297 protein-coding genes, 4 pseudogenes and 1 riboswitch (2 of these 302 only partly in view) are annotated in these 461,373 nt (G+C 70.3%); of the genes and pseudogenes, 157 read left to right on the forward strand and 144 right to left on the reverse strand.

Going from position 1 to position 461,373, the window contains the following annotated elements:
* From OV427_RS41700 to OV427_RS41720, 5 genes are all read right to left on the reverse strand, one after another.
* A protein-coding gene (locus OV427_RS41700; RefSeq protein ID WP_267861792.1) for a non-ribosomal peptide synthetase crosses the window boundary here: on the reverse strand, nt 1-7,022 show its 5' portion. The gene continues 5,881 nt to the left of window position 1, outside the view; the window shows 7,022 of its 12,903 coding nt (coding positions 1-7,022); the start codon lies at nt 7,020-7,022; its stop codon lies off the left edge, out of view.
* 29 nt (nt 7,023-7,051) lie between these two features.
* On the reverse strand, nt 7,052-10,981 hold the full coding sequence (locus OV427_RS41705; RefSeq protein ID WP_324290078.1) for an amino acid adenylation domain-containing protein: 3,930 nt from the start codon (nt 10,979-10,981) through the stop codon (nt 7,052-7,054).
* Nucleotides 10,888-17,472, reverse strand: coding sequence for a non-ribosomal peptide synthetase (locus tag OV427_RS41710; RefSeq protein WP_267861793.1), 6,585 nt, complete (start codon nt 17,470-17,472; stop codon nt 10,888-10,890). The genes OV427_RS41705 and OV427_RS41710 overlap by 94 nt, the downstream gene beginning before the upstream one ends.
* A 4-nt stretch (nt 17,473-17,476) precedes the next feature.
* Nucleotides 17,477-18,715: an MFS transporter gene (locus OV427_RS41715; protein ID WP_267861794.1), complete on the reverse strand. Its 1,239-nt coding sequence runs from the start codon at nt 18,713-18,715 to the stop codon at nt 17,477-17,479.
* A gap of 107 nt (nt 18,716-18,822) precedes the next feature.
* Entirely contained in the window at nt 18,823-19,485 is a 663-nt protein-coding gene (locus OV427_RS41720; RefSeq protein WP_267861795.1) for a TenA family transcriptional regulator, read from the reverse strand.
* 177 nt (nt 19,486-19,662) lie between these two features.
* On the opposite strand from OV427_RS41720, the gene OV427_RS41725 reads away from it, so the two are divergent.
* From OV427_RS41725 to OV427_RS41740, 4 genes are all read left to right on the forward strand, one after another.
* Nucleotides 19,663-22,218: a carbohydrate binding family 9 domain-containing protein gene (locus tag OV427_RS41725; protein WP_267861796.1), complete on the forward strand. Its 2,556-nt coding sequence runs from the start codon at nt 19,663-19,665 to the stop codon at nt 22,216-22,218.
* Between the two features lie 27 nt (nt 22,219-22,245).
* A complete protein-coding gene (locus OV427_RS41730; protein ID WP_267861797.1) occupies nt 22,246-23,397 on the forward strand; it encodes an acyl-CoA dehydrogenase family protein in 1,152 nt (383 codons plus the stop codon).
* 207 nt (nt 23,398-23,604) lie between these two features.
* On the forward strand, nt 23,605-24,681 hold the full coding sequence (locus OV427_RS41735; RefSeq protein ID WP_267861798.1) for a hypothetical protein: 1,077 nt from the start codon (nt 23,605-23,607) through the stop codon (nt 24,679-24,681).
* Nucleotides 24,682-24,710: 29 nt separating this feature from the next.
* Nucleotides 24,711-25,709 carry a fatty acid desaturase family protein gene (locus OV427_RS41740; RefSeq protein WP_267861799.1) on the forward strand — a complete coding sequence of 333 codons (999 nt, stop codon included), beginning with the start codon at nt 24,711-24,713 and terminating at the stop codon, nt 25,707-25,709.
* 6 nt (nt 25,710-25,715) lie between these two features.
* Here OV427_RS41740 and OV427_RS41745 read toward each other — a convergent pair whose 3' ends face one another.
* A complete protein-coding gene (locus tag OV427_RS41745; protein WP_267861800.1) occupies nt 25,716-25,979 on the reverse strand; it encodes a phosphopantetheine-binding protein in 264 nt (87 codons plus the stop codon).
* Nucleotides 25,980-26,254: 275 nt separating this feature from the next.
* On the opposite strand from OV427_RS41745, the gene OV427_RS41750 reads away from it, so the two are divergent.
* From OV427_RS41750 to OV427_RS50915, 3 genes and pseudogenes are all read left to right on the forward strand, one after another.
* A complete protein-coding gene (locus OV427_RS41750; protein WP_267861801.1) occupies nt 26,255-27,334 on the forward strand; it encodes an ornithine cyclodeaminase family protein in 1,080 nt (359 codons plus the stop codon).
* Nucleotides 27,335-27,433: 99 nt separating this feature from the next.
* The gene (locus OV427_RS41755; RefSeq protein WP_267861802.1) at nt 27,434-37,921 is read left to right on the forward strand and encodes a non-ribosomal peptide synthetase; all 10,488 of its coding nucleotides are present in this window, start codon (nt 27,434-27,436) and stop codon (nt 37,919-37,921) included.
* A gap of 486 nt (nt 37,922-38,407) precedes the next feature.
* A pseudogene (locus OV427_RS50915) lies at nt 38,408-38,479 on the forward strand (hypothetical protein); the annotation flags it as partial.
* Nucleotides 38,480-38,511: 32 nt separating this feature from the next.
* Here the strand turns inward: OV427_RS50915 and OV427_RS41760 are convergent.
* The 9 genes from OV427_RS41760 to OV427_RS41800 all read right to left on the reverse strand — a co-directional run bounded on the left by OV427_RS41760 (nt 38,512) and on the right by OV427_RS41800 (nt 48,063).
* Entirely contained in the window at nt 38,512-38,763 is a 252-nt protein-coding gene (locus OV427_RS41760; RefSeq protein ID WP_267859278.1) for a hypothetical protein, read from the reverse strand.
* Nucleotides 38,764-39,229: 466 nt separating this feature from the next.
* Nucleotides 39,230-40,198, reverse strand: coding sequence for a class I SAM-dependent methyltransferase (locus OV427_RS41765; RefSeq protein WP_267861803.1), 969 nt, complete (start codon nt 40,196-40,198; stop codon nt 39,230-39,232).
* Between the two features lie 211 nt (nt 40,199-40,409).
* Nucleotides 40,410-41,330, reverse strand: a complete 921-nt coding sequence (locus OV427_RS41770) for a transporter (RefSeq protein WP_267861804.1) — start codon at nt 41,328-41,330, stop codon at nt 40,410-40,412.
* Nucleotides 41,331-41,374: 44 nt separating this feature from the next.
* Complete coding sequence (locus OV427_RS41775) at nt 41,375-42,463, reverse strand: branched-chain amino acid ABC transporter permease (protein ID WP_267861805.1); 1,089 nt, start codon at nt 42,461-42,463, stop codon at nt 41,375-41,377.
* Between the two features lie 19 nt (nt 42,464-42,482).
* Nucleotides 42,483-43,376, reverse strand: coding sequence for a branched-chain amino acid ABC transporter permease (locus tag OV427_RS41780; RefSeq protein WP_267861806.1), 894 nt, complete (start codon nt 43,374-43,376; stop codon nt 42,483-42,485).
* Nucleotides 43,373-45,193 (reverse strand): AMP-dependent synthetase/ligase, encoded by a 1,821-nt coding sequence (locus tag OV427_RS41785; RefSeq protein ID WP_267861807.1) that lies wholly within the window; start codon nt 45,191-45,193, stop codon nt 43,373-43,375. Before OV427_RS41785 ends, OV427_RS41780 begins: the two co-directional genes overlap by 4 nt.
* On the reverse strand, nt 45,190-45,960 hold the full coding sequence (locus OV427_RS41790; RefSeq protein ID WP_267861808.1) for an ABC transporter ATP-binding protein: 771 nt from the start codon (nt 45,958-45,960) through the stop codon (nt 45,190-45,192). Before OV427_RS41790 ends, OV427_RS41785 begins: the two co-directional genes overlap by 4 nt.
* Nucleotides 45,961-45,971: 11 nt before the next feature.
* Complete coding sequence (locus tag OV427_RS41795) at nt 45,972-46,778, reverse strand: ABC transporter ATP-binding protein (RefSeq protein WP_267861809.1); 807 nt, start codon at nt 46,776-46,778, stop codon at nt 45,972-45,974.
* Nucleotides 46,765-48,063: an ABC transporter substrate-binding protein gene (locus OV427_RS41800; RefSeq protein WP_267861810.1), complete on the reverse strand. Its 1,299-nt coding sequence runs from the start codon at nt 48,061-48,063 to the stop codon at nt 46,765-46,767. Before OV427_RS41800 ends, OV427_RS41795 begins: the two co-directional genes overlap by 14 nt.
* Nucleotides 48,064-48,288: 225 nt before the next feature.
* Here OV427_RS41800 and OV427_RS41805 point away from each other — a divergent pair, with 225 nt between their 5' ends.
* From OV427_RS41805 to OV427_RS41830, 6 genes are all read left to right on the forward strand, one after another.
* Entirely contained in the window at nt 48,289-49,884 is a 1,596-nt protein-coding gene (locus tag OV427_RS41805) for an acyl-CoA carboxylase subunit beta (protein WP_267861811.1), read from the forward strand.
* Nucleotides 49,885-50,017: 133 nt separating this feature from the next.
* A complete protein-coding gene (locus tag OV427_RS41810; protein WP_267861812.1) occupies nt 50,018-51,874 on the forward strand; it encodes a bifunctional acetyl-CoA hydrolase/transferase family protein/GNAT family N-acetyltransferase in 1,857 nt (618 codons plus the stop codon).
* On the forward strand, nt 51,871-52,203 hold the full coding sequence (locus tag OV427_RS41815) for a cation-transporting P-type ATPase (protein ID WP_267861813.1): 333 nt from the start codon (nt 51,871-51,873) through the stop codon (nt 52,201-52,203). The genes OV427_RS41810 and OV427_RS41815 overlap by 4 nt, the downstream gene beginning before the upstream one ends.
* Nucleotides 52,204-52,357: 154 nt before the next feature.
* Nucleotides 52,358-53,209, forward strand: a complete 852-nt coding sequence (locus OV427_RS41820; RefSeq protein WP_267861814.1) for a caspase family protein — start codon at nt 52,358-52,360, stop codon at nt 53,207-53,209.
* A gap of 29 nt (nt 53,210-53,238) precedes the next feature.
* Nucleotides 53,239-53,730: a hypothetical protein gene (locus tag OV427_RS41825; RefSeq protein ID WP_267861815.1), complete on the forward strand. Its 492-nt coding sequence runs from the start codon at nt 53,239-53,241 to the stop codon at nt 53,728-53,730.
* A gap of 67 nt (nt 53,731-53,797) precedes the next feature.
* Entirely contained in the window at nt 53,798-54,979 is a 1,182-nt protein-coding gene (locus tag OV427_RS41830) for a hypothetical protein (RefSeq protein ID WP_267861816.1), read from the forward strand.
* Between the two features lie 229 nt (nt 54,980-55,208).
* Here OV427_RS41830 and OV427_RS41835 read toward each other — a convergent pair whose 3' ends face one another.
* The 3 genes from OV427_RS41835 to OV427_RS41845 all read right to left on the reverse strand — a co-directional run bounded on the left by OV427_RS41835 (nt 55,209) and on the right by OV427_RS41845 (nt 57,423).
* Nucleotides 55,209-55,649, reverse strand: a complete 441-nt coding sequence (locus OV427_RS41835) for a hypothetical protein (RefSeq protein ID WP_267861817.1) — start codon at nt 55,647-55,649, stop codon at nt 55,209-55,211.
* A 16-nt stretch (nt 55,650-55,665) separates the two neighbouring features.
* Entirely contained in the window at nt 55,666-56,721 is a 1,056-nt protein-coding gene (locus tag OV427_RS41840; RefSeq protein WP_267861818.1) for a zinc-binding dehydrogenase, read from the reverse strand.
* A gap of 162 nt (nt 56,722-56,883) precedes the next feature.
* Nucleotides 56,884-57,423, reverse strand: a complete 540-nt coding sequence (locus tag OV427_RS41845; protein WP_267861819.1) for a flavodoxin domain-containing protein — start codon at nt 57,421-57,423, stop codon at nt 56,884-56,886.
* A gap of 184 nt (nt 57,424-57,607) precedes the next feature.
* Here OV427_RS41845 and OV427_RS41850 point away from each other — a divergent pair, with 184 nt between their 5' ends.
* Complete coding sequence (locus OV427_RS41850; protein ID WP_267861820.1) at nt 57,608-60,193, forward strand: cation-translocating P-type ATPase; 2,586 nt, start codon at nt 57,608-57,610, stop codon at nt 60,191-60,193.
* An 87-nt stretch (nt 60,194-60,280) separates the two neighbouring features.
* Here the strand turns inward: OV427_RS41850 and OV427_RS41855 are convergent, their stop codons facing one another.
* Nucleotides 60,281-61,729, reverse strand: a complete 1,449-nt coding sequence (locus OV427_RS41855; protein ID WP_267861821.1) for an ELWxxDGT repeat protein — start codon at nt 61,727-61,729, stop codon at nt 60,281-60,283.
* 219 nt (nt 61,730-61,948) lie between these two features.
* Here OV427_RS41855 and OV427_RS41860 point away from each other — a divergent pair, with 219 nt between their 5' ends.
* A complete protein-coding gene (locus OV427_RS41860; RefSeq protein ID WP_267863560.1) occupies nt 61,949-62,842 on the forward strand; it encodes a patatin-like phospholipase family protein in 894 nt (297 codons plus the stop codon).
* A gap of 225 nt (nt 62,843-63,067) precedes the next feature.
* Here OV427_RS41860 and OV427_RS41865 read toward each other — a convergent pair whose 3' ends face one another.
* The 4 genes from OV427_RS41865 to ppsA are packed head-to-tail and all read right to left on the reverse strand — an operon-like array spanning nt 63,068 to nt 68,594.
* A complete protein-coding gene (locus OV427_RS41865; RefSeq protein ID WP_267861822.1) occupies nt 63,068-63,304 on the reverse strand; it encodes a hypothetical protein in 237 nt (78 codons plus the stop codon).
* A gap of 22 nt (nt 63,305-63,326) precedes the next feature.
* On the reverse strand, nt 63,327-64,028 hold the full coding sequence (locus tag OV427_RS41870; protein ID WP_267861823.1) for a TVP38/TMEM64 family protein: 702 nt from the start codon (nt 64,026-64,028) through the stop codon (nt 63,327-63,329).
* Nucleotides 64,021-66,297: a PAS domain S-box protein gene (locus OV427_RS41875; protein ID WP_267861824.1), complete on the reverse strand. Its 2,277-nt coding sequence runs from the start codon at nt 66,295-66,297 to the stop codon at nt 64,021-64,023. The genes OV427_RS41870 and OV427_RS41875 overlap by 8 nt, the downstream gene beginning before the upstream one ends.
* Nucleotides 66,294-68,594, reverse strand: a complete 2,301-nt coding sequence (gene ppsA / locus OV427_RS41880; protein ID WP_267861825.1) for a phosphoenolpyruvate synthase — start codon at nt 68,592-68,594, stop codon at nt 66,294-66,296. The genes OV427_RS41875 and ppsA overlap by 4 nt, the downstream gene beginning before the upstream one ends.
* Nucleotides 68,595-68,857: 263 nt before the next feature.
* Here ppsA and OV427_RS41885 point away from each other — a divergent pair, with 263 nt between their 5' ends.
* The 3 genes from OV427_RS41885 to OV427_RS41895 all read left to right on the forward strand — a co-directional run bounded on the left by OV427_RS41885 (nt 68,858) and on the right by OV427_RS41895 (nt 72,342).
* Complete coding sequence (locus tag OV427_RS41885; RefSeq protein ID WP_267861826.1) at nt 68,858-70,852, forward strand: serine/threonine protein kinase; 1,995 nt, start codon at nt 68,858-68,860, stop codon at nt 70,850-70,852.
* A gap of 27 nt (nt 70,853-70,879) precedes the next feature.
* Complete coding sequence (locus OV427_RS41890) at nt 70,880-71,380, forward strand: DUF2381 family protein (protein ID WP_267861827.1); 501 nt, start codon at nt 70,880-70,882, stop codon at nt 71,378-71,380.
* A 398-nt stretch (nt 71,381-71,778) separates the two neighbouring features.
* On the forward strand, nt 71,779-72,342 hold the full coding sequence (locus OV427_RS41895; RefSeq protein WP_267861828.1) for a hypothetical protein: 564 nt from the start codon (nt 71,779-71,781) through the stop codon (nt 72,340-72,342).
* Between the two features lie 162 nt (nt 72,343-72,504).
* On the opposite strand, the gene OV427_RS41900 is transcribed toward OV427_RS41895, so the two are convergent.
* Nucleotides 72,505-73,056, reverse strand: coding sequence for a glutathione peroxidase (locus tag OV427_RS41900; protein WP_267861829.1), 552 nt, complete (start codon nt 73,054-73,056; stop codon nt 72,505-72,507).
* Nucleotides 73,057-73,274: 218 nt separating this feature from the next.
* Here OV427_RS41900 and OV427_RS41905 point away from each other — a divergent pair, with 218 nt between their 5' ends.
* The 3 genes from OV427_RS41905 to OV427_RS41915 all read left to right on the forward strand — a co-directional run bounded on the left by OV427_RS41905 (nt 73,275) and on the right by OV427_RS41915 (nt 75,703).
* Nucleotides 73,275-74,087, forward strand: coding sequence for a hypothetical protein (locus tag OV427_RS41905; protein ID WP_267861830.1), 813 nt, complete (start codon nt 73,275-73,277; stop codon nt 74,085-74,087).
* A 244-nt stretch (nt 74,088-74,331) separates the two neighbouring features.
* Nucleotides 74,332-75,288: a hypothetical protein gene (locus OV427_RS41910; RefSeq protein ID WP_267861831.1), complete on the forward strand. Its 957-nt coding sequence runs from the start codon at nt 74,332-74,334 to the stop codon at nt 75,286-75,288.
* Between the two features lie 106 nt (nt 75,289-75,394).
* Nucleotides 75,395-75,703: a hypothetical protein gene (locus OV427_RS41915; RefSeq protein WP_267861832.1), complete on the forward strand. Its 309-nt coding sequence runs from the start codon at nt 75,395-75,397 to the stop codon at nt 75,701-75,703.
* 28 nt (nt 75,704-75,731) lie between these two features.
* On the opposite strand, the gene OV427_RS41920 is transcribed toward OV427_RS41915, so the two are convergent.
* Nucleotides 75,732-76,688 carry a peptidylprolyl isomerase gene (locus OV427_RS41920; protein ID WP_267861833.1) on the reverse strand — a complete coding sequence of 319 codons (957 nt, stop codon included), beginning with the start codon at nt 76,686-76,688 and terminating at the stop codon, nt 75,732-75,734.
* Between the two features lie 195 nt (nt 76,689-76,883).
* Between OV427_RS41920 and OV427_RS41925 the strand changes: the two genes are divergently transcribed.
* Genes OV427_RS41925 through OV427_RS41940 form a run of 4 tightly spaced genes read left to right on the forward strand, consistent with a single transcriptional unit; the run spans nt 76,884 to nt 124,411 of the window.
* Nucleotides 76,884-77,789 carry a peptidylprolyl isomerase gene (locus OV427_RS41925; protein WP_267861834.1) on the forward strand — a complete coding sequence of 302 codons (906 nt, stop codon included), beginning with the start codon at nt 76,884-76,886 and terminating at the stop codon, nt 77,787-77,789.
* 25 nt (nt 77,790-77,814) lie between these two features.
* Complete coding sequence (locus OV427_RS41930) at nt 77,815-109,854, forward strand: Ig-like domain-containing protein (protein ID WP_267861835.1); 32,040 nt, start codon at nt 77,815-77,817, stop codon at nt 109,852-109,854.
* Nucleotides 109,855-109,871: 17 nt separating this feature from the next.
* Nucleotides 109,872-110,705 carry a peptidylprolyl isomerase gene (locus tag OV427_RS41935; RefSeq protein ID WP_267861836.1) on the forward strand — a complete coding sequence of 278 codons (834 nt, stop codon included), beginning with the start codon at nt 109,872-109,874 and terminating at the stop codon, nt 110,703-110,705.
* The gene (locus OV427_RS41940) at nt 110,702-124,411 is read left to right on the forward strand and encodes an RHS repeat-associated core domain-containing protein (protein ID WP_267861837.1); all 13,710 of its coding nucleotides are present in this window, start codon (nt 110,702-110,704) and stop codon (nt 124,409-124,411) included. The genes OV427_RS41935 and OV427_RS41940 overlap by 4 nt, the downstream gene beginning before the upstream one ends.
* A gap of 85 nt (nt 124,412-124,496) precedes the next feature.
* Here OV427_RS41940 and OV427_RS41945 read toward each other — a convergent pair whose 3' ends face one another.
* The 5 genes from OV427_RS41945 to OV427_RS41965 form a co-directional block, all read right to left on the reverse strand.
* Entirely contained in the window at nt 124,497-125,768 is a 1,272-nt protein-coding gene (locus OV427_RS41945) for a hydroxymethylglutaryl-CoA synthase family protein (RefSeq protein ID WP_267861838.1), read from the reverse strand.
* 61 nt (nt 125,769-125,829) lie between these two features.
* Complete coding sequence (locus tag OV427_RS41950) at nt 125,830-126,867, reverse strand: alcohol dehydrogenase catalytic domain-containing protein (protein WP_267861839.1); 1,038 nt, start codon at nt 126,865-126,867, stop codon at nt 125,830-125,832.
* 49 nt (nt 126,868-126,916) lie between these two features.
* On the reverse strand, nt 126,917-127,657 hold the full coding sequence (locus OV427_RS41955) for a CoA-transferase subunit beta (protein ID WP_267861840.1): 741 nt from the start codon (nt 127,655-127,657) through the stop codon (nt 126,917-126,919).
* Nucleotides 127,654-128,451, reverse strand: a complete 798-nt coding sequence (locus tag OV427_RS41960; protein ID WP_267861841.1) for a CoA transferase subunit A — start codon at nt 128,449-128,451, stop codon at nt 127,654-127,656. The genes OV427_RS41955 and OV427_RS41960 overlap by 4 nt, the downstream gene beginning before the upstream one ends.
* The gene (locus OV427_RS41965; protein ID WP_267861842.1) at nt 128,448-129,164 is read right to left on the reverse strand and encodes a TetR/AcrR family transcriptional regulator; all 717 of its coding nucleotides are present in this window, start codon (nt 129,162-129,164) and stop codon (nt 128,448-128,450) included. Before OV427_RS41965 ends, OV427_RS41960 begins: the two co-directional genes overlap by 4 nt.
* Before the next feature lie 255 nt (nt 129,165-129,419).
* Here OV427_RS41965 and OV427_RS41970 point away from each other — a divergent pair, with 255 nt between their 5' ends.
* The gene (locus tag OV427_RS41970; protein WP_267861843.1) at nt 129,420-130,262 is read left to right on the forward strand and encodes a GC-type dockerin domain-anchored protein; all 843 of its coding nucleotides are present in this window, start codon (nt 129,420-129,422) and stop codon (nt 130,260-130,262) included.
* Between the two features lie 149 nt (nt 130,263-130,411).
* Here the strand turns inward: OV427_RS41970 and OV427_RS41975 are convergent, their stop codons facing one another.
* A complete protein-coding gene (locus tag OV427_RS41975; protein ID WP_267861844.1) occupies nt 130,412-130,621 on the reverse strand; it encodes a hypothetical protein in 210 nt (69 codons plus the stop codon).
* A gap of 157 nt (nt 130,622-130,778) precedes the next feature.
* Between OV427_RS41975 and OV427_RS41980 the strand changes: the two genes are divergently transcribed.
* From OV427_RS41980 to OV427_RS42000, 5 genes are all read left to right on the forward strand, one after another.
* Nucleotides 130,779-132,890 carry a two-component system sensor histidine kinase NtrB gene (locus OV427_RS41980; RefSeq protein ID WP_267863561.1) on the forward strand — a complete coding sequence of 704 codons (2,112 nt, stop codon included), beginning with the start codon at nt 130,779-130,781 and terminating at the stop codon, nt 132,888-132,890.
* The gene (locus OV427_RS41985; RefSeq protein ID WP_267861845.1) at nt 132,880-134,238 is read left to right on the forward strand and encodes a sigma-54-dependent transcriptional regulator; all 1,359 of its coding nucleotides are present in this window, start codon (nt 132,880-132,882) and stop codon (nt 134,236-134,238) included. Before OV427_RS41980 ends, OV427_RS41985 begins: the two co-directional genes overlap by 11 nt.
* Nucleotides 134,239-134,510: 272 nt before the next feature.
* On the forward strand, nt 134,511-134,924 hold the full coding sequence (locus OV427_RS41990) for a DNA-binding response regulator (RefSeq protein ID WP_267861846.1): 414 nt from the start codon (nt 134,511-134,513) through the stop codon (nt 134,922-134,924).
* Nucleotides 134,921-135,424, forward strand: coding sequence for a DUF6232 family protein (locus tag OV427_RS41995; RefSeq protein ID WP_267861847.1), 504 nt, complete (start codon nt 134,921-134,923; stop codon nt 135,422-135,424). The genes OV427_RS41990 and OV427_RS41995 overlap by 4 nt, the downstream gene beginning before the upstream one ends.
* A 636-nt stretch (nt 135,425-136,060) precedes the next feature.
* On the forward strand, nt 136,061-137,026 hold the full coding sequence (locus OV427_RS42000) for a ribokinase (protein ID WP_267861848.1): 966 nt from the start codon (nt 136,061-136,063) through the stop codon (nt 137,024-137,026).
* A gap of 132 nt (nt 137,027-137,158) precedes the next feature.
* Here OV427_RS42000 and OV427_RS42005 read toward each other — a convergent pair whose 3' ends face one another.
* The 12 genes and pseudogenes from OV427_RS42005 to OV427_RS42060 all read right to left on the reverse strand — a co-directional run bounded on the left by OV427_RS42005 (nt 137,159) and on the right by OV427_RS42060 (nt 150,400).
* The gene (locus OV427_RS42005; protein ID WP_267861849.1) at nt 137,159-138,154 is read right to left on the reverse strand and encodes a sulfotransferase family protein; all 996 of its coding nucleotides are present in this window, start codon (nt 138,152-138,154) and stop codon (nt 137,159-137,161) included.
* The gene (locus OV427_RS42010) at nt 138,151-138,357 is read right to left on the reverse strand and encodes a Nif11-like leader peptide family natural product precursor (RefSeq protein WP_267861850.1); all 207 of its coding nucleotides are present in this window, start codon (nt 138,355-138,357) and stop codon (nt 138,151-138,153) included. Before OV427_RS42010 ends, OV427_RS42005 begins: the two co-directional genes overlap by 4 nt.
* Nucleotides 138,347-138,934, reverse strand: a complete 588-nt coding sequence (locus OV427_RS42015) for an aspartyl/asparaginyl beta-hydroxylase domain-containing protein (RefSeq protein WP_267861851.1) — start codon at nt 138,932-138,934, stop codon at nt 138,347-138,349. Before OV427_RS42015 ends, OV427_RS42010 begins: the two co-directional genes overlap by 11 nt.
* Before the next feature lie 63 nt (nt 138,935-138,997).
* Nucleotides 138,998-140,803 (reverse strand): diguanylate cyclase domain-containing protein, encoded by a 1,806-nt coding sequence (locus tag OV427_RS42020; protein ID WP_267861852.1) that lies wholly within the window; start codon nt 140,801-140,803, stop codon nt 138,998-139,000.
* 58 nt (nt 140,804-140,861) lie between these two features.
* Nucleotides 140,862-142,223, reverse strand: a complete 1,362-nt coding sequence (locus OV427_RS42025) for a CHASE2 domain-containing protein (protein WP_267861853.1) — start codon at nt 142,221-142,223, stop codon at nt 140,862-140,864.
* Between the two features lie 83 nt (nt 142,224-142,306).
* Nucleotides 142,307-143,476 carry a FecR family protein gene (locus OV427_RS42030; RefSeq protein ID WP_267861854.1) on the reverse strand — a complete coding sequence of 390 codons (1,170 nt, stop codon included), beginning with the start codon at nt 143,474-143,476 and terminating at the stop codon, nt 142,307-142,309.
* A pseudogene (locus tag OV427_RS42035) lies at nt 143,473-145,260 on the reverse strand (OmpA family protein); the annotation flags it as partial. The pseudogene OV427_RS42035 and the gene OV427_RS42030, both read right to left, overlap by 4 nt.
* A gap of 82 nt (nt 145,261-145,342) precedes the next feature.
* Nucleotides 145,343-145,720 (reverse strand): response regulator, encoded by a 378-nt coding sequence (locus OV427_RS42040; RefSeq protein WP_267861856.1) that lies wholly within the window; start codon nt 145,718-145,720, stop codon nt 145,343-145,345.
* Nucleotides 145,721-145,828: 108 nt separating this feature from the next.
* Nucleotides 145,829-147,190 carry a sigma-54-dependent transcriptional regulator gene (locus OV427_RS42045; protein WP_267861857.1) on the reverse strand — a complete coding sequence of 454 codons (1,362 nt, stop codon included), beginning with the start codon at nt 147,188-147,190 and terminating at the stop codon, nt 145,829-145,831.
* Nucleotides 147,187-149,310: a PAS domain-containing sensor histidine kinase gene (locus OV427_RS42050; protein WP_267861858.1), complete on the reverse strand. Its 2,124-nt coding sequence runs from the start codon at nt 149,308-149,310 to the stop codon at nt 147,187-147,189. The genes OV427_RS42045 and OV427_RS42050 overlap by 4 nt, the downstream gene beginning before the upstream one ends.
* 93 nt (nt 149,311-149,403) lie before the next feature.
* A complete protein-coding gene (locus OV427_RS42055; RefSeq protein WP_267861859.1) occupies nt 149,404-150,087 on the reverse strand; it encodes a phosphoribosyltransferase in 684 nt (227 codons plus the stop codon).
* 94 nt (nt 150,088-150,181) lie between these two features.
* Entirely contained in the window at nt 150,182-150,400 is a 219-nt protein-coding gene (locus tag OV427_RS42060) for a hypothetical protein (RefSeq protein ID WP_267861860.1), read from the reverse strand.
* Nucleotides 150,401-150,631: 231 nt separating this feature from the next.
* On the opposite strand from OV427_RS42060, the gene OV427_RS42065 reads away from it, so the two are divergent.
* Both OV427_RS42065 and OV427_RS42070 read left to right on the forward strand, forming a co-directional pair.
* Nucleotides 150,632-151,771, forward strand: a complete 1,140-nt coding sequence (locus OV427_RS42065; protein WP_267861861.1) for a TPM domain-containing protein — start codon at nt 150,632-150,634, stop codon at nt 151,769-151,771.
* Between the two features lie 47 nt (nt 151,772-151,818).
* Nucleotides 151,819-152,847: a hypothetical protein gene (locus tag OV427_RS42070; protein ID WP_267861862.1), complete on the forward strand. Its 1,029-nt coding sequence runs from the start codon at nt 151,819-151,821 to the stop codon at nt 152,845-152,847.
* A gap of 80 nt (nt 152,848-152,927) precedes the next feature.
* On the opposite strand, the gene OV427_RS42075 is transcribed toward OV427_RS42070, so the two are convergent.
* Complete coding sequence (locus OV427_RS42075; protein WP_267861863.1) at nt 152,928-154,148, reverse strand: CapA family protein; 1,221 nt, start codon at nt 154,146-154,148, stop codon at nt 152,928-152,930.
* Nucleotides 154,149-154,382: 234 nt separating this feature from the next.
* Between OV427_RS42075 and OV427_RS42080 the strand changes: the two genes are divergently transcribed.
* On the forward strand, nt 154,383-159,530 hold the full coding sequence (locus tag OV427_RS42080; RefSeq protein WP_267861864.1) for a non-ribosomal peptide synthetase: 5,148 nt from the start codon (nt 154,383-154,385) through the stop codon (nt 159,528-159,530).
* A 34-nt stretch (nt 159,531-159,564) separates the two neighbouring features.
* The gene (locus OV427_RS42085; RefSeq protein WP_267861865.1) at nt 159,565-160,764 is read left to right on the forward strand and encodes a cytochrome P450; all 1,200 of its coding nucleotides are present in this window, start codon (nt 159,565-159,567) and stop codon (nt 160,762-160,764) included.
* Nucleotides 160,765-160,844: 80 nt separating this feature from the next.
* Here the strand turns inward: OV427_RS42085 and OV427_RS42090 are convergent, their stop codons facing one another.
* Nucleotides 160,845-162,776, reverse strand: coding sequence for a hypothetical protein (locus OV427_RS42090; RefSeq protein ID WP_267861866.1), 1,932 nt, complete (start codon nt 162,774-162,776; stop codon nt 160,845-160,847).
* Between the two features lie 188 nt (nt 162,777-162,964).
* Between OV427_RS42090 and OV427_RS42095 the strand changes: the two are divergent.
* A pseudogene (locus tag OV427_RS42095) lies at nt 162,965-163,183 on the forward strand (hypothetical protein); the annotation flags it as partial.
* Between the two features lie 16 nt (nt 163,184-163,199).
* Nucleotides 163,200-163,850, forward strand: coding sequence for a TetR/AcrR family transcriptional regulator (locus OV427_RS42100; RefSeq protein WP_267861867.1), 651 nt, complete (start codon nt 163,200-163,202; stop codon nt 163,848-163,850).
* A gap of 469 nt (nt 163,851-164,319) precedes the next feature.
* Here the strand turns inward: OV427_RS42100 and OV427_RS42105 are convergent, their stop codons facing one another.
* On the reverse strand, nt 164,320-165,030 hold the full coding sequence (locus OV427_RS42105) for a helix-turn-helix transcriptional regulator (RefSeq protein ID WP_267861868.1): 711 nt from the start codon (nt 165,028-165,030) through the stop codon (nt 164,320-164,322).
* Between the two features lie 11 nt (nt 165,031-165,041).
* Entirely contained in the window at nt 165,042-166,163 is a 1,122-nt protein-coding gene (locus OV427_RS42110) for an epoxide hydrolase family protein (protein ID WP_267861869.1), read from the reverse strand.
* Nucleotides 166,164-166,445: 282 nt separating this feature from the next.
* Here OV427_RS42110 and OV427_RS42115 point away from each other — a divergent pair, with 282 nt between their 5' ends.
* From OV427_RS42115 to OV427_RS42130, 4 genes are all read left to right on the forward strand, one after another.
* On the forward strand, nt 166,446-167,276 hold the full coding sequence (locus tag OV427_RS42115) for a hypothetical protein (protein WP_267861870.1): 831 nt from the start codon (nt 166,446-166,448) through the stop codon (nt 167,274-167,276).
* An 80-nt stretch (nt 167,277-167,356) separates the two neighbouring features.
* On the forward strand, nt 167,357-168,547 hold the full coding sequence (locus tag OV427_RS42120) for a sensor histidine kinase (RefSeq protein ID WP_267861871.1): 1,191 nt from the start codon (nt 167,357-167,359) through the stop codon (nt 168,545-168,547).
* On the forward strand, nt 168,522-169,235 hold the full coding sequence (locus OV427_RS42125) for a response regulator (RefSeq protein ID WP_267861872.1): 714 nt from the start codon (nt 168,522-168,524) through the stop codon (nt 169,233-169,235). Before OV427_RS42120 ends, OV427_RS42125 begins: the two co-directional genes overlap by 26 nt.
* Nucleotides 169,232-170,341 carry a sensor histidine kinase gene (locus OV427_RS42130; RefSeq protein ID WP_267861873.1) on the forward strand — a complete coding sequence of 370 codons (1,110 nt, stop codon included), beginning with the start codon at nt 169,232-169,234 and terminating at the stop codon, nt 170,339-170,341. The genes OV427_RS42125 and OV427_RS42130 overlap by 4 nt, the downstream gene beginning before the upstream one ends.
* A gap of 3 nt (nt 170,342-170,344) precedes the next feature.
* Here the strand turns inward: OV427_RS42130 and OV427_RS42135 are convergent, their stop codons facing one another.
* The 7 genes from OV427_RS42135 to OV427_RS42165 form a co-directional block, all read right to left on the reverse strand.
* A complete protein-coding gene (locus tag OV427_RS42135) occupies nt 170,345-172,243 on the reverse strand; it encodes a M56 family metallopeptidase (RefSeq protein WP_267861874.1) in 1,899 nt (632 codons plus the stop codon).
* Nucleotides 172,244-172,245: 2 nt separating this feature from the next.
* Entirely contained in the window at nt 172,246-172,638 is a 393-nt protein-coding gene (locus OV427_RS42140; protein WP_267861875.1) for a BlaI/MecI/CopY family transcriptional regulator, read from the reverse strand.
* Between the two features lie 130 nt (nt 172,639-172,768).
* Complete coding sequence (locus tag OV427_RS42145) at nt 172,769-173,947, reverse strand: hypothetical protein (RefSeq protein WP_267861876.1); 1,179 nt, start codon at nt 173,945-173,947, stop codon at nt 172,769-172,771.
* 44 nt (nt 173,948-173,991) lie between these two features.
* Nucleotides 173,992-175,407 carry a sigma-54-dependent transcriptional regulator gene (locus tag OV427_RS42150; protein ID WP_267861877.1) on the reverse strand — a complete coding sequence of 472 codons (1,416 nt, stop codon included), beginning with the start codon at nt 175,405-175,407 and terminating at the stop codon, nt 173,992-173,994.
* A gap of 12 nt (nt 175,408-175,419) precedes the next feature.
* A complete protein-coding gene (locus OV427_RS42155; protein ID WP_267861878.1) occupies nt 175,420-175,929 on the reverse strand; it encodes an OsmC family protein in 510 nt (169 codons plus the stop codon).
* A 119-nt stretch (nt 175,930-176,048) separates the two neighbouring features.
* The gene (locus OV427_RS42160; protein WP_267861879.1) at nt 176,049-177,455 is read right to left on the reverse strand and encodes an SLC13 family permease; all 1,407 of its coding nucleotides are present in this window, start codon (nt 177,453-177,455) and stop codon (nt 176,049-176,051) included.
* A 143-nt stretch (nt 177,456-177,598) separates the two neighbouring features.
* Nucleotides 177,599-178,030 carry a CBS domain-containing protein gene (locus OV427_RS42165; RefSeq protein ID WP_267861880.1) on the reverse strand — a complete coding sequence of 144 codons (432 nt, stop codon included), beginning with the start codon at nt 178,028-178,030 and terminating at the stop codon, nt 177,599-177,601.
* 223 nt (nt 178,031-178,253) lie between these two features.
* A riboswitch (TPP riboswitch) is annotated at nt 178,254-178,363 on the forward strand.
* 40 nt (nt 178,364-178,403) lie between these two features.
* Between OV427_RS42165 and thiC the strand changes: the two genes are divergently transcribed.
* Both thiC and OV427_RS42175 read left to right on the forward strand, forming a co-directional pair.
* Nucleotides 178,404-180,278, forward strand: coding sequence for a phosphomethylpyrimidine synthase ThiC (thiC, locus tag OV427_RS42170; RefSeq protein ID WP_267861881.1), 1,875 nt, complete (start codon nt 178,404-178,406; stop codon nt 180,276-180,278).
* A gap of 140 nt (nt 180,279-180,418) precedes the next feature.
* Nucleotides 180,419-180,808, forward strand: a complete 390-nt coding sequence (locus OV427_RS42175; RefSeq protein ID WP_267861882.1) for a DUF4870 domain-containing protein — start codon at nt 180,419-180,421, stop codon at nt 180,806-180,808.
* 100 nt (nt 180,809-180,908) lie between these two features.
* On the opposite strand, the gene moaA is transcribed toward OV427_RS42175, so the two are convergent.
* The 3 genes from moaA to thiO form a co-directional block, all read right to left on the reverse strand.
* On the reverse strand, nt 180,909-181,928 hold the full coding sequence (moaA, locus tag OV427_RS42180; RefSeq protein ID WP_267861883.1) for a GTP 3',8-cyclase MoaA: 1,020 nt from the start codon (nt 181,926-181,928) through the stop codon (nt 180,909-180,911).
* Nucleotides 181,929-181,995: 67 nt separating this feature from the next.
* On the reverse strand, nt 181,996-183,234 hold the full coding sequence (locus OV427_RS42185) for an HD domain-containing phosphohydrolase (protein WP_267861884.1): 1,239 nt from the start codon (nt 183,232-183,234) through the stop codon (nt 181,996-181,998).
* 208 nt (nt 183,235-183,442) lie between these two features.
* Nucleotides 183,443-184,606 (reverse strand): glycine oxidase ThiO, encoded by a 1,164-nt coding sequence (thiO, locus tag OV427_RS42190; RefSeq protein ID WP_267861885.1) that lies wholly within the window; start codon nt 184,604-184,606, stop codon nt 183,443-183,445.
* A 300-nt stretch (nt 184,607-184,906) separates the two neighbouring features.
* Between thiO and hisG the strand changes: the two genes are divergently transcribed.
* The 11 genes from hisG to OV427_RS42245 all read left to right on the forward strand — a co-directional run bounded on the left by hisG (nt 184,907) and on the right by OV427_RS42245 (nt 193,316).
* Entirely contained in the window at nt 184,907-185,767 is an 861-nt protein-coding gene (gene hisG / locus OV427_RS42195) for an ATP phosphoribosyltransferase (RefSeq protein WP_267861886.1), read from the forward strand.
* Entirely contained in the window at nt 185,767-187,077 is a 1,311-nt protein-coding gene (hisD, locus tag OV427_RS42200) for a histidinol dehydrogenase (protein ID WP_267861887.1), read from the forward strand. The genes hisG and hisD overlap by 1 nt, the downstream gene beginning before the upstream one ends.
* Nucleotides 187,074-188,114: a pyridoxal phosphate-dependent aminotransferase gene (locus OV427_RS42205; RefSeq protein ID WP_267861888.1), complete on the forward strand. Its 1,041-nt coding sequence runs from the start codon at nt 187,074-187,076 to the stop codon at nt 188,112-188,114. Before hisD ends, OV427_RS42205 begins: the two co-directional genes overlap by 4 nt.
* Complete coding sequence (gene hisH, locus OV427_RS42210) at nt 188,111-188,704, forward strand: imidazole glycerol phosphate synthase subunit HisH (protein ID WP_267861889.1); 594 nt, start codon at nt 188,111-188,113, stop codon at nt 188,702-188,704. Before OV427_RS42205 ends, hisH begins: the two co-directional genes overlap by 4 nt.
* Nucleotides 188,701-189,417: a 1-(5-phosphoribosyl)-5-[(5-phosphoribosylamino)methylideneamino] imidazole-4-carboxamide isomerase gene (locus OV427_RS42215; RefSeq protein ID WP_267861890.1), complete on the forward strand. Its 717-nt coding sequence runs from the start codon at nt 188,701-188,703 to the stop codon at nt 189,415-189,417. Before hisH ends, OV427_RS42215 begins: the two co-directional genes overlap by 4 nt.
* Nucleotides 189,414-189,950 (forward strand): imidazoleglycerol-phosphate dehydratase, encoded by a 537-nt coding sequence (locus OV427_RS42220; RefSeq protein ID WP_267861891.1) that lies wholly within the window; start codon nt 189,414-189,416, stop codon nt 189,948-189,950. Before OV427_RS42215 ends, OV427_RS42220 begins: the two co-directional genes overlap by 4 nt.
* Nucleotides 189,947-190,711 carry an imidazole glycerol phosphate synthase subunit HisF gene (gene hisF / locus OV427_RS42225; protein ID WP_420718327.1) on the forward strand — a complete coding sequence of 255 codons (765 nt, stop codon included), beginning with the start codon at nt 189,947-189,949 and terminating at the stop codon, nt 190,709-190,711. Before OV427_RS42220 ends, hisF begins: the two co-directional genes overlap by 4 nt.
* Nucleotides 190,708-191,490, forward strand: coding sequence for a histidinol-phosphatase (hisN, locus tag OV427_RS42230; RefSeq protein WP_267861893.1), 783 nt, complete (start codon nt 190,708-190,710; stop codon nt 191,488-191,490). Before hisF ends, hisN begins: the two co-directional genes overlap by 4 nt.
* The gene (hisIE, locus tag OV427_RS42235) at nt 191,487-192,104 is read left to right on the forward strand and encodes a bifunctional phosphoribosyl-AMP cyclohydrolase/phosphoribosyl-ATP diphosphatase HisIE (RefSeq protein WP_267861894.1); all 618 of its coding nucleotides are present in this window, start codon (nt 191,487-191,489) and stop codon (nt 192,102-192,104) included. Before hisN ends, hisIE begins: the two co-directional genes overlap by 4 nt.
* 89 nt (nt 192,105-192,193) lie before the next feature.
* Entirely contained in the window at nt 192,194-192,583 is a 390-nt protein-coding gene (locus OV427_RS42240) for a histone H1 (RefSeq protein WP_267861895.1), read from the forward strand.
* Nucleotides 192,584-192,866: 283 nt separating this feature from the next.
* The gene (locus OV427_RS42245) at nt 192,867-193,316 is read left to right on the forward strand and encodes a DofB protein (RefSeq protein ID WP_267861896.1); all 450 of its coding nucleotides are present in this window, start codon (nt 192,867-192,869) and stop codon (nt 193,314-193,316) included.
* A gap of 21 nt (nt 193,317-193,337) precedes the next feature.
* Here OV427_RS42245 and OV427_RS42250 read toward each other — a convergent pair whose 3' ends face one another.
* Complete coding sequence (locus tag OV427_RS42250) at nt 193,338-194,507, reverse strand: hypothetical protein (RefSeq protein ID WP_267861897.1); 1,170 nt, start codon at nt 194,505-194,507, stop codon at nt 193,338-193,340.
* An 80-nt stretch (nt 194,508-194,587) separates the two neighbouring features.
* Between OV427_RS42250 and lpdA the strand changes: the two genes are divergently transcribed.
* Nucleotides 194,588-195,985: a dihydrolipoyl dehydrogenase gene (gene lpdA, locus OV427_RS42255; protein ID WP_267861898.1), complete on the forward strand. Its 1,398-nt coding sequence runs from the start codon at nt 194,588-194,590 to the stop codon at nt 195,983-195,985.
* A gap of 40 nt (nt 195,986-196,025) precedes the next feature.
* On the opposite strand, the gene OV427_RS42260 is transcribed toward lpdA, so the two are convergent.
* A complete protein-coding gene (locus OV427_RS42260; RefSeq protein ID WP_267861899.1) occupies nt 196,026-196,817 on the reverse strand; it encodes a DUF72 domain-containing protein in 792 nt (263 codons plus the stop codon).
* Nucleotides 196,818-196,993: 176 nt separating this feature from the next.
* On the opposite strand from OV427_RS42260, the gene lipA reads away from it, so the two are divergent.
* The 5 genes from lipA to lipB all read left to right on the forward strand — a co-directional run bounded on the left by lipA (nt 196,994) and on the right by lipB (nt 202,150).
* On the forward strand, nt 196,994-197,923 hold the full coding sequence (gene lipA, locus OV427_RS42265) for a lipoyl synthase (protein WP_267861900.1): 930 nt from the start codon (nt 196,994-196,996) through the stop codon (nt 197,921-197,923).
* Nucleotides 197,924-198,002: 79 nt separating this feature from the next.
* Nucleotides 198,003-199,271, forward strand: coding sequence for a dihydrolipoamide acetyltransferase family protein (locus tag OV427_RS42270; protein ID WP_267861901.1), 1,269 nt, complete (start codon nt 198,003-198,005; stop codon nt 199,269-199,271).
* A 10-nt stretch (nt 199,272-199,281) separates the two neighbouring features.
* Nucleotides 199,282-199,461, forward strand: a complete 180-nt coding sequence (locus tag OV427_RS42275; protein ID WP_267861902.1) for a hypothetical protein — start codon at nt 199,282-199,284, stop codon at nt 199,459-199,461.
* An 11-nt stretch (nt 199,462-199,472) separates the two neighbouring features.
* Entirely contained in the window at nt 199,473-201,071 is a 1,599-nt protein-coding gene (locus OV427_RS42280) for a ClpX C4-type zinc finger protein (protein WP_267861903.1), read from the forward strand.
* Nucleotides 201,068-202,150 (forward strand): lipoyl(octanoyl) transferase LipB, encoded by a 1,083-nt coding sequence (gene lipB, locus OV427_RS42285; protein WP_267861904.1) that lies wholly within the window; start codon nt 201,068-201,070, stop codon nt 202,148-202,150. Before OV427_RS42280 ends, lipB begins: the two co-directional genes overlap by 4 nt.
* On the opposite strand, the gene OV427_RS42290 is transcribed toward lipB, so the two are convergent.
* The 3 genes from OV427_RS42290 to glp form a co-directional block, all read right to left on the reverse strand.
* Nucleotides 202,140-202,973: an MBL fold metallo-hydrolase gene (locus OV427_RS42290; RefSeq protein ID WP_267861905.1), complete on the reverse strand. Its 834-nt coding sequence runs from the start codon at nt 202,971-202,973 to the stop codon at nt 202,140-202,142. The genes lipB and OV427_RS42290 overlap by 11 nt on opposite strands.
* Nucleotides 202,974-203,022: 49 nt before the next feature.
* Nucleotides 203,023-203,697 carry a GTP cyclohydrolase II gene (gene ribA / locus OV427_RS42295; protein ID WP_267861906.1) on the reverse strand — a complete coding sequence of 225 codons (675 nt, stop codon included), beginning with the start codon at nt 203,695-203,697 and terminating at the stop codon, nt 203,023-203,025.
* A gap of 119 nt (nt 203,698-203,816) precedes the next feature.
* A complete protein-coding gene (gene glp, locus OV427_RS42300; protein WP_267861907.1) occupies nt 203,817-205,049 on the reverse strand; it encodes a gephyrin-like molybdotransferase Glp in 1,233 nt (410 codons plus the stop codon).
* Between the two features lie 197 nt (nt 205,050-205,246).
* On the opposite strand from glp, the gene OV427_RS42305 reads away from it, so the two are divergent.
* Nucleotides 205,247-206,647 (forward strand): protease inhibitor I42 family protein, encoded by a 1,401-nt coding sequence (locus OV427_RS42305; RefSeq protein WP_267861908.1) that lies wholly within the window; start codon nt 205,247-205,249, stop codon nt 206,645-206,647.
* Nucleotides 206,648-206,754: 107 nt separating this feature from the next.
* Nucleotides 206,755-210,357 carry a ribonuclease R gene (gene rnr, locus OV427_RS42310; RefSeq protein ID WP_267861909.1) on the forward strand — a complete coding sequence of 1,201 codons (3,603 nt, stop codon included), beginning with the start codon at nt 206,755-206,757 and terminating at the stop codon, nt 210,355-210,357.
* Nucleotides 210,358-210,385: 28 nt separating this feature from the next.
* Here rnr and OV427_RS42315 read toward each other — a convergent pair whose 3' ends face one another.
* Nucleotides 210,386-211,618 (reverse strand): MgtC/SapB family protein, encoded by a 1,233-nt coding sequence (locus tag OV427_RS42315; protein WP_267861910.1) that lies wholly within the window; start codon nt 211,616-211,618, stop codon nt 210,386-210,388.
* Nucleotides 211,619-211,710: 92 nt separating this feature from the next.
* Entirely contained in the window at nt 211,711-212,787 is a 1,077-nt protein-coding gene (locus tag OV427_RS42320; RefSeq protein WP_267861911.1) for an aquaporin, read from the reverse strand.
* A 235-nt stretch (nt 212,788-213,022) separates the two neighbouring features.
* Here OV427_RS42320 and OV427_RS42325 point away from each other — a divergent pair, with 235 nt between their 5' ends.
* Nucleotides 213,023-213,244 carry a DUF3185 family protein gene (locus tag OV427_RS42325; protein WP_267861912.1) on the forward strand — a complete coding sequence of 74 codons (222 nt, stop codon included), beginning with the start codon at nt 213,023-213,025 and terminating at the stop codon, nt 213,242-213,244.
* A 16-nt stretch (nt 213,245-213,260) separates the two neighbouring features.
* Here the strand turns inward: OV427_RS42325 and fghA are convergent, their stop codons facing one another.
* The 3 genes from fghA to OV427_RS42340 form a co-directional block, all read right to left on the reverse strand.
* Nucleotides 213,261-214,112 carry an S-formylglutathione hydrolase gene (gene fghA / locus OV427_RS42330; RefSeq protein ID WP_267861913.1) on the reverse strand — a complete coding sequence of 284 codons (852 nt, stop codon included), beginning with the start codon at nt 214,110-214,112 and terminating at the stop codon, nt 213,261-213,263.
* A complete protein-coding gene (locus OV427_RS42335) occupies nt 214,109-215,221 on the reverse strand; it encodes an S-(hydroxymethyl)glutathione dehydrogenase/class III alcohol dehydrogenase (protein ID WP_267861914.1) in 1,113 nt (370 codons plus the stop codon). Before OV427_RS42335 ends, fghA begins: the two co-directional genes overlap by 4 nt.
* Before the next feature lie 190 nt (nt 215,222-215,411).
* A complete protein-coding gene (locus OV427_RS42340; RefSeq protein WP_267861915.1) occupies nt 215,412-216,218 on the reverse strand; it encodes a tetratricopeptide repeat protein in 807 nt (268 codons plus the stop codon).
* A gap of 294 nt (nt 216,219-216,512) precedes the next feature.
* Here OV427_RS42340 and OV427_RS42345 point away from each other — a divergent pair, with 294 nt between their 5' ends.
* Nucleotides 216,513-218,066: an alkaline phosphatase D family protein gene (locus tag OV427_RS42345; protein WP_267861916.1), complete on the forward strand. Its 1,554-nt coding sequence runs from the start codon at nt 216,513-216,515 to the stop codon at nt 218,064-218,066.
* On the forward strand, nt 218,063-218,503 hold the full coding sequence (locus OV427_RS42350) for a hypothetical protein (protein ID WP_267861918.1): 441 nt from the start codon (nt 218,063-218,065) through the stop codon (nt 218,501-218,503). The genes OV427_RS42345 and OV427_RS42350 overlap by 4 nt, the downstream gene beginning before the upstream one ends.
* Nucleotides 218,504-218,507: 4 nt before the next feature.
* Here OV427_RS42350 and OV427_RS42355 read toward each other — a convergent pair whose 3' ends face one another.
* Nucleotides 218,508-219,737 (reverse strand): metallophosphoesterase, encoded by a 1,230-nt coding sequence (locus tag OV427_RS42355; RefSeq protein WP_267861919.1) that lies wholly within the window; start codon nt 219,735-219,737, stop codon nt 218,508-218,510.
* A gap of 176 nt (nt 219,738-219,913) precedes the next feature.
* On the opposite strand from OV427_RS42355, the gene OV427_RS42360 reads away from it, so the two are divergent.
* On the forward strand, nt 219,914-220,684 hold the full coding sequence (locus OV427_RS42360; protein ID WP_267861920.1) for an SDR family oxidoreductase: 771 nt from the start codon (nt 219,914-219,916) through the stop codon (nt 220,682-220,684).
* 73 nt (nt 220,685-220,757) lie between these two features.
* On the opposite strand, the gene OV427_RS42365 is transcribed toward OV427_RS42360, so the two are convergent.
* From OV427_RS42365 to OV427_RS42380, 4 genes are all read right to left on the reverse strand, one after another.
* Nucleotides 220,758-221,102, reverse strand: a complete 345-nt coding sequence (locus OV427_RS42365) for a cell wall protein (protein ID WP_267861921.1) — start codon at nt 221,100-221,102, stop codon at nt 220,758-220,760.
* Between the two features lie 481 nt (nt 221,103-221,583).
* On the reverse strand, nt 221,584-222,912 hold the full coding sequence (locus OV427_RS42370; protein ID WP_267861922.1) for a sensor histidine kinase: 1,329 nt from the start codon (nt 222,910-222,912) through the stop codon (nt 221,584-221,586).
* Nucleotides 222,909-223,322, reverse strand: coding sequence for a response regulator (locus tag OV427_RS42375; protein ID WP_267861923.1), 414 nt, complete (start codon nt 223,320-223,322; stop codon nt 222,909-222,911). Before OV427_RS42375 ends, OV427_RS42370 begins: the two co-directional genes overlap by 4 nt.
* Nucleotides 223,323-223,507: 185 nt before the next feature.
* Nucleotides 223,508-224,263 carry a class I SAM-dependent methyltransferase gene (locus tag OV427_RS42380; protein ID WP_267861924.1) on the reverse strand — a complete coding sequence of 252 codons (756 nt, stop codon included), beginning with the start codon at nt 224,261-224,263 and terminating at the stop codon, nt 223,508-223,510.
* Between the two features lie 166 nt (nt 224,264-224,429).
* Here OV427_RS42380 and OV427_RS42385 point away from each other — a divergent pair, with 166 nt between their 5' ends.
* The 4 genes from OV427_RS42385 to OV427_RS42400 all read left to right on the forward strand — a co-directional run bounded on the left by OV427_RS42385 (nt 224,430) and on the right by OV427_RS42400 (nt 229,367).
* Nucleotides 224,430-226,148, forward strand: coding sequence for a cobalamin-dependent protein (locus OV427_RS42385; protein WP_267861925.1), 1,719 nt, complete (start codon nt 224,430-224,432; stop codon nt 226,146-226,148).
* A 43-nt stretch (nt 226,149-226,191) separates the two neighbouring features.
* Nucleotides 226,192-226,974: a hypothetical protein gene (locus OV427_RS42390; protein WP_267861926.1), complete on the forward strand. Its 783-nt coding sequence runs from the start codon at nt 226,192-226,194 to the stop codon at nt 226,972-226,974.
* 4 nt (nt 226,975-226,978) lie between these two features.
* The gene (locus OV427_RS42395) at nt 226,979-227,935 is read left to right on the forward strand and encodes an alpha/beta fold hydrolase (RefSeq protein ID WP_267861927.1); all 957 of its coding nucleotides are present in this window, start codon (nt 226,979-226,981) and stop codon (nt 227,933-227,935) included.
* A gap of 127 nt (nt 227,936-228,062) precedes the next feature.
* Nucleotides 228,063-229,367 (forward strand): hypothetical protein, encoded by a 1,305-nt coding sequence (locus OV427_RS42400; protein WP_267861928.1) that lies wholly within the window; start codon nt 228,063-228,065, stop codon nt 229,365-229,367.
* A gap of 15 nt (nt 229,368-229,382) precedes the next feature.
* Here the strand turns inward: OV427_RS42400 and OV427_RS42405 are convergent, their stop codons facing one another.
* The 5 genes from OV427_RS42405 to OV427_RS42425 form a co-directional block, all read right to left on the reverse strand.
* A complete protein-coding gene (locus OV427_RS42405) occupies nt 229,383-230,402 on the reverse strand; it encodes a hypothetical protein (protein WP_267861929.1) in 1,020 nt (339 codons plus the stop codon).
* A 75-nt stretch (nt 230,403-230,477) separates the two neighbouring features.
* Nucleotides 230,478-230,705 (reverse strand): response regulator transcription factor, encoded by a 228-nt coding sequence (locus OV427_RS42410; protein ID WP_267861930.1) that lies wholly within the window; start codon nt 230,703-230,705, stop codon nt 230,478-230,480.
* 243 nt (nt 230,706-230,948) lie between these two features.
* On the reverse strand, nt 230,949-232,595 hold the full coding sequence (locus OV427_RS42415) for an FG-GAP-like repeat-containing protein (protein ID WP_267861931.1): 1,647 nt from the start codon (nt 232,593-232,595) through the stop codon (nt 230,949-230,951).
* 301 nt (nt 232,596-232,896) lie between these two features.
* On the reverse strand, nt 232,897-233,292 hold the full coding sequence (locus OV427_RS42420; RefSeq protein ID WP_267861932.1) for a hypothetical protein: 396 nt from the start codon (nt 233,290-233,292) through the stop codon (nt 232,897-232,899).
* 7 nt (nt 233,293-233,299) lie between these two features.
* On the reverse strand, nt 233,300-233,722 hold the full coding sequence (locus OV427_RS42425) for a hypothetical protein (RefSeq protein WP_267861933.1): 423 nt from the start codon (nt 233,720-233,722) through the stop codon (nt 233,300-233,302).
* A gap of 154 nt (nt 233,723-233,876) precedes the next feature.
* On the opposite strand from OV427_RS42425, the gene OV427_RS42430 reads away from it, so the two are divergent.
* Nucleotides 233,877-234,059: a hypothetical protein gene (locus OV427_RS42430; RefSeq protein WP_267861934.1), complete on the forward strand. Its 183-nt coding sequence runs from the start codon at nt 233,877-233,879 to the stop codon at nt 234,057-234,059.
* Nucleotides 234,060-234,182: 123 nt separating this feature from the next.
* Complete coding sequence (locus tag OV427_RS42435; protein WP_267861935.1) at nt 234,183-234,473, forward strand: DUF6289 family protein; 291 nt, start codon at nt 234,183-234,185, stop codon at nt 234,471-234,473.
* A 61-nt stretch (nt 234,474-234,534) separates the two neighbouring features.
* On the opposite strand, the gene OV427_RS42440 is transcribed toward OV427_RS42435, so the two are convergent.
* Nucleotides 234,535-235,098, reverse strand: coding sequence for a TetR/AcrR family transcriptional regulator (locus OV427_RS42440; protein WP_267861936.1), 564 nt, complete (start codon nt 235,096-235,098; stop codon nt 234,535-234,537).
* Between the two features lie 122 nt (nt 235,099-235,220).
* Here OV427_RS42440 and OV427_RS42445 point away from each other — a divergent pair, with 122 nt between their 5' ends.
* Nucleotides 235,221-236,114: an NmrA/HSCARG family protein gene (locus tag OV427_RS42445; protein WP_267863562.1), complete on the forward strand. Its 894-nt coding sequence runs from the start codon at nt 235,221-235,223 to the stop codon at nt 236,112-236,114.
* Nucleotides 236,115-236,432: 318 nt separating this feature from the next.
* Nucleotides 236,433-239,063 carry a kelch repeat-containing protein gene (locus OV427_RS42450; protein ID WP_267861937.1) on the forward strand — a complete coding sequence of 877 codons (2,631 nt, stop codon included), beginning with the start codon at nt 236,433-236,435 and terminating at the stop codon, nt 239,061-239,063.
* A 54-nt stretch (nt 239,064-239,117) separates the two neighbouring features.
* On the opposite strand, the gene OV427_RS42455 is transcribed toward OV427_RS42450, so the two are convergent.
* From OV427_RS42455 to OV427_RS42465, 3 genes are all read right to left on the reverse strand, one after another.
* Complete coding sequence (locus OV427_RS42455) at nt 239,118-241,595, reverse strand: hypothetical protein (protein WP_267861938.1); 2,478 nt, start codon at nt 241,593-241,595, stop codon at nt 239,118-239,120.
* A gap of 174 nt (nt 241,596-241,769) precedes the next feature.
* Nucleotides 241,770-243,374, reverse strand: a complete 1,605-nt coding sequence (locus OV427_RS42460) for a hypothetical protein (protein WP_267861939.1) — start codon at nt 243,372-243,374, stop codon at nt 241,770-241,772.
* 9 nt (nt 243,375-243,383) lie between these two features.
* Nucleotides 243,384-243,728, reverse strand: coding sequence for a hypothetical protein (locus OV427_RS42465; RefSeq protein WP_267861940.1), 345 nt, complete (start codon nt 243,726-243,728; stop codon nt 243,384-243,386).
* A 211-nt stretch (nt 243,729-243,939) separates the two neighbouring features.
* On the opposite strand from OV427_RS42465, the gene OV427_RS42470 reads away from it, so the two are divergent.
* Entirely contained in the window at nt 243,940-244,347 is a 408-nt protein-coding gene (locus tag OV427_RS42470; RefSeq protein WP_267861941.1) for a hypothetical protein, read from the forward strand.
* Nucleotides 244,348-244,351: 4 nt separating this feature from the next.
* Here OV427_RS42470 and OV427_RS42475 read toward each other — a convergent pair whose 3' ends face one another.
* From OV427_RS42475 to OV427_RS42485, 3 genes are all read right to left on the reverse strand, one after another.
* On the reverse strand, nt 244,352-245,389 hold the full coding sequence (locus OV427_RS42475; protein ID WP_267861942.1) for a hypothetical protein: 1,038 nt from the start codon (nt 245,387-245,389) through the stop codon (nt 244,352-244,354).
* Nucleotides 245,390-245,493: 104 nt separating this feature from the next.
* The gene (locus OV427_RS42480; protein WP_267861943.1) at nt 245,494-247,515 is read right to left on the reverse strand and encodes a sulfatase-like hydrolase/transferase; all 2,022 of its coding nucleotides are present in this window, start codon (nt 247,513-247,515) and stop codon (nt 245,494-245,496) included.
* Between the two features lie 173 nt (nt 247,516-247,688).
* Nucleotides 247,689-248,405, reverse strand: a complete 717-nt coding sequence (locus tag OV427_RS42485; RefSeq protein ID WP_267861944.1) for an alpha/beta hydrolase — start codon at nt 248,403-248,405, stop codon at nt 247,689-247,691.
* Nucleotides 248,406-248,552: 147 nt separating this feature from the next.
* Between OV427_RS42485 and OV427_RS42490 the strand changes: the two genes are divergently transcribed.
* From OV427_RS42490 to OV427_RS42500, 3 genes are all read left to right on the forward strand, one after another.
* Nucleotides 248,553-250,289, forward strand: coding sequence for a sigma 54-interacting transcriptional regulator (locus OV427_RS42490; protein ID WP_267861945.1), 1,737 nt, complete (start codon nt 248,553-248,555; stop codon nt 250,287-250,289).
* A 645-nt stretch (nt 250,290-250,934) separates the two neighbouring features.
* Nucleotides 250,935-252,875 carry a serine/threonine-protein kinase gene (locus tag OV427_RS42495; protein WP_267861946.1) on the forward strand — a complete coding sequence of 647 codons (1,941 nt, stop codon included), beginning with the start codon at nt 250,935-250,937 and terminating at the stop codon, nt 252,873-252,875.
* A complete protein-coding gene (locus OV427_RS42500; RefSeq protein WP_267861947.1) occupies nt 252,872-253,612 on the forward strand; it encodes a tetratricopeptide repeat protein in 741 nt (246 codons plus the stop codon). The genes OV427_RS42495 and OV427_RS42500 overlap by 4 nt, the downstream gene beginning before the upstream one ends.
* Here the strand turns inward: OV427_RS42500 and OV427_RS42505 are convergent.
* Nucleotides 253,603-254,862: a lectin-like protein gene (locus tag OV427_RS42505; protein ID WP_267861948.1), complete on the reverse strand. Its 1,260-nt coding sequence runs from the start codon at nt 254,860-254,862 to the stop codon at nt 253,603-253,605. The two genes, OV427_RS42500 and OV427_RS42505, sit on opposite strands and share 10 nt — an antisense overlap.
* Before the next feature lie 207 nt (nt 254,863-255,069).
* Entirely contained in the window at nt 255,070-255,636 is a 567-nt protein-coding gene (locus tag OV427_RS42510; RefSeq protein WP_267861949.1) for a GNAT family N-acetyltransferase, read from the reverse strand.
* Between the two features lie 119 nt (nt 255,637-255,755).
* Between OV427_RS42510 and OV427_RS42515 the strand changes: the two genes are divergently transcribed.
* The 3 genes from OV427_RS42515 to OV427_RS42525 all read left to right on the forward strand — a co-directional run bounded on the left by OV427_RS42515 (nt 255,756) and on the right by OV427_RS42525 (nt 261,932).
* Nucleotides 255,756-258,788 (forward strand): DEAD/DEAH box helicase, encoded by a 3,033-nt coding sequence (locus tag OV427_RS42515; protein WP_267861950.1) that lies wholly within the window; start codon nt 255,756-255,758, stop codon nt 258,786-258,788.
* 145 nt (nt 258,789-258,933) lie between these two features.
* Nucleotides 258,934-261,345: a putative metal-binding motif-containing protein gene (locus OV427_RS42520; protein ID WP_267861951.1), complete on the forward strand. Its 2,412-nt coding sequence runs from the start codon at nt 258,934-258,936 to the stop codon at nt 261,343-261,345.
* 143 nt (nt 261,346-261,488) lie between these two features.
* A complete protein-coding gene (locus OV427_RS42525; RefSeq protein ID WP_267861952.1) occupies nt 261,489-261,932 on the forward strand; it encodes a DoxX family protein in 444 nt (147 codons plus the stop codon).
* 28 nt (nt 261,933-261,960) lie between these two features.
* Here the strand turns inward: OV427_RS42525 and OV427_RS42530 are convergent, their stop codons facing one another.
* From OV427_RS42530 to OV427_RS42540, 3 genes are all read right to left on the reverse strand, one after another.
* Nucleotides 261,961-262,326 (reverse strand): YciI family protein, encoded by a 366-nt coding sequence (locus OV427_RS42530; RefSeq protein WP_324290028.1) that lies wholly within the window; start codon nt 262,324-262,326, stop codon nt 261,961-261,963.
* Nucleotides 262,327-262,417: 91 nt separating this feature from the next.
* Nucleotides 262,418-262,870: a MarR family winged helix-turn-helix transcriptional regulator gene (locus OV427_RS42535; protein ID WP_267861953.1), complete on the reverse strand. Its 453-nt coding sequence runs from the start codon at nt 262,868-262,870 to the stop codon at nt 262,418-262,420.
* Nucleotides 262,871-262,937: 67 nt separating this feature from the next.
* Nucleotides 262,938-263,921: an AraC family transcriptional regulator gene (locus OV427_RS42540; RefSeq protein ID WP_267861954.1), complete on the reverse strand. Its 984-nt coding sequence runs from the start codon at nt 263,919-263,921 to the stop codon at nt 262,938-262,940.
* A 142-nt stretch (nt 263,922-264,063) separates the two neighbouring features.
* Between OV427_RS42540 and OV427_RS42545 the strand changes: the two genes are divergently transcribed.
* The gene (locus OV427_RS42545; RefSeq protein ID WP_267863564.1) at nt 264,064-264,720 is read left to right on the forward strand and encodes an NAD(P)-dependent oxidoreductase; all 657 of its coding nucleotides are present in this window, start codon (nt 264,064-264,066) and stop codon (nt 264,718-264,720) included.
* Nucleotides 264,721-264,728: 8 nt separating this feature from the next.
* Nucleotides 264,729-265,223, forward strand: a complete 495-nt coding sequence (locus OV427_RS42550) for a DUF1772 domain-containing protein (RefSeq protein WP_267861955.1) — start codon at nt 264,729-264,731, stop codon at nt 265,221-265,223.
* On the opposite strand, the gene OV427_RS42555 is transcribed toward OV427_RS42550, so the two are convergent.
* Entirely contained in the window at nt 265,215-266,525 is a 1,311-nt protein-coding gene (locus tag OV427_RS42555; RefSeq protein WP_267861956.1) for a DUF4082 domain-containing protein, read from the reverse strand. The genes OV427_RS42550 and OV427_RS42555 overlap by 9 nt on opposite strands.
* Before the next feature lie 165 nt (nt 266,526-266,690).
* Here OV427_RS42555 and OV427_RS42560 point away from each other — a divergent pair, with 165 nt between their 5' ends.
* The gene (locus OV427_RS42560) at nt 266,691-267,755 is read left to right on the forward strand and encodes a DUF4476 domain-containing protein (protein ID WP_267861957.1); all 1,065 of its coding nucleotides are present in this window, start codon (nt 266,691-266,693) and stop codon (nt 267,753-267,755) included.
* Nucleotides 267,756-267,768: 13 nt separating this feature from the next.
* Here the strand turns inward: OV427_RS42560 and OV427_RS42565 are convergent, their stop codons facing one another.
* Nucleotides 267,769-271,941, reverse strand: coding sequence for a protein kinase domain-containing protein (locus OV427_RS42565; RefSeq protein WP_267861958.1), 4,173 nt, complete (start codon nt 271,939-271,941; stop codon nt 267,769-267,771).
* A gap of 190 nt (nt 271,942-272,131) precedes the next feature.
* Between OV427_RS42565 and OV427_RS42570 the strand changes: the two genes are divergently transcribed.
* From OV427_RS42570 to OV427_RS42610, 9 genes are all read left to right on the forward strand, one after another.
* Nucleotides 272,132-273,016: an oxidoreductase gene (locus tag OV427_RS42570; protein ID WP_267861959.1), complete on the forward strand. Its 885-nt coding sequence runs from the start codon at nt 272,132-272,134 to the stop codon at nt 273,014-273,016.
* Nucleotide 273,017: 1 nt separating this feature from the next.
* Nucleotides 273,018-274,028: an AraC family transcriptional regulator gene (locus tag OV427_RS42575; protein WP_267861960.1), complete on the forward strand. Its 1,011-nt coding sequence runs from the start codon at nt 273,018-273,020 to the stop codon at nt 274,026-274,028.
* A gap of 160 nt (nt 274,029-274,188) precedes the next feature.
* Nucleotides 274,189-274,866 carry an FKBP-type peptidyl-prolyl cis-trans isomerase gene (locus OV427_RS42580; protein WP_267861961.1) on the forward strand — a complete coding sequence of 226 codons (678 nt, stop codon included), beginning with the start codon at nt 274,189-274,191 and terminating at the stop codon, nt 274,864-274,866.
* A complete protein-coding gene (locus OV427_RS42585; RefSeq protein WP_267861962.1) occupies nt 274,863-276,524 on the forward strand; it encodes an esterase/lipase family protein in 1,662 nt (553 codons plus the stop codon). Before OV427_RS42580 ends, OV427_RS42585 begins: the two co-directional genes overlap by 4 nt.
* 12 nt (nt 276,525-276,536) lie before the next feature.
* On the forward strand, nt 276,537-277,733 hold the full coding sequence (locus OV427_RS42590; protein ID WP_267861963.1) for a hypothetical protein: 1,197 nt from the start codon (nt 276,537-276,539) through the stop codon (nt 277,731-277,733).
* 159 nt (nt 277,734-277,892) lie between these two features.
* On the forward strand, nt 277,893-278,432 hold the full coding sequence (locus tag OV427_RS42595) for a papain-like cysteine protease family protein (RefSeq protein WP_267861964.1): 540 nt from the start codon (nt 277,893-277,895) through the stop codon (nt 278,430-278,432).
* Between the two features lie 28 nt (nt 278,433-278,460).
* Nucleotides 278,461-279,114, forward strand: a complete 654-nt coding sequence (locus OV427_RS42600; protein ID WP_267861965.1) for a hypothetical protein — start codon at nt 278,461-278,463, stop codon at nt 279,112-279,114.
* A gap of 104 nt (nt 279,115-279,218) precedes the next feature.
* Nucleotides 279,219-281,666, forward strand: a complete 2,448-nt coding sequence (locus tag OV427_RS42605; RefSeq protein ID WP_267861966.1) for a hypothetical protein — start codon at nt 279,219-279,221, stop codon at nt 281,664-281,666.
* Nucleotides 281,667-281,768: 102 nt separating this feature from the next.
* Nucleotides 281,769-282,473 (forward strand): trypsin-like serine peptidase, encoded by a 705-nt coding sequence (locus tag OV427_RS42610; RefSeq protein WP_267861967.1) that lies wholly within the window; start codon nt 281,769-281,771, stop codon nt 282,471-282,473.
* Between the two features lie 6 nt (nt 282,474-282,479).
* On the opposite strand, the gene OV427_RS42615 is transcribed toward OV427_RS42610, so the two are convergent.
* Together OV427_RS42615 and OV427_RS42620 are read right to left on the reverse strand one after the other, a co-directional pair.
* Complete coding sequence (locus tag OV427_RS42615; protein WP_267861968.1) at nt 282,480-283,451, reverse strand: hypothetical protein; 972 nt, start codon at nt 283,449-283,451, stop codon at nt 282,480-282,482.
* 127 nt (nt 283,452-283,578) lie between these two features.
* A complete protein-coding gene (locus OV427_RS42620) occupies nt 283,579-288,777 on the reverse strand; it encodes an ATP-binding sensor histidine kinase (RefSeq protein ID WP_267863565.1) in 5,199 nt (1,732 codons plus the stop codon).
* Between the two features lie 224 nt (nt 288,778-289,001).
* On the opposite strand from OV427_RS42620, the gene OV427_RS42625 reads away from it, so the two are divergent.
* Both OV427_RS42625 and OV427_RS42630 read left to right on the forward strand, forming a co-directional pair.
* Nucleotides 289,002-290,831, forward strand: a complete 1,830-nt coding sequence (locus OV427_RS42625) for a vWA domain-containing protein (RefSeq protein WP_267861969.1) — start codon at nt 289,002-289,004, stop codon at nt 290,829-290,831.
* 108 nt (nt 290,832-290,939) lie between these two features.
* Nucleotides 290,940-291,830 (forward strand): DUF3455 domain-containing protein, encoded by an 891-nt coding sequence (locus OV427_RS42630; protein WP_267861970.1) that lies wholly within the window; start codon nt 290,940-290,942, stop codon nt 291,828-291,830.
* A 14-nt stretch (nt 291,831-291,844) separates the two neighbouring features.
* Here OV427_RS42630 and OV427_RS42635 read toward each other — a convergent pair whose 3' ends face one another.
* From OV427_RS42635 to OV427_RS42645, 3 genes are all read right to left on the reverse strand, one after another.
* Entirely contained in the window at nt 291,845-292,645 is an 801-nt protein-coding gene (locus OV427_RS42635; protein ID WP_267861971.1) for a ferritin-like domain-containing protein, read from the reverse strand.
* Nucleotides 292,646-292,825: 180 nt separating this feature from the next.
* Nucleotides 292,826-293,173: a YciI family protein gene (locus OV427_RS42640; RefSeq protein ID WP_267861972.1), complete on the reverse strand. Its 348-nt coding sequence runs from the start codon at nt 293,171-293,173 to the stop codon at nt 292,826-292,828.
* A 129-nt stretch (nt 293,174-293,302) separates the two neighbouring features.
* A complete protein-coding gene (locus tag OV427_RS42645) occupies nt 293,303-293,875 on the reverse strand; it encodes a tRNA-uridine aminocarboxypropyltransferase (protein ID WP_267861973.1) in 573 nt (190 codons plus the stop codon).
* A 213-nt stretch (nt 293,876-294,088) separates the two neighbouring features.
* On the opposite strand from OV427_RS42645, the gene OV427_RS42650 reads away from it, so the two are divergent.
* Entirely contained in the window at nt 294,089-296,506 is a 2,418-nt protein-coding gene (locus tag OV427_RS42650; protein ID WP_267861974.1) for an Ig-like domain-containing protein, read from the forward strand.
* Nucleotides 296,507-296,511: 5 nt separating this feature from the next.
* On the opposite strand, the gene OV427_RS42655 is transcribed toward OV427_RS42650, so the two are convergent.
* Nucleotides 296,512-297,003 (reverse strand): VOC family protein, encoded by a 492-nt coding sequence (locus tag OV427_RS42655; protein WP_267861975.1) that lies wholly within the window; start codon nt 297,001-297,003, stop codon nt 296,512-296,514.
* A 100-nt stretch (nt 297,004-297,103) separates the two neighbouring features.
* Nucleotides 297,104-298,273: an alpha/beta hydrolase family protein gene (locus tag OV427_RS42660; protein WP_267861976.1), complete on the reverse strand. Its 1,170-nt coding sequence runs from the start codon at nt 298,271-298,273 to the stop codon at nt 297,104-297,106.
* Between the two features lie 269 nt (nt 298,274-298,542).
* Between OV427_RS42660 and OV427_RS42665 the strand changes: the two genes are divergently transcribed.
* Both OV427_RS42665 and OV427_RS42670 read left to right on the forward strand, forming a co-directional pair.
* Nucleotides 298,543-300,306 (forward strand): hypothetical protein, encoded by a 1,764-nt coding sequence (locus OV427_RS42665; RefSeq protein ID WP_267861977.1) that lies wholly within the window; start codon nt 298,543-298,545, stop codon nt 300,304-300,306.
* Nucleotides 300,307-300,490: 184 nt separating this feature from the next.
* A complete protein-coding gene (locus tag OV427_RS42670) occupies nt 300,491-302,482 on the forward strand; it encodes a S8 family serine peptidase (RefSeq protein WP_267861978.1) in 1,992 nt (663 codons plus the stop codon).
* 148 nt (nt 302,483-302,630) lie between these two features.
* Here the strand turns inward: OV427_RS42670 and OV427_RS42675 are convergent, their stop codons facing one another.
* Complete coding sequence (locus OV427_RS42675) at nt 302,631-303,764, reverse strand: IS630 family transposase (protein WP_267857692.1); 1,134 nt, start codon at nt 303,762-303,764, stop codon at nt 302,631-302,633.
* Nucleotides 303,765-303,811: 47 nt separating this feature from the next.
* Here OV427_RS42675 and OV427_RS42680 point away from each other — a divergent pair, with 47 nt between their 5' ends.
* Complete coding sequence (locus OV427_RS42680) at nt 303,812-304,066, forward strand: LexA family protein (RefSeq protein ID WP_267857693.1); 255 nt, start codon at nt 303,812-303,814, stop codon at nt 304,064-304,066.
* Between the two features lie 132 nt (nt 304,067-304,198).
* Nucleotides 304,199-304,753, forward strand: a complete 555-nt coding sequence (locus tag OV427_RS42685) for an imm11 family protein (protein ID WP_267861979.1) — start codon at nt 304,199-304,201, stop codon at nt 304,751-304,753.
* A gap of 108 nt (nt 304,754-304,861) precedes the next feature.
* Here the strand turns inward: OV427_RS42685 and OV427_RS42690 are convergent.
* Nucleotides 304,862-305,557 (reverse strand): annotated as a pseudogene (locus OV427_RS42690) (protein kinase domain-containing protein); the annotation flags it as partial.
* Between the two features lie 362 nt (nt 305,558-305,919).
* Here OV427_RS42690 and OV427_RS42695 point away from each other — a divergent pair.
* From OV427_RS42695 to OV427_RS42710, 4 genes are read left to right on the forward strand one after another with little or no spacing between them, the layout of a single operon-like run.
* Nucleotides 305,920-306,477 (forward strand): TetR/AcrR family transcriptional regulator, encoded by a 558-nt coding sequence (locus tag OV427_RS42695; protein WP_267861981.1) that lies wholly within the window; start codon nt 305,920-305,922, stop codon nt 306,475-306,477.
* The gene (locus OV427_RS42700; protein WP_267861983.1) at nt 306,474-307,136 is read left to right on the forward strand and encodes a hypothetical protein; all 663 of its coding nucleotides are present in this window, start codon (nt 306,474-306,476) and stop codon (nt 307,134-307,136) included. The genes OV427_RS42695 and OV427_RS42700 overlap by 4 nt, the downstream gene beginning before the upstream one ends.
* A gap of 23 nt (nt 307,137-307,159) precedes the next feature.
* Nucleotides 307,160-307,837, forward strand: a complete 678-nt coding sequence (locus OV427_RS42705) for a TVP38/TMEM64 family protein (protein WP_267861984.1) — start codon at nt 307,160-307,162, stop codon at nt 307,835-307,837.
* Nucleotides 307,834-308,712, forward strand: a complete 879-nt coding sequence (locus tag OV427_RS42710; RefSeq protein WP_267861985.1) for an SDR family oxidoreductase — start codon at nt 307,834-307,836, stop codon at nt 308,710-308,712. The genes OV427_RS42705 and OV427_RS42710 overlap by 4 nt, the downstream gene beginning before the upstream one ends.
* 102 nt (nt 308,713-308,814) lie before the next feature.
* On the opposite strand, the gene OV427_RS42715 is transcribed toward OV427_RS42710, so the two are convergent.
* Nucleotides 308,815-311,238, reverse strand: coding sequence for an ABC transporter permease (locus OV427_RS42715; protein ID WP_267861986.1), 2,424 nt, complete (start codon nt 311,236-311,238; stop codon nt 308,815-308,817).
* Nucleotides 311,239-311,464: 226 nt separating this feature from the next.
* Nucleotides 311,465-312,766, reverse strand: a complete 1,302-nt coding sequence (locus OV427_RS42720; RefSeq protein ID WP_267861987.1) for a hemopexin repeat-containing protein — start codon at nt 312,764-312,766, stop codon at nt 311,465-311,467.
* A gap of 376 nt (nt 312,767-313,142) precedes the next feature.
* On the opposite strand from OV427_RS42720, the gene OV427_RS42725 reads away from it, so the two are divergent.
* Together OV427_RS42725 and OV427_RS42730 are read left to right on the forward strand one after the other, a co-directional pair.
* On the forward strand, nt 313,143-313,748 hold the full coding sequence (locus OV427_RS42725; protein ID WP_267861988.1) for a hypothetical protein: 606 nt from the start codon (nt 313,143-313,145) through the stop codon (nt 313,746-313,748).
* Nucleotides 313,749-313,986: 238 nt separating this feature from the next.
* Nucleotides 313,987-314,796 carry an SDR family oxidoreductase gene (locus OV427_RS42730; RefSeq protein ID WP_267861989.1) on the forward strand — a complete coding sequence of 270 codons (810 nt, stop codon included), beginning with the start codon at nt 313,987-313,989 and terminating at the stop codon, nt 314,794-314,796.
* A gap of 12 nt (nt 314,797-314,808) precedes the next feature.
* Here OV427_RS42730 and OV427_RS42735 read toward each other — a convergent pair whose 3' ends face one another.
* Nucleotides 314,809-316,137 (reverse strand): hypothetical protein, encoded by a 1,329-nt coding sequence (locus OV427_RS42735; protein ID WP_267861990.1) that lies wholly within the window; start codon nt 316,135-316,137, stop codon nt 314,809-314,811.
* Nucleotides 316,138-316,343: 206 nt separating this feature from the next.
* On the opposite strand from OV427_RS42735, the gene OV427_RS42740 reads away from it, so the two are divergent.
* The 5 genes from OV427_RS42740 to OV427_RS42760 all read left to right on the forward strand — a co-directional run bounded on the left by OV427_RS42740 (nt 316,344) and on the right by OV427_RS42760 (nt 322,342).
* The gene (locus OV427_RS42740; RefSeq protein ID WP_267861991.1) at nt 316,344-318,155 is read left to right on the forward strand and encodes a DUF1549 domain-containing protein; all 1,812 of its coding nucleotides are present in this window, start codon (nt 316,344-316,346) and stop codon (nt 318,153-318,155) included.
* Nucleotides 318,155-319,204 (forward strand): hypothetical protein, encoded by a 1,050-nt coding sequence (locus OV427_RS42745; protein WP_267861992.1) that lies wholly within the window; start codon nt 318,155-318,157, stop codon nt 319,202-319,204. The genes OV427_RS42740 and OV427_RS42745 overlap by 1 nt, the downstream gene beginning before the upstream one ends.
* Nucleotides 319,205-319,216: 12 nt before the next feature.
* Nucleotides 319,217-319,489 carry a hypothetical protein gene (locus OV427_RS42750; protein ID WP_267861993.1) on the forward strand — a complete coding sequence of 91 codons (273 nt, stop codon included), beginning with the start codon at nt 319,217-319,219 and terminating at the stop codon, nt 319,487-319,489.
* Nucleotides 319,486-320,796: a DUF1501 domain-containing protein gene (locus OV427_RS42755; protein ID WP_267861994.1), complete on the forward strand. Its 1,311-nt coding sequence runs from the start codon at nt 319,486-319,488 to the stop codon at nt 320,794-320,796. The genes OV427_RS42750 and OV427_RS42755 overlap by 4 nt, the downstream gene beginning before the upstream one ends.
* A 142-nt stretch (nt 320,797-320,938) precedes the next feature.
* Nucleotides 320,939-322,342: a peptide MFS transporter gene (locus tag OV427_RS42760; RefSeq protein WP_267861995.1), complete on the forward strand. Its 1,404-nt coding sequence runs from the start codon at nt 320,939-320,941 to the stop codon at nt 322,340-322,342.
* A gap of 196 nt (nt 322,343-322,538) precedes the next feature.
* Here the strand turns inward: OV427_RS42760 and OV427_RS42765 are convergent, their stop codons facing one another.
* Nucleotides 322,539-328,700, reverse strand: coding sequence for a CARDB domain-containing protein (locus OV427_RS42765; RefSeq protein ID WP_267861996.1), 6,162 nt, complete (start codon nt 328,698-328,700; stop codon nt 322,539-322,541).
* Between the two features lie 136 nt (nt 328,701-328,836).
* Here OV427_RS42765 and OV427_RS42770 point away from each other — a divergent pair, with 136 nt between their 5' ends.
* From OV427_RS42770 to OV427_RS42790, 5 genes are all read left to right on the forward strand, one after another.
* Nucleotides 328,837-329,106: a hypothetical protein gene (locus OV427_RS42770; protein WP_267861997.1), complete on the forward strand. Its 270-nt coding sequence runs from the start codon at nt 328,837-328,839 to the stop codon at nt 329,104-329,106.
* Nucleotides 329,103-329,573: an HPP family protein gene (locus tag OV427_RS42775; protein ID WP_267861998.1), complete on the forward strand. Its 471-nt coding sequence runs from the start codon at nt 329,103-329,105 to the stop codon at nt 329,571-329,573. Before OV427_RS42770 ends, OV427_RS42775 begins: the two co-directional genes overlap by 4 nt.
* Before the next feature lie 89 nt (nt 329,574-329,662).
* On the forward strand, nt 329,663-330,997 hold the full coding sequence (locus OV427_RS42780; protein WP_267861999.1) for an amidohydrolase: 1,335 nt from the start codon (nt 329,663-329,665) through the stop codon (nt 330,995-330,997).
* Between the two features lie 109 nt (nt 330,998-331,106).
* Nucleotides 331,107-331,619 (forward strand): hypothetical protein, encoded by a 513-nt coding sequence (locus OV427_RS42785; protein ID WP_267862000.1) that lies wholly within the window; start codon nt 331,107-331,109, stop codon nt 331,617-331,619.
* Nucleotides 331,620-331,772: 153 nt separating this feature from the next.
* On the forward strand, nt 331,773-332,132 hold the full coding sequence (locus OV427_RS42790; protein ID WP_267862001.1) for a hypothetical protein: 360 nt from the start codon (nt 331,773-331,775) through the stop codon (nt 332,130-332,132).
* 37 nt (nt 332,133-332,169) lie between these two features.
* Here the strand turns inward: OV427_RS42790 and OV427_RS42795 are convergent, their stop codons facing one another.
* Nucleotides 332,170-332,757 (reverse strand): YdeI/OmpD-associated family protein, encoded by a 588-nt coding sequence (locus OV427_RS42795; protein ID WP_267862002.1) that lies wholly within the window; start codon nt 332,755-332,757, stop codon nt 332,170-332,172.
* A gap of 326 nt (nt 332,758-333,083) precedes the next feature.
* Between OV427_RS42795 and OV427_RS42800 the strand changes: the two genes are divergently transcribed.
* The 3 genes from OV427_RS42800 (at nt 333,084) to OV427_RS42810 (ending at nt 334,599) form a co-directional block, all read left to right on the forward strand.
* Nucleotides 333,084-333,458 (forward strand): hypothetical protein, encoded by a 375-nt coding sequence (locus OV427_RS42800; protein ID WP_267862003.1) that lies wholly within the window; start codon nt 333,084-333,086, stop codon nt 333,456-333,458.
* A 127-nt stretch (nt 333,459-333,585) separates the two neighbouring features.
* Nucleotides 333,586-334,122 carry a DUF4833 domain-containing protein gene (locus OV427_RS42805; RefSeq protein ID WP_267862004.1) on the forward strand — a complete coding sequence of 179 codons (537 nt, stop codon included), beginning with the start codon at nt 333,586-333,588 and terminating at the stop codon, nt 334,120-334,122.
* Nucleotides 334,123-334,218: 96 nt separating this feature from the next.
* Nucleotides 334,219-334,599, forward strand: a complete 381-nt coding sequence (locus OV427_RS42810; RefSeq protein WP_267862005.1) for a hypothetical protein — start codon at nt 334,219-334,221, stop codon at nt 334,597-334,599.
* Between the two features lie 180 nt (nt 334,600-334,779).
* Here OV427_RS42810 and OV427_RS42815 read toward each other — a convergent pair whose 3' ends face one another.
* Together OV427_RS42815 and OV427_RS42820 are read right to left on the reverse strand one after the other, a co-directional pair.
* Nucleotides 334,780-335,079, reverse strand: coding sequence for a hypothetical protein (locus OV427_RS42815; protein WP_267862006.1), 300 nt, complete (start codon nt 335,077-335,079; stop codon nt 334,780-334,782).
* A complete protein-coding gene (locus tag OV427_RS42820) occupies nt 335,057-336,010 on the reverse strand; it encodes a hypothetical protein (protein ID WP_267862007.1) in 954 nt (317 codons plus the stop codon). Before OV427_RS42820 ends, OV427_RS42815 begins: the two co-directional genes overlap by 23 nt.
* 690 nt (nt 336,011-336,700) lie before the next feature.
* Here OV427_RS42820 and OV427_RS42825 point away from each other — a divergent pair.
* Both OV427_RS42825 and OV427_RS42830 read left to right on the forward strand, forming a co-directional pair.
* Nucleotides 336,701-337,351 carry an SRPBCC family protein gene (locus OV427_RS42825; RefSeq protein WP_267862008.1) on the forward strand — a complete coding sequence of 217 codons (651 nt, stop codon included), beginning with the start codon at nt 336,701-336,703 and terminating at the stop codon, nt 337,349-337,351.
* A gap of 49 nt (nt 337,352-337,400) precedes the next feature.
* Nucleotides 337,401-338,069 carry a TetR/AcrR family transcriptional regulator gene (locus OV427_RS42830; RefSeq protein WP_267862009.1) on the forward strand — a complete coding sequence of 223 codons (669 nt, stop codon included), beginning with the start codon at nt 337,401-337,403 and terminating at the stop codon, nt 338,067-338,069.
* 37 nt (nt 338,070-338,106) lie between these two features.
* On the opposite strand, the gene OV427_RS42835 is transcribed toward OV427_RS42830, so the two are convergent.
* Nucleotides 338,107-338,559 carry a hypothetical protein gene (locus OV427_RS42835; RefSeq protein WP_267862010.1) on the reverse strand — a complete coding sequence of 151 codons (453 nt, stop codon included), beginning with the start codon at nt 338,557-338,559 and terminating at the stop codon, nt 338,107-338,109.
* A gap of 224 nt (nt 338,560-338,783) precedes the next feature.
* Nucleotides 338,784-339,839, reverse strand: a complete 1,056-nt coding sequence (locus OV427_RS42840) for a hypothetical protein (RefSeq protein ID WP_267862011.1) — start codon at nt 339,837-339,839, stop codon at nt 338,784-338,786.
* A gap of 59 nt (nt 339,840-339,898) precedes the next feature.
* On the opposite strand from OV427_RS42840, the gene OV427_RS42845 reads away from it, so the two are divergent.
* The gene (locus OV427_RS42845; protein WP_267862012.1) at nt 339,899-340,828 is read left to right on the forward strand and encodes a metallophosphoesterase family protein; all 930 of its coding nucleotides are present in this window, start codon (nt 339,899-339,901) and stop codon (nt 340,826-340,828) included.
* Between the two features lie 31 nt (nt 340,829-340,859).
* Here OV427_RS42845 and OV427_RS42850 read toward each other — a convergent pair whose 3' ends face one another.
* Nucleotides 340,860-341,747 (reverse strand): FAM151A/B family protein, encoded by an 888-nt coding sequence (locus tag OV427_RS42850; RefSeq protein ID WP_267862013.1) that lies wholly within the window; start codon nt 341,745-341,747, stop codon nt 340,860-340,862.
* Nucleotides 341,748-341,867: 120 nt separating this feature from the next.
* Here OV427_RS42850 and OV427_RS42855 point away from each other — a divergent pair, with 120 nt between their 5' ends.
* The 3 genes from OV427_RS42855 to OV427_RS42865 all read left to right on the forward strand — a co-directional run bounded on the left by OV427_RS42855 (nt 341,868) and on the right by OV427_RS42865 (nt 343,365).
* Nucleotides 341,868-342,317, forward strand: a complete 450-nt coding sequence (locus OV427_RS42855) for a hypothetical protein (protein ID WP_267862014.1) — start codon at nt 341,868-341,870, stop codon at nt 342,315-342,317.
* Nucleotides 342,314-342,838, forward strand: coding sequence for a hypothetical protein (locus OV427_RS42860; RefSeq protein ID WP_267862015.1), 525 nt, complete (start codon nt 342,314-342,316; stop codon nt 342,836-342,838). The genes OV427_RS42855 and OV427_RS42860 overlap by 4 nt, the downstream gene beginning before the upstream one ends.
* Nucleotides 342,839-342,924: 86 nt before the next feature.
* Entirely contained in the window at nt 342,925-343,365 is a 441-nt protein-coding gene (locus OV427_RS42865) for a hypothetical protein (RefSeq protein ID WP_267862016.1), read from the forward strand.
* Nucleotides 343,366-343,410: 45 nt separating this feature from the next.
* On the opposite strand, the gene OV427_RS42870 is transcribed toward OV427_RS42865, so the two are convergent.
* From OV427_RS42870 to OV427_RS42885, 4 genes are read right to left on the reverse strand one after another with little or no spacing between them, the layout of a single operon-like run.
* On the reverse strand, nt 343,411-345,309 hold the full coding sequence (locus OV427_RS42870) for a di-heme oxidoredictase family protein (protein ID WP_267862017.1): 1,899 nt from the start codon (nt 345,307-345,309) through the stop codon (nt 343,411-343,413).
* Between the two features lie 34 nt (nt 345,310-345,343).
* The gene (locus tag OV427_RS42875; RefSeq protein WP_267862018.1) at nt 345,344-346,291 is read right to left on the reverse strand and encodes a hypothetical protein; all 948 of its coding nucleotides are present in this window, start codon (nt 346,289-346,291) and stop codon (nt 345,344-345,346) included.
* A gap of 52 nt (nt 346,292-346,343) precedes the next feature.
* On the reverse strand, nt 346,344-347,480 hold the full coding sequence (locus OV427_RS42880) for a FecR domain-containing protein (RefSeq protein WP_267862019.1): 1,137 nt from the start codon (nt 347,478-347,480) through the stop codon (nt 346,344-346,346).
* A complete protein-coding gene (locus tag OV427_RS42885) occupies nt 347,473-348,018 on the reverse strand; it encodes an RNA polymerase sigma factor (protein WP_267862020.1) in 546 nt (181 codons plus the stop codon). The genes OV427_RS42880 and OV427_RS42885 overlap by 8 nt, the downstream gene beginning before the upstream one ends.
* Nucleotides 348,019-348,439: 421 nt before the next feature.
* Between OV427_RS42885 and OV427_RS42890 the strand changes: the two genes are divergently transcribed.
* The 11 genes from OV427_RS42890 (at nt 348,440) to OV427_RS42940 (ending at nt 362,374) form a co-directional block, all read left to right on the forward strand.
* Nucleotides 348,440-349,996: a DUF1588 domain-containing protein gene (locus tag OV427_RS42890; RefSeq protein WP_267862021.1), complete on the forward strand. Its 1,557-nt coding sequence runs from the start codon at nt 348,440-348,442 to the stop codon at nt 349,994-349,996.
* Entirely contained in the window at nt 349,993-351,507 is a 1,515-nt protein-coding gene (locus OV427_RS42895; RefSeq protein WP_267862022.1) for a DUF1552 domain-containing protein, read from the forward strand. The genes OV427_RS42890 and OV427_RS42895 overlap by 4 nt, the downstream gene beginning before the upstream one ends.
* 224 nt (nt 351,508-351,731) lie before the next feature.
* Nucleotides 351,732-352,268: a YceI family protein gene (locus tag OV427_RS42900; RefSeq protein WP_267863566.1), complete on the forward strand. Its 537-nt coding sequence runs from the start codon at nt 351,732-351,734 to the stop codon at nt 352,266-352,268.
* A 78-nt stretch (nt 352,269-352,346) separates the two neighbouring features.
* On the forward strand, nt 352,347-353,561 hold the full coding sequence (locus OV427_RS42905; protein WP_267862023.1) for a hypothetical protein: 1,215 nt from the start codon (nt 352,347-352,349) through the stop codon (nt 353,559-353,561).
* A 128-nt stretch (nt 353,562-353,689) separates the two neighbouring features.
* Nucleotides 353,690-354,109 (forward strand): MYXO-CTERM sorting domain-containing protein, encoded by a 420-nt coding sequence (locus OV427_RS42910; RefSeq protein WP_267862024.1) that lies wholly within the window; start codon nt 353,690-353,692, stop codon nt 354,107-354,109.
* Between the two features lie 38 nt (nt 354,110-354,147).
* Nucleotides 354,148-355,392 carry a DUF2403 domain-containing lipoprotein gene (locus tag OV427_RS42915; protein ID WP_267862025.1) on the forward strand — a complete coding sequence of 415 codons (1,245 nt, stop codon included), beginning with the start codon at nt 354,148-354,150 and terminating at the stop codon, nt 355,390-355,392.
* Nucleotides 355,393-355,498: 106 nt separating this feature from the next.
* Nucleotides 355,499-356,875 carry a hypothetical protein gene (locus OV427_RS42920; RefSeq protein WP_267862026.1) on the forward strand — a complete coding sequence of 459 codons (1,377 nt, stop codon included), beginning with the start codon at nt 355,499-355,501 and terminating at the stop codon, nt 356,873-356,875.
* 30 nt (nt 356,876-356,905) lie between these two features.
* Entirely contained in the window at nt 356,906-357,949 is a 1,044-nt protein-coding gene (locus OV427_RS42925; protein ID WP_267862027.1) for a glycoside hydrolase family 2 TIM barrel-domain containing protein, read from the forward strand.
* A gap of 242 nt (nt 357,950-358,191) precedes the next feature.
* Entirely contained in the window at nt 358,192-360,549 is a 2,358-nt protein-coding gene (locus OV427_RS42930; RefSeq protein ID WP_267862028.1) for a di-heme oxidoredictase family protein, read from the forward strand.
* Nucleotides 360,550-360,656: 107 nt separating this feature from the next.
* A complete protein-coding gene (dctA, locus tag OV427_RS42935; RefSeq protein ID WP_267862029.1) occupies nt 360,657-361,946 on the forward strand; it encodes a C4-dicarboxylate transporter DctA in 1,290 nt (429 codons plus the stop codon).
* 287 nt (nt 361,947-362,233) lie between these two features.
* Nucleotides 362,234-362,374, forward strand: a complete 141-nt coding sequence (locus tag OV427_RS42940) for a hypothetical protein (protein WP_267862030.1) — start codon at nt 362,234-362,236, stop codon at nt 362,372-362,374.
* Nucleotides 362,375-362,552: 178 nt separating this feature from the next.
* Here the strand turns inward: OV427_RS42940 and OV427_RS42945 are convergent, their stop codons facing one another.
* The 11 genes from OV427_RS42945 to OV427_RS42995 form a co-directional block, all read right to left on the reverse strand.
* A complete protein-coding gene (locus tag OV427_RS42945) occupies nt 362,553-363,872 on the reverse strand; it encodes a polysaccharide deacetylase family protein (protein WP_267862031.1) in 1,320 nt (439 codons plus the stop codon).
* Between the two features lie 50 nt (nt 363,873-363,922).
* A complete protein-coding gene (locus tag OV427_RS42950; protein WP_267862032.1) occupies nt 363,923-364,105 on the reverse strand; it encodes a hypothetical protein in 183 nt (60 codons plus the stop codon).
* Nucleotides 364,106-364,287: 182 nt separating this feature from the next.
* Nucleotides 364,288-364,974, reverse strand: a complete 687-nt coding sequence (gene drmC / locus OV427_RS42955) for a DISARM system phospholipase D-like protein DrmC (protein ID WP_267862033.1) — start codon at nt 364,972-364,974, stop codon at nt 364,288-364,290.
* The gene (drmB, locus tag OV427_RS42960; protein WP_267862034.1) at nt 364,965-366,812 is read right to left on the reverse strand and encodes a DUF1998 domain-containing protein; all 1,848 of its coding nucleotides are present in this window, start codon (nt 366,810-366,812) and stop codon (nt 364,965-364,967) included. The genes drmC and drmB overlap by 10 nt, the downstream gene beginning before the upstream one ends.
* The gene (drmA, locus tag OV427_RS42965) at nt 366,799-370,137 is read right to left on the reverse strand and encodes a DISARM system helicase DrmA (protein WP_267862035.1); all 3,339 of its coding nucleotides are present in this window, start codon (nt 370,135-370,137) and stop codon (nt 366,799-366,801) included. The genes drmB and drmA overlap by 14 nt, the downstream gene beginning before the upstream one ends.
* A gap of 8 nt (nt 370,138-370,145) precedes the next feature.
* Nucleotides 370,146-374,051: a DNA methyltransferase gene (locus OV427_RS42970; RefSeq protein WP_267863567.1), complete on the reverse strand. Its 3,906-nt coding sequence runs from the start codon at nt 374,049-374,051 to the stop codon at nt 370,146-370,148.
* Nucleotides 374,051-377,230, reverse strand: a complete 3,180-nt coding sequence (gene drmD, locus OV427_RS42975; protein WP_267863568.1) for a DISARM system SNF2-like helicase DrmD — start codon at nt 377,228-377,230, stop codon at nt 374,051-374,053. Before drmD ends, OV427_RS42970 begins: the two co-directional genes overlap by 1 nt.
* A gap of 284 nt (nt 377,231-377,514) precedes the next feature.
* On the reverse strand, nt 377,515-378,720 hold the full coding sequence (locus OV427_RS42980) for an ABC transporter permease (protein ID WP_267862036.1): 1,206 nt from the start codon (nt 378,718-378,720) through the stop codon (nt 377,515-377,517).
* Between the two features lie 18 nt (nt 378,721-378,738).
* On the reverse strand, nt 378,739-380,331 hold the full coding sequence (locus tag OV427_RS42985) for an efflux RND transporter periplasmic adaptor subunit (protein WP_267862037.1): 1,593 nt from the start codon (nt 380,329-380,331) through the stop codon (nt 378,739-378,741).
* 46 nt (nt 380,332-380,377) lie between these two features.
* Nucleotides 380,378-381,061, reverse strand: a complete 684-nt coding sequence (locus OV427_RS42990) for an ABC transporter ATP-binding protein (RefSeq protein ID WP_420718383.1) — start codon at nt 381,059-381,061, stop codon at nt 380,378-380,380.
* Between the two features lie 71 nt (nt 381,062-381,132).
* On the reverse strand, nt 381,133-382,539 hold the full coding sequence (locus OV427_RS42995) for a TolC family protein (protein ID WP_267862038.1): 1,407 nt from the start codon (nt 382,537-382,539) through the stop codon (nt 381,133-381,135).
* Between the two features lie 427 nt (nt 382,540-382,966).
* Between OV427_RS42995 and OV427_RS43000 the strand changes: the two genes are divergently transcribed.
* Nucleotides 382,967-384,247: a sensor histidine kinase gene (locus tag OV427_RS43000; RefSeq protein ID WP_267862039.1), complete on the forward strand. Its 1,281-nt coding sequence runs from the start codon at nt 382,967-382,969 to the stop codon at nt 384,245-384,247.
* A gap of 4 nt (nt 384,248-384,251) precedes the next feature.
* Nucleotides 384,252-385,610, forward strand: coding sequence for a sigma-54-dependent transcriptional regulator (locus tag OV427_RS43005; protein WP_267862040.1), 1,359 nt, complete (start codon nt 384,252-384,254; stop codon nt 385,608-385,610).
* Nucleotides 385,611-385,620: 10 nt separating this feature from the next.
* Here OV427_RS43005 and OV427_RS43010 read toward each other — a convergent pair whose 3' ends face one another.
* On the reverse strand, nt 385,621-386,202 hold the full coding sequence (locus tag OV427_RS43010) for a hypothetical protein (RefSeq protein WP_267862041.1): 582 nt from the start codon (nt 386,200-386,202) through the stop codon (nt 385,621-385,623).
* Nucleotides 386,203-386,305: 103 nt separating this feature from the next.
* On the opposite strand from OV427_RS43010, the gene OV427_RS43015 reads away from it, so the two are divergent.
* Entirely contained in the window at nt 386,306-386,770 is a 465-nt protein-coding gene (locus tag OV427_RS43015; protein WP_267862042.1) for a tetratricopeptide repeat protein, read from the forward strand.
* Nucleotides 386,771-386,837: 67 nt separating this feature from the next.
* On the opposite strand, the gene OV427_RS43020 is transcribed toward OV427_RS43015, so the two are convergent.
* From OV427_RS43020 to OV427_RS43060, 9 genes are all read right to left on the reverse strand, one after another.
* Nucleotides 386,838-389,060, reverse strand: a complete 2,223-nt coding sequence (locus tag OV427_RS43020) for a M4 family metallopeptidase (RefSeq protein WP_267862043.1) — start codon at nt 389,058-389,060, stop codon at nt 386,838-386,840.
* Between the two features lie 100 nt (nt 389,061-389,160).
* Nucleotides 389,161-389,928, reverse strand: a complete 768-nt coding sequence (locus OV427_RS43025) for an ATP-grasp domain-containing protein (protein ID WP_267862044.1) — start codon at nt 389,926-389,928, stop codon at nt 389,161-389,163.
* 91 nt (nt 389,929-390,019) lie between these two features.
* Entirely contained in the window at nt 390,020-391,546 is a 1,527-nt protein-coding gene (locus tag OV427_RS43030; protein ID WP_267862045.1) for a hypothetical protein, read from the reverse strand.
* A gap of 137 nt (nt 391,547-391,683) precedes the next feature.
* A complete protein-coding gene (locus tag OV427_RS43035) occupies nt 391,684-392,331 on the reverse strand; it encodes an HAD hydrolase-like protein (RefSeq protein ID WP_267862046.1) in 648 nt (215 codons plus the stop codon).
* A 57-nt stretch (nt 392,332-392,388) separates the two neighbouring features.
* Nucleotides 392,389-394,773 carry a PfaD family polyunsaturated fatty acid/polyketide biosynthesis protein gene (locus OV427_RS43040; protein WP_267862047.1) on the reverse strand — a complete coding sequence of 795 codons (2,385 nt, stop codon included), beginning with the start codon at nt 394,771-394,773 and terminating at the stop codon, nt 392,389-392,391.
* A 45-nt stretch (nt 394,774-394,818) separates the two neighbouring features.
* Complete coding sequence (locus OV427_RS43045; RefSeq protein ID WP_267862048.1) at nt 394,819-406,860, reverse strand: SDR family NAD(P)-dependent oxidoreductase; 12,042 nt, start codon at nt 406,858-406,860, stop codon at nt 394,819-394,821.
* Entirely contained in the window at nt 406,857-412,793 is a 5,937-nt protein-coding gene (locus OV427_RS43050) for a beta-ketoacyl synthase N-terminal-like domain-containing protein (RefSeq protein ID WP_267862049.1), read from the reverse strand. Before OV427_RS43050 ends, OV427_RS43045 begins: the two co-directional genes overlap by 4 nt.
* 12 nt (nt 412,794-412,805) lie before the next feature.
* Nucleotides 412,806-423,122, reverse strand: a complete 10,317-nt coding sequence (locus OV427_RS43055; protein WP_267862050.1) for an SDR family NAD(P)-dependent oxidoreductase — start codon at nt 423,120-423,122, stop codon at nt 412,806-412,808.
* Nucleotides 423,123-423,385: 263 nt separating this feature from the next.
* Nucleotides 423,386-424,684 (reverse strand): cytochrome P450, encoded by a 1,299-nt coding sequence (locus OV427_RS43060; RefSeq protein WP_267862051.1) that lies wholly within the window; start codon nt 424,682-424,684, stop codon nt 423,386-423,388.
* Nucleotides 424,685-424,990: 306 nt separating this feature from the next.
* Here OV427_RS43060 and OV427_RS43065 point away from each other — a divergent pair, with 306 nt between their 5' ends.
* Complete coding sequence (locus OV427_RS43065) at nt 424,991-425,737, forward strand: thioesterase II family protein (protein ID WP_267862052.1); 747 nt, start codon at nt 424,991-424,993, stop codon at nt 425,735-425,737.
* A gap of 18 nt (nt 425,738-425,755) precedes the next feature.
* Here OV427_RS43065 and OV427_RS43070 read toward each other — a convergent pair whose 3' ends face one another.
* On the reverse strand, nt 425,756-427,051 hold the full coding sequence (locus OV427_RS43070; protein ID WP_267862053.1) for a flavin-containing monooxygenase: 1,296 nt from the start codon (nt 427,049-427,051) through the stop codon (nt 425,756-425,758).
* A gap of 275 nt (nt 427,052-427,326) precedes the next feature.
* Here OV427_RS43070 and OV427_RS43075 point away from each other — a divergent pair, with 275 nt between their 5' ends.
* Both OV427_RS43075 and OV427_RS43080 read left to right on the forward strand, forming a co-directional pair.
* Complete coding sequence (locus tag OV427_RS43075) at nt 427,327-428,775, forward strand: methyltransferase domain-containing protein (protein ID WP_324290029.1); 1,449 nt, start codon at nt 427,327-427,329, stop codon at nt 428,773-428,775.
* A gap of 36 nt (nt 428,776-428,811) precedes the next feature.
* Nucleotides 428,812-430,368, forward strand: coding sequence for a glycosyltransferase family 87 protein (locus tag OV427_RS43080; RefSeq protein WP_267862054.1), 1,557 nt, complete (start codon nt 428,812-428,814; stop codon nt 430,366-430,368).
* Nucleotides 430,369-430,455: 87 nt separating this feature from the next.
* Here OV427_RS43080 and OV427_RS43085 read toward each other — a convergent pair whose 3' ends face one another.
* Both OV427_RS43085 and OV427_RS43090 read right to left on the reverse strand, forming a co-directional pair.
* Nucleotides 430,456-431,706 carry a J domain-containing protein gene (locus OV427_RS43085; protein WP_267862055.1) on the reverse strand — a complete coding sequence of 417 codons (1,251 nt, stop codon included), beginning with the start codon at nt 431,704-431,706 and terminating at the stop codon, nt 430,456-430,458.
* Nucleotides 431,707-431,823: 117 nt separating this feature from the next.
* A complete protein-coding gene (locus OV427_RS43090; RefSeq protein ID WP_267863571.1) occupies nt 431,824-434,229 on the reverse strand; it encodes an endonuclease MutS2 in 2,406 nt (801 codons plus the stop codon).
* Nucleotides 434,230-434,304: 75 nt separating this feature from the next.
* On the opposite strand from OV427_RS43090, the gene OV427_RS43095 reads away from it, so the two are divergent.
* From OV427_RS43095 to nadD, 5 genes are all read left to right on the forward strand, one after another.
* Nucleotides 434,305-435,045, forward strand: coding sequence for a tetratricopeptide repeat protein (locus OV427_RS43095; RefSeq protein WP_267862056.1), 741 nt, complete (start codon nt 434,305-434,307; stop codon nt 435,043-435,045).
* Nucleotides 435,046-435,113: 68 nt separating this feature from the next.
* On the forward strand, nt 435,114-436,463 hold the full coding sequence (locus tag OV427_RS43100; RefSeq protein ID WP_267862057.1) for an adenylate/guanylate cyclase domain-containing protein: 1,350 nt from the start codon (nt 435,114-435,116) through the stop codon (nt 436,461-436,463).
* Nucleotides 436,464-436,504: 41 nt separating this feature from the next.
* A complete protein-coding gene (locus tag OV427_RS43105; RefSeq protein WP_267862058.1) occupies nt 436,505-437,686 on the forward strand; it encodes a DUF1343 domain-containing protein in 1,182 nt (393 codons plus the stop codon).
* Nucleotides 437,687-437,704: 18 nt separating this feature from the next.
* Nucleotides 437,705-438,376, forward strand: a complete 672-nt coding sequence (locus OV427_RS43110; RefSeq protein ID WP_267862059.1) for a hypothetical protein — start codon at nt 437,705-437,707, stop codon at nt 438,374-438,376.
* A 14-nt stretch (nt 438,377-438,390) separates the two neighbouring features.
* Nucleotides 438,391-438,951 (forward strand): nicotinate (nicotinamide) nucleotide adenylyltransferase, encoded by a 561-nt coding sequence (gene nadD / locus OV427_RS43115; RefSeq protein WP_267862060.1) that lies wholly within the window; start codon nt 438,391-438,393, stop codon nt 438,949-438,951.
* On the opposite strand, the gene OV427_RS43120 is transcribed toward nadD, so the two are convergent.
* Complete coding sequence (locus OV427_RS43120) at nt 438,948-442,268, reverse strand: hypothetical protein (protein ID WP_267862061.1); 3,321 nt, start codon at nt 442,266-442,268, stop codon at nt 438,948-438,950. The genes nadD and OV427_RS43120 overlap by 4 nt on opposite strands.
* Before the next feature lie 85 nt (nt 442,269-442,353).
* Between OV427_RS43120 and OV427_RS43125 the strand changes: the two genes are divergently transcribed.
* Nucleotides 442,354-443,679: a hypothetical protein gene (locus tag OV427_RS43125; RefSeq protein WP_267862062.1), complete on the forward strand. Its 1,326-nt coding sequence runs from the start codon at nt 442,354-442,356 to the stop codon at nt 443,677-443,679.
* Here OV427_RS43125 and OV427_RS43130 read toward each other — a convergent pair.
* Nucleotides 443,669-444,532: a Rossmann-like and DUF2520 domain-containing protein gene (locus tag OV427_RS43130; protein WP_267862063.1), complete on the reverse strand. Its 864-nt coding sequence runs from the start codon at nt 444,530-444,532 to the stop codon at nt 443,669-443,671. The two genes, OV427_RS43125 and OV427_RS43130, sit on opposite strands and share 11 nt — an antisense overlap.
* 75 nt (nt 444,533-444,607) lie before the next feature.
* Entirely contained in the window at nt 444,608-447,214 is a 2,607-nt protein-coding gene (locus tag OV427_RS43135; protein ID WP_267862064.1) for an AAA family ATPase, read from the reverse strand.
* 220 nt (nt 447,215-447,434) lie between these two features.
* Here OV427_RS43135 and OV427_RS43140 point away from each other — a divergent pair, with 220 nt between their 5' ends.
* The 7 genes from OV427_RS43140 (at nt 447,435) to OV427_RS43170 (ending at nt 455,133) form a co-directional block, all read left to right on the forward strand.
* Nucleotides 447,435-448,139: a YIP1 family protein gene (locus OV427_RS43140; RefSeq protein WP_267862065.1), complete on the forward strand. Its 705-nt coding sequence runs from the start codon at nt 447,435-447,437 to the stop codon at nt 448,137-448,139.
* An 83-nt stretch (nt 448,140-448,222) separates the two neighbouring features.
* A complete protein-coding gene (locus OV427_RS43145; RefSeq protein WP_420718384.1) occupies nt 448,223-449,575 on the forward strand; it encodes a TolC family protein in 1,353 nt (450 codons plus the stop codon).
* Nucleotides 449,572-450,840: an efflux RND transporter periplasmic adaptor subunit gene (locus tag OV427_RS43150; protein ID WP_267862066.1), complete on the forward strand. Its 1,269-nt coding sequence runs from the start codon at nt 449,572-449,574 to the stop codon at nt 450,838-450,840. Before OV427_RS43145 ends, OV427_RS43150 begins: the two co-directional genes overlap by 4 nt.
* Nucleotides 450,837-451,589 (forward strand): ABC transporter ATP-binding protein, encoded by a 753-nt coding sequence (locus OV427_RS43155; protein WP_267862067.1) that lies wholly within the window; start codon nt 450,837-450,839, stop codon nt 451,587-451,589. Before OV427_RS43150 ends, OV427_RS43155 begins: the two co-directional genes overlap by 4 nt.
* Nucleotides 451,586-452,827, forward strand: a complete 1,242-nt coding sequence (locus OV427_RS43160) for an ABC transporter permease (protein ID WP_267862068.1) — start codon at nt 451,586-451,588, stop codon at nt 452,825-452,827. Before OV427_RS43155 ends, OV427_RS43160 begins: the two co-directional genes overlap by 4 nt.
* Nucleotides 452,828-452,831: 4 nt before the next feature.
* Nucleotides 452,832-454,064: an ABC transporter permease gene (locus OV427_RS43165; protein WP_267862069.1), complete on the forward strand. Its 1,233-nt coding sequence runs from the start codon at nt 452,832-452,834 to the stop codon at nt 454,062-454,064.
* Between the two features lie 73 nt (nt 454,065-454,137).
* On the forward strand, nt 454,138-455,133 hold the full coding sequence (locus OV427_RS43170; RefSeq protein ID WP_267862070.1) for a cysteine synthase A: 996 nt from the start codon (nt 454,138-454,140) through the stop codon (nt 455,131-455,133).
* Between the two features lie 2 nt (nt 455,134-455,135).
* On the opposite strand, the gene OV427_RS43175 is transcribed toward OV427_RS43170, so the two are convergent.
* Complete coding sequence (locus tag OV427_RS43175; RefSeq protein ID WP_267862071.1) at nt 455,136-456,428, reverse strand: hypothetical protein; 1,293 nt, start codon at nt 456,426-456,428, stop codon at nt 455,136-455,138.
* Nucleotides 456,429-456,561: 133 nt separating this feature from the next.
* Nucleotides 456,562-457,842, reverse strand: a complete 1,281-nt coding sequence (locus OV427_RS43180) for a DnaA N-terminal domain-containing protein (protein ID WP_267863573.1) — start codon at nt 457,840-457,842, stop codon at nt 456,562-456,564.
* A gap of 594 nt (nt 457,843-458,436) precedes the next feature.
* Between OV427_RS43180 and OV427_RS43185 the strand changes: the two genes are divergently transcribed.
* Together OV427_RS43185 and OV427_RS43190 are read left to right on the forward strand one after the other, a co-directional pair.
* Entirely contained in the window at nt 458,437-459,762 is a 1,326-nt protein-coding gene (locus tag OV427_RS43185) for a hypothetical protein (RefSeq protein WP_267862072.1), read from the forward strand.
* A 6-nt stretch (nt 459,763-459,768) separates the two neighbouring features.
* Entirely contained in the window at nt 459,769-460,944 is a 1,176-nt protein-coding gene (locus tag OV427_RS43190) for a hypothetical protein (protein WP_267862073.1), read from the forward strand.
* Here the strand turns inward: OV427_RS43190 and OV427_RS43195 are convergent.
* Nucleotides 460,932-461,373: the 3' portion of a sensor histidine kinase gene (locus tag OV427_RS43195; protein ID WP_267862074.1), read on the reverse strand. Its footprint extends 1,208 nt past the window's final position; only the last 442 of its 1,650 coding nucleotides appear in the window; the start codon falls outside the window, past its right edge; it ends in the stop codon at nt 460,932-460,934. The two genes, OV427_RS43190 and OV427_RS43195, sit on opposite strands and share 13 nt — an antisense overlap.

Raw genomic sequence — 461,373 nt, forward strand, 5'->3', positions numbered from 1 at the left:
AAGTCCGCGTAGTGCACTGGCAGCGCGGGCAGCGCGGCCTCTTCACCGCGCACGTGCGCCACGTAGAAGGACTTCAGCTCCCGCGCCAGCACGTCCGACGACCAGAAGTCGCAGACGATGTGGTGCATGACGAGGAGCAGCACGTGCTCGTCGGCCGAAGCACGCAGCACCGTGGCCCGCACCAGCGGCCCGTGCTCCAGGTCGAACGGGAGACGTACCTCCGCCTCCGCGCGCTGGCGGATGGCCTCCTCCGACGCTCCCTCCAGGGACTCCAGGGTGAAGGACAGCGCGGCCCGGGGGGAGATGCGCTGCACGGGCTGTTCGTCCACCTCGATGAACGTCGTCCTCAGCGCCTCGTGACGCTGGACGAGGTCCGCGAGGCTTCGCTCCAGCGCGGTGACGTCCAGCCGTCCCTTCAGCCTCAGGAAGAAGGGGACGTTGTATGAGAACCCGCCCGCATCCAGCCGCGCGAGGAACCACAGCCGCTGCTGCGCGAAGGACAGTGGCGGCGCCACGTCACGCGGCACGGGAACGAGCGGTGGTGGCTGGGGCCCCGCGTCGCCGTGCAGTGCCTCGATCCGGCGCGCCAGCTCCGCGACGGTGGGCGCCTCGAAGAGCACGCGCACCGGCAGCTCACGCTGGAGGACTTCGCGCAAGCGCGACACCACCTGGGTGGCCAGCAGGGAGTGGCCACCCAGCTCGAAGAAGTTGTCGTGCGCGCCCACGCGCCGCACACCCAGCAGTGGCGCCCAGATGTCCGCAACCACCTCCTCCAGGCCCGCGCGCGGCGCGACGTAGCCTTCGCGTCCCGCTTCCTCCTGGGGCGCAGGCAGCGCCTTGCGGTCCACCTTGCCGCTCGGCGTTAGCGGCAGCGCACCCAACAGCACGAAGGCGGAAGGAACCATGTACTCGGGCAGCGTGGTCTTCAGCTCCGAGCGGAGCACCGAAGTCCGGACCTCCGCTCCCGCATCTGGCACCACGTAGGCGACGAGTCGCTTGTCTCCGGGCGTGGGCTCGCGCACCACCACCGCGACGTCGCGCACGCCCGCGTGCTTTCGCAGCGCGGACTCGATTTCGCCCAGCTCGATGCGGAAGCCGCGCAGCTTCACCTGGTCGTCGGCGCGGCCCACGTACTCCAGATTCCCATCCGGGCGCTGCCGCACGAGGTCTCCCGTGCGGTACAGCCGCGCGCCCGGCTCTGTCCCAAAGGGGTCGGGCACGAAGCGCTCGGCCGTGAGGTCCGGCCGGCCCAGGTAGCCGTGCGCCAGGACATCACCGCCGAGGTACAGCTCGCCCGGCACACCCATGGGCACCGGCTGCTGATACGCATCCAGCACGCAGGCGCGGACTCCAGGTGTCGGCCGGCCGATGGGGACGGCGCCCCAGCCCAGCTCCGCCTCGGGCACCGGGCCCAGGTCTCCCACCACGCTGATGACCGTCGTCTCCGTGGGGCCGTACTCGTTGGTCAGCCGCACGCGGGAAGGAGCCGCCCGCCGCCACTGGAGCACCTGCGAGGCGGGCACCTTCTCGCCACCCGTGGCCACCAGGCGCACGCTGTCGGGCAGGCGTGCCGCGCCACTGGCGAGCGTGGACGTCAGCGTTCCCCAGAAGGCCGTGGGCAGGAAGAGCAGGGTGAGTCCCCACGCTTCGCACCGTGCGCAGAAGGTGGCCGGGTCCAGCATCGCCTCGGTGCGCAGCACCACCCTGGCCCCAGTGAGCAGCGCCGGGAAGATCTCCTCCACGCTCTGGTCGAAGCTGAGGGTGGAGAACTGCAGCACCCGATCCTCGGGCACCAGGCCATAGATGCTGGCGTTGCCCAGCGCATAGCTCACGAGCGCGCGGTGCGGCGTCATCACCGCCTTGGGTCGGCCCGTCGAGCCGGACGTGTAGATGAGGTACGCGAGCGACTCGGAGGGGACTGCCTGGCGGGGGTTCTCCTCCGACTCCCCCGCCAGTGCCGCGTCCACCTCGAGCACGCCGACGTCCAGGGCTCCCACCCGCTCCAGCAGCCCGGCACGCGTGACGAGCAGCCGGGTGCCCGAGTCGGACAGCATGTACTCCAGGCGCTCGCGCGGGTACTCCGGGTCCAGGGGGAGGTAGGCCGCCCCTGCCTTCAGCACGCCCAGCAGCGCCACCAGCGCCTCGCAGGAGCGGTCCATCAGCACGCCCACGAAGCTCCCGGTCCGCACTCCCCGCCGCACGAGGTGGTGCGCGAGCTGGTTCGCCCGGGCGTTCAGCTCGCGATAGGTGAGCTGCGCGTCCTCGGAGACCACCGCCACCGCGTCCGGGGCCCGCTCCACCTGGGCCTCGAAGAGCCGGTAGAGGCACGGATCTACTGGAACCTCCACTCCGTCCCAGCTCCACCCCACCAACGTCTGGCGTCGCTCCGCCTCCGTCAGCAGCGGCAGCGCCGGCAGTCGCTGCTCAGGGTTGGCAACGGCACCCTCCAGCAGTCGCACGTAGTGCGCCGCCATCCGGGCCACCGTCGCCTCGTCGAAGAGGTCGGTGTTGTACTCCCAGAAGCTCACCCAGCCTTCCGCCGTCTCGCGGACGAACAGGGTGAGGTCGAAGCTGGCCACCCCGGGGTCGACGTCCAGCAGCTCCAGGGAAACTCCGGGCAGCGCCACCGCGGACGAGGGCACGTTCTGCTGCGCGAACATCACCTGGAAGACCGGGGAGCGGCTCAGGTCGCGCGCCGGCTGGAGCGCATCCACCAGCTTCTCGAAAGGCAGGTCCTGGTGGGCATAGGCCCCCAGGCACACCTCGCGCACCCGATGCAGCAGCTGGCGGAACCCCAGCTCACCAGAGACCTTTACGCGCAGGGCGAGCGTGTTGACGAAGAAGCCGACCAGGTCCTCCACCTCGCGCTGCGTGCGGCCCGCGATGGGCGAGCCCACCACGATGTCTTGCTGCCCGCTGTAGCGGGACAGCAGCACCTGGAAGCCCGCCAGCAACGCCATGAAGAGCGTCACGCCTTCCTGCTGACTCAGCCCGCGCAGCCCCTGTGTCATCTCCGTCGGCAGTGGCACCCGCAGCATGGCGCCCCGGCTGGTCTGTACCGGCGGCCGGGGCCTGTCGGTGGGCAGCTCCAGGGCAGGCGGCGCGCCAGCCATCTGCTCTCGCCAGTAGCCCAGCTGCGCCTCCAGCGCCTCGCCCCGCAGCCACTCCCGCTGCCAGCACGCATGGTCCGCGGCCTGCACCGGTAGTGCCGGAAGCGAGGGGGCCAGGTCGTGAGCGAAGGCCCGGTAGTGGGCCTCCAGCTCTCGCAGCAGCACCCCCACCGACCAGCCGTCGCAGACGATGTGGTGCATCACCAGGAGCAACACGTGCTCGTCCGCCGCGAGGCGCAGCAGCTTCGCCCGGACGAGCGGGCCTGTCCGCAGATCGAAGGGGCGCTGGGCTGCGGCCTGGGCGCGCAGTCGCAGCTCCCGCTGGCGCTCCGCCTCGGGGAGGGCCTCCAGCGCATCCACCGGCAGCGACAGTGCCAGCTCCGGCGAGATGCACTGCACGGGCTGGCCGTCCACCTCCGCGAAGGTGGTCCTGAGTGCCTCGTGGCGCTGGACGATGGCGTGCAGGCCGCGCTCCAGCACGGCCACGTCGAGCCGCCCGGTGAGCCGCGCGAAGAGGGGCACGTTGTAGGTGAAGGCGCCGGGAGTGAGCTGCTCGATGAACCACAGACGCTGCTGACCGAAGGACAGCGGCAGCGGGCCCGTCCTCGGCGCAGGCATCAGCGGGGGTGGACGCCATTCCCGCGTGTCCTCGCCCAGGGACTGGAGCCGCTCCGCGAGCCTCGCGACAGTGGGCGCTTCGAACAGCGCGCGCACGGGCAGCTCCACGCCGAGCACCGCGCGCAGGCGCGACACCACCTGGGTGGCGAGCAGCGAGTGACCGCCCAGCTCGAAGAAGTTGTCATGCGCCCCCACACGGGACTGGCCCAGCACGAGCGCCCAACTCTCGGCCACCCATTGCTCCAGCACGGTCCGGGGCGGCACATGCTCCCGGGAGACCTCATCGAGGTCCGAGGCCGGCAGGGCCTTTCGGTCCACCTTGCCATTGGGCGTGAGGGGCAGCGCCGGCAGCGCCACGAAGGCCGAGGGCACCATGTACTCGGGCAGCTTCGCCTGCGCGTGTGCGCGCAGCTCGGCCGTCGCGGGCGCTTCGCCATGCGGGACGAAGTACGCGACGAGCCGCTTGCCGCCCGGCCCGTCCTCTCGTGCCACCACCACCGCCTCGCGCACGCCGGGGTGGCGCAGCAGGGCGGACTCCACCTCGCCGGGCTCGATGCGGAAGCCTCGCAGCTTCACCTGCCCGTCCAGCCGTCCGGCGAACTCAATACGCCCGTCCGGCAGCCACCGCGCCCTGTCTCCGGTGCGGTAGAGCCGGGCCCCGGGACGCACACTGAAGGGGTGCGGAACGAAGCGCTCCGCCGTCAGCTCCGCGCGGCCGAGGTAGCCCCACGCCAGTCCGTCCCCGCCCGTGTACAGCTCGCCCCACACGCCCACGGGCACCGGCTCCAGCGCCGCGTCCAGCAGGTACACCTGCGTGTTGGAAATGGGCCGACCGATGGACACCGTGGGCCCCACCTGCCCCGGCTGCGTCATCGGGTTGCAGCAGGTGAAGGTGGTGTTCTCCGTCGGGCCGTACCCGTTGACGAGCAGCCCTCCCTGGGAGAGCCGCGCCCGCACGGCGGTGGGTGAAAGCACGTCGCCGCCGGCGAGCACCTGCCGCACGCCTGAAAGGGCCTCCGGCTGCGCGGCCATCATCTGCTCGAAGAGCGCGGCGGTGAGCCACAGCGTGGTGACGCGGTGGCGCACCAGCGCGCGGCCCAGCTCCTCCAGCGAGGGCGCGTGCTCGGGGAAGAGCACCAGCTTCGCGCCGTTGAGCAGTGCGCCCCACAGCTCGAAGGTGGAGGCATCGAAGGAAATGGGGGCGAGCTGGAGGAGGACTTCGCGTTGCGACAACTCCACGAAGCGCGTGCCCTTCACCAGGCGCACCACGCCCCGGTGCGGAATGCCCACGGCCTTGGGCCGCCCCGTCGAGCCCGACGTGTACATGACGTACGCGAGCCCGTCGGCGGGCATCGGTTCGCCGTCCAGGGCCTCGGGACTCTCTTCCTCCGCGGGCCCGGGCGAACCGCCCACGTCGGAAGCCTTCACGGGCTCCAGGGGCACGACGTCCACGCGCAGGTCCGGAGGCAGCCGGGCGAGGAGCGCGGGCTGCGCCAGCAGCACCTGGAGACCTGAGTCCTCCACCATGAAGGCCAGTCGCTCGCTGGGGTAGGAGCTATCGAGCGGCACATACGCGCCGCCCGCCTTGAGGATGGCGAGCGTGGCCACCACCAGCTCCGGCGAACGTCCCGCGCAGAGGCCAACGCGGGTGCCCGCCACCACGCCGCGCCGCCGCAGATACCGGGCGAGCTGATTGGCGCGCCCGTTCAGCTCGGCGTACGTGAGCCGTGCGCCCTCGGACTCCACCGCCACGGCGTCCGGAGCGCGTGCCGCCTGTGCCTCGAACAAGCCATGGATGCACGCGTCGCGCGGGTACTCCGTCCGCGTGTCATTCCACTCGACCAACAACCGGTGGCGCTCGTCCTCGGAGAGCAGTGGCAGCTCCGACACCCGCTGCTCCGGCCGCGCCACCGCCGACTCCAGCAGCCTCGCGAAGTGCGCAGCCATGCGGGCAATGGTGGCTTCATCGAAGAGGGCGGTGTCGTACTCCCACAGACCCACCAGCCCCTGCTCCGTGTCGCGCACGAAGAGCGTGAGGTCGAACTTCGACACGCCGGGCTCGAAGCCAGGCTCCTCGGCCGTCACGCCCGGTAGCCGCAGCTCCGCGCAGGGCGCGCCCTGGAGGACGAAGGAGACCTGGAACAGTGGGGTGCGGCTCGCGTCTCTCGCCGCGCCGGCGCCATCCACGAGCAGCTCCAGCGGCGCTTCCGGGTGGGCATAGGCTCCCAGGCACACCTGCCGCACCCGGCGCAGCAGCTCGCGAAAGGTCCATGCGCCAGAGGACACCACCCGCAGCGGCAGGGTGGTGGTGAAGAGTCCGACGAGCCCTTCCACCGCACGCGGGCTCCGCCCGGAGCTGGGCGAGCCCACGACGGTGTCCGACTGCCCGCTGTAGCGCGCGAGCAGGACATGGAAGCCCGTCAGCAGCGTCATGAAGAGGGTGACGCCCTCGCGGCGGCCCAGCGCGCGCACCGCCTGCGAGAGCTCGGGAGACAGCGGCACCGGGAGGACCGCACCCCGGAAGGACTTCACCGGAGGCCGAGGCCTGTCCGTGGGCAGCTCCAGCGCGGGCGGCGCACCCGCGAGCTGCTCCTTCCACCAGGACACGGCCGGCGCGAGCGCCTCGTCCGTCAGCCAGGCCCGCTGCCAGACGGCGTAGTCCGCGTAACGCACCGGCAGCTCCGGCAGGGCGGACGGCGTGCCGGTGGAGAGCGCCCGGTACAGCTCCGTCAGCTCGCGCTCCAGCACGCTGAAGGACCAGCCGTCGCAGACGATGTGGTGCATCACGACGAGCAGCACGTGCTCGTCGCGAGACACGCGCAGCAGCCGCGCCCGCAGCAGCGGCCCGTGCTCCAGGTCGAACGGCCGCCGCGCCTCGTCGTCCGCGCGCTGGCGGACGGCCGCATCCCGAGCGTCCCCGACCAGTGCCTCCAGGTCCTCCACCGGCAGCACCACCGCCAGCTCCGGAGCGACGCGCTGCACGGGACGGCCCTGCACCTCCACGAAGGTGGTGCGCAGCGCGTCGTGCCGCCGGACCACCTCCGCCAGGGCGCGCCGGAGCACGTCCACGTCGAGCGGGCCCTTCAGCCGCGCGAAGAACGGCGCGTTGTACGCATGGCCTCCGGCATCGAGCCGCGCGAGGAACCACATGCGCTGCTGGGCCAGGGACAGCGGCGCTTCGCCCTGCGTCGATGACGGCACGAGCGGTGGAGGCCTGCGGGCCCGCCCCGCGCTCGCTACGGACTGCCGGTCATCCTTCTCGTGCTGTGACGCTGGGTGTGTGTTCTCGGGCATTTGGAAATCGAGAATCTACCAGCGTCACCTCAGCCCACGCGTCCCACCTGTCCGCTGTGCTCGACAGCGGACCGTGCCTCTTCCAGGCAGTCCTTGAGCCGGGCCGCCAGCGTCTCCACCTGGGGCCGCGTCAACATGGAGTAGTGGTCCCCGGGCACCTCGTGCACGGCCAGTCCGCCCGGGGCCCGTGACTTCCAGCCGTGGTCCCAGCGTGACTCGCGGGCCACGAAGAGGGTGATGGGCCCCGCGTACGGCGGCGGCGCGTAGGCCCACGCCGCGCGGAGGTTGCTCTCGAAGACGCGGCGCAGCGCCGGGTACGGGAAGGCCTGGCTTGCGTCCTCCAGGGCCCGGAGTCTCGCCTCGGGCGACTTTCCCTCCAGCGCGGGCATGGGTTGTCCCGCCGCGCGCAGCAGGTCCTCGAAGAACAACTCTCGCAGCGCCGGCTCCGGCTGCTCGGCGTCCCTGGGCCCTTCACCCTGGAGGTCCGCCGAGGTGTCGAGGAGTGCGAGCAGCGCCACCTCCTCGCCGTCGCGTCGGAGCTGGCACGCCATCTCGAAGGCAATGGCGCCGCCCATGGACCAGCCGCCGAGCAGATACGGCCCATGGGGCTGCACGGCGCGCACGGCCGTCACGTACAGCGCGGCCATGGAGGGGATGGACTCCGGCGGCGCCTCGTCCCCATCCAGCCCGCGCGCCTGGAGCCCGTAGAAGGGCTGCTCCGGCCCCAGCCGCCGCGCCAGCTCCGCGTATGGCAGCACGCTGCCGCCCACCGGGTGGACGCAGAAGAAGGGACGCCTTCCGTCTCCGGCTTGCAGCTCCACCAGCGGCGACCAGGGGCCCACGTCCTCGTGCAGCAGCTTCGCGAGGTGCTCCACCGTCGGGTTCTGGAACAGCGCCGTCACCTGCAGCGGTCGTCCCAGCTTCGCCCGGATGGCGGACTGGAGGCGCAGCGTCAGCAGCGAGTGCCCACCCAGCTCGAAGAAGTTGTCGCGCACGCCCACCGGCTGCACGCCGAGCACCTCCTCCCAGATGCGCACCAGCCGCAGCTCCAGCGGTGTGCGCGGGCCGATGAAGGCGCGAGACGCCTCGCGGCTTCCCTCCGGCACCGGCAGCGCCTTGCGGTCCACCTTGCCGCTGGGGGTCAGCGGGAAGGCGTCCAGCGGCACCCAGAGGCCGGGCACCATGTACTCGGGCAGCCGCTCCTTGAGGAAGGCACGCAGCGCGCCGGGCTCAGGCCGCTGGCCTTCGGTGGCGATGAACCAGGCCACCAGCCGCTTCTGGCCGGTGCCGTCATCCCGCGCGTCGACGATGCAGTCGCGCACGACGGGGTGCTTCGCCAGCGCCGCCTCGATTTCGCCCAGCTCGATGCGGAAGCCCCGCACCTTCACCTGTGAGTCGCCGCGCCCGAGGAACTCCAGCTCGCCCTCCGCGCGGTGGCGGGCCTGGTCCCCCGTCCGGTACAGCCGCGCTCCGGGCTCCGTGCTGAACGGGTCCGGCAGGAAGCGCTCCGCCGTGAGCTCGGGGCGGCCGAGGTAGCCGCGGCCTACCTGGACGCCGCCGACGTACAGCTCGCCCGACACGCCCATGGGCACGGGCCTCAGGTGCTCATCCAGCAGGTAGATGCGGGTGTTGCTCAGCGGCCACCCGATGGACGGCAGGTCCGGCCAGGCCTCCGGGTCTCCCTTCAGCGTGAGGGACGTGACGGCGTGGGCCTCGGACGGACCGTAGTGGTTGTGCAGCACACCGCCCAGCCGCTGCATGAAGCGTCGCAGGGCCGGCGTCATCCGGAGCTGCTCGCCCGCCACCATGATTTCCTTCAGCCGTGAGGGCACCAGTCCCTCCCGGTCCGCGACCTCCGCCACCCCTTGCAGCGCGACGAAGGGGAGGAAGAGTCGCTCGATTCCGCCGCGCTCCAGCAGCTCCAGCAGCGAGTGTGCGTCCCGGCGGACCTCCTCCGTGAGCAGCACCAGCTCACCGCCCGCAGCCCAGGTGGAGAACATCTCCTGGAAGGACACGTCGAAGCTCAGCGCCGAGAACTGGAGCGTCCGGCCGCCCGGTGCCACCGAGTCGCGCAACTGCCAGTGCACCAGGTTGACGAGGGCGCCGTGGTGCAGGGCCACGCCCTTGGGAAGGCCCGTGGAGCCCGAGGTGAAGATGACGTACGTGAGCGACTCCGGCCCCGCGGCAGGCACCGGGTCCTCGTCGCGCTCTCGGGCGAGCGCATTCCCTTCCAGGTCGAGGTACAGCGGGGTGGCCTGCCCGGAGGGAAGCGTGTCGCGCAGGGCGTGCTGGGTGATGAGCAGCTTCGCGCCGGAGGTCCGAAGCATCAGGGCGAGGCGCTCGGCGGGGTAGGCCGGGTCGAGCGGTACGTAGGCTCCTCCCGCCTTCAGCGTGCCCAGCACCGCCACGGGCAACTCGAGCGAGCGCTGGACGCAGACACCCACCAACGTGTCCGTCCCCACGCCTCGCGAGCGCAGGTGGTGCGCGAGCTGATTGGCGCGGCGGTTCAGCTCGCCGTACGTCAGGTGCGCGTCGCCGAAGCGGACGGCGATGGCATCGGGGGTGCGCGCGGCGGTGGCCTCGAAGAACGTGTGTACCGTGGGCACGAAGGGATAGGGCACCGTCGAGCCCGCCCAGTCGGCGAGCGGTTGCTGCTCGGCCTCCGCCAGCAGGGGCACCGTGGAGAGCTTCCGCTCCGGCCGCGCGAGGACGCCTTCGAGCAGGCGCGAGTAGTGTCCCGCCATGCGCGCCACCGTCGCCTCGTCGAAGAGGTCGGTGTTGTACTCCCAGAGGCTGGTCCACCCGGCCGGCGTCTCGCGGACGAAGAGGGTGAGGTCGAACTTCGCCATGCCCGGCTCGAAGGCGAACTCCTCCACGGAGATGCCGGGCAGCTCCCAAGCGGCGGAGCCCTGCTGGAAGACGAACATCACCTGGAACAGCGGCGTGCGGCTCACGTCGCGCACGGGAACGAGCGCGTCCACGAGCTGCTCGAAGGGCATGTCCTGGTGCGCGTACGCACCGAGGCTCGCCTCGCGCACCCGCCGCAGCAACTCACGGAAGCTGGCGTCCCCGGAAGCCTTCACGCGGAGGGCCAGCGTGTTGGTGAAGAAGCCGATGAGGCCCTCCACCTCGCGGCGGTTGCGGCCGGCGATGGGCGTGCCCACGACGATATCCGGCTGCCCGCTGTAGCGCGCCAGCAACGCGTGGAAGCCCGCCATGAGCAACATGAAGGGCGTCACACCCGCCTCACGGCTCAGTGCCTGGACGGCGCCGGGCAGCTCGGCCGGAAGGCGCTGGTGGAACTGGGCCCCGCGGAAGGTCTGCACCGGAGGACGCGGCCTGTCGGTGGGCAGCTCCAGCACGGGCGGCGCCCCAGCGAGTTGTTCCTTCCACCAGGCGCGCTGGGCCTCCAGCACGTCGCCCCGCAGCCAGTCGCGCTGCCAGTGCGCGAAGTCCGGGTACTGCACCGGCAACGCCGGGAGCGTGGCCTCTTCACCGCGCACGTGCGCCACGTAGAAGGACTTCAGCTCCCGCGCCAGCACGTCCGACGACCAGAAGTCGCAGACGATGTGGTGCATGACGAGGAGCAGCACGTGCTCGTCGGCCGAAGCACGCAGCACCGTGGCCCGAACCAGTGGCCCCTGTTCCAGGTCGAACGGGAGACGAACCTCTGCCTCCGCTCGTTGGCGGATGGCCTCCTCCGACGCCCCCTCCAAGGACTCCAGGGTGAAGGAAAGCTCGGCCCGGGGAGAGATGCGCTGCACGGGCTCGCCGTTCACCTCGATGAACGTCGTCCTCAGCGCCTCGTGACGCTGGACGAGGTCCGCGAGGCTTCGCTCCAGCGCGGTGACGTCCAGCCGTCCCTTCAGCCGCAGGAAGAAGGGGACGTTGTAGGAGAACCCGCCCGCATCCAGGCGCGCGAGGAACCACAGCCGCTGCTGCGCGAAGGATAGCGGCAGCGCGACGTCGCGAGACCCGGAACGAGCGGCGGCGGAGGAGGCCCCGCGTCGTCGCGTGTGGACTCGATGCGGCGCGCCAGCTCCGCGATGGTGGGCGCCTCGAAGAGCACGCGCACCGGCAGCTCACGCTGGAGCACTTCGCGCAAGCGCGACACCACCTGGGTGGCCAGCAGGGAGTGGCCACCCAGCTCGAAGAAGTTGTCGTGCGCGCCCACGCGCCGCACACCCAGCAGTGGCGCCCAGATGTCCGCAACCACCTCCTCCAGGCCCGCGCGCGGCGCGACGTAGCCTTCGCGTCCCGCTTCCTCCTGGGGCGCGGGCAGCGCCTTGCGGTCCACCTTGCCGCTTGGTGTGAGCGGCAGCGCGTCGAGGAGCACGAAGGCGGAGGGCACCATGTACTCGGGCAGCGTGGTCTTCAGCTCCGAGCGGAGCACCGAAGTCCGGACCTCCGCTCCCGCATCTGGCACCACGTAGGCGACGAGTCGCTTGTCTCCGGGCGTGGGCTCGCGCACCACCACCGCGACGTCGCGCACGCCCGCGTGCTTTCGCAGCGCGGACTCGATTTCGCCCAGCTCGATGCGGAAGCCGCGCAGCTTCACCTGGTCGTCGGCGCGGCCCACGTACTCCAGATTCCCATCCGGGCGCTGCCGCACCAGGTCTCCCGTGCGGTACAGCCGCGCGCCCGGCTCGGTGCTGAAGGGGTCCGGCACGAAGCGCTCGGCGGTGAGGTCCGGCCGGCCCAGGTAGCCGTGCGCCAGGACGATACCGCCGACGTACAGCTCTCCCGGCAGCCCCGTCGGCACTGGTTGCAGTTGTGCATCCAGCACGCATGCGCGCACGCCGGGCGCCGCCTGACCGATGGGAACGCGTCCCTGTTGCAGGTCCTTCTCGGGCACCGGGCCCAGGTCGCCCACCACGCAGATGACCGTGGTCTCGGTGGGGCCGTACTCGTTGGTCAGCCGCACGTGTGCTGGCGCCGCGCGCTGCCAGTCCAGCACGCGCGAGGCCGGCACCTTCTCTCCACCGATGCCCACCACGCGCACCGACGGCGGCAGGCGCACCACGCCGCTGGTCATCGAGGCCGTCAGCTCCGCCCAGAAGGCCGTGGGCAGGAAGAGCACGGTGAGTCCCCACTGCTCGCAGCGTGCGCAGAAGGCCGCCGGGTCCAGCATCGCCTCCGTGCGCAGGACCACCGTCCCACCCGTGAGCAGGGCAGGGAAGATCTCCTCCACGCTCTGGTCGAAGCTGAGCGTGGAGAACTGGAGCACCCGGTCCGTGGCCGTCAGCCCGTAGATGCGCGCGTTGCCGAGCGCATACGCAGACACCGCGCGGTGCGGCGTCATCACCGCCTTGGGCCGGCCCGTCGAGCCGGAGGTGTAGATGAGGTACGCGAGCGACGCGGCCGGTACCGCACGGCCCGGATTCGTGTCCGCCTCACGCGCCACCTCGGCGCGGTCCGCCTCGACGTCCAACACCTCGACGTCCAGCGCGCCGGTTCGGGCCAACACCCCCGCGTGCGTGAGCAGCCGCGTGGCGCCCGAGTCCGCCAGCATGTACTCCAGCCGCTCCCGGGGATACGCCGGGTCCAGCGGCAGGTACGCCGCGCCCGTCTTCAGCACGCCCAGCAGGGCCACCATCGCGTCCAGCGAGCGCTCCAGCAGCACGCCGACGATGTCCCCCACGCGCACGCCCCGACGGAGCAGGTGGTGCGCGAGCTGATTCGCCCGGGCATTCAGCCCGCCGTACGTGAGCCGCCCCACCTCGGAGTCGAGCGCCACCGCGTCCGGCGTGCGCGCCGCCTGCGCCTCGAAGAGCGCGTGGAGGCACGACTCGCCAGGGACCTCCGTCCCGGGAGCGTTCCATGCGGCCAGCATCCGCCGCCGCTCCGCCTCCGTCAGCAGCGGGAGCGAGGACAGGCGCCGCGCCGGCTCCGCGCACGCGGCCTCCAGCAGGCGCGCGTGGTGCGCCGCCATCCCGGCCACCGTCGCCTCGTCGAAGAGGTCGGAGTTGTATTCCCAGAAGCCCATCCAGCCCCGCGCCGTCTCGCGCATGTAGAGCGTGAGGTCGAACGTGGCGACTCCGGGGTCGATGTCCAGCAGCCCCAACGACAACCCGGGCAGCGTGACCCTGGGTGGCGCGTCCTGGAGGACGAACATCACCTGGAACAGCGGCGAGCGGCTCAAGTCGCGCACGGGCTGCACCGCGTCCACCAGCTTCTCGAAGGGCACGTCCTGGTGTGCGAAGGCTCCGAGGCTCGTCTCGCGTACCCGGCGCAGCCACTCGCGGAAGCTCGGGTCTCCGGAGGCATCCAGCCGCAGCGCCAGCGTGTTGACGAAGAAGCCGACCAGGTCCTCCAGCTCGCGCTGCGTGCGGCCGGCGATGGGCGTGCCCACGACGATGTCCGGCTGTCCGCTGTAGCGAGCCAGCAGCGCATGGAAGGACGCCAGCAGCAGCATGAATGGCGTGACGTCCTCGCTCCGACACAGCTCCCGGATGGAGTCCGACAGCGCCTCCGGCAGCGGAACCTGCATCAGCGCGCCCTTGAAGCCCTGCACCGGAGGACGGGGCCGGTCCGTCGGCAGTTCCAGCAGGGACGGGGCCCCCGCGAGCTGGCCCTTCCACCAGGACAGTTGCGCGTCCAGCACCTCTCCGCGCAACCAGTCGCGCTGCCAGCGCGCGAAGTCCGCGTACTGCACCGGCAGCGGTGCGAGAGAAGGCGCCTCACCCGCGAGCGCCGCCGTGTAGAGCGCCTTCAGCTCCCGCAGCAGTACGCCGAGCGACCAGCCGTCACACACGATGTGGTGCATGACGAGCAGCAGCACGTGCTCGCCCTCCGCCGCGCGCAGCAGCGTCGCGCGCACCAGCGGGCCCACCGCGAGGTCGAAGGGGCGCTGGGCCTCTTCGCGTGCGCGCCGCGCGAGCGTCGCCTGTCGCGCGTCGTCCGGCAGCGCCGCCACGTCCTCCACCGCCAGCCGCAGCACGGGCTCCGGTGCGATGCGCTGCACCGGCCGGCCTTCTACCTGCACGAAGGTGGTCCGCAGCACCTCGTGCCGCCGGGTCAGCTCGCGCAGGCCCTGCTCCAGCGCGACGACGTCCAGCCGCCCCTCCAGCCGGAAGACGAAGGGGACGTTGTACGAGAAGCCTCCGGCGTCCAGCTGCGCGATGAACCACAGCCGCTGCTGGGAGAAGGAGAGGGGGAGCTCGCCGTCTCTCGGCGTGGGCTCGAGCGGCGGCGGCCGCGCGGCCGTCGTGCCCCGGGGCATCGCGTCCAGCCGCTCCGCCAGCTCCGCCACCGTGGGGGCCTCGAAGAGCACGCGCACGGGAAATTCCACGCTCAGCGCCGCGCGCAGGCGTGAGGCCACCTGCGTGGCCAGGAGCGAATGGCCGCCCCGCTCGAAGAAGTGGTCGTTCGCGCCCACGCGCGGCAGCTTCAGCAGTGGCGCCCAGATGTCCGCGACCAGCGCCTCCGTCGGCGTCCGGGGCGCCACATACGCCACCAGCGTCTCCTGCCCGGGGTCTGGTAGCGCCTTGCGGTCCACCTTGCCGCTGGGAGTCAGTGGCAGCACGTCCAGGTGCACCCACGCGGTGGGCACCATGTATTCGGGCAGCCGTTCCTTGAGGAACGCCTTCAGTGCGTCCGTCTCCGGCGCCTCGCCCTCCACGCCGACGACCCAGGCCACCAGTCGCTTCTCGCCCGGTCCCTGCTCGCGAGCGGCCACCACGCAGTCGCGCACGGCGGGGTGCTTCGCCAGCGTGGCCTCGATTTCGCCCAGCTCAATCCGGAAGCCACGCACCTTCACCTGGGTGTCGCGGCGCCCGAGGAACTCAATGGCTCCGTCCGCGCGGTAGCGGGCCTGGTCGCCCGTCCGGTACATGCGCGCCCCGGGCCGTGTGCCGAACGGGTCCGGGATGAAGCGCTCCACGGTGAGGTCCGGCCGTCCCCAGTAGCCGCGAGCCACCTGGAGTCCGCCGATGTACAGCTCGCCGGGCACGCCCACGGGCACCGGCTGCAGGTGGGAGTCGAGCAGGTGGATGCTGGCGTTGGCGATGGGCGTGCCGATGAGGGGCAGGTCCGGCCACGGCTCCGGGTCTCCCGAGAGGACGAAGTGGGTGGCGAGGTGCGTCTCCGTCGGGCCGTACTGGTTGTGCAGCACCGCGCCGGGCAGCCGCTGCATCAGCAGGCGCAGCGCGGGGGTGATGCGCAGTTGCTCGCCGGCGGTGATGATTTCCTTGAGGTGTCGGGGGACGAGGCCGTCCTGCTCAGACACCTCGGCGAGGTTCTGCAGGGCGACGAAGGGAAGGAACATTCGTTCCACGCCGCGGACGTCCATCAACTCCAGCAGGGCGTGAGCGTCGCGGCGGACTTCCTCGGAGATGAGGACGAGCTCTCCACCGCCGGCCCAGGTGGCGAGCATCTCCTGGAAGGAGACGTCGAAGCTGAAGGCGGAGAACTGGAGGGTGCGGCCGGAGGGGACGGAGGAGCTCTGGCGCTGGAAGTGGATGAGGTTGACGAGGGAGGCGTGGTGCATGGCGACGCCCTTGGGGGCGCCGGTGGAGCCAGAGGTGAAGATGACGTAGGTGAGGGAGTCGGGCCCGGCGGTGGGCGCCGGGTCTGTCTCGGGAGAGAGAGAGAAGGCGTCGGCGTCGTCGAGGATGAGGGAGGTGGCGGTGTTGGACGGCAGGACGTGCTGGAGGTGGCGCTGGGTGAGCAGCACGCGGGCACCGGACACCTCGAGCATCGCGGCGAGGCGCTCCGCAGGGTAGGCAGGGTCCAGCGGGACGTAGGCGCCACCAGCCTTGAGGGTGGCGAGCACGGCAAGAGGGAGGTGAAGAGAGCGCTCGACGCAGATGCCGACGCGCTCGTCGGGCCCGACGCCGAGGGAGCGCAGGTGGTGAGCGAGCTGGTTGGCGCGGCGGTTGAGCTCACCGTACGACAGGCGAGCGTCGGCGAAACTGGCGGCGATGGCGTCGGGCTGGCGTGCGGCCTGCGCCTCGAAGAGTGCGTGTACGGTGCGCAGGGCGGGGTAGGGGACGGCCGTGTCGTTCCACTCGCGCAGCACCTGGTGCCGCTCGACCTCCGTCAACAGCGGTAGCCGCGACAGCGTCTCCATGGGGTTGGCGCAGGCGGCCTCGAGCAGGCGCGTGTAGTGCGCGGCCATGCGGAGGATGGTCGCCTCGTCGAAGAGGTCGCGGTTGTACTCCCAGCGACACACCCACCCGCCCGGGTCCTCGTAGAAGAAGAGGGTGATGTCGAAGCGCGCCACGCCGGGCTCGTAGGCGACTTCCTCCACGGTGACGCCCGGCCACTTCAGTACCGCCAGCGGCGTGCTCACGTGGACGAACATCACCTGGAACAGCGGCGAGCGGCTCGCGTCCCGCACGGGGACGAGCGCGTCCACCAACTGCTCGAAGGGCATGTCCGGGCGGGCGAAGGCACCCAGGCACCCCTCGCGCGTGCGGCGCAGCAGCTCCAGGAAGGACAGCTCTCCGGACGCGTCCAGCCGCAGTGCCAGCGTGTTGGCGAAGAAGCCGATGAGCTTCTCCACCTCGCGACGGCCGCGTCCCGCGAAGGGCGTGCCCACGACGAGGTCGGACTGGCCGCTGTAGCGCGAGAGCAGGGCCCCGAAGCCCGCGAGCATCGCCATGTACGGCGTGACGCCCGCCTTGCGCGCCAGCTCGCGCACGGCCGCCGGCAGCGTCGCGGGCAAGGGCACCGGGAGGATGACCCCGCGGAATGTCTGCGCCGGGGGATGTGGCCTGTCCGTGGGCAGCTCCAGCACGGGCGGCGCACCCGCGAGCCGCTCCGTCCACCACGCGCGCTGGGCCTCCAACGCCTCACCCTGGAGCCACTCCCGTTGCCAGTGCGCGAAGTCCGCGTACTGCACCGGCAGCGCCGGCAGCCGGGGCTCCTCGCCGCGCGAGTGCGCGAGGTAGAGCGTGTTCAGCTCGCTCGCCATCCAGTAGAACGACACGGCGTCGCAGACGATGTGGTGCGTGACGAAGAGCAGCACCTGGTCTTCGTCCGACACGCGCAGCAGCGTCGCGCGTACCAGCGGGCCCGCCTCCAAATCGAAAGGGTGGCGCGCCTCCTCCTCCGCGCGCCGCCGCACGGCCTCCTCACGTGCCTCCCCGGGCCGCGGCTCCAGCTCCTCCACGGACACAGGCAGCGCCAGCTCCGGAGTGGTGCGCTGCACGGGCTGGCCATTCACCTCGGAGAAGGTGGTCCGCAGCGCTTCGTGTCGCTGGACGACGTCCGCCACCGCGCGGCGCAGCGCGGGCACGTCCAGCGGGCCCTTGAGCCGCACGAAGAAGTGGACGTTGTAGGTGGCCGCGCTGCCCTCGAGCTGCGCGAGGAACCACAGCCGCTGCTGCATGAAGGACAGCGGCAGCATTTCCGTCCGCGAGACGGGGACGAGGGGCGGACGCTTACGGCCCGGAAGGGCTTCCGGTTTCGCCCCCTGGGACTCGGGGGCGCGCTCGTGCTGGCTCATGGTGTCAGGTCTCCAGGACGGCGAAGGCGCGCGGACGGAGCGAGCGCAGCGTCACCGCGAGGACGAAGAAGGAAAGCGCCGCGCTCGCGGTGACCAGGCGCACGCCCAGCCGGTCCGCCAGAGCGCCCTGCAGCCACACGCCCGCGGTGAAGCCCGCGTAGAGCAGCATGCCGCTGAGGCTGGCGATGCGGGCCCTCATCTCGCCCGGCACGCGCGACTGGCAGAGGGTGGCCAGCCCCGTGTTCGTCAGCATGTAGAGGCTGCCCAGCCCCAGCACCGCGACGACGGCGAAGGGCAGCGAGGGCGAAAGCCAGTACGCCGCCGCCATGAGGCCGATGAGCAGCAGGCACCACTCCAGCAGGCGCCCCCGCCCGAAGCGGTCCGCCAGCGAGCCCGCCACGAGCGCGGCGACGAGCGAGCCCGTCCCCTGCGCCCCGACGAGCAACGACGTGGCGCCCGCGTCCAGGTCGAGGACGCGGATGGCCATGACGGGCGCCAGCGCGGTGAAGGGCGCGATGCAGAACGCGACGGCCAGCGTGCCCAGCAGCGCCAGCGCGATGCCCGGATCTCCGCGCGCCACCTTCACGCCCTGCGCGATGCCCGCCCACAGGCTCTCGGAGCGCACGGCCTCGGGGGCGGGTGCCACGCCACGCACGAAGCCCAGCGCCACCAGCACCGCGAGGAAGGAGAGGGCGTTGACGAGCAGCGCCCACTCCACGCCCGCCAGCGACACCACCGCCGCGCCCAGCGCCGGGCCGCAGATGCGCCCCACGTTGTACTGCGCGGAGTCCAGGCTCAGCGCGCTGTGCAGGTCATCCTTCGGCACCACGCTGGCGATGAGCGCGGTGAAGGCGGGCAGGAAGAGGCTGGTCACGCAGCCGTTGAGGAACGAGACGACCGCCACTGCCCCCACTGTGAGATTGCCGGTGAAGGCGAGCGTCGCCAGGGTGCCGGCCAGCAGGAACTCCAGCGCCGTCCCCAGCGCGACGTAGCGGCGCCGGTCGAAGCGGTCCGCCAGCACCCCGCCCAGCGGCGACAAGACGATGGCGGGGAGGAACGTCAGCGCGGCGATTCCCCCCGTCCACTCCGCGCGGCCCGTGACTTTCGTCACGTAGACGCCCAGTGCGAGCACCTCCATCCAGGTGCCGATGTTGGAGAGCGCCGCACCGGACAGGATGAGGGCGAAGTCCCGGTGCCTCAGGGCGCGAAGCGAGGAGAGACGCGACAGTCGGAGCGCGGACACGGTGGCCCTGTTCTATCTCACCCCGGGACAGCTTGCCCGGGGCTTCCAGGACTGTAATGTCTCACCACTGATTTCCAGACTGTCAGTGATTGACGCATCGCGCGACATCAGGCGACGCGGTTGTGCAACTCCTCGAAGAAGCCGACCCACAGCGTCCAGATTTCCTCGGCGCCGCGGACGATGGTGGCCATCTCATCATCCGTGTACTGGAGCCCCACGGTGTGGCTTGCCGTCTCCACGTGGTCCGGCTCCTGCTTTACGTGGATGTCCACCCACGGCAGCGACTTGAGGCCGGTGGTGCGGCGCAGCAGCTTGCCCAGCTTCGCCACCATGGTGAGGTCCGCCACCTCGGTGCCGTAGAGGAAGCCCAGGCCGATGAGGTAGTCGTCCGTGGAGCGCTTGTAGCCGTCGATGAGGCGCTTCGTGGCGGGCGTCATCTCCGCCTCCGACACCGCCGCGCGCGCCAGACCCGCGTCCGTCATCGTCGTGATGAACAGGCGCTCGTGGGCGTTCGCCGGATCTCCCTCGCCGACTTCCTGGTCGAGGATGTGGGACACAGCCGTCTTCATCTCCAACTGCGGACAGGCGGCGAGCAGCCGGCCCAGGAAGTTCGGAAAGTAGTGCATCGGGTGCCACCACTGCCCGAGAACCGTCTCCGCGTGCTCCTTCGGGAGCTGACGCTCATCCACCATCTGGAAGAAGCGGTGCTTGAGCAGCTGCTCGCGGTTGGGATTCTTGTTCAGCGCCGCCTCGATGGATTGGTTCCGCATGGCGTCTCCAGGAGCTTTGAGGTCCGCAGGCTCAACGGCGCGACATCGTAGTCCTTGAAAATGGAGAAAACAATGTCAGGCCAGTGATGGCTGTTTACCGTGATATCAGAATGAGACCCGCTTTGCGTGTGGGACAAGGGTGCTGGTATCACTCCGCCCATGTTGTCTCATGCGAGGGTGACTACGGCGCTGCTATTGGCGCTGTGGGGGACGGGGGCCCGGGCCGCGCTGGAGGGCCCCGGGCGCGAGCAGTTCCTCCGTGCGGCGCGCACGCCGGGCGCCATCGTCGTGGACGGGAAGCTGGACGAGGCGGTGTGGGGCACGGCGCCCATGTTCGACGGCTTCGTGCAGCGCTTCCCCAAGGCGGGCGCCGCGCCCACCGAGCGCACCGAATTGCGCGTCCTCTACGACGACGACACGCTGTACGTGGGTGTCTACGCGCACGACTCGGAGCCGGCGCTCATCGACTACCGGCTGGGTCGGCGTGACAGCCTTCCGCGCGCGGACAGCGTCCACCTGCTCATCGACTCGGCGCATGACCACCGCACGGCCATGGTGTTCTCGCTGAGCGCCAGCGGCGTGCAGAGCGACGGCCTCTACTTCGACGACCGCAACTACACGCAGAACTGGGACGGCGTCTGGGACGCGGCGGCGGGCCGCGCGCCGGACGGCTGGGTGGCCGAGTACGCCATTCCCCTCTCACTGCTGCCGTTTCCCCAGGCACAGGTGCAGACGTGGGGCTTCTCCGTGCGCCGCGACATCGGCCGGAAGAACGAAGAAATCGAGTCGGTGGAGAATCCGCGCACCACCAACGCGGTGGCGTCGCGGCTGGGGCACCTCACCGGCATGGAGGCGCTGCGCCCGCATGCGCGCTGGGAGGTGCGGCCCTACCTGGCGGCGCGCGGCGTCATGCGGCCCCAGTTCTCCTCGCCCAACCAGCCCACGCCGCGGCTGCTCAGCCCGGTGCTGGACGTGGGGCTGGACGCGAAGGCGGCCGTCACCAGTGACTTGACGCTGAGTGCCACGCTCAACCCGGACTTCGGCGAGGTGGAGGCGGATCAACTCCTGCTCAACCTCAGCACCTTCGAGGCCTTCTACCCGGAGCGGCGGCCCTTCTTCACCCAGGGCCTGGAGCTGTTCGAGCCGGTGGGCATGACGTCGGACACGGCGCCGATGTCGCTCTTCTACTCGCGGCGCATCGGCCTGGCGACGCCCATCCTCGGCGCGGCGAAGATGACGGGCACGGTGGGCAAGGGGGTGCAGGTGGGCGTCATGGAGGCGCTCGTCACCTCTCCCTGGCAGGAGCGGGACGAGACGGCTCCGGACCGCGGGCTGCACCTGGACGCGAGCCGGCCGCTGCACCTGGGGCCGGGCGTGGAGCTGCCCGGTGCACCCACGGCCACCACCAACTACCTGGTGGCGATGGCGCGCACGAAGGTGGGAACGAGCTCGCGCGTGGGCGGCTCGATTGCCTCGGCGCAGCCCTTCGAGGGGACGTGCCGGCCGGAGGACCAGGCTCCCACCTCGGGCCCGCTGCCGGCGTCGTGCACGGCGCTGGGCTCGCTGGCGGGCTCGCTGGACTTCGACGTGAAGACGGGCGACAGCCAGTGGGGTGTGCTGGGCCTGCTGACGGCGTCGCGCGCCATGGCGGGGCCGCCAGAGCGGCTCTTGCGCGACGGCACGGTGCTGCGGCGCGGGGACATGGGCGCGGGCGGCTACGTGCGCGCGGGCCGCTTCGGAGGCAAGGGCTTCCGGCCGGAGGTGGGCCTGGACCTGGCGCTGCCGAAGCTGGAGCTGAACGCCATCGGCTTCCAGCGCACGCAGAACGCCACCGCGCCGCGCTTCCAGTTGATGTACGCGCAGCCGGACGGCTTCGGGCCGCTGAACGACTTCTTCGCCACCCTCACCGTGAAGCCCCAGTGGACCGCGGACGGGCGGGGCGTGTACCGCGGCACGTCCGCGAGCCTCAGCGTGGATTCGCTGCTGCCCTCCTTCGACGTGCTGGGCGTGCAGGGCACCCTGGACGTGGGTGGCTACGACGTGCGAGAGCTGGCCGGCACGGGCGTCCCGTTCGAGCGCACGGGCGTGGCGTACGTCGGCCTCTACGGCAACACGAAGTCCACCCGGCGGGTGTACGTGGGCGGTAGTGCGGGCGTGAATCGTCGCCTGACCACGGCCGTATTGCCCGCGCACACGGACTGGACGGCCAGCCTGTACGCCGTGATGACGCCGCACCCGGCGCTGCAGACGCGCGTGGAGGTGGGCAGCGAGCGGACGCGGCACGGAGCGCGGTACGTGGAGCAACTGGACGAAAGCCGCTTCCTCCTCGGCGACCTGGACTCGCGCTACCTCTCCCTCACGCTGCGGCAGCAGTGGATTGTCTCGCCGAAGCTGACGCTACAGGGGTACGCGCAGCTCTTCACCGCGTATGGCGTGTACGGGCGCTACTTCACGGCGGACTCGGACGGCCGCTCGCGCATCGACCTGGACACCCTGGAGCCGACGTTGCTCGGCAGCGCCAACTTCCATGACACGGCGCTGAACGTGAATGCCGTGGCACGTTGGGAGTACCGGCTGGGCTCCACGCTCTTCCTCGTGTACTCGCACACGCAGCAGGGCCTGCCCACCCCGGTGGGCGAGGTGGCCCCGGCCACGCTGGGGCCCAAGCGGCTGCTGGAGGGCCCGGCGACGGACGCGGTGATGCTCAAGTGGAGCTATTACTGGGGTGCGTGAGGCGCACCCGCTCCGGAGACAACCCCCATGGATGCGCGCTTCACCCCGGAGCACGAGGCGTTCCGCCGCACGGTGCGCCAGTTCGTCGAGAAGGAGCTGACGCCGCACGCGCTGGAGTGGGACCGCGCGGGCCTCTTTCCGCGCGAGGTCTTCAAGAAGTGCGGCGAGCTGGGCTTCTTCGGCATCGACCATGACCCGAAGTACGGCGGCAGCGGGCTGGACTCCTGGTACGTCACCGTCTTCGCCGAGGAGCTGGCGCGCAGCCAGAATGGCGGCGTCAGCATGGCGCTGATGGTGCAGGGCCAGATGGCCACGCCCGTCATCAACGAGGTGGGCACTGACGAGCAGAAGCGCGAGTTCCTCGCCCCGGCGCTCGCGGGCGAGCGCATCGCCGCGCTGGCCATGAGCGAGCCGGGCGCGGGCTCGGACCTGGCGCGCCTGAGCACCACCGCGCGGCGCGACGGAGACGACTACGTCCTCAACGGCTCCAAGATGTGGATTACCAACGGCGCCCGCGCGGACTTCCTCGTCCTGGCCGTGCGCACCGGCGGCGAGGGCTCCACCGGCATCTCCCTGGTGACGTGCCCCACGGACGTGAAGGGCTTCCACGTCTCGAAGAAGCTGGAGAAGGTGGGGCAGCGCTCCTCGGACATGGCCATCCTCTACTTCGAGGACTGCCGCATCCCCGCGCGCTACGTGCTGGGTCGGGAGAACGATGGCTTCTCCCTCATCATGAACAGCTTCCACGCCGAGCGGCTGGTGACGGCCGTCAACACCGTGGCGGTGATGGACGTGCTGTTGCGCGAGGCCATCCGCTACGGCCGCGAGCGCAAGGCCTTCGGCGAGCGGCTGGTGGACTTCCAGGTGTGGCGCCACAAGTTCGTGGACCACCTCACCCTGGTGGAGGCGGCGCGGCGGCTCACCTACCACGCGGTGGACCTCTTCGAGCGCAAGCGGCGGCAGAAGGTGAAGCCGGTGAAGGAGATTTCCATGGCCAAGCTCCTCACCACCGAGCTGGCCCAGCGCGTCGCCTACGACTGCCAGCAGTTCTATGGCGGTATGGGCTACGTCGAGGAGACGCACGTCGCCCGCGCCTGGCGCGACGTGCGCATGCTCACCATCGGCGGGGGGACCTCCGAGGTCATGAAGGAAATCATCGCCAGCATGCTCGCACTGTGACGGTGCGTCGCTGGCGCGTCGCGCCACGAGTCACGCGAGGTGGAGAGAGGTAGGCGCTGACCTCTGGCCCTTCTCCAGTCCGCTTCACGCTAGGGCGGGTTTTCGTGGATGATACGGCTCACGGTCGAATCTTGATTCACGGGGATGTCTCATGAGTCAGGGTCCAAGCATCGGCTCGCGCCCAGGCGCGAGAAGGGAACCCAGCCAATGTCCGCCACCGAGTCCGCGTGCCCTGTCAGCTCGTACAACGAGTGGGACCTCCTGGAAGAAGTCATCGTGGGCATCGTGGATGGAGCCACCGTCCCGCCCTCGCACATCGCGCTGAAGGCGACGCTGCCGGAGGACCAGCACGACTTCTTCCGGAAGCACGCGGGCAGGCCCTTTCCGGCCGAGCAGATTGCCGCGGCGAAGAAGGACCTGGAGGAGTTCGTCCACATCCTGGAGGCGGAGGGTGTGAAGGTCCGCCGCCCGGAGCCGGTGGACCAGCTCAAGGCGTACGGCGCGCCGGGCTGGACGAGCACCGGTCTGTACGCCGCGATGCCCAGAGACCTCCTGCTGGTGGTGGGCAACGACATCATCGAGTGCCCCATGGCGTGGCGCTCGCGCTACTACGAGACGTCCGCGTACCGGCCACTGCTCAAGGAGTACTTCCACGGCGGCGCGCGCTGGAGCGCGGGTCCCAAGCCGGAGCTGAAGGACGAGCTGTACGACTATGACTGGACGGAGGCGCACGACGGCGGCCCGTTCCGCTCCGTCATCAGCGAGTTCGAGCCCACCTTCGACGCCGCGGACTTCATCCGCTGCGGCAAGGACATCTTCGCGCAGCGCAGCAACGTCACGAACAGCTTCGGAATCGAGTGGCTGCGCCGTCACATCGGCCCCGAGTACCGCATCCATGTCTTCGAGTTCGATGACCCGCACCCGATGCACATCGACGCCACGCTGGTGCCGCTGGCGCCGGGCAAGCTGCTCATCAACCCGGAGCGCGTGACGAAGGTGCCGGAGCTGTTCAACGGCTGGGATGTCTTCAAGGCGCCCAGGCCCATCATGCCGCCCGAGCACACGCTCTACATGACGAGCAAGTGGATCAACATGAACGTCATCATGCTCGACGAGCAGCGCGTCGTGGTGGAGCGCAGCGACGAGCCGATGATTGCCTCGTTCAAGAAGTGGGGCTTCAAGCCCGTCCTCTGCAACTTCCGCAACTTCAACTCGTTCGGTGGCTCGTTCCACTGCGCCACGCTGGATGTCCGCCGCAAGGGCCACCTCCAGTCCTACTTCTAGGCCGTTCGCCCAAGCTTGGGGTCCTCGCGATGAAGGTCTGGAAGAACTCCCCGCTGGACGCGGTGATGCTCGTATTGAGCGTCGTGCAGACGGGGATGATGCTGTGGCTGGCCGCCAGCTGGGAGCACGCCTCCGCCCTTCAACGGGTGGGAGGCTTCGCGCTCCTGGTCTTCATGATGACGTACAACATCATCATCATCTCCCACCTCTTCACCCACACCCCGTGGTTCGAGTCGCGGTGGCTCAACGCGGCGGTGTCGCTGCTCAACTCGCTGAACATCGGCCAGTCCGTGCAGGCGTACCAGCTCACGCACGTGCGCAACCACCACCGGTACAACAACGACCGCCAGGGGCAGGACGGACACTCGCGGGACAGGTCCTCCACCTTCGAGGACGGGCAGGGCGGCGAGCACGACAGTGTCTGGCACTACGCCTTCGGCGGGGCGCTGCACACGCTGCTGGGCACGGCGCGCAACGTGCTGGCGGTGTGGCGGCTGTGGGGCGTGGGGCGGCATGAGCAGGCCCTGCACGAGCTGGCCACGAAGGACCCGGTGCGCCGGGCGCGCGAGCTGCGGCAGGTGCGGTTGGACCGGGTGGCCCACGTCGTGGGGCTGGGCGTCTTCCTTGCCGTCTCCTGGCAATGGACGCTGGTGTGCTACGTGCCGGCCTTCTACCTGGCGCTCGCGCTGGTGAACGTGCAGAACTACTACGAGCACTACGGCGCGATGCCCGAGAGCCGTTACACGGACTCGGTGAGCCACTACGGCCGGCTCTACAACCTGCTCACCTTCAACGACGGCCACCACCAGGAGCACCACCTGCGGCCGCAGACGCACTGGAGCCGCATGCCGGTGGTGCGCCGCGAGCACGCCGCCGCGCTGGACGCGGTGGAGCGCGTCGTGTCCCCGGTGCCGGCCATCGTCGGCTTCCTGTACCGGGGCCGGCCCCTGCTGCACCGCAAGGCCACCGCCGCCGCACCGCCGCCTCCGCCCGAGGAGTCCGCGGAGTCCAACCTGCTCGTGGGGTAACGGCGGTCAGCTCGGAGCGTGCAGCGCCTTGAGCAGGGCGTCGCAGGCGGTGACGGCCTCTTCCAGGGTGCCGACCAGCTCGCCCATTTCCGGCCGCACGCCCAGCTCATCCTCGATGAGGTTGGCCAGGTTCGTCGCCAGCAGCGAATTACCGCCCATCTCGAAGAAGTGGTCCTTCGGCGTCACCGAGTCCACGCCGAGCAGCTCGCACCAGTAACCGGCGAGCCGCTGTTCCAGGGAGGGTGTAGAGGACGCGATGAGGGTGCTCAAGAGAGGCTCCTGTGGGGCTCGGAGCACGGAGGCTACCAACACCGGCTAATCGGGCAAATGTGGTATCTCAAGACACACACCTCTCCGCCCGGACGCACGGCGAAGTCGGCCAGCACGCGCGGGCTCAGAAGCGGCGCGACAACGAAGTCGTCGCCTTCTGTTCGATCCTGTCTAGATAGAATCCCTGACTTAACAGTAAGTCCTGATTGATGGCAGAGTGCGGACGCCTTCAACTTCTCGTCCCCTCACCCTCCCGCCCCCCCAGGAGAGCGCGCGTGAAGACACTGCTCGTCACCCAGGCCGACCTGCGCAAGCTCGTGCACATGGAGGGAATCGACGCGCTGATGGACACCGTCATCGAGGCGCTGGAGCACGCGTTCCGCACCTTCGACGAGGAGCGCACCGAGCCTCGCAAGCGGGACGGCTTCACGCTGCGCAACGAGCGCACCGGCGTGCTGGAGTGGATGCCGGTGATGCAGCGCGGGGAGACCATCACCATCAAGGTGGTGGGCTACAACCCGAACAACCCCCACCGGTACGGGGTGCCCACCATCATCGCCACCAACAGCGTGTACGACTGCGCCACGGGACGGCTGCTGGAGCTGATGGACGGGGTGCTGCCCACCGCGCTGCGCACGGGCGCGGCGTCGGCCCTCGCGAGCAAATACCTGGCGGACCCGGACAGCCGCGTGGTGGGCATGGTCGGCTGCGGTGCGCAGGCCGTCACCCAGTTGCATGCCCTCTCGCGCCTGTTCCCCATCGAGCGCGTGCTCGCGTACGACGTGGACCTGGGCGTGCTGCGCACGTACCTGCGGCGCGTGGGCTTCCTCGGGCTGGACGTGCGCCCGGCCTCGCTGGAGGAGCTGACGGCGGAGTCGGACATCATCTGCACCGTCACCTCCGTGGGCGTGGGCGAGGGCCCCGTCATTCCGGACGTTCGCTTCAAGCCGTCGGTGCACCTCAACGCGGTGGGCTCGGACCTGCCGGGCAAGACGGAGCTGCCGCTGTCGCTGCTGGAGCGCAGCCTCGTGTGCCCGGACTTCCTGGCCCAGGCGCTCGTCGAGGGTGAGTGCCAGCAACTGCGGCCGGAGCAGATTGGCCCCGGCATCATCGAGGTCGTCCAGAATCCGGAGCGCTACGCGGACTGGCGCAAGCGCTCCACCGTGTTCGACTCCACGGGCTTCGCGCTGGAGGACCAGGTGGTGACGCGAGCCCTTACGCGACGCGCGCGGGAGCTTGGGCTGGGCGCGGAGGTGGAGCTGGAGAGCCTGTCGGGGGACGCGATGAACCCGTACGACGAGCTGCTGCCCACGCACGGCTCCCAGACGGGGCTGCGCACGGCCCGCGTGGACTGACGCCGCCGGTCCGTTCCAGAAAAAGACGCCCTTTCCACCTGGATTCCCCCCGGGCTCGCGGAAGCGCGCCCGGCGGGCTTGCGTGAGGTCAGGTGCACCATGACGCAGACACAGTCTTCCTCGGACGAAGGCACGCGGCAGCGGGGGGATGCACCGGGAAGAAGGCCACCGCTGACGCACCAGCCGCACGGGGGCGAGGCGGTGCAGTCCTTCGCGCAGCAGCGGCTGTGGTTCCTCGCGCAGCTCGACCCGGGCGGCTTCGCGTACAACGCCCCGTTCGCCACGAGGCTGACGGGGCCGCTGGATGTGGGCGCCCTGGAGGCGGGCTTCCAGGAAGTGGTGCAAAGACACGAGTCGCTGCGCACCACCTTCGCGCAGGTGGAGGGTCATCCGGTACAGCGCATCCACGCGAAGGTGGAGTTGACGCTTGAAGTGGAAGACGTGGCCGAGGCGGAAGTCGTGGCCCACGCGGAGCAGGAGGCGCGCCGGCCCTTCGACCTGGAGCGGGGCCCGCTGCTGCGGGTGCGCCTGCTGCGCGTGTCTCCCGACGAGCACGTGCTGCTCTGGACGGTGCACCACATCGTTTTCGATGGCTGGTCCATGGGCGTGCTGGAGCGGGAGGTGGCCGCGGCGTACGGCGCGCGGGTGAGGGGAGCGGCGTCCGAGCTCGAGCCGCTGCCCGCACAGTACGCGGACTATGCGCGCTGGCAGCGTGAGTGGCTGAAGGGCGAGGTCCTGGAGCGGCAACTGGCGTGGTGGAAGGAACAGCTCGCCGGGGTGCCTCCCGTGCTGGAGCTGCCCACCGACAGGCCACGTCCTCCCGTGCAGTCCTTCCGAGGTGCGCTGCTGCGCGTTCCGCTGCCGGAAGAGCTGACGTCCGCGCTGCGCGAGCTGAGCCGCAAGGAGGGCGCGACGCTCTTCATGACGTTGCTCGCGGGCTTCCACGCACTGCTGGCGCGCTACAGCGGCCAGTCCGATGTCGTCGTGGGCTCGCCCTTCGCAGGGCGAAGTCAGCACGACCTGGAGGGCATGGTCGGCTTCTTCGCCAACACCCTGGCCTTGCGCGCCGACACGGAGGGCGTGTCCTTCCCTGAGCTGCTGGGCCGGGTGCGCAAGGCGTGCCTCGGAGCCTTCGTCCACCAGGACCTGCCCTTCGAGCAGCTCGTGGACGCGCTCCAGTCCACGCGGGACTTGAGCCGCGCGCCCATCTTCCAGGCCGCGTTCGCGCTCCAGGGGGAGCCCGGTTCCGAGCTGAAGCTCTCCGGGATGAGCGCCACGGACGTCGCCTTCGAGCCTGGAGTGTCGAAGTTCGACCTCACGCTCTTCGTTCGGGAGACGCCCCAGGGGCTCATGGGTCTGTGGGAATACAGCACCGCCCTCTTCGACGAAGCCACCATTGCTCGCATGGCGGCGCGCTACGTGCGGCTGCTGGAGTCGGCGGTGGCGCGGCCGGAGCAGCGGGTGTCTGAGCTGCCTCTGCTCTCTGAAGCCGAGCGTCACCAGCTGTTGGTCGAGTGGAACGACACGCAGACGGAGTACCCTTGCGACGCGTGCATCCACGGCTTGTTCGAGGCACAGGCGGCGCGCACGCCGGACGCAGTGGCGGTGGAGTTCGAGGGCGCACGGCTCACGTACGCCGAGCTGAACGGGCGCGCCAATCAGCTCGCCCGGTATCTGCGGCGGCGCGGCGTGGTGGCTGGAACCCGCGTCGGCCTTTGCGCGGGACGCTCGCTGGAGTTGGTGGTGGCCACGCTCGCCATCCTCAAGGCGGGAGGCGCGTACGTGCCGCTCGACAGCGCCTACCCCGGCGAGCGGCTGGCCTTCATGGTGGAGGACTCGAACCTCCATGTGCTGCTGGCGCAGCCCGCGCTCTTCACCCGGCTGCCTCCGGACCTGCGCGTGGACGTCGTTCCGCTGGTGCCCATGGGGGAGGCCTTCTCGCAGGGGCGCAGCGAGAACCCGGGCAGACCGCTGGACTCGACACGGGACAACCTGACGCGGAAGCTCGCGGAGGACGCAGGTCGGTTGCAGGCCTCCATGGCGCAGGACATTTCTTGCGAGCGCACGGAGGACCTGGGCGAGCCAGGAGCAGCGGACCGTCTCGCGTACGTCATGTACACGTCGGGCTCGACGGGGCGGCCCAAGGCCGTGGGCATTCCGCACCGGGGCGTGGTGCGCCTGGTGAAGGGCACGCGCTTCGTGGAGTTGTCGCAACGCGAAGTCCTCCTCCAGCTCGCCCCCATCTCCTTCGACGCCTCCACCTTCGAGCTGTGGGGCGCACTGCTCAACGGCGCGAAGCTGGTGCTCTTCCCCGAGCACTCGCCCTCGCTGGAGGAGTTGGGCCGCGCGCTGGTGTGCCACCGCGTCACCACGCTGTGGCTCACCGCCGCGCTCTTCGAGCAGGTGATGGCCGCGCAGCCGGAGGCCCTTTCAGGCGTGCGGCAGGTGCTCGCGGGCGGCGACGTGCTTTCCCCCACCGCCGTGCGGGCACGGCTCGCCCAGGGCGGGCTGCTCATCAACGGGTACGGCCCGACGGAGAACACCACCTTCACCTGCTGCAACCCGATGACACAGCCGGGGCAGGTGGGGCCCACGGTGTCCATCGGCCGGCCCATTTCCAACACGCAGGTGTACCTGCTGGACGCGGCGCTGGAGCCGGTGCCCGTGGGAGTGTGGGGCGAGCTGTACACGGGCGGGGACGGACTGGCGTGGGGCTACCTCGGCCGCGCGGAGCTGACGGCGGAGCGCTTCGTTCCGCACCCCTTCAGTGCGCGGCCCGGGGCCCGGCTCTACCGCACCGGAGACAGGGCGCGGTGGTTGCCGGACGGGCGTATTGAATTCTCCGGCCGGCTGGACGGGCAGGTGAAGCTGCGCGGCTTCCGCATCGAGCCCGGCGAGGTGGAGTCCGCCCTGCTGCGCCACCCCGGCGTGCGCGAGGCAGTGGTGGTGGCACGAGAGGACGGACCGGGTGGCAAGCGGCTCGTCGCGTACTTCGTCCCGCATGGCGAAGCGCCCGCGACGGCGGAGCTGCGCGCACACGCGCAGGCGAAGCTGCCCGAGTACATGGTGCCCTCGGCCTTCGTGGCGCTACCGGCGCTGCCCCTCACGCCCAATGGCAAGGTGGACCGAAAGGCCCTGCCTGCCCCGTACGTCGAGGCGCCCTCCGGAGAGCAGGTGGCTCCTCGCACCGCGATGGAGCAGGTGGTGGCCGGCGTGTTCGGCCCACTGCTGGGGCTGGAGCAGGTGGGCGCCGACAGCCACTTTTTCGAGCTGGGCGGTCACTCGCTACTCGCCACCCAGGCCGTCTCGCGGCTGCGCGAGGTGGTGGGCCGTGAGCTGCCGGTCCGCGCGCTCTTCGAAGCCCCCACCGTGGCGCAACTGGCCCGACGGCTGGAGGAGGCGGATGGGGCGACGTCGGCGCCGCTGACGCACCAGCCGCACGGCGGTGAGGCGGTGCAGTCCTTCGCGCAGCAGCGGCTGTGGTTCCTCTCGCAGTTCGACGCGAGTGGCATCTCCTACAACATCCCGTTCGCCCTGCGACTGAAGGGCCCGCTGGATGTGGAGGCGCTGGAAGCAGGCTTCCAGGAAGTGGCGCGGAGGCACGAGTCGCTGCGCACCACGTTCGCGGAAGTGGATGGCCGGCCGATACAACGAATCCACGCGCGGCTGGAGTTGAACCTGCGAGTGGCGGAGGTGGCCGAGGCGGAAGTCGTGGCCCGGGCGGAGCAGGAAGCACGCCAGCCCTTCGACCTGGAGCAGGGCCCGCTGTTGCGCGTGCGCCTGCTGCGCGTGGCCCCCGAGGAGCACGTGCTGCTCTGGACGGTGCACCACATCGTCTTCGACGGCTGGTCCGTCGGGGTGCTGTACCAGGAGCTCTCGGAGTCGTACTCGGCCCGGGTTCGCGGTGAGGTGTCGCGGCTGGACACGCTGCCGGTGCAGTACGCGGACTATGCACGCTGGCAGCGCGAGTGGCTCAAGGGCGAGGTGCTGGAGCGACAGCTGGCCTGGTGGAAGGAACATCTCGCCGGGGCGCCTCCCGTCCTGGAGCTGCCCACCGACAGGCCGCGTCCTCCCGTGCAGTCCTTCCGAGGTGCGCTGCTGCGCGTTCCGCTGCCGGACGCGCTGGCGAGCGCCCTGCGCCGGCTCAGCCAGCGCGAGGGGGCGACGCTCTACATGACGCTGCTGGCGGGCTTCCAGGCGCTGCTGGCGCGCTACAGTGGCCAGTCCGACCTCGTCGTGGGCTCGCCCATCTCCGGCCGCAACTGGCGCGAGGTGGAGCCGCTGCTGGGCTTCTTCGTCAACACGCTCGCCCTGCGCGTCGACACGGGCGGCGGCGTGTCCTTCCGAGAGCTGCTGGGCCGCGTGCGCAAGGCGTGTCTGGGTGCCTTCGCCCACCAGGACCTGCCCTTCGAGCACCTCGTCGACGCGCTGCAGCCCACGCGTGACCTGAGTCGCTCGCCGCTGTTCCAGGTGATGTTCGTCATGCCCGGGACGCCGAGGCCGCTGGCCCTGGAGGACGTCACCGCCGAGGAGCTCGTCTTCGAGCCCGGGGTGGCGAAGTTCGACCTCACCCTCTTCGCGTGGGAGCAGCCGCGGGGGCTGGAGACGTACTGGGAATACAACACCGACCTCTACGATGAGGCGACGGTGGCTCGCATGGTGGGGCACTACGTGTGGCTGTTGCAGGCCGCCGTCGCCGAGCCCGGCCAGCGCGTGGACTCGCTGCCGCTGCTGGGCGAGGCCGAGCGCGACCGACTGTTGCTGGAGTGGGGCTCGCGCGAGGACTCCACCTACGTCCCGGGACTCATGCACCGCTGGGTGGAGGCCCAGGTGGCGCGCACGCCCGGGGCCGAGGCGGTGACGGATGGCACCCGCTCGCTCACCTACGCGGAGCTGGATGCTCGCGCCAACCAGCTCGCGCACCACCTGCTGTCCCTGGGCGTGCGGCCCAATGGCTCCGTGGGCCTGTGCCTGGACCGGGGCAGCCTGGACATGCCCGTGGCCGTGCTGGCCACGCTCAAGGCGGGCGCGGCCTTCCTGCCGCTGGACCCCACCTGGCCCTCCGAGCGCCTGGCGTTGATGCTGGAAGACACCGGCGCGCCGGTGGTGGTGGCGCACGGCCATCTCGTCTCGGCGGTACCTGCCGGCTCGGGCGCGCACCTGCTGCGCCTGGATGAAGCGGCGGAGGCCGTCTCCGCGTGCCCCACGCACGTGCCACCGGTGGAGGTGTCACCGGAGACGCACTGCTACTTCGTCTACACCTCGGGCAGCACCGGCCGGCCCAAGGGCATCGTCATGTCCCACCGTGCGGTGGGCAACATGTTGTGGTGGCTGCTCCAACGCTCGGTGAAGCCGGACGCCACCACACTCCAGTTCGCCTCGCTCAACTTCGATGTCTCCTTCCAGGAGATGTTCGGCACCTGGTGCCTGGGCGGCCGCGTGCTGCTGATGACGCCGCCGCTGCGCCAGGACCCCACCGCCATGCTGCGCTACATGGTCCGGCACCGCGTGGAGCGGTTGTATCTGCCCTTCGTCGCCCTGCAGGCGCTGTGCGACGCGGCGCTCGGTGAGACGGAGCTGCCGCCGCTCACGGAGGTGGTGACCGCGGGCGAGCAGCTCCAGGTGACACCGGCGCTGGTGGCCTTCTTCGAACGGCTCCCCGGGTGCGTGCTGGAGAATCAGTACGGGCCCTCGGAGGCGCATGTCGTCACCGCGTGGCGTGCGTCTGGCCCTCCGTCCTCCTGGCCCGCGCTGCCACCGGTGGGAAGGCCCATCCCCAACGTGCGGCTCCAGGTGGTGGACTCGTGGGGAGCGCCCTGTCCCATCGGCGTACCCGGTGAGGTGTACGTCGCCGGCGCGAGCCTCGCGCATGGCTACCACGGGCGCCCGGACCTGACGGCGGACCGCTTCGTTCCGGACATGCTCGGAGGCGCGTCGGGGGCGCGCACCTATCGCACGGGAGACCGGGCGCGGTGGCTGGCGGATGGCAACCTGGAGTTCCTCGGCCGCCTGGACGGGCAGGTGAAGCTGCGCGGCTTTCGCATCGAGCTGGGCGAGGTGGAGGTGGTTCTGCGCGCCTTCCCCGGCGTGCGCGACGCCGTGGCCATCGTCCGCGAGGACGTGCCCGGAGACCGGCGACTGGTGGCCTACGTGGTGCCGCAGGAGGGCCCGTCGGTGGAGCTCGCCGGGCTGCGCGAACACCTGCAAGCGAAGCTGCCCGAGTACATGGTGCCCTCGGCCTTCGTGCCGCTCGCCACACTCCCGCTGGCACCGACGGGCAAGGTGGACCGCAAGGCGCTGCCCGCGCCGAAGGCGGATGCATCGCAGGCAGGGCTCGTGGCGCCGCGCACCGCGATGGAGCAGGTGGTCGCGGGCGTGTTCGGGCCCCTGCTGGGGCTGGAGCGAGTGGGCACGGACGGCCACTTCTTCGAGCTGGGCGGCCACTCGCTGCTGGCCACCCAGGCCGTCTCGCGACTGCGTGACGTGGTGGGCCGCGAGCTGCCGGTGCGCGCGCTCTTCGAGGCTCCCACCGTGGCGCAGCTGGCGCGACGGCTGGAAGAGGTGCTGGAGGAGGAGCGGGGTGTGCCGCCACCGCCGCTGGTGCACCAGCCACACGGCGGCGAGGCGGTGCAGTCCTTCGCCCAGCAACGGCTGTGGTTCGTCTCGCAGATCGACGTGGGCGGCTTCTCCTACAACATGCCCAATGCCCTGCGGCTGAAGGGCCCGCTGGACGTGGGCGCACTGGAGGCGGGCTTCCAGGAAGTGGTGCGGAGGCACGAGTCGCTGCGCACCACCTTCGCGGAGGTGGAGGGCCAGCCGATACAACGCATCCACCCGGAGGTGGAGTTGCGGCTCGAAGTGGAGGAGGTGGCCGAGGCGGACGTCATCGCCCGTGCGGAGCAGGAGGCCCGCACACCCTTCGACCTGGAGCGAGGCCCGCTGCTGCGCGTGCGCCTGCTGCGCGTGACTCCCGAAGAACACGTGCTGCTCTGGACGGTGCACCACATCGTGTTCGACGGCTGGTCGATGGGCGTGCTGGAGCGGGAAGTGGCCGCGCTTTACGGCGCACGGGTGAGGGGAGAGGCTCTGACGTTGGAGGCGCTGCCTGTGCAGTACGCGGACTATGCACGCTGGCAGCGCGAGTGGCTGAAGGGCGAGGTGCTGGAGCGGCAGTTGTCCTGGTGGAAGGAGCAGCTCGCCGGAGTGCCTCCCGTGCTGGAGCTACCCACCGACAGGCCACGTCCCACCGTGCAGTCCTTCAACGGTGCCCACCTGTCGATGCGGCTCCCGCCAGAGCTGGCTGGAGCGCTGCGCGAGCTGAGCCGCAAGGAGGGCGTCACGCTGTTCATGACGCTGCTGGCGGGCTTCCAGGCGCTGCTGGCGCGCTACAGCGGCCAGTCCGACCTCGTCGTGGGCTCACCCATCTCCGGCCGCAACTGGCGCGAGGTGGAGCCGTTGCTCGGCTTCTTTGTCAACACGCTCGCCCTGCGCGTCGACACGGGCGGCGGCGCGTCCTTCCGAGAGCTGCTGGGCCGCGTGCGCAAGATGTGCCTCGGCGCCTACGCCCATCAGGACCTGCCCTTCGAGCACGTCGTCGACGCGCTCCAGCCCGCTCGTGACTTGAGCCGCTCGCCGCTGTTCCAGGTCATGTTCGTCATGCCGGGAGCCACGGTGCCCATGGCGCTGCCGGGTCTCGCCTCGGAGGAGGTGGCTTTCGAGCCGGGCATGGCGAAGTTCGACCTCACCCTCTTCGTGCGCGAGCTGCCCCAGGGCCTCGTCGCGTTCTGGGAATACAACACCGACCTCCATGACGCGGAGACGGTGGCCCGCATGGCCGGGCACTACGTACGGCTGCTGCAAGGTGCCGCGTCCAGGCCAGGCCAGCGCGTGGACTCGTTGCCGCTGCTGGGCGAAGCCGAGCGCCGCCGGCTGCTGGTGGAGTGGAATGCCACCGAGGCCCCTCGTCCGACCGAGCCCAACGTGCATGCGCTCTTCGAAGTGTGGGCCGAGCGCACGCCGGACGCCATCGCCGTCCGCATGGGAGACGCGCGGCTCACCTATGGCGAGCTGAACCGCAAGGCCAACCGGCTCGCCCATCTCCTGCGCGGTGCTGGCGTGGGTCCAGAGGTGCTGGTGGGTCTGTGTGTCGGACGCTCGCTGGATCTGGCCGTGGGCGTGCTCGGCATCCTCAAGGCGGGAGGCGCCTACGTTCCGTTGGACCCCGCGTATCCACCGGAGCGCTTGGCCATGATGCTCCGTGCCTCGCGCGCGCCGCTGCTCCTCACCCAGTCCACGCTTCCCGCCGTGCTGCCCCCGGACGAGGTACGCCGGCTGTGCCTGGACACGGAGACCTTCGCGGGCGCGAGCGAGGTGGACCTCCCGGCGCTGGCCGGGCCGGAGTCGCTCGCGTACGTCATCTACACCTCGGGCTCCACCGGCGTGCCCAAGGGCGTGGCCATGCCGCACGGGCCGCTGCTCAACCTGCTGCACTGGCAGACGGGGGCCTTTGTCGTCCCCCGAGGCAGGACGCTACAGTTCTCCGCGCTGAGCTTCGACGTGAGCTTCCAGGAGCTGCTCTCCACCTGGGCGGTCGGCGGCGAGCTGGTGCTCATCTCCGAGGCGCAGCGTCTGGACGCCCGCGCGCTGCTGGAGCTGATGGACCGCCAGGAGGTGGAGCGGCTCTTCCTGCCCTTCGTCGCACTCCAGAACCTGGCGGAGGTGGCGGACCGCGAGGAGTGCGTGCCCCGGCGACTGCGGGAAATCATCACCGCGGGCGAGCAGCTCCGCGTGACGCCGGCCCTGCGGCGATTCATCCGGCGGTTGGGGGACTGCGTCCTGCACAACCAGTACGGCCCGACGGAGTGCCACGCCACCACGGCCCTCCTCCTCTCGGGTGACACCGGGACGTGGCCGGACCTGCCGTCCATCGGCCAGCCCATCTCCAACGGCCACGTCCACCTGCTGGACGAGCACCTGGCTCCAGTGCCCATCGGCGTGTCGGGCGAGCTGTACATCGGCGGCGAGCTGCTGGCGCGCGGCTACCTCCACCGTCCGGAGCTGACGCCGGAGCGCTTCATTCCCGACCCGTTCAGCTCGCGTCCGGGCGCACGCCTGTACCGGACGGGGGACTTCGCGCGCTACCTGCCAGACGGAGCCCTCGAGTTCCTCGGGCGAAGGGACGCTCAGGTGAAGGTGCGCGGCTACCGCATCGAGCTGGCCGAGGTGGAGTCCGCGCTGGCACACCACCCGGCGTTGAAGGACTGCGTGGTGGAGGCGCGCGAGGATGGCTCGGGCCACAAACGACTGGTGGGCTACGTCGTCGGCGCGGGAGGGCCGCCGCCCCCGGCCGCGGAGCTGCGGGCGTTCCTCAAGGAGCGGCTCCCCGACTACATGGTGCCCGGCCACTTCGTGCCCATGGATGCGTTTCCGCTGTCACCCAGCGGCAAGGTGAACCGACGCGCGCTGCCCGCGCCCGAAGGCTCCCTGCACGACTCCACGCGCGTCCGCGTCGCACCGCGCAGCGCGCTGGAGCTGCAGCTCGTCCGCGCCTGGGAAGAGGTGCTGGGCCTGCACCCCGTGGGCATCCGGGATGACTTCTTCGAGCTGGGCGGCCACTCGCTGCTGGCCGTTCGCCTGCTGGGCCGCATCCGCGAGCTGACGGGCCGGGCCCTCCCCGTGGCGGCGCTCTTCCAGGGCGCCACGGTGGAGCACGTCGCGGGCCTGCTGCGTCGCGAGCAGGGTCCCTCCTCCTCCCTGGTGCAGCTCAGGGGCGGTACGGCGAAGCGGCCCTTCTTCTGCATCCACCCGGTGGGCGGCACGGTGCTGGCCTACGCGGAGCTGGCGCACCTGCTCGGGCCGGACCAGCCCTTCTACGGCGTGCAGTCCCCGGGACTGGAAGGGGAAGCGCCGCCGGTCGGTAGCCTGGAGGACCTGGCCGCGCGCTACCTGGAGGCGGTGCGCGCCGTGCAGTCTCGAGGCCCCTATCTGCTCGGCGGCTGGTCGATGGGCGGCAGCCTCGCCTTCGAGATGGCCCGCCAGCTCGCGTCGCAAGGAGAAGAGGTCGGGCTGCTCGCGCTCATCGACACCTATGCGCAGACGTTCCCGGGAGGCACGGTGACGCCTGAGTGGCTGGAGCCCGCGAGGCTTGGCGCGCTCTTCTATCGAGATCTGCTGCGCGCCACGGGGGCAGACCTCCCGTGTCCGGAAGAGGAGCTCTCACGGCTGGCGCCGGACGAGGCGCTGCGTGTGCTCGAAGAGGCGGGCCGCAAGGCGGCGGCGCTCCCCGAGTCGGGGATGCAGTCCCTGCACACGCTGCGGCGGGTGTTCGAGTCAAACCTCCGTGCGGCGTGGAGCTACGTGCCCCGGCCGTACGCGGGGGCGCTGCTCTCGTTCGAGGCGAGCGAGGCCACCCGGCCCCACGGCTGGGAGCCGCTGGCCCGGGGCGGAGTGGAGGTGCACACGCTGGAGGGAGACCACTACTCTCTGCTGCGTGGCCCAGGCGTCAGGACCCTGGCCGCGCTGCTGCGGGATGCCCTGGCGCGGGCCCACGCTGGAGACGCACGTTCGCCGCGGAGTGAGTCTGCCTGAACCAGCTTCCGCACGTTCGGAGAGCAGACACCCGGCCAAGACACGAGGCCGCGTACCGAGCCCGGACCCCGAGGCCGCGCACCGAGCCCGGACCCCGAGGCCGCGTACCGAGCTCGGACCCCGAGGCCGCGCACCGAGCCCGGCCCCCGAGGCCGCGTACCGAGCTCGGACCCCGAGGCCGCGCACCGAGCCCGGCCCCCGAGGCCGCGTACCGAGCCCGGACCCCGAGGCCGCGTACCGGCCCCTGAACACCGAGCCCGGACCCCGAGGTCGCGCACCGGCCCCTGAACACCGAGCCCGGACCCCGGAATTTGCCGATGCACCTGCCTACCCCGGAGGGGGTCCGGCCTCTCCCTACCAGCCGTGTCAGCCCCCTCCGGTAGAAGGGAATGGTGGAAGGAACATTCCTTCCACGGGACGGCCGCCCCGGAAGGGGGACAGGAGGGGGTAGGGATGGGGTTCGCGGAGCATTACCTCTCGGGGATGATGCAGAGCTCGGCGGAGGTGCTGGGCCGGCATGGCTACGAGCACGTGAAGGCCGAGGAGCTGGCCCGGTCCGTGGGGATGTCGGTGGGCAGCTTGTACCGGCGCTACGGCAGCAAGCAGCACTTCGCCCAGACGGTGCGGAGCTTCCACGAGGACACCTTCTGCCGGGAGGTGGACTGGGCCTTCTTCTGCAAGCACGGGGCGGACGGCGTCAGCTTCCGCGAGGCCTTCTTCACCTTCTGGAATGCGCTGACGCACTGGGCGCTGGGGCTGCCCGGCCCTTTCGCCTTCGCCTTCCTGCACCGGCACCCGGAAGTCGAAGGGCAGCCGGCGCCTGGCAGTGCGGCGCGGGCCATGGTGCGCGAGGTGCTCCAGAAGGGAGAGCAGGAGGGGGCGCTGGTGCCTGGCTGCGCCAGGGTGGGCGAAGCTCTGGTGTGGGGCACGCTGGCGGAGTGGGTGCGCGTGCTGACGGAGAGGAAGAAGGAAGTGTACCGGGAGGACGTCCTCGAATCGGCGGAGGCCCTCTGGCGCGCGCTGGCGAAGGCGGACGACTCCGGCGGCTCCCGAGGGGGCAGCGCTCCTCCTGGTGCCACTCAGCCCGAGTCACAGATGGCGGTGGACGACTCCGGCGGCTCCCATGGGGGCAGCGCTCCTCCTGGTGCTACTCAGCCCGAGTCACAGATGGCGGTGGACGACTCCGGCGGCTCCCATGGAGGCAGCGCTCCTCCTGGTACTACTCAGCCCGAGTCACAGATGGCGGTGGACGACTCCGGCGGGTTCGCCTTCACCCACGCCCCAGGGACGAGGACGTGGGCAAACGCCTCAGGGCTTCTCGGCGTACACCACCGCGTACTCGTCGCAGTTGAAGAGGGTGGTCCACTGCGTCTGCTCGAGGGGCGTCAGCCGGGCCTGCTTCACGCTCTCACGGACCTTGTCGACGGTGACGGAGCCGAGCTTGCGCTCGACGGCCGTCATCCCGCGCAGCGCCGTGATGGCGGTGTTGACGCCGGGGTAGACGTCCGCGGAGATGGAGTCCAGCCGCGCCTTCTGGAAGCCCGCTCCTGTCAGCTCCGAGACGTAGCGCTGCGTCGTCCAGACATTGGCCTCGGGGAAGGCAATCAGGCCGCGCCAGTAGCGGTGGCGCAGGCGGCGGCGCAGCCCCGAGCCGGCCTCGCGGTCGGTTTTCTGGCACATGTCCGCCATGACGAGCCGGCCTCCCGGGCGCAGTACCCGGAACGCCTCGCGCAGGAAGTCGCTGCGCGTGCGGAAGTGCATGGCGGACTCGAGCGCGAAGACGACGCTGAACTCACCGGCGCCGAAGGGCAGGGCCGTCGCGGAGCCCTGCTCCAGGCGGATGACGCCGTCCAGCCCCGTGAGCTTCACGCGCTCGCGGCCGATGCGGACCTGGTTCGGGGTGATGTTGATGCCGGTGATGCGGGCGGGGCGGTACTGCTCGGCCCACAGGAGGTCCTGGTCCGCGTAGCCGAAGCCGCAGTCCAGCACCGTGTCTTCCGTGCCCAGGCGCGCCGTCTTCGCCAGCAGGTGTGCCATCTGCTCCTGGGCCGACTTGAACAACTCGCCCACGCGCTCGCAGTTGTTCTCGTCGACGCGCTCGACGTCCCGCCAGTAGCCGAGGTTGATCCAGTAGGGCTCGCGCCCCGTGCTGACGCGAATCTCCTGCGGCGTGGGAAGGCCGGTGACCCAGGCCCCCGTCTCGTTCGTGTAGAAGTGCTCCGGATCCGCCAGGACCGCGCTCTTGAGCTGCTTTGCCACCTTGATGACGTCGATCATCGCGAGCCTCCTCGAGTCCAGCGGCCAGCATGCCACTGGGCGTGGATTCCCGGTATCGCGGGTTACGCGAGGATAACCTGTCAACAGTCCGGCGGCAGAGGGGACGGCGCACTCGCAGTGCTGCCTCGTTCCGTTCCGACGTGGCGAAGGCGGGGATGACGACCGCCGGCCGCCATGAGGCAGCCGGCGCTTCACCTGTTCCTCCGTCGTCCTAGAAGAAGACGTGCGTGAGGCGCGCCCCGACGAAGTTGCCCTTCGTCACGCCCGTCGAGCCATAGATGTCCGGCTGGAACTGGAGCATGACGGTGGTCAGCTTCTCGATGCGCAAGCCCATCGTCAGGCGCAGCGAGCTGACGGTCTGCTTCGGAGCGACCTCCACCTCGCCAGCCGGAGTCTCGATGGTGCGCTGCCCGTTCCGGTCGATGTAGAGCGCCGCGCCCGTGAAGAAGCTCGCGGAAAGGTCCATGCCCGCCGCGAGGACGCCGCCGAGCGACGGCGTCTGGCTCAGCTTCAGCTTCGCGACCTCCGTGCCCACCAGCACCGGGAACTCGTCGTTGTCGCCGTGGATGCCCACGTTGGCCATGGCCTCCAGCGTGAAGGCCTTCAGGAAGCGCTGGCCCACGACGAGCTGCGGACGCACCGTCCACCGGTTGCTGCCGATGTTCAGGAAGCGGTCGCTGCTGTAGCTGCCCACCGGAATGGTGACGTACGGCGTGAAGGCGAACCACGTATGGGTATTCGTCTCCGCGTTCTGGACGATGCCGTAGCCCACCGTGGGGATGTACGTCAGGTCCCCGACGCCCGACGCACGGAGCGCCGACTTGGGCGCCGCCGGCGACAACGGGTTGGCCTGGAACACCGTGACGTCCACCACCGGCATGCTCACGTCGAAGGGCACCACGGTGAGCCCGCTGTCGTGCTTGAGCACGTACGTGGCGCGGAAGGCCGCCTGCGTCTGCGAGAAGTCCCGCTCGCCCGACGCGGACGCATGGCGCAGGTACGTGTGCGCGATGACGCTCCGGTTCGGCACGAAGAAGCCCGCTTCATAGTCCCGGAAGTCCGCCTGCTGGGCCTGGGCACCGGTCGCCGATACGAGGGATACGAACAGGACAGCGAGGAACGCGCGATTCATGGTGGTTCTCCTCTGCGGGGTCAACGTCGTGTCTGGCGCGGCCTTCAGTAGCGGAAGGGCCACGCGAGGAAGTACCGGCGGATGCGCAGCCACACGCCGAACAGCCCCAGGGGCTCGAGCACGAGCACGAGCACCACGACGACGGACAGGAGCACCGTCGCCTGCTGCGCGGAGGTGAGCTGGTTGATGAGGGGAATGGCGTGCCCCACCGACTCCGCGAGGGGGCTCAGGAAGGTGAAGGCGAGCGCGCCGCTGACCGCGCCGAAGACGCTGCCCACCCCGCCCAGCACAATCATGGCGATGAACTGGATGGACAGGTTCAGGTCGAACGGTGGCTCGACGGTGATGTACTGCTGCTGGAAGGCGAACATCGCCCCGGCGATGCCGGCCAGGAACGAGGAGACGCCGAAGGCCTGGAGCCGGGCCTGCGTCGTGGCGACGCCGAGCACCTCCGCCGCGAGGTCCTGGTCCCTCACCGCCATCATCGCGCGGCCGCTGTTGGAGCGCTGCACGTTCTTCGTCAGCCACACCGTGCCGGCGGCCAGCGGCAGGAAGAGGAAGTACAGCTTCCGCTCGAAGCCGAGCACCACCGGCCCGAGCATCCACGTGTCGCCCACCGAGGCCGCCGTGCCCGACTCGCCGCGGAACCACCAGTACATGGGGACGGACGTGCCGCTCAGCCCGTTCGTCACCTCCGGGTAGGCGAGCAGCACGTGCTGCGTGAGGAACACCAGCCCCAGCGTGACGATGGCCAGGTACAGCCCCTTGAGCCGGAGCGCGAAGACGCCGATGACCACCCCCACCAGGGCGGACACGGCGCCGGCCAGGGGGAGCGCCAGCCAGAATGGCCAGCCCCACTTCGTGCCCAGCACCGCGACGGTGTACGCGCCCAGCGCGAGGAAGGCCGCGTGCCCCAGGCTCACCTGGCCCGAGAAGCCGGTGAGCACCATCAGCGCGGCCGCGCCGACGATGGCCACCAGGCCGAGGTTGCCGACGGTGAGCCACCGCGCGCTCGCGAGCCACGGGTAGCCCAGGGCGACGGCCAGCATCAGCACCCCGCCGGCCTTGTGCCACAGGCCGGGGAAGAGCTTCAGGTCGTCCTCGTAGCGAATCACCAGGGGGCGGGTTGGCATGGTGTCGTCTCGCGGGCGTTCAGACCCGACGCACCTCGTGCTCGCCCCACAGGCCGCGCGGCCGGAGCACGAGGAAGAGGATCATCGCCGCGTAGGGGAAGACGGCGTGGAAGTTGTGCCCGAAGGCGCCCAGGTGCGGGTTGACGTACGCCTGGGACAACACCTCCAAGAGCCCCAGCATGAACGCGGCCACCACCGCGCCCACCACCGACTCCAGGCCCCCGACGATGATGGCCGGGAAGGCCCGCAGCGCCACGTAGCCCAGGTTGGAGTCCACCGAGCGGGGGAACATCCCCAGGAAGATGCCCGCCACCGCGGCCGTGGCTCCGGCCAGGAACCAGGTGAAGGCCAGCACCCGGCCCACGGGAATTCCGAGCGCCAGCGACACTTCCTGACTCTCGCTCGCCGCGCGCATCGCCACGCCCAGCGGCGTGCGCTGCACGAGCGCGTGGAGGAGGACGAGCACGGCCGTCGTCGCGCCCAGCGACACCAGCGACGACAGCAGCACGGTGGCGTTGCCTACCTGTACCTCCGCCATGGCGTCCCACGGCGTCGGCATGCCGCGCGTGTCCGTGCCGAACGCGATGACGATGGCGGCGCGCAGGAGCAACCCGAGGAACAGCGTCAGGATGATGGTGGTGAAGACGGGCCGGCCCACCATGCGCCGGAGCACCGTGCGCTCCAGCAGCGCCGCCAGTCCGCCGGTGAGGGCCGCGGCGGCGAAGAGCGCCAGCCACCAGGGCAGCACGTCCACCAGCGCCGTCATCAGGAACGCACCCAGGCTCAGCAACTCGCCGTGCGCGAAGTTGAAGAGCCGCGAGGCGCGGTACACCACCGAGAAGCCGAGGGCGATGAGCGCGTAGCTCGCTCCCAACGCCAGTCCGGAGATGCTGAGCTGGAGCAACTGCGTCATTCGCTTTTCCTCGCGTACATCGCTTCCACCAGGGGGGCGTGCAGCTCCAGCACCGCCTTGCGGCGGACCTTCAGGGACGCGGTGACCTCACCCGCGTCCTGGGTCATCTCGCGCGGGAGGAGCCGGAAGGCGCGCACCTGCTCCACGCGGGCGAGCCCCTCGTTGGCGCGAGCCACTTCCTCTTCCACCAGCCTCAGCACTTCGGGCTGCGTGGTGAGGTCCGTGTACGAGGTGAAGGCAATCTTGCGGCGCAGGGCCCAGTCCGACACCGTGTCCGCGTCTATCTGGATGAGCGCCGTGACGAAGGCGCGCCGGTCTCCAATGGCCACCGCCTCCTTGATGTACGGGCTGTTCTTCAGCGCGTTCTGGATGCGCTCGGGCGACAGGTTCTTCCCGCCGGAGGTGATGAGGATTTCGCGCTTGCGGCCCGTGATTCGCAGGTACCCGTCCGCGTCGATTTCCCCGAGGTCTCCGGTGTGCAGCCAGCCGTCCTCCTGGCGCACCTCGGCCGTGGCGTCCGGCCGGTTGAGGTAGCCGAGGAAGACGTTGGAGCCGCGCACCCGCACCTCGCCGTCCTCCGCGAGCTGGCACTCCACGCCCGGCACGGGACGCCCGACGGTGCCGATGCGCGTGGCCCCGGGGATGTTGAGGTGGCTGGTGCCGGCGCTCTCCGTCTGCCCGTAGCCCTCGTAGATGCGGACGCCCACGCCGTCGAACCAGGTGATGAGCTCCGGGGAGATGGGCGCCGCGCCGGAGATGGGGAAGCGACAGCGGCGCAGCCCCAGCCGCTCCTGGAGCGGCCGGTAGACGAGCAAGTCCCCGACGAACCACGCCAGCCCGTCCCACCAGCGGCGCTGGCCGTTGCGCTCGCGCTCGCGAATCCGGCCGCCCAGCCGGGTGAAGGTGTCGAAGAGGGTGCGCTTCAGCCACGAGGCGTCGCGCATCTTCACCACCACATTCGCATGCATCTTCTCCCAGATGCGCGGCACCCCCAGGAACACCGTGGGAGAGACTTCCGCGACATCCGACTGCACCGTCTCCAGCGCTTCTCCGAAGTGGACCTTCCCTCCGACGACGAGCGGCAGGAGCAGGCTGAACAGCTTCTCCGCCACATGGCACAGGGGCAGGTAGGAGACGACGCTGTCCTCGGGCGTCAGGCCGAGCTGCTCCACGAAGGTGGCCGAGCCCTGGAGCATGTTGCGGCTGGACACCAGCGCGCCCTTGGGCGAGCCCGTGGTGCCCGAGGTGTAGATGACCATCGCCGCGTCATCCGGATTGCGCTGCGCCAGCTGCGTCCGGAGCCACGCGGGCTCCTGCTCCGCCAGCGCGCGCCCGTCGGCCAGGAAGCGCTCCCACGTGCGCAGCCGGGCGTCCTGCACGCCGCGCAGGCCGCGTGGCTCGAGGACGATGACGTGCTGGACGGAGGGCGTCTCGGCGGCGACGGTGGCCACCTTGTCGTACTGCTCCTGGTCCTCGCAGATGACGACCTTGCAGCGGGCGTCGTTGAGGATGTACGCGACGTCCGGGGGCGGGTTCGTCTGGTAGATGCCGACCGTGCGCGCGCCCACCACCTGGGTGCCCAGGTCCGCGAACAGCCACTCCGGCCGGTTGTCGCTGAGGATGGCGACCGAGTCCCCCGCGCGCACGCCCAGCTCCCACAGCATCCGGGCCACGTGGGCGACGCGCTCCAGGTACTCGCGGAAGGACAGCTCCCGCCAGATGCCCAGCCGCTTCTCGCGGATGGCCACCGCGTGGGGGCGCTCCTCCGCGTGCTTCCAGAGCTGCGCCGGCAGGCTCATGGGCAGGGCCGCGCTCATGCCGCCACCGTCCCGCCCACGTAGGCGCTCAGCACGCGGGTGTCGTTGCGCAGGGCGGACGGCGGCCCGTTCGCGATGACCCGCCCCCGGTCCAGCACCGTCACCTGCGTCGCCAGGTCCATCACGAAGCGCAGCTCGTGGCCGATGAGGACCTGCGTCACCCCCAGCTCGTGCCGGAGGTCGAGGAGGGTGTTGGCCATGTCCTCGGTCTCCTCCTGGTTGAGCCCCGCGGTGGGCTCGTCCAGGAGCAGCAGCTTCGGCTCCATGCACAGCGCGCGGCCCAGCTCCACGCGCTTGCGGATGCCGTAGGGCAGCACGGCGACGGGCATCCACCGGAAGTGCTCCAGGTCGAGGAAGTCGATGACCTCCTCGGCCTTCTCGCGGTGGCGGACTTCCTCCGCGCGCGCCCCGCGCGTCCAGAACAGGTTGCGCAACAGGCCCGTCCGGTAGCGCTGGTGGCGCCCCAGGAGGAGGTTCTCCAGCACGGTGAGGTGCTCGAACAGCGCCAGGTTCTGGAACATGCGCGACACGCCCAGGCGCGCAATCTCCGTGGGCTCCACGCCCGTGAGCTCCTGGCCGTCCAGCCGCACCCGGCCTTCCATGTGCCGGTGGATGCCGCTGATGCAGTTGAAGAGGCTGCTCTTGCCGGCACCATTGGGGCCAATCACGGCGTGCAGCGCCCCCGCCTCGATGGAGAACGAGACGCCGTCCAGCGCCCGCACGCCGGAGAAGGAGAGGCCCACGTTGTCGAGCTCGAGCAGTGCCATGCCTTGAGTCCTCAGGACAGCCAGCGCCGCTTGCGGCGGTAGCGCTTCAGCTCGTGGTAGCCGCGCTGCCCCTCGCGCCCGAAGCCCAGGTAGAACTCCTGCACGTCCGGGTCGTCGCGCAGCCGGTCCGCGGGGCCGTCCAGCACCACCTTCCCCGTCTCCAGCACGTAGCCGTAGTGGGCCAGGCCCAGCGCCACCCTCGCGTTCTGCTCGACGAGGAGCACGGAGACACCCTCCGCGCTGATGCGTTGAATCAGCTCCGACACCTCGCCCACCGCCTTCGGCGACAGCCCGAGGAAGGGCTCGTCGAGCAGCAGCACCTTCGGCCGCCGCATCAGCCCGCGGCAGATGGCCAACAGCTGCTGCTCCCCGCCGGACAGGTAGCCCGCCTTCTGGCGCCGCCGCTCCCGGAGCACCGGGAAGCGGGTGAAGGCGGACTCGACGAGCTCCGCGCGCGCCTTCGCGCCCATGCCGAAGCCGCCGGCGAGCAGGTTCTCCTCCACCGACAGCTCGCCGAGGATGCGGCGGCCCTCCAGGATCTGCACCACGCCCTCGCGCACCCGCACGTCCGCGGACAGACGGAGGAGATTCTGTCCGGACAGCGCGACGCTGCCCTTGGTGATGGTGCCGTCGTGCAACTCCAGCAGCCCGCTGATGGCGCGAAGCGCGGTCGACTTGCCGGCGCCGTTGGGGCCCAGCAGGGCGACCACGCCCTGCTGCGGCACCTCCAGGGAGATGCCCCGCAGGGCCCGCACCACCGAGTGGTAGACGACCTGGAGGTTGCGCACCTGGAGGAGGGGAGGACTACTTGCTGTCATCGCTGGCCTTCGCGGCGGAGGCGTCCAGGGCCTTCGGCTTCGCGTAGCCGGCGACGACGCGCCAGCTGCCCTGGTCCATCACCGGCTTGAGCACCCGGACGCTGACGGACGTCTCATAGGGGAACCGGGACAGGTCCACCGGCTCCGCCGCCATGCCGCGCGCGGTGGTGCCCGTGATGGCCTTGAGCGCCTTGAGATATCCCGCGCGGGTGACGTCCTTCGCCTCGATGGCCTTCTTGAGCGCCTCCACCTGGACGAGTCCCTGGACGTAGGATGACAGCGTGTAGAAGTCCTTCGGCACGTCCGCGTGCTGGCCATGGAGCGCGAGGAAGTCCTTCATGCCCGGGACGTCGTCGCCCCAGTAGGTGAGCCCCGTGGCCCAGTAGAAGTTCGTGAAGACGGCGGCGGGGATGACCTTGGGGTCGAAGAAGCGGTCCACCCAGGCCGGCGTCTGCCCTACCCAGGTGGGCAGGTACTTGAGTTGCGCCGCCGTGCCGAGGATGGGCCCCGACGCGCTGGGCAGCACCGTGAGCAGCACGTAGTTGGCACCCGACTGCTGGAGCGCCGTCACCACCGCGGCGAAGTCCTTCTGGCCCGGTGCCACGGTTTGTTGTGACACCACGGTGACGCCGTGGTGCTTCGCGGCGGCCGTCCAACCGTCGATGCCATCCTTTCCGTAGTCATCGCCCTGGTAGACGATGGCTGCCTTCACCTTGTCCGCGCCGCCCGCGTGCTCCACGGCCCAGTCCATGGCCCGCATGGCCTCCATCTTGTAGGAGGCGCCAATGGGCGGCGTGTACTGGTTGCGCGCCATCTCCGAGGACTGCGACGCCGGGAAGGCCACCATCCCATCCGCCGCCAGCTTGTCCCGCAGGGGCAGGGTGTTGGGCGTGCCGAAGCTGGTGCCCAGGAAGAGCACCCTGTCATGGATGTCGCTGTACGCCTGGACCGAGTTCTGCGGGTTGTAGGCGTGGTCCTTCTCGACGAGCTCCAGCTTCCAGCCCTCGGGGAGCAGGCCGCTGTTGCCGGCGTTCACCTGCCTGGCCAGCAGGCGCTTTCCGGCGGCGAAGGGCTTGCCAATGGCAGCCCCCGGGCCGCTCTCGTCATTGAGCGCGCCGACGTAGACGACCTTCTTCTCCAGGTCCACGCCCTTGTCTGTCTTGATGTCCGAGACAGGCTGGGACTGCGATTGCGAGCCTTCAGACCCAGGCGTCGCGGGTTCTTCCTTCTTGCATGCAGTCAACCCGAGAGCCGCCGCCATGAGCCCGAGTACGAGCCGTCGCATCGCATCCTCCCCGTTGGATTTGTGGCGGCAGCTTTGCCACAGACGCGAGGGCCTGAAAAGATATCAAATACGAATTCCTTGACAGGGTTTCGCAGGGCGGAATGTATCGGTGATTTCAATGGCTGTGTTTTGCAGGGCGAAACGAGACACGCCAATGACACGTCGCGTAAGTCTATTCCACTGCACGATGACCGCAGGACTGCACCGTGGCATCATCCCGCGCGCATGAGCGACACGAATGGCGACGGCGGCAGTCCCCCTACCGGCGAGGTCCGCCCGGAGCTCGCGGCGCTGCGCGAGCGGCTCGCGGCCACCACGGATGCCGGGCGTCCGGAGGCGGTGGCCCGGAGGCGGAAGACGGGCCAGCGCACGACGCGGGAGAACATCGCCGACCTCGTGGACGCGGGGAGCTTCTCGGAATACGGCGGGCTCGCGCTCGCGGCGCAGCGCTCCACGCGCTCGCTCGAAGACCTCGTCCGGGCGAGCCCCGCGGACGGCCTCATCTGCGGGGTGGGCACCGTCAACCGCGCCCTCTTCGACGACGAGCGCGCACGAACGATGGTGCTCGCCTACGACTACACCGTCTTCGCCGGCACCCAGGGACTGGTGGGCCACCGGAAGCTGGACCGCATGCTCGCGCTCGCCGCGCAGTGGCGCGTGCCGGTGGTGTTCTTCGCGGAAGGGGGCGGCGGTAGGCCGAACGACACGGACACGCACACCGTGTCGGCGCTGGACACGCCCAGCTTCCTGGCCTTCGCCGCGCTGTCCGGGCTCGTCCCGCGCGTGGGCCTCGTCTCCGGACGCTGCTTCGCGGGCAACGCGGCCCTGCTGGGGAGCTGCGACGTCATCATCGCCACCGATGACAGCAACATCGGCATGGGCGGGCCGGCGATGATCGAGGGAGGTGGGCTGGGCTCATTCGCCCCGGAGGAGATTGGCCCCGCGGACGTGCAGACGCGCAACGGCGTCATCGACGTGCGCGTGCGCGACGAGGCGGAAGCCGTGTCCGTCGCGAAGCAGTACCTCTCCTATTTCCAGGGGCCCGTCGTGCCGGGGGAGTGCGCCCCGCAGGAGCGGCTGCGGGACGCGCTGCCGGAGAACCGCCGCCGCGCGTACAAGGTCCGCCCCATCATCGAGACGCTGGCGGACACGGGCTCCGTGCTGGAGTTGCGAAGGGACTTCGGGCGCAGCCTGGTGACGGCGCTGGTGCGAATCGAGGGGCAGCCGCTCGGGCTCATCGCCAACGACACATTCCACCTCGGCGGGGCCATTGACGCGAGCGCCGCCGACAAGGCCGCGCGCTTCTTCCAGTTGTGCGACGCGTTCGGCCTGCCCATCGTCTCCTTGTGTGACACGCCCGGCTTCATGGTGGGGCCCAAGGCCGAGGAGACGGCGCTCGTGCGCCACGTCTCCCGCATGTTCGTGGGGGCCGCCAGTCTCTCCGTCCCGTTCTTCACCGTCGTGCTGCGGCGGGGCTATGGGCTGGGAGCACAGGCCATGGCGGGCGGGCACTTCCATGCGCCGGTGTTCAACGTGTCCTGGCCCACCGGCGAGTTCGGGGGGATGAACCTGGAGGGCGCGGTGCGCATCGGCATGCGCAAGCAACTGGAGGCCGTTGAAGACCCGGCGGCCCGGGAGGAACTGGCGAAGGCGCTGATTGCCGAGGCGCACCAGCGCGGCACCGCCCTCAACATGGCGTCGCTGCTGGAGCTCGACGCCGTCATCGACCCCGCGGAGACGCGCGCCTGGCTTGTCCGGGGCCTGCGCTCCGTCCCGAAGCCGGCGCGCGAGGGCCGGCGCCGGTACATCGACACCTGGTGAGGCGTGGTGGCAGACAGGGGAGAGGGCGGTGCAACGGTTGCGTGGCCGCGGCTTCCCATCGCGCAGGGACTGCGCCCCGGGGTGACGGGCCGCCACCAGGGCCGTTGGAACGCGCGATGCTTAACGCAGGGGCATGCATGAGCAACAGGACTGGCGTCAGCGGTACGCGGACAGGGTGGTGACGGCCGAGGAGGCGATTCGCGGCATCCTCCCAGGGAGGCGCATCCTCATCGGCTCGGGGGCGGCGGAGCCGGTGACGCTGGTGCGGGCCCTGGTGGAGAAGGGCGAGCACCTGGCCGACAACGAGGTGGTGCACCTGCTCACGCTGGGCCCGGCGCCCTACGTCGAGCCCGCGCACGCACGGCGCTTCCGCCACACCGCCTTCTTCATCGGCTCCAACGTGCGTCAGGCCGTGCAGGAGGGCCGCGCGGACTTCATGCCGGTGTTCCTCTCGGAGATTCCCGAGCTCATCCGCAACCGCCGCGTGCGCATCGACGTGGCCCTGCTCCAGGTGAGCCCGCCGGATGCCCACGGCTACGTCAGCCTCGGGGTGTCCGTGGACATCGTGCGCAGCGCGGTGGACGCCGCCACGCTGCTCATCGCGGAGGTGAACCCGAACATGCCGCGCACGCACGGGGACTCGTTCCTGGACGTACGCCGCATCCACCACCTGGTGCCGGTGGACTCGCCCCTGCTGGAGGCCCACCCGGAGCCGGCGGACGAGGTCTCGCGGCAGATTGGCGCGCACCTCGCGAGGATGATTCCGGACGGGGCCACGCTGCAGACTGGCATCGGGAAGATTCCGGACGCGGTGCTGGCCCAGCTCGGCGGCCACCAGGAACTGGGTGTCCACACGGAGATGCTGTCCGACGGCGTCATGCGCCTGGTGGAGGCGGGCGTCATCACCGGACGGAGGAAGACGCTGCTGCCGGGCAAGCTGGTGACGTCCTTCATCATGGGGAGCCGCGAGCTCTACGCGTGGGCCCACGAGAATCCGGCCATCGAGATGCGGCCGAGCGACTTCACCAATGACCCGCAGACCGTGGCGCGCAACGACACGATGATTGCCATCAACGGCGCGCTGGCGGTGGACCTCACGGGGCAGGTGGCGGCGGACACGCTGGGCGGGAGCTTCTACTCGGGCATCGGCGGGCAGGTGGACTTCCTGCGCGGGGCGCGCCGGAGCCGGGGCGGAAAACCCATCCTTGCGCTGCCCTCGACGGCGAAGGGCGGCACGGTGAGCCGCATCCAGGCGGCGCTGGAGCCGGGCACGGGCGTCGTCACCAGCCGGGGCGACGTGCACTACGTGGTGACGGAGTACGGCGTGGCGGACCTGTGGGGGAAGAACATCCGCGAGCGCGCGCTGGCGCTCATCGACATCGCCCACCCGGACTTCCGCGGCGAGCTGATGGCGGCGGCCAAGGGACGCAGGTGGGTGCTGCCGGACCAGGTGGTTCCTCGCGCGCGCTACCCATGGGCCGAGGCGCGGCTGGAGCACACGCTGTCCGGGGACGCGCTACTCATCCGCCCGGCGCGCATCCCCGATGAGCGCGCGCTGCAGGAGTTGATGTATGGCCTGTCCAGCGACAGCTGCTACCGGCGCTTCCTGGAGCTGAAGAAGACGCACCCGCACGAGGAGATGCAGCAGCTCGTCGACCTCGACTACGAGCACAGCATGGCGCTGGTGGCCTGCCCGCCGGGAACGGACGAGGTGGTAGGCGTGGTTCGCTACGACGTGGACCCGGCCACGCGGCTGGCGGACGTGGCCTTCGTCGTGCGCGACGACTGGCAGGGCCGGGGCGTGGGCACGGTGCTGATGCGGCGCATCCGCGAGGCCGCCGCCGCGCGCGGCATCCCCGGCTTCCAGGCGGACGTGCTGGTGACGAACAAGCCCATGCTGGACGTCTTCCAGGAGAGCGGCCTGCCCATCCGCACGCTGCGCGAGGACGGCGTGTATCACCTGGAGCTCCACTTCCCGGCGGGTCCGTGAAGATTCAACACCTCACGGTGGACGAGAGCCTGCGCAGTCTGGACAGCCGGGCCGGGGGGCTCGCCACCGCCGAGGCGGAGCGCCGCCTGCGCGAGCTCGGACCCAACCCGGTCTCCCACGCCGAGCAGGAGTCGCTGGCGCGCCGGCTCCTGCGGCAGTTCACCCACTTCTTCGCGCTCGTGCCCTGGGCGGCCGCGGCCGATGCTGCTCAACCCCAACGTGGTGCTGACGGGCGCGGACGTGGCGCGCGAGGCCGCAGAGAGGGAGGGGCAGCGCTCCCCGTGGCCCCCTGCTCCGGTGGGTTGCATCCCGGCGCAGGGGTGCGCTGACTTCCAGGAGGAGGACGTGCGCGGGGACGACCCGCCATCGGGCCGTGCGATCGGGTGCATGCCCGCAGCGTCCGAGGAGGCGCCATGTCACTCGCCAGGTTCTGCTGCAAGACGGTGGCCGTCACGCGGGCCGGGACACGAGAGGAGGCGCTGCATGCCCAGGGGAATAGCACTGACCATCGGCTTGAATGCCTTGAGCCAGGAGCACTACGCCGGCGCCACCCCCAGCCTGCGCGCAGCCGAGGCCGATGCCACGACACTGGCGGGCATCGCCCGGGCCGAGGGGCTCGAGACCACCTGTCTGGTGGGAAGCAACGCAAGCCGCTTCCAGGTGCTCACCGCGCTACAGGCCGCCGCGGATACCCTCCAGGGTGGCGACCTCCTCTTCATGAGCTACTCGGGCTTTGGAGGTCAGCTCCCCGACCTGACCGGTACACGGGCGGGTGGGCTCGTCGAGGCGTGGTGCCTTCATGACGGCATGCTTCCCGTCCAGGCCGTCTACGCGAAGCTCGCGCTCCTCCGCGAGGACGTCCGGGTATTCCTCCTCACGGACACGTGTCACACGGGGACCGTCGCGCGGATTCCCTACGAGCTCCTGCGCTCCACGATGGAACTGGAGAAGGAAGCGGCAGCGCGACCACCGCCGCGCCGGATGCCGGTCTTCCGACTCCTGCCTGAAGGAATCGTCCGGCGCACCTTCTCACAGCATCGTGCGGACTACATGGCACTGCTCTCGCAGCTTCCCCGGGAGCCGGATGCGGACATCCACGCCAAGGTGATTCACCTGTCGAGCTGCCAGGACGCACAGGTCGCCGAGGATGGCGAGCAGCACAGTGCCTTCATCACCCGGCTCCTGGAGGTGTGGCAGGACGGGCGGTTCAAAGGGAACTACCGGACGCTCTCACGGCGCATGGTGATGAGGATGCCCCCCACGCAGTCTCCGGCGTACGAGGTGCTGGGCGCCAAGGCGCCGGAGTTCGAGCAGCAGAGGCCCTTCACCGTGTGAGGCGGGATTGCCGTGACGGACGGCCGCTGATGGAGCCCTTCTGGGAAAAGCTCATCCTGATGTTCCTCGACAAGGGGCTGCTCGCCCTGATGGCCGGCGTCTTCGCCTACTTCGCGAGCCGGGCACTGGAGCGCTACCGGAGGAATCAGGCGGTCACCCTGGAGCTGGGCAAGGCGAGGGCGGCGGCGTTCCTTAGAGTCCGCTCGTGCCTGGGGGCCTGCGACTTCCTGGTGGCCTGCCTGGAAGTCGAGGGAGGCGGCGTCGACTCGGAGCGGTCCCGAGACCTGCTCGCGCAACTCGAGACGGCGAGGGCCGCGTTGTGGGCGCAGCTCACGAAGGACTTCGGCTTGTTGGATGACGAGGCGGGAGCCGCCGCCTTGAAGTACCAGCGAGCGTTGACCGCCGGCTACGTCATCATCTCGAAGGGCGGCTCCATGCGTGGAGGAAGGGAGGAGGCGGAGCTCGACGAGGCCCGGCAGGAGCTGGAGCGGCTGCTGCCGCCGCTTCGCCCGTCCGATTGAGGAGGGGGCATTGCCCCTGTCGCGCCTGGAGCGGCATGGGCACCTTTCGCCCAGAGGGGGAATCCCGATGACGACCAGCGCCGCGCCGCACCCGGACGAGCGGTTCGTGAGCGCGCCGGAGTCGAGCGGCGTCGGCAGGTGGCTCCCGTCCCGGGGCGTGCTCTGGGCGAAGCTGCAGGCCATGGAGTCCACGCTGAGCATCCTTCGAGTGCAGGCCTCACCAGAGGAGCAGCGGATGCTCGAGCAACTCCTCTACCGGCTCGGGTTGGCGAAGTCCTGCATCGCGGGTCCCCGCAAGCGCCCGCGACTGCGGAGGGATGACCCGCAGTTCTGGGGGCTCGTGCACGGCGTGTCCGCGGACCTCCTGCTGCTCATGCCGCCCGGCATGCTGGCCACGCAGGCGCTGGAGGTGGAGGAGCAGTTCCGCCGCAACATCCAGGAGCCCATCTCCCGCCAGACCTGGCTGGGGCCCGACGGCAGCTCCGGCCCCCTGCCGTTGGCGGTGAAGCAGGTGCTGGAGGACTCCAGCCGGTCCGAGGCAGCGGGCCCCGAAGGCGACCGGAGCCTGATTTTGGCCCGAAACGTGCTGCGCGGGGCGTTGCGCCTGGTGAACGAGCAGTCCGAGCAGCACTTCCGGCAGCTCGCCTTCGCCCTGCTGGTGCGCAGCCTGAGCGGCGCGCTGCTGGTGCTGCTCTTCGTCGCGGCCTTCCTCTTCAACCTCGACGTCTGGCTGCCCCCGCCCGAGGGCGCGCTCACCCCGGCGATACTCCGGTTGCCCCTGCCGCTGGTGTCGCTCGTCCTGCTCGGTGCCGGGGGGGCCATCGTCGCGAACATGACCTCCGACCCGCCGGTGCTCGCCGCGCGGGGGCCCGTGTGGCGGCAGTACTTCTATTACCTCTTCGTCCGCCCGGCGATTGGCGCCTTCGCGGCGTTCCTCTTCTACCTGCTGGCCAGGTCGGGGCTGCTCTTCAGCATCGAGTCGGCCACCGGCCAGACCTCGGCGGCGCAGCCTCCCGCCATCCGCATCGTGCTCGGAAACCTTCGGGCCGTGGAGTACGCCTACGCCATCGTCTCCATCGCGGTGGGCTTCTCCGCGGACCGCGTCCTGGGCTCGACCATGGACCAGGTACTCAACCGGCTGTTCCGCATGGCGGACAAGAGCGTGCAGACGCCCGAAGTGCCGGCTCCCATCCCCACGCAGACACAGGCGCCGCGCGTGACGGTGGCGGAGGGTGGTCCTTCGAAGTGACACCGGGAGGCATGGCCCCGGGCTTCAACCGGATCCGCGCGCTCGTGGCGGCTTTGGACCTGTTGTGCGCGCTGCCCGCGTCCGCGGCGCCTGCTTCCGAAGAGGAGGAACTTCCCCCGGTGTCCCTGGGGGCCGACACCCTCTACTTCCGCCCCCGGGAGGGGTGGGACTACCTCTACGGGAGCGTGCGCGCGGACGCCGACGTGCTCCACCTGGAGGTCCGCTACAACTACGAGGACCTGCACACCGGCTCGGCCTTCGCCATCACCTGGTTGCGCTCCTCCGGCAGGAGCTTCACCACGCGGAAGGCATCCCAGGCGTCGTCCCCGGCGCGGAAGTCGATGATGCACTCCACCCGCGAGAAGCCGTGGTCTCGCTTGGGGAAGAGCGTCACGGGGATGTCCACGCGCCACAGCGAGCACCCGGGTGAGGCGGACACGTCTGCGCCGTCGTAGGGGCGCACGGGCAGCCGGCGGTGGAACGTCACCAGCTCGCCCTGGAGGCGCTCGCGGAAGTCGGCCATGAGCTCGCCGGGAGGGAGACCTCCCGCGCGGCTCGGGGGCTGGCGCCACGCGGCCTGGACCGCTTCGTCCAGCAGTTGCTCGGAGTTCCTCGGCGCGTGCCGGGAGACCAGCTCCCGCAGGGCCCGGGTCATCTGCGTGTCGTTCATGCACTCCTCGAAGGGCTCAGGGGCGGATGGCGACCTTGAAGACTCCGTCCTTGCGCTGGCCGAAGAGCGCGTAGGCCTCGCGGATGTCCTTCAGCGCGAAGCGGTGGGTGAGCAGGGGCGTGAGGTCCACGCGGCGGGCCTGGACCAGGTCCATGAGCCGGCGCATGCGCTCCTTGCCGCCGGGGCACAGGGTGGTGACGACGCGGTGGTCCCCCAGTCCCGCGGCGAAGGCGTCGTAGGGCAATTGCAGCTTGCCGGAGTACACGCCCAGGCTGGAGAGCGTGCCCGCGGGCCGCAGGCAGCGCAGCGCGTTCTCGAAGGTCTGCTGGGTCCCCAGCGCTTCTATCGCCACGTCCGCGCCGCCCCCGGTCAGCCGCTTCACCTCCGCCACCACGTCCTGGCTCCGGTAGTCGAGCACCACGTCCACCCCCATCCTGCGCGCCATGGCCAGCCTCGCTTCGTCACCGTCGACGCCGATGACGCGCGCGGCGCCCATCAGCCGGGCGCCGATGGACGCGCACAGCCCGATGGGGCCCTGGGCGAAGACGACCACCGTGTCCCCGAGGCGCACGCCGCCGGACTCCGCCCCGCTGAAGCCCGTGGAGGCGATGTCCGCCAGCAGCACCACCTGCTCGTCCGTGAGGCCGTCGGGGATGGGCGCCAGGTTGGCCTGCGCGAAGGGAATGCGGACGAACTCGGCCTGCGCGCCGTTCAGCGTGTTCCCCAGCCGCCAGCCGCCCAGTGCCTCGTAGCCCGCGCCGTGCCCGCACTGGGACAGGTGCCCGGACAGGCAGGCCTGGCACTGGCCGCAGGGGGTGATGGCGCCCACCAGCACGCGCTGGCCCGGACGGTAGCCGGTGACTCCGGGGCCGAGCTCCTCGACGACGCCCACCATCTCGTGCCCGATGACGAGGCCCGGCTTCACGGGGTACTCGCCCCGGACGATGTGCAGGTCGGTGCCGCAGATGGTGGTGAGCGTGACGCGGACGACGGCCTCTCCCGCGCCCGCGTGGGGCTGCTCGACCTCCTCGAGCCCGAACTGGTCGACCCCGCGGAACACCGTTGCTCGCATGGCTTCCCCCTGGAGGGTGGCTCGGGTGGCCCTCCTCATTCCAAGCTCGGGTCTGCGTTTCGCATGCGCAACCGGGGCCCGGTCAGAACAGGAGCGCCCGAGGCCAGGCGAGCAGCCCCACGTCTGGGTAGCCCAGTGCCGCGAGGGGATGGCGGGCCCGCGTCAGTGGAGCTGGAGCTCCGGGCCCGACTCCACCGGCGTGGGGCGGCCCTCGCGTCCCGGCCGCAGCTGCGCGGCCACGCTCCGGGCCCACTGCTGGATGTGGCCGGAGTCGCGCCAGTCCCCCGCGTGGGTGCGGGCCATGGCGTGGGCGATGAAGCCCTTCGCGTCCTTCTCCAGCCGCCCGCCGAACGTCATGTGGCCGCGAGCGCCCACCTGCTTCATGAGGGCCTGGACCTGGGAGGTGGGGGCAATCTCGCCCTGCTCCGCGGAGCCGTCGAGCGGGCCGCTGGAGAAGAACCAGACGGGCCTCTCGCGCAGCTTCTGCGCATGCCGGTGCACGAAGCGCCTGGCGAGCCGGAACCAGCGATTCGCATACAGCGCCCCGCCGACGATGACGGCGTCATAGGCCGACACGTCGTCAATGTCCCCGGGCGGACGCAGCTCCACGTCGAGGCCCTCCACCCGGAGTGTCTCGGCGACCTGCCGGGCAATGCCTTCCGTTCCTCCTCGCTTCGAGCCGTAGGTGACCAGGACCCGCATCGTGCCCCTCCAGGATGAGTCCGCCGCACTCATGCATGCGGCGGGCCGGTGGCGTTGGCGAGGTGCCACCAGGCGAGCGCGCTTCCCGTCCCTCCGTCCTGGATGGCGGGCGTCGCGCAAGGGTTGCGTGCCCACCCGCGTTGCCACGTCCCGGGCGGACCTCCAGCTTCCGAGTACACCGGCCATGCGACTTCCAGTCCCCGTCCAGCGCCTGCCATGCCCCGTCGACGACGCCCGCGGGCTCGGCGCCAGCGAGGTGCGGGAGCGCCGCGCCCGCTACGGCCCCAATGACGTGCTGGCGCGGCCCCGCCGCTCCGCCCTGCAGACGCTGCGCGACTCGGCGACGGACCCGATGCTCTGGTTCCTCGTGGCGACGAGCGCGCTCTATCTCTTCCTGGGCGAGCTGTCCGAGGGGCTGGTGCTGCTCGTGGCCATCGTCCCGCTGCTGGGCATGGACGCCTTCCTGCACCACCGGACGCGGGCGTCCACCGAGGGCCTGCAGAGCCGGCTGGCCGCGCGGGCCACGGTGCTGCGCGACGGGCGCGAGCAGGAGGTGGCCGCGGAGGACGTGGTGGTGGGCGACCTGGCGCGCGTGGAGGCGGGCGGACACTTCCCCGCCGACGGACTGGTGGTGCGCGGCGAGGGCCTGCAGGCAGAGGAGTCCTCGCTGACCGGAGAGTCGCTGCCCGTGCGCAAGCGGCCGCTGGGGCGGCTGCCTCCGGGGGAGGAGCCGGCGGTGGATGGAGCGTACTGGGGACTGGCGGGAACGCGGCTGCTCACCGGGACGGCCTGGGTGCGTATCGTCTCCACGGGGAGGGACACGCTCTACGGGAGCATCGTCCGTTCGGCCGAGCGGGGGGAGCATGCGCGCACACCGCTGCAGCAGGCCGTGGCGCACCTGGTGGCGGTGCTGGTGGTGGTGGCCGCCGTGCTGTGCGCGGTGCTCGCGTTCGTGCGCTGGCGCCAGGGCTTCGGGTGGATGGATGCGCTGCTGAGCGCGGCCACGCTCGGCGTGGCCGCCCTGCCCGAGGAGTTCCCCCTGGCGCTCACCTTCTTCCTGGGCGCCGGTGTCTACCGCCTCGCTCGGAGGCAGGCCCTGGTGCGGCGCGCCGTCTCCGTGGAGAACATCGGCCGCATCACGTGCATCTGCTCGGACAAGACGGGCACGCTGACGGAGGGGCGCCTGCGGGTGGCCCGCCTGCTGCCGGCGCCGGGAGTCTCCGAGGGCGCGCTGCTGCGGACCGCGGTCCTGGCGTCGCGGGAGGAGGGAAGGGACCCGCTCGACGCGGCGCTGCTCGACGAGGAGGCCGCGCGCGTCAGGCCCTCCGCCGGGGAGCGCCAGCGAGACTCCGTGCCGCCCGACGAGGCCGCGCCCGTCCCACCCCGTGGAAGGGTCGTGGCCACCTTCCCCTTCACCGAGGAGCGCCAGCGCGAGACGGCGGTGGTGGAGGACTCGCACGGGGGGCTGCTCGCCGCCGTGAAGGGCGCGCCGGAGCGGGTACTGGGGCAGTGCGAGCTGGCGCCCGGTGCGCGCGCGGAGTGGGCGCGGCGCGTGTCGGCGCTCGCGCGCGAGGGGCGCAAGGTCATCGCGTGCGCGAGCCAGCCGCTGGACACCGCGTCCTGGCGCGGGGGCGAGCCGGAGCACGGCTTCCGCTTCCTGGGCCTCATGGCCTGCGAGGACCCGGTGCGCGCGGGCGTCGAGGAAGCGGTGCGCGAGTGCCGCGAGGCCGGCCTGCGCACGGTGATGGTGACGGGCGACCACCCGGAGACGGCGCTGGCGGTGGCGCGGCGGCTGGGACTCGGTGGGGCGCAACCCGTGGTGCTCACGGGCGACGAGCTGGAGGGACGGCTGCGCGACACCGGGGCGCTGCCGCCGGTGGACGTGGTGGCGCGCGCGATGCCGGCGCAGAAGTACGCGCTGGTGATGGCCCTGCGGCGGGAGGGGGAAGTGGTCGCGGCCACGGGCGACGGCGTGAATGACGTGCCGGCACTCCAGGCCGCGGACGTGGGCATCGCCATGGGAGAGCGGGGGACGCGCAGCGCGCGCGAGGCGTCCTCCATCGTGCTGCTCGACGACGACTTCGGCACGCTGGTGCGGGCCATCGCGGAAGGCCGGCAGCTCTTCCGCAACCTCCAGCGCTGCTTCCAGTACCTGCTGCTCATCCACATCCCGCTCGTCGTGACGGCGGCGCTGCTGCCGCTGGCGGGCTATCCGCTCCTGTACCTGCCCATCCACATCGTCTGGCTGGAGCTCATCATCCACCCCACGGCGATGCTGGCCTTCCAGGCGGCGGCGCGTCCGGGACGCCTGGGCCCCGCGCGGCGCCAGGGGCCCGCGCGCTTCTTCTCCGCGGGCGAGTGGGCCACCGTCGCGCTGGTGGGCGCGCTGGTGACGGTGGGGCTCGTCTGGGGCTACGACCGGAGCCTGGGGGCGGGACGCGACGTGGAGCACGGGCGCGCGGTGGCGCTGGCGTCGCTCACGCTCGCGAGCGCCGGCTACGCGGCGGTGCTCACCGCGCTGCGCACGCGCACGGCCCGGTGGGTCTGCGCGCTGTCGCTGGGCGTCTCGGTGGTGCTCATCCAGGCGCGGCCCCTGGCGTCCATGCTGGGGCTGCACCCGCTGCACGCGGATGACTGGGCGCGCGTCGTCGTGGGCGTGGCGGTGGCCCTGGTGCCGCTGGTGCTCTCTCGCCAGCGCCTCGTCTCGCGGGGCCCCCGCGGGCGCCGGCCCGTCAGAAGTCGCTACCGGCTCCGTCCCCGCGTCGCGTGAGCTGCCGACTCCCTCCCGGCCGCGCGGCAAAGGGGCGCCGAATCGTCTGTCCGATTCGGGCCGGGCCGGGAGGGGTGACCGCCTGCGTCAGGGCGTGCCGGACGGCGGGCAGTAGGCGCCCGTCAGCATCGACCAGAGCTGGAAGGACTCGGTGGAGAAGAAGAGGTAGCTGCCGGCGCGGGCGAAGACGCCAGACTCGCCAGACGAGGGGCCCGAGGTTCCGGGCGCCGAGCCCAGGGGCCCGGGAACGATGTCCTCGACCAGCCGGGCGCGGCCCTGGAAGACCTTCCACGGTTCGTACCCGTGCGCGCCGTCGTCCGCCGCGAAGTAGAGCTTGCGGCTGGCCACCGTGAGGCCGTAGGGCGAGGAGCCCTCCGCGCCCGGGCGGATGTCGCGCGCGAGCCGCGTGCCCGCGGCGGTGCCGTCGCTCACCCACAGCTCGCGCCCGTGCTCACCGTCGTCCGCGGCGAAGTAGAGCAGGCCCTCGAACACGGTCAGCCCGCTGGGATACGAGCTCTCCTCGCCCGGGAAGATGTCCGCCAGCCGCCCCGTGCCCGCGGGCGTGCCGTCGCTCACCCACAGCTCCACGCCGGCGCCGGGGAAGTCGCTCTCCTCGGCGGTGAAGTAGAGGCGGCCGGCATAGGCGGTGAAATCTCCCGGCGTGTCCACCTCGTCCCAGAAGTAGAGCCACGTGGCGGTGCCCGGGGTGCCGTCGCTCACATAGAGGAATGGTGTGCCGTCCGTCTCGTCCACCAGGAAGAACACCTGGTCACCCACGGCGCTCAGCCGGAAGATGGAGGTATCCCCGCCGCCGCCCACACGGAAGAGCTCCTCGACGGCCTTGGTGGGGGACACCTCCAGCACCGCGTGGGTCTCCATGTCCTCGTCCACGTACGCGTCGAAGACGAGATTGCCGCTGGCCGTCTCCACGATTTCGCCGGGGAGGCTGGAGGGGGCGCCCGGGTTGACGTCCAGGTACAGCCGGGTGCCCGCGGGCGTGCCGTCGCTGGCCCACAGCTCGATGCCATGCTCCGGGGTGTACATGCGGAAGAACAGCCGGCTGCGGAACTCGCCCAGCACCGTCAGGCCCGTGCCGAGCGGGGGCGGCGAAGGCTCGGTGACCAGCGGGAGGGTTCCAGCAGCCGTGCCGTCCGTCCTCCAGAGGGTGTCGCCCACGATGAAGAAGAGCAGCCCGCGTGCCTCCGTCAGGCTGCCGGGGGCGTCGCCGAAGTCGCGGAATAAGCGCGTGCCGCCGGGCGTCCCATCGCTGGTCCATAGCGCCGGGCCGTGGATGCCGTCATCCACGGAGAAGTAGAGCGCCCCCTTCACGCCCACCAGCTCGTAGGGCCCAGCGAGTGCCCCTCCGGCCGAGAAGTCCGCGAGCCGCGTGGCGGAGGGACACGTGTCCCCGCTCGCGAGCATGTCCGGTGCTTCCGGGGACGCGGGCACTTCGCCTGGCTCCGAGGGTGTCACTCCACATGCGGCCAACCCGAGCCCCAGCAGCCACGCACACGACGTCCGTCCCCATCCGCTCATGATGACTTCCCCCTCCCGACAGGGCGTGATGCCCCTCGCGGTGGACCGGAAGCTTGGGTGGGCGCAAGGACGCGGCATCTGCTCCCGGGTCGGGGCGCAATGACAGACGCTGGGTGGAGGGGTGGACCGCACCGGCTTGCCTGCTTCGGCGGAGGCGGAAGAGTGCGAGTGCCCTGGGCGCGGTGGACCACGAAGGCGCTCAGTGTCGGCTCGTTCTGAATTGCCGCCGGCTACCGGGGAGAGGAACTGAGGCAGACCGTGCTCGAACTCGATTTCCGTCAGTTCAAGGACAAGGGCTGGGAAGACAAGATTCATCTCGTCGGAAAGGGGCTCAGCCTCCTGCTCGACCAGGGCATCTACGAAGGAAAGCGCTTCAGCGAGTGGATGGACGAGCGTCTCGCGGCCCATGACGTGCACACCTTCAAGGACCTGTGCACGAAATGGACCGACCCCCGCTGGAGCGTCCGGTTGCAGGTCATCGTGTCTGATCTCACCGCCCACCGGTTGCTGGTCCTTCCACGTGATGCGTACCTGCTGGGACTGGACCCGCTCGAGCTGAAGGTCTCCGAAGCGGTCCGGATGAGCATGAGCATTCCCGGCTTCTTCGAGCCCGTGAGGGTGACGAATCCCAGCACTCAGGAGGAGCACGTGCTCGTGGATGGTGGCTTGTTGTCGAACTTCCCGGTCTGGCTCTTCGATTGCGAGGACGAGGAACCGGCCTGGCCGACCTTTGGCCTCATGCTCGTCGAACCCGAGCCGAAACACCCTCTCCCGAAGAAGACGCACGGACCGCGCGGGCTGACGGGGCTCTACAAGCTGCTCTGTGAGTTGGTCGAAACGCTCCTGGAGGCTCACGACCGCCTCTATCTCGAGCGGGCCCAGTTCGCCCGGACCCTCACCATTCCGACCCTGGGCGTCGGGACGACGGAGTTCGACATCACGCGCGAGCGGGCGCTAGCGCTCTATGAATCCGGCCGCGCCGCCGCGAAGACGTTCCTGGCGTCCTGGAACTTCCAGGCCTACGTGGAGGAGTTCCGAAGGGGCAAGCCCTACATCCGCCGTGAATCGGTGCGGACACAGTTCGCACGCGCTGCCGCCATGGCCCCCGCCTGATGTCGTGCATCCGGTACCGCGAGCGAAGGAGGCGCGGGACCCGGAGCGGCCGGGCAACCGAAGGCGAGGTCTGACAAGACGGATGGGGGGAACTTTTTCCGGAACCCGTCGGAACCGCCTCCACTGGCCCTGTGCTACCCGCCCCGGCTCTTGCGCCGCTCCGGCTGCAGCCCAGCGGCGTGGGTCGCTTCGCGGGTGGTACTTGTCGTAGACGGCCTTCACCCTCTAGCTGAAGTCGTCTCGAGCGCGCTCCACCCGCACGGCCGTCACTTTGTAGGCGGGCGTGTGGGTGACACCGTCCTGATGCGGGCCGATGACGGCGTTGATGAACACGTCGACGGTGTGGAAGGTGGTGAAGAGCTCACCGGGGCGCGGGCATACCGGCACCGCTGATGGGTGCGGCGGCCCGTCCATCACCGGAAGCTCGCGACGCAGGCCGCCCAGTAGAGGACGCCCCCTCACCCCCGCGTCCGAGCCGCGGACGTCACCGCCTCAGGCGCTCGTGCAGCAGGTGGATGGCGCAGGCGCCAAAGAGGATGCCGGATGCGCCCAGCCCCACCAGGACGACGGTGCGCTGCTCGAGGAAGCTGGAGCCCAGGTAGACGGTGCCCACCGCGTAGGGAAGCTCCGCCAGCGCGAGGACGAGCAGGTAGCGGCGCAGCCCGTAGCGCGCCAGGCCGAGCACATAGCCGGGAATCTCCGAGGGCACTGCGAGCTGGAAGAGGAGCACCCAGCCGAAGGGGGTGCGCCGGGAGATGCGCTCCTCGTAGCGGGCCAGCCCGCGCGAAGAGGTGAGCCGGCGGATGGCGGGCCGGCCCCAGTAGCGGGCGAGGCCATACGCGCAGGCGCCGCCGAGCATCCAGCCCACCCAGAGAAGGAGCACACAGACTGTCTTGCCCCAGGCGTGGAGAGCCACCGGCAGCAGCAGCGCGCTGGAGAAGAAGGCCAGCATCGCCGACAGCGCGGAGACGAGCACGAAGAGCACCGCGCCCCAGAAGGGGTGTTCGGAGATGACGGGCGCGCTCGCCTCGAGGACCCGGCGGAGCAAGGACTGGAAGGCGTCCGAGGAGGCGAGGAGGGCGAGGCCGGCGAGGAGCGCCGCCAGCACGAGCGCACGGGCCCAGGGCGCGGGGAGCCCACGAGGCGTGTCCGGCGGATGGAGGGGCGGGCCCATTGCTTCACGCATGATGCGTGAGGGGCTCCGCGGTGGGATAAGCGGTGGGGAGTGTGAAGGAGAAGGTGCTCCCCTCGCCGGGGCTGCTCTCCACCCAGAGGTGGCCACTGTGGGCATCAACGAGCCCCTTCACGATGGCGAGCCCCAGCCCGGCGCCATCCTTTCTCCCCACGCGCGCCTGCCAGAAGGGCTCGAAGAGGTGGGGGAGGTCCTCCGAGTCAATCCCGGCCCCCGTGTCCTTCACGGAGAACCTCAACATGCCTCCCTCGGGCACGGCCCGGACCACGATGTGTCCGCCCTCGGGCGTGAACTTGAGCGCGTTGCCAATCAGGTTCGAGAGGATCTGAAGCACCCGGTCATGGTCGGCGAGCAGGGGCGGGGCATCCTCGGGGACGTCGGCTGTGAGCTGGAGGGACTTCATCTCCGCGAGCGCGCGGTATTGCTCGATGGCCTCCCTCACGAGGGCCGTGGTCTCCAGCTGCGCGCGTTCCACGGAGAGGTGGCCGGCCTCCATGCGGGCGACGTCCAGCAGGTCCCTGATGAGTCGGTTGGCTCGCGCTACCGCCTTGCGGATGGACTCGAGGGGCCGCGTGTCGGTGGCCCGCTGCTCGGGCGAGCGCTTCAGGAGCGTTTCGGCGCTCAGGGTGATGACGTTCAGGGGCGTGCGCAGGTCGTGGGCCACGACGCGAAGGACTTCGTCGCGGGTGCGTGTCGCCTGCTCGGACTGTTCATGGAGGCAGGCGTTGTCGATGGCGAGCGCGGCGCGGCTGGCCAGCTCCTCGGCCAGCGTCAGGTCCCGGGCACCGAAGTGGCGCCCCGACTCGGTGGTCCAGAGGATGATGACCCCCAGGATGCGCCCGCGAGCCGAGAGGGGCGCGACGAGGCCGGACAAGGGCGCGATGCGCCGGAGCAGCTCCAGGTGGGTGTCGTCCTCGGCCATTGATTCGAGCACCGTTTCCGGAACTTCCGGGAAGAGGGCGGACCGCCCCGTCTGGAGCACGCCCGCGACGATGCTCCCCTGGCGCGATGGCTCTTGCGGGTAGGTGCGCAGCAGCGTGTCCAGCAGCCGCGCTTTTTCAGGCGAGGCCGCCACGCCCTGCACCGACTGGAGACGTCCGGTCTCGTCCACCAGCTCGACCACGCACCAGTCCGCCAGCGTCGGCACGGCGAGCCGCACTGCGGTGGTGAGCGTCGTCCGCGACTCGAGCGAGCCCGCGAGGCGCGGCCCCGCCTCGGCCAGGAAGCGCAGGGCCTGCTCGAGCTGCTTCCGCTCCGAGATGTCCAGCATGTGCGCGATGAGGTGGAGCGGCTCGCCCCGGGAGTCGCGCATCAGCGAGGCCATCAGCTGGATGTTGACGAGGTGGCCCTGCTTGTGGATGTAGCGCTTCTCCCGTTGGTAGGAGTCGAGCTCTCCCGTGAGCAGCCGCTGGAGGTTCACCAGGTCCGCCTCCACGTCCTCGTGCCAGGTGATGTCCCGGAACCCCCGGGTGAGCAGCTCCCGCTGCGTGTAGCCGACCATCTTGCACAGGCAGTCGTTCACGTTCAGGAAGCGGCCGTCCAGCCCGACCATGGCCATGCCGATGGGGGCATCCTCGAACGCGGTGCGGAAGCGCTCTTCGCTGATGCGGAGCACCTCCTCCGCGTGCCTGCGCGCGGAGATGTCACGCAGCATGACGGTGAACACGTGGTTTCCGGCCACGTCCACCTTGGAGATGCTGGCCTCCGCGGGGAACTCCTCTCCGTTCTTGCGCCGGCCGATGATGGGACGCCGCTCCGACATCTGCCGTGAGGCGTGCGTGCCCGCCGCGAACTGCTTCACGTGCTGCCGGTGGAGGGCCTGATACCGTTCCGGGATGAGCTGGTCCAGGGGCTGGCCCAGGGCTTCGCTGGCGGAGTAGCCGAAGATGTGCTCCGCGCCTTCGTTGAAGAGGGTGATGCGCTGCGCTTCGTCGATGGTGATGATGGCGTCGACCGCGTTGGAGATGATGCCGGTGAGGCGGGCCTCGGACAGCCGGAGCGACTGCTCCATCCGCTGGCGCTCCGCCTCCAGACGGGAGAGCGTGCGCGCGGTCCGGGTGAGCAGCACCAGGAAGAGCGCCAGCGCGAAGAGCATGACGATGCAGGCGTCGAGGTAGGCATGGAGGATGCCCAGGTCGCCCAGGCTCCAGGCCAGCAGCCCGCCCACGGCCATCACCACGGCGAGGCCGGCCCCGAGGGGCCCCACCCTGGCGATGACCTGCTCGAGCCGGGGAACCCGGCTGTTGCCGGGGTGCGTCTTCATGGGTGCCCGGTCCGGGCGGCCTCCAGGAGCAGTCGCCGCTCCGCCGCCGCGATGACCCCGCGTGCCGCCCCCACGGCCCCCGGGTCCACGGAGATGGACGTGATTCCCGCGCGCACCAGGTGCTCGGCGAACTCGGGATGGTTGGACGGTGCCTGGCCGCAGAGCGACGAGGTGATGCCGGCCTCGTGGCTGGCCCGGATGATGTGGAGGATGGCGTCCAGCACCGCCGCGTCCGACTCGTCGAACAGCTCCGCGCACAGCTCCGAGTCCCGGTCCACCCCGAGCATGAGCTGCGTCAGGTCATTGGAGCCGATGGACACGCCGGTGATGCCCAGCTTCGCGTACTCGGGGATGCGGTAGACGATGGAGGGCACCTCCGCCATCACCCAGCGCTGAAGTCCCCGCTGCCGGCCCAGGGGGCTTTGCTCCATCGCCTCCAGGCACGCCTCCAGCTCCCACTTCGTGCGCACGAAGGGAATCATCACGTGCAGATTGGGTGTCTCCTCGCGCACGCGGGCGAGCACCTCCAGCTCGAGCTGGAACACCTCGGGCTCGCGCAGGTAGCGGTAGCAGCCCCGGTAGCCAATCATCGGGTTGGCCTCGGTGGGCTCGAGCTCGGCGCCGCCCTCCAGGCCGCGGAACTCGTTGGTGCGGAAGTCCGTGGTCCGGTAGACGACGGGGCGCGGGCGGAAGGCGCGGGTGATTTCCAGCAGCGAGCCGGCCAGCTTCTCCACGAACTCCGCGCGCCGGCCCTGGGCCAGCAGTCGCTTCGGGTGCACGCCGCCGAGCGCCTCGGTCAGCATGAACTCGGCGCGCAACAGCCCCACGCCGTCCACCGGGAGCGCCGCCACCTCCTTCGCATGTCCGGGCAGGGCGAGGTTGACGTAGAGCCGGGTGGCGAGCGGCTCGGGCTCCGCGGCCACGAAGGCCGGGGCCAAAGCCGCCTGGACGGATGTGGGGGCTGCCTCCAGCCCCGCGCGGACCTGGCCGGTGGCGCCGTCCACCGTCACCTCCTCGCCGTCGCGCAGCACGCGCGTGGCCGAGCGCGCCCCCACCACGCAGGGGATGCGCAGCTCCCGGCTGACGATGGCGGCGTGGCACGTCATGCCGCCGCTGTCGGTGATGATGGCGGCGCAGCGGCGCATGGTGGGAACCCAGTCCGGAGACGTCATCGGCGCCACCAGCACCTCCCCCTGGCGAAGCTGCCGTCCCTCCTCGGGCCGGTGCAGCACGCGCACGCGGCCGGACGCGACGCCCGGTGACGCCCCCAGGCCGGTGACGAGCGCCGGTCCCTTCTCCGACGGGGCCTGCTGCTTCGGCGCCTTCCCGTCGCCAGCCAGCGTGGTGATGGGGCGCGACTGCACGAGGAACAGGCGTCCTCCGGACTCCGCCCACTCCACGTCCTGCGGCGAGCCGTAGTGCTGCTCCACGCGCAGCCCCAGCCGTGCCAGCTCGACGACTTCCTCGTCCTTCAGCACCCGGCGACCGGCCTCCTCGGGGGACAGCTCGACACGGTGCTCCTTGCCGTGGCCCTCGCGGACAATCTGGAACGCCTTGTGGCCGATGCGGGCCTCCATGATGCGCAGGCGCTGCTTGCTCACCACGTACGTGTCCGGCTCCACCTGGCCACCGACGACGACCTCTCCGAGCCCGAAGGCGCCCTCGATGACCAGGCGCTCCCGGTCGCCGGTGGATGGGTCCACGGTGAACATCACCCCCGAGCGCGCCGAGTCCACCATCTCCTGCACCACCACGGCGAGGGTGGGCTCCTCGGAGAGGCCCTGGCTGCGGCGGTAGGCCACGACGCGCTCTCCGTAGGCGGAGGCCCAGCACTCGCGCACCTTGTCCAGCACCGCGTCCTCACCGGCGACGTTGGTGAAGGTCTCATGCATGCCCGCGAAGGAGGTGTCCGCGGTGTCCTCGGACGTGGCGGAGGAACGGACGGCGACGGCGCGCTCGCTCCCGAGCTGCCGGTAGGCGCCCAGGAGGGCCGCGCGCACGGAGGCGGGGAGCTGCACCTCGCGCACCAGCGTCTTCAATTCCCTGGAGTGGGCGGCGAGCGACTCCGCATCGTCCGGGTCGATGCGGCGCCACAGCTGCGTCAGGCGGGCGCGGATGGGCTCCAGGGAGGCGGAGAAGGCGGCGGCGGTGACGACGAAGCCCCGGGGGACGGGCAGGCCGGCCCGTGTCAGCTCGCCGAGGTTCGCGCCCTTGCCGCCCGCGATGGCCGTGTCCCCGCGCGACAGGGACTCGAACCAGACGACGGGGGCGGGGGCCTCCTGGCGGGATGCCGTCACCCCTCCGAGGGCGCCATCCGCTGGGGGGCCGTTCCTGGGAGTCGTCGTCCTCTGCATGTCACACGCTCCCCCGGCCGTGGTCCCTGCCGGCCCTACAGCGCAATCTCTGGCCCACCGCCCTCACTGTGCAATTGCGTTCCGAGGCATGGGTACTGGATGGGCTGCCGCGAGGGCGGCTGTCCGCTTCTCGGCGCACCCGCATGAAAGGGAACTCGACCTGTCAGGCTCTCTTGGAGTCGATGGAGGTTGGAAGTCGGATGCCCATGCACGTGGAAGATTGGCGGGTGCAGCCGGAGGCGCTGGGACCTGGGACGGAAGTAGGCTCCTGGCGCGTGGTGGAGCAGCTGGGCGTGGGCGGCTACGGGGCCGTCTACCGGGTGGAGGACCTGGCGTGTCCGGGGGACTTCCATGCGCTGAAGCTCGCCCTGCGGCAGGGGGATGAGCGAGCGGAGCGCGAGGTGCAGTTGCTGATGTCCCGGGCCGTCCACCCGAACGTGGTGCGGCTGCACGCCTGTGGACGCTGGCCGCACCCTCGGACGGGCTACCTCTACTTCGTCATGGACTGGGTTCCGGGTCCGGTGCTTCACATGTGGGTGGAGACGGTGAACCCCTCCTTCCGGCTGCTGGCCGAGAAGGCGGGGAAGGTGGCCCTGGCGCTGGGCGCACTGCACGACAAGGGTGTGCTGCACCGCGACTTCAAGCCCGAGCACGTCCTCATCCGCGAGCAGGACGGCGAGCCCGTGCTCATCGACTTCGGCGTGGGGCGGTACACCGGCGCGGACACCGTCACCTCGGCGGTGCTGCCTCCGGCCACGCTGCACCTGCTCAGCCCCGAGGCGGTGCGCTTCTTCCTCAAGCACTCGCAGCCCCCGGGGGCTCGCTATGAGGCCCGGGCCACGGATGACCTGCACGCGTTGGGGGTCTGCCTCTACCGCCTGGTGACGGGCCACTGGCCGTTCTCGCCCGAGCTGCCTCCGGACCTGCTCTACATGCAGTTGGAAGCGGTGGTGCCCTCCGCCCCCTCGGACTTCCACCGCCGCGTGCCCCGGGCGCTGAGCGACGTCATCATGCGGCTGCTCGCGAAGACGCCCGAGGCGCGCTTCCAGACAGGCCACGCGGTGCAGGCCGCGCTGGTGGCGGCGGTGGCGCTCGGAGACGTCGCGGACTGGGAGCGCACCGTCTTCGACTGGGAGGACGCCCCGGGCGCGGACGGAGAGACCCGGCGGCGCGTCCGACGGCCCGAGGAGCCGGCCCGGTCCGGGCCGCCGCCGCCTCGCAGGCTGGTGCCGGGACCGGAGCTGCCGGCGCCGAGGCTCCCCTTGCGACGCCCGCGAGGCGTGCCGGCCCGGGAGCAATCTCCGCGGCTTCCGGGGCCGCGGCGGCGTGTGTCGTCGGATGCCGCCGTCCTCGTGAATTCGCTGAGCTCCATCATCCTGGGGACGGCGCAGCTTTCCGGAGCATGGCGGCGCGGGTGGCCGTACGTCGCCGTCGTCGTGGTCGCGCTGGGCTTCGTCACCCTGGGGGGGATGGTGCTGCGCGAAGGGGCGCTGCCTTCGCGCACCGAGGCACTCCATGCAGCCGTTCCGGCCCGCGTGGCGGGATTACCTGCCGGGTCGTCCGGTCGTGAAGTGGCGTCCCCCGACACTGGCTCCGCCGCAGCGCCGCCCCGGGCGTCCCTTCCTCCTGCGGCCGTCGCTGCTCCCGCGACGCACGCAGAGGACGAGGCTCCCGTGAAGAAGAAGACGGCCGCTGCACCTTCCACCTCCGCCACGAAGCCCCGGACTCCGGGCCCGGGCTCCATGCGCAAGGCACTCTGCGTGGGCGCCACGTCGGCGGCGCTGGCCTGCGCTGGCACGCCGGTGCGTGCGGATCCGCCGTCCGAGAGCTGTCCTCCGGGTGCGGTGGAGGCCATGGAGCAGCTGGGTATTCGCATTGGCAGCAGCCGCTCCATGATCTTTCCTGGTACGCGGCGCGAAGTCATCACCGTGCGCGACGGCTACACCGAGGTGCGGGTGATGGGGCCATGGGACAAGCTGTCATCGCCCATGCGCCTCCGAGGGCGGCTCATCATCGGCGAGGCGCGCGTGTACGGCCGCATGACCGAGGCGCACACGCCGGATGGGGCGCGCACCCCTGTCTGCATGGAGTTGTATGGCACCGACGACAAGCGCGGTCTTGTCATCAGGCCGGACAGCGGCCCCGACTCCGCCCGTGTCTTCAGCGTTGGAAGCGTGGATGCAGTCAACCACTTCGAGTGACGTCAGGAGACTGGCCGTCGGTGGCTGATGGACGACGGCGACCCGGGCAGGGGGATAGAGAAGGACGCGCGGCTCCAGGCGTGCCGCGAACAAGTGGACCGGATGAGAGTCGAGCGAACGCAACCGGAAGGGCTGTCGGGCCTGATTGCCACCCGACAGCTGGACAGGACGGGTGTCATCGCCATGGAACTCATCGAGGCCACGGCTTCGCAGCCCGGGGATTTCATCAGCGTGTGCACCGCCAGGAGCTTCCGCTCCGTGAAGCGGGTGGCGGTGGAGCTGTGGCTCGATGTCCCCGAAGAGGCGGTCCCCTGGAATGCAGAGGGGGCGACGCTGCGGGGCAGGGCGGGCGAGGACCTGACGGGCGTGACGGTGTGGCAGGACGCCACCGTGACCCGCGGAACGGAACGCCGGGTGGTGGTGGAAGCGGAGGCCCCCGAGAACGAGGCTCGCAGTTCCTTCGTCCTGAAGCTGTGGGGCACGGGTGGCCGGCACGCCGTTACCCTCGGCAACGTGACGTTCCCGTAACTCCCGCCAGCGCCGTTAATCCCCGCGCCCTCCGGACGCGGAGGCGCGCGGAAGGAACGTTCATTCCGCCGTCAGGGCTGGCCCCCGAGGCGGAGGAGGCGGGAAGGAACGTTCATGCCACCGCCGGGGCTGCCCCCCGAAGGCCGAGGAGGCCGGAAGGAACGTTCATTCCGCCGCCGGGGCGGCCGCGCTGCCCCTGCGCACATGGGTCGTGCAGGGCTGTCGTGAGCCGTCGGCCTCCGGGGCCACGCGGGCATGAGCCGCGGAGTGGCGGCAGGTCCAGCCCATCCGGGACGTGGCCAATGACGGCGCGGACGGGTCTCCCCTGTCGAAGTACTGCCCTCATCGGGGTGCGTCAGGCCGAGCGCGCCCCGTTCTCTCGAAGAGAGCCATTGAAAATGAACCGTATTCTTCCGCTCGTGTTGTGCGCCGCGCTCTCGCTCATGGGGTGCGGAGACGATGCGGTGTCGTTCTCGGCGCCCGTCGGCATCAACCTCAAGGCCAAGTCGTCGGACACGGTTGGCGGCACCGTCACCGCCCAGAAGGGCATCTCGACCGAGTCGGGTAACCCCTTCAAGGTCTTCGTCGATGACGCACGCCAGGAGCTGGACGGCAAGTCGCCCTCTCGCGTGGAGCTCACCACGCTCACGCTCACCCTGGGCGCTGGCAGTGTGGGCGTGTCCTCGCTCGCGGAGGTTTTCACCGGCCGCGTGGAGATCCTCTTCCGCGTGGACGAGTCCAACAACACCTACGTCGCGGGCCACGTGGAGAACCCCACGGGCACAGGCCCGGTGTCGTTCCTCGTCGACTTCGACTCGACGGAGATGGCGCCGGACGACTACACCCGCTTCCTCGAAGGCAAGTTCAACGTGGTGCTGCGCGGCCCGGCTGCCTCCACCTTCATGAGCAAGGGAGCGGAGGTCGACTTCCAGGCCACCTTCTCCTTCACCGCGTTCGAGTAGCTGTCCGGGGACGCGGCGGGTCAGCACGCCGTGTCCCCACGCGGCGTCGCCGAACCGCACGGCCCGAACCACGGCCAACTGCAGGCGAATGCTCCCAGGGCGTCTCCGCCCCCGGTGAGTGTGAGTACCCCCAGGGCGGTTTCGTCAGCGTGATGCTTCCGCTCAGGCCTGCTTCGCCAGCTCGGCGTCGATGGCCTGGACGAGGCGGGGGTCGTCCGCCGTCACGTCCGGGGTGAAGCGGCCCGCGACGCGGCCATCCCGACCGATGAGGAACTTCTCGAAGTTCCACTGCACCTCGGGGACCGGATTCGGATTGATTCCGTAGCCCTGGAGCCGCGCGCGCATCGGTCCTTCTCCCGTGGCCGCGGGGAAGGCGTGGGTCAGCTCGCGGTAGAGCGGGTGCTTCTTGTCGCCCACCACCGTGACCTTCGAGAACAGCGGGAACTTCACGTCGTAGGTCAGCTTGCAGAACTCCTGGATCTCCGCCTCGGTTCCCGGCTCCTGGCCGAGGAAGTCGTTCGACGGAAAGCCCAGCACCTCCAGCCCCTCGGCGTGCTTGCGCTCGTAGAGCTTCTCCAGACCTTCGTACTGGGGCGTCAGCCCGCACTTGGAGGCCACGTTGACCACCAACAGGACCTTGCCCTTGAACCGCTCGAGGGTCTGCGCGGTGCCTTGGATGGAGGTAAGGGGGATTTCGTAGAGGTTCTGGCTCATGCTCCGGCTCCGTTTCGGGTGGGGGGACGGCCTGACCTACCTAATGGACTTCCGTGAGGATTGCCCGTGCGCACGCGATGCTCCTTGCTCTTCCTGGCGCTGTGCTCCGCGCTCGTCGCGAGCGGGAGTGACGCGGCCGATGCCGGCCCGGCGCCCCTCGTCCTCCGGCGCGAGCCGCTTCCCGGCCGCTTCACCGGCCTGGCCGAGTCCCGGAGTGCATGGCTCGTCCAGTTCGGCGGCTGGTCCGAGTGGGGTGGAGCGCGGCGGAACTCACTTCGGCTGGATGGGCGCTGGCGCCGGGTTCCAGCGGGCAGTGCCTTCACCTGGCGGAAGTGGGTGGTGTTCGAGGGGCTGGAGCCGATCCCCGGCAGGAGGAGGCCGAGGTCCCTCCGCTTCCGCCCGGCGCGACGCTGGGAATCTCGCTGGGCACGGACGACGTCTTCGCCCGGCGGGTGGTGCTGCTGGACCTGGAGACGCAGCGGCTGCTGGAAGCGCCCTGGGACACCCTGGCGCCGCTGCCGTTGGGGGACGGTCAGGTGTGGCTGCTGTGGAGGTGCCCGGGGAACGACGAAGCGCGCCGCCTGGAGCTCATCGCCTGGACACCCCGGGACGGCCGGAGCCGCGGTCTGGGGTTGCTGGCGGGAGACGTTCGTCAAAGCTGTGAGCAGGCCAGCGCCGCGGAGGAATTGCGCGTGATGACCTTTCCCGATGGCGGCGTGAAGACGCCTCAGGGATGGCAGTCCTACGAGTACGTCCCTGCCGTCGTCCCCTCGGGCACGGGCGCCTTCGCGCGGATGGTGTCCGACGGGGGAGCGGCGTGGGTCTTCGTGGATGCGAAGGGAAGGTCGGATGATGCCTCCATTCCGCTCACGCCGAGCCTGGGTGGGGGCTTTGCCCTCTACCGGGGCTTCCTCTTCACGGACGAGGGCGTCTTCCGCTGGCCTCGGGGCGAGCCGCCGCCGCGGGTGGTGGCGGCGCCCGAGGAGGGCAGTGGAAGCGATGGGGGGCAAGACGCGTCCGGCACTCCCTGACCCGAACAGGGGAAGTGGTCGGGGCGGCTGCCCTCACTTGCGTGGGTAGGGAGAGGAAGCAGGCAGCTATCCGTCTACTGCTCGCGGTGGCGCCGTGCCTTTCCGCTCGTGCCTCATGCACTCGCGCCGGACGGATGGTACCGGGGTACGGACTGGTTGCCCCGACAACAGTCCGTCCTCACACTCTCTTCACAGGCTCTCTACATCCGCGGCTGTCGTGCCGGCGGGAAGGACGGGAACGCTGATGGGGAAGGTCTCGCGAGCGAGCCCGGTGGAAGCGCTTCGCAATCTGGCCCTGGGGCTCGAACGGCTGGCCGCGCGCGAGGCCGCGGTCGGCGCGGTGAGCGGCGCGGCGGACGGGCTGCGCAAGGAGATGCCGGAGCTCGACAGTCAGCTGCGCAGCCTCCTGCAGGATTCGCTCACGGTGCTCGGCCGCCTGGTGCATGACGCCGCCGAGCACGAGCACGTGGAGGTGGGCGGGGTGGCCCATGCCATGGCAAGCGCCGCCACGCAGGGCGCGCTGGAGGCGCTGGAGCGGGAATGGCAGGAAGGCGGTCTTCCCTTCCATGCCTTCGCGGAGCGCATCAACCACCTCCTGGATGGCGTGGCGGCCTTCGCCCGGCAACGCACTGAAGAGATTCGCACCCCGGGAGAGCGCGCGCAGGTCATGGCCCGGGGCATGGTGACGGCGGTCACAGAGCAGCTTCATGCGGCCGCGCCGGGGTTCGTCGAGGACGCGCGGAAGTTCGCTCCCGCCGGGGCGGAGATTGCCTCGAAGATAGGCCGAGGGGTCGCCGACGGTCTCGCCTCGAAGCTGCAAGAAGACTCCGATGCGCTCGTGGGCCTGCTCGAGCGCGCGGGCCGTGGACTGGTGCGCGGCCTGGCCGAGGGCATTCGCGAGGAGGTGGCGAAGCGCCCCGCGGAGACGGGAGCGGCGCTGGTCTCCTCCCTGGAGATGCTCGCCGAGCGCGCCGCCGCGGCGACCGTGCGAGGCGCGAGCGGTGCGCTGGAGGTCCAGGGGCTCCGCTGGCGCGAGGCCCTTCGCCGTGACGGCCTCGTGCGCAAGGCCAGCCGCGAGCTCGTGGGCGGCGCGCTGGAGGCTCTCGGGACGGGACTGCGCCGTCCCGTGATGGCCGTGGTGGGCGCGGGCAGCGCGCTGGTGGCCCTGTCGGTCCTGGCGGTGCGGTGGCGCACGGCCTGAAGGGCTGACAGCTCGCGCGGTGGCTACCGCCACGCCCGCCCGCCTGGTCGGCGTGCGCCCGGACGCCTCTTCCGGCGGTGGCGGTGTTCAATGCCTAGCATGCTGCATGCCCAGGCTCTTCTTCTCCCGGCGGGCGGAGCGCCAGCTCCAGCGACTTCCTGGGGAGGTGCGCATGCACCTCGAAACCCATCTGGAGAACCTCACGCTCCTGCTGGGGAGCGCGGTGCCGCTGGGGCAGGTCCTGGCCCGCCTGGAGCGCAACGAGGAAGGCTTCGTCACCACGGTGGAAGGCATGCGGCTGTCGTTCGCCCTCGACACCGTCCTGCGCGTCATCCTGGTGCACTGCATCTCACCCGTCGAGACGCCGCCTGCCCCGGAAGTGCCGGACCTCCACGGCGCCCAGCCCGCGACCTAGCGGGCGGACAAGCGCTGGTGCCCGTGGCTCAAGGCGTCGCCGGGCGGGCCGAGCCGGCCCCGTCCGCGGTGACGGAAATCCCACCGAGCACCTGCTCGTCGACCTCCACCTTCGTCTTGCTCCGGAGCGAGGTGACGAGGTCATCCATGAGGCGCGAGCGCTTCTCCATCTGCAGCCGGCTCTCGATGCGCGGCCTGACGGTGTCGAATGACTGCTCCAGTCCCGGCTGGCGCCCGGTGAGCTTCAGCAGGTGCAGGCCCCGCTCCGAGGCCACCTGGCCCAGCTCGCCCAGGGCGTGGAGCCCGAAGGCCGCGTCCGCCACCGCCTGCCCCCACTTCGCCGCCAGCTCCTCGCGCGTCTGGTAGCCCAGGTCTCCCGCGGCCTCCTTCGAGGCCGCGTCGTCCGAGCGCGTGCGCGCCAGCTCCGTGAAGGCCACCTTCACCGGCCCCGCCTCCTGGCGCTTCACCTCACCCAGCAGCGTGTCCGCCTCCGCCTTCACCGCCGCGCGCTTCGCGTCGTTGCTCGCCGAGGCGAGGAACACCTGGCTCACCCGGACCTTCTCCGGCCGCACGAATTCGCCCAGGTGCTCCTGGTAGTACTTGCGCAGCTCCTCGTCCGTGAGCGGCGTGGCCGCCGCCGTCGCCGCGTGCTTCTGCATCAGCCGCTGCACGATGAGCTTCTCCAGCGTCGCCTTCACCTCGGGGTCCTGCTCCAGACCCTGCCTGCGCGCCTCCTGCACCAGCAGCTCGAAGCGCACGAGGTTGTCGAGGAACTCCTTCTTCGACGCCAGCGAGGTGTAGCGGGAGCGAAGCACCGGGGGCTGCTCCTCCAGCCGCGCCTGGAACCCGCTCGCGGTGATGACGCCGTCGCCCACCTTCGCCACCACGGGGTCCGGCTTGCCCCCGGACGCCTCGCTCCCTCCCGAACCCTTGCAGGCACAGACGAGAAACACGGCGGCTGCGAGCATGGGTTTGAATGGACTCATGGGTGTGATTCCAGACTCGGATGGGGAGGTAAGGACAGACACCGTGCGGCAGTGCCGGTGAGCACCGGGATTTCAGTAGCAAATGACGCGGGGATTCACAATTGGCGGCACATTGCAGACTAGTTGAATTCATTCTGGGAGATCGCGGACGATAGCCATCACACCAGGTGCGTCACCGCGTCCACGGAGCGTCGTTTGTCATACATCGGGTACAGCCGCTGGCTCGTCGTGACGCTCGCGCTGATGGGGTGCGAGGGGCGTCGGTCCGAGGACGCCCGTGGCTCCGTGGCGGACGCCGGCGCGGTGTCTGGCGACGTGGTCGCCCGGTACACGGGCGGCGTCATCACCCGTGAGGAGCTGGTGCGTGAGTCGGGGAGGCTGCCTCCGGCGCTGCGCGAGCAGTTCGAGAGTCCGGTGGGGCAGGAGGAGTTCGCCCGCTCGCTGGTGGACAAGCGACTGCTGGTGGAGGAGGCGCGGCGTCGCGGGCTCGCGCAGCAGCAGGACCTCGCCCGGCAGGTGCGGGAGCTGGAGGAGCGGCTCCTCGTGCAGGCGCTGCTGGCGGAGGAGGAGCGCGGCGCGGGGCCCGCGACGGAGCCGGAGCTGCGCGCCTGGTACGACGCGCACCGGTCCGAGCTGCGCCAGCCGGAGCGCATCCATCTGGCGCGCGTGCTGGCGTCCGCCGGTGGAGGCAGTGCCGCGGAGCGCTCGCGAGCGCGGGCCCGGGCAGAGGAGTTCGCGCGACGCCTGCGGGCTGGGGAGCCCCTGGCGCGCGTGCAGTCCGCCGGAGACGGGCCCGAGCGGGCCCGGGCGGGGGACATGGGGCTGTTCGCCCGGGGCGAGCTGAAGGACGCACGGCTGGAGGAAGCAGCCTTCGCGCTGCGCACCTCCGGGCAGGTGTCCGCGGTGGTGGAGACGGCGGAAGGGTTCGCCGTGCTCCAGCTCCTCGAGCGGCGGGTGGAGCGCATTCCTCCGTTCGAGGAGGTGCGCGCGGAAGTCGAAGGGCGGGTGGCGCCGTCGCGCCAGCGCCGGGTGTTCGATGCGTTGCGGGCGCGCCTGAGGGGCGCCGCGGATGTGCACGTCGAGGTATCAGCGCGTCCCTGACGCGCGGGGCAGAGGGGGAAGTCACATGCAGCCACGTCGCGCGCCGCGCCTGGGGGCGCTGAGCGTCCTGTGCGCGGTTCTCGTCGGTGTCGTGCCTGCCCTGGCCATGGGGCAGGCCGCGCCGTCCGTCGTGTCCGTGTATCCCCTCCGCCCGCTCCAAGCCGGGGCGCGGACCGTGGAGCTCGGCTTCGAGGTGGAGGGCGCCGCCTCCCAGGTGGTGGTGGGCGTCAAGGGCACCTCCGCCACGGCGGGTGCATTCGTCGACCTCGCAAGGACTGTCGTCTCGCGGGACCTGGCCGGTGACGTTCCCTTCCACGTGCTGGTGCCGCTGACGGCCGAGCTGCCGGCGGACGGGCGGCTGGAAATCACCGCCGCGCCCGTGGCGGCCGAAGGCGCGCAGGTGACGCCGGTGCAGGTGGTGCTCGACGGGAGCGCGCCTCCGCCCGGCTTCGCGGCGAACGCGGTGAAGGTCCGGGCCTCGCAAAGCTCCGGCGAGCTGCTGGTGGACGTGGCGTACCAGGGCACCCTCGCGCGCGTGGAGCTGACGTTGCTGGGCGCCTCGGCGGAGCTCTTGCGCACGGTGAAGGGCGACCTGGAGGAAGCCGAGGCCCACTCCTTCGCCACGGCCCGCCGGAAGGTGGCGCGGCCCCGGCTGACCACTCCCGGCCAGGTGACGTTCTCCGTGCCCGTCACGGCCGAGCGCATCCCCGTGGATGGCGTGGTGGTGGTGGACGTGGCGCTGGTGGACCCGTACGACCGCGTGGTGCACACGTCCGAGGTGGAGTTCACCGATTCCACCGCGTTCGACCCGGTGCTGGCCCTGCGCGCCGGGCCCTCGCCCCTGCTGCTGTCGGAGGGCTTCGGCGAGCGCGAGCCACTCAAGGTGTTCGCCGACTTCGCCATCGCCGGGGAGGTGGACGTCAGCGGCGGCGCGAATGGCGCCACGTACGAGTCCTCCGACGAGTCGGTGGCGGCGGTGACGCGGGACGGGCACGTGGTGGCCCGCGCCAACGGCGAGGCCCAGGTGACGGTGCTGTACGCGGGCTACACCGCCACGGTGACGGTGGTGGTGGACTCCACCGCGCAGTTGCAGCAGCTCGCCATCCTCCCCGTCGCGCCGTCCATTCCCCGCGTGGGGGGCTCGGTGGCGCTGCGGCTGGAGGGCCTGCTCACCTCCGGCCGGCAGGTGGACCTGACGCCGGCGGCCGTCGGGACGAAGTGGAGCGTGGAGGACCCGAGCACGCTGAAGGTGTCTCCGGACGGCAAGGTGACGTCGCTGCGGCCCGGCCCGGCGCGCGTCGTCGCCACGTACCCGGGCCTGGCTCCGGTGTCCGTCATGGTGGAGGCGCTGGACGCGCCGCCCGAGGTGCGGCTCACCGCGCCCGCGACGGTGGTGGCCGGTGGCAGCTTCGAGGTGAAGGCCGTGGCCACCGACGACGTGGGCGTGGCGCGGGTGGACTTCCTGGTCAACGGCGTCCCCACCGTCTCGGACACGTCGCCGCCCTTCGTGCTCCAGGTGAAGGCGCCTCCGTATGGCGGCAGCCCCCTGGTGCTGGCGGCGCGCGTGGTGGACACTGCCGGCCAGCAGGCGCAGTCCGCGGAGGCGCGGGTGCGGGTGACGGGCGCGCGCGCGCCCAGCTCGCGCTCGGTGGTGTACGAGGCGCCGCTGGCCGGCGAGCTCCTCGTCGCCGGGCTGCCCCGGACGCTGCGGGTGACGAGTGGCGACTGGCGCAGCAGCACCCTGAGCGCCAGCGACTTCCAGGTCGTCCGCTTCACCGTGGACGACGCGGCGCTGGGTGTGGCGGAGGCCCCTCGCGTGGAGGTGCGGATGCGGGAGACGGACAAGGGCCCCGAGCCCGTCCTCGTCCCGCTGTGGGAGGTCACCTACGTGCCGTCGAGGACGGCGGCGGGCACTTCCGCCATCATCCGGGCCACGGCCGTGGATGGCTCCGGGGCCGAAGTCCCCGTGGAGGCGCTGCCGGTCCGCATCGTCGCGGACTCCGCGCCGCTCATCACCCTGCACCAGCCCGTGGGCCCCATGGCGGATGCCACCGTGGGCGTGCCGCTGGCCGTCGCGGGCTCGGTGGGGGACGACGCGCTGGCCTTCGGCGTGGACCTGCGGTTGCTGGTGGACGGCGCCGCCGTGGCCAGCACGCGGCTGACGAAGGGCGGGCTGGCCGGGACGCCATCGGGCTCGCAGGGCTTCTCCTTCAGTTGGACTCCGCCCGCGTCCAGCCTGGGCCGGCAGTTGAAGGTGGAGGTGCAGGCCATCGACGTGGGCGGCAACGAGCGCCGCGCCGCCTTCCAGGCGGTGGTGCGCGCGGACCAGCCGCCGCAGGTCTCCATCCTCTCGCCCATCAGTCAGAGCAGCCTCATCGCCGGCTCGCGCATGGTGCTCACCGCGGCCACACAGGACGACTCGGGCCGGCCCGTGCAGGTGACGTGGCTCATCAACGGCGCCCCGGTGGGCCTGTCCAGCGTGCCGCCGTACCTCACGACGTTCGGCGTGCCCGCCTCCGCCGCGGGGCAGACCTTCACGGTGGAGGCCGTGGCGCGCGACTCCTCGGGGCAGGAGAAGAAGGCCAGCGCCACGGTGTTCGCCACGCCGGACGTCACGCCGCCCTCGCTGGCGATTGTCTCTCCCGCGGAGAACGCGCAGGTCGTCCGCACGCAGGACCTGCTCGTCAGCGTGGCGGGCCTGGACGACGTGGACGTGAAGCGGGTGGAGCTGCTCCTGAACGGGGAGGTGCTCCACACGGACTCCACCCCGGCGCCCAACGCGGGCGTGCCGGGCTCGTTCGTCACCCACGCCGTGATTCCGGCGGCCCTGCTGCAGGGCCGCGCGGACCACCGCCTCCGCGCGCGCGCCTACGACTCCTCCGACAACGTGGGTTTCTCGCCCGAGGTGCTGGTGCACGCGCTGGCCGACGAGCCGCCCACGGTGGCGTTCCTCCGGCCGCTCGCGGGCACGGTGGCGACGCTGGGGGCGTCGGCGGAGGTGGTCGTCGACGCGCGGGACGACGTGGCCATCAAGGCCGTCGCCCTGTTCCTGGACGGCACCGCCGTGGGCACCCGCACCCTGCCGCCGTACCGCTTCGAGGTGCCGCTCTCCGGCGCGCCGCGCGACGCGGTGCTGAGGGCGGTGGCCACCGACAGCGGCGACAAGACGACGGAGGCCACGCTGCCGCTTCAGTTGTCCGCGGACCAGAAGGCGCCGCTCGTCGGCTTCCGCGCTCCGGCCGAGGGTGCGCGCGTGTTCGCGGGCCGCACCGTGACGGTGGAGGTGGTGGCGTCGGATGACGTGGAGGTGGCCTGGGCGGAGCTGTACGTGGGCGCCACGCGCGTGGACCGGCTGACGGGCGGCGTGCAGGAGGGGCTCTACCGGGTGTTCCGCTTCCAGCTCCCCGTGCCGGCCTCCGCGGAGGGTACGCGGTTGCAGCTGCGCGCGGTGGCGGCGGACCGCTCCGGGCTGACGGCGGAGCGCACCCAGGAGTTGCAGGTGGTGAAGGACCTGCCTCCCACCGTGACGCTGCTGGCGCCGCCGCCGGGCAGCCCGTACCGCGAGGGAGAGGACGTCCGGCTGTCGGTGGCCATGGGCGATGACGAGGGCGTCATCGGCTGGGTGGGCCAGTCCGGCGGAGTCGTGGCCGGCGCGCTGCCGCTGTCGGGGCAGCGGAAGGACGTGGCCGCGCCCCAGGTCATCGTCGTCACGGCGCCCCTCATCTCCAAGGGCCAGCCGGACACGGTGGGCATCACCGTGCGCGACACCGCGGGGCAGGACACCACCCGCACGGTGTCGCTCGGCATGCGGCGCGACACCCAGCCTCCCACCGCGCTGCTGACGTCGCCGCTGCCGCCGCGCGAAGGACTGCTGGACGTCCCGGAGGGCGGCTCGCTGGGCGTGCGCGTGGAGGTGCGGGACGACGTGCGCGTCTCGCGCGTGGCGGTGTTGGTGGACGGCACGGCCCTCACCCCGGGCGGCAGGGAGCCGCTCGGCGTGGCCGAGGAGCGCTTCGAGGAGGTCCGCACGCCGGACCCGCTGGGGCCCGGCTCCATCCTCACCAGCCGCGAGTACGTGGGCACCTTCGCCGGCACCGTGCGCATGGAGGGCGTGGCCCCCGGTGAGCACACGCTGCTGGCGCGCGCGTATGACCCGGCGGGCAACGTCACCGACACGCACGCGGTGCGCTTTCGCGTGAAGGAGTACGTGGACAGCGGCCCGCCCCGGCTGACGCTGGCCCTGTCCGGCTGCCCGGACGACACCTCCTGCGTGTCCGGCACCCCGGTGAAGCTCCGCGTGTCGGCCAGCGACGACGGCGTGGTGAGCACGGTGTCCGCCAGCCTGGACGGCGTGGCGCTGGTGCTGCCGGACGTCGAGCCCGCCCCCTCCGTCGGCGCGGAGGTCTCCGTGCCCCTGCCGGTGCTCGCGGCGGGCGAGACGTCGCGGCTGCTCACCTTCACCGCGCGCGCGGTGGACGCCACGGGCAAGGCGTCCGAGGCGAGCCTCACCCGCACGCTGCGGCCCGATGCCGCGCCCACCGTGGCCCTGCTCGCGCCCGCGGTCGGCGCGGAGCTGACGGAGGAGCGGCGCGAAGAGGTGAAGCTGGAGCTGCGGGACGACGTCTCCGTGGCCTCGGCGCTGGCGGTGTTGTCCACCACCGGGGCGCGACTGGCCCCCAGCGGCGCGGGGGCCTTCGAGGTGCCGGCCACCGGCGCCACCACGGGCGGCGCGACGCCGTCGGTGACGTGGAGCTTCGGGGCGGAGCAGTCGTTCCAGCTCTCGGTGGAGGCGGGCCTGGTGCGCGCCCTGCCGCATGGCCCGGTGGGGCAGGGCGGCGCGTCCGGCCGCGCCGTGCTGAAGGTGGGCGCCTCGCCGTCCGGCCTGGGTGCGCGGGCGCGGGTGACGTGGCGCTACCGCGTGCGCCCCGGCCAGGAGCAGTCCGCGGCCGTGGAGGACTTCCTGGCCCAGAACCCGGGCGGGCGGCGCGAGCTGGTCCTGGCGGCCCCGTCCTATTCGGCCGACCTGTCCTTCCCGGCTTCCGTGCTGGCGGTGGATGCCATCGACGTGGAGCTGCTGTCCGCTTCCGGCGCCAGCGAGCCGCTGGCCGTCACGCGCACGGGGCTCGTCTATGACGGCTCCAGCGTGCAGGTGCGGGCAGTGGCGGGCGGCGAGTGGCTCGCCGTGAGTCCGCTGGAGGTCCAGGCCTCGGCGCCGGGACGCGTGAGCCAGCCGGCGACGCACCTGCGTCCTCCCATGGGCTGGTCGCCGCGCGCGGCGGTGCTGAGCGCGCTGGCGTGGGACGGCGCGGGCGTGGGCGCCGTCACCACGCTGCCAGTCGGCGTGCGTCCGGACACGACGTCCCCCGTCGCGGCGGTGACGTCGCCCGCCAACGGAAGCGCCGTCGTCGAGGGCGCCCTGACGACGGTGACGCTGTCCTTCCAGGACGACGTGGAGGTGGAGTCCGCCGAGCTGCGCGTGGACGGCATCACCTCCGAAACGCTGGTGCGGCCGGGTGCGGAGGTGAGCCGCACCCTGGTGCTGCGGCGTCCCGCCAGCGGCGCGCCCGTGGCGCTGTCGGTGGTGGCTCGCGACAGGGCGGGCAATGCGTCCGTGTCCCAGCCCGTCTACGTGGACGTGCGCCTGGACGAGGCACCGTCGCTGGCGCTGCTCTCGCTGCGCTCCCCCGTGGAGGACATCACCGGCCCGGAGCTGGCGAGCGGCTTCGTGCGCCTGCTCCAGGGGACGGACGCCTCGCTCCAGTTCGAGGCGAGGGATGACGTGGGCGTGGCTTTCATCGAGGCCACCTTCCGGGGCGAGGTCATCTTCAGCCAGGTGCTGTCGCCCGCGCCGGCCACCGCCTCCCGGCAGCTCACCTTGCGTCCGCCGGTGAGCCGCGACGGCGAGCCCTCCGTGCTGCTCATCACCGTCACCGACACGTCCGGCCGGCAGGGCCGCGCCCGGCTCGTCGTCGAGGGCCGCCGCCCCCAGGCGCCCGAGCTGGCCATCTCCGTGCCCACCGCCGCCAACGCCACGCTGGCCGAGGGCAGCATCCAGCTCTACTTCCAGGCCATCGCCGGTGACGACACCGCCGTGGACCGGGTGGAGCTGTTCATCAACGGCCAGCCCGCGATGTCCGTGTCGGAGAAGGCCGCGAAGAGCATCCCCACGCTCGGAGACGCGCTCGGGGAGGACGGTCTGCCCGTGGCGTTGGACCCGGCGGTGCGCGAGGCGGCGCGCGAGCTGAAGGAGCCCTTCCGCGACGTGACGCGGCTGAAGACGTATGGCGGCCTGGTGCGCCTGCCGCCCGGCTTCGTGGCGCTGGAGCCGGAGCGCACGCAGACCACGCTCCAGCTCCGGGCGGTGGCCACGGACATCGAGGGCCACCAGTCCTCGTACGAGCGCGTGGTGGTGGTGGTGCGGGACACGACGGCGCCGGTGGCCGAGGTGCTGCGGCCGACGCTGAGCCAGAACGTGGTGGAGAAGACGCCCGTGCTGGTGGAGGTGGTGGCGCACGACAACGTCTTCGTGGACCGGGTGGAGGTGCTCGCCGGCCCCAGCCTGGAGGCGCTCCAGGTGGTGCATGTCGCGGGCGGCTTCCCCGCGGAGAACGCGGTGCCGGGCTCCGACTTCGACGTGTACGCGCCGCCGGTGCGCTACGAGGTGGGAATGCCGCCGCTGGCCCAGTTGGGCATGGCGGACAGCGCGCCGTACTTCGTGGCCACGCGCGCCCGGGACGTGAGCGGCCGGTGGAGCACGCTCTTCATCCAGCCCATCGACGTGGTGAGAGACCGTGAGCCCGCGGTGGCCATCATCTCCCCGCCCAACGGCACGCCCGTGGTGGAGGGCAGCCCGGTGACGGTGACGGTGGCGGCCGAGGATGACGTGGGCTTGCAGGCCGTGGAGTTGATGGTGAACGACGCGCCGCAGCCGCTGGTGCTGCGCACGCCGCCCTTCGCCTTCCAGGTGCCGGTGCCGCAAGGGGGCGGGACGCTCAAGCTCCAGGCGTCGGCGGTGGACTCGTTCGGGCATCGCGTCAACAGCCAGGTGGTGCTGCTGCCGGTGGTGGCGGACCAGGCGCCCACCGTGGCGCTCGCGCAGCCGCGCCAGGGCGACACGCTGACGGAGGGCCGCGACTTCGGCCTCGTCGTGGCCGCGCAGGACGACGTGGCCATCTCCTGGGTGGAGGTGGTCGTCGAGGGCGGCGCGAGCGGGACACTGCGGTACACGGGCACCACGCGCCCCTTCACCTTCCGCGTGCCGCTGCCGTACGGCTCCGCCGGGCGGACGCTCACCGTGCGCACCCGCGCGCGGGACTCGCTGGGCAAGGAGGCCGTGGCCCAGGTGGTGACGCTGCCGGTGGTGGCGGACACGAAGCCGCCGGAGGTGGCCTTCCTCTCGCCGGCGAACAACTCCGAAATCGTGGAGGGCCTGAGGCTGGACGTGGAGGCGCGCGCGGACGACAACGTGGGCGTGGCCAGCGTGGTGTTCCGCCTCGCGGGCAACACCGAGCCCCTCGCGACCATGCCGGTGGCGCCCTACCGGTTCAGCTACCGGGTGCCGAAGAGCGCCCGGGGCACGACGCTCACGTTCATCGCCGAGGCGACGGACACCTCCGGCCTGAAGTCCCAGAAGCAGGTCTCCGTGCGGGCGGTGGAGGACGCGCCTCCGGCGGTGTCGCTCCAGGCCCCCGCGCAGGTGGTGGCCGGGCTGAAGCGCCGCTTCAAGGTGACGGCGGAGGACGGCGTCGGCGTGGCCCAGGTGTCGCTGCACGTGGGCACGGGCGAGACGCCGCCCGAGGTGATGCGCCGCTTCGTGCTGCCGTACGACTTCGACTTCGAGGTGCCCGCGGCGTGGGTGGACACCACCGTCACCGCGAGGGCGAAGGCGGTGGACGTCGCGGGGCAGGAGGCCTGGTCGGCGCCGGTGCTGGTGCGGGTGGTGAAGGACCAGCCGCCGGTGGTGGCCATCAAGAAGCCGCTGCCCGGCACCAACGTCTTCGACGGACAGCCGCTGCGCATCCAGGCCGAGGCCACGGACCCCGACGGCGGCATCGTCCGGGTGGCCTTCCTGGTGGACGGCAAGCGCGTGGACACGGCCCTGGTGCCCGCCGGCATTCCCGGCGCGCCAGCAGTGTACGTGGGCACCTTCGTCGCGCCCGTGGGCAGCGGCAACCGCCTGTTCGAGCTCACGGCGGTGGCCGTGGACACCGCGGGCCAGGAGACCGTCTCCGCGCCGGTGCCGGTGGGCACCGTGCGCGACACCGTGCCGCCCGAAGTGGAGTTGGTGGACCCGCCCGAGCGCGACCTCGTCACCGAGGGCGAGCTCGTCACGCTGTCGGCCGCCGCCGTGGACAATTCCGGCGTGAAGTCCACCGAGTTCTGGGTGGACGGCCTGAAGCTGGGCAGCACCGCCGTCAGCCACCCGGGGCCCGCGAACCGGCCGCTGTACTCGCTGTCGTGGCTGGCGCCGAGCGGCCGCGCGGGCGAGCTCGTCACCCTCCACTCCGAGGCCACGGACGCCTCCGACAACCGGGCCCGCTCGCAGCAGGTGAAGGTGGAGCTGGGCCTTCGGCCCGCGGCCACGTTGCTGCCCATCTCCGGCGCGGCGCACCTGGGGCCGGTGGCGGCGCGCACCGACGGCCGCCTGGCCGTGGGCGGGAGCCTGGTGCTGGGCGGCGGCGCGCTGGCCTTCGCGCAGGCGTCGCTGGGGGACAACCCGCTGCTGGGCCTGGGCGTGGTGCCGCTGGACGCGGAGCCCGTGGCCGTCGCCTTCTCCGGGACGCGGGCGCTGGTGACGACGCCGCACCGGCTCAAGGACAACGGGGCCTTCGTGCCGCCCCTGCTGTCGGTGGTGGACGTGGAGCCGCGCGTGCTGCGCGGCAGCGTGGACCTGCCCGGCAACGACGTGGGCGGCGTGGCGGCGAGGGACAGGGTGGCCTTCGTGGCCAACGGCTCCGCGGGCGTGGCGGTGGTGGACATCGGCGACCCGACGGCGCCCCAGCGCATCCTCACGCTGCCGGTGGTGGGTGAGGCCCGCGACGTCTTCATCTCGGGTGATTTGCTGCTGGTGGCCGCGGGCCCCGCGGGCCTGCGCGTGCTGGACTTGAAGCACCCGAGGCTGAAGGAGAAGGGCTTCGTGGCGGTGCCCGGCGGGGCGCGCGCGGTGTCCGCCGTGGGCAGCCGCGCCTTCGTGGCGTGCGACGGCGCCAGCGCGCAGCTCGCGGTGGTGGACCTGACGCAGCCCGCGCAGCCCCGGCTGCTGTCGTTGCTGCCGCACACGCCCGGCCGCAAGGATTTGCTGGCCACGGGGCTGGGCGCGGTGAGCGCCTCCGGCAACCTGGTGCTGGGCGCGACGCAGCTCACGGACCAGGACGCGCAGCCCGTGAAGGGCATCCTGTCCGTGTCCATCGTCAAGCCGGAGGGCGGGGCCCGCACGCTGGTGCGCGCCAACCTGCCGGCCGGCTCCCACGTGGCGCACGCGGCCGGCGGCGCGGTGGCGACGCTGGGTGACACGCTGGCCCACTTCGCGCTCCAGCGACTGGTGGTGACGTCCGTGCAGCCCGCGGATGGAGAGCGGCAGGTGCCCGTGGCCGCGCCGGAGCTCGCCATTCAGGTGGAGCTGTCCACCGCGCCGTCGGCCGCCAGCATCGGGGCGGGCACGGTGGTGCTGCGCGCTGCGGACGCGCTGCTGGGGCCGCAGGTGCCCGTCACCGTGGAGGTCGCCGGACGCCTGTTGCGCGTCGTGCCCCAGCGGCCGCTGGCCGTGGGCATGGACTACTTCCTCGCGGTGGGCCCGGAGCTGGCCACCTCCACGGGGCTGACGCTGGGCGAGACGTTCCGCTCGCGCTTCACCACGCGCGCCGCCGCGCACACGCCGCCGGCCGTGGCCGAGGTGCAGCCCTCCTCGGGGCCGCTGGATGGCGGCACCGCCGTCACCGTGTTCGGCGCCGGCTTCAGCCAGGGCGCCCGGGTGTACTTCTCCGGCGCCGAGGCCACCGACGTGGTGGTGGCCGGTGACGGCAGCAGCCTCACGGCCCGCACGCCGCCGCAGCTCGAGGGGGCGGCCACCGTCACGGTCGTCAACCCGGACGGGCTCGAGGGTGCCCTCTACGGCGGCTTCATCTACCTCAAGGTCCTGGAGCTCCAGTTCGTGGTGCCCTCCACGGGACGGCTGGAGGGTGGCAACACGGTGGAGCTGTCCGGCGGGGGCTTCCAGCGCGGCGCCACGGTGACGGTGGGCGGCGAGCCCGCCACCCAGGTGCGGGTGCTGTCTCCGGGCCGGCTGACGGCCCGGGTGCCGCCGGGGCCCTTCGGTCCCGCGGACGTGGCGGTGCGCAACCCGGACGGGCGGCGCGTGGTGGCGGCGGGGGCGTACCTCTACACGGACCTGACGGTGTCCACGGTGCTGGAGCGGTACGACCCGGAGCAGGACGGCCCCATCCGCCCCGCGCACCTGATGCCGAGGCTGGCGCCGCTGAAGGTGACGCTGTCCGGGAAGAAGGCCTGGGTGCTGTCGCCCGCGCAGGTGGCCATCTCCGCGAAGGAGCCGGTGGAGCTGCTCCAGGACAGCGTGCACGGCGCGCTGTCGCTGGTGGACGTGAGCGACGCGTCGGGCGCGTTCCTGCTGGGAGGCGTGTCGTTGCCGCCGCCGTACGAGCCGGCGGCGCTCGCGGTGCGGGGGACTCGGGCCTACGTGGCCGTCAACGGCGCGGACCTGCCGTTCGTGGACGTGGTGGGGGAGGGTGGCCCGTCGCTGCTCGTCGTCAACGCGGCCACGCCGACGGCGCCCGTGCTGGTGACGGCGGTGCCCGGCGTGGGGACGGCGCGGGGCCTGGCCCTCGCGGGAGACCTGGCGCTCATGGCGGCGGGGCCGGGGGGCGTGGCGCTCTACTCGCTGGTGGAGCCGGACCGGCCGGTGCTGCTGGGCGCGGTGACGCGGTTCCGCTTCAACGGCACGCAGCAGGAGCCGTCCATCCTGGACGTGCAGGTGTCCGGCCGCTACGCGGTGCTGCTGGCCGAGCTCGGCGGCGAGCGCCGGCTGCTGGTGGCGGACCTGTCGCTGCCTGCCATGCCCGTGGTGGGCGAGCTGGCCACCTCCGCGGGCGACGTGGCGCTGTTCTCGCGCCGCGGCCTGTCCGTAGCGGAGCAGGCCCTGCGCACGCTGTCGCTGGTGCCTGTCACCCGGCCGCGCGAGGTGGCCCCGGTGACGCCGCTGGTGGGCGGCATGCGCTTCTCGGGCGGCGCCCTCGGGCCCCAGGTGGGCGCGCTGGCGGGCTCCGCCGGTTCGGCGCTGGTGCAGGTGCTCGTCGCCTCGGACCCTTCGCGGCCCGTCTCCGTGGACGCGGTGGACCTGTACCCCGCGGCGAAGCTGTCCGACGTGGCGGTGGAGGGTGACGTGGTGGTGGCCACCGTGCAGACGACGGTGGCGCCGCCGCCGGGCGCGCCCGCGGCGCTGGATGCGCTCGCGGTGGTGGGGCTGCCCTTCCCGGTGGTGACGGGGAGCGTGCCGGAGGACGGCGCGGAGGCCTTCCCCGTGGGCAATTCCCTCCAGGCGTTCCTGAGCCGGCCGGTGTCGGACGTGAGCGCCACCACGGTGCGTCTGTTCCAGGTGGACGGCACCGCCCAGGGCGCGCCCGTTGCGGCCACGCTGGAGGTCCAGGGCACCACGGTGACGCTGACGCCCGCGCAGCCGCTGGAGCGCAGCACGACGTACCAGCTGCGCATCGAGGGCCTCCACGCGCAGGTGGACGGCGCGCCCATGCCGGGCGCCTTCCTCGCGGAATTCACCACCGCGTCCGACGTGACGGCCGTCCCGGTGGGCTTCACGCGAGTCACACCGCGCCAGGGCCCCGCGTCGGGCCGGGTGGACGTGACGCTGGAGGGCCACGGCTTCAGCTCGACGATGGAGGTGCGCATCAACGGCGCGCCGGCCACGGTGAAGTCCGTGGCTCCGGGCGGCATGAGCGCCGTGGTGGAGACGCCGCCGAGCATCGCCGGCCCCGCCACCGTCAGCATCATCGGGCGCGGTGGCAGCCGCGTGGACGCCATCGGCGCCTATCTGTACGTGGACCCGCTCCAGCTCACCGCGGTGTCGCCGCCGCGCGGCCCCACGTCGGGAGGCACGCGGGTGCTCATCTCCGGCAGGGGCTTCGCGCCGGATGGGACGGTGCGGGTGCGCTTCGGCAACGCGGACGCGCTCCAGGTCCGCGTGCTGGGCATCGGCCTCATCCAGGCGTACACGCCGGACGGGCTGCGCGGCCCGGTGGATGTCACCGTCACCAACCCGGACGGCACCACGGCCACGCTGGCGCACGCCTTCACCTTCGACCAGCCGACCGGCGCGTCGGTGGCGCTGGGCGCGGCGCTGCGGGACGTGGTGGTGGTGGGCGACCTGGCCTACGTGGTGGGCGACTCGGGGCTGGAGGTGGTGGACATCTCCGGTCTGCACCGCTTCGGGCCGCACGTGGGCGAGCCGATTGCCCCGGACCGCCGGGGCGACCTGGTGGACGAGAACGGCGACCGCGTGGATGACCGCCGCGTGGCGCACCTCGACCTGCCGGGCCAGGCCACCTCCATCAGCTATCCGCCCTCGGGGGGAGACCTGATGTACGTGGGCCTCGTCTCCCAGCGCGGCTCGAATGGAGCCCCCACCCAGGGCGCGGTGGCCCGGGTGGACGTGGACAGGCCGGACCAGCCCCGGCTGCTGGCCGTGACGCCCTCGGGCGCGCACGGTGTCTTCGGCGTGGACGCGCGCGGAGACCGGCTGCTGGCGGCGGCCGCGGCCAGTGGACTCCGGGCCTTCGACACCTCCGTGGACGTCTTCCCCGTGCACACCCAGGAGGTGCTCCCCGGAGTGCAGGCGGTGGGTGTCTGGGAGGGGCTGGCGGCGCTGGGCGTCGGGACTCGCGGCGTGGATGACCGCGTGGCGCCGGGCAGTCTCCAGCTGTGGTCCGTAGAGGGCGCGCCCGCGTTGCTGGGCGTGCTGCCGGACATCGCCGTGCAGCGCGTGCGCCTGCGGCGCGAGCTGGCCGTGGTGGCGGCGGGCGCCGAGGGCCTGGTGCTGGTGGACGTGTCGCAGCTTCCACTGCGGCGCCTCGCCTCGGTGGATGTGAAGGGCTTTGCCTCGGACGTGCGGCTCTCGGGCGATGTGGCCTACGTGGCCGCCGGGGCCGCTGGCGTCGCGGTGGTGGACCTGAGTGACGCGCTGACGCCGACGCTGCTCCACCACGTCATCGGCATGCAGGGCGGCGACGCCCGCACGGTGGCGGTGGGAGGTGGGCGGCTGCTGAGCCTGAGAGACCGTGGACCGCGCGGCTGGTCGCTGGAGCTGGGCCCCGCGGCGGAGCTGTCCGTCACGGGCGCCAGCGTGGCCTCGGGCGAGGTCGTCCCGCGCGGCCTGGACTCCGTCACCGTCTTCTTCTCGGCGGCGTTCGACCCGGCCACGGCGCCGGGGGCCTTCGCCTTCACTGCGGACGGCCTGCCCGTCGCGGGCACGCTGGAGGCGGGGGGCGTGGACGACCTGCGCAGCACCTGCGTCTTCCGGCTCGCGGAGCCACTGCCCGCAGGCGCCGCGCTGCGCGTCTCCGTCTCCCAGGCGCTGAAGACGCCGGACGGCCATGCGCTCATCGCGCCCTACACGCTGGACTTCCAGGCGGCGGGCGGCGTGGGCGTGCGGCCGGTGCTGTCGCAGGTGGTGCCGCGTGTGGGCTCCATCGCGGGTGGCAACGTGGTGGAGGTGCTGGGGGCGTCCTTCGAGCCGGGCGCGAGCGTGCGCATTGGCGGCGTCGTGGCGGACGTGCTGGCCGCGTCCTCGACGCGCCTCACGGTGGAGACTCCTCCGGGCGCGGTGGGGCTGGCGGACGTGGAGGTGGTGCAGCCGTCGGGACTGTCCGTGCGCCGGCCGGGCGGCTACCTGTACGTGGCGCCGCTCTTCGCGCACTCGGCGACTCCCCGCTTCCTCAACCCCCGGGGCGGCAGCACCGTGCGCGTCACCGGCGAGGGCTTCCTGCCGTGGTGGGCGGATGCGCTGGGCTCCACCCGGGTGCTGGTGCGCGGCCTGCCCGCGTCCGGCGTGCAGGTGGTGTCCTTCAACGAGCTGACGGCGGTGGCGCCGCCGGGCTCGTTCGGCGCGGCCGAGGTGTCGGTGGTGTCTCCCGACGGCATCTCCCGTGTCACCGCGCCGAGCCCCGTGGGCTACGGCCTGCCGTTCTCCGGCGAGGAGCGCGCCGTCTCGGTGCGCCCGCGCGCGCTGTTCGTCAACCCGGAGCAGCCGCTGCAGGTGTTCGCCGCGGCCGGTGCCGGTGGCAACGGCAACCGCTTCGACCAGCCGTACCTCGGCGCCATCACCGGTCAGGGCGTCATCCCAGAGTCCTTCCGCGCCGTGGTGTACGACGCGACGCTGGCGGGCCGGCCGCGCACCTCGGGCGCGCAGGTCGTCGATGCGCCGGACGCGCTGGTGGACCGCTACTTCGCGCTGCGGATGGGCTACCTGCGCGACGAGCCGCTGCCGGACATCGAAATCATGCCCGACTCGCTGGACGTGGCGGCGAGGGATGGCCGGCTGTACGTGGCCAACGGCTTGAGCGGCCTCGCGGTGCTGGACGCCACGGACACGCTGGGGCTGCCACTGCTCGGCCGGGCCTCGCTGGAGGGGGGCTCGGACGGCATGCACGCCACCCGCGTGCTGCCCACGCCGACGGGCGCCTGGGTGCTGGGCACCGTGCTCACGATGGACCCGGAGGGCCGCTGCCCGGGGACGCCCCCGGCCTACGGCACGGGCGGCGGGGTGATGCTCTTCGACGCGCGCACCGCGAATGACCCGGTGCGCATCGGCGCGCTTCCGTCCGCGACGGACGTGTTCGGCGCAGCGCTGGCGCTGGGCCGCGCGTTCGTCGTGACGGGCCGGCACGAGGGCCTCTACTTCTGCCCGCCCGAGCCGTATGACCCGATGAAGCTGCCGCCGCCCCCGGAGACGTCCGTCACGGGGACGGCCTCGGGTGAGCAGGCTCGCTTCATTCCCGGCGATCCGCCCTCGGGCAGCCTGCTCGTGTACGGCTCCGCGCGTCCGGGCGCCTCGGTGGAGGCGTCGCTCACGTTCCCGTACTCGCTCACGGACGTGGTGGTGGTGCGCGACGTGGCGATTGTCGCCGCCGCCGAGTACGGCCTCATCTTCGTGGACGTGGCCGACCCGGCCCATCCCCGGAAGCTCGACACGGCCAGCATTCCCTTCGACGGCGCGCTGTCCAACAAGCCGGGTCACCCGCAGCGGCTGCGGATGCTGGGCGACCTGCTCTTCGTCTCCGCGGCCGACGGTGGCGTGGTGCTGGTGGACGTGTCGGAGCCGCGCGCGCCGAAGCTGGTGAGCGGCGGCAACCCGGAGCCGGCGTGGGACTCGGCGGCGGTGCAGGACCGGCTGCTGCTGGCCAGCAGGGACCGCGTGACGGAGCTGTCCGTGCCCTTCCTCTACGTGACGGGCTACGCGCCCGCGCGGGAGTCGCTGGTCGCGCCCGAGGGCGTGGAGTTGGTGGTTCGCTTCAACCGGCCGCTCGCCGCAGCCAGCTTCACGGACGCGAGCGTCCGGCTGCTCGGAGCGGATGACGAAGCCGTGGACGTGGACCTGGAGATCTCCGGCTCCACGCTGGTGGTGCGTCCGGAGTCCGCGCTGGCGGCGAACCTGGCGTACCGGCTGGAGGTGGACTCGCGGGTGACGGACCAGCGCGGAGGCGCGCTGCTGGTGCCGCTGAGCCTCGGCTTCCGGACGGGCGCGGCGGGCAGCCGGCTGCCTGTGCTCGTGTCCGTGGCGCCCTCCGCGGCCTCGCGCGCGGGAGGCACGGTGCTGACGGTGGTGGGGCAGCGCCTCGGCGGCGTGGCCCAGGTGCGCGTGGGCGGACAGTCCGCCAGCTTCCAGGTCGTCTCCGAGACGGAGCTGCGCGTCACCGCGCCCGCCATGGCCGAGGCCGGCCCCGCGGACCTGGAGGTGGTGGACCAGGGTGGGCCCTCGGCGCTGCTGCCGTCGTCCGTGCTGTACCTGGACCCGCTGGAGGGCGCGGGCGTGGCGCTGTCTCCGGACCACGGGCCGGTTGAGGGCGGGACGCGCGTGCGGCTGGCTGTTTCAGGTCAGGTGCTGGCGCCCGGGACGCAGGTGCGCATCGGTGGCCGGGACGCGGTGGACGTGGACATCGAGGACCTGACGTCGCTGAGCTTCACCACGCCCGCGGTGGATGACGCCACGCTGGCGCCGGTGGAGCTGGTGCGGCCCGGCGAGGAGCCGGTGCGGGTGGCCCTGTTCTCGTACGACATGCCGGTGGGCACCACGCTGGACCTGCCGGGCTTCCCGCCGAGGGTGGCGTCGGAGCTGCGCCTGTCCGGGGACACGCTGTACGTGGGCGTCTCCAATAGCGGCTACGAGGGGCTGGAGCTGTTCGACGTGAAGATCGAGGAGCGGCCCATCCGCCTGGGTGGAGTCCGCACCGAGCGTCCCGTGCGCGGCCTGGACGTGTCCGGTGCGCTGGCGTACCTGGCGACGGATGAGCTGGGGCTGGTGGTCGTGGACGTGTCCGACCCCGGGTTCCCCTTCATCGCGGACCGGGCGGTGACGTACGGCCGGGCCACGGGCGTGCGGTTGGAGGGCGCGGACGCCTACGTGTCCGTGACGGACCCCGGTAGCAGCGCGGGCGTCATCCAGCGCTTCCACGCGACGGGGCCCCGGCTGTCTCCTCCCGAGTCCGTCGTGCTGGACGCGGACGCGCTGGCGCTGGACCTGGGGCCGGACCGCTTCTACACGCTGACGTCGCAGGTGGTGGGCGGCGCGGGCTCCGGCCTGTCGCTCACGCTGTACACCCGCACGGGCACGCGGGTGGGGCGCACGACGGTGCTGTCGGGGACGCGGCCCTACGAGGAGCTCGTGAGCAGCCGGCTGGCGGTGCGCGGGGGTCGCGCGTACGTCAGCGTGGGCACGAAGCTCTACGTCTTCGACCTGAGCGACGAGTCCGCGCCGCGCGTGCTCCAGTCCACGGACCTGGGCTCGCCGGTGATGGGCCTGACGTTCGCTGGCGGAGCGCTGCTGGCCGCCACTGCTGGCGATGCGACGGTCATCGAGATTCCGCCGACGGACCTGCTCGCCGTGGAGCTGGACCCGCCCCAGGGTGGGCTGGCCCCGCCGGGCACGCTCATCCAGGCGCGCCTCACGCTGCCGGTGTCGCCGGAGTCGGTGACGTCGCAGACGTTCACCGTGCAGGCCAATGACGGCACCGGCTGGCGCGTGGTGCAGGGCTCGCGCGAGGTGGTGTTCGCCGTGCGCGGCTCCACGCTCGTCTTCCAGCCGTCCGTCCCGTTCCGTCCGGGCGACGAGGTGCAGGTGGACCTGTCCACGGGCATCAAGGCGTTCGACACCCGGCCGCTCGCCGTGCCGGTGCACTCCACCTTCCACGTCACGGGCGCGGATGCGCTGAAGCCCATCATCACCCGCCTGGAGCCGGCGTCCGGCCTGTCCAACGCGCACACCACGCTGCTGCTCACGGGCGCGGGCTTCCGCGCCGCCACGTCCGTCCGGGTGGGCGGCCAGGCGGCGGCGGTGGAGTGGCTGGCGGACGACACGCTGCGGGTGACGGTGCCGCCCTCCGTGGGCGCCGCCGCGGGGCCGGCGCTGGTGGAGGTCATCGACACGCCGTCGGGGCTTCGCGACGCGCGGCTGGGCGGCTTCCTCTACCGCGAGCCGCTGCGTCTGCTCACGCTGTCGTCGGACCAGTCGCCGCAGCAGGGCGGCAAGGACATCGTCGTCACCGGCAAGGGCTTCGTGCCCGGGCTGGCCGTGCGCTTCGACACCACGCCGTCCTTCGACGTGCGAGTGCTATCGATGGAGCAGGCGGTGGTGCGCGTGCCGCCGCATGCCGCGGGGCTGGTGGACGTCACGGCGACGCTGCCGGGCCAGTCCTCCGTGCTGACCCGTTCGTTCATCTACGGCGCGGGCGCGGTGTCGCGGCTGCCCACGCTGCCGGTGGCGCAGGTGCTGGTGGACCACGGCGTGGCCTACGCGGCGCTGGGCGGCGAGACGGCCATCGTCGGCGCCAACGGCACCGTGTACGAGGCGTCGCGGGCCACGTCCGAGGGCGGGCTGCTCATCGCCCGTCTGTCGGAATTGCCCACCATCACCGAGGTGAAGAAGCTCACCGTTCCGGTGTCGGGCGGCGTACGGCGGCTGGCCAAGGCCGGCAGCCGCGTCTACCTGGCCGCGGGCGCGGCGGGCGTGAAGGTGGTGGAGGTGTCGCAGGTGGACGCGCCCGTGGTGACGACCACGCTGGGCGTCACCACGGCGGCGCGGGACGTGCTGGTGCGGGACGACCTGCTCTTCGTCGCGGACGGCGCGGGAGTCTCCGTGTACCGGCTGGGCGAGACGGACGCGCCGCTGCCGGTGGGCAGCCACGCGGTGTCCGGCGGAGCGAATGCGCTGGCCACCTGGGGCCCCTATCTGTTGGTGGCGGACGGCAACGAGAGCGCGCCGAAGCTGCACGTGCTGGACGCGCGCAAGGGAGGGCTGCCGCAGGTGGGCACCTTCCCGCTGTCCGCGCCCGCGCTGCACCTCACGGCGAGCGGCACGCGCGCCTACGCGTCGCTGGGCCGGGCGAAGCAGGTGGCGGTGGTGGAGCTGGTGGACCCGGCGAATCCCGCCCCGGCCGGCCAGCTGGTGCTGACGGATGCGCAGGGGCGCACGTGGATGTCCGCGGAGCAGACGTGGGTGTCCGGCGGCGTGGCCTACGTGGCGGCGGGGGGCGGCAAGGTGCAGCGCTTCGCGGTGCCGGTGGGCCTGCCTCCCTACGCGCTGGAGCGCGCCCAGGTGGTGGGCGATGCGCGGACGCTGGCCTTCGCCGACAACTACCTCCTGGTGGGCACGCTGCTGCTGGACGTGAATGGCCGGTCGGTGGAGCTGCCGCTGGAGCAGGCCTCGGACCAGGGCGGCACGCTGGCGGGCTCGCTGGCCGCCGTGGCGCTGGACCACCTGGAGCTGGTGGGCACCACGCCCGCCAACGGAGACACCGTGGCGCCGGGCGAGCCCGTGCGCGTGCACCTGTCGGAGCTGCCGGACTTCAACACCGCGGACGCCGTCACGCTGACGCGGGATGACGGCTCGAACACGCCGGTGGCGGTGGCCCGGCGGGTGATGGCCACGACGGAAGGCGCGGACGTGGTGCTGGAGCCGTATGCTCCGCTGGCCACGTCGACGGTGCACCGACTGCACATCGGCCAGGACCTGGCCAACCTCGAGGGCGGCAAACTGGGCGTGGACGTGGACGTCCGCTTCCGCACCGCCAGCGCGGCGAACGCGGAGCGCCCCGTGCTGGCCCGCGTGGAGCCGGCCTTCGGCCTGGAAGCGGGTGGCGACACCGTCACCGTCCTGGGCGAGCACTTCGTCGCCGGGTGCGCGGTGTCCTTCGGGGGCACGCCGGCCCTGGTGACGTCGGTGGCGGCGGATGGCCGCTCCATCGCCGTGCAGGTGCCTCCGGGCACCGCCGGCCCGGCGTCCGTGGAGGTGGTGAACGTGGGTGGCCTGTCCGCCCTGCGCCTGGGCGCGTACCGCTACCTCTCGCCGCCCGCCATCACCTCTCTGACGCCGGACACGGCGCCCTTCGGCAGCGGGGAGTTCGTCACGCTGCGCGGGCAGGGCCTCTACGGCGGCTCGCAGGTGACGTTCGGCGGAGTGCCCGCGGCCAGCGTGGAATTGCTGTCCGCGGAGGTGCTGCGCGTGAAGGTGCCGGGCAACGTCACGGGCCCGGTGGACGTGCGCGTCTCCACTCCGGCGCCGGGTGGCCCGGTGAGCGCGGTGCGGACGGGCGGCTTCACCTTCACGTTGCAGCCGCTGGTGACGTACGGCCAGGGCGCCGAGGCGCTGGCCCGGGTGGGCTCCGCGCTGCTGATGGCGGACAACGGCCGGCTGGTGGCGGTGGACCTGTCCATTCCGGAGAGCCCGGACCGGCTGGGCGACGTGCCGGGCGTGCCGTACGCCACGGCGCTGGCCGTCAGCGGGGACGTGGCCTTCCTCGCGGGCACGGGCGTGGTGGTGCGGTACGAGGTGGGCGCCTGCGGCTCCGCGCCGCGCGTGCCGTGTGAGCTCCAGGAGCGGGAGCGCATCTCCCTGTCCCCGGGCGACGTGGTGCCGACCTCCATCGTCGCGACGCCGGGCGCGGCGTACGTGGCCATTGGCGGCGGCAACGAGGTGGCGCTGCTGGGCCGCGTGGACGGCACCTTCCAGGTGGTGGCGCGCGCGTACCTGCCGGGCGGCAACATCCGCGCGATGGAGCGCATCCGCGGAGCGCTGGCCGTGCTGGTGGACGTGGGCTCCACGTCGCGGCTGGAGTTGCGCAGCTTCGACGACGCGGAGCTGACGCTGCTGGGACAGGTGGACGGACTGCCGGATGGCGCCTTCTCCCTGGCGGCCGAGGGCAACCGGCTGCTGCTGGGCCTGGGGCACCAGGCGCGTCTGGTGGATGCGACGGAGCTGGAGGCCCCGGCCGTCGTGGGCAGCTTCGCCTCCAGCAGCACGAGCAACGATCTGCTGGCCGTGTCGCTGTCCGGCCCGTGGGCGTGGCTGGGTGGCGACGAGCGGCTGTCCTGGGTGGACACCACGGACGGCATGGTGGAGCGCACGTGGGCGCCGGTGCTGAGCGGCTCCGGCCAGCGCGTGGTGGTGGCGGCGGGAGTCGCGGCGGTGGCCAGCCCGTGGGAGCTGCGCCTGTTCCATCTGCCCTATCCGGTGACGGTGGGTTCCACGCCGGTGCCGGGCGGAGCGCTGCCGCCGGGAGGCACCGTGTCCGTGGCGGTGTCGCCGCTGCTGCCGCAGGCCCTGGCCACCAGCAGCACGCTGTCGCTGTCGCAGGGCTCCACGCCGGTGTCCGGCGAGCCCTCCCACACGGGCTTCACGGTGGGCTTCACGCCGTCCTCCGAGCTGCAGCCGGGCGCGGTGTACACGGCCGAGGCGGCCCTCGCGGCGACGTCGGCGGTGGGCGGCGGGCTGCGCGGCCCGTGGCGCTTCCCGGTGGTGGGCGGCGTGGCGGACACGCTGATGCGCGTGGACGCCATCGCTCCGGACCACGGTGGGCTGGGAGGGGAGCTGCTGGTGGACCTCACCGGCGCCAACCTCCAGGCCGTGTCCGGGGTGACTTTCGGTGGGCGTCCCGCGCCGCTCCAGCAGGGCCCCATGGCCACGCTGCTGCGCGTGCGGGCTCCGGCGGCGCAGGTGGCCGGCCCCGTCACCGTCGAGCTGCGCACGGACGCGGGCGAGCGGCTGCGGGTGCCGGGCGGCTTCGTGTACGTGGCGCCGCTCCAGGTGACGGGCGTGTCCCCGTCGCGCGTGGACCTGGGCGGCGGGTGGGTGACGCTCACCGGCTCCGGCTTCACGCGCGGCCTCTCCGTCAAGGTGGACGGAGTGACGGTGCCGTCGAATGCCACCAGTGACACGTCCCTGGCCTTCCTGGTGCCGGGGGGCGCGGCGGGCTTCGTGACGGTGGAGCTGTCGCAGGCGGGCACCGCGCCGGTGGTGGTGGCCAACGCCGTGCGGCGCGCGGACTCGCAGCCGCCGTCGGTGGTGTCGTGGCAGCCGATAGAGGTGGCGCAGGGCGGGCAGAGCACGCCGCTCGACAGCGTGTTCGCGGTGCGCTTCAACGAGCCCATCGACCCGGCGAGCGTCGCCCTGGCGCGGCTGGAGCGGACGGCCACGGGCGTGGCGGAGCCCTCGACGGTGACGGTGGACGCGGATGGCCTCGGCCTCACGCTGGTGCCGTCGTCGCCGCTGCCGCCGACCACGTGGTACCGGCTCCGCGTGGTGGGCGTCACCGACCTGGGCGGCAACGCGGTCCCCGACAACTCGGCGGCGTCGCGGACGTTCCGCACGGTGGACACGGTGGCTCCATCCGTGGGCCTGGTGATGCGAGGCACGGGCCGGCCGGTGGAGACGGGCGACCTCTTCACCGCGCAGGTGGACCACGTGTTCGAGGTGACGGCGGAGGACGACTCGCGGAGCCTGCGCGCCCTCACCCTCAAGGTGGACGGCGTGGCCGTGCAGGGCGGGAGCAATGGCTTCACGTACCAGTGGCCGGCGGAGAAGGTGGGCGGCACCTCGCAGCTCGTCGCGGTGGCGGAGGACTCGGCCGGCAACACGGCGCAGTACACGGTGATGGTGCAGGTGGTGAACGACGTGCCGCCCACGGTGTCCATCACCGCGCCGGCCGTGCCGCACCTGACGCTGGAGGAGGGCGCACCGCTGGAGGTCGCCGTCTCCGCGACGGACAACACGCGGCTGAGCAGCATGGAGCTCCGGCTGGACGGCCTGTCGCAGAAGCGCGTCACCGGCCTTGCGTCCGACAGCGCCACGCTGACGCACCGGCTGCGCATGGCGCCCGTGGGCGCGGCGCCGGTGGAGCGCGTGCTCACCGCGCTGGCCACGGACGAGGGCAACCTCGTGGGCAGCTCCGCGCCCGTGGTGCTCACGGTGACGCCGGACGTCACCGCGCCCCAGGTCTCCTTCACCTCGCCGGGCGAGGACGTGCGCGTGGTGTCCGGCAGCACGGTGGTGCTGGCGGTGCAGGCCGCGGACCACAACCCGGTGCGCTCCGTGGTGTTCACGGTGGACGGCGTGGCGCGCGAGCCGCTGACGCTGTCGCCCTGGGTGCTGCGGTGGACGGCGCCGGCGGTGACGGAGAACCGGAACGTGGTGGTGACAGTCGTCGCCACGGACGCGCGCGGCAACACGGGCACGGCCACGCGGACGCTCACGGTGGAGCCCGCCGACGCACCGCGCGTCAGCATCACGTACCCGGGGCATGGCGCGGTGTACACCGAGGGCTCCCAGCTCCAGGTGAACCTCGAGGTGTCGGGCCGCGCCAGCGCGCGGCTCGTGCGCCTGTCGCTCGACGGCCAGGAGGTGGTGCTCACGGGCGAGCCCTGGAGCCACACCTTCACGCTGCCCGTGGTGGGACCGGAAGGCCGCTACGTGGCACTGCGCGCCGTCGCGGAGAGCGCGACGGGGCAGCAGAGCGCCGCGTCGCAGCGGCAGCTCCACATCGTGGACAGCGGCCTGCCGGCGCCGGTGGTGTCCATGTCCGCTTCGCCCCAGGGGCCGGTGTTCGCGGGCGGCTCGTCGCTGCGCGCGCAGGTGGACTCCAGCGACGCGACCTCCGTCACGCACCAGCTCTACGTGGGCAACGTGGCGGTGCCCGTCACGCCCGCGGAGGACTACGTGCTGCCGACAGCGCCCGAGGGCGCGGCGGTGCGCCTGTCCGCGCTGGCCTCGGGCCTGGGTGGCACGGCGTCCGACGAGCTGACCGGGACGCTGGCCCTCTTCGCGAGCGGAGCGGCCACGCACCATGCGCTGACCGGCGTGGAGCCGGCGGTGGACCTGGCGCTCCAGGGTGAGCGGCTGGCGGTGCTGCGGAGCAACGGCGGTGGGAAGGCCCGCGTCGAGCTGCATGCTCGCGCGGATGCAGCCCTCGCGGCGCAGCGGACGCTGGAAGGCGCACCGGTGGCGGTGGCCTTCGCGGCGGACCGCGTGGCCGTGGCGCTGGTGGAGGACGGGGAGGGCGCGCTGGAGCTGCTCTCCGCGACGGACCTGTCGCCGGTGGCCCGCGTCGCCCTGCGCCGCGAGCCGCTCGCGGTGGCGGGCTTCCGGGGTGGCATGGTGGTGGGCTCCGACGAGGGCCTGGAGGTGCGCGCTCGCGACGGCGCGCTGAGCGCCCGCCTGGCGCTGGGCTTCGTGGCCGCGCTGGCCGTCCGTGGAGACACGGCGTACGCGGTGGCAGGGGGCCGCGTGGTGGTGGTGGACCTGTCCGTGCCTCCGGCGCCGCGGGTGGTGGCTTCGGCGGATGCGGCGGGCGCGGTGGCGGTGACGGCGCTCGGTGCGGACCGGGTGTGCACGGCAGGCGAGGAGCTGCGCTGCTTCACCCTGGCTGGCGGCGTGCTGACGTTGACGGATGCTCGGGCGATGGCGCCGGCGGCGGTGTCCGTCCACGCGGTGGGCCCTTGGTTGATGCTGGGGAGCGACGCCGGGCTGACGGTGATGGATGCTCGGGCGGTGCCTCGCACGGCGGGCCTCTTCCCCGCGCTGACGGGCCGCGCGGTGGCGGCGGCGGGCACGGTGTTCGCGGTGAAGGACCTGGAGCTGTCGCGCCTGGGCCTGGGCCGTGGGCCGGGCGCGCCGCGCGTGTCGCTGGAGCTGCCCGCGACGGCGGCTCCGGGCTCGCGGCTGGCGTTGGTGGCCTCGGTGGAGGACGAAGCCGAGCCGCTCAACGCCTATACGGCCGAGCTGCTGGTGGATGGCCGCGTGGTGGAGGTGCTGGACGGCGCGCTGCCCGCTTCGGTGGACCTGCCGCTGACGGGAGGCTCCGCGCAGGTGACGCTGCGGGTGCGGGACCTGGCCGGCAATGTGGGCCTGTCGCAGCAGACGGTGACGCTGGTGGATGGAGGCATGGGCCCGGCGCTGCTGGCGCTGGAGCTGCCGTCCGAGGTGCGGGAGGGCACGGAGCTGGCGGTGCGTCCGGTGGCGGTGGACCCGGCGCGCGTGGCCGCCGTGGAAGTGACGCTGGAGGGGCAGGCCCCGGTCACCTTCACCGCGCCCGCCTGGGCCGGCGTGCTGCGCGCGCCCTCCGTCGGCGCGGACACGCGAGTCACCGTGACGGCGGTGGCGGTGGATGCGCAGGGCCGTCGCGGCGCGGCGGTGCAGGCGCAGGTGTGGATACGCGACGATGCGGGCACGGCGCCCGTCGTCTCCTCCGTGGAGCGTCGGGGCTCGGGCCCCATCCTGGAAGGCTCGCGCGTGGTGGTGCTCGCCTCCACGCTGCCGGTGCTGGTGCGCGAGGTGCGCTTCCGGGTGGATGGCGTGGAGCAGCAGCGGACGATGACGGTGCCCTACGAGGCTTCGCTGCGGATGCCTCGCGGCGTGGGCTCCCGGAGCGTCCTGGTGGATGCGGTGGCGGTGGACGACCAGGGCCGCGAGTCGGCCCCGGTAGGCCTGTCCCTGCTGGTGGTGGATGACCTGGCCGAGCCCACGCTGTCGCTCGTGCTGGAGCCCGCAGGCTTCGACCGCATCGCCGCCGGCACGTGGTTGAGCTCCACGGCCACGGCGACCGACACGACGGGGACGCCGCGCATCTCACAGTCCCTGCTGAGCAACGGCGTCGAGGTGGCCACGGGCGGCGCGGTGCTGCGCTACGCCGTGCCCGCGTCCACGCCGGCCGGCACGCAGCTGCGTCTGGTGGCGACGGCGACCGATGGCGCGGGGAACGTCCGGACGCAGCAGGCGCTCTGGACGGTGCTGGCGCCCGCGGCGCCTCCCGCCGGCACGGTGGTGGCGGGCACGTTCGCCGGCGCCGAGCAGCTCGCGGTGAGCGGGGACACGGTGTACGCCCGCACCGCGTCCGGCTTCGCGGTGGGCACGCTGGGCCGGGGGCCGACGCCTTCGCTCACTCCCGTGGGGACGTACCTGGCGCCGCGCCGCCCGCTGTCCCTGGCGGTGGTGGGGAGCGTGGTGCTGCTGGCCTACGGGGAAGCAGGCCTGGACGTCATCGACGTCTCGACGCCGGCCAGCCCCGTGAAGGTGGGCCACGCTGACGGCGACCTGGGTCAGGTCGTGTCGTACGCGGGGAGGGCCTACGCGACGCCGTCGCAGCAGGGCTACCTCTACACCGTCGACGTGAGCGACCCGTCCCGTCCGTACGTGTCGCTGCTCAACGGCACCCAGGGCCGGGCGCTGTCCGCCCACGTCGACGGCATCGTCTACACGGACAACGGCTGGGTCCTCTCCCACTTCCGCCAGCCGAGCCAGCCCACCGGACCGTACGACACCTACAGTGACTGGGTGGGCGCGGGGCCGGTGCTGGCCGAGCGCGACACGGGCGTGGTGGTGCTCGCGGACCGCACCCTGCGGCTCTACGACGCGCAGCTCCACCTCCAGGCGACCATGGGACTGCCCGCACAGGGCCGGGCGATGCGGGTGGTGGATGGCCGCGTCTACGTGCTGGGCACGGACGCGCGGCTGCGCGTGGTGGACGTGCGTGAGAACCAGCACGCGGCGGTGGTGGCGTCGGACCCGCTGGACGGCACCGACCTGGCCATCTCCGGAGGGTTGATGCTGGTGGCCACCGAGGCGGGCGTGGAGCTGCGCCGGCTGCCGGTGCCTTCCGCCGACGTGGCCCAGGTGGCCTCGGCGACGCAGTCGCTGGCGTCTCCGCCCATGGGCCTCACGGCCTGGCGCGGGGGCGTGCTCGTCGCCGCCGGTCCGGCGGGGCTCGCGAACCTCGAGCTGTCCCTGCCCGGGCGGTTCCTGGCGCGCGACAGCAACTCTGGCATCACCGACGCGCGGCAGGTGGAGCGCGTGGGACAGACGGCCTACGTCCTCACGGGGACAGCGCTGCAGGAGGCCTACGAGCAGGCCAACGGCTCGCTCTGGTACGCATACAATTACGGCAACAACGGGCACCTCAACCAGCTCGGCGCGGTGACGCGCTTCCACGCGTCCGCTCGCCGGCTGTGGGCGCTGGGCGGCGGCAGGGTGTCCACCGCGACGCTGCCCGTGTCCGACTCGCGCGCGTCGCTGCTGATGTCGGGCGGCGCGGTGGACGTGTCGGGCGACGAGCGCCGCGCGGCGGTGGCACACGGCGCGGGGGGCTGGAGCCTCGTGGGCGTGGAGGCCTCCGGCGAGCTGCGGCGGCTGGCGACCTTCGCGGGCACGGCCGCGGACGCGGTGGCGCTGGACGGCGGCCTGCTGGTGACGGGCAATGCGCAGGGCTTCACCACGTGGCAGGTGGACGGTGCGGAGGCCACCGCCCGGGTGCGGACACAGACGGCGGGCCCGGTGGTGAGGGCGCGGCTGTACGGCCGGCTGGCGGTGCTGAGCGAGGCCAGCGGCGGGGTGCAGCTCTTCGACCTCACCGACGCGGACGCGCCCGTGCACGTGGCCACCTTCCCGGCGGGCCGCGCGGACGACGCGGTGATCAGCGGTGGGGACGTGGTGGTGGCGGACGCCTTCAACGGCGTGCTGCGCTTCCCGCTGCCCGCCACGGGGGCGGTGCCCTCGGTGCGCATCGTCGCGCCGGCGGACGGCTTCGAGGTGCGCGCGGGTGACGTCTTCGCGCTCGCGGGTGCGACTTCCGGCGCCTCCGTGGACTCGGTGGAGTTGCTGGTGAACGGCCGCGAGCTGGGGTCGCTCGATGACAGGGATGCGCGCACGGTGCTGCAGGTGCCCGTGGGCACCAGCCCCGGGAGCGAGTGGGTCGTCCAGCTCCGGGCGCGCGGTGGCAACGGCGGCGTCGCGCTGTCGTCCCCCGTGCGCGTCCGCGTGACGCCGTACGAGGGAGCGGCTCCCTCCATCACCATCGTCAATCTCGGTGCGAACTGGACGCTGCCCTCCGGCCAGCGGACGGACGTGCAGGTGATGCTCTCGGGCGCCGTGGCTCCGGCCCGCTGGACGGTGCGGTACGACGACACGGTGCTGGGCGAGCAGGTCGCCAACCCCGCCATCGCCTACCCGACGCAGGCCGTCGTCCTGCCGACGGTGACGAGCACGAAGACGGGCGTGCTCCACGCCGAGCTCGTCGACGGAGCGGGGCGCACGGCCACCACCTCCATCCCCATCATCCTCTCCTCGCCCCCGGCGTTCACCGACCTGCCGTGGGGCCTGCCAGCGCACGTCCGGGTGCGGCCGTTCGTCAACTGCATCACCGGCTACTACTACTACCCGCATGGCCCCTACACGCTGGCCCTGCTCGTGGACGGCGTGGAGGTGGCCTCGACGGAGAACACGGCGCAGACCTGGTCCACGACGTCCGTGTCCCACTGCCTCGAGCTGCCGGAGTCGCGCCTCGGTGAGTCCGTCGCCCTGGCACTGGTGGCGAAGGACCCGGCGGGCCGCTCCATCCAGACGACCCAGTCCTACGTGGTGCGCTCGGACGGCGACCCGCCCGAGGTCGCCTTCTGGGACTCCGCGCGTCCTCCGAGCGCCGCGTCCGAGGGCGACGTCATCCAGGTGTACGTGGAGGCGTCCGACAACGACGGAGACCTGACCGCGCTGCGCCTGCTGGCCAACGGCGTGGAGCTCGTCTCGGGCACCGACAGCTGGATCCAGGTGGACTACGCCCTGCCGCGGCGGAGCGAGGCGACGCAGCTTGTCTTCACCGCCATCGCACGTGACAGCCGGGGCCGCGAGACGACCCGGACACGGACGGTGGAGGTGCTGCCCAACGCACCGCCCCAGCTCTACCTGGAGCCCACGACGGACCTGCTCATCTCCGGCTACCCGGAGCAGCTCTGCGCCACGGCCACGGACGCGGCCGGGGTGGGGCGGCTGGAGCTGAGGCTGGACGGCACGCTGCTGGACGCCGCGCCCGAACCCTGCTGGAGCCAGCACTGCCTGAAGCGCTGCGCCACCGTCACCATGCCCGCGGGCGCGCAGGTGGCCTTCACCGCCACCGCGGCGGACACGCTGGACGCGGAGTCCACCGCGACGTGGACCTACGGCCTGCGAGCCAATGCGCCGCCCACGGTGGCGCTGTCCAGGCTGGACTACCTGGTGGCGGGAACCCCGGTGTCGGTGACCGGGTCGCTGCAGGACGAGCGGCCGCCGCTGGCCTGGGCGGAGTTCCAGCTCGGGGGCGTGCCCGTCGCGGAGCGCACGGAGGCTCCGAGCTCCCAGCCGTACGCCTCCTTCACACCGCTGGTGACGGGACCGGCGGTGCTGTCGCTGGAGGCCATGGACCGCGCGGGCGCGGCGGCTTCGTCTTCCTGGAGCGTGGAGGTGCTGCCGTCGGGCACGGGCTCGACGTGTGACCTGCCCGTGCCGCTCAAGGCGGGGGAGACGCGACTCCAGCTGAACCAGGCCTCCGACGCGCCCCAGGACTGCGGGTGGGGCACGCAGGGCGCGTGGGCGGCGCTGCCCTTCGACGGCCCGGTGGAGCAGCTCACCTATTACTCGGCGGACATCGTGAGCGTCCGGGATGGCTGCGAGCAGTCGCAGCAGGCCTGCACCTCCGGCATGACGACGGTGGGGCCGCTGTCCGCGAGCGCCCGCCTCTTCCTGCGCAACTGGTACTACGGCGGCGACAGGAGCATCGTCCTGTACACCGCGAGGCTGGGCATCGGCGCGAAGTGCGAGCCGTCCTCCGCGGCCTTCGTCTGCGGCCACGGCGCCTGCGTGCCGGCGGAGGAGGGCGTCCACCGGTGCCTGGCCATGGAGTGCAGCGACGGCGTCGACAACGACGGCGACGGCCGCACCGACTACCCCGAGGAGCCCGGGTGCGAGTCGCCGGGAGACTCGAGCGAGGAGGACCCGCAGCTTCCTGCCGCCTGCGCCAATGGCGTGGACGACGACGGCGATGGCCGCATCGACTGGCCGGAGGACCCGGGCTGCGTGGCGGCGGGGGCCCCGTCCGAGAGCGGCGATGGCGAGACGTGTTCTGCTCCCGCCGAGCTGCACGCGGCGCAGACTCGCATCTCACTGGCCGGAGCGGACTCCAACGCGTGGCTGTCGTGCGCGCCCCAGGGGCTGCCCGACCGGGTGGTGGCCTTCCGCATTCCGGGTGAGGGCTCGTTCGGCTTCATCGCCGAGCATGCGCACCTGGCGCTGCGCGACGGCTGCGGCCAGGCCAGCCAGGAGCTCGCGTGCTCCACCGCGTGGATTCCCGACGACCCGACGCAGGGCTCCTCGGCGTCCATCTGGCGCTCCTTCGCTCCGGGCACCTACCACCTCGTGGTCAGCGGCCCGCGCGACGCCACGCTGCGCGTGGAGGGCGAGCTGTACGACGGCGCCCGGTGCGACCCGGCGCAGCCCTGGTTCCGCTGCGGCTCCTCGCGCTCGTGCCTCCCGACGCAGGAGGGTGAGCTGCGCTGCAGGGCCGCGGCGTGCCAGGACGGCCAGGACAACAACGGGGACGGCTTCGCCGACTTCCCGCAGGACCCCGGCTGCTCCAGCCCGGAGGACGACCACGAGGAGGCGCCCGCAGTGCTCCCGGAGTGCGCCAACGGCGTGGACGATGATGGCGATGGCCACATCGACTGGCCGGAGGACCCGGGCTGCGGCTCGCGCTCGGGGCTGTTCGAGAACAACGGCGACGGCGAGAGCTGCGCGAGCCCCGCCGAGTGGGCGGGCGAGACGACACTCGTGCCGCTGGCCGGGGCCGCGGACGACGAGCGCCTCTCTTGCGGCGCCACGCAGCCGGACCGCGTGTACGGCGTGCGCATGCCGGGCGATGGCCGCCTGGAAGTGGAAGCGACGTACGCCAACGTGGAGCTCCGAAGCGTGTGCCACTCGAACTGGGCCATGAGCTGCGGAACGACCGGAGTCACCCAGGGCGGAGGGAACGGCGGAAGCAACAGCTCCCTCGCGGACGGTGGCACTGATGGCGGTACGGATGGAGGCACCGACGGCGGTACGGACGGCGGCACCGATGGCGGCACGGACGGTGGCACCGAAGACACGCCGTACCCCGGCAGGGCCTCGGCCTGGGTGAACAGGGGCACGTACTACGTGGTCGTCAGCGGCTCCGAGGACGCGGTGCTGCGGGTGGGCGGGCTGCTCTACCAGGGCTCGACCTGCGACCCGGCCCAGCCGTGGTTCGCCTGTGACACGGGCACGACGTGCCGGACGTTGGGCGGAGAGTCGCTCTGCCTGAGACAGGCCTGCCTGGACGGCCGGGACGACGACGGCGACGGCTTCGCGGACTACCCGGAGGACCCGGGCTGCGAGTCGCCAGAGGACGAGGACGAGACCGACCCGCCGGAGGGAACGCTGTGCGCGAACGGCCTGGACGATGACGGCGACGGCCTCGCGGACTACCCGGCGGACCCGGGCTGCGCGAGCGCGGCGGGACAGACGGAGAACGGGGACGGCGAGAGCTGCGCCGATCCCCTGGAGCCCACGTCGGCCACCACGCAGGTGCCGCTCTCCACGTCGCAGGACGACGAGTCGGTGTGCTGTGGTCCGGACCGCGTCTTCGGCATCCGGATGCCGGGGCCGGGAAGCCTGCGGGCCACGGCGCCCGGCAGCACGCTGACGCTGCGCCCCTACTGCGGTTACGACGGGATCACCCTGGCGTCGGCGCCGGACGTGATCGACCTGTCCTTCATCTACCCGACGAACTACTTCCTGCTGCTGAGCGGGACGTCGGACACGATGCTCCAGCTCTCCGGGCAGCTCATCCAGAACTCCACGTGCGACGTGGAGCAACCCTGGTTCGTGTGCACGCAGGGACAGGTGTGCCGACGGATGGGGGACGAGGAGCGTTGCGTGCAGGCCCGCTGCGCGGATGGCGTGGACAACGACGGGGACGGGAAGGTGGACTACCCGTCCGAGCCGGGCTGTACCTCGGTGACGGACGACGACGAGACGGACCCGGAGACCCCGCCCGTCTGCGCCAACGGTGTGGATGATGACGGCGACGGCCTGACGGACTACCCGTCCGACCCGGGCTGCCAGGCGGCGAGTGGCGGCAGTGAGCTGTCGGTGTGCGGCAACGGCGTGGATGACGACGGCGACGGCCACGTGGACTGGCCGGCGGATACGGGCTGCTCGGCGGCGGGCGGTGGCAATGAGGCGTTCTGCTCCACGCCCGCGTCGGGCCTGCTTCCCAGCGTCCTGCCGGCCCTCGTTTCCGGCAACACGGTGGGCCAGCCCAACTACTTCACCGCCAGCTGCGGCAGCTCGGCGCGCTCGTCCGACCGCGTCTACGAGTGGGTGGCGCCGGTGGCGGGCCGCTACCGGCTCGAAATCATCCAGGGCAGCTACGACACGGTGCTCCACGTGCGGGACCTGACGTGCGGGGGGCCGCAGCTCGCCTGCGACGACGACAGCGGGAGTGGCTCCTGGTCCCGGGTGCTGGTGGACCTGCGGGCCCGGCAGGCCGTCGCGGTCATCGTGGACGGCTACAGCACCGGCAACTCCGGCACCTATACGCTGGGCATCTGGAAGGCGGACGAGGTGGGCCTCTGCACCGGCGGCACGGACGACGACGGGGACGGCGCCACCGACTGCGCCGACACGGACTGCGCGGCGGACGTGGCGTGCCAGCCGACGGTGGGAGGCGGACAGTGAGGGCTTGGATGCAAAGGATGGGAGCGGTCCTGGGCCTGCTGCTCGCGGCCTGTGGGGACAAGGACGTGGTGGCGGACGTGGGCGGCACGGCGCTGAAGCGCGCGGACGTGGCGTGGTTCTGGGAGACGCGGGACCGCGACGCGACGCCGGAGCAGGCGCTGGACGCGCTGGTGGACCGGGCGCTGCTGGCCGAGGGCGCCACCCGGGCGGGCCTGCTGGACGACCCGGCGGTGGCGGCGAGGGTGGAGGCCGCGCGGCGAGAGGTGCTGGCCAACGCGTACCTGGACAAGGTGGCCGCGGAGTCCGGCACCGAGGACGCGCTCCGGCAGCGGTACGAGAAGGAGAAGGAGTCCCTGTCGCGCCGGCAGGTGCACGTGGCGCACCTGGTGGTGCGACTGCCAGCGGAAGCGGACGCGAGGGCGAGGACGGAGGCCCGGGCGCGCATCAACCTGCTGTACGCGCGCGTGCAGGGCGGCGAGGACTTCGCGGCCGTGGCGCGCGAGGCGTCCGAGGACACCGCCACCGGCGAGAAGGGCGGAGACCTGGGGCCGGTGCGGGAGGGACAGGTGGACCCGCGCTTCTTCGGCGCGGTGGTGGAACTGAAGCAGGGCGAGCTGTCGAAGCCGTTCGAGACGGCCTTCGGACTCCACGTGGCGAGGGCGCTGGAGGCGCCGGCCACGGTGGTGCCCACGTTCCAGGAGGTCCGGGGCGAGCTCGCGGCGCGGGCGCGGAATGAGGCCGCGAAGGCGCTGGAAGAGCAGCTGCGGAGCAACATCTCGGTGAAGCGTCATCCCGAGCGTCTGCGCGAGCTGGCCGGTCCGGCCAGGTCCAAGGGGGAGGAGTCCGAATGAACCGGGGGATTCGCGCGACGGCGCTCTGGGGAGCGCTCCTGCTGACAGTCATCACGGGCTGCCCGAAGGACCCGGTACCGCCGGTGGTGACGTTCAGCGGCGTCGAGGAAGGGGCGCACCGCAACGTGCCCGTGGCGGTGAACTTCACCGTCACCGATGCGGACCCGCCCGAGGGCTCGGTGACGTCCACGCTGGACGGGCAGCCCTACTCCAGTGGCGCGGTCATCTCTTCGGAGGGCGCGCACACCGTGGAGGTGGTCGCGCGCAACGAAGCCGGCACCGAGACGGTGGCGCGGCGGAGCTTCACGCTCGACTTCACGCCTCCGGCCGTCAGCTTCAGTGGCTTCGTGGAGGGGGCGCACGTCGAGGCTCCCGTGACGCCCGTCTTCAGTGCCACGGACACCCACCTCCAGCAGGTGGAGGCCACGCTCGACGGCCAGCCCTTCACCTCGGGCACCGCCGTCTCCGCGGAGGGCGCGCACCTGCTCTCCGTGACGGCGCGCGACCTGGCGGGCAACGCGACCGCGGCGGCAGGCCACTTCACCATCGACACCCAGGCGCCGGCTCTGGTGGTGACGGGCGTGGAGGCGGACCGGCACTACCGACTGCCCGTCTCCCCTGGCTTCAGCGCAACGGATGCGAACCCGGTCACCGTCGCGGCCATGCTCGACGGAGCGGCCTTCACCTCGGGAACGGAGGTCTCCGCCGAGGGCGAGCACACGCTGGTCATCACGGCGGTGGATGCGGTGGGCCACACGGCCACGCGCACGGTGCGCTTCGTGCTGGACCTGACGGTGCCGGTCATCCACCTCTCCGGCCTGCCGGCCGGGCCGCTCGTCAACCACGCGGTGACGCCGGTGTGGACCGTCACCGAGGCGCATCCGCTCCGGACGGAGGCGAAGCTGGATGGCCAGGACGTCGTCTCCGGCACGGCCATCTCCGCGCCGGGGGCCCACACGCTGGTCGTCTCCGCATGGGACGAGGCCGGCAACACGTCCAGCCAGACGGCCACCTTCACCCTCGACACCGTGGCGCCGGTCATCACGGTGACGGGTGTTGCTGACGGGCAGCGCCGCAACACGCCCGCCACGGTGTCCTGGACGGTGCAGGAGGAGCACCCGGGCACGGCGGGCGCGACGCTGGACGGGCAGCCCTTCGAGAGTGGCGGCGTGGTGTCGGCGCCGGGGCCGCACACGCTGGTGGTGACCGCGCGGGACGGCGCGGGCAACGAGGCTGCGGTGACGCGCGCCTTCGTCATCGACACGGCGCTTCCGACGGTGACGGTGGAGGCTCCGGCGGACGGCCTGGTGACGGGCGCGGCCGACGTGGCGCTGGTGGTGGCGGCGAGCGACGACGGCCCGCTGGCCGACGTGCGGGTGGGCGGCGTGTCGATGACGCGCGGGGCGGCCGGGAAGTACCGCCACACGCTCCCGCTGATGGAGGGCGGCAATGCCTTCACGGTGGAGGCGCTCGACGCCGCGGGCAACTCCGCGTCGGCGGTGGTCCAGGTGGTGCGGGACTCGGAGGCGCCGCTGCTGGTGGTGACGTCGCCGGAAGACGGCGCCGTCGTCACGGCGCCCACGGTGACGGTGTCGGGCACGGTGACGGACGCGACGGCGGTGACGCTCACCCTCGGCGGTGGCCCGGTGACGCTGGGCGCGGGTGGCGCCTTCTCCGTGACGCAGGCCTTGCAGCAGGGGGACAACACGGTGGTGCTGGTCGCCACGGACGCGGCGGGCCACCAGACGACGGTGAGCCGTGCGGTGCGGCGGGCCGGCAATCCGCCGTCGCTGGTGGTGACGGACCCGCCGGACGACTACGCCTTCCCGGAGGCGTTCGTCACGGTGCGCGGCGAGGTCTCGTCGGCCGAGGCGGGAGACGTCCCCGCCGTGACGGTGGATGGGAATGCGGCGGTCGTGGATGCGCGCGGCCGCTTCGCGTACACGCTGGAAGTCCCCGTGGGGCCGAGGACCGTGTCGGTGGTGGCGGTGGACCGCTACGGCCAGTCCACGGAGAAGTCGCTGCGGCTGCTGCGGCTGGGCACGGAGCCGGACGCCGGGACGGGCACGGACGCCGGCAGTCCCGGGACGGATGCGGGAGTGCCGGGGACGGACGCGGGCGTGCCCCAGGCCGACGCGGGCGGGCCAGCGCAGGAGCCCGCGCCCGTGCTGGTGGTGGAGTCGCCGTCGGACGGCACCGTGGTGGGCGGCATGCGCTTCGCGGTGATGGGGCGCGTGGAGGGCGGCGCGCTGCCGTTGCAGGTGACGGTGAACGGGCTCGCGGCGACAGTCTCCACGCGGAGCTTCAGTGCGTCGCTGGCGCTGCTCGAGGGCTCGCGGCAGGTGGACATCCACGTGAGGGATGCGCTGGGACGCACCGACTCTGCCTCGCGAAGCGTGGTGGTGGACCGGACCGCGCCCTACCTCGAAATTACCCGGCCGACGACCAACCCCGCCCAGGTGACGGAGAGCCCCTACCTGCTCACGGGCACGGTGGGTGACGCCAACCTGGCGGGCGTGACGGTGCAGGGCGTGCCGGTGCCCGTGGTTGCCGGTGGCTTCTCGGCGCCGGTGTCGCTGGTGGCCGGCGACAACGCCATCTCCGTGGAGGCGGTGGACCTGGCGGGCAACCGTCGCTCGCTGGTGCAGCACCTCGTCATCGACAGCGTGCCCCCGGTCGTCTCCATCCTCGAGCCGGTGGATGGCACGGAGGCGGAGGACGCCATCGTCGACGTCAGCGTGCGCGTGACGGGCGGCTCGGGTGAACTGGACGTCCGCATTGGCACCGGCGCGGCGACGCGCGGCGCGGGAGGCCTCTACACGGCGCAGGTGCCGCTGTCGCTCGGGGAGAACGTCATCCTCGTGACGGCCACGGACGCGCAGGGCCTCACGGGCTCGGCGAGCGTGAGGGTGCGCTTCCGAGACGTCACCCAGGAGCCGCTGGCGGTGACGGGCGCGGACCCGGCGCCGGGCGCGGAGGACGTGGACACGGCGGCGCTGGTGAGCGTCTCGTTCAACAAGCCGGTGCGGCCGGAGGACGTGCCGGGCCATCTCGAGGTGTGGGCGCGCGGCGCGAAGCTGGCTGGTGGCTACTCGGTGGCCCCCGGCGCACAGACGGCGACCTTCGTGGCGAAGGACCCGCTGCCCGAGGGCGAGCGCGTCACCGTGCGAGTGGCCGGCGTGCGCGCGGCCGCGGGGCCGGACATGGCTGCGCCCTACGCCAGCGAGTTCACCGTGCGCCGGCCGATGACGGTGGTGCGCGGTGTGGTGATGGACGACGGGCTGCGGCCGCTGCCCGGGGTGAAGGTGGAGGTGGAAGGGCAGGCGCTGAGCACGCTCACGGGGCCGGACGGCAACTGGGCGCTGGTGGGCGTGCGGGGCGGCGGGCCGGTGGTGGTGCGCTACGAGGGCGGCACCACGTCGGACGGGAGGACGCTGCCGGTGGTGCGCCGCCAGCTCTTCGTCGCGGCCGAGCAGGAGACGGTGGACAAGCGGCTGACGCTCGTCGCGGTGGACGCCGCGTCGGCGCAGGTCGTGGACGGGGCCTCGGGCGGCGTGGTGACCCTCGGGGGCGCCCACGGCCCGCTGCGGCTGGAGGTGGCCGAGGGCGGCCTCTCCTTCGCGAACGGCACCACGCGGGGCTTTCTCACCGCGACGGAGATTCCGACGGTCCACCGCCCGGTGCCCGTCGAGGACAAGGTGTCGGTGGACGCGCTGTGGCAGCTCGGCCCGGAGCAGGTGCGGTTCCTCAAGCCTGTCTCGCTGACGCTGCCCAACCGTACCCGGCTTGCCGCAGGGCGCATGGTGGTGCTGCTGGGCTTCGACGAGCGGCGCCTGTCGCTCAAGCGCGTGGGGCTGGCGCACGTGCGCGCGGACGGCGAGGCCATCGTCGCGGACGCCCCGGTGCCCGCGGGCTCGCTGGAGTTCCTTGGCTACATGGCGCTGACGCCCGAGCAGCAGGGCAAGCTGGAGGAGGTGCTCGCCGCTGCGGGCGGCGCGACGGGCGGCGCGGCGACGGACGGCGGCCTGGGGCTGTTGCGGCTTCCGGTGAAGGCGCGGGAGCCCTCGCTGTGGGAGCGCGTGAAGGACGTCGTCATCGCCAGCGCGCATGCGGACATCGGCAACGCGCTGCTGTCGATGTGGGCGGTGATGGACAGCTTCCTGCCCGGCATCTCCTACGTCTCGGGACAGGTGCGCTCGCCGCGCGAGCACCAGACGACGCTCGAGATGGGGCTGCCGGACCTGGTGTCGAACTTCGAGGTGGAGGTCCCCTACACGCTCCCGGTCGACTTCGAGGCGCGCTACGAGACCAACGGCGCCGCGAGCGCGAGCGAGAGCGTCGTCGCCACGCTGTCCGCGGTGGGCCCCTCCGGCGGGCCGATTGCACCGAAGCCCTATGAGACCTGGAGGAATGAGGGACAGGGCAGGGCGTCCATCGAGTCCGAGGTGTCCCTCTCGTTCGGGACCTCGACGCTGCTGCTCTCGGGCAAGACGCGCTACGACACGCGCGCCATCCGCCTGACGGCGACGCTGGAGCCCATCATCCCCGACGCGGGAGGGCCTCCCACGAAGGCGCGGTTGACGGTGCGCAAGGAGCCCGACAGCACGGACACCGAGGACCCGTTCCACGGCGTGGTGCGCTTCAAGAACCTGCCCGTCAGCGTCAGCAGCTACGTCGACACGGGGGGCATGACGGACGACAAGGGCATGTTCCGCTCGATGGTCGTCATTCCCGGGCCGGACACCACGGGGATTGCCTGCGCGGACATCCCGCTGGGGCCTCGCTTCGACTCGAAGACCGACCTGTTCGGCAACCCCTACGTCGTCGCGGTGAACACCACGTACCCCGTGTGCTCGCGCAGCTTCCTCATGTACCCGAACGGGTACTCGTGGGCGGACGTGCTCGTGGACGTCCGGCTGCTGTACGGCAACCTCACCTTCAGGAACAAGGACGGCCAGCAGGTGCCGGCCACGTGCAGGAGCGGCTCGGAGACGAAGCGAGACCCGGAGACGGGCGAACTGCAGTCCCTCTCCGAGGAGGACTCGGCGACCACCGAGGTCCACTTCTTCCGCGAGGATGACCTCGTGCACCCCGTGGCCCGGTACGCGGTGACGCGGCCGCTGACGATGGAGTGCGGGGACCCGGACCATCCGCCCACCGGCGTGCATGGCCAGTACTCACGCGTGCGGCTGGGGCCCTCCCACTACTCGAACGACGCGACGCGCGCGCGCTGCCTCCAGTTGTCAGGCCAGGCGGGGCCGCTCTCGCCGGAGGACGAGTCCTTCTACCGGCTGGAGTGCGGCCCCATGGCGGGTTCGTTCCTGCGGCTGGGGGCGGGAGAGCGGTTGGTGGTGTTCGCGGTGAACCACGCCACCGGCTACTCCGGGATGAAGACGGTGACGGTGCCCTCCATCAACCGCGACGTGCGCGCGCCGGACGGCACCTGCCCCCAGGACGCGGCCGCGGGTGGGCCGCTGGAGGTGAGGGAGGGCAGCCAGACGTACAGCATGTCCCGCTGCTCGCGGGCGGAGCTGGGCATCCCCGGGGACATCGACCTGTACCCGCCGGAAATCGACGTGCGCGTGAAGCGCCAGGCCCGCTCCGAGGGCCTGCAGCGCGGTGACGAGCCGAGGCACCTCATCCGCACGGGCGGCGCGGGCACCACGCGCGACGACTACCTCCAGGTCACCACGCACTGGCGGGTGCGCCGCGCCGCCGTCCCCGTGGTGGCCCCCACGGACGGCGGCCTCCCGGACACCTGGGAGCGGGAGGAAGCGGACTGCGAGAAGGGCCGGCTGCCGGACGGCGGCGTGTGCAAGCCGAGCGCCATCACCGACGATGACGCCGACGCGGGGACGCTGCTGGAGATGTACTGCTCCGAGCTGGCGCCGGGCGCTTCCCGCAAGCAGTGGGAGACGTGTCTGAGGGACGCCATGCAGCTCGCCGACGTGCCCCGGGGCGTGCCGCCGCTGGCGGGCCAGCTTGTCCGCGTGACGGGCACCACGGTGGAGCAGCCGGCGGTGAAGGTCTTCGAGGTGGCGCCGGGGCTCAACACCGTGAACGTGCAGGCCTCGCTGCGCCGGGTGAATGCGAGCGGGCAGCAGCAGACGCTCAACAACCTGACGCGCGCGAACTACTACCTCCACGTGGTGGGCAACCGCCTGCTGGACCGTGACACGAACGGCGACGGCTACGTGGACGCGAAGGAGAGCCGGGCCCGGCCGCCGAACTTCGAGGAGCCCACCTCCGGCAACGACAACCCTCCGGGGCTGCCGGCGCAGGCCTTCTTCCTGAAGAACGTCTTCAAGCGCTACGACGCGCGGGGCGCGCTGGTGGACCAGTACGACGTGAAGCGCGAGCACGAGTTCCGCATCCTGGACCTGGAGCCCCGACGGCTCATCGCGACGCAGGACGAAGCGACGAGGGACTTGCGGCAGACGGACCCCATCGCCCAGGCGAGGGACCTGTCGTACCAGTTCCTCGCGGGCCTGCTGGCGCCGCAGGAGCCGGGCCGCGCGGGCACGCTCAGCGGCGACTACCGGGTGCGGCTGGGCACCGACGAGTTCGGCATCGACTGTCCGTTCACCCTCGACGAGGTGAACCACACCATCACCGCGAACTGCGGTGGCGAATACGTCGGCGACATCCTGAGTGCCAGCGACGTCCTCTACCTCGAGCTGTACCTGAGCGGAAACGCGGAGAACGTCCTCTACCGCTTCAACCTCCAGGGCCTGGCGCCCCGCAAGGACTACGTGGCGTCTTCGGCCGCGTACACCATGGACGCGGCGATGCTGCAGGACGACCCGAGCACCGGCAAGCCGGCTGTCGGCCGGCCGGTGTCGCAGCCCTCGACGGCCAGCTTCTACGTGGACCCCACGGAGGTCACCTCCGGGACGCTGAGGCTGTGCACCAACCCCATCTGCGCGCCGTCGAACACGGCCCTCCTGAAGGAGGTGTCGCTCTCCCTCCAGCCGGATGGCGCCTACGCGGTGCAGGATGCGGGGAACGGCCTCATCAAGCAGAAGCTCTTCCAGGCGAAGCGCAGCTCGAACACGGGCGCGCGGCGCTTCCGGCTGCCGCTGCCTCCGCACCTGACGGGCATGGCCGGCTCCACGCATGACCCCGTCCCGGTGTACCTGGTGCTGGACACGGTGCTGCCCGTGAAGGACCACCGGGTCATGGAGTTGGGCCGGCCGCAGGGCTCCCTCAACGGGGCCAACGCGCGGGCGGTGGGACAGGAGACGGTGGCGGGCGTCAACGTGGCGGACGGGCACCTGTCCTTCGAGCACGTGGACTTCGCGCTGCCCTTCCTCAAGGGCGAGTTCGCCTTCAAGCGCGTCTACAACAACCAGGACAACTTCCCGACGCCCCTGGGCGTGGGCTGGCGGCACAACTTCGACGGCTGGCTCCTGGAAGAGCGGGTGGGGCGCTACATCGCGGTGGTGGGCGGGCAGGGCTTCGTCTTCCCCGACTGCGCCGCGGAGCCGAAGGACTCGTCGCTCTACGGGAACACCGCGGGCACGGACCCCTGCAAGGAGACGGACGGGGCGCATGGCTTCGAATTGCGCGTCGAAGCGCCCATGGACTCCAGCGGGGCCTCCGACAGGCTGACGCTGAAGACGGAAGGGGGCTGGACGTTCGAGTTCAACCGCCCGGCGAAGGGGCCTCGCGAGGAGGGCCACCGCCGCTGGATGCTGACGCGCTTCTCGGACAGCCACGGGCGGGACGGCGGCGACCTGGGCTGGACGAAGCTGGAGTACGAGCCGGACTCGGAGCGGCTGTGGAAGGTGACGCAGGCGGCGGAGGCGGGGACGGTGTCGCTCGCCTTCACGTACGAGGACGTGGACACGGAGGCCACGGATCTGCCGGAGGCCATCCGCATCCTGGCGCGCGCCCGGGGCTTCAAGTGGATGCGCACCGCGACGCTGACGGGCGGCGCGGGCGGCGGCTACTCGCTGCGCTTCGAGCAGGACCGCAAGGGCAACCTCACCCGCGTGGAGCGCTCGCCGGGCCTGCCCTACCAGTCCTACGAGTATGACTACCTGCCGGTGGCCTCCACGCTGAAGGACGACGAGAAGTGGGAGGCCGTCAACGAGCTGGCCGCGACGCGCGTCATCTACGGCAACTCGCCCGCCTCGAGCGGGCCGGTGCACTGGCGGGCCTCGTACGAGCGCTCCGCGAGCAGCGCCCCGTACCAGCACGTCAAGGCCCACGAGATGGTCACCTCCGTGTCGACCACGGGGATGCAGGGCGCGAAGGTGGCCATCGCCTACAGCGGAGCGCGGTCGCGGTCGGTGACGTGGCCGGACGGCGTCAAGGCGACGCTGTCGCTGAACGACTTCGGCAACGTGGGAAGCTCCGAGGTGACTCCGGGCAGCGCGTCGACGACGGCCTGGGGAAGCGACACGCGGGGCGGGAAGGTCGTCGCCAATCAGCAGACCTCGGCCGCCGGCCGCGCGCTGGCGATGGATTCCTCCACGCGGCTGGTGCTTCAGGAGGTGTCGCTGGTGGGGGCGCCCGCGGGCAGCAAGCCCGTGGAGGGGCTCGGGGGCACCGGGTCGCTGGTGCGGCACGTCCTGGACTCGCGCTTCGGCGTGCCGGCCAGCTCCGTCACGCAGGTGGGCGGCGCGCAGGCAACGGTGGAGAACCCCCGGAACGACGCGGGCGACCTGCTGGGCCTCAAGGTGTCCGCCCCCGGCGGTACGCGCGAGGTCTTCAAGGACGCGCGGTACACGGCGGACGGCCTGCTCAAGGGCTACACGGACGCGCAGGGCCGCGAGGTGGTGCTGAGCAACTTCAGCGCGCTCGGCCAGCCCCAGCGGATGACGCTGCAGCTCGCGGCGGCCACCTCGGGCCTGTCCTTCCTCACGCGCACGCTCTCGTATGACACGTACGGGCGGCTGGTGCGCACGGAGGACATGGAGACGGGGAGCTTCGAGTCCTTCACCCATGACGGCGTGGGCCGGGTGCTGACGCACGTCCGCTCGGGCACGCCACAGGAGTCGTGGACGTACACGTACACGGACCAGGACAACGCGCTGACGGTGACGGAGGTGCTGGCCAAGGCGTCCGCCGGCACCACGCGCAACCACGAGCGGACCCGGCAGTACGTGGACGGGCTGCTGACGGAGGAGTCGTCCTACGTGGGCGAGCCCGCGGCGCTGAGCAAGCGCCAGTCCACGTACACGAACGGGCGCCTGACGAGCACCCTGGACGAGAGCGGGAACACCCACGTCTACCAGTACGACGCGGCAGGAAGGGTCGAGCAGGTGAAGGTGGGCAGTGCGCTCGAGATGGCGTACGCGCGGGACGCCGACGGCAACCCGTACTCCGTCACGGACCACCTGGGCCGCGTGACGACCCTCGGCTACGACAGCCTGGGACGCCCCGTCTTCTGGGACTGGGGGGACGGCGACACGCTGGAGATGAAGCTGGACGTGCAGGGCAACCCGGTGAGCCGGAAGGTGGGCGGCTCGGGGCAGCACACGGTGCTGATGACGTCGCTGGACGCGCTGGGCAACCCCCAGGCGATGAACAGCGAGGGCTCGAAGGGTGGCGTGCACGAGGTGCGCGCGTACGACGGGGCGGGGCGACTGGCGCGCAGGGAAGACCAGGAACTGGGGCTCGTCGAGACGTACCAGTACGGCGACGTGCTGGGCCGGACGACGCAGGTGGAGCGGAAGGTGCGCTCCGGGAGCGCGACGCTCACCTGGAAGGAGACGCGCACGTACCTGGACCCGCAGCACCGCGTGAGGGTGGAGCGTTCCATCGACACCGGGACGGCGACGCGCACCGAGCAGGAGACGCTGACGCTCGACACCGCAGGGCGCACGCTGAGCGTGGCGCGCCAGGTGGACGGCCACGCCGCCGAGGAGACGTTCGAGTACACCGAGCGGGGCCAGGTGTGGCGGCACGAGTCCGCCACGGGCGCCGTCACGCAGCGCCTCTATGACCCGCAGGGCACGCTGACCAGGGTGGAGGACCCGGACCACCACCTCACCACCTTCGAGCTGGACACCGCCGGCCGGGTGCACGTGGAGAAGGGCCCGCACCCGGGCTACCAGTGCACCTACGGGTACGACGCGCTGGGCCGGCTGGCCTCGAAGACGGTGGCCTCGAGTGGGGGCACGCCTGGAGTTTCGTCTGTCTACGAGTACCTGCCCGCGACGAAGCAGGTGCGCGAGACGATGGACCCGGGCGATGGGCGCACCGTCGTCACCACGCGCCGGTTCAACGCGCGGGACAGGCTGCTGAGCGAGGAGGTGCAGGGGACGGGCGGCACGCTGGAGAAGACAGTGGTGCTCGAAGGGCCGTGGGAGAAGTCCATCACGGTCCGCGAGGGCTCCGACTGGGTGTCGAGCACCGTCTGGCCTTCACGTGACGACCTGGGCCGCGCGCTGGAGAAGGTGGAGTCGTGGTCGGCCCGCGGGCAGTCGTACCGCTACGAGACGACGACGGCGTGGAACAAGCGCCAGGCGAGCATCACCACGAGCGACCAGGCGGGAGGTGTGAGCCAGTCGCGGACCACGCAGCTGGAGGTGGACTCGCTCGGCAACGTGGTGGAGCGGACGCGCGACGGCAAGACGGATGTCTGGGGCTACGACGCGGCGGGCGTGCTGGCCCGGGAGAAGCCCGCGGGCATCAGCGAGACGACGTATGCCTATTCCGAGGGGCTGCTGAAGCGGAGCACCTTTGGCGGCGAGGACACCGACTACACCTACGACCTGGACGGCAGGCTCAAGACGCGCACGGGGCCCGACGGGCGCCAGCTCCAGCTCGACTACGGGCCACGCGGCCTGGTGCTGGAGGAGCGCTTCGGTCGGCCTCAAGACTTCCAGGCCACGGGCTATACGTACGACGCCAACGGCGCCCTGCTGTCGGTGACGGAGGGGGCGGGGGGCCCGGATGCCCAGACGAAGACCTTCACCCGTGGCGCGCGAGGCGAGCTGCTGCAAGTCCTGCAGCCGGGCGCGGGCACCTTCACGTATGCCCATGACGGCCTGCTGCGGCTCAAGAGCGTGACGCGTCCCCCGGGCGGCGTCGCGAACGAGTCGTTCGAGTACGACTTCCTGGGACGGCAGACCCTGCGCAAGCGGGGCACGGCGAGCTGGCAGACCCAGTGGACGGGTGGCGTGGGCCGACAGACGGACGGCAACGACGACGCCATCGAGTCGCTGATGGACGGGCGCGGGCGCCTGGCGCGGGTGGAGTACCAGCCGGGCGCGGCGAGCGAGGCGTACACGCGGCTCACCCAGGTGACGTATGCGTATACGGCGGAGGACCAGCCGTGGAAGGTGACGGAGCAGCAGGGCCTGGCGAATGTGGAGACCACGTTCACGTACGACGCGCGGCGCCTGCTGCGGAGCGTGGACCGTGACGGCGACGTCGTCTCGTTCACCCATACGGACAGCGGCCAGCGGAAGACGGTGGCGAGCGCCGCCGGGACGGTGACGTACGGCCATGACGGCAAGGGCCGGCTGTCGAGCATCACCAGTCCGGCGGGGAGCATGGGGGTGGAGTGGGAGCAGGGAGGCGAGCGGCTCGCGGCGGTGACGGGCGCGGGCCTGACGGAGCGTCGCTGCTACGACGACCGGGGGCGGCTGACCCAGGTCGTCAACGCCAGGGCAACCGCGGCCTGTGACGGCACGGGTGCTGTGACAGGGCTGCACAGCCGCTTCGACTACACATACGACGAGCGCGGCAACCGGCTGCGCGAGACGTATCGGGACGGCCTGCTCACCGCGGACGAGGTGACGGCCTACGGCTATGACGCCGCCGACCGGCTGACGGGCGTCCGCTACCCGGATGGGGTGGCGCAGCTCTACAAGCTCACCGGCGACGGCACGCGGGAGGAGGAGAAGGAGTTCGCGAACTACTCCGGGCCGCTGGGGCCCTCGGGCTTCGGCGGGGCCTCCCCGCGGAGGTACTGGCGCTACGGGCTGGACGCGCGCGGTGGGCTGGAAGGCATCTACGACGAGCTCCACGCCGGGCAGCGCATCGCGACGTACGTGACGGACAAGGTGGGCCGGCTCACGTCGGAGCAGACGCCGAGCGGCCGCAAGGACTACGGCTGGGACGCCGCGGGCCGGCTCACGCACGTGTCAGTGCAGCCGGCGGTGTCTGGCGGAGGCGGGGGCAACGTCACGGCGGAGTACACGTACGGCTGGGACGGGCTGCGCCGCAGCCGCACGGTGGCGGGCCAGACGACGCGCTGGCTCTGGGCCGGAGCCTCGCTGGCCGAGGAGCGGCTGCCCGGCCAGGACGCGCTGCTCTACGCGCAGGGGCCCGGGATGACAGTCTCGGTGGGCTCGGGCCGCATCGCGCACGACGGCGCTGGCAGCGCGGTGGGACGCGTCATGGGCGCGTCGGGCAAGTGGCATCGGTATGACGCGTGGGGTGGGTACCGCAAGAGCGAGACGCACTGGACGGTGCCGGGCTCGGCGGAGGCGAGCCTGGGCTTCACGGGCCATGCGTTCGACGCGGAGGCGGGGCTGACGTACGCGCAGCAGCGCTGGTACGCGCCGCAGCTGGGGCGCTTCCTGAGCGAGGACCCACTCTTTGGTGATGAAGCGAGCCCCGCGAGCCTGAACCGGTGGGGATACGGCAACGGCAATCCCACGCGTTACGTGGACCGGGACGGGCGCATCGCATTCGTTCCGCTGCTCATCTACGCGGGGCTGACGGCGGTCATCGGCACCGAGGCCCACGTCATCTACCAGGAGGCGGCCGAGGGCGCGGGGAGCAGCAAGCCCATCGAATGGGGCAGGGCGACGACGTTCGGCGGTGCCGCGGGGGCGACGGTGCTCTCTGGTGGCCTCTTCGGCGTGGGCGCGACGGCGGGCGGCATGGCGCTTGGCGGCGGCTTCGACGTGGCCTCGCAGATGATCATGCAGGGCCGCTCCCTGGGTGATTTGAATCTGGAGTCTGCCTTTGCGATGGGCGGCTACGGCTCACTGCTCGGAGGCGGGCTGGCCGCCGGAATGAAGAGCTCGGTCGCGGCGGTGCGCCTGGGAACGGGCGCCACGGCGACCGGCCTCAACGTCATGGGCATGGTGGCCGGTCAGGAACATGCTCGCCAGGGGAGGCTGAATGGCAATCTGGCCCAACAGATCTTCGGCACCGCGGAGTTCATGTTGGGTGGGGTGGGGGCGCTCGCTTCGGCGGGGTTCACGACCCACACCGCGCTCGAGATGGCGGGGCTGGAGGTCTACTCGAAGGGGCTGGGCTCGAACCTTGGCAACATGGGGTTCCGGAAGGGCTCGGACCCTGCTCAGGCGAAGGGGCCTGGCGCGCCCCAGCCCAAGCCTGTTGATCCCGCGAAGGTCGCCGCCGCGCTCGAGAAGTTCGCCAGCGATGAGTACCCCAACTTCCTCTATCGCGGGGTGTCCGCGAAACACCCTGAAATCGAGTCCGCCCGTCAGGGCATTGCTCGCCCGGGAGACGTCAACGGAACTGTCACCGCGGAGGAGCACAACATGGGTGGCGTCGCAGATGTCAGTCCATACACGTCATGGGCACGTACCCCCAGGATTGCGATGGACAATGCCGTGAAGGATGGGTCCGGAGGAGTGATTCTCCGGGTCCGGACCGGCGCACCTCCACCCGAGGCGAAGTGGCGTTGGGTGTGGTCTCCCGACGAGTGGGGTGAGGGTGAGATGCTTCTCCATGGCATCAGGGAAGGCATCGACGTGACCCACATCGAGTGATGCTTCCGGAGCGCGGGAAGCGCGCGACAACTCCCACGGCCGCTTCGCGTGGGAGTTGTTGCGTGCTCACTCGAGAATGATCCGGCTACCCCGCTGAGCCAGTGACGCCTTCTGCGTACAGCCGCTTGTGCTCACGAATCTCCTGGAGCCGGAACGCTCCCGGAGCCGCGGCCACGGGCTCGGGCGCATCCGCGGGCAGCTTCATCAGCCGCTCGTACTCCTCGATGGAGACGCGCTCGCGCTTCGCCAGCACCGACGCCAGGTCCGCGCGCGCCATCCGCTCCGCGGCCTTCTCGCCAACGACACCCGAGTAGAACTCCGCCATGCAGCCGCTGCCGTACGACAGCAGGCCAATCCGCTGCCCCGCGAGCTGCGCGCCCTCGCGCTGCATCAAGCCCGCGAGCGCCAGGTACAGCGACGCCGTGTACACGTTGCCGATGCGCGCGTTCAGCCCCAGCGACGAGGCCACCTGCGCGTCGTAGCTCGCCTGCGACTTCGCGACCTCGTCGCGCGCCTCAGGCGTCCCGGGGCCCGGGCCCACCGCGTCCTCCAGGTCACACAGCCGCAGTTGCGCGTGCGCCTTGCGCGCCATCTTGCAGAAGGGCACGTGGTAGGCGATGCGCGCGAGCTGCTCGCCCGGCATCGTCCCCGACCAGCGCACCAGCCCCGCCGCCACGGCCTTCTCGCGCCAGCCGCGGTACGCGCCGGACAGCGCCTCCAGGTAGCAGTTGATGGAGTAGTGCCCGTCCACCAGCGCCTCCCGGCGGCCCACGGGCCTCCAGAAGTCATACACGTCCATCGTGCACACGCCGTTGAGGCCCACGTCCAGCGCCAGCAAGTCCGGCTGCTCGGAGACGAGCAGCGCCACCGCGCCGCCGCCCTGCGTGGGCTCGCCCGCGGTGTTCAGCCCGTACCGGGCGATGTCCGAGCACACGACGATGGCCACCTTGCCCGCGCCCGCGCCGGAGGCAATCCACTCCGTCGCCGCCATCAGCCCCGCCGTGCCGCCGTAGCACGCGTGCTGCGTGTCGTAGGTGCGCATGGTGCGGGGCAGCTTCAGCAGGCCCTGGACGTGCGAGGCCACGGGCTTCGAGTGGTCGATGCCCGTCTCCGTGCCCACCACCAGCATGCCGATGCGGGAGGGGTCCACGTCCTGCTGCTTGATGAGCCGCGCGGCCGCGGAGGCCGCCAGCGCCACGGTGTCCTCGCCGGGGTCCGTGACGGCCATCTCCTTCGCGCCCAGGCCCGAGGTGAACTTCGCCGGGTCCACCCCGCGCGCCCGCGCCAGGTCCTCGATGTCCACGTACCGGGACGGCACCGCCACCGCCAACGCTTCGATTCCCACGCGTTTCTTCATGGCACTCCTCGCTTCCGCTCCGTGCTCCGAATCCCTGTCACTCGAGTCGCCAACGCCCCGCTCACGCCTCGGGCGGCACCAGCACCAGCCGGCCCGCCACCTCGCGGTTCTCCAACCGGAAGTGCGCCCGCGCCGCCTCCGCCAGCGGCACCTTGTCCGTGACGTACTGGCGCACGCCGCCCGTGGCGGTCAGCCGCAGCGCCTCGTCCAGCTCCTGCTGGTTGGTGGCGTACGCGCCGAGAATCTCCAGCTCCTTGACGATGACGAGCCCCGGGTTGAGCTGCACCAGCCCCGACTCCAGGTTGCCCACCACCACCACGCGGCCGCCGGGCGCCATGGACTTGAGCGTCTGGTCGAAGGTGGCGCTGCCCACGATTTCCACCGCAACGTCCACGCCCGCGCCCTTGGTGCGCTTGCGCACGTCCGCCGCGAAGTCCAGCCCGCGCGCGAGGATGACCTCGTCCGCGCCCGCGTCCTTCAGCGCCTGCACCTTTGCTTCGCCGGACGTCACCGCGATGACGCGCGCCCCGTCCAGCTTCGCGAGCTGCACCGAGGACAGGCCCACGCCGCCGCTGGCGCCGGTAATCAGCACCGTCTCGCCCGCGCGGACCTTCGCCCGCGTGCGCACCGTGTGCACCGCCGTGCCCGTGGTGCAGCACACCGTGGCGGCCTCGGCCCAGGGCAGGGACGCCGGGACCCGGCCCAGTCCGGCGACGGGCGCCACCATGAACTGCGCGTAGCCGCCCGGCAGCTCCTCGCCGAAGAAGCGGTTGTCGTTCTTGCACAGGCTGTTGCGGCCGCTCTTGCACAGCGCGCACTCGCCGCAGGACAGCCGCTGCAGCGTGGCGGCGCGGTCTCCCGTCTTCCAGTTCGGCGTGTCCGGGCCCACCTCCACCACCTCGCCGGCCGCCTCGTGGCCGAGGATGGCGGGCACGCTGGTGCGCGGCAGGTTGCCCCGGCGGTTGATGACGTCGTGGTAGCAGACGCCGCACGCGTGGACCTTCAGGAGCACCTCTCCGCGCCCGGGACGGGGCACGGGGACGGTCTCCATCTTCAGATTCCCTGCCTCACCAAAGCTGCGCAGAACGACGGCCTTCATTCCCATGCCTCCGTGAATCCAGAATCCGGTGTGAGCAGTAAGTGGTGTGTCAGGCGCCGACGAGCTGGTTGCGCTGCTCGCGCGGGTCGATGGCTCGAATGGCCGCCAGCGTGCGCGCGTCCGGCAGCGGGGTGACGGGGAGCGACTCGGGCACGCGGAAGGCGAAGCCGGTGCGCTCCGTCAGCATCTCCTCCGTCGTCCACGGGTGGCGCGCCAGCAGGCGGGCCCCGTCGGCGCCGAGCTCGAAGACGCCCAGGTCGGAGATGAGCATCGTGGGCCGGCGCGGGTCCCTCGTGGTGGCGACCTGCACCTCGGGCACGAGGTTGCGGCGGGACTGCCGGGGCACCAGGAGCACCGGCCGCTTCACCCACTGGCGCAGGGTGGCCGCGCCCGCCACGCCGGGGAACTTCGTGCGCGGCCGCTCCAGGCTGCCGCTGGCGGTCATGTTGGTGCTGCCGGTGGCATCGACTTCCGCCGCGCCGAAGAAGACGGTGTCCACGCGCCCGCGCCGCGCATGGTCGAAGAGGTCCGGAATGGTGATTTCCGCCGAGCGCCCATCCAGGTAGCCCAGGTCCTCGGAGGAGGGGAGCAACGTGGGGAGGTCCGGATCCAACGAGCCGACGCAGGCCAGGTACGTCAGGCCCGGCGCATGCGTGGCCCGCGCCACCGCAATCGCGAGGATGGCGAGCGGCGAGGCCACGCCCGTGGCCACCACGGCGCCGTCGTCAATCTGCCGCGCCAGGAGCGCAACCACCGTCTCCGCCGGAGTCGCATCGAGACAGGCACTCATGCCGCCCTCCGAGCCATCAGCGGCTCCAGGAACTCCGCCTCGCGTCCCGTCTCGGCCAGCGCGAGGTAGCGGCTCAGCATCGCGTCGTCGTGCGGGTACAGGCCCACGCAGCCCGTGGGCAGCGCGCCGCCAGGGGACAGGACGATCCGGTCCACCTGGAAGCCCGGCACGGTGACGCGGGGCAGGCGCGCCACGCGCTCCTCCACCGTGGCAATCACCCGCCGCGCCGCGCCCGCCACCAGCAGGTCCGTCGTCGGGTCCTCCATGTAGAGGTTGCCGCGCTCGTCCGCGGCGCGCGCGTGGATCAGCGCCACGTCCGGGTAGAAGGCCGGCTCCACCGTCACGCTCTGTCCCGTGAAGGGGTCCACCACCTTCCGCGGAGGCTCCGCCTGCGCCAGGCCGGACACGTCCGCGTCCGGCGCGGGGATGAAGGGAATCCCCATGGACGCGGCGCGCAGCCGCTGGACGACGCGGTAGCCGTCATGCTCGCGCCAGGAGAGGGTGCCCGCTTCAATCGCCCGCTTGAGGCAGGGCATGGGCCGCACACGGCCCTCCAGGCTCAGCGCGCCGAAGGCCAGCTCCACGCGCTCCAGGCAGCCACCCGCGACGAGGAGCTCCGCCGGCAGCGGGTTGGGCAGCGAGATGAGGCCCAGCCTCCGCTTGCCCTGGGCGATGAGCTCCATGACGAGCGCCATGGGCGCGCGGCCGAGCATGAAGCCCCCGGTGGCGAGTGATGCGCCATCCGGGATGGAGGCCACGGCCTCCTCGAGTGAGCACCAACGGGCCGTCTTCACGGCTTCTCCTTCGGAGCCGCGCCCGGGACTGCGACCGAGGCCGCGTCCGCCGCGTCGGTGCCGGTGGCGCGGGGCACCACGCGCAACGACGACGTGCCCGGCTGTCCCTCCACGGCCGCCGCGACGACGGGCGGGAAGAGCATGTCCACCATGCCGTCGGCGATCTGGTCGTCCGAGAGCCGCCCGTCCGGCTTGAACCACTTGTAGACCCACAGCACCATGCCCAGGAACGAGAACGCGCCGATGGTGGGGTCCACCGGGCGGATGCGTCCCGCCGCCGAGGCCTGGGCGAAGGCCTCCTCCAGGAAGTCCACGTACTTCTTCTTCCGGGCGTCGATGAACGCGCGCGCCTCACCCGTCAGCGTGGCGTGCTCGTGGAGGATGATGATGACCTCCTTGCTCCACCCCCGCGTCACCAGCAGGATGTTGTGGCGCATGCACGCGCGCAGCCGCTCCACCGGGTCTTCGATGCCCTGCACGCGCGAGAGGACCTGCTCCTCGAACACGTCCATCCCGTAGTTCATGATGGCGAAGAGGAGCTGCTCCTTGTTCTGGATGTGGTGGTAGAGCCCCGCCTTCGTCATCCGGCACGCGGCGGCGATCTCCTGCATCGACGTGCCCTCGTAGCCGCGCTCGCAGATGAGCCGCGCCGACGTCTCGAGGATGGCCCGGTAGCGCTCCCCCTCATCCGGCTTCCGCCCGCTGTGCGTCACGTGTGCTCCTTTTCATGGAGACTGTAATTTTATTGAACCTAACTGCCTACCGACCGGTAGGTAACACGTGGCAACGCATGGAGTCAATCCTCTGCGTGCGGGTGTCTCCGACGAGGGGTGCTGTGTTTTCGGGGGGTTTCCGCGGAGATGGCGGAGCAGGGGAGGCGTCCGCGCCGTCACTTGATTGGCAGGGTGGGCGTCAGGCGAGCCACCTAAGGTTCGCACCTCACCCCGTCACGCAGCATGGAGGTTCACATGCGTCTCATCCCCCTGTGGGCTGGTGCCATCCCCCTCTTCGCGGCCGCGTCCGCGCAGGCCCAGTTCATCACCCCGACGGAGGGCACCCGCTCGGTGTCCGCCACGGTCATCGCCAAGGATGAAGGCATCACCAACGTCAACGAGTCGGACTCTCGCCAGACGAGTGGCTTCGCGGCCTTCAACGAGAGCCTGGTGCTGAAGGCCAGCGACTTCCCGCAGTACGACGACACGCACAGCCACGCGGACGCGAATGGCTCGGGCACGGAGACGTCGAGCATCACCGGGTCGAGCATCAGCGCGGAGGTGTCGGCCAGCGCGAATGGCACCACGCAGTCCGCCCTGTCTCGCGGGTATGCGACGGGCAACGCGGACTTCTATCTGACGTTCCAGCTCAACCGCTACGCCCGCTACACCGTGGCCGGCGACGCGACCGCCGACACCACCGCGAACGTGTACGGGGGCTCCACGGCGCTCGTGCACATCGCGAGCCTCACCACCGGCGTGCCGGTGCTCTCCATCGACATCGGCAACACGGACGCGGACTCGGTGCGCCGCAAGGGCTGGCTGTTCCCGGGGCCCTTCACGCTGCAGGGTGACGTGTCCGCGCTGGTGGACGCGAAGGCGGGCACCGCCGGCACGGCGAGCTCGTGGTGGAAGATGGACATCCGGTTCTTCTGCCCGTCCGACTACGACACCAACGGCACCGTGAACCTCGCGGACCGGGATGCGTTCCTCAACGCGTGGAACGCGGGCAGCCTGGACGCGGACGCGGATGGCAATGGCGTGGTGAACAGCACGGACCGCACCACGTTCCTGCTGGCGTACGGCGCGGGCTGCTGACGCCGGGAGCAGTTCTCCCATCGCGGGCGTTGCCGAGGACTCCGGTGTGGGAGGTGGCCTCCCGCACCGGAGCAGGGCTTCGCTCCCCCGCTGGCGGGGTTTCCGCGGGGCGAGCGGGCTTCGACCGGCGTCCGGCGACGCCCGGAGCCTCAGTAGGCGTAGAAGCAGACGCAGACAGTGCCGTCGCACCGGCCGTAGCTGAAGCCCTCCTCGATACACTGGTTGACGCAATTCACCTCGCAGTAGGAGCCCGGCTCACTGGGCGTCGGTGCGAGTACCCGCGTGGCACTGAACGACACGACGGCACCTGCGGTCACGGCGAGCAACAGCTGTGCGGCCTTCTTCGCGGAGCGAATCATTTGTGCTCTCCCGGATGGGGTTGTGCGCAGCGCCCCGGCAATCCCGTGGACGCCGCGACTCGAAGAGTAGCAGAACCTGGAAAACGCGGTTTCAAGGAGGCGCCAGGGGCCTTCGGGGAGGCCGGGCCTCCGCGTGCCCGCTAGACTCGCGGGCCCCATGCGGTACGCCCTGCTCCCCATCCTGCTCCTGTGCGCCGCGCTCACCAGCGTGGGCATGGGGGTGCTCACGCTGCTGGAGAGCAACCGCGCGGCGCTGGCGCGGCAGTTCGCGGTGGACCGGCAGGCCCAGCTCGACGAGGCCACGCGGGGCGTTTCGGAGACGCTGGAGGACGTGGGCGAAGATTTGCGCTTCGCCGGTGAGCTGTTGTCCCAGCCCGGCAGCGACGCCGAGCACCGGCGCGAGTTGCGCGCCCTGCTGGAGGCGGTGGGTCAGTACAAGGTCATCGTCGCCTACGACGCGGAGGGGCGCGAGCGACTGCGCCTGTTGGACCGGCGCACCGGCAAGCAGGTGTCTCGCGGCGCCATCCTCCCGCAGATGGCGGAGGCGGCCCGGCGCGCCCTGCAGCGGCCTCCCGGTGACATCACCACGTCTCCACCGCTCGGAGAGGGCCAGGGCTGGCTGCGCGTCATGGCCACCGCGCTGCCCGTGGCCAAGGGCCGGCCCGCGGGCGCTGTCGCCGTGCTGGTGGACACGGAGACCTTCTTCACGCCGCTGCGCATCGTCACCTCGGACCCGGAGGCGCGACTGTTGCTGGTGGGCGCGCATGACCAGCCCACGTCCGCCAGCGATGCGAAGCTCGCGGACTGGTACCGGCGGTTGGACGCGGAAGGAATGCTCGTTCCGGGCTTCGCGTCGATGGCGGCGCGGATGAAGGAAGGTGAGCGCGGCACGCTCCCGCTCGGCGAGGACGAGGCGGAGCGGCTGGGGCTCGGGCGCGCGGAGGCCGTCGCCGTCTTCACGCCCATCCGCCTCCGGGGTGGCAACAACTGGGCGGCGGCCACGCTGGTGTCCACCGCCGCGCTGCGCTCTCACGAACAGGGGCTCGTCTGGAGGCTGGCGGGCGCGGCCCTGCTGGTGGCCCTCTTCCTGGTGACGTTCGCCGTGTACGTGGTGCTGGCCCAGCGCCGCGCGGCCGCCCTGCGCGAGAGCCGCCGCCACGCGGACCAGCTCGCCCACCTGCACGACAAGACGCAGAAGATTCTCGACCACATCCCCGCCGGAGTGCTCGCCCTCACCGAGGATGGCCGCATCAGCGCCGTCAACCAGGTGCTGCGTGCCCGCATGCCGGAGCGCGCAGTGGGCGCCCCGCTGGCCGCTGCCTTCCCCCAGGCCCCGGAAGCCGTGGTGTCCCGCCTGCGCGCGCTGGCGGAGGCCGCCGCCACCGAGGCGCGCCCCCACAGCCTGCTGGGCGAGCCGCTGGCCCTCTTCGGCGACGAGGGCCGCTTCAACCTGCACGCGGTGCCGTTGGAGGCGAGAGACCCGGACGTCCGCACGCTGCTGGTGGTGGAAGACCTGAGCAACGTGCGTGCGCTGGAGACGCAGCTGTTGCGCGCGGAGAAGCTGGCCACGGTGGGCGTGCTCGCCGCGGGCATCGCCCACGAGATTGGCACCCCGCTGGGCGTGGTGCGCGGGCGGGCGGAGTACGTGCTCGGCAAGCTGGGGTCGGGGCACCCACAGGGGCCCGGCATCGCGGTCATCATCGAGCAGATAGACAGGGTGAGCCGCACGCTGCGGCAGCTCCTGGACTTCTCGCGCCTGCAGCCCACGGCGGTGCGGCCGGTGTCGCTGGGGCCCATCGTCCGCGACGTGCACGAGCTGCTGCGCGTGGAGGCGGAGCGCCGCAAGGTGAGCCTGGAGCTGGACGTGCCGGACGCGCTGCCGACGCTGGCCGCGGACCCGGACCAACTGCAGCAAGTGTTGGTGAATCTGGCGCTCAACGCGTGTGACGCATGCGGCCCGGGTGGGCGGGTGAGGCTGGCGGCCTCCGGGCCGGATGGCTCGGCGGCGGGGACGTGGGGGCTGGTGTCGCTCACCGTGCGGGATGACGGCTGCGGTATTCCGCGCGAGAGCCTCAACCAGGTGTTCGACCCGTTCTTCACCACCAAGAAGCGGGGGCAGGGCACGGGGCTGGGCCTGACGATGGTGGCCCACGTCGTGCGCAACCATGGCGGGCGCATCGAGCTGGAGAGCGAGCCGGGGCAGGGGACCTGCGTCACCGTGCTGTGGCCCGCCACGCCGTCCGCCGTCGAGGAGCGACATGCCAGCTGAGGGACGCATCCTGGTCGTCGACGACCACGTGGAGATGGGGCGCATGCTGCGCGAGCCCCTCACCGACGAGGGCTACACGGTGGACCTGGCCACGGGCGGCGAGGAGGCCGTGCGGCTCGTGCGCTCGCGCCTGTATGACGCCGTGCTGTCCGACCTGCGCATGGAGAAGGTGGACGGCCTGGACGTGCTGGAGGCCGTGCACGCGGTGGACCCCGAAGTGCCGGTGCTGCTGATGACGGCCTTCGGCGGGGTGGAGAGCGCGGTGGAGGCGATGAAGCGCGGCGCCTACCACTACTTCACCAAGCCCTTCCGGCTGGACGAGGTGCTCGTCTTCCTGAAGCGGGCGCTGGCGGAGCGGCGGCTGCGCGCGGAGAACCGGGCCCTTCGTCAGGCCGCGGCCGAGCGCAGCAGCCTGGGTGCACTCGTCGGCCGCAGCGCGCCCATGCGGGCCCTGTATGAGCTCATCGGCCGGGTGGCGCACTCGGGCGCGGCGGTGCTGCTGCGCGGCGAGAGCGGCAGCGGCAAGGAGCTGGTGGCGCGGGCGCTGCACTTCGAGGGGCCGCGCGCCACCGGGCCCTTCGTCGCCGTCAACTGCACCGCGCTGCCGCATGACCTGCTGGAGAGCGAGCTGTTCGGCCACGTGAAGGGTGCCTTCACCGGGGCCACGTCGGCACGGCGGGGCCTCTTCGTGGAGGCGGACCGGGGCACGCTGTTCCTGGACGAGATTGGCGACATGCCCATGGAGCTGCAGGCCCGCCTGCTGCGCGTGCTGGAGGATGGCGAGGTGCGCGCGGTGGGCGCGGATGCCAGCCGCACCGTGGACGTGCGCATCATCGCCGCCACGCACCAGGACCTGGAGGCGCGCGTGCGCGAGGGCCGCTTCCGCGCGGACCTCTTCTACCGCCTCAACGTCGTCACGCTTCGCCTGCCCGCGCTGCGAGAGCGCCGCGAGGACATCCCCCTGCTGGTGGAGCACTTCGTCACCCGCGCCCGGGCCCGCAACCCGCGCTCGCCGGTGCAGGCCCTGGCCCCCGACGTGGTGGCCGCGCTGGCCGCCATGCCCTGGCCGGGCAACGTGCGCGAGCTGGAGAACCTGGTGGAGCGGCTGGTGGTGCTCGCACCGGGAGAGACGGTGGGGCTGGAGGACCTGCGCCCGCACCTTCCCCCGGATGCGCTGGAGGCACTGCCGCTGGCGCTCGCCCAGCAGGAGCTGTGGCCGCTGCGCCGCCTGGAGGCGGAGTACATCGCGTGGATGGTGACTCGCTGCGGTGGCAACAAGACGCGCGCGGCGGAGCTGCTGGGCATTGACGTGTCCACCATCCACCGTCGCGAGCGCGAGCGCGGGTAGGGGCCTCGGAGCACCACCTGGGGCGGGGTGCGCGGAAGGGCGGTGGCCTTCCGCGTCGCCGGGATGTCCACCCGCGCTCCGGCCTCGCCGTGGGGATGTGGGGTGTTGTCCGCTGCTTCGGCCCGGAAGGCACTCCGCCACGGGCGAGCACGGCGGGGAGCGGCACCGTGGCAATCCGCCATATCGGGCTGGCGCGATGCCACGGTGCGTGGCCTCCGGGCCACGGTTTCGAGGGGAGGCGCACGGGCATGGGCATTGCTTGATTTCCGCCGGTGGAGTCTTCGCGCACAGCCCGGGCCCTCCTGGTGGGAGGGGATGCCTCGCTCAGCTCGCTCCTGACGGACGTGCTGGGGGAGCTGGGCATCGCCCTGGAGTTGGATGGACCTGGGCTGGCGGTGCGGCCCGACCTCGTGCTGGTGCACGTGGAGCGGGGCGAGGGCATCCAGCGACTGCTGGCCCGGGCCCGGGAGCTGATGGGCCAGGGGCCGCTCATCGTGCTGGTGCCGTTCGCGGATGAGCGGCTGGTGCAGCTCGCGCTGCGGCTGGGGGCGCGGGACTGCTTCGCGCTGGGCCGTCCGCTGGAGGAGCTGCGCCGGATGCTGCGGGAACACCTGCCCGCCGCGCGGGGCTCCACGTTGACCTCTTCCGGCGGGGCCGTGCCGCCGTCCTCAGGAGACGATTCATGATGAAGCCACAGGCCGCGGTCCTGCTGCCCAATGTCCTCGTGTTTCCGCAGCGCCCGGTGGCGGTGGCACAGCCCCCTCCCGCCGAGGTGCCGTTGTTCCAGGCGCACGGAGTCCTCGTCACGTCCGACTGCGTGGTGGCCCGGGGCCGCACCCAGCCCCTCGCGGACGTGCTGCGCGTGGAGTCCATCCGTCACTCGCCGAGCCTGCGGCCCGTGCTGGCCACGCTCGCGCTGTCCATGAGCGTGGGGCTCCCATTGCTGTCCGCGCTGTCGGTCGCGGCCTCGGCGCAAAGAGGGCTCTACGAGGCCGGGCTGGTCCTGCTCGCGCTGGCCTTCTTCGGCTCCATCGCCCGGCTCCTCTTCGCGGAGGACTCGTACCAGGTGGTGGTGCACACTCGGGACGGAGCGTGGAGGGTGCTCGCCCTCCAGGAGGCCCGGACGAGCACGCGGCTGACGGCGCTGATTCAGGAAGCGGCGGCCTCGGCGGTGCGGCGGCGCTGAGGCCTGACACGGAGCGGCACTCCCTGCCTGCTCCGTTCTTCCAGGGCAGGGCAGGACCGTGGAATGACGGTTCCTCCCACGTCTCGCCGGCCTCGGGTGGAGGCGGGAGGAAGCCTTCTTCCAGCTTGCCGAGTGCGGTGCATGGCGGAATGAGCGTTCCTTCCACGCTGCTCCGCTCGCGGGGGCGGAGGCGGAATGAGCGTTCCTTCCACGCTGCTCCGCTCGCGGGACGGAGGCGGAATGAGCGTTCCTTCCATGCTGCTCTGCTCGCGGGGCGGAGGCGGAATGAGCGTTCCTTCCGGCTTGCCGGGCGCGGGGCCGAGGCGGAGGGACAGGACGTTCCGTCCACCTTGCCAATCGCTGGGCCGGGCGGCAGCGCGGGGTAACGGGCCGCTCCGCCATCACGATGCCTGCCTGGGTATCCGGACGCGCGGGGGCTGGCCTGTGAGGGGGCCCCGGGTCTTCCGCCTGGAAGCAGGGCGACGGCCATGCCATCCGGAGCTCGCGCCGGTGCCGTGCTTACCTTCAAGGCTGTCGCATGCCCGCGTGGCGATCCGCCTTCCCAGGGCAGCAGGGAGGGGCGGCCCTGGCTGGTTGACCGGGTACGCCCGACGGGCCCCGAGGCGGAGGTGGGGCATGGCAACTGGCGAGCAGGCCGACATCGTCGTGGTTGGCGGAATCAACACGGACTTCCTGGTGCAGGGCCCTCGCCTGCCCGGGCCCGGCGACAACGTGCGGGGGCACCTGTTCCTGGAGAGCCTCGGCGGCAAGGGGGCTGACGGCGCCGTGGGCGCGGCGCGGCTGGGGGCGCGCGTAGCACTGGTCGGCCGGGTGGGCATGGATGCGCGCGGGCTCGCGCTGCTGGAGCAACTCGAGGGCGAGGGCGTGGACATCGGAGCGGTGGCGAGAGACCCGTCCGCCCTCACCGGCGTGGTGCTGGAGATGGTGGACGAGGCCGGAAGGAAGCAGACCCTCGCCGCGCCGGGGGCGAACCTCGGCATGAGGGTCGCGGACGTGATGCAGGCGGAGGCGCGCATCTCCGCCGCGAGCGTGCTGCTCGTCGACCTGGAGGTGCCGATGGACGTGGTCAGCGCCGCCGTCCACCACGCCCGGGCGGCCGGCACGCGCGTGGTGCTGGACCCGGCGCCCGCGATGTCGCTGCCGGAGGACCTGCTGGAGGCCGTTCACGTCATCCGCCCCAACGCGGAGGAGGCCGAGGCCCTCACGGGCGTGGAGGTCCGCGATAGGAACTCGGCCCGGCAGGCGGCGGAGAACCTGTTGCGGCGGGGCGTGGGCGGCGTGGTGGTGGCATCACCGGACGGCAGCTTCGTTCTGTCCTCCGAGGGGGAGTTGTGGCTGCCGGACCTGACACTGGAGCGAGCGGACACCACCGGCGCGGGGGATGCCTTCTGCGCGGCGCTCGCCGTGGCCCTCGCGGAGGGGAAGTCGCTGGCGCAGGCGGCGCGCTTCGCGCACGAGGCGTCCGCGCTGGCGACGCTGCGCCTGGGTGCGCTCGGGGGCCTGCCCACTCGCGAGCAGGTGGAGTCCCGGCTCGCACTGCTCGGGCCCGCGGGTCTGTCGGCCGAGGCGTCCCCGCTGTAGCCGCGTTCACCTGCACTGCCCGGGTCTCCCCGGTTCAGCCGGCCGAGGCATCATGGCTGTCGGGCCGCGTTCACCTGCGCGGCTCGGGACCTCGGTGCGGTTGGCCGAGGCTTCACTGCTGTCGGGCCGAGCTCACCCCTGGAGGCGCTCGGCCTCCAGCGCACTGTAGACGGGGCGGAGGTAGCGCTCCGCCATCTCACGCGACACGCCGGTGATCCTGCGCTCCTTGTCCGCGGTGTCATCCGCGAAGGGCAGCACGGGATTCTTCGCGTCCCGCTCCGCCGCGCTCCGCAGCCGTTCGACGTCTTCCGGCGTCAGCTCCAGGCCGAAGAGGTCCGCGAGGAGCGCCGGGCCGTCCGTCGCAATCCGCCGGTAGTCCAGCAGCCGTGCCGGGCCCTGGCGCTCCCGGTAGCCCCGAAGCCCCGCCTCGCACAGGCAGGCCAGGACCCGGGCCCCATACTCCTCCAGCGGCATTCCCTCCAGCGCCCCGGCCTCCAGCCCGAGCAGCGCGGGCTCCAGCAGGCCCGGCAGCATGTGCGCGCCCCGGTGGTTCTGGTGCGAGGCCATGACCTCCACCGGCTCCCGGTAGAGGAACAGCCACGGCACGCCCGGAAAGGCGCGCTGGAGCAGCGGCAACTCCAGCACATGCCACGCGTCCAGCTTGAGGAACACCGCCTCTTCCTCGGGAAAGCGCCGCTGGCCGAGCGCGCCCACGACCGCCCGCAGCCACGCAATCCGCTGCGCCTCCGTGACGCCGGGCACGCGCAGGTGGGCGCGCAGCACCGTGTCCACCGGCCCGGCCTCGGACAGGACGATGTGGCGCGGCAGTGCCGCCAGCAACTGCGCCAGCAGCGTGGAGCCGCAGCGGGACATGTGGAACACGAGCCCCCGCACCGGCAACCCGGGCCGCTCGGTGTGGCGCCGCACCAGGTCCTCCATCGACGTCTGGTGCCGGAAGAGCAGGGCGAAGGGATGCCGGAGCCGGCGCTCCAGCGTCTGGTCGAAGAACGGGTCCGTGAAGCGCTGCGCTCCCAGGTGGAACCACTCCACGCGCGGCGTGCCGTCCGTGAGGGAGACGCGGCAGGGCACCCAGCCCTCCAGCCGCGCGTCGTGCGGGCCGTGGCTCATATCCAGTGCTCCCGCCACGTCCGGCGGGCGGTACGCATGGCTTCCCGGAGCTCCTCCTCGGTGAAGTGACACCCACGCTCGGCGCCCAGCCTCCGCGCCAGCGCGAGGAAGGCCGGCACGTCCGCCGTCTCCTCCAGCGACTCCTGCAGTGTCACGTCCTCCAGGACGAGCCGGCGGAAGCGCTCGAAGTCCTCAAGCGGCATGGGCGGTGGCCTGGGCGAAGACGGCGCGCAGCCAGTCGTCCACCACGCAGTCCAGCACCAGGTGGACGCGGTCCGTGTCGCTGGGGTTCTCCACCCGGTGGGGGAGGTTGAAGTCGAGGTACCAGCACTCGCCGGGCTGGAGCACCACGCGCCTTCCCGAGAGGAAGAAGGCCACGTCCGGGTGGGTGACGATGGGGATGTGGAGTCGCACCTCACCGTCCTCGAAGCCCAGGTTGTAGTCGGTGTGCTCGCGGATGACCGCCCCCGCCGCGAGCTTCAGCAGCCGCGCCGAGCCGATGGGGCACTGGAACGCGGCCAGCACCTCCTGGAAGTAGGGGCACCGCGCGAGCAGCGGCGTGTCCGCGTAGCGCTCCCTGCCGGTGGGGTCGGGGTAGATGCGCCCCTCCATGCCGCCAATGGAGCGCAGGGGGACGCCGCTCCACTCACCCTCGTAGTAGCGCTTGTTGAAGTGCGGCACCCAGATGTCGGGGCCCAGCCGCGCCAGGTCCTCCTGGAGCCGGGCCGCGTCGAAGTGGAAAGGCAGGCGGAGTCGGTCGGGCACGGCGGACGAGGGCATGCGGCCTCCGCTTCCGCGAGCCGCGCGGAAGCCCTCCCTTCATACACCGGCCCGCGAGCCGGCTCACCCCGGGTGCGCGGCCCGGTGCTCCGCCTTCGCCCGGACCAACGCCGCCTGGGCCCGCGCGAGGGTGCGCTGCGGGTCCTCCTCCCCCTCCACGGAGACCGTGGCGGACACCACCTCCGGCGCTCCCTGCACGGCCTGGACCTGCTGGCGCAGGCCCTCCGCGCCCGTGGCCTCCACTCCGGGGAGCGCACCGAGCAGCGTGCCGCCCTCCCAGCGCACGGCGAACCCGGAGCGGGTGCACACGTCCTCCACCCGGCGCGCCACGTCGCGCAGCGCGGCATCCCCGGCGTCGAAGCCCCGGGTGGCGTTGAGCCGGCCCAGCCCCACCAGGTCCACCAGCAGCAGGCTGAAGGGAAGCCCGTCCCGCCGGCAGCGGCCAATCTCGCGCAGCAGCCGCTCCTCGCCCGCGCGCCGCGTGTCCAGGCCTGTCAGCGCGTCCACGCGCAGCATCCGCTCCCGCTCCTCTCGCGGTGAGCGCGCGCCCCCGACATCCACGAGCGTCAGCATCTGCGCCACGCCGCCGGGCACGGGGAAGGGTCGCGCCACCCACCGCAGCCGCCGGGGCTGGGGGCGCTCCAGGGCCAGGGTGAGGTGCAGCCCGCGCGAGGACTCGGAGGCCAGGTCGAGCTGCCGCAGCGCGGCCGCCGGGTCCGCCGTCAGCCCTGCCACATGCTGGCAGAAGGACTCCAGCGTCATCCCGGAGATTCGCTCCGCCGGCAGGCCCAGCCACTCCGCCAGCGCGCCGTTGCCCGCGTATGGACGCCGTCCCGGCGCCACCAGCAGCACCGGCACGTCCAGCGCCTGCACCGCGTCTCGCAGCAGCGCCAGCGCCGAGGCCTCCGTGAGAGCGGGCTCCTGCGGCGCACGCGCCACCACGTCCGGGGCCAGCAGGGCGCCCTGGCGCGCGCGCCCCTTCTGCTCCAGGTCCTCCGCCACGCGCCGGGCCAGCTCGCGCAGGGCCGCCAGGTCTTCCGAGCCGAGCACCAGCGGCCGCGTGTCGATGACACACAGTGAGCCCAGCACCTCGCCCGTGGACGTCAGCAGCGGCGCGCCCGCGTAGCTGCCGACGATTCCTTCGCGCACCAGCGGGTTGTCGCGGAACACCGGGTGGCGCGTGGCATCCGGCACCACCAGCGACTCGCGGCCCTGCACCACGTGGTGGCAGAAGGACCAGTCGCGGGGCGTGCCCCTGTCCCGCGCGAGCGACGGCGGCAGCCCCACGTGCGCCTTGAACCACTGCCGGTCTCCCAGCACCAGCGACAGCAGCGCCACCGGCACGCCGAAGGCCTGCGCCACCTCGGCGACCAGTTGCTGCAGTTCCTCGTCCGGAGGCCCCTCGTCCACCAGCCGCATCGACTCGATGCGCGCCAATCGCTGGCGCTCGTGCTCGACGGCCGGCTCCGTCACGTCTGGGAGGGTGGAGCGCTGGCCGTCCAGCACCCGCTTCACGGTGTCCCGCACCAGCTCCGGCGCGGCGCGGCGGCTCAGGAGCGAGTGGATGCCCAGCACGTCCTTGAGCTGCCAGGCGCGCACGCGCAGCTCGTCGAAGGCCGTCACCACCACCACCTGCGTCGCGGCCGCGTCCTCGCGCTCGCGCAGCCACGTCAGCAGCGCGAAGCCGTCCACGCGCGGCAGGGCCAGGTCGGTGACGAGCAGCCGGGGCGCGCCGCGCTGGCGCACCACCTCCTGCGCATCCGCGCCGTCACGGGCCGCCACGGCCTCCAACCCCTCTGCGCGGAGGAGGGCGACGAGGACGGCGGCGCGGCCCGGGTCGGGCTCGGCGATGAGGGCGTACGGAGCCATGTCTCCAGGATGCTGCCACGGAACTCCCGTGGCCGGAGCATCCAGGCAGGCACGCCGCTCAGGAAGTCGCCTGCGGATAGCGGGAGAACAGCCGTCGCAGGGCGCTGCGCTGCCGGCCCAGCTCCTCCCCGCGCGCCGCGGCGTCCACCAGCAGCATCAACGCGAGCCCCACCCACGCGGGCACCAGCGGCACCACCCAGCCCGGGTCCGCCGCCAGCCAGCCGACGAGGACGCCGTGCAGCACCGCCAGCAGCAGCGCCAGGCCCAGCACCGCGCGCAGGGAGCGCGCGCGGCGGCAGAGCAGTGCGAAGGCCAGCAGCACCACCGCCGTCTCCAGCACGCCCGTCAGCGCCACCACCCCCGACGAGCGCAGCAGCCGCCCCGCGCGGAGGTTGTCCAGGGCGAAGGCGTGAATCTCCACGCCGGGCACGGCCACCTGGCCGGGCAGCGTGCTCTGGCCGTGCAGCCCCGTCGCGGTGACGCCCACGAAGAGCGTCTTCCCGCGCAGCGCCAGGTCCAGCCCCACCGAGCCCGGCTCCGCGGTCAGCACGTCCGCCAGGCTCACCCGGGGCAGCCAGTCCGGAGCGGGCAGCCGCATCAGCGGCGCGCCCTGGTCGAGCGCGGCCATCGCCAGCAGCGAAGAGGCCCGCTCGGGCATCAGGTGCAGCGCGGTGGCCAGCGCCAGGGAGGGCCAGGCCCGGCCGCCCACATTCACGGCGTACGGGTAGCGGCGGATGACGCCGTCGTCGTCCACCAGCATGTTCAGCGTGCCGCTGCCTCGCGCCGCCATGCGCAGCGGGGCGATGCTCCCCGCCACCGCCGGGGCCTGGAGCCGCAGCGCCTCCACGGGAAGCGGCAGGGCCAGCGGCGCCCCCGGAGCGCCATCCTCCAGCGGTGCCATCACCGGGACGTCGCCCGTCAGCGCCGCCGCGCCGAGGATGACGCCACTGCCCTCCGAGAGCGCCTCGGCCAGCCGGGCATCCCCGTCCTGCGCGTGCAGCCGCGCCTCCAGCCGCGACACCAGTGCGGCTCCAGCAGGCTGGGCCGCGAGGCCCGAGTCCTGGAGGGCCTCCAGCACCTCCTCCCCCAGGTCCAGCGCGTCGCGAGGTCCGGGCTGGTCGAACACCACGTCCACCGCCACCGCCGCGGGGCGCTGCGCCGCCAGCGCGCGGAAGGCCCGGGCCCACGTCGCCCGGGACAGCGGCCAGCGCTCCCCGAGCGTCGCCAGCGTCCGGTCGTCCACCTCCACCAGCACCAGGTCCGCGCTCGTGGGCACGCCAGGGAGCCACCGGCTCACCGCCGCGTCATAGAGGCCGTGCTCGAGAAAGCCCGGGGCGCCGCCCGTCGCCGCCGTCACGCACGCCATCGCCAGCCCCACCAGCGCGCCCAGCGCCCGCCACACCGCGGTGCGAGGGCGCACGGGGCGGGCGTCGACGGAAGGCTGGGCAGGTTGGGGCGTCATCGGCGGGGACCGTCAGGAGCGGGTCCCCACCATCATACGGCTCAGGGCCGGACGTCGAAGGCGAAGATCTTCGACGGGAAGCCGACGAAGCCGTCCCCATCCACCGCCAGCACCCGCCAGAACCACTTGCCCTCGCGGGAGCCCGGCACCTCCAGCTCGGTGCCCTGGGACGGGTACGCCTGCACGCCCGCGGCGAAGTCCGCCGTCCGCGCCAGCTCCACGCGGTACGTCTTCGCGCCCGGCACCGTCCACCACGACAGCCGGGGCGCCGCGCGGAAGGTTCCGCCCCGCGGGTCCGCCAGCGTGGGGGCTACCAGCAGCGGGCGGACGGGCTCCGGCGCGGAGTCCGGCATCGCCCGCGAGCCATACCCCCCGACGACGTCCAGGTCGCCCTTCTTCGCAATCAGCGCCACCCGGCCCTCCAGCGTCTCCAGCCGGTGGGTGCCGTCCTCCTGCGCCGTCACCCGGAAGTGGGTGCCGCGCACGCCGGCCACCGCGCCGCGCGTGCGGACCTCGAAGACGGAGCCCTCGCCGCCGGGCGCCGCGGCCGTCTCCACCGTGCCCCGCAGCAGCTCCAGCTCCACCTTGCGCCGCAGGTTCGCCATCAGCTCGACGGAGCCCAGCCGCACCAGGCTGCCCTCCATCACCTTCACCGCGCTGCCATCCGCGAGCACCAGCTCCGCGCGCGCCGCCGGGCCCGTGTCGAACAGCTCTCCGGTGTAGAGCGCGTCGCCCACCGTCCTCGGCCGTAGCTCCGCCGGAGCCGGGCCCGCGGACACGTCACCGCTGGCCGCCCGCACGCGCGCCACCGCCGGCTGCGCGGGGCGCTCGACATAGGCGAGCTGCAGCTGCCCCGGCTCGCCCGGCGTGGACGGCGGCGCCACCGCCGACACGCGCGTGCGCGGCAGACCCGCGGCCACCAGCACGTCCGCCGCGGCCTTCGCCACCGCGAGGCCCTGGCCCTCCAGCCGCTCCACGTCCGGCAGCCGCGCCGCCACCGTCACCGAGCGGATGGCGGGCCGCGCCTTCAGCGCCTCGGCCACGTGCTGGAGGCAGGCCGTCGTCTCCGGCCCCTTCGGCGCGAGCGGCCGGCCCGTCTCGATTCGCCCACCCGTGAAGCGCAGGCCCCCACATGGCTCCCCGGCGTCCGCCGCCAGGGCAGGGGAGGAAAGCAGCACCAGTGCCATCATCCACGGAGCAGTCCGCTTCACGGCGTCCCTTCCTCCGCCGAGGGCTCGGCGACCTTCACGATGTTGAACTCGACGCGGCGGTTGTTCTCGCGTCCCTTCGCCGTCTGGTTGGTGTCCACCGGCTTCGTCTCGCCGTGGCCCACCGCCTCCAGCCGCTCCGTGGCGATGCCCGCCTTCACCAGGAAGGCCTTCACGTTGTTGGCGCGGCGCTGGGACAGGTCCAGGTTCTTCTCGTCGGCGCCTTGGTCGTCCGTGTGTCCCTCCACGCGCACCCGCTCCAGCTGCGGGTTGGCCTTGAGCACCGACGCCACCTGCGCCAGCAGCGGGTAGGACTTCGCGAGGATGACGTCCTTGCCCGTGGCGAAGTACACCTTGTCGAGGATGACGATGCGCGAGCCTTGCACGTGCACCTGCGTCTTCCCCTTGTCCGGGCACCCGTCGTCGTCCTTCACGCCGTTGATGACCTCGGCCTCCAGCGGGCACGCGTCCGCAGCGTCCGCGATGCCGTCGCGGTCATTGTCCGCCTCCGGGCAGCCATCGCCGTCCTCGAAGCCGTCCAGGTCCTCGGGCGCCTTCGGGCACCGGTCCTCGATGTCCAGCAGCCCGTCCCCGTCCGAGTCCACCGCCCCGGGCGGCAGCGCCAGCGGCGCGGGAGGCGCGACAGGTTGGCCATTCGCCGCCACCGGCTCCCAGGCCCTCGGGTCGTCGGGGCAGCCGTCCGCGTCCTCGAAGCCGTTGCGCGTCTCCGCCTCGCCCGGGCACACGTCCGGGCCGTCGAGGATGCCGTCGCCGTCGTCGTCCGCGTCGAGGCAGCCATCCTCGTCCTGGAAGCCGTCGAAGTCCTCGGGCCCCAGCGCGCAGCCAGGCGTGGCCACCACGGAGGTGGACGGCGAGGGCGTCCACGCCAGCCCCGCGAGCACGCGGAACCCCGGCGTGCCATAGCCCCGGGTGAGGCCCGGCCCGGCGCCCACGTGCGCGGCCAGCCCTTCCTGGAAGCGGTACTTCAGCGCGGCGAGCAGCTCCAGCGGGCGCTCCTCCGTGTTCGTCTCCTTCAGCCCCAGCGCGCCCGCGAGCGACGCCTCCGCGGCCAGCTTCTGCGTCAGCGGCACTTCCGCGCCCACGCCGTACGCCAGCTCGTTGCCCACGCGCAGGTTGCGCAGTTGCGCCTCGCGCCGCAGGTTGAGGCCCACGTTGGCCAGCAGCCGCAGCGACGTGCCGGCCCACTCGGCCACCAGTCGCGGCTGGAAGGTCAGCCCGTCCGCGCCCAGGTACTTCGAGCCCCCCGCCGTGGGCAGCGTCACCGGCGCCGCCAGGGCCAGGTGCAGGCCGCCCCCGGTGGACAGCAGCCGCACCTTGGGCACCAGCCGCAAGTCACCCACACCCGTGGCCTTCACGCCGTTGGCGAGACTCGGGGCGACGGCGCCGGCCGGCTCGGACGTGGTGGTGGAGACGGGCAGCGACATGCCCAGCTCCAGCCTGTCGTAGAGGGCGATGGCGCCCATGACGTCCACCGTGAGCTGGCTGTCGACGATGCGGTAGACGAACGTGTCCTGGCGCGGGTCCAGCAGGTTGAGCGGGTCGTCCGAGTAGTTGAGGGACACCCCCAGGTTCCAGCCCAGGTGCGGCCCCACGCGCGCGCCGTGCAGGCCGAGCACGTCGAACGAGCCCGGGCCCGGCTTGTACTGCTGCACGTCGATGGCCTGCGACGCCGCCGGCTGGGCCAGGGCCACGCCGCCGGGCACCACGAGCGACAGCACCAGTCCCACCAGCGCCGCGGCCCGCCGCCTCAGCCCGCGCCACCTCAGGGAGAACGAGGCGATGGAGCCCACGTCCGTGGTGTCGGGGGGCATTGCTTCTGTATCAGGGGTGCAGTGGCCATCCATATGCTCACCGCTCCGGAGTGAGGAGTTGGGACACGTGCCGGGCCAGTGCCGGCAGCGGTTGCGGCTTGGGCAGTACCAGATCCACCCCCAATCCGCGCGCCTTCTCGGCGAGCTCCTGCGAGGCGAACGCGGTGAGCAGCACCACCCGTGTGTCCGGAGAGAAGCGGCGCACGAAGTCCGCCAGCATCAGCCCTTCCTCGGACTGCGTCCCGCTCAGGCGCAAGTCGCTGATGACCAGGTCGTAGCGACCCGTCGTCATCAAATCGAGCGCCTCGTCGAGCGCCTGGGCCGAGTCCACCCGGTAACCGGCGCTGGCGAAGAACTGCCCCAGCACCCAGCAGAGGGCTGATTCGTCATCGACTATCAGGAGGTTCCGGGACACGCCCGGGCCGTCAGCAAGCTCGGGGCCAGGGTCCGAAGCGCCCCCGACGCCTTGAAATTTCCGGTACTTGCGCGGCGAGCCCGGGCTGCCTGCCCCGGCCTGTCCAGGTTATGGATCCGATTTCTGGAATCCGGACCGGTTGATGCCCAAACGTTTGAGCCGCTCATAGAGGGAGGAGCGGGGGATGCCGAGCCGGGCGGCGGCGCGCTCCACGTGGCCATTCTCACGGCGGAGCACGCGCTCGATGTGGCGGCGCTCCAGCTCCTCCAGGGTGAGGTCCTCCTCGGCGCCGGCCTCGTCGGCGGGGGCCTCGAAGCGCAAGTCGTTCCGGGACAGCGGGCCGCCGCCGGACAGGAGCAGGGCGCGCTCCAGCACGTTGCGCAGCTCGCGGATGTTGCCGGGCCAGGGGTAGCGCACCAGGGCGGCCTCCGCGTCGGGCTGCAGGCCCACTGCGCCCCGGCCGCGCGCCCGGCCCAGCTCCTCGAGGAAGTGGTGGGCGATGGCGGGGATGTCCTCCGGACGCTCGCGCAGGGCGGGCACGTGGAGGATGAGGGTGCTGATGCGGAAGTAGAGGTCGCTGCGGAAGCGCTTCTCGCGCGCGGCGGCGCCCAGGTCCTGATGGGTGGCGGCGATGAGGCGCACGTCCACACGCCTGTCGCGCACGTCGCCCAGTCGCCGGAAGCGCTTCTCCTCCAGCACCTTCAGCAGCTTGGGCTGGACGGCCACGTCCATGTCGCCAATCTCGTCCATGAAGAGGGTGCCCTGGTCGGCGACTTCCAGGAGGCCCTGCTTGGCGCTGACGGCGCCGGTGAAGGCGCCCTTCTCGTGGCCGAACAGCTCCGAGTCGAGCAAGTCCTTGGACAGCGCCGCGCAGTTGAGGTCCACGAAGGGCGCGTCCCCGCGGGGGCCGCCCTCGTGCAGCCAGCGCGCGAGCACGCTCTTGCCACTGCCCGTCTCGCCGGTGACGAGCACCGGGGCGTCGCTCTGTCGCACGCGCTCGGCCTGGCCCTGGAGGACGCGGATGGCGGCGCTGGTGCCCAGGAAGGGATTCACGGTGGCGTGGGCCGTGCTGGCGCGGTCCGCGAGCTGCCGCTGCCGCTCCCGGCGCTGCGCCACCAGGCGCTCCAGCACCACCTTGAGGACGCTCAGCTCCAGCGGCTTGGTGAGGAACTGCTCCGCGCCCTCCTTCACGGCCTGCACCGCCAGCTCGATGGAGCCGTGGCCGGTGAGCACCACCAGCGGCACCGACGCGTCCAGCTCCTTGAGACGCGGTAGCAACTGCAACGCGGTACCGTCAGGCAGGCGGTAGTCCACCACGGCCGCGTCCGGGCGGGTGGTGCGGAAGACCTCCTGCGCCTCGGCGATGCTGGTGGCCTCGTCCACGTCGAACCCGTGGGCGGTGAGAAAGCCCCTCATGCCCAGCCGGATGCCGGGCTCGTCGTCCACCAGGAGGATGCGGGTGCGCGTCATGAGGCCAGGGAGTCTACGGATTGGGTTGCCGGAGGCGAGGAAACGGCCGGCAGGAGCAGCGTCACCTCGGCGCCTCCTGTATCGGCGTTGCGCAGGCGGATGGTGCCCTGGTGCTCCTCGAGGATGCGCTGGACGATGGACAGGCCCAGGCCGGTGCCGCCACGGCGCTTGCTGAAGAAGGGCTCGAAGACGTGGGGGAGGTCTTCATCGCGGAAGCCCGGCCCGCCGTCGTGCACGGTGCAGCGCACCCAGGCGCGGCCGTCCTCTTCCACCGCCTCGGTGGCCACGCGCACGGTGGCGCCGGAGGGCGAGTGCTGCACCGCGTTCTCCACCACGTTGCGGAAGACGTGGAACAGGCGCCGCGAGTCCATGCGCACCGGCGGCAACTCCACCGCCAGCGCGCTCGCCACCGCCACGCCGGCCTGCTCCGCGGCCATCGCGCACGCGGACAGGGCGTCCTCCACGACGGGCCGCACGGGGCCGTCCACCCACTCGCCCCGGGTGGGGCGGCCGTACTCGAACAACTCCTGCGTGAGGTGGTTGAGCCGCTTCACCTCGCCGCGCAGCACCTCCAGGTACGGCTGCAATTCCGCGCGGGAGCCGAACGTCGCGTCCACTGCGTCCACCACGGCGGAGATGGAGAAGAGGGGGTTGCGCACCTCGTGGGCCACGCCGGCGACGATGGCGCCCATGGCGGCCATCGTTTCATGGCGGCGCAGGCGGGCCTGCAGCTCCATCAGTCGCGTGACTTCCGTGGCCACGAGGATGATGCGCGAGTCCTCGCCGCCGGCCTCGTCCACCCACGCCGCGGACAGCTCCCACGCGCGGCGCGAGGGCGGGTCCGTCACCTCGCGCGCGGCGCTGCCGTGGGTGCGGCGCAGCAGCTCCACCAGGAGCAGGGCGCTGGCGCGCAGCGGCGAGTAGGGCGCGGTGGAGAGCGGCTGGCCGGACGGGTCCATGCCGTCGAACAGGGCGATGGCGGCGGCGTTGAGGCGCTGGATGATGCCGTCGGCGCCGAGGACGATGAGGGGCGAGGAGACGGCGTCGAAGGTGCGACGCCACTCCTGCGCGGAGCGGCGGAAGCTGGCGTGGAGGCGCTGGCGCAAATCGTCGGCGAGGCGCCGGTCCGTGACGTCGGTGACGACGCAGCCCACGTGCAGCTCGCGCTGCGAGTCGAGCGCGGAGGCGGCGGCGCGGCTGCGCACCCAGCGCACGCGGCCGTCGGAGCAGATGAGGCGGTGCTCCAGCTCCACCTCCGCGCCGGGGGCGAGCCCCTCGATGCAGGTGCGGTAGCGGGCGCGGTCCTCGGGGTGGACCATCTCCGCCCAGAGGGGTGGGGGGCCGCCGTCGGGGCCGGGCTGGACGAAGGCGGAGGCGGGGTAGCCGGTGGTGCGCTCGATGACGGGGGTGCAGTAGAAGTCGCGCAGCACGCCGCCGCGCAGCTTGCCGCCCCAGAGGTAGTCGGGCAGCGAGCGGGTGAGGACGTCGAGCCGGTCCTCATGCTCCTGGAGGCTCTGCTCGGCGCGCATGCGCTCGGTGAGCTCGGACAGGGCGGCGATGACGCCGAGCACCTCACCTCCGGTGCCGCGCACGCGCGAGTAGCTGCCGAACCAGAAGCGGGGCTCGCCGGGGGCGGCGGGGGTCTCCACCTGGAGGCAGGGGTCCTGGATGGGGGCGTCCGTCTGGAGGGCGCGCTGGAGCTGGGGCGCGAGGAGCCGGCCCAGGTCGGGCATCACCTCGGTGACATGGTGACCGAGGTGCTGGGGGGCGGGCAGGCCGTTCATCGCGGCGAGCGCGGTGTTGACGTGGACGTAGCGCAGCTCGCGGTCGAAGAAGGCGAAGCCCACGGGCGTGACGTCCATGACGGCCTCGCGCAGGGCGCTGGCGTCGGTGGCGCTGCGCAGGGCGGCCTCGCGCTCCAGGTGGGCGCGACGCGAGGCGCGGGTCCACAACACGGCCAGCGTGCCGGTGGTGACGAGCACCAGGGCGGCCGGGGTGAGGACGCGGGCCAGGAGGCTTTCGGCGCCCAGGCGCCAGCTCGCCCAGGCGACGAGCGAGGCGAGGGCCGAGGCCCCGAGGACGGCCGGGAGCAACTGTCGGTGGGAGGGGGACTCGTGCATACGGTGCGAGTGCGGGCGCGGGAGCCTAAACCGGATTGAGGCTCAGGACTCTTGCAACGAGGCCTGGTGGCCGATACCCCGGTGGCTGGGCACTCAAGGTGCCGAGGGTTGTTCCGCACCCGCCTGCCTCTCCAGCGACGCTAGCGTCAGCAACTCCCGCACCTCCTCATCCGAGGTCTGTGCGAAGTCGCGGTACCACAGGCCCACGGCGTAGAAGGGCCGCGGCCGACGGACACAGAGGACCTCGTCCGCCTCCTCCGCCAGGTCCTCGCACGACTCGACGGCACCCACCGGCACGGCGACCACGATGCGGGCGGGCTCCTGCTGACGGAGCGCGGCCACCGCGGCGCGCATGGTGGTGCCCGTGGCCAGGCCGTCGTCCACCAGGATGACGTTGCGCCCGCGCACGTCCGGGGGAGGGCGCCCATCGCGGTACTTCACCTCCCGTCGCTGGAGCTCCACTCCCTCGCGCTCCGCCGTCGCGTCGATTTCCCCCCGCGAGATGCCCAGCTCCTCCACCACCTCGCGGTTGATGATGCGCATCCCTCCGGAGGCGATGGCCCCCATCGCCAGCTCCTCATGCGAGGGCGCGCCCAGCTTGCGCACGAGGAACACGTCGAGCGGCACGCCCAGCGCTTTCGCGACCTCGTAGGCGACAGGCACGCCGCCCCTCGGCAACGCCAGCACCACCGTGTCCGGCCGATGCGTGTACTGGCGGAGGAGGCCCGCGAGCTCACGGCCTCCCTCGTAACGGTCCAGGAACTCGGGCCCTCGCATGTTCCGCTCCTTCCGTCCCCGCCTCGGGACGAACCTCCCTCGAAGAAACTGGGCACCTCATGATGGAGGGGGAACGGCTCCCGAGCGCACGCGGCTATGCGATGATCTCCGGCCTGCCCGGCGTGGTGGGCATCGGCGGGTCGTGGATGCCGGGCGGAGTGATGTCCGGAGGTTGGGGCGGCTCGATTTCCGGCGGAGCGCGCGTGGGCGGCTCGATTTCCGGAGGCTGGCGTGTGGGTGGCTCGCGCTCGGGCGTCGGGTTCGGCTCCGGGTTCTTCATGGGTGCCCCAGGCGTGGTCTGCGGTCCAGCCATGCGTCGTGTCTCCTCGCTCCATCAGAGGTCCAACAGCCCGTTCACCTTGGGCACGCCCAGGCAGGCGGGCACCGTCCCCGTCGCCCACTGAACGAGCGGCCCTCGCCTGGCTGGCTGCTCGGGAGCCGGGGCGCCAGCGCCACACCGCGCGGCTCCTGCCACCGAGGGAACCAACCGCCACCCGTGCCCCCGGCCTCGGAGCAGGCAGGCGCTCTGCTACAGTCCGCCACCATGCGCGCATGGTTGAGCTGGGTGGTCCTGTTCTGCGCCCTGGGTACTCCGGCCCTGGGCGTCACGGTGGAGAAGGTACCCCGGCCTCCACGGGGCACCTGGGCGGTGGACCACACGTCCACCCGCGTCCTCACGCAGGAGACGAAGGCGGAGGTGGAGCGGATTGCCACCGAGCTGAACGACCGAGGGCTCGGCCAGCTCGCGGTGGTGGTGGTGGACACCACGTCGGGACGCCCCTCGCGTGAGTTCGCGCTGGACCTCTTCAACCGGTGGGGCATCGGCCATGCCGGGCGGGACGACGGCGTGCTCCTCTTCGTCGCGCTGAACGACCGCAAGGCGGAGATCATCCTCGGAGACGGAGTGGATGAGCCCGCCGACGAGCAGGCCAGCGACGCGGTGATGGCAGAGGGCATCGTCCCCGGCTTCAAGCGTCGCGACCCGAACTCCGCCGTGCGCGAGGGCGCGAGGGGCTTGAAGGCGCTCATCGAAAACTCGAGCCTGAACAATCCCGGCGCGGCAGCCCCGAGCACAGAGCCGCAGGCCGTCACGGACGCCGTCCCTGACACGGGAGCCCAGGGCTTCACTCCGGAACCGGAGATGTACCGTCCGGAGGAGTCCGACTCCCCGTCGGGCCTCGGCTTCGTCGCGGGAGGCGCGGGCGTGCTCGGCGCTGCGGGTCTGGCCGGCCGTGCCGTCTACCGCCGTCGCCCGCGCAAGTGCGGCACGTGTGGCACCCCCCGGGTACGGCTCGACGAGCGCGCTGATGACGACCACCTCGACCAGGGCCAGCGACTCGAGGAGTCGATGGGCTCGGTGGACTACGACGTCTGGTGGTGCGGCCCGTGCGAGGACGCGCTCGTGGACCGCTATGGTGCGCTGTTCACCAGCCACGTGCGCTGCGACAGGTGCAAGTACGTCACGGTCAAGAAGACGAGCCGGACCCTGCGCGCCGCGACGTATGACCATGGCGGCGAGGTGGAGGTGACGCGCAACTGCCACCACTGCCACCACACCTCCACGTCGCGCCACTCCACGCCCCGGCGCACCCGGTCCAGCTCGTCCTCCTCCAGTTCGAGCCGCAGCAGCTCCTCGTTCGGAGGCGGGCGCTCCTCGGGAGGTGGCTCCAGCGGAAGCTGGTAGCCGCGCCCTGAAGTTGCCCCGTTTGCGCGCCCGAGCGAGGACAGACCGTGGAATCCCGACACCTCTCCGCACCCGCCTGGTCGGCGTTCAAATCCTGGCTGCTCAAGTTGCACGGCGTTCCCATCTCCCACCTCCGGCTCCTGACCGGCGGCTGTCCGGCGGAGGAGTTGCCCGCGCTCGCGAAGGAGCTCAAGCGCGTGCGGGCCGACTTCAAGAAGCGCCCCAACGAGGTCTCGGCCCCCGCGGACGAGCGCCTCCGGACGGACTACGCGGCGCTCGGAGTGCCCTGGTCCGCGTGGAGCGAGGTGGCGCGCGAGGTGCAGCGTGACCTGAAGCGCAAACGGTACGCGCGCTGGACGGGGGCAGATGCGCTCGAGTTCCCCGAGGGGCCTTGTGCCGAGGACCTGGTGACCGTGTTGTTGTTCGGAGGCGTGGAGCAGGCACGCCCCCATCTGCTGCGCCGCGCGTCGCTCGCCGCGGGCTCGCTCGAGGCGCTGTGGTGCCGCTGGCTGGCGGGTGAGCCGCTCGAACCCGAGACGCTGCGCGCGTTCGCGGGTGCGCCGGAGCGACTCGCAGAGCCCCTCTACACTCCAGGCCTCGATGAGGTGCTGCCGCTGTTCTTCGTCGAGCCCGACCCCGCACGCGCCGAGCAGGCGCTGGAAGTCGCCTCGGCCCAGACGGGCTCGTCCCGGTCGCAACCGTTGATGGACTTCCTGCGCTCCCTGGTCGGTCTGTGGCGTCGGGACACTTCGGTGGAGGAGGTGAGGACGCGCTTCGATACGTTTGTCGCGACCGTCTCGCCCTCCGGGGTTGCCCATCTGAGCGCGCCCGCCTATCTGTATGGCCGATACATCGAGGCACTCCCTCCGCACGCGCTGCTGGAACGGGTGGGCTCGCGTCTCGAGCGCATCGCCGTGCCAGCCCGGGTTGCCGATGTCCAGCCCGTCATGGAGGCCCTCGCCGCGCTCGAGGAGTTGACGGCCATGGGCCTGGGCCTCCGCGTGGAGCAGCGGCCCGGCGATGTTCTGCTCTCCGCACAGGAGCCGGAGACTGGGGGCGGGGGCGAGTTCCTGTAGCGCTGCCGTATGCGATCCCTCTGACTGCCCCCTTCTTCAAAGGTGGGTGAAAGTCGAATGCCTTCGAGGCGCGCGCAGGCTCAGTCGGTTGAGGTCGAGACGAACTCGATGCACGAGGTGGGCAGTCCGGAGTCGGGCCGAGGGGCGACCAGCCTTGTAGGAAGCTGTTCGGTCGTGCAGCAGCGTTCGAGATAGGCAATCACCCGCCTGCCTTCGTCGCTGTCCGCGGACACGTGTATCGGCTCGTTGGCCGGATTGATGATCGCGGGCAGGAAGCCGGCGGAGATGCGCCCGGACGGCGCGATGTGGATCACCGCCGCGCCGGTCAGCCTGGAATCCGGGTGAAACGGCAGCAGTGGGTAGCCCTCCCGCGGGCGAATCATGTACTCGCCGAACTTGCGAGCCCATGCCGCCATCTCTTCCGGCCGTCCCACGCCCAGGTAACCGTCTTTCGCGAGGCGCTCAGCCAGGTTCGGCAGGTCGAACACATAGTGTCCCAGACCGTAGAAGATGGGTTTTCCGGAATGGAACTCGACACCGCGGAGCATGTGATGATGGTGGCCCACGACGACGTCGGCCCCGTTATCGATGGCGAGCCGGGCCGTCCGTCGTTCGTGGTCGGTCAGCGAGAACGGCACGGTGGAGTCACCCCAGTGGAAGCTGGCGACGACGATGTCTGCCTTCGCGCGTGCTTCGGTGAGGCTTTTGATGAACGCCTTCTGGTCCTCGACCAGCGGCTCGGTGCTCACCACGGGGGCCATGCCCGGATTCCATACGTTCAGATCCACGGGAGTGTATCGGGTGTGTGCACGGAAGGGAGCCAGACCGGGGACACCCGGGCGCGCCTCATGGCCGTAGGGAAACACGGAGCTGAAAGCCAGGAAGGCCAGCCGTGTTCCATTGCGCTCGAGATACACGGGCGCGGTGGCCTCCGCGAGATTCGCGCCCGCGCCCACCGTGGCGATGTCCAGGTCGGCCAGGGTCCGGCGCATGGACAGCAGCGCGGCATGTCCCCCATCGAGACTGTGGTTGTTGGCCAATGACATGATGTCGAAGCCCGCCCTGGCCAATGGGGCGGCGTTCGCCGCGGGCGCCGTGAGCGTCGAGCCGGCGCTCGGGGCACGGTGGATGTCGTCGCTGAAGACGCCCTCGCAGTTGCCGAAGACGACGTCACCGGAGCCCAGGACGTCGCGGGCGGAGTGGAAGGCCGTCGCCGGGTCGTCGCGGTCCACGAAGACATCGCCCACAGCGAGGATCGACAGCCCGAGTCCACCGGGATGAGCGATGTTGTTTGAGGCCACGGTTCACTCCGACATCCTGCGCGTATGCGTTCCTCGTGCCTTCTACCAGATGAGGGTGCTGCGGATGCTCATTCGCTGCAGGACAAAGCCCGGGGCGTCCGTGAGACAAGGGCCGGATCCATTCAAGGCTGTCGCAGTGGGTTTTCGCGTGTTAGTGGTCCGGGGAAGCGAGCTGTGCCGGACGGCCTCTCCGCGTGGCAGCCGCGACGTTTGTCATTGCTTCCAGGAGCTCCCTTGCCCCCCACGCCCCCGTCCGCCCTGGTGACAGGAACCGAGTACGAACGCCTGCTCTCCAGCCTCCGTCTGAAGAGTCCCTGGGCGCTCGAGGGTCACACCCCGGAGGAGGTGCGCAGGGTGCTGGACGGCGGAGCGCAGGCTGCCCGCGTGCAGGGCGGAAGGGTCGACCATGGACCGTGGCGTTCGGTGGTGGACGTCATCGCCGCGCAGTGCCGGCGGCATGCCGACCGCGTCGCGCTCTCGGAGGGTGCCTCTGAAACCACCTATGCGCGGCTGGAGGCGCGGACGTGTGCCCTGGCCGCCAGCCTTCGGGCCCGGGGCATCGGGCGCGGAGACGTGGTCGCGGTGGTGCTGGAGCGGGGCCCTGCCTTCGTCGAGCTCGCCATCGCCGTCTGGCGCGTGGGTGCGGCCTATCTGCCACTGGCGCCGTCACATCCCCAGGCGTGGCGCGAGGACATCGTTCGCAGGGTCGGCGCGGCGCTCGTGGTGGGCTCGCCAGCCAGCCAGGTGCCGGGGGTCCCCTTCCTGGAGTCGGGTGCCGACGTGGGCTCCGGCGTGGCGGCCGTGGAGGACGCGGCGCTTGTCCCGGAGGATCTCGCATACATCATCTGCACGTCGGGTTCGACGGGCGAGCCCAAGCTGGTGATGACCGAGCATCGCGGCGTCGCCAACCTCCTCCATGCGCAGCGGGACTTCCTGGGCGCGTTGGGGCCGGACACGCGGGTGCTGCAGTTCTTCCACCCGTCGTTCGATGCTTCCCTGTTCGACCTGCTGATGGCGCTGCCCAACGGAGGCCGGCTGGAGACGCTGGATGCGTCGCCGCTCTCCGGAGCGCCGCTGGCCCACGTGCTGGTAGACCGGCGCATCACCCACGCGGTGCTGCCCGCGACCGTCCTCCGCACGCTGCAACCGGGCGGCTTCCCCGACCTCCAGGTGGTGATGAGCACCGGGGACGTGTGCCTTCCGGAGACGGCCCGGCAGTGGGGCGCTCATCACCGCTTCGTCAACGGCTATGGCCCGACGGAGGTGACGGTGGCCAGCACGCTCCATGCGGTGCACGCCGTGGAAGGGGAGCGCGTGCCCATTGGCCGCCCCCTCTCCAACGACCACGTGGTCATCCTCGATGAGCACCTACGCCTTGTCCCCGACGGGGTGCCGGGCGAGCTGTGCATTGGCGGGGAAGGTGTCGGGCGCGGGTATCTGGGGCGGCCCACCCTCACCGCCGAGCGGTTCATTCCGGATGCGTTCGGTCCGGTGCCGGGAGGGCGGCTGTACCGCAGCGGCGACCTGGGCCGGTGGTTGCCGGACGGCACGCTGGAGTTCCTGGGCCGGCGCGACGACCAGGTGAAGATTCGCGGCGCGCGCATCGAACTGGGCCAGGTGGAAGCGGCCCTGGCCGCGCTGCCGGACGTGCGGGACGCGGTCGCTCTCATCGACGACACGCGGGAGCGCCTGCTGGGATACGTGATGCCCGTCACCGGAGCGGCGCTGTCCGGCGACGCGGTGCGCGCGGAGCTTCGACGCGGTCTGCCCGGCTACCTGGTGCCGGATGTCGTGGTCGTGGTGGAGGTCTGGCCCCTGAACACCAGCGGCAAGGTGGACCGGGCGCGGCTGCCCCGCCCCCCACGCGCGGAGCGGACGGACTACCAGCCGCCGGAGTCGCCCGGCGAAGTGGCGCTGGCGACCATCGCCGCGGCGCTGCTCGGGATGGAGCGGGTGGGGCGCGATGACAACCTGTTCGAGCTGGGAGGGCACTCGCTGTTCGCCACCCAGCTCGTGGCCCGGGTGCGACGTGTGCTGGGCGCGCAGTTGGAATTGAGCGCGGTGCTCCAGACCCCCACGGTGGCCCGGCTCGCGGCGCGCTTGAAGGAGGCGCAGGGTGGGGTGGACCTGGGCCCTCGGGGCGGCGCCGCGGGAATGGCGCTCACGCCTTCGTTTGGCCAGGAGCGGGTGTGGCTGATGCACAAGCTCAACCCGGACGCGCGGGCCTACCACACGCAGGCGGTGTTCCGTCTCGCGGGCGCGCTGGACCTCGCCGCGCTGCACGCGAGCCTCACCGACATCGTGCGTCGCCACGACGTGATGCGCTCCCGCTTCCCCGAAGTGGATGGAGAGCTGCGGTGTGAGCTGGAAGCCCCGTGGGAGGTGGAGCTCCCCCTCCAGGACTTCAGCGGCGTGGACGAAGCGCTGCTGGCCACCCGGGTGGCGGAGGCTGTCCGGGACGCGGTGCAGGCCCCGTTCGCGCTCGCCGAAGGCCGGCCCTTCCGCTGGCGGCTGCTGCGACTGGGCGCGCAGGAGCACCTCTTCGTGCACGTCGAACACCACATCGTGCACGACGGCTGGTCCTTCAACGTCTTCGTGCGCGAGCTGCTCAACGGCTACGCCGAACATGTTCGCCACGGTCAGGTGCGACGCCCCGCGCTGGCGGTGCAGTACTCCGATTATGCGCGCTGGCAGCGGGAGTGGGTGGGGACCGAGGCCGCCGCGGCGCAGCGCCGCTTCTGGCGTCAGGAATTGGAGGGCGCGCAGACCCGGCTCCAGCTCCCCCGCCGCGCGGCTCCCGGCGGAAGACGGTTTCGTGGGGTGGCGCCCCGGGTGGAGCTGGACGGCGACCTCGCGCGCCGCCTCCAGGCCCTGGCGGACCGCAACCACGCGTCCCTCTTCACCACGCTCCTCTCCGCGTTCTTCGTCCTCCTGCACCGGTACACCGGCTCTCAGGATCTGCTCGTCGGCTCCTCGGTCGCCAACCGGCGCTGGCAGGACACCGAGGGCATGCTGGGCATGTTCATCAACACAGTCGTCCTGCGGGGCCGGCTGGACGGGGACCCTTCGTTCGAGGAGTTCCTGGCGCGGATGCGGCGCACCACGCTGGAGGTCTATGACCACCAGGAGCTGCCCTATGAGCAGATCTTCGCGCAGTCGCCCGCGCGGCATCAGGGTGGCTTCAATCCGTTGATCCAGACGATGTTCAACTTCCACGACTCGTCGGTGGGCACGCTCGACGCGTCACCCCTCGACGTCTCCTTCGTGGAGGGACTGGGCAACGGCTCGGCCAAGTTCGAGCTGTCCGTCGTCGCGGTGCCGCTCTACGCCGAACCGGGGCACATCCAACGGCTGGCCGGGGACGTGGTGAGCATTCCCCGTTCGGAGGCCCCCGTGCGCTCCAGTCCCCGCTCTTCCCTGAGCGGCATCCTGCTCTCGTGGGAGTTCGACTCCGACCTCTTCGAGGACTTCTTCATCACCGGCATGCTGTCCGCGTATCAGCAGCTGCTGCGCTCCATCACCGACGCGCCGGACACCCGCGTGTCCAGGCTGTCGCTGCTGAACGACGCGGACCGGCGCGCACTCGTCAGCGTGGGCCCACGCCAGGAGGCCCCCTCGTACCGGGTGCCCGACCTGTTCGCCCGCTGGACCCGCCGCGCGCCCGACGCCCCCGCGGTGAGGTCCGGCGACTGCGTGCTGACCTATGCCGAGCTGACGCGTCGGGCGGAGCACCTGGCGCACCACCTGCGCGACCTGGGCGTCGGCCGTGAGGCGCTCGTGGCGGTGTGCATCCCCCGCTCGGCGGAGCTGGTCGTGGCCCAACTGGGAATCCTCATGGCGGGGGCGGCCTTCTTGTCGCTGGATCCAGGCGCTCCTCCGGCCTGGCTGGAGCCGCTCATGCAGGAGGCCGGGGCCCGCGCCCTGGTCACGACGGCGGTGCTGGCGGGCCGGCTCACCGGCCTGCCCACCGTCGTGCTGGATGCGCTGCCCCCGGCGTCGTCCGGGCCGCCGCTGCCGGAGGGGAGTCCGTCGGACCTCGCCTACGTCCTCTACACGTCCGGGTCGACGGGCAGACCCAAGGGCGTTCAAATCGAGCATCACTCGGTCGTGTCCTTGCTGTATCGGACGGCCCTGGCCGAGGACCTGGGACCTGGCAAGACGATGCTGGCGATGGCGTCGGTGTCCTTCGATATCTCGGTGCTGGAGGTCTGGGGCGCGCTGCTCAACGGCGCCGCGGTCCACTTCCTGCCGCCGGGCTGGGACGTGCCGGGGCTGGCCCGCTGTCTCATCGACCAGCGCATCACGCACGCGGTGATCCCCCCCGTGGTGCTGCCCGGGTTGGCGGCCGACGCTCCGGAGGCCTTCGCCGCCCTGGACCGCGTGGTGGTGGGCGGAGATGTCTTTCCCGTGGAGGCGTTCCGCACGCTCCAGCGCGGAGGCTTCACGAAGGTGACGAACGGCTACGGCCCCACGGAGATCACCGTCATGGCCAGCGGACACCGGCTCGACGACGGGCTCGACCCCGAAGCCACCCACGTGCCCATCGGGCGACCGTTGTTCAATGCCCACCTCGTGGTGCTCGACGCGCACGGGCAGGTGGCTCCGCCGGGCGCCGTGGGGGAGCTCTGCATCGGTGGGGCCGGTGTCGCGAGGGGCTACCGCGACCTGCCGAGCCTCACCGCCGAGCGGTTCGTGCCGGATCCCTTCGGCTCACATCCGGGTGCGCGGCTCTATCGCAGTGGGGACCTGGCCCGGTGGTTGCCCGGAGGCGTCATCGAGTTCCTGGGCCGCCGTGATGAACAGGTGAAGGTCCGTGGCGTCCGGGTGGAGCTGGCCGAGGTGCGTGCCGCCCTGGCCGCGCATCCCGGCGTGGTGGATGCCCTCGCGCGCGTCGACTCGCGCGGGGAGGAGCCTTGCCTCGTGGGCTATGTCGTGGCCGGGTCGGCAACCCCGGTGTCGGCGCAGGCCGTGCGCGAGGACCTGGCGCGCAGGGTGCCGGCGCATCTGGTGCCTTCGGAGGTCGTCGTCCTGGAGTCCTGGCCGCTGACTCCGAACGGGAAGGTGGACCGCTCGCGGCTGCCCGCGACCGACCGGCGCCCGGACGCGCCCTACACGGCGCCGAGGACCGAGGCCGAGGTCCGCGTCGCGGCGGTGGTCTCCGAACTCCTGGGCGTGAGCCGGGTGGATGTCCATGAGAGTCTGCTCGTGCTCGGCATGCATTCGTTGCAGGCGATGCGGCTGGCCTCCCGGCTGAGCCGGATGGTGGGACGGGAGGTCGGGCTCGCCACCATCCTCACCGGGCCGACCATCGCGCAGCTGGCCCACGCGCTCGCCGAGGCCCCGGTCGCGAAGCCACTCATCCAGAGGCTGCCACGCGGATGACGACCGCGTTCCCGAACCGAACAGGAGCACCCCGATGAGCCCCTCCTATCCCTTCCCCAAGGACTGGAGCCTCCCACTGGAGCCTCCCGCTGAATACGAGCGGCTGCGGCGGGAAGCCCCGGTCTGCCCCGTGCGGTTGTGGGACGGAAACACGCCGTGGCTGGTGAGTCGCTACAACGACGTGTTGACGGTCCTGGGAGATCCCCGGCTGGTCGCGGACTCCACACTGCCAGGGTTCCCGCACCTGTCTCCCGCGGCGGCGGCAAGGCAGGGGAGGCCGCTGGCCTTCTTCCTTCGCCCTGATGCGGAGTACCGGGCGCAGCGGGCCATGCTCGTACAGGAGTTCATGCCCCGGCGGATGGAAGCCTTGAGGCCGCGCATCCAGGCCACCGTGGACGCGGCGCTCGACGCGATGCTGGCCGGCCCGAAACCTGTGGACCTGATGGCGGCGTTCGCGCTTCCCGTTGCCCTGCAAGTCATAGGCGACCTGCTCGGCGTGCCCCATGACGGCGCTGAAGACCTGCATGTCCTCAGTCGGACCGTCGGCTCCCGCGCGTCCTCCCGCGAGGAGGCGAGGGCGGCCCTGATGGCCCTGGATGACTTCTTCCTGCGGTTGGTGGAGGCGAACCTGCGTGAGCCTGGCGACACGCTCATCGGTCGCGTCGTCACGGAGCAGGTGGCGACGGGAAGGCTGAGCCCTCCGGACGCGGCCTCCCTGTTCCACTCGCTGTACTACGCCGGGCACGGACCGTCCGCGTACATGTTCGGCCTGGGGACGCTGGCGCTGCTGCTCCACCCCGAGCAGCTCGGGAAGTTCCGTGAGCTGGAGGACCCCGCCGCCATCACCGCGGCGGTCCAGGAACTCCTGCGCTTCGTCAATGTCTCCCATCTCGCCCGGCAGCGCGTCGCCACGGTGGACGTCACCGTGGGCGGCCAGCTCATTCGCGCCGGAGAGGGCATCCTCGCGCAGCCGGACTCCGCCAACCGCGACGGAACGGTCTTCGACGAGCCGGACCGCTTGGACCTCCACCGGGAAGCGCACCGCAACTTCGCCTTCGGTCATGGCATCCACCTGTGCACGGGGCGCGCGCTGGCCCTCATTGAGTTCGAGGTGGTGTTCAAGACGCTGTTCCAGCGCATCCCCACGTTGCGGCTGGCCGTGCCGCTGGAGGTGGTCCGCTTCAAGAAGGATGAGAACCTGCTCGGCGTGCACGAGCTGCCGCTCACCTGGTGACCCGCTTCCCTCTACTCCCGGCGCAGATGGAGTGTGCCGGAGCGTGGCGAGCGAATCCCCGCCACGCTCCGGGGTAGGGCTCACAACGTCTTCATGTACTCGATCAGCGCGGTGCGCTCCGCATCGGTCAGCACGTCGGTGAAGGTGTGGCCCGAGTTCGACTGGCTGAACATCCGGGTGTTGTAGATCTTGCGATCCTCGATATCCGAGTTCGAGAAACTCGGGGCCACGATGCTGCCGAGGAGGTTCCAGGCCAGCGCGCCGTTGCCGTACAGCAGCGACAGCCCGCTCTCGATGAGCGGCGTCTCGTTCGGATCCCATGGATTGCAGTGGTTGAACGGCGAGAAGGTCAGGTGGCTGCACGGAATCGTGTCGTACTTCCACCCGGCCTTGGTCGGGTCATAGGCCTTCGCGAGGTCGGTCTCGAATCCCATCACGACGCCGAACCTCGGCGACTTCGACTTGCGACGCCAGATCCGCGGGCGGTCCGACGACTTGAGCAAGCTCCAGAGGTCGGGCACCGAGCCGTTGTGGAAGTAGGGGGCGGACGCCCAGATACCGTAGAGAGGCTGCGCGAGATAGCCGATCAGGTTGTACTTGTCGGCGCACCCGTCCTGACCTTCGTACCCGAAGAAGCTGTACCTGGCCTGGGTCGCGATGGCTCCGTCGTTGGCAAGCAGTCGGGCCTCATCGGTGTCGAGGACCTCGATCGGCGTGACGTTGGCCGCCATGCCCTCGAACAAGGGATTGGCGAGGAAGTTCGGATCGTTCACGTAGCGCGGCGCGTAGGCTCCATGGCAGCTCGCGCACGAGCCGTTGCCGGCCTGCTGCGGCTTCACGACCGGGTTGTTGCGGTTCGCTGCCCACAGATCGAGCGTGTGGAACAGGATCGACCCCTGCTCCGCGAGCGCCGTGTTGACCGGCAGGGGGTAGGCCGGCGACTTCAGACCGAGCATCCAGGTGTTCGCCTGGTACTCGTTGTTGAGGATCCAGTCATAGCCGCCCTGGTAGTTCGGAGTTGCGGCGCCCGGCATGTACCACGAGAGCTCGATGCGCGTGGCGTCGCTGCTCATACCGGCGTCGTAGAACTTCGCCGGCCGGTGCCCGAGGTTCCACCAGTTCGGCGGGTCTTCCGTGCCGGTCGAGCCGGCCGCCCAGATCTCCGGATTGAGGAAGACGCCGGGGATCGTCCCGTCGGGATCGAAGATCGTGAGCAGGGCGAAGAGCTGGAAGTTGGTGATGTTACCCGTGCCGCGGATGCGGTTCAGGGAGGCGATCGTGAAGGCGGGGTTGAGGCCTCCGAGCTCGCTCAAGAGCAGGGTCACGTCGGTGAGGCCGTTGGTGCCGTGTAACGCCCCCAGGCCCGCGCCGTCGCTTGCCTTGCCAACCTGGCCGCCGTGACAGACCGAACACGTGACGCCGATCTGTCCGCTCCACGAGCCGTCGGGGTTGCGTGTCTGGGTCAGTGCCATCGGCAGCTGGCCGGAGCCACCGTTCGTGCGGTTCGGATCCTCGAACGGGAGAGGATACGGATTGCGCTGCGAGCTGAGCGGGCTGCCGTAGCGCTCGGCGACGAGGCTGTCGAAGTCGGAAGGCCGAAACGGCAGGCCCCACTTCAGCCACAGCGCGTTGTACTGGGACGCCGACATCGACCAGAGACTCCAGGCGGAATGTCCGCTGAACTCCCAGCCGGCGTCGGGACTTCCGTTTCCGCCGAGCAGCCGCCCTCCAGCCGCGCTGCTCGACCGCAGCTCGCCACACGTCAGCGGAGCCCGGTCCATGCACGAGTACCACCCCACGTTGAAGACGACGTTCTTGTTCGACGTCGGCGTCACGAGTGACCGTGGGTCGGGCGGTAAGAGCGTCGCATCGGACTTGCCCGTACAGAACTCGAACCAGTAGTGCCCTCCACGTTTGCTGCCGAGCAGGTCCGATTGAGCTGCCGCCGGTGTGATGCCGGCGCTCACAAAACACATCGCGACGAGAACGCTTCGAGTCAGACGTGCCGCCATGCCGTCCCTCCTACTGACATCCTGTGGGTCGGTCGGATGGGGCCTCGGTCCGACCGGGTGGGCGCGTGCTCGGAGACGTGAGTTTCCGAGTCACACTCGCGGTATGAGCTCCTTTCCTTCTTGTCCTGAAAAGGGACATTTGTCGCGAAAGTGTCATAGGCGACATTTGTCGCGTAATGGCCCTGACGGGAGCTCTCACGGGCCCAAACCCGACGGATGGCGCGAAGGCGGGTAGCCAGCATCATCGTCTCGGAGACGCCCACGGGCTGCGCCTGCGCGGCATCGCCTCTCGTATTGCCCGTCCGGGCGTCGAGTCCGAGGAACGACTCGGCCGCCACCGCTGGGTTGTCGAGCGAACCCTGGCGTGGAAGAACCAGCTCCGCCGACTGCGAGTCCGCGACGAACGCAATGGAGTCAAGCGCCATGACTGACGATGCGCGTCAATCCGCCCCCAACCCAGATTTCGTGGCGCGCAAGCCGCAGCAGCAGCGCGCCAAGGTCCGGGTCGATGCCGTGCTCCAGGCGGCGGAGGAACTGCTGCTCGAATCAGGGCTTTCGGCCTTCTCGATCCCGACGCTGGCGGAACGTCTCGAGTACCCTCGATCGACGATCTACAAGTTCTTTCCGACCCCCCAGGCCCTGCTCAACGAGCTCGCGGAGCGCCAACTCGGGGCGCTGGAAGCGCACCTGACGAGCTATGCCCAAAGCCTCACGAGGGCCAAGGACTGGCAGGAACCGATCACGCGCATGGTTCATGCGGCGGCGGACTTCTACCGCACGCATCCGGCGGCGCAGGTCGTCCTGCTGACCGGGCCGGTCTCGGATGTGAGCTTTCGCGCGCTCGAATCCACGATCGCGCGCCTCGGCACGCTCGCGCGCAACCTGCTCGCGACGCGCGGCATCGATATCCCGCAGGGGTCGCCAGACATCGCAGCGCTGGCGGTGGAGTTCGGCACCGCGAGCCTACGTACGTCCTTCTACCTTCATGGCCGCATGACGAACGAATACACCCAGGCCGCGGCCGACGTGATGCAGTCATTCCTGGCAATGCGGCTGGGATTGCCGCTGCGCTGATTCAGGCCCAGGCGTCCAAAGAGCGCGCAGAGGAGTTCCTGGTCGGCGTTCAAATCCTGGCTGCTCAAGTTGCACGGCGTTCCCGTCTCCCACCTCCGGCTTTTGACCGGCGGCTGTCCGGCGGAGGAGTTGCCCGCGCTCGCGAAGGAACTCAAGCGCGTGCGGGCCGACTTCAAGAAGCGCCCCAACGAGGTCTCGGCCCCCGCGGACGAGCGCCTCCGGACGGACTACGCGGCGCTCGGTGTGCCCTGGTCCGCGTGGAGCGAGGTGGCGCGCGAGGTGCAGCGCGACCTGAAGCGCAAACGGTACGCGCGCTGGACGGGGGCGGATGCGCTCGAGTTCCCCGAGGGGCCTTGTGCCGAGGACCTGGTGAGTCGGTCTCGAGGCCAACCCGATCGGAGCGGCGCTCAAGCGACAACTGCTGCTGCGCTCGCCCAACCAGGCGGGGTGACGCGCAAGGAACCGCGAATCAAGAAGGTGGCTGCCCCCAGTCGGGATACAGGCGTTCCCATTCTTCCCGCCATTCCCGCGCGAGCACGGACCGCTGGCGGCCGTAGCGGGCCTCGGTCGCCGAGGCTGCGGTGATGCGGTCTACGCGGAAATTGCGGAAGGCCTGGCGCAAGCAGCACCAGGCGGCAACGATCTGTTTGCCCTCGTGAAACGCGAGCTGCACCGGCCAGATGTCGCGCTGGCTCGGCTGGCCCTTCCCGTCGGCATACACGATGAGGAGCGCCTTCTCTTCGCGAATGGCCCGGCGCACGAGGCCGAGCACCGGGACGGACGCAGACCCGCCGCGCATCAGGATGGGCCAGAGCCCGGTGTCCTTCATTCGGTCGCGCAGATCGTCGGGCGAGGCGGTGGCGATCTTGCCAAGCGCATTGCGCGCCGCCCCGGCAAGGCCGGCATCCGGCTGGGCCTCGACCCAGCGGGAGCCGAGCACCAGCGCCTCGAGTTCCTCGGCCGTGAACATCAGCGGCGGCAGGAAGAAGCCCGGCTTCAGCATATAGCCCACGCCCGCCTCGCCAACGATGGGCGCGCCAAGACCGATGAGCGTCCGCACGTCGCGATAGAGCGTGCGCACGGAAACATCCTGTTCCTTGGCCAGAGCCGCCGCAGTGACGGGGCGGCGGTGCCGGCGAAGTGCGTCCATGACAGCAAAGAGGCGTTCGGTCTTGTCCATGCGCGCGCGGCTCACCTCATGGTGCCAAAGAACGCCCGGATATCGGCCGCGTAGTGCTCCGGAGCCTCGAGTGCTGGGAAGTGCCCGGCCTGCCCCGCCTCGGTCCAGTGGACAAGGTTCTGCAAGTGCCGTTCGCCCCAGGCGCGCGGCGCGGGATTGTCGACGTCGGCGGGCACCAGCACGCCATGCTTCACGTCGTGGCGGGGCATCGGCATCAGCAGCTCCTGATCGGCGAAGGCCTCTTTGTACAGCCGAACCGATGAACCAATCGTCTGGGTGAACCAGTAGACCGACAGCAGGGTGCAGAGGTCGTCGAGCGAATAGACTGACTCGAGGCGGCCGTCCTGCAGCCGGCTCCCGCTGTGAAACTTCTCGATGATCCACGACGCCAGGCCCGCAGGTGAATCGTTGAGGCCGACGGCGAGCGTCTGCGGCTTGGTTCCGTGAAGCCTGACGTAGGCGCCCTGCGTGAAGGTCCACAGATCGACGCGCCGGAAGTAGTCCACTTCCTCGGGCGTCGGCGCCTCCGGCCGCGGGTACCCCGAAAAGACGTTGAGGTAGTGCGCACCCATGAGACGGCCGGGATGGTTGCGGACCAGGCTGAAGCAGACCCCGGAGCCCAGGTCCGAGCACGCAACGAGGAACTTCTCGTAGCCCAGCCGGGTCATCAGCTCGGCCCAGAGATGACCCATGCGACTCATGTTCATGCCCTTCTTCGTCGGCCGGCCCGAGAAGCCGAAGCCCTGCAGCGAGGGAATGATGACGTCGAACGACACCCCGTTTCGCTCGGCGGTGAGCAGCGGAATGAGCGGCAGGAACTCGACGAAGTTCGATGGCCAGCCATTGGCAAGGACGATGGGAATGCGGGTTTCGCCCTGACCCGGCGCATGAACGAAATGAACCCGCTCGCCATCGATCTCCTCGATGAATTGCGGAATCGCGTTGAGGCGCTGCTCGGCGGTGCGCCAGTCGAACCGCTCCGCCCAGTGGGTGACCAACTGCCTGAGCAGCTCGGCATCGGTGCCATCGTCCCAGCCGACGCCTTCGACCGCTGCGGGGAAGCGAGTTGCCTTCAGCCGCGCCCGAAGGTCGGCGAGCTCGGAATCGGAAATGGCAATGGTGAAAGGGCTCATCGTGCGTCTCCTTGGTTTGTGCATCCCAAGGTTGTGCCCGAGGTGTGCTGACAGGGCGTGTCAGCAGTGATCGGTCACACGCTCGCCCAACCAGGCGGGGTGAGCCGAGACGGCGCTTGTCGCCCTCCAGCCGGCGCAGACTTTGCGCCGCCTCCGCGCGAGCCGGTGCGGGGCGCAATTCCTGCGTCCGCACGGAGCGCCAGGGGCCCGCGTGGAGTCTGGCGCGAGGCTTGCTCAACCACCCGCTGCCAGGCCCCGGTGGGCCGGTGGACGGGAGACCCCATGGCCCTGCGTGACGCGATTCCGGTGTGCCTCTGCCTGCTGCTCGGCGCGAGCGTGGGGGAGGCGAGCGGGCTGGAGCCCGGCTCTCCCCTCATGGCCCCGCCGCGCCCGGTGCAGGAGAAGGCCGCGCCGCAGCGCGCGCCGGAGCTGTCCCTGGCGCGCTTCCTCGAAGCCCCGGGCAGGGAGCCGGCGCGGGTCCAGCTCTGGCTGCGACACAACCGCGAGGCGCGAGAGATTGAGGAGGGCGTGCGCGAGTTCCTGGAGCGGCTCATCCAGCTCACCGCCGAGGCGCCGCCGGAGATGGTCTTCTCGCACGAGCGGGTGGTGCTCGACGCGGAGGCCCTGGCCACGGACGGCGAGCTCGTCGCGCTGGCGGACGCGCGCTCGGAGCTGCTCGGGCGGCTGGGCCGGATGGACCCGGACTTCCACGTCCTCGAAGGGGAGACGCCGCCGCCCTGGTCGCCGGACGGCAAGCTGGACCGCGAGGCGCTGGCGGGCCTCGTCCTCGCGCGCACGGGCCGAGGCGCCGGGCTGCCTCCCGACCTGGACCGGCTGCTCGTGGAGCTGGCCTCGCTGGACAAGCGGCTGGGCGCGCACGAGCAGCAACTGCTGCCGGTGGCGGAGGAAGCGCTGGGCGCCGTGCTGCTGGGCCTGGCCTCGGGCGAGGCGACGATGGGAGAGGTGGTCCACGGCCTCCACTTCCTGAAGCACCAGCAGCGGCGGCGGTTGGAGCTGCGCGTCCAGCGGGAGCTGTTGCTGTTGGAGGTGGCCCGCCGGGCCGGATGCACGGTGGAGGCCCTGCCCAGGGCCGCAGCGCCCGAGGCGGGCTGAGGCCCCAACGGACGACACGGACCGGGAGGAAGTCGCTGCTGCCGGACGTTGTCAGCGGTTAGGCTGTCAACCCAGAGACCATGGCGGAAACCCTGCTCGAGGAATTGAAGCGTTACGTGGGCTTCGGCGAGGCGGACGAGCGCGCGCTCATCGCCCTGCATGCCATCGCGAAGCCGCACTTCGCCCGCATCGCCCGCGTCTTCTACGACCGCATCCTGGAGCACGAAGGCGCGCGCCAGGCGCTGGAGGGCGGCGAGAGCCAGGTGGGCCACCTCCGCGGCACGCTGGAAATCTGGATGAGCCAGCTCATGAGCGGCCCCTGGGACGAGGCCTACTACGAGCTGCGCTGCCGCATCGGCCGCATGCACGTGCGCATCTCCCTGCCGCAGCACTACATGTTCGGCGCGATGAACGTCCTGAGGCAGGAGCTCAACGCCGTCATCGACGAGGCCTACCTGCGCCAGCCGGAGCAGCTGCGGGACGCGCGCGTGGCGCTCGGGAAGATCCTGGATCTGGAGCTGGCCATCATGCTCCACACCTACCGCGAGGACCTGCTCGCGCAGCAGGCGCGCAACGAGCGGCTGTCCACCTTCGGCCAGCTCGTGGGCTCCATCGGCCACGAGCTGCGCAACCCGCTCGGCGTCATCGAGACGTCGCTCTACATCCTCAAGAGCCGCCCCGGCGCGGTGGACGAGCGCACCACCAAGCACCTGGGCCGTATCGGCGAGCAGGTGGGCATCGCCAACCGCATCGTCTCCGATCTGCTCGATATGATTCGGGACCGGCCGCTGCAACGGCAGGAGGTGTGGCTGGACGAGGTGTGGCAGGAGGCGCTCACCGCCGTGCAGCGGCCGGAGTCCGTCACCGTGCGCGAGGAGGGGCTCACCTCGCTCCCGCCGGTGCAGGGAGACGCGGGCCAGCTGCGCCAGGTGTTCGTCAACCTGTTGGACAACGCGGTGCAGGCCCTGGAGGAGTCGGGCGGCAGCGTGTCGCTGTCCGCCAGTGCGCCCGAGCCGGGCATGGCGGAGCTGGTGCTGGAGGACTCCGGCCCCGGGGTGAGTGACGCCATCCGCCGCCGCCTCTTCGAGCCGCTGATGACGACGAAGACGCGAGGCATCGGCCTCGGGTTGCCGCTCGTCAAGCGCATCCTGGAGCGGCACGGCGGCACCATCGCCTACGTGCCGTGCGAGGGCACCGGGGCGCGCTTCGTGATTCGACTTCCCCTCATGCCCGCGGAGGACGCGAATGCGTCGGTACCTTCTGCTGGATGACAACCGCGCCTTCGCGGAGAACCTCGCGGAAATCCTCCGCGACGAGGGCCACCAGGCCGTCGTCGTCACCAGCGGTGACGAGGCCCTGCGCCTGGCACGCACCACGCGCTTCGACGCGCTGCTGACGGACATGCGCATGCCCGGCATGAGCGGTGCGGACGCGGTGCACCACCTGCGCCGGGTGGACCCGGGGCTGGCCGCGGTGGTCGTCACCGCCTACCCCCGCGAGGATGATTTGGAGACGGCGCGCCGCGAGGGGCTGCTCGCGGTGCTGCCCAAGCCCGTGCCCATTCCCACGCTGGTGGGGCTCTTGTCCGGCGCCCGGCGCGACGGGCTGGTGGTGCTGGTGGAGGACGACCCCGCGCTGAGCGACAACCTCGGCGAGGTGCTGCGCGCGCGGGGCTTCTCGTGCGTGACGGCGGCCTCGGTGCTGGACACGGACCGCATCGCCTGCCTGGAGCCCTTTGCAGCGCTGGTGGACCTGCGGCTGCCCGGTGGCCCGGATGGAGAGGCGCTGCGGCGGCTGCGCGAGCGCTTCCCGCACCTGCCCATCTTCATCATGACCGCCTATCCGGACGTGGCACCGATGGAGGGGGCGGCGGGCGTGTTCTCGAAACCCTTCGACACCGGCGTGCTGGTGGATGCGCTGGAGACGGCGCACGCCGCGCGCCCCACCCGTGTCCCATGAGCGAGCCTGGCCCCAAGCCGCCGCCCACCATCCTCGTGGTGGATGACAACGCGGCCTTCCTCGACAACCTGCACGAGCTGCTGGGCGATGCGGGCTACGCCGTGCGCGGCGCCTCCAGTTGCCGGGCCGCCCGCGAATGCGCGGCGGAGGGCTTCGACGTGGCGCTGGTGGACCTGCGCCTGCCGGACGGGGACGGCACCGCGCTGGCGGCGGAGCTGAAGGAGGGCTCGCCCGACTCGGAGGTGGTGCTGCTCACCGGCTTCGCCACGCTGGAGACGGCGGTGGCGGCGGTGCGCGCGGGCGCGTGCGCCTACCTCATGAAGCCGTGCGCGCCGCAGGAGCTGCTGCTGACGCTGGAGCAGGCCATGCGGCAGGTGCGGCTGCACGGCGAGAAGCGCGAGCTGGCCCGGCGCGCGCAGATGACGGAGAAGCTGGCAGCGGTGGGGACGATGACGGCGGGCCTGTCCCACGAAATCCGCAACCCGCTGAACGCGGCGGCGCTGCAGTTGTCCGTGCTGGAGCGCCGCTTGCGGAAGCTGCCGGACGGCCAGCAGGGCCCGCTGCTGGAGCCGCTCCTGCTGGTGCGCGACGAAATCCGCCGGCTGGACCACATCCTGGAGGACTTCCTCCAGTTCGCGAGGCCCCGCGAGTTCCGCCCCGGCTCGGTGGACGTGCGCGCGTTGGTGCGGCGCGTGGTGGACCTGCTCAGCGGTCAGGCCGAGGCGCGCAAGGTGGCGCTGGAGACCGCCCCGCTGGAGCAGACGCTGCCGCCGGTGGCGGGCGAGGAGGAGCGGCTGCGGCAGGTGCTCCTCAACCTGTGCCTCAACGCGCTGGAGGCGACGCCCGCGGGCGGCAGGGTGACGGTGTCCGCGGGCCACGACGAGACGGGCCACGTCTGGCTCACCGTGGACGACGCGGGCCCCGGTGTCCCGCCCGAGGTGCGAGATCGCATCTTCGAGCCCTTCTTCACCACGAAGGCGCAGGGCTCGGGGCTTGGGCTCTCCATCGTCCATGCCATCGTCACGCAGCATGGCGGCACGCTGGAGGTGGGCTCGGCGCCCGGCGGTGGCGCCCGCTTCATCCTCCGGCTGCCGGTGGCGCGGTAGCCGTCAGAAGGCGGCGCCGGACCGGAAGAGGACGCGCCCGTCGGTGGCGAACCGCCCGCAGACCATGCAGGAGTGCTCATCCGCCGCGCTCCGGAACCGGGACATGTCCACGCTCGCCATCTGCTTGCCGACGGGCTCCAGGCGGGCTCCACCCGGCTGGGTGCTGAACACGATGTCGAAGACGTAGTGCACGGCCACCGGCTTCCCGTTGAAGAGGGCGGGCTCGTAGCGCCACGTGGACAGCGTGCGGATGACGTTCTCCTCCAGGCCGCCCAGGCCCTGGAGCGGCTTGCAGTCGGTGACGCTGCCGTCAGTGGTGATGGTGCAGCGGGCGACCACCGAGCCCTTGGGGAAGGACGCCACCGCGGAGCGGATGCCGTACGTGAGGCTGTTGTAATGGAAGCGCTCGCCGGAGACGAAGCGGGGCGGGGTGACGCCAGGCCCGAGCTCGAGGACGGCGGGCATGGACTTCTCGGCCGGGGGCGCGACGATGACGGCGAAGGCCTCCGTCGAGTCCTCCGTCACGGGCGAGCCTGGCAGCACGGGCTCGGAGGGCTCGGCGTCCAGCGAGTACGGGACGCGCGGCAGTTCCGTGCGGGCAATGGCCCGCGTGTCGGGGATGAGCAGTGGCGCGGTGCGCGGCGTGCGCTCCTTCACGACGGGCGCGCGCTCCTCCCTCGGCAGGGCCCGTGCGCTCGGGCGCGCCGCGCGGGCCGGAGTCGGAGCCAGAGCCGGAGCCGGGGGCGGGATGAAGGCGGGAGCCACCAGGGGCCGCTGCATCGGAGCCGTCGCCGCGTGGCCGCGCGCGCTCTCCCTCTGGGACAAGGTGTTTGACGGCTTGGGGCTGGGAGGCGGCTCCGCGTTCGCCGTCTCCGGCAGTTGCGACACACCGAGCAGGGCGATGAGTCCCGCCGCGCCGAAGCCGGAGGCCAGGCGCCAGGGGCGGCGCTGGACATGGGACTCGGAGACGACGAGGAGGCGGCGGACGCGAGCCAGCAGCGAGCCACCCGCGGCCCCCAGGGCGGGCTGAGGCGAGGGCATGACGCGAAGCTGCTCGATGTGGGCCAGCGCGCGGGCGTAGAGGTAGGCGTCGCCGCAGCACTGGACGGCGAGGTCATCGGCGCAGTGCTCGCGCTCCTCGCGGATGAGGTGGGACAGCCACCAGACGGCGGGGTGGTAGAAGAGGAGGGTTTCGACGAGGGACTGCAGGAGGTTGACGAGGTAGTCGTGACGGAGGATGTGGGCCAGCTCGTGGGCGAGGATGGCTTCGAGCTGGGAGGCACTCAGGCCCGTCATGGCGCTGGCGGGGACGAGGATGAGGGGCCGCCACAGGCCGATGACCATGGGCACGTCGATGGAAGCGGAGGCCAGCAGGCGCACGGGCCCGGACATGCGCATGCGCACCAGGGCCTTCTGGAGTGCGTGCTGCCAGGGACTGGCGGCCTCGACGGTGGAGCGGCGTGACAGACGCAGCGTCATGCCCCAGGCCAGCAGGGTGCGGGAGGAGAGCAGCAGCACGCCGCAGCACCACACCGGCAGCAGCCAGGGTCGCAGCACCTCCAGCCACGTCGAGTCACCCAGCGGACCCGGCGTCGTCGTCACCGTGAAGGTGACGTTGGCGGAGAGGGAGGATGCCGGGGCGCCCGCGATGGGGCCTGCACTGACGATGGAGCGCGAGGCCTCGGCCAAGGTGAAGAAGAAGGAGAGGATGGGCAGTGCGGCCATGGTCAGCAGGCCGAGGCATGCCGTGGCGTAGCGGGCGCGGGAGGCGCGCTCGGGGAGGAGGGCCATGGCCGCCGCGACGACGAGGGCCACGGCGGCGCCCTGCCAGAGGAAGCCGAGCAGGGCCTGCTCCAGGGCGAGGAAGACGGGCTGCTGCGACAGCGTGCGCAGTGCGTCCATCTTCACTTCCCCCGCCGCTCGTGCTCGTCCAGCAGCTTCCGGATCTCCGCCAGCTCCTCGGCGGAGGCGCGCTTCATGGACAGCGCCTGCGCCACCACGGTGGTCGCCGAGCCGCCGAAGGCCCGGTCCATGAGGTCGCGGAGCAGGTCGCGCTGGGTGCGCTTCTCGCTGAGGGCGGCCTCATAGACGTGGGTGCGCTCGCTCTCGTCGCGCTGGACGATGCCCTTCTCCGTCATGTTCTGGAGGAGCTTGAGGACGGTGGTGTAGCCCGTGTCCTTGTCCTGCGTGTCACGGAGCGACTCGTGCACCTGTCGCACCGTGCAGGGCCCCAACTTCCAGAGGACTCGCAGGATGGCCAGCTCGGCACGCGTGGGTTGCGGCAGCGCGGGGGTCATGAGCTGGAGTATTACGACGTATATCGTAGGAGTCAACGACGTCCGTCGTAGTTCTTCTCGCGGAAGGCAGGCCCGGGGGCGGCGTGTCTACGGCACGTGTCGTATTTCGGGCAGGCGGCCCGCGAGCGGCTCAGGGCGCGGAGTCGGCGGTGGCCGGCGCGTCGGGCGGGGCGCGGAGCTTCTTGAGGCGGCCGATGTCCTGGATGCTCATGGCGAGGAGGATGCCGGCCACATGTCGCCCGGTGAGCGCGCCGGGGAGCCCGCGCGCCCACGCGGGCAGGGCAGGCAGCTCACTGCCGGCCGGGGGCGTGTCCTTGATGGTGCCGCCGTGCTCCCAGAGCGTCTTCACCAGCGAGGTGGGGCAGGGCGCCGAGGCAACCGCCTCACCCAGCGCGGCGTAGGCCGGACGGTACGTACCTTCCGCGAACGGCTGGAGGTACCGGGCCATCCCCACCGCCTCGACCAGGCCCGTGCACCGGGCGATGGCCGGGCCGCAGTCGCGAGTCTTCCTCGCCACTTCGACGGGGGAGACGATGCTGGAGAAGGACATGCCGGCCCAGAAGACGGCTTTCATGCGCTCGGTCTGCTCGGCGCTCATCGGCCGCCACTCCGGGGGAGGCGACTGCATCGAGTCGTGGGCCTTGCGCTCGATGCCCAGAATCCCGGTGGCAATCATCGCGCCCAGCATCGTGTCGGAACGGTACGCGAGCCACGCCAGGTGCCGCACGTCCCGGGCCGCTTCCAGCGGCTGTCCGGTGCGGATGCCGTGAGCCAACCGGAGCTTCGTCCAGAGCTGCAGGGGGAGGTAGTTCGGCACGGAGGCCGTCATGTAGAAGTACGGTTCCGGGGGCGGGACGGGGGTGTTCCGGAGCATGTCCCACCGGTCGAACGCCTGGAGCTGGCGCATCCACCCGAAGTCCAGGGTGGAGAAGTCGAAGTCCGAGGCGAGCAGCACGTCCCAGTCCATCTTCCCCTCCAGCGCTGGGGGAGTCTGGAGCGGCGAGTCCGCCGGCATCTTCGGGCCCGGCGGCTCCCAGCCCAGCCACATGTTGAGCAGGGGCCCCGCGTCGCCCTCGGTGCGCGGCTCGTGGAACCACGGGTCCGCGGCGAGCCGCGCCTGCTCCTCGCAGAACAGGTCCGCGTTCGCGGTGAGGTCGGCGCTGATCGCGTCGAGCGCGGGCTCGTACTGCCTGCGCACCCACTGGTCGGCGGCCACCCCGCCGATGACCGTGAGCAACAGGACGATGCTCACGGCCCACACCAGGACACGCACCACGCTGCCACGGGACGACCGGCGGTTCGGACGCATGGGGCGACTCTACCAGCCCCCGGCGCCAGCCCCGCCTGGGGTACCTACGACTCCGCGGCCAGGTCCTCGTCCTCGTCGGCCACGGCCTTCAGCGGGGCGCCGCCCTGCAGGCCATACTCCTTGAGGCGGTACTGAATCTTCCGCACGCTGATGCCCAGCACCTCGGCCGCGCGCGACGTGGAGCCCTGCACCATCTCCAGCGTGCGGAGGATGGCCTCGCGCTCAATCGCCGCCAGCGTGGCGCCGGGGATGAGTGCGCCCGCCGAGGTGCCGGCGGGGCGCGGCCCGCGCAGCACGGGGGGCAGGTCGTCCGTCGTCAATTCCTGGCCCTGCGCCAGCACCACCGCGCGCTCAATCGCGTTCTCCAATTCGCGGATGTTGCCCGGCCAGTCATGGGACAGGAGCGCCTGGAGCGTGCCCGGCGCCAGGCCGCGCACCTCCTTGCCGTACGACTCGCCGTACTTCTCCAGGAAGTGGTTCACCAGCGCGGGGATGTCGCTCTTGCGCTCGCGCAGGGACGGCAGTGTCACGCTCACCACGTTGAGCCGGTAGTAGAGGTCCTCGCGGAACCGGCCCGCCTTCACCTCCGCGACGAGGTCCCTGTGCGTGGCCGCGACGATGCGCACGTCCACCTTCAGCGTCTGCGTGCCGCCCACGCGCTCGAACTCGCGCGACTGCAGCACGCGCAGGAGCTTCACCTGGACGGAGGGGGAGATTTCGCCAATCTCGTCCAGGAAGAGCGTGCCGCCGTCGGCCAGCTCGAAGCGGCCCTCCTTGCGCGCCAGCGCGCCGGTGAACGAGCCCTTCTCGTGGCCGAACAGCTCGCTCTCCAGCAGGTTCTCCGACAGCGCCGCGCAGTGCACGCGGATGAAGGGCTTGTCCTTGCGTGGAGACTCCTGGTGCAGCGCCTGGGCAATCAATTCCTTGCCGGTGCCGGACTCGCCCAGGATGAGCACCGTGGCGCGCGTGCCCGCCGCCCGGCGGACCACGTCGTAGATGCCCTGGAGCGGCGGCGACTCGCCGATGATGTCGTGGAAGCGCTTCACCCGCGAGCGGACCTGGTCTCGCAGCGCCTCCGCCTCCTGCCGCAGGCTGCGCTTCTCCAGCGCCTTGCCCAGGATGACCAGCACCTGGTCCGCGTCCAGCGGCTTGAGCAGGAAGTTGTCCGCGCCGGACTTCATCGCCTCGACGGCGGTCTCCACGCTGGCGAAGGCCGTCATCATCACGAAGGTGGAGTCGCTGCCCTGCTCTCGAGCCGTCTTCAGCAGCGTCAGGCCGTCCATCTGCGGCATGCGCACGTCGGTGAGCACCACCGCGGGGGAGAACTCGGTGATGCGGGCCAGGGCCTCGGCGCCGTTGGCGGCCTCGGCGACCTCGTAGCCCTCCTCTTGGAGGATGGTGGCAATCGCCCGGCGGGCATTGGCCTCATCGTCGACGACCAGGATTCGCTGTGGGGACATGGGACTTTCGGGTCAGGAAGCAGCAGCGCTCGCGGAGGATGTCGCACGCGCCTCATGGGTGATGCCACGGTGGACGTTCCACGTCTCCACCACGGGCTCGATGCGCGGCGTGAGCTGGATGATGGAGCTGGGGAAGCAGTGCGCGGGCAGCTCGGAGAAGATGAGGCGCGCCGCCTCCGCGGCCTCCTCGGTGGGGACGGCGACGTGCGGGCGGACGATGAGGTCCGTGAAGTGGGGCTGCTCGCCCGGGGTGCCCACCACGCGGGCCATGGCGGAGCTCTGGTAGAAGAGCACCTGTACGTTCGCCGCGCGCGCCCGGTCCAGGAAGGCCAGCAGCGTGCGCCCCTCCACCGCGCCCACCAGCAGGGCCTCCGGGCCCCACTGGCCCGCGTCTCCCAGGCCGGGCTCCGTCAGCGGCCGGCCGATGGGCAGGGGAGGCGCCCGGTCGCTCGTCAGGACGGCGCTGCGCTCCCCTTGCCAGAAGAGGCGCGTCTCGTACTCAGTGATGGTCACGGACGTCATGGGCGAACCTCCCGCTATGCCCTGTGCGGGCAGTACCCCTTCAACTCGCGTGCCGCGCGGGTGCTTCTGGAAGGACGTGCCCCTGGTCCCGAAGTACAGGAGCGGCCGTGGAAGGTAGCTCATGGCAGTCCGAAGAGACGTAGCACCGCGGGGCCGGTGAGGCTCACCAGCAAGCACCCGGCCAGCATGAGGGGAATCCCCAAGCGCATCAGCTCCGACGAGTCGAGCCCCTCGCCCGCGGCCATGGCGTTGGGCGGGGTGCTGATGACGAAGGGGATGCCGAACGAGCACCCCAGCGCGACGAGGACGGGCGTGGACGCCGAGGGGTGGAGCTGCATCGCCAGGGGGATGAGGAGCGCCGCGGTGCCGGTGTTGCTCATCAACGCGGACAGCGCCGCCGCCGCCACCACCAGCACGCCCAGCCGGGCCGCCACCGGCCAGGCGCCGAAGTCCGTGCCGGCCAGCGCCCGCGCCACCAGGCCGGAGTGCTCCATCAGCCGGCCCAGGGCGATGCCCCCGGCGATGAGCAGCAGCGTGGACCAGTCCACCCTGCCCAGGTCCTCACGCTCGAGCAGGCCGCTGCCGAAGAGGAGCGCCGTGGCCCCCAGGGCCACCACCGGCGCACTCACGCCGTGCAGGGGCTCGGACAGCCACGCCACCACGCAGGCCGCGCTCACGGCGAGCACCCGGCGGCCGGAGCGGGTGAGCGGCTGGGCCTCCTGGGTGGGCAGCTCCAGCCGGCCGCCCAGGCGGAAGCGCAGCAGCACCAGCCCGAAGCCCAGCACCAGCATCAACGCAGTGAGGGGCAGGGCCAGCGCCATCCACCCGGCGAAGGTGACCTGCGAGTACGCACCGGCGGCGGACACCGCGAGTGCATTGGGGCCGCTGCCCACCGGCGTGGCCATGCCTCCGAAGTTGGCGCCCAGCGCCACGCCCAGCAGCAGGGCGGGCCGCAGCGGCGCCCCCACCGGCGTGGCCTGGAGGATGGGCCGCAGCGCGGCCAGCATCATCGCCGCCGCGGCCACGTTGGACATCCACATGGAGAGGAAGGCCACCCCGCCCATGACGAGCAGGAGCAGCAGCCGGGGCCGACCGCGCGACAGTCGCACCACGTGCCGGGCCACCGCGGCGTCCAGGCCATGGCGCATGGCCGCGACCTCCAGCGTGAAGCCGCCGAGGAAGAGGACCAGCACCGGGTCCACGCCCCACGCCAGCACCGCGCCCAGGCGGTAGTCCGCGGCCAGCGGGCCCATCAACACCGGCGTGGCCCCCAGCAGCAGCAGGGTGGGGACGAAGGGCGGCACCACCTCCGTGAGCCACAGCACCAGGCACGCCCCGCCAATCAACACCGCGCGCGACGCCACGGGCCCCTCCACCCCGAGGCCCGCCACCAGCGCCACCACCGCGAGCCCACCCACCGCCAGCGCGGGGCGCAGCCAGCCGCGGCGCTCGGAGCTCGCGTCCCCTGAGAGGGAGGAGGCTGACGAGGCCTCGGCCGTGGTCGGGGTGGGGAGGGAGGAGGTCATGGGCCTTCACGCATCCGGAGGGGACGAAGCGGCAACCACGTCGGGCACGCCGGAGCGGCCATGGGCCGGGTCGGTCCCCGCCATGTCGGCTCCAGCCGGAATGCACGGCACGCCCGCCCCCGGGACGGAGCGGGCAGGGGACTTCAGGCGCCGAACTCGGCGGCCATCTCGTGCCGGTCCCGCTCCGCGATGAGGTACTGCGCGTACCGCACCAGGTCCGCCTCCGTGAGGATACCCAGCAGGCCGCCGTTGGCATCCACCACCGGGAGGCAGCCGTACTTGTGCCGGAGCATCAGCGCCACGGCGTCCTTCAGCGGCGTGTCCGCGCGGACCGTGTCCACGTCGCGCGTCATGACATCCGCGGCCCACAGCGGCTGGGCCGCCGGGTCGGTGGTGTGCACGGCGGCCGCGCGCAGCAGGTCACGGTGGGTGACGAGCCCCACCAGCTTGCCCTGCCGCAGCACCGGCAGGTGCCGGATGCGGTGGAGGCGGAGCAGCTCGTCCGCCTTGGCCAGGTTCTGGGTCTCCTTGAGGGTGACCACATCACGGGTCATCAGCTCTCCGACAATCTGCATGGCGGCTCTCCGGGTTCGTGGTTCCTCTGACGGGCGGTACCCATTGCAGGTCCGGGGCCAGCGGGCAGTGCTCCAGGGAAACGGTGTTTCCCGCTCCCGGCGCGCGCAAGGATTGCGCGGGCCCCTGCTCACCCGCAGCCTTTGCGCCGCAATGTCCGGTGCCGGCTTTCGGCCCCCGCCTGGAGGGCGGTTGAAGGCCGCCGTCCTGTGCGCTAAGTGCTCACCCTGTCGCTAGGGGTGCCCCTGGAAGGGGCTGAGACGGTCGCGGTCAGCGGCCAACCCTTTGAACCTGAACCGGGTCATTCCGGCGGAGGGAAGCGGCCTGGGGCCCTGCCCCTCGCCCGCTCGCCATCCGCCGCCGAGGAGATGCGAGATGAGCGGAGCGTCCAAGAGCCTGAAGGTCGACGGGAAGGTGTTGGAGGGAATCAGCCGGGGCGCGCTGCCAGCCTCGCGCAAGGTGTACGTGTCCGGCGCGCTGCACCCGGACCTGCGCGTCCCCCTGCGGGAAATCAGCCAGACGCCCACGCGCCATGGCCACGGGCCGGACGGGAAGGAGACGTCCAACCCGCCCATCCATGTCTATGACTCCAGCGGCCCGTACACGGACCCGTCGGCGACCATCGACGTGCGCCAGGGCCTGCCCTCGGTGCGCGAGTCCTGGATCCTGGGCCGCGGCGACACGGAGGAACTGCCCGGCATCAGCTCCGAGTACGGCCGCGTACGCGAGGCGGACCCGCGGCTCAACGGCCTGCGCTTCGGCCACCGCCGCAAGCCCCGCGTGGCGAAGAAGGGCGGCAACGTCTCCCAATTGCACTACGCCCGGCGCGGCGTCATCACCCCGGAGATGGAGTACGTCGCCATCCGGGAGAACCTCAAGGTGGAGGCCGCGCTCTCCGCCCAGCACCCGGGCCACTCCTGGGGCGCCTCCATCCCGCGCACGATTGCGCCCGAGTTCGTGCGCGACGAGGTGGCCCGCGGCCGCGCCATCATCCCCGCCAACATCAACCACCCGGAGCTGGAGCCGATGATCATCGGCCGCAACTTCCTGGTGAAGATCAACGCCAACATCGGCAACTCGGCCGTCTCCTCCTCCATCGAAGAGGAAGTCGAGAAGATGGTCTGGTCCATCCGCTGGGGCGCGGACACGGTGATGGACCTGTCCACCGGCCGCAACATCCACGAGACGCGCGAGTGGATTCTCCGCAACGCCCCGGTGCCCATCGGCACGGTGCCCATCTACCAGGCGCTGGAGAAGGTGGGCGGCAAGGCGGAGGACCTCACCTGGGAGCTGTTCCGCGACACGCTCATCGAGCAGGCGGAGCAGGGCGTGGACTACTTCACCATCCACGCCGGCGTGCTGCTGCGCTACGTGCCGTGGACCGCGAAGCGCCTCACCGGCATCGTCAGCCGCGGCGGCTCCATCATGGCCAAGTGGTGCCTCGCCCACCACAAGGAGAACTTCCTCTACACGCACTTCGAGGACATCTGCGAGATCATGAAGGCGTACGACGTCAGCTTCAGCCTCGGTGACGGGCTGCGGCCGGGCTCCATCGCCGACGCCAACGACGCGGCCCAGTTCGGCGAACTGGAGACGCTGGGCGAGCTGACGAAGGTCGCCTGGAAGCACGACGTGCAGACGATGATCGAGGGCCCAGGCCACGTGCCCATGCACCTCATCCAGGAGAACATGACGAAGCAGCTCGCGGTGTGCGGCGAGGCGCCCTTCTACACGCTGGGGCCCCTCACCACGGACATCGCGCCGGGATACGACCACTTCACCAGCGGCATCGGCGCCGCGATGATTGGCTGGTTCGGCACGGCGATGCTCTGCTACGTGACGCCCAAGGAGCACCTGGGCCTGCCCGACCGGGATGACGTGAAGGAGGGCGTGATCACCTACAAGATCGCCGCCCACGCCGCGGACCTGGCCAAGGGCCACCCGGGCGCCCAGGCGCGCGACAACGCGCTGTCCAAGGCCCGCTTCGAGTTCCGCTGGGAGGACCAGTTCAACCTCTCGTTGGACCCCGAGCGCGCCCGCGCCTTCCACGACGAGACGCTGCCCGCCGAGGGCGCCAAGGTGGCGCACTTCTGCTCCATGTGCGGCCCCCAGTTCTGCTCCATGAAGATCACGCAGGACGTGCGTGACTACGCGGAGAAGCAGGGCCTCTCCGAGGACACCGCGCTGAAGACGGGCCTCGAGGAGAAGAGCGAGGAATTCAAGAAGGCCGGCGGCCAGTTGTATCGCTGAGACCCGGGCCCGGGCCGGAAGGCGCGGAGGACGACCCGTCAGATCACCTGTCCGAGACGTGACAATCGGAACGGGTGCATGTCATGGTAGGTGCGCAAGGGCGCGCTATTCGCGCCCCAGATATCTGGAGGGGAACGTTCATGGAGACTCCGCCCAAGGAGCAGATGGGTTCGTACATCAGCGGTTCGCCGATGCCGACCCAGGACGAGAAGACGATGGCCCTGCTGGCCCACATGGGCACCATCCTGGCCAACTTCGTGGGTCTGGGCTTCGCGGTGCCGCTGGTGCTCATGCTGACCAAGGGGAAGGAGTCCTCCTTCGTCCACGCCCACTCGGTGGAGTCGCTGAACTTCCAGATCACCGTCTTCATCGCCGCCGTCGTCAGCTCCATCACCATCTGCATCGGCATCGGGTTCATCCTGCTGCCCGTCGTCGGCATCGCCGCGCTGGTCTTCTCCATCATCGCGGGCCTGAAGGCGAACGAGGGGCTGCTCTACAAGTACCCGGTCAACATCCGGCTGGTGAAGTAGGCGGCACCGCTTCAGGCCCTCGTCGCGAGGGCCTGGAGTGCACGGGCGGGCCATGCGCGAGTGCGCGGGCCCGCCCTTCGTGTTTCTGGAGTGCGGCCCGTCAGCCGCCGATGCCCATCATGGTCAGCAGCGTGGCGCCGTTGCCGGGCTCGGTGAAGCGGTGCCCGTCCGGCTTGTCACCGAGGGCGCGGCGGATGGCCACCGCCAGCTCCGCGTCGGTGGCGCCGCCCCGGATGAGCTGGTGCAGCGGGGCCTGCGCGCGCCCGCCCAGGCAGCTTCGCAAGTCGCCATTGGATGCCACGCGCACGCGGTTGCACCCGCCGCAGAAGTTCTGGGTGAGCGGGGAGATGAAGCCCACGCGTCCCGCCGGGGTGCGCCAGTAGCGCGCGGGGCCGGAGGTGAGGGAGGCCGCGGCGTCGCCCTTCTCCTCGGGCTCGGGCTCCAGCGACAGGCCCGTGGCCTGGAGCCGCTCGACGAGCTCCGCGGTGGGCACCGGCTGGCCCTGGCCGAAGGGCATCAGCTCGATGAAGCGCGGGGTGAGGCCACGCGCGTGTGCGTACGCCACCAGCGCGGCGGCCTCGCCGTCATTCACGCCGCGCATCACCACGACGTTGAGCTTCAGCGACGCGTAGCCCGCCGCCGCAGCAGCGTCGATGCCGCGGAGGATCGCGTCGAAGTCGCCCTGCTTGGAGATGCGGCGGAACGTCTCCGGCGAGAGGGTGTCCAGGCTGATGTTGAGCTGGGTGACACCGGCCTCGCGCAGCGGCACGGCCAGGTCCGCCAGGTGGCTGGCGTTGGTGGTGATGGCCACGTGCTGGATGCCGGGCAGCGCGGCGATGCGCCTGGATACCTCCACGATGTCCGGGCGGATGAGCGGCTCGCCGCCGGTGAGGCGCACGCGGCGGATGCCCATGCTCGCGAAGACGGAGGCGATGCGCTCGAACTCCTGCGCGGTGAGCAGGTCCTTCTTGCCGCCCCACGATGCGGGCGAGCAGTAGGTGCAGCGGAAGTTGCACCGGTCCGTGACGCTCAGCCGCAGGTACGTCATGCGGCGCCCCTGCGCGTCCAGCAGGGGCGGGGCGAGCGGGTCCGGGCGGGGCTGTAGGGCGGGAGTCGTCACGGGGCGCCTGTCCTCTTAACAGCCACCCCCGGGCCGGTCATCTCCGTCCCGCGGGGACTTCCGCGAGTCAACCCTCCGTGCCGGTCGCCGAGCGCTTGACGACGGGGTCCTTGCCCTCGGTGCTCTCCGACGAGGAGGAGGACCGGATGGGAGCGTCGTTGTCGTCGTCCAGGTCGGTGAGGCGGGCCAGCTCGGCCTCGGCCTCGGTGGCCTCCGCCTCCGCAACGGGGAGCTGGAGCTTCTTGAGCGCCATCTCCTCCTTGATGCGGATGAGACCCTCCTCGCCGATGTCGAGGAACGCGCGCACCACTTCCGGGTCGAACTGCGTGTTGGCGCAGCGGCGGATTTCCTGGATGGCGTTGGCGAACGACGTGCCCTTGCGGTACGGCCGGTCGCTCGTCATCGCGTCCAGCGTGTCCGCCACGGCGAAGATGCGCGCGCCGATGTGGATTTCGTGCCGCTGCAGGTTGCGCGGGTAGCCGGCGCCGTCCCAGCGCTCCTGGTGCGAGAGGACGATGGAGGCGGGCGTGTCCAGGAAGGGGATGGCCTGGATCATCTGGAAGCCGATTTCGGGATGCTTCCGCATCTCCATCCACTCGTCCGGCGTCAGCTTGCCCGGCTTGAGGAGCACCGCGTCCGGCACGCCAATCTTGCCGATGTCGTGCAGGAGCGCGCCGCGGCCAATCTCCTCCAGTTCTTTGCTCTGGATGCCCATGCGCTGGGCGATGGCGGACGTGTAGCTGACCACGCGCTGCGAGTGGTCGCTCGTCTCGTGCTCGCGCGCGTCGAGGGCGGCCACCAGCGCCAGCAGCGTGTTCTGGTAGGTGTTGGCGATGTCGCGCAGGGCGAGCCGCAGCTCCGCCGTCCTGTCGCGCACCTTGCGCTCCAGCTTCTTCTGGTAGCGCTTGCGGGCCATCTCGATGCGGCGCTTGGCGAGCGCGCGCTCAATCGCACGGATGAGGTCCGTCAGCTTCGGCGGCTTGAGGAGGTAGTCCACCGCGCCGCGACGCAGGCAGTCCACGGCGGACTCGGTGTCGCCGTAGCCGGTGAGCATGATGACGGATGTGTCCGGGAGCCGCTCGCGCAGGTTCTCCAGGAGCCACAGGCCGTCCTTGCCCGGCATCTTCATGTCGCTGATGACGAGCGGAGTGTCCTCCTCGCTCGCGACATCCAGCGCCATCTCGGCACCACTCGCGACGACGCAGTTGTAGCCCTCCTCCCGAAGGAGGACGGAGATGACGTCTCGGACGGAGTCGTCATCATCGACGATGAGGATTCTGGGTGGGGCAGGAGGGATGGCTTCCACGGCGGTCGATTCTAGAGGTTTCCGGGTTTCAATGGCGAACGAGTGCGCGAAATTACCACCCTTCCCGGGTTGGCGGTTGATCCTCCAGTGGACAGGGAGGGAGGGCCCCGGCCGGTGGAGGTGGGGGCGGCCAGGCTCGAATCCAGGCGTGTTTTCCCTCTGAAAACCCCTCGTGGCGGTTGTCTGCCTGGCTGTCCACCGGGAGGGCTCACCGCCCCGGGAAAGGGGGTGGCGTCACCCCGACGTCCCGGGTTGCGCGCGCGCCCGGTACCGGGGGCCGGTCGTACCGGAAGGGCGTCAGGTCCATGGTGGACTTCTCCCCGAGCACCGCCTGGGTGATGAGCTTCGCGGTGATGGGCGCCAGGAGGATGCCGTTGCGGAAGTGGCCGGTGGCGAGGAAGAGGCCGGGCACGGGGCCCTCGCCGAGGTAGGGGTTGCGGTCCTCCGTCCACGGGCGGAAGCCGGCCCACGAGTCCGTCACGGGCGCGGAGGCCAGCTCGGGGCACAGCTCCAGCGCCATGTCGAGGATGCGGGCCAGCCCCGCCGCCGTCACCTGCTTGTCGAAGCCGACCAGCTCCATGGTGCTGCCTGCGATGACGCGCCCATCCGCGCGCGGCACGAGGTAGCCCTTCTCCGAGGTGAGGACGCGGTCCAGCACCGGTAACCGCGTCTGCAATTGCACCATCTGCCCGCGCGCCGGCCGTACCGCCTTCGGCTCCACGCCGGCGCCCTGCACCAGCGCGGACCACGAGCCCGCCGCCAGCACGACGGCGTCCGCGCGCAGCACCTCGCCGTCCAGGTCCACGCCCACCGCGCGGCCCTGCTCGTGCACCACGCCGCGCACGTAGCCGCCGCGGAACTCCGCGCCCACGCGGGCGGCGGCCATGGAGAGGGCGCGCACCAGCAGCCGGTTGTCGACCTGGTGGTCATCGGGGAAGTGCGCGGCGGCCAGCGCCTTGGGCGACAGGCGGGGCTCCAGGGCGCGTGCGGCCGTGCCGTCCAGCAGCTCCGCGCGCAGGCCCATTCCGCGCTGCCACGCCACCGTGGCATCCAGGTGGTGCAGATCCTCCTCGCTGAAGGCCACCTTGAGGACGCCGCAGGGCCGGTAGGCCACGTCCACGCCGGTCAGCTCGCGCAGCTCGGAGGCGAAGGCGGGGTAGAGGCCCCGGCTGCGCAGGCACAGCTCCAGGAAGGGGCCGGGCCCGTCGGATTCCATCTGCGGGGCGAGGATGCCCGCGGCTGCGCTCGAGGCCTCCGCGCCGGGAATGGAGCGCTCCAGCACGGTGACGCGCACGCCCGACTGCCGGAGGCGCAGGGCGATGCCGCAGCCCATGATGCCGCCCCCCACGATGACGACGTTCGACACTCGCATGGCGTGCTTCCTGCTCGTCCACTCCCGGGTTTGCAAGCATGACGGCGGGCTCCCGCGAGGGCAGGTTGACGGCGGGGGGCATTGTGTTTACTGATAGGGCCGTGCTTTCCGCGTTCCATCACCACCATGCGCACCATCGGCTCGGCCCGGACGGGTTCGATCGCCATGCGCATGCCTGGGTGAACCGCTAAGCGCCACCCACCCGGCACAAGCCGCAGCGACGAAGGCCCGTCCCCCCCAGGACGGGCCTTTTTTCGTTTCCGCGCACCCCTTCCCCCCGCAGTCCCCGAAGGCCCACCCATGCTGCTGAAGATTGCCCTTCCCAACAAAGGTCGTCTCTCCGAAGAGGTGCGTGAGCTGTTCAACGACGCGGGCCTGGAAGTGAAGGCCCGGGGTGAGCGCGCCCTCACCGCGTCACTGGGCGGCGAGTTCGAAGCCATCTTCGTCCGCGCGCAGGACATCCCCGAGTTCGTCGCCGACGGCGCGGCGCACGCGGGTGTCACCGGCTGGGACCTGGTCAACGAGGCCGGGCGCGAGCTGGAGCTGCTGATGGACCTGGAGTTCGGGAAGTGCCGCCTGGTGGTGGCCGCCCGCGAGGAGAGCGGGCTCACCAGCGCGGACGACGTGAGGAGCGGGAGCCGGGTGGCGTCGTGCTTCCCCAGGCTGACGCAGGCCTTCTTCGAGAAGCGCGGGCAGAAGGTGACGGTGGTGCCGGTGTCGGGCGCGGCGGAGATTGCCCCCCACCTGGGCATCGCGGACATCGTGGTGGACCTGACGTCCACCGGCTCCACGCTGAAGATGAACGGGCTGCGCGAGGTGGCCACGGTGCTGGAGTCCAGCGCGCGGCTGGTGGCCTGCAGGTCCAACGTCCCGGAGGCGCAGCGCAAGCTGGAGGAATTGAAGCTGGCGCTGGGCTCGGTGCTGGCGGCGCGGGGCAAGCGCTACCTCATGGCGAACGTGCCGAAGACGGCGCTCCAGCAGGTGCGCGAGGTGCTGCCGGGCCTCAACGGCCCCACGGTGGTGGACGTGCTGAACGGCGGCAACTTCGTGGCGGTGCACGCGGTGGTGCCGTCGAAGACCATCTACCGCACCGTCAACGCGCTCAAGGCCCTGGGCTGCGAGGGCATCCTCGTCACCCGCATCGAGAGGTTGATGGCGTGATGGACTCCCTCACTTCTTCCATCCTCAGGTATCGCGGTCCGCTGTCCGCCCTGTCCGCGGAGGACCGCCGTCGGCTGCTGAACAGGGCAGGCGGCTCCGATGCGCGCGTGGCCTCGCGAGTCAGCGAGCTCATCGCCCGCGTGCGAGACGATGGCGACCGGGCGCTCTTCGAGCTGGCGCGCCAGTTCGACCGAGTGGAGCTGAAGTCGCTGGAGGTGCCGCGCGAGCGCTGCGAGCAGGCACTGGCCTCGTTGGACTCCTCCGTGCGCGACGCGCTGACCCGAGCGGCGCGGAACATCGCCCGGGCGCACGAGGCGCAGAAGCCGCGCGCCGTCGAAATCGAGACGGAGCCCGGCGTGTGGGTGGGGCGGCGGCCGGACCCGCTGGGGCGCGTGGGGGTGTACGCGCCGGGGGGCCGGGCGGTGTACCCCAGCAGCGTGCTGATGGGCGTGGTGCCGGCGAAGGTGGCGGGCGTGGGCGAGGTCATCGTCTGCTCGCCGCCGGGGCCGGACGGGCTGCCCCACGTCAGTGTGATGGGCGCGGCGGCTCTGGCGGGCGCGGACCGCGTCTTCGCGCTGGGCGGCGCGGGCGCGGTGGCGGCCCTGGCCTACGGGACGGAGAGCGTGCCCCGCGTGGACCGCATCGTCGGACCGGGCAACGCGTACGTGGCCGAGGCGAAGCTCCAGGTGGTGGGCGCGGTGGCGATTGAGGCGCCGGCCGGGCCCAGCGAAATCCTGGTGATTGCGGACGGCACGTCGAGCCCGGACGCGGTGGCGCGGGAGATGCTGGCCCAGGCCGAGCACGACCCGGAGGCCGCGTGCGTGACGCTGGCGGTGGGCGAGGTCCACGCGGACGCCATCGCCCGGGCGGTGGAGCGGCTGGCGCAGGGAGCGAGGCGCTGGGAAATCGTCACCTCGGCGCTGGGCTCGCGAGGCGCGGTGCTGAGCGTGGCGTCTCTGGAGGAAGCGTGGCCCTTCGCGGGTGACTTCGCGCCGGAGCACCTGCTGCTCGCCACCGCGTCGCCGCAGTCCGACCTGTCGCGCGTGCGCAACGCGGGCACCGTCTTCCTGGGCGAGCGCTCGTCGGTGGCCTACGGCGACTACATGACGGGCTCCAACCACGTGTTGCCCACGGCGGGGCTGGCGCGGGCGTACTCGGGGCTGAACCTGCTGGACTTCTACCGGTGGACCACGTGGCAGCGCGTGGACGCTCCGGCGGCGGCGGCCCTGGCGGAGGACGTGGGTGTCCTCGCGGACAGCGAGGGCCTCTTCGCCCACGCGGACGCGGCGCGGGCCTGGAGGCGCCCGTGATTCCCACTCGCGCCTCGTACCGGGACATTCCCCTCTACGCGCCGGCGAAGAAGCCGTGCCGCGTGGACCTGAGCGACAACACCAACCTCTTCGGTACGCCGCCCTCGGCGGTGCGCGTGCTGCGCGAGGCGTCGCTGCGTGCCGTGTCGGGCTACCCCGCGGGCTACTCGCCGGACCTGCGCCGCGCGGTGGCCGCGTATGCAGGGGTGGCGCCGGAAGCGGTGGCGACGGGCTGCGGCTCGGACGGCATCATCGACAGCGCCATCCGCGCGTTCCTGGAGCCGGGCGACGTGCTCGCCTTCCAGGACCCCACCTTCGTCATGGTGCCGCTGTACTCGAAGATGAACGGGGTGAAGGCCGCGCCGGTGCCGCTGCGCGCGGACTTCGACGTGGACGCGGACGCGCTCGTGGCGACGGGCGCGAAGGTCATCTACCTGTGCTCGCCCAACAACCCCACCGGCACGGCGCTGTCGCGCGCGGCGGTGGAGCGGGTGGTGGAGCGGGCGCCTGGCCTCGTCATCATCGACGAGGCCTACGTGGAGTTCGCGTCGGGGCCGGGCTTCCTGGACCTGGCGCGCACGCGGCGCAACGTGCTGGTGACGCGGACGTTCTCCAAGGCCTACGGCCTGGCGGGCATGCGCGTGGGCTGGGCCGTGGGCGCCCCCGCGCTGGTGGCCGAGGTGGAGAAGGCCCGGGGCCCGTACATGCTCACCGCGCTGTCGGAGGTCATGGCCACCGCCGTGCTCACCGAGGACCGGGAGTGGGTGACGGCTCGGGCACAGGAGGCGGTGGCCAACCGCGAGCGGCTGAGAGGCGAACTGGTGCAACTGGGCCTGCGCCCGTTGCCGTCGGAGGCCAACTTCCTGATGGTGCCGCTGCCGGGCGCGGCGAGGGTGGCGGAGCGGATGCGGGAGCGGGACGTGAATGTGCGGGCCTTCCAGGGGCTGACCGGGGTGGGGGACGCGCTCCGGATTGGCAGTGGACCCTGGCCCCTCTTGGAGACGGCGCTGGCGGCGCTGCGGGAGTCACTGCGATGAGAGTCACCCTGTTCGACTACGGAGCGGGCAACCTGCACTCGCTGGCCAAGGCGCTGGCCACGGTGGAGGGCACGGAGGTGCGCGTGCAGGAGGACCCGGTGCGCGCGCTGGACACGGACGTGCTGGTGCTGCCGGGCGTGGGGGCCTTCGGCGCGTCGGCGGCGCGGCTGGAGCCGGGGCGTCAGGCCATGCGTGACGCGCTGGAGCGTGGACTGCCGTGCCTGGGCATCTGCCTGGGCATGCAATTGCTCTTCGACAGCAGCGAGGAGGGCGCGGGCACCGGCCTGGGCTACTTCTCCGGGAAGGTGACGCGGCTGGCCTCGCGGCGCGTGCCGGAGATTGGCTGGAACACCGTGGAGGACGACCGCACGCTGGCCAGCGCGAAGCTGGACACCGTGTACTACGCGCACAGCTTCGTCTGCCGAGCGACGGACCTGTCCGTCGTCACCGGGTGGACGACACACGAGGAGGACCGCTTCCCCGCGGCGGTGCGCAGGGGGAAGGTGGTGGGCGTGCAGTTCCACCCGGAGAAGTCCTCCGCGTCGGGTGTGCGGTTCGTGCAGGCCTTCCTCCAGGAGGTGGCACCGTGATTGCCATTCCCGCAATCGACCTGCGCGAGGGCGCGTGCGTGCAGTTGGTGGGCGGCTCGTACGACGCGGAGAAGGTCCGGGTGAACGACCCGCTGGACGCGCTGAGGCAGTGGCGCGGCCACGGCTTCAGCACCTTCCACGTGGTGGACCTGGACGCGGCGCTGGGGAAGGGCTCCAACGCGGACGCCATCTTCCGGCTGACGTCGTACGAGCGCGGCCTCACCTTCACGGTGGGCGGCGGCGTGCGCAACTCGGACCGGGCGGAGGCCTTGCTCGAAGGGGGCGCGTCGTCCGTCGTGGTGGGCACGCGGGCCATTGAAGACACCGCGTGGCTGTCAGAAGTCGCGGGCCGCTACCCGGGCCGGGTGGTGGTGGCGGCGGACGTGAAGGACCGCGAGGTGGTGACGCGCGGGTGGACGGCGGGCAGCGCACGGGACATCCGCGACGTGCTCGCCGCGCTGGAGCCGCTGCCGCTGGCCGGGCTGCTGGTGACGGCGGTGCACAAGGAAGGGCAACTGTCGGGCGTGGACCTGCCGCTGATGCAGGAGGTGGCGCGAACCAGTCGCCACCGGCTCTACGCCTCGGGCGGGGTGACGACGTTGGAGGACCTGAGGGCGCTGGCGGCGGCGGGGGCGTACGGGGCGGTCATCGGCATGGCGCTGTACACGGGCAGACTGGACGCGCGCGCGGTCGCGCAGGAGTTCGCGGGATGACCACCGTCATTCGGGAGACGAAGGAGACGAAGATCCAGGTGGAGCTGGCGCTCGGCAAGGGCGTCACCCAGGTGGACACGGGCCTGAAGTTCTTCGACCACATGCTGGCCACCTTCGCGCGCTACGCGGGCCTCGACTTGAAGCTGCACGCGCGGGGCGACCTCACCCACCACGTCATGGAGGACGTGGCGATTACGCTGGGCACGGCGGTGCAGAAGGTGATTCCCGCCACCGCGGCGCGCTTCGCGGAGCGGACCATCCCCATGGACGACGCGCTGGTGCAGGCGTGCCTGGATGCGGGCGGGCGCTTCTACTACCAGGGCCCGCTGAAGAACCGGCTCTACGAGCACTGGATGCGCTCGTTCAGCGAGCACGCGAAGGTGACGCTGCACCTGCGCGTGCTGCGCGGCAAGGACAGCCACCACGCGACGGAGGCCGCCTTCAAGGCGCTGGGTCTGGCACTGCGAGACGCCATGGTGGACTCGGGCACGGTGTTCAGCATGAAGGGCTCCGTGGCCCTGGAGGTGAAGTGATGCTCACCCGGCGACTCATCGTCTGCCTGGATGTGAAGGGCGGGCGTGTGGTGAAGGGCGTCCAGTTCGAGGGCCTGCGCGACGTGGGCGACCCCGTGGAATTGGCGAAGCGTTACGAGCAGGAGGGCGCGGACGAGGTGACCTTCCTGGACATCTCCGCGAGCGCGGAGGAGCGCGGCACCCTCTGGGATTTGGTGCAGCGTACCGCGGAACGACTGTTCATTCCGCTCACCGTCGGCGGCGGTGTGCGCACGGCGGACGACGTGGGCCGGGCCCTGCGCGCGGGCGCGGACAAGGTGAGCATCAACTCGGCGGCGGTGGCCAACCCCGCGGTGCTGACGGCGTGCGCGGAGCGCTTCGGCGCGCAGTGCGTGGTGGCGAGCATCGACGCCAAGAGGGAAGACGGGCGCTGGCGCGTCTATACCCATGGCGGCCGGAAGCCCACGGACCTGGACGCGGTGGCCTGGGCCCGCGAGTGCGTGTCGCGCGGGGCAGGGGAGGTGCTGCTCACCAGCATCGACCGGGATGGAGCGCGCACCGGCTATGACCTGGAATTGACGCGCGCGGTGGCGGACGCGGTGGACGTGCCCGTCATCGCGTCGGGCGGGGCGGGCAACGCGGCGCACGTACGGGACGCGCTGAAGCAGGGCGGCGCGGACGCGGCGCTGGTGGCCGGCATCCTCCACGACGGCGTCACCACGGTGGGCGCCATCAAGTCGCTGCTCCGAGAGGGCGGCCTGCACATCCGGAGCGGGACATGAACGACAGACAGGCACTGATGCAGGCGGCGGCGGACGTGGCGCGGAAGGCCGGGGACGTGGCGCTCGGCTTCTTCCGTGGCGGCATCGCGGTGGACACCAAGTCGGACGGCACGCCGGTGACGGTGGCGGACCGGACGGCCGAGCAGGCGGCCCGCGACTGGATTTCGGCCCGCTTCCCGGACGACGGCATCCTCGGAGAGGAGTTCGGCGAGACGCGGCCGGGCGCGGAGCGCCGGTGGATTCTGGACCCCATCGACGGCACGAAGACGTTCATCCGTGGCGTGCCGCTGTGGGGCACGCTGGTGGCGGTGGCCAAGGGCGAGCGCATCCTCGCGGGCGCCGCGTACTTCCCGGCGGTGGGCGAATTGCTCGTGGCCGCCCCGGGGCAGGGCTGTTTCTGGAATGACAAGCCGACGCGCGTCTCCCGCCAGGCGGAGCTGTCCAACGCCGTGGTGCTGTCCACCGACGAGCGCTTCCTCGTGCACCCGGAGCGGGGCGAGGCCTGGCGCGCCCTGGCGAAGGAGGCGGCCATGGACCGCACCTGGGGTGACTGCTACGGCTACCTGCTCGTGGCCACGGGCAGGGCGGAGGTGATGGTGGACGAGGTGCTGTCGGCCTGGGACGCGGCGGCGCTGCAGCCCATCATCGAGGAGGCGGGCGGCGTCTTCACCGACTGGACGGGCCGGCAGACCTCCTTCGGCGGCAACTGCATCGCGACCAATGGCGCCCTGGCGCGCGTGGTGCGCGAGCGGCTGGGCGCGACGGAGGTGGTGCGATGACGGCGGTGACGCTGGATTTGAACCGGCTCGACTTCGCCAAGGGCGGGGGGCTGGTGACGGTGGTGGCGCAGGACGCGAGCACCGGGGACGTGCTGATGGTGGCGCACGCGGACCGCGAGGCGCTCGAACGCACGCTGGCCACCCGCGAGATGCACTACCGCTCGCGCACGCGGGGCCTGTGGCACAAGGGCGCCACCAGCGGGAACGTGCAGCGCGTGGTGTCGCTCAGCGCGGACTGCGACGGGGACGCGGTGCTGGCCCGGGTGGAGAAGGCCGGTCCCGCCTGCCACACGGGCGAGGAGACCTGCTTCGGTCCCGGCCGGTGGGACGCGCTCGCCGCGCTGGACGCCACCATCGCCCGGCGCGCCACCCAGGCGCCCCCCGAGGGCGAGAAGCCGAGCTACACGCGCCGGCTCCTGGACGACCGGAACCTGCGCTTGAAGAAGATTGGCGAGGAGGCCGCGGAGCTGGTGACGGCGTGCGCGGATGGCGACAAGGAGCGCGCGGTGGAGGAGGCGGCGGACGTGCTCTACCACGTGCTCGTCGCGGTGAAGCCGCTGGGCCTCACACTGGAAGAGGTGAAGGCCGTCCTCGCCCGCCGCGCCGCGCGCTGAAGCAGCGGCGCGCGCGTGGACTCCGTCGCGAGGACAGTGGCCATTTGCACCGAGCGTGCATAACTGCACACGCAAGGAGGAAGTCACGCATGGCCGCGAAGGCGAAGAAGCAGGTGAGGTCCTCGGCGAAGAAACAGGCGAAGCCCATGGCGAAGAAGGCGGCGAAGTCCGCGCGAAAGGCACCCCAGGCAAAGCGCGCCGCGAAGAAGGCGCCGGCGAAGAGGGCGTCAGCGAAGAAGGCGCCGGCGAAGAAGGCAGCGGCGAAGAAGGTGCCGGCCGCGAAGAAGACGGGCGCGCGCAAGCAGGGTGGCTCGAAGAGCCCGGGCACCGCCGCGCGTGCAGCCGGCAAACGCCCGCGCCGCGCCGCCGCGAAGAAGAGCGTGCGCGGGGCCCGCATGCCGGCGCCCGCGCCCACGATGCCCGCCCCCGCCGACGTGGGGATGCCGGCGGAGCCGCCGCCGACGGCCAGCCAGAGCTGAGTGGATCAGGCGCCCCACGGGCGCCGCCGTTCCCACAGCCGGGGGCCGGGACTTTCAAGCCTTCCCGAGTCATGGAGGGCGATCAGGGGCAGTGTCACCCTCGACCCGGACGGTTTTGTCCGCCAGGACTGCAGCGCGACAGCGTGGCTGCCACGCAATGTGGATCAGGGTAGGTGCTCACTCTCTTCAACGAGAGGAGTGTTCCTGCTACACATTCGAGCGCACGGCGGAGTGGAGATCGCCGGGCGGGCGCTTGCAAACCGTCCGCCTCACCGGAGGCATCGTGAACGGCCCCACCTACAAGGCTGAAATCATCGACCGCGTCATCTTCACCCGCTGGCCGAATCCTCCGACGAAGGAGGACGTCACGACGATCCTGGCGCAGATGCAGGATGCGGCCAAGCGGCTGGGCGCGAACCTCATCTACGTGGGCTCGGTGAGCCCCAAGTCGAAGGTGCCGGACGCGCAGGAGCGCGCGGTGCTCAACCAGTTCCTCCTCGACGCCCGCCGCACCTGCGTGGAGCAGGCGTGGCTCATCTACGAGGGCACGGACCTGCAGCACAACCTCCAGCGCGTCATCATCTCCGGCGTGCTCATCCTCACGCGCACCTTCGACAACTTCCTGTCGGTGGCCAAGTCCGGTGAGTCCATCGTCAAGGACGTCAGCGCGGTGCTGAAGAAGGACGCGACGCCCATCTTCACCATGGCGAAGGAGAAGGGCCTCCTGGGCTGAGAGGCCCTCCGGCGCTGGCACCTATCGCGCGCCGATGACCTCCAGCTCCTTCACCTCCACGCCCGCTCGCTCCGGGAGGACGCTCACCGCGTCCACGTCGAGCAGCGGCACCGTGGGCTTGCAGTCCTCCCACTGGCCCGTGCCACGGAAGTGGCACACGGTGGGGTTGACGAAGGAGAAGCCTCCTTCGGGATCCTTCAACCCCACCCCCGAGGGGGTCCGGACGATGGCCCGCAGCGAGCCCGGCCCGGTGGCGCGGATCCGCAGGGACGCGAGGTGCTTCAGCTCGGGGGCATAGCCCGCGCGCAGGGCCCCGTCCGCGGCCCACCGCTTGTCGGGCGCGGCATTGCTCACGACGACGCCGGTATTCACGTCCCCGTCGAAGGCCTGCCGCCCGGGCTCCGTGCCCGTCACCTGGTCTGGTTGCACGGCCTTCGTCTCGACAGTGGAGGCGGTGACGAGTGCCACCAGCTTCGGCGCCGCCTGGAGCCCCTGCTGCGCGGCGGCGGCCCGCAGCACCCCGTCCGGCAGCAGCCCGGCCTTCGCGCACGCGGGCGCCAGCTCCGACACGAGCGTCCGCACCGCGTCGTTGACCGGGGTATCGGACTGGGCGGCCGGCGCGAGCCCCAGCCGGACGAGCGAGTCACAGGCCGCCTTCGTGCCCTCCTGTCCGGCGTGAGCCACGTTCCAGCGCAACTCCGCCAGCGCCGTCGCGTCGGGCACCCGGCCCACGGCACCCTCCAGCAGCGCCTGGCCCACGCTCTGGGCACAGACGTTGGCGGCGGGCGGGCAGCGCTCACAGAGCGAAGCGAGCAGCCCCCTCAAGGGCGCCGATTCGCCTGCGGCGAAGGGCGCCCGCACGGCCAGCGCACCGCCGAGCTCGCAGGCCCGGTCCGGGAGCGCGGGGCAGGCGTCCAGCTTCTGGCGGGCCTCGTCTTGGGCCTTGGCGTCCTGGGGGGCCCGCAGGGCGCCGTCGAGGGCGCGCTCCAGGGTGCGGCACTCGGGAGAGGGCACCGGGAGGCCCGGGGTGGGGGAGGCGGCGGGCGGGACTTTGCCGGCCGCGTCACGCCGGGTGTGCTCCTTCGGTTGGTCACCGGGCGACACATCCCGGTGCGTCACCCAGTAGAGGCGGCCAAAAGCGGCCAGCGCCAGCAGCATCAGCAGAAGCGTTCGGACGGGGAAACGGCGCACGAGCAAACTCCTTGATTCCAACCGGGACCGGGGGTTATCAGCCCCCCCGGGTTCCATCCGCAATAGTTACGGAGGCGTGCGTGGCTGAGACGTTCGACGTGGTGATCATCGGTTCGGGCCCTGGTGGCTACGTGGGTGCCATCCGAGCGGGTCAGCTCGGGCTGAAGACGGCCATCATCGAGAGGGACAAGCGGCTGGGCGGCACCTGCCTCCACCGTGGCTGCATCCCCACCAAGTCCCTCCTGTGGACCGCGGAGCTGTTCCACCACGTCAAGGAGGCGGCCGACTTCGGCATCGACGTTTCCAGCCCGACCATCAACTGGGCGAACGCGATGAAGCACAAGAACAAGGTCGTCACCAAGGGCGCGGGTGGCATCGACTTCTTGATGAAGAAGAACAAGGTGACCGTGGTCAAGGGCCATGGCCGCATTGCCGGCAAGGGCAAGGTGGAGGTCACCGCCGAGGACGGCTCCAAGCAGGTGCTGGAGGCGAAGAACATCATCATCGCCACCGGCTCGGTGCCCAAGTCCCTGCCCAACGTTCCCGTGGACCACAAGCGGGTGATGAACAGCGACTCCATCCTGGAGATCGACCACATCCCCAAGAGCATCATCGTCCTGGGCGCCGGCGCGGTGGGCTGCGAGTTCGCCTCCGTGTTCAACCACGTGGGCAGCAAGACCTCGATTGTCGAGTACATGCCCGCGCTGCTGCCGATTGAGGACGCGGACATCTCCAAGGAGCTGGAGAAGCTCTTCAAGCGCCGCGGCATCGACGTGCACACCGGCTCGGCGGTGGAGAAGGTGGAGCACACCGCGGACGGCGTGCGCGTCACCATGAAGGTCGGCAACGAGACGAAGACGCTCGAGGCCGAAATCCTCCTGTCCGCGGTGGGCCGTGCGCCCGTCACCGAGGATGTGGGCCTGAACCTGACGAGCATCAAGCCCGAGCGCGGCTTCATCAAGGTCGACACGATGATGCGCACCACGGAGCCCAACGTGTACGCGGTGGGCGACGTCATCCCCACGCCGATGCTCGCGCACATGGCCAGCGCCGAGTGCGTGGTGGCGGTGGAGCACATCGCCGGGAAGAACCCGCAGCCCATCAACTACGACCTCACCCCGTCCGCCACGTATTGCTACCCCGAGGTCGCCTCGGTGGGCCTGACGGAGAAGAAGGCGAAGGAGCGCGGCTACGACGTGAAGTTCACCATCGCCCCCTTCGGCGCGGTGACGAAGTCGGCCATCTCCAACGAGTCGATCGGCATGATCAAGGTCATCTCCGACAAGAAGTACGACGAGGTGCTCGGTGTGCACCTCATCGGCCCGCACGCCACCGAGCTGCTGGCCGAGGCGTGCGTCGCGCTGAAGCTGGAGATCACCACCGAGGAGCTGGCGAACACCATCCACGCGCACCCCACGCTCTCGGAGATCATGCACGAGGGCGCCGAGGCCACGCTGGGTCACCCGCGCCACTTCTAGTCGGGCGCCGTAACTCAAAGGGCTCACGCCCGTGAATCACTCAGGCCGTCCCGGGCTCCATGCCCGCGGGCGGCCTGTCCATTTCCGGGGGCACGTGCACCGGCACCTCCAGCAACTCCGCCAGGTCGAACGCGTCCAGCAGCGCGTGCCCGTGCAAATCGTTGTTGAAGTAGACCCACGCCGTGTGGCCGCGCGCCCGCCAGGCACTCAAGTCCCTGGCCACGGGCCGCAGGGCCTCGCGCCCGTAGCGCCTGGCATGGCGGCTGCCCGCGCCGTGGAAGCGGAGGTAGCGGAAGGCCGCGGTGGGCCTCGGGGCGGGCAGGGGGGCCTGGACGAGGTCGTGCTCGCACAGCGCGGCCTTGTGCCGGCGGAGCACGTCCAGAACCTCCGGGTGGTACCAGGCGGGGTGGCGGAACTCGACCACCTGCTGGACGCCCGGGGGCTGCGCGGCCAGGAAGCGGGCCAGACGCTCCGGGGCGGGCTTCGTCATGTGCGGCGGGAGCTGCCAGAGGACGGGGCCGAGTTTCCGGCCCAGGCGGAGCACCGGCGTGTAGTAGCGCTCCAGGCCCTCGCCCACGTCGGCCAGGCGCTTCATGTGCGTGAGGAAGCGGCTGCCCTTGCAGGCGAAGCGGAAGCCCGCCGGCACCGCGTCGCGCCAGCCGTCCACGGCCTGCGCGGTGGGCAGGCGGTAGAAGGTCGCGTTGAGCTCCACGGTGGTGAAGACCTGGGCATACCGGGGGAGCCACCGGCGGGTCGGCAGGCCGGCGGGGTAGAGCAGTCCCTTCCAGTGCGTGTAGACGTACCCGCTGGTGCCCAGGTGGATGACGGCCATGCCCACAGCCTGGGCATCCGGGCGTGGCGGTGCTTCTCCCGCTCGGGCTGCTTGCCCGGCGTCAGGGCATTAGTAGGGAGACGACAACAGGGAAGCTGCTGGCGGGGGCTGACGCCTCGCGTTAGAGGCTTCCCGCTTGAACGTCTTTCGTCCAACCCATAGAAGGCGCGCGATCCATGGCGACTCCCGACCGGTTCCCTCTCCCCCAGGTGACTGAGACCACCCGCAAGCCGGAGTGGCTCAAGGTGCGTCTGCCGCACGGCGAGGGCTACGAGCGGGTCAAAGCGATTGTGAAGCGGACGAAGCTGGCCACCGTGTGCGAGGAGGCCCGCTGCCCGAACATCGCCGAGTGCTGGGGCGGTGGCACGGCCACCGTCATGCTGATGGGCGAGGTCTGCACGCGCGCCTGCCGCTTCTGCCACGTGAAGGTGGGCGCGCCCCCGCCGCTGGACCCGATGGAGCCCATCCATCTGGCCCAGGCGGTGAAGGAGATGAACCTCGAGTACATCGTCGTCACGTCGGTGAACCGTGACGACCGGCCGGACGGTGGCGCCAGCCACTTCGCGTCCGCCATCCGCGAGCTGCGCAAGGAGAGCCCGAAGACCATCGTCGAGGTGCTCATCCCCGACTTCAAGGGCGTGGAGAAGGACCTGACCACGGTGGCCGAGGCGAAGCCGCACGTCGTCGCGCACAACGTGGAGACGGTGGAGCGGCTCACCCCCACCGTGCGAGATCGCCGCGCCACCTACCGCCAGTCGCTGCGCGTGCTGGAGTACCTGAAGAACCGCCCCGAGGGCCTCTACACCAAGACGTCCGTCATGGTGGGCCTGGGCGAGACGGACGCGGAGCTGGAGCAGACGTTCAAGGATTTGCGCGGCGTGGGCGTGGACGTGCTGACGCTGGGCCAGTACCTCCAGCCGTCGCAGTACCACCTGCGCGTGGAGCGCTTCGTCACGCCCGCGCAGTTCGAGGCGTACAAGTCGCTGGCTGAGTCGTACGGCTTCCTCTACGTGGCCTCGGGCCCGCTCGTGCGCAGCAGCTACCGCGCGGCCGAGTTCTTCATGAAGGGCCTGATGGAGCGCGAGCGTCTCGAGCGCCTCGGCTGAGCCGGGCATGGCCACCATGGGCGAGACCTTTCGATTCGTGGCTTGACGCACACCCTGTTCCTCTCGGAAAGACGACCCCATGGCGATCTTCGAATTCAAGCTCCCCGACCTCGGTGAAGGCGTGATGGAAGGCGAGCTGGTGAAGTGGCACGTGAAGGAAGGCGACCCCGTCAAGGAAGACCAGGTGCTCGCCGAGGTCATGACGGACAAGGCCACCGTCACCGTCCCCAGCCCCAAGGCGGGCCGCGTCGTGAAGACGCACGGCAAGGAAGGGGACATCGCGAAGGTGCACCAGCCCCTCGTCACCATGGAGATCGAGGGCGCGGCGCCGGCGCAGGCGGCGGGCCACGGTGCGGCGGCTCCGGCTCCGGCGGCTCCCACTGCTTCGGCGGGCGCGACGGCTCCCGTCGCCGCGGCCGCTGCGGCGGCTCCGGCCACGAAGGTGTTGGCCACGCCCGTGACGCGGCGAATGGCGCGCGAGCACGGCCTGGACCTGGCGACCATCGCCGGCTCGGGGCCTCAGGGCCGCGTGACGAAGGCGGACGTCAAGGCGGCGCTGGAGGGTGGCGGTCAGAAGAACGTGGTGGCGCCCGCTGCCCAGCAGGCGCGTCCCGCCGCGCCGCCGGTGTCGGCCGGTCGCGCGGACGAGCGCGTTCCCCTGCGCGGCCTGCGCAAGAAGATCGCCGAGAAGATGGTGCGCTCGAAGTTCACGATGCCGCACTTCGCTTTCGTGGAAGAGGTGGACGCCACGGACCTGGTGGCCCTGCGCGCGCGGCTCAACAAGCAGCTGGCGGCGGCGGGTGACAACACCAAGCTCAACTACCTGCCGTTCATCATCAAGGCGACCATCGCCGCGCTGAAGAAGTTCCCGCACCTCAACGCCAACTTCGACGAGACCACGCAGGAGCTGGTGGTGCGCGGCGAGTACAACATCGGCATGGCGGTGGCGACGCCGGACGGCCTCACCGTGGCGGTGGTGAAGGACGCGGACCGGCTGACGCTTGCCGAGTTGGCACAGGAGACGGCCCGCCTGGGCGTCGCCGCGCGCGAGCGGAAGTTGAAGCTGGAGGAGCTGACGGGCGGCACCTTCACGATTACGTCGCTCGGCCAGAGCGGCGGCCTGTTCGCCACGCCCATCATCAACCACCCCGAGGTGGGCATCATGGGCGTGCACAAGCTGAAGCAGCGCCCGGCGGTGAAGGACGGCCAGGTGGTCGTGCGCGACATGATGAACCTGTCGCTGTCGTGCGACCACCGCGTCATCGACGGCTCGGTGGCGGCGGACTTCGTGTACGAGGTCATCAAGTATCTGGAGAAGCCGGACCTGCTGTTCCTGGCCATGGCGTGAGCCAGGCGCCATGACGGCCCCGCTCTCCACGGGAGCGGGCGCGCCGTCGGACGAGGCGACCGCCGCGCTTCGCGAAGCGGCGTCGCTGTTCGAAGGTGTGTATGCCCGGCTGGCCTGTCACCGGGCCGGGCAGCGCTCGGAGCTGCGGGCCATTCCGGGAGACCGCGCGGTGGCACCCGGAGACGATTAGGCTCACTGCGTATGGCCGACAATCCTCGCGACCTCATCCGTGCCGCGCAGTCCGCCGAGCTGCAAGGGGACGTGGAACGCGCCGTGGACTGCCTCACGCGGGCAGCGGAGCTGTACCAGAAGGCTGGCAATGCACCCCGGGCGCTGCAGCTCCTGCGTCACGCGCGCAAGCTGGACGGCAGCCGGGTGGACATCGCGGAAGCGGTGAACCGGCTGGAGTGGATGCCGGAGACGCTGCTCGCACGCCCCCGGTCCGGGGATGACGAGGACGCGCGGCTGGCGGCGGAACTGGACCGTTCCCTCGGCGAGGAGCCCCTGCCGGAGCTGGTCCGGAGGCAGCGGCTCATCGAGGACGCCCTGCGCGAGGCCGGCATGCACGCGGGCGACGACGAGGATGCGCCTCGTGATGGCAAGGCATGGGTCATCGAGACCGAGCCCGCGGAGGACCTTCAGCGGTTGGAGGCACAGCTCGCGCGGGTGGCCGCTTCGGTAGACGCCGCCGAGGTGGCGCGCGCGGGTGGGGCAGGGGCCTTGCCAGTGGAGACCGTGCGTGCGGCGATGTCTGCCGACGTCGTGGAGGCGCGTGGCACGGAGCCTGGCGGCGGAGGACCCCGGGGGCTTTCCGTCCAGGACGCCGCCTCCACGGAGCCCCGCTCGGCCCCGGAGTCGGAAGCGGAGAGCGCGGATTCCGCTCCCCGGCGCAGGCGTGAGAAGCGGCTCATCGAGCGGGGGCCGACGCGCGCGGACGCGGCGCTGGATGCATGGTGCTCCTTCTGCTGCCGTCCCCGATCCGAGGTCGGAGACCTGGTCGCCGGCCCCACGGGTTCGTTCATCTGCGCGGGTTGTCTGTCGGAATCCGTGTCCCTGCTCGCGGACGTCACGCCCGTGCCGCTTCCCGCGCGCCAGCGCCCCGTGGAGACGCAAGGTGCCTTCATGGCGCTGGTGGGGCAGGCCGAGGCCCAGGCCCTGCTGGAGCGTGCGCTGCAAACGGGCGCGCGCTGCCTGCTCGCCGTCGGCCCCGAGGGCTGCGGCAAGAGCGTCTGGTTCCAGCAACTCCAGCGGCAGGAGCGCGGCGTGCCCGCCTCCCTCTCCGCGCTGGAGCAGGCCCCCACGTCGCAGCCCCTCCTCATCGAGGACGTGGACCGCATGGACGCCGCGGCGCACGCGAGCCTCGCCGCGTTCCTCTCCCGCCACCCACGGCACACGGTGGTGCTGAGCACGCGAGGCCTCTGTCCGGACGCGCGAGGCCCCGTGCTTCGCAATGACTCAGGCGCGCTGCCGGTGCCCACCACGGCCGCGCTCGCTCAGGCCGTGCGAGGCTCCACCGTCCCCGTGAGCCTCCTGGAGCATGTGCAGGTCCTGCTGCCCCTGCACGCGCCCACGCAGGCCGAATTCGTGGAGATTGCCCGGAGGCGGCTGGCCTTGCGCGAGCCGGCGGTCTCCCTCACCGAGGACGTGCTCGCCGCCTTCGCCGCCGAGGCCGTGCGCTCGCCGCGCGCCGGGCACGAGCTGCACGCGCTCCTCAACCGGGTGCCCGCGGGGACGTGGGGCCTGGACACCGCGGCGAAGCCGACCGCTCCGCGCAAGGGCCGGCGGAAGGGGAGCCCGTGAACGCCATCACCGTCTACCGGCTCGGCCGCGTGGAGTACGAGGACGGCCTGAACCTGATGCGCCTCTTCGGCGAGTCCCGGCGGCAGGGGCTCTCCGGCGACGTGCTGCTGTTGCTGGAGCACCCGCCCGTCCTCACCCTGGGCCGCGCCGCGAAGCGGGAGAACATCGTCGCCAGCGACGAGCGTCTCGCCGCCGAGGGCGCGGAGGTCTTCGAGACCAACCGCGGCGGCGACGTCACCTACCACGGGCCCGGGCAGCTCGTGGGCTACCCCATCTTCCTGCTCCCGCCCGAGCGCCATGACGTGCGCCGCTACGTGCGCGACGTGGAGCGCTCCGTCATGCAGGTGCTCGCCCGCTGGGGCATCACCGCGGGCCCCATCCCCAAGTGGCCCGGTGTCTGGATTGGCGAGGAGGGCTCACCGGACGCGCGCAAGGTCGCCGCCATCGGCGTGCACCTGTCGCGCTGGCTCACCACGCACGGCTTCGCGCTCAACGTGAATACGCGCCTGGAGCACTTCCAGCTCATCGTCCCCTGCGGCATCCGCGAGGCCGGCGTCACCTCCATGCAGCGCGAGCTGGGCCACCCCGTTCCCATGGCCGAGGTGGAGGACGCCATCGCCGACAGCTTCTGTGCCGTCTTCGACAGTGAGCGCGTGGATGCGCCGCCGCCCATGCGGACGGTCAGCATCGCGGTGGTGCGCGGCCACGGCCCGGAGGCCCGGGTGCTGCTCGTGCGCCGCAAGCCGGAGCGCGGCGGTTTCTGGCAGGTCCTCACCGGCCGCCTGGAGCCCGGCGAGTCCCCCGCGCAGGCCGCGGCCCGCGAGTTGGAAGAGGAGACAGGGCTGCGCCTGACGCCGGTGGACCTGGACTACCGCCACGCCTTCGCCCTGGGGGAGACACTCCCGCCCAGACTCGTGGAGGAGAACGGCTTCGCCGTCCACTGCGCCCCGGACGCCGAGGTGCGCCTGGGTCCGGAGCATGACGCCTACGAATGGTTGGACGTGCCCACGGCCCTGGAGCGGCTGCCCTTCCGGGGCCTGCGCGAGACGGTGCAGCGCGCCGTGGCGACTACAGCTTGATGACCATCGACTCCTTGGCGGCAATCGCCTCGGGGCGGTGCTTGCGCACCTGACGCAGCAGCTTGTCCATGCTCGCGTCGTCGCGCCCCGGGTCATGGTGGAAGAGCACCAGCGTCTTCACGTCGGCCGCGTCCGCCGCGCGCACCGCCGCCTGCCACGTGGAGTGGCCCCAGCCCGTGCGAGCCGGCCCCTTGCGGCCCTGGTACTCGTCTTCCGTGTACATGGAGTCGTAGATCAGCAGGTCCGCCCCGCGCGCGAACTCGAACAGGCCCGGATCCATCGTGCTGCTGTGCTCCACGTCGGTGGCGTACACCACCGAGCGGCCCTCGCAGTCCACCCGGTAGCCCAGGTTGCCGCCCGGGTGGTTCAGCTCCAGCATGCTCACCTTCGCCGGGCCGACCTCCAGGGTCTCCGTCGGGGACAAATCGCGATAGGTCAGCTGCGCGCGGAACACGCCCTCCGCCGTCACCGGGAAGTAGGGCTGCACCATCTGCCCGCCGAGAATCTGCTTCACCGTCTGCCCGTTGCGGGGCGAGCCATACAGCGTGAAGGCGTTGCTCGGCACGAAGATGGGGCCGAAGAAGGGCAGCCCCTGCAGGTGGTCGTAGTGGTAGTGCGAGATGAAGATGGATCCGCGCACCGGCTTCGCCTCGGCCAGCAGCGCGTCACCCAGCGCCCGCGCTCCCGAGCCCAGGTCGAAGATGAGCAGCTCGTCCCCGCAGCGGATCTCCACGCACGGCGTGTTGCCGCCATAGCGCTTCGTCTGCGGGCCGGGCGCGGGGATGGAGCCACGCACGCCCCAGAACCGCACCTCGAAGGGCACGCGAGACGGCTTGCGCGCAACGGCATTGCGCCGCCGCGCGGGCGGCTTCTCAGCCGGCTTTGGCTTCCGTGTCGTCGTCCTCGGCGAAGAGCTCAATCAGGTGCCCCGTACGCTCACGCTTCGTCCTCAAATAGTCGACGTTATGCGGATTGTGCTCGGTCCGGGAAGGGATTCGACGCCGGACGGGGACACCTTCTTCGACCATGCCGGCAATCTTGAGCGGGTTGTTGGTGATCAGATCAACCGAGCGGACGTCCAGGCTGCGCACCATCTCCGCCGCGATGTCGTACGTGCGCAGATCATCCGCGAAGCCCAGCTGCCTGTTGGCCTCGTAGGTATCCAGGCCCTTGGCCTGCAGGGCGTACGCCTTGATCTTGTTCCCCAGGCCGATTCCCCGGCCCTCCTGGCGGAGGTACAGGACGACCCCCAGGCCCCCCTGGGTGATGAAGTCCAGCGCCCGGTCCAGCTGCTGCCGGCAGTCGCACTTCAGGCTGCCGAAGACCTCGCTCGTCAGGCACTCGGAATGGATGCGCACCGGCACCCCCTCCATGCCCTTCACGTCGCCCACCACGAGGGCCACGTGCTCGCGGCCGTTGCGCTTGTCGCGGAAGACGATGGTCCGCAGCGTGCCGCGCTCGGTGGGGACATCCGCCTCCGCGAACCGCTCGAGGTGCTGCGTGTGCTTTCGGGTCGGAAGGACCTGGGGTGAGCGAGTATCCGACATGTCGAATCGTCTCCGGGTGCAGGGGTCCTGTTTGAGGTCCCTACAGTCGCAAGTCAAGGCAGCCTCAAAGCTTTTTTACGCCGTCGGCCAATTAGATGCAGCGGACGGTCGTGCGTTACTCAGGCCACCCAAGAGAGCGGAAGCAAATCCACGGGGTCTCCATGAGCCAGGCTTTTGGCCTCCAGGGGAAAGTGCAGCAGGTGGGTGGCCGCTGCCGCCGACCGCAGAACACCCGAGGTCTGGGTGGCCAGGGGACGGGCCCACAGCCCGCCCTCCCTCCAGGCGGCCGTGACTCGGACGAAGTGGGCCAGCCCGGCGGCCTTGGACAGGCTGCCGTCCAGGCGGCCGGAGGTCCGCCCGGGCTCCACGTCGGCGTGCCCGAGCAGCCGGCGCAGGGCGGGGCGGACGAACAGCTCGAACGTCACCAGGGACGAGGTGGGGTTGCCGGGCAGCCCGAAGAAGAGGGTGCCGCCACGCCGGCCCACCACCAGCGGCTTGCCGGGCTTGATGGCCACGCGCCAGAAGTGCTGCTCCACGCCCAGGGCGGCCAGCACCTCCTTCACGTAGTCGTGCTCGCCCACGGACACGCCCGCGCTGGTGAGCACCACGTCGAAGCCGTCCACCCGGGACAGGGCTGCCTCCACCGAGTCGCGCGTGTCCCGGGCGATGCCCAGCAGCACCGGCACCCCGCCCGCGCGCCGCACCGCCAGCGCGAGCGACGGGGCGTTGGTGTCCACGATGCGCCCCTGCGGCGTCTCGTCGGCGCGGCAAAGCTCGTCGCCGGTGGAGAGGATGGCCACCCGGGGCGCGCGAGGCACCGGCGCGCACAGCTGGCCCTGCGCCCACAGCAGCCCCAGCTCGGGGATGCCCAGCGGCGTGCCCCGGGACAGCAGCACCTGGCCCTCCCGCGCGTCCTCGCCGCGTGGGCGGACGAAGTTGCCGGGCCCCGCCGCCTCCAGGATGTCCACCTGATCAGCGCCCCCGTCCGGCACCGGGCGGGTGCGCTCGCGCATCACCACCGCGTCGGCGCCGGCGGGCAGGGGAGCGCCCGTCATGATTCGCGCGCACGTCCCGGGCATGACCTCCCGCTTGGGCGTGGCCCCGGCGTAGACCGTCTCTCCCACCACGAGCCGCACAGGCAGCGCCCCCGCCAGGTCCGCGCTGCGCACCGCGTAGCCGTCCATGGCCGAGTTGTCCCAGGGGGGCAGGGTGCGCTGCGCCGTCACGTCGTCGGCCAGGGTGCGGCCCAGGGCGTCTTCCAGCGGCACCCACTCCGCGGGCAGCGAGGGCGCCAGGGCCAGGATCTGGGCTCGGGCCTCCTCGACTGGCAGCAATGTGGCGGCGTCGTTCATGCCCGGCTTATAGCCATGTGCGGGGCACGTGGCTTGGCCCTCCAACTCGGACAAAGTCCGTGAGAAAATCAAGTGTTAGTTTGACAGCCCAGCTGATCACCATTACAAGCAATCGTGATCGCGAGGCTTGCCTGCCCCCCTGGGGCGGCCCGCCAACCCGTTGAAAGGACACGGGAACTCTCAAGGAGACTGCGTCGATGGCCAAGCCCAAGTCCGGGGCCAAGAAGACGACTCCCGCTGGCAAGGCTGGCGCAAAGCCCGCTGCGAAGAAGGACAACACCGCCCGGCTGGATCTGATCAAGAACGCCTCAAAACGGGTGGCAAAGGCGGCGACGAAATTGGTGAAGGTGGCGACGGACGTGGCCAAGGGTGCCAAGGGCGCGGCGAAGAAGGCCGCGCCGGAGAAGGTCCCCGAGGAGAAGACTCCAGCGGCGAAGGCCCCGGCCGCGAAGGCCGCGACCGCCAAGAAGGCGGCGCCTCCTGCCAAGACGGCTGCGGCTGCTCCCGCCAAGGGTGCGCCCCCGGCGAAGGCCGCGGGTGGCAAGGCGGGCTCGAAGGCGGGTGGCTCCAGTGGAGCCGGGCCTTCCATCCCGGCCGCGGACCGTCCGCGCCCTCGCGCCACGAAGCTGCCGCCCCCGGGCGAGCCGCTCACCAAGCGTGAGATGGAGCAACTGCTCACCGCCGGCGAGGGCCGTGGCGTCATGGGGGAGGGCAGCCTCAAGGGCCGCCTCGCCCTCGTGAACGACATGCCGCACCTCGTGGTGGTGGGGCGCGACAAGCGCGAGCTGACCTTCCTCCTCCAGGGGCCTGATCAGGAGGTCTTCCCGGCCTACGTGGACCACAAGGTCTCCGTCAGCGGGATGATCCGCAAGACGACCAACCACAGCGGCGTCGTGGACGTGCGCAAGTACTCGGCGAAGAAGCCGGAGGCCGAGGTGGTGGAGGTGGCCCCCGCGGAGACGGAGCCGCGGCTGCGCTACCTGTCGCCCGGCGAGGTCTCCATGGTGACGGCGGCCGGCATGGGCGCGGGCGTCAAGGGCTTCGCCACCATCCGTGGCAACCTCGAGATGACGGGCGAGGACTTCGTCATCGTGGTGTCCAACGGCGGCACCCGCCAGCAGGTCTCCTTCATCATCGAGGGCAAGGCCGCCAGCAAGCTGCTGCGCAAGCACGTGGGCCACACGCTGCAGATCCAGGGCGTCGTGGACAAGACGTCGGGCTGGGGCGGGCGCATCACCGCGGAGAACGTGGAGCCGCGTCCCTCCGAGGCCCGCGCCGTGTCTCGCGACGAGATGGAGCTGGTCCACATCGAGGGCGAGGTGCCCACGTCCGTGGACGTGAAGCTCAACCACGGCCTCACCGTGCGGCTGCCGGAGCAGCCCGGCTTCACGTGGGCGATTGAACCCACGGTGGCCAAGCGCGTGGGCCTGCGCGAGGCGAACTTCGAGCCCGGCCCCGGTGGCGGACCGGCCACCCGCGAGTTCTTCTTCACCCCCCGCAACCCGGGCACCTTCGAGGTGGAGTTCTTCCTGGCCAAGGCGCTGACCCCCGGCCTGGTGGACCGCTCCTTCAAGATCAACGTCACGGTCAAGCCCTGAGGGGCGTCGCCCGGAGCAGGTTCCGGGAGGCGGCCGGCCGCTGGGGGGTTCCCGTCCGGGCACTCCGGGCTTACCCGTTCCCGTAGCGGCCGAGCCGCGACCCCACCGTGAGCCTCTCTCCAGACCAACTCAAGCAGATCCTCGCAGACGCCGACCACCCGCTGGGCATCAAGGAGCTCCTGCGGCTCGCCGGCCTGCACCCCGGGCAGCAGACCGAGCTCAAGCGCGCGCTGCGAGAGCTCGTCCGCAACGGGGCCGTGACCAAGGAGGGCAAGCGCTTCCTGCCCATGGAAGCCCCTGCCCCCGCGCGCCGTGAGGAGGTGGCCGAAGTGGCCCGTCCGGCCAGCCCCTGGCGCCCCAAGGCCGCTGGGGCCGCCCGGCAGGATGGGCGCCAGCCCGGCACGTTCCGCGGTCCCCAGGGCCGTGGGCACGTCGCCGGCCGGGGCGCCGAGAGCCCGGGCTTCCGGGGTCGGGACCCGGAGCGGCCGGGCCGGGACGCCGGGCGCCAGGGAGGACAGCGCGACGGCCGTGGCCGCGAGCGCAGGGGCTTCTCCGGCCAGGAGTCCTCACGAGGCGGCGGCTTCAACCGGGGTGGCGGCGCGGAGCGCTTCGGCCCGCGCGGGCGCCGGGGCGGCTTCGAGGGCGGAGACCTGCCCCCGGTGGAGGGCATCCTCCACGTCCACCGTGACGGCTATGGCTTCGTGCACCCGGTGACGGGCGAGGGAGAGAACATCTTCCTGCCGCCGGGCGAGGCACAGCGGGCGCTCGACAATGACCGGGTGGTGGTGGAGGTGTCGGGCCGCCCCGGACGCTACGAGGGCCGGCTGGTGCGCGTGGTGGACCGCCGCCGCGAGATGGCGGTGGGCACGTACATGGCGCAGGGCCGGTACGGGGTGGTGTATCCCACGGACGCGAGCCTGTCCGGGTCCATCACCGTCCCCCTCACCCAGATGGCGCAGGAGGGTGACCTGGTGAAGGTGCGGCTCGGCGTGGGCGCCGACCTGCTGGATCCGGACCGGGGGCTCTTCGGCGAGGTGGCCGGCTCGCTCGGCAAGCCCGGAGAGCCGAGCGCCGAGGTGCTGGGCACTGCCTTCTCGCAGGGCTTCTCCGACGAATTCCCTCCCGAGGCGATGGACGAGGCGGACCGCTACTCGGTGACGGTGACCGAGGAGGAGGCGCGAGGCGAGGACCGGAAGGACCTGCGCTCCATGGCGCTCATCACCATCGACGGTGAGGACGCGCGCGACTTCGACGACGCCGTGTACACCGAGCCGCACGGCGACGGGTGGCGGCTGGTGGTGGCCATCGCCGATGTGTCCCATTACGTGCGTCGGGGCACCGGGCTCGACGTGGAGGCGCTGCGGCGCGCCACGTCCGTGTACCTGCCGGACCGCGTGCTGCCCATGCTTCCGGAGCGGCTGAGCAACGGCATCTGCTCCCTGAAGCCGGACGAGGACCGGCTGTGCATGGTGGCGGAGATGACGTTCGACCGCCAGGGCCAGCGCCGCTCGTACGAGCTGTACCCGGCGGTGATGCGCAGCGCCGCGCGGTGCACGTACAACGAGGTGCAGGACGTCCTGGACGGCAAGGACGTACCGCACCGCAATGCCTTCAAGCCGCAGTTCGAGCAGTTGATGGCGTTGGCTCGCGCGCTGATGAAGATGCGCAAGGAGCGCGGGGCCATCGACTTCGACCTGCCCGAGCACAAGGTGGTGCTCGGCAAGGATGGCCTGCCGCTGCGCATGGACAAGCGCGAGCGCAGGGACAGTCACCGGCTGATTGAAGAGTGCATGCTCGCCGCCAACGAGGCGGTGGCGAAGTTCTTCCAGGACGAGGGCCTGCCCACGGTGTACCGGTTCCACGGCGAGCCGGACCCGGAGAAGCTGGCGACGTTCGCCGCGCTGGCGGCGGCGTATGGCTTCAAGATGCGCTTCGAGGAAGACGGGGTGGACTCGAAGGAGCTGGATGCGTTCATCAGCCAGCTGGCGGGCCACCCGGAGCAGCGGGCGCTGAACCAGCTCTTGCTGCGCTCCATGATGCAGGCTGTCTACACGGCGTCGAAGGTGGGGCACTACGGCCTGGCGGCGGAGCACTACCTGCACTTCACCTCGCCCATCCGTCGCTACCCGGACCTGCTGGTGCACCGGCTGCTGAAGGCGCACTGGGCGCGGCAGGGACGGAAGCCCTCGGAGGCGATGCTGGAGCGCGAGGAGGGCCAGCTCGAGGACATGGCCATGCAGTGCTCCGAGCGCGAGCGCGCGGCCATGCAGGTGGAGCGCGAGGTGGTGTCCTTCTACGCGTGCCTGCTGATGAAGGACCGCGTGGGGGAGGAGTTCGCCGCGACGGTGGCCGCGATTACCGACTTCGGCTTCTTCGTCGAGCTGGACGAGGCGCACGTCGAAGGGCTCGTGAAGGCGGAGACGCTGGGCCCGGGCGCGAAGCTGGACAAGCAGACACACGCGCTGGTGTATGCCGGCGGGCGCCGCGTGCGCGTGGGACAGAAGCTGCGCGTGCGCCTGTCGTCGGTGAATGTGACGGCGCGGAAGATGGACTTCGAGGCGCTCCAGTTCGAGGGCGAGGCGATGCTGTCTCGCGCCGAGGGAGGAGCCCCGCACCGCCGCCGCGAGTGGCAGGCGGAGGCCCCGCGAGGCCATGGCCGCGAGCGGGCCGGACGTCCTGGCCGCCGGGAACGAGAGGCCACCACCCAGGGGCCGCGAGAGGGACAGCGGGAGGAGGCGGCCCAAGGTGGCCCGCGTGGTCGGTTCTCGCGCGAGGGTCGACGCGAGGAAGCAGCGCCGCAGCGCGCCGGGTCCAGGTTCCAGCGCACCTGGCAGACCCCGGAGACGCAAGAGACCGCCGCCGCATCGGGTCCGACGCAGGGGCCGAAGCGGAGGATGTTCGTGCGGCCGGAGGTCCCCGCGCTCCCCGCGACGGAGGCCGAGGCGCTTCCGCAGACGTTCCGAGGGCCCGAGGCCGGCGGTGGACCGGTGGCTCCCGAGGAGCCGCGCCTTCCCACCCCGCAGCCGTGGGAGGCTCCCGCGGAGTCCGCTGGAGATGAGGCCTCGCGGTCGCCGCACCCGGGCTTCGACCGCCTCCGTGCGCTGGCGTCGCAGCGCAAGGGCGGCAGGGGAGAGGCACACGCGGCGGCCCACCCCAAGCATGGGCAGAACAAGCAGGGACGGGAGCGGCAACAGGCCGGCCCCGCGCCCCGGTTCCCCGCGCCCCGGCCCAGGCCCGAAGCGCAGGTGCCCATCATGGAAGCCGCCGAGGCGCGGCCCGAGGCTGTCGAGACGAGCGCCGTCATGCCCGGTGAGGGCCCGGGTGTTTCGGAGAGGCCCGTGGCCGAGGCGAGGCCGTCCGCGCCCGTCGAGCCCGCGGTGCCCGAGCGTGAGCCCGCGGTGCCCGAGCAGGTGAGCGCCGCCCCCGAGGCGGGCCCCACCCGCCGCGAGGAGCCCGAGGCGGCCGCGCCCCGGGGCCCGAAGCGGAAGGCCCCGGCCAGGAAGGCGGCGACGACGAAGAAGCGCGCGGCTCCGAAGAAGAAGGCCGCCGCCAGGCCCGCCAGGAAAGCCCCGGCGAAGGCCTCGAAGAAGAAGGCGGCGGCGAAGAAGGCGCCCGGCGCGAAGGCCGCGAAGCCACCGAAGGCCCGCGCCGCGAAGGGCGCGAAGCCTCGTGCCGCCGCGAAGAAGTCACCGGGGCGCAAGCGGCGCTGAGCACACCGCCGGCTTCATCCATCCGTCGTCAGTGGATGAAGCCGGTGAGCCGCGTCTGGACGAAGGCCCCGACGAGCCCCAGCACCACCACCATCCCCAGCGCCCAGCCCAGCCGCAGCGTCAGCGGGCGCTGTCCGGACACGCGGGCCACGAGCACGAAGTTGACGGCGGCGCTCGCGAGCGAAGCGATGATGGCGCCCACCCCGGCGATGGTCGGCGTCAGCAGTCCGTGGGCACACAGCGAGGCCGCGGAAGCCACCGCCGAGGCGCTGGACACCAGGCCTCCCACCGCGCTCACCGCGTAGAAGCCGGCATGCCCCAGCAGGCTCTGCCCCGCCGTGCCCACCACCTGGAAGAGCAGGAGGAAGGCGCCGAACTTGAGCGCTGACTGGAGCGAGAACGGGCTCTGCAGCGGCAGGGACGGCGCGGCGGCCTCCGGCGCCTCTGGCCGCCGCGTGCGCACCAGCGCCAGCCCGATGCTCGACAGGAGGATGAGCGCGAGCGGCACGGCCGAGTTCACCAGGGCCCGGTACGACAGCAACCCGAGCAGCACCGCGTTGCGCAGCGCCATCGCCGCGGTGGCCAGCATCACCCCGCGATAGGCCACGTCCTGCAGCCGGCCTTCCGTCTCACGCACGCGGTTGGACAGCTCCGTCACGGTGACGGTGCTGTTGACGAGCCCGCCCAGGAAGCCCGTGACTTCCACGCCGCGGGTGCCGAAGAGCTTGAGCAGCAGGTAGTTCACGAAGCCCATCGCCGCGATGAGGATGACCGTCACCCACGCGGCCCGGGGCGCGATGAGGCCCCATGGGTCCACCGGCGACGCCGGCAGCACCGGGTAGATGGCGAACGCGAGGATGGCCAGCAGGATGGCGGAGCGCAGCTCCTCGGCCGTCAGCTGATGGCTGAAGCCCGCGAGCCGCTCCTTCCACGTGAGCAGCCCGGCGCTGGTGACGGCCACCGCCGCGGGCGTCACCACATGCCCCAGCCCGCACAGCACGCCCGTGAAGCCCGTCACCAGCAGCGCAGCGGACGTGGTGAGCTCGGCACCCTGATTCGCGCGCAGGGACTGCCAGTTCAGGAAGCACACCAGCACGCCCAGCAGCAGGACGGCCGCGACGGCGAACGGCGGGCCCAGCAGCCCGCCCAGCCCGCCGAGCAGCGAGGCGAACCCGAAGGTGCGCAGGCCCGCTTCCTTGCCGCGCCACTCGCGCTCCAGTCCCACGAACAGCCCCACCGCCAGGGCGAGCATCAACCGCATCAGGGTCTGCAGCGGAGGCCATGCGACGGCCGGAGGAATGCCTTCCAAGTGAATGACCTGCCTTCCCAGGAGGAGGAATCGAGCGCTCGGGCTCAGGTGGTTTCGCGGGAGACTTCGTGGGCCGCGCCCCCGACGGAGTACAGCCTCCGCCAGCCCCGCTCGCGCAGGAGCCGCTGCATGGGCTCCCTCAGGGCCGCCCGGAGCTGTCTCTCTTCGTCCGGGGTGGCGCTCGCCTGGACGGGCAGGCTCCAGCACACGCCGTCCGGCTTGCCCTCCGGCTGCGCCTCACCCGGAAGCACGAGCCGCACCACGAGGGGCGGCAGTCCCGCCGGGTCTGGCGCTTCGTGCGTGGTGCCGACGATGGCCCGCGCGCGCTCGGGGGACGCGAGCTGGTTGAAGAGCGCCGCGGCCAGCTCGGCGACCCGGGGCTGCGAGCACTGGAAGATGAGGGTCCAGGTGCGGGCGGGCTTCGCGGTGGGCGCCTGCAGCCAGCGGAAGAGACACACCGCGAGCGTGGCGCCGAGCAGTTGGGCGGCGACGAACGACTCGACATCCATGGGATGCACGGCGCTGACGCGGGTGCTGACCGCGCGGGCGAGGATGAGCGCCGGATTGGCCAGCGAGCGCGAGTCGGTGAACCACACGGTGGCGGCCACGTAGCCGGCCACCGCGAGCGGCATGGCGGACGGACGGCTCCGCACACAGCCCCGGACCACCACCAGCAGTCCGAACGTGCAGACCAGCTCCGTGAGGAACTGCGCCAGGCTGGCCGAGGGCAGCCGCGTGGCGACGAGCACCGGCTCGCCGCACATGACGTGCGCGACGAGACGTCCCACCAGGCCACCCCCGAGCTGGGCCAGCACATACCGGGGCACGTCGCCCCAGGGCGTGCCGTCCTCCAGCGCGTCGGCGAAGGTGAGGGCGGGGTTGAAGTGCGCCCCGGAGAGTGGCTGGAGCACCAGCGTGAGGCACGCCAGGACGGCTCCGGCCGCCAGCGACATGAAGAGGCGCCCGTCGGTGGCGCTCACGCCCAGGTGCTCGGCGCCGTGGTGGGCGCCCTCCAGGGCCACCACCAGCAGTCCGCAGCCGAGCGCCTCGACCACCATCCGCCGGGGCCTGCTCAGGCGGCCGGTCGCGGGTGCCTCGGAGGATTGGGACGCAGCCGTCATCGCATGGCCCTCCACCAGGAGGCGGAGCGTGAGTCCTCCGCCGTTCCGTGCGGGCCCTCGGGAGCCCGGCTCCACCTCCGCACGCGGATCACCCACCCTACGCATCACCCGCGCGCCCGTCAAAGGCAGGCGGGGAGCCGGGTGCCCGTGGCTTCTCGGAGGCAACACCCTCGCTGCGGCCCCGTGTCCGGATGGGCGCGGGTTATGCTCCCCGGAAACCGCAAGGAGGCAGCGCGTGGGAGTCGTCCGGCTCGTGGGAGTGATGCTCGCCGTCGCGGGGGGCGTGTTGCTGTGGACGGGGCTGCGCGCCAGGGACTCGCTCTCCGAGCGCGTCACCGAGGCCTTCACCGGCCGCAATACCGAGAGCACCACGCTGTACCTCGCGGGCGGCGGCGCGGCGCTCGCCGGTGGCGTCCTGCTGATGCTCTTCGGAGGCGGTGGCCGGCGTCGGCGGTAGGCCCGGCCCCGCCGCGCTACGCGTTCAGTGCCGCCGCGTGGTGGCGGAGGTGGTCCTCCATGAACGTGGAGACGAAGTAGTAGCCGTGGTCGTACCCCTCATGGATGCGGAGGTTCAGGGGCTGCCCCACGGCCTCGCAGGCTTCGCGCAGCAGCTCCGGCTTGAGCTGCTCCTGGAGGAACTTGTCGCCCGTGCCCTGGTCCACGAGCAGCGGCGGGAGCCGCGCCTTCGAGGCCCGCAGCAGCTCCGTGGCGTCGTATTCGCGCCACGCGGCGGTGTCCTCGCCCAGGTAGCCGCGGAACGCCTTCTGCCCCCAGGGCACGCGCATGGGCGCGGAGATGGGCGCGAAGGCGGACACGGAGCGGTAGCGCCCGGGCTGGCGCAGCGCGCACACCAGCGCGCCGTGCCCGCCCATGGAGTGGCCGAAGATGCCCTCTCGGTCCGCGCGGGCGGGGAAGTGCGCGGCGATGAGCGCCGGCAATTCCTTCGTCACGTACGTGCCCATGCGGTAGCGCGCGGACCACGGCGCCTGCGTGGCATCCAGGTAGAAGCCCGCGCCCACGCCGAAGTCCCAGGACGCGTCCTCGCCGGGGTATCCCGCGCCGCGCGGGCTGGTGTCCGGGGCCACCAGCATGATTCCCAGCTCCGCCGCCACGCGCTGCGCGCCGCCCTTGATGAGGAACGTGTCCTCCGTGCAGGTGAGGCCCGCCAGGTAGTAGAGCACCGGCACCTTCCGCTCCCGCGCCTGTGGCGGGACGAAGATGCCGAAGCGCATGTCACCCCCACACGCCTCGGACGCGTGGCGGTAGAAGCCGACGGTACCGCCGAAGCAGCGGTGCTCGGACAGGAGGGTGGGGGCCACCGTCATGAGTACTTCACCACGCTGCGGATGGACTCGCCCCGGTGCATCAGGTCGAAGCCCTTGTTGATGTCCTCCAGCGCCAGCGTGTGCGTAATCAGGTCATCGACGTTGATCTTCCCGTCCATGTACCAGTCGACAATCTTCGGCACGTCCGTGCGGCCGCGCGCGCCGCCGAAGGCGCTGCCCTTCCACACGCGCCCGGTGACGAGCTGGAACGGCCGCGTCTTGATTTCCTGCCCCGCGCCGGCCACGCCGATGATGATGCTCTCGCCCCAGCCCCGGTGGCAGCACTCCAGCGCCTGGCGCATGGTGTTCACGTTGCCGATGCACTCGAAGCTGTAGTCCGCGCCGCCGCCGGTGAGGTTGACGAGGTACGGCACCAGGTCGCCCTCCACCTCCTTCGGGTTGACGAAGTGGGTGAGGCCGAACTTCTCCGCCATGGCCTTGCGCGCGGGGTTGATGTCCACGCCGACAATCTGGTCCGCGCCCACCATGCGCGCCGCCTGCACCACGTTGAGGCCGATGCCGCCCAGGCCGAACACCACCACCTTGGCGCCCGCCTCCACCTTCGCCGTGTACACGACGGCGCCGATGCCCGTCGTCACGCCGCAGCCGATGTAGCAGACCTTGTCGAACGGGGCGTCCTCGCGAATCTTCGCGACGGCAATCTCCGGCAGCACCGTGTACTGGGCGAAGGTGGATGTGCCCATGTAGTGGTGCACCGGCTCACGCCCGAGGCGGAAGCGGCTGGTGCCGTCCGGCATCAACCCGCGGCCCTGCGTGGCGCGGATGGCCGTGCACAGGTTCGTCTTGCGCGACAGGCACGACTTACACTGGCGGCACTCGGGCGTGTACAGCGGGATGACGTGGTCGCCCTTCTTCACCGACGTCACGCCCGCGCCCACGTCCACGACGAGGCCCGCGCCCTCGTGGCCGAGGATGGCCGGGAACAGCCCCTCCGGATCACTCCCCGAGAGGGTGAACTCATCCGTGTGGCAGATGCCGGTGGCCTTCAACTCGACGAGCACCTCGCCCGCCTTGGGCCCTTCCAGGTGCACCGTCTCGATGCTCAGGGGCTTGCCCGCCTCGAGCGCCACCGCTGCGCGGATGTCCATACGCCACTCTCCCAGTCTGGATGTTGAGGCTCAAAGCGTACGGCCGGGCCCGGGGAGGGGGACAGGAAGATTTCTGCAAGGCGCGATGAGTGGACACTCGCGGGAGCGGCGCACGCGCGCGGAAAAAGCGAAGGGCCTGGCACCGACTCGCGGTTCCAGGCCCTCGCATGTGCCACGGGTGGTGTGACGGCTACGGCGTGTTCTTCGCCTGGGCGGGGGCGGCGGGCTGCGCGCCACCGGCCTTCTTGGCCTCGCTGAACTTCTTGGTCATCTCCGCGAACTGCACCTGGAAGTCGTCCATGCGCTTCTGGTGCTCCGCGGCGCGGGCGTTGGCCTCGTCGACGATGGTCTTGTCCTTGGCATTCTCCGCGGCCTCGGACAGCGCCTGCTCCTTCTGCTGCCGCTCGTACTCCATGAGGCGGCCCATCACCACGCGCTTGTTGAGGTACGTGTTGGCGGAGTTGGCGTTGATGGCCAGCACCTGGTCGTAATAGTTGAGCGACTTCTCCAGGTCCGCCTTGACGATGGGCGCCTCCATGGAGCGGGCGCCGCCGCGCTGCGCGTAGATCTCCGCGATCCACCCGAGGGACGCCTCGTCCTTCGGCTCGAGCTTCAGCGCCTCGTTGAAATACTTCTCGGCGTCATCGGTGGTGCCCGCCGTCATGTGCATGCTGGCGAGCGTCCGGAGGACCTCGGCCTTCTCGGCCGGCGTGGCCTTCATCTCCAGGATCTTCATGACGGCCTGGGAGGCCTCGGCCATCTGGCCGACCTGCATGTGCGCGTAGGCCTTCTTCTCCCAGACCTTCTCCTGCTTGGGGTCGGCCTCGAGCGAAAGCGCGTACTCGGCCGCCGCCTCCTTGAACTCCTTCTTGCTCAGGTGGTCGGTGCCCTTGATGCGGTGCGTCTTGGCAGCCTCCTCTTTCTCGTCCTTACAGCCGAAGGGGCCACCCAGGGCGAGAACTCCGAGTACCAGACCGACCTTTCCCAGACGCTTCATGTGCATGCCTTTCGAGCGGGGCCTGGGTGCATCGACCCGGCCCGGTCCTGAACTGCCGATGGAGAGCTTTCCGCGGACCCGCCCTCACGGGTCCTGATGGGACTGGGAGCATACCCGAAGTCGCTCGACTGCCGCCTCCGGCCTTGGGCTGCCTGCCTCCCTGGTCTCCCGGCCCGCGCTCCGCTCTGGTGGCGCGTTTCTGCCCCATCTGGACGGCGGGAGGATGACTCCGGGTATGGGCGCTGGCGCGACTCGCGACTAGCCTGCCCGCTTTCGCGATTGGAGGCCCGCGCAATGCCCGTCCTTCCCCGCCGCACCCTGCTCCAGGGGCTGGTGCTCACAGCCGCCGGCTGTGCCGCGCCGTCCTCGCTGCGCCGCACCGTCGCCCCGCGTCCCGCGCCCACGCTGCCGCTGGGGGCCCAGTTCGGCGACGTGCGGGCCGGCGCCGTCACGGTGTGGGGGAAGGCGGACCGGGTCGCGCAGTTGGTGGTGGAGTGGAGCGAGGACCCCCGGCTCCAGAAAGGCGTGCACCGCGTGGAGGGGCCGGTGCTGAGTGGCGTCTCGGACTTCACCGGCGTGGTGGACCTCACCGGGCTGCCGGCCGGACGCGAGGTGCACGTGCGGGTGCTCGCGGACGACGGTGGCCGCGCGGGCGAGGCGTGGCAGGGGCGTCTCCTCACGGCGCCGGACAGCCCCCGGGACATCCACTTCACGTGGAGCGCGGACGTGTGCGGGCAGGGCTGGGGCATCAACCCCGAGTGGGGCGGCTACAAGGGCTATGGCGCCATGCGCGCGCTCCGTCCCGACTTCTTCCTGCACGTGGGGGACGCCATCTACGCGGACAACCCGCTGCAGCCCGAGGTGCCGCTCGCGGACGGGCGTGTGTGGCGCAACCGCGTGACGCCCGCGAAGGCGAAGGTGGCCGAGACGCTGGAGGAGTTCCGCGGCAACTTCGCCTACAACTTGCTGGACGAGGAACTGCGTGCCTTCGCCCGCGAGGTGCCCATTGCGTACCAGTGGGACGACCACGAGGTGCGCAACAACTGGTACCCGGGCCGGAGCCTCGCGGATGACGCGCGCTACACGCAGGTGTCGGACGCGGGCGTGCTGGGGACGCGGGCCCGGCAGGCCTTCTTCGAGTATTCGCCGGTAGGTGGCGCCGCGCGGACCGAGGGACGCATCCACCGGCAGCTCGCGTACGGGCCGCACCTGGACGTGTTCATCCCGGACGTGCGCGCCTTTCGCGGGCCCAACACCGTCAACCGCCAGGAGCGCCCCGGCGCGGAGACGTCCTTCCTGGGGCGCGCGCAGCTGGACGGCCTGAAGGAGGCGCTGGCCGCATCCACCGCGACGTGGAAGGTGATTGCCACCAGCATGCCGCTGGGGCTCATCGTCCCCGACGGCCAGCACTCGGACGGCTACCACATGGAGGCGTGGGCCAATGGTCCCGGAGCGCCGCTGGGCCGGGAGCTGGAGCTGGCCGAGCTGTTGTCCTTCCTCAAGGCCCGTCGGGTGCGCAACGTGCTCTTCCTCACCGCGGACGTGCACTATCCGGCCGCGCACCACTACCACCCGGACCGCGCGCGCTTCCGCGACTTCGACCCGTTCTGGGAGTTCGTCGCGGGGCCGCTGCACGCGGGCACCTTCGGTCCCAACCCGTTGGACGACACCTTCGGCCCCGAGGTCCGCTGGCAGCGCCCCGCCACCGGGGACAACCCGGCGCCGTGGGAAGGGCAGCAGTACTTCGGCAGTGTCCGCATCCTCGGGAAGAGTGGCGCGCTCACCGTGGCCCTGCACGACCTCACCGGCGCGGTGCTGCATCAGGTGGAGCTGGAGCCCCGGTCATGAGCTCGGTGGCGCTCCTCGCCGTGGTGGCGGCCCTGGCCGGTGTGCTCGGAAGGTGGTGGTGGCGCTCCCAGGAGAAGGGCTCGGACCCGAGCCGCTGCGACCGTTGTGGGAAGGCGCGCGTGCTGCTCGACGAGGAGACGGAGGACGCGCACCTCGACGAGGGACAACGGCATGAGGAGCGGCTCGGCACGGCGGACTATCACGTCTGGTGGTGTGAGGCGTGTGAGCGGGGCACGGTGGTGCGCCATGCGCTGGAATCCACCACGCGCCGGGTGGCCTGCGAGAAGTGCGGGCACGACGCGGCCCAGGAAGTCACCCGGACGGTGAGCCCCGCCACGCATGCCCAGGGCGGCGAGTTCCAGGTCCGCCTCTCGTGCGGAGGCTGCGGCCACACGCAGCGGTTCTGGCGCTACACGCCTCGCGTGCGCGCGTCCTGAGTCCTCACGCCGTCAGCACGAGCTTGACGATTTCGGGGGGACTGCCGACGCGCATCGGTGGGCCCCAGAAGCCGCAGCCCCGGCTGACGTAGATGTGCGAGTCGCCGTGTCGGTAGAGCCCCGCGGCGTGCTCCCAGGCGAGCCCGATGAAGAACGTCATCGGCACGAGCTGCCCGCCATGCGTGTGGCCCGAAATCTGGAGGTCCATGCCGCGCTCGGCGGCGACGGTGAAGTTCGCCGGCTGGTGTGCGAGCAGCACCGCGGCGCGGTCCGGGTCTCTCCCGTCGAGCGCCCGGTCCAGGTCATAGCCCTGCTTGTTCCCCCGCCGCCCGCCGCTCCAGTCATCCACGCCCACCAGGTCCAGCGAGGCACCCGTGTCACCGATGCGCACGTGGCGGTTGCGCAGCACCTGGATGCCGAGCGATTGGAGGAACTCCGTCCACGCGTCGTCGCCCGAGTAATAGTCGTGGTTGCCGGTGACGAAGAAGCTGCCGTAGCGCGACTTCAACCCCGAGAGCGCGGAGACGGCGCCGCCCAGGGTGGGCACGTCGCCGTCCACCAGGTCGCCGGTGATGGCGAAGAGGTCCGGCCGGAGTGCGTTGGCCTGCTCGACGAGCGCGTCCATGTATCGGCGCCGGATGAAGGGACCCACGTGGATGTCCGTGAGCTGGACGAGGGTGAGCCCGTCCAGCGCCCGGGGCAGCTTCGGAATCTTCACCGCGAGCTCGGTGACGAGCGGCGGGGAGAAGGCCCGCCAGCTCCCGTACGCGGCCATGCCACCGCCCGCGATGAACGCGCCGCCCGCCAGGGTCCGCGCGAGGAAGCGGCGCCGGTGCTCATCCATCGCCGGAGCAGGGGCGGGCGATTGCTCCGGGCCCACCGTGCCGGAGGCTGTCGTGGGAGGCGCGGCCTTTCGGGACTGGAACCACCACGCCACCGCGAGGAACCCATGGCCGAGGTCCAGCACGAGGAGCGCGACGACGAGGCAGAGGGCCACGCCCATCCACGTGAACATCGCGACGACGACGAGCTCGGCGAGGTGCTCCGGCAGTGCATCCACGAAGGTGCGCCGCGCCATCAGCACCAGCGTCAGGAGCGTGAGCACGGCCAGCGCGAGGAGCCTTGGCAGGCGGCCGTGCACGAGCCGGCGCACGAGGCGCCGGTACAGGTACAGGTGGCCCAGCACGGCGCCGAGCCCGATGAGCAGGGAGAAGGAGAGAATCCGGAACGACATTCGGTGGAACCCGCGGGGAACGAGGGGGAGGGTACCACGGACGGAGACCCCTCCCGCGCCGGGCGTCGGTCATGGACAGAGGCGCCGTCCGCGGGGGAGGTCGATGTTCAACGACACACCCGCTCGCGCGGCTACATTCCCGCCGCCAGGCCCGGACGGGTCATTCAGGAGCATTCATGGACAAGGTCATCGTCATCACGGGAGCGAGTGCGGGCATCGGCGCGGAGCTGGCGCGGCAGTTGGGCGCGAAGGGCGCGAAGCTGGTGCTGGCCGCGCGCAGGAAGCCGGAGCTGGAGGCCGCCACGGCGCGCGCGGGCAGCGAGGCCCTCTCCGTGGTCACCGATGCCACGCGGCGGGAGGACATGGAGCGACTGCGGGACGCGGCGCTGGGGCGCTTCGGGCGCATCGACGTCTGGGTGAACAACGCGGGGCGCGGCATCACCCGCTCGGTGGCGGAGCTGACCGACGAGGACATGGACTCCATGTGGCGCGACAACGTGAAGAGCGCGCTCTACGGGATGCAGGCGGTGCTGCCGCACTTCCAGTCGAGGAACGCGGGGCAGATCGTGAACATCTCCAGTGGGCTGGCGCGCCTTCCGCTCGCGTCCTTCCGCTCGGCGTACAGCGCGGCGAAGCATGCGCTCAACGGGCTCAGCGCGTGCCTGCGCATGGAGCTGTTGCAGACACACCCGGGCATCATGGTGACGGTGGTGATGCCCGGCATCGTCGCCACCGAATTCGGCACGAACGCGCTCGGGGGAGGCCCCGACTCACGCGTGCTCCCGGGAGCGCAGAGCGTCGAGGACGCCACGAAGGTCATCGTCGACGTCATCGAGAAGCCGCGCCCGGAGGTCTACACGCAGCCGAACATGCAGGCGGACGTCGAGCGCTACTACCACGACGTCGGCGCTTTCGAGGCGCAGGCCGCCGCGCGGTTCCGCCGCTGAGGCGCCCGTTGAAGGCAGGCCAGGCGAACCTGGCCTGCACCGGGTGACCTCCGTCCAGCGGTCCCTGGCTGCTTCAGTGCGGCTGCTTCTTCGCCTTGAACTCGCTGGCCCAGCGTCCCACCGTGGACATCACCTGGTCCTGCAAGGTCAATGGCAGGGATGCCTGGGCACTCGGCTTCGAGCTGGCGCCCTTCCGCGTGGGAATGACGGCCTCCGCCTGGCCCTTCTTGCGGACGAACATCCGGGGCTCGGCCACGGGACGCGCGGCCACGGCGGGGGCTTCTTCCCGCTGGCGCTCTCCGCGGCGCTTCCGGGGCGGGATGACATCCGGCACGCTGTGCGGAGCGGCGTTCTCCACCCACTCGGCGTGGAGGCGATGGGAGGCAATCATCTGGCGCCGGCGCTGGGCGTGAATCACGCAGTAGCCGAGGCTTCCACGTGGAAGCTTGCAGTTGATGACCGCGCAGGCCGGTGGTGGCGGCGCGACGGGCCTGACAGGCGGAGCCGGGGCGCGCGCGGGAACAGGCGTGCGCGGGAGCTTGCCGGACAGCCCGTCCGCGATGCGGAGCAGGGCGGCCGCCAGCTCGGAGACCGGTCCCGCGAGCTCATCGCGGAAGACGGCCCGCAGGGCCTCCTCGAAAGGAACCGGGCCGGGGGCGGCCGCCTTCGTGGGAGCACGGGGCTTGGATGGACGTGAGGGTCGCGAGGTACGGGGATGAGGGACTCGAGCTCTGGCTTTGGGCATGTGAGGCTTTGGCCGCCTTCACGCGAACGTAGAGGCTGGCGGGGAGAGGACAGCGGGAACAGCCCTCCAAGACGTCAGGCCTACCCTGGCCGATGTGCCCGGAGAGGGCAAGGCCCGAGGGAATGTATCGTTCTGAACCACGTGCCGGCGCTGTTCAAGGGCTCGCGGCGTGGGCGGCCGGGCGCTCTTCCGGGAAGGGCTGCCCGAGGGGCAGGTTCGGGGGAGGGAACTGGGCGAGGCTGAGTGTGAAGCAGGTCCCCCTGCCGGGCTCGCTCTCCACGGAGATGGTGCCCCCATGCGCGCGGACGATGCCGTGGGCGACGGCCAGCCCCAGGCCCATGCCCGCTCCCACCTGCTTCGTGGTGAAGAAGGGCTGGAACAGGTTCTTCAGCGTGACCGCATCCATCCCCACGCCCGTGTCGCGGACGGTGATGCGGATCCGCTCCCCGTCCAGCGCGGTCGTCACCGTGACGGAGCCCGTCTCCCCAATCGCCTCCGCCGCGTTGATCATCAGGTTGACCAGGACCTGGGCAATCTGCCGGGGCCGGCCGAGGAGGTGTGGAAGCTGGGCCAATTCCAGCCGCAGCTCCCGGTCATGCGTGAAGCGGCTCTGGGCGATGCGCGCCGCCGCGCGAATCTCCTCGTTGAGGTCGTACTCCACCAGGCTCTCCGGGTCGCCCCGGGCGAAGCGGCGCAGGTCGGCGACGATGGAGTTGACGCGCCTGAGTCCGTCGAGCGTCGCGGGCAGGATGTCCCGCCGGTACTCCTCGAGCAGCTCGGGGGTGGTGCCGAGGCGCGGCAGGTCCGCCATCAGGTCCTTGAGGTTGCTGGTGACGTAGCTCATCGGGTTGTTGATTTCGTGGGCAATGCCCGCCGAGAGCAGGCCCAGGCTGGAGAGCTTCTCCTGCATCACCGCCCGCTGGTGCAGGGCCTCCATTTCGAGGTGTGCCTGCTGCAACTGGGCATTCTGTTCCTCCCGCTCCCGCAGCATGCTCTCGATGAAGCCCTGCCGGGCCTGGGCGAGGAGGTAACAGATGCCGGTGAGCGCGCTGAAGCCCAGTGGCAGCGCCACGGACACACCCTCCATGAGCGCCACGGCGTCGACGACCACCACGAGGAACGCGAGGTTGAGCCAGGCCTGCCGCGCTCGATTCTCGTCGGTAATCATCGCGTTGAAGGGGAGCCACAGCCAGAGGGCGAGCGGCCAGGCCTGCAGGTGTCCCATCAGGAGCAGGCCCAGGGTGTTCCCCGCGATGCGCACCCGTTCGCCGGGCGTGCCTCCGATGCGGCTGATGAGCCATCGGTCCACCCAGGTATTGAAGACGACCTTGGCGACCAGGATGGCGACCACCTCGGCGACCTCGTACCCGTGGCCATAGCTGGTGGCGACCTGCAGCACGCAGAGCGAGGCCGCGCCAATCAACGCCCGGATGTCGAAGTTGCGCCGGGCCTGCTCCGAGTGGGACAGCGCCGCGGGGCTCATGACCGTTCCCCCGTCGGGGTGGAGGCTTTTCGCGCTGCTCGGGCGTCGCTCGGTGTGAGCATGGCGCGGATGGCGGGGGCCAGGGTGTCATTGTCCCAGGGCTTGCAGATGAACCGGGAGATCTCCCCGTCCTGGAGGGGCGCCATCACAGACACGAGGTCGGAGTAGCCGGAGAGGATGATGCGCAGCGTCCTCGGAAGTCGCCGCCGGACCTCCGCGAGCAATTGGGCGCCATTCATTCGCGGCATCCGGAAGTCGGTGAGCACGACGTCGGGACGGAAGGTGTCGAGCACGAGGAGCGCTTCCGGGCCTCCCTCGGCGGTTTCGACCGCGAAGCCCTCTCGCCGGAACAGCCGGCCCAACGACCTGCACACCTGGACTTCGTCGTCGACGATGAGAATTCTATCCACGGAGAGCCCCCCACTCGAACCGAGAGTGCTGCTCGTTCCGCAATCATAGACGCGGTCCAGGGGCCCTGGGTGCCCACCCCCGCGGAGGGTGTCGCGCATTCAACCCGGCCCCTCCCGGAGATGGCGAAGGTGACCCATCCCCGAGGTACGAGCCTGCCGTCGCTCAGCGCACCTGCGTGTCGAGGCTACGGCTTGGGGATGATGATCAGATCCTCATCCTGCTCCAGGCGGTACATCCCGTCAGGGCCCCGGCAGCGCTCGGCGTGGACGCGAATCTTCTCATCGAGCCCGCGCACCTCGTCCTCGCTCAGCGCCGCGAGCTGCGCCGCCGTGAAGCAGCCTTCCAGCACGAAGAAGCGACAGAGCGTGTACATCTCCTCGAACGTCTTCGTGAAGAAGCCGCTCATGGTCGGGATGACCTCGTGCGGCAGCCCCTTCTGCTTCACCGTGGCGACCAGGTGCTCGCCGAAGAGCAGGGTGTCCGAGAAGTCGCGACACAGCTCGTAGGTCGGCCCTCGGGCGGCGGCCATGACGATGAGGCAGTAGCCCCCGGGACGCACGAACGAGAGCAGCCTGTCGATGAACCCTCCCCAGTCGGAGAGGGGCACGTGGTACAGGACGTGCGAGCACAGGACGAGCTCGAACTGCTCGGATGACTGGTAGCGCTCGAAGGGCTCCAGGAGGATCTTCGCCTTGCCGTGGTTGAAGCCGGCAATCTGGTCCCGGTTGGGTTCGAGCAGGGTGAGCAGGTCGAAGTGCGGCGCGAGCCGCTCGGCCACCTTGCCCGACCCCGCGCCCACGTCCAGCAGCGAGGGTTGCTTCGGCAGCTGGGGGAGGATTCGCTGTTCGACGACCTGCCCGATGTTCTCGGGGTGCCGGGCGGTGGCAGCGAGCACGCGGAACGCCGTGGCGTAGTCCTGCGGCGACATCGTGATTCCCATGGCGAACTCCTTCTCCTGTGGGTACTGACGTATCAGGGGCCTCGGCTGTGCATGCTACCCGTAAGCCGCACGCATGCCTGGGCGGTCGGGCGCCAACCATTCCGCCCTGGCAACCCCTCGGATGTTCTACGCTGACGTCTTCTCGGAAAGGTCGGGTGCTCGTCTCATGGGTGGTGGTCGTGTCCTCTCGCCAGTTCTCCTCGTCGGCGCCGGAGCGGGCGAGGCCACGTGCGGCATCCTCTACCTCGCGAGCTACCTGCGGCGCGGCGGTATCGAGGCCTTCGTGCGGCTGTGGGACGGGGACGAGACCGAGGCCGAGGTGGTGCGCTCGTTCGAGCGCCTCGTCACCCGCGTGCGTCCGAAGCTGATCGGCATCAGCCTCAAGTGGTTCCACCATGTGGACCGCGCGCTGCTCATCGCGCGGACCGTGCGCAAGATCGACCCCGGGATTCGCATCGTCGTGGGGGGCAACTCCGCGTCGTACTGGTGGCGGGAACTGCACGCCTACGACTGCATCGACGACGTCGTGCTGGGCGACGGCGAGGTCCCGCTGCTGGCCATCTGCCAGGGTGACTCCGCGCCGCCCAACTGCGTGACGCGGGCCCCTGACGGACGCCCTCGGAGGTTGCCCCTGGCGTACGTGCAGGGCGCGAAGAACACCGAGGACATCTACTACTCGCACTTCAACGAGCTCTTCCTGAGCCAGATCGACCAGCACTCCTTCTCGGGCTGGGTCGCGCCCGGTAAGGGGTGCGGTGAGAACTGCCTCTACTGCGGTGGGGCGCGCGGCAACCAGAAGGCGGCCTTCGGGCGCGCGAAGCCGTTCCTGCGGTCCGAGGAGAGTGTGCGCAGGGACCACCAGGAGATTGCCGGCCGGACCTGGCAGATGCGCTACGACTTCGCCGGAAGCACGGCGGAGTTCCTGGGGAGCACCTGGGCGGGCGTGGACCTCTCGCGCCACCTCTGCACGTACTTCCTGTGGGGTGTGCCCCGGCTCGAGCTCGTTGCCGCGCTGGCGGAGACGTTCCAGCGCATCCACATGGTGATCGACATCGGCTGCTTCTCCGAGCAGCAGCGCCTCGAGCAGATGGGGCGCGGGCTGCTCAAGCCGTGCGCGAAGGACCGGGAGCTGCTCGACGTCATCGAGGCCTGCCGCCGCCATCCGAACCTGGACGTCGAAATCTCCGGCATCGGAGGCCTGCCCTTCGCGAGCAAGGCCACGCTCGCGGAGGAGCTCCGGCTCGTGGAGCGTGTCATCAGCCTCGACTGCGTGGTGGGGTATCAGCGGCTCGAATCGCAACCCGGGGCGCTGGTCACCGAGCACCCCGCGCGGTTCGACATGGTGAGCGAAGCGCGAACGTTCACGGAGTTCCTCGACTACTTCGAGCGGCGCGAGCCAGGCGATGTGTCGGTGCCGATGATTCGCTTCCGGGACGCGGAGCTGGAGGCGGCGGTGCAGCGCAACTCCGACCGCGTGGATGCCCTGGCGTGGGAGCACCGGGACGCGAAGCGGAACCTCGTCGTCAATGGCCGCACGCGGCTGCGGAACACCGCCCCGTGGACGCAGCAGTTCGCGCTGGGTGACTGGTTGGGGAGCCATCGGGCTCCGGCGAAGGTGGCGCAGGAGCAGGTGACGGTCGTGCGCTCGGTGGATGGGACCACGCTGAGCTGCGCCCCGTCGGTCAGCCCGCGCAGGTTCTCGGACCCGACGCTCGCGCAAGGCGAGGACGGTGCCATCCTCCTGGCGGCCCTGGCCGCCTTCGAGCACCCCACGACTGTCGCCAGCGCGGTGTCGCAGCTCGGGGCGAAGGCGAGGCTGGATCCTGGCTCCGCGCGCGAGGTCATCGACCACCTGATGGACGGACGCTTCCTCCAGCCGGCGTAGGCCGGGGCCCCTGGCGGGTGCTACCCTGCGACGCAGGACCGCCATGCAACCAGAGCGTTACGAACTCCTGGACGGCTCGACGCCGGACGTCACACCCCTCGCGGCGGACGTCGGCCGCAAGCAGCCGCTGAGCGCCTTCACCCTCCTGGCCGGAGGTGATGTCTTCGAGGTGCGCGGCGGCCGTCCTCCCGCGGAGGGAGCCACCCGCGCTCGCGCGTACGTGAAGGCGAAGCTGGAGCTCAAGACGTACGGCGCCCCCGCCGCGCAGGTGCAGCGGGTGCAGGACGAAATCACGCGGCAACTCTCCGGCAACCTCCAGCTCATCGCCCGACTGGAAGCCGCGCGCCCGCTCACGCTCGAGCTCATCCCGCCCGGCCATTCCCTGGTGAAGTATGGCTATCCCAGGGCGGTGTCACCGCAGGCCGCGGGGCTGTTCTGGGACCACCCGGACTGGGCCCGGGCGCGCATCGCGCTCCGGCAGGACAAGCTGGACACGGAGCAGTACCTTGTCTTCCACGAGATGGCGCATGCCATCCAGGGGCTCGCCTTCACCCAGGAGGAGAGCGAGCTCGTCTATCGCACGATGCTGCGCACCTACCGCAACCGCGCCGCCATCGACGAGGTCTTCGCCATCTACAGCGAGCGGGAGTTCGTCACGGGCGTCTCGGCCCATGACCTGCGCGCCCCCGGCGTGTACGGCATGGCACGCCAGCGCTGGAACGAAGAGCACCTCTTCACCCGCTTCGTGCGCAACCTCTACTTCCCCTACAAACCCCTGGCGGGAGGCAACGCCGGCACGGCCACCTCCAGCTTCGGAGGGCCGTGACTCCATGTCTGACATCAGGCACCGCACCGTCGAGACGAACGGCATCCACCTCCACCTCGCCGAGGCGGGTGAAGGGCCCCTCGTGTTGCTCCTCCACGGCTGGCCGGAGTCCTGGTACTCGTGGCGCCACCAGCTGTCCGCGCTCGCCGCCGCCGGCTACCACGCCGTGGCACCCGACGTTCGGGGCTACGGTCGGAGCGACAAGCCGTGGGCCGTCGAGGCGTACAGCATGAAGACGCTGCTCGCCGACTTCACGGGCCTGCTCGATGTCCTCGGCGAGAAGACCGCCGTCATCGTCGGCCACGACTGGGGTGCTGCGATGGCGTGGAACAGCGCCGCGCTCCACCCGGACCGCTATCGCGCCGTCGTCGGGATGAGCGTCCCACACCTCGGCCGCCCGCCGATGCCGCCGACGCAGCTCTTCAAGGCGGCGTTCGGGGAGAAGTGGTTCTACATCCTCTACTTCCAGGAGCCCGGCGTCGCCGAGGCGGAGCTCGAAGCGGACATCCCGAGGACGATGCGCACGATTCTTGCCGGTGTCCCCGGCTTCGATACGACGGCCGAGGTCGTGCGCGGCAGGAAGCAGGGCGACGGCTTCCTCACGGGCACCGTCGCTCCTGGCACGCTGCCGGACTGGCTCACGGAGGACGACCTCGCGTACGCCGTGACGGAGCTCACCAGCAGCGGTTTCCGTGGGGGGCTCAATCGCTATCGCAACATGGACCGCGACTGGGAGGAATTGCCCGAGCTCGCGACGGCGAGAATCGAGCAGCCCGCGCTCTTCATCATCGGAGAGCAGGACCCGGGGCGCGCCTTCGCCCCGGTCGACCTGATGAAGCCGTTGGTGCCCAATCTCAAAGAGGTGCGCGTCATCCCCGGCGCGGGCCACTGGATTCAGCAGGAGCGCGCCGCTGAAGTGAACGCCGCGCTGCTGGCCTTCTTGAAACAGCTGCCCGCCTGACCGGGTTTCACGCACCGCACAGCTGTTCGCCTTGTGACGCGAGCGGCACGGACATGTGACGCGTGAATTCGTAAACCGCTCAGCGCGGGAGCCGGGAGGCCCGCCTCCACGAAAGGGACCTGCCGTCATGCGAAGGACCCCGCGGAACGCCGTGGTGGACGCGAGCGTGTTCCTGCCGTGCCTGCTGGCGCTGTCCGCATGTGCTCCCACGGTGGAGGTGCCCGACGATGCCGCCGCCTGCGAGGGCCTGCGGTGCACGGCGGGCCAGTGCTTTTCCAACGCGGGCCAGCCCATGTGCCGCTGCGGCGACTGGGAGCGGACCGCCGGGATGCCGTGCCAGGTGGCCAGCTTCGAGCAGCCCGATGACCACGGCGGCTCACCCGGGGACGCCACGGTGCTACTCCCGCCGGTGGGGCCCGTGGAGGGGCGCATCAGCGCCAGCCGGCGGGAAGGCCAGGTGGACCTGGACCTCTTCGCCTTCACCTCCGAGGCGCGGCACGTCTACGCCTTCCAGTTCGAGAGCACGCAGCTCAGGTCCGGCGGCGTGCGCCTGCTGGACGCCTCGGGGAGGGTGGTCGTCGGCTTCCTCGACACCTTCGTCCGGGACGGCTTGCGGACCGCCGCGCGGGTCGCCAGCCTGGACGCGGGCACCTGGTACGTGGAGGTCTTCGGCAACGGGGAGACGGGCACGTACATGTACCAACTCACGGACCTGGGCCGGGACGACCATGGTGACACCTTCGCGGAGGCCACCCCGCTCCAGGACGTCCCCCCGCGGCCCTTCACCGTGACGCACGCGTTTCAGGAGGACCGGGACCTCTTCACCTTCCGCGCCGCCCGGCTCCACGGCTATCGCTTCCACTGCGAGCGGCCACGCCGCTCCCCCGTGCCGGAGTCGGAAACCCTGGCACTCCGGCTCCTTGCGGCCTCGGGCGAGTTGGTGGACGAGGCCAGCGGTAGGGATGGAGTGCTGGTGGCCGTGGGTATGGAGGCGCCGGTGGAGGATGACTACTTCGTGGAGGTGCGTGCCCAGGACGTTCCCTTCCTGGCGACGAGCACCTGTGGGTTCGAGGACCTGGGCGTGGACGAACACTCGGACTGGCCGGCCGGCGCCACGCCCCTGGCCCCCGGCGTCCCCGTGCGCGTGGTGCTCCAGTCGGACGAGGACCGGGACGTGTTTTCCTTCACCGGAGAGGAGGGCCACGTCTACAGCCTGCTCACGGAGCCCCAGGGCTTCTGGGGCGCGCAGGTGCTGGACCTCCTGGGGCGGAGCTTGAGGAACGCCAACACCCGGGCGCTGACGTTCCAGCCGGAGGCCACAGGCCCGCTCTTCCTCGAGCTGAAGCCGCTGGAGCCCGCGGATCGCTCCTTCCAGCTCACCCTGGTGGACGTGGGACCGGACGCGAGCGCCGGGCCGCCGCCGATCCCCTGAACGTTCGGGTGCCGGTCATCGACGCAGGTAATGCAGCGAGGTGGCCGGCTCGCCATGTCCCAGCACGATGTGCCAGGCGTCGTCGTGCCACAGGGCCACGATACGCGTCGCGAGTGCGTCGACGGGCCATTCGTGGACCAGCGCCCAGCCCGTGGCGGTGCGTGCCAGCGCACTGATCATCACGCCGGCCCTGGCGCGTGTCAGCGCCAGCAGCCAGGGCTCGCCGCGCGGGCCATCCGCGAGTGCGAAGCCGATCACCGAGCCAAGCTTGCATTCGGCCGAGAGATTGCGCGGCGCGGTGCTGGCGTCGACCACCCACAGTTCGCTGGGGGGAATCAGCTTCGGTGCTGAATAACGCGACAGCGCCCAGAACGGCCGGTAGGGCGTGGCCATGCGTTGAAACGCGACGACGCGCAGCGCAGGGCGGTCCCACCACTGTGGCAGCGCCGCGTCGGACAGCAGGCCGGCTGGCGCGCCCTCCTCGGTCAGCAGCAGGGTCTGACCATCGGCGGTGTTGACGCTCATCGATGCCGTCGGAGCGCCCGGCGAGAAGCGTGGATTGAACAACCATTGCTTCGGCCCCAGGCTGTCCGCCACGTTCCACTGCTCACCGATGCCGAGCTGGATGCGCGCGTCCAGTTGCGGCCAGGGACCGACCGGACGAGCGGGACTGAACGTCGTCGTCGGCCCGGCGGGATCGAGCAAGGGTTCTAGGGCCGTGCGGGTCAGCTGCAGCGGAACGCCCAGATTGAGCTCGACCACGAAGCGCATGTCCGGACCGACGACACGCGCATCGACAGCACGAATGCTCGACTCCTCGTTCTCGATGCGCCGCAAGGGTGTGGCCAGCCCATCGGCTTCGAGGCGCGCGAACGTCAAGGTGCTGCGGTACTTGTGGCGATCGCGGTCGAACACGCCGAGGTGGACGTGGCGCTGATGGAGGAAGAGCCAGAAGCCGGCGACGAACTCGCCGAACTGGAACTCACCGAGCGGCCGAGGTGCATGCATCTTGGGATTCTCCTTGGCTCGCAGCATGCCCGCGTCCATCGCCAGGGTGCGGGATGCGAGCGACGCGTGCGCCAGACCCTACTGCCTCCGGGCCGGCGCGTCTCAGGACACGGGCCGCCGTGTCCTGGGGGCCGTGGCCCTTCCCTGGCGGTCGAGCAACCGCGAGATGAGCGCCGTCCGGGTCTGGACGCCGAAGCGGCGGTAGATGGACTTCGTGTAGTGGTTCACGGTGAAGCGGCTGATCTCGAGCCGGGCCGCGATTTCCTTGTCGCTGAGCCCGTGCAGGAGCAGCTCGAGTGTTTGGCGTTCGCGTGGCGCGATCTGCCCCATCAGGGCTTCATCCCCGGTGGGCACCGGTACGCTGAGCAATGCCGCGCATTCAGTAAGGGAGACCCGGGGCGTCTGGGAGATGTCGAGGTGGTGGCCTACCTGGCCCGGGCGGGCGCGGACCTGAGGCCGGACGCGCTCGGAGGCCCCTGAGCACCGGGCGGCCCCGTCAGTTGGCGGAGCCGCCCCGCATTCACCAGGTGAAATAGCAGGCGTTGGAGCAGTTCTAGCCGTTCACGCCAGGCCTCAGTACAGGTGCGGGTACACGCCTGCGTGGCCAAAGCCGATGATGTCGGCACGGCCGTCGCCGTTGATGTCCGCGGCGGTGCGCGGGTGGTACTCCACGCGCCAGCCTCCGGCGTTGTAGCCAAAGTCCGCCAGCCGCAACTGGGACGGGGCAAAGCCGGTGCCGGTGGACAGCGCGACCCGCACACCCCCATGGCTGAAGCCGATGATGTCGGCGCGGCCATCACCATTGACGTCCGCGGCGGTGCGCGGGTGCTGCTCCACACGCCAGCTCTGGTCGAAGCCGAAGTCCGCCAGCCACAGCTGGGACGGGGCAAAGCCGGTGCCGGTGGACAGCGCGACCCGCACCCCCGCGTGGCTGAAGCCGACGATGTCGGCGCGGCCATCACCGTTGACGTCCGCCAGGGTGCGTACGTGCTGCTCCACGCGCCAGGTCTGGTCGTAGCCGAAGTCCGCCAGCCAGAGCTGGGATGGGGCAAAGCCGGTGCCGGTGGACAGCGCGACCCGCACCCCCGCGTGGCCGAAGCCGACGATGTCGGCGCGGCCATCACCGTTGACGTCCGCCAGGGTGCGTACGTGCTGCTCCACGCGCCAGGTCTGGTCGTAGCCGAAGTCCGCCAGCCAGAGCCGCGTCGGGGCGAAACCGGTGCCGGTGGACAGCGCGACGTACACGCCCGGGTGGCCGAAGCCGACGATGTCGGCGCGGCCGTCACCGTTGACGTCCGCGGCGGTGCGCGGGTGGTACTCCACGCGCCAGGTCTGGTCGTAGCCGAAGTCCGCCAGCCAGAACTGGGATGGGGCAAAGCCGGTGCCGGTGGACAGCGCGACGCGCACACCCGCGTAGCTGAAGCCGATGATGTCGGCGCGACCATCGCCGTTGAGGTCCGCGGCGGTGCGCGGGTGGTGATCCACGCGCCAGCCTCCGGCGCCGTAGCCGAAGTCACGGATCCACAGCGCGTCGCCGTAGAGTTGGATGACGCCCGCGATGTCAGTCGCGCTCAGCTGCCCGTTCCCGTTCCAGTTCGGGTTGCAGTAGTTCATCACCGACTGGAGGTCCCAGGCGCCAATCATCAGGTTGCCATTGGAGCCCTGCGGCGGCTCGGTGCAGGTGGACGGCCGGTCCGGGCGGTTGTGCTCGTGAGCGAAGCCGAGCGCATGGCCAAACTCGTGCACCGCGATGGTGCGGATGCAGTACTCCCGCTGGGACTGGCAGGACGGGCTCCAGTTGGCGAAGGTGAAGTTGAGCTCCATACCGTTGATGAAGCCATTCAGCCGCCTGCCGAGCTGCTTCACGTGAGGCCCCGTGTCCGCAATCAGGATGCGGATGCCGCTGGAGGTCGAGGTGCACGTGCCCCAGCCGATGAAGTCGACCGCCGAGACACTCCCCCAGGTGCTTTCCGTCGCACTCTGCACCCAGCCGCGCTCGGTGGCGTTCGCGGCCGTCGGGTTCTCCCAGCAGACGCTGATGGTCGGAGAGCTCCAGAGCGACGTGTTGTCCACGTAGAGCTCACTCGAGTCCGTCGCGACGGACGACTCCTGTGAAGCGGAGGGAGCGGCTTGCTCGCCGGGGCCACATCCCGCGATGAGGAGGGCTCCCGAGAACGCCAGGAGGAACGGCAGGGCTTTACAGGTCGAAGTTCTCCGCACGGGGCTCTCGCTTGTCTGGACCGGGACGGTCCGGCCTGGAAGCGAGATAAGCAGAAAAACAAGTACTCCTTGCATAAGTAGAATATGAACAATGCGTGACGGCGGAGCGTCAGCTCGCGCGTCACCTTGGCGCCGGTCGGCTCCAGCCGGATGGAAGGCCCGACCGGCTCTTGGGCTTTGCCCGGAGCCAGTTCCGTGTGAACGGCTCAGCGCAGGAGCGTGGCGGGACTCGTCGGCATGGCGAGCGGGAGCACGTGGACGCCGCGCTGAGGCCTCAGTAGCCGTCGCAGCGTCCCGTGCATTACTCCGCCGTCGATTTCTTCGTGCAGGAGCCGCCTGTGCAGTTCGTACCGGAGCAGCTGTATGACGAACAGGTTCCGCCGAAGGCGTCGCAGCCCGTGCCGCCGCAGCTCAGGCCAGAGCATGTGAGCGTGCACTCCACGGCGACCTGCAACTGGCTGCCCTGGTCATCCGTCACCAGGTATCGCGCCGTTGAGACCTTCTGCTGTCTCAAGGATTGGCGTGTCTCTACCTCGCCGAGCTGCTCGTATCGGACGTTCCCGCGTTCCAGCCAGACCTTGAGCCGAGGCTCGGTGGCATCCGTGACGGTCTTGCCGTCACACTGTCCGGGCTCGGCCCACGCGCCTGCGCCCACCAGCAGGGGGATGATCAGCAACCAGTTCTTGAGGCGCAGCATGGCAGGATTACTCCGCAGTCGACTTCTTCGAGCAGGAACCGCCAGTGCATCCGGAACCGAAGCATGAGTAGGAAGAACAGCCTCCACTCCAGGCATCGCAGCCACTGGGACTGCAGCTCAAGCCAGAGCACGTGAGTGTGCACTCCACGGAGACCTGCAACTGGTTGCCCTGGTCATCCGTCACCAGGTACCGCGCCGTGGAGACCTTGGGCTGCCTCAAGGACTGACGTGTCTCCACCTCGCCAAGCTGCTCGTATCGAACATTCCCACGCTCCAGCCAGGCCTTGAGCTGAGGCTCGGTGACGTCCGTGACGGTCTTTCCGTCGCACTTCCCCTGGTCAGGTGCAGCCTGCGGAGTTGGCTCCTCGGCCTGCGCACCCACACCCGCCAGCAGGGGAACGATCAGCAACCAGCCCTTGAGACACTTCATGGATGAGTCTCCGCGTCATGGTGTTTGCAGCGATTGAGGATAATACACGTTTTGCGAGGATGGCGATAGCTTTGCTGCGATTCTTCACGGGCAACTTGCTGGGGTCTGCAACCGCAAATCAGAACGCGTAGCTATGCGCCCAGAGCCGTGTCACATGACCGCGCTGCCCCGGGCGGCCCGTCTCTGCGCGGGTGAGGCCCCCGGGTGTGGTCTGCTCACTCGGGTGGACCTCGTCGGCGGAGCGACCTCGGCCGGAGCGGTGGACCCCGGGGGCTACGCGCGCTCGCTCGGAGTGCACCAGTCCGCGGCCCGGGCGCTGGAGGACGCTTCACGCTGAGGGGCTTCGCTATGACTCGGGGCTCGGGCCACCCGCCGAAGGACAGCTGGGGTACCTGTCGCTGGTGAGGGGATTTGTTATCATTGCAGGTGCAACACCGATACTCCCCACAAGGAGCACGCCATGACGCTGTCCCGTTGGGTCGTTGGGCTGTCCGCGTTGGTTGTCAGCGCTTGCGGTGGACCGGCCACCCAGGAGTCAGGGGAAGGGGAGCCCGCGGCCGCGGTGAGTACGGTGGAACAGCGGCAAGAGGAGCCCGGTGGGGGCACGCGGTATGGCCAGCACAGGACCTACTACAGCAGCGCGGCCAAGACGACCTGGGTGGGGGCCTGGCACTACGACTGCAATGGGTACGTCACGCAGTCGGGCCAGGTGACTCCCTACTATACGGATACGTCTTTCATCTGCCCGTAGGCGGGGCTGAGTCTTTCCGTGTCCGAGGGTCCCGGTGCTCGCGGACGGCGCGGCGCCGGGGTCAGCGGTGGCGTGTGCCACGCGCATCGCGTGGGGGGCGCAACCCGTCGATGAACATCTCGGTGAGGCGTGGAATGCGCTTCGTTCCCGACGAGTCCTGCGCGGCGGAGAGCGAAATCGCCATCGCCATGCACACCACATCGTCCAGGCGGATGTCGCCGCGAACCTCGTCCGCGCGCTGCGCTGCTTCCAGCAGGCGCTGTCCCTCTGCGGTCGTCGCGTGACACCCCTCGGTGCCACTTCGCAGGACGATGCCCAGTGACGCCGCGAGCCCCTGGTAGATGCCCGCGTAGTGCACGAGCTCCTCCAGGAACACGCGCAGGGCTTCCAGCGCGGACAAGGACGCCGAGCGCTCGCGGCTGTGCTTCGCGAGCGTCAGGAACCGCTCGTCGCACGTCGCACCGAGGAGCGCCTCGCGCGTCGGGAAGTGTCGGTAGAGCGTTCCAATGCCGACCTCCGCCCGCTTCGCCAAGTCATTGAGCGACGCGTCCGCGCCGCGCTCGGAGAACACGGCGTCGGCCGCCGCGAGCAGCCGGTCGCGATTGCGCCTCGCGTCCGCGCGCATGGCGCCGCCTGTCTTGTCGTCCGACGCATTTCTCGGGAGCTTCGCTGCCACTTGAAAAACGGAGCATAGCTCCGTATTTAAACGGAGCAACCCTCCGTTTATTGAAAGAAAGGCAGGCCGTGATGGCGACCCAGGGCAAACGCGTGCTGGTGCTTGGAGCGACGGGACAACAGGGGGGCGCGACGGCGCGCGCGTTGCGCAAGGACGGCTGGAGCGTCCGCGCGCTCGTGCGAGACCCTTCGAGCGCGAAGGCCCGGGCGCTGGAAGGGAAGGGTGTGGAGCTGGTGCGCGGTGACCTGGGGGACCGCGCGTCGCTCGACCGCGCGCTCGTGGGTGCGTACGGTGTCTTCAGCATCCAGCCGAGCTCGGGTCAGCCGCAGTACGGCGTCAGTGACGACGACGAGTTCCGCTTCGGAGTGGGTGTCGTGGAGGCGGCGAAGGCCGCGGGCGTCGAGCACTTCGTCTACACGTCGATGGCGGGCCTGCGCCCCGGCACGGGTGTGGGCCACTTCGAAAGCAAGTGGAGGATCGAGGAACACGTCCGCGCGAGCGGCCTCCGCGCGACCATCGTGCGGCCGTCGGCGTTCATGGAGCTCCTGCTCGAGCCGCATTTCGGACTGGCGCAGCGCGCACTCCGGTTCTTCGTGCGGCCGGACCGCACGATGCAGTTCATCGCGAGCGACGACATCGGCGTGCTCGTCGCCCGGGTGTTCGCGGAGCCCCGCGCGCACGCCGGAACCACCCTGGAGCTCGCGGGGGACGAGCTCACCGGGAACGAACTGGCGGAGAAGATTGGCCGGGCCACCCACGAGTCCATCTCCTACGCGCAGTTCCCTCCCGAGTTCCTGGCGCAGAGCGCGCTCTTGCGCCGCCTCGTCGAGCTTGTCGATGAAGGGATTGCGGTCGGGAACGCGGACGTCCCGGCGCTGCGGCGGCTTTCGCCGGAGCTCCTCACGTTCGATACGTGGCTGGAGCGCGGGGGCGCGGCGGAGATCCGGGCCCGCTTCGCGGCCTAGCTCGCTCCGCGTGGCATACGCGTCCCCGGTCCGCTCCACGGAGCCGCGTCCCTGCACGGGCCCTGGCGGTCGAATGAACCCGGCCTCGTACGTTCTTCTTCTGCCAGGAGCGACAGTCAGGTGGCCTCCACGACCCGGGATCTGGCAAAGCGAGGGGAGACCGTGTTCGACCATGCCTCAAGGTTGTTCCGCGTCACGCTCTGCGCCGGAGCCTTGCTGGCCATGGCCTGCATGCCCGAGGAGCCCCCTCCCTGGGAAAAGGGCCCGCCGGGCGCGCCAGCTTGCACGGACACGCCTGGATGGACGGCAACTGGCTCGATGACCCAGGCGCGTGAGGCGCATACCCTCACCGCGCTCGCCGACGGGCGCGTCCTGGCCGTGGGCGGCCTCTACGGTGATGGCACCGCGACGGCCGCCGTCGACCGCTACGACCCCGGCACGGGTGCCTGGACCAGCGTCGCGTCCCTCCCTTCTCCGCGCTGGTCCCACGTCGCCGTCCTCCTCCCGGACGGAAAGGTGCTGGTCGCTGGCGGCTTCGATGGCACGGACGCCATCACGTCCTCCGCCGTGCGCCATGACCCCGCCACGAACACCTGGTCCTCCATCGCACCGCTCGGGCGCTCGCGCGCCGGAGCCGCCGCGGCCGTGCTCGCGGATGGGCGTGTCCTCGTCATCGGCGGGACCAGCCAGAACCTCGACCCCGCGACGCCGCGAAGCGCCGAGGTGTATGACCCCGCCACGGGGACGTGGACGCCAACGGGGATGATGCTCCGGGCGCGCCCGGACTGGCACACGGCCACCGCGCTCGAGGACGGGCGCGTCCTCGTCACGGGTGGCGACGCCTCCTCCGGCTCCCAGAGCGAACTCTATGATCCGGCCACCAACTCCTTTGGCACTGCCCGTACGCCTGTCGTCACCGGGCGCACCGGCCACACCGCGACGAGGCTCCTGGACGGCCGCGTGCTCCTTGCCGGTGGAATGACCTCCTCCGGCGTCACCCCGCGCGCGGAGCTCTACGACCCGGGGAGTCATGTCTGGAGCGAGACGGGCAGCCTGTCCACGCCTCGGCGGGAGCATGTGGCCGTGCTCCAGGGGGACGGCTCGGTGCTGGTCGCCGCCGGCGTCGGAGATCGCACAGGGGATATCTGGGCCACCAGCGAAGTGTTCCATCCGCTCCAGGGCACCTGGAGCCCTGGCGCGAGCCTGTCCGAGCCGCTCGCGAACCCGAGCGCGGTCCGCCTTGCGAATGACCAGGTGCTGCTCTCCGGCGGCAAGAACCTGGGCGGCAAGCGGCCCATCGCCTCCCTCTCGGGGGGCACCTTCTGTCCCGTCACCAGCAGCGAGTACCAGTTCCCGCTCGAGACCGACCCGCGTGTCACGACGTTCCAGCAGGTGCAGTACCAGGCCCGCCTGTACCGTCCGGAGACGCTCACCCCAGGCAGGCGCTATCCGCTGGTGGTCTTCATCCACGGCCGCCACCCGCCCTGTGGCACGGGCTCGAACCCGCGAGTCGATGACAAGGGGTTCGTCACCGGGGCCTGCCCACCCGGCTACACCGAGGTCCCGAACCACGCGGGCTACGGCTACCTCGCCAATGAACTCGCTCGCCGGGGCATCCTCTCGCTGTCCGTGAACTGGAACCGCCTCTTCCAGCTCCCCGACTCCGACGCCGACGATGCGCTGTTTGTCGGCCCGCTGGTGCTTCAGCACCTGGTGAAGCTCACGCGCTGGCACGCCGGGCTCGAGCCCACACCGGCCTCGTTGGGAGTGAGCCTGGCCGGGCAGCTCGACTTCTCGAATGTCATCCTGGTTGGCCACTCACGTGGCGGCCCGATTTCCTTCTACGTGAGGGACCAGCTACCGGGCTGGTCCGGGCTCGCCGAGCCCGTGACGGTGAAGGGCCTCTTCTCCATTGGCGCGGTCGACGCGGACAGCGACTACCAGCGCCGCGAGCCTCGCAACACGGCGAGCGTGCTCCTCATCCCCATGTGCGACCGCGACGGCGGCTACACCTCGGTGGCGATGTTCGACCGGCTCCTGATGAAGCAGACGGCCTCGCCCGAGAGCAACCCGAAGTTCAAGGCGACCTACGCCGTGTGGGGCGCGAACCACAACTTCTACAACACCGAGTGGCAGCAGTCCGAGAGCCTCGGATGCAGCGGCCACCCAGCCCTCTTCGAGCCTGCCGCGATGGGCTCGGTGGTCCAGCGCCAGACGGCGGTGCGCGCGCTCGTCGCCTTCGCGCTCGGTACGCTCGGCCCCGCACCGGATGCCACGCTCGCCGGGCTGTTCGATCCGGCGACGTTCCGCGAGTCGGAGTGGCCGCGCATCGACCGTGGCTACATCGACGCGGCAAGCCCGACCTACAGCCGGGAGCTGGAGAACTTCTCCAGGCCCACGGGCACGAACATGAGTGGCGCCGCCAATGCCAGCGCCAACATCACCCTCACGCACATCCCGATAACGGGCCAGCCCGGCATGTTCGTCCACCCGGGGCCCTATTTCGGAGACCCGGGCCTCCGGTTCGCGCGCATCGGCTGGTCCGCGGCCGGCACGGGCACGTACTTCCAGTCCCACTTCTCGTCCCCCGGCACGGGTATCAACCTGAGCGGCTTCTCCACGCTGGACTTCCGCGTCGAGCGCGTGCCCGAGTCGGCGCTGAACAGCAGCACCTTCCCGACCTGGTTCGAGGTGCAGCTGGTGGGGCCGGGTGGGGCGCTGTCGAACCGGGTGCCGATGCTGTTCCGGGCAAGGCTGACCGAGCCCGTCGGCGCTGCCATGGTTCCGCTGCTGAAGTACCTCGCCTTGCTCCAGACGGTCCGCATCCCGCTCAGCAGCTTCACCGGCGTGCCACTGACGTCGGTGCGTGGCGTGCGCTTCACCTTCTCCGGCTCTCCGAGCGGTGAAATCTATCTCGCCGACCTCCGCGCCGGGCGGCCCGCGCCCTGATGGGACGGAGCCGCGGCTGCCGAGGCCCTCTCCGAATCTCACCCCTCGACTGAACTACAAGCTGTCGACACGCAGCTCGTAGGGACCGAGGCGCAGGGAACCGTCCAGGGCGGCAGGCAACACGCGGATGAGGACCGGCCCGGTGGTCTGTGGCCTGAGCGTGGTGCCGAGGGGCGAGGGAACGGGGAGCCCCGTGAGCGCGTCCACCGCCGAGTACCGGATGGTGAAGGTCGTGTCCAGCCGCAGGCGGTACTCCACACCCTGCTGGAGCGTGACGACGAAGACGTCCTCGTCGATGGCCGCCTCGAAGACTCCCGCCATGGCGCTGCCGAGCGTGAGCGGCGTGGCCTGCGCGGCCTGCCACGAATGGTCGTCGAGCACCACCTCCTCCAGCCGGATCGTGTACGTCTCGAGCCCGTCGATGGCGAGGCCCACCGTGCCGGAGGCCGAGACGTCGAAGATGAAGTCGTGCGGCAGGGGGGACTTCACGTCCCAGCCCATCCGGTGTCCATTCAGCAGGGTGACGTTGCAAAGGCCGATGTTGTTGCCCACCTCGGGCACGCAGACGAACCGGTAGAACCGCCCCGGCTCCGCTGGCAGGGAGAAGACGTCCCGGTCCTGGGTGCCCTGTCCCCGGCCGCTGACCGTCACTCCCTGCGTCAATGGCGTTGCGGTCTCCAGCGTGTCTCCGTGGTCGTCGAAGCCCAGGTTCTCCGCCTCGAAGGTGAAGTCGTTGGCGGCGCCCCGCACCTCGAGGAAGAAGGTGCCGGACGTCGCCAGGCGGTGGGAGATCAGCGCGGACGGAGTGCGGGCGCTCGCCAGCACCTGCCCGCTTGCGTCCAGGAGCCGCACTTCGTCCCGCAAGGCGTCCGACGGGGGAACACCCAGCCGGGCGAGGATGAACTGCCCGGCCTCGGCGGTGAAGGAGAAGACGTCCGCGTCCTGCGACGTCTCCACGCGCCCACCGAGCTTCACCGGGAGGGTGATGGGCGTGGCCTGCGCCAGGATGTCGCCGTGGACATCCGGTCCGCGGTCTTCCAGCGTGCAGGAGTAGGGGTGGGGCGCGAGCGCGCGAGTCAGGCCCTGGACCTGGACGGTGTAGCGCCCCGCCGCCGAAGCCAGCATCTCCGCGGGCGTGTGGTTGGGCGGGGAGGAGACGACCGCTCCGTCCGCGCTCCGCATCACCAGGGCCAGCGGGTAGGCGGCACCGGCGCGACTGGTGCAGGTGAAGCGGTAGCCGTGTGCCACCAGGGCGTCGAAGGCGAAGACGTCCACGTCGCCGGGCCCATGGAACTCGCCCTGGAGGACGGACCCGGCCTGAATCGGGGTGGCCTGCTCAGGGGTGTCCCCATGTTCGTCCACGTCGCCCAGATTGAACCGGAGCCGGTAGTCATGGACCCCGCTGCCGCGGAGCTCCACGCTGTGTACCCCGGCCTCGGTGGGGACGTAGACGGCCGGGTCGGAGGTGGTGAATTGCTGCAGCACCGCGCCCGAGGGCGCGACGACGCGGACCGTGCACTGCCGGCCCGCCGGGGCCTCGCAGCCCAGCAGGTAGTAGGCCTTCGGGGAGAGCTCCGCCTGGAAGACGTCGACATCGTCAGGCGCCTGGAACCAGCCCTCCTCCAGGGCAGAGGTTCCCAGCGGAGTCGCCTCCGCCGCCGTGTCGCCGTGGTCGTCATCGGTGACGTTCCGCAAGCGGCAGCGGTACTGGAGATTGAAGGGCCCGTCCTCCAGCGAAGGGGTGGACAGGGTGATGAGGTGGGGCCCGGACTCGGCCGTCAGGTAGGTGGAGTCCACCTGCGCTCCTTCCATCAGGAGCTCCCCCGAGGCGCTGGAGACGGTCCGCTGGAGGTAGGCTCCGCCACCGCCCTCCTGGGTGCAGGCCACCACGAGCCGCTGCCCCGCCTCCGCGTGGAAGGCGAAGACGTCGCGGTCCGACGTGGCCTGGAGGACGCCCTCGAAGGTGGCGTCATCTCCGCTGATGGGCGTGGCCGACTCCGCGAGGTCGCCATGGTCGTCCGGCAGGGGCTGGAGCTGGAGCGAGTAGTGGCCCGCGGACTCCCCACTGTGGGGTGCCAGCGCGATGATGTAGCGCCCCGCGCGAACGGGCCGGAAGCGGACATCGAACTGCTCGACGCCGTTGGAGCCATGCGAAGAGGCCTCATGGAAGGACAGGCCCTCCGCATCCGCCACAAACACGCTGCAGCCGGACATGTCCCGGCACGTGCCGGTCAGCTGGTAGAGGTGTTGCCCCGTGGCCTCGAAGTCGAAGTAGACGCTGCTCGCGTGGAATAGGTCTGACTCGAGGGTGGTGCCCTCGACCGGATCGCCGGTGGTCGGCAGCGGGATGAAGCTGGCGGGAAGCGCAATCCGCACCAGCGTCTGGGCGGGATTCGAGACGCAGGTGGGGACGACGCCGGTGAGGTCCTGACACGCCTCACCTTCGGGGCAGGTGAGCCGGCTGCATTCCGGGTAATAGGGGCGGCGCTCGTCCTTGCAGCCCGCCGCGAGCGACAGGGCGACGAACAGCAAGCACGACAACACACGGACAGACCTGGGATACGGCATGGCGGGCTGGGGTCCCCTCATTCCAGCAATGGGCGGGGGAAGCTATACCAGACCGCGCCGCCCGCTCAGTCCACCGTGAAGTACAGCACCACATCATCCGTGTCATCACCGAGCAGGCGTGATTCCAGCCTCAGGCCCTCACGCCAGCGCCGCGAGCGCGAGGACCTGGTCGCGCAGCCGCGGCCCGATTCGGACGAGCTGGGCGATGAGGGAAATCCAGCCGATGAGTCCCCGGGCCGCCGAGGCCACCAGCCCTATCACCAGGGACAGCACGGACGCGGCGAGCTGGAGCGCGAGCCCCACCCGCTCCATCCGCTTCAGCACCCCCTTCGCGGCGTCGATGCCGCCGTCGCCCAGCACCAGCAGGTCCGCGTCGCCGTCCGGCCGGAAGCGGCAGGCCGCGAGGGTGTTCGGCGTGCCCTCGCGCAGCTCGCCCTTCAGGTAGAGGCCGACGCCATCCACGAAGGCGGTGGCCGCCTTGCGGATGGTGGTCAGCACCTCGTTGGCCTTCTGGAAGAGCGCGCGGAAGACGTTCTTCACCAGCGTGACGGCGTAGTCGACGCCCCGCCGCACCAGGTCCACCAGGCCCTCGGCCAGCCGCTTCACCTGGCACCCCAGCCACCGCGCGGCGCGGCGGAGCCCGTCCCAGAGGAAGAACCCGGAGTTGGGCACGTCACGCGTCCAGTAGTCCTGCAGCGCGGGCTCGTTGGCCTTCACGAAGGCGGCCAGCTCCTCGGGCGACACCTCGGGCTCGCGCTGCTGGCGCGAGAACTCCTGGAGGGTTTCGAGCCGCAGCCGGTCCGTGAGCTGGCGCAGCGCGCTTTCGGACAGCGGCGTGGGAGCCACGTGTCGCCAGTGCACCTGGAGCGACTCCCGCATGGGCTTCTCCTGTACGGGCTTGCGGATGTCGCCAGTGGGGTAGCCGTTGAGCCACAGCTCGGCGCGAACGAGCCGCAGCAGGTAGCGCTTCGTCGCGTGCCACTCGGGCCGCTCGTTCAGCTCCAGGCCCTCCTCGAGCGCATCCTTGACCGCCTCCCCGCCCTCGGCCACGGCGTCCAGCTGCACGTCATGGTCGAACAGCAACGCGATGAGCTCCCTGTCCTTGCTGAGGTTCTGGAGCCCCTTCTCCTTGAGGCTGGCCGTGTCCGCCAACCCCAGCATGGAGACGACGGCGCGGAAACGGCTGAGAGGGATGGTCGTGTACTGGTCCACCGTGCTGTCCACGCGCTTGTTGTCCCGCATCCCGAGCACCGTGAGCCGGAGCTGCATGGCCCGCGTCAGCACGGGGTTGAGCCTGCCCTCGGGGGACACCCAACGGTCCACCTTGAAGGGCTGCTCCAGCGCGACGAGCTCCTGGAGCGCGTCCCAGGTGGGCGGGTCGATTCCCACGTTCCTGAGCAGCCCCGCCTCCTGCCGGAAGCGGTGCAGTGCCTTGAGGAGCTTGACGTCCATCTTCCCGCTATCGAGGTCCCCCACGTCGTCATAGCCCAGGCTGTCCAGGCGCGTGCGCACCGCGCGGACGCGCAGCTCGTACTCCTCCTGGGCCTGTCCCGGGACCACGGACGGGGGCAGCGGGGCCAGCCCCGCCGCGGCCTCGAGCCGGCGGAGGTTCTCCTCCAGCAGCGCGGCATCCTCCAGCCCATCCGCGCCCACCTGGAGCTGGACGCCCTGCGTGGCGGCGGGCAGCTTCGGCACCCCCGGGAACGCGAGCTTGAGCGTGTCCAGCTCCGGTGACGGGGGCATGGCGGCGGACTACTTCACCAGGTTCTTGATGGAGTCGGCGAAGAAGTCGGTGATGGCCTTGCGCGCCTGGAGGCTGCTGGTGATGGCCTGCTGGTGCAGCGCCAGCAGCTCGGCGATGCGCGGCAGGTCCTCGTTCGTCTGGAAGGTGTAGCTGTCCCCGTCGAAGTTGAGCTGGGTGGCCGCGACCAGCTTCACGTCGCCGTTCGTCTTCGCGCCCTTCTTCAGCCCATCCCAGTCGATGGCGCCCGCCGCGTTGATGGCGACGTCCACCTTGCCCGTATACGTGACGACCTCCAGCTTGCTGAGGTCATTCACCTGATTGCCGAGTTCCTGGATGGCGGCCTTGAGTCCCATGGTGTGCTCCCCCTCATGAGGTGAACGCGGGCGCCAGAAGGGCGCCACGTCCACGAGTAGACGGGGGAGTGGCCCGGCGAGTCAAACGCCCCCGCCAGATGAGCGCGGTGGCGCACCGTCAGCTCGAGGGGCGCTTTCTCCAATGGGCACCTTGACGTGCCCGTGAGGTCCTTCTCACGATGGAGGCACATCGAACGTGAGAGGGAGTCCCATGACGAAGCGTCTTGCGAAGCTGCTGTCGGTGCTGTCCGTCCTGCTGCTGCCCACCCTGGCCGCGGCGGAGGAGGTCTGGGTGGCGGAGACCCAGGCGACCTCGAGCGGGGGGAGCTACTACTCGTACTACCTCACGGTGAAGGTGGGGGTGTGGCCCGTGGCACCGGGCCACTCGGTGGGCATCGTGTACACGAATGACAACTGGAACACGACTCACCAGGTCGACCTGACCTGGCAGTACAACCAGTCCAACGCCTACGGGTCTCAGGATGAGCTCTGGCGCACGCCCACCTTGTATGTGAGTGACAGCGCGCCGGTGGAGTACGCGGTGTACGTGGACGACGCGTATGCAAACCGGACGTGGAACAACAACAACGGTCAGAACTTCCGGTTCAGCCGCATGTGAGCGGCTACGGCTGCGCCACGCCCAGCTCGTAGGCCTTGCGGATGGTCTGGGCACAGGCGCGTGACTTCTCGCCCTCCTCATCCCCGCCGAGCTGGCGACTGCGGGCCAGGAGCATGTACCGGTTCCTGGCGGCGTTCACCCAGGGATAGAAGCCGAACGCCCCCGCCGAGGAGTGGCCCGTCACTGTCCACACGCCACTGAGCGTCTCACCTTCAATCCAGTGTCCGAGCCCGTAGTACGCCTGGCCCGCCGCCGACCATGGCGTGTAGGACACGTCGGGGCCGCCCGGCCACGCTGGAACGGAGTCCACGGTCAGCTTGGAGGACAGCTCATACTGGTTGTTGATCAGCTTCATCAGGAAGACGCGGTAGTGCGCCGCGCTGCCTGAGAAGCCCCCGGCCACGGCGACGTCGCTGTCGGACTCCGGCAGCGTGGTGCCCAACTGGGCGTTGATCCAATCCATGACGCTCAACAGGCCCGTGCCCTTCCGCGCGCCGATGTCGTCCAGGGCCAGCTTCTGCATGTGCCCGCCGTTGTAGAAGTACCGGCCATTCTGGAGCGGGCGGTAGGAGACGTTCTTGTAGGTGGGTCCGTAGCAAGTCGAGACGGTCGTCCCGGCGTCCCCACACAAGGTGGTGTTCTCGTCGATGTAGCCGCTGGTGAAGTTGAGCCGCTTCTTCTCGTCCGTGCTGAGGTTCGCGTACCCCTTGGACTGCACGTAGGCACCCACGTACAGCCACTTGCTCGCGGACGCGATGGGCATCACCGTCGTGGCCGACACTCCGCTGCCTCGCGGGATGCCGTAGAGCAACCCCGCGCCATTGCCAATCTCCCAGTAGAAGTTCCCGAGCGGCTGGCAGCTCGCCGAGTTGTTGGCCGTATCCAACGCGGCCTGTTCGTACACCGTGAGGGCCGCACGGGACGTGCCCTGGGGTGCGTCCGCGCTGGGTTCGAGGGCGTCCTCCGTGGCCCCACAGCCGATGAGGCCCAGCACCAACAGCCCACACGCCGAGCCGCGCTTCGTCCTTCCGTGTCGCTTCATGCGGTGATTCCTCCGGGAAACCCTCGTGAACCCGGGAGGCGTCCAGAAGTTGCGCGAAGAATTGCCGCAACTCCTGGACGAGGCCTTCTAACGCGAGACGCCGCTCACCCGACGGCGCTCGCGACCCTGCCGCGCGAGGTCCCGGGCCACGGAGCCAGCTTCTCCTGCTCGTAGCGCTCGAGCAGGGCGCCGAGCGTCGCCGCCTTCTCCGCGACCTCTGCCTGGCGCTGGGGCGGCACCGTGGGCGCCAGCGCCGGGAAGGGGCCGTTGACGGCCAGCAGGTTGTGGGACTCCAGCGGGTCCGTCTGCAGGTCGTACAACTCCCACTGGTCGGCCTCCACGCCGTGAGGGTCGAAGTAGCGCGCCAGCTTCCAGGTGCCGCTTCGCACGCAGCGGATGTGGTTCGGCTGGCGCACCGGTCCCGGTGCCAACTCGGGCACCTGCCTGCCCGGGGGCAGCTTCCCGTCCGCTCCGGTGCGCAGCACCTCCACGACCTTGCAGAAGAAGGCGTAGTTCTCCAGGTCCTGGATGGAGTGCGGGTCCCCATCCGGCGGAAGCGGTTCGGTGATTTCGTCGTCCGTGGCGAAGAGCACACCCGCCCGCTCCGAGCCGTCCGGCTCGCGGACCACGCTGTCCTCGCCCTTCACCACCGGCGTCAGGTCGGTGCCCACGAACGGAGGCACCACCCGCTGCAGGCGCAGCTGCTCGCGGGCCATTTCCAGGTCCTTGCCCTGGACGCCCATGAGGCCCAGGAGCGTGGGCACCATGTCGACGTGGCTCGTCAGCGCCTCGACCTGCCGGGGTGCCAGGTCCGAGTTGAGGGAGGGGTGACGGAACACCACGGGCACGTGCAGCGCCTCCTGATAGGCCGCGTGCCACTTCTCCATCATCATGCCGTGGGCACCGCCGTACTCGCCGTGGTCCGACATGAAGACGACCAGGGTGTCCTCGTGCAGGCCCACCTCCTCGAGCGTCTCGAGCACGCGGGCGATGTGCCCATCCACCACCTGGTGCAGGTACGCGTAGTACTGCACGAAGGCGGCGACGGAGGCCTCCGGGTTCACCGTCAGCTGGAAGGGGATGTTGGAGGCGAGCGTGACGCCGAGCGCGACGGCCTCGGGATTCGCGGGCGTCTTGCCGGCCGCCACGAGTCCCCGCAGCGCGCCCATGCCCGTCTTCGCGGCGAGCCCGAGCCCGACCTTGTAGGAGTAGTCGAGCTGGCAGGACGGCTTGTCGGGCCCGAGGGGCATCGCGGCCGGGGGCGGTGGCCGGGCGCACGTCGCGTCCAGGCCGGCCGGGTTGAGCGGGTAGCGGAAGGTGCCGCCCGCGGGCGCGGTGGACAGCGTGTGCTTCGAGGGGATGGGCAGCGGACCCGCTGGCGGCGCGTCGGGGTCCAGGGTGCGCGGCAGGGCAGGGTAGGTGGCGATGTCGTGGGGATTGGCGAAGGACACCACCGCCATCCACGGGGCCTGCTGTGAGGGAGGCGAGGGCTGCAGGGGCGCCCTGTCGGTGGCAGCGGCCTGGACCCTGTCGACGCCGAGCGCCAGGGCCTTGCGCCTCAGGAAGGTGCAGGCCAGGTCGGCGCAACCGAAGTCCCGGTAGAAGGCCAGGTTGTTGGGGCTGGAGCCATGCGGCTCGGGGTAGCTGAGCTCCCAGTCCTCGAAGCCGTAGCGCATGAGTGAGCGCTCCGGCGGATTCGACACGTGCCACTTGCCGAAGTAGTGCGTGCGGTAGCCGGCGGCGCGGAACCAGTGGCCCAGCGTGGGGATGCCGTCGGGCCGCAGCCAGGGAAACGCGGCGGCGTCGCCGCTCTTGAACAGGCCATCCGTCTGCGTGACGCCCGTCCGCGTGCCGTACTGCCCCGTCATGATGGCCGTACGGCTGGGAATACAGGCCGAGGAGGCGATGGTGTGGTTGCGCAGCACGACGCCGTGCCGCTGCAGCTTCACGAAGCCCGGGAACATCGACGCGTAGGGGTTGTCCTCACGCAGGGGCTGGAAGCCGAGCAGCTCCTTGAGGGGCTCCGCGAAGCCTCCCTCCGGACCGTAGGGGAAGCGGGGGAACCGCATCTGGTCGACCATGATGACCAGGAGGTTCTTGGGAGGTGTGGCGGGCTTGTGACGCATGGGGACGGAGCCTCCAGGGCGGGGCACTACTCCAGCGGGAACGTGCGGCGTGAGGAGCATACGCCCGCGCCGCGCGCTTCCGCGAGGAGCCCCGTACCTCACCTGCATCTGCAATCCATGCCGCGATGTGTCTGGATTTGCCCCGGGAAGAGGAGCGGGGTGGGGTGCGGAGGTCAGTCCCGCCTGGACTGCACCGCGGCCGTGCCGCTCAGCCCCTGTCGCAGGAACGCGCGCCAGTCCTCGATGAGCTCCGGAGACACGTCATGTCCGAGGCCCGGGTAGGTGCGCAGGTCGATGGGCACGCCTCCCGCCTTCAGCGCCTCCACGCGCTCCACGGTCTTCCGCGCATCGATTATTGCGTCGGCTTCGCCCTGGAGCACCCGCACGCGGCTTGTCGCGGGCAGGGCCCGCGTGGGGTCTCCGAGCAGGCGCGAGCCCATGGGCACGGCGACGTCGACCAGCTCCGGGTAGCGGATGGCGAGGAACCACGCCAGGTCCCCTCCGTACGAGAACCCCGTCACGCCGACGTGACGAAGCTCGGGATGGGCGCGCCGTACTTCTCGGATGAGGTCCGCGACGCGCGCGGCCATCTGCTCCACGTCCGCGAGCTTCGCGGCTTCGTCCTTCTGCTCGTGACCGGGGGCGAACCAGGTGAAGCCCTCCCTGCGCGGTAGCGGCCCCTGGGGGAGCAGCACGCGGACAGGAGCGCCCCAGTCCTTCACGTACTCGTTCCAGAAAGCGGGCGTGCTCCCGGAGTAGTGCAGGGCGACGAGCAGCGCTTCGGGCTGCTCGCCACCGAGGGTGTACGTCTCGTGGACGAGCTGCTGCGACGTGTCCGCCGCCGTGGCCCCCGCCCGAGGGCCCGCGCACGCCAGCGACAGCGTCATCATCACGAAGGGAGCAGCGAGGCCAATGCGCTTCAGGGTGGAACCTCCAGACGGGAATGGGGCCCGGAGGATACGCGCAGGCGGGAGTCGGAGGCGCGGCCGTTGCCCGGCTTGGGCACGGAGGCCAGTCATGCTTTGACTCTTCGCCGCATGCCATTTCTGCTGACCCTGCCGGATGGCCGCCACGTCGCGCTGGAGAAGCCCGTGGTGTCCGTGGGCTCGGACCCCGCCTGTGACGTCGTCGTCACGGAGTCCGGGCTGAAGCCCAGCCATGCCCTGCTCTTCCGCGACGAGCGCGGCTGGACGGTGTCCGCCGCCAGCAAGGGCTGTGACGTGCGTGTGCGCGGCAAGCGCGTGGACGTCTCTCCGCTGTCCCCGGGTGAGGCCTTCGTCCTGGGACGGGCCACGCTCACCCTGGTCCGCTCCGACGATGCGCAGGCGGTGCCTCGTGCCGCGTCCGCGCCAGCACCGGGTGGACAGCTCCTGGCCGTGCTGACGGGCTTCGCCTCGCGGCTCCTCGTGCAGCGTCCCGCCGCGGAGCTGCTGGAGGTGACGATGCGCGGGCTCGCGGAGGTGACGGGCGCCGACGTGGGCTTCCTCGTGTCGGTGGAAGGGGAGCAGCGCCAGGTGCTGTGTGCCACCGGCCCGGTGCCCGAGGCCGCGGTGGTGGACAGCCTGGTGAATCAGGTGGTGGCCTCGGGCACGCCCGTGCTCGTGCAGGATGTGGCCTCGGACGCGGCGCTCGCCGGTGCGCCCAGCGTCGTGGCCCTGCGTCTCACCTCCGCGCTGGTGCTCCCCCTGCGCGTGGGCTCCGCGCCCCTGCGCGCCGTCTACCTGGGCCGGCGCCTGGGGAACGCTCCGTTCTCCGCCGTGCACCTGGAAGAGGCGATGGCCCTCTCCTCGCTGGCCGCGCTGCTGCTGGCCACCTCGCACGAGCTGACCGAGCTGCGCACGCGCGTGGACAACCTCACGCAGCGCATCTCCGCGGCCACCTTCGAGGGGCTCATCGGTGAGTCCCCCTCCATGCGCGAGCTCTACCGGAATGTGGAGCGCCTGGGGCCCACGTCCCTCCATGTGCTCATCCAGGGCGAGACGGGCACGGGCAAGGAGGAGGTGGCCAGGGCTCTCCACCGGCGGAGCGGGCGGCGCGGGCGGCTGGTCGCCATCAACTGCGCGGCGCTGCCCGAGTCCCTCATCGAGCGCGAGCTGTTCGGCCATGCGCGCGGCGCCTTCTCGGGCGCGGGGACGGACCGGGCAGGGCTGGTGGAGGCGGCGGACGGCGGCACGCTCTTCCTCGACGAAATCGGCGACATGCCCTTCGTCCTCCAGTCCCGGCTGCTGCGCGTCGTCCAGGAGCGCGAGGTGACGCGCCTGGGCGAGAGTCGCCCGCGCAAGGTCGACATGCGCGTCATCTCCGCCACGCACCAGCCCCTCAAGGCGCGCGTCGCGCAGGGCACCTTCCGCGAGGACCTGCTCTACCGGCTGGACGAGGTGCGCGTCGAGGTGCCACCGCTGCGCGAGCGCGGCGACGACGTGCTCCTCATCGCCCACCACGCGCTCAAGCAGGAGGGGCGGCGCGCGATGGGCTTCACGCAGAAGGCCACCGAGGCCCTGCGCGGCCATCCCTTCCCGGGCAACGTGCGCGAGTTGGTGTCGCGGGTGCGGCGCGCGGCCATCCTCGCTTCGGGAGAGCTCATCGGCGTCGAGGACCTGGAACTCGAAGCGGACCCGACGCCCCTGCTGCCGCTGGACGAGGCCCGCGAGGCCTTCGTGCAGCGCTACGTGCGCGAGGCCATCGCTCGCAACGGGGGCAGCAAGAAGGAGGCGGCGAAGGCGCTCGGCATCGGTCTGCGTTCGGTGTTCCGCCACCTGGGCGAGGAGGAGTGACGGACTGGCCTCGTGCCCACCACCCGAAGTACTCCTGGCCCCCGCATGCGTCCTTCCGCCCCGTGGTTCCTCGTGCCGCTCGCGCTGCTGACGGTGCTCGGCTGCCCGCTCGACATCCAGGTTCGGCCCGAGGAGGGGATTGACGCAGGCTGCCAGGGAGAGGACTGCGAGACGCTGTGCGTCGCGGACTCGGAGTGTCCGGAGTCACACCGTTGCGACGACTTCGAGGAGCGCTGTGTGCCGGGGCCACGCCTCACGGAGGAGTGCTCGGGCTTCAGCTCGTGCCAGGGGTTCGCCAGCTGCGAGGACGGCCGGTGCGAGCTGCGCTGCGTCTCTCATCGCTGCCCCCGGGGTTACCAATGTGGGCCGGACAAGGTCTGTGTCGAGACGTGCAGCGGGGGGCCGCCGGAGACCCTGGGCGATTTCTGTGACTCCTCCCTGGACTGCACCCGCTGCGGCTTCTGTGTGGATGCCGGGGGCTCAAAGCGATGCCACCAGCCGTGCGGCTCCGACGGAGACTGTCCCGGAGGCGCGGTTGGCTCCTGCCTGCCCGTGCCGGGGGGCAGCCTGCATGTCTGCCGCCTGCCCTCGCCCTGAGCGGAGTTGATTGCCCACCCCGGACGGCCTCTTTAGGATGCGCCCGCGATGAGCGACGAAGTGCTGGCGGGCCGCTACCAGTTGGAACAGGAACTGGGGCGAGGAGGAATGGCCACGGTCTTCCTGGCCATGGACCTCCGCCTGTCGCGTCGGGTGGCGGTGAAGGTGATGCACCCGGGCGAGGACGGCCGCCGCAGCGAGCGCTTCCGCCGCGAAGCCGAGCTGGCCGCTTCGCTCAAGCACCCCAACGTGCTGGAGGTCCATGACTTCGGCGAGGACGCGGTGCGTGGCCCGTTCCTCGTGTGTGAGTGGGTCCAGGGCGAGAGCCTGCGCGAGCTGGCGCGGCGGCTCGCGCCCGTGCCCCCCGAGGTGGCGGCCGTGCTGGGCTGGGAGCTCGCCCGGGCGTTGGAGGCCGCGCACTCGCGCGGCGTGGTGCACCGCGACGTGAAGCCGGAGAACGTGCTGGTGTCGAAGGGCGGCCCGCTGAAGCTCGCGGACTTCGGCATCGCCGCGCTGGCCGACCAGGAGCGGCTGACGAGCACCGGCGCCGTCACCGGCTCGCTGGCGTACATGGCGCCCGAGCGCATCGACACCGGCGCCTGGTCGCCCGCGTCGGACGTCTACGCGGTCGGCGTCATCCTCTTCGAGCTGTGTACCGGCACGACGCCGCACGCGGGGCAGGGGAGCGCGCACCTCGCCGTCTCGGTGATGACCCGGGATGCGCCGCCGCTGTGCGAGGTCGCCCCGGGGACACCCGAGCCCTTCGGTGCGCTGGTGGACCGGTGCCTTGCCCGGGACCCGCGCGCGCGTCCGGTGGATGGCGTGGAGCTGGCCGCGTGCCTGGAGGCGGCGGTGCAGCAGCTCGTGGGACCTCCCTCCGAGGCCTCGCGGCGCTTCTTCCTGGGGCCGGAGGCGTATGCCGCCGGTTGGCGGGAAGCCCGGTTCCAGCGGCTGTTGACCGAAGGGCGCGCGCTGCTGTCGACAGGGGAAGGTGCGAGGGCCGCGCGGCTGCTCAACGAGGCCCTGACGCTCAAGCCCGGTTCCTCCGAGGTGCTGGCACTCCTGCGCGCCCGCCCGAAGTCGGGACGCGCGAAGTCGGGACGCGCGAAGGTGCTCGGCGGGAGCGCCCTGCTGGTGGGCCTGCTGGGGGCTCTCGTGCTCTGGGGATGGCACTCGCGGGGGGACGCCACGTCCGGGATGACGTCGGAAGCCCCCGTCGTGCGTCCGCCGGCGGAGGCCGCGGCGCTCCCGGATGAGCAGAACTCACCGGAAGCGATGCTCCAGGACCCACGCACCGATGCGTTGGAGCCCGCCCCGCCCGAGCCACCGACCTTTCCGCCGATTGCCGCGCGCGCCAGTCGAACGGAGGCCGTGAGCGGAGGGGTTCCCCGACGCGGGGGCACCTCCGTGCCAGCGGGCACGAAACGCGGGCCTCCTCGCTCCGACCGGAGCCTGCCAGCCGCCCCGGGCTCCGAAGCCGTGGCGTCCGAGCCTCCGGCTTCGGATGCCCAGGGCCCCGCGACGCAAACCTCTCCTCCCACCGGGACACCGCCGCCCCAGGCACAGGGGTACGCCACGCTGAGCGTGGTGACACGCCCGTGGGCCGAGGTGTTCGTGGACGGGCAGAGTCGCGGCTACACGCCGCGCGTGCGCGAGGTGCGCCTGACTCCCGGCACGCACCGGCTGCGCTTCGACAACCCGCTGTGTGACGTGCTGGAGGAGGACCTCCACGTCGCCGCGGGAGAGACGGTGAAGCGAGAGCTCGTCCTCCAGGTGCGCAAGGCCGAGGTGGTCATCTTCGCTCCCGAGGGCGCACGCGTCTTCGTCGACGGGACGCAGGTGGGCGTGGCCCCGCTGCGAGAGCCCGTGAAGCTCACGCATGGGAGCCATGTCTTCTCGGCCCGGGGGGCCGCGGGGGAGATCATCCGGAAGGACTTCGACGTGGTGGCCGGTGAGCGGACGGAGGTGGACCTGGGTGGGGGACCTTGACGGGACTCCTCCTGACCCTGGTGCTGGCGGCCTCGCCCTCACTGGAGCCCGCTCGCGAGGCGTACCAGTCCGGCGAGCTGCCTCGCGCGCGGAGCCTGCTCGAAGCGCTGCTCCAGCCCCTCCAGTTGACGGACCCCACCGAAGAGGCCGAGGCCCATCTGCTGCTGGCCGCCACGTACCACGCGCAGGAGGACACGGAGCGCGCGGAGGCCGAGGTGGTGCGGGCACTCGCCGCGAACCCGGACGTGAAGCTGGACCCGCTGGTGTACCCGCCGGACTTCGTCGCCTACGTCGAGCGCGTGCACGTCCTCCATCAGCAGCGCATCTCCGAGCTCTCCGCCGGGCGCCGCACTCCTGCCGTGGCCCCCTGGCATTCCACCACCCCACAACCCTCCCCGGCCCAGGTCGCACGCATCGCGGACCGGCCCGTGTCGCGAGGCTGGTACCTGGTGCCCTTCGGCGTCGGCCACTTCAAGCACGGCCAGCGCACGAAGGGCACCTTCCTGGCGGTGACGCAGGGGGTGGCCTTCACGGTCTCCGCCGCCTCGCTGGGCGCGGCGCTGGCGCTGCGCGGCCCCGACGGGCTGTACAGCGCCGGGGACGCGAGCGCGGCCCGAGGCTTGAACGTCACCTACCTCGTGGGGGCGTATGCCTTCGCGGCGCTCTACGCATACGGCGTCCTGGACGGGTGGCTCCTGGACCCCGAGCCACCCGCCTCACGCGGCCCTCAGGGCTGAGTCGGCGGCGCGGGGATGACGGTGAAGACCATCTGCCCGCCGCACGAGGTGTTCTCGAAGCAGCCGGCCCGCATCACGTAGTGCCCGGTGCCACAGGCTGGCACCCGGTAGCGGAGCTTCGAGCCCGCGCCCTTGCAGTCGTCGTCATTGGCGGCCACCTCCAGCCCATCCGGTCCCAGCAGGCGCAGGTAGGTGTCATTCGTCGCGACCGCTGTCGGCAGCCCGCAGGTGCCCATCTCCAGAATCTGCCCGGCCTGGAGATAGATGCCCGTGTCCTTCGTGGCCTGATTCGCGGAGTCCGTGCCCGTCGCGGTGTAGACGACGTACTTGTGCGTGGGGGGCAGGCTGGGGCGCTCGCAGATGTACGGGAAGTACTCGTTGCAGGGGATGTCGTTCCAGCCGCCTCCTGGAATGGAGCCGGCGGGCGGCACGTTGTTGAGGGCGCAGTGCTCGATGCCGCCGGAGTTGTTGGGCTCGTACTGGCGCCAGTGGAGGTAGCCGCTCGGCGTGCCGTCCGCCCACGTCCAGGTGCCCGGCTGCGAGAGGTCGCTGTAGCCGATGAACGACGCGCGCCCGGAGGGCACCTGCTGCTTCAGCCAGGTGTCTTCCGCGCCGTCATCGATGGTCACCAGGTCGAAGCCCCGGCTCGTGCAGTCGTTCCGCGCCTGGGTCCAGGGCTTGCGCGTCCCATGGAACGAGTAGTCGTGCCCGTTGAACTGCGCGTAGACCGGCTGGAGGCTCTCGCACACGAAGGTCCGGGAGACGGAGCAGGGCGCGTCGTGCCACCCGCCAAACGTGTTGATGAAGAGCCCGCAGTCCTCCGTGGCCTGGCCGTTGTTCGGTTCACCCGGGTTCCAGTGGACGTAGGCGGACGGGTCTTCCGACCAGACCCAGGTGCCCTCGCTGTCGCGGTCGTTGATGCCGAGCCACCACTCCGTGGACGGGGTGGCCATCTGCGCCTTCAGCCACAGCTCCTCCGCCGCGTCGTTGAGGGTCACCATGCCGTAGCCCATGTCGGCGCAGGCCTTCTGGGCGTCGGTCCACGTCGCGGTCGACGTGGAGATGAAATACGTGTGGCCGCCGTAGTAGCTCAGCCCCTGCCGTGCCGTGCCCGAGGACTCCGGGCTGCCCGCCATCGGCTCGGCGGCACCCAGGCCCTCGGTGCCACAGCCACACAGGGTGGCCACGCTCAACACCAGGGCGAAGCCGGACTTCGCCCATGACTTCCCAACCACGCGCTTGCCGCTCATCGTCTTGTCTCCTGGGGTGGGTGCGACATTCGCCAACCGCTGCGAATGACCGACCCCAGGGCAAGGGCGGTGCCAGGAGCCTCCACGGGCCCGAAGTCACGCGATTCCGCGCGGTTGGGCTCGCTCCGGAGTCATGGCGCGCGGCGTCCCGGAGGGAAACGTGCCAGGGCTGGCACGCGGGGAACTCCTCCAGAGGGGACAGCCGTGTCAGCCCGTTGCTCGCCACTCTCCTTCGAGCAGCGAGAGGATGACGCTGTCGCTGAAGCCCGCCCCCTCGACGAGGCTCTCGCGCAGCAGACCTTCGCGCTGGAAGCCGGAGCGGGTGAGCACTCGCAGCGAGGCGGCGTTGCGCGGGTCCACCCGGGCCTCGATGCGGTGGAGCCGCATCTCCTCGAAGCCGAAGCGCAAGAGGGTGGGCATCACCTCCTTCATCACCCCCCGGCCCCACTGGTCGAAGCGGAGCACGTAGCCCACCTCGGCGTGCCGGTCCGCCTGGCTCCAGTGGAAGATCCCCGCGGAGCCGATGGGGGTGTCGTCGCCGCGCTCGCACAGCAACCAGCGGAAGCCTTCGCCACGGGACGCGGTCTCGAGGTCGCGCGCGAGCTTCTGCTGCGTCTTCTCGATGCCTTCGGTCGCCGAGAACCCGATGTACCGCGACGTCTCCGGATGGCCGTAGATGCGGGAGAGCGGACCTGCATCCTCCAGCCGGGGCTTGCGCAGTCGCAGCCGCTCGGTGGTGAGCTCCGGGTAGGTGTCGAAGTAGTGGGTCTGCATGGCGCGGCACTCTAGCCCGCCGTCGGCCGATTCCGGCCGGACATGCGCTGTGCACTGCTGGTGAAGAGCTTCCCCCGGGTTGCGCGGGGCCCGTCGGGGGGATAGGGAAGGGGCCTCGTATGTCTGTGACCGCGGAGCTGCTCGAAGCCGTCCGGGAGGAAGCGCGTCCGGACACCTGGTCCGCTGGCATGGGGCTCGCTCGCGCGGGCGCCGTCTCGGTGCAGTCCGTCGGAGAAGAAGAGGCCGTGCTGCGCGTGCGCATCGCCGGCCGGCCGGCGCCCCTGACCACCGTCCTCTACCCGGAGGATGACATCTGGGAGTGCGACTGTCGTGGCAAGGTGGACCCCTGCGAGCACGTCGTCGCCGCGGCCATCGTCCTCCACCACTCGACGACCCAGCGCGCGCCCGTGCAGCGCGCCCCGGCGCGGCCCACCCCCGCGAACCGGCTCGCGCCCTCGCGGCCTCCGGTGGCACAGGCGGCGGCCCCGCGCACCGGTGCGGCGCCGAAGCCGGAGCGCATGGTGTACCGCTTCAAGCGGATGGACGGAGGGCTCCAGCTCGAGCGGCTGCTGGTGCGTCCGGACAACACCGCGCGGCTGCTCGCGCGCAGCCTGGCCTCGGTGGTGGCGAACCCGGTGGAGGCGGCGCGAATCCAGGTGGAGCCGTGGGATGTGCTCGCGGACAAGCTGCTGCTGAAGCCGACGAAGGGCGCGCTGCCGCCCGAGCGGCTCGACGCGCTCCTGCGCGTGCTGGAGCCCGCGCGCACCATCATCTTCGACGGCACGCTGGTGTCCGTCTCCAGCGAGCCGCTGCTCCCGCGTGTCACCGTGGAGGACCGCGGCGAGCAGACGGTGCTCAAGGTGGAGAAGGACCCGCGCGTCACCGACGTGGTCAGCCCCGGCGTGGCGCTGTGCGGGGACATCCTCTGCAAGCTGGGGGAGCAGGCCCTCACCGGCGCACGGCTGGAGAAGCTGCCCCAGGAGCGCGCCTTCTCGCCCGAGCAGATGGGGGACCTCACCGGGAAGGTGCTGCCGGATTTCGCGCGCCGCATGCCGGTGGATGTGAAGAGCCAGCGGTTGCCGCCCATCGACCGCACGCTGAAGCCGCGCATCTCCCTGGAGCTGAACCAGCTCGACTCCGGCCTCTCGGTGCTGCCCACGCTGGTGTACGGCTCGCCGCCGTCGGTGCGCATCGACAACGGGCGCATGGTGTACGTGAATGGCGCGGTGCCCGTGCGCGACGAGGCCGCCGAGCAGAAGCTCATCCACGGTCTGCGCGACGAGCTGAACATGGTGCCCGGCCGCCGCGTGACGGTGCAGGGCAGGGAAGCGGTGCAGCTCGCGGACCGGCTGCGGCGTTGGCGCGGCGGCCTCACCGGAGACGCGGCGCGCGTGGTGAGCCCCAACGTGAAGCTGCGCCCCACGCTGTCGGTGGACACGGGCGCCACCGAGGCCGGCGTGCCGCGCGTGGGCTTCTCGTTCGACTTCCAGGTGGAGGGCGCGGAGTCGGGCGCGCCGAAGACGGTGGATGCGGGCGCGGTGATGCGCGCGTGGGAGGAGGGCCTGGGGCTGGTGCCGCTGGAGGGCGGCGGCTGGGCACCGTTGCCCGGCGCGTGGCTGAAGCAGCACGGGCAGCGCGTGGCGGACCTGCTGGCCGCGCGCGGCTCGGACGGGCGGCTCGCCAACCACGCCATCCCCCAGCTCACCGGCCTGTGCGAGGCGCTGGAGCACCCGTCTCCGCCCGGGCTGGAGCGGCTGGCGCCCCTGGCCCAGGGCTTCGAGAAGCTGCCCGACGTGCAGCTCCCGAAGGACCTCACCGCCACGCTGCGCCCCTACCAGCTCCAGGGCGTCAGCTGGCTCACCTTCCTGAGGCAGGCGGGCCTGGGCGGCGTGCTCGCGGACGACATGGGCCTGGGCAAGACGCTGCAGACCATCTGCACGCTGGGCCCGGGCACGCTGGTGGTGGCCCCCACCAGCGTGCTTCCCAACTGGGAGGCGGAGGTGAAGCGCTTCCGTCCCTCGCTGAAGGTCTCCGTCTACCACGGCCCCGGCCGCGCCCTGGACGAGGCCGCCGACGTGACGCTCACCACCTACGCGCTGCTGCGCCTGGACGCGGAAGTGCTCGGGGCGAAGACGTGGGACACCGTGGTGCTGGACGAGGCCCAGGCCATCAAGAACCCGGACAGCCAGGTGGCGCGCGCCGCGTACGCCCTGCAGGCGCAGTTCCGGGTCGCCCTGAGCGGCACGCCCATCGAGAACCGGCTCGAGGAGTTGTGGAGCCTGATGCACTTCACCAACCAGGGGCTGCTCGGCGGGCGCAAGCAGTTCGACGAGCGGTGGGCCCGCCCCGTGGGGGACAACCAGAAGGGCGCCGCCGAGCAGCTCCGGGGGCGCATCCGGCCCTTCGTGTTGCGCAGGCTCAAGCGGGACGTGGCCCCCGAGCTGCCGCCGCGCACCGAGTCCGTGCGCCACGTCACCCTCAACGAGCGCGAGCGCGCCGTCTATGACGCCGTGTACGCCGCCACGCGCGAGGAGGTGGTGTCGCAACTGGAGGCGGGCGGCAACGTGCTCAAGGCGCTGGAGGCGCTGCTGCGACTGCGGCAGGCGGCCTGCCACCCGGCGCTGGTGCCGGGCCAGCAGGCGAAGTCGTCCTCCAAGGTGGAGGCGCTGCTGGAGGCGCTCGGCACGGCGGTGGAGGAGGGCCACAAGGCGCTCGTCTTCTCGCAGTGGACGTCCATGCTGGACCTCATCGAGCCGGCCCTGCGCGAGGCGGGCATCGGCTTCATCCGGCTGGACGGGAGCACGTCCAACCGGGGCGCCGTGGCCGCTTCGTTCCAGGACCCGAAGGGCCCGCCGGTGATGCTCATCTCCCTCAAGGCGGGCGCCACGGGGCTCAACCTCACGGCGGCCGACCACGTCTTCCTCGTGGACCCGTGGTGGAATCCTTCCGTGGAAGCGCAGGCGGCCGACCGGGCGCACCGTATCGGCCAGCAGCGGCCGGTGATGGTGTACCGCCTGGTGTCCCGGGGCACGGTGGAGGAGAAGATCCTCACCCTCCAGGAAAAGAAGCGAGCGCTCTTCGAGTCCGCCCTCGGTGGCGCCGACGGGGCCGCGGCCATCACCCGGGCGGACCTCATGCAGCTGCTCGACTGAAGTGTCTTCTAGCGCTCCAGAACGAGCGAGCCGGGGCCGGAACCGGGTAGAATGACCGGCCATGCGCCGCCTCATAATTCCATTGTGGCCCCTCCTGCTCCTCGCCGCCTGCAAGGAGGATCCCCCAAACGCGCAACAGGCTGCCGTGAAGTTGATCGTCTCCTTCAACTTCAAGGCTGGCTGTATCGCCGTGCAGGCCCGCGACAAGGACGTGCCGGAACGTGAGTTCAGCATGCAGCTGGACTCAACGGACCCAAAGCTTGCGGACCGGGAGCTGGTCATCAGCATCTTCCGGCAGGACGACTGGGGCCGGAATCTGGAAATCATCACCGCCGCGCACGAGGAGTCGTGCGACGGGGCCAAGGTGGTGAGCGACACGAAGACGGTGCCGCTGGACACGGCTGGCGTGAGAGAGGTGAAGGTCGCGCTGAACGCCACGGATGGCGACGGTGACGGGTACGTGCCCACGGCGATGGGCGGCACGGACTGCGATGATGATAACGCCAACGTCGCGATGCGCACCTTCTACCGGGACGGTGATGGGGATGGCTACGGCGGCGCCGACATGGTCCGGGGCTGCACGGCGCCTTCGTCCCAGTACGTAGCCCGGGGCGGCGACTGCAACGACACGAGCACCGAGCAGGCGCCAGGCAGGTCCGAGGTGTGCGACGGCCTGGACAACGACTGTGCGGGTGGCGTCGACGACCGTCTGCCCCAGCTAAGCTTCTACAAGGACGGGGACGGGGACGGCGTCGGGGCGGGCCCGGTGATGACGGGCTGTGCCATTCCAGCCAATCACGTGGCGTCCGGTAACGACTGCGATGACACCGACATCCAGATCAAGCCTGGGTTGACGGAGACGTGCGACGACAAGGACAACGACTGTGCTGGCGGCGTCGACAATGGCCTGCCGGTGGCTACGTATTTCCGGGATGCGGATGGCGATACCTTCGGCAAGGACTCGGACTCGCTGCAGAAGTGCAGGATGCCCACGGGATACGTGACCAACAACACCGACTGCGATGACACCGCGTTTGCGGTGAATCCCAACGCGACGGAGGTGTGCAACGACGTCGACGACAACTGCCGCAGCGGCACGGACGAGGGCTTCAACAAGTCGTGGTACCGGGACGTGGACGGGGACGGCTTCGGGCGTCAGGACGTCCAGGTAACGAGCTGCACGCAGCCCGCGGGCCATGTGGCGCCGACCGCCAACTTCGACTGCGATGATGGCAACATCGCGGTGAAGCCCGGGGCCCCGGAGCTGTGCAACGAGGTCGACGACAACTGCGTGGACGGTGTGGATGAGGCCTTCACCACGGGAATGACCCGGAAGGGCGCCGCCTGCGGCGTAAGCCCGTGCACGGGTATCTATGTGTGCAATGCGGCGAAGGACAACACCACCTGCAACGCACCCACGCCTATCAACTACTACCCCGATTCGGACGGGGACGGGGACGGAGCCAGCGCCGCCGCTGCTTCAGTTTTCTGCTCCGACCAGCCCGCGCCACCCAACGCATCGACCTCGAAAACGGACTGCGACGACGCGGACAAGTACAACAGGGGCAACAGCACCGAGGTCTGCGACCAGCGTAACAACAACTGCGACCCCGGGGGATTGGTAGACGAGGGCAACGTCTGCATGGGCGCTGGCTGGAATGCGCTGACGGGCACGACGATTGACGGCCGCAACTGGAACACGGTGGCCATCAACAAGGACAGCGCCACCGGCTACCCCGTGTGGATTGCTGGAGCCAACGGTGCACTGGCTCGCCGCGCCAGCGCGGGCGACCCGTTTACGAGCTTCGATGCGACGTGTGGCACCCCCAATTGGAACTCAGCCTGGGTGAGCAGTGATGGAAGTGTGTTCCTGGTGGGCAGTGGGGGGCAGGTGGCCCAGCACAACGGAACCAACTGCGCCCAGATGCACACGCTGACGAGTGGCAGCAACGCCACGGGCATCATCGGCTTCGAAGGAGCGACGCCGTTGCGCTACGTGGTGGATGAAACGGGGCACTTGTATTCCTGGACGTCGAACACTGCTCCAGTGGAAGTGGACGACAACGCTGGCTTCTACAGAGACGTCCATGGGTTCGACAGCTCACAGGTGTTCATCGCGGGCCAGAACCCGGGATCGGGTTCCAGCAGCGGTCCTCTCATGGAGACCTTTACCGGCGGGGCGGACACCAGCACCATGACAGTGCCGGGGTCGAACAATTCCAGCTTCCGGAGCGTCTGGATGGTGTCGCCTGGGCTCGCGTACGCGGTGGGAGACAACTCGAATATCGTGAGATTGCAAGGCACGACTTGGTCGGCCCTGACGCCTCCGGCGTCCGCCAACTATACGAGTGTCTGCGCGCCGGACCGCTCATCGGTCTACGTCACGGATGCCGCAGGCGCCATTCGTCGCTACAGAGAGGCCCCAACGAACACGTGGACGCCGCTGTACACCCCCGGGTCCGCGCTCCCGCTCAAGGACATCGCGCTGGTCTCCCCGACCAGCATCTGGGCCGTGGGTCCGAACGGGCGCGTCCTCCACTTCCCGGAACTGCCGTAGCGCTCCCCCCGGAATCCCTGTGATTCCGGGCACCTGGAGAGGCCCCGGGAAAATCGACCCCCGTGTCGATCTCCCGGAGCCTCGTTCGTCGTCTCGGTGAAGCCAGGAACCCGAATCCCAGCGAACCCGGAAGGGAGCACCCCATGACGACGGACACGACGCTCAGCGCGGATGCAGTGGCAACCCACACCTCGAAGTCCTTCGCCCGGCACCTGCCGACGGTGGGGAGGGTGCTGCTCGGCATCCTCCTCTTCGTCCCCGGGCTGAACGGCTTCCTGAACTTCCTGCCGCCGCCCCCGACGGCCCTTCCCGAGTTCGCCGAGGCGCTCATCAAGACGGGCTACATGTTCCCGCTCATCAAGGGCACCGAGGTCCTCGTGGGCGTGCTGCTGCTGACCAACCGCTTCGTGCCGCTCGCGCTGGCCCTGGCCGCGCCGGTGGTCGTCAACATCGTCGCCTTCCACGCCTTCCTGGCGCCGGAGGGGATGGTCATCCCCATCGTCCTCCTGGCGCTGAACCTCTCCCTGGCGTGGTCGTACCGGAAGCTCTACCGCCCCATGCTCGCCCTGCGCGCGAAGCCCGGGTAGGCCTCGCGGCGCAGCGCCTGACCGCCCGCTAGCGCTTGGCGTCCGCGAAGCAGGGGCCCAATTCGCGCACCTCGACGGTGGCCCACTCGGCCGCGGGGCACTCGTGGGCAATCGCGAGCGCCTCCTCCCGCGTCTTGCAGTCGAGCAGGAAGATGCCGCCAATCATCTCCTTGGCCTCGGCGAACGGGCCATCGTTCACGATGCGCTTGCCGCCGCGCACGCCGATGCGCACCGCGGAGTCGTCCGCGCGGAGCGACTCACCCGCCCTGAGGATGCCGCGGGATTGCAGGTCACCGCTGAAGCGGACCATCCGGTCCATGGCGTGATGTGCCTCCTCCTGCGTCCTCTCCTGCCTCTGTCCCCGGGGCTCCAGGATCATCAACGCGAACGCCATTGAGCGCTCCTTTCGAGGGGGCGGATCCTACCTCAGCGGTCTGACAAATCCTCGGAGTTCTGCCGGGTGGCTCCGTGAAGCCTCCGGGTTCTCAGGACTTCTCAGCACCCTGGGCGAGCAGCCGCGAGAGCAGGGTGGACAACATCTCCAGCTCCGCGGGCTTCAGCTGGGAGAGCTCCTCCGGAGGGGCGTACAGCCCTTCCAGCAATTGACGCTTCAGGCGCACGCCCTTCGTGGTGAGCACGACGGAGCGGACCCTGCGGTCCTCCGGGTTCGGCCGGCGCTCCACCAGTCCGCGCGTCTCGAGCCGGTCCACGATGAAGGTGGCGTTGGAGGCATCGCAGTCCCAGGCCTCCGCGAGCGAGCGCATCGTGCGCCCCACGGTCGCATCCAGCCCGCCCAGCCCGCGTGCATCGTTGGGAGTGAGCCCGAGCCGGCTCAGGAGGCGGTCTCGCCGCGGCCGCGTGCGCATGAAGAAGTCGAAGAGCAGGCGCCAGGCCTGTGCCTCCAGCCTCTCCTGCTCTCCATCCCCCGAGCGTGCCATGGGCGCTGTCTCTCAAGTTCCCGGGGAGAGCGCCAGCGTCATCTGTCTCGACCACGGTTCGCATGAGTCATGCAGATGCCCGGGCCGTGGGCCGGGTGGCGGCCTCGGGGTTGCGTCTCACCGCGCCCGGAGACACGCCGATGAAGCGCTTGAACGCACGGCTGAACGCCGCCTCGGACTGGTAGCCGAGGCGGCTCGCGAGCTCACCGAGCCCGGCCGTGTCCTCCCTCAACCACGTCACCGCCACGTGCATCCGCCAGCGCGCGACGTAGTGCATCGCGGGCTCACCGACGAGCTCGGTGAAGCGCGCCGCGAAGGCCGAGCGTGACATCGCCACCTCCTTCGCGAGCGAGGCCAGCGTCCACGCGCGCGCCGGGTCCCGGTGGATGAGCATGAGGACCCGGCCGAGCTGCGGGTCCTGGAGCGCTCCGAGCCACCCCTTCCGCGCGGCGGGGTCCTGCTGAATCCACGAGCGGATGGCCTGGACGATGAGGATGTCCGCGAGCCGGGTGATGACGGCCTCCACGCCCGGGCGCAACGCCTTCGCCTCGGCCGCCATCAGCCGCAGCGTGCTCTCCATCCAGTCCACGTGGGGCGAGCTCGCGGCGTCCAGGTGAATCACCCGAGGCAGGAGCCTGACCACCGCGTGGGCCGCGGGATGGTCGAACCGGACGGCGCCACAGACGAGCGTGCTCGGCGCGCCGCCGCCACCATGCCGGAGGACGGAATAGCGCTCGCTGACCTGCTGCTGCGGAAGCTCATGGGCCAGCGGCGTGGGGACGCGGGGCCCGGTCCAGAGGCGATGGCCCTCGCCGTGCGTCACGAGCGCGAGGTCCCCCGGCCGCAGCCCGACGGGCGCGGTGCCTTCGACTTCGAGCGAGCACGCGCCGGACGTGACGACGTGGAACCACATGCACCCGGGCATGGGCGGCAGCGCGAGTCCCCAGGGCGCGGTGAGCTCCGACTGGCAGTAGAAGCTGCCCGTCATGCGCAGGAAGTGCAGCGCCTCGCCGAGCGGGTCCACGGGGGCCCAGAGCTGCTTGTCCACCATGGGCGGAGCATGCCCCCGGCGGGACGAGAGCGTCCAGCGCGCCGCCTGGACGAACGAGCATGAAACCGCGACTGCCGGTCATTGAGGCCGGCGGGCCCGGGCGACATCTTGCGTGAAGGCAATCAAGCCCGAGGGAATCGTGATGAAAGTCCTGGTGGTGGGTGCAACGGGAGGTTCCGGACGCGCGGCAATCGAAGTGCTGCTGTCCGAGGGGCATGACGTGACGGCCTTCGCCCGGCGGCCGGAAGCGCTCGGCGTCTCGTCGCCGCGGTTGGCCGTCGTCACGGGGGATGCGACGAGCCCCGCCGACGTCGAGCGCGCGGTGCAGGGACAGGACGCGGTGATTGTCACGCTCGGCATCCGCGAGAATCCGTTGACGGTCCGGATGCGCGGCAGCGCGCGGACGCCGATGGACGTGCGCTCGGTCGGAACGCGAAACGTCATCTCCGCCATGCGAAACCACGGCGTCCGCAAGCTGGTGGTGCAGACCACGTACGGGGTGGGGGAGACGCGGGGCCGGCTGTCGCTCAAGTGGAAGCTGCTGTTCTCGCTGCTCCTGAAGCCGCAGATTGCCGACACCGAGCTGCAGGAGCGCGAGGTGCGCGAGAGCGGGCTCGACTGGGTGCTCGCGCAGCCCGTGGGTCTGACGGATGGGGCCGAAGCGGCTGCCCCCTTCGCCTCCCCGGCGGGAGAGGCCCGGGGGATGAGTGTCTCGCGGAGGAGCGTCGGCCGTTTCCTCGTCGAGGCGGCGCAGAGCGCGAAGTACATTGGCAGGTCGGTGGCCCTTTCGGCCGCGTGAGGTTCGCAATGCCCACAGGTGTCCTCCTCACATTGACCTGGCTGTCGGCGCTCGGCTCGGGCGTGGTGGCCGGGGTCTTCTTCGCGTTCTCCTCGTTCGTGATGAGGGCCCTCGCCCGCCTGCCACCCGCGCAGGGCATCCTCGCGATGCAGTCCATCAACGTCGTGGCGGTGACTCCGGCCTTCATGGCCGTGTTGTTCGGAACGGCGTTGGCCGCGCTGGCGGTCGCGGTCTCCGCGTTGTTCTCATGGGAAAGGCCCGGCGCGCTGTACCTGCTGCTGGGAGGCGCGCTGTATGTGATTGGCGTCGTCGCGGTGACGGCGGTGTTCAACGTTCCCAGGAACAATGCGCTCGCGGCCGTGGACCCGGCCCAGGCGGACGCCGCCCGCCTGTGGACGCTCTACGTGTCGGGCTGGACGGCCTGGAACCACGTGCGAACCGTTGCGGGGCTCGGAGCCACGGTGTCATTCATCCTCGCGCTCCGGGCCCGAAGCTCAGGGTGACGGCGCGAAGCGGACGTCCACCCAGTAGTTGGTGTCCTTGTAGCTGCTCGCGGGGAAGCCGCCCGCGCCGTAGACATAGACGCCGTTGCCGCCCACGCTCGCGCTGGCGGGGGCCGTCAGGTTGCCGCTGGTGACGGCGCTCGCGAGTCCCGAAGGGTCTCTGGCGAAGAGGCCATTCGACGTGTGGTACGAGGCCACGTAGAGCGTGTTCGCGCTGATGGGGACGGGCGTGGGCAGGACGGCCTCCTGCCACCCGGGAATGGGGCCGTCGCTCACGGAGACCTGGGCCAGCAGGGTGCCCGTGCCGGTCCAGAGGCGGGCGACGTAGCCGCTCGCGTTGCCCGTGCCCCGGTAGAAGCGCAGCGCCTGGAGGGTGCCGGGGACGTTGCTGCGGAAGCGCACGCCCACCTCGACGGCGCGGGTGTCCGCCTCCTCCACGGCGTTGGCGGGCGCGCGGTCGCCGAAGAGCGTCTGGCTCCAGGGAAGGATGAGCGTGGCCACCACGGGCCGGTGGTCCGACTGCGACGTCGCGCCCACCACGGCCGCCGTCACGGGCGACGTCCACGCGGAGCCGAGCATCACGTAGTCGATGCGGCGGGTGGGGAAGCCCGCGTCATGGGTATAGCCGTTGCCCGAGCCACCGCGCGTCCAGGCGTCGGAGAGCAGCGTCTTCAGGCTGGTGATGCCGGACTCGGAAGGGGAGGCGTTGAGGTCGCCGCCGAGCAGCGCCCACGGCCTTCCCGCCAGGGCCGCCTTGACGTCGTCGGCCTGGTTGAGCCGCTCCGTGGCGCCCGTGGTTCCGAAGTGGGTGACGGCCACGGGCACCACGTGCGTCGCGTCCAATTCCACCTCCACCAGCCCGAGCACGCGCTGCTCGGCGGCGGAGCGCAGGGGGATGCGCTGCGAGGAACGGATGGGGTAGCGCGACAGCACCGCGAGGCCGTACTGCCCGCCGTCGTAGCTGAGCAGCGACGGGACGAAGGCGGAATTCAACCCCGTGAGCTGCCCCAGCCGCGTGGCCTGGTCCACCTTGCCCGAGCGGTTGGTGAGGACGTCCACTTCCTGGAGCACGACGAGGTCCGGTGACTGGCCCTTGATGACGTTGGCGATGCTGTCGAGGCTGCTCAGCTCTCCGTGCTTGATGTTGTACGTCATGAACCGCAGCCCGCCGCCCGCGGTCAGCGGCTGCGCGGACTCGGCGAGTGGGGGCGCCTCGCCCGCGGCATCCGGGGGCGCGCACCGGGGCAGGACGGCGAGGAACAGGACGGCCAGGACGGACGCAAGGGATTGCCGGAGGCGCATGGTCAGGGCTCTCGAGGTGCTGCCGTGGGCCCGGGGTGTCTTGGGACCCCGAGGGGGACGACGGCTCCGCAGGATACCTGGATGGAGAAAATCACACCGTCCGTGCGACATCTCCGGCGCACTCCCGTTATCCCCGGAGCACATCCTCGAGGGGGAGTCACAGACATGAAGGCATGGATCCTGGCCGCCACGCTGGCCTACGGGGCGCCGTCCCTGGCGCAGGGCTTCGCTTCCAAGCAGGTGAGCCACCAGTGGAGCACGAAGAGCGACGTCTCCGCGTCCGTCAACGTCACCGCGCCCGAAGGCGCCACCGGTGAGATTTCCCGGGGCGGCAAGGTCGTCTTCCGCGCGGAGATTCCCTTCCGCTGGGAGCCGCGCGACCTCGGCCCCTACCAGTTTACCATCACCAGCTCGAGCGGAGAGACCTGGTCGAAGGAACTCAACATCGAGTCCATGAAGGCCCATCAACTGCGCGTGCAGCTGACCTCCTCGTCCTCCGCGCGCGGCGGTGGCGCCGCTCCCGCTCCCGCCGCGAGCGCTCCGGCGCCCACGGACGCGCCGCCCACCGCCAACGTCGCCATCGGCCCGGAGACCTTCACCTGGGCCGTGAGCAGTGACGTGACGTGCACGGTGAAGGTGCTGGAGCCCGAGGGCGCCACCGGCGAAATCTGGGCCGGCAACCGGCTGGTGAAGCGGCTGGAGATTCCCTTCCTCTACAGCCCCAACGACGTCGGCTTCTACAAGTTCGTCGTCCGCACCGCCGACGGGAAGGTGTGGGTGAAGAAGCTCGAGGTCGAGGGGATGAAGATGCACAAGCTCACCGTCAAGGCCCTGGGCTCCGCCCCCGCCGTGCCCCAGGAGTCCGCGCCCCGCGCCGAGGCCCCGGCCCCGGCCCCGGCGCCCCAGGCCGAGGCGCCCGCACCGTCCCCCGGGCACGTCCCCGGGGCGGTGAGCGACGAGGACTTCGAGCAGCTCACCGAGGTCATCAACGACGAGGCGATGTCCGACGACAAGCTGCGAGTGGTGGAGATGGCCTCCCGCCGCGGCCGGTTCTCCGTCTACCAGGTGGGCCAGCTCGTGGACCTGTTCTCCATGTCCGGCGACAAGGTGAACGTCGTGAAGCTGCTGCGCGCGAGCATCGCGGACCGGAAGAATGCCTACCAGTTGATGAGCAAATTCACCTTCTCCTCCGACAAGGAGCAGGTGCAGAAGCTGCTCGCGGGCAACTGACCCGCGAAGCCATTCACGCGTGGAAGGTGAGCACCTCCGCGTCACCGGAAGCTCGCGGCAGCCCGTCTTCCGCGAGCTCCTCCAGCAGGGCCCGGGCCTCGCGGAGATCCGGCGAGTCCCGGTGGCGGGCGAACCGGCGATACACCGCTGCGAGGATGCGCGAGGCCGCGCCCTTCCTCCCGAGGTCCGGGAGCAGCCGGCACAGGCTCACCGTCGCGCGCAGCTCGAAGAGGTGGGCTTCCTGCTCGCGCGCCACGGAGAGGGCTTTGGAGAAGCAGGCCCGAGCCTGCTCCGCCATCCCGAGCCGTCGCAGGCACTCGCCCCGAAGGCGGTGCAGCTCGGCCTCGTAGAAGCGCTCCCCTGAAACCGCGACCCGTTTCAGCGCGGCCCGCACCGCGGCCAGTCCTTCCTCCGGCTGCTCCAGCTTCAGGTGGATCTCCGCCAGCATGGCGTAGCAGTGGGGCATGTAGACGCGGATGCCCGACCCGTGCCAGTGCGGGAGCACCATCTTCATGTGGACGAGCGCCGCCTCGGGCTGACCGAGCTCGGCCAGCGCCCAGCCCCGCAGTGCCATCACCCACGCCAGCCACAGCCGGAACCGGTGCTCGCGGCAGAGCGCCGCGCACTCCTCCGCCCACCTCGAGGCCTCTCGCCCCTCACGCCGGAGTTGGCTGACCAGCGTGCACGCGCACAGCACCGAAGCCAGCCCGTAGGGCTGTCCAATCTTCTCGGCCAGGCTCATGGCCTCCTGTTCGTAGCGCCGGGATTCGTCGGGCTGACAGCCCACCGCGGACAGGAGGCTCCCATGAACGAAGGCGGACACCCTCGAGTCGGTCCAGTTCCTCGAGGCCATCGCCCGGCGCTGCGCGACTTCGATATCGGGTTCCGCCAGCACCTCTTCGACGAGCCTCCGGCCCCCCCGGTTGTCGCCCATGACGGACAGGCAGCGGCACAGGGCCATCTTCAACCCCAGGCTCTTGTGGGTCGGCGTCCCGGCATGCTGGCGTTGCTCGAGCGCCAGATAGCGCTGGACCAGCTCCACCACGACCTCGAACCTTCCCCGGATGAGGTAGTACGTGGTGAACCCCCAGAAGGGCAGCCGGAGCCGGGGCAGCTCGTCGCCCATTTCGCGCAGCAGCTCCCGCACCCGCTCGTAGAGCTGCTCCAGCTCGGGGGAGTTGTACCGTCGGACCTGGGACATGGGTGTTCCCATGTCCATCAGCAGGTGCAGCTCCTTGCGCTCGCGCTGAGCCGCATCCGGCAGGCCGGGGAGCAGCTTCAACGCCAGGTGGAAATAGGTGAGGGCCTCCTGGTTGTCCGAACGCCGGCTGGCGCGCTCTCCCGCCAGTTGCCAGGCCTGGATGGCCAGCTCCAGATCTCCAGCCTCCGTGTGGTGGTGGGCAAGCAGCTCGGGCCTCGCCTCCACCAGCTCGGGGAAGCGCTCCTCCAGGACGCTGGCGATGTGTTGGTGATGCTTGCGTCGCGTGCTGCGCGAGAGTGACTGGTACGCCGCGTCCTGGATCAGCGCGTGCCGGAACTGGTACACGGGCGCGTCCTCACGCGGGGGCTCCTGGAGCAATCCTGCCTTCACGAGTCCGGCCAGCTCGCGTCGCAGGGTGGTCTCGTCGCGCCTCGTGAGGGGCTCGAGCAGCGTCAGCGAGAAGTCGCGTCCCACCACCGAGCAGAGCTGGACCAACGCCTTCAGGCGCGAGGGCAGCGTGTCGAGCCGGGCCAGCAGGAGCTCGTGCAGGGTGACGGGAATGGAGCGCAGGCTGTGGCCCGGGCTCGCGCCAGCGGAGGCCCGCTCCAGGACCATGCGCGTCATCTCCTCGATGAACAGCGGGACGCCATCCGTCTTCCGGACCAGCTCCCGCACCGCTTCCGCCGGCAGCTCGTGGCCGTGCGACGCCTCCCGCACCAGGTCCGCGGCGAGCTCCGCCGTGAGCCGGTTCAGCGCCATGGTGTGGAGCCAGGGATGGGGGGACCAGGCGGGCTGGAAGTCCGGCCGGGAGCTCACGATGACGAGCACCGGCTGTTCCCGGACCTCCTCCAGCAGCAGCTCCAGGAAGCGGAGCTGCGACGCGGTGGCCCAGTGCAGGTCCTCCACGATGGCGAGCACCGGGCGCTCCCGTGCCAGCTCCAGCACCAGTGCCATCAGGACCTCGATGGTCTTCTCCTGGCGCCATTCGAGCGAGAGCCGGTGCACGGGATCGCTCGCGCGGACTGGCAGGGACAGGAGCTGCGCGATGAGCTGCACGTGCGTCTCTGACAGGCCCAGGCGCCCCAGATGTTCCTGAATCCGCCGCAGCTGCTGTTCCGGTGGGTCCTTCGACGAGAGATGGAGCAGGTGCTGGATGAGCGCGGTGGCGGGGTGCCGGATGGCCGTACTGAACTGGGACCAGCACTGGAAGCGCAGCAGGTGGACCGGCTCCGTGGCGACGCGCTCGCTCAGCTCCTGGAAGAGACGGGACTTGCCGATGCCGGCCTCGCCGCTCAAGAGCACGAAGGCGCCCCGCCCGCGTCGGGCTCGCTCCCAGTCCTCCAGCAGCAGTCGCAGCTCGCGCTGCCGCCCCACCATCCGCGAGAGGCCTCCCACGGCCAGCGTCCGCTCGAACCGGGAGGGGGCTTCCCGCTCGCACCGCACCCTGTGCACGTCCAGGGAGCGTGGCCCCGACATTCCCTCGAAGACACGCGGCCCCAGCGCCTCCGTTGCGTAGGCCCCTCGCACCAGCTTCCAGGACTCGTCGCCCAGCACCACCTCACCCGGCCCGGCTTGATGCGCCAGCCAGGAAACGGCCCTGGAGGACTCCCCCTGGAGGGTGATGCGGCCGCCCCGCGAGTCCGGCGGATGCACACACAGGGACAGCAGGTCCGTGAAGATGCCCACCCGCACACTCAGCCCGGAGAGGGGCAGGTGCGGCAGCCTGCGTTGGAGCGCCACGGGCAGTTCCCGGGCGAGCAGGAGTCCCGCATGAACCGCGCGGTCCGCGTCGTCCTCCTGCACCTGGGAGCAACCGAAACAGCCGAGCACCTCGCCTGCCAGGTACCAGGTAGGGGAGCCGCCGTGGTGCCCGATGAGTTCCTCGCACGTGCGATGGAAGGCCAGGTCCAGCTCGCCCATGTCCTCACTGTCGAGCGGCTCCGGGAGGACTGAGAGGCCCGTGAGCTGGCAGGCCACCAGCGTCACCTGCCGCCGCTCGGGCGAGCACGAGCGCAGCGCAGCGGGCTCGGGCGTCAGCCGCCGCTTCAGCTCGCGGACCTCGTCACACAGCTCGTGGGCCGAAGCGAGCCGGCGGGCCGGGTCCTTGGCCAGCAGGGTGGCCACCAGGGTCTCCAGCTCGGACGGCACGTCCGGATTGTGCGCGCGCACCAGGGGCAGGGGCTCGGCGGACATCACCCGGTCGCGGAACTCGGCGAGCCGCTGCAAGGACAGGGGCGGCGTTCCGGTCAGCATCTCGTACAGCACCATGCCCACCGCCCAGAGGTCGGTGCGTGCGTCCCGCGGCCCATTCCGCCACTGTTCCGGCGCCATGTAGGCCGGCGTTCCCTCCGTGAGCAGGTGCACCTTCCTCGAGGTGTTGGCTCCCGGCAGGTTCGACAGCCCGAAGTCGAGCAACTTCACCACGCCCCGTCGGGTGAGGAAGACGTTGCTGGGTTTGAGATCCCGATGGATGACGTGGTGCTCGTGCGCGTGGGCCAGTCCCGCGGCGATGCCCTCGACGATTTCCAGCGCGCGAGGCACCGCGAGGTGCCCCTCCCGCTGCAGCATGGTCGCGAGGGACTCGCCCGACAGGTATTCCATCACGAGGAAGGGAATGGGCGGCTCCCCTGGGGAGGCGCACCACTCGGACACGTCGAAGATGTGGATGATGTTCTCGTGGTTCAGTCGGGCAATGGCTCGTGCCTCGCGCAGGATTCCCTCCTCGAGTCCCCGGAAGAACAGGAGGAACTTGAGCGCCACCACGCGCTGCAGCTTCTCGTCGTGCGCACGGAAGACGGCGCCCATTCCGCCTTCCCCCAGCCACTCCAGGATTTCGAACCGGTGGCCCTCCTGCCCTCCGAGCCGGTCGCCAGGGGCTGGCAGGTGCGCCGGCGGCTCATCCCGGAGGACCTCGCGCAGGAAGGAGTCGTCGGACTCCAGGGTGTCGTCGAGCAGGCCCTGCCGTCCGTCGTAGCTCTCTCCCACTTCTCTCCTCCCACGGAGACCGGGGAACAGCCGACTCCGGGGTAAAGGTGGGGCGCCCCCGCCGACCCGAGGAGCCCCGGACCCCGGTGGCGCAATCCGATGATTCTCTGGCGCGATCGGATTGGCGCGGGAGGGAGCCGGCCGTGACTCTTGGCGCACCGAATCTCCGGTGCGTCAAAGGATGGTTCCCATGTCGAAGGTCTGGCTCATCACTGGTAGCTCCCGCGGCCTCGGTCGCGACCTCGCGAAGGCCGTGCTGGCGGCCGGCCACCGCCTCGTGGCCACGGCGCGCAAGCCGGAGCAGCTGCGGGAGCTCGTCGAGCAGTACGGCGAGCGGGTGCTCCCTGTCGCCCTCGACGTCACCGACCCGGCGGCCGCTCGGGCGGCCGTCGCCGCGGCGACCTCCACCTTCGGGCGCCTCGACGTCGTCGTGAACAACGCCGGCTACGCGAACGTGGCCTCCATCGAGGACGTGGCGGAGGACGACTTTCGCGAGCAGTTCGAGACGAACTTCTTCGGGGTCATGCACGTCACGCGCGCGGCGCTGCCCGTCATGCGCGCGCAGCGGGATGGGCACATCATCCAGATTTCCTCCATCGGCGGGCGCACGGGGAGCCCCGGGCTGGGGGCCTACCAGTCCGCGAAGTGGGCCGTGGAGGGCTTCTCGGAGGTGCTCTCCAAGGAGGTGGGGCCGCTCGGCATCCGAGTGACGCTCGTCGAGCCCGGGGGCTTCCGCACCGACTGGGCAGGCGCTTCGATGCGCGTGGACCCCGTCAGCGACGCGTACGGGCCGACTGTCGGCGCCTTCATGGAGAACGTCCGCAAGCACGCTGACGCCGGTCGCGGCGACCCGGCGAAGGCCGCGCGCGCCATCCTCCAGATTGCCTCGGAGAAGCAGCCGCCGCTCCGGCTGCTGCTCGGCTCCGATGCCGTGTTCCTCGCGGGCACCATCGCGGCGCAGCGCGCGGAGGATGATGCCCGGTGGAAGGCGCTGAGCCTGTCGACCGATTACGATGGCATGGTGGACTTCGCCGAAACCCCCGTCGCCAGGATGCTGGTCGCGAAGAGGAGCTGACGTGACCGCGGATCTCGTCCCCATGCCGAGCGTGCTGCTCGACCGCCTCGCCTCGCTTGGAGTCGACGTCGAGCGTGTGCTGCGGCATGCGGGCGTCCTGCTCTCGCGCTTTCAGGAGCCCAAGGCCCACCTGACGACCCGCGAGTTCATGGCGTTCTGGCACGCCGTGGAGGCCGTGGGCGGGGGGCGGGATCTCGGTCTGCGCATCGGTTCCGAAGCGCGGCCCCACCAGTACGACGTCGCGTCGATGGCCGCGCTCCACTCACCGAACCTCGGCGAGGCGCTGAAGAAGCTCGCTCGGTACAAGCGCGTCGTCTGCCCGGAAGAGGTCGTGAACGACATCTCCCACGGCGAGGCGCGGGTCCGCTTCCACTGGCTGCTCGCCGAGGGGCCGCTGCCCATGTTCCTCGTCGATGCGACGTTCGCCTCCACCCTGGCGCTCGCCCGCCGCGGCACGGGCAAGCCGCTCGTTCCGCGGCGCCTCGAGCTCGCGCGGCGGCGCTCCGATGCGGACCTGCTCACCCGTCACTTCGGGTGCAAGGTCCGCTTCGACGCGCCCGTCGACCTGCTCGTCTTCGACGAGGGCGCGCTCGCCGAGCCCTTCGTCACGCACAACGCCGACCTGCTGACGCTCCTCGTGCCCGGCCTCGAAACCGCGCTGAACGAGCGGTTGGACCGGCGCAGGCTCGCGGACGACGTCCGCACGGCACTCCGCCGCCGCATGCACGGCGAGCGCCCCTCCGTCGAGAAGCTCGCGAAGGAGCTGCACCTGAGCCCCCGCACGCTCCAGCGCCGGCTCGAGGAGGAGGGCGCGACGTACCAGGGACTGCTCGACGAGGTGCGCCATGAGTCCGCACGCAGACTCCTGGTGAGCACCGACCTCGATGCCAGTGAAGTGGCGTTCCTGCTGGGCTACGAGGAGCTGAACTCGTTCATCCGCGCATTCAGTGGGTGGGAGGGGACGACTCCGACCCGCTGGCGTGGAGCTGAGCGGAGCCGCGCTCCCAGCTGACGCGTCCATGGCCTCCCTGACGTGTCAGGCGACCTCCCGCGCTCCGCGGCTCCCTCGGCGGCGTAGAGGGCGGACCCTGCCTGGAGGACGGCCCGGACGCTGGCACGTGGCTTGATTGAGCGCTGGTGCCTCCAGCCTCAACACCCCAGGGAGTCCGCCCATGAAGCACCTCGTGTTCATCCTGCTTTTCACCGCGGCCACCGCGCACGCCGCGGCGCCGTTCGCGACCGACAAGGAGCGGGACAGCTACTCCATCGGTCAGGACCTCGCGGCCTCGGTGAAGCAGCTCGAAGTGGACGTGGACGTCAACGCGTTGGTGCAGGGCCTGCGCGACAGCCTGGAGGGGAGGGCCTCGCTGATGAGCGCGGCGGACCTCACCCAGTCCCGGGACAGGGTCCAGGGCTCGATGCTCCAGAACCGCAAGAAGAAGCGCGACGCGGACTCGGCGAAGTTCGGCAAGGCGGGGCAGGACTTCCTCGTGAAGAACAAGGCCGAGAAGGGCGTGGTCACCACCGCCAGCGGGCTCCAGTACCAGGTGCTCACTCCCGGCACCGGTGCGAAGCCCGGCCCCATGAGCCGCGTGGTGTTCGACTACAAGGCCAGCGTCGTCGGCGGCACGGAGTTCGACAGCTCCGCCTCCCGAGGCAAGCCCGCCACCCTGGGCGTCAGCGACAACATCAAGGGCTGGACGGAGGCCTTCCAGCTCATGCCCGTGGGCAGCACGTACCGCTTCACCGTGCCGCCGCAGCTGGCGTACGGCGCCCAGGGGCTCCCCGGCAAGGTTCCGCCGAACGCGGCGGTCGTCTACGAAATCACCCTGCGCGAGATTTCGAAATGAGCGGCCTGAACAGACACGTGGGGCTGGTCGCCGCGCTGCTGTTGATGGGCACGACGGCCGCGGCGCAGACGCTCGACTGCCAGACCTCCCAGGAGCGGATGCCCCTCTCGGGACTGACGCCCAACCCGAAGGCGGTGGCGACGGTACCGCTCGACAAGCAGAGGGCGGGCTACGTCCGGGTGGGCGGCGGGTGCGAGGTGTCCCGCTTCGGCTTCGAGTCCGTGCACGCCGCGGTGATGGTGCAGAACGCGCCGGACGGGGAGTTCGGCTGGCGTTGCAAGGGCGCGGACCCGGCGCTCATCTCCAATCCGGCCTGGGCTCGCGCTTCCGTCACCTATTGCAGGGCCGCCGACGCGGGCGGCGCCACGCTGCCGCTGCAATGCACGACGCTCACGAAGAAGACGGGCCTGTTGCGCAACCCCACCGTCGAGGTGACGCTCACGCCGACGCTCGTCTCCGACGGCTACGTCGTGGTCTCCGGCGGCTGTGACACCTCGCACTTCGGCAGCGGCTCCGTGCACGCGGAGAACGTGGTCATCTCCAGGCCCACGCCTGGAGGACAGGGCTGGTACTGCCAGGCGGCGGACCCGCCGAACCACGGCCAGGACGCCACCGTCGAGGCGTCGCTCGTCGCCTGCCGCGTGGGCCCCACCGCGGTGACGCCGAAGCCCAACCTCCAGTGCACCGTGACGCCGGGCACCCAGGGCACGGGGGCGTATCCGAAGTCCTTCGCCAGGGGGCCGGCCAAGGCGCTGGGTGGCGGCTGCGAGTTGTCCTACGCCGGCAACGGCTCCGCCCACGCGGAGTTCATGGTGCAGCAGGGGCCCCAGGCCGACGGCAGCTGGGCCTGTCTCGCCGCGGACCCGCCGCTCATCTCCAACCCCGGCAACGCGAAGGCCAGCGTGGTGAGCTGCAACCTCACCACCACCGCACCGCCGCCGCCGGTGACCGCGCCGACGACGCGAAAGAATCCCATCATCGTCGTCGGCGGCACCCTGGCGACCGAAATCATCTACTGGGTCCTGGAGGGACGGCTCCGGGCGGACGGCTACTACGTCGAGTTCTTCGAGCTGCCCGGAGGAGGGCTCATCGACATCCGCGAGGGTGCGCAGTACCTCAAGAACCGGGTGGCGGAGGTGCTGCTGAAGACGGGCGCGGAGAAGGTCAACCTCATCGGCCACAGCCAGGGCGGCATTACGGCCCGGACCTACGTGCATGATTTCGGCTGGCGCCTCGTGGAGAACCTCATCAGCCTGGGCACGCCCCATCAGGGCACCCACGCCGACCCGCTGCTGGCCGCGCTGCTGGTCGGGTGCCTGGGCCAGCCCACCGACAAGCCCATCTGCACCCAGCTGCGCGCCGGCCCCTTCCTGACTGAAATCAACCAGCGGGCCTCCGACGACGGCATCGGCTACACGAACATCAACAGCATCAAGCCTCTCGACGTGTTCACCGACGGCTACACCAACGGCCGCATGGTGAACTGCGACCGCACGAACGCGCAGGGGCAGCCCCTGCGGTGCAACATCACCGTGCAGGAGGATTGCCCGGGCAACCTCGTCGAGCACATCGGGCTCGCGGCCAATGGAGTCGTCTACAGTGGCATCCGGCAGGCATTGAATCGCCAACCCATCCAGCTCGACTGCTCCGCGCTCTGAGAGGACATGACAATGAATGACAAGAAATGGTTGTCCCTGCTGCTCCTGGCGTTCCTGACACTCCCTGGCGCCGCCTTCGCGGCCACGCCGACCTACCAGATCCAGTCCATCGAGGGCTGGACGGTGAATGTCGACACCCGCCTGCCGGCGATGAACAAGGCCGCGACGGACAAGGCCCTCGCGCTCCTGACGGGGCAATTGAGGGAGATCGTCCGGCTCGTCCCCGCCGGGCCCGTGGCGCAGCTGCGCAAGGTGACGCTGTGGCTGTCGCCGCCGTACGCCGGCCAGCCGCCGAGGGCCGAGTACCACAACAGTCCCATCTGGCTGAGCCAGAACGGGCGCAATCCGGCGATGGCCCGTGGCATCGAAATCTCGAACGTCCTCGTCTACGAGGCGGAGTCGCTGCGGATGCCCTTGTTCGTGCTGCACGAGCTGTCCCACGCGTACCAGAACCAGGTCCTGGGCGATGGGAATGCCGACATCAAGGCGGCCTTCGACCGTGCCACCGCGAGCAAGACCTATGACCGCGTGGAGCGCTTCAACGGCCCCGGCCAGCCCAACACGTTCGAGCGCGCCTACGGCATGAACAACGGGGCCGAGTTCTTCGCGGAGACGACCGAGGCGTTCTTCGGCCGCAACGACTACTTCCCGTTCACCCGCGACGAGCTGGCCCGGCACGACCCGACCACGCTGGCGATGCTCCAGAAGGTGTGGCAGGTCTCGCAGGCCCCGGCTCCGCAGCAGCCGGCGCCGCAGGTGCCCGCGACCGCGGGCTTCGACACCCGCTGCCACTACCGGCTGACGACCTTGTGGCAGGGCGACGGGATGTCGCTGGACATCATCAACGATGGCAGGAACACCACGCCCATCCTCGCGAAGACGGCCATGGTCTCCGGGCAACTGTGGAAGTTGATGCCCGAGGCCAACGGCGCCTTCAGGCTGGTGACGCAGTGGCGCGGCAACGGCTTCTCCCTGGCCAACACCGCGGGCAACAGGCCCCTTCTCGTCAACACGGCCGCCGCCCCGGAGCAGTTGTGGAGGGTGACGCCGGAGGTCAACGGCGCCTTCCGACTGACGAACGTGGCGCAGAGCGAGACCCTGTCGCTGGACATCATCAACGATGGCAGGAACAACGCGCCCATCCTCGCCAAGAAGGCCCTCGTCTCGGGGCAGCTGTGGAAGGTGACCCCCGTGAGCCCCTGTCCCTAGTCCGCGGGCCGTCCATGGCCTGCTCGCCTGCTCGGCGCGGCGGACATACAAAAAACCGCTAATAACGAAGTTACGTGGAATACATTGATTCAGCGTTTTGATGAGGAGTAAGAAAGCGTCGGCGCGCTCGTGCGCCCAGAGCCTCCTCCGAGAGGAATCATGCTCAACAAGAAGCTGCTACTTGCGAGCCTGCTGATGTCTGGCGTGGCCTCGGCCTCATGGGTCGACCGGCCCGTGACGCTGATTGCCCAGCAGTACGACCAGTGGTGCCATGCGGCGTCCATCGACATGGTTGCCACCTACTGGGGCGATAGCTTCTGGACCCAGTGTGACATCGTGAAGAAGGAGTTCGGCTCCACGACCTGTCCCAACAATCCCACGGCCTCCATCGACCAGACGTGTACGGGCCTGCAGGGAATGGGCTACCTGTGTAGCGTTGCCTACGCGCCGCTGACGTTCGCCCAGTCGTTCTCCGACGTATACACATACAACCGCCCCTTCATCCCTCGCATCGGCTGGACGAGCGGTGGCGGTCACATCATGGTGATGCGCGGCGTGGACGACGTGGGGCAGTACGTCAAGTACAACAACCCGCTGCCGGTGGGGACGGGCTCCACCTCGTCGTGGGTGACGTACACGTACTTCAAGAACAACAGCAGCTGGAACTGGACGCACACCGTCTGGAACATCCGGAAGTAGCCCCTTCAGGCAACCACAGGTGAATCCCATGAACGCGATGAAGTCTTTCGTTTCGACGTGTGTGGCCCTGGTCCTGCTGGCGGGCACTTCCTCCCTCGCGGCCGACGCTGACAAGGCGCGCATCGACGAGCAGGTGGCCTTCGGCCTCAAGGAGGTCCAGCGCATCCTGGAGCGTGAGGCCGCGGGCCTCGCGGAGTTCGGCATCCAGGACCGTGGTGAGCTGCAGAAGCTCCAGGTGGGCGCGCCCATCGAGGCGTTCCGGTTGGATCCGCAGGGCCTGGAGGCGTACACGCCGGGCAAGAAGATTGCCCCGCTGCTGACGCCGATGGACGAGCTGTACTACCCCGTGCTGGTGAACGGGAAGGCGCGGCTGGTGATGTGGCTGGCGAAGCTCGACGGCACCTGGCAGTTCGCGGGCTTCGGGCAGTCCGACCTGGGCCCGGCGCTCGCCGGGCTGACGGCGCGGCACACGAAGGCGGGCGCCCGCCTGAAGGTCGTCATCCAGGCGCAGACGCAGGCGAAGATGCTGCTGGTGGAGCAGGGCGGCGCGGAGAAGGTCTTCTACCTGTCCAGCCACCCGTGGAGCTTCAACGCCGCCATCCGCAGTGACATGACCGAGCTGCGTCAGCCGGAGCTGATGGAGCAGCTCAAGGAAGCCACCCGGCAGATGCTGCGCAACTGATGGCGTGACAGCGGTCCTCGAGTGCACGCGGCCCGCCCGGAAGCCCTCCGGACGGGCCGTGGTGTTTTTCGCCGCGTCGTGGGGCCTCGGTGTAGACATCACCCATGGTCCTCCTCACGGAGAATGGCGCCCGCCGGGGCCCGAAGGTGCGCTGTCCTTCCTGCACGCGGTTCAATGCGCCGGGCCTTCCGTGTCCGGAGTGCGGCTGCGGCCCCGTGCCGCCCGAGCGCTATGGCGCCGCCCGGATGCTGTTCCACGCCGGTGTGGACCGCTTCGCGCTGACGGAGCGGCTGGAGGCACTGGCGCCGTCGCAGGCGGAACAACTGGAAGCCCAGTACGCCACGCTGTGGACCGGGGTGCTCCGCCTCCTGGAGGACGTGCGCCGCTGTGAGCCGGACCTCCTGCTCGAGGGCTTCCCGGAGGAGGTGGAGGACCTGTGGGCGCGGTGGCTTCCCTGGCGGGTGCCTTCCTTCGAGGCAGGGGAGGCCTGGGGCTCGCACGACGAGGTGCACTGGCTCACGGCGCTCGCGGCGCTGAACCGGGGAGAGACCGCGCCGGCCATGGTGTCCGCCGCCGTCTCCTGCCTGCACGACGAGGGGCGCTTCGGCCTGGAGGCGGCGCTGGCCCTGACGCGGTGGCGGGTGTGGCCGTATGTCCGGCTCTCCCGGCAGGGGCGCGAGCGCATCCAGCAGAGCGCCCGCGTCATCGCCGCCAGGCACCCGGAGCACGAGGCCCGCGCCGCCGTGGCCTGGGTCCGCGCCGCGGGGCGGGAGCCGGAGGTGGACATCCTCTTCACGCTGCGAAAGGGGCTGCACCACCCGGATGCCGACGTGCGCTTCGAGTGCGCCCTCTGCCTGGAGGACGAGGACGGGCTGCTCGCGGCGCTGGACTCGCCCGACGCAAAGCAGGTGTCCGAGGCCCGCCGCAGGCTGGCCGCGCAGGGCTCCGCGAGGCTTCTGGACCGCCTGTCCGCCAGCGGCGATGCGGACTTCGCCCGCGACGTCCTGAAGCGGCTGCCTTCGTCCACGCCTCCGGGCACGCTGGAAGTGTTGCTCTCCGTGTCGGCACGGGTGAAGGGCGGGCTCGCCAGCGAGCTGCACGGCTGGGCGACGGGGAGCCCCTTCGCGGAGCTGCCGGCGGAGGACCAGGCGCGTTGGGCCGCCTGGGCACTTGGCACCCTGCGAGAGCTGCCCGCCGAGGACGCGCTGCGCTTCCTGGAATGGGCCGCCGCCGCGCCGGACGCCGGGGTCTCGCGGGCGGTGCGAGCCTTCGAGTCCGCCGCCGCCGAGGCCCTCGCGCGGGCGACGCCGTCCGAGCGGGCGCGGCTGCTGCGGGGCTCCGAGTTCGTGCGGTTCCTCTCGCTCGCGGGGCCCGAGGAGACACCCCTGCTGCACATCTGGTCCCGCGACGAAGTCTGTGCGGAGCCGCTGCTCGACACGCTGGCGTCCCTGACAGGCCGACTGGACCGATGGGGGCAGTCCGCGAACGGGCAGGCAGCGCGATTGCTGATGGCGGTCTGGGCACAGCCTGCACGAAAGCGGCTGCTGGGCCCGCTGGCGGCGGCGGTGCGGTCCTGGAGCGGCATCTCCGGACGCGAGGAGCTCATCGAGGCCGTGTGGCGGCGCTTCCAGGAGTCGCCCGAGGAGCGCGAGGACCTGCTGACCACCTTCGAGCCCTGGAGGCGGGAGTTGTGGGAGCGGCAGCTCGCGGCGGAGCCGGACCCCGTCGCGCGCTTCGAGGCCTGGTGGCGCGTGGACGCACCCACGCGGCTGCCGGAGCGGGTGAATGACCTGGTCCGCGAGTCCCCCATGGTGGTGGAGGACCTGCCCCGGCGCCTTGCTCGCGTGTGGGCGGCGGCGGAGTCGCGCGTGGACGCCTGGCCCCGGTCCACGTCCCTCGCCGTGTCGTGGGCGGCGGCGGTGCTGTCCGGCGAGCTGCGCAATGGGACGGATGCGCTCGCTCCGGAGGCGGAGCGCTTCCTGGAGTGGTTCCCGGACTTCGAGCGCCGGGTCCTCGCGGCGCCGCCGGCCGGGGGAGAGTCGAGCTACCACCGCCACTTCCTGGAGGACCTCCACGTCGACGTGCGGATGATGCGGGAGCGGCTCGAGCGCCGGCGCGAGGACGCGGAGCGGGCGCGGGAGCAGGAGCTGCGGCGGAGGGTGGAGGAGTCGCGGCGGAGGGACGAGGAGCGACGGGCGGAGGCGGCCCGGCTCGACGCCGAGCGACGGGCCGAGGAGGCGCGCGTCCACTCCGCGACGCTCCTCGCGTCGCTCCCGCCCGTGACGACGACAGCCCTTTCGCTCCCGGGAGTGCCGGGCCTGCCCATCGACGACGAGATCGTCCTGGACGGCGCGCGGCTCCCCACGTTGATGCACTACGTGCGGCTCCTCAAGGCCATGAGCGGCGCCGCGGACGTGCTGGCGCTGTTCGCCGCGCACGGGCTGACGGTGGAGACCTGGACCGTCGAGTGCAACGCCTGGGGGCAGGTGATGATTCGCCGCCCGGACCTGGCCATGCGCTTCGGGGCGCTGATGTCGGCGCCCTGGGCCTGAGCGCCTCCGGGTTCCACGTCACAGGCGACCGCGTCCACCGTCAGGAGGGTGGGGGGAGCGTTCGGCTCTCCCGGAACCTGTCGCCTCGCAAGGACTCCCTCCATGGCTCCCGCTCTCGCTCCCCAGGAGTATCCGTTCACCGTCGTCGGCGTCCTGGAGATCTACTTCGAGGAAGACGACGTCCTGAAGAAGTGGGTCGGTAGCGGGTACCTCCTGAAGACGGCGGCGTACCCGGCCCGCAGGGACCTCGTCCTGACCGCCGCGCACAACCTCGTCTATCTGCGCAAGCCGAGGCTGCAGGAGGTGCACTTCACCGTCTACGGAGACCGCGACGTCTACGGCATCGCGTCGCGTGGGAACGGCAGCCTCCGGTACGCGATTGCCCCGGGCTACGACGAGCACCCGAACAACCCGGCGCTCGACTTCGGGGTGATGGTTCTCCAGGAAGGGGTGCGAGGTGCGAATGAGCCCCTGTCGCTGACCATCGTCGGCGACACGCTCCGGGTGGCCGCGACCATCGCCGGAGGCGTGAGCGCCAGGGTGAGGGAGGGCGACCGCAGGGTGTTCTGCAGCTCCGTGACGGCCGAGAAGCAGCGGAACACGCCCCTGTACTACCCGGTGGACGCGACCGAGCAGGGGATGAGCGGCGGCCCCGTGCTCGTCGAGAGGGACTCCGTGTGGACGTCCAGCGGCGTCGTCACCGGGACGGGAGACGTGGACGGCATCCTCCGCGGAATCGCGGCGCCAATCTTCGCGCAGACGGCGGAGATCATCGACGCGCTGATTGAGACCTCACTCGCCGGGTGACGGAGCTCAGCGGCGGCGAAGGCTCCGCTCGAGGCATTCGAACTCCGCCTCGTCGCCGCTCATCGCCTGGTCGCAGGTCCGCATCAGGCTCGAAGGGTCCTGCTCGACGGTGACCGCCAGGCGCACGCACTCCAGCTCCTGCTCGTCACCGTCGAAGACCTCCGCGCAGGTGCGGATCGCATTGGAGGGCTCGTAGATGGACCTCACCGCCGAGTAGAAGCACTCCAGCTCCGCGGTGTCTCCATCCATGGCCTGCTCGCATGCCGTCAGCGCGGCGGAGGGCGCCCGGGCCACCTTGGCGGCGACGCGGACGCAGTCCAGCTCGTTGGTGTCTCCCTCCATGCTCGTGTCACAGGTCTGGATGATGGAGGTCGGGTCGTAGGTGAAGGCGGAGACCACGTCGAGGCAGGCCACTTCGTTCTGCTGGCCGTCGAAGGTCTGCCCACAGGCCTGCATCACCGAGGGCACCGCGGCCCAGTTCTTCCGCGGGGGCGGCGGCTGCGGGGGCGGCGTGGGCTGAGGGAAGGGCTGGGGCGGCGGAGGCTGGGGAGTGGGCTGGGGCGGTGGAGGCTGGGGGGAGGGCTGAGGCGGCGGAGCGTTGCGGCTCACGCGCAGGGTGAGCTCGGTGATTTCCACGTCGTACAGCTTCATCCACTCCAGCCGATGCTGGTCGTTGCCACCGTCCACGCGGACCTGGAGCTCGGAAGTGCCCTGGTTCCACGGGAGCGGGAAGCTCAGCCGGTCCTGTCCCTTGCGCAGCGCGGCCCGGAGGCTCGTCCCACGCTTCCCTGAAATCTTGAGCACCAGCTCGGGCTGGAGCCGGCGGCTCTTCATCCACTCCCAGCTCCGCTCCTGGACCTTGTATTCGAGGACGAGCTGCCCGTTGGACTCGTAGGCGGCGAGCCCCTCCAGGTGGATGTAGCCCGGCTCGGGGGCCGCCACGGAGGCCGTGCTGGACAGGAGGAAGAAGACTCCCAAACAGATACTCAACAACCGAGAATTCAACATGAAGTCAGTGCTCGATGGGTGGTGCGCTCGATGGAGCGGTCGGGTGAATCAACGATTCATGACGGGAGCGCAAGCTTCGTATTCTGTGTTTCAACCGTCACGCATACCCGACGTCCTGCCAGGAGCCGGTCCCCGCGGCAGGGGGCCCCGAGCGCGGGAGCAGGACGGTGAAGCAGGTGCCGACGCCCTGCGTGCTCTCGACGTGGATGTGGCCGCCGAGCGCCGAGACGATTTCGTGAGCGATGTAGAGGCCGAGCCCGAGCCCGCCGTATTCACGCGAAGAGACGGCGCGCTCGAAGCGTCCGAAGATGTGGGAGAGCCTGTCCGGCGCGATGCCGATGCCATGGTCCTTCACCGTGAGGTGCGCGATGCCTTCTTCGGATGTGACGGAGAGCTCGACGGGATTGCGGTTGCCGAACTTGAGGGCATTGGCGACGAGATTGGTGATGACCTGCTCGAGGCGGGTCCTGTCCCAGCACCCCGCGACGGGCGTCTCCGCGCGGAGGACGAGCGGGGTGCCGGAGCGGGCTGACTCCTCGCTGAAGGACTCGACGACGTCGCGGGTGATGGCGGCGAGGTCGACGTCCTCGAGCTGGAAGTGGACCTGACCCGCCTGGAGCCGGGAGACGGAGAGCAGCTCGTCGATGAGGCGCGTGAGGCGACGTATCTGTCGCCGGGCGCTCGTGGAGGCGCGGGAGACGGCCTCGGGAGAGGAGGGTGCATTGCCGCGCTCGAGCCCCTGCAAGGAGAGGGTGAGTGAGGTGAGCGGGGTGTACAGCTCGTGCGCGGCGATGGAGAGGAACTCGTCGCGCAGGCGGACCGCCTCGCGGGCCTCATGGTACAGCCGGCGGCGCTCCTCGACCTCGACGTGGAGCTTCTCGAACAGGAGGCTGTTCTCCAGGGAGATGGCCATCTGACTGGAGAGGAGCTGGAGGACCCGGACGCGGTCGGGCGCGAAGGCGCGGGTGGCGAGGTTGTTCTCCAGGTAGAGCACTCCGATGGAGGAGGCCTGGCGGCGGATGGGGACGACGAGGGCGGACTTGAGGGCACGGGAGACGACGTAGGGGTCCGAGGAGAACGCGCTCTGGCGGGCATCGGCGAGGATGATGGCGTCCCCGGAGCCGTAGGCCTGGGCCACCATGGTCGGTGGGATGCGCTGCGAGGCGTGGAAGGGGATGCGCTCGAGCGAGACGGGCTCGGAGGTGGAGCCGAGGGCGCGCACGAGAAGGGAGCCATCCTCATGGAGGAGGAGGGCGCCGCATTGCGCGCCACCGACCTCGAGGCAGAGCGTCATGAGCTTCTCGAGGAGTCTGTCGAGGACCACTTCTCCGGAGAGCGTCTCCGCCGCCTTGAGGATGCTGAGCAGGTCCAGGCGGGCCCCGCGCGCCTCCTCGCCGTCGCGCGTGGTGGGCGTCTTCCAGGGCAGGGCCTCGCCGAGGGCGAGGTCCGGGAACTCCTCCGTGAGCGCCGCGACCTTGGCCTTGGCGCCCCAGCGGGCGAACCCCTTCACGGCGGCCTGGAGGTAGGGGGTGGCGATGCGGCGGTGGCCCAGGGCGCGGTAGAAGCGGCCGGCCAGGTCATGGGCGAGCGCCTCGTCCTGCGCGAACCCGTTCTGGTGCGCGGAGTCGATGGCCGCGTCGTACAGGTGCATCGCCTCGCTCTGGCGGTCCTCGAGGCGGGCGAGCTCGGCGGCGACCAGCAGGTGCTTCTGGCGGAAGTTCTCGGGGCAGCCCCGGGCCCAGGTGTCGAGCTGGTCCAGGTGCTCCCTGAACTCGACCCGGAGGGAGTCCTTCTCGGAGGCGGGGGCCGCGGGGTGGTACGCCGCGAGCGTCAGCGCCGTGTAGAAGGCGTATTCAATCGCGGGGAGCAGGGGCCGCACGAGGTGGAGGTTCGGACGCGCGGCGCGAGACGTCTCCAGGGCATCGGTGAGGTCTCCCAGCAGGAAGGACGTCTGGATGCGCAGGACCTGGTACTCGCAGAGGACCAGGGGACTGTCGCGGATGCAGTCGAGGTACTCCTTCTCGGAGAACGCGTCATCCTCGTAGCGCGCCCGCTGGTGGGTCCGCTCCTGGAGGCACCGGATGGCCTGACGGTAGGCGCGGAGCAGGCCCGCCATGTCCCGGTGGCGGACCTTCTGGATGAACACCCGGCTGCTCTCGCATTCGGCGTAGACGACGGAGAGCTCGGCGCCCATGGAGAAGAGGACCTCCACCATCTGCGTGGCGGCATAGCTGGCGAACAGGAAGTCGTTGCCCTCCATCCCGGCGGCGAGGGCCCGTCGCAGCAACGGGACGTTGGCCCGGTACGGCGCCCGCCAGTGACTCACGCCACCGGCGAACGTGGTCAGGGTCCGTGCCTCCTGCTTCGGGTCGCCGTAGCGCCGGCTCAGCTCCACCCCCACTTCGCCGAGCTTCATGGCGGTGTCGTAGTCGCCCTTGGTCACCTCGAGCATCAGCGCGTAGGCCACATAGAAGTGCGAGGACTGGGGACCGTGTCCGTGCTCCAGGGAGAGGTGGAGCATCCGCACCTGGAAGTAGGTGAAGAGCGCGGTCTCATCCGCGAAGTATGCGGCCATGACGACGCTCGACAGGAACCGCATGAGGGTGAGGAGTCGTGGGTCCCTCGTGGACGGGGCGGCCAGCAGCTCCTCCCGGGTGCGGCCCCGCAGCAACCCGCTCACGGCGGCGGACTCCTCCGCGACGGCCCGCTCCAGCTCGCGCTCGGGTGGCGCCTGTCCCAGCAACCGCAGCCCCTTCCTTCCCCACCGGAGCGCCTCCGGGTAGTTCCGCGCGAGGGTGTAGGCGATGACGTGGGTTTCGTAGAGGTTCACCTTCTCGAGGTCCGAGCCGACATGAGGCAGCGCGTCCTGGATGAGGGCCTCCGCGAGGGCGGGGTCGCCGGTGAGGTGTGCACACTCCGCGGCTTGCCGGTGGAGGAGGAGTGCCAGCTCGGGTCGTGACTGCCACGTGTCTCGCGGGAGGAGCGCCAGGCCCTGCCGCAGGTAGACGAGCGCGGAGCTGAAGGCCGAGGTCGCCGCGGCCTTGCTGCCGGCGCGCGAGTACAGCTCGGCGAGCTGGAGGCGCTCGGACGGCTCCAGGCGCTGGCTCGACTCCAGGCCCATGTCGAAGTGGTCGACCACCTCGAAGATCCGCTCCTCGAGCTCGTGCTCGGAGACCCCCTCCAGCAACCTGCGCCCTATCTCGCGGTGGATGTGGCGCCGCTGCTCCTCGGGGAGCAACGAATAGACGGCCTGCTGGATGCGGTCGTGCACGAAGCGATAGGTGGCGGCTGGCGCCGGGGGGCTCGCGTGAGCCCGGCTCGAGTTTCGCCTGAAGCGGGGGCCCAGGAGCTCCGGGACGAGCAGTCCTTCCCGGAGGGCACTCCAGAGCGCGCCGGCCGTGTCCTCGGCGGACCTCCCCGCCACGGCGGACAGCAGCCAGAGGTCCACCCTGTCGCGGAAGCAGGCCGCCACCTGGAGGATCTGCTGGGTGAGCTCGGGCAGCTGGCGGACGGCCCGCAGCATCAGCTCGATGACGTTTTCGCTGACCGCCACCTGCTGGATGTGTGCCAGGTCCCATTGCCACATCCTCCGCTCGGCCTCGAAGACCAGGAGCCCGGACTGCTGGAGGAACCGCAGGAGCCCCTTGATGAAGAAGGGATTGCCCGCCGTCTTCTGCAACAGCAGCTCCGCCAGGGCTTCGATTCGCTGGGGCGTGCTGTGGAGGGTGTCGCCGCAGAGCCGGGTGAGCGCGGGGAGGTCCAGTGGGGGCAGCTCGAGGGTGCGGAGGTGCGTGCCCGAGGCGTGCATCGCCTCCAGGGCCGGGAGCAGGCGATGGTCCGCTCCTACGTCCTTGGGACGATAGGCGCCGACGAGCAACACATGGCGGAGGTCCGGTGCCGTGGCCAGGCACTGGAGCAGCTGGAGCGAGCCCGCGTCCGCCCATTGCATGTCATCCATGAAGAGGACGAGCGGACATCCGGGGGAGGCGAAGACCTGGATGAACGCCTGGAACGTGAACTGGAAGCGGCTCTCCGTCTCGGTGGCGCCCAGGGAAGCGGGTGGCGGCTGTTGTCCGATGAGGCGCGCCAGCTCGGGGATGAAGCGGGTCATGATGCCGCCGCCAGTGCCCAGCGCGTCCCCCAGGCGCAGGCGCCAGGAGCGGATGGCCGTGGGCGGCTCCTGGAGCAGTCCCCGGACGAGCCCTCCCAGCGCCTTCACCAGGGAGGCATGGGGCGCATTTCCGTGGAGCTCGTCGAACTTGCCGCAGAGGAATCGGGCGCCGCGCTCGAACCGTCTGTGCAGCGCGTGGACGAGCGAGGACTTGCCGGAGCCGGCATCGCCCGTGATGAGGATGACCTCACTGGGACCGGCGCGGACGCGCTTCAGGGCACCACGCAGCTCCGCCAGCTCGTGCTCACGCCCGTACAGCTTGTTGGAGATGACGAGCTCGCGCGCCAGGTCATGCCAGGCGAGAGCGAAGGGCGCGATGGCGCCGGAGTCCTTCCACTGGCGCCAGGCTTCGCGCAGGTCGAGGTCGAGGGCCTCCGCGCTCTGGTAGCGCTTCTCGGGCATCTTCGCGAGCAGCTTGAGGACGATGTCGGAGAGGACCTTGGGGACGGCAGGGTTGAGCTGGTCCGGGGGGACGGGGGGACGGGCGAGGTGGGCGTGGATGAGCTCGACAGGGTCCGCCGAGACGAAAGGAGGGACGCCGGTGAGCATCTCGTAGAAGGTGGCGCCGAGGGCGTAGAGGTCGGCGCGGAGGTCGACGAGCCGGTTCATCCGTCCCGTCTGCTCGGGCGCGATGTATGACAGGGTTCCTTCGGAGGCTCCGACGAGGCCCGTGGCCTTCGTCGCGGTGCCGAAGTCGATCAGCGTCAACCGCCGGGTGTCGGGCCGGACGACGATGTTGGAGGGGTTGATGTCCCGGTGGATGACGTTGCACCGGTGAAGATGCAGGACGATGTCCACGACCTGGGTGGCCAACTCCAGGAAGGGCTCGGTCGCGAGCGGCTCCTGCCCCAGGTGCCGCTCGAGGTCCAACGGGCCGGCGTCCTCGAGGACGAGCGCCAGGATTCCCTCCACCTCCGTCAACTCGATGGGCTTCACCACGCCTGGAACGTCCAGCCGGCGGAGCATCTCGTGCTCGTGGCGGAGCGCGGCGGTGGCGTGGGCGGAGTAGGGCCCGGGCTGGACCTGCTTGATGACCCGGGGCTCGCCTGAGCGCTCCTCCCGGACGCGGAATACGGCGTACTGGCGCCCCTGGTGGATTTGTAGAAAGTCGCGGTAGCCAGGCATCTGGAGCAAGCGACCTCCTCCTGGACGGAGCGGCACGACCTCCGCCCCCAACTTCAGCATGGAGGTGGAGGGGAGGCTTCAGAAGCATCGGGAGGGGAGGCTACCGGCTGCTCGCGCACAGGGTCTGCCGGGGTGGCTTTCGGAAGGACAGCGGGCCGTGGGTGTCGTGACGCCTGACAGAAGAGTCGCATAGGCTCGCTTCGCCCCTAGCGAAAGGCTCCGACTTGAAGGCCACCTACACACTCAGCCACCCCGTGCTCCCCATGGGGGCGTCGTCCAAGATCGACCTGCTGGTGACGTTCTCGGCGGAGGGTGCGGCGTCCACGCGGCGCTCGCTCAACCTGGGGCTCGTCATCGACCGCTCGGGCTCCATGGCGGGTGCGCCGCTGAAGAACGCCCTCCAGGCCTCGCGCGAGCTGGTGGAGCGCATGGGCCCCGAGGACTCGCTGTCCATCGTGACCTATGACGACGCGGTGGCCACGGTGCTCGCCCCGACGAAGGTCACGGACAAGGCGGCCATCGGCAAGGTGCTCGCCAGGGTCAGCGCGGGCGGCTGCACCAACCTGAGCGGCGGGTGGCTCAAGGGCGTGGAGCACGTGAACAGCCAGCTGTCCGGAGAGCGCATCAACCGCGTGCTGCTGCTCACGGATGGGCAGGCCAACGCGGGCATCCGGGACGCGGGCCAGCTCACCGAGATGGCGCGGGAGAAGTCCAGCGCGGGCATCATCACGACGACGCTGGGCTTTGGCGCCAACTTCAACGAGGACCTGCTCATCGGCATGGCCAATGCCGGCGAGGGGCACTTCTATTACATCCAGTCGCCCGAGGACGCCGCGGGGGTGTTCGGCATCGAGATGGAGGGCCTGGGCTCGCTGGTGGCGCAGAACCTGGAGGTGGTCATCAAGCCCGCCTCCACGGTGAAGGTGTCGAGCGTGCTCAACCGCTACCGCCACGAGGCGCGGGGCCAGGAAGTCACGGTGGGGCTGGGGGACGTGTACGCCACGGAGCCACGGCAGCTCGCGGCGGAGCTGTCGGTGCAGGCGCCGTCGTCGGCCGGGCCCACGACGCTGGCCACGCTGGTCTTCCGGGCGCAGGTGGTGGTGGACGGGAGCGTGCGCGAGCTGAAGGGCGAGGTGCCCATCCTCGCGCAGCTGGCCCCGGCCGCGGAGTCGGCGGCGGTGCTGGTGGACAAGAACGTGCTGACCCAGACGAGCCGCCTGCGCATCGCACGCGTGAAGGACCAGGTCATCGAGCTGGCGGACAAGGGAGAACTGGCCTCTGCCTCCAAGCGTCTGCGCGAGGTCATCTCCGAGGTGTCACTCCTCCTGGACAAGGCGTCGTACGAAATCTCCGAGGAGGTGGAGCAACTGGCGCACTACGCGCAGCGGCTGGAGTCGCGCACGTACGATGCCGTGATTCGCAAGGAGCTGAGGGACCAGTCGTATCAGGCGGGCACGCGCAACCGTGGAGACCTGGCGCTGCGCGGAACCGCGGGAGGCTCGGCGGACAGCCTGGACGCGGTGAGCGACGCGGGCGGTGGCATCGTGCTGGAGTGCGTGCGCGAGGGCGGCAAGCTGCGCGTGCACACCGTCTCCGCGGGGTATGACCCGAGCTTCAACGTGCAGTTCCCCCGGAGCGTGCGCGAAGAGGGTGTGCGCTACGTGGTGGACAAGCTGGAGACGTCCGGCGACGGCACCTTCTACCGGGTGGTGGGGAACATCAAACGGCTGGGGGCGCCGGGACAGACGCGGTCGGCACGGAGCCAGGCGGCGGCCCCGGCGAAGACGGGCAAGGCCTCGAAGGTGACGGCGAGCTCGGCGGCGGACCTGCCCACGACGACCAGCGTGGGCACGGGCGTCATCATCCAGTGCATCAAGGAGGGCAGCAAGCTGCGCGCCCGCGTGGTGTCGGACGGCTACGACCCGGACCTCAACATCCGCTTCCCGCGCGACATCCGGGAGGAGAACGTCCTCTACGTGGTGGATGAGATCATCACCATGGCCAATGGCAGTTCCTACATCGCCTGCGGCGACATCCGCCGGCTGGTGCAGTAGGGGCCTTCGCGGTAACGGTCAGGCCCCGAACACGCGGTCCTCCACCAGAACGGATTGCCAGCACGGTAAGCCACCCCCACCGTGCGCCAGTCTCGAAGGAGGACGCTCGTGAAGACTCTTCGCCTGGGGCCCTGGCCCGCCATCGCCACGCTCGCGCTCTCCGCGGTGACACTCGCGGGGTGCGACGACGACGATGACGACCCTCCCACCGAGTCGGAGCTCGCCACCGAGGCCCTGCTGCGCATCTCCAGCGACGCACCCACCGACCTGCCGGACAACGTGCCGGAAGACCTTCGGCGGGTGACGCTCGGAGGCGCGCAGTACGACCTCCTCGAGCTCCTCGGCCGTCCCTCCGGCTCGCGGCCGTCCGCGCGCATCGTGGCCGCCTACCAGACCGTCGACACGCCGGCAGACCCGCCGCCCCTGGGTACCAGCACCACCGCCCTTCCACCGGACTACACCCGGTCGGCGCCAGCGGCCCAGGTCTACGAGTGCCGTCAGACGGGCGGCCTCTTCGCGTGGGCCTTCGTCCAGCCGGAGGCGGGGCTCCAGCCCCTGACCACCGAGCCCGTCCCCGGGCTGGAGACGCTCGTCCTCGACCACTTCCGCTACCCGGGCGGTATCGACTACGGGCCCCCCACCGGAACGCCTCCCGTGGGCCCGTCATGGCGGGTGTCCGCCCCGGCGCTGAACCAGGGCGAGCCCACCTTCGGGCAGACCCTCTTCGTCGGAGCCGCCGATGCCTCGGTGCCCAACGGGGCCGGCAACGTCCCGCTGCTGAGGCTCTCCAACGCCGCGCGAATCGACCAGGGGCTCCCGTCCGACGTGTTCTCGCGGACCACGTCCGATGGCACCCAGTTGGGCTACGTGCTCCGGCTCGACACCGTGGGAGGCGTTGCCCCCACGGCGGGCTGCGCGGGCGCCGAGGACGTGGGCAAGCGGGAGCGGGTGCCGTACTCGGCGGGCTACTACTTCCTCGAGGTCCTCACGCCGCCTTGATGGCGCGGGCCGGGTCAAGCGGCACTGTCGTGCAGGAAGCCGCGGGCGAAGTCGCCGCTCAGGAACTGGCTGTCGAACGCTTCCATGCCGGCCATTCTCGCGAAGGTCCTCTGGAGGATGGCCTCTGAATCCATGCCGACCTGGTCGCCATGGCGCTGGAGCTTGCGCACTTCCCGGACTGCCAGGCGTATGAAGAGCCTCCACCACAGCTTCAGCAGGGCTGTCTTGACGGGGCCCGAGTGCGCCATCAGCGTCTGGACTCCGAGCCGGGTGCCGGCGATGTGCCGTGACTCGTCCTTCAACATCAGGCGGATCATCTCCTTGCCCGTCGTGTCGACGGTGTCGAGCTCCAGGCTGCGCTGGAAGATGGTGGCGGCCAGTGTCTCGGTGAAATAGGTCGCCAGAATCCAGCGCTCCACCGGCATGGGGCCCGTCGTGGCCAGGAAGACGAGCAGATCAAACGCTTTCAGCCTGGCGGGGGGCGCGTTCAGCTTGTGCAGGTAGGTGCGAAAGACAAACAGGTGCTTGGACTCGTCGTAGCACTGGGTGGAGTAGTAGGTCACCATCTCGCTGGTGTCGAAGAGGTGGGCGGCCTTGTTCATCAAGCGCTGGATGATTTCGAGGCCCTGCCACTCGCCCTCGTAGAAGTACTGGAGGATGTTGATCCAGCCTTCCTTGATGGCGCCCAGCTCGATGGGGCGGCTCCAGTCAATGGCCGTCTCGGGGTTCCAGTCCGTCGCGAAGGCCAGGCGGGACAGGCCATCCCAGGTTTTCGCGGTGACCTTCTCCAGGGGGGCGGCTCGGCTCGTTTCCATGGTGCCGGAGCCAAGCCCGGATGACGGGCGGGGACAATGAACTCCGAGGCGAGGAGGGGAGCGGAGTGCGTTGGCGGACAGCTGGATTGCTCTCGGGTGTGAGCCGAATGGGCCGTACGCCACGCCGTCATGACGTCGACCGGCTCGACGGGCCGGTCGACGTCCAGGACCTCTGGCGTGCTACATGTCCGCGAGCTGCCGCACTTCGCACTCGACGTTCCACTCGTCGCCGTGCACCTCGAGGAAACGCCGGGTCAACTCGAGCGCCTCCTCCATCGAGTCGGCCTTGAGCATCGCGTAGCCGCCGACCACTTCCTTCGTCTCGGTGAAGGGCCCGTCGGTGCGGCTGAGCTTGCCGTGGTTGTTGCGCAGGCGGACGCCCGCGGAGGTGGGCTGAAGGCCGGCCGTCTCGATCAGCACGCCCTTGGCCGTCATCTCCTCGATCAGCTTCCCCATGTCGGCCATCAGCTTCTCGCTGGGCATCTGGCCGGTGTTCTCCTGGACTCGGACCATGGACAGGAAGCGCATGTGACTCTCCTTCGTCGATAGGTGGGTGAAGCCGGGCGGAAACGCCCGTTTCAGGGTGGCGACGACCGACCGGGGACGGAATCGACACGCCTTTTTCGAATGTCGACGCCGCAGTGCGTCAGCGAGAGCTCAGGTCAGCGTCCCGCACTCGGCGATTCGCCGGACTCGAAGCGCGGCCAGCCGCTCCAGCGGCGCCGCCGCCTCCGGCCCCTCGAGCAGCGCTACCGCGCGGGCGACCGCATCCAGGGTGGAAAGCCCGGAGGGGTGCGAGGGCTCGCGGAGTCGGAGCAGCCCGGGCTCGGGCGGCGGTAGCACCAGCCGGGGAAGCAGGCGCAGCGCGGGGTGTCGCTGGGTCATCCGCCGAGCCTGCGACCAGCTTGCATCCAGCACCACCAGTTGCCTCGGCGCCGGGGCGTCCGGCGGCGCGGTGGGGCCGTCAGGGTAGAGCAGCCAGGTGCCGGGCTCCGTGAGCAGGGTGGTGTCCAGGGCCTCCGCCGGAGAGCCGTAGGTGAGCAGCCGGGTATTCGCGAGGGCCAGCGCGGCCACCCGCCCCGTGTTGCTCTTCTTGCCCGCCTCCATCACGTGCTGGAGGAGGAGGAACCGGGTGCGCGTCTCCACCCGGGGAATCTCCTCACACAGGCAGAGGTGTTCCGGAAGGTTGCAGCGCTGGCAGCGGGGGCGGCGGTAGACGCGGTGGGACATCTCCCTCACTCGTACCGCAACGAATTGCGCCAGCCAATTGCTGAGGGCCAAGCCCCTCGAGAGGGTCCCCGCGGACGCACCCTCCGGCAAGGATGGCGTGCCAGCGCCGCCGCTTCGTCGGCGTCGGACACAGACCTGATGCGGAATCCGACGTAGAGTCGATGTCTCACTCCGGGGGACTCGATGCGCTCACGTTCGAGACCGCAGCTCTGCTTGTTGGCACTCCTGGTGGCCCTGGCCGCCTGCTCCGACTCCAACGGTGGCGACGATGATGCCGATGCCGGCTCCGACAACGCGAAGGTCGACCGCATCATCGTCACCCCGGATCAGGGCTTCCTCTGGGTGGGCGAGCGGCTGACGCTGGCGGCGTTCGCGTACGACAGGGACGGCACGCTGCTGGAGGACGTGAGCTTCACCTGGTCCGGCACCGACGCCACGGTGGCGGGCGTCGAGGACGGGCGCGTGGAGGGCGTCTCCTCGGGCGCATCCCTGGTGACCGCCTCCGCCGGAGACGTCTCGAGTTCGCCGGTGGCGGTGCTGGTCATCGACGCGCCGGAGGACATGCGCAGCTCCGATGAGTACCTCGCCGAGGCCGCCGAGGCGGGGCTCGTCACGCCGCACGAGGTGCTCACCTACCGCGTCTACGCCGCCTTCAAGGACTCGCGCCTGCCGCTCCAGTACAAGGGCCGCGCGAGTGGCGCCTTCGAGACGGAGGCGCTCCAGGACGTCATCGACCAGTACGAAACGCTGCCCGCCGAGACGAAGGCCGCGCTGGACCCGTTCCTGGTGCCGCCCGCCGACGGCGCGAGCTGGCTCGCGCCTCCCGGAAGCGGCCAGGGGCTCAGCATCGGCCGCCCCACCTGCAAGTCCGACACCGACGGGTGGGTCTACGTCAACTCCAATCAGGCGAAGGTCAACGTCTGGTATCAATTCACCATCCCCGGCCAGAAGGAGAAGGCCAAACTGGTGTCGGAGGCCATCGAGAAGGAGATCTGGCCCCGGCTCTTCGACGTGCTCGGCTTCCCTGAGCCCCTTTCGGACGCGGATTCCGGCTGCTCGAACTACGGCCCGAAGCTCGACGTGTTCCTCGTGCGCAACGTCGACTTCCGCGGCCTCACCGTCCCCGAGCTCGGTGCGCCGTATCAGTCCTCCGTGTTCATCATGCTGAACGAGTCGCTGACCCCGGACGAGCTCAAGGCCGGCGCCGCGCACGAGCTGATGCATGCCAGCCACTGGGCGTTCCGGACGAAGTCCTTCCAGACGAGCTACGGGTGGCTTCGCGACGCGGTCGCCAACTGGGCCATCGACGCCGTGTACGGCAAGACGCTCCAGCTCGAGCAGGACTTCGCGAACTGCTACCTGCGCACGCCCGAGCTTCCGCTCCAGGACCGCGCCAAGGGCCACTGCGACTCGAGCAAGTCCGACGTGGAGCGTGACTACGGTGCCTATCTCTGGCTCCAGTACATCTCCAACACGTACAGCCCTTCGATGGTGAAGAGCATCCTCGCGGCGACGCAGTCCGTCGACACCGGCGTGGAGGCCATCGACAACGTGGTGCCGGGAGGCTTCCAGAAGCACTGGCCGCTCTTCGGGAAGATGCTCTGGAACCAGGCCCCGGTGGACACGAAGCCCGCGTCCTTCGCCACGTGGGACACGCTGAATGAGCCGGTGAAGAGCGTGGACACGAGCGGCGATCTGGGCGGCGCGGCGGAGAAGAAGGACGAGCTGGAGCCGGAGCTGAAGAACCTCTCGCACCGCGTCTACCACTTCGACTTCCAGGACCCGGCGACCCACTCGGTGCTTTTCTACAACGGCTTCTTCGAGCCGAAGAAGGCGGGCAAGCACGTCAAGGTGCAGGCGCTCTGGCTGGACGGCAACAGCGCGTGGCAGGAGGAGGACTGGTCCGACTACGAGTTCGTCGGGCTCTGCAGGGACATCAGGGGCCAGCGCGTGCAGCACCTGGTCATCATCCTGAGCAATGCGGAGACCGAGCCGGGGGGCAGTGTGACGGCCACGCGGACGCCCTACCTCAAGCGCAACAACATCGGCTGCTGGAAGATTCAGGGAACGGTGAACGCCTTGACGAAGCAGCCGGGCTGGACGGGGATGGGGCGCCAGGGCGTGGTCACGGTGGGCTTCGAGTTGGATGCCGCGGCCACGGCGCTGGACTTCAAGCACCCGCAATTTCCGGACACGCTCCGGCTCGGAGCGAACATGCTCATGTCCCCGAGCGGCACCTTCTTCTTCGAGGTGGCCTACGGCAGCGGCGGCTGCTCAAACCGCTTCGGCCCCGCCAGCTTCAATATTGCACCGTTCTCCGGCTTCCTGCAGACGAACCCCTTCCCCGAGCTGCACAGCCCTGACGCCACGGTGACGGAGTGGCTGAAGCAGCCGGCGCGCGCGTACGTCGGCGCGCTGGTGGACAACTCGAGCATCGCCGAGGTGGTCTCCGGCCTGGGCTGTGACAGCCCCGAGTACACCGTCCCGGGAGGCCTGCTCGTCACCAATGACGAGAAGAACGGCGTGTACGTGAATCCGCCCCAGGTCCTGCCCGACGGGAGCTTCGTGAATTCCTTCTCCGAGTCGGGATTCACCTTTGACTGGATCTTCACGCCCCAGAGACAGCCCTGACGCGCTCAGCGCACCGGCTTCGGGACGTGCTGATCAATCAGGATGGGGTTTCCATCGGGGTCGATGAGCATGAGGCTCGCGGGGCCGGTGGAGGACTCGTCGGCGACGGAGGCGAGGGTGAGGCCTCGGGCCTGGAGGGTTCGCTGGAGCTCGCGGACGTCGTCGAAGTCGGCGAGTGCATGGGCGTTGCGGTCCCAGCCGGGATTGAACGTCAGGAGGTTCTTGTCGAACATGCCCTGGAAGAGGCCGATGGTGCTGGTCTCGTTCTGCAGGATGAGCCAGTTCTGGGCCGGGTCACCGCCGATGGCTCGGAAGCCGAGCTTCTCGTAGAACGCGCGCGAGGCAGCGAGGTCCTTGACGGCGAGGCTCACGGAAAAGTTGCCGAGGCGCATGGAGGTGGCTCCGGTGGGCGGGGTGATGGTGGGTTGGCGAGGAGGCGTCGCCGCGCACCCGCTCAGGGTGAGGACGAGCAGCGCGCCGCTGAGGACTCGAAACATGGGGTGCTCCAGGGGGGGCCGGGTGCGAATGCCGTTCGGCACGGTACCTGATTCCAACAGCCTCCAGGCACGGCACTCCCATCGGGCGCCCCGGCAATCGTCATGGCGCCAGCTCGCGATTCAATGCCTCGGCCATTCGCGAAACCGCCCCCGGCAAGGTGTCGAGACTGTGGGTGCCGCCGTCGTACTCGAAGTAGGTGAAGGCATTGCTCGGGGAGCCACGCCCGGCGTCCGCCATCGCAGCGGCGAGCGCGCGCGAATATTGGACGGACGCCGTGGAGTCGGCGGTTCCATGGTGGACCTGGGTCGCGGGCAACCGCGCCGGCGCGGCCAGCGCGCTCGTGGCCGCCATCCGCCGCCGCATCTCCACGTAGCCGGCCTCGGTGATGAGCAGGCCGGCATCGGGCTTCACCGTGACCTCATCAACCGGGATGAGTGAGCGGAGCAGCAGCGTCGCGGGGTCTCCCGGAGCAGCCACCGCGCCAGCGACAGCCGCTTCGAAGAGCTCCGGTGTCACCCCGGCGAGCGCCACCCTGAAGTCGGTGGTGCCGTAGGCGTCGATGACGAGGTCGAAGCGGTCGTCGAGGGCCCCCAGCGACAGCGCCACCATCCCACCGCGGCTCTCCCCGAAGATGGCCACGCGGTTGCGGTCCGCGAGCGGCGTCGTGGTGAAGACCGCGGACAGGAGCGCCGCGGTATCCGTCAGGTCGGTGGTGCCGATGAGCGTGTCGCCCCCGGAGCTGTACGTCGTGTTGGCAATGCGGAGCCGCTCACCCCTGTAGGAGGGGATGACGTAGATGAGCCGCTCCCTGAGGGGCTGCCCGGGAATGCGGAAACCGAGCTCCTCCACGGTGAACGGCGGCAATCCGCCATCTCCCGTGTACCCGCCATGGGCGTACACGAGCACGGGCGCAGGCGCGGTCAACGAGGCCGGCACCAGCACGACGCCGACGTGGTGTGAGCCGCCGACGAGGTGGTCGAGCACCCGGTAGGCCATCGGTACGGTTCCCAGCGTCACCGTCCCGCTCGCGAGTTGCGTGACGTCGCGCGCCGCGAGGTCGCGAGCAGCCCACTCCTGCTCCACGAGCTGAAGCTCCGCGGACGTCACGGGCGCCAGCAGCTCCCCGAGCACGAGCGGTCGGGGCGTCCCTGCGTCGGCCTCATCCGGGATTTCGCCGCCGCCCGCCGGACTGCTGCATGCGACGGAAGCGCCGACGATTCCAAGCACCGCGGCCCCGAGTGCCGCCAGCATCCGTGTCTGCCTGCTCATGGGTGGGGTCTCCTTCGTCGCCAGTCGCGACGCCCGCACCCGGTCGTATCAGGACATGAAGAACGAAGGGACGCTGCTCTCAGGCGCGAAACCTCCTGTCTGTCTGGAATGTGGCGAGTCCCCGCGCGTCCCGCGCCAACGCACGTTCGTCCCCGGGGGACGCGGGGGGGCGGCGCTTTGCCTTCCGCGGCTCGGCGCGCGGCCCTGGTACAGCGATTGCTGAAGGGGCGCTCGCGGTTCCCCTGAGTCCCTCACCGAAAGAGTGCGCCATGCCCCGGCTCGTCCAAGCAGCAGTCCCGGTCCTGCTCCTGTCGCAAAGCGTCTCCTGCGTCGCCTCCAACAAGCCGGACCCGACGCCGGAGCAGGTGGACTCGCAAACCCTCGCATCCATCCCCATCTCTCCGAACCTGCCCGCCGACATCCCGGGAGGCGCGCCGGGTTCCTCGCTTCCGGCCGCTTCGGCCTTCGCATGGCAGGAGTTCATCGCGCTGAACTGGCCCGCGCTCGGCAACCCGCGAGACACGCCCGACACCACGAAGTTGTTCGGCCAGCCCGGCTACACGGGGCCGCTGGTGTGGCACACCTTCCGCGGCAAGGTGGAGATCTACCCGGGCAGCGGCGCGCCCAATGGCTATACCAGCCAGCCGCCTTCCTTCGGCTACGACGCGCCGCCCCAGTACCTCTACAGCAACACCCAGTTCCCGAATGGCGGCCAGGTGCCCCCGTGCGCCGGGCAGGACCCGGGGTTGCCCACGGCGTGGATCAACCTGGATGAGATGAGTGAGATTGGCCTGAACACCATGTACGCGGGCAAGGTGCCCGCGGGGTCACCGGGCGCGCCCTCCGTCCCACAGCAGTTCCTGTTCATGGCCAAGGCCAACCGGCAGGAATACGCGTACGTCGTCGACCCGGCCACCAGCTATTACACGCACGGCCCCCAGTACGCCGCCGCCACCCAGAACTTCATCAACTTCTACACCCAGCTCTCCAATGGCGGGACGGCGCCCCTGAAGCCGCCGTACATCAACTTCCCCGTCGACACGATTGAGGCCAAGGCGGCCTGGCGGCGGCTGAGCACCACGGAGGTCGCGAGCGGCCGCTTCTTCACGGCCCCCGTCCGCTACTACGAGTCCATCCCCGGCTCCGCCAATGGCATCTGCTACCGGCAGGACACCTGGGGGCTCGCCGCGCTGCACATCATCCGCAAGACGCCCACGGCGCCGTACTTCGTCTACGCCACGTTCGAGCAGGCGGACAACATCCTCGACCCGAACGGCCAGCCCGTCGAAGACGTGAATGGCAAGGTCCTGCTGAACCCGGGCGCGTCGCCCATGGACCCGACCATCACCGTCACCCCGGCCGTTGCTGCCAACCCCGCCACCGCGAGCAGCATCGAGCACTTCTCTCCCGCGAGTGCCAACTGCAGGCCGGGGCAGCGGCTGTACTACGTGAACTCGCCGTCGGCGCCGCTCACGACCCAGGGAGTCATCTGCGTCAACAAGCGCGTCCACGACATCCCGTCGGACGTCATCGCCGCCAACCAGGCCGCCCACGCGTCCATTGCCGCCTACAACGCGGCGAACAAGATCAGCTCCTCGCCCTGGCTCTACTACAAGCTCGTCAACGTCCAGGCGCAACCGCTCAACAAGCAGCAGGGGCAGCCCTACACCGGGTCGGACATCGCCACGTTCTACCAGGCCAACATCGTCGTGGAGACGGACTCGAACCTGCAGACCTTCAGCGGCCAGTTCCAGAAGCCCATCGCGGACCCGAGCGTCAACACGAACAACCTCATCACCGAGTTCTCGCTCACGGGCAAGCCGCTGACGAACGTCTATTACAGCCCGAAGCTGTACAACATGGGTGGCTGCATGGGCTGCCATGGCAACGCGCAGGTGTCCGCCGGCACGGACTTCAGCTTCATCCTCGCGGGGGGACGCGTGGCCGCGCCGGAGGTGGCGGTGCTTCCCAGCTCGGCACCGCTGCCGGAGCGCGTACAGAAGCTTCTCGGCGTGCTGACGAACCACCCGTAATGACCCGGGCCTCGAGCAGCGGGTGACACCGGCCGCTGGCGCCGCCGGGCCGCGAAGTGTGTGTCCGGCGGCGCAACCGGGCTTTCCGATGAAAGCTGCGTTGACCGCGTTATCAAGAAAAGCTAATTCCACGGCCTGTGCGAGGGCTTCCGTTCCGGTGCCCGCACGTCCCCCGAGAGGCCGAATGAAACTGAAACTGACCCAGGTGGTGAGCGCCATCTCCCTGCTGGCCGCGGCATGCGGCCCGATGCCCGAGGCACAGGAGGCCGACAGCGAGCAGCTCGGTCAATCGGCGCAGCTGATCCGCCGTTCCCGGGCCGTCCCCAACGAGTACATCGTCGTCCTGCGCGACTCCACGCAGGAGGTCCGGCAGCAGGGGGCGGTGAGCATCGCCCAGGAGATGGTGTCGCTCAACGGCGGCAAGGTGCTGCGGACCTATGAGCACACCATCCACGGCTTCCTGGCGAACATGAGCGAGGCCGAGGCGAATCGCCTCCTGTCCGACCCTCGCGTGGCGTATGTGCAGGAGAACGGCCAGATCCACGTGTCGGCGACGCAGACCAGCGCGACCTGGGGCATCGACCGCATCGACCAGCGTGACCTGCCGCGCAACAGCTCGTACACCTACAACGTCGACGGCACCGGCGTGCACGCGTACGTCATCGACACCGGTATCCGGCTGACCCACACCGAGTTCACCGGCCGCACCGGCAACGGCTACGACTTCATCGACAACGACAGCGACCCCACGGACTGCCATGGCCATGGCACGCACGTGTCGGGCACGGTGGGCGGCACGACCTGGGGTGTGGCGAAGAAGGTCACCCTCCACGGGGTGCGGGTGCTCGACTGCACGGGCTACGGAAACGACGCGCAGGTCATCGGCGGCATCGACTGGGTGGCGGCCAACCACGTCAAGCCCGCCGTCGCCAACATGAGCCTGGGCGATGTCGGCATCCAGGCCATCGATGATGCGACGGAGCGGTTGATTGCCGCGGGCGTCACGACGGTGGTCTCCGCCGGCAACGACAGCGCCAACGCCTGCAACTATTCGCCGGCCCGCACGCCCAACGCCATCACCGTGGGCTCCACCACCAGCAGCGATGCCCGCTCGTCGTTCTCCAACTACGGGACGTGCGTGGACATCTTCGCGCCGGGCTCGAGCATCACCTCGGCGTCGAACTCCGGCAACTCGTCGAGCACCTCGATGAGCGGCACGTCCATGGCCTCGCCGCACGTGGCCGGCGCCGCGGCGCTCTACCTGAGCGCCAACCCCACCGCGACGCCCGCGCAGGTGCGCGACGCGCTGGTGAACAACTCCACGCCGAACAAGGTCACCAGCCCGGGGACCGGCTCGCCCAACAAGCTGCTGTACACGCTCTTCATCACCGGTGGGGGCAGTGACACCACCCCGCCCACGACGTCCATCACCTCGCCCGCGGGCGGCGCCACGCTGAGCGGCACCGCGAGCCTGAGCGCCAGCGCCTCTGACAACGTGGGCGTGTCGCGCGTGGAGTTCTACGCGGGCACCGCGCTGCTGGGGACGGCGACGGCCTCGCCGTACAGCTTCTCGTGGAACACGACGACGGTGGCCAACGGCACCTACGCGCTGACCACGAAGGCGTATGACGCGGCGAACAACGTGGGTACGTCGGCCACGGTGTCCGTGACGGTGAACAACGGCACGGGAAGCTGCTCCATCTCCGAGCAGCTCCTGGCCAACGCGGGCTTCGAGAGCGGCAACACGGGCTGGACCACCTCGGCGGACGTCATCGACGGGACCACGACGGGCAGCGCGCCGCGCACGGGCACGTACAAGGCCTGGCTGAACGGCTACGGCACCACCCGCACCGAGTTCGCCTACCAGGACATCACCATCCCCTCCACGGCGTGCAGCGCCACGCTCAGCTTCTGGGCGCTCATCACCACGTCGGAGACGACGACCACGACGGCCTACGACAAGCTGGCCATCCAGATCCGCAACAGCGCGGGCACGGTGCTGGCGACGCTGGCCACCTACAGCAACCTGGACAAGGGCACGGCCTACGTGCAGCGGACGTTCGACCTGGCCGCGTACAAGGGCCAGACCATCCGCGTCTACTTCAACGGCACGGAGGACTCGTCGCTGAAGACGAGCTTCTTCCTCGATGACACCGCGGTGAACATCGTCCGGTAGTGCTCTGGACGGCACGGACGGCCCTCGGGGCCGTCCGTGTCGATACCGACACTTCAGGCTGCAGTTCGATGTTAAGGAGCCCGGCAATCCCACCAGGTTGCCGGGCTTGTTCTTTGGCTAGTAGCTCGGCACAGAGGTTTTGAAGGGTTCAGGCGGCAGCGGCGGCGGCCGCCTGGGCCTGGGGGTACGCGCGCCCGAGTTTGGTGCGGGCGCCCTCGACCGTGAAGCGCCAGCGGACCCGAGCCCGCTCCTTGTTTCGCATCCGCTCCCATCGGGCCACCTCCCGCTTCAGGGTGGCCTTGTTGGCAATTCGTCTGTCCAAGCATTGGCGGTTGAGCACGCCTATTTCAATCTCCACCATGTTCAGCCAGCTGGCGTGTTTGGGGACGAAGTGGAACTCCAGCTTCTTCAGAATCCTCCTGGCCTCCTGCGGCGGGAAGGCTTCGTAGAGGGCGCCGGGGCTGTGCGTGGAAAGGTTGTCGAGCACCACTCGGATGGTTTCTGCCTCCGGGTAGTGCACGTCCACCAGCGCGCGCATTTGCGCCGCGAAGTCCTTGGCGGTCCGCTGGTCTGAGACTTCGACGTGGCGCCAGGGACGGTGCACGTCCAGAAAGACGAAGAGGTTGGCCGTCCCGTTGCGCTGGTACTCGTAGTCGTAACGGCGGGGCTTGCCGGGCATGGCCGGCAGGGGCGTACGGACTTCTCCAATCAGCTGGGTGGGCGTCTCGTCGAAGCACACCACCGGCCTCTTGGCGTCTGGTGGCTCGGCGTAGAGTTCCAGCACGTCCTCCATTCGGGCGACGTACTCGGCGTCCACTTTCGGAATGCACCACATGCGCTGCTGCCAGGGCTTGAGTTCGCTCTCCTCCAGCCGTCGTCGGACCGTTTCCCGCGACAGCTCCTCGTGCTCGGTCAGCCGCACCAGCTCATCGGCCAGCAACTGGAGCGTCCACCGCGCACGCCCCTTCGGTGGACTCGAGCAGGCGGTGGCCACCAGCAGCGCCTCCTGCTTGCCCGTCAGCTTGCGCGAGGCCCCCGGCCGCTGCCTCTCGTGCAGGGCGTGCTCCACGCCTCCTTCTACAAACCGCCGCTTGACTCGGTACACTGTCGAGGCGCCCACCCGGACACTCCTGGCGATCTGCTCGTCGGTGACTCCGGCATGGGTTGCCAGCAGAATCTGCGCACGCTTGACGTGGCGCACCCGCTCCGTACCGCCACTCACCAGGGCCTCCAACTCTGACTTCTCCTCGGCGGCCAGGGTGACGAGGTAACGTACATTCATGCGCTCCGACTCCGTGAAAGGGGGAGTCGGACTACCTCGCTGCCGCCGTGTCGATTCCCTCCGCCGCCCCGCCCTTTACCGAGCTTCAAGGCCAATACCTGGCCTTCATCTACGCCTACACCAAGCTCAACCGGCGCCCTCCCGCGGAGGCCGACATGCAGCGCTATTTCGGCACCACTCCGCCCACCGTTCACCGCATGGTGCTGGAGCTTGAACGCCGAGGGCTCATCCGGCGCAGCGCCGGACAGGCCCGCAGCATCGAACTGCTGCTGGCCCCGGAACGCCTGCCCGTCCTCCGCTGAGCAGGTCCAAGGCCAATCGGTCAGAACCTCTGTGCCGAGGTACTAGCCCACGGGGGAAGTTGCCGCGGAACCGGGGCAAGAAACGGCCTCGAAAATGATTTCCAGCTGAGCGGACGTCACAGAGAGACATCAATGCCTTATTACGTCATGGTTTGCGAAGGCAAACATCCGATCATGCCAATCCGGAAAGGGCCCCGCAAAGGAGGCTGGCGCTTGGGGTGCCTGATTACCGAGCCGGTCGCGCAACCGCTTGTCTACGAACTGGACGGCAACCATCCCGGCGCCCCGAAGGCCATGTACAGTGCCGAATCTGCACCGCTGATGCACGACTCGGTCCGCATGGCGCTGACCTCGGCAGGGGTGTCGAACATCCAGTATTTCGACGCAGTGCTCAAAGACCCCGTGTCAGGCAGGGAACTCCTTGATTACAAGGCCTTCAACATCGTCGGCCTTGTCGCATGTGCTGATATGGGCGCATCGGAAATGATGGACACATCGGATTCGGCAATGGGCGACGCTGATTTCCATGCGCTTGTGATTGATGAAACGAAAACCGGCGGGCAGCTGTTATTCCGACTTGCTGAAAACACCAGCGCAATCGTGGTGCATGACCGCATCAAGCAGGCCATCGAAGCCGCTGGCATTCCAGGTTTCGTGTTCTACGGCTCTGGCGAATGGTCTGGCTAGCCCGGATCGGTCACACCGGGCACGGAGGCACGGAACGTCGCGGGCCTTCGGCATCGTATAGACCCAGCGGATGTGGAGCCACTGGTGTTGGCCCGCCTCAAACCAACGTCAAGCTCCTGGAAATCCTGGGCGCTGCCCGCTGCACCCGTCGATGCATGGAGTGTCGTCGCCAGGGCGCTCCGTGGGACCCGAGGTGGCGGGGCGCGGAGGTGGGTAGGTGGGGCCGTAACACGCGCCTTTGTGCACGTAATAGGTCATGCCCAGAGCGAAGATGTCGTCAGCCGGTCCGGGCGCATAGGGCGTGTTCGACGGCTGGAAGGGAAGGCGCACGGAGCGCCATGCCTCCGGTGAGCGGTAGGGCTGCGTCCCGGGAGGAAATGGCGGCGACGTGAGCATCGCGGCGCCCACGTAACTTCCGGAGCCGAAGTCGGTCAGGAAGACCCTGCCATCCGCGGTGCTCACCAGCACGTTGTCGCCCTTCACGTCTCGGTGGACGCCTGCAGCGGCATGGGTGGCAGCCAGGGCCTGCGCGAGACTGGCCAGGGCGTGGAGCACCTGCCGCGAGGTGGGGCGCCGGGCGCGTGCCCAGTCGTACAGAGCCACGCCCTCGACCCACTCCATTGCGATGTGCGGGTAGGGGAGGCCGCCGGGTTGCTGCCAGCTCCCGTGGTCCACGAGGCGTGGGACGCTCGGGTGGTGAAGGCGGGAGAGCAACTCCACCTCCCGTGCGAAGCGCAGGTCTTCCGGATGAAGGGCCAGCTTGAGCGCCACGGTTCTGGAAGACCCTTCCATGTCGAAGGCGCGGTAGACGGCGCCCTAGGCGCCGCGGCCTCGCTGCTCCCGCAAGTGCCACCGCCCGACCTGGGTACCTGCGGGGAGACGTGTCGGATCGAGGTGTCCAGGCCGCATGGAGTGCCTCGCGAGGAGGGAAGGGGGCGCTGTGTTTGCGGTGAACCTACCGTCCCTGTTGGTACGTGTCAGCGCAATCCCAGGGGCTGCCTCTCTCCGGAGGCCGTTCCGCCTCTTCACCCCATGCAGGGGTATGGGGGGCGGCGGATTGCTCCGCGGCCCAGGGACCGGCGCTTCTTGTAGACCGCTGGTAGATCGCTGGCGAACGTCTTGACAATGAGAGCACCGATTGTCACAATGGACATATGCCAGCGACGATGACAGACGATGAGGCAGCTGCCCGCCGCGCGAAGGTCCTGACCGCCGCGCGCTGGTGCTTCCTCAACTTCGGCTTCGCGAAGACGGCTTTCGAGGACATTGCCAGGCGCGCCGGCCTCTCGCGCACGCTGCTCTATCGGCTCTTCAAGGACAAAGAAGACATCTACCGAGCTGTCTTCGTGGACTGGTTGGTCTCTCGGCACCCCGCCGCGAGGGAGGCGGCGAACGGCCCGGGCAGCGCCAATCAGCGCTTGCTCAGCGTCTGCCGTCTGATGGCGCTCGAGCCGTGGGCGGAGATGGTCGGAGCGCCGATGGGGAGCGAGTTCCTCGCGGCGTGCGAGCGAATCGATCCCGAGAGCGAGGCGCTGCATCGCAAGGTCGCGCTTGAGTGCGTCGCCGCCATCCTCGGCAACGAGGCGAGCGCCGAGGTCTTCCTTCTCGCGCTCGACGGCCTGCTTGCAGACCAACCATCGACCGAGGTGTTCGAGCAGCGCATGAAGGTGCTCGCCGGGCACTTCGCTCCACAGACAAGGAAGAAAAGCGAGGTGGTGCGATGAAGGTCGTCTTCCTCGGCGCGAGCGGCATGGTCGGCGCGGGCGCGCTTCGAGAGGCGCTGAATGCACCCGAGGTCGAATCGGTGCTCAGCATCGTCAGGGCACCAACCGGCGTTGTTCACCCGAAGCTGCGAGAGCTCCAGATGACCGACCTGTTCGACGTGGCTTCCGTCGAACAGCAGCTCGTCGGCTACGACGCCTGTATCTGGGCCATCGGCATCAGCTCCTCGGGGCTCGATGAAGCGGCCTACGCCCGGGTTACCGAGGAGCTCACGCTGGTCTGGGCGCGCGCGCTGCTGCGGCTCAACCCGAGCATGTCGTTCTGTTACTGCTCAGCGGGTGGCGCCGGTGGCCCCGGCATGTGGGCGCGCGTGCGGCGACGCGTCGAGAGCGCGCTCAAGGAGATGCCGTTCCAGTACGCGGGTGCCGTTCGCCCCGGCTTCATCCGGCCAGGTCCCGGCATCCGAAGCAAGACGCGCGCGTACCAGTTCGGCGTGGTGCTGCTCAAGCCGCTGTTCCTTCTCACGCCGCTGCTTGTTCGCTTCATGCCGTTCCTCTTCACCACCTCCGAGATTCTCGGCCGCGCCATGCTGCGCGTCGTCCAGGGGCGCGCGGACCGATTCATCCTCGAGTCTGCCGACATCAATCGGGTGGGCGCGTGACGACGATGCGCTCCCGCCGCGGCATGAAGCTCGGCGTCGTCGGGCTGGTGCTCATCGTGCTCGCCGCAGCGTGGCATTCAGGCGTCTTCGCGCGTGTTGGCGAGCCGAGGGCCCTGGCCGAGGCACTCGTCGAGATGGGAGCGTGGGGCTATCTCGCGTTCATCATCGCGTACGCCGTATTGCAGCCGTTTGGCGTTCCAGGGACGATCTTCATCGTCGCCGCACCGCTCATCTGGCCGTGGCAGATCGCGTTCGCGCTTTCGATGGTCGGGACGATGTTGGCCAGCGTCGTCGGCTTCTCATTCGCGCGCTTCGTCGCGAGGGACTGGGTCTCGGCGCGCATCCCCGCGCGACTGCGCAAGTACGACGAGGCGCTCGAGCAAAGCGCTTTCGAGACCGTCGTGGTCCTGAGGCTGCTCCTCTGGATGCCGCAGGTGCTTCACTCCTTCTTCGGCGTGTCGAAGGTGGGGTTCTGGACTCACTTCTGGGGCTCGCTCGTCGGCTACGTGCCGCCGCTGCTGCTCGTGAGCTACCTTAGCGCCTCGATGTTCGACGCGTCGGGAAGGATGCAACCCGCCGCGTGGCCAATCATGGCCGGGCTCCTGGCTGCATCGCTCGTCATCGCCGCGCTCGCCCGGGCCTGGGCGCGTCGCCGAATCTCGGGGGGCCCATCACCCGAGCACCGTTGGAGAAAATCATGACGCAAGACCTCGTAGGCAAGGTGATCCTCATCACCGGCGCAACGGACGGCATTGGCAAGGCCGCCGCCACCGAGTTCGCCAGGCGCGGCGCGACGCTGACCATCGTCGGTCGCAACAAGGAGAAGACCGAGCAGGTGCTTGCCGGGTTGAAGGCGGCAAGCGGGAACCAGAACATCGACGTCCTCCTTTGCGACTTGTCGCGGGTGGCGGACGTGAAGCGCGCCGCCGAGGACTTCAAAGCCAGGCACGATCGGCTCGACGTCCTCGTCAACAACGCTGGCGCCACGTTCAAGGCGCCGACAATGGGGCCAGACGGGTTCGAGCTGACGTTCGCGCTGAACCACCTTGCGTACTTCCAGCTCACAACGTCGCTGCTCGACCTGCTCCGGAAGACGCCTGGCGCGCGGATCGTATCGACCTCGAGTGGCATGCAGGCGCGAGGGAAGCTCGATCTCGAGAAGACGCCCACGTCTCTCAATGGGTCGGGCCCGAATGCGTACGCGACCTCGAAGCTTGCGAACATCCTCTTCACCAAGGAACTTCAGCGGCGGCTGGGGGGGACGACAGCGATCGCCAACTGCTTCGAGCCGGGCACCGTGCGGACGCAGTTCGGTGGCTTCGGGTCCGACCAGGGGTTCCTGCTCAACCTCGTCTACTCGCTCGCGAAGCCATTCGCGAGCACGCCTGAGCAAGGCGCAGACTCCCTGATCTGGCTCGCGACCTCTCCGGACGCGACGTCACTCAAGGGCGAGTACGTCTCGAAGCGGCGCCCTGCGCGCCCGCAAAAGCAGGCGCTTGACGCGCAGCTCGCCGCGGACCTGTGGACGCTGAGTGAGAAACTCTGCGCCGAGGCCGTGGCACGTGCGGCGCGATGAGCCCTCGCAGCGCGTGCACGTTCCGCCGCCTTCCGCCGTTCAGCCTGGCACCCGAACGCCGAGCTGGAGCTGTCCGCCGCGCGCGCCACCGGGGCGGGTGAGCTACTCGTGCCGAAGCGCGATGATGGGGTCGATGCGGGTCGCCCGGTACGCGGGCAGCAGGCTCGCCAGGATGGCCATGCCCCCCAGCACTGCCACCACCCCCACGTAGGTGAGCGGGTCGGCGCGCTCCACGCCGTAGAGCAGGCTGCCCAGCATCCGCGTCGCGACAAAGGCCAGGCCCACACCCAACACCAGCCCCGCGCCCGTCAGCCGCAGATATTGGTTCAGCACCAATCCCACGACCTGCTGCCGGTCCGCGCCCAGCGCCATGCGGATGCCGAGCTCGCGGGTGCGCTGGGTGACTGCGTGCGTGACGACGCCGTAGATGCCGAGCGCCGCCAGCAGCAGCGCCAGCCCGGCGAACACGCCGACCATCAGCATGTAGAAGCGCGGCTGGGCGACGGCCTCGCTGACGACGGCGTCCATGTCGCGCACGTTGGAGACCGGCAGGTCCTTGTCCAGGGCGTGCACCTCGGCGCGCACCTGGGCCGCCACCGAGAGCGGCGCGCCCTCCGTCAGCACCACCAGCCGCATGACGTTGGAGCTCGCCTGGAGGAAGGGAACGTAGACCTCTGGAGGCGGCGCCTTGGCGATGCCCTCATGGTGCACGCTTCCCACCACCCCCACCACCTGTCCTCCGAAGCGGCCGTCTCCGAAGCTGGCGTCGATCTCCACGGTGCGGCCGATGGGGTCCTCCCCGGGCCAGAAACGCCGGGCGGCCTCTTCGCTGAGGAGCACGGCGCGAGTGCCCTGCTTCGCGTTGTCCTGAGCCGTGAGGAGCCGGCCGCGCACGAGGGGGACGCGCAGCGTCTCCAGGGCGCCAGGGGTGATGACGCGCACATCCACGAGGTCCTCCTGCCCCGGCTCCGGCGGCGGCCTGGACAGATCATGAATCGTCGAGGTCGCGGTGCCGCCGGCCAGGGGCAGGTGGAGCGCCGCGCCCGCCTGCTTCACGCCCGGAATTCCCCGCACCCGCTCCAGCAGCGTGTCATAGAAAGTCCGCACCGCCGGGCTGGCCCAGGGATACGTGGTCTCCGGTAGCGCCAGGTCGAGCGCCAGCACGTGGTCCGCCTTGAAGCCCGGGTCCACCTGCTGAAGGCGGATGAAGCTCTTCATCAGCAGCCCCGCGCCCACCAGCAGTACCACCGCCAGCGCCAGCTCGGCGACGACGAGCAGATGGCGCGTCCGGTTGCCACCGCCGCCGCCGCCCTTGCCGCTCTGGCGGAGGACGCGATTGAGCTCCACGCGGGAGGTCTGCAGCGCTGGAACGAGGCCGAAGAGAAAGGAGGTCGCCAGCCCGAGCACGAACGTGAATACGAGCACCCGGACATCGATGGACACCTCGGCCAGCCGGGGCATGTCGTGGGGAGCCAGCATCACCAGGAGGTCCAGCCCCCAGGCCGCCAACAGCAGGCCGCCGCAGGCCCCTCCCAGCGCCAGCACCAGGCTCTCCAGCAGCAACTGGCGGATGATGCGTCCCCGGCTGGCCCCGAGCGCCAGGCGCACGGAAATCTCGCCCTCGCGGCTCACCGCTCGCGCCAACAGGAGGTTGGAGAGGTTGGCGCAGGCGATGAGAAGCACCACGCCCACCGCGCCGAGCAACATGAGGAGCGCCGGCTCCACGTCTCCCACCAGCTCTTCGCGCAGCGGCTGCAACCGGGTCGTCAGCCCGGTGTTGGACTGGGGGTACTGCGCCTCCAGGCGCTTCGACAGGGCGCGCAGGTCCGCATCCGCCTGCTCCCGCGTGATGCCCGGCTTCAGCCGTCCATAGGCGCTCAGGAAGTGGGCGCCGCGGTTGGCCGGGTCGATGGTGGAACCCTCCCAGGTGAGCGGAATCCAGAGCTGCGCCTGGTTGGGGAAGGTGAAGCCGGGGCGCGCCACGCCCACCACGGTGTAGGGCTCTCCGCCCACGGTGATGGTGCGCCCGACGATGCCCGGGTCGCCGCCATAGCGACGCTTCCATAGCAGGTGGCCCAACACCGCCACCTTGCTCCTGCCGGGCTGGTCCTCGTCGGCCTGGAACCCCCGGCCGAGCTGGGGTTGCACTCCCAATACCTGGAAGAATCCCGCCGTCACCTGCGCGCCCTGCAGCCGCTCGGGGTCTCCGCCCGGGCCCGTGAGGCTGATGTCGGTGGCGTCCACTCCGGTCATGCCACTGAAGGAGCGGTTCTGTGACTGCATGTCGAGGAAGTCGAGCCCCGAGGAAGGGTCGGTGACGCCGCGCGGGTTCACATGGAACACGCGCACCAGGGCGTCCGCGTCCGCCATGGGGAGGGCCCGGAGCAGCACCGCGTCCACCACGCTGAAGATGGCGGTGTTGGCTCCCAGGCCCAGCGACAGGGTGAGAACCGCGACGCACAGGAACCCCGGGCTCTTGAGAAGCTTGCGGAAGGCCTGGCGGAGGTCCTGCGCGACGGTGTCCATGACTGCTCCAGGTGAAGAGGAGGGCGAGCACCGTGGGCGCGGGCTCACCCTGTGGCCCATGCAGTGAGCAAGTCGGATGCCACCCTCTCTGCTCCCCTGGAGTGGCGCGGCCAGGGGGACAGGGCCGGTGAACGGTGGCCGGGTGACAGGTGGGGTTGCCCGGACGTGGGAATGCCGGTCCCACTTCCGGAAAGGCTGGGACACGGAGGTGCAGGGGTTGCGCGGCTCACAGCCCGTGCCAGTAGTCCTCGATGCGCAACGGGTACCCGGGATCGGCGCGGTCGAGCGCGACGTCGTAGCGGATGTAGTAGTCGCCTCGGAAGAAGTACGCCTTCTGCCCGTTCGGCGTCACGAAGACCGCGTCGATGCCGTCGGAGAACGGCTCGAGGCCCCGCCACGGGCCGACGATTGGCAGCGGGTAGCCGTTGTCGACCTGGTCGTCCTCGAAGTCATAGCGTTCGTAGAGCGGGCCGCGGAAGAAGTAGATCCTGCCGTCCGGCCACAGGACCGCGGCATCGAGGCCCGAGCCCCACAGCCCGTGCCAGTACGTGCCGATGTCGAGCGGGTAGCCATCGTCGACGCGGTCCGCGGCGACGTCGTAGCGGCAGTAGCGCATGCCGCGGAAGAAGTAGGCATCGGCGCCGCCGGGAGCGATCAGCGCCGCGTCGATGACGCCGCCGAGGTCGCCGAGCCCGGTCCAGCTCGTGGCCGTGTCGCGCGGGTAGCCGGGGTCCACGTGGTCGGTGACAAGGTCGTAGCGCGAGTACGCGCCACCCTGGAAGAAGTAGACCTTCCCCGTCGGCCAGGCCAGCGCCTCGGAGATCACCTGTGCCTGCCGGCGCAGGCCGAGGCGCGCCAGGATCGCGTCGGCGCGCGCCGGGGCGGCGGCGCGTAGCTCGGCGACGAAGCGGTCCAGTTGGTCCTGTATGGCGAGGATCGCGTCGGCGTAGGCCTCGTCGAAACCGGCGCGCGACGCGGAGTCCTTGTTCAGGACGTCGTGGTGGGGGACGCCGGCCGGACACTTCTTCGGCAGGTCATCGGGGTACGTGCCGCTGAACCAACCGGCCGGCTCGGCGCCGTCCAGGTTCGCCAGTGTCCCCCAGGAGTGGCTCTCGACCCAGTGCGAGTGTGCATAGAAGTCCTCGGTCGCGTGCAGCACGAAGCCGAAGTTGCCGAACACCTCGGCGCGCAGGGCCGCGGTCGGATTGGCGTCATAAGCGATGGCGGCGCTCACCGCGGCCTTGCGGTGGTCCTTGATCCAGGTCGAGCCCTCGCTCCAGGCGCAGTTGTCGAAGTGTGCCGCGGACAGGTACCAGGGGATGCCGGGCGCCAGCGGCTCGTAGGCCTTGCTATCACCGATGACCGAGGCCGCTCGCAGCTCGGCGACCGTCTGCGGATCGGCGAGGACGCGGAACGCGGCCGCGGTGAGCTCCTTGTGGTTGTCGCCGGTGAACGCGAGCGTCGAGGTGGGCGAAGAGAGCAGGGCGGCGAGCGCGATCAGGCGGGCGAGACGGACGGATGTAGACATGGTGGGGCTCCTCCAAGGGAGGAACGCTCCTGGCGCCGTTTGTTCCCCGATGGCCGCACAGATCCGCGGAACACGGGAGCGTGGCTCCCGCGTCCTCGGGCGCATGACAGGAATTGAATTCACAGACACGCCAACTGGCCACTCCCGGCGCCCCCACCTGCTCCGCGAGGAATCCGGACCGTCCTTCCAGGGCATCGACTTGGACAGGGCCGGCAGTGGCATCTCGAAGCCACCGCGTTCCTGTGGAATTTTTCATGACACATGAAATGCCTCCCCGTCACAGGCGCAGGGCGTGGGGACTGGCACTTCGCTTGCTTGGATATGCGAGCCCCTTGGCAACGACCCCGTTGCCACTTTCCCCCACAAGGAGTCACGTATGAGCACCATGAAGTCGCTGGGCGCGTCCCTCACCGTCGTTGGTCTTCTCAGCGGTCTGGCGGCACTGGCGGCCCCTCCGGTCAAGGACTGCACTGCCTACAAGGTCTGGTCCAGCGGTGTGATGGATATCAAAACCATCCAACACGATAACCAGGGCAGCAGCGTCACCGACGAGGCGATCATGGCACGGCTCTCCGCACAGTCGCGCTGCGCCGGGGAATGGCAGGCACGCGGTCGCAGTGCCATCTCTTACGCGAACTCTGGTGGCAAGGTCAGCGTGTGGACCACGGATGGCGGAAAGACCTACCAGTACCACTGCATGATTTGTGATGACCTGGTCGGCACCCTGCCCGCGAGGTGGAAGGAGGGGGCCGCGACGTATGCGCGCCGAGCGGTCGAGGAGAAGCTGGAAGGGCGCGGTGAGGTCGTCGGAGTGACCCCCGTGTTCTACGCCATGGAAGAAGCGACGGGCGTCAACTACGAGGTCCTGGTCGCCACGGATCAGCATCTCGCGCGGGTCTTCGTGGACATCAGCTCCGGCGAGGTCGTGTTCCCCGAGAGCATGGTCGACGTCGTGGTCATTCCCGAGAACACCTGCAGGTAGCAGCCGTGCCGCATCCCACCGGGTCGTTCGAGCGACCCGGTGGGCAGCACGGCGCGCTCGTCCGACATCGACGCCATTCGCGAGGCGGCGGCCAGTAGCGCCCCACGTTACAAGTTGGCCGATTTCCGTAACGGGAAGGGACACACTTCGGAAGCCGGAGGATCGACAGCGGGATGTCCTGCCACTGTTCGATGTGCTCGCATCGAGGCGCTCGACGTGCCAGGCACCGGCGGCAAGAATGCGCGCCATGCAAGGAAAGACAGTGGTGGTCACGGGCGCCTCGGCGGGCATTGGCGAGGCGCTGGCGGTGGTGCTGGCCGGACGCGGCGCCAACCTGGTGCTGGCGTCGCGCAACGAAGAGGCGCTCCAGCGGGTGAAAGCCCGGTGCGAGTCGGCGGGCGGGCGCGCGGTGGTGGTTCCCACGGACGTGGGCGACGCGGAGGACTGCCGCCGCATGGTGGACCGCGCGGTGGAGGCCTTCGGCGGCATCGACGTGCTCGTCAACAACGCGGGCCTGACGATGGATGCGCGCGTGGACGAGGTGAAGGACCTCTCCCTCTTCGAGCGGCTGATGCGCATCAACTATCTGGGCGCGGTGTACTGCACCTACCACGCCCTTCCTCACCTCAAGGCCCGGCGAGGGCTCGTGGTGGCCGTCTCGTCGCTCACGGGCAAGACGGGGGTGCCCGGGCGCAGCGGCTATGCGGGCAGCAAGCACGCCATGCACGGCTTCTTCGACTCGCTGCGCATCGAGCTGCGCGGCACCGGCGTGGACGTGACGGTGGTATGCCCTGGCTTCGTCGCCACCGACATCCGCGCCAGCGCGCTGGGCGCGGACGGTCAGCCCCTGCGGCAGAGCAAGCACGACGAGAGCACGGGCAACATGGACGTGGGCACCTGCGTGGCCATCATCCTGCGCGCCATGGAGCGGCGCGAGCGCGAGGTGGTGATGACCACCAAGGCCCGCGTAGCCCAGTTCCTCAAGCTGGTGGCCCCGGGCGTGGTGGACCGCATCGCCGCACGGACCATGCAGGACCGGCGGCGCTAGACGATTCGCGACCTACCGCCGCAGCAGCCTGTCTCCGAGCAAGCCGAGCGGGTCCACGAGCCAGGGCTCGACGCCGGCCGGCAGGAAGCGGGGCATGGGCTCCATGAAGGTGAAGCGCGCGGGCATGAGCAGGTTGGCCACCACCAGCAGCGCCGCGAGCGCGGGCAGGCCCCACCCGGCCTCTCGCACCGGCAGCGGAGCCGTGCCGGGCCGGCGCTCCAACTGGCTCCGGAGGACTGCATACGCGAGGAAGGCCTGCAGGTGGGTGAGCGAGAACAGCCGCGAGAAGTCGAAGGCAATCAGCACCAGCGCAAGCGAGCTGCACGAGGCGACGGCGTACACCGCGGCCCACGTCCACCGCGCCCGTTGCTCCAGCCCCGAGCGCCACAGTCGCGCCACCCCGAGTGCCATCATCAGGAAGGTGGTGGGCAGGAAGGAGATCAGGCCCCGGGCGTAGATTTGCGGCAGGTCCTGGTGCTCGGAGATGCGTTGCAGCAACTGCGGGAGCGACCACTTCAGCAGCTCGTTGACGATGTCCACCCAGCGTGGCGGGGTGGCGCCCCACTGAAGCATGCTCGCATGCAGTGCGTCGGTAGGGCGGGACGTGAAGATGCAGAGCGCCAGGACCGCCAGCGCCCCGAGCACGGCCAGCAGCCGCACCGCCATGCGCCGGTCCACCGCCAACCCCGGGCGGCCCGGGTCCAGCGCGGCCAGCAGGAGCACGGGCACCAGCACCACCGAGGCCGCCTCATGGACGAGCATCGCCACGGCGGCGATGGGAACGAACCGGGCCAGGGACAGCCGCCCGTCTCGCACCGCGAGCAGTGACAGCACCGCGAGGAGGCTGTCGTAGTACCCCAGACACATGCCCGTGTGCCAGACGAAGGCCGAGGAGGCGAAGAGGAAGGCCACGGCCACGTCATCCCGCCCCGGTGTCCTGCCCGCACCCCGGCCAGCCACCAGCGCTCGCGTGGCGGACGCGGTCCCGAGGGTGAACAACACAATGGCCGCGAAGGACACGCCGATGATGATCTGCCGGACGACGGCGCCGTCCTTCCCCGCGAAGAAGGGCAGCAACAGCGTGCCGGGAAGCCCCCGCTTGACGAAGCCGTGAGCGTAGTTGAGCAGGTGCTGGCTGATGGCCCAGTCATGCGGCTCCGTCACCAGCCCCTTGAGCAGGGTGAAGCCCAGGACTGCTCCCAGCGCCGACAGGAGGACGTAATGGGCCCACGGCGCGTCACCGGCCGGTGTACCCCCGGGAGCGTTCCGCGAAGGGGGGGGAAGAGGGGCTTCGAGCGGTGCCACGCCCTCTACCGGTGCGGACGATGGTGTGGATGACATGAGGTCTCGCGGCGTTCCTGCTCGCGGAGTTTCTATCACGAGTCCCGCGACTGGACGCCATCTTCGAGCCGTTCCCCAAGCAGGAGCGGAGGAGGGAGGTGTAGAGGAGAGTCCACCCCGCATTCTCACGGAATGACATACAAAATCCCTCGGGCACGGGTGCAGTGATTGATGATAGTGTTTCATGTATGCACTGGCACCTGCACTTGAAGAGCGCGGCTCTGGCCGTGCTGTTCGCGATGTCCGGGCTCACCGGGGCCGACGCGCACGCCCAGCAATGCACTCCCGAGCCCCCTCCCGTCGAGCCGCTCGATGACCGGATGAGCGACACGCGGCTCCTGCGGCGCATCGTGCTCGGGCTCACGGGGACCACGCCGACCGTCGAGCAGTACGAGGCGGTGGTGGCCGCGGCCACGCCGGAGGCCCGGGCCTCGCTCCTGCGCTCGACGCTCGACGAGGTGCTCGCCTCGCCGAAGTTCTACGAGCGGATGCTGCGCTTCGGACACGAGTGGCTCGCGGTGGGGGCGTACACCACCGGCGCTCAAGGCGACGCGTACCAGGGCGACATGTCCGGCCACCTGTTCAGGTGCCCCGCCAACAGCCTGCATCCCAACGCGTACTACCACGTGAACGAGTTCGCCTCGGACCCGGGCCAGCAGTGCTCGGACAAGGATGCCAGCGGCGCCTCCGCCGTGCCCGAGGTGCACACCGTCGAGCCCTGGTGGGCTCCGGGAACCACCGTGGAGGTGCTGGGCAAGGCCGGCTCCAACCTGACGCAGGTCGTCGATTCCCAGACTGGCAAGGTGTCCGACTGCGGCGTCGCGGGTGGTGGCTACTACGACCCCGCGCTGCCCAGGGGGTGTGGCTGCGGACCGAACCTGGTGTGGTGCTCGCCGCTCTCCGGCCTGGGCGGCGGGAGCACCCACGACCTCAACGTCCAGCGCCGCCACCCCTACGAGGAACCCGCGCGCCTGTTCGCGCACCTCGCGTGGCACGACCGGCCCCTCTCGGACCTCGTGCTGGGCAACTACTCGGTCGGAACCAACTGGCTGCGCGCGCTGTACGTGCGCTTCGGCCGGCAGATGGGCAGCAACGCGCTGGACGCGAACACCACGTGGTGGCGCCCGAACGCGGGCAACGCCGCTCGCGACCCGCTGCACCCCGCGCCGAACGACCCGCAGGCGTGGCGCGAGTTCGTGGTGGAAGACCTGGAGCCCTTCCACCTCGCGCTCACCAGTGACCGGGCGCGCTCCGGCAGCATCGACCGCACCTACCGCTTCGACCCGCGCACCACGACCGAGGCGCCCAGGGGCATTCCGGCCGCCGGGGTGCTCACCATGATGGGCGCGCTGTCCTCATTCCCGCGCGAGCGCGTCCGGGCCGCGCGCTTCCTGGAGATGTTCGCCTGCCAGAGCTTCTCGCCGCCTCCCGCGGACGTGCACTTCCCTCCGTACGAAGTCGACCCGGCGACAGGCGGCACCTGCCTGCACTGCCACAAGACGCTGGACCCCGCGGCCATCTCCTTCAAGCGGTGGGACTTCACCCCGACCCCGAGCTACTACGTCCCGTGGCCCTTCATCCCGGGCATGGGCAGCTATCGCGTCACGAAGGAGTGGCTGTCCGGGCAGTATCCGCACATCGGCACCGCGCCGGGCTTCCGCTGGAAGAACGCCTTCCTGCCCAACACCGTGCTGACGCCGGTCACCCCCGAGCAGCTCAAGGCCAATCCGGAGGCGGTGCTGCTCGACACGATGCCTGAGTCGTACACGCTGCTCGGTGAGCACGGCGACGGCACCATGGGCCCGCTCGGCTTCGGCAAGCTCCTCGTCCGCTCCGGCGAGTTCGACCGCTGCGCCGCGCGCAGGCTCTACGCGATGTTCGTCGGACGGGAGCTGAACCCCGCCACGGAGAAGGGCTTCATCGACAAGCTCGCGAGGGAGTTCGTCGCGAGGGAGCGCAAGCTCCGGCCCTTCCTCCAATATCTCTTCGAGCAGCCCGAGCTGCGGAGGGGCCTGTGATGCGCACGTTGCGTCCGTTGCTGAAGGCGGCCGTGCTGGCCTCGCTCACAATCTCCCTGGCGGCCTGTACGGAGCAGGCCACGGCCCGCATCAATGACGCGGCTGGCAACCCGGACGGCGGCGTGGACTGCGCGGCGGCGGGCCGGAACGACGAGATACGGCTCGCGCTCGCGCCCGCGTGCGAAGGCTGCCACCTCACCGGCAACAAGCCCTTCTTCGCCTCGCTCACCGCGTTCGAGAGCGGGCTCGTCTACAACGAGCGGTACGTGAAGCGGGGGGACCCGGGGAACAGCCTGCTGGTCCAGATGCTCAAGGGCGTGGCCCCCGGAAGCTATGCCCAGATGCCGCCGGGCCAGCGCTATGACGAGCTCGTCGCCAGCGGCCGCGTCACGCTGACTGTCGCGCAGGTGGAGGCGTGGATTCGCGACCTGCCGGCTCCGCCCGAGCAACTGGAGGCACCGTCGCCCGAGGAGTTCCGCGTCCGCCGGCTGTCCGCCGAGGAGATGGTGGTGGTCCTGATGGACCAGCTCGGGCTGGCGCTCGAGGACTTCGTCAGCACCAGCGACCCCAACTGGCGCAACCGGGCGTACGTGGTGAACTGGAACAAGTTCTTCGTGTGGCCCGGTGACTGGTCGCCCGGCATCTCCGGCGAGTACGTCTCCGACCCGCGCACCGTCGAGCGCTTCGAGGCGCTGGGCGGGGGCAACTCGCTCCTGTACCGCAAGAAGGACGTGAGCTTCGGCCCCTCCGCCGCGCAGGCGCTGGTGCAGATGTCGCAGGCCTGGTGCGCGCGCGCGGTGGACAAGGCGAGCAACAAGGCGGTGCTGCGCTACGTGGCGCTCGCCGACACCTCCACCAAGAACCCGGACGCGGTGCAGAAGAACCTGCGCTACCTCTACCTGCGCATGCTCGGACAGCCGCCCCCGGACGCGGAAGCGAAGGCGCTGTACGAGCAGGTCTACCTCCCGCTCGAGGCGCAGAGCACGCGCCTGGGCTGGATTGGCGTCTGCGCGGCGCTCATCCGTCACCCGCTGTGGATTACCTACTGAGCCGAGGACCCCATGCCGAACACCTCTCGACGCACGCTGCTCAAGTGGGCCCTCGGAGCAGGGCAGTTCGCGCTCCTCGAACGCGCGGGGCTCCTCGGCTCCGGCACCGCGCGCGCCGCGGTCTCCTCGGATGCCCCCTCCCGGCTCGTGGTGCTCTACATCCCGGGGGGCTACCGGCCGAATTACTACTTCACCCCGCTGGAGGACGCGGACATTCCGCTCTGCGTCCCGGCGCCGCCGGCTACAACGGCGAGCCCGTCTTCTTCGACGCGAGCAAGGTGGTGAACCTCGCGCCCGCGAGCGGCGCCTACAAGCCGCTGCGGACCTGGCAGTCGTGGAATCCCCAGGACCCTGCCGCGCGTGGCAGCTACAGCCCGCTCATGTATGGCTTCACGCACTTCGCGCTGCATGAGCAGTTGAGCGTGTTGCACGGCGTGGACCAGGGCACCAATGACCACGCGAGCGCCTTCATCTCCGCGATGTGCGGTGTCGCCGGTGCGGACTACCGGGCGCCCGCCGTCCACTCGGTCATCGCGAACCACCTGTATGAGAAGCACCGCGAGAGCCGGCCGCTGCCGTTCGTGGTCGTCTCCGGAGACCGGGGCACACCGGTGGGTATGGGGTTGCCCTCCCACGCCTCGCCCGTTCGTGTGCCCTCCATCGAGGCGCTCAAGCCGATGTTGTCCGCGAAGCCCTCGGACAACGCCTGGTGGACGGGGCTGGATGCGCGCACCGAGGGGCCCGAATTGAACGCGCGCGGCCAGCCCACCGGGAGCAACCTGAAGACGACGACGGTGGAGCGCTTCTCGCTCTCGCGCGCCCAGCAGTTCCTGGGCCGCTCGACGGCGAAGGTGGACAACTACCTGGAGGGCCTGCACGGCTCGCTGTCGTCCGTCTCCCGCGTGCTGGCGACGGATGTCGTGTCCCTGCTGGAGGGCACCAAGGGCATCGACGCGCTGAAGACGAACCGTCCCGCGTACCTGTCGAGCTACCTGAACGAGACCTTCACGTACACGTTCGGCCTGGCGAACTTCCACCTCACCGGGCTCGACCCGCGGATGGACATGGCGCTGCGCCTGCTCAAGTCGGACCTGTGCACCTCGGTGCATGTGTCGCTGCAGCTGGACTTCGACACCCACAACGGCCATGGCCATGGCTATAGCTGCGCGCATGGCCGCGGGCTGATGGACTGCGTCGCGCGCTTCCTGGGAGAGCTCAAGGCCTCGCCCGCGCCCGGCAAGCCGGGCAAGACGCTGCTCGACGACACGCTGGTGCTGGTGATGAGCGAGTTCGGCCGGAGCTGGGCCTCCCGCGGAAGCGACGGCACCTACTCCCTGCCGGATGACCACCACCCCTACACCTCGGTCTGCTTCGCGGGTGGAAACGTGGCTGGGAATCGGCAGGTGGGCTCGTACACGACGCGCGGGCTCGGAGTCCCGGTGGACATCGTCGAGGAGAATGGCCAGCCCTCGAAGCGCGTGCCCAGGTCCGCGGATGCCGTCACCACCGCGCTGCGAATCATGGGCATGGACACACACGAATTCTTCATCCCCGGCGGCTACGGCGAGGTGGTGGGACTTCGGAAGGCGTAGCTTTGGACGTCTTCACCTGTGCAGGGGCGGGTCTGGGCGGGCGATTCCCTCTCACTCACGGAGCGGGTACTATCGCAATCCCTGAAATGCCAGGTCGAGTCGCTCGACCCCACCCAAGCCGCGTCTTCCATGAGCCCGCTGGTTGACGCGAGAGGTGCCGAAGATGGCCAGTGAGTACACCCATGGAATGGTGGAGCAGGCGCGGGCCCACGCCGGAAAACCTCCGGGGCTGTACCGGCTCTGCCTCGCCGAAATGTGGGAGCGCGCGGCCTACTACGGCATGCGTGGGCTCCTGGTCCTCTTCCTGACGGTCAAGACGCAGGGAGGGCTTGGCTGGTCCACCGGGGACGCGCTCTCGTTCTACGGCATCTTCACCCTCCTCGTGTCCCTGCTGCCCATTCCTGGTGGCATCCTCGCGGACTGGTTGCTCGGACCCCGCAAGGCGGTCGTCCTGGGGGGCATGATGATGCTGGTGGGCTACCTGCTGCTGGCGCTGCCCGCGGAGCCCGCGGTCTACCTGGGCCTGGGCTCGCTCATCCTCGGCAGTGGTTTCTTCAAACCGAGCATGCCCGTCCTCCTCGGGGAACTGTACCCGGAGGGGGCAACGCAACGGGACGGTGGCTTCACCCTCTACTATCTGGGGGTCAGAATCGGCGCCGTCCTGGGATCATTCGTCTGTGGCATCGTGGGCGAGGTCCTGGGCTGGCATTGGGGCTTCGGCGCCGCGGGTGCATTCATGCTCCTGGGACTGGTGACCTTCCTGAAGGCTCCGGTCGGACGGGTGATGCCGTCGAGGCCGGATTCCGTGTCATTGACAGCATCACCGGCCTCGAGCGGGAGCGGAAGCCGCGGCCTCACTCACGAGAGCCGGGGCCGGTCTGGCATCATCGCCATCCTTGGAGTGTTCGTGCTCGTGTTCTGGACGTGTTTCGAATTGTCCAGCGGACCGATCAACCGGACGCCGACGATCAGCTGGACCTTGTTCGGCGTGGAAGCCTCAGCGGGCATGTTCGAGAAATCGGGCTTCGGGTTCATCCTTCTGCTGGCGCCCCTGCTCGTGGTGCTGTGGAACGTGCTGGCGGCACGCGGCAGGGCCCCGAGTCCTCCAGTCAAGATGGGGTTGGGCTTCCTCCTCATGGCGCTGGGCTTCGCCTTCATGTTCGGCGCGTGGAAGGAACACCAACTGTCGGGCCAGGCGTCCGTGGCGTGGCTCCTCATGACGCACCTGTTCGTCACCCTGGCGGAGCTGTGCATTTCACCGATAGCCCTGTCGATGGTGACCCGGCTGGCTCCGGCGCGCTTCCCGTCCCTGACGGTGGGCATCTGGTTCCTGTTGCCCGTGGTGGCCAACATGCTGGTAGCCATCCTCGCCCGCGGCTCGGAAAGCCTCGACCTGTTGCTCTTCACGGGCGTCGCCACGGTGGCGGGGGGCGCACTCCTGCTCGCCCTCGCCCCCGTACTCCAGCGGTGGCTGCGCGACGCAACCACCGCCACGAGCCCTTCCCCTGTAGCCCCAGAGCCGGGTCCAGCCCACCCGGCGCCATGAAGCAGCAGGCGTCAGGGCACTCGCTTCCCTCGATTACCGGCTCATGAGTCGCGAGCCAAGACATCCCCAGCCCCAGCGGGACGAGTCCGCCCGGAGCGGCAGCCACGGGACCGGAAACAATGCGGCCCGGCGCGCGCGGCGTCCCTGAGCGAGGGACGCCGCGGGCCGGGCCGTGGCCGGCGAGGCTAACTGTCCGTCAGGGCGTGACGGAGACGAGCGTGCCCGCCAGGGAGTTGTTGTCCTCGAGGAACTCGGAGACGGCGCCGTACGTGTCCGCCGCGGCGCCCACGTACCAGGAGCCGGTGGTGGGCGCGTAGGCGTTCACCGAGCGGGAGCGGGTGACGCACTGGCCCGCGTTGAGCGACACCCCCGTCACCGTGCCCAGAAGGAAGTCCTCGGGCGGCAGCGGCGCCACCGGCGGGCGGATGACGTTGTCCGAGGAGAAGAAGAGGTCCACGTCCGTGACGGCCGCGGCCTGCCCCCGGTTGCACACCGTGAAGCTGACGGTGAACGCCGCCCCCTGCCGCACGCTGGAGGCCGAGGTCACCGAGGTGATGACCAGGTCCGGCTTGTTGCCCACGCCGATGCGGCTGGCCGCCAGGGTGTTGTTGTCCTCGATGAGCTCCGCGCGGCTGCCGGCGGGGTCCACCACCGCGCCCAGGAACCAGGCTCCGTCCGGCCCTCCCGGCGCCGTCACGGTCAGCGTCCTGCTCGCGCAGGCACCCACGTTGAGCGAGATGCCCGTCACCGTGCCCAGGTAGGTGTCCTCGATCGGCAGGTAGGGCACCGGCGGGCGGATGGTGTTGTCCGAGGACAGATACAGGTCCACGTCCGCGGTGCCGCTCTGCTGACCCCGGTTGCACACGGTGACGCTGGTGCTGAACGTGTTGCCCTGCCTGACGCTGTACGGCCCGGTGACGGCCGTGACGACGAAGTCCGGCAGGTTGCCCACTCCAATGCGGTTGCCCGTGAGGAGGTTGTTGTCCTCGATGAGCTCCAGGGAGTTGTTGCGGGGGTCCGCCACCGCCCCCAGGGAGTACGCACCGTCCATCACCCCGGGCGATATGGCGCTCACGCTCCTGCTGACGCACTGGCCGGCGGTGAGCGTCACCCCCGGCACCGTGCCCAGAAAGAAGTCCTCGGGCGGCAGCGGGGCCTCTGGCGGCCGGATGACGCTGTCCGCGGACAGGTACAGGTCCACGTCCACGGTGCCGCTCTGCTGGCCACGGTTGCAGAAGACGACGCTCGCGCTGAAGGAGGTGTTGGGCTTGACGCTGTAGGGGCCGGTGACGGAGGTGATGACGAAGTCGGGCCGGTTGCCCACGCCGATGCGGTAGCCGGAGGAAGCGTTGTTGTCCTCGATGAGCTCCAGGCGGTTGTTGGACGGGTCCACCACGGCGCCCAGGTGGTAGGCACCCTGGAGGCCCGGGGGCGGCAGCCAGGCCGGGCCCGTCACCTGCACGGTGGCGCACTGACCCTGCATGAGCCAGCCCGTGGGGACGTTGCCCACGAAGGCGTCCTCCATCGGTCCCGGCCCGGTGTTGGTCCGGATGGTGGCGTCAGCGGACAGGTAGAGCTCCACCTGGGAGTCACCGGAGGTGGTGCCCTGGTTGCAGACCGTCACCTGTGCGGTGAGGGACTGGCCGTCCTGGACGCTGGTGGGGCCCTTTACGCTGGTGACGACGAAGTCGGGAGCGTTGCCCACGCCGATGCGGTAGCCGGAGGAGGCGTTGTTGTCCTCGATGAGCTCCACGCGGTTGTTGGTCGGGTCCACCACGGCGCCCAGGTGGTAGGCACCCTGGAGGCCCGGAGGCGGCAGGTAGGCCGAGCCCTGGATGGGGACGGTGGCGCACTGGCCCGGGTAGAGCCAGCCCGTGGGCATGTTGCCCACGAAGGAGTCCTCCATCGGCCCCGGCCCGGTGTTGGTCCGGATGGTGGCGTCGGTGGACAGGTAGAGCTCCACCTGGGAGTCACCGGACTGGGTGCCCTGGTTGCAGACCGTCACCTGTGCGGTGAGGGACTGGCCGTCCTGGACGCTGGTGGGCCCGGTGATGGAGGTGATGACGAAGTCGGGCGCGTTGCCCACGCCGATGCGGTAGCCGGACGAGGTGTTGTTGTCCTCGATGAGCTCCTGGCGGTTGTTGGACGGGTCCACCACGGCGCCCAGGTGGTAGGCACCCTGGAGGCCCGGAGGCGGCAGGTAGGCCCAGCCCTGGACGGGGACGGTGGCGCACCGGCCCGGGAAGAGCATGTCCGTGGGGGAGCCACCTACGAAGGAGTCCTCCATTGGCCCCGGCCCGGTGTTGGGCCGGATGGTGGCGTTGGCGGACAGGTAGAGCTCCACGAAGGAGCTATCCGGCTGGGTGCCGTGGTTGCAGACCGTCACCTGAGCGGTGAGGGGCTGGCCGTCCTGGACGCTGGTGGGGCCGGTGACGGAGGTGATGACGAAGTCGGGAGCGTTACCCACGCCGATGCGGTAGCCGGACGAGGCGTTGTTGTCCTCGATGAGCTCCTGGTGGTTGTTGTACGGGTCCACCACGGCACCCAGGTGGTAGGCACCCTGGAGTCCCGGAGGCGGCAGGTATGCCGAGCCCTGGATGGAGACGGTGGCGCACTGGCCCTGCATGAGCCAGCCCGAGGGGATGCTGCCGACGAAGGAGTCCTCCATCGGCCCCGGCCCGGTGTTGGTCCGGATGACGCTGTCGGCGGACAGGTAGAGCTCCACCATGGCGTCACCGGACTGGGTGCCGTGGTTGCAGACCGTCACCTGCGCGGTGAGGGACTGGGCGTCCTGGACGCTGGTGGGCCCGGTGACGGAGGTGATGACGAAGTCGGGAGCGTTGCCCACGCCGATGCGGTAGCCGGAGGAGGAGTTGTTGTCCTCGATGAGCTCCTGGCGGTTGTTGGACGGGTCCACCACGGCGCCCAGGTGGTAGGCGCCCTGGAGGCCCGGAGGAGGCGGGTAGGCCGGGCCCGTCACCTGCACGGTGGCGCACTGGCCCTGCATGAGCCAGCCCGTGGGGATGCTGCCGACGAAGGCGTCCTCTATCGGCCCCGGCCCGGTGTTGGGCCGGATGGTGGCGTCGGTGGACAGGTAGAGCTCCACCTGGGCGTCACCGGAGGAGGTGCCCTGGTTGCAGACCGTCACCTGTGCGGTGAGGAACTGGCCGTCCTGGGCGCTGGTGGGGCCCTTTACGCTGGTGACGACGAAGTCGGGAGCGTTGCCCACGCCGATGCGGTAGCCGGAGGAGGAGTTGTTGTCCTCGATGAGCTCCTGGCGGTTGTTGGACGGGTCCGCCACGGCGCCCAGGTGGTAGGCACCCTGGAGGCCCGGGGGCGGCAGGTAGGCCCAGCCCTGGACGGGGACGGTAGCGCACCGGCCCGGGAACAGCATGTCAGTGGAGGCGCCACCTACGTAGGAGTCCTCCATCGGCCCCGGCCCGGTGTTGGTCCGGATGGTGGCGTCAGCGGACAGGTAGATCTCCACGAAGGAGCTATCCGGTTGGGTGCCGTGGTTGCAGACCGTCACCTGCGCGGTGAGGGGCTGACCGTCCTGGACGCTGGTGGGGCCGGTGACGGAGGTGATGACGAAGTCGGGAGCACTGCCCACGCCGATGCGGTAGCCGGACGAGGCGTTGTTGTCCTCGATGAGTTCCTGGCGGTTGTTGGTGGGGTCCACCACGGCGCCCAGGTGGTAGGCACCCTGGAGGCCTGGGGGAGGCAGGTAGGCCCAGCCCTGGACGGGGACGGTGGCGCATTGGCCCTGGTAGAGCCAGCCCGAGGGGATGCCGCCGACGAAGGAGTCCTCCATCGGCCCCGGCCCGGTGTTGGGCCGGATGGTGGCGTCGGTGGACAGGTAGAGCTCCACCAGGGCGTCACCGGACTGGGTGCCCTGGTTGCAGACCGTCACCTGCGCGGTGAGGGACTGGCCGTCCTGGACGCTGGTGGGACCGGTGACGGAGGTGATGACGAAGTCGGGAGCGCTGCCCACGCCGATGCGGTAGCCGGACGAGGCGTTGTTGTCCTCGATGAGCTCCTGGCGGTTGTTGGACGGGTCCACCACGGCGCCCAGGTGGTAGGCACCCTGGAAGGCCGGGGGAGGCAGGTAGGCTGAGCCCTGGATGGGGACGGTGGCGCATTGGCCCTGGTAGAGCCAGCCCGAGGGGATGCCGCCGACGAAGGAGTCCTCCATCGGCCCCGGCCCGGTGTTGGGCCGGATGGTGGCGTCGGTGGACAGGTAGAGCTCCACCAGGGCCTCACCGGACTGGGTGCCCTGGTTGCAGACCGTCACCTGCGCGGTGAGGGGCTGGCCGTCCTGGACGCTGGTGGGGCCGGTGACGGAGGTGATGACGAAGTCGGGCCAGCTGCCCACGCCGATGCGGTAGCCGGAGGAGGAGTTGTTGTCCTCGATGAGCTCCAGGCGGTTGTTGGACGGGTCCACCACGGCGCCCAGGTGGTAGGCACCCTGGAGGCCTGGGGGAGGCAGGTAGGCCCAGCCCTGGACGGGGACGGTGGCGCATTGGCCCTGGTAGAGCCAGCCCGAGGGGATGCCGCCGACGAAGGAGTCCTCCATCGGCCCCGGCCCGGTGTTGGGCCGGATGGTGGCGTCGGTGGACAGGTAGAGCTCCACCAGGGCCTCACCGGACTGGGTGCCCTGGTTGCAGACCGTCACCTGCGCGGTGAGGGGCTGGCCGTCCTGGACGCTGGTGGGGCCGGTGACGGAGGTGATGACGAAGTCGGGCCAGCTGCCCACGCCGATGCGGTAGCCGGAGGAGGAGTTGTTGTCCTCGATGAGCTCCTGGAGGTTGTTGGACGGGTCCACCACGGCGCCCAGGTGATAGGCGCCCTCGGTGCCCGGGGGAGGCAGGTTGGCCCAGCCCTGGATGGAGACGGTGACGCACCGGCCCTGGAAGAGCCAGCCCGTGGGGATGCTGCCGACGAAGGAGTCCTCCATCGGCCCCGGCCCGGTGTTGGTCCGGATGGTGGCGTCGGCGGACAGGTAGAGCTCCACCTGGGCGTCACCGGGGGAGGTGCCCTGGTTGCAGACCGTCACCTGCGCGGTGAGGGACTGGGCGTTCTGGACGCTGGTGGGGCCGGTGACGGAGGTGATGACGAAGTCGGGGGCGCTACCCACGCCGATGCGGTAGCCGGAGGAGGAGTTGTTGTCCTCGATGAGCTCCTGGAGGTTGTTGGACGGGTCCACCACGGCACCCAGGTGGTAGGCACCCTGGAGGCCCTGGGGAGGCAGCCAGGCCTGGCCCTGGATGGAGACGGTGGCGCACCGGCCCTGGAAGAGCCAGCCGGTGGGGATGCTGCCGACGAAGGAGTCCTCCATCGGCCCCGGCCCGGTGTTGGGCTGGATGTAGCCATCCTCGGACAGGTAGAGCTCCACCTGGGAGTCACCGGAGGTGGTGCCCTGGTTGCAGACCGTCACCTGCGCGGTGATCGGCTGGCCGTCCTGGACGCTGGTGGGGCCGGTGACGGAGGTGATGACGAAGTCGGGAGCGAGGCCCACGCCGATGCGGTAGCCGGACGAGGTGTTGTTGTCCTCGATGAGCTCGTCCTGCACGTGCTGCGGGTCCACCACCGCGCCCAGGTGGTAGGCGCCCTCGGTGCCCGGGGGAGGCAGGTAGGCCTGGCCCTGGACGGGGACGGTGGCGCACTGGCCCGGGAAGAGCATGTCGGAGGGGGCTCCGCCCACGAGCATGTCCTCCTGCGGCCCCGGTCCGCCGGAGGGCTGGATGAATTCATCGGCGGACAGGTACAGCTCCACCTGGGAGGAACCCGGGGTGGTGCCCTGGTTGCAGACCGTCACCCGCGCCGCGAGGCTCTGGCCGGACTGCACGCTGGTGGGGCCCTCCACGGCGGTGACGAGGAAGTCCGGCCCGTAGCCCACGCCCATGGGCCCGCTGAGCCGCGAGTTGTTGCTCTCGTCGGACTCGAACTCGATGTCGTAGGGGTCGGCGAGCGCCCCCAGGTACCACGCGCCTTCCGACGGCGCGGGGCTCACCGAGACGGTGCGCGTGTCGCACGCTCCGGGAGGCAGGTAGCCCAGGTACTCGTTCCCGCCCCAGAAGTCCGTGGCGATGGACAGGTTGCTGTCATCCGACAGCACCAGCGCCACCTCCGTTCCGCCTCCCGTGTCGCCCCGGTTGCAGACCGTCACCGTCGCGTTGAAGAAGCTGCCCGGCGTCGTGCTGGTGGGGCCGCTCAGCGCCGTCACCACGAAGTCAGGTCCTCCCAGCCCCTGCTTCGCTTCCTTCAGAGCGTCCGTGGAGGAATCTCCCGAGTTACACCCCACAGCCACGGAGGCCAGCGCGAGTGCGCCGGCCACCGTTCGTCCGATGTTTCGTCTCATGCGTGTCTGCTCCCTGGGCTGTCTCTACTGCAGCCCTACAAGTCTGCTGGATTGCCCGCGAAAGCGGAATGAGTAGGTTTCTCCGGGTATGAGTCGCGGCCCCAGGCCCATGCGGGCGAGCAGGGGAGGGCCCGGGGTGTCCCCCCGGCGCGGCACGCGAGGAACCCAACGGCTGGCGCTGATGAGCGCGGGGTTGCGCTTCGCCGTGGGCCTGCGCGCAGGTGGCAAGGGCGTTGCACTGCTGGAACACGAGAGCCGGGGCCTGGTGCGCCCCGCGCAGATTCTGCGTGAGCCAGGAAGAGAGGTGCAGCCCGTGCGGAGACTGGAGGTCGTGATCGGGTGGATCCAGGGCCTGGAGGGTGCCCGCGAAGGGCGCCGCGCCGCGCAGGTGGAGGCGAGGTCATGAAGCAGGCGGCCTCATGGGCCAGCATGCCTCCGGAGGAGTTGCTGCGGCGCATGCTCGCGCCGCTCACCGAGGTGATGTCCCACCCGGTGGTGTGCGTGGGCCCGGACGACCCCGCGGAGGTCGCGCTGCGGCTGCTCGTGGAGCACGGCATCAGTGGCCTGCCCGTGGTGGACGCGCAGCGCCGGCCCATCGGCATGCTTTCTCGCGCGGACCTGCTCGAGGAGCGCCTGGAGGCCCTCACCGAGGGTGAGTTCGGCCCGCGCCCTCGCGTGTGCGACCTGATGACCCAGCAGGCCATGTCCCTGCCGGAGACCGCCCTGGTGCGCGAGGCCGCCGCGCTGATGTCCTCCTATGGCGTGCACCGTGTGCCCGTGCGGTCCCCAGCGGGGGAGCTCGTGGGTATCGTGTCCACGCTGGACGTGCTGCGGTGGCTCGCCGCGCCCGAGGGGCTGAGCACCGTCAGGTAGTGCGGCAGGCCTGGAGGGGCGCATGGACAGCGCACGCCGAGGTGCTGTTCATTGTCTGTCTCCTTCCTCCTCGAGCCCCACGAGCCCCGATGACGAACACCCTCTTCCGCAACTGTCACGCGCTCGTGCCCGGTGAGCGCGGTGAGCCCACCCTCGCGCGCAACCAGGACATCGTCGTCCGGGGCAACCGCATCACCGCCATCCGCCCCACCGGCCAGGCCCCCGAGCCCGACCTCGACATCATCGAGGCCCACCAGCAGCTCGCCATGCCCGGCCTCATCAACACCCACTCCCACGTGCCCATGGTGCTCTTCCGCGGCCTCGCCGAGGACGTCCCCATCGAGCGCTGGTTCAACGAGTTCATCTGGCCCCTCGAGAGCAACCTCTCCGAGGAGGCCGTGTACTGGGGCATGCAGCTGGGCCTCATCGAGATGATCGAGGGCGGCGTCACCACCGTCGCCGACCACTACTTCTTCATGGATCAGGCGGCTCGGGCCGTCCAGGACGTCGGCACCCGCGCCCACCTGGGCTGGGCCGTGTTCGGCAGCAGGGGACACAAGGCGCTCGAGGAGAGCGCCGACTTCGCCCAGCGTTGGAACGGCGGCGCCGACGGTCGCATCACCACCTGCATGGCGCCGCACGCCCCGTACACCTGCGATGACGACTTCCTGCGTGCCTCCGTGGAGCACGCGAAACGGCTGGGCCTCGGCATCCACATCCACGCCGCCGAGGACATGAACCAGACCCGCGCCAGCCTGGAGCGGCGGAACATGACGCCCATCCAGGTTCTCGATGAGACGGGCGTGCTCAGCGTCCCCACCATCATCGCCCACGGCTGCGGCCTCATGCCCGAGGACATCGAGCGCCTGAGCCGCTACCGCGACCATGTGGGCATCGCGCACGCGCCGAAGACCTACCTCAAGCTGGCCATGGGCCTGACTCCCATCCCCGCGCTGCGCAGGGCCGGCATCCCCGTGGGCCTCGCCACCGACGGAGCCGTCAGCAACAACACGCTCGACATCCTCGAGAGCCTCCGCCTCATGGCCATGCTGCAGAAGCACGACGCGCGCAACCCCGAGGTGCTCCCCATTCCCGAGGCCCTCGACATCGCCACGCGCGGCAGCGCGGCCGTGCTTGGAATGGGCGACCGGCTCGGCCAGCTCGCCCCCGGCTTCCTGGCCGACATCATCCTCGTGGATACGAGCGGCGCGCACTGGCAGCCGCCCCACAACCTCGCCGCCGGGTTGGTCTACAGCGCTCGCGCCAGCGATGTGCGGACGGTGATGGTCGACGGCCGCGTCATCATGCGGGACCGCCGCCTCCTCACCCTCGACAAGGCCCGCGTCCTCGCCGAGGTGGCCCGCCACATGGAGCACCTGGCGCGTCGTGTCCCCGAGGCTCGCATCCAGGTCTACAAGCCGTAGCCGCTACCAGGACAGTAGGATTTCTCGAGTTCCGTCCTGTATACGCGGCTACCTCTCGCCATCTGCCGAGAGGCATTGGAGGTTACGACACGTGATGGGGATGCGCTGGATGCTGAGCTGGACTCTTCCGCTGGTGGCCCTGAGCACTCCAGAGGCACCGCGGCCCGTGGCGCTCGCCTACCAGCCGGCGAGCTGTGACCCGGAGAAGGAGCTGCGGTGCATGTGCGTGGGGAGCGTGGGCTCGGCGGAGGCGGCGCTGAAGGAAATCGGCCTGGACGCGCAGGTCATCCGTACGAGCGGCGTGCCCTGCATCCAGGGCGACTTCGACCGCGACGGCAATCCGGACTACGCATTCCTGGGCCCCGGCTACTCGGCGTGCAATGGCGCCGCTCCCGTGCGCATCGTCTTCACGAAGAAGGGGCTCGTGCGGGAGGTCCAGTCGCTTCCCCGCATGATGAGCTGCTTCCAGCTCTACCGCCCGCACAAGAAGACCGGTCGTGACGGCGTGCCGGCCACGAAGCGGGACGCGCTGGTCGACTGGGGGGAGGGCAACAACACCTGGTTCTACCGCTACGACGGCAAGCGCTGGCTGGCCACGAGCCATGCGTCCGAGGCGAACTGACGTGTTCTCCGCCGCGCTTCTCCAAGAGCTTCCCGGCCTTCCTGGACAGCGTGAAGAAGGGCTGAGGTGGACTCCCCCCTGTCACGACATGCATGATTCCAGATTCACCCGGCGTGAATTCATCTCCGTCCGGGTCACCCCCAAGGATCGCGCATGAACTGGAAGACGAACGTCGTGATCGCAGCCGCCCTGTCCCTCGTGGTCATCTCCTGCGGCCCGAGCGAGCTCCCGGAAGAAGGCGAGGCTCCCATCTCCACGGAGCAGATCTCCCAGGACATCGGCGCGTCGCCGTCGTGTCCCAGCTCCTACGGCAACTACACCGGGACCCTCCAGAGCAGGACGGACGTGCTCACCGCCTGCGGAGGTTGCACCACCCGCCTCGGCGCGAAGCCGGGCATCCGAACCGCCCGTTACGAGCGCTGCTGCACCTACTACGTCGCCACGGAACAGACGACGTGTGGCGCCTGGAAGCTCATCGAGGACGCGTGCACCTCGTGCGCGACTCCGGATTGACGACGTGCGCAGGCGGTTGCCGCGCACGCTGAAGGCCTCACGGCCCCTTGGACTCGAGCGAGTCGACGATGCGGCGCAACTGATTCGCACGACCTGTCGCGGTGCGCGCCGTCACGACCTCCAGGATGAGCGCGTATCGCCGCGTCTTGCCGAGCGCCTCGAAGGCACGCGCGGCCCGGGGATTCGCGGACAACGCGGCCGCCAGGTCGCTGGGGACCGTGGCGTTTCGCTGCGACTCGTAGGCCGCGGCCCAGCGCCCATCGGCCTTGGCGGCCTCGACCTCGGCGAGCCCCGCCGGTCGCATCCTGCCCGCGGCGAGCAACGCCTCGACCTTCCGCACATTCACGCGGGACCAACGGCTGCGCGGCCGGCGCGGCACGTACTTCTGGAGATAGAAGCGCTCGTCGAGTGACTTCCGCTGGCCGGATATCCAGCCGAAGCAGAGCCCCACGTCCACTGCTTCGTCGTCCGTCAGCGAGGCGATGCCCGTCCCTTTCTTGGCGAGCTTCAGCCAGACCCCAGCGCGAGCGCCGCCGTTCTCCTCGAGCCACGCCTCGAACCGCGCCGCGCCGCGAAACGCCCTCACCGGGGCCTCGTCGACGGCCCCTCGCTCAGCGCGCGCCATGGCGGGCTCCGAGGACGTCGAGGGAGTGATGCTTGAACATGAAGCGGGTCGCCGCCCGTGGGTCGTCCGACCAGAGGAGGAGGGTGCTCATTCCGCGCAAGAAGGTCATGGGTCTCTCGTGCCCTGGCCGCATCTTGCTCGCGACCCGGTGATCATCTCCTCCCCAAAGTTACAAAATGAGTCGCGTTTGAAGCGCGCCCTCGTGTTCGGCGACATCTTCTCCGCGCTCTGAGCGGCGGCCCCCATTTCTGTCGGGAACGTGACTGCCCCTGCGACAGGGGGCCGGGAGGCTCCGGGCCGGTGCTCGTGCGACGCTGGGCGCTCGCATGAGCACCTCCTCTCCATCTCCGCCCGACGAGTCCTCCAGGCTCGCGCTCGACAACACCCACATGGCGGCGACGCGGACCCTGTTCTCGCTGGTGAGGACAGGGGCGGGGATTGCGGGCGGAGGCGCGCTCGTCACCGACCTGCTCATCAAGGGATGGCCACGCTGGGTGGTCCTCACGCTCTCCTCCGCCTTCGTCGTCCTCGGCTACTCTCTGATGTGGTCGGCCTTGAAGACGGGCAGGCGCCTGCGCGCGCAGGTCGAGGTCAAGCAGCACGGAGAAGCGTTCCTGTTCCCGCTCCGCAAGGTCACGGTCTGGACGCTGTCCCTGCAGTTCCTGATTCTGACGGTGCTGGTGCTCTATTTCCTCGGCTGACGCCTCGCATGTGCACGGTCGCCAGGTGCGCAGGGGCGAGTGACAGTTCCAGGGGCCTGGGGTGTTCATCATCCCGATACGGCCCCGCGGGCGACCGCCGTCACTCCGCCATGAAAGGGGGACCCACATGTTTCCTGAATCCGGGATCAGCAACCTCGCCGCCGTCGCGCTGGCGACCGTCGCGACCCTGGCCTCCGCGGCCGGGGCGACCGTCCCAGCGCCGTCCGCCTTCTTCCTGTCCCGCAGCGAGAACCGGAACCAGGTCCACTACGCCCTGCGCCTGGACGAGGCCTGCCGCCCCGTGGGGACGCGTCCCGTGCAGGTGTACTGGCGGATGTTGGAGCGCGGGGAGTCGGAGGTAGAGGACCTGCTGGGGGCCGAGCAACCCGTATATGGGCTGGAGGACCCGCAGCCGGTCGACGCCACCGCTGATGGCTGGCGAGTGCAGGTGCGCCTGCGGGCCTTTCCCTCGCGCCCCATCGACATCACCACCGCGCGGGTCGACGGCGAATGCCAGGTCCAGGCCTGGACGAAGCTGGGCAACAGCGTCTCCCGGCTGGAGCACGTCTTCGTGAAGACGTCCTGGCCCTTCTCGGTCGACTTCGTGCGGCTGGATGGCGTGGGTCCGGAAGGACAGCCAGTCCATGAGCTGATCCGCGAGTGAGGTGAGATTCCCTACACCTATACAGGTGCAACTCCATGGCGGAATGGGCGCATATCGTGATTCGATGCCGCTCAACCCCTCAAGGAGAGACACGCCATGAAGAGCTTCCTGGGTGTGCTGACGGTGCTCGTCGTCCCGGTGCTGGTGGCCTGTGGTGGAGTGGAACCTGTCGAGGCGCCGGAGCTGGGGCAGGAGTCGAGCGCCCTTGTCACGTGCACACAGACCTGTCCGAATGGCTCGACGGTGTCTTGTGAGGGGAATACCTGTTCTGTGCAGGCGGACTCCGTCGAGTGCGATGGCCTCTACAACATCTGTTTCACGCCCATCCCCATCTGTGGGCTGAACAATCGCTGCAGCAAGCTCGCGGGGACTCCGTGTTCGCCCGTCGGCGGGTCGCGGAGCTGCTGTCTGCCGGGCCACCCCAATCCCAATTGCTTCTGCACGCCCCTTGGCGTCTGGGCCTGCAGCGCGTTGTGACGCGCCCGGGGCAGTGTGTGCGCCAATCCTGACGCGCTGCACGCGCGAATGGGAGCGCCGCAGCTTGGGCGTGTCCGCAAAATCGGTCGAGGCCCGCCCGATGTTGGCGAGCCTTCTCTGCTGACGGGCCGCGACGGGCGTGAGCAACTCACGCTCGCAACCGGTGCGCGTGGGCGCCGGTCAGTTGCAGCGATTCGCTTGCTCGTTGCATGAGTTGACACACCCCAGGGTATCGAAGTCGGTCTCCGTGTTGGCGGGCTCGTTGTCAGGGGAGCTCTCGGGAAAGCGGCGGGGAGCGCTGCCGGCCGGCTGGCAGGTGCCGAGGCAGGCGTTGTCCTGACTCCGGCACGGCGCCGGCATGTCCGAGGTGCTGAGCGTCGCGCAGCCGGTGAGGCCGAGGACCACACCCGCCAGCTGCGCGATGCGGAGAGACCGCTTCATCTTCCCGAGGCGCAGATCATGGCCCACGTTCGGAACCATTCGGGAGCTTCTCAAGGGCCGCCTTCCTGACGGCGGCCTCCCGTTCCATCAGCATTCTGCGAATATCGTCTTCGTCCAGTTCGGTGACCATTTCATAGACCACCTCACCATCTCTCCATGAAACAACGGAGTACCCGTGTGAGGAGAATTCTTCGAGGAATGGACCTCTGCTCCCTGGGTCCTGCGTCTCATCTGGATTCAGCGGGATCAACGTCTTCTCGCCTGGAGGAGCGGTAGTGCCGAGGACCACGGAAGGAGCATGATCCTTATCCCCTCTGACCTTGAATGTGAGGAAGCCCGAAATGGGCAGATCCTCGAGCTGTTCAGGCGGCGCGTCAGCGGTGCAGTCAATGAAGCGCTCCAACACGTAGAGGTAGGCCCGCTGTCGCTGCTTTTGCGACATGGACAGGGCCGCTTTGGCGGGCTCGCCGGTGACGGCCAGCATCACGGGAGGACCGTCAGCGGCGGGCGGAGGTTCCGACGCCAGCACCGTCTGGGTGAATAGTTTGTAACCGACGATCCAGTGGCGCTCCGCGCGTGCTCGCTTCGTCAAGATCTCCGACGGATCGTCGAGCGTCTTCGTGGCTGCGGCCGTCAGTGCGCCGAGCGCGCCCACTACGGCGGAGGCTCGCCGAAAGGAGGGTTTGGTGAGGAATGCCGCGAGCAGGCTGCCCGCCGCGCCGACGACCGCGCCAAGCAGCAGCAGCAGGTCTGAAGTCTGCATGGCGCTTTGAGCCCGCTCACGGTCCCGGTTGAGGCGCGAGATGCAGGCCTGGGCATTGGCGGTGAGGCGGGGATCGAGTGTCCCCGGAAGCTGGACCTCGCCGGGGCCCACGCTGCGGCACCCAGCTGCCACGATTCCCAGTGCGACGAGGAACAAGAGCTTGCGGGCTCGACTCATCCCTACAGTGTTGCAGAGATATCTATCCATGGGCACCCCATGAGGCTCAGCCGGTGACGGTGCAGCGACGCTGGCCCAGCACGCTGCCGTCGATCTCCACCACGTCTCCCACTTTTAGCATGAGCGGGTTTCGTGAGTGGGCGCGCAGCGCGGCGGCCAGCCTCGCTCCGGGGCCAGGCAGCAGCGCGGCCTGAACCGGCTCGGCAAGGGCAATCGGGAAGGAAGAAACAGGATTGAGGTACTGCCTTGACCCGGGCAGGTACCTGCTCGAGAAACCAGGAACCGACCCGTCCGGGTGACTGCGTTGAGGCCCCGAGAGCTTCGAGCTCGCTCAACAGATGGCAGCACCCGGTCGGTTCGGACCCCAATGTGCACCGGGCCCCGAAGGGGGTCCTACGAGAGTTCGGATGGAAGCGTGGCGGAGCGGTAGCTCAAGAGGTACTCGGCTTGGGGGGCAGTGCCGGGACTTGACTCGGAGCGGCCTCCTCATGGAAGGGCCCCATTCCTTTTATGCGTCATGCTCCCGCGAGGCGTCGCGCACCTCCGCTGCTGTGACGACAGCGGACCTCGCAAGTCGCTGCCGTTGCGTGGGGCCTTTCGCGCCAACACCCGAGGAACGCCTCGGCTCCCCCGCCAGGGACGAACGTCGGCGGGTCGCCTTGACAACCCATGCCCTCGCATCTAAAAAACATTTAGATTCGTCCGCCAGGAGACCCTCCCATGCCACGCCTTGCCGCCCCCTCCGTCACCCTGCTTTCCCTCGCCTGCGGTGTGCTCCTGGGCGCGTGCGCGACGCCCGTCGGCTATGCGTCCGGGACGTCTGTCGCGGAGCGAGACTCGCTGCACCGCTCGACGGTGGCGCCCACCGTGGAGTCGGAGGCGCCTTTCATCGCGCACACGGTCGAAGCCGATATCGCCGTGCCTCCCAGCCGCCTGTTGCCCTGGCTGGTGAACGTTCCGCTGGAGCGCATCCTGCTGGGGACCGAGAAGCTTGCGGGCATCGAGCGGACCGATGCCCTCTCTCCCTCCTGGGGCAGCCCGGGGGCGCGCCGGCGCGTGGTGCTGCGCGACGGGAACACCTCCCTCGAGGAGCTGCTCGTCGTCGAGGATGAGCGACGGTTCCAGTACGTCGTCTGGAACTTCACCAACGAGGCGCGGCGCGCCGTCCAGTACGCGGTGGGCGAGTTCCGCTTCACGCCGACCGCGACGGGGACACACCTGAGCTGGACCTACCGCTTCCGGGGCAATGGGTGGCCCACCGAGGGCTTCCTCGAGGACTTCGTCGCGGAGGACTTCGCTGGCTACATGCAGGTCGGCATCCGGCACATCCAGGCCGAGGCCGAGCGCGACCTGACGGCACCGCCGAACTGACGAAGCGTGTTGCCGCGGCCTATGCTCGCCACGGAGAGGTGGGAGTCCCGTGGCGAGCACACCCAAGACACGTCCGACCGCGGCCAAGACGGCCAAATCAGCCAGGAAGCCCACGAAGCCTCGCGGCTATCACCACCTCGACCTGCGCCGCGCCCTGCTGGACGCGGCCATCGAGTTCCTGCGGGAAGGCGACGTCACCGGGCTGACCATCCAGGTCCTCGCACGGGCCGCGGGCGTGTCTCCCGGAGCGCCCTACCACCACTTCCCGGACAAGCAGTCCCTCCTGGCGGCGCTGGCCACCGAGGGCTACGAGCTGCTCGGGGAGCGCGTCGCGCGGGCCGTGGCGCGTGAGCCCACCGTGCCGGGCAAGCTCGCGGAGGTCGCCACCGCGTACCTCTCCTTCGCGAAGGAACACGCTTCGCACTACCGCATCATGTTCCTGCCCGAAATCGAGGACCGCGTTCGCTTCGCGTCCGTCCACGAGGCCTCTGACCGCTCCCTGGGGGTCCTGTTCGAGGTGGTGGCGGCGGGCAACCCCGGGATGCCGCTCGACGCCGTCGTCGCCCGGGCCATCGCTGCCTTGTCCCTGTGCCATGGGTTCGCATCGCTGCGGGCGGCGAGGGTGCTGGGAAACATCCCCGGGATTCCGAAGGTCGAGCTGCTCGAGAAGGTCGCCATCGCCGAGGTGGTGACCGTCGCGCTGGGAGGCGGCAGATAGGCCGCCCCCGGTGAAGGTCCCTTGCGCGGCCGGGCCGTCAGAACGGCGGGGTGAAGTAGCAGTAGTCGGACGCGTAGGGGCAGTCCTGGGGGCAGATGGAGGGGTTCTCCGTGCAGCAGACGCTGTCACCGCAGGTGTTGATGCCGCAGTCCGCCGGGCAGCTATAGGCCTCCGTGTTGATGTCACAGAGGTTGTCGCCGCACTCCGGGATGCAGATGAGGCTGGGCGTGTTGCGCGGCTGCTCTCGCCGGGTGCCAGGGCTGCGCTCCGGAGCCTTGCCCGTCAGGGTGGGCGGGGTGAAGTAGCAGTAGTCGGAAGCGTAGGGACAGTCCTCGGGACAGTTGGAGGGGTCCTCCCAGCCGCAACAGACGTGGTTGCCGCATTCGTTGGGGCCACAGTCCGCCGGGCAGCTATGGACCTCCGAGTTGACGTCGCAGACGTTGTCGCCGCAGACCGAGTAGCAATAGAGGGCAGCGGACTGGTCAGCCACGGGCTCGCCGGCTCCTGCTCCCGCCGCATCGGGAGATGGCGCGCCACCACACGCCAGGAGGAGTCCAGCGACCAACGACAGGACACGGCTCGGCAACGTGCTCATCGGAAGGCTCCTTTCCCGCTTCGTCAGTCGAAGCACGGGAGCACGGATGGTACGGGTTCGCACGCACGCTGGGAATCCCCGGCTGCGTCAAGGTCGTGACGCCAGATTTCTTCGGAGCCTCACTTCGACCCCACCTCGGACAACCGGTCTCGTGCACGCTCGACCCGGACCAGCAACTCCGGGTCCGCGAGTCGCTTTGCGATGGCCGCGGCTCTGGCCAGCGTGCCCTCATGGTCCGGTGCCCCCTGGATGCGAGCAACCATCAACAGGCCCATCACCCGCAAACGCACGTAGCCACCGTCACCCGCATGTTCGCAGGCACGCCGCGCCATTCCGAGGGCCTCATCCCGGGCGCCTTGACGATGGAGGCCGAAGGCCACCCCGGCATCCCGGCGATAGCTGGCGAAGGGATGCACGTCTTCGGTCGACAGGGACCGATACAGCGCGAGCGCTCGGGCGGAATCGCCCCGTCGGTTGGCATCGAAGGCCTCGTGGTCGACCAGGCGGGCCTGGAAGCATGCGGCATCCGCCGGGTCCAGCTCCGCCCGGGAGGCGTCAAGAATGCTCCGAGCGCTCTCCAGATGAGGGCGCGCCGCGGCCTCCGCTCGCTTCGCGTTCACATCGAGGCGGGTCAGGAGATAGCTCGTCGCGAGATGGTGCTCGATCCGGGCCGCGGGCAGGTCCGCGAGCGCCGCGGCTGCCTCGAGCAGCGGCCGCGCCTCGTCGAAGGCCCGTCGGCGTAGCGCCACGCCCGCCAGTCCCAGCAGTATCCAGACGCGAGCCTTCGACTCCGAGAGGGGTGGCCGCTCCCACAGACGCAGCTGGTCGACACACAGCTGAACGGGCAGGTCTCCGAAGGGGCTGTGATACGTCCCCATCCATCGGGCCTGGGCCTCGACGGTCGCGGGCACACCGAAGACCCTCAGGACCCGCTGGCCGATGAGGCCTCCATCCCGCTGGCCCCGTCCACGCAGGCGCCGGAGTGCCCGTTCCACCGAAGTCACATCTTCCGACAGGCCCCGCTCGACGAGCTTCCATGCGACCGCGGCAAGGGTGTCGTACTCCGCCACCAGGGCTTCCACGTAGTCCGCCCACGTGTAGCCGACGGGCGCCTGGGTCTCGGTCGTGCGTTGTCCGGTTTTCTGTCCGTTCCGGCGAGGCGGCCCCGATGCCATCGTGTCGTCAGCCTTCCTGCCAGGGCGAGCCACTTCGACTCCTCGAAAGGACGCACATCATGCGCCTGCTTCTCATCTCCGACACCCATGGCCACCTCGACATCATCGAGCAGCTCGCGAAGGAGACCCGGGCCGACGCAGTCTTGCACGCGGGCGACTTCGGCTTCTATGACCAGGAGAGCGCGGACCGTATCGAGTCGCGTGAGCTCTTCCTTCGGGTGGTGCACTCGAAGCTGCCCGACGCGGTGAAGCAGCGGGCCAAGAAGCTGAAGGGTGACGCCCTCCGGGCCTTCATCCGCAAGGAGCTTCCGCTGTCCGACTTCGGCGAGTGGCTGCACTCCGGCCGGGGGTTCTCCGTGCCCACGTTCGCGGTCTGGGGCAATCACGAGGACGGAGCCGTCGTCGCCGAGCTGCTGGCGGGGCGTCGGCACGTCCCCAACCTGACGCTCCTGGGAACAGGGACGTGCGGCCCCTTCCGCTTCTTTGGCCTCGGAGGAAACCTCCTTCCCGAGCTTCTGGGGGAGGACGCGCCCATCGATGGTGGCCGAGGGAAGATTCGCGCGACGGCTCGGGAGATTTCCGCGCTGCTCGACTCCGCGCGGCCCAGGGTCTCAGGGGAGGTCCGCGTTCTCGTGACTCACGTGAGCCCCGGCAAGGAACCGCTGGTCGGGCTCCTCGCGGCGGCCCTCGACGTGGACCTCACCGTCTCCGGGCACATGGGCTCACCCTACGGCTGCGTCTGGGATGACTTCGCGGTACGCGGGCAAGCCGAGGCCGCCGCCCGGCTTTCCGCTACCGCGGCGGCACTCCCCGAGGAGCTGCGAGCACGGCTTCCAGCGCCGCCGTCTGGCGAGGAGCGGGCCAGATGGTACCGCGGCACCTTCCACGTCAACCTCCCGGACGCCCCGGATGGCCATGCGGTGGTGGAGCTCGCGGACGGACGCTTGCGATTGGAGACGTCGTCAGCCGGCTTCCCGCTGCGCGCGTGACGGTCCCAGCCACCTGGGACGCCCACACGCGTCAGAAGATCTTGTCCAGGCCGGTCTTGACCCAATTCTTCACCGTGTCGGCCGCGTCGCCCAGGCTGAAACCGTGAGGCCCGGCGATGTCGACCATTCCGTTGACACCCCGCGCGCGCAGGTCCTCGGCAGCCTTTGCGGGATCCTCCGCCGAGCCCCACACCGAGACGGTGCCCGCGGGGAGGAACGTCTGGATGGCCTCGTCTGTCAGCTTGTCATGACGCACCACGAAGGTGACGGGCCCGCCCAGCGCCCGAGCCATCTCCACCATCTTCGCCGCGTCGCCCGCCTTCACCTGTCCGTCCGTGGGAGGGTTGATGGCCAGGATGGCGTTCGGGAAGCGCTCGCGAATCTCGGCGCCCCACCGCTGCATGTCCGCGAAGCTCAGGTTGAGCATCAACCGGTCCTCGGGAATGCCCACCCGCTCCAGCTCGTCGAGGACGGCCGGGACCTGGTCGCCCTCCTTGATGTCGAGCTTGAGCCCGCGCCCGGACTCCTTGCCCATCGTCAACCACTCGTGGAGGGTGAGGTTGTCCCCGTCCTCGTGGCCCGAGTCGTGGCGCATCTCAGGAGAGTCCCGATTGATCTCCTGACGGACGTCGCCCTCGAACCAGTTGGCGTTGCTGTCCAGCGCGGCCTCGAACTGCTCCCGGGTGTTGGTGCGGTGAGCGTTGCGCGCCTCGGAGAGGGGCAGGTCACCGGTCCAGGTCGTCCCCGCGGGGCAGGCGGGCCCGGAGGGCGGCGCGCTCCGCGTGGACTCGAAGCTGTCCACGGAGGAGTACCGGGTGGGCGCGGCGACGGCCTTCGCGGCGGGCGCCGCCGGCTGGCGGTCCAGCTTGGGAAGGGAAACGACCGTGGGGCGAATGCGACCGTCGGGCTCGATGGACAAGGTGTGCGACCTCCAGAGAGTATTATCGACGGCGGGCCCTCAAAGGTGCTTGGCCTCTCAAAAAGATAGAATGCTCGAGCTCCTTGAGTTCGAATCCCACGCGCTTCGAAGGACGAGTCCATGGGCAGGCCATTGCCAGTGCTACCGCCGCACCCCGCGCTGTACATCGCGGGCCCTGGCGCGCTCACAAGCTATCTGCGCGCGCGAGAGGTCCGTCATCGTGTGCGGCAGGACCGCGTCTCCATCTCGCTCGGTGTCGGAGAGTTCTCTGACGCCACGCTCGACGTCGATTGGCTCGTCGATCAGGTGCGGTTCGTCGTCATCGCGGCGCTCGACGTCTCCTCCGCGAACCTCGCGGAGGTTGCCCTCGCGGTCGAGCGGGTGAACGCGGAGATCGGGTTTCCGGTGTGGCGGGTACTGCCGACGCTCTCCGCAACGTTCACGGTCACCCTCGATCACGAGGGGAGGCTCTCGAGCCGGGTGCTCGAGTACGCGATCGCGCTGCTGCGCGATGCGCTCGTGCGCGATCAGCCCGTGTTCCATGCACAGCCCGGAGTGGTCCCGCCATGATCGCACGATCGAGCCGTGAGTGCCTGCTGTACATGCAGCTCCACCCATGCGCCTGCGGTGCGCACAACCCGGCGACGAGCCAGGGCGTGCACTCGACGGCGGACGGGCTCGTCGCCCGGTATGCGGGCACGTGTCCGCGCTGTGGGCGCGAGCACGCGTTCGAGTTCGTGCTCGATGCCGAGACGCCGCCCCTCGACGTCTATGGCGGTGCACGGCCGTCACAGCTCATCTGTCCGGGCCAGTTCGCGCTGCACTCCGACCAGCTCGCCGCGCGCTGGCCGGCGGATGTTGCGGCGATCCCCGCCAGCAAGCGCGGCGCCGCCCGCGAGGATTTGTCGTGGGCGATTCGCGACCTCGAGGAGGTGGCGAAGTTCTTCCGCGATGGCGCGGTCCCCGAGGAGGCGTTCACCTCTGATGCGGGGCGCGAACTCTACCGCGCGCAGCCCGGTCGGTTCCGCCGCGCGCGCCTGGGGGCGCGCATCGAGGCCTACCGCCGGCTGGTCGCAACGCTCGGCGATTGACGGGAGACCTGCCAGCATTCGCCTCCTACCCGCCGCGGCCGGGCGCTCCTTGCCCGTGTCGCGACGAGGATGCGAGGCTGAGCGCCGTGTCCGGGAACGGTTCGAAGCGGGACGAGGACGACGCGCTCGAGCGCGCCGAGTTCGAACGCGCCGAGGAGGAGTTCGAACGCTCGCTGCGAATCAAGCCGTCGAAGCTGGTGACGCCTTCGGAGCCAGCACCCGTGATGAGCAAGATCATCTTTCACGGGTATCCGCTCATCTGGCTGGGTGAGGACGCGTTCGTCTTCGTCCACTTCCTCGTGGGCGAGCGAAGGCTCGACAAGCCGCTCGACGTGACGTGGACTTCTCTCGACCCGAGCGTCCTCTCGATTCGGGAGGCAGAGCGCCAGGGACAATCCGTGATGGCGCGTCTCGTCGGCGCGTCCCCCGGAATCACCAGGCTCGTCGCGACGACGCAAGAAGGGCACCGCGAGGAGCTGGAAATCCGCGTCGTCGATCGCGACAGCGTCGAAATCCAGTGGTTCTGAGATCGAGAGCAATGGGGCGGAGGCGCCGGTGCACGTTCTGGCGCGTCAGAGGCTGTCGAGGAAGGCGAGCAGCGCCAGGCGGTCTTCTTGCGGCAGTGCCACCACCGCGTCCCGCGCCGCCTGCGCTTCCCCGCCGTGCCACAGCACCGCCTCGAGCACCGAGCCGGCCCGCCCATCGTGCAGCAGGTTGACGGCGCCAGACACCTGCGCGGTGAAGCCCAGGCCCCACAGTGGAGCCGTGCGCCATTCACTCGCCTCGGGCAGGCCGGAGTCGTCCGCCAGCCCCGCGCCCATGTCGTGAAGCAACAGGTCGGTGTAGGGGCGCACCGTCTGTGCGCGGAGCTCCTCGAACGGGTGGCGCCCACCCGTCGTCAGCTCGCGCAGGTGACAGGCGCCACAACCCACCGCGGCGAACACCTCGGTGCCGCGACGGACCTGCTCCAGCGAGGTCACGCGCTGCGGCATGACCCCGAGCAGCCGCAGATAGGTGACGAGGCGAGACCGGTCTTCGCCGCCGAGCGCGCCCTCCGTCACCCCCACTCCGAGGTGGGCCTCGAGCTCGGCGTCGACCTGCGCGGAGACCGACGGGTGCTCGGCCTTCCAGCCAAAGCGGCCGAGCCGCGGTTCTTCACCCGGCGCGCCTCTGCTCAGCGCAGGGCGGCCCGAGATGCCGTCCCCGTCGCAGTCGGTCTCGTCGGCGGCCGCCAGGATGGTCGATTCGTCGATCGCCTCGAGCAGCCCCAGGCCGACCAGCGCCGGCGCCAGCCGCGCCGACGCGCGCAGCGGCCGGCCGGCGTCGAACACCGGCCGGTGCAGCACCACCACCTCGCCGTCGCTGAGCGTCACCGACTGCGGCTCGATGCGCGAAAGCGCCACCGGGGCCTCCTGGGGCTGAAGCTGGTCGCCGAATTCCGGCTCGCCGGTCAGCCTGAGCACCAGCGATTGCACCTGCGCTCCCACCGGCGGCAACACGCCGCGGCCGTTGAAGGCATGGCAGGCAATGCAGCTCCTGGCGTTGAACAGCGGCCCCTGCACGCCCTGCAACGGTAGGGGCGGGTTGCCCGCCTCGACGTGGGCGCCCGTGTCGAGCTCGGTGTAGAAGAGCCGGCGGCCCTCGAGAAACCCTTGAGGGTGTGGCCACTGGATGTTGAGCGCAAACTGCGAGAGCGCGTACTTCGGCTCGACCGGGGTGCCATCGGCGAGGGCGACGAAGGGCACGGTGGTGCCTCCGCCGAGGCGGGCGTCGGGAGGAGGCCCCAACATGCCGGCGGAGTCGAAGGTCTCTGGCGTGAGGCCGCCGAGGCCGACCTGGTAGCGGAAGGTGTCGGAGAAATAGGCCGACCCGCCGGCAATGGGGGCGGGGTCCATGGGATCGGCGCCAGCCAGGTAGATGCCGAGCTCGAAGTCGAGGATGTCACCCGCGCGGAGCGGCCGACCTTCGCGGGGGTTGTCGGTCACCGTCTGCTCGAGCTGGCGCGGCGACACCGGACGCATCTGCTGGTTGACGTGAAAGGTGTAGCCCCCGTTCTGGTTTCCCTCGAGGCCGTACATCTTCCAGCTGCGGAAGTTGGTGACCGGGCCGTACGTCGAGACGTCGGCGTTGGGGTAGTACGTGATCTTGATTTCGGAACGGCCGGCCGCGACCGCGTCTTCGACCACGAGCCGGTAGCTCCGGTTCTCGAACGAGCGCGTGTCGAAGGAACCGAAGCGCTCCTCGCGCTCATGACGGCCGCGCACCCGCCCGGCGACCTCGGTGACGAGGACGCCGTCCTCCCGGCGGCTGATGATGGGGCCGGTCTCGGCGGGGCCTTCGGCGAACAGCGGCGTCACGCCGGGGAGCGACGCCTGCCGGCACTGCTGCGGGTTGGGACCGAGCACCATCCCAGAGCCGCCACCGAACTTGAACGGTTCGCACCCCGCGAGCACCAGCGCCAGCACCAGCATGTTGGGCGACCATCCGCGCATCGGCGTCGTCAGTCTACCACCCGCGCACGCCGCCCGAGAACCAGAGCGCGCCGAAGGCGCCGCCAACGCGAACGGGCGACTCGCCCACCACGGTGCCCTCGAGGCGCGGGGCCCAGACGACTCCATCGAGGCCCATCCCGAGCGCAAGCCACCCCCGCGGACGCCACTCGCCGCTCACCCCCACCTGGGGCCCCCAGAGCACGCCCTGCGTGACAGCCCCCACATGCCCTTCCGCCGGCAGGCCCTTGAGCACCCCGAGTCCGCCGCGCAGCCCGACGCCGCCCCGAACCATCCACCGCGCCCGCTCGGCCCGCGCGTCGAAGGTGATGCCCCCATCGACCAGCGTCGCCAACACCGAGCCCGAGGCCCGCTGTGCTCCTCCCCGCAGCGCCGCCACGTCGAGGCGCATGCCCACCCAGCTCCCAAGCCGCACGTCGGCCGCGAGCCCCCCGCCAAGCAGCGGCACTGTCCCCGAGCGGCCGACGCCGAACAGGCCGAACTGCACCCGGCCCGGCTCGGCGATGGGAGCGGGCGGGGCCTGTGGGGGAGGGGGAGGCGAGGCCTGTGGGGGAGGCGGGGCCTGTGGAGGCGGCAGGGCCTCGACCGGCGGGTGGGGCGGCTCGGCTGGGGGCGAAGACCACAGCCGCGCGACGGCTTCGGCCACCAACAACGCGACCGTCCGGGGAACGGCCAACGTGCTGACGTCGGAGATGTCGACCTCGAACTGCTCGGGCTTTCGGCTCAACACCTCGAGCGCCACCCTGTAGCGCGGTGCCGTGCAGTCGACGGTCACCATCGTGTCACTCTCGCTGGACGCCGCGTTGACGGGCACCTTGAGCTCGACCGCCAGCAGCCGACGCAGCTCAGGTTCGACGCCAGGTGGGCAACCGGTGACACTCATCGCCACCTGCCCCGAGCCAGACGTCGAGACAGCGGCCACCATCCACAGCACAGCGAACATCAAGCCAGGGCCCCCTGCGCGGCGTCGGGGTACCCGGACGGAAGAGGGGACATCACGGTGCTCCGAGCCTCCCCCACTGTCTCACGGCGTCGATCCGCCCCGACTGCGGAAACTCGTCGACGAAGCGCTCGGCGGTGCCGCGGGCGGCCGCGGCGTCTCCCGCCCGGGCCTGGGCCTCGACGGCGCGGGCCAGCGCGTCGGGGGCGAGCGGGCTCTTCGGGGCCAGCGCGTGCGCCTCGAGAAACGCGTCGGCCGCCTCTCGCGGGTTGCCCAGATCGTCGAGCAGCACCCGGCCGAGGGTAAAGGCGGCGAGCGACGCGCGTGGGTCACCGCGAAAACGCGACAGCACCCGGCGGAGCGGGGCGAGCGAAGCCTCGGGGTGGCCACTGAGACGGGCCACGTCGGCGGCGCGGAGCAGATCGCCGGGCTCGTCATCGGGAGCACCCTCGCGCTGCATCGCCGACCATGCAGTCTGGAAATCGCCCTGCTCGGCGAGCGCTCGCCAGGTGGCCGGACGACGCACGCTCTTCCTGCCCGGGGGCCGCGGTGCCGGCGCCACGCTCGGCGCCAGGGGCGTCGCGGGCCCACCGCTGTCCTCGCTCGCCTCGGCCGTCACCCCGTCAGGCCCGGTGGGCGCGCCGGCAGCTTCAGGGGCGAGTGCCTCGGCGCGAAAGGTGCCTTGCTCGCCCGCCGCCAGCAGCGTCTCCCGAGCTCCGGTGCGCACCCGAACGCGGCCCTCGGTGACCACCACGCTCACCTGCTCGTCACCGCGGGTGACCGAAAACGCGGTGCCGACCACCTCGACCTCCACCGCACCAGCCGACACCCGCACCAGTCGCCCGTGCTGCGGGGCGACACGGAAGCGCATGGCGCCGCGCTCGAGCTCGAGCCACAAGAGTCCCGGCTCCGAGCGGAGGGTGCGCACCGGCGCGCCGATGGGCATCACCACCCGCGCGTCTTCACCGATCGCGACCTCGGGAACGCCGGGCCCGCGCAGCGTCGACGGTACGAAGAGCCCGACCAGCAGGATCGCCGCGACGCCGAGCCCGGCCAGAGCCACCCGTCGGCGCACTGCCCGTTGGCGGTAGCGCCGACGCACCTCTGCTTCGAACAGGGTCGCCTCGTGGGTCGAGTACTGCGGATCGAGCGAGCGCGCCGCCTCAGCCCAACGCTGGTGCAGTTCAGTCACGGTGCGCCTCCGCCATCGCCGCGTCCACCGCGGCGATGCGTCGTTTGGCAGTCGAGAGCGAGCAGCCCAAGAGCTCGGCGACGCGCTCGAGCCGCTCACCCTCGAGATAGCGCAGGCTCCACGCCACCTGCTCGTCCGCCGACCTGCCGTCGAGCACCCGGTACACGTCGCTCAACAGCGCCCGGTGCTCGCCGTTGGCGCGGGGCGTGGAGAGCAGGGTGGGGTGCCAGCGCTCCCACAGGCCGAAAGCGCGCTGCAGCCTCCGCCTTCGCAGCCGCCTCAGCGTCAGCCGCACCGCGGTCGACACAAGGTAGGGCTTGACCCGCAGGGGGTTTTCGAGCCGCTTGAGGCCATCGAGGGCACGCACGAAGGTGTCCTGCACGATGTCGTCGACCTCGTCGTCACGCCCCAACATGCGCTTCACCACCCCCGCGATGTAGGGGCGGTACGCCCGAACCACGGCGGTGAAGTCGGCCGGGTCGACCTCCGGCTCGGTGGCGTCCTGGTGCAATGGAATGAGTCGCCCGGGTACGGACATGACCCTCTAGAGACACTACCGCTCAAAACGGGTCACGCCAACGTCGAGCGGATGCCCGGGGGTGTTGCCGCACGGACACGCACCTCATGACACATACCGGGAGTAACGCCGCGCATCACCGCCAGCGTGAACCCGGGTCTGGGCCTCATCGGCGTTGAGGACGGGGGCGAGTGCTTCCTTCACCTACACCACGTGCCGCCTGCCTCCACACCTCGAGCACGCGAACACGTCTTGTCGATTTCGTTGAGCCGAATACAGCCGCACGAGTCTCTACATACGTGATGACAGAGTTCCACCTTCGGTCGAACAACGCGGGTTTCATGTTTCATCTCGTGCCGCGTGCGCGATCCCGTTCCTTATTGGCCCGAGGGTCTTCCCGCGAGTCTGGCTTTGCAACTCGGCGTCTCTGAAAGGAGCGACCATGCGTCTCGGCCTGGCCTTCAAACGTGTTGGAGTCTGTGTTTTTCTCGGGCTCTCGGCATGTGAGGGCTCTTCCTTTGTTTCTCTGTCGAACCGAGGTGAGGGCGAGACGATGTCGGCGCACCTGCTGACAGCGTCGGAATACAACGCAACGGTTCAGGACCTGCTCGGAGTCACGTCTCGGCCGGCCGACTACTTCCCCGCGGTTTCGGCGTCCGAGTTCGATGCGAACGTGGGCGTGCTCGCCTCCCTGTCGGAGGTTCAAAGTGAAGCGGTCTTCAACGCCGCCCGCGACGTGGTGGCCAAGGCCTTCGAGTCGCCCGAGCTTGCCGCGCGCCTGGTCACCTGCACTCCCACCAGTGACGCGGATGATGAATGTCCGAAGTCCCTCGTGAAGAAGCTGGGTCGCCTCGCATTTCGCCACTCCCTCGACGCCGAAGAGGTGGACGCGTACCTGGCGACCTACCACAAGGCGAGGCAGTCGCTGGAGATGGGCCACGTGGACGCGGTCGCGCACGTACTCCGGGTGATGCTCAGCAGTCCGTCATTCTTCCTTCGCATCGAGCGTCCCGGACAGGGGAAGAGCGCATTCGAGTCCGCGGCGCTGGCGAGCCGCCTCTCCTACCTGCTCTGGGGCTCCATGCCCGACGATGAGCTGCTCGACAGCGCCGAGAGCGGCAAGCTCGACGACGATGCGGCGCTGATCGCCATGACGGACAAGATGCTCGAGGATCCTCGACGTCAGCGCTTCGTCTCCCAATTCCTCGGCCAGTGGCTCGGCACCGTGCGTCTCTCGAGCCACAACGTCGACACCAGCCGCTTCCCCCAATGGACGCCGGCGGTGGCAAAGGGGGTCGAGGCGCAGGCCAACGACTTCCTGTCTGGCTTCGTGAGCGGGACCACTCCCTGGAGAGAGGTGTTCCTGGCCCCGCATCCGGCGAACACAGCGCTCCAGCCGCTGCTCGCCGCTGACCCGACGACCCTGCAGCGTCGCGGCTTCCTGATGTTGCCGGCCTTCCTGACGCTCAGCTCCCACAGCGATCGCACCTCGCCCACCGCCCGTGCCAAGGGCGTCATCACGTCGCTCTTCTGCACCGACATGACGCCTCCGCCAGGAGTCATCACCGAGCTTCCGCCGCAGGATGGCCCGACGCCCAGAACCGTCCGTGAGCGACTCGAGGCGCACCGGCGCAATCCGTCCTGCGCGGGCTGCCACAACATGCTCGATCCGCTCGGACTCAGCCTCGAGAACTTCGATGCAGTGGGCCGCTACCGCACCCAGGACGAGGGGCAGCCCATCGACGCGAGCGGCGTCTACGAGGGCACACCCTTCACCGACCTGTCGGGGCTGCTGCCGCTGCTTGCGGAGGATTCGCGACTCGGCGATTGCGCGCCTCGGAAGCTGTACAGCTTCGCCATGCGCCGCAGCCTGGTGCCGGAGGACGAGCCTCAGGTCGCCAGGCTGGCATCCACGTGGAAGGCAGGAACGCTCCGCGAACTCCTTCACCAGGTCGTGGTTTCGCCCGCCTTCCGTGGGCACGCCGAGGAGGCTCCATGAAGACCCCATTGTCGCGCCGAACCGTGCTGCGTGGAGCAGGCGTCGCGCTGTTCCTTCCCTGGTTGGAGGCCCTCGCGCCTCGCGCCGCCCGCGCCGCGGCCGGGAGCATCCCTCGCCGTTTGTTGATCTGCGCCTTCCCCAACGGCGCTCCGCACGATTGGTGGAGCACGGCGCCCGCGTTTGGAACGTCGGTCTCGGGTGACGCGTTCCAACTGCCCAACGTGCTCACGCCCTTCCAGCCCATCAAGCACAAGTTGATGATGGTGAGCCGACTGGGCAACTACACGTGGAGCAACGACGGCGACAAGCCAACCCCGAGCGTCGAGCCGTCGCATGCGCGTTGCATGTCGGCCGTCACCACCTGCATCGACGCCGATGAGGCCGCGCGCAAGGCGAAACTCCCCCTCGACTCCGCGGTGCGAAGCACCACCTCGGTGGATCAGCTCATCGCGCAGACCCTGCAGGGCCAGACCGGCCTCAACTCGATGCAGACCGGGCTGGGCGTCAAGCCTGGCTTCTTCGACTACCGCAGCTACGCCTACAACCAGGTGCTGTCGTGGAAGTCGCCGACCGAGCCGCTCAAGCGGAACGTCAATCCACGTGTCATTTTCGATGCGTTGGTCGGAAGCGGCAACGCGCAGACTCCGGCGGAGCTCGCCAGGCTCAAGGCGCGAGAGAAGAGCGTGCTGGACGCGGTCCGAGAGGACACGAACCGCATCAAGAGTCGCGTGAGCAGTCGCGATCAGCAGGTGCTGGACCAGTATCTGACGACCGTGCGGAGCCTCGAACTCGCCGCCGATCAGGTCTCGGCCACATGCCGTGCGCTGCCCACGCCCAACGCAGTGCCCGAGCCGCCCGGCCCGCAGCAGGGTCTGTCCCAGGGACAGGACGGGTACGACCATGAGCTCCACGCCAACGTGATGAACGATCTCATCACACTCGCCTTCGAGTGCGATCGCACGCGCGTGGTGACCCACCTGCTCGATGACGCGCGTTCCGAGTTCGAATATCGCAACATCCCCGCCTCGGACCGGACGCGCGTGGGGCTCGCGTACAATGCAGGAGCCAGCCTCCACTACCACGGCTGCCAGCACGGAGAGGGCGAGCTGGGCGATACGACGGAGAATGGCAAGTACAAGATCGTGAAGCCGAGCAACCGCGACTTCGCGGCCATCAACGCCTGGATGGGCCGCAAGGTGGCGGAGCTCGCTCTCAAGCTGGATGCCATCCCCGAAGGCGATGGCACCGTGCTCGACCACACCACGCTCGTTTTCCTCAGCGAGATGCGCACGCACGACCACGATGCGTTCGATCTGCCGATCCTGATCGCCGGTGGCAACGGTGTCCTGAAGCGGAACACGCACATCGCCTATGACTCGGTGGGCAACGACCGGCAGCTCCGCGATATGTGGTTCACCATCATGCGGCACGTCTTCGGCATGCCTGTGACCTCGTTCGGAGAGGACGCCCGAGGCGTGGCGAACGCGGAGCTCACCGAGCTCCTCGCGTAATCTCTCGCAGCTGTTCGCGTCGAGCGGCGCCTCAGCGAGCCCGACAACCCACCCGTCGTCATGCGCCAGGCTTGCGCGCGTGCCCACGGCATTGAAACGCAATTGAGAGACTGCTCAATGGCGCGGCGCCGCGAGTTGTGCGCGGCGCTGCCAGCGGCTGCTTGCAAACACCGTGATTGGCCGGGAAGGGACTGATGATGCGTCAGAGGTTGATGGTTGTTCAGATGGTGCTGTCCCTGGGCCTTTTCCTGGGGGCTCCGAGTGTCGCTTCCGCTGCGGGGTTCACCCTTCAGGGCGCGACCAGGGTTTCATTCACCGGGAAGGGACCTGCCGGATTCAAGCTGGTGGGGACCACCGAGAAGCTGTCGCTCCAGGACGACGGCCAGTCCATCACCTTCACGGTGCCGCTGGACTCCCTCGATACGGGCATCGAGCTGCGCAATCGGCACATGAAGGAGAAGTACCTGGAGACGGCCAGGTTCCCCCAGGCCGTATTCGTGGTGAAGCGTAGCGAGCTGCTGGTGCCGGCCAGGGGTGAGACGAAGTCCGGCCAGGCCAGGGGAATGCTCACCCTGCACGGCGAGACGCGAGAGGTCGTACTGCAGTACCGCGCGGAGCGAGCGGCCGATCAGACGACGAAGGTGACCTCGAAGGTGAAGCTGAGTTTCAAGGACTTTGGCGTCGCAGTCCCAAGCTACCTGGGCGTCACCGTCAAGCCAGACATCGACATCGACGTCGCCTTCGAAGTCACCCAGGCTTGAGAACATTCGCGCGCGTCGGCGAAAACTGCCGCTCGTGAGCGCTGAGGGAAGGACCCAGACGTGTCTGTTCGAGTGCTCATGTGGACGCTTGCGGTGTTCCTGCTGATCCATCCGCAGGCGGCCGCGGCGTTCCCGTGGATGATCAAACACAATTATACGAGCTGCCAGTCGTGTCACGTCGACCCCAGCGGTGGCGGCGTGATGACTGATTACGGGCGCGCGCAGCAGCAGACGCTCCTCGAGACCCAATGGGGGACGCCCAACCTGGAGGGTGAAGCGAACCCCAACACCCAGTTCCTCTACGGCGCGCTCGGTTCCTCGCGCCCGGAGTGGTTTCTACCGGAGGTGTCGGTGCGCGCGGGTGGCCTCTTCTCGCGCTCGGTGAATCCCGGAGCCGCGAGCAACGAGGGCCAGGTCCGCGACGTGCTGGTCCCGGTGGTGATGGCCGCCGACGTTCGCGCCGCAGTGGTGGTGGGAGCCTTCCGGGCCATGGCCTCGCTCGGTGTGGCACCCCGCCGCGCGTTCGCGGCCAGCCTGACCCCCGTCGGCGACATCGACGGGCCGAAGCCCATCAGCCGCGATCATTGGCTGGGAGTCACCCTGCTGGATGAGGCGCTGTTCATCAGGGCAGGGCGTTTGACACTTCCGTTCGGAATCCGCTCGGTCGAGCACACGCTTTGGGCCAGGGCGGTGACCCGCACCGACTTCAACGACGGCCAGCAGCACGGAGTGGCAGTGGCCTACTCGGGAGAGAGCCTCCGCTCCGAGGTGATGGCCATCGCCGGCAACTTCCAGGTTGGCCCGGACGCCTATCGCGAACGTGGGGCTTCCGGCTACTTCGAGTACGTCTTCGCACCGAACCTGACCGCCGGTGTGTCCAGTCTGGTGACCTTCGCCCGCTACGACCGCCTGAACTCCGAGGCGAACACGTTGCGTCAAGCGCATGGACTGTTTGCCCGCTATGCCCCGTCCCCCGACCTCGCCTTGATCGCGGAGCTGGACGCGCTGGTGCGCAGCAGCCAGCAGGGAGGGCTCCGGGCGGGCGTGGTGGGGTACGCCCAGGCGGATCTGGAGATCGTCCGTGGCCTGCACCTCCTGGGCACCATCGAGCTCCTTCGAGAGGACCAGCGCGGAGCGGCGGGTACGCAACTCGGTGGATGGCTGGGCATGAGCTGGTTCGCGGCGCGTGGCTTCGAAGTCCGGCTCGACGGGTTTGCCCGGCAGACGCCTGTCCAGGGACAGGCCTCCATCTCCAACCTGGGCAGCGTCCTCCTGCTGCACCTCTACTTGTGAGCCCGAAAGTGCCAATCGCCCTCTGTCGTTCCCGTTTCGCCCGACCGATGGTGACGGTCGCGCTCTTCCTTGGCACCACTGCCGGGGCTACCAGCAATTTCCCCTCCGTGATTCGGGCGGAGACGGGGATGGAGAACCCACCGCCATGCATCGTTTGCCACGCCACCGCCGTTGGCGGGAGGGGGACCGCCGCCCAGCCCTTCGCGGAGACGCTGCGGCAGCACGGCCTGACCGGCGCGTTCGACTCAGAGTCTCTTCAGACGGCGCTCAACGGAATCAAAGGGGATGGCGTGGATACGGATGGCGACGGCACCGGCGATTGGGACGAACTGGCGGCGGGTCGTAATCCCAACGTGGCCTCCTCGAATGGAAGCTCCGACCTCTTCTACGGGTCGGACACGGATGGAGACACGCCGGGGGAAGTGCCATCGGATGCGCCCCCAATGCAGTATGGCTTTGGATGCACGGCCGCCTCGGCGCCTTCCACGCTCGCGCTGCTCGGCGCCACGCTGGTTGTCCTCCAGCGTCGTCGGCGCAGCCGGCGCTGAGGACCGGAACGAACGAACCCGAGACAATGACAACCCGTATGAACTTCAAAGTGAAGAGCCTGCTCCTGGCGCTGCTGTGTGCATGTTCGCAAGGTCCCGGTTCACAGTCGCCGGATGGCGGTTCCCAGACGGAGAACCCCGGCCCCACGCCGGGTCCCGTCGATGGTGGCTCGGGAGCGGACCTGGATCCTTCGGAGCTGGACCCGGTCTCGCATGGAGGTACCATCACCTTCGAGTCCATCGGTGCGCCGGGCTGGTACCCGAGTCGGCGTGATCCAGCGACGGGGCCCTGCGATGCCTACCAGTCCTCGGGTTGTTGTCTCAGCAAGCACACCATCGAAAGCAATGCGCTGACCCCGTGGGACGAGGATCTCATCGTGACCCTGCGTGGTCCGATGAAGGTCAAGCAGTTTGCCGTGTATCAACCGGCGGGCGATTCGAAGCGTCCCTGGAACCTGGTGTCTTCTTGGGACGATCGGAGCCCGAAGAGCCCGCAGGGCCTCCACTTCGAGGGGAACAGCACCGAGGAGAAGGGGTTCGACGGCATCATCGGGACCGAATGTCTGGTCGACGTCTCGACGAGCGAGGACTTCGCGTGCGGTCCGGGAAGCGTGCCGTACTGCCCACCGCAAGGGAGTGGGAAGAAGAAGACCTGGGGTTGGTCTGGCTCGAAGCTCTTCGTGATGCTCGCCACCATGCCCCACGCGGGTTCGCTGGGCCATGCCTGCTCGCAGGGCTCGGGCGGAAACTGGTTCGATGCCCCCTGGGTGGGCCTCAGTCATGGAGAGCTCGTGCGCGCTGGCGCCTTCGGCAGCTGCCACTGTTATGCCAAGGAGCCTGACAAGTGGTACCTGGGTGACGGCTGCGGTCAGTTCAACGTCCTCGAGGTCGTGAACGACAACAACGACTTCCGGAACTTCGACGTCTTCAGCACCAACATGTTCGGCTATGCGGGCTACGTCGGCGAGGGCCCCTGTGGCTCGAAGTGCAAAGTCGACTCGCTGGGCAGTGCAGCCGACCTGATCGACAAATCGACGAGCACCGAAGCGGCGCGGGGCGCGGTCGCCAGCCCCACCCGTGGGCCTGGTGCGGCGCTCCGCCGTCCGGTGTCTGGCTATCGCTACTTCTTGATCCTCCTCGACGTTCCGAGTCGGACCGTCCAGTTGGCGATCATCCATCCGCTCAACGTTCCCACCTCGGTCGGCGCGCTGCTCCCCGGATTGCCGGCCCGGATGGAGGCGTCGACCGTCGAAGCGGTCCGGACCTTGCGGCTGCCCAGGTGATGGACGAGTTCGGTGCACTTTTGACGGCGACGAGGCAGAGGGTATGGGACGAGTGACTCTTCACGGCCAGCGGTTGAATGCAGTGATTTCGCTATGCGTTCTCTTGATGTCCTTCTGGGCTCGTGCGGAGCAGGGGGTCACGGTTCTCGAGCTCGTCGGGGACCGCCGGGACGCGGTTCGGAAACAGCTCGAACGCTCGTTGCAGGCCAAGGGCTCCGAGGTCGTCAAGGGCAAGCTGTATGAGACCCGTGCACGACGGTTGGGGTTCCGAGGGCGCGAGGCCTACACGGATGCGGCCATCGCCGCGCTCTCGCGGGAACTGGGACTCGCGGCGACCGTCCGGGGAGCCGTGTCGGGACCCAAGCTCACCGTGAAAGTGGTGAGCACCTCGGGAAGGCTGCTCGAAACCGAGACATACCCGCTCAAGAAGGGAAGGCTTTCACCGAAGGACGCCTTGCGCGCCGCGGAAGCGATCTTGACGACGTTGCGCGGAGCCGCGGCGGAGGTCGTCCCCCAGGAGCCTTTGGAGGCGGCAGAGCCGGCCGCTTCGAAGCCTCAGGACGTCCCTCCCCAGTCCTCGGCCACGGCAGCCGCACTCGTTTCGAGTGGTGCCGGCACCGCCGAACCCACGGCCAGGGTCGAGGCAGTTCCAGCAGCTCCAGGGGAGGACGTGCCGCCGGTGAAGGCCCCTGCGCCGATGATGGGGCCTCGAAGAGTCTCCGTGAGGCTCGGTGGAGCCACCACCTTTCGCTCCTATTGTGCGGCCCCCGGCATCGCGTCGTGCGGTCAACTGGAATCGCAGCCGGAGGAGGAGAGGCCGGGGAACTACCTGTTGTTCGGAACGCCGAGTCCGTACTCGGGCTTCAGCGCCGAGCTCGCTGTGTTTCCGCTGGCGCTCCAGGGAGAAACGGCGCTGAAGGGCCTGGGCTTGACCGCCGAGCTGTCGCGTCGCTGGCCCCAGGTCAGTGTCAAGGAAGGCGGACGTGGGGGAACCGTGAGCGCCGCGGACATGTATTGGTCGCTCTTCGGCACCTATCGTCTGTACTTTCCGCTATCGCTTACGGCCACGCCCCTCCCCGCGTTCGTGGGGCTTCGGGGAGGTGTGATTTCCCACTCGTTCGAGGTGGCCGAGGAGTACCAGGCGCTGTTTCCCAAGACGGGTCGCACCCATGCGTCGTTGGGCCTGGATGTGTCGGTGCCCCTGGCCCGTCTGGCTCGGGTCGAGGCGGGCTTCCTGTACTTCATCCGGCCGCAGCCGGGCCATGAGCAGAGGGACCGCTATGGTCCCGAGGTGTCGAGCAGTGGCTTCGGGATCGAGGTGGGAGTCAGCGGCGATCTCTTCGGGCCACTGGACTACAGCGTTCGCTACCGCTTCCAGAAATACGCGGACACATTCTCCGGAGTGGGAACGGACTGGACTGGGGGAGGCATCTCCCAGGAGCGCTATTCCGGCCTCACCTGGACGTTGGGCGCATCCTTTTGAAAGGCGCTTATGATACTTCGTGGCCTTGGTTTGAGCCTTCTGCTGGTTGCAATCCAGTCCTGCGCAGTCGCTCCCGGCGCGCCGGACGATGACATCGGGGATGGCGGGAGCCCGCGTGCTGATGGTGGCACAGGCGACGGGGGCAACGGTGCGATCTCGGTGGATGGGCGAGCCATCAAGGCAGATGGGAAGGCCCTCCAGTTGAAGGGCGTCTGCTGGAATCCTGTCGGAAAGGGTCACAACCACCCGCCCAGGGATGACTACGCCGCCTTCGCCGATAGGGATATCGCGCTGATGAAGGCCGCGGGCATCAACGTGGTCCGCACCTACGACACAATCCGCGACACCGCGGTGCTGGACAAGCTGCACGCCGCGGGCATCCGCGTGATCATGAGCGTGTACGCCTACGGCGGCGAGCCCGCTTCTCGCGCCTCCGAGCACGTCACGGCGCTCAAGGATCACCCCTCCATCCTCATGTGGTCCCTTGGTAATGAATGGAACTACAACGGCCTGTATACCGATTTGCCCTTCAGTGACTCGATGGCTCGCTTGAACCAGATCGCCGCCGCGATCAAGAGGCTCGATTCCAAGCACCCCATCGCGACCATCTATGGCGAAATGCCCTCCAAGGCCACCATCGAAGCAATGCCGGACATCGACGTCTGGGGCCTGAACATGTATCGCGGAATCACGTTCGGAGACGCCTTCAACAAGTGGACGGCCCTCAGCCAGAAGCCCATGTTCGTCGCCGAGTACGGTGCGGATGCCTTCAATGCGAAGATCCCCGGATACGATCCCGAAAGCCAGGGCAGGGCGACCCGCGAGCTGACCCGGGAGATTCTCGAACACTCGACCGCGAACAAAGGCGGCGTGTGCTCCGGCGGCACCATCTTCGAGTGGTCGGACGAGTGGTGGAAGTCCGGGGAGCCCTCCCAGCACGACAACGGTGGCACCGCCCCCGGCGGTGGTCCCTACCCGGACAGCACCTTCAATGAGGAGTGGTGGGGAATCGTCGACGTCGACCGGAACACGCGGCCCGCGTACGAGGCGCTCAAGAGCCTCTACGCGCCTTGAGTTGATGCGGCGTCGACGAGGATTGGCATACGCACAACCACACCGCGGAACCGCTCCACATTCATGAGTGTTTGTCTTTATTCCGAGCCGGCGTGCGCCTGATATCCGTGCTCGGTCGTCTTCTTGTTTTGGCGGCACGTTGTCTTGAAAGGAGTCGGAATGTGAGCTGCGTTCCTGAAATGTTCGCCCCCGCGGGTCGTTCTTCGCAGGTGGCCATCTCTTGTCGGAATCCGGGGCAGGGCGTGAGCATCCGGCCCGCACTGTTCGCGGCGGTTTCCTGGGTATGTCTGGCGGTTGCCGCCTGCAGCCCTGGCACCGCGCAGATCGGCGACGGGCCACCGCCGGACAATGAACCTGTCGTCAATGGACCTGACGGCTATGCCGAGCTGACCTGGCCCGAGCAGCAGCCCACGACCCATTACACGCTCCCCAGTGGCACGCTCGTGACGAAGGTCGGCGGACGTACGCGCGACCGCCACGCACGCGAGATGCCCCCGAAGGGCGATCCGATGGGCGGGGACAACTACATGACCTTCGCGGCGCACTATTTCGAGCGCCGCACCCACGACATCACCATCTACGACAATCCCAATCCCGACCCCAAGAAGCCCGGTACCCGCATCCTGACGCTCGTCGTGCGTCCGCAGTGGTGGTTGTACGGGACGAACTTTCGGGGCGGGTACATCGGGCGGCGCGGAGAAGAGCCCTACCTGCCGATGTCGGTGGCGCTCTACGGCGACAACGGTGGCATGAAGCAGCTGCCCCCTGGGACCCTTCTGAAGGACCAGGAGCTGAAGACTCCGATCTCGAACTACGACGCCCTGCCGGATAACAACAGCCCAAGCACCTATCGGGATCTCAATAGGCCTCTCGCGGACGGCGAGTTCGTGTTGGTGAAGCAGATCACGCGCTCTCCCGCACTCAATCGGGAGCTGCGAGTGGGCGACCTGTATGAATTCGAGCTCGGCATCTTCCTGGACGGCACCAAGGGCGACGAGCTCGGTCGCTTCAACTACTACTCGGATGCGCTCGTCTACCGCGTCGGCTCGCCCGGCATCGTGCCCTGGTACCGTGGCCCCTGCTGTGATGCCCCCGCGATTCCCTGGGACTCGACTCCCATCCCGGACAGCGCTCTGGCTGGCGGCAAGCTGATGACCCTGCAGGAGAACACCTCGGGGTTCCCTCACATCAGTTTCATGCAGGCGAGCCTCAATATCACGGGTCGCAACATCCAGGCCTTCACCGAAGGGCGACGTCTGATCCATACCTCCTTCTTCACCGGTGGCCACCACGAGCCTGGCAATCCGCCTGTCACGGCTGCCATGAACAAGGCGGGCCCCAGGTTCCAGCAGGCCTCATGCATCGACTGCCATGTGAACAACGGCAAGAGCTCTCCTGCGCTCAACACGCCATTGTCGACGATGGTGGTGCTCACCGCGGACGTGGACGCCACCGGCAAGCTCGTGCCGGACAGCCGCTTCGGCGGGCACCTCTGGCAGGGAGTGGTGAACGATGGCCGGACCCAGTACGACGGGCGCAACGCGGTACTGAAGGTCACCTCGTATCGCGAGATCCCGGGGAAGTATCCGGATGGCACTGCGTACACGCTGCAAGAGCCCATCTATTCGCTGACGGATCGGATGGGCCAGGCGCTGGAGCTGCCTGCTCGCATGTCGGTGCACACGGCTCCGCACATGGTGGGGATGGGCCTCCTGGAGGCAGTGCCGGAGAAGCAGTTGAAGGCTCTCGCCGAAGCGAGCCAACACGATCCCGATGGTGCGGTCGGCAAGCTTCAGTTGATTCCGGATCCACGTTCCCCGTCGGCCACCCGCGTGGGTCGCTTCGGCTGGCGCGGCACGGCTTCGACCGTGGAGGAGCAGGTCTCAGGCGCCCTGAACAACGACATGGGCGTGACGACGTCGATGTTCCCCACCCACAACTGCAGCCTGGCCAAGGACGACGTGGATTGCCGCAATGCGAATTCCACCACTCCGGAGATCAGCAACGAGAACGTGCGCCTCATCGTGGATTACACGAGCCTCCTGGCGGTCCCGCCCCAGCGCCACTTCCCAGGTCAGCAGCCTCTCCGGAATTATGCCGTGGACTTCGGAGAGCTGGTCCAGGATCCGGATCAGTCCAGGCTCGAGGCCGAGCTGGCGAAGATGCGGGAGGACGAAGCGGCCGAGCGTCAGCTGCAGGAGCGCGTCGCTGCCGGCTCTGTGTTGTTCACGCAGGCGCGCTGCAATGCGTGCCACGTGGCGACGCTGACCACTGGAACCGCACACCGCTATGCCGAGCTGCGGGAGCAGAGCATTCATCCGTACACGGACCTGCTGCTGCACGACATGGGGCCCGAGCTTGGAGACAACTACCCTCAAGGTGTCGCCACCGGGCAGGAGTGGCGCACGGCGCCGCTGTGGAGCCTGGGCCTGCTCGAGCACACCAATCCCGGTGCGCGTTTCCTCCACGATGGTCGTGCCCGCACCATCGAAGAGGCCATCTTGTGGCACGGAGGGCAGGGCCGCGCGAGCCGGGACCGCTTCAAGGCCATGTCGAAGGAAGAGCGCGGCAAGCTGATCGACTTCGTGAACTCGCTCTGAGCCCTGGTGCGTTCCGGGGTGGAATCGTTCGAAGCGTTCACATCCGTGGCCGGGCGTGAACGCTCCCCAAGAGCTATAGTCCGCGGCCTCCCGAGAGAGGTGTGCGGATGCGGTGGGTGAAGAATCTCTACGTCCAGGTGCTGCTGGCCATCGCGGTGGGTGTCCTCCTCGGATGGCTGCGGCCGGACCTGGGCGAGTCGATGAAGCCCCTGGGTGACGGCTTCATCAAGCTGGTGAAGATGGTCATCGCACCGGTCATCTTCCTCACCATCGTCGCGGGCATCGCGAAGATGGGCGACCTCAAGCACGTGGGTCGCATTGGCCTCAAGGCGCTCATCTACTTCGAAGTCCTGACGACGGTGGCGCTCGTCGTGGGGCTGGTGGTGGTGAACACCCTGAAGCCCGGCGCGGGGATGAACATCGACCCGGCGCAAATCGACACCTCCGGCATCACCCAGTACCGCGCGTCCGCGTCTCAGCAGGGCACCATCCCCTTCCTCCTGGACATCATCCCGCATGACTTCCTGTCGGCCTTCTCCGAAGGGAAGCTGCTCCAGGTGCTGCTCGTCGCGGTGCTGACGGGCGTGGCGCTCACCCGCCTGGGGCCCATGGGCCATCGTGTGCTCGCTTTGTCGGACGACCTGGCCCAGGTCTTCTTCGGCATCGTCGGGATGATCATGAAGCTGGCGCCGCTGGGCGCATTCGGCGCCATGGCCTTCACCGTGGGCAAGTTCGGCGTCGAATCGCTCAGCTCGCTGGGACGGCTGCTCATCGCCGTCTATGTCACCTGCGCCCTCTTCGTCTTCCTGGTGCTGGGGCTGGTGGCGCGGCTGTCCGGCTTCTCGCTGTGGAAGCTCTTGCGCTACATGCGCAGCGAGCTGCTGCTCGTGTTGGGGACGTCGTCATCGGAGTCCGCGCTGCCTCGGCTGCTCAAGCGCCTGGAGGCGCTGGGCTGCGACCGGGGCGCCGTGGGGCTGGTGCTGCCCACCGGGTACTCGTTCAACCTGGACGGGACGTGCATCTACCTGACGATGGCGGCCATCTTCATCGCCCAGGCGGTGAACATCGACCTCACGCTGGGCGAGGAGCTCACCCTGCTGGGCGTGCTGCTGCTGACGTCCAAGGGGGCCGCGGGCGTGACGGGCTCGGGCTTCATCACGCTGATGGCCACGCTGGCGGCGCTCCATGGCAAGGTGCCCGTCGAAGGCGTGGCGCTGCTGCTGGGCGTGGACCGCTTCATGTCCGAGGCCCGGGCCATCACCAACGTCATCGGAAACGCCGTGGCGACGCTCGTGGTGTCCAAGTGGGAGGGTGTGCGTGACGACACCGTCATGCACGCCGAGCTCGACAGCGGGCCCAGCCCCCTGGAAGGGATGAGCCTGGGCCACGGCACCTGAGCGAAGAATTCAGGTGTCATCAGAAACACGGTTACAGGTGGGTTTGCCTGTGGAAGAACAGGTCCGCTACCGTGCGCATCGGTACCCAACCCGAGAAGGACTCCGGAGGCCGCATGCGAAGACGCGTTCTCGTTGTCGGTTCGATGCTTGTCGCGGGAGTGTTGACCGGTTGTGGCGGTATGGAGCCGAGCGGTGAGGCCCCAGAAACCCCTCTCACCGAGCAGGATCAATCGCTGGCGCCCACATGTCCCGCGGGGTACACCCCCGACTACGTCTGGCAATGCAGGATGCTCGCCCGGTGGCAGGCCCCCTGTTACTACTCGGGAGGCCCCGGGGCCTACAACGTGGAGCACCTCTATTGTCAGTCCGGCTCGACTGTCATCGACGCGGGGCCGACAGGGCTCTACGCCTGCGGCGATTGCTGGTGATTGCGATTGGCTCGGCGGTCGCACGGACCTTCGAGCGATGAAGTCGTGGCGCGCGTCCTGGAAGCGGGACGCGCCGCCGCTCCGGGTGCTGCACCCTGTACCGCACCGGGCGGAATTGACTCGCGAAAAACCGAGCGAGCAGGGGTAACGCTTCCCTCCTGGATGTGGCCTCGTTGCCTCAGGGGCTCGGTGAGACCGTGGCGGTGCCGGCCGCCTTCTCCCAGTGCTGGATGCGCTCTGCCAGCTCGCGGAAGGAGGGGAACTCCACGTCCTGGCACTGGCGCTGGCCCTGGTCGTCCGGGCATCCCGCCGCGGCGAAGGCCAGCGTCCGCTGGAGCGCCTGCCAGTAGATGCCACCTCTCAGCAGGCCGAAGTGCTGTGCCACGTTCCAGGGGACCCGGCCCTGCTTCTCGTAGGACAGGAGGATGGCGGCCCGCGAGTCGGCCTCCATGCGCTCACCGGTGCCGTCCTTGCCCTGGTACGCATCATCGATGGCGTAGGTGAGCGAGTCGTCGTGCCACATCAGGGGGAACTGCAACAGCCCCGTCCCCACCGCGCCCGTCATGCGACGCGGCGGACCGAGCGGCTGCATCGTGCTGGTGTCGTAGACGTAGCCTCTCTGCGCGAGCACCCGGTAGAGCGCGAAGTTGAGGTGGAGGAACGGCGCCCGGAAACCCACCACGTTGTAGGGCCGGAGGTTCTGCACCTGCGGCCGTCCCTCCGCGTCAAAGAGCTGCCGCCCCTCGTGTTCGACGGGGAAGGCCGGCATGGGCAGGCACACGTCCGTCACGCGCTCCCACCGTGGGCTGCCGCACACCGTTCCTTCCGGGCAGGCCGCGTGGGCATTGCACTCGGAGGTGCAGACCCCCACCTCCGGTGTCAGCGAGAGGCAGCGGCCGGAGTGGCAATCCGCCGCGGACCGGCAGCCGGCCCCCACCTCGCCCTGCGCCGCCGTCTTCAGCGGCTCCCATTTCGGGAACACGGCCTTGCCGGCGGCGTCGCGCACGGGCTCGAAGAGGTTGGCCTCCAGCAACTGCTCGAACTCGTCGAACTCCGCGCGCCAGGCGTCCTCGCTCCACGTCTGGCCGGAGGCATGGCGGACCGAGTGGTTGGCAATCTCATGTCCCTCGTTGAGGGCCTGCTGCGTCAGCGCCCAGCGCACGAGCGCTTCTTCCCGCGTCGTCGGCACATCGAGCGGATCCACCGCGAAGCCCTGGACCGCGGGGTCGTAGTACGCGGTGGTGATGAAGTAGGTGAAGTGGACGCTTCGGCCTGTCTCCCTCTGGGTTCGCCGGGCAAGCTCCAGCGTGTCGAGCCACATCTGGAAGCGCTTGCTCCCGTCGTAGGCGATGGTGAGCTGCAGCGGGTGGGGACGGAAGTCCAGGGTGAGTGGCTCCCCGCTCGGCCGCTCCGACCCAGCCCCGCACCTGCAGGACGAGGCCAGGACGGCGAGCGACACCAGGAGCAGGAGCGGCGCGACGGAGGTGCGAGCGGGCATGTGGGGACCTGCGAAGAGGGGCTGCCGCTCCATTCCGAGCGCGGCCGACGCTACATTTCCGTATACCCGTCGAGGATGTCAAAGCGCGCGAAGCGGCCCGCCCCCACCAGCAGCTCCACCTCCTCCTCGAGCAGCGTGGTGAGCGTCATCCGGATGGCCTGGCGGAAGAGCGCGCGCAGGTCCGCGCCCACCTCCTCTTGGGTGGGAGGGACAAACTCGGTAGCCTTCTTCACGGGGAACTCCTTTGGGCCTCCCCTGGCCGGGAGGTTTCGGTGGTTGGGTTCACCGAGGAGCTTCCCCGCTCCTTGCTGGCTCTTCGAATACTCCGAGCCGGCCTGCTACACACTTATAGGGACACTTCCGAGACTCTCGTCACGGGACGCATTCACTGGACTCCATCCGGCGCCATGCCGAATCAGGCGACCCGTGAGAACCACTCCCCCGTGGAGAACTGGGCCTCCAGCACCGCGGCCAGGTGCGTGTCCTCCAGCAGCACGCCCACTTCGATGTTCCGTGTCTGTCCCCGGTTCGTGAAGTTCGCGGACGTCACGAAGACCCATCGTGCGTCCACCACGACGCATTTCGCATGCAGGCTGGCGAAGACACCCCTCCTGGGTGAGAAGCCGTGGCACTCCGGACAGGGCGGACCGAAGGGCCAGTGCTCCCGCAGGAACGCCGAGGCCACCGGTGCGCTCGTATAGAGTCTGCAACTCACGCCTCGCTGGAGGGCTTCGTGCAGCGGCCCCAACACGTCCGCCGCGTGGTCGAACGCGAACCCGGCCACCAGCACCGTGCTCGTGGCCTTGTGGAACAGGTCCGCCAGCACCACCGCCGTGTCGCGAGCGCCGCTCCAGCGGGTCTCCGGCCCCGTCCAGACCAGCTCCGGCCGCCGGGCACCCGCGCGCCGCTCCACGAGCACCGTGTCCAGCAGCACCAGCGTTCCCTCCCGTCCCAGCGCGTTCAACGCCGCGACCTCCCCCGTCAGCCGCTCCAGCCCCTCTCCCTGGAGCGCCAGTCGGGACAACGGAAACCCGAGCCGCCGCGTGCCCACCACGGCCTTCAGTCGCTCCAGGTCCAGCGTCGCCACGCCGCTCAGGTCCACGGCGTCTTCAGGAAGGCGACGTCCTCGTGGCCCAGCGTGGGCACGACGAGCGCGCGATCGAGGTACTGGTTGAAGCGCTCGCAGGAGCACTCGGGGAGGAAGAGGCACCCGTGGCACGCGGCGCCCTCCAGGTCGCGGTCGTCACGGCCCGTGGGTTCGTGATGCGCGCAGACGGGGTCGTTGGAGCAGAGGCGCGCGTCCTCCAGCGCCCGGGCAAGGTGTTGCCCCAGTCGCCGGCCCTCCTCCACCAGGCCGCCCAGCGTGCCTTCCGCGCCCGTGGTGCCCGTCATCAACAGGATGCCCGCCATTGGGACGGCGTCGCTGTGCGGCGCGCAGTAGAGCCGCTCGCGGATGGAGCTCGCGGGGTAGCCACACTCCAGCGCAACCTCCGTCATCAACAGGTGCGCCAGCGAATGGAGCAGGTAGAGCCGCACGCCCGGGAAGGGGAGCTTCGAGCCGGAGCCCTGCTTCCAGCGCTCATATCCAGCCCTGAGCACGTCCTCGCGCCGCAGCACGGGCTCGGACATCTCCCAGGCATGCACCTGCTGCTCGTCGAGCACCAGCAGCATGCCCTCGCCCTGCATCTCCGTGACGGGTACCCAGTCCCGGTGGAGCGACATCGGCGCGAGCGCCACGTCCAGGTCGTAGCGGCCCTGGAGGTCCTTCGACAGGGGCTCCAGCCGCGTGAAGCCGACCTGGGCCTGGACCTCCCGCAGCCGTCGCGCCAGCACCACGCGTTCGACCAGCGAGGGCAGTCCCTGGGGCCGAGCGATGCGCCGGGCCCAGAAGACCTCGGTGCGGTCCCGGGGCATCTCGCCAGGCTTCTCCCGTGGCTGCGCGAGGAACTGGAGCCACTCCGCAGTGCGGATCTCCGGGACGGCTTCGGGCGTGTGCTCGCGCTCCGCCGTGATGGCCGCCAGCACCTCCGCGTTGGAGGCGGAGCCGAGCGCCGCCTGCACCTGGGCAATGGTCCGGAAGGCCGGCAGGGTCTCCGCGGTGGCTGACTGGAGGATGCTCCACGCGGACTGCACCTTGCGCCGGAGCGACTCCGGTTCAGGGATGGTGATGGCACTGGTGGTTTGCGCGAAGTAGCCGTTGCTGGCGGTGCGGACCAGCAGCCGCCGCTTCTCGTCGCAGCGCTCCCGCGCCTCCAATCCCAGCCAGGGCCGCTCCCCGTCGCAGTGGTCCTGCTGCTCCTTGTGTGTCATGTCGATGAGGCGCCTGCGCTTGCCGCACGTCGAGCACGCGACCTCGATGTCACTGAAGTCACCGCTCACACCCTCCTCGAGCTTGAGCTGGGGGGCGTCGCAAGGCTTGCGCTCGTGCATCCACCAGGTCCAGTCGATGTCCGACAGGTGCCCCCGTGGACAGGCCGCGACGAAGCGCACCGGCACGCAGCGCTCGGGCTTCGCGTCCACGCCCGCGCAGCGGTGGCGGTACTCCTGGTTCACGCGCTCCAAGCTGTTGGCCCGCACCAGCGTGCGGCAGTGGGGGTTCTGGCAGACGAACCAGCGCGGAAACTCATACACCTGGATGCCGCAGGACTCCGTCGGCTCTCGCTCATCCCCAGCGGGGGGCTTGCGGAAGGGGGCCTCCTTGCTGAGCGGCCACTTGTTGCGGTGGTAGAGCGGCTCGACGATCTCCAGCAGCCGTGGCTCGTTGACCACCTCGCCCTGGCCCTTGAGACGCCAGAAGTCCAGGCCGCCCACGAGGACTGCGTCGTTCAGCAGGTCCAGCATGCTGCCCGGACCGAAGGTGGAGACCACCTGGCTCTGGCGCACGCGCCCAGCCGGCGGCCGCGTCGGGCGGGCCCTGGTCCACTTCCTACGGTTCGTCATGCGCCACCTCCTCCGTCGCTGCCTTCGGGGCGCGGTAGCCGCCCAGCGGTTGACGTGAAATCCACAGGTGCACCGAGGACTCCACGTCACGCATGGACGTGGGCGCCTCGAACTTGAGCTCGTCCTGGGTGAGGTTGTCGGTGGGGTCCAGGAAGCCGCGCAGCAGGGGCTTGAGCCCCTTTCCCTCCGGGTCGTAGGGAGAGTACGCGCGCTGGGCGGCGTCCTTCTTCGCCTGCTCGATGATGTTGCGCCACGAGTCGAGCAGGCTTCGCGCGCGCTGCATCACGATGCCGCTGGCGCGCTCCGACTCCTCCTTGGGCAGCCCTCGGCCAGCGCGCTTCGCCAGGGTTTCGAGCGCCTGCTCCAGCGCGTCCCGGTGCGTCTGCAGCGACTTCCACTCCAGGGGCGCGGTCATGGCGGTGTCCAGCAGCCGGCCCAGCGCCACCACCACGCCCGCGAGCCCCCGGTCGAGCGCTGGTGCCGAGAAGGGTGTCACCGAGGTGGCTTCGACGAAGCGATAGAACGACTCGTGGTACGTCCCGAAGCGCTCGTAGTGGCTGCGGTCGCGGGGCTTGGCCGCGTTGAGGCACGTCACCACGAGGCCGGGCTTGTTCATCTTGCGGCCCACGCGGCTGGATGCCTGGATGTACTCGCTGGTCGTCTTGGGCTGTCCCGCCACGACCATGAGTCCCAACCGGTCGATGTCCACGCCGACGGAGATCATGTTGCTGGCGAGCACGACGTCGATGCTCTGGGGCTGACCGTGCGTGAGCTCCAGGCGGCTCTTCGACGCCTTGATGTCAGCGGTCTTCTCCCGGCTGGTCAACTCGATGGGCTCGCCGCGGATGGTCCTGCCCCGGTACCAGGGATGCTCGGCCTTCTTGTCGAAGTCCTCCGGATGACGGCGGACGCGGTCCATCACCCGTCGGCGCACCTCGTCCTCGACCAGCCGGCGCATACCGCCCAGTTCGCGCAAGCTGTTGAAGTAGCCGACGAGCGTCAGGTACGGGTCTGCGCTCACGGCGCCATGAAGGTGTTCGCCGCACGCGGCGGCGGCGAGCAGGCTGACATAGACGCGCAGCAGGATGGCCTTCATGGGCCGCCCGGGTGCCGCCACGCCCACGTATTGGCGCGCGCCCTTCTTGCCCACGGACGCGAAGAACGTCTCGGAGGCATCCACGCCTGGTGGAGGGAAGAGCGCGACGTCCCGTCCATAGAGGCGACTCACCTGTTGCCGGGAGCGGCGGACGGTGGCGGTGGAGGCCACCAACTTCGCCCGGGGCGCGAGCGTCAGGACGGCGCCTTCGTAGAGGCCCACCATGGAGCCCAGCGGGCCGGAGATGAGGTGCAGCTCGTCCTGCACGATGAGCTCCGGGGGAGGCAGCCCCTTCGGGAGCGTCACGAGCGCCGCCTTCACGTCCGCGGCATCGTTGCACGGGCCGACGAAGCGCTTCCCGGTGCGACCCAGGACGCGGCCGAAGAGCAATCCCGTCTCTCCGCGCCACGGCAGCATGGCGAACTTGTCCACGGTGGCGACGAGGAAGCAGGGCAGCTCGCGGTAGATCTGCTCGTCGACGAAGAGGACGGGGAGCCCTTCCGGGTTGCGGCCCAGGTTGAAGGCGCATGCGATGTTCGCGCAGCCGACGAGCACTTCCTGGGGTTTGGATTTGGACGGCCGGAGGATGAAGCACTCCCGTTCGAACGGCGTGGTGCACCAGGGGCAGGTGGCGAGCGGGAAGGGAGATTGCGCGCGGGCGCCGTTGTCGTTCTTGTACTCGGTGATCTGCGTGGATGCCTGCTCCAGCGTGTTGGCGGTCGCGGAGCGGCCGACCCACAGTCCGATGGAGAAGCGCACGGCTCCCAGGCGTTTCGGCTCTTGCTGGCGGAGCACTTCGAGCGCGCAGATGAGTGTCGCGGCGCGACCGAGTTGGTCGAGTGTGAGCAGCCGCAGCGTGTAGCGCAGCAGCACGGCCACGCCCAGGCCGCCGTGGAGGTGGGCCTGGCCCCGGAGGCGGCGCAGGAGCAGGGTGAAGGCGATGAGGCCCAGGTAGGCCTGCGTCTTTCCGCCGCCGGTGGGGAAGAAGATGAGCTCCACGAGCTCACGGTCCGCGTGGCCTTCGTGCTCGACGGAGGGGAGGTTGAGCAGGATGAAGGCGAGCTGGAAGAGACGCCATTTCGGCGCTTCGTCCTGCCGTACCTTGCGTTCCGCCTGGGCCATGACGCTGTTCATCCAGCGGAAGGCGTCGAAGGCGAGAGGTTCCCGTGCCAGGAGTTGGATGCCCTCCTCGATGCGCTCTGCCGCGCGTCGAGCCCTGCGGATGAGCTCATCCCGTGTCTCCTCGCGGCGTTCGCTGCCGACAGCGACAGTGGCCTGGGTGGCCACCCATTCACGGTAGGTCCGGACCAGGGGGAGCAGGGCCGCTACGGCCTCCGCGGGGGTCGTGAACGCGGCGAGCTGCTCCATGCCCACCGTGACTTCGTCAATCTGACGCGCTTCGACAGGGAGCACCTCGACGCGAGGCAGCCAGTCCGTTTCCACGCGGGTGACGGGCACGGAGGTGGATGGGACACGCACGGAGATGCCATGGCCCACGGCCCACCGCTGGCGGTCGCGGAACTGGAGGTCGTTGACGCGGTCGTCGTCGTCCTCGCTCCTGACGTCGCTGGAGTCCTGTCGGCTGACGAAGCCCTGCGCGCATTCCAGGGCGAGGTGGGTCTGGAAGGCATAGGCCTCGTCGCGGTCGACAGCGGTGCTGGTGGGCGGGCGCGCGTTGACGAGGAAGATGGCGACCGCGAGCTCGCCTTCGCGCGTCTTCTCCACGTGGCCTTCCAGGCGCAGGCCCTGGCTGTCATGGAGGTACAGGCCTTCGCGCAGCACCGAGTCTTTCAGCAACAGGGTGACGGTGCGTTGGTGGAAGGTACGGCTCCACTGTTTGCGACCCTCTGCTTCGATGCGCTGGTAGTCGGCCCAGCAGACATGGGCGGTGATCTGGGTCGTGCCCGAGGGGACGAAAACGGACAGGCCCATGGAGGCGGGCAGGCGGCGCACCTTCTTGGCGCTCGGGTCGGGGCGGGAGGCTTCCTCGTTGTCCTCGTCATTGCCTGCAGCCAGGTCGTCTTCCTCGTCGTCGGGGTCATCCTCGATGACGCCCTGGTCGAGCGGGACGAGGAAGCCGGTCAGGTACCAACGGGACGGTGGTGTGCGGAGCACTTCGGGTGCGTCCGAGACAGGAGCGCCAGGAGGCTTGTGGAACGGACCGACGAGGTCCGCTTCGAGCGCATCGATGAGGTGGGAGCGGACCGCTCCCGTGTCAGGGCCAGTCATGGGAGGGCTCAGGCGGTCTGGGCGCGGGACTTCGCGGGACGGCGGGCGATGGGGTTGGCTTCCTCGTAGGCGCGGTGCGCGTTCAGGTCGAAGAGGCGGTCGAGAACTTCGTCCTCGAAGGCTTCGAACTGTTTGGGAGTGGCGCCGCAGTACGGAGGGGCGTGGATGTCATTCCAGCCGTAGGCCTCCAGGACGGCCTGATCCACGGCCACGTGCAGGTCGCGCAGGTGCTGCGTCGCTGTGTCGGTGACGGACTTGTCCTTGAGCCGGTTGTACGTGGTTGTCAGGCCGATGTTGTGGGCCTGCATGTACTGGCTGCGCTCGAAGTGGAGCCGTTCGCCGATGCGGTCGAGAGCTGATGCGTTCCCGAAGTCAGGACAGGGGAAGGTCTCGAAGCAATCGCTAGGGGCATAACGAAGGCGGTCCTCGAGAGATGACGACAGAAGCCGGGCCCAGACTTCGTGCACTCGCGCTTGCAGCACCGTCAGCCAGCAGTCCTGCTCTACGGGAACGACAATGACTTGTTCGCTGAATACAACAGACGACGGTTGCCACGAGAATATCAAGTGCTTCGAGACTCGAGAGGTCGTGAGGCAACGACTTAGCGGGCGGAGCGCTTGATAGAGCTCGGGACGCGGTCGGATGAATTGCCACCAGAACTGCTTCGCTCCTCTGTCCTTGACCTTGTCTCGCTCAGGCTTCACCAACTCCCGTACGATGCGAATGAGTTCCGGCCAGCGCTCCGCCTCCTGTAGTTCCATCTGCCCGAAGTTGATGACGTGCCTTTCGAGTTCGGGACTCGGGTCGGAGTTGAGTTCCTCGCCACCCACGTAGCGAAAGATGCGCGCCGCGTTCTTTGATGATTTCGAAACAAGAGTGGAGCGCTGCTCAGGACTGAGTACGAACCCCATTCCCAAGACGTACGCCCCAACGAAGCTCTTGCCAGCATTGGCACCAATCGCCACGGGATCCGGGCGTTCAGGTTTGCCACGTAGCCGAGAGTTGATGCACTTCACGGGCAGGCGATCCAGGCGAGGATCCAGTTTCAAGTCTGAGACGTGGCCCTTCGCCAGATGCACCACGGACACCGAGACGTTGGCGCCAGCCACCGGCCACTTCATGGAGCGCACGGCGTCGTAGAGGTGGCCGCCGTGGTCCACCAGGTACTTCAGTCCCGTGGCTCTCGTGTCCCCCTGCGCGATGGTGTTGGTGGCGATGAATCCGAAGCTGCCGTGTTCGCCCAGCAGATGGAACGCACGGCGGAAGAAGTGAGCGGAGAGATCCGCGTTGCCGTGCGCACCCTCATGAACCGCCTGGAGCCACGGAAGGTAGTTCTCTCCGCCCGTCTCGATGATGGCGTTCTTCCCCGCGAACGGTGGGTTCCCCACGAACCCATCGATCCAGGCCGCCTTGTTGGGTTGCTCGTTGTCGAGCGGATCCGGTCGGCTCCCATGAAATACCTCCGGGAACTCCAGCGGCCAGTGAAACGTCCATGACGGCGCGGAGAACGCCGCGATGTCCGCCGGCATGGGAGGCGGAACCCCATTCTTCGCCTTGGACAGCCACGCCCCAATTAGCTCCAACCGGCGGACGCGCTCCTTCTCCCGCTCCTTGTCCGAGCCATGGGCGAAGAACGCCCCGACGCACGCATTGGCGATCCGCTTGATGTCCTCCAACGCCTCGTCCGCGTCGCGGAGAAGCCCCTCCTTCACCCGGCCGGGATCCAGGTCCAGTTGCAGCGGCTTGCGCTCCGGCCCTTCCAGGTCGAGCGCGAGCTGGAGGATCTTCTCGCGCTTCTCCAGCGAGCTTTTCAGCGCCTTCGCGATGAACGCCCAGGACAGTTCCGACTGCTTCTTGCTGGTCGGGTCCCAGTGGAACGCTTGAAGCTGATCCAGGTCGAGCCCGACCAGCGAATCACCACACTTGAGCGCATGGTCCAGGAAGGTGAAGGGCTCCGTCTTCGCCAACGTCACGAGCCACAGTGACAGCTTTGCGAGCTTCACGGCCCACGGATTCTTGTCCACGCCGTACAGGCATCGCTGGGCCACCAGCCGGCGTGCCCGCATCACCTCGTCCTCGTGCTTGTCACGCTTCAGCACGCCCTCACGTGTCCAGGCTGCGACAACCTGGTCCGCGAGAAAGCGGCAGGACTCCACCAGGAACGCACCCGACCCCATGGCCGGGTCGCAGATCTTCAGGTTGAGGAGTCTTTCTGAAGACGGCTGCGGCCCCATCGTCTTGAGCAAAGGCTCCAGAGCCCGGCGGACGATGGGCGCTGACAGACTTCGAGGCGTGTAGTGGCTGCTGGTCCGTCGCCGCTCGTCGCCAGGCTGGAGTACCAACTGGGATGCTCGCCGTGTCTCGGTCCCCTTCACGCGGTACGGCTCCAGCGCGGTCAGGACCATCTGCTGTGTCGAAGCCTGTTCCAACGCCTTCGACAGGGCTTTCACCGCCTTCGCGTCGAGGCCCGCTTCCTCTTCCACCCACGTCGCGCGCCGCTTCGCGGGCTGGGCCAGCACCTCGTTCACGGAGACCCATACCCTTGAAGGCTTGAGGCAGATTCCAGCACCGGTCAGGCGCTTCACGTGGAAGCCCATCAGTCCCTCGTACACGGAGCCAATCTGCTCCACGTCGAGCGACTTGAAGCTCAGTCGCTGTCCCTTGAGGAAGATGAGCCGTTCCAGGACCTGGAGGACCGTCTCGTCATCAATGGGAGGCACCCGCACATCGGCGGAACTCGCGCTTCCCAGGAAGGGGAACGTGTCAGGGTCGAAGAGCTGTCCTCGCCGTGCCGGCATTCGCAGCTTGTCGTGCGAGGCTCCCAGGTAGATGCACCGGAAGAGCGCCAGCAACCGTGGCCACGCACCGAAGCGCCGGTTCATCGAATCGGGGTATTGGCTGGAGTCCTCGACGAGTTGCGCGTGAAGTGCCTTCACCGACAGGTCATCGCGGTATGGCTCCTGGCCCACGGGAAGCAGACCCTGGTCCTCCGCGTAGAGGATGAAGACGAGCCGCAAGAGCGTGGAGAGGAGCCCGCCGTAGACATGGTCCTCACCTTGTGAGAACGCCTCGTCCAGGGCCCGGGAGCCATCCCGTTCAGCGGCCGTCTCGAAACCCGTGAGGAGGATGCCAAGCGCTTCCAGGACCTGGTCGGCCAGTTCGTCGGTGACATCCGCCTGCCGGCGGCGCGACTGCTCCAGGAGCGCGGGAAGCTGATGCTCGGGCAGCACGCCGAAGAAGCGGCGCGCGTGCAGGAGCATCACCATCGCGTCGAACAGCGGACGACCGCTGGCGGTGACGATGTCCTTGAACCGGAAGGTGATGTGCCCTGACGTCTCTCCGTGGGGCGCATAGACCAGGCGCACGGAGTCCCCGTTGAACAGCAGACCAATGGGGACACGGGCCGCGCGCAGCAGGCGGTCGAACTTGGCGGTTGGTTCGTAGAACCACGCGCCCGTGGTGTCTTCCTTCTTGTCCAGGTCCAACCCGGCCGGCAGCTCCCAGGTCAGGAGCGCGAAGCCTTCCGCGGCGCGGCTGATGGGCGTGGAATCATCCGGCAACCCTTCCGGCTTCGCGGGAGGAGGCCCTCGTCGCAACAGCCCCCGCGTGGGCTTGATCGTCTGTTGCCCCTCAGCGATGTCGAGCTGGAGGTCCTCCGGAAACCTCGTGGTGAAATCATCCTCGGCGTAGCCCAGCACCTCCCGGAGGAAGCGCGGGACATCCGTCACGCGAGGTGACTCCCGGCCCGCCAGCAGGACGAACCGCGACTGCGCGGACACCGGCAGGCGCTGCATGCACTGCGCGTCCTCGAGGACTGGGATGGAGACCACCAGTCCTTCGATGGGCTGCGCCATCCCCATCCATGTCTGGTGATAGCGACGCTCGACGTCCCCGCCAAGGTTCTGGCCGTTCATCAGCGCGCCCCCGGCCACAGGTAGACCATGCCCACGGGCACCAGACGGGCGACCCGCACGGCGTAGGTGGCCTTCAAGGATTCGGGTTGTTCGACGAGCTCCCTTCCGAGCGCGGTCAATCGCTGCTCGAGGTGGACCTTGTCCCTCCTCCACTGGTCCTGCTCCGCCCGGGCGTCGAGTTTGAGCTCGAGCTGCTCGCCCAGGGCATCCTGGATGGCCTCCTGCTGTGTCAGGAGAATCTGTGTCAGCGCCTTGGCTTCGGACGCCCCCCGCGCCGCCAGCTTCTTGCGAGCATCCTGCTCCCGCACCGAGGCCTGTTCCTCGATGGCGGACCAGAGCTTCGAGAAATCGGACTCGACACGGGCCAACAGCCGTTTCTGGACGGCCTTCGGTGTCGCGGAGAGCGCGGGCGCTTCCGCCAGCGTGGTCTCCAGTTGGTCGATCGCCTTGCGGTCCGCCTCGTCCGCGAAGGGCTTCAGGTGCCCGCGGCCGCCGCCGTCAAGCCACCTTGCCGAGACAGAGACCACCTCGTCATGGAGCCGCGCGGCGCCCTCGCCAAAGAGCGACAACCGGCCGAAGACGATGACGCGCGCCACTGCGTCGCGTTGGGTCTGGACCACCGTGACACGGCTCAGGTCGTTCGCGGAGAACCCCTGCGCCAGGAACCGCTGGAGCACCCGCTGGACGAGCGGATGGGACAGGTGCAGGTGGACGAGCTTGCTGGAGACGCCCGGAGGTGCCTCGAAGACGACGGGAGACAGGGGGCGCTTGCGCCACTCCCATGTTGCCTCGTCGCGCTCCCGGCGCGGACGAATGGAATCCAGGGTCGTGTTCCACGAAGCGGGAAGGGCGGGGACCTTCCAGGCTTCCATCGTTCGGCCCTCTTCCGTGATGGCCTCTCGCTCCAACCGGCCCGCGCCGGCCAGCTCGAACCCCACGTCCAGCGCATCGCGCAGCAGGACGGGATTGAAGTCCATCACCTTGCCGCTGCGCTCGCGGAGCTCTCCAATCGCATCCAGCTCCTTGCGCAGGGATTGGAGCGTGCGCTGGGACTCCAGTTCTCGCTTCGTCACCTCCGTGCGAGTCGAGGTCGCGGCGCGGGAAAGGCTTTGCAGCGTGCCCTTCGTGATGCCCGAGGCGAGGGCCTCGTGCATCTGGTCCATCAGCACGCAGCCCAGGCTGCCCAGCTCACGCGTGATGGTCTCTACCTTGCGCGCGAGGGTGTCGAGCACCGCGTCCTCGGCGCGCTGGCCGTAGACGAAGTAGCCGCAGCGGACGGAGGGCGCGGGTTGCAGGGCCCGGTCGATGCGACCGTTGCGCTGCTCCATGCGCGAGGGATTCCACGGAACGTCGATGTGGAAGAGGTCCGCGCAGTGTCCTTGCAGATTGATGCCTTCGCGTGCGGCGTCAGTCGCGAGGAGGACCCGCACGGGGAACTCCTCTATCGAGCCGTTGAAGGCGGCCTGCACCTCCGCGCGCTTCACGTCATCGATGCCGCCCGTCAGCGTGAGGATGCGCTCATCGCCCCGTTGGGTACCCTCGAAGGCGGCGGTGAGCTGCTCCTTGAGGTAGCGGAGCGTGTCGCCATACTCGGTAAAAACGATGACCCGGCGGGGCTTCCATGCGGCGCCTCGGGTGAGCGGGCATTGGTGCTCGCGAATCCAGTGGAGCAGGGCCCGTAGCTTCGCGTCCCGGGCAGCGCGGTGCCGGGCGCTCAACTTGAGCATGTCATCCAGGAGCTTGCGCGCCTGGACGGTGGCGGACAGATCCTGACTGTCCTCGCGGATGGTCTCCGCGAACGACAGCTCGAGTGCGTCGTCCGTCTCGCCGTGCTCCTCGGACTCAGGAGCTGTGTCGCCGGTGAGCGCTCCGCCGTCGGGAGCCATCGCTCCCGCACCGAAAGCCGCCGCGTGGACGGAGAGGGTGCGGTGGAACGCCTCGATGCTGGAGAGGAGGCGCTTCTGGAGGTTGATGAAGACCAGGCGCCCCTGCTTCGTTCCGGGCGCCATGAGCTCCGTGTAGAGCGCGAGCTTCTGGGACAGCTCCAGTTCCGGAGCAGAGGCTTCGCCCAGGTCGACACGCTGCTCGACGGTCTTTCCGTCCGGGGCGAGCCACTCGGCGTGCCAGCGTCCCGAGTCATGCGTCAGCCGCACGCCCACCACGTGCCGCTCGGGGTAGCGCTGTGAGCTGCCCAGGGCGCGAAGGTCGCCCTTGAGCCGGCGCACCATGACGGGAGCCAGCTGCGATTCGCGGACGCGGGTGCCCCGCGTGAAGCGCTGTGGGTCCAACATCTCCAGCAGCGCGGAGAAGCTGTTGGAGTGGCCGTTGTGGGGCGTAGCGGAGAGGAAGAGCCGGTGCTCGAAGCGCTCCGCCAGTGAGCGGATGCTGCGAGTGGTCTCCGTGTCGATGGCGTATCGGCTGGCCGAGGCGGGCGCGACGACGTGCGCCTCGTCGAGCACCAACAGGGACTTGTGGTGACCCTTCTCCTCCAGGAGGGTCTTCAGCGGCTCGAAGTACTCGCTGCGCCGCAGCGTCTGGTACGACACGATGAAGCGTGAGTGCGTGGCCCAGACTGGGACCTGGAAGCCGCGCTCCTGACGGCGGCGGGAGACGAACTCGCTGTTGAAGATTTCGAAGCGCAGACCGAAGCGCTTCTCCATCTCATCGCGCCACTGGAGCGTCACCGACGCCGGGCAGACGATGAGGACGCGGTCCACGCGCTGGCGGAGGATGAGTTCCTGCAACACCAGCCCAGCCTCGATGGTCTTTCCGAGACCTACGTCATCGGCGATGAAGAGGTTCACCCGGGGCAGCTCAAGCGCCTTCTTGAGAGGCGTGAGCTGGTGATTCATCAAGTGGATGCCCGCGCGGAACGGCGCCTGGAAGAGCCGGGCGTCGGTGGCGGTGACGGAACTCCACTTGAGCGCGTGCAGATACGCGGCGAAGTGACGGGGCTCGTCGAAACGCTCAGGCGTTCCCAATCCACCCTGTTCGGGTCGGATGACCCGAGCGGCGAGCTCACGCTCCCACAAGACAGACAGGGGGCGCCCCTGTGCGTCATCATCGAGACACGTGAGACGAACGAGGGTGTGTTGCTCCCGGACATCCGAAGGAGCGATGACCTCGTTGACCAGATACTGACGGTGTCGGACCTGCGCGATATCACCCGCGCACGGCATGGGAGCGATGGGCACGGGAGCAACATTCCGCTACAGGAATGTTGCGGACCATACCCCTCCGCGGGGATTGCGTTATCAATCGAGTTATGCGAAGGGCGCCGATACTTCTATCCGCTCAGCGCAGAAACCTTCGTAGCCACCGGTTCATGTCGGTCTCATCGAGGGTGAGTCCTTCTCCTTCGTATTGGAAAAAGAAGGGAATGAGATCCCGAAAAGCTGAATCCTTTCCGGGAGATGCTCAGTGGAGGCGGCGGGAATCGAACCCGCCGCTGCCGGTGCCACCCTCACTCGTACCGCAGCGACTCGATGGGAGCGAGGCTCGCCGCGCGCCGGGCGGGCCAGATTCCGAAGAACACGCCCACCGTCGCGGAGAAGGCGATGGCCACGACGATGGCTTCTGGCGCGACCACCACCGTCCAGCCCGCCACCTTCTGCAACACCGTGGCGCCGCCCACGCCCAGCAGCAGCCCGAGCGTGCCACCCGCGAGACACAGCACCAGCGACTCCACGAGGAACTGGAGCATGATGTCCATGCCCGTGGCGCCCAATGCCTTTCTCAGGCCAATTTCACGCGTCCGCTCCGTCACGGACACCAGCATGATGTTCATGATGCCAATGCCTCCCACCAGCAGGGAGATGGCGGCGATGCCGGCCAGGAGCAGGGAGAATGTCTCCGTCGTCTCCTGCATGGTGGTGAGCAGCGAGGCCTGGTCGCGGATGTTGAAGTCCGCCTGCGCCTCCGGCCGCAGCCGGTGCTCGCGCCGGAGCGTCGAATCAATCTCAATCATCGCATCGTCCATGGACTTGTCGTCCGTCGCCTGCACGGCGATGGAGCGGATGCGGTCGCTGCCCATCACCCGGAACTGCGCGGTGGCCAGCGGGATGTAGAGGCTCTCATCCGGGTTCGAGAAGCCCTGGGCTCCCTTCTCCGCCAGCACGCCGATGACCTCGAAGGGGATGCCGCGGATGCGGACGCTCTCGCCCACCAGCGACGAGGAGTCCTTCAGGCCGAGCTGCGCACCCGCCAGCGCGCCCAGCACCACCACGCGCCGGCGGCCCCGGTCCTCCGCGTCCGTGAAGAGGCGGCCCGTCACCACCCGGCCCTGGTTGATGTCGAAGTAGGCCGGCCAGGTGCCCACGACGGACAGGTTGGCGTTGGCGGCGCCGTACTCCACCTGGAAGCGCGACTCGATTTCGGGGGCCACGGCCTGGATGTGCTTCGGGTTCGCCCGCAGCGCCTCCGCGTCGTCGATGGTCATCGACGCCTGTCCCCGGCCGAGGCCGCCCGCGAAGGACTGGCCGGGGCGCACCGTGAGGACGTTGGTGCCGAGCGTCTGCAGCCGCTGCGCCACCGAGCGCTGCGCGCCTTCGCCCAGCGCCACCATGGTGATGACCGCGGCGATGCCGATGACGATGCCCAGCATCGTCAAGAGCGACCGCAGCTTGTTGGCGAGGACCGCGTCGAACGCGACCCGAATGATTTCACCCATGACCTGGCCTCCTCCTGACTACCGCGCTCCACCACCGCCGCGTCCGCCGGCGCCGCCCGCGCCGGGAACGATTCCGCCGGCCATCTGGCGCATCCGCTCCGTGCTCCGCTGCTGCTGTGCCTTGAGCTGCGCGACGGAGATGAGCAGCACCTTCTCACCGGGCTCCAGCCCGCTGACCACCTCCGAGCTCTCCCAGTCACTCATGCCGAGCACCACCCGCCGAGGCTCCGTTCCCTTCGCGCCCTGCACGAAGACGATGGCCGGCCGTGTGTCGCCCGTGGCCTGACTGCCGGCTCGTGCACCCCGGCCACCACGGCCTCCGCCCTGGCCCGCCGCCGGCACCACAGTCGCTCCGCCGGCACCCGCCACGGCTCCTGCCGCGCCCGCGTTGGCGCCCGCCGCCGCTGCGGCAGCGCCGCCCGTGGTGGCGGTGGTCGTCGCACCACCCGGCGTCCCGGCGCCGCCCGCGTTCGCGTCGCCATTGCCCGCGCCGTCACCCATGCCCCGGCCGCGCGCGCCGCCACCCCTGGAGACGGTTCCATTGCCTTCCGCCGCGTTCCCATTGCCGGTGTTGTCAGCGCCGCTCGCACCGCCCGCGCCAGGGGCCCCGCCCGCCGGACGCATCACCGCGCGCACGGCCTCCTCGGAGACTCCCACCGCGGTCGCGGCGGAGCGGGCATCCTTCATGCTCGCGACCGCCGCGTTCGGCACGGTGACCGCATCACGCCGACGCGAAATCTCGATGGACACCTCCGCATTCATCCCCGGCCGCAGCAGCCCCTCCGGGTTGTCCAGCCGGACAATCACCGGGAAGAGGGTGACGTTCTGCTCGACGAGGGCCTGCGGCTCCACCTTGACGACGTCGCCCATGAAGACGCGGCCCGGGTAGGCCTCCATCGTCACGCGGGCCTTCTGGCCGGCCTTGATCTGCCCCACGTCCGTCTCGTCCACCTTGGCGCGTACCTGCATCACCGACAGGTCCGCCATCTTGAACAGCGTGGTGCCGCCCGACACGTTCGACGTCGCCGAGGCGATGATGAGGCCGGGCTGAATCGTCCGCTCCAGCAGCGTGCCCGCAATCGGCGCGCGGAGGGTGACGTCCCGACTGCGCTCCTTCGCGAGCTGCAGGTTCGTCTCCGCCCGCACCTTCGTCGCCCGCGCCGTGGCGGACGCGTCCACCGCGGCCTCGTACTCCTGCTGGGTGACGTAGCCGGACTTGCGCAACTCCTCCAGGCGCAGCCGCTGGGCCTCCGTGGTGCTCATGCGCACCCGCGCGGACTCCACGTCCGCCTGCGCCTGGGCCAGCGCGTTCTGCACGTCGCGCGGGTCCACCTCCGCGAGCAGCGCGTCCTTCTCCACCGTGTCGCCGGTGTCGAAGTGCACGCGCAGCACCTCGCCCGAGGCCTTCGACTTCACCTCCACCACGCGCAGCGGCTCCACCAGGCCGGAGGCCTCGGCGACCACCTCCATGTCCTTGCGCTCCACCACCGCCACCGACGTGGACTGCTCCTGCGCCTGCGGCTCGGCGGTGCGCGTCTTGATGACGTAGCCGCCCGCACCGAGCAGGAGCGCCGCGGCGCCCGTGATGACCCACTTCTTCGTCTTGCTCACGACGTCCTCCAAGGTCCATGTCGCCGCGCACGAGGCACGGCGCTGCTCAGTCCCGCTTCCGCTCGTCCCGCTCGATGACGCCGTCCTTCAGGAACAGCACCCGCTGCGCGTGCGCCGCGATGTCCGACTCGTGCGTGACGAGCATCAACGTCTGGCCCTGCGAATGAAGCTCGCCGAAGAGGGCCATGATTTCTTCTCCCGTGCGGCTGTCGAGCGCGCCCGTGGGCTCGTCCGCCAGCAGCAGCGCCGGGTGCGTCACCAGCGCGCGGGCAATGGCCACGCGCTGACGCTGACCACCGGACAGCTCGTTGGGCCGGTGGTCCTTGCGCGCTCCCAGGCCCACCTTCTCCAGCATCGCCGCCGCGCGCTCGCGCCGGACCTTCTTGGGCACGCGCGCGTAGATGAGCGGCAGCGCCACGTTGTCCAACGCGGAGGCGCGGGGCAGCAGGTTGAAGCTCTGGAAGACGAAGCCCAGCTCCCGGTTGCGGATGCGCGCCAGGTCGTTCTCGGACATGCCCGCCACCGGCTGCCCGTTGAGCCAGTACTGCCCGCCGCTGGGCACGTCCAGGCAGCCGATGAGGTTCATGAAGGTGGACTTGCCCGAGCCGGACGGGCCCATCACCGCCACGTACTCGTTGCGGCGGATGGTGAGGTCCACGCCGCGCAGCGCGCGCACCACCTCCGAGCCCATCTTGTAGTCCTTGCGCAGCCCCTCGACGCGGATGACCACGTCCGAGATGTCCCGCCCGCCCGTGGGCACCGGCCCCGTCTCCGGCTGCGGCTGCGTGCTCGTGGTGGGATTCACAGCCGCCTCCCGGCCAGCGCCTCCAGCTCGGCGCGGGCAATCTGGTAGTCGAAGCGCGCGGCCACCAGGTTGATCTGCGCCTGGACCAGGCTCTCCTGGGACGTCAGCAGCTCCAGGATGGTGGTGGCCCCCAGGCGGTAGCGCTCCTGCTGGACCTTGACGTCCTCCTGGGCCACCTCGACGGACTGCTTCGCGAAGTTGATGCGCTCCGACGTGAGGCGCAGCTGGCTCAGCGACTGCCCCACACCCGAGCGCACCGCGCGCCGCGTGTCCGCGAGCTGCGCCTGCGACACCGACTCCTGCGTCCGCGCGCGCACCACGCGCTCCTCGCGGAGGAAGCCGTCGAAGATGGGGTAGGAGAGGCCCAGCCGCACGGACCAGCTCGTCCGGCCGCCCGTGAAGGCCAGGTCCTGGTTGAACCAGTCGTAGCCCGCGGACAGCCGCACCGAGGGCAGGTACTCCGACTTCGCCGCGCCAACGCCCGCCTCCGAGGAGCGCAGGTTCGCCTCCGCCGCGAGCACCGACGGCGCCCGCGCCGCGATTTCATTCACCAGCGCATCCTCGGTGAGCGGCAGGGGCTTCGGGTCCAGGTTGTCGAGCGGCTTCGCGTCCACCGCACCGTCCTCTCCGATGAGCCGCCCCAGTGCCAGGGACGCCGAGTCGCGCTGCGTCTGGGCGGTGAGCAGGGCCTCGCGCGCCGTGGTCAGCTCGAGCTGCGAGCGCAGCACGTCCGAGCGCGTCGCCGAGCCCACCGCCAGCCGCCGGTCCGCGGCCTCCGCGTTTCCCTTCGCCCGTTCGATTCGCGAGCGGGCCACCTCTTCCAGGCCCTGCGCGCGGAGCACCTCGTAGAAGGAGCGCTCCACGTCGAGCACCGCGCTGGATTGCTGCGCGGTGAGCTGCGCCTCGGCCGCGCTCGACTGCGCCTTCGCCTGGCGACTGTTGGCTCCACGCTGGCCGCCCGTGAAGACGTCCCACCCGGCCGACAGGCCCGCGCTGTACGTGTCGTTGGAGCCCGACGTCACCGCGCCCGTCTCCGGGTCCAACCGGTTGCTGCTCGCCAGCGAGCTGCTCGCGTTCGCCGACAGGCTCGGCAGGTACGCACCGAAGGCGCTGCGCTCGGCCGCCTCGGAGGTCGTCACGGTGCCGGCGGCCTGCGCCACCTGCGGGCTCGTCTTCAGCGCCCGGGCAATGGCCTCTTCCAGGGTGACACTCACCGCCGGGCGCGGCTGCGGCGTCTCCTCCGGGCGCTGCTGTTGCGGCTGCGCCTCCGCGGGGGCCTGCGCCAGACCCACGCCCGGCGCCGACACCAGCCCCAGGAAGCCCAGGGCCAGGGCCGTCATCCGGTGGGGCCGCTTCTTCGACCACGCTGTCTGGGGCGTCTTCATCGCGAGAGGGGACTGCATACCGCTTGCCAGCCCTCAACCCCTTGAAACCACAGTTGAATTCGCCCAGGCCCCTGCGGAAACCGCGCCCCGACTGCGGATTCCGCATGTCCGCCCGGCGGCCCTCCTCGCGGAGGTGGCACCCGAGTCGCCCGTGTCCCTCGGGAGCGCCCGTGAAAGGCGTGTGGGCCTCCTGATTGCAGTGGAACAGGCGGCGGCGAGGACGTGCTGGCACCCCGTGCCTGCCCGTCCTCCCAGCCTGCGGCCTCCGGGTCGCGCTCCGTTCCCCTGGGGAGGTGCCCATGACGTTGGAGACAGCCGAGCGAGGTGGTGCCCGCGGGACGGGGTGCCCGGCTGGAAGGGAGTGCGGATTCCGCACTCCGCATGCAGAGTTCGCAGTGTGGAAGGCGAGCCCCTGGACCTGGAGTCCCCGCAGCGGAGGTCGACGATGAGCGCCATGTCGTGGTGGCGCCGCGGTCCCCTCATGCCGTGGGGGGCGGCGGTGCTGATGTGCGCGGTGCTGCTGTCCGCGGCGCTGTTCATCCGCCGCTCGGCGCTGGAGTCCTCCTCGCTGGTGAAGCGCGGCATGGCCAACGTGCTGATGCTCGCCGGGGTGGAGGCCTTCCGCGACTCGACGGGCGTGCCCAGCCAGGAGGCCATCGAGGCCTTCCTCGCGGCCCACAAGGACGGCGGGCTGCGCTACGTGGCCATCATCGAGGACGGGAAGGTGCTGGCCTCGGCGGGAGAGGGCTCCGTCGGAGACCTCGTCCTGCAGCAGGACGGGCCCCAGTTGCGGCTCGACGGGAGCCGCGCCCAGCTCGTCCACCGGCTGCGGCGGCCGCGTCCTCCGGCCAGGGCCGGAGAGGCCCCGGCGGTGACGCCGCCCCCGGAGCCGCAGGACCCGCGCAAGATGCTGCGCATCGCCTACGAGTTCGAGCCACTCACCGCGCAGGAGCTGGAGTCGCGCTCGCAGCGGCTGCTCATCGTGGCGATGGTGTCGTGCGGAGGAATCCTCGCGCTTGCCTTCGCCTTCTCGCGAGCACAGGCCCAGCGCGAGGCCCTGGCGGAGGAGCTGGAGCGCGGGCGCCGGCTCGCGGCGCTGGGCACCATGTCCGCGGTGCTGGCGCACGAGCTGCGCAACCCGCTGGCCTCGCTCAAGGGCCACGCGCAGCTATTGGCCGAGCGGGTGGAGCGCGACGAGGCGCTGCGCCCCAAGGTGGACCGTGTGGTGAACGAGGCCGTGCGGCTGGAGCAGTTGCTGAATGATCTGCTCGGCTTCGTGCGCAGCGGCGAGTTGCGGCGCGTGGACGTGGACCCGAACGACGTGCTCCGCGCGGCGGTGGAGGCCACGGGCGAGGCGAGCGTGGAGGCCCGCTACCTGCCGGCGGGCACGCACTGGGCGCTCGACGCCGGACGCCTGCAGCAGGCGCTGGAGAACGTGCTGCGCAACGCCGTGCAGGCGAGCCCGGCGGGGCAGCGTGTGGAGGTGCGCGTGGAGCAGGAGGGGAAGTCACTCGTGTTCACCGTGAAGGACCACGGGCCCGGCATCCCCGCGGGCGAGGAGGAGCGCATCTTCGAGCCGTTCGTCACGGGGCGCCTGCGCGGCGTGGGGCTCGGCCTGTCCATCACCCGCCGCATCGTCGAGCTGCACGGCGGCACGGTGAGCGCGCGCAGTCACGCGAACGGGGGCGCGGAGTTCCGCCTCACCGTTCCTTCGCGGGGGAGCTGAAGCCATGGCGCGAATCCTGGTGGCGGATGACGAAGAGGGCGTGCGCTCGTTCCTGGCCGAGGCGCTGGAGTACGAGGGCCACGCGGTGACGACGGCCGCCGACGGCGACGAGGCGGCGCGGCTGCTGGCGAAGCAGGGCGTGGACCTGCTCCTGACGGACCTGAAGATGCCGGGCCTGGACGGGCTGGCGCTCCTGCGCAAGGTGCGCGAGGAGCAGCCGGACGTGGAGGTCATCGTGCTCACCGCCGTCGGCTCGGTGGAGAGCGCGGTGGCGGCGATGAAGGCCGGCGCCTTCGAGTACCTCACCAAGCCGGTGAGCAGCCCGGCCGAGCTGCGGCTGACGGTGGCGCGGGCGCTGGAGCGGCGCTCGCTGCTCAACTTCAAGGCGGAGGCCCGGCACTCCGCGGGCGAGGTGGTGCTGAGCTGGGGCGCGCCGGCCATGGCCCCGGTAGTGGAGGCCCTGCGCAAGGTGGCGCCCACGCAGGCCACGGTGCTGCTGGTGGGCGAGAGCGGCACCGGCAAGGAGGTGGCCGCGCGCGCCCTCCACCAGCAGAGCGAGCGCGCGGAGGGGCCCTTCGTGGCCGTCAACTGCGCGGCCCTCACGGAGACGCTGCTGGAGAGCGAGCTGTTCGGCCACGAGAAGGGCGCCTTCACCGGCGCGGTGGCCCAGCGGCGCGGACGCATCGAGCTGGCCCAGGGCGGCACCTTCTTCCTCGACGAGGTGGGCGAGCTGAAGGCGGAGCTGCAGGCGAAGCTGCTGCGCGTCCTTCAAGAAAGGCGCTTCGAACGGGTGGGCGGCACACGGACGCTGGAGGCCGACGTGCGCTGGGTGGCCGCCACCAACCGCGACCTCCGGGCGATGATGGCGCGCGGCGAGTTCCGCGAGGACCTCTACCACCGCCTCGCCGTGTTCCCCATCCGCCTGCCCGCGCTGCGAGAGCGGCGCGAAGACCTGAAGCCCCTGTCGGAGCTGCTGCTCCGGCGCATCGGCGAGGAGCTGGGGCGCCCGGGGCTGCGGCTGTCCCCCGAGTCCGCCGCGCGCCTGGAGGACTTCCCGTGGCCGGGCAACGTGCGCGAGCTGCGCAACGCACTGGAGCGCGCCGCCATCCTCGCGGACGGCCCGGTGGTGGAGTCACGTCACCTGTGGCTGGACCCCACGAGCGCGCCGGCTTCCGAGGGCGCTCCGGCGGCGGCGCCCGGGGACAACGCGCGAGTGCCGGACACGACGCTGGAGGCGCTGGAGCGGATGGCCATCGAACAGGCCATCGCGGCCGAGGGTGGCAACCGCAAGCGCGCCGCCCAGCGACTGGGCATCGGCCTGCGGACGCTCTACGACAAGCTGCGGCGCTACGGCATGCAGTGAGCCAGGCGGCTCACGGGGGGCCGTAGTTCTGCACGCGCGAGTTCAGCTCCACCGCGGTGGCGTAGATCTGCGCCCACGTCCGGAACTTCCAGCGGTCCCCGAAGCCCTTCTGGTCATTGGCGTAGTCGAACAGGTCCTTGCGGAACTGCGCGTCCGCGGCCTTGCGCGCCTCGGGGGCAAGCGGGGTGCCCTTCTTCGCGTAGTAGCGGAGGATGTCGTAGCCGTAGTCGTGCGTCTTGGCGGCCGGGTCGAACTCCTTGTCCGGGCCAATCTTTCCGGGAGCCGACGCGTCGCCGAACGGGTCCTGCATCCGCTGGCCGTGCTTCGTCTGGATGGCGTAGGGCTTGTAGCCCATGACCTTCTCGAAGTCGGCCGGGGGCGGGCGGGCGCCGGTGAGGTACTCGCTCATCAGCTTGCCGTGGTCACCCGCCGGGGCGGCCGCCACCTTCGCGGTGCGCTGCGCCGCCGTGGGGGCGCCGGTGAACGTATCCTTCGGCTGGGGACGCGCCGGAGCGGCGGTGTTGGGCCGGGCGGCGGCGGGCTCGGAGGACACGGTGCGGCGGGCAGGGACTGACGGGGGGCGGACGATCATGGGAACCCTGGGGGAGAAGTTTCCTATGCGCTCATTGTCGGAGATTGTAGGCCTCAAGTTGCGTGAAAGTGACTGACGCACCGCGTGGTGCGAGGAGACCCTGGTGGCAGCGGACCTGTATCGCGACGGAATGGCCCGGCTGGAGGCCGGAAACGTGGGGGAGGGGCGCCGCCTGTTGGAGGAGGCGCTCCTGCTGTCACCCGGCTCCGTGGAGGTGATGCACGGCCTGGCGCGCGCCCTGGACCTGGCTGGAGAGCGGGCCCGGGCGGAGGAGCTCCTGGAGCTCGCCCATGCCCGCGCGCCGGACGCGCCGGAGCCCGCGTGCGACCTGGCCATGTTCCTGATGGAGAAGGGGGACGACGCCGGGGCGGCGCGGGTGCTGGCGCCCGTGCTGGTGGCCCGGCCGGACCACCCCCGGGCGAATCTGCACCTGGCCATGGCCCTGGCGAAGACGGACCCGGGCCGGGCGCGGGCCCACGTGGAGAAGGCGCTCCGGGGGCCCGACCCGGAGATTCAGCAGCAGGCGGCGGCCCTGGAGCGTGCGCTCGTGGCCACATCCCCGCGCTGAAAAGCACGACGGGCGGCCTCCCCCTGGGGGAAGCCGCCCGCCTTGCTTCATCGACTGCGCGGTGTGACTACGGCCGCGTGTAGTTGATGGTCAGGTTGTACGAGGCCGTACCCGAGCCGGCGCCGCGCACCATGATGTGCGCCGCCGTCTGGCCGGCGGGCACCGTCAGCGAGCACGTCTCCGACGCGCCGGACGTGTTCGGCCGGCAGTCGTAGGCGTTCTGGGTGGGCTGCGTGCCGAAGCGGACGTACAGGTTGGGGTTGAGCGTGCCCGTCATCACCACGCTGAAGGTGGTCCCGGGCACCACGGAATACGGGCCGTAGCGGTCGTTCTCGTTCTTCGTCACCGTGCCGGACGCCGTCGTCGTCGTCGGAGTCCCGCCCGTGCCACCGCCGCCGTACGTGCCCGTGAGTGTCAGGCCGGAGTAGGAGCTGTAGCCGTTCACCATGACGTACCAGGTGCCGGCCTGCGGGTTGGTGAAGTTGCACGTCTCCGCGTTGCCACCGGTGTACGGCCGGCAGTCGTAGGTGCCGGTGTTCGGCGCGCTGCCGAAGCGCACGTACAGGTCCGCGTCACCCGTGCCACCGGCGGTCTCGAACTTCAGGCTCGTCTGACCGGCGGGCACCTCGAGCGTGTAGTACTTCTTGCTGTTGGCGCTGCCGGACAGGCCCGTCACCGGCACGCCGTTGGTCAGCGGGTTCGTCACCGGCGGCGGGGGCGGCACGCCGACGGCGAGCCACGCGTCCGTCACGGCCTGCACCGTGGCCGCGTCGTAGCCGAGCGCCTGTGCGGCCTGGATGGTGTACGTCTTCGCCTGCTCGAAGGTGGTGCTCGGCGTGAAGAGGTCCGTGTTGGCCTTGTAGAAGATGCGGCCGGCCTTCTCCGGGCCAATCGCCGTCACGTTGATGCTCGTCTTGCCGCGCGGGTGCGTGCCGCCCTTGGAGAGCAGCGCGAAGACGAGGTTGCTGATGCCGGAGCTGTAGTGCACGTCCACGCCGGACGAGTAGTCGCCGTAGAAGTCCAGCGAGGCGTCGTCCGCCGCCGGGTCGTCCATGTAGCGCAGGGCGTCTCCGGAGATGCCGGGCGTCCAGATGTCCTCGCCCACCTTGAAGACGTCCGCGTCCGTGGCCCAGCCGCGCGTCCAGCTCTCGCACACGCCGGAGAAGATGTCGGACATGGACTCGTTGAGGCCGCCGGACTCACCCGAGTAGATGAGGTCCGACTCGGTGTCCGTCACCGCGTGGGTCAGCTCGTGGACGGTGACGTCCAGGTCCTTGCCCAGCTCGATGGAGTCCACGCCGTTGCCGTCGCCGTACACCATCTGCGTGCCGTCCCAGTAGGCGTTCACGTAGTTGGTGCTGTAGTGCACGGTGCTGGTCAGCGTCGCGCCCGCGTTGTCATACGAGTTGCGGCCGAACAGCGTCTGGTAGCAGTTGTACGTGGTGCCGAGCTGGTCGTAGTTCATGTCCACGTGCGCGTCGCCAATGGCGGCCTGGCCCTCGCTGCGCTTCAGCGTGCCCGGCGTGGTGGACGTGTTGTTGGCGCTGTAGACGCGGCGGTTGAGGGCCGAGTGGATCTGCGGGTGCACGGCCAGCACGCCGCCGCGCTGCGCGTCCACGTAGACGAGGTCATCGGCGGGCATGCCGTCGCGCTCGCCCACGGTGCGCACCTGCCAGGCCAGCCGCGCCTCGCCGGAACCGTCGGTGTGGATGAAGACGAGGGTGGCGGGGCCGCGCGCGGTGGAGCCGCTCGCGCCGGAGCCCAGCTCCGCGGCCTTCAGCGCCGCGGCGGAGGCCACCGTCGGCTCCGCGGAGACCTTGCCGCTGCCGTGGGCCGTGCCGTTGGCCGCGTAGATCTGGCCCTTCGAGTCCGCGTGGATGACGAGCTCGGCGCCCACCACGGGGAGGCCCTGGAGGAGCTGCCGGAAGCGCAGGTGCTTGTGGCCCTGGGCGTCCACGGTGGAACGACGGAAGACCAGGTCGTCGTTGCGCAGGCGGAAGGCCGCGGAGATGCCGGCCAGCGCCTCGCGCGCCTCGCCACCGGCGTCCAGGCGCGCCTTCTGCGCGGAGTCCGTGGCCAGCTGGCCCAGCTCGCCGCGGATGAAGTAGGGCACCTCGCCCTCACGGCCCAGCACCTCGGCACCCGGGAGGCGGGCCAGCGCGGCCTGGATGTCGGCGTCCTTCGCCGCACCCGCCGCCGGCTGTTCCGACTCCGGCTGTGCAGAGCCACAAGCCGCCAGCCCCGCGCCCAGCCACGCCGCCCAGAACGTCCTCGAGAATCGATTGCTCACGCGCACGACCTTTCCAAAGAAGGAAGGATTTCATGACACATGAGCAATTCTGAATTCAAGCGGATATTATGTGTTCATCGTATTTTGAGCTTCCCGGGGGTTACCAGGGCATCGCCTCGATGGCGGCCACCATCTTCGCGACGTCGTACGCGTAGAAGCCGGCCGAGTTGAGGTTGTTGATTTCACCGACGTACAGCCCGCCGTCGTGCATGAAGACGTCCAGCGCGTAGGCGCGGTCCGGCGCCCAGCGGTCGGCCATGGCCTGCGCGAAGGCGTACACCTCCGGCTCCACCTCGGCCGAGGCGACGACGCGGTCCCCGAGCTTGTAGCGCGTGCCGGTGATGACGCGGCCGTCCACGATGACCATGCGGTACTCGCGCTGGATGGACTTCGGCGCGCCGACGGCCACCCAGGTGTCCGCGGAGACGGTGGTGTCCTCGCCGAGCACCAGGACGCTGTCGCGCCACGCGGTGAACTCTTCCCAGGTGGTGACCATCCCCGAGAACGACTTGTCGTCCAGGCACGGGCGGATGAAGAAGGGCCCGTCCACCGGCGTGACGTCCGCGAAGCGGCAGACGCGGGCTCCGGCGTTGAGCAGGTGCTCACCCAGGTGCTCGCGCCAGACGCGGAAGTCGAAGTGGTCGTTGAGGAACGCGCCCGGCACCCAGCCGCGCTCCCGTGCATACCGGGTCAGCGTCAGCGAGCCCATGACGATGACGGGGCCAGCGACGTCCACGGCCGGCTCCACACCGCCGCCGAAGGGGATGACCTTCACCAGGGTGTGGGGGAGGCCACCGTGCTCCAGCACCTGCATCAGGGTGTGGAAGCCGCGCTCGTTGAACAGGTTGTTCTGGACGACCCAGTGCATGTGCCACGCCTCGGTGACAGGGGTGCCGCCTGGACGACGGTACCCCTGGACACCTGACGCCAGGCAGGGCCTGGGCCCACCCGTCGCACGACTAGCAATCCGCGGGGCAGAAGCTCGTGGACTCCCAGGGGTTGCACACCCCGTCGCCGCACGCGGCGTTGAGGAAGGTCTCGAAGACGGCCTTGCGGTGGGGGATGAAGACGTTGGTGAGCGCCGGGGAGATGCGGTGGCGCAGGCCGTCCGGACCGGTCTCCGTCCCCTCGGAGACGTGGGTGAAGCGCTGCGAGGAGGGCCAGATGAGGCCGCCGCCCAGGTTGGCGTTGTTGCTGAGCTGGTGGCAGCCGGCACATGACTGCGACTGCGCACGGGCCACGATGTTGTCCGGCGTGAGCGTGCTGCCGATGGCCGTCAGCTGCGTCTGGATGTTCGTGCGGAAGGTGCTGGCCGCGCCGCCGAACTGGTTGACGTAGTGGTTCTCCGTCGAGCTCTGCGCGTCGCTCTGGCCGCTGTTGTGGAGGTCCGAGGTGAACATCGTGAAGGTGTTGAGGTCATTCACGGCCAGCCGGGATACCTGCCCGGGGAAGGAGACGTTCTGGAAGTTCGCGGCCTCGGGGTGGGCGGAGGCGGGGTTGAAGAGGGTGCCGCCAGGGTTGGTCTTCACCGTCACGGGCAGGAAGCGCAGCGTGCACGGGGAGAGGCTGCGGCACTCCTTGCGCAGCTTGAACTCGCGCAGCGTCCAGTTGGACTGCATGAACTGGTTGGAGCGGACCTGCCCGGTAGCGCCCGTGGTCCGGTTGCCGTAGTTGTCGATGTGCACCACCGGCATGAAGCCCGGCAGGCCGATGAAGTAGAACGTCCGCAGCTTCGAGGCGCGCGAAACCGGGTCCGCGTCGTTCGACAGGTCGGCCCAGAAGTTGGCGACGGGACGGCAGCCCTCGAGCCCCTTGGAGGGCGTGGGGTTGGGTAGCACCGCCTCGAAGATGACGAGGTTGCGGTCTCCGCCGTTCGTCTGGCCCGAGCGCTTCGCGTAGGCGATGCGGTACTCGCCGCAGTCGGTGCCGCGCGTGGACGCCAGGTCGAAGCGGTTGAAGAGGCCGATGGGGATGTAGCCGCTCGGGTTGGACGTGGGGTTGACGAAGGGGTCCACCAGCGCCTGGTCTCCCTCCTTGCGCGGGCAGGTGTACGGGAAGCCATTCATGTTGGCGATGCCCGTGGTGTCGCAGTGGGCGATTCCGAGCCCGAGCCCTGGGGAGGGCCGCGCCGTGTCCCACCACCGCTGGAACAGGTCCAGCTCCGTCGTCGCGACCCCGCTGCTGGCGACGAGCTCGCTCATCAGCAGCGAGAAGGAGAAGCCGCTGAGGACGGCCTGGTCCGTCACCACCAGCGAGCGCCGCGCGTCCACGGTGACGACCGAGGCCGTGGGCCCCGAAGGCACCATCTCCGGCAGGGCGCCGATGCCGCGCCGCTCGGGGTTGAGGCTCTCCCCCGTCACCTCCGCCGGGTCGGTGACGGGGGCTGGCGCGCCAGGCTCCACCGCTTCGGTGCCACATCCGCTCGCCAGGGTCAGGGCTGTGGCCACCAGCAGGGCCATCCACTTTCGCTCGTGTCGGGTCTTCACGCGTCGTCTCCAGTGCGGCCCCTGGGGTGGGGAGTCGCCATGGGTCCAACGATGTCCGCGAAAAATCTTCCCCACCGGACGGGGAGCTGGACGCGAGGGCGGCGCAAGGCCCTGAAGCCGCGGGTGATTCCCGGCCTTCAGCGGGGCCAGGCGGACCAGCGGCTCACGCACTCGGCGACGTCCCTCGGGTGCTCGGCGATGGCGTCCGGTCCGGCCTGACGCAGCACCTCCAGGGCGTCGGCGCCCCAGCGCACGGCGATGACCTTCACCCCGACCTCCCGGCACGCCGCGATGTCGCGCACTTCGTCGCCCACGTAGACGACCTGCTCCCGCTGGAGCCCGGCCCGCTTCATCATCGCCCGCATCAGCCGGGCCTTGCCGAAGAGGTTGCTGCTGCAGTGGATGCCCTCCACCAGGTCCTCGGCGGCGTGGTGCCGCAGGAAGGCGCGGATGTTCTCCTCGCGGTTGCTGGACAGGATGAGGACGTGGAGCCCGCGGCTCCTCAGGTCCTTCAGCAGCTCGGGAATGCCCTCGTGGAACTCAATCGAGGACATGGCGCTCCGGAGGCCGCGGCCCACCTGCACCACCAGCCAGGGCAGGCGGTAGGGGGGCACCTTGAGCCGGCGGCACCGCTCCAGCATGGAGAGCCGCCGCAACTCCTCCAGGTTGTCGTCGGTCAGCTTGCCGTAGTGGTGCTTCTCGGCGAGCTCGTTGTACAGCCGGATGACGACCTCCTTCGAGTCCGCCAGCGTTCCGTCAAAGTCGAAGACGACGTGGGTAATCACGGGGGCGCATCCTGCCGCAGGATGAGGCAGGGCGGGGGACGGTCGCGTTGCCGCCGCCTATGCCACCCGCTCCACCGAGGCGCTGGCGGTGAACCGATGCCAGCGCTCCTCGAGCACCCGCGCGGCGCCCCGCATCATGAACCACGCCAGCTCGTCCACGTGGCGGTTGCGCCAGCTCTCCAGGGGCGTTCCCTTCACCGCGCGGTTGAAGGAGCCGAGCGCCGGGCCGCCGTGGACCTGGAAGTTCACCCGATCCGACGCATCGCCGCGCTGGGCTCGTCGCATGGTGTCGACGAAGTACCAGCGGAACACGAGCGCCATCTTGTGCCGGGAGTTCTTCTCGGCGCGCTCGACCTGAGCCGGGTCCGTGCGCAGGTAGTACGCCTGCGTCTCCGCCCAGACCTCGCCAATGCTCTTCTTGAAGTACTGCTTCTCGAGCTGCTCGCGCGTCTTGTCGTCGATGGCGTCGAGCGACTCGTGCCGCTGGTACAGCTCGTAGAGCTTGTTGCCCCGGGCCGGGAAGAAGACGCCCTTGCGGAACACCTGGATGCGGGCGCCCAGCTCGAACATGTCGCCGGCAGGGGCCATGGCGAAGTCCTGGATGTCCGCGTCGGCGAGCATGTCCTTGACCAGGTCGCTCGTCCCGGCCTCGGGGGTGCACTGGTTGATGGACCCGGTGAGGATGAAGTCCGCGCCCATCGTGAAGGCGGCCGCGGCGGCCTCGGGCGTGCCGATGCCGCCCGCCGCGCCGACGCGGAGGCGCACGGGGTAGCGGTGCTCGGCCATGGCCTCGTCGCGCAGCTGCATCATCGCGGGGAGCAGGCTGAAGGCGACGCCCTTGTCGGTGTGGCCTCCCGAGTCCGCTTCGGCGCATATGTCATCGGCCATGGGCAGCCGGGCCGCGGCGCGGGCCTCCTCGTCGCTGATGAGGCCCTTCTCGTGGAGCATGCGGACGATGCGCTCGGGCGGCGGTGAGACGAACTGGCGCGCCACTTCCGGGCGAGACAGCTTCGCCATCAGCCGGTTCGCCGGGCGCGCGCGGTCTCCGGACAGCCGGGCTCCCTTGAGCCGGTAGCGCACCACGGCGGGGGTGAGCACGGTGTACGCGGACGCCTCCACGCAGCGGACGCCCATGCGCAGGAGGAGGTCGACGGTGCGGTCCTCGACCTCGGGGTGGTTGATGTTGTGGAGGAGGTTGACGCCCCACGGGGTGCCAGGCGGCAGGGCGGCCTGGATGCGGCGGATGCCGTCCTCGATGCGCTCCAGGCCGAGCCCGCCCGAGCCCAGGAAGCTCAGCAGCCCCGCGCGGCCCATGCGGATGACCAGCTCGGGGGAGGCGATTCCCTTCACCATCGCGCCCGCGACATAGGCGAGGCGGACGTTGTAGTCCCTCCGGAACTCCGCGTCGCCCAGCCGCTCCGCGTCGATGCGCGGCCGCGCGCCGGACGAGACGATGGTGCGGTTCGCGATGGGGGCCGGCACCGCGGCGGGAGCGGGCGCCTGGGGAGGCACATAGTCCCGGAGCGCCGCCTCGGCGTCCGCGACCTTCGTCATCGGCGTCACGGACCTGCCGAGCGTCTGGAAGAACTTCGCGAGCGGCGCGCCGGGGCCAATCTCGTAGATGCGCTTCGCACGCGCACCCATCGCGCGCATGTTGTCGAGCCACCGCACCGACCCGGCAATCTGCTGGACGAGGTTCTCCGTGAGCGAGCGCGCCTCGTAGAAGTCACCCGTGAAGTTCGAGGTGACCCGCGTGGCCAGCTCCGGACGGAAGCCCCGCGCGAACGACTCCAGATACGCACGGAACTCCACCTCGATGGACCGCATGAGGCTGGAGTGGAACGGCGCGCTCACCTGGAGCTGGATGAAGTTCAGCGTGGGCAGGGCCTCGGCCAGCTCGCGCTTCGCCCGGTCGATGCTCTCGGCGGTTCCGCTGATGACCACCTGGGCCAGCGAGTTGTGATTCGCCACTTCGGCGCCCGCGGCCCTGGCAATCCGCAGCGCGCCGGACTTCTCGATGTCGTCGGTGAGGAGCGCCGCCATCGCGCCCCTCCCCTGGGGCACCGCCTGCTGCATCAGCGCCCCCCGCTTCCGGACGATTCGTACCGCGTCCGCGAACGGGAGCGCCCCCGCGGCGACCAGCGCGGTGTACTCGCCGAGGCTGTGCCCGCCGAAGACGGTGGCCTGGAAGCCGAACGCCTCCACGACGGCACGCCACGCGGCAATCTCCATCGTGAGGATGCACGGCTGCGTGAACTCGGTGAGGTGGAGCCGTGGGTCCTTCTCGAAGCAGAGCTGGACCAGGTTCTCTCCCACCGCGTCGCACGCCTCCTCGAAGGTGCGACGGGCGATGGGCCACTGCTTGTAGAAGTCGGCCCCCATCCCGGGCCGCTGTGAGCCCTGGCCGGGGAAGACGACCGCATCCTGGGTACCGGGTAACATGTCCGCGCGAGGCATCATGGTGGGTGGCTCTTGCAGTAGGGACACTCAGCCGGCACGGGCGCGAGCGCCGTTGACGCGGCTCTCGGGCGTGACGGGCAAACGCGTGTCGGGTGGCGGGAGGTAGCCCGCCGCGATGCAGTGCTCCAGGTACACGGGGATGAGCTGCGCAATGGTCGGACAGTCGATTCCCGCCGGCCCGAGGATGCTCCGCGTATAGGCGCAGTTGGCGTACGAGCTCTCTTCGTAGTGAATCTTCCCGAAGATCTCGACGCCGTACTTGAACATCTCGAGCGTCTGGCTGTCGTACGGCGTGTTCGTCCCCTTGCGCAGGATCTGCCGCTCGTTGGCGAGGCGGAAGAAGTCGTCGATGGAGGTGAACTGGATGTCGTAGCCGAAGTCGCGGAGATGGTTCACCACGTCGTAGTAGCGCCGGATGTCGGGGTTGGTCAGGTGGTACGTCTCCCGATAGGTCGGCTGGCGGAGCGACAGGTGGATCATCGCGGCGCTCACGTAGTCGACCGGGGTGATGTCCCAGTGGACGGGGGACATCATCGACAGCCCTGACTCGATGACGGTCTTGAAGATGTCGTAGTAGACGCCCTTGACGCTGACTTCGGCGAACGGATACCGGCCCGTGTGCCCGTCGCCCATGATGTTGCCCGGGCGGAAGATGTTCCAGACGAGCCCCCGCTCCGTCGCCGCGCGGATGAGCTTCTCCGCCTGGTACTTGGTCTCCTGGTAGGGCAGGTGGTCGTAGCCCTGGCCCAGCTCCAGGTCGCGCTCGGTGAACGGCGGGTTGTTGAAGTTCAGGCGGTCGCCCAGCGCGCTGAAGCTCGAGACGTAGACCATGTAGCGGTGCTTCGTCAGCAGCGCGAAGTCGATGACCCGGCGCGTGCCCTCGACGTTGATGGGCGCGAGCGCCTCGTAGAAGGTGACGAGCGTGGTCTTCCCCGCGGCGTGGAGCGTGACGTCCGTCTCCGCCGCGAGGCGCGCGTACGCCGCCGTGTCGAGGCCGAAGCGGTCGAACGTGACGTCGCCGAGGACCGGAGTGACGCGCTGGTGGAACGCCTCGGTGAGGCGGCCCTGCGGGTCGTACGTCTCCAGGAAGTACTGGATGCGCTTCTTCGCCTGCTCCAGGGACTCGCCTCGCACGAGGCAGGCGATGCGCGCGCTCGTGGTGGTGAGGAGGTCATGCAGCAGCTTGCCGCCGAGCACGCCCGTCACGCCGGTGATGAAGATGTTCTCCACCGGGAACGGCTCCGTCCGCGTGAGCTTCTCCGCGGCGGGGGTCGAGGCTGGTACGCCCGCGGTCGCGGCCGGAGCGCTGGCGTGCGCGGCCGGTGCCGCCACGGGAGCGGAGTCCTCCTTGATGTAGCCGGCGTCCACCACGTGGCTCACGAAGGAGCGGATGGTGTTGTACTCCTGCATCGCCGTCGCCGGGACGCGGGCGCCGTAGACCTTCATCAGCCGGTTGAGCATCCGCACCGACGCCACGGAGTCGAAGCCGAAGTCGAAGAAGTCGGCGTCCACGTCGAGCTCCGACTCGGGGAGCTTCGTCAGCTCCGCGAAGATGCTCTTCACCTGGGCCTGGAGCCGGGCCCGGAAGTCCCCGTCACCGGGCGACGGCGCGGCAGGTGCTGCCGCTACAGGGACGGGCTGCACCACCGGGACGGACGGCACGACTGGGACGGGCCGCGTCGCGACCGGAGCAGGAGCCACCTTCGCCGGTTCGACCCGGGCCTGCACGGGCTCCACGACCGCGGGCGCTCCTGCCACGGGGGCCGTCGTGCTCGGCGCGACACCCTGGCGGCGGAACTCCTCGGGCGCAATCCAGTACCGCTCGCGCGCGAACGGGTAGGCCGGCAGGCTGACGACACGCCCGCGCCGGGCGCCACGGAGGTCCTCCCAGTCGATGACCCAGCCCTGGCTCCAGAACTCCGCGAGGCGCGTCAGGTAGCCGCGCTCGAAGAGGTTGCGCAGGTAGTCCCGGTCCGGCTCCGCCTCGCCGGGGATGTCGTCGGTGTCGCGATGTGTGCGCGCCACACCGGCGAAGGACCCCTGCGCCTTCCGGCCGCCCACGAAGTCCTCGAGTCGGGCCACCAGGTCCTCGTGTGACGACGTCACCACGGCGAGCCGGTGCTCGAAGGCCTCGCGGCCAACCATCAGCGTCCAGGCGATGTCCGCGAGCGGCGTCTTCATTCCCCGTTCGGAGCGGAGGAACCGGAGCAGGTTGCGCGCGGCCTCCTGGAGCCGCTCCTCGCGCCGCGCCGAGAGGAGGATGAGCTGCGGCCCCCCGCTCGTCACCGCCGGGCTCGGGGGCTCGGGGTGCTCTTCGATGATGACGTGGGCATTCGAGCCACCCGCGCCGAACGAGCTCACCGACGCGAGGCGCGGCTGGCCCGCGTCGCCGCCCGCACCGCGCGGCCAGGGCCGGACGTCGCGGACGACGTAGAAGGGGCTGGCGTCGAAGTCGATGTTCGGATTCAGCGTCTCGGAGTGCAGCGAGGGGACGAGCGTCTCGTGCTGGAGCTGGAGCAGCGTCTTCACGATGCCGGTGGCGCCCGCGGCGGCCTCCAGGTGGCCGATGCTCGACTTGGCCGAGCCGATGGCGCAGTAGCGCCGGTCCTGCGTGAAGCGCCGGTAGGCCTTCGTCAGCGCCGCGATCTCGATGGGGTCTCCGAGCGCGGTGCCCGTGCCGTGGGCCTCCACGTAGCTCAGCTTGCGCGGGTCGACGCCCGCCTCGTCGAGCGCCTCGGTGATGAGCTCCGCCTGCGCGTTCGGGCTCGGCACGGTGAAGCCGTTGGTGCGGCCGCCGTGGTTGATGGTGCTCGAGCGGATGACGCCGTAGATGCGGTCGCCGTCCTCCCGTGCCTCCTGGAGGGGCTTGAGGAGCAGCGAGACGACGCCTTCGCCGGGGACGTAGCCGTCACCGCCCGCGCCGAACGAGCGGCAGCGGCCGTCGCTGGACGCGAAGCGGCCGTAGGACATGAGCAGGTACTTGCCCGGGTGGATGGACACATTCACCCCTCCTGCGATGGCGTACGCACACTCGCCGCGCCGCAGGCTCTCGCAGGCCAGGTGGATGGCGGTGAGCGACGCCGAGCATGCGGTGTCCACCGCGAAGCTCGGGCCGTTGAAGCCGAAGTGGTACGAGACGCGATTCGGCACGGCCCAGTAGCCCGCGATGGGGATGTCGACGAAGAAGCTGTACTCGCCGTAGATGACGCCGGCGAACACGCCCGCGTCCTTCTTGCCCCGGGCGCGCGCGCTCGCGGAGATGCGCTTCGGCGTGTACCCCGCGTCCTCCAGCGCCGCCCACGAGGTCTCCAGGAAGAGGCGCTGCTGCGGGTCCATCACCTCCGCTTCCTTCGGAGTGATGTTGAAGAAGCGCGGGTCGAACTTGTCGACGTCGGAGAGGAAGCCTCCCCACTTCGCGTAGGTGGCGCCGGCCTCGTCCTTGTCCTCGCTGAAGTACTGGCTGTGGTCCCAGCGGTCCTTCGGTATCTCGACGATGCCGTCCCGGCCGGCGAGGAGGTTCGCCCAGAGCTCGTCATTGTCGCGGGCCATGGGATAGCGCCCGGCCATTCCAATCACGGCGATGTCCTGGAGGTGCGGCTTCATGGCGTCTCGTCCTGGTGGAGGGCGTGACGCCGGCTGAGGCTCGCGCGCGGGGGGAGGGGGCGGGGGAGTCGCCGCGGTGGAAGGAACGTTCATTCCACCCGGCGGCCCGTCGAGCACCGCGACGAGCCGCTCCCCGTGGTGCTGCACGAGGTAGCCGGCCAGGTCGTGGATGGTCTGGTACTCGAAGAACAGCGTCTTGGGCAGCTCGCCGAAGGTGGCTTCGAGCTGCTTGTTGAACTTGTTGATGAGGACGGAGTCGATTCCGTAGTCCTGGAGGAGCGCGCGCGTCCGCAGCCGCTCGGGTGGGAGCCGGAAGGCGTCGGCGAGCGCCCGCTTCATGTAGTCCTCTGCCCGGCGGAGCAGCTCGCCGTCGATGACCTTCGCCTCGGGAGTGGAACGGGGTCCAACCATGACGGCCTCTGTCTGTCGCGGCTTCGGAGGGATGGGCGCGCTCGCGAGGCGCTCGGACAATTCGGTGAGGGAAGTTCCAACGGAGAAGACGTCGGCCCGGAGGTCGGTGCCCAGCTCGCAGTTCAGGCGCTCGACGAGCGCTGCGCGTGTCACGTCGTCGAACCCGAGCTCCTCGGAAGGGGCGTGGAAGTCGAGCTCGCCGGCCGCGATGCTGAGCTGCTCGGAGGCGGCCAGCCCTACCGCTGCGGCGACCGGGGTGCCCACCTCGGGCGCGGCGGGCACCGGGCGGGAGGTCACGACTGCGCTGTCCCCGGGCAGCCAGCACCGGTCGGACTCGAAGGAGTACGTCGGGAGCGGGATGCGCCTCGGGGCCGTTCCGGCGTAGAGGCCGGTGAAGTCGAACGCGGCACCCGACGCCCACGCCGTGGCCGTCGCATGCGGGTCGGCATCCGGCGAGAGGCGCACGCGGTCGGGCTGCGCGTCGGGGTCCGTGGTTCCCCCGTACACTCCCGGCGCGCTGGCACCCGAGGCCACGGCGGCGAGCTTCGTCCGGAGCTCTTCGACCGAGCCCGCCACGAGCACCATCCGGTGCTCGAAGGTGGCACGCCCCAACTGAAGGGTGGCCGCGATATCCGGGAGGTCGGTGCCCGGATGCTCCGCGAGGAAGCGCCCGAGCTCCTTCGCGTAGCGCCGCACGGACTCCTCCGTGCGCGCCGACAGCGGGACGAGCACCTGACGGGACGGGCCGCTCGTGCGCGGCCGCGAGTCCACGTGCTCCTCCACGACCAGGTGGCAGTTCGTGCCGCTGAAGCCGAACGAGCTCAGCGCCGCGCGGCGAGGCCCGGTGCTCTCCCAGTCCCTCGGCTCCGTGTTGACGTAGAACGGCGTCGAGTCGAAGTCGATGAGGCGGTTGGGCGTGTGGAAGTGGAGCGACGGAGGCAGCCGCCGCTCGCGCAGCGCGAGCAGGACCTTGATGAGGCTCGCGACGCCCGCGGCATGTGACGGATGGCCGATGTTCGACTTGATGGAGCCAATCGCACAGAACCGGCGCTGGTCGGTGTACCGGCGGAACGCCGCCGTGAGCGCTTCGATTTCGATGGGGTCGCCCAGCTTCGTCCCGGTGCCGTGGGCCTCGATGTAGCCGAGCGTCTCAGGGCGGATGCCGAAGCGCTCGTAGACCTCGACCTCCAGCTCCGTCTGCGACAGGGAGCTGGGCGCGGTGATGCCGTTCGTCCGCCCGTCCTGGTTCACCGCGATGCCCTTGATGACCCCGTGGATGGAGTCGCCGTCGGCCAGAGCCCGCGCGAGCGGCTTGAGGACGACGACGCCCGCGCCCTCGCCAATCACGAACCCGTCGCCGGAGTCATCGAACGACTTGCAGCGGCCACCCGGCGAGAGCATCCCGAGCGATGACGCGAGCAGGTGGTACTCGGGCGTCACGAAGACGGACACGCCACCGGCGAGCGCGAGGTCGCACTCGCCTCTCGCGAGGCTCTGACAGGCCTGGTGGAGCGCGACGAGGGATGACGAGCACGCCGTGTCGACGGCGAAGCACGGCCCCTTGAGGTTCAGGTAGTAGGAGACCCGCGCCGGCAGGATGGCCAGGCTGTTCCCCGTGAACACGTGATTCGAGCCGAACAGCCCGCGCTCACGGATGCGCGTCGCGTAGTCGGACGTGGTGGCCCCGACGAAGACGCCACAGCGCGCGCGTGCGAGCCTGCTCGCGTCCAGCCCCGCGTCCTCGAGCGCCTTCCAGCTCTCCTGGAGGAAGATGCGCTGCTGCGGGTCCATGAAGTCCGCTTCCGCGGGGACGATGTTGAAGAAGAGCGGGTCGAACCGGTCGACGTCGGAGAGATAGCCGCCCCACTTCGAGTACGTCTTCCCCAGGACGGGCGGCCACGGTTGGTAGTGGTCGGCGACGTTCCATCGCTCGGGCGGAACCTCCGTCACCGAGTCACGGCCGGCGGCGAGGTTCGCCCACAGCTCGCGGTAGTCGCGCGCCCCCGGGAACCGGCCCGACATGCCGATGACGGCGATGTCCAGCGGCTGGCCGGGGAGGGGACTCGGTGCACTCGACACGACGGGCAGTGGTGCCTCGATTGGTGCGGGGGGCACTGGAGTCGTGGGTGCCTCGGCCTGAAGCCGTGCTCCCTGCGCCGCCGCGTGACGGGCCAGGGCTCGCACGGAGGGGTGGTCGAACAGCACCGTGGACTTGAGGCTCAGCCCGAAGCGCGTGTTGAGGCGCTCGACAATCTTCACCGCGAGGATGGAGTCGACGCCGTACTCGGAGAAGGACCGCTCGGGCCGGATGTCGTCCTGGCTGGCCCCCAGCCCCTCGGCCACGAGCACGGCGATGGCGCGCTCCAGCGCCTCGGGTCGCTCCCGGGCTGGGGCCGCGACGGCACTCGCTTCGGTCCTCGCCGCCGACGGAACCGTGGCGGCAGCTGGTACGGCGGTGCTCGTCGCAGCCGCTTCGGACCTCATCGCGGACTGCACCGCGCCGACACCATCACTCCCGGCGACAATGACCCGCTGGCTCAGGTCGGCGTCCGCGGACAAGCCCGGACCGTAGGCGGTGAAGCCCTTGAAGCCCGTGCGGGTGAGCGTCTCACGCCAGCCGTCGACGGAGAGGAGGGGAGAATTGCGGATGCGTCGCTCCGGGTCGCGGTAGCGGTGCCAGCCGTCGAGCAGCCCGAAGGTCAGGGCCAGGGCCTCGGTGTTCGTGGTCGCCTCGCTCAGCACGAGGAGGCCGTCGGGCACGAGCAGTTGCTTGATTCGCGTCAGGGCCTCGCCGATGTCCGCCACCGCGTGCACGGCGTTCGCGGAGAACACCGCGTCGAAGGTCCCCGGTGAAAACCCCTGGGCGACGGGGTCCTTCTCGAGGTCGAGGATGCGGAACCGCGTGAAGGGGTACGCCTTGCCGAACGTCTCCCGGCCGTGCGCGACGAACCCGCCGGAGATGTCGGTGTAGTGGACCTCGACATCGGCACCGAGACGGGCGAGGGCCTCCAGCACCGTCCTCGACGTGCCTCCCGTGCCGGCGCCAATCTCCAGGATGCGGAACGGGCGCCGCTCCGACGTGGCGCGGACCTGGACGGCGGAGGTGAGAATCCGGGCCACCAGGTCGTTGGTGAAGCTGTACGCGCGGCTGTCGCGGTAGATGGCGCTGGTGAGCTCCAGGCTCGCGTTGGGGAAGAGGACCGCCGTCGCCGCGCGCCCGCCCCTCAGCGTCTCCGGGTACGCGTCCAGGCAGGTGTCGAGCAGGCGCAGGTAGGGTGTCAGCTCCGGGAAGCGGGTCAGCAATTCCTCGCGGAGCCGCGCCGGGTCCTCGGCCGCTCCGAGGACACGCACGTGCTCGCCCTCGCGGGCAATCGCACCATGCCGCTCGAGAATCTCCAGACACGCGTCGAAGAAGCGGCCGAAGGTCTCCCGGACACCGAGCTGCTCCTTCAGCGTCCGGACGTCGCGCGTCTCGCCCTCGCTGGGGAGGCCCATCGTCCGGAATCGCCGGTAGAGCGCCGCCGCCGCGTAGTGGCCGAGCTTTCGCTGGCCCCGCTCCAGCTCCTCGGTCGTCGGGGTGAGGTGCTGCTCGAAGGCGCTGCGAACCTGGGCTGCGAAGCCCGTGTCGGCCACGGGTGCGGCGGTGGGGACGTCGATCCAGAACCGCTTCCGCTCCAGCGGCTGACCCGGGAGCGGGACGCGCTTCCGGGGACCGCCATTGAGCGCGCTCCAGTCCGCGGCTCCGCCTCGGACCCACAGCGCTGCGACGCCTTCCAGGTCTCCGGACCGGTAGCGGTCCGCGAGCGTCTCGGCGGCTCCGCCTGTCTCCGCGGTCCCGGTGAACACGCCGCTCCCGCTTCCGGCGAGGTGCCGTTCGAGGCGGTCCGCGGCCTCGGCGACGCTCTCCGCGACCAGCGCGAGGCGGGCGTCCATCGCGGGGCGGCCGACCTGCAGCGTGCGCGCGATGTTGGCGAAGTCCATCCGGTCGGTGGTGCGAAGGTACCGGGCAAGCCGCGCCGCGTAGACGCGGAGCCGCTCCGGCGACCGTGCCGACAGGACGAACACCTCTCGCTCCCGTGACGGAGCGGCGGCGGGCGAGTCGACATATTCCTCGACGACGACGTGGGCGTTCGAGCCTCCCGCGCCGAACGAGCTCACCCCCGCGCGGCGAGGCAGCTCGCCCTCGGGCCCCACCGGGCGCGGCCACGGCTCGGCGACCTGGGGCACGCGGAACGGCGTCGATGCGAAGTCGATGGCGGGGTTGAGCGTCTGCGAGTGGAGCGAGGGGGCAATCCGTCCGTGCCGCAATTGCAGGAGCGCGCGAGTCACCGCCGCGACGCCCGCCGCTGCCTCCAGGTGGCCGATGTTCGACTTCACCGAGCCCACCGCCAGCGGGCGCGTGCGTCCCGTGAAGGCGCGGCTGAGCCCCACGATCTCGACAGGGTCTCCGAGTGACGTGCCCGTGCCGTGCGCCTCGATGTACCCGATGCTGTCGGGCTCGACTTCCGACGCCTCCAGCGCGCGGCGGACGGCCTCCGCCTGCGCAACGGGGTGGGGCACGGTGTAGCCGGCCGCGCGCCCTCCGTGGTTGACCGCCGTCCCACGGATGACGCCGTGGATGGTGTCGCCATCCGCGAGCGCGCGCTCCAGCGGCTTGAGGAAGAGCGCCCCGACGCCCTCACCGGGAACATAGCCGTCGCCCCCGGCGCCGAAGGAGCGGCACCGTCCGTCCGAGGACGTCATGTTCATCCGGCGCAGGAGCAGGTACTTGTCCGGATGGAGCAGGAGGTTGACGCCACCGGCAATCGCGGCGTCGCACTCGCCCCGCGTGATGCTGGCGCATGCGAGGTGGAGCGCGGTCAGCGACGAGGAGCAGGCGGTGTCGACGGCCATGCTAGGCCCGACGAAGTCGAAGAAGTAGGAGACGCGGTTCGCCGTCGACGAGAACAGCGACGACGTCGCGACGGGTGCCCCCTGGCGCGCGGCGTCCGCGCCGATGAGGCGGTAGTCGCCCCACATCACGCCCACGAACACGCCGACCCGGTTCCTCGGGGCCGTGAAGTCCTCTGGCTTGTAGCCGGCGTTCTCGACGGCGCCATAGGCGGTCTCCAGGAAGAGCCGCTCCTGCGGGTCGAGGAACGCCGCCGTCCCGGGAGGGATGCGGAAGAACAGCGGGTCGAACTTGTCCACGTCAGCGAGGAACCCGCCGAAGCGGCACAGCGGCGCCCCGTCCGTCGGGTACGCGCCAGCGGGCCAGCGGTCCGAGGGGACCTCCGTCACCGAGTCGCGCCCCGCCTCCAGGTTCCGCCAGAACTCCTCGAGGTCCGTGGCCCCCGGGTAGCGGCCGCTCATCCCCACCACCGCGATGTCGACGCGTCCGTGCGAGCGCGCGGCGGTGGTTCGCTCCTCGCGGCGGAACTCGGGACGGGCGCGGACCTTCTCCGGCTCGCCCCAGACGACCGCGACCTGTGCCCTGTCTCCGGCGAGGCACGCTTCGAGGAGGTCCAGCCCTTCCTCGTCGGGGAGGAGGCCGAGTCCCGCCCCCTGTCGCAGCGCCTCCGCCTGGGCGGCGGACACGCCCATGCCGCCTCCCCGCCACAGTGGCAGGTTGATGCTGACCGTCCGGTGCCGGTGCTCTCCCCGGAGCCGCTGCGCTTCCTGCTCCTCCGCGAGCGCGTCGAGGAAGCGGTTCGCGGCCCCATAGTCGCTCTGGCCCGGGTTCCCCGTCACCGCCGCCAGGGCGGAGTAGAACGCGATGAGCTCCAGGTCGTCGCCCGCGGCCGCACGAGCGAGGTTCAGCGCACCCGCGACCTTGGGACGCACGACTTCCTCCGCCGACTCGCGGCGTGCCCCGCGCATGAACCCGTCCCTGAGCACCCCTGCCGCATGGAGGACCGCATGGAGCGCCCCGAAGCGCTCGCGCGCCAGGCGCACCGCACGTGCGGCGTCTTCCGCTGACGAGACATCCGCGCGGACATAGAGCGCGTCACCGCCCAGCGCCCGCAGCTCCGCGCAGAACGCGTCCGCCTCGGCATCGCGCTCGCGGCGTCCGGTGAGGACGAGACGGGCCCCCAGCTTCGCCGCGAGCCGGCGCGCCGTCAGGCGCCCGAGGCCGCCCAGTCCTCCGGTGATGAGGACGACGCTCCCCTGACGGAGCGCACGCCCGGGCCGTGGCGGGGCCAGGGGCGCGAGCCTGCGCACCTCCCGTGCCCCGCGGGCATGGCGCACCTCGGTCTCCGGGCCATCGAGCGCGGCCTCCCGTGCGGCGACGGAGAGCAGGTCCCGCTCCGCCACCGCATCCACGAGGATGGAGCGGAGACCCGGGCGTGGAACCTCCAGTCGCGCGCTGCGCGCAAATCCGCCGAGCGCGGCGGCACAGGCTCGCGAGTGCGCGCCAGTGTCCGGCTGGAACGCATACAGCCGCTCGCTCACCGCTCCCGCTTCGGCGAGCGCCCGCGCGAGGTCGCGGAAGGGGAGGAACACGTCATCCAGGAAGCGCTCGTCGGCGGACCTGTAGCCCCACAGGTAGAGCACGGCGGAGAACGATCGGCGCTCCGACTGGAGCTGCTGGAGGAGGATGCGGAAATCGTCCGGCGAGGTCGGGTTCAGGGTGAATGCGTCGCCCGAGCCCTCGAAGCGCGCGCCCCGGCGCACGCGGACCACGCGCATCCCGGTGGGGACCGGGAGCCGAAGTCCCTCGTCCTCGAACACGAGGACCGAATCCAGGGGACGCGGAGTGCCTTCGTGAATGGAGGAGGGTTCCCAGTCGAAGCCGAAGAACATCGCCTGGTCGTCCGGATGTGCCGCTGGTGCATCCGCCACCGGGGCGGTGGGGCGTTCCTCGCGAGCACTTCCCGGGAGTGGAAGCTGGTACTGCTCGCCGAAGTGGGCGTCGAGGTATCCAGCGAGCGCGTCGATGGTCTGGTACTCGAACAGGAGCGTGGGGTAGAGCGCCTTCCCGACGCGCCCTTCGAGCGTCTTCGCGACGCTGAGCAGGTGGGACGATTCGAGGCCGAGGTCGTAGAAGCCAACGCCCGCCGTGACCTCCCCGCGCGGGAGGTGGCCAATCGCCGCCACCATCTCCATCAGGTCTTCGACGATTCGCGCGCGCCGCGTCTGGGCCGGAGCTGTAGCGATGACGTTCGTCACCCTGGCATGCGTCGGACGGGGTGCCGCGACGGCGGGTCGCGCCGCTGACGCAGTCAACCGCTGGATGAGGTCATTGCCGCGGACGCGCTTCACCGTGAGCCGCTCGTACTCGGCGATGAGCCGCCCGTCGGCGTCGTAGAGCCGCAGGTCTGTCTCCAGCACGTCGCGCTCACGCGCCGCCGCGTCGGCACGCGTCTCCACGTACACCGTGTCGCCCGACCGTCCCCACGCCCGGAACGCGTGGATGAACATCGGGATGTAGGCGCTCCCGGCCTCCACCTCGGAGTGCGGGTCGATGAACGGGATGATGGTGGACGTGTCCAGGAACGCGGGATGGAGGAAGAAGTCCTCCTTCCGGCTCAAGGCGGACTCACCCAGCGACAGCTCCGCGACGACGCGGTCTCCCGCACGGTGGACCGTGCCACGGGTCCGCATGAAGTCGCGGTGCTGGATGCCGAGCCGCTCGGTCCGCTCGTAGATGGCCTCGAGCGACACGCCCGACCGGACGGCGCCTCGGAGCGCGGCGAGGTCGAGCGGCTGCGCCAGCCGGTTCACGGCCTTCGCATGGAGGGTGCAGGACGCAATGTCCTCTTCCCCGGCGCCCAGCGCCTGGCCGTCCTTCTCCCGCCGCGAGCTGATGCGGACGCGAATGCCCTCACCCTCCCGCTCCGTGCGGAAGAAGAGGCGCTGGTCGAAGCCCTCCGACAGCGCGGCTGGCGTCTCGAAGAGGATGTCGCGCATTTCCAGCCGCTCCGGCTCGATGCCAGCGGCCCGGGCGATGCGACAGAGCCCGTCGAGGTAGACGACGCCTGGAAGGATGCGCACCCCGTGCACGCGGTGGTCTCGCACCACCGGGTCGTCGTAGCGGAGGAGCGTCTGGACACTGGGAATCACGATGCTCGTCATGGCGCTTTTGCACCCGTCGAAGGCAAACGGCCCGGCCGCTCGGTGACGAGCGGCTCGAAGCGAAGGACTGGCGCGGCGTCGCCCGGCGCGCTCGAGAGCGGCTCGAAGCGCAGGAGTGGCGCCTCGTGGCTCGGAGCCGGCGCGGCCGCGAGAGGCACACCGGCATCATTCCGTCGGCGTGCAGGGAGGAGGAAGCTGCGCTTGTTGAAAGCGGGAGGCGGGAGCGGCGTGCGGCGCGGCTCGTACGGGGCCACGTGCTCCTCGAGGACCATGTGGCAGTTCGTGCCGCCGAATCCGAACGCGCTGATTCCCGCCCGCCGGAGCTGCCCGGTGGGGAGGGTCCACGGGCGAAGCTCGCGGTTGACGTAGAAGGGCGACTGGTCGAACGCGAAGCGCGGGTTCGGCCGGTCGCAGTGCAGCGTTGGCGGGAGCTGCTTCCGGTCGAGCGAGAGCGCCGTCTTCACCAGCCCCGCGATGCCCGCGGCCGACAGCAGGTGCCCGAGGTTCGTCTTGACGCTGCCGACCGCGCAGAACCCACGAGCCTCGGTCGCCCGCCGGAACACCGTGGCCAGCGCCTTCAGCTCGATGGGGTCGCCAATCATCGTCCCTGTCCCGTGCGCCTCCACATACGAGACGTCCGCCGCCGAGAGGCCGCTCTTCGCCAGTGCGGCCTCGATGACCTCGACCTGCGCCTCCATGTTCGGCGTGGTGATGCCCATGGTGCGTCCGTCGTTGTTCACCGCCGACCCACGGATGACGGCTTGGATGCGGTCGCCGTCACGGAGCGCATCGTCCAGGCGCTTCAGCATCAGCGCGCCCACGCCTTCTCCGGGGACGAAGCCGTTGGCGCGCTCGTCGAAGGTGTAGCAGCGACCGTCTGGGGAGAGCGCTCCCGCCGCGCTCAGCGTCAGATAGGTGAGCTCGTCGAGCATCACGTCGACGCCGCCCGCGACGGCCGCGTCGATCTCCCGCTCGCGGAGCGCCTGGCAGGCGAGGTGGACACTGACCAGCGAGGACGAGCAGGCGCTGTCGATGACGACGTTGTTGCCGCGCCAGTTGAAGTAGTCGGAGATTCGCGCGCCGATGAAGTTCTGACCGACACCGACGATGGTGCCCTTCTCCGGCTGCTCGATGCGGCTCATGTAGTTGCCGACGCGCGTGCCGACATAGACGCCGACCCGGCGGTTCGACAGTTCATCGCGCGTGTAGCCCGCGTCCAACGTGGCGAGGAGCGAGGTCTCGAGCATCAGCCGTTGCAGGGGGTCCATCTGCAACGCGAGCGATTCGTTGATGCGGAAGTACGCCGGGTCGAACAGGTCGATACCGTCGACGAAGCCGCCCCACTTGCTGTTCGTGCGTCCGGGCCCCGGCTCCGCCGAATAGAACAGGGCAGGGTCCCAGCGCTCGCGGGGAACCTCCCGGATGGCGCATTCGCCACGCGCGAGGTTGTCCCAGAAGCGCTCCTTGTCTGGTGCACCGGGGAAGCGGCAGGCCATGCCGACGATGGCAATCGGCACCGTCCGGTCGGGCGACGCGGACGGGCTCGGGGCGGGGGACTCCACCGCGCGAACAGGAACCTGCGCGGGAGCCGGGCGGGGCGCGGAGACAGGAACCGTCCGAGGCGGCTCCTCCGGAGGCGCATGGGGCGCAGCCGTGAAGCGCTCCGGGTGGCGCTCGACGAGCAGTGCGGAGAGCGAGTCGAGCGTCGGATGTTCCAGCAGGAACCCGGGCTCGAACGCCGCGCCGATGACCTTCTCGATCTGCTTCACCGCTGACGCGATGAGCACCGAGTCCGCGCCGTACTCCTCGAAGCGGACATCGCCCCGGAAGCGCTCGGGAGCGAGCTTGAGCTCGGCCGAGAAGATTCGCACGAGCGCCTCGTACGCCGCCGCGCGACTACCACCGGTTCCCGAGGCCACCGTTGCCGAGCGCGCAGGCGGTGCTGCCGCGACGGCCCTGGGCGGCGCTTCCGACGTGAGCACGGGCGTGCCGATGCTGGGAAGGACGACGGGCTCGCCCGTGATGCCCAGCGCGCCATCGAGGAGCGCGAAGCCCTGCTCGACGCTGAGCGCGGCGAGCCCGGCGCTCCGGTACGCGTCGGTGGTCGTCTCGCCAAAGCCCGTGTCGCGGAACGAGGGCCAGTTGAACGAGCGGAACCACGTCCGGCCGTGGCGATGCTGGTACTCGGCGAAGCGGTCGAGGAAGGAGTTCGCGAGCGCGTAGTCCGAGAGCCCCACCGCGAGGCTGGGGACGACGGCGGACACGGAGGAGAAGAGGACGAAGAAGTCGGGGCGCTCGTCCTCGAGCAGGTCTGCCAGGACGTGGGTGCCCTCCAGCTTTGGCTCCAACACACGCTCGAAGCCCCTGCGCGTCTTGTGGAGGAAGGCCGGGCTTTCGTCGGAAACGGCCCCCGCGCAATGGAGGACTCCGGCGATGGGCCCGAGGGACGTGCGCACCTCGGCGAAGTAGCGCCGGAGCGCGGCGCGGTCCGTGATGCGCCCCGTGTAGAGGAGCACCGTCGCGCCTCGCGCTTCCAGTTCCTGGATGGCGCGCACCTTCTGCCCGTCGGACGAGTCCTCTCCTGCGACGCGAGCCCACTCCGAGCGGGGAGGAAGCGCCTGCGCACCGAGGAGCGCGAGCCTCCGTGCGCCACGCTCGATGAGGAAGCGGGCGAAGGCCGCACCCAGCCCGCGAGTCCCACCGGAGATGACATAGGCACGGTCAGCCGCGACCGACAGCCCTGGCTTCAGAGTGACTTCCCGCAGCGCGGGAACCTGTCGCTGTCCGCTGCGGTAGCGGACCTGACGCTCGTCGGTCGGTGAGGCCGCGGTGGTGGCGGCTCGGGCTGCATTGGTGGCGATATGCCGCTCGTCGCTCAGTGAGCCCTTGGCGGTGGCGGACGGGTCTGCCCCGGTGGTGACCTGGCGCCCGGCGGTCGCCAGGCCAGTGGCACCGGGCGCAATCCGCTCCGCCTCGGAGGCGAGCAATGCGAACAGGGACTCGGGTGCGATGTCGCCGCGCTCCACATCGATGCTTCGCGCGGTGACGCCGCGATACTCGCCCGCGATGGCCGTCACGAGCCCATGGAGCGGCGCCCCGGCCAGGGTCTCTCCGGAGAGGAGTCCCGCCGTGACGTGAAGCAGGAGGAAGGGCGCGGCCCCGCGCTCCGCCAGAGCTCCCTGGTAGAAGCCGATTCGCCCGTACTCGACGCGCCCGCCGTCGTCTGCGCGGGTGAGGTCGCAAAGGTCCAGCACGCCCGCGACGTCGCGGACGCTGGTCAGGACCTCGCGAGCCAGCGCGGCGCCCGCATCGAGGTCATCCCTGTCCAGAGCCGGGCGGCCGGAGGCGGCGGCGCGGTTGATTCGGCCGACCTCGATGATGCGCAGCCGGTCGGGGACGAGCGTCGCAATCGCGTGACGAAGCGACTCGGGCGCGGAAGCGTCATGGAGGATGACGAGGCGCCGGGCCGAGAGGGGGGGGGATGCGCCTGGGAGCGGCGCGGCACGCCAGTCCCTGGCGTGGCAGCTCGGGCGAGCAATGGGGACATCCGCCTCGGGCCGTGGCGCAGGTCGCACCTGGCTCTCGTCCTTCTCGACCTCTTCGATCCAGTAGCGCTCCCGCGCGAAGGGGTACGTCGGGAGGGGCACCCTCCGCCCGTCGTTCGCACGGAGCTGGCCCCAGTCAATCTCGGAGCCCGACGTCCAGAAGGACGCGAGCCGGTCCAGCTTCCCGCCCTCGAACAGCATGCGGACATACGCCTGGTCCTCGGCGTCGGACCCTCGCAGGCGCGGGGAGTTGCTCGTCTCCGACCCCGCATGCACGCCTTCCCCGAGCTCGCCCCGCTCGACGAAGGCCGTGAGCTTCGCGCGCAGCTCGTCAGCGTCCCGGACGAGGAGCGCGAGCCGCTCCGGCATCGCCTCACGGGCGACCTGGAGCGTGTACGCCACATCCCCGAGCGGCGGCGGGTTCTCGGACAGCCGTTCCAGGTGGTGGGCCGCGTGCTCTCGCAGCCGCTCACGGTTCTTCGCCGACAGGAGCACGAGCTCCCTCCGGGCGGATGCGGGGGCCACGCTCCGGGCCTCCACGTACTCCTCGAGGATGACGTGCCCGTTCGAACCGCCCGCGCCGAAGGAGCTCACCGCGGCGCGGCGCGGAACCTCTTCGCCGTCCGCACGGACGGGCCGGCGCCACTCCATGGGCTCGCGCACGACGTGGAACGGCGTGCTGGCGAAGTCGATGTGCGGGTTGGCGGGCGTGCTGTGAAGGGACGGGACGAGCGTCCGGTGCTCCAGTTGCAGCAGCACCTTCGTCAGCGCGGCAATCCCGGCCGCCGACTCCAGGTGCCCGATGTTCGACTTCACCGACCCGATGGGGCAGACGCCAGTCCCGGGCATGTGCTCGCGGAATGCCTGCGCGAGTCCGGCAATCTCGATGGGGTCGCCGAGCGCCGTCCCCGTCCCGTGGGCCTCGATGTAGCTGATGGTCGAGGGCTCGATTCCGGAGCGCTCCAGCGCGCGGCGGATGAGCGCGGCCTGGGCGTTCGGGTTCGGTACGGTGAAGCCGTTCGCGTGGCCGCCATGGTTGATGGCAGTCCCCTTGATGACCGCATAGATGTGGTCTCCGTCGCGCTCCGCGTCCTCCAGCGTGCGCAGCACCACGGCGCCCACGCCTTCACCAGGGACGTAGCCGTCGCCGCCCTCGCCGAAGCTCCGGCACCGCCCGTCGCTCGAAACGAACCGCCCCTGGCTGAGCGCCAGGTACTTGTACGGATGCGTGGACAGATTCACGCCGCCCGCGAGGGCCAACCGACAGTCGCCGCTGCGCAGACTCTCGCAGGCGAGGTGGAGCGCGGTCAGCGAGGACGAGCACGCCGTGTCCACCGCGAGGCTCGGGCCCTGGAGGTCGAAGAAGTAGGAGACGCGGTTCGCGATGCTCCAGTGCGCGGAGACCGGCAGCGGTCCGCGGCCGAGGCGCGCCTCCTCGGCGCCGTAGAGCTGGTAGTTGCTCCACATCACGCCCACGAAGACGCCGGCCTCCTCGGGGCGGAGCCCTCCCCGGCGCATGCCCACGCGCGTGTAGCCCGCGTCCTCGAGGGCTCCCCAGGCGGTCTCCAGGAAGAGCCGCTCCTGTGGGTCCAGCAGCTCGGCTTCTCGTGGCGAGATGTTGAAGAAGAGCGCGTCGAACTTGTCGACGTCGTCGAGGAAGCCGCCCCACTTGCTGTAGGCGCCGCCCGGCTTCTCCCGGTCGGGGTCGAAGTAGCGGGAGTGGTCCCAGCGGTCCCGGGGAATCTCCGTGATGCAGTCGCGCCCCTCGGCCAGCACCCGCCAGAAGTCCCGGAGGTTGCGCGCGCTGGGATATCGGCCACTCACGCCGACGATGGCGATGTCGGCCGGGCCGGAGGACCGGCTGGCCCGCTCACGGGATGGCGCGGGCGCCGCGCGCGGAGCACGGGGAGTGGGCGCCTGCTGACGCGGCTCGGCTGGAGGTGGCGTCGGGATGGCCCGCTCGGCGGGGGCTGGCATCGACACGGGCCGCGCGTCGAGCAGCTCCCGCAGCCGGTCCGCGTGGTTCTCGGCGAAGTACGTGGCGAGCGCCTCGAGGTTGCCGTGCTCGAAGAAGATGGTTGGGAACAGCTCCACGCCCAGCTCGCGTTCGAGCTCCCGCGTCGCCCCGAGGAGCGACGCCGAGCTTGCCCCCAGGTTCATGAACCCGCGGTCCATCGGAATCTCTCCGCTGAGCTGGAGGACCCGGCGGAGTCGTCCCTCAAGGAACCCGCGGACCCGCACCTCGAAGGGTTCTGACGCCGTATGGGCGCGGGACTCCGGAGGACTCGCTGTCCCCGTGTCGAGCTCGGCGAGCAGCTCCATGGCCTCTTCGACCGAAAGCTCCTGCCGTGCGACGCGCTCGTAGATGTCCCGTTCGGTCAGCCTCATACCTGTGTCCTGTCAGTCGACGTTCCGCGCATGGCGGCCGAGCTCGAGCGCCCGGTCCGGCGTGAGCTCTCCGCGGCTCAGCCGGAGGAGCAGCTCGTGCCGCGACAAGCGCTCTTCACCGGCCCGACCGAGCCAGTAGGAGCGCCGCCGGAAGCGCGTCGGGGGAAGGGGGCTGCGCGTCTGTGGGAGCCCGTTGCGAATGAACTGCTCCAGCACCACGTGGCAGTTCGTGCCGCCGAAGCCGAAGGAGCTGATGCCCGCCCGACGGACGCCGCTCGGCGGAGTCCAGGGCGAGGTGGTCGTGTTCGGGCGGAACGGAGACTCCTCGAACCGGAACCGGGGATGCGGACGGTCGCAGTTCAAGGTGGCCGGAAGCACTCCGCGCTCCACCGCGAGGGCCGTCTTCAGGAACGCCGTCACCCCGGCCGCGTGCAGCGAGTGGCCGACGTTCGACTTGACGCTCCCGAGCGCGCACCAGCGCTCTGCCCCCCGGCCGAAGGCCTTGGTCGCGGCGCGAATCTCGATGGGGTCTCCGAGCAGCGTCCCCGTGCCGTGGGCTTCGAGGTACGTCACGTCGGTGGGCGCGAGGCCGCTCGCTTCGAGCGCCGCTGTAAGGAGCTCGGTCTGGCGCTCCTGGTTCGGCGTGGTCAGCCCCATCGTGCGGCCGTCGTTGTTCACCGCCGAGCCGGCGACGAGGGCGAGGATGGGGTCTCCGTCGCGCAGCGCCGCTTCGTAGGACTTGAGGAGGACGAGCCCCGCGCCCTCGCCCAGCACGAAGCCGTTCGCCCGCTCGTCGAACACGTACGAGTTGGGACTGTCGGTGAGCACGCCCGCGCGCGCGAAGCCCGTGAAGTAGAACGGGTCGAGGATGATCTCCACCCCGCCCGCGATGGCCATCTCCGCTTCGCCGGAGAGGATGTCGCGGCAGGCCTGGTGGATGGCCACGAGCGACGAGGAGCACGCCGTGTCCACCGTCTGCGAGGAGCCGGTGAACCCGTAGTGGTCCGAGATTCGAGCGGCGAGCATGTTCTGGATGGTGCTCACCACCATCCGTCCGGCGACCTCGTCGGGGACACTGGCCCGGTGCCGCTTGAGGTAGGCGCTCTCCGCGCCGCCGATGAAGACCGCGACCCGGCGCCCGAGCAGCTCCTCGTTGCGATAGCCGGCCGCGTCGAACAGTTCGCGGCTCAGCTCCAGGAGGAACCGTTGCTGCGGGTCCATCAAGAGCGCGTCCGTGTCGGACACGCCGAACGCCGAGGCGTCGAAGAGGTCGATACCTTCGACGAACCCGCCGAAGCGGATGTGGCGCAGGTCTCCGGGAAGGCCACCTGCCGTGCGGAAGTCCTGGAGCCGGTCCTCGGGCACCTCGCGCGTGAGGCGGCGCGCGGCGGTGAGGTTGCGCCAGAACTCCTCGAGGTTCGCCGAGAGAGGCTGCCGGCCCGCCATCGCGACCACGGCGACGCGGGGGGCGCGACCGTGCGCCGTGGGAGCGAAGCGGGATGCGGGCGACGCAATGGCGATGGACGGATGCGTCGGAGTGTCGGGCGCGAAGCGCGTGGATGGCGCGACGCTGGCCACGGAGGGAGAGGCCGAGGACTCCGGCGAGAAGCGGGCGGGCGGCTGGGCCGAAGGTGCGGGAGCGGGGCTCTCGGAAAGGAAGGCCCGAGGCTCGGGAGGGGCCACTCCGGTCGGGGCCGCCGAGGTCGCCACCCCTTCGTCGATGAGGTACGTGGCGAAGTCCCGAATCGCCGGGTGCTCGACGATGGCGTTCGGCTCGACCGCGCGGCCGAACAGCGCCTCCACGCGACTGAGGACGGTCATCATCATCACCGACTCGACCCCGTAGTTGCTGACCGGCACCTCGGGGTCCAGCTCCGCCACGGCGACCTTCAGGAGCTCGGCGTAGACCGAGAGGAGCTCCTTCTCGACGTGCGTGCGCAGGGCTGTCGCGAGGGGCGGCGCGGACTCCGCCGGCCGGGGCGCTGCCGGACGGCTGGCCTCCTGGGGACGCCGCAGCACGAGGTCTCGCATCACGACGAGCGCCCGGCCTGCATCGTCCAGGAGCGTCACGTCGAGCCGCTGGGCCTCGTTCCGGCGCACCCACGCCCAGCACGCGCCGGCCGGCATGCCGTACAGCTCCACCGCGCCCAGGGCGAACGGGAGTGGCGGCTGGCGTGCGTCGCCGCCTTCATCGAAGAGCACGAGCGCCGTCTGGAGTGCTCCGTCGAGGAGCGAAGGGTGGAGCTGGAGTGCCGGAGCCGCCGCGACAGCGGGAAGCTCCAGGCGTGACAGCGACTCCGCGCCGGCCCGGTACACTTCGACGATGGACTGGAACGCGGGGCCGTATTCGAAGCCGTGCAGCTGGAACCGGGCGTAGAGGGCGTTACGGCCCAGGCGCTCCGTGGCGCGCGCCTTCAGGGCCGCGAGGTCGACGGGGGAGGGCGGAGCGGTCACCGGGGCGTCGCGCAGAACCCGGCCGCGGGCGAAGACGACGTCGCTGGCCCCACCTGCTTCGACCAGGGAGAACTCCAGGTCGCGCTCGCCCGGATTCAGGCGGACCTGGAAGCGGCACCCATCGTCACCGGCGACGAGCGGTCGCATCCAGACGAAGTCGCGAAGTGCGGCCGCGTGTTCGCCCGACAGCTCCGTGGCTGCTCTCGCCGCTTCGATGGACGCCACGGCCGGGAGGAGCTTCCGCCCCCCGACGACATGATGCGCGAGAAAGGGCTCGTCGCCGGTGAGCGCCGTGACGAAGCGCTGCTCCCGCAGCGTCGAGGTGTTCGTGTGCACCAGCGGGTGCAGCACGGCCGTGGTCGCCGCCGTGGGGGGCGCGTCGGGCGCCGTCGGAATCCAGCAGCGGCGGCGCTCGAACGGATAGGTCGGCAGCGCGACGCGGTGCCACGGTCGCTCAGCATGCAGCGCGCCCAGGTCCACCGAGACGCCGCGCACCCAGAGCGCCGCGAGCTTGTCGAGGTTGCGGCTCGCGACGAGGCCCGTGATGTAGTCGCGGTCCTCCTGGCTCTCGCCCAGCAGGGTGTCGCGCCGCTCCTTCGTGCTTCCCCGTGCGACTCCCGCAGCACGCGAGGGCGCGGAGAGGAACGACTCGAGCCGGCTCACCAGCTCCGCACGCGAGCCCGCGACGATGGCGAGGCGCTCGACCAGCTCGGTGCGCCCGATGGCGAGGGTCCCCGCGATGTCCCTCAGGGAATGGCGTGCCGTGTGCTCCGCGGCGAGCGCCCTGTGCAGCCGGCGGGCAGCTTCCACGAGCTGGGGTTCGCTTGCGGCGGACAGGGTGACCAGCTCCGGCCGAGCCTCGTCGGTTGCCACGCGGTCCCACTCGGCGGACCACTGGAGGATGGCGTGCGCATTCGAGCCGCCCGCGCCGAAGGAGCTGAGCCCGGCGAAGCGGGAGCCCTCGCGCTGTGGGAAGTCGAGGACCTCTTCCGCGACGAAGAATGGCCCGGCCGCGAAGTCGATGTCGGGGTTCTTGGTGCGACTGTGGAGGTTCGGAGGAATCTTCCCCCGTTGGAGGCAGAGGGCCGCCTTGATGAGCCCCGCGATGCCCGCGGCGGCTTCCAGGTGGCCGATGGCCGACTTCGCCGAGCCGATGGCGCAGACCTGCTTCTGGCCTGCCGCGCCAGCGTGCGCGAACGCCTGGGTCAGCCCCTGGATTTCGATGGGGTCACCCAGCGCGGTGCCCGTCCCGTGGCACTCGATGTAGCCGAGCTCCGTCGGAGCCACGCCCGAGCGCGCGAGCGCCGTCTCGACGAGGCGCCCCTGCTGCCGGGGGTTGGGCACCGTGAACCCGGAGGCACGCCCCCCGTGGTTGACGGACGTGCCGCGAATCACCGCGTGGATGGTGTCGCCGTCCGCGAGCGCCTGCTCCAGGGGCTTGAGCAGCACGGCGCCCACGCCTTCACCGGGCACGTAGCCCGTGCCTCCTTCGCCGAAGCTCCGGCACCGCCCGTCCGTCGACAGGAAGCGGAGCTGGCCGAGGTACAGGTACTTGTCCGGATGGAGCGAGAGGTTCACGCCGCCGGCCAGCGCCATGGAGCTCTCACCGTCGAGGATGCTCTGGCAGGCGAGGTGCACGGCGGTGAGCGACGACGAGCACGCCGTGTCGAGGGCGATGCTCGGACCGGTGAGGTCGAGGAAGTAGGAGACGCGGTTGGCAATCTGCCAGTAGAGCGAGCCGGGCCCCGCATAGCGTCCATGGAAGGTGCCCTGCTCGGCGGTGATGACCGAGTACTCGTTCCACATCGCGCCGACGAAAAGGCCGACGTTCGCCTCGCGCAGGAGCTTCCGGTTTCCGTAGCCGGCGTGCTCCAGCGTCTCCCAGGCGCACTCGAGGAAGAGGCGCTGCTGGGGATCCATCTGCTCCGCCTCGCGGACGGAGATGTTGAAGAAGAGCGGGTCGAACTTGTCGACGTCGTCGATGAAGCCGCCCCAGCGCCCATAGGTCGTGTCCGCGTGGGTCGGGTCGGCATGGAAGTAGCGGCGGTAGTCCCACCGGTCGGCGGGAATCTCGGTGATGCAGTCGCGGCCGGCGAGGAGGTTGCGCCAGTAGGTCTCGACGTCGGGCGCCTTCGGGAAGCGACCGCTCATGCCGATGACGGCGATGGCCCGCTCCGGCACGGAGGCGGCGGACCTGGTCGGGCGGGAGGGCTTCTCCGCTCGTGGCTGGGGCGCGGGCACGGGTACGGCGGGAGTGCTCGCTCGCGGTGCGCGTGACGCCAGGTAGACGGCCAGCTCGCGGAGGTTGGGTCGCTCGAAGAGGAGCGTCGGGGAGAGGCCGTCGTACCGCCGGTCCAGCTCCTTCATGATGTCCTTCACCATGATGGACTCGACGCCGAGGGCGAAGAACGACTCCTCCCGGTCGACCGCCGAGGGCTCCGCGCCAATCCGCGCGGCGATGAGCCCGGTCAGCCAGCCTTCGAGTGCGGCCGGATCGCTCGGCTGCGTGGCGGGTGTGGCGGCACGACTGTCGGCCTCGGGAGTGGGAGCAACGGGTGCGGGCGCGACGTCCGCGGCGATGAGCCGCTCCCCGAAGGGATGACCGTCCCCAGGACCCAGGACGATGATTCGCTCCTCGGGCCCGGTCAGCGCCGCGTCGAGCGCGGCGAACGCGGGCGCGTCCTCGAGGAGGGTGATTCCCCTCGCTGCGAGCTGCTCGATGGCCCGCTCGTCGCGCCCCATCCCACCGTCCGCCCAGAGGGTCCAGTTCACGGCCAGGCTGCGCCCCGGACGGCCCCGCGCCCTGCGGAAATCCATGAACGCGTCGAGGAACGCATTGGCCGCGGCGTAGTCGACCTGACCGACGTTGCCGACCTCCGCGACGACCGACGAGTAGACGCTGAAGAAGTCGAGCGGCTCGGTCGCGGTGAGCTCGTCCAGGAGCCATGCTCCGAGGACCTTCGGGCGGAGCACACGGTCGAACGAGTCGGGCTCCTTGCTGAAGATGAGCCGGTCCGCGAGGACGCCCCCGGAGTGGATGACTCCGTGGATGGGACCCAGGCTCTCCCTCACTCGCGCGAGGGTTGCCGCGAGCGCGTCACGTTCGGTGACGTCGGTCGGGAAGTAACGGACGTGGGCGCCGGTGCCGCTGACCTCCAGTTCCCGGATGACCTGCTCGATGTCCGGTGACAGCGGAGAGCGCCCCACGAGGGCGATGCGTGCGTTCCGCGTCCTCGCGGCGAGGTGCGCCGCGGTCTTCCGGCCAATCCCACCGGCACCTCCGACGACGACGTAGACACCACCGTCACGATACGGAGATGCACTCCGGCCCAGTCGCGCACGTGCCACGCGGGGAACGAAGCGACGGCCCTTCCTCCAGACCACGACATGCTCGGAGCCAGAGGCCGCGAGGCACTCAGCGCGGAGCGTGTGCAGGAGCATGACGTCGTCCGCGCCGTGCTGCTCGAAGTCGACGACGACGGGTCGGAGCTTCTTGTACTCGAGCGCGATGGTCCGCGCCGCGCCCGCGACGCCCGCCGCCGCGTAGCCGCCCGCCGTGTCGCCAGGGCTGACGGAGAAGGTCTCACGCAGCGCGACCGCGATTCGCACGGACTTGAAGCGCGACGCCCCCGCCGCCTTCGCGAGGAGGAAGAGTGCCCGCGCGCCGCGCGCCTGGCGTTGCCAGAGGGCCGACGCGGTGGAAGCGGGCTCCGAATCCGCCGCGAGGAGGACGTAGATGCACAGCGGTCCTTCGGCTGTTCCGAGCTCCTCGGTGGCACGGCGGAGGAGGTGCGTCCAGCCGGCCGGGTCCTCGGGGTCGAAGTGGAGCTCTCCGGGCCGGGCGTCCGTGGAGGCACGAGCCACGAGGACGGGCCCGTCCGCCGCCAGCACGCGCCCCAGCGCGTCGCCGTCGGCGCGAGGAGGCAGGACGAGGAGCGACGCGCCACGGACGGCGGGCACGGACGGAGCGTCGACCGCCATCCAGCGAGGCGCATACAGGCCCGTGCCTTCGATGCGAGCAGGAACCTCAACGAGGGCAGAGCGCTGATTGAGCGGCACATCCTGTCCCATGCCGTCAGTGCCAGCCGTCGGGACGTCATTCCGGACAGGACGCTTGTCGAGAGGTGCATCCCGCCCCGCACCCTCGATGCCCGCCGGAACGTCATCCGTCGACGAGCGCGCATCGAGGAATCCGGCCGGCACTCGGCGGAAGACGGCGCCTTCCAGCTCGACGAGCGGCGTGCCCGCCGGAGTGCGCGCAATCACGTCGGCCTGGAGGTCTCCACCCCGCTCGCTCACGGTGCTGGTCGCGAGCTCCACCGTCACAGCGCCGGCGAGAGGTCCCAGGAAGCGTATCCGCCGGATGAAGAAGGGGATGAGGAGCGAGCCGCCCTGGAGCCGCCCATCCAGGAGCGCGAGCGCCACGACGCACTGGAGGATGCCGTCGAGTAGCGCCGCGTCCACGTCTCCCGCACCCGGGGCCCCTTCGAGACGTGCGACGAGCTTCCCCTCCACCCGCCCGAGGCCACGGACGACGCGGAGGCTCTCGCCATAGCCGTACCCCAGGCTCGCGAGGCGCGAGTAGAGCTCCGAGGGCTCGGCGATTGCCGTGGGGGGCGCGGAGGCCGGAGGCCCGAAGGTGGCTCCGGGCGCGGGCGAGCTCGCACTGAAGGCGCCGGAGCAGAGCGCCTTGTCTCCAGTGCGCACGATGAAGCGGCCGGAGGTTTCGGTGTCGACCGTGTAGGCCAGCGCGTCCGCGACGAGGGCTGGCGTGTGGAGCGAGACCTCGTGCAGGGCATTGACGCCCGGGAGATGGCGGCGCGCGGCGAACAGCGCGGCGCGCATCAGCGCGGCGCCAGGTGCGAGCAGACGTCCGTCGATGCGGTGGTCTCGGATGATGGAGTCACTCGCGCGCCAGATGCCGCCGCTGGTTCCCGGCGCGGCATTGATGGCGACCTCGAGGCCCGTCGCGCTTCCGGAATCCGTGCTCCTGGGACTCATCACGGTGGACCTCGCTGCATCGGCGTTCGGGGACGTGCCCGTCAGCGGCGCGTCCACCCGGGGCGGAGGGAAGGGCGTCCCGTCGAACACGTAACCCGGCAGGCGGAACCTCTGGTGCGGACGCCCCTCCGCGTAACGGGCCCACGCGAGCTCCAAGCCCCCCCGCCAGAGAGCGAGCAGTGCCCCGAGCTTCGCGGCCTCGGCTTCACCCTCGAGTGCGACGACGAGTGACGGAGCGTCCAGGGGCTCGGAAGGAGCCCCGAGGCAAAGCACCGGGCCGGTGACGCCGGGAAGCAGACCTTCACGGCCGACAGCACGCCCGCGCAGCTCGGACGCGGAGAGCTCCCCATCAGGGCCAGGGAGTGGCGTTCCAGGGCCGCGCGCGGCCGAGCACGCATCCACCTTCGACCCACGGTTCAACCGGCGGGCGAGCGCGCTGGCGGCGGCGGCGGGAGCGTGCGCGTCGGGCGCGCACAACAACCGTACGAGCTCGTCGGGTAGGAGGAACTCATCCGCGACCAGCCCGGCGAGCTCGGCGAGCTTCGCGTCACCAGGCAGCGGAATCTCTCCGAGGGCCCACTTGCGCTCCAGACGCAGGCGACTCACCGCGAGGACGAGCGCCGCGAGGCGTTCGTCGCCGGGAGGAGGTCCTTCGAGAAGCGACTCCAACGTACGGCCCACCGTGGCGAGCGGCTGCCGCCACTCCTCCAGATGCCGAGAGAAGGTGTGCTGCGTCCCGAACAGGAGCCGCGCCTCCGCGGCGGCCTTGCGGACGCCCTCGCCATCCACCTGGAACCCGGAGACGAGCTCCCGGAGCAGCGCGGTGTCCGCCTCCCAGGGCTCCAGCACCTCCCCGGAGACGGGATGGACACACGGCCGCCGTGGACGGCGGAGCGCGACGCGCGCGCCCTCATGGCCCGGAAGGAGCGCCCGCAGTGCCTCGTCGAAGGGGAGGGCGCCCGAGGCGACGAGCGTGGCCGCAGTGTTTCCCGCGAGCAGCCGGAACGAGAGGCCCGCCTGGGTGAGGCTCTCGGCAAGCGCACACTGCACGCACAGCGCGAGCGCCGGACGGAGCTCCACCGGGAACGCATCCCCCGAGCAGAGGAGCGCCTCCGCGGAACTCCAGCCGCCCCGCGCGAGGAGCGGCGCGGCGAGTTGCTCGAAGGCCGCTGCGAACAGCGGGTCGCAGGCGTGCAGTTCACGCGCCGCGGCCAGTCCTCTCGTGGGGAGCTCGCCGAAGAAGAGGGCAGGGGGTTCCACCGTGACAGCAGGCAGCGGTGTCTCCTCCTTCGTGAGGGCCGCCTCCAGCTCGGCGGGCGTTCGCACCACCGCGCCGAAGCGCCGCTTGAAGGAACGGCCCGTCTCCTGGAGCGTCAGGCAGGCGTCGCGAAGCGCCGCGCCGTCGAAGCCCGGCACACGCACGCGCTCCGCCCACTTCGCCTTGAGCTCGCGGAGACTCGTCTCCGTCCGGGCGGAGAGGACGAACGCGAACGGCGCCCCGGACACCACCGCGTCTTCACTTCCTGCCCGGTACTCCTCGACCACCACGTGACTGTTCACGCCCCCGAAGCCGAACGAGCTGACCCCCGCGCGCAGCGGGCCCCCGAGCGGCCGGACCCACGGTTGGGCGACGCGGGCGGGAACGAACGGCGACCGCTCGAAGTCGATGAGCGGGTTGAGGGTGCGCAGGTTCAGCGTCGGAGGAACCTGCTCGTGCCGCATCATCAGCAGGGTCTTGATGAGCCCCGCGACGCCCGCCGCCGCCTCCAGGTGGCCGATGTTCGTCTTCACCGAGCCGATGGCGCAGAAGCCGCGCCGCTCCGTGCTCGTGCGGAACGCCTCCGTGAGCGCTGCCACCTCCACCGGGTCACCGAGCGATGTCCCCGTCCCGTGCGCCTCCACGTAGGTGAGCGTCTCGGGTGCGACGTCGGCATCGCGGCACGCCGCGAGGATGACGTCCCGCTGGGCGCTCACCCGTGGCGCGGTCAGCGACGTCGCCCGGCCGACGTGGTTCACCGCCGAGCCCCGGATGACGCCGTGGATGATGCTCCCGTCCCGCTCGGCGTCCTCCAGACGCTGGAGCAGGATGACGCCCACTCCTTCACCGGGCACGTAGCCGTCCGCGTCCTTGTCGAAGGTGCGGCACTGCCCCGTCGGGCTCAGCATCCGCGCCTTGCCGAAGGACACGTACTTCCACGGGCTGAAGTCCAGGCTGACGCCCGCCACGAGGCAGTAGTCCGCCTCGTCGAGCAGCAGCGCCCGCCTCGCATGGTGGAGCGCCACGAGCGAGGACGAGCAGGCGGTGTCCAGCGTCACGCTCTCGCCACTCAAGCCCAGGTGGTACGAGACGCGGTTGGCCATCATGCACGCGTACGTGCCTGCGCCCGCGTGGCTCTCCGTCTCCACGCCCGGCGCGTACACGCTCTGGTAGTGGTCCATCGCCATCGCACCGACGAAGACGGACGTCCGGGCGCGCGCGAGGGTGTCGACGGAGATGCCCGCGTCCTCGAGGCAGTGCCACGTCTCCTCCAGGAGCAGGCGCTGCTGCGGGTCCATGCCGCGCGCCTCGCGGGGCGAGACGTTGAAGAACGCGTGGTCGAACCGGTCGAAGCCGCGAAGGAAGGCACCCCAGCGACTGGTGGACCGATTCGGCGCGCCGATGTCCGGCGAGTACCACCGCTCCACGTCCCAGCGGTCCGCCGGCACTTCCGTGACGGAGTTGAGACCCGAGGCGAGATTGCGCCAGAAGCCCGCGGAGTCATCCGCCGAGGGAAACCGGCAGGCCAGGCCCACGACGGCGGCGTCGCGCCCGCGGCGAGCCCCGTCCCCTGACAGAGCCGGCCCGAGCGAGCCAATGTTGGACTTCTCTGTCATGGCTGATCGATCTCGGTGGGATTCCGGTCCGCGGCGCTATCGGTCAGGCCTGCCCTCCTTCTCCCCCATAGGAAGGTGCGGCGCGGTATGCGGCAGGCCCGGGATGTTTCATGAAATTTATATTTCGCCGCTCCTGCATGTTTCAAGAGAGGGCGAGCAACCTCGCGCGCGAGGACGCGCGAGGTTGTCAGGTCAGCCTGTCGCCGCCACGGAGCGCTCGCGCGGTGAGACGTGGAAGACGATTCCGTCTCGCGGACGCAGGTTCACCGACGGCAGCGGCACCACCGGATGAGAAGGCTCAGCCGCAGGCGGAAGCGCTGGATGACCATGGTCAGACACATGATCATCTCCACCATGGAGAGGTCCTTCCCCAGGCAGATGCGCGGCCCACCGGAGAAGGGGAAGAGCGCGAAGCGGTGGCGGCCAGCCGAGCGCTCCTCGGAGAAGCGCTCGGGCTCGAAGCGCTCCGGGTCCTGCCAGAAGTCGCGGTGCCGGTGAATTTCATACATGAACATCGTCACGCGGGCGCCGGCCTTGATGTGGAACCCACCAATCACGTCGTCCTTGAGCGGCGTGCGCTCCACCACCCAGGCGGGCGGGTAGAGCCGCATCGTCTCCTCGAGCACCATCTGGCAGTAACGCAGGCGCGGCAGGTCCGCGAAGGTCGGCGGCCGGTCTCCCACCACCTGGGCAATCTCCGCCGCCAGCCGCTCTTCCTTGTCCGGATTGAGCGAGAGCAGGTAGCAGGCCCACGAGAGCACGTTCGCTGGCGACTCGTGGCCGGCGACGAGCAGCGTCTTGATTTCGTCCCGGAGGTGCTCGTCGCTCATGCCCTTGCCGGCCTCGTCGCGCGCCCGCACGAGGGCGGTGAGCAGGTCGCCGCGGTCCTCGCCCTGGCGCCGGTCCTCGATGAGCCGGCGGACGATGTCATTGAGCACGCCCACGTGGCGTCCCACGCGCTGGCGCGCCGGGGTGGGGAAGTCGCGCGGCAGCTTGATGGGGGCATTCACCCGCTTCATGATGAAGTCGAATGCGACGCGCATCGCCTCGCTCACCTGCGGCGCGTCCTCCGCCAGGTCGATGTTGAAGAGGATCTTCCCGGTGAGGCTCAGCAGCAGGCGCATGAACTCGCTGTAGACGTCGAGCGGGCGGCCCTCGCGGACCGCCGCGTCCCACCGCCCCAGCATCACGTTCGAGCTCTCCGACACCTTGGTGAAGTAACGCTCCAGGTGGCTGCGAGAGAATGCCGGGTGGATGAGCTTGCGCTGGCTCCGCCAGTACTCCATGTCGTTCGTCGTCAGCTGGCCGTCGCCGAGCAGGACGCTGAACTCGTGGTAGATGGAGCTCTTGCGATAATTCGTGTGGTTGTCCTGAAGGACGTGTTTGGCGTAGTCCGGGTGATTGAGCAGATACACCAGCATCGGCCCGATCTTCACCTTCACCAGATCGCCATACGTCCGGGAGATACGGCTCATCGCCCCGAGCGCGTCGCGCGTCAGGTCCGGCGTCAGCCGCAACGCCTCGATGAACCCCGGTCCGGGCGGTTGCTTCGCTTCACTCATTCCCGTTGTCGTCCCACCCATGGGTCAATGGGCATCACCGGACCGCGGTCGCGGTCTGGCGCTACCCTTCTCCTTTCGGACCAGAAGTGCGTACCGCCGAGCCGCGCCGTGCAGGGGCGGTGTGTATCGAGAGCGTCCGCGTGAGCATACACCCTTGGAGCAGTGGAGGATCGCTCTGTAACGCAGGGGGCTGACATTGGCTTGTCGCCGGGCGGCGTTGACGCATGTCAGTGTGGCCGGAATACTTCGCACATCTCCCCAGCCGCCCTCCTGCTGCCGGAAGGATTTCGCGCTGCGAAACCCATCATGAAAGAGCAATGGATCTACCGCCGGCCGTTCCCGGCCGCCCGGATGCGGCTGTTCTGTCTTCCCTACGCAGGAGGTGGCTCATCGATTTACAGCCGCTGGCAGGCGGGCTTCCCGGAGGACATCGAAGTCTGTGCGGTGGAGCTTCCGGGACGACGTGCCCGGTTGCGTGAGCCCCCCATCCGCAGGGCCGCGCCGCTGGTCGAGGCCATTTCCCAGGGCCTCGAGCCCTACCTCGACCTTCCTTTCGTCTTCTTCGGCCACAGCATGGGCGCGCTGCTCGCCTTCGAACTGGCGCTGAGCCTGCGACGGGCCGGGAAGCCGGGCCCGCGAGCGCTCTTCCTCAGTGCCGCGTCCGCGCCGCACCTGCCGAAGGCCCGCCGCCTCCTCTGGAACCTGAGCGACGCCGACTTCCTCTCCGCCATTCGCGGCTACGGCGGCACGCCCGAAGAGGTCTTCTCCGAGCCCGACCTGCTCGCGCTCTTCCTCCCCGTCCTCCGGGCGGACTTCGAGGTCTTCGACACCTACGAGTATGAGGATGACGGGCCGCTCGACTGCCCGCTGCATGTCTATGGCGGACGGGACGACGAGCGGGCCACGCCGGGGCAGCTTCGCGCCTGGGGAGAGCTGGCGTCGAACCTGGAGTCCGTCGAGCTCTTCCCGGGTGGGCACTTCTATCTGCACGAGCAGCGCCCGGCGCTCACCGCCGCGATTTCGCGCGAGCTCGCGGGCCTTCGCACCGGCTGAGCGGGGAGGGCGCCCGGCTCAGCTCAGCTTCCGGATGTGTGCCTTCACGTGGTTGGTGTACTCCTGCTTCTCGACCACGAGCGGGTACTCGGCGGAGTTGTAGAAGCGGATTCCCGCCCGGAAGTCCGGCTGGGGGCCCCGCTTGAGGCGGTCCAGGCCCTGCGCCTTCGCCGGCGTCTTCTCTCGCGCCTGGAGATAGGCGGCGATCAGCCGTCCCTGGTACTCGTACACGTCCCAGTGGGAGCCGACGGGGCGCACCATTCCCACCACGAAGAGGTTGTCCGTCTCCGGTGGGAAGATGTGCAGGTAGAGCGTGGGGCGGTTGTCACCCTCGGCCCAGTTCAGGTGCTTGCGGTCGATGAACGGGTACGACGGCAGGAAGCCCGTGGCGAGGAAGACGACGTCGATCTGCTCGTCCGTCCCGTCGTCGAAGTACACACGGTCCCCCTCCATGCGGACCACGTGGCCCTTATGGACGATGTCGCCGTGGGTGTAGTGGTGATGGAGCTGGTCGCCGAGCACGGGGATGACCAGGTCGTCCTTCATGACTGGCACCGGCATGCCGAGGCCCCGGGAGCGCCGCCAGAGGAAGCGGAAGAAGAGGTAGTAGGAGAGGCGTCGCAGGAAGCTCGGCGCCTTCGCCTGCAGCATCGTGTCCGTGGGGCGGCCCATCAGGTACTTGGGCATGCAGAAGAAGCCGCGCCGGGTGCTGTGGAAGGTCTTCGTCGCGTTCATCGCGGACTCGCAGAGGATGTCCGCGGCGGACTGGCCCGCGCCCACGACGAGCACGCGCTTGTTCATCACCTGCGCCGGGTTCTTGTAGCGGTTCGAGTGCAGGACCTGGAGGGTGGGTGCGCCGGGAAACGAAGGGACCCGCGGCGTCCTGTCATGGCCCGAGGCCAGCACCACGCCAGCATATTCACGGTCAGGCTCGCCTTCGATGCTCACCCGCCAGCCCTTGCCAGAGGGCTCCACGCGCTTCACGGTGGTGTTGAAGCGCATGTGCGGGAGGATGCCGGCGTGCTCCGCGTAGGAGCGCAGGTAGTCCAGCACGAGGGCATGATTGGGATAGTCCGGGTAGGACGCCGGCATGGGGAAGTCGGGATACGCCTGTACCGTCTTCGACGCGATGACATGCGTGTTCCGCCCCACGGGAGAGTCGTCTCGCGAGGCATCCCAGATGCCTCCGATTCCGGAGGCCGACTCCAGCACCTCGAACGGAAGGCCCGCCGCCTTGAAGGACTTCGCGACGGCCAGTCCCGCCGCACCCGCGCCGATGATGCAGTAGCTTTGCCCCGGTTGATTCCCGTTCATGGCGATGGTATTTGTTATTATTTGTGTTTTGTGGAAAGTTCCGCGCGGAGCGGCCCACGAACCAGCACAAGGACCGAGGCAGAACAGTGGTTGAAACGACGGGGAAGCCTCGCATGAAAAGTATCTGGGTGCAATCCATTGTTGCCGTACTTATCTTGCTGGGTGTAGGGCTTTCCGTCGCCAACTCGCTGGACACGTTTCAGCAGTACAGCGTCCCCGGAGGTGTGCTGGGGATCTTCAATCACGCTTCGCCGCTGTCACTCGTGATGTGTGTCTTGGTGATCGCCGCGATCACCATCGGCAACCTGGCGGCGCGGTATCTCAAGTGGATGGTGCTGTTGCGCGCCGGGCATGTGCTGGCGCCCAGCCGGCGGCTGTTCCTGGCCTTCCTGGCGTCCTTCGTCGGCAACCTCACGCCTTTCTATGTTTTGTATGTCTTGAGAATCGCCCCGCTGCGGGAGCGGTTCATGCGCGCGCTCGCGCTGCTGGCGGCGGACCTGGCCACGGACGCGGTGGCCATTGCCCTGCTCGCGTATGCGGCGTCGTATTCGCTGCTCGGAGGCGCGGTGGCGGTGTTCGTGGCGGGGGCGTGCGCCATGGCGCTGTTCCCGACGAAGAGCCGGGAGCGGCGGATTGGCCTGCTGCCGATGACCACCAGCGTGGTCTTCGCGCAGAGCTTCGCCGTGCTCATCTGGGGCGTCACCGGCCTGTCGCTGTGGGTGACCCTCCGGGTCTTCGGCGTGGAGATGGCCGTCCCGGAGGCGCTGCGCATCTACGCGGCCAGCCATGCGCAGGGCATGGCGTCCCTGACGTGGCCGGGCTTCCTGCTCGTGGGGCGCGGGATGATCCAGATGCTGGTCCAGTCGGGCATCCCGCCGGAGGTCGCGGTCTTCTCCGCGGCGCTGGTGCGAGCCTTCACGTACTGGCTCGTCGTCCTCGCCGCGGTCGGCTCCCTCCTGCTCATCCGCCGGCAGCTCGGCCGCCGGACGGAGGATGTGAATCACTTCGACCTGATCGCGGACGAATACAAAGCCAACGTCCCCGAGCACATCCGGCTGCGTCTGCTCAATCGCAAGGTGGAGGTGAACCTGAGCCATCTTCCCCGCGACCGCTACGTGAGAGGTATTGACGCAGGCTGCGGGCAGGGCTGGTACCTCAAGGAGATGCTGTCCCGGGGATACCAGGTGGAGGGGATTGACTATTCAGCCAACCAGGTGAAGCAGGCCCGGCAATACCTGGGGCCCGACGCGGACCTCGTGAGGCAGGGCTCGCTCGTGGAGCTGCCCTTCGAGGACGCATCCCAGGACTTCGTCTACGCGGTCAATGTCATCCATCACCTGCCGGACGTGGAGCGCCAGCAGCAGGCCTTCCGGGAGGTGCGGCGGGTGCTGCGGCCGGGCGGCCGGTTCCTCGTGCACGAGATGAATGTGAACAACCCGCTGTTCCGCTTCTACATGAGCTACGTCTTCCCGCTCATCAAGGACATCGATGATGGCACCGAGGTGTGGCTCAAGGAGACGACGGGTCCGTTCAGCGAAGGCTGGAACCTGGTGACGACGGAGTACCGCACCTTCCTGCCGGATTTCGTCCCGGAGTTCGCCTATCGTCGCCTGTGGGGCGTGGAGCAGTACCTGGAGAGGAACCGCCACGCGGCGCCTTTCTCGGCTCACGTCACATTCGTTCTGGAGAAGGCCGGCCCCGCCGAGGTCGCCAAGACAGCGTAGTTCCTGAACCGTTCCCGAACGGGGAGAGCGTCCGTCATGTCCGCGCAGTCCGCAGCGTTCCGTTCCTCTCTCAACGCCGGCTCGGCGTTGATGGCCGCATTTTTCGCGGGGCTCCTGGCGCCCCTGCTGGTCGTGCTGCTCGTGCTGGTGGGAGTGCCCTTCGGCGCGTCCGTGCCGGTGGGCATCATCGCCGGGGCGCTGCTGTTCTTCTTCCTCGTGCCCCGGGTGCCCGCCAACCAGGTGGAGTACCTGCGCGGCAAGTCCCGGACGCCGTTCGTCCTGCTGGCGCTCGCGGCGTTGCTCGTGGTGGTGGCGGTGGGGCGGCTGGGTGTCTTCATGTTCGACCCGAACCTGAAGCAGTTCTCGCTCACCCCGAAGATCGACTTCATGGTGAAGCACACGTGCCTGTCCGGCTACGTGAGCGCCGCCGTGCTGGCCGAGCAGGGGAAGGAGAACATCTTCAACCTGAGCAACTACAAGTCGCACGAACTGGACGCCGTGCTGCCGGCGGTGGAACCGCTGGAGCGCGACTACTACGCGTATCCGCCGCAGTTCCTGCTGCTGCCCAAGGCCATGCTGAGCATGAGCCGTGACTTCTTCACGCTGCGGGCGGGCTGGTACGTGCTCTACGTCGCCGCGGCGCTGCTCTCCATGTGGGTCGTGGCGTCATGGGTGGGCGGCCGCGAGGGCGCGGTGCTGGGTGTGCTCACGCCGGTCGTCTGGCTGTCGCTGCCGACGCTGGTGAATGTCCAGCTCGGCAACATCCACCTGCTGGTGTTCGGCCTGTGCCTGGGGGGGATGATTTCCTTCGACAAGAAGCGGCATGCCCTGGGCGGGGCGATGCTGGCCTTCGCCATCCTGGCGAAGATCTTCCCGGGCGTGCTGGGCATCTACCTGCTGGTCCAGCGGCGCTGGAAGGCAGCCTTCTGGACGGCGGGCTTCGGCGCGCTCTACACGGTGGTGGCGTTCTGGGTGCTGGGTGAGAAGCCCTTCGTGGACTACATCACCAGCGCCGTGCCGCGCATCTCCAGCGGCGAGCTGTTCGACTTCGTGTGGAACTTCACGCCGGCCATCCTGGTGAACTACTCGCCGTTCGGCGTGCCCTTCAAGCTGCAGCTCGTGGGCGTGCAGTTCGCGGACCCGCTCGCCGTCTCGCGCGCCATCATCGCGGTGTACTCGCTGCTGGTCCTCGTGCTGGCCGTGGCCGTGTCGCACCGGCTGTACAAGCGCGAGGCGAGCGGCGAGGAGGGCTCGCGCTTCCGGCTGACGCAGCTGGTGGTGTGGCTGGCGCTGATGAGCCTGTCGTCCTTCCGCAGCCCCTTCGCGCCGTGGACGTACTGCGCGGTGGGCGGGGTCTGGCTCTTCGCGGCCTATGCGCCCTTCCTGCGCTCCGGTGCGAAGCACCTGGTGCCGTTCATCCTCGGCTGGTTCGTCATCTCCATCTACGGGCCGCCGATTGTCGGACCGATGGTGGCCTTCACCCTGGCCGCGCAGACGGTGCTGTACGTGACGGGGTTCTGGATTGCGTTGAAGGTCAGTGCGCCCGCGACGGCTCCGGCGTCCGTGCCGGTGGCGTCGGTGCAGCAGGGCTGAGCTGACGTACCGGGGACGGCTCGCCGCGGACAGGGGCGGCGAGCCCGAGCGCGAGGCCCTGCTGGTGCAAGCCGTCAGGGCAGCGGCCTACGAAGACTGCTTTCGGACCCGCTCCCACGCTTCGATGATGCGGCGCGTTTCCTCTTGCGCCAGCGCCTGCAGCTTGGGCCCGAGCTGGGCAACCTTGTCGGGGTGGTATTGAGCGACCAGCGCGAGGTAGGCGCGCCTCACCTCCGGAAGGGGCGCATTCGGAGCGACTCCGAGTACCTCCCACGGTGACGGCGGTGGCGGTGCCCGAGCGGCGACTGGTTCCTCGGGCTCCTCGTCCTCCGGCTCGTCTTCGTCCTCCGGCTCGTCTTCGTCCTCCTGCTCCTCGTCCTCCGGCTCGTCGTCCGTCTGCGCGTCCTCTTCGACCTCGTCCTCCTGCTCCTCCTCGCGGGTCTCGGCCGGAGACTCCTCGCTGTCAGAGGGCAGCTCGAAGCCCACGCCACAGGTCGAGCACAGCAACTTCTCCTGCTGGCCCCCAGCCTCCAGCGGGACGAGGCGCGTGTCGAAGCAGTCTCCGCACACGATGTTGCGGCACCCCTCGCAGCGGGCAGCGGACTGTGCCTCCTCCAGTCCCTGGCCACATCGGGGGCAGTCGTCCGGTAGCGGCGCCTCCTCACCGCAACGCACGCAGAAGGCCCATGCCCGGTCGAGGCTGCTCTCGCAGCCCGCGCACTCCAGGTCGCTGTCCGCGTGTTGCCAGTGCTTCGCCTCGCCACACCAGGGGCAGAAGGGCATGAGCCAGGCCAGCTTCCCCGCGCACGCGTCGGAGTCGCAGTCGAACTCGAGCCTGAAGCCCCTGGCCACGCTCTGGGGGACGTTGTCCTCCTCGAAGGATTCGCCACAGGCCCAGCAGCAGTTGAAGGACCGGTGCGAAGGCGCTCCGCATGCGTCGCAGACCGGGCTGCCGGGCTCGGCCTTCCAGGGGACCTCGTCACCGCAGCCGGGACAGAAGCCCATCCATGGCTTCACGTCCGGGTGGGTACAGGACTCGCGCGCGGCACGGGCTGCCCGCTGGCGCTGCCCGGGTGGGGCAGGGAAGGACGGCGTGTCGCCCCGGTCCTTCACCACTTCCCACAGGCAGGAGCGGCACACCTGCCCCCGGACCTTCCTGCTCTCGTTGCCGGGCACGCTCACGCGCTTGCGGAAGGCGCCCGCTTCCAGCAGCTGCGTGCTCACGCATGTCTGGCACACGGAGTCGCCGCAGACCTCGCACTTCCCCGCGAGGCGGCGGCCCCCGAGGCCCAGGAGGCCGGACGTCAGCGGCTCCATGCAGCACGGACAGGCTCGCATGCCTTCTCGAATGCCCCAATCCGCTGCCAAGGTCCAGAAACCACCAGGGCCGGAGGCCGCGCACCCAGCAGCGGCTCTCGGCCCCGGTGTACTCCTGGCACTGGTGGACTTCGCGAGCTACGCCCGCAGCGACACCACCGTCACGCCGTCGCCGCCCTCGTGGGCCTCTCCGGGGCGGAACATGCGGATGTACGGAGACGCGGCGAGATAGTCACGGATGGCCTGCTTCAGCGCCCCCGTGCCGTGGCCGTGGATGATGAGCGCGGCCTCCTCGCCGCTGCGCATGCCGCCGTCCAGGAACGCCTCCAGTTCCTTCAGCGCGTCATCCGAGCGCATGCCGCGCACGTCGCAGCGGAAGCTCGTCGCCTCCACCTCCGCGGGCGCCGCCGAGGCCGCGCGCTTCAGCGCCGCATCCTGCTTCTGCCGCTCGGGGAACTTCGCCTGCTGTGGCTTGCGCGTGCGCGAGCCGGACAGCTCCGACGTGGGCACCCGCATCTTCAGCGCGCCGCCCGCCGACACCACCGCGTGCGAGTCCGTCAGCTCGATGATTTCCACGTCCCGGGCGAGCCCCGAGTGGTGCACCCACGCGCCCACCTTGAGGTTCGCCGGCCCGGGTGCTTCCACCTGGAACAGCTCCGCCTTCGCCGCCTGCGCGCGCTTCTGCGCCTCGTCCGCCCGCTGCTGGAGCTGCAGCCGGGCTTCCGAGAGCGCCTTCTCGTTCTGCTCGGCGCGCAGCTTCACCAGCAGCTCGCGCACCTCGGCGGCGGCGTGCTCGCTCGCGGCGTGCACGTCCTCGTTGAACTGCATCATCCGCGCGCGGCGCTCACGCTCGAACTGCGTCTTCTGCTTCTCCAGGTCCTCGCGGAGCGCCTCCGCCTCCTTCGCCGCCACGCGCGCCCGCTCCAGCTCCTCGTAGAGCTTCCGGCGCTCCTCTTCGGCCGCGGCCAGCGCCTTGGACAGGGGACCGCCGGCGTTCAGAGACAGCTCCCGCGCGCGCTCACACACCTTCTGGGGCAGGCCCACCCGGGCCGCCATCTCAATCGCGGAGGACTGGCCCGACGCGCCAATCTGCAGGCGGTACGTGGGCGACATCCGCTTCGAGTCGAAGCCCACGCGGGCGTTGAGGAAGCGCGGGTCCATGTGCGCCAGCGCCTTCAGCTCCTCCAGGTGCGTGGTGACGAGCACCACCACGCCCTTCGCCATCAGCTCCTCCAGCACGGCGATGGCGATGGCCGCGCCCTCGCGCGGGTCGGTGTCCGCGGCGATTTCGTCAATCATCACCACCGAGCCCTCGCTGGCCGCGGCGATGATGTCGCGCAACATCGTCACGTGCGCGCTGAACGAGGACAGGCCCTGGGACAGGTCCTGCGCGTCGCCCACGGTGGAGTGCACGGAGCGGTACAGCGGCATCCGTGAGCCTTGCGCCACCGGAATGGGCAGGCCGGCGCGAAGCATCAGCGTGCACAGGCCCACGCCCGTCAGCGTCACCGTCTTGCCGCCCGCATTGGGGCCGGAGACCACCAGGGCCCGGGCCTCGCCGATGAGCGTCACGTCGTTGGCCACCACGTCCGTGCCCCGGAGCACCAGGCGCGGGTGCCGCAGCAGGCGCAGTTCCAGCTCCGTCACGCCGGCGAAGGTGGGCGTGGTGGCGTCCAGGTCCGCGGAGAGGATGGCCACGGCCTCCACCTCGTCCAGCTCCGCCACCGCCGCCAGGCCCTCCAGGATGCGGTCCGACTCCCCGCCGAGCAGATCACTCAGCTCCTGGAGCACCCGCCGCTCCTCCTCCGTCACCACCGACTGGGCGATGGCGAGGTCGTTGCCCAGGCCCACCATGGCCTGCGGCTCCATGAAGAGCGTCTGGCCCGTCTGGCTGGCGTTGTGGACGATGCCGTCCACCTCGGAGCGGTAGTTGGACACCACCGGCACCACGTAACGCCCGTTGCGGATGGTGTAGTAGTTCTCACGCAGCTTGGGCAGGAAGCTCTCGTCGTGGAGCAGCTCGTCCAGGCGCGATTTGATGCGCCGGTGGAGGCCGCGCGCCCTGTCACGGGCCTCGCGCAGCTCGGGGCTGGCACGGTCGGAAATCTCACCGTCCGGCTCGAAGCACTGGTCGATGCGCCGGGCCATGGACTCCAGCATCGGCAGCCGGCGCGCAATCTCCATCAGCTTGGGGACGCGCTCCTTGCGCTCGTCCAGGGCCTCCCGGGTGCGCACGAAGGCGAACAGGAGCTGGGCCGCGTCGATGAGCTGGCGGGGCTCCAGCATGCCGCCCTTGGCCGCGTGGCCGATGGCGATGCGCAGGTCCACCACGCCGCCCAGGGGCATGGAGAACTGCTCGTGGGAGAGAGCGCGGGCCTCGCCGACGAGCGCGAGCGCTTCCGCCACCTGCTCGGGGGTGTCGAGGAACGGGCGGGCGAGCACGCGTTCCCTTCCGGGCTCGGTCCGACAGCGCTGGGCAAGCGCGCGGAGCACTTCCGAGAAGCCGAGGTCTTCGAGCGTCCTTTGGGATATCTGCACGGTCATGGGTTTCATGCGCGGCCGCTCGGCCGTCAAGAGGATCTGTTGAGGAGCCCGGCTCGGCTCTGCTATCAGCCGACCATGAAGTGGGTCTTCATGGCGGCGCTGCTGGCGGGCGCGACGGACGCGGCGGAGCCTTCCGCCCTGACGGCAACCCCGTCACAGGTGTCCGCGCCGGCCCCCTCCTCACTCCCGGAGGCACTGGCCCTGGAAGCGGCCGGGGACGACGCGGGTGCGCTCGCCGCGGTGGAAGCCCTGGTCCGGGCCCGACCCACCTGGGAATTGCCCCGGCTGGAGGCGGCGCGGCTCCTGTTGAAGATGGGCGGCGCGCTGGAGCAGGCAGAGGCCCACCTGAACGCCGTTGCCGGCGTCGCACCGAATAACCCCCGGGCCTGGTACTTGCGCGGCCTGTTGTGGGAGGAGCGGGGCGACCGCATGCAGGCCGTGCGGGCATACGAGCAGGCCGTGAAGTACCGCGGCTCGTACGAGGAGGCCCGCTTCCGGCTCGGCGGCCTCTGGGCGGCCCAGGGGGACTGGCTCAAGTCGGAGCTCCACTACCGGTACCTTGCCCGGGCGAAGCCGGAGTGGGTGCAGGTGCGCCTCCAACTGGCGGAGGTGCTGGAGAAGCAGGAGCGCCCGCTGGACGCGGAGGTCGAATTGCTGGCCGCGAGGAGCTTCCAGCCGGACAGCCCCCTGGTGCTCCGGAAACTGGCGGACTTCTACGAGCGGACGGGGCGGCCCCAGCTGGCGCAGAAGGTTCGCAAGTCGATGGAACCGCAGCAGAAGCGGCGCATGCGTGAGCTGAAGCCTTCGCGTCGCTGACAGCAGCCGGGCATGCGCCACGTCATGGCGATTGCGCCCCGGGCGTCGGCACGTACACTGCGCCGGCTTTGAAGACCGCCAACCTCGCCATCGTCTTCACCGACATCAAGGGCTTCACCGAGCGGACCAGCCGGCAGACGCTGGAGGAGAACCAGCGCCTGTTGCAGGTCCACAATGCCCTGCTGGCGCCCCTCTTCAAGGCGTTCGGTGGCCGCATCATCAAGTCCATCGGTGATGCCTTCCTCGTCACGTTCGAGTCCCCCACCCAGGCGGTCCTCAGCGGCATCGCCATCCAGGACCGGCTCTGGCACCACAACCGCAACGTCGCGGAGGGCGAGCAGCTCCACGTGCGCGTGGCCATCAACGTGGGGGAGGTGCGGCTGGAGTCCAACGACGTCTTCGGTGAGCCGGTCAACATCGCGGCCCGCGTGGAGGGGCTCGCTGAGGCCGGCGAGGTGTACTTCACCGAGGCCGTCTACCTGGCGATGAACAAGGCGGAGGTGCCCTCCAAGGAGGTAGGCGCCTTCGAGCTGAAGGGCATCCCCGGGAAGATTCGCGTCTTCCACGTGCCCCGCGCGCCGTACCGGGTGGAGGCGCCGTCGGCCGCCGCCATCGCGGAGGCGCCGGGCTCGGAGGTCATGCCGCCCTTCGGCAACCTGGCGCTGTCGCGCGTGCCCGAGTCCTCGCTCGGTCCGTCGATGGACCTGGGGCAGCGCGCGTCGGCGCTGGGCCAGCGCGCGGCCGCGGGGGCGTCGGTGCTGGGGCAGCGCGCCGCGGCGGGCGCGTCGGTGCTGGGACAGCAGGCGTCGGTGCTGGGACAGCAGGCGCGCACCGTGGGCGGGTCGGCATTCTCTCGGCTCGTGGCCGCGCTGCCTCCCGGGTTGGGCGCGCGGGTGCGGACGGTGGTGGGTGAGCGGCGCAAGGTGCTGGTGGGCCTGGGCCTGTTCGCGGTGGTGGCCGGCGTGGCGGTGGTGGTCTTCGGCGGTGGCGCGGCGAAGCGGGCCATCCACGCGGTGGAGGATGCACCCGAGCAGGAGCGGGGGGCGCTCGCGAAGGAAGCCAAGAGGCTCATCCGCGAGGAGAAGGACGCGGGCCGGCGCTACTACCTCGAGGGTCAGTTGGAAGAGGCGATGGGCAACGTGGCGGGCTCGCTCAGCGAGTACGGCCGCGCGGTGAAGGCGGGCAACGGCGCCGCGGAAGACCGCATCATCGACCTGCTGGAGCACCCGCAGTGCGGCGTGCGCTCGGCGGCGGCCTACTCGGTGGCGCAGCTCAAGCTGGAGGACGCCGTGGGCGAGCTGGAGGACCTGGCGGACGACGGCGGGCCGGACGACGGCAGCGGCGGCATCCTCGGCATGGGCAGGTGCGACTCGAAGAAGGCCGCGCAGAGCGCCCTCAAGAGCTTCAACAAGGATTGAAGGCCCGGCCCGCGAGGCCCGCCTCGAAGGAAGGGAACACCGTGACCAAGGTGAAGACGGGACTGGATGTCTGGGTGGAGCAGGGCTTCTCCGCGCTGAAGGGCAAGCGCGTGGGCGCCATCGTCAACCCCACCAGCGTGGACTCGCGCTTCCGCCACCTGGCGGACCTGCTGGCCGGCACGGCCGGCGTGAAGCTGGCCGCACTCTTCGGCCCCGAGCACGGCATCCGCGGCGAGGCGCAGTACATGGTCGCCGTGGGTGAGGCCCGCGACAGGCGCACCGGCGTGCCCGTGCACAGCCTCTACGGCTCCACCTTCGAGTCGCTGTCGCCCCGCCAGGAGTGGCTGCAGGGGCTGGACGCGCTCGTCTTCGACATCCAGGACGTGGGCAGCCGCTACTACACCTACGTCTACACCATGGCCCTGGCGATGAAGGCCGCCGCGAAGGCGCGCGTGCCCTTCTACGTGCTGGACAGGCCCAACCCGCTCAACGGCGCGGCCATGGAGGGCAACCTGGTGGGCGAGGGCTTTCGCTCCTTCGTGGGGCTGTACGCACTGCCCAACCGCCACGGCATGACGGCGGGCGAATTGGCCCGGCTCTTCAACGTGCAGGAGGGCTTCGGCTGTGAGCTGACGGTGGTGCCGTGCGAGGGCTGGCGCCGCGGGCAGTTCTGGTCCGACACGGGGCTGCCCTTCATCTCCCCGTCGCCGAACATGCCGACGCCGGACACCGCGCTGGTGTACCCGGGCATGTGCCTGGGCGAGGGCACCAACGTCTCCGAGGGCCGTGGCACCTGCCGCCCCTTCGAGCAGTTCGGCGCCCCATGGGTGGACACGGACTCGCTGCTGGCGCGGCTGGCGAAGGAGGACCTGCCGGGTGTGGCCTTCCGCGCGGTGGGCTTCACCCCCACGTTCGACAAGTACAAGGGCGAGTCCTGCAACGGCGCCTTCATCCACGTGACGGACCGGCAGGCCTTCCTGTCGCTGCGCACCGGCATCGCCATCTTCCAGGCGCTGCATGACATCGGCCCCGGGAAGTTCGGCTGGCGGGCGGACGCGTACGAGTTCGTCGAGGACGTGCCGGCCTTCGACTTGCTGTGCGGCACGGACCAGGTGCGCCGGGGAATCGAGGCCGGGTGGCCTCTGGACCGGCTGATGGAGGGGTTCTCCGCCCAGGCAGATGGGTTCGCGAAGCAAAGGGCGCCCTACCTGCTGTACGCTTGAGCGTGGGGTGTTCCACACGTGATTGGCGTCTTCTCCGACAGCCACGGCGACCTTGCGGCCTTCGACGCGGCGTATGAATTGCTGCGCTCGAAGGGCGCGCGACGCTTCATCTTCGCCGGGGCGCGCTACACGGACCTGGACGAGTGGGTGCTCTGGCGGCGGCAGAAGTCCCGCGGCGGGCGCGAGTACTCGGACGTGGACTTCCTCGCGGACGTGTCCAACTGGCTGGGCAGCCAGGATGCGCTGCCCCGCACTCCCGCGCGGGGGGCGGCTCCGGCGGACGTGGCCTCGGAGGATGATCGGCGGCTCGTGATGGAGCGCTTCCTGCGCGTGCCGGAGCGCGAGTCGCTCCAGTACCGGGACCCGTCCATCAACAACAAGGCGATGGACCTGGTGGGTGACACGCTCTGCTGCGTGGTGCACGACAAGAACGACCTGACGCGTGATGATTTGCAGAACGCGGCGGTGTTCATCCACGGGAAGGAGTCGGAGCCGAAGGTGGTGCAGATCGGCCCGCGCTACTTCATCACCCCGGGCCGGTTGGTGGGCGCCGCCGAGCAGACGTGCGCGCTCCTGGAGAAGGTGGACAAGGACCTGGGCTTCTCCGCGTTCCGGCTGGACGGGCACGTGGTGGTGGAGCCCCGGTTGCTGGTGCTGGAGAAGAAGTCCTCGAAGCTGACCCTCAAGTGACGTGAGGCCCTGACGTGCAGGTCGCGCTCCTCGGAGGTTCGTTCAACCCGCCCCACGTGGGACACCTGATGGCCGCAAGCTACGTGCACGCGACGCAGGGCGTGGACGAGGTGTGGTTGATGCCGACCTGGCAGCACCCCTTCGGCAAGCAGATGGAGGCCTTCGAGCACCGCGTGGCCATGTGCGAGGCCCTGTGCGCGGAGACATCCGGCTGGCTGAAGACGACGCTGATCGAGCGCGAGCCGGGGCTCACCGGGCGCACCGTGGACACGCTGTCCCTGCTGGTGAAGCGCTACCCGGACGTCGAGTGGTCGCTCATCATCGGCAGCGACATCCTCAGGGACCTACCGAACTGGAAGGACTTCGGGCGCATCCGGGAGATGGCTCGCGTGCTGGTGCTCTACCGCGCGGGCTATCCGGCCCCGGAGACGGTGGGACCGCCGCTGGCGGAGGTGTCGTCCACGCTGGTGCGGGACATGCTGGCGCGGGGGCAGGAGCCGGCGGAGTTCGTGCCCGCGGGGGCCATTGCGTATGCGCGGGCGCGGGGGTTGTACGGGCTGGGGACGCGTCGCTAGAGGCCGACTCCGAACAGGTGCAGATCGCCCAGTCCTGGCTCGAAGCGCCAGGCGTATTGGTAGAAGAGGGTGACGGGCACGGCCTGCCCGAAGGTGAGGCGCAGCGACGCCGCGCCTCCCACCGCGCCGAGGTTGTTCCGGTTGTCCACGCGCGCGAGCGAGCCGAAGGCCTCCACCTCGAAGTCGCTCACGAAGAGGGATGGGAGAATCCAGAGCGTGGAGGCCCAGCCGTAGTCGATGGGCACGCGGTAGCGGTACGTGGCACTGCCGATGAGCGCACTGCGGGCTCGCGTCGTCAGGTCCTCGTAGCCGCGCAGGTACTCGCTGAAGGCGACTCCGGGCTGCAGTTGGAGGGGCAGGCGGGACGTCTCCTTCGAGCTTCGGCTGCTGTACCAGACCTCTCCGGCGCTGATGCCTCCCACTTCCAGCAAGTCGGCGGGCGAGCCAGGCAGGAAGCGGGCCACGGCGGTGAGCTGGAGGTTGTCTTGGCCCGTGAAGGGTAGGCCGCCCAGGAAGCCGTCCACGCCCAGTCGTACGTCGCCCAGCGTGGATTCGCTGAAGAAGGCTCCCGGGTACAAGCCTCCCGCCGCCGACAGCCCCAGCCCTCGCTGCGTGCCGCCGTACGAGGTGGAGTCGCCCGCGAAGTATGAGACGGAGACCTCGGGGCCGATGAGCTTCGTGACGAGGCCGTCGAAGCGCTCCGTGCGGTCGTACTCGCGCCGCAGGGCCAGCACGCCCACCGTCACCGGTGTGGACCAGAACGTGCGCGTGCCGAACAGCGTGCCTTGCAGGTCCGTGCGCGTGCTCTCGCGAATGCGCGCGGCGGAGGCCAGCACGTACCACGGCGCGAGCTGCGCATTGCCGTAGGAGAGAGTCACGCTCGGTCCGTCCTCCGCGGTGCTCGCGGACAGCAGCAGCGAGTACGCGTGGAAGCCGAGCCGGTCCTGCCCCGAGAGTGCGAGCCCTCCGCTGACGATGGTCTGGTCGGTGTCGTCCTCGTCCGTCGTCAGCAGGATGTACGGGAGGCGGAACTCGGGGATGAAGAAGCCCTCCAGCGTCGAGTAGCGCTCGTCGGAGAGGATGTTCAGGTCGACGCCCGGGTCCGGCGGGGAGACCACTGGCGTGTCCAGGTCCGCGAGCGCGGTGGGGGCTTCCGTGGCCACGGGCGCGTCGGCCGGACTGCCCGCGACGCCTTCCGTCGACGGTGGCTGCGGCGCGGTGTCCGTGGCCTGGGCGGGAGCATCGGGCGCGGCGCTTGCGGGCTGCCCGGGTGTCCCTGGCGACGCGGGCTGCGAGGGCGTGCCCGGGAACTCGGCGAACTCCTGGGGTGGCTCGGCAGGGGACTGCGCTGTCGCTTCGGGAGAGGGGGGCTGCGGTGCCGCGTCAGGCCGCGAAGCGCTCTCCGTTGGTGGTGGAGTTTGTGGAAGTGCTCCCGGTGACGCGGTGGAGGGTGGGGCGGATGAAGGCCCGGCTTCGGCGGGCACCGGGACGCCGTCCTCTTTCGTTGCCGAGGCAGAGGACGCCGCGTCGCTCTCCGCACCCGCTACGGGCTCCACCGGCGCATGGTCCACGGTGAAGTTCGTTCCGTCCCGGTTGAGGAACGCCACCTCGTTCGTCCCGAGCGGGCTCGCGTCCATCACCAGGTACGGTGCATCCGTGATGCGCGTCATCTGCCGCGTGGCCACCGTTATCACGTGCGCCTGGAGCCGGCCCTCGTGCTCGCGCAGGAACACGATCCGCTCCGCGTCCAGCCAGTGCGGCGAGTAGTTGAAGCGCCCGTCGTGCGTCAGCCAGCGCAGGCTCCCGTCCGCCTCGCGCAGCACCAGGTCCCAGCCGCCATTCCCCGAGAAGGGGAACACCAGCCGCGTCCCATCCGGGGACACCGTCGGCGGCCCGATGGGCGCGCTCGCGTCGAACTTCGTCAGCGGCTCCCTCCGACCCGACTCCAGGTCCAGCCGGACCAGGTTGGCCGTGTCGCCGCCGCTGATGCTCACGAAGACGTAGCCCGTACCATCCGGCGTGACGTCTCCGCCCATGCCCTCCACGCCGTCCCACGTGCGCACCACTTCGCCCGTGCGCGCGTCCACCCGCCACAGCCGCGCCGTGTAGCCGCTCTCCGTGTTCAGGTCCGCCATCACCAGGTAGAGCCATGCGCCATCCCGGCTGAACGCCATGCCGCTCACGAGCGACGAGCTGCCCAGCACCCAGCGACGCCCCGGAATCAGCTCCACCAGTGGTCGCTCGAAGCGCACGCTTCCGTCCGCCTCGCGCACCGTGAGCCGGGTGTATTCCTCCCGCCCCACGCTCACCAGCGCCGTGGCCCCGCTCTCCGCATGCGACGCCAGCCGCGAGAAGTAGCCCGCGTCCTTCAGCCATACCCGCTGCGATGCCGGCCGCTCGCGCGCCTCCAGCCCCTGGCGCAGCACCCGCGTGTACTCGTCGAACAGCGAGCCGATGTCCCTGCCGTACACGCGCTTGAAGCGCAGCGTCACCGCCAGCGGGGGAAGCAGGGACTCGCCCTGCTCATCCACCAGTTGCCACAACTTCCTCTCGCCGTACTTCGCGGCCAGGTACTCCACGAAGTGCATGCCCGTGAGGTAGTTGCCACCGAACGGGTCCAACGCCCGGTGCTCGGGCGACAGATAGCCCGGGTCCAGCTCGCCCCCTTGCGCCTGCGCCGCCGACGCGTACCAGCCTCGCCACACCGGGCTGTGCGGGCGCCCCGTGTCCTTCCCGAGGCGGCCCTCGTAGTACGTGGCCAACCCCTCCAGGAACCACGACTCGGTGAACGAGTTGGCCTGGAAAAGGCCTCCGGTCACCGTGTTGAGGAACCCCCAGACGCCGTCCGTCTGCTGGAGCTGCACGTAGTGCACGGCCTCGTGACAGGCCACGTCGCCGATGTCCACGTCACCCAGGTCGAAGAGGTGGAACAGCTCCAGCGTCACGTGCACGGGCACCACCATCTGCTGCGGCGTGCTCGCGTAGTCCGGCACCACGTACGCGTTGTTGAAGTCCGAGCCCGTCAGGTAGACGAGCACCCGCTCCCGCTCCGTCCGGCTCCAGACGTGGCCCCGCAGCTGCTGCACGCAGCCCTCCAGCCGCGCCGCCATGCGCAGCGCCGGGCCCTTCAGCGACGCCGGGTAGTAGAGCTCCAGCGAGGCCGTGGTGAGCTTGCGCATCTCCTCCCGAGCGAACGACGCCTGGATGTTCTGCGGGAAACGGGGTGTGACGAAGGCACACCCCGCGGTTGTCAGCAGGAGGAAGAAGGCCAGGGCATGCCAGCAAGGCAGCCGGCGGGGGGCGGGCATGCGGGGCATCCTAGCGGGCACAAATCGTAGCCACGACCGCGTTTTTCACGGTATTGGGGGGCCCGTCGCCTCCCTTTCGATTCTGGATTCCTCCATGTCCGATCCCGCCGCTCCCCAGGGGTATCCCGTTCCCCAGCACGTCCACCAGGCCCAGTCCCAGGTCGCCGCCGCGCTCGAGAAGTCCGAGGGCAAGCCCGTCGACCTGCTCAAGGCGCCCTGGCAGGACGTGGAGAAGGCCGTCATCAAGCTGCTCGGCGGCCCCTTCCAGGTGAACCAGCCGGAGCACCAGACGCTGGCGCTCGGACTCGCCGGCGCCTTCGCCCTGCGGCTCATGCAGGAGCACCAGGCCTTCTGGTTCCCCAACCGGGACTCGCCCGAGGGCGCCACGCTGGGCTTCCCCGACGCCATCATCATGCTGTCGCCGTTCGGCGCGGTGATGGACTCGCTCGGCCAGGGCAAGCTGGCCCGGCTGGACGACCTGGCCTCGGACATCCGCCGCTCGCTGGGGCAGGCGCGCCTGAACGTCAACCCCGCGCAGGCCCTGGGCACCCAGGCCCAGAAGCTGTCGCCGGTGGACTACCAGCGCCTGTTCGACCCGGGCTTCCTCCAGTTCGTCGTGCTGGACCCGAACAAGACCAAGACGGCGCTGGACACCAAGCCCGACGCGCTGAGCCGTGACGTGCGCAACGCGCTGGGCCGTACCCAGCCGCCGCTGCCTCCCGAGGCTCGCCAGCAGTTCGACGGGCAGATCGTCCAGTCCCTGGCGCGTCTGGATGCGACGAAGCCGCTGCTGGAGCAGGCGGACCGTGCCCCGCGCCTCGCGGAGCTGATGGCGCACCTGTGCGGCACCATCGGCGGCACGGGCTCGGCGCCGGAGGACTTCTGGCACGAGGTCGTCCTGCCGCTGCTGTTCATCGGCAACCCGGCGAGCTTCCCGCCGCTGGATGAGGAGGAGCTGGAGGCGTTCCGCCAGGGCGTGGACGTGCTGCCCCTCTTCGTGGACATGGTGCCGTACGCGCACAAGGCCCCGGACGAGGGCCTGCTGGGCGCCTTCGAGATGAGCGACGTCGGACTGGTGCACCCCGGCTTCGCCAAGGTCGGGGCGCTGCGGCTCATCCGCATCAACTCCGCGCGCATCAAGCCGCTGCTGGAGCAGTTCGACCCGGCGAAGACGGCGGACACCCTCAAGCGCTTCACCGAGTACCTGGCGAAGTCGGCCGGCAAGCCCGCCACCACGTCGGCCCAGGGCGACGAGATGCTCAAGGCGGCCCTCACGCTGCTGGCCGACCTGAAGCGCTCGGTGACGCAGGTGCAGGGCGACCTGTGCCTGCGCCGCCTCACCGAGGCGGAGGCCGCTTCCGAGCAGGCGCTGGCCGTGGTGCGCAAGGCCCTTCAGGGCTCGCTCATCATCACGGCTTGAGCAGGGGCTCCAGCGCGGCGCGCGACTCGGGGCGGAGCCGGTCTCCGGCCAGCTCCAGCGCGCGCCGCGACAGCAGTCGGTAGAGCGGGGCGACTTCTTCCGGAAGCGCCCCGAGGTGGGCCGCCACCACGCCCGCGTCCCCCCGGACGATGGGCCCGGTGAGTCCGCCGGAGAGGCCCCGGGCCTCCACGCCTCGCAGCGCCGAGCGCATCAGCGGCAGCAGCGCCGCCAGCGCCGCGTCGGGGGGAATGCCCGCCGCACCCAGCGCCGCCACCGCCGCGTCCGCCAGCGCCACCAGCCCTCCCGCGCTCATCACCGCGCCCGCGTGGTAGGCCGCGCGGTGCGACTCCGGCACGTCGAGCACCTGGAGCCCCACGTCCCCGGCCATGCGGCGCAGCACGTCCCGCAGTGCGCGCGAGCGGGTGCTCACCGCCACCGCGTGGCCCGCCAGCGAGTCCCGGGGCGAGGACACCGCGCACAGCGGATGGAAGGAGCCGCGCGTGCGTCCCTTCGCCGTGCCCAGGGCGTCGAGCGACAGCGCGCCCGCCGTGTGGACGAGCGCGGCGGAGCGGGGCAGGGTGGCGGAGAGTTCCTCTGCGACGGAGGGCACCGCGGCGTCGGGGACACAGAGCAGGACGACGCGGGCGCGCTTCAGGTCCGCGGGGGTGGCGGACTTCAGGCCCAGGGCCTTCGCGCGCTGCAGTCCTTCGGTGCCGCGCGAGTGCATCCGCACGGGCCAGCGCTTCGCCGTGAGTGCCAACGCGAGTGCTCCGCCGAGCCGGCCCGCGCCGACGATGACCACGGGAACACGTGAGGCGCGGGGGCTGCGCTTGCGAGCGGCGGTGTCGGGCATCGCGACCTCGGGTTCCTTCGGTGCGGGTGACATGTCACCACGCACGGGACTTCGAGGCACGCGAGGCCTCGCGCTTCAGTGCGAGTCGCGCCGGAACTGCAACTGGCCGGACTGCACCGCGACGCGGACGCGGTCTCCGGAGCCGAACTCGCCGGAGAGGATGCGCTCCGCCAGCGGAGCCTCCACCAGCCGCTGCACCATCTGCCGCATGGGCCGCGCGCCGAGTTGCGGGTCGAAGCCACCGGACTTCAGCAGGTGCCCCACCACGTCCTCGCCCGCGACGTACTCGATGCCCCGCTCCGTGGCGAGCCGCTTGCTGCTCTCCTCCAGCAGCAGCGTGGCGATGCGCGCCACCTCCGTCTCCTCCAGCGGACGGAAGGGGAGCCGCTCGTCGATGCGGTTCCACAGCTCGGGGGGCAGCGCCTTGCGCGCAGCGGAGGCCGCCAGCTCCATGGCATCCGCTGGCCCGCTCGCATCCGCGCCGAAGCCCACCGGCCGGCCCGTGCGGGAGAATGCCTCCGCGCCCAGGTTCGTGGTCATCACGATGACCGTGTTCGAGAAGTCGATGTGCCGGCCCTTGCCGTCCGTCAGCCGGCCCTCCTCCAGCACCTGGAGCAGGAGCAACTGCACCTCGCGGTGCGCCTTCTCGATTTCGTCCAGCACCACCACCGACGACGGCCGGCGGCGCACCGGCTCGGTGAGCTGGCCACCCTCGCCGAAGCCCACGTAGCCCGCGGGCGCGCCGATGAGCCGCGAGACGCCGTGCTGCTCGGACATCTCGCTCATGTCCAGCCGCACCAGCGCGTCGCGGTTGCCGAAGAGCACCTCCGCCAGGGCCCTCGCCATCTCCGTCTTGCCCACGCCCGTGGGGCCCAGGAAGAGGAAGCTGCCCATGGGCCGCCGCGACGCGAACCCGGCGTAGTTGCGTCGAATGACCCGGGCAATCCGCGCCACCGCCTCCGTGTGGCCGATGACGCGCTCGGACAGGTCCTGCTCCAGCCGCAGCAGGCGCGCCGAGTCGTTCATGAGCAGCCGCTCCTCGGGCACCCCCGCGAGCTTCGCCACCACGCGCGCCACGTCCGCCGCCTCCACCACGTCCCGGCCCTCGCGGTGGCACCGGCTGCCCGCCAGGTCCACCACGGAGATGGCCTTGTCCGGCATGAACCGGTCCGTCACGTAGCGGCTCGCCAGCGACGCCGCCGCCTCCAGCGCCTCCGGCAGGTAACGCAGCGCGTGGTGCTCCTCGTAGCGGCCGATGATGCCCTGGAGGATTTCCACCGTCTCCGGCACCGACGGCTCGTTCACCACCACCGCAGTGAAGCGCCGCTCCAGCGCCGGGTCCGCGCTGATGAACTTGCGGTACTCGTCGTGCGTCGTCGCGCCGATGCAGGGGAACTCACCCCGCGCCATGGCCGTCTTCAGCTCGTTGGCCGCGTCCTGCGGGCCCTCGCCCGTCGAGCCCGCTCCCACCAGCGTGTGGATTTCGTCGATGAAGACCACCACGCGGCCCTCCGCGCGGCGGACCTCCTCCTTCAGCGCGTTGAGCTTCTCGGAGAAGGAGCCCCGCAGCTGCGTGCCGGCCACCAGCGAGGCCATGTCCAGCTCCACCAGCACCTTCTCCGCCAGCGTGCCGCGCAGCCCCAGCAGCCGCTGCGCCACGCCCTCCACCACCGCCGTCTTGCCCACGCCGGGCTCGCCCAGCAGGCACGGGTTGTTGGTGCGGCGCTTGCCCAGGATGTCGATGACCTCCTCGACCTCCCGCGCGCGCCCCACCACCGGGTCCAGCCGACCCTCGCGGGCCGCCTGGCTCAGGTTGCGGCCCAGCGAGGTGAGCAGCGGGAAGGCCTTCGCGTCCAAAGTCACGGAGGCGTGACGGGCCACGGGCGCTGGCGGCGGCACCACCGGGCGCGACAGCGGCGAGGGGAGGGGCGCCGCGGGCGGAGGCGGAGCGGCGCGCGCGACCACCGGCGGGGCGGGCGGGAGGACGGGCTCCTCGGCCCGCACCTCCGGCTCGTCCACGTCGATGAGGTCCCGAGGGGACAGGGCCGGCGTGGAGCGAGAGGGCCGCGTCGCCGGGGGCGGGGTGTCGATGAGGTCCCTGGGCGACAGGGCCGGCATGGAGCGCGAGGGGCTCTTCGACACGGGTGGGGGCGTGGGCGGCCCGCCGGGGATGGCGCGCGGCAGCGTCACCGCCCTCGCGGGCAGGGGAGAGGGCGGGGCTCCGAGCGGACGGGCCACCGGCTGGGTGGCCACCGTGTGGGTGCGGCCCAGGTTCAGCTTGCGCGGCATCCGGCCGCTCACGAAGTACGACACGGCCGTGGTGCGCAGCGTCGCCAGGTCCAGTCCGGCCATCTGCAAGAGCTCGTTGGCGGCGCAGCGCACCCGCGTCACCGCGATGAGCAGATGGAGGCAGTCCGCCTCCGCCGAGCCACAGCTGACGGCAATCTCCCGCGTCTTCTCCCGGAGCTCGCGTACCACCCCGTCCGTCTCGGCCGGGGCCGCCGTGAGGAGCTGTAGCAGGGCGTCCTCGTCCACGCCCCGCTCCTTCAGCAGGAGCTGGGCGCGGTTCTCCACCGTGAAGAGGGCCAGCAGCACGTGCGCCGAGGTGAGCCTCTGCGCCACGCTCTGTGCGATGTCGTTCGCCTCGTGGAGTACCTGCGCGAGATCCGTGCTATCGACCATTCGAGCTCCGGCAAGCGGGCAGGCAGGCGGAATACACCCTCTCCAGGCGTCCAGCAAAATTTCCGCTACAGGTCGCTACAGGTCTGCTGAAACACTGAGGTAGAAAGCGGGCCCCAGGCGGAATTCGGTTGGCTGCCTGCTCGTTCTCCGCGTCAATTCCGGCTGGCCGGGCAATTGCCTGAGGGCGAGTGCCGTACATCGCTCCGAGACACTCAACCATATGACCTCTCTCGTCCAACCGGTACGCGTCTTCGTCGACCCCTTCGAGGGAACGCGCACCGCCGTCGAGGCCCGCCGCTGGGTGTGGCCTCTCCTGATCCTCGCCCTGTGTGTGTCCGCCTCCGGGACGCTCTATTCCCTCCGCTGGGACGCGGCGCCCGACGTCATCCGTGAGCTGCAGGGGACGGGCACGCTGGCCGGCATGTCCGAGGCCGACCTGTCCGACAACATCCAGACCGCCACCCGCAAGGCGCTGGTGGGCGGCATCGCCAAGGGCGTCTTCGTCATGCCGCTGATGGCGCTGCTGCTGGCGTGCGTCCTCTGGGTGGTGGGCTGGCTGTTCGACCGGCCGGCGCCCTTCGAGCGGCTGATGTCCGCGGCGGCGCTCGCGCTGCTGCCCATCGCCCTCTATCACCTCATCTTCACCGTGTGCCTCACGGCGCAGCACTCCGTCACGGCCGCGCGCGCCGCGCAGCTCGTGCCGTCCAACCTGGGCGTCATCCTCCAGGGGCTGAGCCCGAAGATGCTGCGGGTGGCCAGCGCGGTGGACTTCTTCAACCTCTGGAGCGCGGGCCTGCTGGGCCTGGGTTTCTCCGCCGCCACCGGCATGAGCCGTGGCCGCGCGCTGCTGCTGGCCGTGGTGCTCTACGCGATGTTCGCGGGCGTGACGATGGTTGGCCTCCCGGCGATGGGAGGTGGCAAGTGAACGCCCTCCTCGTCGCCGCCGTCCTCTCCGCCGCGCAGGCGGACTCCACCCAGGCGCCCCCGAGCGCCGCCACCCAGGACCCCCTGGCTCCGGCCTCCACCGCCACCGTTCCGTCGAGCCCCGCCGTGCCGACGGACGCCACCACTCCCATCTCCCTGGACCTGGTGCGGAAGCTAGGCCGCAACAACACCAACGCCATCCAGGCCCTCCTGGACGTGGAGGTCGCCGAGCAGGACGTGCGCGTGTCGCGCGCCGCGGTGATGCCGCAGCTCAACCTGGGGGCCTCCGCGGGCAAGACGTGGGCGGGCCGCCAGCGCAGGGCCGTCACCACCACCGACCCGAACGACCCCAACCAATCCATCACCCGGGAGTTCGAGAACCCGTCCTACAACATTGCCAACTACACCCTGGGCCTGACGCTGACGCAGGTCCTCTACGACCGGGCGCGCTTCAAGACGCTGGAGCAGAGCGGCGTGCTCCGGGACGTGGAGAAGAGCCAGGCGCTGGAGGAGGCGGACACCTCCGAGCTGGAGGCCATCCGCCGCTTCTTCGTGCTCTTCCGCACCCAGGCCACCCTCCAGGTGCTGGAGGCCACCGTCAAGCGCAGCGAGGAGCAGCTCGAGCGCGCCCGCGCCCTCTTCCAGGCGGGCCGCGTGGGGAAGAACGAGGAGATCCAGGCCCTCGTCAACCTGGGCAATGACCGCATCACCTTCACGGAGACGCTGGCACAGCTGGTGACGGACCAGACGCAGCTCGCCATCTGGCTGGCCCGCCCCGGCACCGAGCCGTTGCAGGCGGTGGACCCGGGCGTGCTCCAGACAGAGCCGGCGCCGGCCCCCGCCATGAACACCGCGCTCGCCCAGGCCCGCGAGCACAGGCCCCTGCTCGCGGCGCTCCAGGGGCAGGTGCGCTCCGCGGAGCTGCAGCGCGCCATCGCCCGCGCCGACTACATCCCCAACCTGTCGGCGCGCGGTGAGTACTTGCGCGGCGGTCCAAGCTCGGAGGCCGTCTTCACGGAGCCGCGCCTGCAGAACAGCTTCACCGCCGGCGTGCAGCTCTCCTGGGACCTCTTCAACGGCTTCGCCACCGGCGCCCAGTCGAAGCGCGCCGAGGCCAACATCCGCCGGGCGCAGGTGGTGCTGGAGCAGTCGGTGCGCGAAATCGAGGCGCAGGTGCGCAGCGCGCACCGCTCCCTGGAGGCCCAGCTGGAGGCCGCTCGCCTGGCCGCCGACAACCGCGAGGCCGCCGTGCAGGGACTCAGGCTGTCGGAGGAGCGCTTCCGTGCCGGTGCGGGCTCCACCCTGGAGGTCCGCGACGCGCAGCTCAGCCTGACGCAGGCCGAGCTCAGCTTGCTGGAAAACAGGATTGATGTCGAAATCGCCCGCTTCACATTGCTGCGGGCCATGGGCGCCCTGAGCCCGGGAGAGTCGAAATGAAGTGGTGGAAGGGTGCCATTGCTGGCGTGTTGTTCCTGGGTGCGGCGGCCATCACCGTCGGCGGACTCAAGGAGCGGCCGCCGCCGTCACTGGAGGTCCAGGTCGCGAAGGCGCACAAGGGCACCATCACCCGGACCATCACCGGTGCGGGCAAGGTGCAGGCGGCCACCACCGTGAAGATCTCCTCCAGCCTCTCCGGAGACCTGGTGGAGCTGCTCGTGAAGGACGGCGAGCCGGTGAAGAAGGGCCAGGTGCTGGGCCGCATCGACAAGCGCATCTACGAGGCCGCGATGAAGCAGGCGATGGCGTCGCAGAACGCCTCGCGCGCGGACACGCAGGTGGCCGAGGTGGAGGCGCTGCGCACCGGGCAGGAGCTGGCCCGCGTGGAGGGGCTGGCGGCGAAGGGCCTCGCGTCGGCGGCGGAGATCGAGCAGGCGCGCGCGGCGAAGAACTCGTCGGACGCGCGGGTGGCGTCCGCGAAGCAGATGCTGGCGCGCAACGTCGCCTTCGTGGACCAGGCTCAGACGGACCTGGCCAAGACGACGCTCTTGTCGCCCATCGACGGCAACGTCATCGAGCTGTCTCGCGAGGTCGGTGAGCGCGTGCGCGGCTCGGAGCTGTCCGAGGACGTGGTGATGACCATCGCCGCGCTCAGCGCCATGGAGGTGAAGTTCGAGGTGGGCGAGCACGAGGTGGTGCACCTCAAGCCCGGCCAGCCCGCCGAGGTGACGCTGGACGCGCTGGAGGGGCAGACCTTCAGCGGCTCCGTGGTGGAGATTGCCCAGAAGGCGCTCATCAAGAACCCGGGCACCGAGGCCGAGGTGACGAGCTTCCCCGTCACCGTGGCGCTGGACACCCGGCCTCCGGGCGTGCTGCCCGGCATGAGCGCCGAGGTGCGCATCTCCGCGGAGACGCGCAAGGACGTGGTGCTGGTGCCCATCCAGGCGGTGACGGTGCGCTCGGCGCGCTCGCTGCCGGACTACAAGGAGCCGGTGGAGGGCGGGGCGCTGACGGCCAAGCGCACCGAGTCGCTGGCCAAGGTGGTGTTCGTGGTGGACGCCGAGAACAAGGCGCGGGTGCAGTCGGTGACGACGGGCATCGCCTCCGACACGGAGCTGGAGATCCTCACCGGCATCAAGGACGGGGACCGCGTGGTGGAGGGCCCCTACCGCACGCTGTCCAAGGAGCTGAACGACGGCGACGTGGTGCGCGAGCCCGAGCCGGGTCAGGGCCCGGGCGGCACGAAGGGTGGGCGGAAGTCGTGAGTGACGGAAGCAGCGCGGGGCCCCTCATCCAGGTGGAGAACATCACCCGCGTCTTCCACGTGGGTGGCGAGGAGGTGCGCGCGCTGCGCGGCGTCTCCTTCGGCATCAACCGTGGCGAGTGGGTGGCCATCATCGGCCAGTCGGGCTCCGGCAAGAGCACGATGATGAACGTGTTGGGCTGTCTCGACACGCCCACCAGCGGTCGCTACATGCTGAACGGCAAGGACGTGTCGCGCATGAGCGACGACGAGCTGGCCGTCATCCGCAACGTGGAGATCGGCTTCATCTTCCAGACCTTCCAGCTGCTGCCGCGCGAGACGGCGCTGGCCAACGTGGAGCTGCCGCTGGTGTACCGCGGGATGCCGGCGCGAGAGCGCCGCGAGCGGGCGAGGGCGGCGCTCGACAAGGTCCAGCTCACGCCCCGCATCCACCACAAGCCCAACGAGCTGTCCGGCGGTCAGCGGCAGCGCGTGGCCATTGCCCGCGCGCTGGTGTCCGAGCCGTCCATGCTGCTGGCGGACGAGCCCACGGGCAACCTGGACTCGGCCACGGGCGAGGAAATCGTCCGGCTGTTCGAGCAGCTCCACCAGGCGGGCCACACGCTGGTGCTCGTCACGCACGAGCCCAAGCTGGCGGCGCGTTGTCCCCGGGCCATCCGTCTGAGCGACGGCCAGATTGTCGCGGACGGCGTGGGCCGCGAGGTGGCCCTGGGCACGGCCGCGGCGGTGCTGGCCGCGGGGGGCGCATGAGTCGTCTGCCGCCGGGCTTCCGAGTGGACGTGCTGGAGGGCGCGCGCATCGCCGTCTTCTCGCTCAAGGCCAACCGCCTGCGCACGGTGCTGACCACGCTGGGCATTGGCATCGGCGTGGCCACGCTGCTGGCCATCGTCGGCATCATCCAGGGGCTCAACACGTCCTTCCACCGGCAGCTGGCCGGCTTTGGCGCCAACACGCTCTACGTCTCCAAGTTCCCCTGGATGATGAAGGGCGAATGGTGGATGTACCGGAACCGGAAGAACTTCACGATGGAGCAGGTGGACCGGCTGCGGTCGCTGGCGCCCTTCCTGTCGGCCATGTCGCCCTACGTGCAGCGCGTGTCGGACGTGGCGCACGGCGGCGAGCAGATGTCCACGGTGCGCATCACCGGCGTGAGGCAGGAGTACCTCAACATCGCCGGCTACGAAGTCACCGGCGGGCGCTTCATCACCGACGCGGACGACGAGGTGACGCGGCCGGTGGCGGTCGTTGGCGCGGACGTGGCGGACGCGCTCTTCCCCGGCATCAGCCCGGTGGGGCGCACCATCCGCATCGACAACCGCTCGTTCCAGGTGGTGGGCACGCTCAGCCGCAAGGGGAAGATTGTCAGCGAGAGCCTGGACCTCGTCGTCTTCATCCCCTTCAAGACGTTCTATTCGAGCTTCGGCAAGGGACGCGGCTTCGAGATTGCCCTGGCCGTGGAGGACGCGACGCAGGTGAAGCGGGCAGAGGACCAGTTGATAGGCATCCTCCGGCGCATCCGCTCCACGCCACCGGACGCCGCGGACGACTTCAGCATCAACAAGCCCGAGGCCATGGCCCAGACGTACGAGCAGCTCACCGGTGCGCTCTACGGCGTGGCCGTGGGCGTGGGCCTCATCACGCTGCTGGTGGGTGGCATCGGCATCATGAACATCATGCTGGTGTCCGTGCGCGAGCGGACGCGCGAGATTGGCGTGCGGCGGGCGCTGGGCGCGCGCAAGCGCACCATCGTCTTCCAGTTCCTCATGGAAGCGTCGAGCGTGTCCGCGGTGGGAGGCCTGCTGGGGACCACGGTGGGGCTGGGCACGGCGAAGGTGGTTTCGCTCATCACCCCGCTGGCGGCGGACGTGCAGGCGGGCACGGTGATTGGCGGAGTGGGCTTCGCCGCGCTGGTGGGCCTGCTGTTCGGCATCTGGCCCGCGGCGCGCGCGGCAAACCTGGACCCGGTGGAAGCCCTCCGGTACGAGTGACGCGATGCGAGCCTTCCTGGACAACCTGCGGCTGGCCCTGGGCACGTTCCTGGGCAACCCGCTGCGCTCGCTGCTGACGCTGCTGGGCATCGTCATCGGCGTGGCGACGGTCATCACCATGATGGGGCTGATTGAAGGGCTCCGCATGAAGGTGAACAAGGACCTGGGCCGCATGGGGGCCCACACCTTCCAGGTGACGAAGTGGCCCGCGGGTGGCTTCGGCCGCATCAACTGGGCGAAGTTCGCCCGGCGGCCCGACATCACCATGGAGGACGTGCACGCCATCGAAGAGGCCTGCCCGTCGGTGGGCGTGGTGGCGCCCGCGGACGACGACGGCGGCCAGAAGGTGGCCACGGCCACCCTGGAGACGCGGCCGTCGGTGCGCATCTTCGGCACGCAGACGAACTACTCGGTGACGAGCGGCCTGTCGCTGGCGTCCGGGCGCTTCTTCAACGAGGTGGAGGCGCTCGACGGGCGCTCCGTGGTGGTGCTGGGCACGGACGTTTCGGACGTGCTCTTTCCCGGCATGGACCCGGTGGGCCACGAGGTGCGCATCAAGGGGCGCCCCTTCCGCGTCATCGGCGTGCTGCAGCGGCGCGGCAGCATGATGGGCATGTTCAGCCTGGACAACCAGGCGATGATGCCGCTGCTCGTCTTCCAGCAGCTCTACGGGAAGAACCGCTCGCTGGACGTCGACGTGCAGGCGAAGGAGCCCGAGCTGTTCCAGAAGGCGCAGGACGAGGTGGCCACGCTGCTGCGCCGCCGCCGGGGCGTGGCGACGAACCTGCCCAACGACTTCGAGATGCACACCAACGAGTCGATGACGGCGTCCTTCAACCAGCTCTCCGTCGTCATCAGCATCGCCGGTGTCGGCGTGTGCCTGCTGTCGCTGGTGGTGGGCGGCATCGGCATCCTGAACATCATGCTGGTGTCGGTGATGGAGCGGACGCGGGAGATTGGCGTGCGCAAGGCGCTGGGCGCGAAGAAGCGGCGCATCCTCGGGCAGTTCGCCACGGAGGCGGTGCTGCTGGCGCTCATGGGCGGTGCCATGGGCGTGGGCCTGGGCTTCTTCCTGGTGTTCCTGGGGAATTGGATGCTGCGCTTCCCCATGGTCGTGCCGCCGTGGGTGGTGGGGCTGGCCCTGTTCATGAGCTGCGGGGTGGGGCTGTTGTTCGGCATCTACCCGGCCGCCCGCGCGGCGAAGCTGGACCCCGTCGAGGCGATGCGCGCGGACTGATGGCCCTCAGTGGGTTGCCTCGCTCGTGGGACTCCGCTACGGGGGAGTCCTACGCGACGCGAGGGACACACGCATGGCGCCACGCATTGGTTCGCTCTGGGACGCGGTGGGGAACACGCCGCTGTTGCGCATCGGCTCGCTGAGCCGCCTGACGGGGTGTGACCTCCTCGGGAAGGCCGAGTTCATGAACCCCGGCGGCAGCATCAAGGACCGCGCCGCCAAGGGGATGATTCGTCGCGCGGAGGAGCAGGGGCTCCTCAAGCCGGGCGGCACGCTCGTCGAGGGCACCGCCGGCAACACCGGCATCGGCCTGGGGCTGCTGGGCCGCGAGCGCGGCTACCGCGTCGTCGTCACCATGCCGGACAACCAGGCCCGCGAGAAGTACGAGTACCTGGAGGCCATGGGCGTGGAGGTCCGCAAGGTGCCCGCGGTGGCCTTCGCCAATCCGCAGCACTTCTTCCACCAGGCCCGCGCCCTGTCCGAGCAGCACGGCTGGTTCTGGGCGAACCAGTTCGAGAACCCGGCCAACGGCGACTTCCACTACGAGACGACGGGGCCGGAAATCTGGGAGCAGTGCGAGGGGAGGGTGGACGTGCTCGTCGCCTCGGTCGGCAGCGGCGGGACGATGTCCGGCGTCAGCCGCTACCTGAAGGAGAAGAACCCGGCGCTGCGCGTGGTGCTGGTGGACCCGCCGGGCTCGGGCCTCTACTGCTTCGTCCGCGAGGGGAAGCTGGAGTGCACCGGTAACTCCATCACCGAGGGCATTGGCATCATGCGCCTCACGGAGAACTTCCGGCGCGCCCGCGTGGACGAGGCCATGCGCCTGGGCGACCAGGACATGCTGGAGATGCTCTACCACCTGGCTCGCGAGGACGCGCTCGTGGTGGGGACGTCCGCCGCCCTCAACGTGCGCGCCGCGTGGGAAATCGCGCGGCGTCACCAGGGCGAGGGGCTGCGCATCGTCACCTTCCTGTGCGACCACGGCAGCCGCTACGCCTCGAAGGTGTTCAACGCGGAGTTCCTCGCCTCCAAGCAGCTGGAGGTGAAGCCGCTGCCGACGGCGGCCTGACGTCACTCCTCGCGCAGCACCGTGAGGCCCCTGTCCGTGAGGACGTACAGCATCGCGGGCTTCACGGTGGTGTCGTAGACGAGCTGCAGCACCTGGTCGCCGCTCACCGTGTCCACGTGGGTGGGCGTCCCGCCGTCCCCGGCGATGCGCCACAGGCCCGCGTCGCTGGTGCCCACGTAGACGCTTCCGTCGTCCGTGGCCGCGAGCGCCGTCACGTTGTCGGAGGGGAGGGCGGTGAGGCGGGTGTAGCTCGCGCTGGAGCGGTCCTTCTGGTCCATGCGCCACAGGCCGAAGTCGCGGCTCCCCACCCAGGTGACGCCCTCCTTCGTGCGGGTGATGGCGCGCCAGTAGTCGAACGTCTCCAGGCTGTTGAGCTGCGCGTTGTGGCCCTTGTAGCGCCAGGGCACGGGGCCGTCCCAGGTGCGCTCCTTGTCGAAGTCCTCCAGCACGCCGTTCGTCTCGAGGATGCCCACCATCCAGTCATTGGCGACCAGCACCTCGCCTTCCGGCCCGATGCCCAGGCCCCAGTTGAAGCCGGCCTGGAGCGAGTCGCCGTCCGCGTACCAGGCGGCGTGGCGGTGGCTGTTGTAGGTGAGGCCGCGCACCAGCGTCACGCCGTGGTTGGTGCCGATGTAGAGGTCCCCCTTGTCGCGCCCGCGCAGCACCCGCTGGCAGGTGAGCACGGAGCGGTCCTCGTCGTAGTGGAAGTCGTTGGTGTTGCGGACGCCGAGTTGCTGGCTGCCGCCGGACACGCCCACGCTGCGCCACAGGTGTTCCTCCAGCGCCACCGTGCCGTCGGACCCCAGGCGCACCGCGTCCAGGTCTCCCTTCTGGTACTCCGCGAAGCGCGCTTCGGTGTAGTGCGGCTCGCCGGGCGCGGGGATGTACGCGTGCGGCTTGTCCGGCACCTCCGACTGCAGTTCGTACGTGTGGTAGCCCACGTAGGCACGACCCGCCTCGCCGCCGCAGATGACGGTGGAGCCAAGCGCCTTCTTGTCCCGTCCGAAGCCCCCCGCGGCCTGGCCCACGCCGCGCGTCCATGTGGGCTCCGTGTCGCCGGGCCGCAGCACGCCAATCTCCGCGCCACGCAGCAGCCAGATGTTGTGCGCCTCGTCGACGCCGACGCTCTTCACCCCGGCGCCGATGCGGAACTCCGCCGAGTAGTTCTTCACCGCGTCCGTGGGCCAGGGGCCCGGGCCGCTCGGCGCGTCCGCGTCGCTCCCATCCTTCGACTCACCGCAGGCGCCCAGTAGCACCGCCGCACCCACCACCGCCCATCCCCAACCGCCGCGCATCCATCCTCCCGGCTGTCTGCTCCTGCCGGAAACACAGCAAGGCGCATGCCCGGCGGGATGGGAACTTCACTTCCCACCGTGGCGACTTCGGGGGAACGCCCGTGGCTCAGGGCTTCGACGCGCACGTCGAACCCTACCGGGGCATGCTCGTCGCAGCCTCCGGCACGTCCTCGTCCGAGGGCAGCCGCCACCGCACGCCCACCAGCCCGCAGTCGCGCACCAGCGCGTCCACCAGCGCGCCGTAGTTCTCCTCCACCCACTGGCGGAAGTAGACGTCGGGCACGGCGAGGATCAGCCTTCCGTCCCGCACGTCGACCGGGTGGGCCTTCTGGAGCCACAGGAGGGCGTAGCGTTTGCCCTGCTCGTGGAGCCGCGTGAGGCACCGCTGCCACGCGCGCCCGGCCTGGGAGGACGTGTCCACGCTGGGAGGCGCGGACAGCTCCGCGGGCTCGGCGGAGTCAGGCTGCTCGTGCGGGACGTAGCGCACCCAGACCTTGGGCGAGCAGAAGGCCACCGACGTCCCCACCGGCTGGCGGGAGCGGCCCCAGTCGGACTGGAGGTAGCCGCGGCAGGCCGTGAGCAGGCGTCCCTCGTCGCCGCCCACCTTCGCCAGGGCGTGGCGGTACCAGTCCGACCAACCGGGAGGTTTGTCCTCGCGGGGTACGCCCCGGAACGCGCGGGTGCGCTCGTCCTGGAAGGTCTCGAAGAAGGACTCCGCCTGGGCCTGGGCGTCCCGGGACGGGGCGGCCGGCTCGGGCGGGAGGGAGACGGGGACCAGGTGGGTGCCGGGCAGGGCGAGCTGCACGGGGTCGATGTCCTCGGACGTGACCTCGTCCGGCGGCGGGGGCGGTGGGACGGGAGCGAGATGTCCCAGGGATGATCCACCCTCCATCACTGCTGCTGCAGAAGAAGAACTCTTCTTCTCCGTCTCTCTCTCCCTCTTCTTTCTAGCGGCGGATGTCCCGGGCGCGTCCGCGGGACGTCCTGCGGACGCGGCGGCCTTGTTGGCGCGCTCCCTGCGCTTTCGCTCGGCCTCCTTCTTCCTCTTTTCGAGGACTTGCACGTAGCGGTCGCAGAGGGTGAGTCGGACGCTGTCGTCCTCGCGCACGAGGATTCCGGTGCGGAGCAGCGCGTCCCAGAAGGCTCCGGGAGCGCCCGTCCAGCGTACGGCGCCCTCGACCGCTTCACACCAGATGGGCTCGTCCGCGGACGCGTCCCGCGGACGTCCTGCGGACGCGGGGAAGGGCTCGAAGCGTCCGGAGGGGAGGGCCTGCACGGCCCAGATCTGGAGCTCCACGATGGCACCGAGGAACGCCCGCCGCTCCATGCCCAGCGAGCGCGCGGCGCCCACCACGGCAAGGCTCATGGGGAAGCCGACGTCCACCTGCACCCAGTCCAACCCGCCCACGGTCATGTCTCCCACGGCCCCACGCTCGAAGCGTTGGGCCCTGCGTGCGTCCGGTGCTCGTCGGTGTCCCCAACCGGTTTCCAGGTGCGCGGGACACCGCTGCGCGCACCTTCCAGGCCTGTCCCACCCTGTCGCACCCCAGGTACAGAGGGGCCCCGGGCGCGTGAGCAGATCGCGGCCCACCACTACGACAGAGACACGTCGCTGATCCAGAGCCGTGCGATCTGCCTCGTCCCGTCGGAGGCATCTACCCCTGGAGTCGTGTGAACCGCCCGTGTTCACACGGCGTGCACCCCGGGAAGGTCGTGATCCGTTTCGGCTCCGCGCCACTACAGCGTGCAACAGGTTTCACGCAGCGCCTGATCCGCGACGGATGGCAAGCCGCTGATCTCACTCGGGGTGATGATCAAGTGGAAGATCCGCGCTGATCCACGGCTCAAAATTTTCTGATCGCGATCAGGCGCCCGCATCAGGTCCGGGAGCGTGCACGGGCGGAGGATGTGGGCATGGGTGGGCCCTGCACGGTTTCTGCACAATCATTCCTCGGGAAGCGCACGAGCGGGTCATCCGGGTTGCACACCGGGCGCCCATCTTGTGCTCATGAACGCTCCGCCACTTCCTCCCCGCTCGCCGCGTGCACCTGACGGAGCCATCCGCAAGGCCCTGCGGTGGCTCGTCGCGCACCACGTCTTCGGCAGCCTCTTCATCGTCGTGTTCGCCACGGCCGTCATCGCCGGGCAGGTGGCGAACCGGACGGACTTCGCGAACTCCGAGCTGGCCGCCGGGGTGGAGGACCGCTGGGGCGCGCCCGTCACCCAGCCCGCGCCGTCGCTGCGCTACGTGCACAGCGGCACCATCTTCACCGAGCTGAAGCCGCTCGCCTTCGACCGGCAGCACGTCCAGGTCAAGGCGCAGATGAACTACCGCAAGCGCGGCCTGCGCTACTTCTCCGGCTTCGACTTCACGCTCGACGCCGACTACGCGGTGGTCAACCGCGAGGGCCGCGACATCGACGTGGCCTTCATCTTCCCCATCGAGATGGACAAGTCCCAGGTGCTCCTCTCGGAGCTCCAGTTCCTCGTCGACGGCAAGGAGTCCAGCCTGGACCTGGGCGAGTCCGGCAACCGCCTGGTGTGGACGGGCCGCATCGCCAAGGACGCCACGTCGCGCTTCTCCATCCGCTACCGCGCCCGGGGCCTCAACTCGTTCGTGTACAAGCTGGACCCGGCGCTGCCCGCCCGCGATGTCCGCGTCCACTTCGCCGTGGAGGGCGGAGAGAACTTCGACTATCCGGCCGGCGTGCTCTCCGCGTCGTCCGTGCAGACGGCGAGCGACGCCGTGACGCTGGACTGGGCCTTCCAGTCGCTCGAGTCCGGTGTGAGCCTGGGCGTCATCCTCCCGTCGGAGAAGACCTTCGACGCCATGGTCTCCCTCATGGCGGGCCGCGCGTGGGTGCCGTTCATCGCGCTGCTGGCGCTGCTCGCCGCGCTCAGCCTGCGCCACCGCCGGCCCATGGCGCTCCACGAGACGTATCTGCTGGCCGCCGTCTACGGCTTCTTCTTCGTGCTGCTTTCGTACCTGGCCGCCTTCATGAACTTCTACGTGGCCTACGCCATCTCCGCCCTGGGACTCGGCGCGGCGGTGGTCGCCTGGGCCCGGTGGCTCTTCCCCAAGGAGCGCCTCGCCGTACTCATCGGCCTGTGGGGCGCGACGCTCATCGTGCCCACCGGCGCCGTCATCCTCGAGGGCTACACCGGCCTCATCTACACGCTGGAGATCCTCGCGGCGCTGCTGGGCCTGATGGTCCTCTCCACCCGCCCCAGCGTGCGCGCCTTCCTCTCCGATTTGTCGCAGCCCGGTGAGCCGCCGCGTGGCGCCGTCGCCGCCGCTGTTCCCGCCACCCCCGTCACCCCGGAAGCGAGCTGAGCCGCCATGTGGACCCTTCCTCTCGTCGTCGGACTGCTGCTGGGCACGGCTGATGCCTCGATTCCCTCCGGTACCGCCACCGTGCCACTGGAGCAGCTCATTCCCCTCTACGCGCAGCGCGAGTCCGCACCGCCCGCACCGCCTCCCACGGAGGCCCTGGTGAAGAGCTCGCTCAAGGGCCGCCTCTCCGCGGACACCCTGCACGTGGAGGGCCAGTTCGACGTGGAGGTGCTCGCGGACAAGCGCTGGACGCAGGTGCGCCTGCTCCAGCTCGACGCGGACACGTACCCCAGCGAGCTGCCCACGCTGGATGACGCCACGGTGGGCGTGGTGGATGGCTACCTCTGCCTCCTCACCCGCAAGGCCGGACGTTATGCCTTCGAGGTGGGCCTTGCCGTGCGCTCGCCGGGCGCGGGCCCCATGCGCCGCGCGCAGCTTCGCTTCGGGCCAGGCGTCGCGCCGGTGCCGCTGACGCTGGAGGCGGACGCCGCCGTCTTCACGCTTCAGGAGCCGCTGTCCGTCTCGGACGGTGAAGCCTGGTCCGTCTACCCCGTGCAGGGCGCCTTGCGCGTCGGCTGGCGCGCGGCCGTGGCGCAGGTGGAGCAGAGCCCGAAGCAGCAGGTCCGCCCGCCGCTGGAGCCGCGCATCACCGAGGCCACCGCGTCCTGGGTGTCCACGCTGGAGGGCCGCGCCACGCTGCGCGTCAGCTACGCGCTGAGCCTGGACCGCGAGCAGCCGCTGGAGCTGGAGCTGCCCGAGGGCCACCGACTGGAGCGCATCACCCTCAACTCCATCCCCGTGCCCGTGGAGACGCAGGATGGCACGCTGAAGCTGAAGGCCGTGCCCGCGCGGCTCGGCGAGACGGCAGGCACGCTGGAGGTGGTGCTGGCGCGCGAGCTGGGCGTCTTCCACCTCTCCGGTCGGCTGAAGCTGGCGCTGCCGCGCGTCTCATGGCCGGTGGCCCAGCTGCGCGCCCGCGCGCACTTCCCCGCGGTGTTCAACTACCGCCGCGAGGGTGGCAGCCTGGAGCAGGTGGAACCCGAGGCCGCCGCCGCGGCCAGTCCGACTGAGGCGGGTCTGCCCGGCAAGGAGCTGCAGTTCCGCCAGTACCTCGTGGCGGCCTCCGCGCCCACGCTGGAGCTGGGCTACTCGGTGGACATCTCCAACAGCTACTTCCGCTGAAGCACCGGTACGGGCGCCGCCACCACCGCGAAGGCGGCGCCCGGGTCCTGGGGCTGCGCGGGCAGCAGCTCCAGCCCCGCGCCGAAGGCCCGCAACATGGACTGGGCGATGGTCAGTCCCAGCCCCGTGCCGCCCCGCTCGCGCGCGGTGGTGAAGAAGGCGTCGAAGATGCGCGCGCGGTTGGCCTCGGAGATGCCGCGCCCGTTGTCCCGCACCACCACGCGCACCGGGCCGGCGCCGTCCGACTCCACCGCCAGGTCCACGCGCACTGTTTCACCGCCGTGCTGGCGCGCGTTGGTGACGAGCTGCCAGAGCACGTCGTCCAGCACCTCGGCCGGAAGCGGGAGCTGGAGCCCCGTGGGGACAGGCGCCACGTGTACGTCCGCCACACCGTCCACGCGGGCCCGGGCGGCGAGTGACTCCAGCAGC

It is taken from the genome of Pyxidicoccus sp. MSG2 (assembly GCF_026626705.1).
GTDB lineage: Bacteria > Myxococcota > Myxococcia > Myxococcales > Myxococcaceae > Myxococcus.

What these genes read in the sequence shown, in the direction of transcription:
- OV427_RS41710 (WP_267861793.1), bottom strand. Translation starts at nt 17,472, where the DNA reads ATGAGCCAGCACGAGCGCGCCCCCGAGTCCCAGGGGGCGAAACCGGAA.
- OV427_RS41720 (WP_267861795.1), bottom strand. Translation starts at nt 19,485, where the DNA reads ATGCGGAACCAATCCATCGAGGCGGCGCTGAACAAGAATCCCAACCGC.
- OV427_RS41730 (WP_267861797.1), top strand. Translation starts at nt 22,246, where the DNA reads ATGGATGCGCGCTTCACCCCGGAGCACGAGGCGTTCCGCCGCACGGTG.
- OV427_RS41735 (WP_267861798.1), top strand. Translation starts at nt 23,605, where the DNA reads ATGTCCGCCACCGAGTCCGCGTGCCCTGTCAGCTCGTACAACGAGTGG.
- OV427_RS41740 (WP_267861799.1), top strand. Translation starts at nt 24,711, where the DNA reads ATGAAGGTCTGGAAGAACTCCCCGCTGGACGCGGTGATGCTCGTATTG.
- OV427_RS41755 (WP_267861802.1), top strand. Translation starts at nt 27,434, where the DNA reads ATGACGCAGACACAGTCTTCCTCGGACGAAGGCACGCGGCAGCGGGGG.
- OV427_RS41760 (WP_267859278.1), bottom strand. Translation starts at nt 38,763, where the DNA reads ATGGCCCGCGCCGCACTGCCAGGCGCCGGCTGCCCTTCGACTTCCGGG.
- OV427_RS41765 (WP_267861803.1), bottom strand. Translation starts at nt 40,198, where the DNA reads ATGATCGACGTCATCAAGGTGGCAAAGCAGCTCAAGAGCGCGGTCCTG.
- OV427_RS41770 (WP_267861804.1), bottom strand. Translation starts at nt 41,330, where the DNA reads ATGAATCGCGCGTTCCTCGCTGTCCTGTTCGTATCCCTCGTATCGGCG.
- OV427_RS41775 (WP_267861805.1), bottom strand. Translation starts at nt 42,463, where the DNA reads ATGCCAACCCGCCCCCTGGTGATTCGCTACGAGGACGACCTGAAGCTC.
- OV427_RS41780 (WP_267861806.1), bottom strand. Translation starts at nt 43,376, where the DNA reads ATGACGCAGTTGCTCCAGCTCAGCATCTCCGGACTGGCGTTGGGAGCG.
- OV427_RS41785 (WP_267861807.1), bottom strand. Translation starts at nt 45,193, where the DNA reads ATGAGCGCGGCCCTGCCCATGAGCCTGCCGGCGCAGCTCTGGAAGCAC.
- OV427_RS41790 (WP_267861808.1), bottom strand. Translation starts at nt 45,960, where the DNA reads ATGGCACTGCTCGAGCTCGACAACGTGGGCCTCTCCTTCTCCGGCGTG.
- OV427_RS41795 (WP_267861809.1), bottom strand. Translation starts at nt 46,778, where the DNA reads ATGACAGCAAGTAGTCCTCCCCTCCTCCAGGTGCGCAACCTCCAGGTC.
- OV427_RS41800 (WP_267861810.1), bottom strand. Translation starts at nt 48,063, where the DNA reads ATGCGACGGCTCGTACTCGGGCTCATGGCGGCGGCTCTCGGGTTGACT.
- OV427_RS41805 (WP_267861811.1), top strand. Translation starts at nt 48,289, where the DNA reads ATGAGCGACACGAATGGCGACGGCGGCAGTCCCCCTACCGGCGAGGTC.
- OV427_RS41810 (WP_267861812.1), top strand. Translation starts at nt 50,018, where the DNA reads ATGCATGAGCAACAGGACTGGCGTCAGCGGTACGCGGACAGGGTGGTG.
- OV427_RS41820 (WP_267861814.1), top strand. Translation starts at nt 52,358, where the DNA reads ATGCCCAGGGGAATAGCACTGACCATCGGCTTGAATGCCTTGAGCCAG.
- OV427_RS41825 (WP_267861815.1), top strand. Translation starts at nt 53,239, where the DNA reads ATGGAGCCCTTCTGGGAAAAGCTCATCCTGATGTTCCTCGACAAGGGG.
- OV427_RS41830 (WP_267861816.1), top strand. Translation starts at nt 53,798, where the DNA reads ATGACGACCAGCGCCGCGCCGCACCCGGACGAGCGGTTCGTGAGCGCG.
- OV427_RS41835 (WP_267861817.1), bottom strand. Translation starts at nt 55,649, where the DNA reads ATGAACGACACGCAGATGACCCGGGCCCTGCGGGAGCTGGTCTCCCGG.
- OV427_RS41840 (WP_267861818.1), bottom strand. Translation starts at nt 56,721, where the DNA reads ATGCGAGCAACGGTGTTCCGCGGGGTCGACCAGTTCGGGCTCGAGGAG.
- OV427_RS41845 (WP_267861819.1), bottom strand. Translation starts at nt 57,423, where the DNA reads ATGCGGGTCCTGGTCACCTACGGCTCGAAGCGAGGAGGAACGGAAGGC.
- OV427_RS41850 (WP_267861820.1), top strand. Translation starts at nt 57,608, where the DNA reads ATGCGACTTCCAGTCCCCGTCCAGCGCCTGCCATGCCCCGTCGACGAC.
- OV427_RS41855 (WP_267861821.1), bottom strand. Translation starts at nt 61,729, where the DNA reads ATGAGCGGATGGGGACGGACGTCGTGTGCGTGGCTGCTGGGGCTCGGG.
- OV427_RS41870 (WP_267861823.1), bottom strand. Translation starts at nt 64,028, where the DNA reads ATGCGTGAAGCAATGGGCCCGCCCCTCCATCCGCCGGACACGCCTCGT.
- OV427_RS41875 (WP_267861824.1), bottom strand. Translation starts at nt 66,297, where the DNA reads ATGAAGACGCACCCCGGCAACAGCCGGGTTCCCCGGCTCGAGCAGGTC.
- OV427_RS41885 (WP_267861826.1), top strand. Translation starts at nt 68,858, where the DNA reads ATGCACGTGGAAGATTGGCGGGTGCAGCCGGAGGCGCTGGGACCTGGG.
- OV427_RS41890 (WP_267861827.1), top strand. Translation starts at nt 70,880, where the DNA reads ATGGACGACGGCGACCCGGGCAGGGGGATAGAGAAGGACGCGCGGCTC.
- OV427_RS41895 (WP_267861828.1), top strand. Translation starts at nt 71,779, where the DNA reads ATGAACCGTATTCTTCCGCTCGTGTTGTGCGCCGCGCTCTCGCTCATG.
- OV427_RS41900 (WP_267861829.1), bottom strand. Translation starts at nt 73,056, where the DNA reads ATGAGCCAGAACCTCTACGAAATCCCCCTTACCTCCATCCAAGGCACC.
- OV427_RS41905 (WP_267861830.1), top strand. Translation starts at nt 73,275, where the DNA reads ATGGCTCGTCCAGTTCGGCGGCTGGTCCGAGTGGGGTGGAGCGCGGCG.
- OV427_RS41910 (WP_267861831.1), top strand. Translation starts at nt 74,332, where the DNA reads ATGGGGAAGGTCTCGCGAGCGAGCCCGGTGGAAGCGCTTCGCAATCTG.
- OV427_RS41915 (WP_267861832.1), top strand. Translation starts at nt 75,395, where the DNA reads ATGCCCAGGCTCTTCTTCTCCCGGCGGGCGGAGCGCCAGCTCCAGCGA.
- OV427_RS41920 (WP_267861833.1), bottom strand. Translation starts at nt 76,688, where the DNA reads ATGAGTCCATTCAAACCCATGCTCGCAGCCGCCGTGTTTCTCGTCTGT.
- OV427_RS41930 (WP_267861835.1), top strand. Translation starts at nt 77,815, where the DNA reads ATGCAGCCACGTCGCGCGCCGCGCCTGGGGGCGCTGAGCGTCCTGTGC.
- OV427_RS41935 (WP_267861836.1), top strand. Translation starts at nt 109,872, where the DNA reads ATGGGAGCGGTCCTGGGCCTGCTGCTCGCGGCCTGTGGGGACAAGGAC.
- OV427_RS41940 (WP_267861837.1), top strand. Translation starts at nt 110,702, where the DNA reads ATGAACCGGGGGATTCGCGCGACGGCGCTCTGGGGAGCGCTCCTGCTG.
- OV427_RS41945 (WP_267861838.1), bottom strand. Translation starts at nt 125,768, where the DNA reads ATGAAGAAACGCGTGGGAATCGAAGCGTTGGCGGTGGCGGTGCCGTCC.
- OV427_RS41950 (WP_267861839.1), bottom strand. Translation starts at nt 126,867, where the DNA reads ATGAAGGCCGTCGTTCTGCGCAGCTTTGGTGAGGCAGGGAATCTGAAG.
- OV427_RS41955 (WP_267861840.1), bottom strand. Translation starts at nt 127,657, where the DNA reads ATGAGTGCCTGTCTCGATGCGACTCCGGCGGAGACGGTGGTTGCGCTC.
- OV427_RS41970 (WP_267861843.1), top strand. Translation starts at nt 129,420, where the DNA reads ATGCGTCTCATCCCCCTGTGGGCTGGTGCCATCCCCCTCTTCGCGGCC.
- OV427_RS41975 (WP_267861844.1), bottom strand. Translation starts at nt 130,621, where the DNA reads ATGATTCGCTCCGCGAAGAAGGCCGCACAGCTGTTGCTCGCCGTGACC.
- OV427_RS41980 (WP_267863561.1), top strand. Translation starts at nt 130,779, where the DNA reads ATGCGGTACGCCCTGCTCCCCATCCTGCTCCTGTGCGCCGCGCTCACC.
- OV427_RS41985 (WP_267861845.1), top strand. Translation starts at nt 132,880, where the DNA reads ATGCCAGCTGAGGGACGCATCCTGGTCGTCGACGACCACGTGGAGATG.
- OV427_RS41995 (WP_267861847.1), top strand. Translation starts at nt 134,921, where the DNA reads ATGATGAAGCCACAGGCCGCGGTCCTGCTGCCCAATGTCCTCGTGTTT.
- OV427_RS42000 (WP_267861848.1), top strand. Translation starts at nt 136,061, where the DNA reads ATGGCAACTGGCGAGCAGGCCGACATCGTCGTGGTTGGCGGAATCAAC.
- OV427_RS42005 (WP_267861849.1), bottom strand. Translation starts at nt 138,154, where the DNA reads ATGAGCCACGGCCCGCACGACGCGCGGCTGGAGGGCTGGGTGCCCTGC.
- OV427_RS42010 (WP_267861850.1), bottom strand. Translation starts at nt 138,357, where the DNA reads ATGCCGCTTGAGGACTTCGAGCGCTTCCGCCGGCTCGTCCTGGAGGAC.
- OV427_RS42015 (WP_267861851.1), bottom strand. Translation starts at nt 138,934, where the DNA reads ATGCCCTCGTCCGCCGTGCCCGACCGACTCCGCCTGCCTTTCCACTTC.
- OV427_RS42020 (WP_267861852.1), bottom strand. Translation starts at nt 140,803, where the DNA reads ATGGCTCCGTACGCCCTCATCGCCGAGCCCGACCCGGGCCGCGCCGCC.
- OV427_RS42045 (WP_267861857.1), bottom strand. Translation starts at nt 147,190, where the DNA reads ATGACGCGCACCCGCATCCTCCTGGTGGACGACGAGCCCGGCATCCGG.
- OV427_RS42050 (WP_267861858.1), bottom strand. Translation starts at nt 149,310, where the DNA reads ATGCACGAGTCCCCCTCCCACCGACAGTTGCTCCCGGCCGTCCTCGGG.
- OV427_RS42055 (WP_267861859.1), bottom strand. Translation starts at nt 150,087, where the DNA reads ATGCGAGGGCCCGAGTTCCTGGACCGTTACGAGGGAGGCCGTGAGCTC.
- OV427_RS42060 (WP_267861860.1), bottom strand. Translation starts at nt 150,400, where the DNA reads ATGGCTGGACCGCAGACCACGCCTGGGGCACCCATGAAGAACCCGGAG.
- OV427_RS42065 (WP_267861861.1), top strand. Translation starts at nt 150,632, where the DNA reads ATGCGCGCATGGTTGAGCTGGGTGGTCCTGTTCTGCGCCCTGGGTACT.
- OV427_RS42085 (WP_267861865.1), top strand. Translation starts at nt 159,565, where the DNA reads ATGAGCCCCTCCTATCCCTTCCCCAAGGACTGGAGCCTCCCACTGGAG.
- OV427_RS42090 (WP_267861866.1), bottom strand. Translation starts at nt 162,776, where the DNA reads ATGGCGGCACGTCTGACTCGAAGCGTTCTCGTCGCGATGTGTTTTGTG.
- OV427_RS42100 (WP_267861867.1), top strand. Translation starts at nt 163,200, where the DNA reads ATGACTGACGATGCGCGTCAATCCGCCCCCAACCCAGATTTCGTGGCG.
- OV427_RS42105 (WP_267861868.1), bottom strand. Translation starts at nt 165,030, where the DNA reads ATGGACAAGACCGAACGCCTCTTTGCTGTCATGGACGCACTTCGCCGG.
- OV427_RS42110 (WP_267861869.1), bottom strand. Translation starts at nt 166,163, where the DNA reads ATGAGCCCTTTCACCATTGCCATTTCCGATTCCGAGCTCGCCGACCTT.
- OV427_RS42115 (WP_267861870.1), top strand. Translation starts at nt 166,446, where the DNA reads ATGGCCCTGCGTGACGCGATTCCGGTGTGCCTCTGCCTGCTGCTCGGC.
- OV427_RS42120 (WP_267861871.1), top strand. Translation starts at nt 167,357, where the DNA reads ATGGCGGAAACCCTGCTCGAGGAATTGAAGCGTTACGTGGGCTTCGGC.
- OV427_RS42125 (WP_267861872.1), top strand. Translation starts at nt 168,522, where the DNA reads ATGCGTCGGTACCTTCTGCTGGATGACAACCGCGCCTTCGCGGAGAAC.
- OV427_RS42130 (WP_267861873.1), top strand. Translation starts at nt 169,232, where the DNA reads ATGAGCGAGCCTGGCCCCAAGCCGCCGCCCACCATCCTCGTGGTGGAT.
- OV427_RS42135 (WP_267861874.1), bottom strand. Translation starts at nt 172,243, where the DNA reads ATGGACGCACTGCGCACGCTGTCGCAGCAGCCCGTCTTCCTCGCCCTG.
- OV427_RS42140 (WP_267861875.1), bottom strand. Translation starts at nt 172,638, where the DNA reads ATGACCCCCGCGCTGCCGCAACCCACGCGTGCCGAGCTGGCCATCCTG.
- OV427_RS42145 (WP_267861876.1), bottom strand. Translation starts at nt 173,947, where the DNA reads ATGCGTCCGAACCGCCGGTCGTCCCGTGGCAGCGTGGTGCGTGTCCTG.
- OV427_RS42150 (WP_267861877.1), bottom strand. Translation starts at nt 175,407, where the DNA reads ATGTCCCCACAGCGAATCCTGGTCGTCGACGATGAGGCCAATGCCCGC.
- OV427_RS42155 (WP_267861878.1), bottom strand. Translation starts at nt 175,929, where the DNA reads ATGACGTCCGTGACCATCACTGAGTACGAGACGCGCCTCTTCTGGCAA.
- OV427_RS42160 (WP_267861879.1), bottom strand. Translation starts at nt 177,455, where the DNA reads ATGACCTCCTCCCTCCCCACCCCGACCACGGCCGAGGCCTCGTCAGCC.
- OV427_RS42165 (WP_267861880.1), bottom strand. Translation starts at nt 178,030, where the DNA reads ATGCAGATTGTCGGAGAGCTGATGACCCGTGATGTGGTCACCCTCAAG.
- thiC (WP_267861881.1), top strand. Translation starts at nt 178,404, where the DNA reads ATGAGCGGAGCGTCCAAGAGCCTGAAGGTCGACGGGAAGGTGTTGGAG.
- OV427_RS42175 (WP_267861882.1), top strand. Translation starts at nt 180,419, where the DNA reads ATGGAGACTCCGCCCAAGGAGCAGATGGGTTCGTACATCAGCGGTTCG.
- thiO (WP_267861885.1), bottom strand. Translation starts at nt 184,606, where the DNA reads ATGCGAGTGTCGAACGTCGTCATCGTGGGGGGCGGCATCATGGGCTGC.
- hisG (WP_267861886.1), top strand. Translation starts at nt 184,907, where the DNA reads ATGCTGCTGAAGATTGCCCTTCCCAACAAAGGTCGTCTCTCCGAAGAG.
- hisD (WP_267861887.1), top strand. Translation starts at nt 185,767, where the DNA reads ATGGACTCCCTCACTTCTTCCATCCTCAGGTATCGCGGTCCGCTGTCC.
- hisH (WP_267861889.1), top strand. Translation starts at nt 188,111, where the DNA reads ATGAGAGTCACCCTGTTCGACTACGGAGCGGGCAACCTGCACTCGCTG.
- OV427_RS42220 (WP_267861891.1), top strand. Translation starts at nt 189,414, where the DNA reads ATGACCACCGTCATTCGGGAGACGAAGGAGACGAAGATCCAGGTGGAG.
- hisN (WP_267861893.1), top strand. Translation starts at nt 190,708, where the DNA reads ATGAACGACAGACAGGCACTGATGCAGGCGGCGGCGGACGTGGCGCGG.
- hisIE (WP_267861894.1), top strand. Translation starts at nt 191,487, where the DNA reads ATGACGGCGGTGACGCTGGATTTGAACCGGCTCGACTTCGCCAAGGGC.
- OV427_RS42240 (WP_267861895.1), top strand. Translation starts at nt 192,194, where the DNA reads ATGGCCGCGAAGGCGAAGAAGCAGGTGAGGTCCTCGGCGAAGAAACAG.
- OV427_RS42260 (WP_267861899.1), bottom strand. Translation starts at nt 196,817, where the DNA reads ATGGCCGTCATCCACCTGGGCACCAGCGGGTACGTCTACACGCACTGG.
- lipA (WP_267861900.1), top strand. Translation starts at nt 196,994, where the DNA reads ATGGCGACTCCCGACCGGTTCCCTCTCCCCCAGGTGACTGAGACCACC.
- OV427_RS42270 (WP_267861901.1), top strand. Translation starts at nt 198,003, where the DNA reads ATGGCGATCTTCGAATTCAAGCTCCCCGACCTCGGTGAAGGCGTGATG.
- OV427_RS42275 (WP_267861902.1), top strand. Translation starts at nt 199,282, where the DNA reads ATGACGGCCCCGCTCTCCACGGGAGCGGGCGCGCCGTCGGACGAGGCG.
- OV427_RS42280 (WP_267861903.1), top strand. Translation starts at nt 199,473, where the DNA reads ATGGCCGACAATCCTCGCGACCTCATCCGTGCCGCGCAGTCCGCCGAG.
- ribA (WP_267861906.1), bottom strand. Translation starts at nt 203,697, where the DNA reads ATGTCGGATACTCGCTCACCCCAGGTCCTTCCGACCCGAAAGCACACG.
- glp (WP_267861907.1), bottom strand. Translation starts at nt 205,049, where the DNA reads ATGAACGACGCCGCCACATTGCTGCCAGTCGAGGAGGCCCGAGCCCAG.
- OV427_RS42305 (WP_267861908.1), top strand. Translation starts at nt 205,247, where the DNA reads ATGGCCAAGCCCAAGTCCGGGGCCAAGAAGACGACTCCCGCTGGCAAG.
- OV427_RS42315 (WP_267861910.1), bottom strand. Translation starts at nt 211,618, where the DNA reads ATGCGGTTGATGCTCGCCCTGGCGGTGGGGCTGTTCGTGGGACTGGAG.
- OV427_RS42320 (WP_267861911.1), bottom strand. Translation starts at nt 212,787, where the DNA reads ATGACGGCTGCGTCCCAATCCTCCGAGGCACCCGCGACCGGCCGCCTG.
- fghA (WP_267861913.1), bottom strand. Translation starts at nt 214,112, where the DNA reads ATGACGGTGGCCCCCACCCTCCTGTCCGAGCACCGCTGCTTCGGCGGT.
- OV427_RS42335 (WP_267861914.1), bottom strand. Translation starts at nt 215,221, where the DNA reads ATGGACATCCGCGCAGCGGTGGCGCTCGAGGCGGGCAAGCCCCTGAGC.
- OV427_RS42340 (WP_267861915.1), bottom strand. Translation starts at nt 216,218, where the DNA reads ATGAAGCGTCTGGGAAAGGTCGGTCTGGTACTCGGAGTTCTCGCCCTG.
- OV427_RS42345 (WP_267861916.1), top strand. Translation starts at nt 216,513, where the DNA reads ATGCCCGTCCTTCCCCGCCGCACCCTGCTCCAGGGGCTGGTGCTCACA.
- OV427_RS42350 (WP_267861918.1), top strand. Translation starts at nt 218,063, where the DNA reads ATGAGCTCGGTGGCGCTCCTCGCCGTGGTGGCGGCCCTGGCCGGTGTG.
- OV427_RS42355 (WP_267861919.1), bottom strand. Translation starts at nt 219,737, where the DNA reads ATGTCGTTCCGGATTCTCTCCTTCTCCCTGCTCATCGGGCTCGGCGCC.
- OV427_RS42360 (WP_267861920.1), top strand. Translation starts at nt 219,914, where the DNA reads ATGGACAAGGTCATCGTCATCACGGGAGCGAGTGCGGGCATCGGCGCG.
- OV427_RS42370 (WP_267861922.1), bottom strand. Translation starts at nt 222,912, where the DNA reads ATGAGCCCCGCGGCGCTGTCCCACTCGGAGCAGGCCCGGCGCAACTTC.
- OV427_RS42380 (WP_267861924.1), bottom strand. Translation starts at nt 224,263, where the DNA reads ATGGGAATCACGATGTCGCCGCAGGACTACGCCACGGCGTTCCGCGTG.
- OV427_RS42385 (WP_267861925.1), top strand. Translation starts at nt 224,430, where the DNA reads ATGGGTGGTGGTCGTGTCCTCTCGCCAGTTCTCCTCGTCGGCGCCGGA.
- OV427_RS42390 (WP_267861926.1), top strand. Translation starts at nt 226,192, where the DNA reads ATGCAACCAGAGCGTTACGAACTCCTGGACGGCTCGACGCCGGACGTC.
- OV427_RS42395 (WP_267861927.1), top strand. Translation starts at nt 226,979, where the DNA reads ATGTCTGACATCAGGCACCGCACCGTCGAGACGAACGGCATCCACCTC.
- OV427_RS42400 (WP_267861928.1), top strand. Translation starts at nt 228,063, where the DNA reads ATGCGAAGGACCCCGCGGAACGCCGTGGTGGACGCGAGCGTGTTCCTG.
- OV427_RS42405 (WP_267861929.1), bottom strand. Translation starts at nt 230,402, where the DNA reads ATGCTGCGAGCCAAGGAGAATCCCAAGATGCATGCACCTCGGCCGCTC.
- OV427_RS42410 (WP_267861930.1), bottom strand. Translation starts at nt 230,705, where the DNA reads ATGGGGCAGATCGCGCCACGCGAACGCCAAACACTCGAGCTGCTCCTG.
- OV427_RS42420 (WP_267861932.1), bottom strand. Translation starts at nt 233,292, where the DNA reads ATGCTGCGCCTCAAGAACTGGTTGCTGATCATCCCCCTGCTGGTGGGC.
- OV427_RS42425 (WP_267861933.1), bottom strand. Translation starts at nt 233,722, where the DNA reads ATGAAGTGTCTCAAGGGCTGGTTGCTGATCGTTCCCCTGCTGGCGGGT.
- OV427_RS42430 (WP_267861934.1), top strand. Translation starts at nt 233,877, where the DNA reads ATGACCGCGCTGCCCCGGGCGGCCCGTCTCTGCGCGGGTGAGGCCCCC.
- OV427_RS42435 (WP_267861935.1), top strand. Translation starts at nt 234,183, where the DNA reads ATGACGCTGTCCCGTTGGGTCGTTGGGCTGTCCGCGTTGGTTGTCAGC.
- OV427_RS42440 (WP_267861936.1), bottom strand. Translation starts at nt 235,098, where the DNA reads ATGCGCGCGGACGCGAGGCGCAATCGCGACCGGCTGCTCGCGGCGGCC.
- OV427_RS42445 (WP_267863562.1), top strand. Translation starts at nt 235,221, where the DNA reads ATGGCGACCCAGGGCAAACGCGTGCTGGTGCTTGGAGCGACGGGACAA.
- OV427_RS42450 (WP_267861937.1), top strand. Translation starts at nt 236,433, where the DNA reads ATGACCCAGGCGCGTGAGGCGCATACCCTCACCGCGCTCGCCGACGGG.
- OV427_RS42460 (WP_267861939.1), bottom strand. Translation starts at nt 243,374, where the DNA reads ATGCCCCCGTCACCGGAGCTGGACACGCTCAAGCTCGCGTTCCCGGGG.
- OV427_RS42465 (WP_267861940.1), bottom strand. Translation starts at nt 243,728, where the DNA reads ATGGGACTCAAGGCCGCCATCCAGGAACTCGGCAATCAGGTGAATGAC.
- OV427_RS42470 (WP_267861941.1), top strand. Translation starts at nt 243,940, where the DNA reads ATGACGAAGCGTCTTGCGAAGCTGCTGTCGGTGCTGTCCGTCCTGCTG.
- OV427_RS42475 (WP_267861942.1), bottom strand. Translation starts at nt 245,389, where the DNA reads ATGAAGCGACACGGAAGGACGAAGCGCGGCTCGGCGTGTGGGCTGTTG.
- OV427_RS42480 (WP_267861943.1), bottom strand. Translation starts at nt 247,515, where the DNA reads ATGCGTCACAAGCCCGCCACACCTCCCAAGAACCTCCTGGTCATCATG.
- OV427_RS42485 (WP_267861944.1), bottom strand. Translation starts at nt 248,405, where the DNA reads ATGATGACGCTGTCGCTGGCGTGCGCGGGCCCTCGGGCGGGGGCCACG.
- OV427_RS42490 (WP_267861945.1), top strand. Translation starts at nt 248,553, where the DNA reads ATGCCATTTCTGCTGACCCTGCCGGATGGCCGCCACGTCGCGCTGGAG.
- OV427_RS42495 (WP_267861946.1), top strand. Translation starts at nt 250,935, where the DNA reads ATGAGCGACGAAGTGCTGGCGGGCCGCTACCAGTTGGAACAGGAACTG.
- OV427_RS42505 (WP_267861948.1), bottom strand. Translation starts at nt 254,862, where the DNA reads ATGAGCGGCAAGCGCGTGGTTGGGAAGTCATGGGCGAAGTCCGGCTTC.
- OV427_RS42510 (WP_267861949.1), bottom strand. Translation starts at nt 255,636, where the DNA reads ATGCAGACCCACTACTTCGACACCTACCCGGAGCTCACCACCGAGCGG.
- OV427_RS42515 (WP_267861950.1), top strand. Translation starts at nt 255,756, where the DNA reads ATGTCTGTGACCGCGGAGCTGCTCGAAGCCGTCCGGGAGGAAGCGCGT.
- OV427_RS42525 (WP_267861952.1), top strand. Translation starts at nt 261,489, where the DNA reads ATGACGACGGACACGACGCTCAGCGCGGATGCAGTGGCAACCCACACC.
- OV427_RS42530 (WP_324290028.1), bottom strand. Translation starts at nt 262,326, where the DNA reads ATGGCGTTCGCGTTGATGATCCTGGAGCCCCGGGGACAGAGGCAGGAG.
- OV427_RS42535 (WP_267861953.1), bottom strand. Translation starts at nt 262,870, where the DNA reads ATGGCACGCTCGGGGGATGGAGAGCAGGAGAGGCTGGAGGCACAGGCC.
- OV427_RS42540 (WP_267861954.1), bottom strand. Translation starts at nt 263,921, where the DNA reads ATGGTGGACAAGCAGCTCTGGGCCCCCGTGGACCCGCTCGGCGAGGCG.
- OV427_RS42545 (WP_267863564.1), top strand. Translation starts at nt 264,064, where the DNA reads ATGAAAGTCCTGGTGGTGGGTGCAACGGGAGGTTCCGGACGCGCGGCA.
- OV427_RS42550 (WP_267861955.1), top strand. Translation starts at nt 264,729, where the DNA reads ATGCCCACAGGTGTCCTCCTCACATTGACCTGGCTGTCGGCGCTCGGC.
- OV427_RS42555 (WP_267861956.1), bottom strand. Translation starts at nt 266,525, where the DNA reads ATGCGCCTCCGGCAATCCCTTGCGTCCGTCCTGGCCGTCCTGTTCCTC.
- OV427_RS42560 (WP_267861957.1), top strand. Translation starts at nt 266,691, where the DNA reads ATGAAGGCATGGATCCTGGCCGCCACGCTGGCCTACGGGGCGCCGTCC.
- OV427_RS42570 (WP_267861959.1), top strand. Translation starts at nt 272,132, where the DNA reads ATGTCGAAGGTCTGGCTCATCACTGGTAGCTCCCGCGGCCTCGGTCGC.
- OV427_RS42580 (WP_267861961.1), top strand. Translation starts at nt 274,189, where the DNA reads ATGAAGCACCTCGTGTTCATCCTGCTTTTCACCGCGGCCACCGCGCAC.
- OV427_RS42585 (WP_267861962.1), top strand. Translation starts at nt 274,863, where the DNA reads ATGAGCGGCCTGAACAGACACGTGGGGCTGGTCGCCGCGCTGCTGTTG.
- OV427_RS42590 (WP_267861963.1), top strand. Translation starts at nt 276,537, where the DNA reads ATGAATGACAAGAAATGGTTGTCCCTGCTGCTCCTGGCGTTCCTGACA.
- OV427_RS42595 (WP_267861964.1), top strand. Translation starts at nt 277,893, where the DNA reads ATGCTCAACAAGAAGCTGCTACTTGCGAGCCTGCTGATGTCTGGCGTG.
- OV427_RS42600 (WP_267861965.1), top strand. Translation starts at nt 278,461, where the DNA reads ATGAACGCGATGAAGTCTTTCGTTTCGACGTGTGTGGCCCTGGTCCTG.
- OV427_RS42605 (WP_267861966.1), top strand. Translation starts at nt 279,219, where the DNA reads ATGGTCCTCCTCACGGAGAATGGCGCCCGCCGGGGCCCGAAGGTGCGC.
- OV427_RS42610 (WP_267861967.1), top strand. Translation starts at nt 281,769, where the DNA reads ATGGCTCCCGCTCTCGCTCCCCAGGAGTATCCGTTCACCGTCGTCGGC.
- OV427_RS42620 (WP_267863565.1), bottom strand. Translation starts at nt 288,777, where the DNA reads ATGCCTGGCTACCGCGACTTTCTACAAATCCACCAGGGGCGCCAGTAC.
- OV427_RS42635 (WP_267861971.1), bottom strand. Translation starts at nt 292,645, where the DNA reads ATGGAAACGAGCCGAGCCGCCCCCCTGGAGAAGGTCACCGCGAAAACC.
- OV427_RS42640 (WP_267861972.1), bottom strand. Translation starts at nt 293,173, where the DNA reads ATGCGCTTCCTGTCCATGGTCCGAGTCCAGGAGAACACCGGCCAGATG.
- OV427_RS42645 (WP_267861973.1), bottom strand. Translation starts at nt 293,875, where the DNA reads ATGTCCCACCGCGTCTACCGCCGCCCCCGCTGCCAGCGCTGCAACCTT.
- OV427_RS42655 (WP_267861975.1), bottom strand. Translation starts at nt 297,003, where the DNA reads ATGTTTCGAGTCCTCAGCGGCGCGCTGCTCGTCCTCACCCTGAGCGGG.
- OV427_RS42660 (WP_267861976.1), bottom strand. Translation starts at nt 298,273, where the DNA reads ATGAGCAGGCAGACACGGATGCTGGCGGCACTCGGGGCCGCGGTGCTT.
- OV427_RS42665 (WP_267861977.1), top strand. Translation starts at nt 298,543, where the DNA reads ATGCCCCGGCTCGTCCAAGCAGCAGTCCCGGTCCTGCTCCTGTCGCAA.
- OV427_RS42670 (WP_267861978.1), top strand. Translation starts at nt 300,491, where the DNA reads ATGAAACTGAAACTGACCCAGGTGGTGAGCGCCATCTCCCTGCTGGCC.
- OV427_RS42675 (WP_267857692.1), bottom strand. Translation starts at nt 303,764, where the DNA reads ATGAATGTACGTTACCTCGTCACCCTGGCCGCCGAGGAGAAGTCAGAG.
- OV427_RS42685 (WP_267861979.1), top strand. Translation starts at nt 304,199, where the DNA reads ATGCCTTATTACGTCATGGTTTGCGAAGGCAAACATCCGATCATGCCA.
- OV427_RS42695 (WP_267861981.1), top strand. Translation starts at nt 305,920, where the DNA reads ATGACAGACGATGAGGCAGCTGCCCGCCGCGCGAAGGTCCTGACCGCC.
- OV427_RS42700 (WP_267861983.1), top strand. Translation starts at nt 306,474, where the DNA reads ATGAAGGTCGTCTTCCTCGGCGCGAGCGGCATGGTCGGCGCGGGCGCG.
- OV427_RS42705 (WP_267861984.1), top strand. Translation starts at nt 307,160, where the DNA reads ATGAAGCTCGGCGTCGTCGGGCTGGTGCTCATCGTGCTCGCCGCAGCG.
- OV427_RS42710 (WP_267861985.1), top strand. Translation starts at nt 307,834, where the DNA reads ATGACGCAAGACCTCGTAGGCAAGGTGATCCTCATCACCGGCGCAACG.
- OV427_RS42715 (WP_267861986.1), bottom strand. Translation starts at nt 311,238, where the DNA reads ATGGACACCGTCGCGCAGGACCTCCGCCAGGCCTTCCGCAAGCTTCTC.
- OV427_RS42720 (WP_267861987.1), bottom strand. Translation starts at nt 312,766, where the DNA reads ATGTCTACATCCGTCCGTCTCGCCCGCCTGATCGCGCTCGCCGCCCTG.
- OV427_RS42725 (WP_267861988.1), top strand. Translation starts at nt 313,143, where the DNA reads ATGAGCACCATGAAGTCGCTGGGCGCGTCCCTCACCGTCGTTGGTCTT.
- OV427_RS42730 (WP_267861989.1), top strand. Translation starts at nt 313,987, where the DNA reads ATGCGCGCCATGCAAGGAAAGACAGTGGTGGTCACGGGCGCCTCGGCG.
- OV427_RS42735 (WP_267861990.1), bottom strand. Translation starts at nt 316,137, where the DNA reads ATGTCATCCACACCATCGTCCGCACCGGTAGAGGGCGTGGCACCGCTC.
- OV427_RS42745 (WP_267861992.1), top strand. Translation starts at nt 318,155, where the DNA reads ATGCGCACGTTGCGTCCGTTGCTGAAGGCGGCCGTGCTGGCCTCGCTC.
- OV427_RS42750 (WP_267861993.1), top strand. Translation starts at nt 319,217, where the DNA reads ATGCCGAACACCTCTCGACGCACGCTGCTCAAGTGGGCCCTCGGAGCA.
- OV427_RS42765 (WP_267861996.1), bottom strand. Translation starts at nt 328,700, where the DNA reads ATGAGACGAAACATCGGACGAACGGTGGCCGGCGCACTCGCGCTGGCC.
- OV427_RS42775 (WP_267861998.1), top strand. Translation starts at nt 329,103, where the DNA reads ATGAAGCAGGCGGCCTCATGGGCCAGCATGCCTCCGGAGGAGTTGCTG.
- OV427_RS42780 (WP_267861999.1), top strand. Translation starts at nt 329,663, where the DNA reads ATGACGAACACCCTCTTCCGCAACTGTCACGCGCTCGTGCCCGGTGAG.
- OV427_RS42785 (WP_267862000.1), top strand. Translation starts at nt 331,107, where the DNA reads ATGCTGAGCTGGACTCTTCCGCTGGTGGCCCTGAGCACTCCAGAGGCA.
- OV427_RS42790 (WP_267862001.1), top strand. Translation starts at nt 331,773, where the DNA reads ATGAACTGGAAGACGAACGTCGTGATCGCAGCCGCCCTGTCCCTCGTG.
- OV427_RS42795 (WP_267862002.1), bottom strand. Translation starts at nt 332,757, where the DNA reads ATGGCGCGCGCTGAGCGAGGGGCCGTCGACGAGGCCCCGGTGAGGGCG.
- OV427_RS42800 (WP_267862003.1), top strand. Translation starts at nt 333,084, where the DNA reads ATGAGCACCTCCTCTCCATCTCCGCCCGACGAGTCCTCCAGGCTCGCG.
- OV427_RS42805 (WP_267862004.1), top strand. Translation starts at nt 333,586, where the DNA reads ATGTTTCCTGAATCCGGGATCAGCAACCTCGCCGCCGTCGCGCTGGCG.
- OV427_RS42810 (WP_267862005.1), top strand. Translation starts at nt 334,219, where the DNA reads ATGAAGAGCTTCCTGGGTGTGCTGACGGTGCTCGTCGTCCCGGTGCTG.
- OV427_RS42815 (WP_267862006.1), bottom strand. Translation starts at nt 335,079, where the DNA reads ATGGTTCCGAACGTGGGCCATGATCTGCGCCTCGGGAAGATGAAGCGG.
- OV427_RS42820 (WP_267862007.1), bottom strand. Translation starts at nt 336,010, where the DNA reads ATGGATAGATATCTCTGCAACACTGTAGGGATGAGTCGAGCCCGCAAG.
- OV427_RS42825 (WP_267862008.1), top strand. Translation starts at nt 336,701, where the DNA reads ATGCCACGCCTTGCCGCCCCCTCCGTCACCCTGCTTTCCCTCGCCTGC.
- OV427_RS42840 (WP_267862011.1), bottom strand. Translation starts at nt 339,839, where the DNA reads ATGGCATCGGGGCCGCCTCGCCGGAACGGACAGAAAACCGGACAACGC.
- OV427_RS42845 (WP_267862012.1), top strand. Translation starts at nt 339,899, where the DNA reads ATGCGCCTGCTTCTCATCTCCGACACCCATGGCCACCTCGACATCATC.
- OV427_RS42855 (WP_267862014.1), top strand. Translation starts at nt 341,868, where the DNA reads ATGGGCAGGCCATTGCCAGTGCTACCGCCGCACCCCGCGCTGTACATC.
- OV427_RS42860 (WP_267862015.1), top strand. Translation starts at nt 342,314, where the DNA reads ATGATCGCACGATCGAGCCGTGAGTGCCTGCTGTACATGCAGCTCCAC.
- OV427_RS42870 (WP_267862017.1), bottom strand. Translation starts at nt 345,309, where the DNA reads ATGCTGGTGCTGGCGCTGGTGCTCGCGGGGTGCGAACCGTTCAAGTTC.
- OV427_RS42875 (WP_267862018.1), bottom strand. Translation starts at nt 346,291, where the DNA reads ATGTTCGCTGTGCTGTGGATGGTGGCCGCTGTCTCGACGTCTGGCTCG.
- OV427_RS42885 (WP_267862020.1), bottom strand. Translation starts at nt 348,018, where the DNA reads ATGTCCGTACCCGGGCGACTCATTCCATTGCACCAGGACGCCACCGAG.
- OV427_RS42890 (WP_267862021.1), top strand. Translation starts at nt 348,440, where the DNA reads ATGCGTCTCGGCCTGGCCTTCAAACGTGTTGGAGTCTGTGTTTTTCTC.
- OV427_RS42895 (WP_267862022.1), top strand. Translation starts at nt 349,993, where the DNA reads ATGAAGACCCCATTGTCGCGCCGAACCGTGCTGCGTGGAGCAGGCGTC.
- OV427_RS42900 (WP_267863566.1), top strand. Translation starts at nt 351,732, where the DNA reads ATGGTGCTGTCCCTGGGCCTTTTCCTGGGGGCTCCGAGTGTCGCTTCC.
- OV427_RS42905 (WP_267862023.1), top strand. Translation starts at nt 352,347, where the DNA reads ATGTGGACGCTTGCGGTGTTCCTGCTGATCCATCCGCAGGCGGCCGCG.
- OV427_RS42910 (WP_267862024.1), top strand. Translation starts at nt 353,690, where the DNA reads ATGGAGAACCCACCGCCATGCATCGTTTGCCACGCCACCGCCGTTGGC.
- OV427_RS42915 (WP_267862025.1), top strand. Translation starts at nt 354,148, where the DNA reads ATGAACTTCAAAGTGAAGAGCCTGCTCCTGGCGCTGCTGTGTGCATGT.
- OV427_RS42920 (WP_267862026.1), top strand. Translation starts at nt 355,499, where the DNA reads ATGTCCTTCTGGGCTCGTGCGGAGCAGGGGGTCACGGTTCTCGAGCTC.
- dctA (WP_267862029.1), top strand. Translation starts at nt 360,657, where the DNA reads ATGCGGTGGGTGAAGAATCTCTACGTCCAGGTGCTGCTGGCCATCGCG.
- OV427_RS42940 (WP_267862030.1), top strand. Translation starts at nt 362,234, where the DNA reads ATGCTCGCCCGGTGGCAGGCCCCCTGTTACTACTCGGGAGGCCCCGGG.
- OV427_RS42945 (WP_267862031.1), bottom strand. Translation starts at nt 363,872, where the DNA reads ATGCCCGCTCGCACCTCCGTCGCGCCGCTCCTGCTCCTGGTGTCGCTC.
- drmB (WP_267862034.1), bottom strand. Translation starts at nt 366,812, where the DNA reads ATGACGAACCGTAGGAAGTGGACCAGGGCCCGCCCGACGCGGCCGCCG.
- drmA (WP_267862035.1), bottom strand. Translation starts at nt 370,137, where the DNA reads ATGACTGGCCCTGACACGGGAGCGGTCCGCTCCCACCTCATCGATGCG.
- OV427_RS42970 (WP_267863567.1), bottom strand. Translation starts at nt 374,051, where the DNA reads ATGAACGGCCAGAACCTTGGCGGGGACGTCGAGCGTCGCTATCACCAG.
- drmD (WP_267863568.1), bottom strand. Translation starts at nt 377,230, where the DNA reads ATGCCGTGCGCGGGTGATATCGCGCAGGTCCGACACCGTCAGTATCTG.
- OV427_RS42980 (WP_267862036.1), bottom strand. Translation starts at nt 378,720, where the DNA reads ATGGGTGAAATCATTCGGGTCGCGTTCGACGCGGTCCTCGCCAACAAG.
- OV427_RS42995 (WP_267862038.1), bottom strand. Translation starts at nt 382,539, where the DNA reads ATGCAGTCCCCTCTCGCGATGAAGACGCCCCAGACAGCGTGGTCGAAG.
- OV427_RS43000 (WP_267862039.1), top strand. Translation starts at nt 382,967, where the DNA reads ATGAGCGCCATGTCGTGGTGGCGCCGCGGTCCCCTCATGCCGTGGGGG.
- OV427_RS43005 (WP_267862040.1), top strand. Translation starts at nt 384,252, where the DNA reads ATGGCGCGAATCCTGGTGGCGGATGACGAAGAGGGCGTGCGCTCGTTC.
- OV427_RS43010 (WP_267862041.1), bottom strand. Translation starts at nt 386,202, where the DNA reads ATGATCGTCCGCCCCCCGTCAGTCCCTGCCCGCCGCACCGTGTCCTCC.
- OV427_RS43025 (WP_267862044.1), bottom strand. Translation starts at nt 389,928, where the DNA reads ATGCACTGGGTCGTCCAGAACAACCTGTTCAACGAGCGCGGCTTCCAC.
- OV427_RS43040 (WP_267862047.1), bottom strand. Translation starts at nt 394,773, where the DNA reads ATGTTACCCGGTACCCAGGATGCGGTCGTCTTCCCCGGCCAGGGCTCA.
- OV427_RS43045 (WP_267862048.1), bottom strand. Translation starts at nt 406,860, where the DNA reads ATGACGAGCATCGTGATTCCCAGTGTCCAGACGCTCCTCCGCTACGAC.
- OV427_RS43050 (WP_267862049.1), bottom strand. Translation starts at nt 412,793, where the DNA reads ATGAGGCTGACCGAACGGGACATCTACGAGCGCGTCGCACGGCAGGAG.
- OV427_RS43055 (WP_267862050.1), bottom strand. Translation starts at nt 423,122, where the DNA reads ATGACAGAGAAGTCCAACATTGGCTCGCTCGGGCCGGCTCTGTCAGGG.
- OV427_RS43060 (WP_267862051.1), bottom strand. Translation starts at nt 424,684, where the DNA reads ATGAGTGAAGCGAAGCAACCGCCCGGACCGGGGTTCATCGAGGCGTTG.
- OV427_RS43065 (WP_267862052.1), top strand. Translation starts at nt 424,991, where the DNA reads ATGAAAGAGCAATGGATCTACCGCCGGCCGTTCCCGGCCGCCCGGATG.
- OV427_RS43070 (WP_267862053.1), bottom strand. Translation starts at nt 427,051, where the DNA reads ATGAACGGGAATCAACCGGGGCAAAGCTACTGCATCATCGGCGCGGGT.
- OV427_RS43080 (WP_267862054.1), top strand. Translation starts at nt 428,812, where the DNA reads ATGTCCGCGCAGTCCGCAGCGTTCCGTTCCTCTCTCAACGCCGGCTCG.
- OV427_RS43085 (WP_267862055.1), bottom strand. Translation starts at nt 431,706, where the DNA reads ATGCGAGCCTGTCCGTGCTGCATGGAGCCGCTGACGTCCGGCCTCCTG.
- OV427_RS43090 (WP_267863571.1), bottom strand. Translation starts at nt 434,229, where the DNA reads ATGACCGTGCAGATATCCCAAAGGACGCTCGAAGACCTCGGCTTCTCG.
- OV427_RS43095 (WP_267862056.1), top strand. Translation starts at nt 434,305, where the DNA reads ATGAAGTGGGTCTTCATGGCGGCGCTGCTGGCGGGCGCGACGGACGCG.
- OV427_RS43120 (WP_267862061.1), bottom strand. Translation starts at nt 442,268, where the DNA reads ATGCCCCGCATGCCCGCCCCCCGCCGGCTGCCTTGCTGGCATGCCCTG.
- OV427_RS43125 (WP_267862062.1), top strand. Translation starts at nt 442,354, where the DNA reads ATGTCCGATCCCGCCGCTCCCCAGGGGTATCCCGTTCCCCAGCACGTC.
- OV427_RS43130 (WP_267862063.1), bottom strand. Translation starts at nt 444,532, where the DNA reads ATGCCCGACACCGCCGCTCGCAAGCGCAGCCCCCGCGCCTCACGTGTT.
- OV427_RS43135 (WP_267862064.1), bottom strand. Translation starts at nt 447,214, where the DNA reads ATGGTCGATAGCACGGATCTCGCGCAGGTACTCCACGAGGCGAACGAC.
- OV427_RS43140 (WP_267862065.1), top strand. Translation starts at nt 447,435, where the DNA reads ATGACCTCTCTCGTCCAACCGGTACGCGTCTTCGTCGACCCCTTCGAG.
- OV427_RS43150 (WP_267862066.1), top strand. Translation starts at nt 449,572, where the DNA reads ATGAAGTGGTGGAAGGGTGCCATTGCTGGCGTGTTGTTCCTGGGTGCG.
- OV427_RS43160 (WP_267862068.1), top strand. Translation starts at nt 451,586, where the DNA reads ATGAGTCGTCTGCCGCCGGGCTTCCGAGTGGACGTGCTGGAGGGCGCG.
- OV427_RS43165 (WP_267862069.1), top strand. Translation starts at nt 452,832, where the DNA reads ATGCGAGCCTTCCTGGACAACCTGCGGCTGGCCCTGGGCACGTTCCTG.
- OV427_RS43170 (WP_267862070.1), top strand. Translation starts at nt 454,138, where the DNA reads ATGGCGCCACGCATTGGTTCGCTCTGGGACGCGGTGGGGAACACGCCG.
- OV427_RS43175 (WP_267862071.1), bottom strand. Translation starts at nt 456,428, where the DNA reads ATGCGCGGCGGTTGGGGATGGGCGGTGGTGGGTGCGGCGGTGCTACTG.
- OV427_RS43180 (WP_267863573.1), bottom strand. Translation starts at nt 457,842, where the DNA reads ATGACCGTGGGCGGGTTGGACTGGGTGCAGGTGGACGTCGGCTTCCCC.
- OV427_RS43185 (WP_267862072.1), top strand. Translation starts at nt 458,437, where the DNA reads ATGAACGCTCCGCCACTTCCTCCCCGCTCGCCGCGTGCACCTGACGGA.
- OV427_RS43190 (WP_267862073.1), top strand. Translation starts at nt 459,769, where the DNA reads ATGTGGACCCTTCCTCTCGTCGTCGGACTGCTGCTGGGCACGGCTGAT.